The organism is Streptomyces luomodiensis, from assembly GCF_031679605.1.
Lineage (GTDB): Bacteria > Actinomycetota > Actinomycetes > Streptomycetales > Streptomycetaceae > Streptomyces > Streptomyces luomodiensis.
Genome location: NZ_CP117522.1, coordinates 6,244,161 through 6,705,533 on the forward strand (window position 1 = coordinate 6,244,161; position 461,373 = coordinate 6,705,533).

Annotated in this window: 398 protein-coding genes, 3 tRNA genes, 7 pseudogenes and 1 riboswitch (1 of these 409 cut by a window edge); of the genes and pseudogenes, 226 read left to right on the forward strand and 182 right to left on the reverse strand. The window is 71.2% G+C overall.

Going from position 1 to position 461,373, the window contains the following annotated elements:
• The first annotated feature begins 270 nt into the window (after positions 1–270).
• Positions 271–975: an aggregation-promoting factor C-terminal-like domain-containing protein gene (locus tag PS467_RS26315; protein ID WP_498076486.1), complete on the forward strand. Its 705-nt coding sequence runs from the start codon at positions 271–273 to the stop codon at positions 973–975.
• Between the two features lie 145 nt (positions 976–1,120).
• A complete protein-coding gene (locus PS467_RS26320; protein ID WP_311037316.1) occupies positions 1,121–2,638 on the forward strand; it encodes an AI-2E family transporter in 1,518 nt (505 codons plus the stop codon).
• A 118-nt stretch (positions 2,639–2,756) separates the two neighbouring features.
• Here the strand turns inward: PS467_RS26320 and PS467_RS26325 are convergent, their stop codons facing one another.
• Positions 2,757–3,296: an alkyl hydroperoxide reductase gene (locus tag PS467_RS26325; protein ID WP_268974162.1), complete on the reverse strand. Its 540-nt coding sequence runs from the start codon at positions 3,294–3,296 to the stop codon at positions 2,757–2,759.
• Positions 3,297–3,307: 11 nt separating this feature from the next.
• On the reverse strand, positions 3,308–3,862 hold the full coding sequence (locus PS467_RS26330; protein ID WP_268974163.1) for a peroxiredoxin: 555 nt from the start codon (positions 3,860–3,862) through the stop codon (positions 3,308–3,310).
• Positions 3,863–4,001: 139 nt separating this feature from the next.
• On the opposite strand from PS467_RS26330, the gene PS467_RS26335 reads away from it, so the two are divergent.
• Positions 4,002–4,961, forward strand: a complete 960-nt coding sequence (locus PS467_RS26335) for a hydrogen peroxide-inducible genes activator (protein ID WP_311037317.1) — start codon at positions 4,002–4,004, stop codon at positions 4,959–4,961.
• 17 nt (positions 4,962–4,978) lie between these two features.
• On the opposite strand, the gene PS467_RS26340 is transcribed toward PS467_RS26335, so the two are convergent.
• The 6 genes from PS467_RS26340 to PS467_RS26365 form a co-directional block, all read right to left on the reverse strand.
• On the reverse strand, positions 4,979–5,584 hold the full coding sequence (locus PS467_RS26340) for a Uma2 family endonuclease (protein ID WP_311037318.1): 606 nt from the start codon (positions 5,582–5,584) through the stop codon (positions 4,979–4,981).
• Positions 5,585–5,755: 171 nt separating this feature from the next.
• Complete coding sequence (locus PS467_RS26345) at positions 5,756–8,158, reverse strand: ABC transporter permease (protein ID WP_311037319.1); 2,403 nt, start codon at positions 8,156–8,158, stop codon at positions 5,756–5,758.
• On the reverse strand, positions 8,155–8,841 hold the full coding sequence (locus tag PS467_RS26350) for an ABC transporter ATP-binding protein (protein WP_311037320.1): 687 nt from the start codon (positions 8,839–8,841) through the stop codon (positions 8,155–8,157). Before PS467_RS26350 ends, PS467_RS26345 begins: the two co-directional genes overlap by 4 nt.
• Positions 8,838–9,362 carry a PadR family transcriptional regulator gene (locus PS467_RS26355; RefSeq protein WP_268974168.1) on the reverse strand — a complete coding sequence of 175 codons (525 nt, stop codon included), beginning with the start codon at positions 9,360–9,362 and terminating at the stop codon, positions 8,838–8,840. Before PS467_RS26355 ends, PS467_RS26350 begins: the two co-directional genes overlap by 4 nt.
• 94 nt (positions 9,363–9,456) lie before the next feature.
• Entirely contained in the window at positions 9,457–9,783 is a 327-nt protein-coding gene (locus PS467_RS26360) for a type II toxin-antitoxin system antitoxin (protein ID WP_311037321.1), read from the reverse strand.
• Complete coding sequence (locus PS467_RS26365; protein WP_311037322.1) at positions 9,780–10,739, reverse strand: SPFH domain-containing protein; 960 nt, start codon at positions 10,737–10,739, stop codon at positions 9,780–9,782. Before PS467_RS26365 ends, PS467_RS26360 begins: the two co-directional genes overlap by 4 nt.
• Positions 10,740–10,956: 217 nt before the next feature.
• Between PS467_RS26365 and PS467_RS26370 the strand changes: the two genes are divergently transcribed.
• Positions 10,957–13,194 carry a transglycosylase domain-containing protein gene (locus PS467_RS26370; protein WP_311037323.1) on the forward strand — a complete coding sequence of 746 codons (2,238 nt, stop codon included), beginning with the start codon at positions 10,957–10,959 and terminating at the stop codon, positions 13,192–13,194.
• 73 nt (positions 13,195–13,267) lie between these two features.
• Here PS467_RS26370 and PS467_RS26375 read toward each other — a convergent pair whose 3' ends face one another.
• From PS467_RS26375 to PS467_RS26385, 3 genes are read right to left on the reverse strand one after another with little or no spacing between them, the layout of a single operon-like run.
• Positions 13,268–14,701 (reverse strand): Nramp family divalent metal transporter, encoded by a 1,434-nt coding sequence (locus tag PS467_RS26375; protein ID WP_311037324.1) that lies wholly within the window; start codon positions 14,699–14,701, stop codon positions 13,268–13,270.
• Positions 14,702–14,757: 56 nt separating this feature from the next.
• A complete protein-coding gene (locus tag PS467_RS26380; protein ID WP_311037325.1) occupies positions 14,758–16,560 on the reverse strand; it encodes a bifunctional sugar phosphate isomerase/epimerase/4-hydroxyphenylpyruvate dioxygenase family protein in 1,803 nt (600 codons plus the stop codon).
• 2 nt (positions 16,561–16,562) lie between these two features.
• Entirely contained in the window at positions 16,563–17,483 is a 921-nt protein-coding gene (locus PS467_RS26385) for a shikimate dehydrogenase (RefSeq protein WP_311037326.1), read from the reverse strand.
• Positions 17,484–17,597: 114 nt separating this feature from the next.
• Here PS467_RS26385 and PS467_RS26390 point away from each other — a divergent pair, with 114 nt between their 5' ends.
• Entirely contained in the window at positions 17,598–18,245 is a 648-nt protein-coding gene (locus PS467_RS26390; RefSeq protein WP_311037327.1) for a TetR/AcrR family transcriptional regulator, read from the forward strand.
• 44 nt (positions 18,246–18,289) lie between these two features.
• Here PS467_RS26390 and PS467_RS26395 read toward each other — a convergent pair whose 3' ends face one another.
• The 6 genes from PS467_RS26395 to PS467_RS26420 all read right to left on the reverse strand — a co-directional run bounded on the left by PS467_RS26395 (position 18,290) and on the right by PS467_RS26420 (position 27,619).
• Positions 18,290–20,716: a SpoIIE family protein phosphatase gene (locus PS467_RS26395; protein ID WP_311037328.1), complete on the reverse strand. Its 2,427-nt coding sequence runs from the start codon at positions 20,714–20,716 to the stop codon at positions 18,290–18,292.
• Positions 20,717–20,773: 57 nt separating this feature from the next.
• Complete coding sequence (locus tag PS467_RS26400; protein WP_311037329.1) at positions 20,774–21,493, reverse strand: class I SAM-dependent methyltransferase; 720 nt, start codon at positions 21,491–21,493, stop codon at positions 20,774–20,776.
• Positions 21,494–21,627: 134 nt separating this feature from the next.
• Entirely contained in the window at positions 21,628–22,374 is a 747-nt protein-coding gene (gene fomD / locus PS467_RS26405; protein ID WP_311037330.1) for a cytidylyl-2-hydroxypropylphosphonate hydrolase, read from the reverse strand.
• A 113-nt stretch (positions 22,375–22,487) separates the two neighbouring features.
• Positions 22,488–23,906 (reverse strand): class II fumarate hydratase, encoded by a 1,419-nt coding sequence (locus tag PS467_RS26410; RefSeq protein WP_268974178.1) that lies wholly within the window; start codon positions 23,904–23,906, stop codon positions 22,488–22,490.
• Positions 23,907–23,984: 78 nt separating this feature from the next.
• Complete coding sequence (locus tag PS467_RS26415; RefSeq protein WP_432280759.1) at positions 23,985–26,177, reverse strand: bifunctional polysaccharide deacetylase/glycosyltransferase family 2 protein; 2,193 nt, start codon at positions 26,175–26,177, stop codon at positions 23,985–23,987.
• A gap of 434 nt (positions 26,178–26,611) precedes the next feature.
• On the reverse strand, positions 26,612–27,619 hold the full coding sequence (locus tag PS467_RS26420; protein WP_311037331.1) for a hypothetical protein: 1,008 nt from the start codon (positions 27,617–27,619) through the stop codon (positions 26,612–26,614).
• 166 nt (positions 27,620–27,785) lie between these two features.
• On the opposite strand from PS467_RS26420, the gene PS467_RS26425 reads away from it, so the two are divergent.
• The gene (locus PS467_RS26425; protein WP_311037332.1) at positions 27,786–28,928 is read left to right on the forward strand and encodes a chitinase; all 1,143 of its coding nucleotides are present in this window, start codon (positions 27,786–27,788) and stop codon (positions 28,926–28,928) included.
• A gap of 55 nt (positions 28,929–28,983) precedes the next feature.
• Here the strand turns inward: PS467_RS26425 and PS467_RS26430 are convergent, their stop codons facing one another.
• Positions 28,984–30,645 (reverse strand): fumarate hydratase, encoded by a 1,662-nt coding sequence (locus PS467_RS26430; protein ID WP_268974181.1) that lies wholly within the window; start codon positions 30,643–30,645, stop codon positions 28,984–28,986.
• Positions 30,646–30,856: 211 nt separating this feature from the next.
• Here PS467_RS26430 and PS467_RS26435 point away from each other — a divergent pair, with 211 nt between their 5' ends.
• Positions 30,857–31,531, forward strand: coding sequence for a DUF1707 SHOCT-like domain-containing protein (locus PS467_RS26435; RefSeq protein ID WP_432280633.1), 675 nt, complete (start codon positions 30,857–30,859; stop codon positions 31,529–31,531).
• Between the two features lie 223 nt (positions 31,532–31,754).
• A complete protein-coding gene (locus PS467_RS26440) occupies positions 31,755–32,111 on the forward strand; it encodes a WhiB family transcriptional regulator (RefSeq protein ID WP_020868722.1) in 357 nt (118 codons plus the stop codon).
• A gap of 115 nt (positions 32,112–32,226) precedes the next feature.
• On the opposite strand, the gene glpX is transcribed toward PS467_RS26440, so the two are convergent.
• Positions 32,227–33,258, reverse strand: a complete 1,032-nt coding sequence (gene glpX / locus PS467_RS26445; RefSeq protein ID WP_268974182.1) for a class II fructose-bisphosphatase — start codon at positions 33,256–33,258, stop codon at positions 32,227–32,229.
• A gap of 159 nt (positions 33,259–33,417) precedes the next feature.
• Here glpX and PS467_RS26450 point away from each other — a divergent pair, with 159 nt between their 5' ends.
• Positions 33,418–33,957 carry a DUF4245 domain-containing protein gene (locus PS467_RS26450; RefSeq protein WP_311039965.1) on the forward strand — a complete coding sequence of 180 codons (540 nt, stop codon included), beginning with the start codon at positions 33,418–33,420 and terminating at the stop codon, positions 33,955–33,957.
• A gap of 80 nt (positions 33,958–34,037) precedes the next feature.
• Here the strand turns inward: PS467_RS26450 and PS467_RS26455 are convergent, their stop codons facing one another.
• From PS467_RS26455 to xseA, 3 genes are all read right to left on the reverse strand, one after another.
• Complete coding sequence (locus PS467_RS26455; RefSeq protein WP_311037333.1) at positions 34,038–34,628, reverse strand: malonic semialdehyde reductase; 591 nt, start codon at positions 34,626–34,628, stop codon at positions 34,038–34,040.
• A 583-nt stretch (positions 34,629–35,211) separates the two neighbouring features.
• Positions 35,212–35,514 carry an exodeoxyribonuclease VII small subunit gene (locus PS467_RS26460; RefSeq protein WP_311037334.1) on the reverse strand — a complete coding sequence of 101 codons (303 nt, stop codon included), beginning with the start codon at positions 35,512–35,514 and terminating at the stop codon, positions 35,212–35,214.
• 10 nt (positions 35,515–35,524) lie between these two features.
• Entirely contained in the window at positions 35,525–36,763 is a 1,239-nt protein-coding gene (gene xseA, locus PS467_RS26465) for an exodeoxyribonuclease VII large subunit (RefSeq protein WP_311037335.1), read from the reverse strand.
• A 53-nt stretch (positions 36,764–36,816) separates the two neighbouring features.
• Between xseA and PS467_RS26470 the strand changes: the two genes are divergently transcribed.
• A complete protein-coding gene (locus PS467_RS26470; protein ID WP_311037336.1) occupies positions 36,817–37,845 on the forward strand; it encodes a 4-hydroxy-3-methylbut-2-enyl diphosphate reductase in 1,029 nt (342 codons plus the stop codon).
• Entirely contained in the window at positions 37,842–38,633 is a 792-nt protein-coding gene (gene ppgK / locus PS467_RS26475; protein WP_311037337.1) for a polyphosphate--glucose phosphotransferase, read from the forward strand. The genes PS467_RS26470 and ppgK overlap by 4 nt, the downstream gene beginning before the upstream one ends.
• Here the strand turns inward: ppgK and PS467_RS26480 are convergent.
• Positions 38,539–39,213 (reverse strand): DUF6542 domain-containing protein, encoded by a 675-nt coding sequence (locus PS467_RS26480; RefSeq protein WP_311037338.1) that lies wholly within the window; start codon positions 39,211–39,213, stop codon positions 38,539–38,541. The two genes, ppgK and PS467_RS26480, sit on opposite strands and share 95 nt — an antisense overlap.
• A gap of 186 nt (positions 39,214–39,399) precedes the next feature.
• On the opposite strand from PS467_RS26480, the gene ychF reads away from it, so the two are divergent.
• A complete protein-coding gene (ychF, locus tag PS467_RS26485) occupies positions 39,400–40,488 on the forward strand; it encodes a redox-regulated ATPase YchF (RefSeq protein WP_311037339.1) in 1,089 nt (362 codons plus the stop codon).
• 424 nt (positions 40,489–40,912) lie between these two features.
• On the opposite strand, the gene PS467_RS26490 is transcribed toward ychF, so the two are convergent.
• Complete coding sequence (locus PS467_RS26490; RefSeq protein WP_268974190.1) at positions 40,913–41,251, reverse strand: helix-turn-helix domain-containing protein; 339 nt, start codon at positions 41,249–41,251, stop codon at positions 40,913–40,915.
• A gap of 590 nt (positions 41,252–41,841) precedes the next feature.
• Between PS467_RS26490 and PS467_RS26495 the strand changes: the two genes are divergently transcribed.
• Positions 41,842–42,222, forward strand: a complete 381-nt coding sequence (locus tag PS467_RS26495; protein ID WP_311037340.1) for a GvpU-like protein — start codon at positions 41,842–41,844, stop codon at positions 42,220–42,222.
• Positions 42,223–42,354: 132 nt separating this feature from the next.
• Here the strand turns inward: PS467_RS26495 and PS467_RS26500 are convergent, their stop codons facing one another.
• The 3 genes from PS467_RS26500 to PS467_RS26510 all read right to left on the reverse strand — a co-directional run bounded on the left by PS467_RS26500 (position 42,355) and on the right by PS467_RS26510 (position 44,797).
• On the reverse strand, positions 42,355–42,663 hold the full coding sequence (locus PS467_RS26500) for an SCO5918 family protein (protein WP_311037341.1): 309 nt from the start codon (positions 42,661–42,663) through the stop codon (positions 42,355–42,357).
• 138 nt (positions 42,664–42,801) lie between these two features.
• A complete protein-coding gene (locus PS467_RS26505; RefSeq protein WP_311037342.1) occupies positions 42,802–44,325 on the reverse strand; it encodes a DEAD/DEAH box helicase in 1,524 nt (507 codons plus the stop codon).
• Positions 44,326–44,593: 268 nt separating this feature from the next.
• Positions 44,594–44,797 (reverse strand): cold-shock protein, encoded by a 204-nt coding sequence (locus PS467_RS26510; RefSeq protein WP_311037343.1) that lies wholly within the window; start codon positions 44,795–44,797, stop codon positions 44,594–44,596.
• Between the two features lie 451 nt (positions 44,798–45,248).
• Between PS467_RS26510 and PS467_RS26515 the strand changes: the two genes are divergently transcribed.
• The gene (locus tag PS467_RS26515; protein WP_268974195.1) at positions 45,249–45,875 is read left to right on the forward strand and encodes an NADPH-dependent F420 reductase; all 627 of its coding nucleotides are present in this window, start codon (positions 45,249–45,251) and stop codon (positions 45,873–45,875) included.
• Positions 45,876–45,970: 95 nt separating this feature from the next.
• Here the strand turns inward: PS467_RS26515 and PS467_RS26520 are convergent, their stop codons facing one another.
• A complete protein-coding gene (locus PS467_RS26520) occupies positions 45,971–47,446 on the reverse strand; it encodes a M1 family metallopeptidase (RefSeq protein ID WP_311037344.1) in 1,476 nt (491 codons plus the stop codon).
• A 348-nt stretch (positions 47,447–47,794) separates the two neighbouring features.
• Here PS467_RS26520 and PS467_RS26525 point away from each other — a divergent pair, with 348 nt between their 5' ends.
• From PS467_RS26525 to PS467_RS26545, 5 genes are all read left to right on the forward strand, one after another.
• On the forward strand, positions 47,795–48,547 hold the full coding sequence (locus tag PS467_RS26525) for a GntR family transcriptional regulator (protein ID WP_311037345.1): 753 nt from the start codon (positions 47,795–47,797) through the stop codon (positions 48,545–48,547).
• Positions 48,548–48,763: 216 nt separating this feature from the next.
• Positions 48,764–50,500 (forward strand): APC family permease, encoded by a 1,737-nt coding sequence (locus tag PS467_RS26530; RefSeq protein WP_432280634.1) that lies wholly within the window; start codon positions 48,764–48,766, stop codon positions 50,498–50,500.
• A 132-nt stretch (positions 50,501–50,632) separates the two neighbouring features.
• On the forward strand, positions 50,633–50,818 hold the full coding sequence (locus PS467_RS26535; RefSeq protein WP_014054660.1) for an SPOR domain-containing protein: 186 nt from the start codon (positions 50,633–50,635) through the stop codon (positions 50,816–50,818).
• Positions 50,819–51,004: 186 nt separating this feature from the next.
• Positions 51,005–51,502: a (deoxy)nucleoside triphosphate pyrophosphohydrolase gene (locus PS467_RS26540; protein WP_311037347.1), complete on the forward strand. Its 498-nt coding sequence runs from the start codon at positions 51,005–51,007 to the stop codon at positions 51,500–51,502.
• 247 nt (positions 51,503–51,749) lie between these two features.
• The gene (locus PS467_RS26545) at positions 51,750–54,452 is read left to right on the forward strand and encodes a SpoIIE family protein phosphatase (protein WP_311037348.1); all 2,703 of its coding nucleotides are present in this window, start codon (positions 51,750–51,752) and stop codon (positions 54,450–54,452) included.
• 239 nt (positions 54,453–54,691) lie between these two features.
• Here PS467_RS26545 and PS467_RS26550 read toward each other — a convergent pair whose 3' ends face one another.
• The 4 genes from PS467_RS26550 to PS467_RS26565 all read right to left on the reverse strand — a co-directional run bounded on the left by PS467_RS26550 (position 54,692) and on the right by PS467_RS26565 (position 58,656).
• The gene (locus PS467_RS26550) at positions 54,692–55,462 is read right to left on the reverse strand and encodes a succinate dehydrogenase/fumarate reductase iron-sulfur subunit (protein WP_311037349.1); all 771 of its coding nucleotides are present in this window, start codon (positions 55,460–55,462) and stop codon (positions 54,692–54,694) included.
• Positions 55,459–57,435 carry a fumarate reductase/succinate dehydrogenase flavoprotein subunit gene (locus tag PS467_RS26555; protein WP_311037350.1) on the reverse strand — a complete coding sequence of 659 codons (1,977 nt, stop codon included), beginning with the start codon at positions 57,433–57,435 and terminating at the stop codon, positions 55,459–55,461. The genes PS467_RS26550 and PS467_RS26555 overlap by 4 nt, the downstream gene beginning before the upstream one ends.
• A gap of 15 nt (positions 57,436–57,450) precedes the next feature.
• Positions 57,451–58,296 (reverse strand): succinate dehydrogenase subunit SdhC, encoded by an 846-nt coding sequence (gene sdhC, locus PS467_RS26560; protein ID WP_311037351.1) that lies wholly within the window; start codon positions 58,294–58,296, stop codon positions 57,451–57,453.
• Positions 58,297–58,371: 75 nt separating this feature from the next.
• Complete coding sequence (locus PS467_RS26565) at positions 58,372–58,656, reverse strand: Rv0250c family protein (RefSeq protein ID WP_311037352.1); 285 nt, start codon at positions 58,654–58,656, stop codon at positions 58,372–58,374.
• 307 nt (positions 58,657–58,963) lie between these two features.
• On the opposite strand from PS467_RS26565, the gene PS467_RS26570 reads away from it, so the two are divergent.
• The 7 genes from PS467_RS26570 (at position 58,964) to PS467_RS26600 (ending at position 69,660) form a co-directional block, all read left to right on the forward strand.
• Positions 58,964–61,138 (forward strand): ABC transporter family substrate-binding protein, encoded by a 2,175-nt coding sequence (locus PS467_RS26570; RefSeq protein WP_311037353.1) that lies wholly within the window; start codon positions 58,964–58,966, stop codon positions 61,136–61,138.
• Between the two features lie 164 nt (positions 61,139–61,302).
• Positions 61,303–63,198 carry a translational GTPase TypA gene (typA, locus tag PS467_RS26575; RefSeq protein ID WP_311037354.1) on the forward strand — a complete coding sequence of 632 codons (1,896 nt, stop codon included), beginning with the start codon at positions 61,303–61,305 and terminating at the stop codon, positions 63,196–63,198.
• A gap of 543 nt (positions 63,199–63,741) precedes the next feature.
• Positions 63,742–65,382, forward strand: coding sequence for a peptide ABC transporter substrate-binding protein (locus tag PS467_RS26580; protein ID WP_311037355.1), 1,641 nt, complete (start codon positions 63,742–63,744; stop codon positions 65,380–65,382).
• Between the two features lie 149 nt (positions 65,383–65,531).
• Positions 65,532–66,458, forward strand: a complete 927-nt coding sequence (locus PS467_RS26585; RefSeq protein WP_268974208.1) for an ABC transporter permease — start codon at positions 65,532–65,534, stop codon at positions 66,456–66,458.
• Entirely contained in the window at positions 66,451–67,440 is a 990-nt protein-coding gene (locus PS467_RS26590) for an ABC transporter permease (RefSeq protein WP_311037356.1), read from the forward strand. Before PS467_RS26585 ends, PS467_RS26590 begins: the two co-directional genes overlap by 8 nt.
• An 11-nt stretch (positions 67,441–67,451) precedes the next feature.
• Entirely contained in the window at positions 67,452–68,510 is a 1,059-nt protein-coding gene (locus PS467_RS26595; protein ID WP_311037357.1) for an ABC transporter ATP-binding protein, read from the forward strand.
• On the forward strand, positions 68,503–69,660 hold the full coding sequence (locus PS467_RS26600) for an ABC transporter ATP-binding protein (RefSeq protein ID WP_268974211.1): 1,158 nt from the start codon (positions 68,503–68,505) through the stop codon (positions 69,658–69,660). Before PS467_RS26595 ends, PS467_RS26600 begins: the two co-directional genes overlap by 8 nt.
• Positions 69,661–69,742: 82 nt before the next feature.
• Here PS467_RS26600 and PS467_RS26605 read toward each other — a convergent pair whose 3' ends face one another.
• The 3 genes from PS467_RS26605 to PS467_RS26615 all read right to left on the reverse strand — a co-directional run bounded on the left by PS467_RS26605 (position 69,743) and on the right by PS467_RS26615 (position 70,814).
• Positions 69,743–70,018 carry a hypothetical protein gene (locus tag PS467_RS26605; RefSeq protein ID WP_311037358.1) on the reverse strand — a complete coding sequence of 92 codons (276 nt, stop codon included), beginning with the start codon at positions 70,016–70,018 and terminating at the stop codon, positions 69,743–69,745.
• Complete coding sequence (locus PS467_RS26610; protein ID WP_311037359.1) at positions 70,015–70,374, reverse strand: hypothetical protein; 360 nt, start codon at positions 70,372–70,374, stop codon at positions 70,015–70,017. Before PS467_RS26610 ends, PS467_RS26605 begins: the two co-directional genes overlap by 4 nt.
• Positions 70,375–70,436: 62 nt before the next feature.
• The gene (locus tag PS467_RS26615) at positions 70,437–70,814 is read right to left on the reverse strand and encodes an ATP-binding protein (RefSeq protein ID WP_311037360.1); all 378 of its coding nucleotides are present in this window, start codon (positions 70,812–70,814) and stop codon (positions 70,437–70,439) included.
• Between the two features lie 19 nt (positions 70,815–70,833).
• Here PS467_RS26615 and PS467_RS26620 point away from each other — a divergent pair, with 19 nt between their 5' ends.
• The 11 genes from PS467_RS26620 to PS467_RS26670 all read left to right on the forward strand — a co-directional run bounded on the left by PS467_RS26620 (position 70,834) and on the right by PS467_RS26670 (position 81,462).
• Positions 70,834–71,262, forward strand: a complete 429-nt coding sequence (locus tag PS467_RS26620; protein ID WP_311037361.1) for a DUF5753 domain-containing protein — start codon at positions 70,834–70,836, stop codon at positions 71,260–71,262.
• Positions 71,263–71,274: 12 nt separating this feature from the next.
• Positions 71,275–71,475 carry a DUF397 domain-containing protein gene (locus PS467_RS26625; RefSeq protein ID WP_311037362.1) on the forward strand — a complete coding sequence of 67 codons (201 nt, stop codon included), beginning with the start codon at positions 71,275–71,277 and terminating at the stop codon, positions 71,473–71,475.
• Positions 71,476–71,772: 297 nt separating this feature from the next.
• Entirely contained in the window at positions 71,773–72,714 is a 942-nt protein-coding gene (locus PS467_RS26630) for a hypothetical protein (protein WP_311037363.1), read from the forward strand.
• Positions 72,715–72,987: 273 nt separating this feature from the next.
• A complete protein-coding gene (locus tag PS467_RS26635) occupies positions 72,988–73,611 on the forward strand; it encodes a histidine phosphatase family protein (protein WP_311037364.1) in 624 nt (207 codons plus the stop codon).
• A 70-nt stretch (positions 73,612–73,681) separates the two neighbouring features.
• The gene (locus PS467_RS26640; RefSeq protein ID WP_311037365.1) at positions 73,682–74,599 is read left to right on the forward strand and encodes an aminoglycoside phosphotransferase family protein; all 918 of its coding nucleotides are present in this window, start codon (positions 73,682–73,684) and stop codon (positions 74,597–74,599) included.
• Positions 74,600–74,879: 280 nt separating this feature from the next.
• Positions 74,880–76,523, forward strand: a complete 1,644-nt coding sequence (locus PS467_RS26645) for a peptide ABC transporter substrate-binding protein (RefSeq protein WP_311037366.1) — start codon at positions 74,880–74,882, stop codon at positions 76,521–76,523.
• 3 nt (positions 76,524–76,526) lie between these two features.
• A complete protein-coding gene (locus tag PS467_RS26650; RefSeq protein WP_311037367.1) occupies positions 76,527–77,450 on the forward strand; it encodes an ABC transporter permease in 924 nt (307 codons plus the stop codon).
• On the forward strand, positions 77,443–78,495 hold the full coding sequence (locus PS467_RS26655) for an ABC transporter permease (RefSeq protein WP_311037368.1): 1,053 nt from the start codon (positions 77,443–77,445) through the stop codon (positions 78,493–78,495). Before PS467_RS26650 ends, PS467_RS26655 begins: the two co-directional genes overlap by 8 nt.
• A 14-nt stretch (positions 78,496–78,509) precedes the next feature.
• On the forward strand, positions 78,510–79,601 hold the full coding sequence (locus PS467_RS26660; protein WP_311037369.1) for an ABC transporter ATP-binding protein: 1,092 nt from the start codon (positions 78,510–78,512) through the stop codon (positions 79,599–79,601).
• The gene (locus PS467_RS26665) at positions 79,576–80,628 is read left to right on the forward strand and encodes an ABC transporter ATP-binding protein (protein WP_311037370.1); all 1,053 of its coding nucleotides are present in this window, start codon (positions 79,576–79,578) and stop codon (positions 80,626–80,628) included. Before PS467_RS26660 ends, PS467_RS26665 begins: the two co-directional genes overlap by 26 nt.
• A gap of 51 nt (positions 80,629–80,679) precedes the next feature.
• Positions 80,680–81,462, forward strand: coding sequence for a GNAT family N-acetyltransferase (locus PS467_RS26670; protein WP_311037371.1), 783 nt, complete (start codon positions 80,680–80,682; stop codon positions 81,460–81,462).
• A gap of 107 nt (positions 81,463–81,569) precedes the next feature.
• Here the strand turns inward: PS467_RS26670 and PS467_RS26675 are convergent, their stop codons facing one another.
• The 5 genes from PS467_RS26675 to PS467_RS26695 form a co-directional block, all read right to left on the reverse strand.
• Positions 81,570–82,688, reverse strand: a complete 1,119-nt coding sequence (locus tag PS467_RS26675) for an ABC transporter ATP-binding protein (RefSeq protein ID WP_311037372.1) — start codon at positions 82,686–82,688, stop codon at positions 81,570–81,572.
• A 12-nt stretch (positions 82,689–82,700) separates the two neighbouring features.
• Positions 82,701–83,768, reverse strand: a complete 1,068-nt coding sequence (locus PS467_RS26680; RefSeq protein ID WP_311037373.1) for an ABC transporter ATP-binding protein — start codon at positions 83,766–83,768, stop codon at positions 82,701–82,703.
• 22 nt (positions 83,769–83,790) lie between these two features.
• Positions 83,791–84,768, reverse strand: a complete 978-nt coding sequence (locus tag PS467_RS26685; protein WP_268974223.1) for an ABC transporter permease — start codon at positions 84,766–84,768, stop codon at positions 83,791–83,793.
• A gap of 98 nt (positions 84,769–84,866) precedes the next feature.
• A complete protein-coding gene (locus PS467_RS26690) occupies positions 84,867–86,657 on the reverse strand; it encodes an ABC transporter substrate-binding protein (protein WP_311037374.1) in 1,791 nt (596 codons plus the stop codon).
• A 73-nt stretch (positions 86,658–86,730) separates the two neighbouring features.
• Complete coding sequence (locus PS467_RS26695; RefSeq protein ID WP_311037375.1) at positions 86,731–87,735, reverse strand: ABC transporter permease; 1,005 nt, start codon at positions 87,733–87,735, stop codon at positions 86,731–86,733.
• Positions 87,736–88,213: 478 nt separating this feature from the next.
• Here PS467_RS26695 and PS467_RS26700 point away from each other — a divergent pair, with 478 nt between their 5' ends.
• The gene (locus tag PS467_RS26700) at positions 88,214–89,503 is read left to right on the forward strand and encodes a hypothetical protein (RefSeq protein ID WP_311037376.1); all 1,290 of its coding nucleotides are present in this window, start codon (positions 88,214–88,216) and stop codon (positions 89,501–89,503) included.
• 33 nt (positions 89,504–89,536) lie between these two features.
• On the opposite strand, the gene PS467_RS26705 is transcribed toward PS467_RS26700, so the two are convergent.
• Positions 89,537–91,699, reverse strand: coding sequence for a S9 family peptidase (locus PS467_RS26705; protein ID WP_311037377.1), 2,163 nt, complete (start codon positions 91,697–91,699; stop codon positions 89,537–89,539).
• 327 nt (positions 91,700–92,026) lie between these two features.
• Here PS467_RS26705 and PS467_RS26710 point away from each other — a divergent pair, with 327 nt between their 5' ends.
• From PS467_RS26710 to PS467_RS26725, 4 genes are all read left to right on the forward strand, one after another.
• Positions 92,027–92,221 carry a hypothetical protein gene (locus tag PS467_RS26710; protein WP_268974228.1) on the forward strand — a complete coding sequence of 65 codons (195 nt, stop codon included), beginning with the start codon at positions 92,027–92,029 and terminating at the stop codon, positions 92,219–92,221.
• A gap of 62 nt (positions 92,222–92,283) precedes the next feature.
• On the forward strand, positions 92,284–93,168 hold the full coding sequence (mshB, locus tag PS467_RS26715) for an N-acetyl-1-D-myo-inositol-2-amino-2-deoxy-alpha-D-glucopyranoside deacetylase (RefSeq protein ID WP_311037378.1): 885 nt from the start codon (positions 92,284–92,286) through the stop codon (positions 93,166–93,168).
• Positions 93,165–93,533: a DUF6113 family protein gene (locus PS467_RS26720; RefSeq protein WP_268974230.1), complete on the forward strand. Its 369-nt coding sequence runs from the start codon at positions 93,165–93,167 to the stop codon at positions 93,531–93,533. The genes mshB and PS467_RS26720 overlap by 4 nt, the downstream gene beginning before the upstream one ends.
• A 195-nt stretch (positions 93,534–93,728) precedes the next feature.
• A complete protein-coding gene (locus PS467_RS26725; protein ID WP_311037379.1) occupies positions 93,729–95,963 on the forward strand; it encodes a peptidoglycan binding domain-containing protein in 2,235 nt (744 codons plus the stop codon).
• A gap of 427 nt (positions 95,964–96,390) precedes the next feature.
• Here PS467_RS26725 and PS467_RS26730 read toward each other — a convergent pair whose 3' ends face one another.
• Positions 96,391–97,227 (reverse strand): transglutaminase family protein, encoded by an 837-nt coding sequence (locus tag PS467_RS26730; RefSeq protein ID WP_311037380.1) that lies wholly within the window; start codon positions 97,225–97,227, stop codon positions 96,391–96,393.
• 18 nt (positions 97,228–97,245) lie between these two features.
• Positions 97,246–98,259, reverse strand: a complete 1,014-nt coding sequence (locus tag PS467_RS26735) for a GNAT family N-acetyltransferase (RefSeq protein WP_311037381.1) — start codon at positions 98,257–98,259, stop codon at positions 97,246–97,248.
• A 114-nt stretch (positions 98,260–98,373) separates the two neighbouring features.
• Here PS467_RS26735 and fdxA point away from each other — a divergent pair, with 114 nt between their 5' ends.
• Both fdxA and dapC read left to right on the forward strand, forming a co-directional pair.
• A complete protein-coding gene (gene fdxA / locus PS467_RS26740; protein WP_014054705.1) occupies positions 98,374–98,700 on the forward strand; it encodes a ferredoxin in 327 nt (108 codons plus the stop codon).
• 187 nt (positions 98,701–98,887) lie between these two features.
• Positions 98,888–100,009, forward strand: a complete 1,122-nt coding sequence (dapC, locus tag PS467_RS26745; RefSeq protein WP_311037382.1) for a succinyldiaminopimelate transaminase — start codon at positions 98,888–98,890, stop codon at positions 100,007–100,009.
• Positions 100,010–100,113: 104 nt separating this feature from the next.
• Here dapC and PS467_RS26750 read toward each other — a convergent pair whose 3' ends face one another.
• On the reverse strand, positions 100,114–100,704 hold the full coding sequence (locus PS467_RS26750; protein ID WP_268974235.1) for an ATP-binding protein: 591 nt from the start codon (positions 100,702–100,704) through the stop codon (positions 100,114–100,116).
• A gap of 464 nt (positions 100,705–101,168) precedes the next feature.
• On the opposite strand from PS467_RS26750, the gene dapE reads away from it, so the two are divergent.
• Positions 101,169–102,239: a succinyl-diaminopimelate desuccinylase gene (dapE, locus tag PS467_RS26755; protein ID WP_268974236.1), complete on the forward strand. Its 1,071-nt coding sequence runs from the start codon at positions 101,169–101,171 to the stop codon at positions 102,237–102,239.
• A gap of 190 nt (positions 102,240–102,429) precedes the next feature.
• Entirely contained in the window at positions 102,430–103,182 is a 753-nt protein-coding gene (locus tag PS467_RS26760) for an LOG family protein (protein WP_311037383.1), read from the forward strand.
• 72 nt (positions 103,183–103,254) lie between these two features.
• Here PS467_RS26760 and folP read toward each other — a convergent pair whose 3' ends face one another.
• The gene (folP, locus tag PS467_RS26765; RefSeq protein WP_311039966.1) at positions 103,255–104,115 is read right to left on the reverse strand and encodes a dihydropteroate synthase; all 861 of its coding nucleotides are present in this window, start codon (positions 104,113–104,115) and stop codon (positions 103,255–103,257) included.
• Positions 104,116–104,252: 137 nt separating this feature from the next.
• Here folP and PS467_RS26770 point away from each other — a divergent pair, with 137 nt between their 5' ends.
• Together PS467_RS26770 and PS467_RS26775 are read left to right on the forward strand one after the other, a co-directional pair.
• Positions 104,253–104,705: a DivIVA domain-containing protein gene (locus PS467_RS26770; RefSeq protein ID WP_311037384.1), complete on the forward strand. Its 453-nt coding sequence runs from the start codon at positions 104,253–104,255 to the stop codon at positions 104,703–104,705.
• A complete protein-coding gene (locus tag PS467_RS26775) occupies positions 104,702–105,298 on the forward strand; it encodes a DNA-3-methyladenine glycosylase I (protein WP_268974239.1) in 597 nt (198 codons plus the stop codon). Before PS467_RS26770 ends, PS467_RS26775 begins: the two co-directional genes overlap by 4 nt.
• Positions 105,299–105,346: 48 nt before the next feature.
• Here PS467_RS26775 and chcB read toward each other — a convergent pair whose 3' ends face one another.
• On the reverse strand, positions 105,347–106,150 hold the full coding sequence (gene chcB / locus PS467_RS26780; RefSeq protein ID WP_311037385.1) for a 2-cyclohexenylcarbonyl CoA isomerase: 804 nt from the start codon (positions 106,148–106,150) through the stop codon (positions 105,347–105,349).
• Between the two features lie 356 nt (positions 106,151–106,506).
• Between chcB and PS467_RS26785 the strand changes: the two genes are divergently transcribed.
• On the forward strand, positions 106,507–106,674 hold the full coding sequence (locus PS467_RS26785) for a DUF3117 domain-containing protein (protein WP_003966491.1): 168 nt from the start codon (positions 106,507–106,509) through the stop codon (positions 106,672–106,674).
• Between the two features lie 174 nt (positions 106,675–106,848).
• On the opposite strand, the gene PS467_RS26790 is transcribed toward PS467_RS26785, so the two are convergent.
• The gene (locus tag PS467_RS26790) at positions 106,849–107,514 is read right to left on the reverse strand and encodes an O-methyltransferase (protein WP_268974241.1); all 666 of its coding nucleotides are present in this window, start codon (positions 107,512–107,514) and stop codon (positions 106,849–106,851) included.
• A gap of 130 nt (positions 107,515–107,644) precedes the next feature.
• Between PS467_RS26790 and sigE the strand changes: the two genes are divergently transcribed.
• The 5 genes from sigE (at position 107,645) to PS467_RS26815 (ending at position 112,732) form a co-directional block, all read left to right on the forward strand.
• The gene (gene sigE / locus PS467_RS26795; RefSeq protein ID WP_311037386.1) at positions 107,645–108,427 is read left to right on the forward strand and encodes an RNA polymerase sigma factor SigE; all 783 of its coding nucleotides are present in this window, start codon (positions 107,645–107,647) and stop codon (positions 108,425–108,427) included.
• Positions 108,424–109,356, forward strand: coding sequence for an anti-sigma factor family protein (locus PS467_RS26800; RefSeq protein WP_311037387.1), 933 nt, complete (start codon positions 108,424–108,426; stop codon positions 109,354–109,356). Before sigE ends, PS467_RS26800 begins: the two co-directional genes overlap by 4 nt.
• A 302-nt stretch (positions 109,357–109,658) precedes the next feature.
• The gene (locus PS467_RS26805; protein ID WP_311037388.1) at positions 109,659–111,383 is read left to right on the forward strand and encodes a trypsin-like peptidase domain-containing protein; all 1,725 of its coding nucleotides are present in this window, start codon (positions 109,659–109,661) and stop codon (positions 111,381–111,383) included.
• Between the two features lie 100 nt (positions 111,384–111,483).
• The gene (locus PS467_RS26810) at positions 111,484–111,954 is read left to right on the forward strand and encodes a sec-independent translocase (RefSeq protein WP_268974245.1); all 471 of its coding nucleotides are present in this window, start codon (positions 111,484–111,486) and stop codon (positions 111,952–111,954) included.
• A gap of 118 nt (positions 111,955–112,072) precedes the next feature.
• Positions 112,073–112,732, forward strand: coding sequence for a hypothetical protein (locus PS467_RS26815; RefSeq protein WP_311037389.1), 660 nt, complete (start codon positions 112,073–112,075; stop codon positions 112,730–112,732).
• A gap of 87 nt (positions 112,733–112,819) precedes the next feature.
• Here the strand turns inward: PS467_RS26815 and PS467_RS26820 are convergent, their stop codons facing one another.
• The 3 genes from PS467_RS26820 to PS467_RS26830 are packed head-to-tail and all read right to left on the reverse strand — an operon-like array spanning position 112,820 to position 115,820.
• Positions 112,820–113,974, reverse strand: coding sequence for an Mrp/NBP35 family ATP-binding protein (locus tag PS467_RS26820; protein ID WP_311037390.1), 1,155 nt, complete (start codon positions 113,972–113,974; stop codon positions 112,820–112,822).
• Between the two features lie 42 nt (positions 113,975–114,016).
• Positions 114,017–114,547: a DUF1003 domain-containing protein gene (locus tag PS467_RS26825; protein WP_311037391.1), complete on the reverse strand. Its 531-nt coding sequence runs from the start codon at positions 114,545–114,547 to the stop codon at positions 114,017–114,019.
• Positions 114,537–115,820, reverse strand: a complete 1,284-nt coding sequence (locus PS467_RS26830; RefSeq protein ID WP_311037392.1) for a magnesium transporter MgtE N-terminal domain-containing protein — start codon at positions 115,818–115,820, stop codon at positions 114,537–114,539. Before PS467_RS26830 ends, PS467_RS26825 begins: the two co-directional genes overlap by 11 nt.
• Positions 115,821–116,040: 220 nt before the next feature.
• On the opposite strand from PS467_RS26830, the gene PS467_RS26835 reads away from it, so the two are divergent.
• Positions 116,041–116,772 (forward strand): hypothetical protein, encoded by a 732-nt coding sequence (locus PS467_RS26835; RefSeq protein ID WP_311039967.1) that lies wholly within the window; start codon positions 116,041–116,043, stop codon positions 116,770–116,772.
• Between the two features lie 227 nt (positions 116,773–116,999).
• On the opposite strand, the gene PS467_RS26840 is transcribed toward PS467_RS26835, so the two are convergent.
• On the reverse strand, positions 117,000–117,530 hold the full coding sequence (locus PS467_RS26840) for a hypothetical protein (RefSeq protein WP_311037393.1): 531 nt from the start codon (positions 117,528–117,530) through the stop codon (positions 117,000–117,002).
• 85 nt (positions 117,531–117,615) lie between these two features.
• On the opposite strand from PS467_RS26840, the gene PS467_RS26845 reads away from it, so the two are divergent.
• On the forward strand, positions 117,616–118,596 hold the full coding sequence (locus PS467_RS26845) for a DMT family transporter (protein ID WP_311037394.1): 981 nt from the start codon (positions 117,616–117,618) through the stop codon (positions 118,594–118,596).
• Here the strand turns inward: PS467_RS26845 and corA are convergent.
• Positions 118,593–119,693 (reverse strand): magnesium/cobalt transporter CorA, encoded by a 1,101-nt coding sequence (corA, locus tag PS467_RS26850; RefSeq protein WP_311037395.1) that lies wholly within the window; start codon positions 119,691–119,693, stop codon positions 118,593–118,595. The two genes, PS467_RS26845 and corA, sit on opposite strands and share 4 nt — an antisense overlap.
• 449 nt (positions 119,694–120,142) lie before the next feature.
• On the opposite strand from corA, the gene PS467_RS26855 reads away from it, so the two are divergent.
• From PS467_RS26855 to PS467_RS26865, 3 genes are all read left to right on the forward strand, one after another.
• Positions 120,143–120,748 carry a suppressor of fused domain protein gene (locus PS467_RS26855; protein ID WP_311037396.1) on the forward strand — a complete coding sequence of 202 codons (606 nt, stop codon included), beginning with the start codon at positions 120,143–120,145 and terminating at the stop codon, positions 120,746–120,748.
• Between the two features lie 190 nt (positions 120,749–120,938).
• Positions 120,939–121,580: a DUF6758 family protein gene (locus PS467_RS26860; RefSeq protein ID WP_268974254.1), complete on the forward strand. Its 642-nt coding sequence runs from the start codon at positions 120,939–120,941 to the stop codon at positions 121,578–121,580.
• Positions 121,581–121,747: 167 nt separating this feature from the next.
• The gene (locus PS467_RS26865) at positions 121,748–122,602 is read left to right on the forward strand and encodes a PHP domain-containing protein (protein WP_311037397.1); all 855 of its coding nucleotides are present in this window, start codon (positions 121,748–121,750) and stop codon (positions 122,600–122,602) included.
• Between the two features lie 145 nt (positions 122,603–122,747).
• Here the strand turns inward: PS467_RS26865 and PS467_RS26870 are convergent, their stop codons facing one another.
• Positions 122,748–122,900: a DUF8834 family protein gene (locus PS467_RS26870; RefSeq protein WP_311037398.1), complete on the reverse strand. Its 153-nt coding sequence runs from the start codon at positions 122,898–122,900 to the stop codon at positions 122,748–122,750.
• 213 nt (positions 122,901–123,113) lie between these two features.
• On the opposite strand from PS467_RS26870, the gene PS467_RS26875 reads away from it, so the two are divergent.
• Complete coding sequence (locus PS467_RS26875) at positions 123,114–124,043, forward strand: NYN domain-containing protein (protein ID WP_311037399.1); 930 nt, start codon at positions 123,114–123,116, stop codon at positions 124,041–124,043.
• A 53-nt stretch (positions 124,044–124,096) separates the two neighbouring features.
• On the opposite strand, the gene PS467_RS26880 is transcribed toward PS467_RS26875, so the two are convergent.
• Both PS467_RS26880 and PS467_RS26885 read right to left on the reverse strand, forming a co-directional pair.
• Positions 124,097–124,963 carry an alpha/beta fold hydrolase gene (locus PS467_RS26880; protein ID WP_311037400.1) on the reverse strand — a complete coding sequence of 289 codons (867 nt, stop codon included), beginning with the start codon at positions 124,961–124,963 and terminating at the stop codon, positions 124,097–124,099.
• Between the two features lie 130 nt (positions 124,964–125,093).
• Positions 125,094–127,583: a DEAD/DEAH box helicase gene (locus tag PS467_RS26885; protein ID WP_311037401.1), complete on the reverse strand. Its 2,490-nt coding sequence runs from the start codon at positions 127,581–127,583 to the stop codon at positions 125,094–125,096.
• A gap of 470 nt (positions 127,584–128,053) precedes the next feature.
• Here PS467_RS26885 and PS467_RS26890 point away from each other — a divergent pair, with 470 nt between their 5' ends.
• Positions 128,054–128,887, forward strand: coding sequence for a ferritin-like fold-containing protein (locus PS467_RS26890; protein ID WP_432280635.1), 834 nt, complete (start codon positions 128,054–128,056; stop codon positions 128,885–128,887).
• Positions 128,888–129,017: 130 nt separating this feature from the next.
• Here PS467_RS26890 and PS467_RS26895 read toward each other — a convergent pair whose 3' ends face one another.
• From PS467_RS26895 to PS467_RS26910, 4 genes and pseudogenes are all read right to left on the reverse strand, one after another.
• Complete coding sequence (locus PS467_RS26895) at positions 129,018–129,290, reverse strand: hypothetical protein (protein WP_268974261.1); 273 nt, start codon at positions 129,288–129,290, stop codon at positions 129,018–129,020.
• A gap of 218 nt (positions 129,291–129,508) precedes the next feature.
• Positions 129,509–129,734, reverse strand: a pseudogene (locus tag PS467_RS26900) (DUF3107 domain-containing protein).
• A 175-nt stretch (positions 129,735–129,909) separates the two neighbouring features.
• Entirely contained in the window at positions 129,910–130,551 is a 642-nt protein-coding gene (locus PS467_RS26905; RefSeq protein WP_311037403.1) for a TetR/AcrR family transcriptional regulator, read from the reverse strand.
• Positions 130,552–130,688: 137 nt separating this feature from the next.
• Positions 130,689–130,919 carry an Rv3202a family protein gene (locus PS467_RS26910; protein ID WP_311037404.1) on the reverse strand — a complete coding sequence of 77 codons (231 nt, stop codon included), beginning with the start codon at positions 130,917–130,919 and terminating at the stop codon, positions 130,689–130,691.
• A 145-nt stretch (positions 130,920–131,064) separates the two neighbouring features.
• Between PS467_RS26910 and PS467_RS26915 the strand changes: the two genes are divergently transcribed.
• The 7 genes from PS467_RS26915 to moeZ all read left to right on the forward strand — a co-directional run bounded on the left by PS467_RS26915 (position 131,065) and on the right by moeZ (position 140,263).
• Complete coding sequence (locus PS467_RS26915; protein ID WP_311037405.1) at positions 131,065–132,099, forward strand: alpha/beta fold hydrolase; 1,035 nt, start codon at positions 131,065–131,067, stop codon at positions 132,097–132,099.
• Complete coding sequence (locus PS467_RS26920) at positions 132,083–133,627, forward strand: DUF3152 domain-containing protein (RefSeq protein WP_311037406.1); 1,545 nt, start codon at positions 132,083–132,085, stop codon at positions 133,625–133,627. The genes PS467_RS26915 and PS467_RS26920 overlap by 17 nt, the downstream gene beginning before the upstream one ends.
• Before the next feature lie 204 nt (positions 133,628–133,831).
• A complete protein-coding gene (locus PS467_RS26925) occupies positions 133,832–135,739 on the forward strand; it encodes a DUF3492 domain-containing protein (protein WP_311037407.1) in 1,908 nt (635 codons plus the stop codon).
• The gene (locus PS467_RS26930) at positions 135,736–137,061 is read left to right on the forward strand and encodes a hypothetical protein (RefSeq protein WP_311037408.1); all 1,326 of its coding nucleotides are present in this window, start codon (positions 135,736–135,738) and stop codon (positions 137,059–137,061) included. The genes PS467_RS26925 and PS467_RS26930 overlap by 4 nt, the downstream gene beginning before the upstream one ends.
• A gap of 118 nt (positions 137,062–137,179) precedes the next feature.
• On the forward strand, positions 137,180–138,244 hold the full coding sequence (locus PS467_RS26935) for an SDR family oxidoreductase (RefSeq protein ID WP_311037409.1): 1,065 nt from the start codon (positions 137,180–137,182) through the stop codon (positions 138,242–138,244).
• A complete protein-coding gene (locus PS467_RS26940) occupies positions 138,232–138,999 on the forward strand; it encodes a spherulation-specific family 4 protein (RefSeq protein WP_311037410.1) in 768 nt (255 codons plus the stop codon). The genes PS467_RS26935 and PS467_RS26940 overlap by 13 nt, the downstream gene beginning before the upstream one ends.
• An 85-nt stretch (positions 139,000–139,084) precedes the next feature.
• On the forward strand, positions 139,085–140,263 hold the full coding sequence (gene moeZ, locus PS467_RS26945) for an adenylyltransferase/sulfurtransferase MoeZ (protein WP_268974271.1): 1,179 nt from the start codon (positions 139,085–139,087) through the stop codon (positions 140,261–140,263).
• A gap of 114 nt (positions 140,264–140,377) precedes the next feature.
• Here moeZ and PS467_RS26950 read toward each other — a convergent pair whose 3' ends face one another.
• The 3 genes from PS467_RS26950 to PS467_RS26960 form a co-directional block, all read right to left on the reverse strand.
• Positions 140,378–141,994: an alpha/beta hydrolase gene (locus PS467_RS26950; RefSeq protein ID WP_311037411.1), complete on the reverse strand. Its 1,617-nt coding sequence runs from the start codon at positions 141,992–141,994 to the stop codon at positions 140,378–140,380.
• A gap of 72 nt (positions 141,995–142,066) precedes the next feature.
• Positions 142,067–143,575: an alpha/beta hydrolase gene (locus tag PS467_RS26955; RefSeq protein WP_311037412.1), complete on the reverse strand. Its 1,509-nt coding sequence runs from the start codon at positions 143,573–143,575 to the stop codon at positions 142,067–142,069.
• Positions 143,576–143,838: 263 nt separating this feature from the next.
• On the reverse strand, positions 143,839–146,685 hold the full coding sequence (locus PS467_RS26960; RefSeq protein WP_311037413.1) for a flippase-like domain-containing protein: 2,847 nt from the start codon (positions 146,683–146,685) through the stop codon (positions 143,839–143,841).
• A gap of 219 nt (positions 146,686–146,904) precedes the next feature.
• Between PS467_RS26960 and PS467_RS26965 the strand changes: the two genes are divergently transcribed.
• The 5 genes from PS467_RS26965 (at position 146,905) to nudC (ending at position 157,313) form a co-directional block, all read left to right on the forward strand.
• A complete protein-coding gene (locus PS467_RS26965) occupies positions 146,905–147,285 on the forward strand; it encodes an MGMT family protein (protein ID WP_311037414.1) in 381 nt (126 codons plus the stop codon).
• A gap of 585 nt (positions 147,286–147,870) precedes the next feature.
• Positions 147,871–151,086: an ATP-dependent helicase gene (locus PS467_RS26970; RefSeq protein WP_311039968.1), complete on the forward strand. Its 3,216-nt coding sequence runs from the start codon at positions 147,871–147,873 to the stop codon at positions 151,084–151,086.
• 197 nt (positions 151,087–151,283) lie between these two features.
• Complete coding sequence (locus PS467_RS26975) at positions 151,284–154,868, forward strand: ATP-dependent helicase (protein WP_311037415.1); 3,585 nt, start codon at positions 151,284–151,286, stop codon at positions 154,866–154,868.
• Positions 154,869–154,922: 54 nt separating this feature from the next.
• A complete protein-coding gene (locus PS467_RS26980) occupies positions 154,923–156,323 on the forward strand; it encodes a M20/M25/M40 family metallo-hydrolase (RefSeq protein ID WP_311037416.1) in 1,401 nt (466 codons plus the stop codon).
• Positions 156,324–156,377: 54 nt separating this feature from the next.
• Positions 156,378–157,313, forward strand: coding sequence for an NAD(+) diphosphatase (gene nudC / locus PS467_RS26985; protein WP_268974279.1), 936 nt, complete (start codon positions 156,378–156,380; stop codon positions 157,311–157,313).
• Positions 157,314–157,348: 35 nt separating this feature from the next.
• Here nudC and PS467_RS26990 read toward each other — a convergent pair whose 3' ends face one another.
• The gene (locus PS467_RS26990; protein WP_311037417.1) at positions 157,349–157,591 is read right to left on the reverse strand and encodes a mycoredoxin; all 243 of its coding nucleotides are present in this window, start codon (positions 157,589–157,591) and stop codon (positions 157,349–157,351) included.
• Between the two features lie 171 nt (positions 157,592–157,762).
• Here PS467_RS26990 and PS467_RS26995 point away from each other — a divergent pair, with 171 nt between their 5' ends.
• From PS467_RS26995 to PS467_RS27010, 4 genes are all read left to right on the forward strand, one after another.
• On the forward strand, positions 157,763–160,057 hold the full coding sequence (locus tag PS467_RS26995) for an ATP-dependent DNA helicase UvrD2 (RefSeq protein ID WP_311037418.1): 2,295 nt from the start codon (positions 157,763–157,765) through the stop codon (positions 160,055–160,057).
• Between the two features lie 141 nt (positions 160,058–160,198).
• On the forward strand, positions 160,199–160,465 hold the full coding sequence (locus tag PS467_RS27000; protein ID WP_268974291.1) for a hypothetical protein: 267 nt from the start codon (positions 160,199–160,201) through the stop codon (positions 160,463–160,465).
• A 115-nt stretch (positions 160,466–160,580) separates the two neighbouring features.
• On the forward strand, positions 160,581–160,943 hold the full coding sequence (locus tag PS467_RS27005; protein ID WP_311037419.1) for a WhiB family transcriptional regulator: 363 nt from the start codon (positions 160,581–160,583) through the stop codon (positions 160,941–160,943).
• A complete protein-coding gene (locus PS467_RS27010; RefSeq protein WP_268974292.1) occupies positions 160,940–161,251 on the forward strand; it encodes a putative WhiB-interacting protein in 312 nt (103 codons plus the stop codon). Before PS467_RS27005 ends, PS467_RS27010 begins: the two co-directional genes overlap by 4 nt.
• A 177-nt stretch (positions 161,252–161,428) precedes the next feature.
• On the opposite strand, the gene PS467_RS27015 is transcribed toward PS467_RS27010, so the two are convergent.
• Both PS467_RS27015 and PS467_RS27020 read right to left on the reverse strand, forming a co-directional pair.
• The gene (locus tag PS467_RS27015; protein ID WP_311037420.1) at positions 161,429–162,862 is read right to left on the reverse strand and encodes an ABC1 kinase family protein; all 1,434 of its coding nucleotides are present in this window, start codon (positions 162,860–162,862) and stop codon (positions 161,429–161,431) included.
• 76 nt (positions 162,863–162,938) lie between these two features.
• A complete protein-coding gene (locus PS467_RS27020) occupies positions 162,939–164,060 on the reverse strand; it encodes a ThiF family adenylyltransferase (RefSeq protein ID WP_311037421.1) in 1,122 nt (373 codons plus the stop codon).
• Between the two features lie 300 nt (positions 164,061–164,360).
• On the opposite strand from PS467_RS27020, the gene PS467_RS27025 reads away from it, so the two are divergent.
• From PS467_RS27025 to PS467_RS27040, 4 genes are all read left to right on the forward strand, one after another.
• Positions 164,361–164,990: a M48 metallopeptidase family protein gene (locus tag PS467_RS27025; protein WP_311037422.1), complete on the forward strand. Its 630-nt coding sequence runs from the start codon at positions 164,361–164,363 to the stop codon at positions 164,988–164,990.
• 104 nt (positions 164,991–165,094) lie between these two features.
• A complete protein-coding gene (locus PS467_RS27030; RefSeq protein WP_311037423.1) occupies positions 165,095–166,915 on the forward strand; it encodes a TerD family protein in 1,821 nt (606 codons plus the stop codon).
• A gap of 11 nt (positions 166,916–166,926) precedes the next feature.
• The gene (locus PS467_RS27035; RefSeq protein WP_268974297.1) at positions 166,927–167,610 is read left to right on the forward strand and encodes an AIM24 family protein; all 684 of its coding nucleotides are present in this window, start codon (positions 166,927–166,929) and stop codon (positions 167,608–167,610) included.
• 16 nt (positions 167,611–167,626) lie between these two features.
• Positions 167,627–168,385, forward strand: coding sequence for an AIM24 family protein (locus tag PS467_RS27040; RefSeq protein ID WP_311037424.1), 759 nt, complete (start codon positions 167,627–167,629; stop codon positions 168,383–168,385).
• 90 nt (positions 168,386–168,475) lie between these two features.
• On the opposite strand, the gene PS467_RS27045 is transcribed toward PS467_RS27040, so the two are convergent.
• Together PS467_RS27045 and PS467_RS27050 are read right to left on the reverse strand one after the other, a co-directional pair.
• Positions 168,476–169,003: an NUDIX hydrolase gene (locus PS467_RS27045; RefSeq protein ID WP_311037425.1), complete on the reverse strand. Its 528-nt coding sequence runs from the start codon at positions 169,001–169,003 to the stop codon at positions 168,476–168,478.
• The gene (locus tag PS467_RS27050) at positions 169,000–170,493 is read right to left on the reverse strand and encodes a zinc-dependent metalloprotease (RefSeq protein WP_311037426.1); all 1,494 of its coding nucleotides are present in this window, start codon (positions 170,491–170,493) and stop codon (positions 169,000–169,002) included. The genes PS467_RS27045 and PS467_RS27050 overlap by 4 nt, the downstream gene beginning before the upstream one ends.
• Positions 170,494–170,684: 191 nt before the next feature.
• Between PS467_RS27050 and PS467_RS27055 the strand changes: the two genes are divergently transcribed.
• The 3 genes from PS467_RS27055 (at position 170,685) to PS467_RS27070 (ending at position 173,922) form a co-directional block, all read left to right on the forward strand.
• Complete coding sequence (locus PS467_RS27055) at positions 170,685–171,794, forward strand: NAD-dependent epimerase/dehydratase family protein (protein WP_268974301.1); 1,110 nt, start codon at positions 170,685–170,687, stop codon at positions 171,792–171,794.
• Positions 171,795–171,957: 163 nt separating this feature from the next.
• Entirely contained in the window at positions 171,958–172,416 is a 459-nt protein-coding gene (locus PS467_RS27060; RefSeq protein ID WP_432280636.1) for a molybdenum cofactor biosynthesis protein MoaE, read from the forward strand.
• A gap of 411 nt (positions 172,417–172,827) precedes the next feature.
• The gene (locus PS467_RS27070) at positions 172,828–173,922 is read left to right on the forward strand and encodes a YlbL family protein (protein WP_268974303.1); all 1,095 of its coding nucleotides are present in this window, start codon (positions 172,828–172,830) and stop codon (positions 173,920–173,922) included.
• Positions 173,923–173,955: 33 nt separating this feature from the next.
• On the opposite strand, the gene PS467_RS27075 is transcribed toward PS467_RS27070, so the two are convergent.
• Positions 173,956–174,519, reverse strand: a complete 564-nt coding sequence (locus PS467_RS27075) for a PPA1309 family protein (RefSeq protein WP_311037428.1) — start codon at positions 174,517–174,519, stop codon at positions 173,956–173,958.
• Positions 174,520–174,653: 134 nt separating this feature from the next.
• Here PS467_RS27075 and PS467_RS27080 point away from each other — a divergent pair, with 134 nt between their 5' ends.
• From PS467_RS27080 to PS467_RS27095, 4 genes are all read left to right on the forward strand, one after another.
• Complete coding sequence (locus PS467_RS27080; protein WP_311039969.1) at positions 174,654–177,611, forward strand: UPF0182 family membrane protein; 2,958 nt, start codon at positions 174,654–174,656, stop codon at positions 177,609–177,611.
• A gap of 69 nt (positions 177,612–177,680) precedes the next feature.
• Positions 177,681–177,754: transfer RNA gene (locus PS467_RS27085), tRNA-Met, on the forward strand.
• 181 nt (positions 177,755–177,935) lie between these two features.
• Positions 177,936–179,768 (forward strand): tetratricopeptide repeat protein, encoded by a 1,833-nt coding sequence (locus PS467_RS27090; protein ID WP_311037429.1) that lies wholly within the window; start codon positions 177,936–177,938, stop codon positions 179,766–179,768.
• Between the two features lie 101 nt (positions 179,769–179,869).
• Positions 179,870–179,946: transfer RNA gene (locus PS467_RS27095), tRNA-Met, on the forward strand.
• Between the two features lie 130 nt (positions 179,947–180,076).
• Here PS467_RS27095 and PS467_RS27100 read toward each other — a convergent pair.
• On the reverse strand, positions 180,077–180,490 hold the full coding sequence (locus tag PS467_RS27100; protein ID WP_268974306.1) for a Fur family transcriptional regulator: 414 nt from the start codon (positions 180,488–180,490) through the stop codon (positions 180,077–180,079).
• A 113-nt stretch (positions 180,491–180,603) separates the two neighbouring features.
• On the opposite strand from PS467_RS27100, the gene PS467_RS27105 reads away from it, so the two are divergent.
• Positions 180,604–182,118 (forward strand): catalase, encoded by a 1,515-nt coding sequence (locus tag PS467_RS27105; RefSeq protein ID WP_311037430.1) that lies wholly within the window; start codon positions 180,604–180,606, stop codon positions 182,116–182,118.
• Positions 182,119–182,234: 116 nt separating this feature from the next.
• Here the strand turns inward: PS467_RS27105 and PS467_RS27110 are convergent, their stop codons facing one another.
• Together PS467_RS27110 and hisN are read right to left on the reverse strand one after the other, a co-directional pair.
• Positions 182,235–182,627: a CBS domain-containing protein gene (locus PS467_RS27110; RefSeq protein ID WP_268977115.1), complete on the reverse strand. Its 393-nt coding sequence runs from the start codon at positions 182,625–182,627 to the stop codon at positions 182,235–182,237.
• A 228-nt stretch (positions 182,628–182,855) separates the two neighbouring features.
• Positions 182,856–183,650 (reverse strand): histidinol-phosphatase, encoded by a 795-nt coding sequence (hisN, locus tag PS467_RS27115; RefSeq protein WP_268974308.1) that lies wholly within the window; start codon positions 183,648–183,650, stop codon positions 182,856–182,858.
• Positions 183,651–183,875: 225 nt separating this feature from the next.
• On the opposite strand from hisN, the gene PS467_RS27120 reads away from it, so the two are divergent.
• Complete coding sequence (locus PS467_RS27120; protein WP_311037431.1) at positions 183,876–184,472, forward strand: TetR/AcrR family transcriptional regulator; 597 nt, start codon at positions 183,876–183,878, stop codon at positions 184,470–184,472.
• Positions 184,473–184,522: 50 nt separating this feature from the next.
• Here PS467_RS27120 and PS467_RS27125 read toward each other — a convergent pair whose 3' ends face one another.
• The 4 genes from PS467_RS27125 to PS467_RS27140 form a co-directional block, all read right to left on the reverse strand.
• Positions 184,523–184,846, reverse strand: coding sequence for a DMT family transporter (locus tag PS467_RS27125; protein ID WP_065964228.1), 324 nt, complete (start codon positions 184,844–184,846; stop codon positions 184,523–184,525).
• Between the two features lie 123 nt (positions 184,847–184,969).
• Complete coding sequence (rsgA, locus tag PS467_RS27130; RefSeq protein ID WP_311037432.1) at positions 184,970–185,977, reverse strand: ribosome small subunit-dependent GTPase A; 1,008 nt, start codon at positions 185,975–185,977, stop codon at positions 184,970–184,972.
• A gap of 12 nt (positions 185,978–185,989) precedes the next feature.
• The gene (gene aroA / locus PS467_RS27135) at positions 185,990–187,369 is read right to left on the reverse strand and encodes a 3-phosphoshikimate 1-carboxyvinyltransferase (protein ID WP_311037433.1); all 1,380 of its coding nucleotides are present in this window, start codon (positions 187,367–187,369) and stop codon (positions 185,990–185,992) included.
• A 117-nt stretch (positions 187,370–187,486) separates the two neighbouring features.
• Positions 187,487–188,200, reverse strand: a complete 714-nt coding sequence (locus tag PS467_RS27140; protein ID WP_311037434.1) for a M50 family metallopeptidase — start codon at positions 188,198–188,200, stop codon at positions 187,487–187,489.
• A 49-nt stretch (positions 188,201–188,249) separates the two neighbouring features.
• Between PS467_RS27140 and PS467_RS27145 the strand changes: the two genes are divergently transcribed.
• From PS467_RS27145 to def, 8 genes are all read left to right on the forward strand, one after another.
• Positions 188,250–189,077, forward strand: coding sequence for an SOS response-associated peptidase (locus tag PS467_RS27145; RefSeq protein ID WP_311037435.1), 828 nt, complete (start codon positions 188,250–188,252; stop codon positions 189,075–189,077).
• A 53-nt stretch (positions 189,078–189,130) separates the two neighbouring features.
• Positions 189,131–189,799 carry an alpha/beta hydrolase family protein gene (locus PS467_RS27150; RefSeq protein ID WP_311037436.1) on the forward strand — a complete coding sequence of 223 codons (669 nt, stop codon included), beginning with the start codon at positions 189,131–189,133 and terminating at the stop codon, positions 189,797–189,799.
• A 328-nt stretch (positions 189,800–190,127) separates the two neighbouring features.
• The gene (locus tag PS467_RS27155) at positions 190,128–190,814 is read left to right on the forward strand and encodes a sigma-70 family RNA polymerase sigma factor (protein WP_311039970.1); all 687 of its coding nucleotides are present in this window, start codon (positions 190,128–190,130) and stop codon (positions 190,812–190,814) included.
• On the forward strand, positions 190,811–191,140 hold the full coding sequence (gene rsrA, locus PS467_RS27160) for a mycothiol system anti-sigma-R factor (RefSeq protein ID WP_268974315.1): 330 nt from the start codon (positions 190,811–190,813) through the stop codon (positions 191,138–191,140). The genes PS467_RS27155 and rsrA overlap by 4 nt, the downstream gene beginning before the upstream one ends.
• 186 nt (positions 191,141–191,326) lie before the next feature.
• On the forward strand, positions 191,327–192,778 hold the full coding sequence (locus PS467_RS27165; protein ID WP_311037437.1) for an HD-GYP domain-containing protein: 1,452 nt from the start codon (positions 191,327–191,329) through the stop codon (positions 192,776–192,778).
• A gap of 377 nt (positions 192,779–193,155) precedes the next feature.
• Positions 193,156–194,442 carry an HD-GYP domain-containing protein gene (locus PS467_RS27170; protein WP_311037438.1) on the forward strand — a complete coding sequence of 429 codons (1,287 nt, stop codon included), beginning with the start codon at positions 193,156–193,158 and terminating at the stop codon, positions 194,440–194,442.
• 232 nt (positions 194,443–194,674) lie between these two features.
• Entirely contained in the window at positions 194,675–195,661 is a 987-nt protein-coding gene (locus PS467_RS27175) for a tetratricopeptide repeat protein (RefSeq protein ID WP_020868546.1), read from the forward strand.
• 129 nt (positions 195,662–195,790) lie between these two features.
• Positions 195,791–196,420, forward strand: coding sequence for a peptide deformylase (def, locus tag PS467_RS27180; RefSeq protein ID WP_311037439.1), 630 nt, complete (start codon positions 195,791–195,793; stop codon positions 196,418–196,420).
• Positions 196,421–196,480: 60 nt separating this feature from the next.
• Here def and PS467_RS27185 read toward each other — a convergent pair whose 3' ends face one another.
• From PS467_RS27185 to PS467_RS27195, 3 genes are all read right to left on the reverse strand, one after another.
• A complete protein-coding gene (locus PS467_RS27185) occupies positions 196,481–197,491 on the reverse strand; it encodes a ribonucleotide-diphosphate reductase subunit beta (RefSeq protein ID WP_311037440.1) in 1,011 nt (336 codons plus the stop codon).
• Between the two features lie 2 nt (positions 197,492–197,493).
• Positions 197,494–199,920, reverse strand: coding sequence for a ribonucleoside-diphosphate reductase subunit alpha (locus PS467_RS27190; protein WP_311037441.1), 2,427 nt, complete (start codon positions 199,918–199,920; stop codon positions 197,494–197,496).
• 132 nt (positions 199,921–200,052) lie between these two features.
• Positions 200,053–200,212, reverse strand: a riboswitch (cobalamin riboswitch).
• Between the two features lie 37 nt (positions 200,213–200,249).
• Positions 200,250–201,758 (reverse strand): FGGY family carbohydrate kinase, encoded by a 1,509-nt coding sequence (locus PS467_RS27195; RefSeq protein WP_311037442.1) that lies wholly within the window; start codon positions 201,756–201,758, stop codon positions 200,250–200,252.
• 149 nt (positions 201,759–201,907) lie between these two features.
• On the opposite strand from PS467_RS27195, the gene PS467_RS27200 reads away from it, so the two are divergent.
• From PS467_RS27200 to PS467_RS27210, 4 genes and pseudogenes are all read left to right on the forward strand, one after another.
• Complete coding sequence (locus PS467_RS27200) at positions 201,908–202,552, forward strand: histidine phosphatase family protein (protein WP_311037443.1); 645 nt, start codon at positions 201,908–201,910, stop codon at positions 202,550–202,552.
• Positions 202,549–203,361: a DeoR/GlpR family DNA-binding transcription regulator gene (locus PS467_RS27205; RefSeq protein ID WP_311037444.1), complete on the forward strand. Its 813-nt coding sequence runs from the start codon at positions 202,549–202,551 to the stop codon at positions 203,359–203,361. Before PS467_RS27200 ends, PS467_RS27205 begins: the two co-directional genes overlap by 4 nt.
• 24 nt (positions 203,362–203,385) lie before the next feature.
• Positions 203,386–203,841 (forward strand): annotated as a pseudogene (locus PS467_RS42190) (FGGY family carbohydrate kinase); the annotation flags it as partial.
• Positions 203,842–203,898: 57 nt separating this feature from the next.
• The gene (locus PS467_RS27210; RefSeq protein ID WP_432280760.1) at positions 203,899–205,284 is read left to right on the forward strand and encodes an FGGY-family carbohydrate kinase; all 1,386 of its coding nucleotides are present in this window, start codon (positions 203,899–203,901) and stop codon (positions 205,282–205,284) included.
• A gap of 15 nt (positions 205,285–205,299) precedes the next feature.
• Here PS467_RS27210 and PS467_RS27215 read toward each other — a convergent pair whose 3' ends face one another.
• Genes PS467_RS27215 through PS467_RS27225 form a run of 3 tightly spaced genes read right to left on the reverse strand, consistent with a single transcriptional unit; the run spans position 205,300 to position 206,351 of the window.
• Complete coding sequence (locus PS467_RS27215) at positions 205,300–205,806, reverse strand: GNAT family N-acetyltransferase (RefSeq protein WP_311037446.1); 507 nt, start codon at positions 205,804–205,806, stop codon at positions 205,300–205,302.
• 54 nt (positions 205,807–205,860) lie between these two features.
• Positions 205,861–206,019, reverse strand: coding sequence for a DUF7196 family protein (locus tag PS467_RS27220; protein ID WP_311037447.1), 159 nt, complete (start codon positions 206,017–206,019; stop codon positions 205,861–205,863).
• A 44-nt stretch (positions 206,020–206,063) separates the two neighbouring features.
• Positions 206,064–206,351 carry a hypothetical protein gene (locus PS467_RS27225; RefSeq protein ID WP_268974325.1) on the reverse strand — a complete coding sequence of 96 codons (288 nt, stop codon included), beginning with the start codon at positions 206,349–206,351 and terminating at the stop codon, positions 206,064–206,066.
• A gap of 399 nt (positions 206,352–206,750) precedes the next feature.
• Between PS467_RS27225 and PS467_RS27230 the strand changes: the two genes are divergently transcribed.
• Positions 206,751–207,680 carry an IPT/TIG domain-containing protein gene (locus PS467_RS27230; protein WP_311037448.1) on the forward strand — a complete coding sequence of 310 codons (930 nt, stop codon included), beginning with the start codon at positions 206,751–206,753 and terminating at the stop codon, positions 207,678–207,680.
• 132 nt (positions 207,681–207,812) lie between these two features.
• Here PS467_RS27230 and PS467_RS27235 read toward each other — a convergent pair whose 3' ends face one another.
• The 3 genes from PS467_RS27235 to PS467_RS27245 form a co-directional block, all read right to left on the reverse strand.
• Positions 207,813–208,691, reverse strand: a complete 879-nt coding sequence (locus tag PS467_RS27235) for a patatin-like phospholipase family protein (protein ID WP_311037449.1) — start codon at positions 208,689–208,691, stop codon at positions 207,813–207,815.
• Between the two features lie 70 nt (positions 208,692–208,761).
• Positions 208,762–209,688: an oxidoreductase gene (locus PS467_RS27240; RefSeq protein WP_311037450.1), complete on the reverse strand. Its 927-nt coding sequence runs from the start codon at positions 209,686–209,688 to the stop codon at positions 208,762–208,764.
• A 41-nt stretch (positions 209,689–209,729) separates the two neighbouring features.
• Positions 209,730–210,173 carry an ester cyclase gene (locus PS467_RS27245; RefSeq protein WP_311037451.1) on the reverse strand — a complete coding sequence of 148 codons (444 nt, stop codon included), beginning with the start codon at positions 210,171–210,173 and terminating at the stop codon, positions 209,730–209,732.
• A 185-nt stretch (positions 210,174–210,358) separates the two neighbouring features.
• On the opposite strand from PS467_RS27245, the gene PS467_RS27250 reads away from it, so the two are divergent.
• Positions 210,359–211,033 carry a TetR/AcrR family transcriptional regulator gene (locus PS467_RS27250; RefSeq protein ID WP_311037452.1) on the forward strand — a complete coding sequence of 225 codons (675 nt, stop codon included), beginning with the start codon at positions 210,359–210,361 and terminating at the stop codon, positions 211,031–211,033.
• Positions 211,034–211,096: 63 nt separating this feature from the next.
• Here PS467_RS27250 and PS467_RS27255 read toward each other — a convergent pair whose 3' ends face one another.
• Positions 211,097–211,651 (reverse strand): TetR/AcrR family transcriptional regulator, encoded by a 555-nt coding sequence (locus tag PS467_RS27255; protein ID WP_311037453.1) that lies wholly within the window; start codon positions 211,649–211,651, stop codon positions 211,097–211,099.
• 202 nt (positions 211,652–211,853) lie between these two features.
• Between PS467_RS27255 and PS467_RS27260 the strand changes: the two genes are divergently transcribed.
• Entirely contained in the window at positions 211,854–212,111 is a 258-nt protein-coding gene (locus tag PS467_RS27260; protein ID WP_311037454.1) for a hypothetical protein, read from the forward strand.
• 21 nt (positions 212,112–212,132) lie between these two features.
• Here the strand turns inward: PS467_RS27260 and PS467_RS27265 are convergent, their stop codons facing one another.
• Positions 212,133–212,696 (reverse strand): TetR/AcrR family transcriptional regulator, encoded by a 564-nt coding sequence (locus PS467_RS27265; RefSeq protein WP_311037455.1) that lies wholly within the window; start codon positions 212,694–212,696, stop codon positions 212,133–212,135.
• A 121-nt stretch (positions 212,697–212,817) separates the two neighbouring features.
• Between PS467_RS27265 and PS467_RS27270 the strand changes: the two genes are divergently transcribed.
• The 3 genes from PS467_RS27270 to PS467_RS27280 all read left to right on the forward strand — a co-directional run bounded on the left by PS467_RS27270 (position 212,818) and on the right by PS467_RS27280 (position 216,449).
• Positions 212,818–213,798 (forward strand): LysR family transcriptional regulator, encoded by a 981-nt coding sequence (locus tag PS467_RS27270; RefSeq protein WP_311037456.1) that lies wholly within the window; start codon positions 212,818–212,820, stop codon positions 213,796–213,798.
• Between the two features lie 165 nt (positions 213,799–213,963).
• The gene (locus tag PS467_RS27275; RefSeq protein WP_311037457.1) at positions 213,964–215,469 is read left to right on the forward strand and encodes an aldehyde dehydrogenase family protein; all 1,506 of its coding nucleotides are present in this window, start codon (positions 213,964–213,966) and stop codon (positions 215,467–215,469) included.
• 14 nt (positions 215,470–215,483) lie between these two features.
• Entirely contained in the window at positions 215,484–216,449 is a 966-nt protein-coding gene (locus PS467_RS27280; protein WP_311037458.1) for an amidohydrolase family protein, read from the forward strand.
• A gap of 50 nt (positions 216,450–216,499) precedes the next feature.
• Here PS467_RS27280 and PS467_RS27285 read toward each other — a convergent pair whose 3' ends face one another.
• Positions 216,500–217,057 carry a TetR family transcriptional regulator gene (locus PS467_RS27285; RefSeq protein ID WP_311037459.1) on the reverse strand — a complete coding sequence of 186 codons (558 nt, stop codon included), beginning with the start codon at positions 217,055–217,057 and terminating at the stop codon, positions 216,500–216,502.
• Positions 217,058–217,181: 124 nt separating this feature from the next.
• Here PS467_RS27285 and PS467_RS27290 point away from each other — a divergent pair, with 124 nt between their 5' ends.
• A complete protein-coding gene (locus PS467_RS27290; RefSeq protein ID WP_311037460.1) occupies positions 217,182–218,096 on the forward strand; it encodes an SDR family oxidoreductase in 915 nt (304 codons plus the stop codon).
• Positions 218,097–218,108: 12 nt separating this feature from the next.
• On the opposite strand, the gene PS467_RS27295 is transcribed toward PS467_RS27290, so the two are convergent.
• The 3 genes from PS467_RS27295 to PS467_RS27305 are packed head-to-tail and all read right to left on the reverse strand — an operon-like array spanning position 218,109 to position 219,382.
• Complete coding sequence (locus PS467_RS27295; RefSeq protein WP_311037461.1) at positions 218,109–218,309, reverse strand: DUF397 domain-containing protein; 201 nt, start codon at positions 218,307–218,309, stop codon at positions 218,109–218,111.
• Positions 218,310–218,319: 10 nt separating this feature from the next.
• Positions 218,320–218,520, reverse strand: coding sequence for a DUF397 domain-containing protein (locus tag PS467_RS27300; RefSeq protein ID WP_311037462.1), 201 nt, complete (start codon positions 218,518–218,520; stop codon positions 218,320–218,322).
• 1 nt (position 218,521) lies between these two features.
• Positions 218,522–219,382, reverse strand: coding sequence for a helix-turn-helix domain-containing protein (locus PS467_RS27305; RefSeq protein WP_311037463.1), 861 nt, complete (start codon positions 219,380–219,382; stop codon positions 218,522–218,524).
• A gap of 152 nt (positions 219,383–219,534) precedes the next feature.
• Between PS467_RS27305 and PS467_RS27310 the strand changes: the two genes are divergently transcribed.
• A complete protein-coding gene (locus tag PS467_RS27310; RefSeq protein WP_311037464.1) occupies positions 219,535–220,026 on the forward strand; it encodes an ATP-binding protein in 492 nt (163 codons plus the stop codon).
• A gap of 18 nt (positions 220,027–220,044) precedes the next feature.
• On the opposite strand, the gene PS467_RS27315 is transcribed toward PS467_RS27310, so the two are convergent.
• The gene (locus PS467_RS27315; RefSeq protein ID WP_311037465.1) at positions 220,045–220,713 is read right to left on the reverse strand and encodes a hypothetical protein; all 669 of its coding nucleotides are present in this window, start codon (positions 220,711–220,713) and stop codon (positions 220,045–220,047) included.
• 203 nt (positions 220,714–220,916) lie between these two features.
• Here PS467_RS27315 and PS467_RS27320 point away from each other — a divergent pair, with 203 nt between their 5' ends.
• On the forward strand, positions 220,917–221,567 hold the full coding sequence (locus PS467_RS27320) for a hypothetical protein (RefSeq protein WP_311037466.1): 651 nt from the start codon (positions 220,917–220,919) through the stop codon (positions 221,565–221,567).
• Between the two features lie 111 nt (positions 221,568–221,678).
• Here PS467_RS27320 and mctP read toward each other — a convergent pair whose 3' ends face one another.
• From mctP to PS467_RS27335, 3 genes are all read right to left on the reverse strand, one after another.
• Positions 221,679–223,292, reverse strand: a complete 1,614-nt coding sequence (gene mctP / locus PS467_RS27325) for a monocarboxylate uptake permease MctP (protein WP_311037467.1) — start codon at positions 223,290–223,292, stop codon at positions 221,679–221,681.
• Positions 223,289–223,549 carry a DUF3311 domain-containing protein gene (locus tag PS467_RS27330; protein ID WP_268974341.1) on the reverse strand — a complete coding sequence of 87 codons (261 nt, stop codon included), beginning with the start codon at positions 223,547–223,549 and terminating at the stop codon, positions 223,289–223,291. Before PS467_RS27330 ends, mctP begins: the two co-directional genes overlap by 4 nt.
• A 242-nt stretch (positions 223,550–223,791) precedes the next feature.
• On the reverse strand, positions 223,792–224,586 hold the full coding sequence (locus PS467_RS27335; protein WP_311039971.1) for a GntR family transcriptional regulator: 795 nt from the start codon (positions 224,584–224,586) through the stop codon (positions 223,792–223,794).
• Positions 224,587–224,872: 286 nt separating this feature from the next.
• On the opposite strand from PS467_RS27335, the gene PS467_RS27340 reads away from it, so the two are divergent.
• The 6 genes from PS467_RS27340 (at position 224,873) to PS467_RS27365 (ending at position 232,482) form a co-directional block, all read left to right on the forward strand.
• Positions 224,873–226,144, forward strand: coding sequence for an extracellular solute-binding protein (locus PS467_RS27340; protein ID WP_311037468.1), 1,272 nt, complete (start codon positions 224,873–224,875; stop codon positions 226,142–226,144).
• A 5-nt stretch (positions 226,145–226,149) separates the two neighbouring features.
• Positions 226,150–227,151 carry a carbohydrate ABC transporter permease gene (locus PS467_RS27345; RefSeq protein WP_311037469.1) on the forward strand — a complete coding sequence of 334 codons (1,002 nt, stop codon included), beginning with the start codon at positions 226,150–226,152 and terminating at the stop codon, positions 227,149–227,151.
• Positions 227,148–227,978, forward strand: a complete 831-nt coding sequence (locus PS467_RS27350) for a carbohydrate ABC transporter permease (protein WP_311037470.1) — start codon at positions 227,148–227,150, stop codon at positions 227,976–227,978. Before PS467_RS27345 ends, PS467_RS27350 begins: the two co-directional genes overlap by 4 nt.
• A gap of 9 nt (positions 227,979–227,987) precedes the next feature.
• Positions 227,988–229,547, forward strand: a complete 1,560-nt coding sequence (locus PS467_RS27355; RefSeq protein WP_311037471.1) for a glycoside hydrolase family 3 protein — start codon at positions 227,988–227,990, stop codon at positions 229,545–229,547.
• A 42-nt stretch (positions 229,548–229,589) separates the two neighbouring features.
• Positions 229,590–230,660, forward strand: a complete 1,071-nt coding sequence (locus PS467_RS27360; protein ID WP_268974346.1) for an SIS domain-containing protein — start codon at positions 229,590–229,592, stop codon at positions 230,658–230,660.
• A gap of 352 nt (positions 230,661–231,012) precedes the next feature.
• The gene (locus PS467_RS27365) at positions 231,013–232,482 is read left to right on the forward strand and encodes a sensor histidine kinase (protein WP_311037472.1); all 1,470 of its coding nucleotides are present in this window, start codon (positions 231,013–231,015) and stop codon (positions 232,480–232,482) included.
• A gap of 198 nt (positions 232,483–232,680) precedes the next feature.
• Here the strand turns inward: PS467_RS27365 and PS467_RS27370 are convergent, their stop codons facing one another.
• Both PS467_RS27370 and PS467_RS27375 read right to left on the reverse strand, forming a co-directional pair.
• Entirely contained in the window at positions 232,681–232,938 is a 258-nt protein-coding gene (locus PS467_RS27370) for a WhiB family transcriptional regulator (RefSeq protein WP_014054815.1), read from the reverse strand.
• Positions 232,939–233,255: 317 nt separating this feature from the next.
• Positions 233,256–234,224: a diacylglycerol/lipid kinase family protein gene (locus tag PS467_RS27375; protein WP_268974348.1), complete on the reverse strand. Its 969-nt coding sequence runs from the start codon at positions 234,222–234,224 to the stop codon at positions 233,256–233,258.
• Between the two features lie 102 nt (positions 234,225–234,326).
• On the opposite strand from PS467_RS27375, the gene PS467_RS27380 reads away from it, so the two are divergent.
• On the forward strand, positions 234,327–234,863 hold the full coding sequence (locus PS467_RS27380) for a hypothetical protein (RefSeq protein ID WP_311037473.1): 537 nt from the start codon (positions 234,327–234,329) through the stop codon (positions 234,861–234,863).
• A gap of 281 nt (positions 234,864–235,144) precedes the next feature.
• Here the strand turns inward: PS467_RS27380 and PS467_RS27385 are convergent, their stop codons facing one another.
• From PS467_RS27385 to PS467_RS27400, 4 genes are all read right to left on the reverse strand, one after another.
• Positions 235,145–236,050: an RNA polymerase sigma factor SigF gene (locus PS467_RS27385; protein ID WP_432280637.1), complete on the reverse strand. Its 906-nt coding sequence runs from the start codon at positions 236,048–236,050 to the stop codon at positions 235,145–235,147.
• Between the two features lie 17 nt (positions 236,051–236,067).
• Entirely contained in the window at positions 236,068–236,481 is a 414-nt protein-coding gene (locus PS467_RS27390; RefSeq protein ID WP_014054819.1) for an ATP-binding protein, read from the reverse strand.
• A gap of 246 nt (positions 236,482–236,727) precedes the next feature.
• The gene (locus PS467_RS27395) at positions 236,728–237,285 is read right to left on the reverse strand and encodes a GNAT family N-acetyltransferase (RefSeq protein ID WP_268974350.1); all 558 of its coding nucleotides are present in this window, start codon (positions 237,283–237,285) and stop codon (positions 236,728–236,730) included.
• A gap of 113 nt (positions 237,286–237,398) precedes the next feature.
• Positions 237,399–237,659, reverse strand: coding sequence for a UBP-type zinc finger domain-containing protein (locus tag PS467_RS27400; RefSeq protein ID WP_311037474.1), 261 nt, complete (start codon positions 237,657–237,659; stop codon positions 237,399–237,401).
• A 77-nt stretch (positions 237,660–237,736) separates the two neighbouring features.
• On the opposite strand from PS467_RS27400, the gene PS467_RS27405 reads away from it, so the two are divergent.
• On the forward strand, positions 237,737–239,350 hold the full coding sequence (locus PS467_RS27405; RefSeq protein ID WP_311037475.1) for a Na+/H+ antiporter: 1,614 nt from the start codon (positions 237,737–237,739) through the stop codon (positions 239,348–239,350).
• A gap of 170 nt (positions 239,351–239,520) precedes the next feature.
• Here the strand turns inward: PS467_RS27405 and PS467_RS27410 are convergent, their stop codons facing one another.
• Positions 239,521–240,111, reverse strand: a complete 591-nt coding sequence (locus tag PS467_RS27410; RefSeq protein WP_268974353.1) for an N-acetylmuramoyl-L-alanine amidase — start codon at positions 240,109–240,111, stop codon at positions 239,521–239,523.
• A 188-nt stretch (positions 240,112–240,299) separates the two neighbouring features.
• Here PS467_RS27410 and PS467_RS27415 point away from each other — a divergent pair, with 188 nt between their 5' ends.
• The 3 genes from PS467_RS27415 to PS467_RS27425 all read left to right on the forward strand — a co-directional run bounded on the left by PS467_RS27415 (position 240,300) and on the right by PS467_RS27425 (position 242,313).
• Positions 240,300–241,211: a glutaminase gene (locus PS467_RS27415; RefSeq protein WP_311039972.1), complete on the forward strand. Its 912-nt coding sequence runs from the start codon at positions 240,300–240,302 to the stop codon at positions 241,209–241,211.
• Positions 241,212–241,303: 92 nt separating this feature from the next.
• Positions 241,304–241,528: a hypothetical protein gene (locus PS467_RS27420; protein WP_311037476.1), complete on the forward strand. Its 225-nt coding sequence runs from the start codon at positions 241,304–241,306 to the stop codon at positions 241,526–241,528.
• On the forward strand, positions 241,525–242,313 hold the full coding sequence (locus PS467_RS27425) for a helix-turn-helix domain-containing protein (protein ID WP_311037477.1): 789 nt from the start codon (positions 241,525–241,527) through the stop codon (positions 242,311–242,313). Before PS467_RS27420 ends, PS467_RS27425 begins: the two co-directional genes overlap by 4 nt.
• Here the strand turns inward: PS467_RS27425 and PS467_RS27430 are convergent.
• Positions 242,302–242,697: a VOC family protein gene (locus PS467_RS27430; RefSeq protein ID WP_311037478.1), complete on the reverse strand. Its 396-nt coding sequence runs from the start codon at positions 242,695–242,697 to the stop codon at positions 242,302–242,304. The two genes, PS467_RS27425 and PS467_RS27430, sit on opposite strands and share 12 nt — an antisense overlap.
• Positions 242,698–242,843: 146 nt before the next feature.
• On the reverse strand, positions 242,844–243,782 hold the full coding sequence (locus PS467_RS27435) for a beta-ketoacyl-ACP synthase III (protein WP_268974357.1): 939 nt from the start codon (positions 243,780–243,782) through the stop codon (positions 242,844–242,846).
• A 386-nt stretch (positions 243,783–244,168) separates the two neighbouring features.
• On the opposite strand from PS467_RS27435, the gene PS467_RS27440 reads away from it, so the two are divergent.
• Positions 244,169–244,561: an STAS domain-containing protein gene (locus PS467_RS27440; RefSeq protein WP_311037479.1), complete on the forward strand. Its 393-nt coding sequence runs from the start codon at positions 244,169–244,171 to the stop codon at positions 244,559–244,561.
• A 225-nt stretch (positions 244,562–244,786) separates the two neighbouring features.
• Positions 244,787–245,224 carry an STAS domain-containing protein gene (locus tag PS467_RS27445; protein WP_432280638.1) on the forward strand — a complete coding sequence of 146 codons (438 nt, stop codon included), beginning with the start codon at positions 244,787–244,789 and terminating at the stop codon, positions 245,222–245,224.
• Between the two features lie 131 nt (positions 245,225–245,355).
• On the opposite strand, the gene PS467_RS27450 is transcribed toward PS467_RS27445, so the two are convergent.
• Together PS467_RS27450 and snpA are read right to left on the reverse strand one after the other, a co-directional pair.
• Entirely contained in the window at positions 245,356–245,565 is a 210-nt protein-coding gene (locus tag PS467_RS27450; RefSeq protein ID WP_311039974.1) for a hypothetical protein, read from the reverse strand.
• Between the two features lie 234 nt (positions 245,566–245,799).
• Positions 245,800–246,465, reverse strand: a complete 666-nt coding sequence (snpA, locus tag PS467_RS27455; RefSeq protein WP_311037480.1) for a snapalysin — start codon at positions 246,463–246,465, stop codon at positions 245,800–245,802.
• A gap of 305 nt (positions 246,466–246,770) precedes the next feature.
• Between snpA and PS467_RS27460 the strand changes: the two genes are divergently transcribed.
• The gene (locus tag PS467_RS27460) at positions 246,771–247,883 is read left to right on the forward strand and encodes a LysR family transcriptional regulator (RefSeq protein WP_311037481.1); all 1,113 of its coding nucleotides are present in this window, start codon (positions 246,771–246,773) and stop codon (positions 247,881–247,883) included.
• A 61-nt stretch (positions 247,884–247,944) separates the two neighbouring features.
• On the opposite strand, the gene PS467_RS27465 is transcribed toward PS467_RS27460, so the two are convergent.
• Positions 247,945–250,404, reverse strand: coding sequence for a SpoIIE family protein phosphatase (locus PS467_RS27465; protein WP_311037482.1), 2,460 nt, complete (start codon positions 250,402–250,404; stop codon positions 247,945–247,947).
• 212 nt (positions 250,405–250,616) lie between these two features.
• Between PS467_RS27465 and PS467_RS27470 the strand changes: the two genes are divergently transcribed.
• Both PS467_RS27470 and PS467_RS27475 read left to right on the forward strand, forming a co-directional pair.
• Positions 250,617–251,192: a TetR/AcrR family transcriptional regulator gene (locus PS467_RS27470; RefSeq protein WP_311037483.1), complete on the forward strand. Its 576-nt coding sequence runs from the start codon at positions 250,617–250,619 to the stop codon at positions 251,190–251,192.
• Positions 251,193–251,902: 710 nt separating this feature from the next.
• Positions 251,903–252,112, forward strand: coding sequence for a type A2 lantipeptide (locus PS467_RS27475; RefSeq protein ID WP_311037484.1), 210 nt, complete (start codon positions 251,903–251,905; stop codon positions 252,110–252,112).
• A 200-nt stretch (positions 252,113–252,312) separates the two neighbouring features.
• Here the strand turns inward: PS467_RS27475 and PS467_RS27480 are convergent, their stop codons facing one another.
• Complete coding sequence (locus tag PS467_RS27480) at positions 252,313–252,615, reverse strand: hypothetical protein (RefSeq protein WP_311040117.1); 303 nt, start codon at positions 252,613–252,615, stop codon at positions 252,313–252,315.
• On the opposite strand from PS467_RS27480, the pseudogene PS467_RS27485 reads away from it, so the two are divergent.
• Positions 252,550–252,815: pseudogene (locus PS467_RS27485) on the forward strand (hypothetical protein); the annotation flags it as partial. The gene PS467_RS27480 and the pseudogene PS467_RS27485 overlap by 66 nt on opposite strands.
• A 574-nt stretch (positions 252,816–253,389) precedes the next feature.
• On the opposite strand, the gene PS467_RS27490 reads toward PS467_RS27485, so the two are convergent.
• Together PS467_RS27490 and PS467_RS27495 are read right to left on the reverse strand one after the other, a co-directional pair.
• Positions 253,390–253,920, reverse strand: a complete 531-nt coding sequence (locus PS467_RS27490) for an NUDIX domain-containing protein (protein ID WP_311037485.1) — start codon at positions 253,918–253,920, stop codon at positions 253,390–253,392.
• Between the two features lies 1 nt (position 253,921).
• Positions 253,922–255,277 (reverse strand): NsdA family TPR-like regulatory protein, encoded by a 1,356-nt coding sequence (locus tag PS467_RS27495; RefSeq protein WP_311037486.1) that lies wholly within the window; start codon positions 255,275–255,277, stop codon positions 253,922–253,924.
• Between the two features lie 221 nt (positions 255,278–255,498).
• Between PS467_RS27495 and PS467_RS27500 the strand changes: the two genes are divergently transcribed.
• The 4 genes from PS467_RS27500 to PS467_RS27515 all read left to right on the forward strand — a co-directional run bounded on the left by PS467_RS27500 (position 255,499) and on the right by PS467_RS27515 (position 258,539).
• Positions 255,499–256,248, forward strand: a complete 750-nt coding sequence (locus PS467_RS27500) for a hypothetical protein (protein ID WP_311037487.1) — start codon at positions 255,499–255,501, stop codon at positions 256,246–256,248.
• A 77-nt stretch (positions 256,249–256,325) separates the two neighbouring features.
• Entirely contained in the window at positions 256,326–257,240 is a 915-nt protein-coding gene (locus PS467_RS27505; protein ID WP_311037488.1) for an aminoglycoside phosphotransferase family protein, read from the forward strand.
• A 1-nt stretch (position 257,241) separates the two neighbouring features.
• Complete coding sequence (locus tag PS467_RS27510) at positions 257,242–257,934, forward strand: methyltransferase domain-containing protein (RefSeq protein ID WP_311037489.1); 693 nt, start codon at positions 257,242–257,244, stop codon at positions 257,932–257,934.
• A 26-nt stretch (positions 257,935–257,960) separates the two neighbouring features.
• Positions 257,961–258,539 (forward strand): HAD domain-containing protein, encoded by a 579-nt coding sequence (locus PS467_RS27515; RefSeq protein ID WP_311037490.1) that lies wholly within the window; start codon positions 257,961–257,963, stop codon positions 258,537–258,539.
• Positions 258,540–258,674: 135 nt separating this feature from the next.
• On the opposite strand, the gene sodN is transcribed toward PS467_RS27515, so the two are convergent.
• Entirely contained in the window at positions 258,675–259,070 is a 396-nt protein-coding gene (sodN, locus tag PS467_RS27520) for a superoxide dismutase, Ni (protein ID WP_268974364.1), read from the reverse strand.
• Between the two features lie 159 nt (positions 259,071–259,229).
• Between sodN and sodX the strand changes: the two are divergent.
• A pseudogene (gene sodX, locus PS467_RS27525) lies at positions 259,230–259,538 on the forward strand (nickel-type superoxide dismutase maturation protease); the annotation flags it as partial.
• Between the two features lie 56 nt (positions 259,539–259,594).
• On the opposite strand, the gene PS467_RS27530 reads toward sodX, so the two are convergent.
• Entirely contained in the window at positions 259,595–260,257 is a 663-nt protein-coding gene (locus PS467_RS27530; RefSeq protein WP_311037491.1) for a CGNR zinc finger domain-containing protein, read from the reverse strand.
• Positions 260,258–260,375: 118 nt separating this feature from the next.
• Here PS467_RS27530 and PS467_RS27535 point away from each other — a divergent pair, with 118 nt between their 5' ends.
• Positions 260,376–261,152, forward strand: a complete 777-nt coding sequence (locus PS467_RS27535) for a class I SAM-dependent methyltransferase (protein ID WP_268974366.1) — start codon at positions 260,376–260,378, stop codon at positions 261,150–261,152.
• 193 nt (positions 261,153–261,345) lie between these two features.
• Here PS467_RS27535 and PS467_RS27540 read toward each other — a convergent pair whose 3' ends face one another.
• From PS467_RS27540 to PS467_RS27550, 3 genes are read right to left on the reverse strand one after another with little or no spacing between them, the layout of a single operon-like run.
• Positions 261,346–262,098: an amino acid ABC transporter ATP-binding protein gene (locus PS467_RS27540; RefSeq protein ID WP_311039975.1), complete on the reverse strand. Its 753-nt coding sequence runs from the start codon at positions 262,096–262,098 to the stop codon at positions 261,346–261,348.
• Between the two features lie 5 nt (positions 262,099–262,103).
• On the reverse strand, positions 262,104–263,042 hold the full coding sequence (locus PS467_RS27545; protein ID WP_311037492.1) for an amino acid ABC transporter permease: 939 nt from the start codon (positions 263,040–263,042) through the stop codon (positions 262,104–262,106).
• Positions 263,043–263,088: 46 nt separating this feature from the next.
• Positions 263,089–264,042 carry an ABC transporter substrate-binding protein gene (locus tag PS467_RS27550; protein ID WP_311037493.1) on the reverse strand — a complete coding sequence of 318 codons (954 nt, stop codon included), beginning with the start codon at positions 264,040–264,042 and terminating at the stop codon, positions 263,089–263,091.
• Positions 264,043–264,581: 539 nt separating this feature from the next.
• Here PS467_RS27550 and PS467_RS27555 point away from each other — a divergent pair.
• Both PS467_RS27555 and PS467_RS27560 read left to right on the forward strand, forming a co-directional pair.
• Complete coding sequence (locus tag PS467_RS27555) at positions 264,582–265,814, forward strand: NAD(P)-dependent malic enzyme (RefSeq protein WP_268974369.1); 1,233 nt, start codon at positions 264,582–264,584, stop codon at positions 265,812–265,814.
• Between the two features lie 219 nt (positions 265,815–266,033).
• Positions 266,034–266,996, forward strand: a complete 963-nt coding sequence (locus tag PS467_RS27560) for a zinc-binding dehydrogenase (RefSeq protein ID WP_311037494.1) — start codon at positions 266,034–266,036, stop codon at positions 266,994–266,996.
• Positions 266,997–267,006: 10 nt separating this feature from the next.
• Here PS467_RS27560 and PS467_RS27565 read toward each other — a convergent pair whose 3' ends face one another.
• The 3 genes from PS467_RS27565 to PS467_RS27575 form a co-directional block, all read right to left on the reverse strand.
• Positions 267,007–267,750 (reverse strand): antibiotic biosynthesis monooxygenase, encoded by a 744-nt coding sequence (locus PS467_RS27565; protein ID WP_311037495.1) that lies wholly within the window; start codon positions 267,748–267,750, stop codon positions 267,007–267,009.
• Positions 267,751–267,935: 185 nt separating this feature from the next.
• The gene (locus PS467_RS27570; protein WP_311037496.1) at positions 267,936–269,102 is read right to left on the reverse strand and encodes a PadR family transcriptional regulator; all 1,167 of its coding nucleotides are present in this window, start codon (positions 269,100–269,102) and stop codon (positions 267,936–267,938) included.
• A complete protein-coding gene (locus PS467_RS27575) occupies positions 269,102–269,992 on the reverse strand; it encodes a DUF4097 family beta strand repeat-containing protein (protein ID WP_311037497.1) in 891 nt (296 codons plus the stop codon). Before PS467_RS27575 ends, PS467_RS27570 begins: the two co-directional genes overlap by 1 nt.
• A 458-nt stretch (positions 269,993–270,450) precedes the next feature.
• Between PS467_RS27575 and PS467_RS27580 the strand changes: the two genes are divergently transcribed.
• The 3 genes from PS467_RS27580 to PS467_RS27590 are packed head-to-tail and all read left to right on the forward strand — an operon-like array spanning position 270,451 to position 274,762.
• Positions 270,451–273,309: an AMP-binding protein gene (locus PS467_RS27580; protein ID WP_311037498.1), complete on the forward strand. Its 2,859-nt coding sequence runs from the start codon at positions 270,451–270,453 to the stop codon at positions 273,307–273,309.
• A 34-nt stretch (positions 273,310–273,343) separates the two neighbouring features.
• On the forward strand, positions 273,344–274,348 hold the full coding sequence (locus PS467_RS27585; protein ID WP_311037499.1) for an NAD-dependent epimerase/dehydratase family protein: 1,005 nt from the start codon (positions 273,344–273,346) through the stop codon (positions 274,346–274,348).
• Positions 274,349–274,363: 15 nt separating this feature from the next.
• The gene (locus PS467_RS27590) at positions 274,364–274,762 is read left to right on the forward strand and encodes a nuclear transport factor 2 family protein (protein ID WP_311037500.1); all 399 of its coding nucleotides are present in this window, start codon (positions 274,364–274,366) and stop codon (positions 274,760–274,762) included.
• 69 nt (positions 274,763–274,831) lie between these two features.
• Here the strand turns inward: PS467_RS27590 and PS467_RS27595 are convergent, their stop codons facing one another.
• Positions 274,832–275,452 (reverse strand): malonic semialdehyde reductase, encoded by a 621-nt coding sequence (locus PS467_RS27595; protein ID WP_311037501.1) that lies wholly within the window; start codon positions 275,450–275,452, stop codon positions 274,832–274,834.
• Between the two features lie 116 nt (positions 275,453–275,568).
• Between PS467_RS27595 and PS467_RS27600 the strand changes: the two genes are divergently transcribed.
• Together PS467_RS27600 and PS467_RS27605 are read left to right on the forward strand one after the other, a co-directional pair.
• Entirely contained in the window at positions 275,569–276,321 is a 753-nt protein-coding gene (locus tag PS467_RS27600; protein WP_311037502.1) for a TetR/AcrR family transcriptional regulator, read from the forward strand.
• Between the two features lie 20 nt (positions 276,322–276,341).
• Entirely contained in the window at positions 276,342–277,157 is an 816-nt protein-coding gene (locus tag PS467_RS27605; RefSeq protein WP_311039976.1) for an AfsR/SARP family transcriptional regulator, read from the forward strand.
• A 90-nt stretch (positions 277,158–277,247) separates the two neighbouring features.
• Here PS467_RS27605 and PS467_RS27610 read toward each other — a convergent pair whose 3' ends face one another.
• The 5 genes from PS467_RS27610 to PS467_RS27630 form a co-directional block, all read right to left on the reverse strand.
• Entirely contained in the window at positions 277,248–277,430 is a 183-nt protein-coding gene (locus tag PS467_RS27610; RefSeq protein WP_030823239.1) for a DUF6104 family protein, read from the reverse strand.
• Between the two features lie 213 nt (positions 277,431–277,643).
• Positions 277,644–281,468, reverse strand: a complete 3,825-nt coding sequence (locus PS467_RS27615; protein ID WP_311037503.1) for a multifunctional oxoglutarate decarboxylase/oxoglutarate dehydrogenase thiamine pyrophosphate-binding subunit/dihydrolipoyllysine-residue succinyltransferase subunit — start codon at positions 281,466–281,468, stop codon at positions 277,644–277,646.
• A 246-nt stretch (positions 281,469–281,714) separates the two neighbouring features.
• The gene (locus PS467_RS27620) at positions 281,715–282,929 is read right to left on the reverse strand and encodes a sensor histidine kinase (RefSeq protein WP_432280639.1); all 1,215 of its coding nucleotides are present in this window, start codon (positions 282,927–282,929) and stop codon (positions 281,715–281,717) included.
• Between the two features lie 104 nt (positions 282,930–283,033).
• The gene (locus tag PS467_RS27625) at positions 283,034–283,774 is read right to left on the reverse strand and encodes a response regulator transcription factor (protein ID WP_086709713.1); all 741 of its coding nucleotides are present in this window, start codon (positions 283,772–283,774) and stop codon (positions 283,034–283,036) included.
• 104 nt (positions 283,775–283,878) lie between these two features.
• Positions 283,879–284,658: a spermidine synthase family protein gene (locus tag PS467_RS27630; protein ID WP_311037505.1), complete on the reverse strand. Its 780-nt coding sequence runs from the start codon at positions 284,656–284,658 to the stop codon at positions 283,879–283,881.
• Positions 284,659–284,833: 175 nt separating this feature from the next.
• Between PS467_RS27630 and PS467_RS27635 the strand changes: the two genes are divergently transcribed.
• From PS467_RS27635 to PS467_RS27645, 3 genes are all read left to right on the forward strand, one after another.
• Positions 284,834–285,547: a rhomboid-like protein gene (locus PS467_RS27635; RefSeq protein ID WP_311037506.1), complete on the forward strand. Its 714-nt coding sequence runs from the start codon at positions 284,834–284,836 to the stop codon at positions 285,545–285,547.
• A 57-nt stretch (positions 285,548–285,604) separates the two neighbouring features.
• Positions 285,605–288,022 (forward strand): endopeptidase La, encoded by a 2,418-nt coding sequence (lon, locus tag PS467_RS27640; RefSeq protein ID WP_311037507.1) that lies wholly within the window; start codon positions 285,605–285,607, stop codon positions 288,020–288,022.
• 137 nt (positions 288,023–288,159) lie between these two features.
• Complete coding sequence (locus PS467_RS27645) at positions 288,160–288,750, forward strand: Uma2 family endonuclease (RefSeq protein ID WP_311037508.1); 591 nt, start codon at positions 288,160–288,162, stop codon at positions 288,748–288,750.
• A 115-nt stretch (positions 288,751–288,865) separates the two neighbouring features.
• Here PS467_RS27645 and PS467_RS27650 read toward each other — a convergent pair whose 3' ends face one another.
• Positions 288,866–289,714 carry a lysozyme gene (locus tag PS467_RS27650; protein ID WP_311037509.1) on the reverse strand — a complete coding sequence of 283 codons (849 nt, stop codon included), beginning with the start codon at positions 289,712–289,714 and terminating at the stop codon, positions 288,866–288,868.
• Between the two features lie 225 nt (positions 289,715–289,939).
• Between PS467_RS27650 and PS467_RS27655 the strand changes: the two genes are divergently transcribed.
• On the forward strand, positions 289,940–290,452 hold the full coding sequence (locus tag PS467_RS27655; RefSeq protein WP_268974386.1) for a MarR family winged helix-turn-helix transcriptional regulator: 513 nt from the start codon (positions 289,940–289,942) through the stop codon (positions 290,450–290,452).
• Between the two features lie 368 nt (positions 290,453–290,820).
• On the opposite strand, the gene PS467_RS27660 is transcribed toward PS467_RS27655, so the two are convergent.
• The gene (locus PS467_RS27660; RefSeq protein ID WP_311037510.1) at positions 290,821–291,591 is read right to left on the reverse strand and encodes a hypothetical protein; all 771 of its coding nucleotides are present in this window, start codon (positions 291,589–291,591) and stop codon (positions 290,821–290,823) included.
• Positions 291,592–291,980: 389 nt separating this feature from the next.
• Between PS467_RS27660 and PS467_RS27665 the strand changes: the two genes are divergently transcribed.
• From PS467_RS27665 to PS467_RS27685, 5 genes are all read left to right on the forward strand, one after another.
• Complete coding sequence (locus PS467_RS27665; RefSeq protein ID WP_311037511.1) at positions 291,981–296,246, forward strand: nitrate- and nitrite sensing domain-containing protein; 4,266 nt, start codon at positions 291,981–291,983, stop codon at positions 296,244–296,246.
• Entirely contained in the window at positions 296,243–296,731 is a 489-nt protein-coding gene (locus PS467_RS27670) for a roadblock/LC7 domain-containing protein (protein WP_268974389.1), read from the forward strand. The genes PS467_RS27665 and PS467_RS27670 overlap by 4 nt, the downstream gene beginning before the upstream one ends.
• Positions 296,728–297,120, forward strand: a complete 393-nt coding sequence (locus tag PS467_RS27675; RefSeq protein WP_311037512.1) for a DUF742 domain-containing protein — start codon at positions 296,728–296,730, stop codon at positions 297,118–297,120. Before PS467_RS27670 ends, PS467_RS27675 begins: the two co-directional genes overlap by 4 nt.
• A 4-nt stretch (positions 297,121–297,124) precedes the next feature.
• A complete protein-coding gene (locus tag PS467_RS27680) occupies positions 297,125–297,766 on the forward strand; it encodes a GTP-binding protein (protein ID WP_268974391.1) in 642 nt (213 codons plus the stop codon).
• 73 nt (positions 297,767–297,839) lie between these two features.
• Positions 297,840–299,249, forward strand: coding sequence for a styrene monooxygenase/indole monooxygenase family protein (locus PS467_RS27685; protein ID WP_311037513.1), 1,410 nt, complete (start codon positions 297,840–297,842; stop codon positions 299,247–299,249).
• Between the two features lie 521 nt (positions 299,250–299,770).
• Here PS467_RS27685 and PS467_RS27690 read toward each other — a convergent pair.
• From PS467_RS27690 to PS467_RS27705, 4 genes are all read right to left on the reverse strand, one after another.
• Positions 299,771–301,030: a C40 family peptidase gene (locus PS467_RS27690; RefSeq protein WP_311037514.1), complete on the reverse strand. Its 1,260-nt coding sequence runs from the start codon at positions 301,028–301,030 to the stop codon at positions 299,771–299,773.
• A gap of 129 nt (positions 301,031–301,159) precedes the next feature.
• A complete protein-coding gene (locus tag PS467_RS27695) occupies positions 301,160–301,426 on the reverse strand; it encodes a DUF8847 domain-containing protein (protein WP_268974394.1) in 267 nt (88 codons plus the stop codon).
• 72 nt (positions 301,427–301,498) lie between these two features.
• Complete coding sequence (locus PS467_RS27700; protein ID WP_311039977.1) at positions 301,499–302,188, reverse strand: TetR/AcrR family transcriptional regulator; 690 nt, start codon at positions 302,186–302,188, stop codon at positions 301,499–301,501.
• Between the two features lie 293 nt (positions 302,189–302,481).
• Entirely contained in the window at positions 302,482–303,411 is a 930-nt protein-coding gene (locus PS467_RS27705) for an AurF N-oxygenase family protein (protein ID WP_311037515.1), read from the reverse strand.
• 191 nt (positions 303,412–303,602) lie between these two features.
• On the opposite strand from PS467_RS27705, the gene PS467_RS27710 reads away from it, so the two are divergent.
• The 4 genes from PS467_RS27710 to PS467_RS27725 all read left to right on the forward strand — a co-directional run bounded on the left by PS467_RS27710 (position 303,603) and on the right by PS467_RS27725 (position 307,242).
• Positions 303,603–304,766 carry a ferritin-like domain-containing protein gene (locus PS467_RS27710; RefSeq protein ID WP_311037516.1) on the forward strand — a complete coding sequence of 388 codons (1,164 nt, stop codon included), beginning with the start codon at positions 303,603–303,605 and terminating at the stop codon, positions 304,764–304,766.
• A gap of 254 nt (positions 304,767–305,020) precedes the next feature.
• On the forward strand, positions 305,021–305,587 hold the full coding sequence (locus tag PS467_RS27715; protein ID WP_432280640.1) for a GNAT family N-acetyltransferase: 567 nt from the start codon (positions 305,021–305,023) through the stop codon (positions 305,585–305,587).
• 84 nt (positions 305,588–305,671) lie between these two features.
• A complete protein-coding gene (locus tag PS467_RS27720; protein ID WP_311037517.1) occupies positions 305,672–306,973 on the forward strand; it encodes an MFS transporter in 1,302 nt (433 codons plus the stop codon).
• Between the two features lie 32 nt (positions 306,974–307,005).
• Positions 307,006–307,242, forward strand: coding sequence for a hypothetical protein (locus PS467_RS27725; protein WP_268974398.1), 237 nt, complete (start codon positions 307,006–307,008; stop codon positions 307,240–307,242).
• A 179-nt stretch (positions 307,243–307,421) separates the two neighbouring features.
• Here PS467_RS27725 and PS467_RS27730 read toward each other — a convergent pair whose 3' ends face one another.
• Positions 307,422–309,869: an MFS transporter gene (locus PS467_RS27730; RefSeq protein WP_311037518.1), complete on the reverse strand. Its 2,448-nt coding sequence runs from the start codon at positions 309,867–309,869 to the stop codon at positions 307,422–307,424.
• Between the two features lie 121 nt (positions 309,870–309,990).
• Here PS467_RS27730 and PS467_RS27735 point away from each other — a divergent pair, with 121 nt between their 5' ends.
• Positions 309,991–310,680, forward strand: a complete 690-nt coding sequence (locus PS467_RS27735; protein ID WP_311037519.1) for a MarR family winged helix-turn-helix transcriptional regulator — start codon at positions 309,991–309,993, stop codon at positions 310,678–310,680.
• A gap of 95 nt (positions 310,681–310,775) precedes the next feature.
• Complete coding sequence (locus tag PS467_RS27740; protein WP_311037520.1) at positions 310,776–311,180, forward strand: DUF427 domain-containing protein; 405 nt, start codon at positions 310,776–310,778, stop codon at positions 311,178–311,180.
• Positions 311,181–311,258: 78 nt separating this feature from the next.
• On the opposite strand, the gene PS467_RS27745 is transcribed toward PS467_RS27740, so the two are convergent.
• Positions 311,259–311,915, reverse strand: coding sequence for a lytic polysaccharide monooxygenase auxiliary activity family 9 protein (locus tag PS467_RS27745; protein ID WP_311037521.1), 657 nt, complete (start codon positions 311,913–311,915; stop codon positions 311,259–311,261).
• Positions 311,916–312,009: 94 nt separating this feature from the next.
• Complete coding sequence (locus PS467_RS27750; RefSeq protein ID WP_311037522.1) at positions 312,010–312,312, reverse strand: helix-turn-helix domain-containing protein; 303 nt, start codon at positions 312,310–312,312, stop codon at positions 312,010–312,012.
• A gap of 66 nt (positions 312,313–312,378) precedes the next feature.
• On the opposite strand from PS467_RS27750, the gene map reads away from it, so the two are divergent.
• Entirely contained in the window at positions 312,379–313,161 is a 783-nt protein-coding gene (gene map, locus PS467_RS27755) for a type I methionyl aminopeptidase (protein ID WP_268974417.1), read from the forward strand.
• Between the two features lie 58 nt (positions 313,162–313,219).
• Here map and PS467_RS27760 read toward each other — a convergent pair whose 3' ends face one another.
• Complete coding sequence (locus PS467_RS27760) at positions 313,220–314,230, reverse strand: LysR family transcriptional regulator (protein ID WP_311037523.1); 1,011 nt, start codon at positions 314,228–314,230, stop codon at positions 313,220–313,222.
• A 208-nt stretch (positions 314,231–314,438) separates the two neighbouring features.
• Here PS467_RS27760 and PS467_RS27765 point away from each other — a divergent pair, with 208 nt between their 5' ends.
• The 4 genes from PS467_RS27765 to PS467_RS27780 all read left to right on the forward strand — a co-directional run bounded on the left by PS467_RS27765 (position 314,439) and on the right by PS467_RS27780 (position 320,087).
• On the forward strand, positions 314,439–315,335 hold the full coding sequence (locus PS467_RS27765; RefSeq protein ID WP_311037524.1) for an SDR family oxidoreductase: 897 nt from the start codon (positions 314,439–314,441) through the stop codon (positions 315,333–315,335).
• Positions 315,336–315,385: 50 nt separating this feature from the next.
• The gene (locus PS467_RS27770; protein ID WP_311037525.1) at positions 315,386–316,285 is read left to right on the forward strand and encodes a DUF72 domain-containing protein; all 900 of its coding nucleotides are present in this window, start codon (positions 315,386–315,388) and stop codon (positions 316,283–316,285) included.
• A gap of 157 nt (positions 316,286–316,442) precedes the next feature.
• Positions 316,443–316,991, forward strand: coding sequence for a GNAT family N-acetyltransferase (locus tag PS467_RS27775; RefSeq protein WP_311037526.1), 549 nt, complete (start codon positions 316,443–316,445; stop codon positions 316,989–316,991).
• Between the two features lie 549 nt (positions 316,992–317,540).
• Positions 317,541–320,087: a GmrSD restriction endonuclease domain-containing protein gene (locus PS467_RS27780; RefSeq protein WP_311037527.1), complete on the forward strand. Its 2,547-nt coding sequence runs from the start codon at positions 317,541–317,543 to the stop codon at positions 320,085–320,087.
• Between the two features lie 78 nt (positions 320,088–320,165).
• Here PS467_RS27780 and PS467_RS27785 read toward each other — a convergent pair whose 3' ends face one another.
• From PS467_RS27785 to PS467_RS27800, 4 genes are all read right to left on the reverse strand, one after another.
• Positions 320,166–322,451, reverse strand: coding sequence for a UvrD-helicase domain-containing protein (locus PS467_RS27785; RefSeq protein ID WP_311037528.1), 2,286 nt, complete (start codon positions 322,449–322,451; stop codon positions 320,166–320,168).
• Positions 322,448–329,368, reverse strand: a complete 6,921-nt coding sequence (locus PS467_RS27790) for a DEAD/DEAH box helicase (RefSeq protein WP_311037529.1) — start codon at positions 329,366–329,368, stop codon at positions 322,448–322,450. The genes PS467_RS27785 and PS467_RS27790 overlap by 4 nt, the downstream gene beginning before the upstream one ends.
• 100 nt (positions 329,369–329,468) lie before the next feature.
• Positions 329,469–330,071 (reverse strand): hypothetical protein, encoded by a 603-nt coding sequence (locus PS467_RS27795; protein WP_311037530.1) that lies wholly within the window; start codon positions 330,069–330,071, stop codon positions 329,469–329,471.
• 35 nt (positions 330,072–330,106) lie between these two features.
• Entirely contained in the window at positions 330,107–331,318 is a 1,212-nt protein-coding gene (locus PS467_RS27800) for an AAA family ATPase (protein WP_311037531.1), read from the reverse strand.
• A 302-nt stretch (positions 331,319–331,620) separates the two neighbouring features.
• Here PS467_RS27800 and PS467_RS27805 point away from each other — a divergent pair, with 302 nt between their 5' ends.
• Entirely contained in the window at positions 331,621–332,679 is a 1,059-nt protein-coding gene (locus PS467_RS27805) for a beta family protein (protein WP_311037532.1), read from the forward strand.
• Here the strand turns inward: PS467_RS27805 and PS467_RS27810 are convergent.
• From PS467_RS27810 to PS467_RS27820, 3 genes are all read right to left on the reverse strand, one after another.
• A complete protein-coding gene (locus PS467_RS27810; RefSeq protein WP_311037533.1) occupies positions 332,649–336,638 on the reverse strand; it encodes a caspase, EACC1-associated type in 3,990 nt (1,329 codons plus the stop codon). The two genes, PS467_RS27805 and PS467_RS27810, sit on opposite strands and share 31 nt — an antisense overlap.
• Before the next feature lie 6 nt (positions 336,639–336,644).
• Complete coding sequence (locus tag PS467_RS27815; RefSeq protein ID WP_311039979.1) at positions 336,645–337,064, reverse strand: effector-associated constant component EACC1; 420 nt, start codon at positions 337,062–337,064, stop codon at positions 336,645–336,647.
• Between the two features lie 153 nt (positions 337,065–337,217).
• Entirely contained in the window at positions 337,218–337,733 is a 516-nt protein-coding gene (locus PS467_RS27820; protein ID WP_311037534.1) for an ATP-binding protein, read from the reverse strand.
• A gap of 147 nt (positions 337,734–337,880) precedes the next feature.
• On the opposite strand from PS467_RS27820, the gene PS467_RS27825 reads away from it, so the two are divergent.
• Both PS467_RS27825 and PS467_RS27830 read left to right on the forward strand, forming a co-directional pair.
• The gene (locus tag PS467_RS27825) at positions 337,881–338,792 is read left to right on the forward strand and encodes a helix-turn-helix domain-containing protein (RefSeq protein WP_311037535.1); all 912 of its coding nucleotides are present in this window, start codon (positions 337,881–337,883) and stop codon (positions 338,790–338,792) included.
• A 23-nt stretch (positions 338,793–338,815) separates the two neighbouring features.
• Complete coding sequence (locus PS467_RS27830; RefSeq protein WP_381303773.1) at positions 338,816–339,052, forward strand: DUF397 domain-containing protein; 237 nt, start codon at positions 338,816–338,818, stop codon at positions 339,050–339,052.
• Between the two features lie 82 nt (positions 339,053–339,134).
• Here the strand turns inward: PS467_RS27830 and PS467_RS27835 are convergent, their stop codons facing one another.
• The 3 genes from PS467_RS27835 to PS467_RS27845 all read right to left on the reverse strand — a co-directional run bounded on the left by PS467_RS27835 (position 339,135) and on the right by PS467_RS27845 (position 348,670).
• Positions 339,135–344,312, reverse strand: a complete 5,178-nt coding sequence (locus PS467_RS27835; protein WP_311037537.1) for a DNA methyltransferase family protein — start codon at positions 344,310–344,312, stop codon at positions 339,135–339,137.
• A gap of 11 nt (positions 344,313–344,323) precedes the next feature.
• Entirely contained in the window at positions 344,324–347,368 is a 3,045-nt protein-coding gene (locus PS467_RS27840) for a DEAD/DEAH box helicase (RefSeq protein ID WP_311037538.1), read from the reverse strand.
• A 78-nt stretch (positions 347,369–347,446) separates the two neighbouring features.
• A complete protein-coding gene (locus PS467_RS27845) occupies positions 347,447–348,670 on the reverse strand; it encodes a serine/threonine-protein kinase (protein ID WP_311037539.1) in 1,224 nt (407 codons plus the stop codon).
• Between the two features lie 875 nt (positions 348,671–349,545).
• Here PS467_RS27845 and PS467_RS27850 point away from each other — a divergent pair.
• The 3 genes from PS467_RS27850 to PS467_RS27860 all read left to right on the forward strand — a co-directional run bounded on the left by PS467_RS27850 (position 349,546) and on the right by PS467_RS27860 (position 352,876).
• Positions 349,546–350,769, forward strand: coding sequence for an AAA family ATPase (locus tag PS467_RS27850; RefSeq protein WP_311037540.1), 1,224 nt, complete (start codon positions 349,546–349,548; stop codon positions 350,767–350,769).
• A gap of 74 nt (positions 350,770–350,843) precedes the next feature.
• Positions 350,844–351,428 carry a hypothetical protein gene (locus PS467_RS27855; RefSeq protein ID WP_311037541.1) on the forward strand — a complete coding sequence of 195 codons (585 nt, stop codon included), beginning with the start codon at positions 350,844–350,846 and terminating at the stop codon, positions 351,426–351,428.
• A 635-nt stretch (positions 351,429–352,063) separates the two neighbouring features.
• Positions 352,064–352,876 (forward strand): hypothetical protein, encoded by an 813-nt coding sequence (locus PS467_RS27860; protein WP_311040118.1) that lies wholly within the window; start codon positions 352,064–352,066, stop codon positions 352,874–352,876.
• Between the two features lie 124 nt (positions 352,877–353,000).
• Here the strand turns inward: PS467_RS27860 and PS467_RS27865 are convergent.
• The 5 genes and pseudogenes from PS467_RS27865 to PS467_RS27885 all read right to left on the reverse strand — a co-directional run.
• A pseudogene (locus PS467_RS27865) lies at positions 353,001–353,249 on the reverse strand (AAA domain-containing protein); the annotation flags it as partial.
• A 652-nt stretch (positions 353,250–353,901) separates the two neighbouring features.
• On the reverse strand, positions 353,902–355,176 hold the full coding sequence (locus PS467_RS27870) for a TIGR02679 family protein (protein ID WP_311037542.1): 1,275 nt from the start codon (positions 355,174–355,176) through the stop codon (positions 353,902–353,904).
• Positions 355,173–359,429 (reverse strand): TIGR02680 family protein, encoded by a 4,257-nt coding sequence (locus tag PS467_RS27875; protein WP_311037543.1) that lies wholly within the window; start codon positions 359,427–359,429, stop codon positions 355,173–355,175. The genes PS467_RS27870 and PS467_RS27875 overlap by 4 nt, the downstream gene beginning before the upstream one ends.
• Positions 359,426–360,751: a TIGR02678 family protein gene (locus PS467_RS27880; RefSeq protein ID WP_311037544.1), complete on the reverse strand. Its 1,326-nt coding sequence runs from the start codon at positions 360,749–360,751 to the stop codon at positions 359,426–359,428. The genes PS467_RS27875 and PS467_RS27880 overlap by 4 nt, the downstream gene beginning before the upstream one ends.
• On the reverse strand, positions 360,748–362,376 hold the full coding sequence (locus tag PS467_RS27885) for a TIGR02677 family protein (RefSeq protein ID WP_311037545.1): 1,629 nt from the start codon (positions 362,374–362,376) through the stop codon (positions 360,748–360,750). The genes PS467_RS27880 and PS467_RS27885 overlap by 4 nt, the downstream gene beginning before the upstream one ends.
• Before the next feature lie 711 nt (positions 362,377–363,087).
• Between PS467_RS27885 and PS467_RS27890 the strand changes: the two genes are divergently transcribed.
• From PS467_RS27890 to PS467_RS27935, 10 genes and pseudogenes are all read left to right on the forward strand, one after another.
• Positions 363,088–363,279 carry a hypothetical protein gene (locus PS467_RS27890; RefSeq protein WP_311037546.1) on the forward strand — a complete coding sequence of 64 codons (192 nt, stop codon included), beginning with the start codon at positions 363,088–363,090 and terminating at the stop codon, positions 363,277–363,279.
• A 26-nt stretch (positions 363,280–363,305) separates the two neighbouring features.
• On the forward strand, positions 363,306–364,781 hold the full coding sequence (locus PS467_RS27895) for an N-6 DNA methylase (RefSeq protein ID WP_311037547.1): 1,476 nt from the start codon (positions 363,306–363,308) through the stop codon (positions 364,779–364,781).
• Positions 364,781–366,073, forward strand: a complete 1,293-nt coding sequence (locus PS467_RS27900) for a restriction endonuclease subunit S domain-containing protein (protein WP_311037548.1) — start codon at positions 364,781–364,783, stop codon at positions 366,071–366,073. Before PS467_RS27895 ends, PS467_RS27900 begins: the two co-directional genes overlap by 1 nt.
• A 378-nt stretch (positions 366,074–366,451) precedes the next feature.
• A pseudogene (locus PS467_RS27905) lies at positions 366,452–366,960 on the forward strand (FtsK/SpoIIIE domain-containing protein); the annotation flags it as partial.
• 24 nt (positions 366,961–366,984) lie between these two features.
• Positions 366,985–367,167: a hypothetical protein gene (locus PS467_RS27910; RefSeq protein ID WP_432280641.1), complete on the forward strand. Its 183-nt coding sequence runs from the start codon at positions 366,985–366,987 to the stop codon at positions 367,165–367,167.
• Positions 367,168–367,198: 31 nt separating this feature from the next.
• On the forward strand, positions 367,199–367,489 hold the full coding sequence (locus PS467_RS27915; RefSeq protein WP_311037550.1) for a hypothetical protein: 291 nt from the start codon (positions 367,199–367,201) through the stop codon (positions 367,487–367,489).
• A gap of 104 nt (positions 367,490–367,593) precedes the next feature.
• A complete protein-coding gene (locus PS467_RS27920; protein WP_311037551.1) occupies positions 367,594–367,839 on the forward strand; it encodes a hypothetical protein in 246 nt (81 codons plus the stop codon).
• A pseudogene (locus tag PS467_RS27925) lies at positions 367,836–369,212 on the forward strand (replication initiator). Before PS467_RS27920 ends, PS467_RS27925 begins: the two are co-directional and overlap by 4 nt.
• Positions 369,202–369,399, forward strand: a complete 198-nt coding sequence (locus tag PS467_RS27930; RefSeq protein WP_191069331.1) for a helix-turn-helix transcriptional regulator — start codon at positions 369,202–369,204, stop codon at positions 369,397–369,399. The pseudogene PS467_RS27925 and the gene PS467_RS27930 overlap by 11 nt, the downstream one beginning before the upstream one ends.
• Positions 369,396–370,772 carry a tyrosine-type recombinase/integrase gene (locus PS467_RS27935; protein ID WP_311037552.1) on the forward strand — a complete coding sequence of 459 codons (1,377 nt, stop codon included), beginning with the start codon at positions 369,396–369,398 and terminating at the stop codon, positions 370,770–370,772. Before PS467_RS27930 ends, PS467_RS27935 begins: the two co-directional genes overlap by 4 nt.
• A gap of 94 nt (positions 370,773–370,866) precedes the next feature.
• On the opposite strand, the gene PS467_RS27940 is transcribed toward PS467_RS27935, so the two are convergent.
• Together PS467_RS27940 and PS467_RS27945 are read right to left on the reverse strand one after the other, a co-directional pair.
• Positions 370,867–371,877: a restriction endonuclease gene (locus tag PS467_RS27940; RefSeq protein ID WP_311037553.1), complete on the reverse strand. Its 1,011-nt coding sequence runs from the start codon at positions 371,875–371,877 to the stop codon at positions 370,867–370,869.
• A gap of 402 nt (positions 371,878–372,279) precedes the next feature.
• A tRNA-Arg gene (locus PS467_RS27945) sits at positions 372,280–372,351 on the reverse strand.
• A 226-nt stretch (positions 372,352–372,577) separates the two neighbouring features.
• Here PS467_RS27945 and PS467_RS27950 point away from each other — a divergent pair.
• The 25 genes from PS467_RS27950 (at position 372,578) to PS467_RS28070 (ending at position 399,194) form a co-directional block, all read left to right on the forward strand.
• On the forward strand, positions 372,578–373,009 hold the full coding sequence (locus PS467_RS27950) for a response regulator (protein ID WP_268974432.1): 432 nt from the start codon (positions 372,578–372,580) through the stop codon (positions 373,007–373,009).
• A 268-nt stretch (positions 373,010–373,277) separates the two neighbouring features.
• Positions 373,278–374,258 carry an ArgS-related anticodon-binding protein NrtL gene (nrtL, locus tag PS467_RS27955; protein WP_311037554.1) on the forward strand — a complete coding sequence of 327 codons (981 nt, stop codon included), beginning with the start codon at positions 373,278–373,280 and terminating at the stop codon, positions 374,256–374,258.
• Positions 374,259–374,297: 39 nt separating this feature from the next.
• Entirely contained in the window at positions 374,298–375,689 is a 1,392-nt protein-coding gene (gene lysA / locus PS467_RS27960) for a diaminopimelate decarboxylase (protein ID WP_311037555.1), read from the forward strand.
• A gap of 111 nt (positions 375,690–375,800) precedes the next feature.
• Entirely contained in the window at positions 375,801–377,093 is a 1,293-nt protein-coding gene (locus PS467_RS27965; protein WP_268974435.1) for a homoserine dehydrogenase, read from the forward strand.
• Between the two features lie 87 nt (positions 377,094–377,180).
• Positions 377,181–378,269 (forward strand): threonine synthase, encoded by a 1,089-nt coding sequence (thrC, locus tag PS467_RS27970; protein ID WP_311039980.1) that lies wholly within the window; start codon positions 377,181–377,183, stop codon positions 378,267–378,269.
• Between the two features lie 602 nt (positions 378,270–378,871).
• Complete coding sequence (gene thrB / locus PS467_RS27975; RefSeq protein WP_311037556.1) at positions 378,872–379,786, forward strand: homoserine kinase; 915 nt, start codon at positions 378,872–378,874, stop codon at positions 379,784–379,786.
• Between the two features lie 402 nt (positions 379,787–380,188).
• Positions 380,189–382,318, forward strand: a complete 2,130-nt coding sequence (gene rho, locus PS467_RS27980; RefSeq protein ID WP_311037557.1) for a transcription termination factor Rho — start codon at positions 380,189–380,191, stop codon at positions 382,316–382,318.
• 365 nt (positions 382,319–382,683) lie between these two features.
• Positions 382,684–383,790 carry an LCP family protein gene (locus PS467_RS27985; protein ID WP_311037558.1) on the forward strand — a complete coding sequence of 369 codons (1,107 nt, stop codon included), beginning with the start codon at positions 382,684–382,686 and terminating at the stop codon, positions 383,788–383,790.
• 156 nt (positions 383,791–383,946) lie between these two features.
• Positions 383,947–384,171, forward strand: coding sequence for a 50S ribosomal protein L31 (rpmE, locus tag PS467_RS27990; RefSeq protein ID WP_311037559.1), 225 nt, complete (start codon positions 383,947–383,949; stop codon positions 384,169–384,171).
• Positions 384,172–384,294: 123 nt separating this feature from the next.
• A complete protein-coding gene (gene prfA, locus PS467_RS27995) occupies positions 384,295–385,365 on the forward strand; it encodes a peptide chain release factor 1 (protein WP_311037560.1) in 1,071 nt (356 codons plus the stop codon).
• Between the two features lie 54 nt (positions 385,366–385,419).
• Positions 385,420–386,265, forward strand: coding sequence for a peptide chain release factor N(5)-glutamine methyltransferase (gene prmC, locus PS467_RS28000; protein WP_191069323.1), 846 nt, complete (start codon positions 385,420–385,422; stop codon positions 386,263–386,265).
• 47 nt (positions 386,266–386,312) lie between these two features.
• A complete protein-coding gene (locus PS467_RS28005; RefSeq protein ID WP_268974440.1) occupies positions 386,313–386,960 on the forward strand; it encodes an L-threonylcarbamoyladenylate synthase in 648 nt (215 codons plus the stop codon).
• A complete protein-coding gene (locus PS467_RS28010; RefSeq protein WP_268974441.1) occupies positions 386,957–387,616 on the forward strand; it encodes an arsenate reductase/protein-tyrosine-phosphatase family protein in 660 nt (219 codons plus the stop codon). The genes PS467_RS28005 and PS467_RS28010 overlap by 4 nt, the downstream gene beginning before the upstream one ends.
• A 187-nt stretch (positions 387,617–387,803) precedes the next feature.
• Complete coding sequence (glyA, locus tag PS467_RS28015) at positions 387,804–389,093, forward strand: serine hydroxymethyltransferase (protein ID WP_311037561.1); 1,290 nt, start codon at positions 387,804–387,806, stop codon at positions 389,091–389,093.
• A 63-nt stretch (positions 389,094–389,156) separates the two neighbouring features.
• A complete protein-coding gene (locus PS467_RS28020) occupies positions 389,157–390,566 on the forward strand; it encodes an MraY family glycosyltransferase (protein ID WP_311039981.1) in 1,410 nt (469 codons plus the stop codon).
• A gap of 269 nt (positions 390,567–390,835) precedes the next feature.
• Positions 390,836–391,291, forward strand: coding sequence for a Cg1360 family ATP-synthase-associated protein (locus PS467_RS28025; RefSeq protein WP_311037562.1), 456 nt, complete (start codon positions 390,836–390,838; stop codon positions 391,289–391,291).
• A gap of 264 nt (positions 391,292–391,555) precedes the next feature.
• Positions 391,556–392,365: a F0F1 ATP synthase subunit A gene (gene atpB, locus PS467_RS28030; protein WP_498076487.1), complete on the forward strand. Its 810-nt coding sequence runs from the start codon at positions 391,556–391,558 to the stop codon at positions 392,363–392,365.
• 76 nt (positions 392,366–392,441) lie between these two features.
• The gene (locus tag PS467_RS28035) at positions 392,442–392,678 is read left to right on the forward strand and encodes an ATP synthase subunit C-like protein (protein WP_093464694.1); all 237 of its coding nucleotides are present in this window, start codon (positions 392,442–392,444) and stop codon (positions 392,676–392,678) included.
• Between the two features lie 41 nt (positions 392,679–392,719).
• Positions 392,720–393,283 (forward strand): F0F1 ATP synthase subunit B, encoded by a 564-nt coding sequence (locus PS467_RS28040; RefSeq protein WP_268974444.1) that lies wholly within the window; start codon positions 392,720–392,722, stop codon positions 393,281–393,283.
• Positions 393,280–394,095, forward strand: a complete 816-nt coding sequence (locus PS467_RS28045; protein WP_311037563.1) for a F0F1 ATP synthase subunit delta — start codon at positions 393,280–393,282, stop codon at positions 394,093–394,095. Before PS467_RS28040 ends, PS467_RS28045 begins: the two co-directional genes overlap by 4 nt.
• An 89-nt stretch (positions 394,096–394,184) precedes the next feature.
• Positions 394,185–395,756 (forward strand): F0F1 ATP synthase subunit alpha, encoded by a 1,572-nt coding sequence (gene atpA, locus PS467_RS28050; protein WP_268974446.1) that lies wholly within the window; start codon positions 394,185–394,187, stop codon positions 395,754–395,756.
• Positions 395,757–395,760: 4 nt separating this feature from the next.
• Positions 395,761–396,675 carry a F0F1 ATP synthase subunit gamma gene (locus tag PS467_RS28055; protein WP_268974447.1) on the forward strand — a complete coding sequence of 305 codons (915 nt, stop codon included), beginning with the start codon at positions 395,761–395,763 and terminating at the stop codon, positions 396,673–396,675.
• A gap of 5 nt (positions 396,676–396,680) precedes the next feature.
• On the forward strand, positions 396,681–398,135 hold the full coding sequence (gene atpD / locus PS467_RS28060) for a F0F1 ATP synthase subunit beta (RefSeq protein WP_311037564.1): 1,455 nt from the start codon (positions 396,681–396,683) through the stop codon (positions 398,133–398,135).
• 111 nt (positions 398,136–398,246) lie between these two features.
• The gene (locus PS467_RS28065; protein WP_268974449.1) at positions 398,247–398,624 is read left to right on the forward strand and encodes a F0F1 ATP synthase subunit epsilon; all 378 of its coding nucleotides are present in this window, start codon (positions 398,247–398,249) and stop codon (positions 398,622–398,624) included.
• A gap of 120 nt (positions 398,625–398,744) precedes the next feature.
• Positions 398,745–399,194 carry a DUF2550 domain-containing protein gene (locus PS467_RS28070; protein WP_311037565.1) on the forward strand — a complete coding sequence of 150 codons (450 nt, stop codon included), beginning with the start codon at positions 398,745–398,747 and terminating at the stop codon, positions 399,192–399,194.
• Positions 399,195–399,226: 32 nt separating this feature from the next.
• On the opposite strand, the gene PS467_RS28075 is transcribed toward PS467_RS28070, so the two are convergent.
• Positions 399,227–399,916, reverse strand: coding sequence for a response regulator (locus tag PS467_RS28075; protein WP_311037566.1), 690 nt, complete (start codon positions 399,914–399,916; stop codon positions 399,227–399,229).
• A gap of 23 nt (positions 399,917–399,939) precedes the next feature.
• A complete protein-coding gene (locus PS467_RS28080; RefSeq protein ID WP_311037567.1) occupies positions 399,940–401,154 on the reverse strand; it encodes a sensor histidine kinase in 1,215 nt (404 codons plus the stop codon).
• Positions 401,155–401,325: 171 nt separating this feature from the next.
• Between PS467_RS28080 and PS467_RS28085 the strand changes: the two genes are divergently transcribed.
• A complete protein-coding gene (locus PS467_RS28085) occupies positions 401,326–401,877 on the forward strand; it encodes a hypothetical protein (protein ID WP_311039982.1) in 552 nt (183 codons plus the stop codon).
• A gap of 71 nt (positions 401,878–401,948) precedes the next feature.
• Here the strand turns inward: PS467_RS28085 and PS467_RS28090 are convergent, their stop codons facing one another.
• The 3 genes from PS467_RS28090 to PS467_RS28100 are packed head-to-tail and all read right to left on the reverse strand — an operon-like array spanning position 401,949 to position 404,100.
• Positions 401,949–402,521 (reverse strand): cob(I)yrinic acid a,c-diamide adenosyltransferase, encoded by a 573-nt coding sequence (locus tag PS467_RS28090; protein WP_311037568.1) that lies wholly within the window; start codon positions 402,519–402,521, stop codon positions 401,949–401,951.
• A gap of 23 nt (positions 402,522–402,544) precedes the next feature.
• The gene (locus tag PS467_RS28095) at positions 402,545–403,300 is read right to left on the reverse strand and encodes an ABC transporter permease (RefSeq protein WP_311037569.1); all 756 of its coding nucleotides are present in this window, start codon (positions 403,298–403,300) and stop codon (positions 402,545–402,547) included.
• A 17-nt stretch (positions 403,301–403,317) separates the two neighbouring features.
• Entirely contained in the window at positions 403,318–404,100 is a 783-nt protein-coding gene (locus PS467_RS28100) for an ABC transporter ATP-binding protein (protein WP_311037570.1), read from the reverse strand.
• 79 nt (positions 404,101–404,179) lie between these two features.
• Between PS467_RS28100 and PS467_RS28105 the strand changes: the two genes are divergently transcribed.
• The 4 genes from PS467_RS28105 to PS467_RS28120 all read left to right on the forward strand — a co-directional run bounded on the left by PS467_RS28105 (position 404,180) and on the right by PS467_RS28120 (position 409,157).
• Positions 404,180–404,821: a TetR/AcrR family transcriptional regulator gene (locus PS467_RS28105; RefSeq protein ID WP_268974457.1), complete on the forward strand. Its 642-nt coding sequence runs from the start codon at positions 404,180–404,182 to the stop codon at positions 404,819–404,821.
• Positions 404,822–404,908: 87 nt separating this feature from the next.
• Positions 404,909–405,757, forward strand: a complete 849-nt coding sequence (locus tag PS467_RS28110; protein ID WP_311037571.1) for a 3-hydroxyacyl-CoA dehydrogenase family protein — start codon at positions 404,909–404,911, stop codon at positions 405,755–405,757.
• 155 nt (positions 405,758–405,912) lie between these two features.
• Positions 405,913–406,236 carry an STAS domain-containing protein gene (locus PS467_RS28115; protein ID WP_211123629.1) on the forward strand — a complete coding sequence of 108 codons (324 nt, stop codon included), beginning with the start codon at positions 405,913–405,915 and terminating at the stop codon, positions 406,234–406,236.
• A gap of 224 nt (positions 406,237–406,460) precedes the next feature.
• Positions 406,461–409,157 carry an ATP-binding protein gene (locus PS467_RS28120; protein ID WP_311037572.1) on the forward strand — a complete coding sequence of 899 codons (2,697 nt, stop codon included), beginning with the start codon at positions 406,461–406,463 and terminating at the stop codon, positions 409,155–409,157.
• Positions 409,158–409,374: 217 nt separating this feature from the next.
• Here the strand turns inward: PS467_RS28120 and nucS are convergent, their stop codons facing one another.
• Complete coding sequence (gene nucS, locus PS467_RS28125; RefSeq protein WP_311037573.1) at positions 409,375–410,037, reverse strand: endonuclease NucS; 663 nt, start codon at positions 410,035–410,037, stop codon at positions 409,375–409,377.
• A gap of 211 nt (positions 410,038–410,248) precedes the next feature.
• On the opposite strand from nucS, the gene PS467_RS28130 reads away from it, so the two are divergent.
• Positions 410,249–410,641: an SCO5389 family protein gene (locus tag PS467_RS28130; RefSeq protein WP_311037574.1), complete on the forward strand. Its 393-nt coding sequence runs from the start codon at positions 410,249–410,251 to the stop codon at positions 410,639–410,641.
• Positions 410,642–410,678: 37 nt separating this feature from the next.
• Here the strand turns inward: PS467_RS28130 and PS467_RS28135 are convergent, their stop codons facing one another.
• Complete coding sequence (locus PS467_RS28135; RefSeq protein ID WP_311037575.1) at positions 410,679–411,764, reverse strand: LLM class flavin-dependent oxidoreductase; 1,086 nt, start codon at positions 411,762–411,764, stop codon at positions 410,679–410,681.
• A gap of 208 nt (positions 411,765–411,972) precedes the next feature.
• Between PS467_RS28135 and PS467_RS28140 the strand changes: the two genes are divergently transcribed.
• The gene (locus PS467_RS28140) at positions 411,973–412,299 is read left to right on the forward strand and encodes an Rv1322 family protein (RefSeq protein WP_311037576.1); all 327 of its coding nucleotides are present in this window, start codon (positions 411,973–411,975) and stop codon (positions 412,297–412,299) included.
• A 45-nt stretch (positions 412,300–412,344) separates the two neighbouring features.
• Here PS467_RS28140 and PS467_RS28145 read toward each other — a convergent pair whose 3' ends face one another.
• From PS467_RS28145 to mce, 6 genes are all read right to left on the reverse strand, one after another.
• Positions 412,345–413,340: an ABC transporter permease gene (locus PS467_RS28145; RefSeq protein WP_311037577.1), complete on the reverse strand. Its 996-nt coding sequence runs from the start codon at positions 413,338–413,340 to the stop codon at positions 412,345–412,347.
• Complete coding sequence (locus PS467_RS28150; RefSeq protein ID WP_311037578.1) at positions 413,337–414,626, reverse strand: ABC transporter ATP-binding protein; 1,290 nt, start codon at positions 414,624–414,626, stop codon at positions 413,337–413,339. The genes PS467_RS28145 and PS467_RS28150 overlap by 4 nt, the downstream gene beginning before the upstream one ends.
• A gap of 81 nt (positions 414,627–414,707) precedes the next feature.
• Positions 414,708–415,643 (reverse strand): hypothetical protein, encoded by a 936-nt coding sequence (locus tag PS467_RS28155; protein ID WP_311037579.1) that lies wholly within the window; start codon positions 415,641–415,643, stop codon positions 414,708–414,710.
• A 912-nt stretch (positions 415,644–416,555) separates the two neighbouring features.
• Entirely contained in the window at positions 416,556–417,494 is a 939-nt protein-coding gene (locus PS467_RS28160) for a coiled-coil domain-containing protein (protein ID WP_268974465.1), read from the reverse strand.
• Between the two features lie 229 nt (positions 417,495–417,723).
• Positions 417,724–421,872 carry a polarized growth protein Scy gene (gene scy, locus PS467_RS28165; protein ID WP_311037580.1) on the reverse strand — a complete coding sequence of 1,383 codons (4,149 nt, stop codon included), beginning with the start codon at positions 421,870–421,872 and terminating at the stop codon, positions 417,724–417,726.
• A gap of 246 nt (positions 421,873–422,118) precedes the next feature.
• Positions 422,119–422,571, reverse strand: coding sequence for a methylmalonyl-CoA epimerase (gene mce / locus PS467_RS28170; protein ID WP_268974466.1), 453 nt, complete (start codon positions 422,569–422,571; stop codon positions 422,119–422,121).
• 156 nt (positions 422,572–422,727) lie between these two features.
• On the opposite strand from mce, the gene PS467_RS28175 reads away from it, so the two are divergent.
• Positions 422,728–423,903, forward strand: a complete 1,176-nt coding sequence (locus PS467_RS28175) for an acetyl-CoA C-acetyltransferase (RefSeq protein WP_311039983.1) — start codon at positions 422,728–422,730, stop codon at positions 423,901–423,903.
• Positions 423,904–423,905: 2 nt separating this feature from the next.
• Positions 423,906–424,865 carry a methylmalonyl Co-A mutase-associated GTPase MeaB gene (gene meaB, locus PS467_RS28180; RefSeq protein ID WP_311037581.1) on the forward strand — a complete coding sequence of 320 codons (960 nt, stop codon included), beginning with the start codon at positions 423,906–423,908 and terminating at the stop codon, positions 424,863–424,865.
• Between the two features lie 279 nt (positions 424,866–425,144).
• Here meaB and PS467_RS28185 read toward each other — a convergent pair whose 3' ends face one another.
• On the reverse strand, positions 425,145–425,783 hold the full coding sequence (locus tag PS467_RS28185) for a PepSY domain-containing protein (protein ID WP_311037582.1): 639 nt from the start codon (positions 425,781–425,783) through the stop codon (positions 425,145–425,147).
• Between the two features lie 124 nt (positions 425,784–425,907).
• Between PS467_RS28185 and PS467_RS28190 the strand changes: the two genes are divergently transcribed.
• A complete protein-coding gene (locus tag PS467_RS28190) occupies positions 425,908–426,564 on the forward strand; it encodes a response regulator transcription factor (RefSeq protein ID WP_311037583.1) in 657 nt (218 codons plus the stop codon).
• Complete coding sequence (locus PS467_RS28195; protein WP_311037584.1) at positions 426,557–427,972, forward strand: sensor histidine kinase; 1,416 nt, start codon at positions 426,557–426,559, stop codon at positions 427,970–427,972. The genes PS467_RS28190 and PS467_RS28195 overlap by 8 nt, the downstream gene beginning before the upstream one ends.
• A 46-nt stretch (positions 427,973–428,018) precedes the next feature.
• Here the strand turns inward: PS467_RS28195 and PS467_RS28200 are convergent, their stop codons facing one another.
• From PS467_RS28200 to PS467_RS28215, 4 genes are all read right to left on the reverse strand, one after another.
• Entirely contained in the window at positions 428,019–428,495 is a 477-nt protein-coding gene (locus PS467_RS28200; RefSeq protein WP_268974471.1) for a MarR family winged helix-turn-helix transcriptional regulator, read from the reverse strand.
• Positions 428,496–428,589: 94 nt separating this feature from the next.
• Positions 428,590–429,270, reverse strand: coding sequence for an AIM24 family protein (locus tag PS467_RS28205; protein ID WP_311037585.1), 681 nt, complete (start codon positions 429,268–429,270; stop codon positions 428,590–428,592).
• Positions 429,267–429,917 carry an AIM24 family protein gene (locus tag PS467_RS28210; protein WP_268974473.1) on the reverse strand — a complete coding sequence of 217 codons (651 nt, stop codon included), beginning with the start codon at positions 429,915–429,917 and terminating at the stop codon, positions 429,267–429,269. Before PS467_RS28210 ends, PS467_RS28205 begins: the two co-directional genes overlap by 4 nt.
• A complete protein-coding gene (locus tag PS467_RS28215; RefSeq protein WP_311037586.1) occupies positions 429,917–430,555 on the reverse strand; it encodes an AIM24 family protein in 639 nt (212 codons plus the stop codon). Before PS467_RS28215 ends, PS467_RS28210 begins: the two co-directional genes overlap by 1 nt.
• 187 nt (positions 430,556–430,742) lie before the next feature.
• Here PS467_RS28215 and PS467_RS28220 point away from each other — a divergent pair, with 187 nt between their 5' ends.
• Both PS467_RS28220 and PS467_RS28225 read left to right on the forward strand, forming a co-directional pair.
• A complete protein-coding gene (locus PS467_RS28220) occupies positions 430,743–431,087 on the forward strand; it encodes a DUF3817 domain-containing protein (RefSeq protein WP_268974475.1) in 345 nt (114 codons plus the stop codon).
• Complete coding sequence (locus tag PS467_RS28225) at positions 431,084–431,377, forward strand: MTH1187 family thiamine-binding protein (protein WP_030823850.1); 294 nt, start codon at positions 431,084–431,086, stop codon at positions 431,375–431,377. Before PS467_RS28220 ends, PS467_RS28225 begins: the two co-directional genes overlap by 4 nt.
• 83 nt (positions 431,378–431,460) lie before the next feature.
• Here PS467_RS28225 and PS467_RS28230 read toward each other — a convergent pair whose 3' ends face one another.
• Positions 431,461–432,450, reverse strand: coding sequence for an ArsR/SmtB family transcription factor (locus PS467_RS28230; protein ID WP_311037587.1), 990 nt, complete (start codon positions 432,448–432,450; stop codon positions 431,461–431,463).
• 87 nt (positions 432,451–432,537) lie between these two features.
• Between PS467_RS28230 and PS467_RS28235 the strand changes: the two genes are divergently transcribed.
• The 4 genes from PS467_RS28235 to icmA all read left to right on the forward strand — a co-directional run bounded on the left by PS467_RS28235 (position 432,538) and on the right by icmA (position 436,641).
• On the forward strand, positions 432,538–433,869 hold the full coding sequence (locus PS467_RS28235) for an MFS transporter (protein WP_311037588.1): 1,332 nt from the start codon (positions 432,538–432,540) through the stop codon (positions 433,867–433,869).
• Between the two features lie 43 nt (positions 433,870–433,912).
• Positions 433,913–434,422, forward strand: a complete 510-nt coding sequence (locus PS467_RS28240) for a MarR family winged helix-turn-helix transcriptional regulator (RefSeq protein ID WP_311037589.1) — start codon at positions 433,913–433,915, stop codon at positions 434,420–434,422.
• 54 nt (positions 434,423–434,476) lie between these two features.
• Positions 434,477–434,809, forward strand: coding sequence for a DUF3817 domain-containing protein (locus PS467_RS28245; RefSeq protein ID WP_268974478.1), 333 nt, complete (start codon positions 434,477–434,479; stop codon positions 434,807–434,809).
• A gap of 131 nt (positions 434,810–434,940) precedes the next feature.
• The gene (gene icmA / locus PS467_RS28250) at positions 434,941–436,641 is read left to right on the forward strand and encodes a coenzyme B12-dependent isobutyryl-CoA mutase large subunit (protein ID WP_311037590.1); all 1,701 of its coding nucleotides are present in this window, start codon (positions 434,941–434,943) and stop codon (positions 436,639–436,641) included.
• A gap of 65 nt (positions 436,642–436,706) precedes the next feature.
• On the opposite strand, the gene PS467_RS28255 is transcribed toward icmA, so the two are convergent.
• Positions 436,707–437,384 (reverse strand): TetR/AcrR family transcriptional regulator, encoded by a 678-nt coding sequence (locus PS467_RS28255; protein WP_311037591.1) that lies wholly within the window; start codon positions 437,382–437,384, stop codon positions 436,707–436,709.
• Positions 437,385–437,521: 137 nt separating this feature from the next.
• Between PS467_RS28255 and PS467_RS28260 the strand changes: the two genes are divergently transcribed.
• From PS467_RS28260 to PS467_RS28275, 4 genes are all read left to right on the forward strand, one after another.
• Positions 437,522–438,493 carry a tetratricopeptide repeat protein gene (locus PS467_RS28260; protein ID WP_311037592.1) on the forward strand — a complete coding sequence of 324 codons (972 nt, stop codon included), beginning with the start codon at positions 437,522–437,524 and terminating at the stop codon, positions 438,491–438,493.
• Between the two features lie 560 nt (positions 438,494–439,053).
• The gene (locus tag PS467_RS28265) at positions 439,054–439,671 is read left to right on the forward strand and encodes a DUF6230 family protein (protein WP_268974482.1); all 618 of its coding nucleotides are present in this window, start codon (positions 439,054–439,056) and stop codon (positions 439,669–439,671) included.
• Positions 439,672–439,808: 137 nt separating this feature from the next.
• Positions 439,809–440,336, forward strand: coding sequence for a DUF6114 domain-containing protein (locus PS467_RS28270; RefSeq protein WP_268974483.1), 528 nt, complete (start codon positions 439,809–439,811; stop codon positions 440,334–440,336).
• A complete protein-coding gene (locus PS467_RS28275; protein ID WP_311037593.1) occupies positions 440,314–441,663 on the forward strand; it encodes a hydrogenase expression protein HypF in 1,350 nt (449 codons plus the stop codon). The genes PS467_RS28270 and PS467_RS28275 overlap by 23 nt, the downstream gene beginning before the upstream one ends.
• A gap of 129 nt (positions 441,664–441,792) precedes the next feature.
• Here the strand turns inward: PS467_RS28275 and pyk are convergent, their stop codons facing one another.
• From pyk to pta, 3 genes are all read right to left on the reverse strand, one after another.
• Entirely contained in the window at positions 441,793–443,220 is a 1,428-nt protein-coding gene (pyk, locus tag PS467_RS28280; RefSeq protein WP_268974485.1) for a pyruvate kinase, read from the reverse strand.
• 72 nt (positions 443,221–443,292) lie between these two features.
• The gene (locus PS467_RS28285; protein WP_268974486.1) at positions 443,293–444,438 is read right to left on the reverse strand and encodes an acetate kinase; all 1,146 of its coding nucleotides are present in this window, start codon (positions 444,436–444,438) and stop codon (positions 443,293–443,295) included.
• Positions 444,435–446,525 (reverse strand): phosphate acetyltransferase, encoded by a 2,091-nt coding sequence (pta, locus tag PS467_RS28290; RefSeq protein WP_311037594.1) that lies wholly within the window; start codon positions 446,523–446,525, stop codon positions 444,435–444,437. Before pta ends, PS467_RS28285 begins: the two co-directional genes overlap by 4 nt.
• A gap of 210 nt (positions 446,526–446,735) precedes the next feature.
• Here pta and PS467_RS28295 point away from each other — a divergent pair, with 210 nt between their 5' ends.
• Positions 446,736–447,761 (forward strand): ATP-dependent 6-phosphofructokinase, encoded by a 1,026-nt coding sequence (locus PS467_RS28295; RefSeq protein WP_268974488.1) that lies wholly within the window; start codon positions 446,736–446,738, stop codon positions 447,759–447,761.
• Positions 447,762–448,012: 251 nt separating this feature from the next.
• Positions 448,013–449,053, forward strand: coding sequence for a helix-turn-helix domain-containing protein (locus PS467_RS28300; RefSeq protein ID WP_311037595.1), 1,041 nt, complete (start codon positions 448,013–448,015; stop codon positions 449,051–449,053).
• Positions 449,054–449,131: 78 nt separating this feature from the next.
• Here PS467_RS28300 and PS467_RS28305 read toward each other — a convergent pair whose 3' ends face one another.
• From PS467_RS28305 to PS467_RS28330, 6 genes are all read right to left on the reverse strand, one after another.
• Complete coding sequence (locus PS467_RS28305) at positions 449,132–453,406, reverse strand: caspase, EACC1-associated type (protein ID WP_311037596.1); 4,275 nt, start codon at positions 453,404–453,406, stop codon at positions 449,132–449,134.
• A 4-nt stretch (positions 453,407–453,410) separates the two neighbouring features.
• A complete protein-coding gene (locus tag PS467_RS28310) occupies positions 453,411–453,779 on the reverse strand; it encodes an effector-associated constant component EACC1 (RefSeq protein ID WP_311037597.1) in 369 nt (122 codons plus the stop codon).
• A gap of 68 nt (positions 453,780–453,847) precedes the next feature.
• A complete protein-coding gene (locus tag PS467_RS28315; RefSeq protein ID WP_432280642.1) occupies positions 453,848–454,750 on the reverse strand; it encodes a carbohydrate ABC transporter permease in 903 nt (300 codons plus the stop codon).
• Positions 454,751–454,961: 211 nt separating this feature from the next.
• Positions 454,962–456,245 (reverse strand): FG-GAP repeat domain-containing protein, encoded by a 1,284-nt coding sequence (locus tag PS467_RS28320; protein WP_311037598.1) that lies wholly within the window; start codon positions 456,243–456,245, stop codon positions 454,962–454,964.
• A 294-nt stretch (positions 456,246–456,539) separates the two neighbouring features.
• Positions 456,540–457,313 carry a meso-2,3-butanediol dehydrogenase gene (gene budC, locus PS467_RS28325; protein ID WP_311037599.1) on the reverse strand — a complete coding sequence of 258 codons (774 nt, stop codon included), beginning with the start codon at positions 457,311–457,313 and terminating at the stop codon, positions 456,540–456,542.
• Positions 457,314–457,331: 18 nt separating this feature from the next.
• Positions 457,332–458,249, reverse strand: coding sequence for an SDR family NAD(P)-dependent oxidoreductase (locus PS467_RS28330; protein ID WP_311037600.1), 918 nt, complete (start codon positions 458,247–458,249; stop codon positions 457,332–457,334).
• A gap of 51 nt (positions 458,250–458,300) precedes the next feature.
• Here PS467_RS28330 and PS467_RS28335 point away from each other — a divergent pair, with 51 nt between their 5' ends.
• Positions 458,301–458,978 carry a TetR/AcrR family transcriptional regulator gene (locus PS467_RS28335; RefSeq protein ID WP_311037601.1) on the forward strand — a complete coding sequence of 226 codons (678 nt, stop codon included), beginning with the start codon at positions 458,301–458,303 and terminating at the stop codon, positions 458,976–458,978.
• A 48-nt stretch (positions 458,979–459,026) separates the two neighbouring features.
• Here PS467_RS28335 and PS467_RS28340 read toward each other — a convergent pair whose 3' ends face one another.
• From PS467_RS28340 to PS467_RS28350, 3 genes are all read right to left on the reverse strand, one after another.
• Positions 459,027–459,764: an MIP/aquaporin family protein gene (locus PS467_RS28340; protein ID WP_311037602.1), complete on the reverse strand. Its 738-nt coding sequence runs from the start codon at positions 459,762–459,764 to the stop codon at positions 459,027–459,029.
• Entirely contained in the window at positions 459,761–460,948 is a 1,188-nt protein-coding gene (locus PS467_RS28345; protein WP_311037603.1) for a glycerol dehydrogenase, read from the reverse strand. Before PS467_RS28345 ends, PS467_RS28340 begins: the two co-directional genes overlap by 4 nt.
• 98 nt (positions 460,949–461,046) lie before the next feature.
• Positions 461,047–461,373, reverse strand: partial view of a carbohydrate ABC transporter permease gene (locus tag PS467_RS28350; protein ID WP_311037604.1) — the final stretch only. It continues 591 nt past the right edge of the window; only the last 327 of its 918 coding nucleotides appear in the window; its start codon lies beyond the right edge, outside the window; its stop codon occupies positions 461,047–461,049.

Genomic DNA, 461,373 nt, shown 5'->3' on the forward strand with positions numbered 1-461,373 from the left:
GGCAGGGTGTGGGTCCTGTCAGGCCCCGCATACGGCACACCGGTACCCCCAGCGGTACCGAACCACAGCAGTACCAGAATTGAACAGAGTTCGCCGTATGCCGCCCGAGCACCTCGAGGATCTCCCGTGGGAGATCCCACCGGGCCCGTGCCTCCCGTGACCAGCCGACCCCGCCGAGCACCGTCGGGGGCGGAACAAGGGGAGGCCAGCGCCAGGGGCACGATTGCGCCCGCGAGGTCACCTAAGCGGGCGATGCTGGAAGGAAACCGAGTGAGCCGGATTTCGGTCCGGGGATTCGCAGTGGCCTCGGCCACCGCGGTCACCACTGTGGGCGCCGTTGTCGGCGTCGCCGCGGGCGGACAGCAGCAGGGCTCGTCCGACCCGATCGAGGCGACCGCCGCCGACTCGACGCTCCTCGCGGACATACCCGCCGGGCAGCAAGCCGTGGCACAGACCGCATCCCTGACGCAGCAGGCGGACGTCCAGTCCACCGCGGCCGACGCGGAGGCGCGGAAGTCCGCAGAGGAAGCGGCCCGCAAGCAGGCGGCCAAGGACGCGAAGGCCAAGAAGGCCGCCGCGGACAAGGCAGCCGCCGAGAAGCTGGCGAAGGAGCGGGAGAAGAAGGAGATCGCGAGCCGTTCGGCCACGCGTGACGCCGGCGACTTCCCCCTCCAGGCCTCGTACACCATCGCCGAGGTCCAGTCGATGGCGCGGCAGATCGTGCCGAGCGGCCAGTTCCAGTGCTTCAGCAACATCGTGCAGCACGAGAGCACCTGGAACTACCAGGCCACCAACCCCTCGTCGGGTGCCTACGGTCTGGTGCAGGCGCTGCCGGCCTCCAAGATGGCCTCGGCCGGCGCCGACTGGCAGACCAACCCGGCGACCCAGATCAAGTGGGGCGTCAACTACATGAACGAGCGCTACGGCAGCCCGTGCGACGCCTGGGCATTCTGGCAGGCCAACGGCCACTACTGAGCGCATCGCGCCCGGCCCTTCCGGCGGCGGCACCCGATCGCGAACTTTGTGAAACCCCCGGCCCATCAGGTCGGGGGTTTCGCACATCCTCAGCAGGTAACGTCTCCTTGACGGCTGAGGGGGAAACCGGGGGTAGGAACAGGAAATGTCCACATTGCCGCAGTGGATCGGCAGGCTGGGAACCGGGCTGACCCGGCTCGCCCACCGGCTCGAATCACACCAGGCCGAGATGCGGGGGCCCGACGACGACGGCGATGACGCCCCGCGGACCCCACAGGAGCCCGGACCGTCCGAGGAACGCCCGTCGGCGGCGCAGTCACCCGGAGCCGATGCGAACCAGGGCGCGGACGAGGGCGCCGGTACCGCAAGGGGCGGTGCCGGGGACACCGAGGGCCCGGCCGAGGAGGGCCCGGCCGCCCGGCCGGAGCCGCCCAGCGTGCCCGCCCCGCCCGCCTACGCCCCCGCCGTCTCCGCCCGGCCCGATCCGGTGGCCGCCGTGCCCTGGGGCGTCCGGGTGGCCGCCGAGGCGGGCTGGCGGCTGCTGGTGCTCGCGGGCACGGTGTGGGTGCTGATGAAGGTCATCAGCTCGGTCCAGCTGGTGGTGCTGTCCTTCACCGTCGCCCTCCTCATCACCGCGCTGCTGGAGCCCACCGTGACCCGGCTGCGCCGGCGCGGGGTGCGGCGCGGGCTGGCCACCGCGATCACCTTCATCTCCGGCTTCGTCATCATGGGCCTGGTCGTGTGGTTCGTGGTCTGGCAGGTCATGGAGAACGTCGATCAGGTCTCGGGCGAGGTCCAGGCCGGTATCGACGATCTGCGGCGCTGGCTGCTGCACAGCCCGTTCCATGTGACCGAGAAGCAGATCAACCATGTCGCCAAGAGCCTGCGCGAGGCGATCGGCGCCAACACCGAGCAGATCACCTCGGCGGGGCTGGAGGGCGTCACGGTCGTCGTCGAGGTGATGACCGGCCTGCTGCTGACGATGTTCTGCACGCTCTTCCTGCTCTACGACGGCCCGAAGATCTGGAGCTGGGCCCTCAGGCTCGTCCCCGCCCCGGCCCGCGAGGGCGTGGCGGGCGCGGGTCCGCGGGCCTGGGCGACGCTGACCGCCTATGTGCGTGGCACGGTGCTCGTGGCCCTGATCGACGCGATCTTCATCGGTGTGGGGCTGTTCTTCCTCGACGTCCCGATGGCCGTGCCGCTGGCCGTGTTCATCTTCCTGTTCGCCTTCATCCCGCTGGTGGGCGCGGTGGTCTCCGGCGCGCTCGCGGTGGTCGTGGCGCTGGTCACCCAGGGCGTGTTCACCGGGGCGATGGTGCTGGTCGTGGTGCTGGCCGTACAGCAGATCGAGGGCCATGTGCTCCAGCCCTTCATCCTCGGCCGGGCGGTGCGGGTGCATCCGCTGGCCGTGGTGCTCTCGGTCGCGGCCGGTTCGCTGATCGGCGGCATCGGCGGTGCGGTGGTGGCCGTCCCCCTGGTGGCGGTCGCCAATACGGTCGTCGGCTATCTGCGCGCCTACAGCCAGGAGAACGCGCTGCGCGCCGTCCCCGGCGCGCACGGCGCCACCGCCTCCGCCACGGCGCCCGCCCTGCCGCCGAGCGCACCGCCGCCGGGCGGGCCGTCGTCGGGCGCGCCGTCCGGGGAGGGTGACGGGCCCCGGTAGCCCGGCGCGGTCCGGTCCGGCCCTGCGCTCCTGGGGTCTCTGGACCCCTGGGCCGGAGTACGCCGAAGGGCGCCCCACCGACCGGTGGGGCGCCCTTTCAGGTCTTCGCGACTGAGCGTCAGGCGTTCGCGGCCAGGACGCCCTCGGCGTCCAGGGTGGCGCCGACCGCCTGGAGCACCGCGGCGATCTTGAAGGCTTCCTGGATCGTCTCGCGGTCCACGCCCGCCTTGCGGAGCACCTGCTCATGTGAGTCGAGGCACATTCCGCAGCCGTTGATCGCGGACACGGCCAGCGACCACAGCTCGAAGTCGGTCTTGTCCACGCCCGGGTTGCCGATGACGTTCATCCGCAGCCCCGCGCGCAGGTTGCCGTACTCCGGGTCGGACAGCAGGTGCCGGGTCCGGTAGTAGACGTTGTTCATCGCCATGATGGCGGCCGCCGACTTGGCGGCGGTGTACGCCTCCGGCGAGAGGTTGGCCTTGGCCTCCGGCTCCAGCTCCGTCAGCACCCGCGCCGAGCGCGAGGCGATCGCGCAGGCCAGCACGGTGCCCCACAGCTGCTGCTGGGGAAGCTCGGAGTTGCCGATCACCGAACCGAGGTTCAGCTTGAGGTCCTTGGCGTAGTCCGGAAGCGCGGACTTCAGCTCATCGAGTGCCATGGTGAATCAGCTCACTCACCGGCGAGGAGGGCCACCGGGTCCAGGGTGTCCTCGCCCTTGTTCCAGTTGCAGGGGCACAGCTCGTCGGTCTGGAGGGCGTCCAGCACCCGCAGGACCTCCTTGGGGTTACGGCCCACGGAACCGGCCGTCACCATGGTGAACTGGATCTCGTTGTTCTGGTCCACGATGAACACGGCACGCTGCGCGAAGCCGTCCTCGCCCTCGATGCCGAGCGCACGCATCAGCTCGTGCTTGGAGTCGGCCATCATCGGGAAGGGCAGGTCGCGCAGGTCGGGGTGGTCCTTGCGCCAGGCGTGGTGGACGAACTCGGAGTCGCCGGAGAAGCCCAGGATCTGGGCGTCACGGTCGGCGAACTCGTCGTTCAGCTTGCCGAAGGCCGCGATCTCGGTCGGGCACACGAAGGTGAAGTCCTTGGGCCACGCGAAGACGATCTTCCACTTGCCCTCGTAGGTCTTGTGGTTGATCTGCTCGAACTCCTTGCCGCTCTCCAGCGACACGCAGGCGGTCAGATCGTACTCGGGGAACTTGTCACCGACAGTGAGCACGCGTACTCCTTGCAGCTTTCGCGTAGGAAAAACCCCATCATCCGGGTTTTCCTGGGGTTGGACGGTTCCTACCTTGGCACAGAGTGCATTGATCAGTGAAATAGCTAGACTCGGTGAGGTTGATTGGAGGTGGCTATCAGTGGCCGCATCAGCCACACCGGCCGGCAAACCACGGCAGCCCAGCATTCCCCAGCTCAGGGCCTTCGTCGCGGTCGCGGAGCAACTGCACTTCCGCGATGCCGCGGCCGCCATCGGGATGAGCCAGCCCGCGCTCTCGGGCGCCGTCGCCGCGCTCGAGGAGACACTCGGTGTCCAGCTGCTCGAGCGTACGACGCGCAAGGTGCTGCTCAGTCCGGCGGGGGAGCGGCTCGCGGCACGGGCACGCACCGTGCTGGAGGCGGTCGGGGAGCTGCTGGAGGAGGCCGAGGCGGCGCGGGCGCCCTTCACCGGCGTCCTGCGGCTGGGGGTGATCCCGACCGTGGCGCCGTATCTGCTGCCGACCGTGCTGCGGCTGGTGCACGAGCGCTATCCCCGGCTCGATCTCCAGGTGCACGAGGAGCAGACCGCCTCACTGCTGGACGGGCTGTCCCATGGCCGCCTGGACCTGCTGCTGCTCGCGGTGCCGCTCGGCGCGCCCGGAGTGGTCGAACTGCCGCTGTTCGACGAGGACTTCGTCCTGGTCACGCCGCAGGACCACTGGCTGGGCGGACGCGATGACATCCCCCGCGAGGCGCTCAAGGAACTGGATCTGCTGCTGCTCGACGAGGGCCACTGCCTGCGCGACCAGGCCCTGGACATCTGCCGTGAGGCGGGTCGCCCCGAGGGCGCCCCGGTGACCACCAGCGCCGCCGGGCTCTCCACCCTGGTGCAGCTCGTCGCGGGCGGCCTCGGAGTGACGCTGCTGCCGCGCACCGCGCTGCGGGTGGAGACCGGCCGTAACGACCGCCTGGCCACCGGCGACTTCGCCGAACCGGCGCCCGCCCGCCGGATAGCCCTGGCCATGCGCGCGGGCGCGGCCCGTGCGGAGGAGTTCGAGACGCTCGCGGAGGCGCTACGGGAGGCGCTGCGGCCACTGCCGGTACGGGTCGCCCGGGGGTGAGCGTCGGGGGCTGAGCGTCAGAGTCGCCCGGTGGTGAGGATCGCCGCCACGTCCAGGGTGGCCTGGGCGCCGATCGACTCCGGGAGCGTGATGCGCTCACCCGGGGCGTGGACGCGGTGGGTGTCGTATCCGCCCTCGACGGGGTCGGTCAGCACATGCACCCGCCCGTGCTTGCGGTTGACGATCACATACACCGGAATCTTGGCCTCGGCGTATGCGGCGACCTTGTTCCGCAGATCGCTGTTGAAGTTGCTGGACGTCACCTCCAGCACCAGCCGGAAGGACACGGGGTCATAGCAGTTGTTCTCGATCAGGTGCTCGTGGATGTCGGCGTCGACCACCGCCAGGTCCGGAATGGCATAGTCCTCGGGGCCGGTCGGCAGCCACAGGCCGATCCCCTGGATGACCCTGCTCTCCTTGCCGTGCAGCCCCGCTTCCAGCAAGGGGATCATGAGTTCGGTGAGCGCCATCCCGTGCGGCGCGTCCGGCGGTGGGGCCACGGTGATTACTCCCCCGATGATCTCGACTCGGCAGCCCGGGTGCTGCTCCATGAGCTGGTTGGCTTGCTCGAGCAGAGTCAGCGGCTCGGGGCGGTACGGCCCCTCGACTGCGGCAGCAGACATGGCTGTTCTCCCGGTGTTGGTGTCGAGACCATCATCGTAGGCCGGACAACAGGCGGATGTCCCGTACGCCGGGATTCACCCGGACGGGTGGCATAACCGCCGAGGACAAGGGCAAAGGGACCGTTCCCGCAGGTGGGAACGGCCCCCGGTGTGGGCGCGGCGGAACGGGGACTACTCCGTCCGCAGGCCCTCCGGCCGCATCATCCGCCACAGCGGCGGCAGGCTGACCAGGGTCACCAGCAGGATGACGCCGGCGCCGATGCCCGTCATGGCGCCGAGTCCGGCCCAGTCCACGGTCAGCGGCTGGCCGACCATCTTCAGCAGCAGCATGCCCAGCGCGAGCCCGCCCGCGACCGACAGCGCCAGTCCCAGCACCACCGGGACCGCCGTCTGCCACAGCACGGACCAGCTGAGCGTGGTGCGCCGGGTGCCGAAGGCGACCAGGACGGACAGCAGTCGCTTGCGCTCGCGGAGCTGCTCCAGGGTGGTCACGATCATGCTGGCCCCGATGAGCAGCAGGGTCGCGGTCGCGCCGATGAACAGTCCGCGGCGAATGGCGGTGAACTCGTCCGACTGCTTGGTGCTGGAGAGCCGCATCACATACAGCGACGGGGAGAACTCCACGCTGGTGTTGCGCACGTACTCGGTCGCGTCCGGCACCTTCGGGTCCACCCGGATCATGGCAGTCGCCTTCGGATCCGCCAGATCGGCGATGTCGAGGGCACCGGGAGTGGCGAAGATGCCGGTGCGCTCCTGTCCCGTCGGGTCCTTCCGGGACTTCACCACCTGGGCGGAGCGGGGGATCGTCCACAGTTTCTGGTGGTCCAGGTCCGGTATGCCCTCGTCGTCGTAGGCGAGGTTGACCTGGGCGCCCGGGTGGGCGAAGGTGTCGCCGGACCCGTCGAAGTCGGGCGATTCGACGAAGAAGACATCGCCGTTCTCGCAGCTGGTGAGGCGGATCACCTCGCGCAGCGAGGGGCAGTCGGCGACGGTGAGGGCCTCCTCCGAGACCGCCGACGGGTCCGCCTTGTCGCCGTGGGTGGCGGAGACGTAGTCCTCGGTGACACCGAGCACACTGGTCACGCCCTTGGTCGCGCGGTACCGCTCGAAGGCGTCGCGGGCCTGGGTGCCGTCGGCCACCGGGACGTTCGTCATCAGCTGGGCGCGGTTCGGGTCCTGGCCGGTCGACCTGGTGTCCTCGGCCTCCACGCTGGCGAAGAGCATCTGGAGCGCGAGGGCCCCGGCGACGGCGATCGTGATGCCGCTGACCGCGCGCGCCGCGGTGCCGCTGCTGAGCTGGAGCCGGCGGGTGGCGAGCTGCCAGGGCACCGAGCCCTTGCCGCCGAACCGTTCCACCACGGCCTCGACGACCCAGGGCAGCAGTGCGGTGGTGCCGATGAGGAGCAGGACGGCGCCGGCCGCGGCCTGGTACGCCTGCCTGCTGCTGCCCTCGAAGCTGCTCGCGAGCGGCAGCAGCAGTCCCATGCCCAGCAGCGGCATCAGCAGCCGCCACCACAGGCGCCGCCGCTTGGGGGTGGCGTTCCGCACGACCCCCAGCGGCTCGATGGCGATACCGCGCAGGGCGACCAGGGTGACGACGACGGCGAGGGCGGGCACGGCCACCGCGATCGCCAGGGCGAGCGGGAGGGACGGCCGGATGTCGGAGGTGAAGAAGCTGATGTCCCACAGCGTGACGCCGCCGATCACCTCCCGCGCCAGCAGGAACAGCCCGGTGCCGACGGTGAGCCCGAGCAGGGCACCGAAGAGCGACTCACCGGCGGCGATCCGGCGGGTCATATGGACGTCAGCGCCCACCAGCCGCAGCGCGGCCAGCCTCCGGTCGCGCCGCTCGCCGCCGAAGCGGGCGGCGGTGGCGATGAAGATGAGCACCGGCAGCAGCAGCACCACACAGCCCACGATGATCAGCAGCAGCAGCGCGGGGTTCAGGGGCTCGTCCCCGTGGTCCCCGTTGCCCCAGTGGTCGATGTGGTACGAGGCGCCGACCCGCTCGAGCGTCTTCTGGCTGACTCCCGCGTAGTAGAGGAACTCGGCCGGGCCGGCCAGCCCGCTGTCGCCGATCACCCCGGCGGTGCGGTACGGGAAGCGCTCCCGGAGCAGTTCGCCCTCGTCGGAGTCGAGCAGCCGCTTCAGCGCGGGCGAGACCCACATCTCGCCGGGGGCCGGGAACCGGTCGACACCCGGCGGCGCGGGCAGTGCGTCGCGGTTGCGGTCGCCGTCGGGGGCCAGGATGAAGCCGCCGATGTCCCGGTCGCGGTAGGTGGTGCCCGCGTCGCCGACGCCGATCGTGTCGGGGCGGGGCTTCAGCACGCTGAAGCTGTACACGGACCGGGCGTCGGTCCGCTCGCCGCGCAGCGCGTGCGCGGTGGGGATGGAGGCGGCGAGCAGCAGCAGCGCCACGCCGAGGCCGACGCCCACCGCCGTCATGACCGTCCTGGCCCAGCTCTCCCGCCCGCCGTTGACCGCGAAGCGCGCGCCCATGGCGAGGTCGGCGGCCCAGCGGGCGGTGGAGGCGCGGCCGCCGGGCTCCGCCGGCGGGGCGTCCTGGCCGGTCATCGGACCCCCGCCATGTTCCGGGCCTTGCCGTCGCGGACGACGATCTCGCGGTCGGAGTAGGCGGCGACCCGGGCCTCGTGGGTGACCAGGACCACGGCGGTACGGGTGTCCCGGGCGGCCTCGGTCAGCAGCTCCATCACCCGCTCCCCGTTGAGCGAGTCCAGGGCGCCGGTCGGCTCGTCGGCGAACAGCACCCGCGGCCCGGTGACCAGCGACCGGGCGACGGCGACCCGCTGCCCCTGGCCGCCGGAGACCTCGCCGGGCCGCTTGGGCGCCACATTCGCGACCTCCAGCCGCTCCAGCCAGGCCGCCGCCCGGGTCTCGGCCTCCTTGCGCTTGGTGCCGTTCAGCCGCAGCGGCAGCGCGACGTTCTCCACGCAGGTCAGCTCGGGGACCAGCTGGCCGAACTGGAAGACGAAGCCGAACTCGCCGCGGCGCAGCCCGCTGCGCTCGCTGTCCGACATGGCGGTCAGCTCGCGCCCGTTGTAGTGGACGGTGCCGGAGTCCGGCTTCACGATCCCCGCCAGGCAGTGCAGCAGCGTCGACTTGCCGGAGCCGGAGGGGCCCATGACGGCGACGACCTCGCCGGGGTTGATGGCGAAGTCCGCGCCGTCCAGGGCGGGGGTGTGGCCGTACGTCTTGTGCAGGGACGTGGCGATCAGCAGGGAGCCTGCCGTGGTCATGAACGCACCGCCTTGGCGAGTTGGCCGAGGCGGGCAGCGGTGAGTTCCAGCCAGCGCAGATCGGCCTCGAGGTGGAAGAGGGCGTGGTCGCAGATGAGTTGGTCGCTGAGGTCGCCGCCGTGCTTGCGCTGCGTCAGCTCGCGCATCAGCCGCAGGTGTTCGGCGCGCTGGACGTCGAGCAGATCGGCCGCGTCGCGCCCGGTGAGCAGGGCGATGACGACCTTGGTGTAGAGGACCGACTGGAGGTACGGCTCGGGCTTCTCGGGCTCGGCGAGCCAGTGCTCCACATCGGTGATGCCCGCGTCGGTGATGGCGTAGCGCTTGCGCTCCGGGCCGCCTCCGTGCTCGATGCCGTCGACCTCCACCAGGCCGTTCTTCAACAGCCTGGACATGGTCGAGTAGACCTGCCCGTAGTGGAGCGGGCGGTCGTGTCCGAATCTTTCGTCGAAGGCCCGCTTCAGGTCATAGCCGTGGCGCGGGCCGCCTTCCAGGAGTCCGAGCAGGGTGTGGCCAATTGACATGCGTGGCACTCTACACCATGCGTATACCTCGTGTGTATAGCTGCGGTGTGCGGTGCGTTTTCGCAGGTCAGGTGGGGTTGGGCGAGGTGGGGGGCTAATCCGGTGCGCGCTCGGTGCCCGCGGTGCCGCCCGCGCCGTCCGTGCCGCCCGCGCCGTCCGCCCCCTCCGCGCCGCCCGCGCCCTCCGCGGGCCGCCGGGGCGGGCGGCCCCGGCGGGGGATCGGGCGCGCCGCGCGGGGCAGCCGGCCCGCCTCCGCGAGCGCCTTGCGCAGCAGGAACTCGATCTGCGCGTTGGCGCTGCGCAGTTCGTCGTCGGCCCACCGCGCGAGGGCGTCGTGGACGGCCGGGTCGAGCCGCAGCAGCATCTGCTTGCGCTGCCGCGGCTGCCGTGGCTCCCGCCCGCTCTCCTTCTCGTCCGTCACTGGTACAGCGTGCCGGTATTCAGGACCGGCTGCGGGGAGCGGTCCCCGCAGAGCACCACCATCAGATTGCTGACCATCGCCGCCTTGCGCTCCTCGTCCAGCACCACGATCTCCTCCTCGGTGATCCGGGCCAGCGCCGCCTCGACCATGCCGACCGCGCCTTCCACGATCTCCCGGCGCGCGGCCACCACCGCGCCCGCCTGCTGGCGCTGGAGCATCGCGGAGGCGATCTCCGGGGCGTAGGCGAGGTGGGTGAAGCGCGATTCGATGATGCGGACCCCGGCCGCCTCGACCCGGGCGTGCAGTTCGACGGCGAGCTTCTCGGTGATCTCCTCGGCGTTGCCGCTCAGCGAGAGGACGCCCTCCTCATGGGCGTCGTACGGGTACTCGATGGCGATGTGCCGCACCGCGGCCTCGGTCTGGGTGGCGACGAACTCCAGGAAGTCGTCCACCTCGAACATCGCCTGGGCGGTGTCCTCGACCTTCCAGACGACGACCGCGGCCAGCTCGATCGGGTTGCCGTAGGCGTCGTTGACCTTGAGCACGGCGGTCTCGTGGTTGCGCACCCGGGTGGAGATCTTCTCGCGGCTGGTGAGCGGGTTCACCCAGCGCAGCCCGTCGGTGCGGATCGTGCCCCGGTAGCGGCCGAAGAGCTGGACCACCCGGGCCTCGCCGGGCGCGATCGTGTTGAGGCCGCCCATGGTGAGCAGCGCGGCGATGATCACCACGATGCCGGACACGATCAGCGACGTGGACCAGGCGCCCTTGTGCTCGGCGGCGACGGCGGCCCCCGCGAAGATCAGGCCCACGCCGCCCGCCAGCCCGGCCAGGCCGCCGAGCAGAGCCAGCCCGCCGCTGACGTTGCGCGCGGGCCGCTCCCGCACCCGCGGTTCCGGGAGGGGCGGTATGTCGGCCTTGTTGGTGATGTCGCCGTCGGTGGAGGTGGTGTCGGACATGGTGGGCTCCCCGTTTCCGTTCGGTGGCGCGGTCTATCAAAGTGATAGCACATTAATCCTTCCCGGCAACCCTTTGCGCCCGTAAGCCGTCAGTTCCCGTGCCGTGGGTGCTTTTTGTCACCTCGGGAAAAAGCTTGATCGATGGGCATTTGCGGGTTGTTGCGGTGTTAGCTTCATGAGCTGGCCCGAGGGCTTACGGACTGGAGCGGCGGGAGCGATGGGTAGAGCGGAAGAGCGACGCGCGCGGAAGAAGGGCGCTCGCAGAGCCAAGCGGGCGGCGAAGGCGGGGGGTATACGCCGCTTCTTCACCTGGAAGTGGCTGCTCGGCTACGTCCTGGGGCTCTGCCTGTTGTTCATCGGGGGATTCTTCGTCCTCTACCTGATGGTGAGCGTTCCCCCGGCCAACGCCGCGGCCAAGGCGGAGGCCAACATCTACAAGTACAGCGACGGCACGATCATGGCGAAGACCGGCCAGGTCAACCGTGAGTCCGTACCGCTGTCCAAGATCCCCAAACCGGTGCAGCACACCTTCGTCGCCGCCGAGAACAAGGACTTCTACAGCGACTCCGGCGTCTCGTTCACCGGCACCGTCCGCGGTCTGATCAACACCGCGCTGGGCCGGGGCAAGCAGGGTGGTTCGACCATCACCCAGCAGTACGTCAAGAACTACTACCTCAGCCAGGAACAGACCGTCAGCCGCAAGCTGAAGGAGCTGGTCATCTCGCTCAAGGTCGACCAGCAGAAGTCCAAGGACTACATCCTGGCGGGCTACATCAACACCAGCTACTACGGCCGCGGCGCCTACGGCATCCAGGCCGCCGCCCGCGCGTACTACAACAAGGACGTCGAGGACCTCAGCGTCGCGCAGGGCGCCTATCTCGCGTCGGTGCTCCAGGCGCCCAGCCAGTACGACTGGTCGGCGGCGGGTCCCAACGGCAAGCGGCTGGTGAAGGCCCGCTGGAACTACGTCCTGGACAACATGGTCGAGAAGGGCTGGCTGAGCGCGTCCGAGCGCAAGGGCATGAAGTTCGACGTCCCGGTCGACCCGCGCCCCATCCCCGGGGCCGAGGGCCAGGCCGGGTACGCCATCGAGGCCGCCAAGAAGGAGCTGGTCAAGGCCGGGGTCTCGGAGGACGAACTGCTGGCCGGCGGCTGGACGATCACCCTCAACATCGACCGGAAGAAGCAGCAGGCGCTGGAGAAGGCGGTCCACACCCAGCTGACCGACAAGCTCGACCCGAAGGAACGCAAGGTCGACGGATACGCCCAGGTCGGCGCGGTCTCGGTGGATCCGAAGACCGGCGGTGTGGTGGCGATGTACGGCGGTGCCGGCTCCACCGAGCACTACTGGAACAACGCCACCCGCGCGGACTACCAGCCCGCCTCCACCTTCAAGCCGCTGATCCTCGCCTCCGCGCTGGAGAACGGCTCCACCACGCAGGACGGCACCCCGATCACGGCGAGCACCGTCTACGACGGCACCAGCAGACGGCCGGTCAAGGGCTCCGCGGTCGGCTTCGCCCCGCCGAACGAGGACAACAAGTCCTACGGCCCCATCTCCGTCCAGAAGGCCATGAACAACTCCGTGAACTCCGTGTTCGCGCAGATGGCGGTGGACGTGGGGCTGGAGAAGGTGAAGAGCACCGCCATCGACCTCGGCATGGACGAGGAAGCGGGCGGCTTCGACGTACGCCCGGCGATGTCGCTGGGTGTGATGGGGGCCAGCCCGTACCAGATGGCCGGGGTCTACGCGACCCTCGACAACCACGGCAAGAAGGTCACCCCGGCGTTCGTGAAGTCCGCCGAGAAGGGCGACGAGCGGGCCGAGTTGCCCGACCCCACCAACGGTCAGGCGATCAGCCGGGGCGCCGCCGACTCCGTCACCTCCGTCCTCACCGGTGTGGTCGACGACGGCACCGGTCAGGCGGTGCGGCAGCAGGGACAGGCGGTCGCGGGCAAGACCGGCACCTCGGACGACAACAAGTCGGCCTGGTTCTCCGGCTACACCCCCGACCTGGTGACCTCCGTCGGCATGTTCGGCGAGGGCGAGAAGGGCAAGCAGGTCTCGCTCAAGGGCACCGCGGGCGGCGGCCGGGTCAACGGCGGTGACTTCCCGGCCAGGATCTGGGCCGCGTACACCGAGGCCGCGCTGAACGGCGAAGGCGCGTCGAAGTTCGACCTGGACACCGACATGGGGGCGGCGGTCAAGCCACCCGCGCCGCCGAGTTCGAGCGAGACCTCCGAGTCGCCGTCGGCCAGCCCGTCGGCGAGCGCGTCCGACAGCGAGTCGCCCTCCGCGTCGCCGTCGGCCAGCGCGTCCGACAGCGAGTCGCCGTCCGCCTCGTCGTCGGCGTCGCCGTCGGACGACACCTCCCCGAGCCCGCCCGACCCGTCGGGCTCGGCCTCGGACGATCCCCCCGGCCTGCTGCGCAGACAGCAGCAACAGCAGCCATAGCGGTGACGCGGCGGGGCGGGCGTGCCCGGACGGCACGCCCGCCCCCGTGCGTTACGGCCACCGGGCCCGAGAGTCAGAAGTTCGCCTCCAGCTGGCTCTTGAGCATCGCGAGAGCGAAGAAGCCGTAGAAGCCGATGGCCAGCAGCATCATGATCAGTCGCGGTCCGCGCAGCCGGATGGCGGCCGGCAGGTCACGGCGGTTGAGCCGGATCAGCAGCACTGTGTAGACGAGGGTGACGATGGAGGCGGCGCAGGTGGAGATGGTCAGCAGCACGATGGGCTGGCTGACACCGGACAGCAGGATCGCCGAGCCGATGCCGACCTCGGCCCAGACCACCGCGAAGTACAGCCGGCCCTCGGTCCAGAAGGCCGAGTCCGCCAGGTAGTTGCGCTTGGCGAAGTCGCTGACCACGCGTCCGATGACGTCGAGCAGACCGATCGAGGCGGCCCAGAGCGAGACCGTGGCCACCGCGAGGAAGAGGATCTTCAGCCAGTCGCCCACCTGCTGCCCCAGCAGATCGCCCTGGAGGCGCAGGAACGTCGGGCTGTTCTCGACGTCGTCGCGTCCGAAGAGGGTCTCGTAGGCGAGCATGCTCATCAGCCCGATCGTGACCAGGCAGACGCCGAAGAAGGACACGATGTGCTCGGTGTTGGCCCGGCGCCACCACACTCGCCAGCGGGCCAGGTTCGCCTCGTCCTGCGGGAAGGTGTAGCGGTCGGCGCCGGACGCCTCGGACTGGCCGGTGATGGGAGAGATCAGCTTGGGGACGTGGGCGCCCATGCCGTAGCCCTTGTCCCGGATCCAGTTGCTGAGCACCAGGTTGTGCACCCCGCCCGCGCCGGCGGCGCCCAGCGCGCTGAGGATCATGGTGAAGGTGATGCCGTGCGGAATCCGGCCGACGCCGGTGACGGTCTTCTCACCCGCCGTGCTCCAGGTGTGCCAGCCGATGACGGCGACCACCACGACGGCGAGGAAGAAGAGCGTCAGCCCGACCTTGACCAGCTCGACCTTCTCGATCGTGCGGTAGATCACCGGTGAGGCGGTCAGCACCACCCCGAAGGCCACGAGCGAGCCCACGGTGATCCAGACCACATCGCCGCCGCCGGTCAGATACGTCAGCGTCGTCGACCCGGAGGTGGCCCAGCCGGGCCAGACGTACTGGAACGCGCCGGCCAGGCAGATCAGGATGCCCCACGCCTTGTTCCAGCGGGAGAATCCGGCCACCACGGTCTGCCCGGTGGCCAGGGTGTAGCGCTCGATCTCCATGTTGATCGCTGTCTGGACGACCAGGGTCACCACCGCCAGCCACAGCAGCCCGAGCCCGCCGATCGAGGTCAGATAGGGCCAGAGGATGATCTCTCCGGCCGCCATGCCGATCCCGACGGCGACGATCCCGGGGCCGACCATCGTGCGCAGCGGTGGTGGTTCGGGCAGTTCGAGGACGTGGGGCGGGTCGGCCGGGTGCGGTGGGTGCTGGGTGGACGGTGTCGACGACGTTGACGACATGGCGGCTCCTCGGGGACGGCGAGGCCGTATCCGGAACGGGGGGACGGGGGGTGTGTTCAGCGGGTGCGGGTGCGGGTGTGCTGGGCGGCCAGGCGTACGGGCGCGTTGGCCGCGCCGTAGCCCTGGTAGCCGTCGATCCGCTGGACGATCTCGAAGAAGACCCGGCCGACGGTGGTCGTGTACAGGTGCAGGAACGAGCCGCTGTCGTCCCGGTCGTAGAGCAGGCCGAGTTCCCGCAGGGTGCGATGGAGCTGGGGATCGAGCTCATGGCGCGCTTCGAGGTCGTCGTAGTAGTTGTCGGGGATGGGCAGCAGGGGCGCGCCGAGCTCCCGCAGCCGGCGCGCGGTGCTGACGATGTCCCGGCTGTGCAGCGCGATGTGCTGCCACAGCGAGCCGGAGGGGCCCGGCCCCGGACGGACCTGGGCCACGTTGAGGGCGAGGCGCACCGAGCCGTCGGCGTTGGACACGGCCCGGCTGCGCAGCAGTCCGCAGGGGTCGGCGAGCTCCAGGGACTCGTGCGGCCGCAGGCCCAGCACGGCGCGGTAGAACAGCGACGCCTCGTCGAAGTGGTGTCCGGGCTGGGTGAGCGCCACATGGTCGATGTGGGTGACGCCGGCGGGGGAGGCCGTGGCGGCGCGCGGGGTGAAGTCGCCGGTCCAGCTGGGGTGGTCGGGGCGTTCGGTGCGGCAGAAGAAGAGCTCGGTGGAGTCGGGTGCGGCGACCGCGTCCAGCGGGGCGTCCGCCACGGCCCGGTGGCGCGGCAGGACGGGGGAGAGCAGGGCCCGCGCGCGGACCGTGGACGCGGCCGGATCGGGGGTCTCCAGGCCGATGGCGGCGAGCGCCGGTTCGGGGTGCCCGGTACCGGCGTCGAGGCCGTGGTTGAGGACGATCCGGGCCTCGCCCTGCTCCCACAGCTCCACGGGCTTGGAGTGGTGGCGGCCGGTGCGGGCGAAGCCGAGCCCGGTGAGCAGCGCGGGCAGCTCGGGGCCGGCCGCCGCCAGCTCGGCGAAGGCGAAGCCGGTGGGGACGACCGGGGCGGGCAGATCGGTGCGGCCGGCCGCCTCCTCCAGGGCGATCAGCGAGCGCAGCGCGTCCACGGCGGTGCGGGCCGTGTCGCCCTGCCGGAAGACGTCGTTGAAGACCTCCAGGGACAGCGGCCCGTCGTAGCCGGCCCGCAGCACGTGCTCCAGCAGCCCCGCCACGTCGAAGCCGCCCTGGCCGGGGAAGCAGCGGTAGTGGCGGCTCCACTGGAGGACGTCCATGGCCATCAGCGGGGCGTCGGCGAGCTGGAGGAAGAAGATCTTCTCGCCGGGGATCTCCTCGATGCCCTTGGGGTCCGAGCCGCGCGAGAGGATGTGGAAGCTGTCCAGACAGGTGCCGAGCGCCGGGTGGTCGGCCTGCCGCACGATCCGCCAGGCGTGGTCGTAGGTGTTCACCTGCCGGCCCCAGGCCAGTGCCTCGTAGGCGATCCGGATGCCGTGGTCGGCGGCCCGTTCGGCCAGCAGCCGCAGCTGCTCGGCGGCGAGGGCGTCGTCGTCGAGGGCGGCGGGGGAGACGTTGGAGCACACCAGCATCAGATCCGCCCCGAGCCGCTCCATGACCGCGAACTTCTTCTCGGCGCGGCGCAGATTGCGGGCCAGGAGGTCCTCGGGGACGGCCTCGAAGTCGCGGAAGGGCTGGAAGAGGTCGATGGCCAGGCCGAGCTCGGCGGCACGGTCCCGGACCCGTTCCGGGGACAGCGGGCTGGCCAGCAGATCGTTCTCGAAGATCTCCACCCCGTCGAAACCGGCGGCGGCGACGGCGGTGAGCTTCTCGTCGAGAGTGCCGCTGAGACACACGGTGGCGATGGACTTGCGCATGATCAGCCTCCGGCGGGGAGCTTGAGCAGGTCGGAGAGGTCGGCCAGCATCCGTTCGGCGTCGGGTTCCCGGCCGGTGAAGAGCCGGAAGGCGTCGGCGGCCTGGAAGACGGCCATGCCGCCGCCGTCCAGGGTCCGGCAGCCGGCCGCGCGGGCGGCGGTGAGCAGCGCGGTCCGCAGCGGCCGGTAGACCACCTCGGCGACCCACAGGTCGCGGCGCAGCAGCTCGGCGGGGAGCGGCAGCCCGGGGTGGGCGGCCATCCCGGTGGGGGTGGCGTGCACCAGCCCGTCCGCGCCCCCGACGGCCGCCGGGAGCCCGTCGGGGGCCACGGTACGGACCCGGGTGGCGCCGAACCGTCCGGCCAGCGCCTCGGCGAGCGCTTCGGCCCGCTCCTGGTCGGTGTCGGCCAGGGTGAGCCGGTCGGCGCCGACGGTGAGCAGCGCGTGGGCGACGGCCGCGCCCGCCCCGCCCGCGCCGAGCAGCACCACCTCGCCGGTGGGCACGTCGGGCAGGCCGCGGGCGAAGGAGCGGGCGAACCCGGACCAGTCGGTGTTGTGGCCGATCGCCCGGCCGTCCGCCTCGAAGACGACCGTGTTGACCGCGCCGAGCTGCGCGGCGTCCTCCGACAGCCCGTCGAGGTGCTCGATCACCGCCTGTTTGCAGGGGTGGGTGATGTTCAGCCCGTCGAAGCCCAGCGCCGCGGCGGCCCGCACCAGCCGGCCCACCCCGTCCGGGCCGAGGCCCAGCGGGTCGATGTCGATCGTGCGGTAGAGGTACCGCAGCCCGTGGCGGTCGGCCTCGCGCTGGTGCAGGGCGGGGGAGAGCGAGGGGCCCACTCCGGAGCCGATCAGCCCCACCAGATAGGACTCCCGTCCGTCCTGTGACTCCCGCGACTCCTGTGACTCCCGAGCACTGCCCCGCATACGGGCGACCTCCTGCGTTCCCGGCTAATGTACGAACTGGTTCGTTAGTAGCCCGGTCAGTAAAAGGCACGGAACGCCGTCTTGTGAACCCCCTGCACGTAGAGTGGCCCCAGCATGAGCGATCAGCCGCCGAAGAACAGCCGCCTCCGCGACGCCGCCCGCACCCAGGCCGAGATCCTGGACGTCGCCACCCGGGAATTCGCCGAGCGCGGCTACGCCGGGGCCCGCGTCGACGAGATAGCCGCCCTCACCCGCACCACCAAGCGGATGATCTACTACTACTTCGGCGGCAAGGAGCAGCTCTACATCAAGGTCCTGGAGCGCGCCTACACCGGCATCCGCGAGGCCGAACAGGCCGTGGACGTCACGGGGCTGGACCCCGCCGAGGCCATCCGGCACCTGGCCGAGCTGACCTACGACCACCACACCCAGCACGCCGACTTCATCCGGCTGGTGTCCATCGAGAACATCCACCGGGCCGAGCACCTGGCCAAGTCCGAGACGCTGGGCAAGGCCGGCACCCCGGTGATCGACCTGATCTCCGGCATCCTCGCCCGCGGCCGTGAGCAGGGCGTCTTCCGGGACGGCGTCGACGCCGTCGACGTCCACATGATGATCAGCTCATTCGCCGTCTTCCCGGTGGCCAACCAGCACACCTTCGGCACCCTCTTCGGCCGCGACCCCCTCGACCCGGAGCGCCGCGCCCACTACCGCCGGATGCTCGGCGACATGGTCGTGTCCTACCTGCGCGACGGGTCCTGAACCTCGCGGCGCAGGACCCGTGTTCATCTTCCTCGCGGCGCCGCTCAGGGCATCGCCAGTTCGAACCAGACGACCTTTCCCGTGGACAGCCGGGTCGCGCCCCAGCGCCGGGCCAGCCGGTTCACCAGGTACAGCCCGCGCCCGCCCTCGTCGGACGGCCGGGCCTGGCGCAGCCGCGGCAGCTGGGGGACGTCGTCCCCGACCTCGCAGCGCAGTACGTCCGTGCGCAGCAGCCGCAGCGTGATCGGCCGTTCCGCATAGCGCACCGCGTTGGTCACCACCTCGCTGACCAGCAGCTCCACCGCGTCCGTCAGATCGTCCAGATCCCAGCGGGCCAGCGCCCGGCGGGTCAGCCGGCGCGCCTGCCCGGCCGTCTGCGCCTTCGGGTCCAGGAACCAGTAGGCGACATCGCTGGGCGCGATGCCCTCGAAGCGGGCCGCGAGCAGCGCCACGTCGTCGTCCCGGTCGCCGGGGCCGAGCATGTCCAGCACCTCGTCGCACAGCGGCTCCAGCGGCGGCGGGTTGGGGCCGGTGAGCCGGGCGGTGGCGGTCAGCCGTTCGCGCAGCTGCTCGATACCGGTCCACACATCGCGCATCCGCGATTCGACCAGCCCGTCGGTGTAGAGCATCAGGGTGGCCCCGGCCGGCGCGTCCAGCTCGACCGCCTCGAAGTCGACCCCGCCGACCCCGATCGGCGCCCCCGGCGGCACCCGCAGCACCTCGGCGCGGCCGCCCCGGTGCAGCAGAAGGGGCGGCGGATGGCCCGCGTTGGCGACCACGATGCGGTGCGCGACGGGGTCGTAGACCGCGTAGAGGCAGGTGGCCATGCGGTCGGTGCCCAGCCGCTGGGCCTGCTCGTCGAGGTGGTGCAGCACCTCCTGCGGCGGCAGGTCGAGCCCGGCGAGGGTCTGCGCGGTGGTGCGCAGCTGGCCCATGATCGCGGCGGAGGTCATCGAATGGCCCATCACATCGCCGACCACCAGCGCCACCCGGTTGCCCGGCAGCGGGATCGCGTCGTACCAGTCGCCGCCCACCCGGGCCGTCTCGGCGGCCGGCAGGTAGCGGCTGGCCAGCCGGACGCCGGTGGGCTGCGGCAGCGAGTCGGGCAGCATGGTGCGCTGCAACTCGTCCGCGATGTAGACCTCGCGTCCGTACAGCACCGCCTTGTCGACGCCGAGCGCGGTGTGGGTGGCCAGCTGGGCCGCCACCAGCAGATCGTCCGGTTCGAACGGCGGCCGGTCCGGGCGGCGTACGAACACCGCCGCGCCGATCACCCGGCGGCGGCCGCGCATCGGGGCCAGCACGGTGCGCTGACCGGTCGCCACGCACGGGCCCTCGCCGAGGAGCTGGGGCAGCGCGGCGCGGGCGGCCTGGGAGTCGCCGAACACCGGCCGCACCCCGCGCAGCACCTCGGCCAGCGGACCGCCCGCCTCCACCTCGCACAGCTCGGCCGCCGGGCCCCCGCCCACGGCGGGCGAGAGATCGGACTGCGAGGACATCAGCGCCAGCCGGCCGCTGTCGGTGTCCGGGTCCAGCGGAATCCGGTCGGTACGGCGCAGCCGCAGCATCATCGGGCCGACCGGGCGCTCGTCGCCGACCGGCAGCGGATCACGCAGATACACCAGGATCGCGTCGGCGAAGGTGGGCACGGTGGCCCGGCACAGGCCCAGCACGATCTCGTCCAGGTCGATACCCCGGGCGATCCGCCGGGTCGCGGCCCCCACGAACCGCAGCCGGTCGCCGCTCCGGTCCCGCGCGGCGGCGTCGGCGGCGGCCCCACCCGCCGGCGGCACCGGGGGCGCCCCGCCCGCCGGTGTGCCGTACCCCACCTGGCCCGCCGCGGCGGCCGCCGTATGGGTGTCGCCGGGCTGCGCCGGGTGCTCACCCGCACCGGCGCCCCGCCACGCCGCGCCCCGGCCGCCGCCCTGGGCGGCCGGGGGCTGTTCGCCGGGGCCGGTCCCGCCGTTCCGTCGCGCCGCGCCTCTGGCGGCATTGCGATCCGCGTCCCACACAGGCTCGCCCTCCGGTGTGCCGTGCTCCGGCTGCGCCGGGTGCTCGCTCTCCGCCGTGTCCCGGCGCTCCCTGCCTCCACCACCGCGTGCCGCGGCGGCGCCTCCCCGCCCGTCCGTGCCGTCCGCACCGTCCGCGCCCGTCCCGCCGTGGTGCCCGCATCCGCTCCGATGGGGGTCGCCGCCGCACGCCGGGGCCGCGCCGCGGTCTCTGGCGCGGGGCGCGGGCTCCTGGCCGGGCCCCGGGGGGCCGTCGTGGGCCGCCGGGGCCGAGGGGCCGTCCGCGGGGAAGGCGGGACGCGGCCGGCCGCCGTCCGGCTCCTGACCGGGGGCAGCCGTCTGCCGCACGGCGGTCCGCGGGTCCGGGACCGCGCCGTGCGCGTCGTCGGGCGCGGGCGCGCCCGGGGCGGCGGCAGGGGTGGCCGCCTGCCGCCTGTTGTGGGAGGTGGGGTGCTCCGTCACGCGTGGGTTTCCATCCGTCCGGGGCCGTGCGCCCGCAGGTCGTGGGCGCACCGAGGGTCAGGCACGTCGTCGGCAGTTCAGGAAGATCTGGATCTCGGGTGGTACGCCCGTGCTCGCCGGGGCGTACGAGTACGCGTCCTCCCCGGCGATCTCGAAGCCCGCATCGCGTACGACCTGGCGCAGCTCGTCCCGCAGATAACCGGATACCCGCACCGAGTGGCCGAGGAACGGGATGGGGAAGTCGTCGATGTCCGACTCCACCATGCCCAGCGCCAGCAGCCCTTCGGGTCTGAGCACCGCGTGCAGCGCCCGCAGGGCGTACGGGATCTCCGGGCGGGGCAGCAGCAGCAGCGAGAAGTTGGCGGTGATGCCGTCGAACGAGCCGAGCTCCCGGGGGCCGCCCGGACCGTACCGGCCGCCCACCCGCAGATCGACGATGTCCACATGGTGGAACGTGGCCTCCGGCACATTGTCCCGGGCGAGCTTGAGCATGCCCTCGGAGATGTCGATGCCGACCACCTCGTGGCCCGCGTCGACCAGCTGACGGGCCGTGGGCAGACCGGTGCCGCTGCCGACGTCGAGCACCCGGGAGCCGGGCGGAAGCGTTTCGGCCATCCACCGGCCGGCCGCGATCTGGCCCTCCTTGTGCGGAAAGGCGTCGTCGAGGCGGTCCCCGATGGCGTCGAACGCCTCCGCCTGACCGCTGCGGTCCAGTGCGAGGCGGTCGAAGTCCGCATAGCCCGCGTAGCCGTCCCCGTACTCGTCCTCACCGCTCACGACCCCGCCCCCTCCAGTGACATCACGTCATGTTGTGCGCATCGCCCGAGACTTGCGTCGGTGCCAGGTGTCCCGCATGGGCAGTGTTCCGGACGACGATCCTACGTTTGAAACACGGGGACACGACAAGAGGTTCACCTCGAGTGCGCCGAGGTGCGCTTCTCGTCCTGCTTCCGGTCCTGCTTCCTGCCCTGTTCCTTGCCCTGTTCGCTGTCCGTACGGCCCCAGTCCGCGGGAAGGGCGGGCACGGACCACGCCGGGTCCGGCCGCCAGTCCTCCCACCTGTCCCGGAACGGCGCTCCCCAGGACTCGATGGTCGCGACGGCCGCCCGGCCCGCGGCCCGGACCCGCTCCGCCTGCTCGGCGCCCATCAGCCCGGCCCGCTGCGCCTGCGCGAACTCGTCCTCGTCCTTCCATTCCCAGCTGTGGTCGGGGTAGACCGCGATGTCCAGGAAGTGGTCCTCGGAGTCCACCCCGCGGTCCCCGCGGACCAGCGGCTCCTCCAGGTTCACGTACCAGTTCTTGAACTGCCAGCCGTGGTCCCAGAACAGCCACACCGACCACGGGTCGCCGGGCCGCGCGAGCTTCAGCACCCCGGTGCCGAACCACTGGGACAGCGCGGTGGTGCGCGGTTTGGTGTAACGGGTGGACAGCGGTTCGCGGTGCACCGAGGTGCCGTCGGTGAGCTGCGGTTTGACGCAGGCGGTGCCGGGGGCGAGCCAGACGGCGAGCAGCTCCGGGGTGTCCTCGACGACGGTCACGGGACGGCAGATGTGGATGTGCTCGGAGGCGTTGGCACGGTAGCGCCACAGGATATGGTCGCCCGGTGCCCACCGGGCGATGTCCGCCGTCCCCGTCGTCTCCACGATGTCCGCTGTCATGAGCAGATCTTAGGTGGGAGCGGGCCGCGGTGCCGTGACCTATGCCGCAACCGGGGGCCAACGCCCGGCTAAGGGTGTGTCATGCGCAGTACGTCGAGCGCCTGGTCCCCCGGCTAAGGGTGTGTCATGCGCAGTACGTCGAGCGCCTCGTCCAGCTGCTCCAGGGTCAGCAGCCCGCGCTCCACATAGCCGGACTCCAGGACCACCTCCCGGATCGTCTTGCGCTCCGCCAGCGACCGCTTGGCCACCTTCGCCGCCTCCTCGTAGCCGAGGTAGCGGTTGAGCGGGGTGACGACGGACGGTGAGGACTCCGCGTACTCCCGGGCCCGCTCGGCGTTGGCGGTGATCCCGTCGATCGTGCGGTCCGCGAGCAGCCGGGAGACATTGGCCAGCAGCCGGATCGACTCCAGCAGATTCTTGGCGATCACCGGGAGCATCACATTGAGCTCGAAGTTCCCGGCGGCCCCGGCCGCGGCGACGGTGGCGTCATTGCCGGTGACCTGCGCCGCGACCATCAGCGTGGCCTCGGGGATCACCGGATTGACCTTCCCCGGCATGATCGAGGAGCCGGGCTGGAGATCGGGCAGGGCGATCTCGGCGAGCCCGGTGCGCGGGCCCGACGCCATCCAGCGCAGATCGTTGGCGATCTTGGTGAGGCCGACCGCGATCGTCCGCAGCTGCCCGGACGTCTCGACCAGCCCGTCCCGCGCGCCCTGCGCCTCGAAGTGGTCCCGGGCCTCGGTCAGCGGCAGCCCGGTGGTACGGGCCAGCTCGGCGATGACGGCGGCGGCGAACCCGGGCGGGGTGTTGATCCCGGTGCCCACCGCCGTACCGCCCAGCGGCAGCTCGGCCAGCCGGGGCAGCGCGGCGCGCAGCCGCTCGATCCCGTACCGCACCTGCGCCGCGTAGCCGCCGAACTCCTGGCCGAGGGTCACCGGAGTGGCGTCCATCAGATGGGTCCGCCCCGCCTTGACCACCTCCGCGAACTCCGCCGCCTTGCGCTCCAGCGCCTCCGCCAGATGGGCCAGGGCCGGGATCAGATCGCCGGTGACCGCCGCGGTGGCGGCGATGTGGATGGAGGAGGGGAAGACGTCGTTGGACGACTGGCTGGCGTTGACATGGTCGTTGGGATGCACCGCACGGCCCAGGCGCTCGCTCGCCAGGGTGGCCAGCACCTCGTTGGTGTTCATGTTGGACGAGGTGCCGGAGCCGGTCTGGAAGACGTCCACCGGGAAGTGCTCGTCCCAGCGGCCCGCGGCGACCTCGGCCGCCGCGTCCGAGATCGCCCCCGCGATGTCCTTGTCCACCACGCCCAGCTCGGCGTTGACCAGGGCGGCCGCGCCCTTGATCCGGGCCAGCGCCTCGATGTGCGCCCGCTCCAGGCGCTGCCCGCTGACGGGGAAGTTCTCCACCGCCCGCTGGGTCTGGGCGCGCCACTTGGCGTGCGCGGGCACCCTGACCTCGCCCATGGAGTCGTGCTCGATGCGGTAGCCCTCCCGGGGGCTGTCGTCGCGGTGGCTCTCGTCGGTCATGGGGACACCTCCGTCCAGCACAGCGTCATCACGCCACACCGTGTTCCCACGCCCGCCGGACCGACCGGGTGAGCCCGGTCACCGTACGGCCTCCGGCGCCCGCGGCGTCTCCACCTCGCCCGTGCGCTTGAGCTTCTGCCACGGCAGCAGGGCGCCGGTCGCCGCGGTGACACAGGAGTGCAGCAGCACCAGATACATCAGCTGCCGGTAGGCGATCTGCTGCAACGGCAGCGCGGCCAGCGCCCGGTAGGACTCCCGGTCCAGCCGGAACGCGTACGCCGCGCCCAGCAGCTGCACCAGCAGCAGGGCGCCCCAGGCCAGCAGCGAGCGCACCGGGTCCAGGAAGATCACCCCGTAGAGGGTGAAGAGGTCGATCAGCGGTGCGCACAGCGGGGTGAGGATCTGAAAGAGCACCACCAGCGGCATCCCCACCCGGCCGAACCGCCCCGAGGGACCCCGGTCGATCAGCGAGCGGCGGTGCTTCCACAGCGCCTGCATGGTGCCGTAGGACCAGCGGTAGCGCTGCTTCCACAACTGGCCGAGGGAGCCGGGCGCCTCGGTCCAGGCGCGGGCGTGCTCCTGGTAGACCACCCGCCAGCCGGCCCGGTGCAGGGCGATGGTGATGTCGGTGTCCTCGGCCAGGGTGTCCGCGCTCATGCCCCCGGCCTCCAGCAGCGCCCGGCGGCGGAAGGCGCCGATCGCGCCGGGGATGGTGGGCATGCAGCGCAGCAGGTCGTACATCCGCCGGTCGAGGTTGAAGCCCATCACGTACTCGATGTGCTGCCAGGCGCCGATCAGCTTGCCCCGGTTGCCGACCTTGGCGTTGCCCGCGACCGCGCCCACCCGTGAGTCGGCGAACGGACGGACCAGCTCACGGACGGTGGTGGGCTCGAAGACGGTGTCGCCGTCCATCATCACGATCAGCTCGTGGGTGGCATGGGCGATGCCCCGGTTGAGCGCGGCCGGTTTGCCCGCGTTGGCCTGGCGCAGCACCCGCACGTTGGGCAGCCCCATCGCCTCCGCGATATCGGCGGTGCCATCGGTCGAGCCGTCGTCCACGACCAGGATCTCGATCGGATGGGTGGACGCGGCCAGCGACGTGAGGGTGTTGGCGATGCACTCCTTCTCGTTGTACGCGGGCACGATCACGGTCACCGGATCACCCACCTCCTGCACCCGCCTCCAGCGCCGCCGCTCCCGGGAGCGCCGGTGCCACCAGGCCAGGACCACCATCAGCAGCAGCCGCCCGATCACCGAGAGGCCCACCAGGCCCAGCAGCCCCATCAGCACCGGCAGGGCGCCGTGGGTGAACGCGGCGGCCCAGATCAGCACCCGGCCCTCCCAGATCCGCACCGTGCGGGCCGGGTGGTTGGCGCTGTGGGCGCCGAGCGCACCGGTGACGGTGGTGAAGGAGTAGCCCTTCTTCCGCATCCGTTCGATGTACTGCCCCAGGGCCTTCACGGTCCGCGCGCGGTTGCCGCCCGCGTCGTGGAAGAGCACGGACGCGCCCTTGGTGCCCGGGGGAGTGGCGTTCTGGACGATCTCCTTCACCGGGGGCCGCTGCCAGTCCTCGCTGTCGGCGTCCACGAAGGCGCTGATGTAGCCCTTGGAGCCGATGTGCTGCTGCACCGGCCAGGTACGGTCGTCCAGCGCGCGGACCTTGGAGGCGTACGGCGCCCGGAACAGCGAGCTGGTGATGCCCGCCGCACCGGCCAGGGCCAGCTGGGACTGGGCCAGTTCGCGGTCCATGCGCCCCTTGTCCTGGTACGACAGGTCGACATGGGAGAAGGTGTGCACCCCGACCTCATGGCCCGCGGCCCGCATTCGGCGGACCAGCTCCGGATGGCGGATCACCATCTGGCCCAGCACGAAGAAGGTGCCCCGCACCTTGTGGCGGCGCAGCACGCCGAGGATCTCCGGGGTCCAGCGGGGGTCCGGGCCGTCGTCGAAGGTCAGCGCGATGGTCTTGGCCGGGATGGCGTGCTCGGTGGCCTTCCCGGTCCGGTCGAAGGTGATCACCGGACCGCCCTTGCGCAACCGGTCGGGGACGGTACGGGAGGCGTGTGAGCGGTGCACCCGGGCGTCGTTGCCGATCTCGGCGTCCAGATAGCCGTCCAGCAGCAGCGCGCATACCAGCGCGAGGAGGGTCGCGAGGGCGAGCACCATCCGGGTACGGGTGCGGAGCTTGCGCAGCCTGACGGTACGGAGGGCGGGCGGGCGGAGCTTGGGGGCGGCGAGCTTGGTCGGCAGCTTGGGGGTCGGGAACGTGATGGGCAGCTTGGGGGTGGGCAGCTTCCCGGCGCGGACGGTGACCTTGCGCAGCCCGAGGGCGCGGGGCTTGCCCGGGAGCTTGAGCTTGCCCGGGAGCCTGGCCTTGCCCGTGAGTGCGAGCCTGCCCGGGAGCCTGGCCTTGCCCCGGAGTTTGAGCCTGCCCGGGAGCTTGAGCCCGCCCGGGAAGCTGACCTTGCCCGTGAGTTTGAGCTTGCCCGGGAGCCTGGCCTTGCCCCGGAGCTTGAGTCTGCCCGGGAGCCTGCCCTTGCCCTTGCCCCGGAGCTTGAGTCTGCCCGCGAGCGTGAGTCTGCTCCTGAGCCGCGCGGCGCGGCCGGCGGGGCCGGTCAGCCGGAACACCGTGCGGGGCGCGGCGGCCTGACGGGGCGCGGGGAGCCGGCGGCGTGGCCGCGGCAGCCTCGGCGGTCTGCCGCCGCTCACGACTCCTCGCCCTCGGAGACGGGGGCGTCCGGCCGGTCGGCCTCGGCGCCGCCCGCGGCGGGCCCCTTGGAACGGCCCGGGAGCTCGGGGGTTTGGGCCTGCGCGGACTGGTGGGACTGCGGTCTGCGGGTCTGCGGCCGCTGGGTCTGCGGCCGCTGGGACTGCGGTCTGTGGGACTGCGGCCTCTGGGACTGCGGCCTCTGGGGCTGGCGCCTCTGCGACTGCGGCCTCTGCGACTGCGGCTTCCGCGCCTGCGCCCCCTGGGTCTGCGGCTGCTGAGGGGACTTGGCGTGGCCGGGCCCCGTGGTGCGCCCGGGATCCTGCGGGTGACCGGATTCCTCGGCCGACGGCCTGGCGGCGGCGGTGGGCTTCCTCGACGGGGTGTGCGAGACGTTCGCCGGTGCCCTGGCGGGCTTGCGGGCGGCCGGACGCGGATGCGCGGGACTGAGCTCCCGGTGCTTGCCGGACCGGTGTCCCGCGGTGGACTTCCGGCCACCGGCGTGGGCGCGCGCGGGGGAATGCCGCGGCGCCGCACGGTGGGGCTCGGGCTCGGCGGGCTGCGCGGGCGCGGGCCGCGGCCGGGTGGTGACGGGGTGCAGGGCGTCGGGCTCCCGGGCGCCCGAGGACTCCGGACGCCCGGAGCCGTATCGGTGGCGCCGGTGCTGACGGTGGGTCGGGGCGTACTCGTGCGCGTCGGGCCGCTCATCCGACGCCGAGGGCCCCGAACGCCCCTCCGGGGCGTGCTTCGGCTCCCGGCCGAACGCCTCGGTGGCGACGGGCCGCCCCGGGATCAGCGTATGCGGGGCGAGGGACGTACCACCCGCGTAGCCCAACCCCAGGACCGCCGAATAGCCGAGGCAGGCGGCCCCCGCGACTACGCCCACATGCCGTACCAGTCGGCCACGGCGCCCGGAGAGGTCCACGAACACGGGCCCCTTACGGGCCACGTCAGCGCGGAGGGGACGCGAAGGCGCGCGCTCGGCCACATCTGACTGAGGATCCATACGGAAGAGGCTAATGCAGAAAATACGACATGCGACATATAAGTCAAACATGCGGTGTGTCCTTGTTCAGTAGGTTCATGGGATATGCGAGGTTTGGCGGGGAGAACGGCGCGGGAGGCGCAGGCCCCCGGCGCCTCGTACCGGACCACAAGGAGGAGCCAGAGCCATGAGGGCCAGCCCCCGCATGAGCGGAATCGCCGTGGCCGGCGCGGTGGTCTGCGCCACCATCGCCGTATGGGCGGGACACCACAAACCGTCGGCCGAGCCGCACGCCGCGCCCTCCCGGCCACCGGCGACACAGCCCCCCGCGCCGCGGCAGCCCGCCGACTTCGTGCCGTACGTCAACGCCTGGGCGGACGCGGGGGACGAGGGGGACGCGGGGGGCGCGGGAGGCGCGGGGTACGACATGGCCGCCGCGGCGGCGCGCGGGGTCAAGGAGTTCACGCTGGGCTTCGTCGTCGCCGGTGACGGCTGCGCTCCGGTGTGGGACGGCGGCACCCCGCTCGACGACCAGGCGCTGGAGCTACGGATCGAGGACGTCCGCCGGACCGGCGGCGAGGTGCGGATCTCCTTCGGCGGCGCCGAGGGCACGGAGCTCGCCACCGTCTGCACCGACGTCCCCGAACTGGCCTCCGCCTACGCCGAGGTGATCGAGCGTTACCAGGCGACCAAGGTCGACTTCGACCTGGAGGGCGACGCGCTGGTCAACACCGAGGCCACCGCCCGGCGCGCCCAGGCGCTGGCGCTGATCCAGCGCACCCACGAGGGCCTGAACATCTCCTACACCCTGCCCGCCATGCCCGACGGGTTGACCCCGCAGAGCGTCGCCCAGCTGGAGGCCGTCAAACAGGAGGGGGTCATCCTCTCGTCCGTCAACATCATGGCGATGAACTACAGCGGTGACCACACCGGTGACATGGGCGACTACGCCATCCAGGCGGCCACCGCCACCCAGGCCCGGCTCCGCGAGGTGTTCGGCATGTCCGACGCCGCCGCCTGGAAGATGCTCGCCGTGACACCGATGATCGGGGTCAACGACGTCACCGGCGAGATCTTCACCCTGGAGGACGCGTCCGGTCTGGCGCGGTTCGCCGCGGACAACGGGATCGGACGGCTGTCGATGTGGTCCGCCGAACGCGACCAGCCGTGCACCCCGGAGACGTCCCCGTCCGCGGCCCCCACCGACCCCACGGCCGACCCCACGGCCGGCACCCCGGGCGCCGAGCAGAGCCAGAACGCCGTCCCGAACACCCGCTGTAGCGGTGTCGCCCAGCGCCCCGGCGCCTTCGAGGCGGCGCTGAGGGGCTGACGGAACGCGCCGGGGCCGGGACGGCGACGCCGCCCCGGCCCCAAAGCACACCCGCTCAGGCCCCGGGCCGCACCGGGATGCTCGTCACGAACGGCTGGGCCGGACCCGGGTCCGTGAAGAAGTCGTTCCCCTTGTCGTCCACCACGATGAACGCCGGGAAGTCCTCGACCTCGATCTTCCAGACCGCCTCCATGCCCAGCTCCTCGTACTCGAGGACCTCGACCTTCTTGATGCAGTCCTGGGCCAGCCGTGCGGCCGGGCCGCCGATCGAGCCCAGGTAGAAGCCGCCGTGGGCGTTGCACGCCGCCGTCACCTGCTGGGAGCGGTTGCCCTTGGCCAGCATGACCATCGAGCCGCCCGCCGCCTGGAACTGCTCGACGTACGCGTCCATCCGGCCCGCCGTCGTCGGCCCGAAGGAGCCGGAGGCGTAACCCTCGGGGGTCTTGGCCGGGCCCGCGTAGTAGACCGCGTGGTCGCGCAGGTACTGCGGCATCTCCTCGCCCGCGTCCAGCCGCTCCTTGATCTTCGCGTGCGCGATGTCGCGCGCCACGACCAGCGGACCGGTCAGCGAGAGCCGGGTCTTGACGGGGTGCTTGGTCAGCTCGGCGCGGATCTCGTCCATGGGCCGGTTGAGGTCGATCCGTACCACGTCGGTCTCGTCCAGCTGCTCGTCCGTCGTCTCCGGCAGGAAGCGCGCCGGGTCGGTCTCCAGCTGCTCCAGGAAGACGCCCTCCGGCGTGATCTTGGCGAGCGCCTGGCGGTCGGCGGAGCAGGAGACCGCGATGGCGACCGGGCAGGAGGCGCCGTGGCGCGGCAGCCGGACGACCCGGACGTCATGGCAGAAGTACTTGCCGCCGAACTGCGCGCCGATCCCGATCTTCTGCGTGAGCTCGAAGACCTTCTCCTCCAGCTCCTTGTCGCGGAAGCCGTGGCCGGTCGGGGAGCCTTCGGTGGGCAGCTCGTCCAGGTAGTGCGCGGAGGCGTACTTCGCGGTCTTCAGCGCGTACTCGGCGCTGGTGCCGCCGACCACGATCGCCAGGTGGTACGGCGGGCAGGCGGCCGTGCCCAGCGAGCGGATCTTCTCCTCCAGGAACTTCATCATCGATGCCTCGTTCAGCACCGCCTTCGTCTCCTGGTAGAGGAAGGACTTGTTGGCCGAGCCGCCGCCCTTGGCCATGAAGAGGAACTTGTACGCACCGCCGTCGGTCGCGTACAGCTCGATCTGCGCGGGCAGGTTGGAGCCGGTGTTCTTCTCCTCCCACATGGTCAGCGGGGCCATCTGGGAGTACCGCAGATTCAGCTTGGTGTACGCGTCGTAGACGCCGCGCGAGAGGGCCTCCTCGTCGCCGCCTTCGGTGAGCACGTTCTGCCCGCGCTTGCCCATGACGATCGCGGTGCCGGTGTCCTGGCACATCGGGAGCACCCCGGCCGCCGCGATGTTGGCGTTCTTCAGCAGGTCCAGCGCGACGAAGCGGTCGTTGGCGCTGGCCTCCGGGTCGTCGAGGATGCGGCGCAGCTGGGCCAGGTGGGCGGGGCGCAGGTAGTGCGAGATGTCGTGCATCGCCTCGGCCGCGAGCCTGCGCAGCGCCTCCGGCTCGACCTTCAGGAAGGTGCGCCCATCGGCCTCGAAGGTGCTCACGCCCTCGGAGGTCACCAGGCGGTAGGGCGTGGTGTCCTCTCCCAGGGGCAGCAGGTCCGAATAGGCAAACTCAGGCATTGCGGCCATTCCTCACTCGACGGGGGCTTCGGCTGACTTCGTCGACAGCGCGTCCATAAGCCTAGAACGGGGCAGACGAACGGGACCTGTGAGGTAGGGCTCAGTAGAGCCGGAGGCAGGGGCAAGGGCAGGGGCGGGTAGGGGAAGGATCAGGGACACTCCAGGGTTCGTCCCCTAGTCGCGATCTATCGCGTCTCAGTACGCTGAGCCCGTGGATGAGCAGCAGCGCGTGCCCCTGACCAAGTCCGCCCCCGTTCCCGCACCCGCGCCCGCGGTGACCCCGGAGGCGGAGCTCCGCGCGTCCGACGCGGACCGCGACCGGATCGCGGACATCCTGCGGGAGGCCCTCGCCGAAGGGCGGCTCCAGCCCGAGGAGCACGCCGAGCGGATCGACGCGGTCTACCGCGCCAAGACCCTGGGCGAGCTGGAGCCCTTGGTGCGCGATCTGCCCGCCGCGCCCGTCCGTGGCGCCGCCTCGGCGCCGGTCCGCGAGGCGGCGGCCGAGCGGCCGCGCACCCTGCCCCAGTCGGAGAACCTGATGGCGATCTTCGGCGGGTCGGTGCGCAAGGGCCGCTGGCGGGTCCGGCCCCGCACGAACGCCCTGGCGGTCTTCGGCGGTGTGGAAATCGACCTGACCGAGGCGGTGTTCGAGCAGCAGGAGATCGTCATCCATGTGGTGGCCGTCTTCGGCGGGGTGGAGATCAAGGTTCCGGAGAACGTCTCGCTGCGCAGTTCGGGCTCGGGCGTCTTCGGCGGCTTCGACGTCAAGACGTACGAGGCGCAGGACCCCGACGCACCGGTGATCCATGTCACCGGTTTCGCGGTCTTCGGCGGCGTGGAGGCCAAGCCCAAGCGGGGGAAGCGGCTGAAGAACCTGCGCGCGTGAGTCGCGCACGAGTCACGCATGAGCCGTGCACACATCGCGCCATAAGCGCTGAAGAAGGGCCGTGCGGGGCCAACTTCCGGGCGGGACAACGGTGTGCATAAGCACGCGCACAGCGGGTAAGGCTTGGTGCATCGTCTCTCGTACGGCTGATGGGGGTGCGAACGGGGCCGTACACCTCGAGGCGGGCAAGGGTGACCACCGGAGCCGTCGTCAGGAGTAGACCGTGCTGCAACCGCATCAGCCCCTGCTGGAAGCCGCCGTGCCCCCGCAGCGCGTCCCCGCGCGGGATCAGGCCGGACCCTGGCACTCGGAGGCGGTGTGCCGACGGGACGAGGCCGGACTGTTCTTCGCTCCCTCCAAGGAGCCCACGGCTGCCAGGCTGTCGCGGGAGGAGGCAGCCAAGCGCGTCTGTGCACGCTGCCCGGTCATGGTCGAGTGCCGGGAGCACGCGCTGCTCCAGCCCGAGCCGTACGGCGTATGGGGCGGGCTGACCGCGGCCGAGCGCCGGGTCGTGCTGGCCCGCCGCCGGCGCCGGGAGGCGGAGCTGCAGCGCGCGGTGCGGGTCGCCGCCGCGGGCTGAACTCTTCGGGACTGGGGCCGGGTGCCGCCGGGAGGCGGGACCCGGCCCTTGTCGTCATCGGTCGCGCTCGGCGTTCCGTGCGTTCAGTGATTTGTGCGCTCGGCGTCCTGTGCGCTCAGCTCGGCCGTTCGAAGTCGACCGAGGCGTAGGCGCGCAGCTTGGCCAGCCGGTGGGTGGAGTCGATCTGCCGGATGGTGCCCGACTTGGACCGCATGACCAGTGACTGGGTGGTGGCGGTCTCCGCGCGGTACCGCACCCCGCGCAGCAGATCCCCGTCGGTGATGCCGGTGGCGACGAAGAACACATTGTCGCCGCTGACCAGATCGTCGGTCTCGAGCACCTTGTCGAGGTCATGGCCCGCGTCGAGGGCGCGCTGCCGCTCCTCGTCGTCCTTGGGCCACAGCTTGGCCTGGATGGTGCCGCCGAGGCACTTGATCGCACAGGCCGCGATGATGCCCTCCGGCGTACCGCCGATGCCCAGCAGCAGGTCCACGCCGGTGCTCTCGCGCGCGGCCATGATCGCGCCGGCCACATCGCCGTCGGAGATGAACTTGATCCGGGCGCCCGCCTCCCGGATCTCCTTGACGATGCCCTCGTGGCGAGGGCGGTCGAGGACCACCACGGTGACGTCCTCGGGGCTGGACTTCTTGGCCTTGGCGATCCGGCGGATGTTCACACCGGGGGGCGCGGTGATGTCGACGAACTCGGCGGCTTCGGGGCCGGTGACGAGCTTGTCCATGTAGAAGACGGCCGACGGGTCGAACATGGTGCCCCGCTCGGCGACCGCGAGCACGGAGACGGCGTTGGCCATGCCCTTCGCGGTGAGCGTGGTGCCGTCCACCGGGTCCACGGCCACATCGCACTCCGGGCCGGTGCCGTCGCCCACGCGCTCACCGTTGAAGAGCATCGGGGCCTCGTCCTTCTCCCCTTCCCCGATGACGACGACGCCGTTCATCGAGACGGTGTGCACGAGGGAGCGCATGGCCTTGACCGCGGCGCCGTCCGCGCCGTTCTTGTCGCCACGGCCCACCCAGCGGCCGGAGGCCATGGCGCCCGCCTCGGTGACCCGGACGAGCTCCAGGGCGAGGTTGCGATCGGGAGCCTCGGGGCTGACCTCGAGCTGGGACGGCAGATGATGCTCGGTCATCGGAACGCACCTTTCTGTACGGCGACGGCCGGTGAAGAGATGAGGGTGCTCATGACTTTATCCGCTGATGAGGAGAGTGAGCAGATAGCCCCACGCATGAGCGCGGCCCTGTTGCGAGGTGCGGCGACCGGATGAGGGACGATAGGGGGCGTGGCAGGTATGCGTGGCAAAGAGACGGTCCGGGACATGGTGCTGTCGCTGGCGGCGATCGGCGTCGTCGCGGCGGCCATCTACCTCTTCGGAATTCCGCATGACGAGGGCGCCGAGGACGCCGGGGTGAAGACGGTGGACTACCGCGTGGAGCTGGACACGGCCCGCCGCGCCGCCCCCTATCCGGTGGCCGCCCCCGACCCCGGGAGCCTGCCCGAGGGCTGGCGCGCGACCTCGGTGACCTACCGCCCCGCCGCCGCGGAGGACGGCGCGGTGTGGCACCTCGGCTTCCTCGACCCGGAGAAGGAGTACGTCGCGGTCGAGCAGAGCGACGGCAAGCCCGTGCCGTTCGTGGAGGACGTCACCCAGCAGGCGCGGGAGACGACGCGGACGCAGCGGATCGACGGCAAGGAGTGGGTCCGCTACGAGGGCGACAAGTACGACGCGCTGGTGCGCAAGGAGCCGGGCGTGACCACGGTGGTCACCGGGACGGCGTCGTACGGACAGCTGACGAAGATGGCCGCCGCGCTCACCGAGAAGAAGGGCTGAGCGCGACGGCCACGGGGGCCCCTTCGGGGCCGGGGTCCGCCGGGGGTCCGCTGGGGATCCGCTCGGGGGACCGTTGACCGTCAGACCGTGGTGATGACCTGGTCGTAGTCCAGGCGGGGGCCGCGCGGGAACCAGGCGTCCTGGCCCGGTTTGCCGATGTTGATGACCATCAGCGGGGTGTGGTCGTCGTCCAGGAACTCCTTCTGGACCCCGGCCGGGTCGAAACCGGTCATCGGGCCGGCGGCGAGACCGGCGGCACGGACACCCAGGATGAAGTAACCGGCCTGGAGCGCGGCGTTGAGCCCCGCGGCCTCCTCACGGGCGGGGCGCTCGGCGAAGAAGACGTCCTTGGCCTGCGGGAAGTGCGGGAAGAGGGCGGGCAGCTCCTCGTGGAACTCGTTGTCCGCGGCAAGGATCGCGACCAGTGGGGCGCTGGCGGTCTTGGGCCGGTTGCCCTCGGCCATGTGCGGGACCAGGCGCTCACGGGCCTCGGCGGAGCGGACCAGCACGATGCGCAGCGGCGACTGGTTGAACGCGGTCGGCCCGTACTTGATCAGGTCGTAGATCGCCTGCACCTGCTCATCGGTCACCGGCTCGTCGGTGAAGGTGTTGGCGGTGCGGGCCTCCCGGAAGAGCAGGTCCTGGGCGGCGGGGTCGAGAGCGAGAGTCATGAAAGAAACCTCTGCACAAGCGGGGATATCGCTGACGGGCACCACTTTACGGCGTTTAGATTAATGTTCAACTAAAATCCTGTCGCAGCACCACCAAGGTGCTCCGAATCACACCACCCCCAAGCATTCGCCCACCCCGCACACGGCGTCTGATCGCCCCCGTGCCCGGCCGCTCCGCGCTCTGCCTGCCCGGCCGCCCGGTCTGCGATCGTCCTTGGAGCCGGCCCCTGCCGGTCCCCGTGTGTCCGGCCGCCCCGGCCGCCCCCGAGCGCCCCGCACCCGGTGCCCGAGCCCGCCTGGCTGTCCTGCGCCTGGTCGCCCTGCGTTTGGCCGCCCCCGGTCGTTGCGTGCCCGGTGTCCGGACGCCCCGCGCCTGACCGCCCGGTCTCCGGTGGCCCCGGAGCCGGTCGCTTCCGGTCGCCCCGCGTCAGGTGCCCGAGCCCTGCCCGGTCGCCCCGGTTCCCGAGCGTTCCGTGACAGGCCCTCGTACCTGGTCACCCTGCGTTCGGTCGTGTCCGCCCCCGCCCGGTCGCCCCCCTTGCCCGAGCACCACCGTGCCCGAGCCCGGTCCGGGCACGGGCGGTCAGCCCTCGGCGGTGGTTCCGGGGCCGTCCGGGGTCTCGGCCGCCCCTTCGGCCAGTGCCGCGTCCAGCCGCGCCCGTGCGCCCTCCAGCCAGTGGCGGCAGACCTTTGCCAGCTCCTCGCCCCGCTCCCACAGGGCGAGTGAATCCTCCAGGCTGGTGCCGCCCGCCTCCAGCCGGCGCACCACCTCCACCAGCTCGTCGCGCGCCTGCTCATAGCCGAGCGTCGTCTCCGCCCGGTCGGCCCCTTCGGCCCCTTCGGCCTGCTCGGCCTGCTCGTCCGTCTGCCCCTGCGTCTTCGACATATCGCTCACCCTATTCGGCGGGTCCGACAGCTTCGGCGGGTCCGACAGCCGCCCGCACCCGGAACTCGCCCTCGGCGACCCGCGCCCGCAGCTCCTCGCCCTCCGTGACCTCGTCGGCCGCCCGCACCACCGAGCCGTCGGGGTGCTGGAGCACCGCATAGCCGCGCCGCAGCGTCGCGGCGGGGGAGAGGGCCACCACCCGGGCCTGGGTGTGGGCCAGCTCGGAGTCGGCCCGGTCCAGCAGGTGTCCCAGGCAGCGGCGGGCGCGCTCCAGCGCGGACGTGATCCGCTCCTCGCGCTCGTCCACCATGCGGTGCGGCTGCCGCATGCACGGCCGGCCCAGCGCGGCGGCCAGCCCCCGCTCCTCCCGGTCCAGCAGCCCGTGCACCGTGCGCAGCGCGCGCTCCCGCAGCTGCTGGATGCGCAGCAGTTCCTCGCCCACATCCGGGACGATCTTCTTCGCCGCGTCGGTGGGCGTGGAGGCGCGCAGATCGGCGACCAGGTCGAGCAGTGGCGAGTCCGGTTCATGGCCGATCGCGGAGACCACCGGCGTACGGCACGCCGCCACCGCCCGCACCAGCTGCTCATCGGAGAACGGCAGCAGGTCCTCCACACTGCCGCCGCCGCGCGCCACCACGATCACATCCACGGCCGGCAGCGCGTCCAGCTCCTTGACCGCCTCGATCACCTGCGGCACCGCGTGCACCCCCTGCACCGCCACATTGCGCACCTCGAAGCGGACGGCGGGCCAGCGCAGCCGCGCGTTCTCCAGCACATCGCGCTCGGCGGCCGAGGCGCGCCCGCAGACCAGCCCTATCAGCTGCGGCAGAAAGGGCAGCGGCTTCTTGCGGTCGGCCGCGAAGAGCCCCTCCGCCGCCAGCGCCTTCTTCAGCCGCTCGAGCCGCGCGAGCAGCTCGCCCACCCCCACCGGGCGGATCTCGGCGGCCCGCAGGGACAGCTGGCCGCGCGGTGCGTACCACTCCGGCTTGGCGTGGACCACGACCCGCGCGCCCTCGGCGACCGTGTCCGCGATCTTGTCGAAGACGGCGCGGAAGCAGGTGACGGTCAGCGAGATGTCGTAACTCGGGTCGCGCAGGGTCAGGAACACCACACCGGCGCCGGGGCGCCGGGACAGCTGGGTGATCTGCCCTTCGACCCACACCGCGCCGAGCCGGTCGATCCAGCCCCCGATCAGCCGGGAGACCTCGCCGACCGGGATCGGCGCTTCCGCGGACGTGTTGACAGCCATGACCGCGAGGGTATCGGCCGATACCGACAGACCCCCGGGTCATCGCCCCTACCATGGGGGACATGACTGCAACCTCCGCCCGCCGGGTCCTGCTCGCGGCCCCCCGTGGCTACTGTGCCGGTGTCGACCGTGCCGTGATCGCTGTCGAAAAGGCCCTGGAGCAGTACGGCGCGCCGATCTACGTGCGCAAGGAGATCGTCCACAACAAGTACGTCGTCCAGACGCTGGAGAAGAAGGGCGCCATCTTCGTCGACGAGACGGAGGAGGTGCCCGAGGGCTCGATCGTGATCTTCTCCGCGCACGGTGTCGCGCCGGTCGTCCATGAGGAGGCCGCCCAGCGGAAGCTGGCCACGATCGACGCCACCTGTCCGCTGGTCACCAAGGTCCACAAGGAAGCAGTCCGGTTCGCCAAGGAGGACTACGACATCCTCCTGATCGGTCATGAGGGCCATGAGGAGGTCATCGGCACCAGCGGCGAGGCCCCGGACCACATCACCCTGGTCGACGGCCCCGACGATGTGAAGAACGTCGAGGTGCGCGACGAGTCCAAGGTCGTCTGGCTCTCCCAGACCACCCTCTCGGTCGACGAGACCATGGAGACCGTGGACGCGCTCAAGGAGCGCTTCCCGAAGCTCATCAGCCCGCCCAGCGACGACATCTGCTACGCGACCCAGAACCGCCAGACCGCGATCAAGCAGGTGGCGGCCGAGTCCGACCTGGTCATCGTCGTCGGCTCCAAGAACTCCTCCAACTCGGTGCGGCTGGTGGAGGTCGCCCTCGGCGCGGGCGCCAAGGCCGGCCATCTGGTCGACTACGCGAGCGAGATCGACGAGGCATGGCTGGAGGGCGTCAGCACGGTCGGCGTGACCTCCGGCGCCTCGGTGCCGGACGTGCTCGTCGAGGGCGTCCTGGAGTGGCTGGCCGAGCGCGGCTTCGGCGATGTCGAGGTCGTCCAGCCCATGCAGGAGTCCCTGACCTTCTCGCTGCCCAAGGAGCTGCGCCGGGACCTGCGGGCCGAGGCCGCCGCGGCGGTCGCGACGGGCGCGGCGGGCGCGGGCCGGCCGGAGGGGCCGCGGCGGTGACGGACGGACAGGGGGGCACCGGGGCGTTCGCGGCGAAGGTGTTCGGCGTCGACATCGGTGGTTCGGGCATCAAGGGCGCCCCGGTGGACCTGGGCCGGGGCGAGCTCGCGGAGGAGCGCCGTAAGGTGCTCACCCCGCATCCGGCCACGCCCGACGCGGTCCTGGACGGAGTGGTGGAGGTCGTCCGGCATTTCGACTGGTCCGGGCTGCCGGTCGGGGTGACCTTCCCGGGTGTGGTGCGCAACGGCGTCACCCTTACCGCCGCCAATGTCGACAAGGGCTGGATCGGCACCGATCTGGCGTCGCGGCTCGGCGGGCGACTGGGCTGTCCCGTCACGGTGCTGAACGACGCGGACGCGGCCGGGGTCGCGGAGGTGGCCTTCGGCGCGGCCCGCGGCGTCAAGGGCACCGTGATCGTGCTCACCCTGGGCACCGGCATCGGCAGCGCGGTCTTCACCGACGGGCAGCTGGTCCCCAACACCGAGCTGGGCCATCTGGAGCTGGACGGCCACGAGGCGGAGAAGCGGGCCTCGACCAAGGTCAAGGAGGACGAGGACCTCAGCTGGTCGCACTGGGCGCGCCGGGTGCGCAAGTATCTCCAGCATCTGGAGATGCTCTTCTCGCCGGAGCTCTTCGTGCTGGGCGGCGGGGTGAGCCGTAAGGCGCACAAGTTCCTGCCGCTGATCGAGGGCGTCAGGGCCGAGATCGTCCCGGCGCGGCTACAGAACAACGCGGGGATCGTGGGTGCCGCGATGGCCGCGGCCGCTGCTGCTGGCGACGCCGGGTGATCAGCACCACCCGCCGTACGAGCACGATCACGGCGGTCAGCAGCGTTCCCGTGTAGAGCCAGCCGGCCTGCAAGGACAGCGCGGTGAACACCCCTACCGCCTGTCCGCCGAACCCCGCCGAACCCTCGTTGATCGGCAGCAGTCCGACCGTGTAGGCCAGCGGCACCGTCACCGGCCCCGCCAGCAGATCGGCGGGGCGCACCCACAGCCCGCAGGCCACGCACACCGGCAGGAAGAGCACGCTGTAGACGGTGGGGGAGCCGGAGCACAGCAGCGCGTCGAGGCAGCCGAGGACGAACATCGCGAGCGTGGTCAGCAGCCCCGCGCCCAGCCCGGTCAGCCGGGGGCTCGGCAGGGACAGCCCTCGGGCCCGGCGCAGCGCGGCGGCCGGCCCGGCGGCACGGCGGCCGGACGGCCCCGGCCGCCGTGCCGCCGCCTGCCGCGGGGCCCTCGGCGCGCCGCCGGGGCGCCCACGGCTCCGCTCCGTCCTCCTGCCCCGGCCCGTATACGTATCGTCCGCGGCCGGGCGGGGCGACGGGGCCGCTGCCCGGCGGGGCGTACGCGTCCTGTAATGCTCCACCTGACCAACGTAGGTGGCCGGAGGACAGGAATCCGGTCTTGGACACGCCCTTCGCAGGACCTTGGCAGTGTGTTCGACGGATTGTCGGCCCGGCCGGGTGATCGGGGACGGCCCCGTAGACTGGTGGACCGGCCCCACCGGGGCTCGTCATCCGTCCTCACATTCTCGCTACGGGAAGTCGCCAACGTGTCGCTCACGATCGGAATCGTCGGTCTGCCGAATGTCGGCAAGTCGACCCTGTTCAACGCCCTGACCAAGAACGACGTGCTGGCGGCCAACTACCCGTTCGCCACCATCGAGCCCAACGTCGGTGTGGTCGGCGTCCCGGACCCCCGCCTGGACAAGCTCGTCGAGCTCTTCGGCTCGGCCCGCAAGCTGCCCGCCACCGTCGACTTCGTCGACATCGCGGGCATCGTCAAGGGCGCCTCGGAGGGCGAGGGCCTGGGCAACAAGTTCCTGGCGAACATCCGCGAGTCCGATGCGATCTGCCAGGTCATCCGCGCCTTCAAGGACGAGAACGTCGTCCACGTCGACGGCAGGATCTCGCCGAAGAGCGACATCGAGACGATCAACACCGAGCTGATCCTCGCCGACCTCCAGACCATCGAGAAGGTGCTGCCGCGCCTGGTCAAGGAGTCCCGGATCAAGAAGGACAAGCAGCCCCAGGTCAAGGCCGTCGAGGAGGCCAAGGCCATCCTCGAGGAGGGCCGCACCCTCTTCTCCGCCGGCATCGTCCAGGGCAGCGAGCGCGCCGCCCTCCTGCACGAGCTGCACCTGCTCACCACCAAGCCCTTCCTCTACGTGTTCAACGTCGACGAGGAGGAGCTGACCGACGAGTCCTTCAAGGCCGAGCAGCGCGCCCTCGTCGCCCCCGCCGAGGCGATCTTCCTCAACGCCAAGCTCGAGGCCGACCTCGCCGAGCTGGACGACGAGGAGGCCCTCGAACTCCTCCAGTCCGTCGGCCAGGACGAACCCGGCCTCGCCACCCTCGCCCACGTCGGCTTCGACACCCTGGGCCTCCAGACCTACCTCACGGCCGGCCCCAAGGAATCCCGCGCCTGGACCATCAAGAAGGGCGCCACGGCCCCGGAGGCGGCCGGTGTGATCCACACCGACTTCCAGAAGGGCTTCATCAAGGCCGAGGTCATCTCCTTCGAGGACCTCGTCGAAACCGGCTCGGTCGCCGAGGCCCGCGCGGCGGGCAAGGCCCGGATGGAGGGCAAGGACTACGTGATGCGGGACGGCGACGTGGTGGAGTTCCGCTTCAACGTCTGATACGTCCGGGGCAAGGCCGTCTGACCTGCGGCGGAGTGGGTCGGGCGGCCTTTGCGGTCCGCACACGGTCCGCAGCGTGCTGACGTCGGTCAGTGCGTGGGGGAGCGGCTACGCCGTTTCGTCGACCTGTGGCTGAGCATCGGCGGACTGGTCCGCGTATGCCTTGTCGACGGCGGCCCGGGTAGACCACGGGCCCGCCTTGCGGCGACCACGCAGCCGCCGCAGCCCTCACAGCCAGCCCAGCCCTCGCTCACCTTCGAGCTCCCCGATGGCTCCCTCCAGCATGTGCGGGTCACCCAGGTGCTCAACGCGGGCTACGCCGGACGCAGCCAGGAGAGGCGACAACGAGCCGTTTCGCCGAGACGGACCAGCGCTGTCGGACTCCGCTTCCGTGCTCCAGCCGGCCGGCTGTACCCGGACGGGCTCACTGAGAGTCGTCGTGCTGTTCGGCTGCGGCGCGGCGGAACTCCGCGTTGATGCGCTGAGCTTCTTCGAGCTGGTCCTCGAGGATGACGATGCGGCAGGCGGCCTCGATCGGCATGCCCTGGTCGACGAGTTCGCGGGCGCGGGCGGCGATCCGCAGCTGGTAGCGGGAGTACCGGCGGTGCCCGCCCTCCGAGCGGAGCGGGGTGATGAGACGGGCCTCACCGATGGCGCGGAGAAAGCCGGGCGTGGTGCCGAGCATCTCTGCTGCCCGTCCCATGGTGTAGGCGGGGTAGTCGTCGTCGTCCAGACGACCACTGAGCGGATTGTCTGCCGTCATTCTCACCTCGTTGAGCAACGCGTCGAGGGGCCCTGGTGCCGTATGCACCAGGGCCCCGAAGGAAATTCAACACCATCTGTCGGCCCTACTGCTGTGCCGACCTTCTGTTTTCCGCTACGCCGCCCGGGAAGGGCGGGACCGCGGGGATCGTGGATGCGTGACCGGGGACCACCTTCCATTCCAAGGTCTTGCGGTACCCGGACCGGTTCTCCGTGCCCGGGGGATCCTGATGGCGTCCGCTTCCTCCGTTCTTCGCTGAGTCATCCACTGCTGGGTGCGTGCCCGGTGCGGCTGCCGTCCCGTCGCCTTCCTGGCTGGGAACGACCTGGCTTCGCGACTGCGCAGCCGCACCGACCTGCGAACTTCATGTTGTTCTACCCGCCAGTTCGTGTCTGCCGGGTCTCGCTTGACTCTGTCTACGGGAGAAATCGTAGCCAGGTAACTGACGAAAGTCTACTCTGGCGAGCATAGGTTTTGACCTGTGGGGACCCTAGGCAACCCCTGCGGCACCTCGGCCAGAGACGTTGGCACGTTCACCGCTGCGTTCAGTGGGGCCCAGCCGGCCGGGCAGGCGAATAAAATCGGCTCTTATGTCGAACGCTGACGAACTGCTCGTTGACGTGGCCGCCATGGTGGAATCCGAGCAGAGCAATCAGATGTCCCTGACCGTGGTCACCGGCGGCGCTGTCATCACCGGACGGTTGGCTCCCGAAGCCGTGTGGAGGCAGCGTGTGTCCGAGATCCTGAGGGACTCGGACCGCCTCGGTCCCTTCTCCGGCGTCTTCACCCACGATGAGCCGCAGGATCAGGACCGGCCTGCCCGCGGCGAGCCGCCCACGCATCTGCACTTCCACGTCGCCCGGATCCTGCAAGGCAGCATGGGCATCCCCGAGACGGGCGGGATGTACCGTGTTGCGATCAAGGACGTCAGCGGCTGGACCGTTGGCGACTTCAGCTACTCCGACTCATGAGTCACGAACCCCCGGCCGGCCCGGGAGGCGCTGCGGTGCCGACCGGACGCTGAACCCGTTGAGGGCTCGACCGGAGCGTGCCGGTCGAGCCCTCAATGCCGTTCTGGTCCCGGCTTCCGCCTGTCCCGCCGGTTACCTGGGCGCGGGGGTGCCGAGCTGAGCCGACGCTTCCTCCAGCGGAGTGAGGCCGCGCGTGGGGGAGGTGTCGGGGAGGGCGCGGCACACGAAGCCGAGGCGGGTCATGGCCCTGGTGACTTCGCCGGCGGTGAAGTCACGACGGTCCTGCCCGGTGATGACCTCGCCCACCTGCTTCACCGGGTACTGGCGGCGGCCGATGATCACGGACTCACCCGTGACGAGTTCGGGTGTGACGCCCTTCATCGACGCCAGCACTCCACTTTTGGTCAGGTCGAACGGGAAACGGGCGATGATGCAGCGCATGGGTGCCTCATAGGTAGGAGGGAGAGGGTCTGACCGGGGGAGAGGGCTTGAACGCCCACGGCCCGGCCCTGCTCGTCGAGGCCGGGCAGGGCCGGGCCGCCGGTACCGGGAATGGGCAGGAGCCCGATCGCGAACGTTCTAGGCTGCCGCGTCGGGGGCCGACTGCCGCTGAGCCGTGCGGCGCGCCGCACGGCCGGTCGGACGGTCCGCAGTGGTACGGCTGCGCCGACCGCGAGACGCGGGGGCGCCGCGCTCGGAGCGCTTGTCCACCGGTGCCGTGAGGACGACCGGGATGCCCGACGGAGCCCGCGCACCGGTGATGCGGTTCAGTTCCGCTTCACCCGAGCGGACCTGGGTGGTCCGAGGGCGGATTCCGGCGTCCGACATGAGACGGGTCGTGCCGCGGCGCTGGCTGGGCGTCACCAGGGTGACGACGAGACCGGACTCGCCGGCGCGGGCCGTGCGGCCTCCCCGGTGAAGGTAGTCCTTGTGGTCACTGGGCGGGTCCACGTTGACCACCAGGTCGAGGTTGTCGACATGGATACCGCGTGCCGCGACATTGGTCGCCACCAGGACCGTCACATGCCCCGTCTTGAACTGGGCCAGGGTCCGGGTACGCTGCGGCTGCGACTTTCCACCGTGCAGTGCGGCGGCCCGTACCCCGCTCTCCAGCAGGTGCCTGGTGAGCTGGTCGACGGCACGCTTGGTGTCCAGGAACATGATCACTCGGCCCTCGCGCGCCGCGATCTCCGTGGTCACCTGATGCTTGTCCGTGCCGTGCACATGCAGTACGTGGTGCTCCATCGTGGTGACCGCAGCCGCGGACGGGTCAATGGAGTGGACCACCGGGTCGATCAGGTACCGGCGGACCAGAAGGTCGACGTTGCGGTCCAAGGTGGCTGAGAACAGCATCCGTTGCCCCTCCGGGCGTACCTGCTCCAGCAGTGCTGTGACCTGCGGCATGAAGCCCATGTCGGTCATCTGGTCGGCTTCGTCCAGGACGGTGATGCCGACCTGGTCCAGGCGGCAGTCGCCCCGCTTGACGAGGTCCTTCAGCCGGCCAGGCGTCGCGACGACGACCTCCGCCCCGCCACGCAGCGCACCGGCCTGCTTGCCGATCGACATCCCACCGACCACCGTGGCCAGCCGCAGCTGCACGGAGCGGGCGTACGGAGTGAGCGCATCGGCGACCTGCTGTGCCAGCTCCCGGGTGGGCACCAGCACCAGCGCCAGCGGCTGCCGGGGCTCGGCTCGCCGGCCGGCCGTACGGGCCAGCAGCGCCAGGCCGAAGGCGAGGGTCTTGCCGGAACCGGTGCGCCCGCGGCCGAGTACGTCACGACCCGCGAGGGAGTTCGGCAGGGTCGCCGCCTGGATCGGAAACGGTGCGGTCACGCCTTCGGCGATGAGCGCGGCCAGCAACTGCCGGGGCATCTCGAGATCAGCGAACGCCTCGACGGCGGGGAGCGCGGGGCTGATCGTTATTGGCACGGCGAACTCCCCCCGCGGTGCGGCGGGGCGGTCCCCGTAACCGCGTGAACGGCTCGGAGTGCCGGAGCGTTTGGAAACCGTAGTCGCCAAGCGGCTGCCGCCCTTTCGGGAACCCGAACTGCCGGTACGGGCATGGTCACGGGTGAATCGGTCGTTCGTACGTGTGCGGTTCATGCGGAACCTTCCTCGATGCGGCACGCATCAAGGAATTCCAGCGGTGCTGAGCAGCGCAGAGAATCGCAAGAACGGGCCATGAAATGCGACAGCGGATTCGGCCGGAGCGGAATACTCACGGGTTGGGGCGCTGAAAAGGTGACGCGAAGCGGGCCGGGGAGGCCGACGCGTCGAGTGTGGCGTGATGGGGGGACCGCGCCATGCGGTGCAACGGCTCGGGGCCCGCACCCAAAGTGCGGGCCCCAGCTGCGAACTATGCGCGTCAGGATCAGGCGGGAACGATGTTCTCGGCCGTCGGGCCCTTCTTGCCCTGGGCGATGTCGAAGCTCACCTTCTGGCCTTCCAGGAGCTCGCGGAAACCTTGGGTGGCGATGTTCGAGTAGTGGGCGAACACGTCAGCGCCGCCACCGTCCTGCTCGATGAAGCCGAAACCCTTTTCCGCGTTGAACCACTTCACGGTGCCAGTAGTCATGTGTCATATCTCCTTCGGGGCAGTGTCCGGAGTCCCGCACTGTGCGGACTCCGCGTCGCCGCGATGATTGCCCCGTCCGGGAAATGACCGGAAATACAAAAGAACTCCCATTGGCATGGAAAGCCAGTGAGGGCGCTTGAAGTCTTGGGAACCACAACTGCAACTGGGATCAACAGTAGCACGGCACATTCGGCTACGCGCGGTAAGCCATTACGCTCCGTTGTTGTCTCAGAAATACTCATCGCGCGCTGCGGCGATTTCTCACTTCGCGACCACAGATATGGGTCCGCCCGGAACACCTGCTCGACCGGTTGACGGCCGGCCGTGGCGTATCGGCGGTGCCTCGTCTCGGAGCAGTCCCAGGCCCGCCGTCGCTGAACGTATGCATGACCCGCGGGACGCGGGTAACCCGGCTGATGGCCCACCCGCGGACAAGGAGGGGAACAACGCCGTGCGCATAGGAATCATCGGAGCGGGCCGTATCGGCTCGACCCTGGCCCGCCACTTCGCCTCGATCGGCTACGAAGTGGCGATCGCCAACTCCCGCGGCCCCGACACCCTGGCCGGCCTGGTGGCCGACATCGGCGGCCCGATCCGCGCGATGACCGCCGAGGAGGCGGCCCGGTTCGGCGAGGCGGTGGTCGTGTCCATCCCCTACGGCCGCTACCGGGAGCTGCCGACCGAGCCGCTGCGCGGCAAGGTCGTCATCGACACCTGCAACTACTACCCCGAGCGGGACGGGCACGACCCGGATCTCGACGGCGACGCCACCACCTCGAGCGAGAAGATCCAGGCCCACACCGGCGCCAACCTGGTCAAGGCGTTCAACGCGATCTACTGGGAGAACCTGCGCGACCACGCCCGCCCCAAGGGCGCTGCCGACCGGGTGGCCATCCCGCTGTCCGGCAACGACGAGGAGGCCAAGGCCGCGGTGGCCGGGCTGATCCGCGACATCGGCTTCGACCCCGTGGACGCCGGACATCTGGGCGAGGGCGGCCGCAAGCACCAGCCGGGCAGCCGCGTCTACGCCACCGAGATGTCGTCCGCCGAGACCAGCGCCCTGCTGCACGTCGCCTGATTCAGCTGTTCCGCTTCGGGGCGAGCTTGCTCAGTTCCCCCTTGACCCGTAGCGGCTCCGGGCGGCCGGGGGTGGTCGCTTCTTCCGGCGTCGGGTCAGGGCTTCTCCGGCTTGCCCGCGCCGTACAGCCAGACGTCGAAGAGGCGGGTCAGATCCTTGCCGGAGATCCGTTCGCACAGGTCGGTGAACTGTTTGGTGTCCGCGTTGCCGTGCCGGTGGTCCGTGAGCCAGGTGCGGAGGATGGTGAAGAAGGCCGTGTCGCCCACGGTCCGGCGGAGCTTGTGCAACGCCATCGCGCCGCGGCCGTAGACGGGCGGGCCGGAGACGCCGGCGACGCTCGGGGGATCGGCGGGCGGGAAGGCCCAGATGCCGTCGCTCTCGGCGTCGCTGCCGGTGTAGAAGTCGTCGAAGATCTGCTGGGCGGTGCGGCCCCCGTGGTCCTCCTCCCACAGCCACTCGGCGTAGGTGGCGAAGCCCTCGTTGAGCCACATGTCCTTCCAGGTCCGGGGGGTGACCGAGTTGCCGAACCACTGGTGGGCCAGCTCGTGCACGACGAGCGTCCCGTCCGGGGCGGCGTCGAAGTACGGCTTGGTCTGGGTCTCCAGGGCGTAGCCGAGGCCGGGGAGGTGGTCGACGATCGCGCCGGTGGAGGAGAAGGGGTACGGGCTGCGGAAGGTGCGGCTCTCCCAGGCGATGACGTCGCCGACCTGGTCGCCGATGTGCGCCGTGCTGACGCCCTCGACGGGGTCCACGGCGACGTACCGGGGCAGCGCCGTGCCGTGGGCGGCCGTGGCGCTGACGTCGAAGCGGCCGATGGCGACGGTGGCCAGATAGCCGGCCATGGGCTCGCCGGTGTGCCACCGGAAGGTGGTGCGGTCTCCTTGCGTCTCCTGGCGCTTCAGCTCGCCGTTGGACACGGCGGTGTAGCCCTTGGGCACGGTGACGGCGATGTCGTAGGTGGCCTTGTCGGAGGGGTGGTGGTTGCCGGGGAACCAGGTCATGGAGCCGGTCGGCTCGCCGAGGGCCACGGCGCCGTCGTGGGTGCGGAGCCAGCCCTCCTGCGCGCCGTCCTCGCCCGTGAGGGTCTTCGGCTCGCCGTCGTAGACGACGGTGGTGGTGAAGGTGCGGCCCTTGGGGAGGGCCGTGGCGGGGGTGAGGATCAATTCGGTGCCGCTGCGGGCGGCCTGGGCGGGGCGGCCGTTCACCGTGGCCTTCCGCACCCGCAGCCCGTCGAGGTCGAGGTGGAAGGAGCTCAGGGCGCGGGTGGCGCGGGCGGTGATCCGGGCGGTGCCCTCGAGCCGGTGGGAGGTGGGCGTGTAGTCGAGGGCGAGCCGGTAGCCCCGCACGTCGTAGCCGCCGTTGCCGAGCCGGGGGAAGAGCGCGTCGCCGACCCCCGCCGAGCCCGGCCGGGCGGCGGTCGCCCCATGGACGTCGTCCTGCGCCCCGGCACCTCCCGTGCAGCCCGCGCACAGCGCGAGCAGCAGCAGCCCGCCGAGCAGCGCCGGCAGCCTGCCCGGCAGGGCGCCTGAGCGGTGGCGAACGGACGCGCCCGCCCCGGTTGGCCTGGTCATCCCCGCTCCGGCTCGGGCGCTGGTGGTGTGCGGTGCCGCCCGGCGCCCGGACGCCGCTCCGCCCACTCCGACAGCGGTTCGTCGTCCATCTCGGTTCCTTGCGTCGGTGATGGCCAGTTTGGAGGTTATTGGAGGTTAGCCGCCGCTGGAGACGTTCGGCGGGCATCTGCGCGGCGTCGCGGCCGGGAAGGTGGGTGGGTTGCCGGGCGCCGGGCAGCCCACCCCGTTTTGGTCAAGTTAAACGTCTCTGAGCTGAGTTCACTACTTCCAGCGAAGCCCTGGCCTTCAGTTGCAATTGACAACAACGAGTTGTCAAGCTGTTGCTGACTGTCAACCCAGGGAGTGCACGTGGCCTTTGGTGACCAGCCCGCATACCTCCGCGTCGCCGACGATCTGCGGAAGAAGATCGCCGCGGGTGAGCTGCCGCCGCATGCGCGTCTCCCCTCACAGGCCAGGATCCGGGAGGAGTACGGGGTCTCCGACACCGTCGCCCTGGAGGCCCGCAAGGTGCTGATGGCCGAGGGGCTGGTCGAGGGGCGCTCCGGGTCCGGTACGTATGTGCGGGCGCAGCCCGTGCCGCGCCGGGTCGTCCGCGGTGGGTTCCACGCCGCCGGTGAGACCACGCCCTTCCGCCAGGAGCAGGCCGATGAACGGATCACCGGCACCTGGGACGCCGACAGCGCGCAGGAGGAGGCCGGGCCGGAGACCGCCGGGCGGCTGGGGATCGAGGCGGGGGAGCGGGTGATGCGCACCCGCTATGTGTTCCGCTCGCACGGCGAGGCGGTGATGCTCTCCACCTCCTGGGAGCCGCTCGCGGTCACCGGGCGCACGCCGGTGATGCTGCCCGAGGAGGGCCCGCTGGCCGGGCGCGGGGTGGTCGACCGGATGGCCGCCCTCGACCTGGTGGTGGACAACGTGGCGGAGGAGGTCGGCGCGCGGCCCGGCCGGGCCGAGGAGGTGCTGGCGCTCGGCGGGGTGCCGGGCCACTGGGTGCTGGTCACCTCGCGTACGTACTACGCGGGCGGGCGTCCGGTGGAGACGGCCGATCTCGTGGTGCTCGCCGAGCGCTATCGGATCTCTTACCGGTTGCCCGTGAGGTGATCACCGCACGGACGGCCTCATGCGGCCGCTGCGGCGCCGCACCCGCTGTTACCGCCCACGCCGCTTCCCACGGTGCTTCCCACGGTGCGTAGGGCACCGTGCGTACGGTCCCGGTTACCCACACGTAAGCGCGGTTCCCGCGTTTCGTGTTGCGAACGTCACATCGACGCCGGTGAAAGGGGTTACCGGAAATCGATCGTCCATTTCGCTTTTACGATGGATCGGTTTGTGTCCGGTCGTCAGGGGGGCGAAGGGAGTGCCAGGAACTTGAGCACGGAGCAGGGTTCCCACTCGCATTATCGAAGGTCACTCGGACCGGTGGCCCTCACCGCTGTGGGTCTCGGGTCGATCATCGGCTCCGGCTGGCTCTTCGGCGCCGCGCGCGCCGCCGCGCTGGCCGGGCCCGCCGCCATCCTGGCCTGGGTGATCGGCGCCGCCGTCGCCCTGACCATCGCCCTCACCTACTCCGAGCTGGGCTCGATGTTCCCCAAGGCCGGGGGCATGGTCCGGTACGGCCAGTACTCCCACGGCTCGCTCGCCGGGTATCTGGCCGCCTGGGCCAACTGGATCGCCATCGTCTCGGTGATCCCCGGTGAGGCCACCGCCTCCGTGCAGTACATGAGTTCCTGGGACTTCGGCTGGGCCGAGGGGCTGTACGACGGGAAGGAGCTGACCGGCAGCGGTGTCGCGCTCGCGTCCGTGCTGCTGCTCGTCTACTTCTTCCTCAACTGGTTCGCGATCACCCTCTTTGCGAAGACGAACACCGCGATCACCGTCTTCAAGGTGGTCGTGCCGACCCTGACCGCCGGCGCGCTGCTGCTGTCGCACTTCGACACCGGCAATATCACCGACAACGGCGGCTTCACCCCCAACGGCTGGAACGCCGTGTTCACCGCGGTCGCCGTCTCCGGCATCGTCTGGGCCTACAACGGCTTCCAGTCGCCGCTGAACATGGCGGGCGAGGCCCGTGAGCCGGGGAAGTCGCTGCCCAAGGCCGTCATCAGCTCGATCCTCATCGCGCTGGTCATCTACGTCGCGCTCCAGATCGCCTTCCTGACCGCCGTCCCCGCCGCCGATCTGCAGCACGGCGGCTGGGACGGGCTCTCCTTCAACTCCCCGCTCGCCGACCTGTCCCTGGCCTGGGGCCTGAACTGGCTGGCGATGCTGCTGTACGCCGACGCCTTCATCTCCCCCTCCGGCACCGGCATGATCTACGCGGCCACCACCTCCCGCATGATCCAGGGTGTCCAGGAGAACGGCCATCTGCCGGGGATCTTCGGCAAGGTCGACCCCAAGACCGGTATCCCGCGCCCGGCGCTGGTGCTCAACCTGGTGATCGCCTTCGCCTTCCTCGCGGTCTTCCGCGGCTGGGGCTCGCTGGCCGAGATCGTCTCCGTCGCCACCGTGATCTCGTACATCACCGGTCCGGTCGCCGTGATGTCGCTGCGCCGCCTCTCCCCGGATCTGCCGCGGCCGGTCAAGCTGCGCGCGATGCCGGTGATCGCGCCGATCGCGATGGTCTTCGGCTCGCTCGTCCTGTACTGGGCCCGCTGGCCGCTCACCGGCAAGGTCATCCTGATCATGGCGATCGGGCTGCCGGTCTGGGCCTGGTACGAACTGCGCAAGCCGTGGGCGCAGCTGCGGCCGCATCTGGCCGCCGGTGTCTGGATGGTCGCGTATCTGCTGGTCATGGCGGCTGTGTCATGGGCCGGCGGCAAGGAGTTCGGTGGCCGCGGCTATCTGCCGGAGGGCTGGGACATCCTGATCGTCGCCCTGATCGGGCTGGCCTTCTACGCCTGGGGCATCCGCAGCGCCTGGCGCAATCCGACGCTGCTGGAGACCGAGCGCGAACTGGGCGCCGCCCCGGCCGGTGAGCCGGGCGAGGACGGCGCGGACGGCGATGGCGACGACCAGCCGAAGACCGAAGCGCGCGCCGGAGACATGGCCGGATGAGTGCCTCCTGGTAAGAACACGTATCCGCTGCGTGAAGGTAGGGCGTAGGCTCGGGCATATGCGGATCGGGAATTCCTTAATGGTGTCGCGTGGGCGTACGCCCGAGCGCGCCACAGCGGAGGGGGCGGGGAGATGAGTGACGGGAACGCTGTGCTGCCCTGGCTCGTCATCCGCCAGGACACCAACGGCAACCGCTACCGCGTCGGGCGCTACGCCACGAGGACGGAGGCCCAGGAGGTGGCCGACCGACTCGAGGGACAGGGCCAGGAGCAGCTGTACGTGGTCGAGCGGACCGCCGCGTCCCGTCAGTCCGGTTAGCCGGCCGGTCCGGTCAGCCCGGGTTCGGTCAGCTAGCCGGTCCGGTCAGCCCGACGGTCCGGACAGCCCGACGGTCCGGACAGCCGTACGACGACGCACGTCACCATGAGCCCCGGGGCGCCCGCCCCGGGGCTCCGGTGTCCTTCGGGGCGGACCGGATCTGCGGCAGGGGCTAGGGTGCGGCGCATGAGCGTGCGTGTGGTGGTGGGTGGAGCGGTGTTCGACCGGGGGCGGCTGCTGGCCGCGCGGCGCAGCGCCCCGCCCGATCTCGCGGGCCGCTGGGAGCTGCCCGGCGGCAAGGCCGAGCCCGGGGAGACCCCGCAGCAGACGCTCGTCCGCGAACTGCGCGAGGAGCTCGGGGTCGAGGTCGAGCCGCTCGAACCGCTGCCGGGGGAGTGGGCCCTGAAGCCCGGCTATGTGCTGCGGGTGTGGACCGCGGCCCTGCGCTCCGGCGAACCGCGCCCGCTGGAGGACCACGACGAGCTGCGCTGGCTCCCCCCGGACCGGGTGGACGAGGTGGACTGGCTGGACGAGGACCGCCCCGCGGTGGCGGAGGCGGTCCGCCGGCTGCGCGCCGACGCCGCGGAGGCCGTCGGGGGTACCGCAGCCGCACAGACCACCGGCGGTACCGGGGCCGGCGAAGCCGCTGGTGGCGGCGGGGGTGCTGGTCCGCGTACGCCGTGAGGCCGGTCCCGCGCGGGGCGCCCCCCCAGGTCGCGAACTGGGAAATCCATGGGGTTCGAGCCGCCTCCGCCCGGTTAGGAGTGAGGTGGAGCGCTGATCATGAGCGCTTCGCCAAAAGCCGGGACGGAAACCGATGGCGGGCTGAGATAGTGCTGTGATCGTGAAGACCGTACTCCGGATGGCCGAAGTGCTGGATACTCGGCTATCTGTAGCCGGTCGGAGCACCTGAGCCGGAGGGGACGGGCGCATGAGCGAGAAGCCAGCGGGGGCTGAAATGCCCGAGGAGACGGTTGGTTCGCAGGTGTCGCCAGTGTCACAGGGGCCGTCGGTGCCGGATATGCCGCTCATGTCGCCGATGTCGTCGATGTGGCAGAGCAGCCCGCCCGGCTCGATCTATGACTACATCCGGGTCGCCTCGTTCGCGCTGGGACCCGACGGCCGGATCGCGCAGTGGAGCGAACGGGCCTCGGAGCTGCTCGGGCTGACGGCGCGGCAGGCCATCGGCAAGGACCCGGTGGAGGCGTTCGTACCGCCCCAGTTGCAGGAGCCCGGCCATCGCGCGGTGGCCGACATCCTGGATGGCCGGGAGTGGACCGGGCTGGTCCCCTACCACAACCCCAAGGCGCCGAACGGACAGGGCATCGCCGAGGTCTATGTGATGCCCGCCAAGGACGCGCTCGGGGAGCGGGGCGCGCTCTGTATCGCGGTCGACGTCAGCGCGTTGCGCGGACTGGAAACCGATCTTGCTTCTTCACAGGCCGTTTTCGGTCAATCTCCGCTTGGCTTCTTCCTCTTCGGCACCGATCTGCGGATGCTCCGCGTCAACGAGCGCTTTGCGAAGGTTTTCGGCCGCCCCACCGACCAGTACCGCGGTACGACCCCGTACGATCTGCTGCCGCGCGGTGAGGCCGACCGGCTGACCGCCGCCCTGCGCCAGGTCCTGGACAGCGGGCAGTCGCTGACCGATATGCCGATCGTGGGCCAGGTGCCGGGCAGCCCCGACCGGCGCCGCTGGTCGGTGTCGCTCTACCGGCTGCACAGCGGCTCCGGCCGCCCCATCGGCGTGGCCGGACTCGCCACCGATGTCACCGGCCGCCGCCGTGCCGAACAGGAGGCCGCGGGCGTACGGCGCAATCTGGCGCTGCTGAACGAGGCCGGGGCCCGAATAGGCACCTCGCTCGACCTGGAGACCACCGCCCGCGAACTGCTGGACGTGGCCGTGCCGCAGTTCTGCGACCTGGCCTCCGTCGACCTCTACCAGGGGCTGCTCTCCGGTGACGAGACCCCGCCCGGACTCGCCGACGGCAGCGCCGAGCTGCGCCGCGTCGCCTTCGCCAGCGCGGTCTCCGACGGCCCGGTGGCCTTCGGCGACATCTGTCGCGCCGACACCGTGGACGACCGCAAGCCGATCCAGGTCGGCGAGGTGCACCGCTACCCCTTCAACTCGCTGTGCGCCCACGCCCTGCGCACCGCCCAGGTCCGGGTCGTCCCCGGCCGGGACGGCAGCGAGGGCCTGGAGCTCGGCGCCTTGCTCCAGTCCACCCTCCTGGTGCCGATGGTCGCCCGCGACACCGTGGTCGGCCTGGCCCAGTTCTCCCGTGCCAAGGGCAGCGAGCCGTTCGGCGAACGGGACCGCGCGCTCGCCGTCGAGCTGGCCGCCCGCGCCGCCGTCAGCATCGACAACGCCCGGCTCTACCGCAGAGAACACGAGCGCGCGCTGATACTCCAGCGCAGCCTGCTCCCGCCCGGCGACCCGGAGGCCGCCGGGCTCGACATCGCCTGCCGCTATCTGCCGGGGAACGCGGCGACCGAGGTGGGCGGCGACTGGTTCGACGTGATCGAGCTGCCCGGTCACCGCACCGCGCTGGTGGTCGGCGACGTCATGGGGCGGGGGCTGCGCGCCGCCGTCGCCATGGGCGAGCTGCGCACCGCCGTACGCACCCTCGCCCTGCTCGACCTGGAGCCCGCCGAGGTGCTCTCCGCGCTCGACGAGATCGCCCGCGGCCTGGGCACACCGGGCGGCTCGCACGCCGGCGCGCGGTCGGGCTCGCGCGCCCTCGCCCGTGGCGGCACGGCCGCCGACGACTCCTCGGACCTGTCCGAGGTCTACCTCGCCACCTGCGTCTACGCCGTCTACGACCCGGTCACCCGCCGCTGTACCTTCGCCAACGCCGGACATCCGCCCCCCGTCCTCGTCGAACCCGGGGAGGGCGCCCTGCTGATGGAGGTCCCGCCGGGCATGCCGCTCGGCGTCGGCGGCGAGCCGTTCGAGGAGATCGAGGTCGAGCTGCCCGACGGCGCGCTGCTGGCCCTCTACACCGACGGTCTGGTGGAATCCCGCGACCACACCCTCGACGAGGGGCTCCTCGCCCTGCGCGCGGCCCTCGACACCTCGGACCGCGCCGGCGGCGGGAAGGCCGTGGCCAGGTCCCTCGAGGACGTCTGCGACCACGTCCTGAGCACCCTCGACACCCACCACGGCGAGGACGACATCGCCCTGCTGATGGCCCGGGTGCAGGGCCTGTCGGCCGAGTCGGTCGGCGACTGGCGCCTCCCCAGCGCCCCGCGGTCGGTGGGCCGGGCCCGCGAACTGGCCCGTGAGCAGCTGGAGTCCTGGGGGCTGGACGAACTGGTGGACACCACCGAGCTCCTGGTCAGCGAGCTGGTGACGAACGCCCTGCGGTACGGCGAGGGCGAGATCCGGCTGCGGCTGCTGCTGGACCGCACGCTGGTGTGCGAGGTCTGGGACGGCGGTCTGGTCCAGCCCCGGCGGCGGCGCGCCCGGGACACCGACGAGGGCGGGCGCGGACTTCAGCTGGTCGGGCTGCTCAGCGCGGGCTGGGGAAGCCGGCGGACCCCGCTCGGCAAGACCGTCTGGTTCGAGCTGGCCCTCCCGGACGGCCAGTCCTCGGGACCGGACTCGGTGGAGGCGCTGCTCAGCCTGTGGTGACGACGGGCGGAGCCATCCATGGCGGGCCCGCCGTCACCCTGCTTCACCTGGCCGGACCCACCCATGGCGGGCCCCGCCGTCACCCTGCTTCGCCGGCCCTTCGTCCGCGACGACCGGCCCCCTCCGGCCGACGCGCCGGCCCGCGCGGGACCCTCCCGTCGCGCGCCGCGGGTCGGCTCGGGCGGCGGGCCGCCGTCGGCGGGCCCGCGACATGACGAGGGACGTCACCGCCCCGGCGGCTACTGCCCGCGACGGCGGATCTTGTTGCCGAGCCAGACCAGCGGATCGTACTTACGGTCCACCGCCCGCTCCTTGAGCGGGATCAGGGCGTTGTCGGTGATCTTGATCTGTTCGGGGCAGACCTCCGTACAGCACTTGGTGATGTTGCAGTAGCCCAGACCGTGCTCCTCCTGGGCGGCGCGCTTGCGGTCGAGGCCGGTGTCGGCCGCCGCGTCCAGCGGGTGCATGTCCAGCTCCGCGACCCGCATCAGGAAGCGCGGCCCTGCGAACGCCTCCTTGTTCTCCTCGAAGTCGCGCACCACATGGCAGGTGTCCTGGCACAGGAAGCATTCGATGCACTTGCGGAACTCCTGCGAGCGCCCCACGTCCTCCTGCCACATCCGGTACTCGCCCGGCCCCAGCCCCTCCGGTGGTACGAAGGACGGCACCTCACGGGCCTTGGCGTAGTTGAAGGACACGTCCGTCACCAGGTCCCGCACCACCGGGAAGGCGCGCAGCGGGGTGATGGTGATCGTCTCGTCCTGGTCGAACACCGACATCCGGGTCATGCACAGCAGCCGGGGCCGGCCGTTGACCTCGGCGCTGCACGACCCGCACTTGCCCGCCTTGCAGTTCCAGCGGACCGCCAGATCGGGGGCCTGGGTCGCCTGGAGCCGGTGGACGATGTCGAGGACGACCTCGCCCTCGTTGACCTCGACGTGGAAGTCCTTCAGACCGCCGCCGTCCCGGTCGCCCCGCCACACCCGGAAGTGGGCCTCATACGCGCTCACTGGGTCAGCTCCTCGTCCGTCAGGTACTTCACCAGCTCTTCCTTTTCGAACAGGTTCAGCAGATCGGGCCGGATGGGCGGCGTCTCACGCCGCTCCAGCCGGATCTGGCCGCGTCCGGTGTCGGGTGCCGCCAGACCGCCCGAGGGGTCGGAGAGCCGGCAGACCAGATTGAGCCGCCGCCATGCGCGGTCCATCTCCGGACAGTCGTCGCGGGTGTGCCCGCCACGGCTCTCCGTCCGCTCCAGCGCGGCGCGCGCCACGCACTCGCTGACCAGCAGCATGTTGCGCAGATCGATGGCCAGGTGCCAGCCGGGGTTGAACTGCCGGTGCCCCTCGACCCCGGCGCGGTGCGCCCGGACCCGCAGATCGGCCAGCCGGTGCAGCGCCTCCTCCATCTCCTCGGCCCTCCTGATGATCCCCACCAGGTCGTTCATCGACTGCTGGAGCTGCTGGTGGAGGGTGTACGGGTTCTCCGGCGGCGCGGACGGCCCCGCGACAGCCTCCGTCGGTTCCCCCGCCTCCCCCGGCTCGCCGGCCTCGGCGCTGAACGGGCGCAGCGCCTCGGCCGCCGCCAGGTCCAGCTGGGCCTCGTCCGGCACCGGGCGGGCGCCGGAGGCCGCGACCTGTTGGGCGTACCGGGCCGCGTGGAGCCCGGCGCGGCGCCCGAAGACCAGCAGGTCGGAGAGGGAGTTGCCGCCGAGCCGGTTGGAGCCGTGCATACCGCCCGCGACCTCGCCCGCGGCGAACAGTCCGGGCACCCCGGCCGCGGCCGCGGTGTCCGGGTCGACGTCCACCCCGCCCATCACGTAGTGACAGGTGGGGCCCACCTCCATGGGCTCGGCGGTGATGTCGACGTCCGCGAGCTCCTTGAACTGGTGGTGCATCGAGGGCAGCCGCCGCTTGATCACCTCGGCGGACATCCGGGTGGAGACGTCGAGGAAGACCCCGCCGTGCGGGGAGCCCCGGCCCGCCTTCACCTCGGCGTTGATGGCGCGGGCCACCTCGTCGCGGGGGAGCAGCTCGGGCGGGCGGCGGTTGTGGTCCGGGTCCTCGTACCAGCGGTCGGCCTCGTCCTCGGACTGGGCGTACTTCTCCTTGAAGACGTCCGGGATGTAGTCGAACATGAACCGCTTGCCCTCGCTGTTGCGCAGCACCCCGCCGTCGCCGCGCACCGACTCGGTGACCAGGATGCCCTTGACCGAGGGCGGCCAGACCATACCGGTGGGATGGAACTGCACGAACTCCATGTTGATCAGCGAGGCGCCCGCGAGCAGGGCCAGCGCGTGGCCGTCGCCGGTGTACTCCCAGGAGTTCGAGGTGACCTTGAAGGACTTGCCGATACCGCCGGTGGCCAGCACCACCGCCGGGGCCTCCAGGGCGAAGAACCGGCCGGACTCGCGCTCGTAGCCGAAGACCCCGGCGACCCGGTCGCCGTCCTTGATGATCCGGGTGACCGTGCACTCCTGGAAGACCTTCAGCCGGGCCTCGTAGTCGCCGGTCGCGGCCTTGTCCTCCTGCTGGAGGGAGACGATCTTCTGCTGGAGGGTGCGGATCAGCTCCAGCCCGGTGCGGTCCCCGACATGGGCGAGACGGGGGTACTCATGGCCGCCGAAGTTCCGCTGGGAGATCTTCCCCTCCGGGGTGCGGTCGAAGAGCGCGCCCCAGGTCTCCAGCTCCCAGACCCGGTCCGGGGCCTCCTGGGCGTGCAGCTCGGCCATCCGCCAGTGGTTGAGGAACTTGCCCCCGCGCATGGTGTCGCGGAAGTGCACCTGCCAGTTGTCGCGCTCGTTGACGTTGCCCATGCTGGCCGCGATGCCGCCCTCGGCCATCACCGTATGGGCCTTGCCGAACAGCGACTTGCAGATGACGGCGCAGCGCATGCCCTGCTCGCGGGCCTCGATCGCGGCCCGCAGCCCGGCGCCGCCCGCGCCGATCACGACCACGTCCCACGCCTGCCGCTCGACTTGCGTCATCGATGAGCACCTCTCCTAGAAAAAGCGGGGATCGTCGAAGGCACCGCTGGCCACCAGATAGACGTAGAAGTCGGCGACGGCGACGCTGATCAGAGAGGCCCAGGCGAGCTGCATATGGCGCATGTTGAGTTCGCTCACCCAGCCCCAGAGCCGGTAGCGCACCGGATGCCGGGAGAAGTGCTTCAGCCGGCCGCCGACGATATGCCGGCAGGAGTGGCAGGAGAGGGTGTACGCCCAGATCAGCGCGATGTTGACGAGCAGCACCAGCGTGCCAAGGCCCATATGGCCCCAGCGGCCGTGCTCGTCCCGGAAGCCGAGCACGGTGTCGTAGGTGAGGATTCCCGCGACGATCACCGCGAAGTAGAAGAAGTAGCGGTGGACGTTCTGCAGGATCAGCGGGAAGCGGGTCTCGCCGGTGTAGGTGGTGCGCGGCTCGGCGACGGCGCAGGCGGGCGGTGAGGCCCAGAAGCCCCGGTAATACGCCTTGCGGTAGTAGTAGCAGGTGAGCCGGAAGCCCAGCGGGAAGATCAGGATCAGCAGCGCGGGGGACAGGCCCCACCACGCGCCGAAGATCTCCCAGTTGGCGCCGCCCTTCATCGGTACGCAGTTCTGCGCGATACAGGGCGAGTAGAAGGGGGAGACGTACGGCTCGGCGTAGTAGTCGTCCCCGGCGAAGGCCCGCCAGGTGGAGTAGACGACGAACGCGAACAGCCCGGCGGCGGTGACCGCCGGGGCGAGCCACCAGCGGTCGCTGCGCAGATGGCGGCCGGGGATGGCGGCACGGGAGGCGCTGTGCACCCCGTGCGGGGCCGTCCGGCGGTCGGGGGGCGTGACGGCTTGCGGATCGGTGCCTGTGGCCAAGGGGAACTCCGCGGTGGAGTGGTGTGGGGGGACGGTGGGGCGCATCCCGCCGACGCGGGGCGCGCCGGACCGTCCCTAGGGCGCGTGGCGATCGCGCGCGCCGAGGCCCTCGTCATCGACGTCCGACCACAGCGCACTGTTGTACGGCGCGTCGGGGACCAGAACCATCTCGGGGCGTGATCGCTCCTCGGGAGCCGTCTCGCGCAACAGGGCGAGGCTTTCGCGCAGGTGGTCCGCGTCGGTGCGGACCCGGCGTATCTCCAGCCCGTCGGCGCCGACCCGCTGCTCCAGCCGGGAGACGGAGCGGACCAGGTCATCGAGACAGCGTTGGACGGCCGTCAAGTCGTCGTTCAAGGACATGACTTGCCCTCACTTCCGCGGTTGCGGTTGGCGACGCTCATGCGACAGCGAGTGTTACGCGCCGCGGTCGTGGTTGTGAAGGGATCTGTCGTGATTGGCGGAGCCACCGGCGCGATTCCGCCGCAGTGCGCCGGAGCGCGCGCCCGTCGCATTGATCCGGTCGGGTGATCCTTTCCCCTCGTGGCCGTCTCCGTGGCCGTCTCAGCGTGCTGTCTCATGAACCGTCGCTTTGAGTGAGGAGTATATGCGATCAACGTCACATTGTGCCAAATGCGCATATATCCGTCACCCTGCGGAGGTACGAGCCATGCCCATCGCCAAGCGCCGCCGCGCCATGTTGCTCGCCGTGGGGGTGATGCTGCCGCTTCCCGTGCTGACCGGCTGTAGCTCGGACGACGACGGCCCGCCGCCGCGCGCCGCCTGGGACATCGCCTCCGCACCACGCACCGGGACCACCGGCACCGGAACCCTGCGCTGGGCCCTGGACGCGACGCCCGCCACCTTCAACACCTTCCGGCCGCAAGCCGACACGGGCACCCAGCGGGTCGCCGGCGCTGTGCTGCCCTCCCTCTACACCCTCGACGCCCGGGGCAGGCCGCAGCGCAACGGCGACTATCTGACCGCCGCCGACGTCACCTCGAGCGACCCCAAGCAGGTCGTGGTCTACAAGCTCAACCCCAAGGCGGTGTGGAGCGACGGGCGCCCGATCGGCGCGGAGGACTTCCAGGCCCAGTGGAAGGCGTTGCGCGGCACCGACGCGGCGTACGGGACGGCGCGCAACGCCGGATACGACCGGATCGCGAAGATCGAACCCGGGGACAAGGAGCACGAGGTCAAGGTCACCTTCGCCAAGCCGTACACCGACTGGCGCTCGCTGTTCACCCCGCTGTACCCGAAGAGCGTGATGGGCAACCCGGCGGTCTTCTCCGCGGCGGCCGGCAAGGGCCTCGCGGTCGGCGCCGGGCCCTTCATGGTGCGCCAGGTCACGGACACCTCCGTCACCCTCGTCCGCAACCCCCGCTGGTGGGGCGACCGGGCCCGGCTGAGCCGGGTGATGTTCCTGGCGGTGCCGGCCGAGAAGCGGGCCGAGGCCCTGATCGCCGGGCAGCTGGACCTGGCCGAGGTGGACCGGGCCACCGCCCGGCGCATCCGGGCCGCCAGCCCCCGCAAGCAGGCCGCGGGCGCCACCCGGGGCTCCTCGGCCCCGGGCGAGGCGGGCGCGCCGGAGCCGTCCGCCGGCGGTCGGGAGGCGGCCGGCGGTCGGGAGGCGGCGGACGGTCGGGAGGCGGCCGGGGCGGCGGCGGGAGCCGGCACCGGCACGAACCGGTCGCGGACCCGGGCGCTCAGCAGGTTCACCCTGCGCAAGGCCCTGGACCCCGCCTACACCCAGCTCGCCCTCAACGGCACCAAGGGCCCGCTCGCCGATGAGCGGGTGCGCCGCGCGGTGGCCCGCGCGATCGACCGCAAGGCCCTCGCGAAGCTGGTGCTGAAGCCGCTGGGGCTGCCGGCCGATCCGCTCGGCAACCATCTGCTGATGGCGGGCCAGTCGGGCTACAAGGACCACAGCGGTGCCCTCGGCGCCCCGGACACCCATGCCGCGCAGTCGCTGCTCGCCGACGCGGGCTGGCGGGCGAGCGACGCGGGCCGGCAGAAGGCGCTCGACGGCAAGACGGACGACCGGGGCAGGCGGCGGAGCGCCCCGACGGCCATGGCCACGGACCCCGCCACGGCTCCGGCCACGGACTCGTCCGCGTACGCGCCCGGCACGGACCCGTCCGCGTACGCGCCCGGCACGGACCCCGCCGCCCAGGGCGCCCCGAATTTCGCCACCGAGAGCGCCTCCGGTGCCGCTACCGAGAGCGCCTCCGGCACCCCCACCGAGAGCGCTTCCGGTGCCGCCCCCGCGGCCGGGGACGCGGGGCGGTCCGGACGGGTCGGGGAGGCGGCGGTCGTACGGAAGAAGGGGCGGCCGCTGGTGCTGCGCTTCGTGCTCCCCGACGACCGGACCGGCGCCCAGCTGCGCACGGTCGGCGAGCGCATCGCGCGGATGCTGGAGAAGATCGGCGTCCGTACCGAGATCACCAGGGTTCCGGGTGAGAGCTACTTCCGGGACCACATCGTCACCGGCGACTACGACCTGGCCCTCTACTCCTGGCCCGCCTCCGCCTACCCGGCCACCGACGGCCGCCCGATCTACGCCAAGCCGCAGCCGGCCGCCGACGGCTCCCTGGTCGTCGAGCAGAACTACACCCGGGTGGGCACGGACCAGATCGACCAGCTCTTCGACCAGGCGCTCACCGAGCTGGACGGCGGCACCTCCCGCTCCCTGGTCAGCCGCGCGGACTCGCGGATCTGGGCGGCGGCCGGATCGATTCCGCTCTATCAGCGCCCCCAGCTGGTCGCGATGCGCAAGGGACTGGTCAACGCGGGCGCCTTCGGCTTCGCCACCCCCCGCTACCAGGACATCGGCTTCCGCCGCTAGAGCCGCTGGACAGGAAGGACGGCGGGCGCGGGGACGGGCTGCGGCATCCGTCCTCGCGCCCTCCCCGTACCATGGGGGTGAGGCCGAGGCGTGATCAGCCCGGCGGAAGGCGCGCCGCACCAGGAGCGCGCCGCCACCCACGAAACCGGGAGAAGCGCGCTTCTATGCCCACGCGCCACGACATTCGTAACGTCGCCATCGTCGCCCACGTCGACCACGGCAAGACGACCCTCGTCGACGCCATGCTCAAGCAGGCGGGTGCGTTCGCCGCTCACCAGCAGGTGGACGACCGGGTCATGGACTCCAACGACCTGGAGCGCGAGAAGGGCATCACCATTCTCGCGAAGAACACCGCCGTGAAGTACCACCCGGCGGACGGCGGCGACCCCGTCACCATCAACATCATCGACACGCCCGGCCACGCCGACTTCGGCGGTGAGGTCGAGCGCGGTCTGTCCATGGTCGACGCGGTGGTCCTGCTGGTGGACGCCTCCGAGGGGCCGCTGCCGCAGACCCGCTTCGTGCTGCGCAAGGCGCTCCAGGCCAAGCTGCCGGTGATCCTGTGCATCAACAAGACGGACCGCCCGGACTCCCGGATCGACGAGGTCGTCAACGAGGCGTACGACCTGTTCCTGGACCTGGACGCGACCGAGGAGCAGATCGAGTTCCCCATCGTCTACGCCTGTGCGCGCGACGGTGTGGCCTCGCTGACCAAGCCGGAGGACGGCACCGTCCCGGCCGACAGCGACAGCCTCCAGCCGTTCTTCTCCACCCTGCTGGAGACCGTCCCGGCGCCCGAGTACGACGCGGCCGCGCCGCTCCAGGCCCATGTCACCAACCTGGACGCGGACAACTTCCTCGGCCGGATCGCGCTGCTCAGGGTCGAGCAGGGTGAGCTGAAGAAGGGCCAGACGGTCGCGTGGATCAAGCGCGACGGCACCATCTCCAACGTCCGGATCACCGAGCTGCTGATGACCGAGGCGCTCACCCGCAAGCCCGCCGAGGTGGCCGGCCCCGGTGACATCTGCGCCGTCGCGGGCATTCCCGACATCATGATCGGCGAGACCCTGGCCGATCCGGAGAACCCGATCGCGCTGCCGCTGATCACCGTCGACGAGCCCGCCATCTCGATGACCATCGGCACCAACACCTCCCCGCTGGTCGGCCGTGGCCCCGGCGGCAAGGGCGCGGACAAGTCGGCCGTGAAGGACCGGAAGGTCACCGCCCGGCTGGTCAAGGACCGCCTCGAGCGCGAGCTGGTCGGTAACGTCTCGCTGCGCGTGCTGCCCACCGACCGCCCGGACGCCTGGGAGGTGCAGGGCCGGGGCGAGCTGGCGCTGGCGATCCTGGTGGAGACCATGCGCCGGGAGGGCTTCGAGCTGACCGTCGGCAAGCCGCAGGTGGTCACCCGCGAGATCGACGGCAAGGTGCACGAGCCGGTCGAGCGCATCACCATCGACGTGCCCGAGGAGCACATGGGCGCGGTCACCCAGCTCATGGGCACCCGCAAGGGCCGGATGGACAACATGTCCAACCACGGCTCCGGCTGGGTCCGCATGGAGTTCATCGTCCCCTCCCGCGGTCTGATCGGCTTCCGTACCGAGTTCCTGACCTCGACCCGCGGTACCGGTATCGCGCACTCCATCCACGAGGGCCACGAGCCGTGGTTCGGCGAGCTGAAGACCCGTAACAACGGCTCGCTGGTGGCCGACCGCGCGGGCGCGGTGACCGCCTTCGCGATGACCAACCTCCAGGAGCGCGGTGTGCTGTTCGTCTCGCCGGGCACCGAGGTGTACGAGGGCATGATCGTCGGCGAGAACTCCCGCTCCGACGACATGGACGTCAACATCACCAAGGAGAAGAAGCTCACCAACATGCGGTCCTCCACCGCGGATGTGACCGAGTCCCTGGTCCCGCCGCGGCTGCTGTCGCTCGAGCAGTCCCTGGAGTTCTGCCGCGACGACGAGTGCGTCGAGGTGACGCCGGAGACGGTGCGCATCCGCAAGGTGGTGCTCGACCAGAAGGAGCGCGCCCGGACCGCCGCCCGCGCCAAGCGCTGACGCGTACGGCCGCGTGCTGGGCGCTGACGCGCACAGCCACGCGCCGGGCGCCGGAAAGGCCATGCCGCGCGCCGATGCGCACCCCGGCGCCGGTCACTGAGCGTAGGCGCCCCACCGTGCGTCCGTGAGCTCCCAACGGCCCGGACCCACCGCTTCCACAGCGGGGGTCCGGGCCGTTGCCATGTCAGGAAGGTGTCAGTCAAGCGGTTATGCGGATTCGCGTGTCCGGATATCGGTGTTCGGGCTCCGCATGATGTGTTAACAGTCCGTTTCGCGTGTGTCTGTCTGGGGCAGTTTTGTCCGGATTTCGAAGCTCCGCGCGTAGATGCTGTGACCAAAGCGAGACCCATAAGGTGTGGTTTAAGGGCCGGACGTGCTCAATCATGGGGTCCATTGAGCTCGGGTCAATGGGTCACACGCTGTGGGGAGCGCGGACCTACGAGCGCATCTGGGGGGTTCCGGTCCCTTTCGCTGTCAGGGGTGTCAGCGTGTCTCCGGGCGCCCCCTCTCGTAGTGACAGTGGACTCCTGAGGAGGCAAACCCATGCGCGGTGCCAAGAGCGCCAAGTGGGTCGCGTTGGCAGCGGTTGTGGCGCTGGCCGCGACCGCCTGTGGTGGCGGCGACAGTGACAGCGGCAGCAATGACATGAACAAGGGCACGGCGGACCCGAACGGGATCATCACCGCCCAGCTGAGCGAGCCGCAGAACCCGCTGCAGCCGGCGAACGCCAAGGAGAGCCAGGGCAGCCGCGTGCTCCGCACGATCTTCGCGGGTCTGGTGGACTACGAGCCGGGCACCGGCAAGCTGGTGTACGTCAACGCCGAGTCCGTCACCCCCAACAAGGACTCCTCCGTCTGGACCGTCAAGCTCAAGCCGGGCTGGAAGTTCCACAACGGCGAGACTGTGACCGCCAAGTCCTACGTGGACTCCTGGAACTGGTCGGCCAACGTGTCGAACAACCAGACCAACTCCAGCTGGTTCCAGGACATCAAGGGCTACGAGGACGTCCACCCGGAGAAGGGCAAGCCCAAGGCCGACAAGATGTCCGGCCTGAAGGTCGTCAACGACAACGAGTTCAAGATCGAGCTCAACAGCTCGGTCTCGTACTTCGCCTACAAGCTGGGCTACGACGTCTGGGCCCCGCTGCCCACCGGCTTCTTCAAGGACCCCAAGGGCTTCGGTGAGAAGCCGGTCGGCAACGGTCCCTACAAGTTCGTCTCCTGGGACCACAAGAAGATGATCAAGGTCCGGAAGTTCGCGGACTACAAGGGCCCGAACAAGGCCAAGAACGGCGGCATCGACTTCAAGAACTACACCACCGCCGACGCGGCCTACTCGGACCTGCGCTCGAACAACCTCGACTGGATCGAGCAGGTCCCGACCACCGCGCTCACCAACTACAAGAGCGACCTGGGCAGCCGCGCGATCGACGAGGAGTACTCGGCGGTCCAGTCGATCGTCCCGGCCTTCTACACCAAGCAGTTCAAGGACATCGACCCCAAGGTCATCCAGGGTCTGTCCATGGCGATCGACCGTGACACGATCACCAAGACCGTGCTGCACGGCTCCCGCACCCCGGCCGACAGCTATGTCGCCCGCGGTGTGCTCGGCTACAAGGCCGGCGCGCTGAAGGAGCAGGTCACCTACGACCCGGCCAAGGCCAAGGCGCTCATCAAGGAGGGCGGCGGCGTCCCGGGCAACAAGATCTCGATCCAGTACAACGCCGACCAGGACCACAAGCCCTGGGTGGACGCGGTCTGCAACAGCATCCGCAAGGCCACCGGCGTCGACTGCGTCGGCGACTCCAAGCCCGACTTCCAGGCCGACCTGAACGCCCGTGACAAGCACCAGGTCAAGTCCATGTACCGCGGTGGCTGGGTGCTCGACTACCCGGTCAACTCGAACTTCATGAGGGACCTCTACGGCTCCAAGGCGGCCGGTAACACCAGCGGCTACGCCAACAAGGAGTTCGACGAGCTCGCCAACAAGGCAGACAAGGCCGCCACCCTGGACGAGACCGTGAAGCTCTACCAGCAGGCGGAGCAGGTCCTCGCGAAGGACATGCCGGCGATCCCGCTGTGGTTCTACAAGGTCAACAGCGGCCAGTCCAACAAGATCCTGGGCAAGATCCCCTACGGCCAGGACGGCGACCCCATCTTCACCGACGTGCAGGTGAAGAAGTAATCATCGGGACCAGCCGGCCGGTGCCGCCGCTCCTCCCACCGGGGAGCGGCGGCACCGGTCCGCAGGCGTGAGGCCCGCAGCTCATCCCCCCACCCGCGTGGCGCAGACGAGACGTGGCCTTCGCCGCCCCCCAACGGCATGGAGGCATAATGGGGCGCTACGTCGCCAGGCGACTGCTCCAGATGATCCCGGTCTTCATCGGGACCACACTGATTATTTTCCTCATGGTCCACGTCCTCCCCGGTGATCCCATCCGGGCGATGTGGGGAGACAAGGCCGCGGACCCCGCGCAGGTCGCGTCCCTGCGTCATGAGTTCGGGCTGGACCAGCCCCTGTGGAAGCAGTACCTCGACTACATGGCCGACCTCTTCCAGGGAGACTTCGGCAAGACCTTCGGCGGCCGCCCGGTCTCCGAGGAGATGGGCATGGCCTTCCCGGTGACCCTCCGCCTCGCGGCGGTGGCCCTCACCATCGAAATGATCGTCGGCATCGGGCTCGGTGCCTGGGCCGGTCTGCGGGCCGGCCGCGCCGCCGACACCGGCGTGCTGATCTTCACGATGATCGTCATCTCGATGCCGGTCTTCGTCTTCGGCTACCTGGCCCGGTTCATCTTCGCCGACGAGCTCGGCTGGCTTCCGCCGAACGTGCAGGACTCGATGGACGTCCAGCAGCTGCTGCTGCCCGGCTTCGTCCTCGCGATGCTCTCCATGGCGTATGTGGCCCGGCTGACCCGGACCACGTTCGCGGAGAACCTGCGCGCCGACTACATGCGCACCGCGCTCGCCAAGGGCCTGCCGCGCCGCCGGATCGTCGGCGTCCACCTGCTGCGCAACTCGCTCATCCCCGTGGTCACCTTCCTCGGCACCGACGTCGGCGCGCTGGTCGGCGGCGCGGTGGTCACCGAGGGCATCTTCAACGTCCAGGGCGTCGGCAATCTGCTCTTCAAGGCGCTCGGGCAGCGGGAAGGCTCCACCATCGTCGGCATCGTGACCGTCTTCGTTCTCGTCATCCTGCTGATCAATCTGCTCGTCGACCTGCTGTACGCGGTCCTGGACCCGAGGATCCGGTATGCCTGACGTGACCAAATCCCCGTCCGGATCGCCGTCCGGCACGGCAGTCGACACGGCGGTCGACGCCGTGGCCCCGCCGACCGAGGTGGACACCGCCCCCGTCGCCGGCCCCGCCCCCCAGGGCAAGCCGCGCTCGCTGTGGGGTGACGCCTGGTACGAACTGCGCCATCGCCCGCTGTTCTGGATCTCGGCGGTGCTGCTGGTGCTGCTGCTGTTCATCGCGGCGTTCCCCGGCCTGTTCACCGGCGCCGACCCGCGCGACGGCGATCTGACCAACCACTTCCTCAGCAAGCCCGAGCTGACCCACTTCTTCCAGGCCGACTGGTTCGGCTACGACGGTCAGGGCCGCTCCATCTACGCCCGCGTCATCTACGGCACCCGCGCCTCCATCCTGGTCGGCGTCGGCGTGACCGTGGTGGTGACCCTCTTCGGCGGTCTGCTGGGCATGGTGGCCGGGTACTTCGGCGGCTGGATCGACTCGATCATCTCCCGGCTCGTCGACATCTTCTTCGGTCTGCCGTTCCTGCTCGGCGCGATGGTCGTCCTGAACGCGTTCACCGAGCGCAAGGTGTACGTGGTCATCGCGGCCCTGGCCTTCCTCGGCTGGACGACGATCGCCCGGGTGATGCGCAGTTCGGTGATCACGGCCAAGCAGGCGGACTACGTCACCGCGGCGCGGGCGCTCGGCGCGGGCACGCCCCGGATCCTCTTCCGGCACGTCCTGCCGAACGCGCTGGCCCCCACCATCGTGGTGGCCACCATCTCCCTCGGCGCGTACATCTCCGCCGAGGCCACGCTGTCCTTCCTCGGTCTCGGCCTCGCCGACCCCACCATCTCCTGGGGCATCGACATCTCCGACGCCAAGGACGCCATCCGGGACAACCCGCATGTGATGTTGTTCCCGGCCGGAATGCTGAGCCTGACCGTCTTCGCATTCATCACGCTCGGCGACGCGGTGCGCGACGCCCTCGACCCCAAGCTGCGCTGAGGAGGGCGTACGTGACCACCATCGAGAAGACCGCGGACGACGCCGTCCGTCAGGGCGCCGGCGACGACGGCACCCCGCTGCTGGAAGTCCGCGACCTGCATGTGGAGTTCCACACCCGGGACGGTGTCGCCAAGGCCGTCAACGGCGTCAACTACAACGTCCACGCCGGTGAGACGCTCGCCGTCCTCGGCGAGTCCGGCTCCGGCAAGTCCGTGACCGCCCAGGCGATCATGGGCATCCTCGACATGCCGCCCGGCAAGATCCCGCAGGGCCAGATCCTGTTCCGGGGCGAGGACATGCTCACCATGTCGGGGGAGGAGCGCCGGAAGATCCGCGGCCAGAAGATCGCCATGATCTTCCAGGACGCCCTCTCGGCGCTGAACCCGGTGCTCACCGTGGGCTACCAGCTCGGCGAGATGTTCCGGGTCCACCAGGGCCTGTCCAAGAAGGAGGCCAAGGCCAAGGCCATCGAGCTGATGGACCGGGTGCGCATCCCGGCGGCCAAGGAGCGGGTGGGCGACTACCCGCACCAGTTCTCCGGCGGTATGCGCCAGCGCATCATGATCGCCATGGCGATGGCGCTGGAGCCGGACCTGATCATCGCCGACGAGCCGACCACCGCCCTGGACGTGACCGTCCAGGCCCAGGTGATGGACCTGCTCGCCGAGCTCCAGCGCGAGTACCACATGGGTCTGATCCTGATCACCCACGACCTGGGTGTGGTGGCGGACGTCGCCGACAAGATCGCCGTGATGTACGCGGGACGGATCGTGGAGACCGCCCCCGTGCACGAGCTCTACAAGCGCCCCGCCCACCCGTACACCCGCGGTCTGCTGGACTCGATCCCGCGCCTGGACCGCAAGGGCCAGGAGCTCTACGCGATCAAGGGTCTGCCGCCCAACCTGCTCAAGATCCCCTCGGGCTGTGCCTTCAACCCGCGCTGCCCCAAGGCGCAGGACATCTGCCGTACGGAGGTCCCCGCCCTGGTACCGGTCACCGAGCAGGACGGCACGGAGCTGCCGGGCCGCGGCAGCGCCTGCCACTTCTGGAAGGAGACCCTCCATGGCTGACACCGAGAAGACCGAGACGGCCGTGGAGCCGGCCGCGGACGCCACCCCCAACGTCACGGAGGTGGAGACGGTCGACGCGGCCACCGAGGACGAGGCGGTCGCCGCGCTCGAGGCGAAGGTCGACCGCGGCGAGCCGATCCTCCAGGTGCGCAACCTGGTCAAGCACTTCCCGCTGACCCAGGGCATCCTCTTCAAGCGGCAGATCGGCGCCGTCAAGGCGGTCGACGGCGTCTCCTTCGACCTCTACCAGGGCGAGACCCTCGGCATCGTCGGCGAGTCGGGCTGCGGCAAGTCCACCGTCGCCAAGCTGCTGATGACCCTGGAGACCGCCACCGCGGGCGAGGTCTTCTACAAGGGCCAGGACATCACCAAGCTGTCGGGCCGCGCGCTGCGGGCCGTCCGCCGCAACATCCAGATGGTGTTCCAGGACCCCTACACCTCGCTCAACCCGCGCATGACGGTGGGCGACATCATCGGGGAGCCCTTCGAGATCCACCCCGAGGTGGCCCCCAAGGGCGACCGCCGCCGCAAGGTCCAGGAACTCCTGGACGTGGTGGGCCTCAACCCCGAGTACATCAACCGCTATCCGCACCAGTTCTCCGGCGGCCAGCGCCAGCGCATCGGCATCGCCCGCGGGCTCGCCCTCAACCCGGAGATCATCATCTGCGACGAGCCGGTCTCCGCGCTCGACGTCTCCGTCCAGGCACAGGTCATCAACCTGATGGAGGGCCTCCAGGACGAGTTCAACCTCTCCTACATCTTCATCGCCCACGACCTGTCCATCGTCCGGCACATCTCCGACCGGGTCGGCGTGATGTACCTGGGCAAGATGGCCGAGATCGGCTCCGACACCGAGATCTACGACCACCCGACGCACCCCTACACCCAGGCGCTGCTGTCGGCCGTCCCGGTCCCGGACCCGGAGTCGCGCGAGGGCCGCGAGCGCATCATCCTCACCGGCGACGTGCCCTCCCCGGCCAACCCGCCCTCCGGCTGCCGCTTCCGCACCCGCTGCTGGAAGGCCGAGGACAAGTGCGCCAAGGAGACCCCGCTCCTGGCCATCCCCGAGCGCTTCGCCGGCACGGATTCGCCGGCGGCGCACGAGTCGGCGTGCCACTTCGCGGAGGAGAAGGACGTGGTCCACGCCTGACGCTTCCACGCGGGCCGCTGCCGAACGACGAGGGCCCGCCCGGACCGTGCTGATCACGGTCCGGGCGGGCCCTCCCCGTCGTTCAGGCCCCGTCCGACTCGGGCCAATGCCGCACCCGGACGACGAGGATGGTGGTGAGGCGACGATGCTCCTGATACCAGACGATCAGTCGGCCCTCTGCATGGTCGAGTAATCGAGACACCCCGGACTCATGAATCGGTGGCTCGCCGAGGTACTTGACGGCAGCGGCGTCGGCCAGCCGCTGGGCGAGCCGCTCAACATCGTGCTTGATCTGCGGGTCCAGCCCGCCGACCACGTTCTCGGTATCGGGCAGGTATTCCCAGGTCCAATCGCTCACGCTGCGACCTCACGGCGCGCGGCGTCCAGCAGCATCCCGATCTCGGCTGAGGCCCGCCGGGCGTCCTCGATACTGGGCGCCTCGGCGACGGCCACCTCCAGCTCGTGGAGCCGCCGGGCCCGGCCCGGATAGCGCCGCAGAGCCACGAACACTCCCCAGCGGTGGAGGAAGGTGTGCATGGGGACGGTGCTGTCGGTTTGCACCGCCTCCTGCCAGGCGTTATGGAACTCCTCCTCGAACCGGACAGCGGCGCTGAGGTCCAGGGAGCGCACGGCGACCCGCAACGCTTGTTCGGTCAGCGGCGGCATGGGGAACAGCGGCTCGTCGTGGGAGTCCTCTATGGGCTGTGTGCTCACGGCGCTGTCTCCTCCGGTGTGCCGTAGGGCGTCCACGTAGGGTGATCGCTGGGGGCCGATGTTCATCCAGTTTGCCCCATCGCGGGTGGCGGCGGGTTCAGCGTGAACCATACGGCCTTGCCGGTGACGCCCGCGTCCTTGTCGGTGTAGTCGTGTACGCCCCAGGTGTCGGAGCACGACTCGACGATCGTGAGGCCGCGCCCGCCCTCGTCCTCGGCGGCAGCCGCCCCCGGCTGCGGCAGCCCGCACCCGGAGTCCCACACGGTGACCCGGAAGTCGGACGGTGTGGGCTCCCAGTCCATGCTGACGTAGGCGTCGGTGGTGGTGTTCCGGTACGCGTTGGTGACCAGCTCCGACACGAGCAACTCAGCCGTATCGACGATGCAGTCGAGCCGCGCCGCCCGGAGGACATGGCGGATGGTGGCCCGTACGACGCCCACGGCGCGCGGGTCGTGCGGGATGAACCAGCTGGTTCTGTCGGGCGAGCGGCCTCCCTGCTTTCACGCCATCATCCACGAGGCGGCACTGCGTGTCCTCTACGGAGGCCGCACGGTGATGCGCGATCAGCTGCTGCGGCTCATTCAGGCATCGCGGCTGCCGAATGTCACCATCCAGATCGTGCCCATCGACAACGAGGGAAGCGCGGCCTTCAGCCACCCCTTCATGGTGATCGAACCGAGTGTGCCGGAGTTGAGTACAGTGCTCGTGGACCAGTTCGGCGGATCCGAGTTCCTTGACGACCTGGACGCGGTCACCGATTACCGGCAGTCCTTCCAGCGGCTGAGCGAGCTGGCCCTGCCGTCCGTGGATGCCGAAGCCGCGCCGGAGACCCGGACCGGGAAAGATTCGCTCGGACTCCTCCAGCACATCCTGTATCCCCTGCTCTAGGAGAAGGCCCGAATGTCTCCCCTTCAGTGGCGCAAGTCCAGCTTCAGCTCCGGGGACGCCGCCAACTGCGTGGAACTCGCCGCCGATCCCACCGGCCGCCCTCACCTGCGCGAGAGCGACGACCCGGAGGTCGTCATAGCCACCACCCCGCCCGCGCTCCGCGCGTTCCTGCGGGCCGCGAAGACGGGGAGGTTCGACCGCCTCGAAGGGTGATCCGCCCCAGGCGACGTCGGACCGCCGAACCCCCTCCCAGGACGGTCCAACATCGCACTCGGCCCCGCCCCGCCCGGTACCCCTCGCATCATCTGCCGGGACCGCGCGCCGTTCTTCGCAGAAGGCGCCTCGGCCGGAGCTTGAATCGGCGGCGCCTTGTGCTCCAGCAGTTCCATGTGCTCCCGTCGGCTGATTCTCACTCCTCCTGAGTGATGACACGTATGCGCCCGGCGGTTGACGCCCGTGGGGGCAGTGGTGAATGAGACTTGAACTCCCTTTCCTCAGTTGGGAGTTCAGGTGGATCGGTGGGATTGGATCGGGCGGGTCGCGGCGTATGGGGCAGCGCTGGCGCTGACGCCCTACCTGCTGATCAAGGTGTCGTGGGTGGTCGGTTCGCTCTTGGGGCTGCTGCCGGTAGGGACCGGGTTCGGCAAGACGGAGTGGGTGGTGCTCAACAGCGCAACGATCGGTATGGCAGGGATCGGGATCGCGGTGGCGCTCGCGCTGGTGCGGCCGTGGGGGATGCGCATACCGGGAGCGCCGTTGGCTTTCTGCGCTTGGGTGGGGACGGGGTTCCTCGTCCCGGTGTTGCCGTACGCCGTTCTCAGTCCGCTGCTGGGCTCGGCGGATGGCAATCCGAAGAGTGGGAGTGACGCCGGCCCGTCGATGCCGGTATGGGAGGCCGCGCTGATTCAGATCGGGTTTGTAGGCATGGGGCTGGGTCTGGCCATCGCGCTGCCCGCGTACTTGCGGCGGCGCTGGCCGGACGCGTTCGCGGGCCGGCTCGGGGACGGTGGGGAGGGCTCGCCAAGGGTGCTGCCATGGATGGCCGTGGTCGGCGCCGCAGTCGGTCTCATCTGGCTGTACTGGGCGGTGGGCGGCACCGTAGGTGTCGCCCACCGCGGCGAGCGGGACCTCGCTTGGTATGTGCTGTCCGGAGTTCTCGGGCTTTGGGCGTTCGCGGCGTCCGTCGCCACCTGGGCTGCCGTCCGAGGCCGGCCCGCACGAGTCCCTCGGTGGGGTCCAATGGTGCTCGGCTGGATTGGCTCGGGCTCATTGTTCGCCTGGAGCGGCTGGAAGCTTCCGTTCACCCTGTACCTGGCAGTCGCACAACCGGCCGATGCGGCCCTGCCGGAAAACCTCGCGCTCGCGGCAGTCTTGCACCTCGCAGCAGTGGGGGCGGGCGCCGCAATGCTGCGAGCGCTCGTTCGTACGCGGCTGGTGTCATCGAACTCGTAGACGACCCTCTCTCTCCCGTGGCGCTGTGGCGGCTGGACGTCGCCCTGCGGGAGATGGTCGCTCCGCCGACGCATACAGGCCACGAAGCGTCATCGAGCACGGAAGCTGTGCCAGAACCGATTCTCGTGAACAAAGCCAGGCGGTCGGCGACGGTGCCCGGCCCCTTATTCCCCGGTGTTACCGCCCACAGCTTTGGCAGGGGAACCGGTCAGCGCATGGCGGCGTCCATCCTGGCACTCTGCCGATCATGACTTCTGACCGAGGACCGTACCTGTGACTGACGTGGCCACCCGCTACCTCTACCTCGCCCGGCACGGCGAGGCTACAGAGGACGAAAGCGAACTGACCGACACCGGCCGCCGACAGGCCGTGCTGCTCGGCCGGCGGCTCCGCCGCAGCCCGCTCTCGGCGATCCATCACGGTCCGCTCCCGCGGGCCGCGCAGACCGCCCGGCTGGTCGGCGACCAGATGGGCAGCGTTCCCCTGCACTGCTCGGAGCTGGTGGGGGACTACGTCCCCTACCGGCCACAAAGAGAAGAGCTACCTCCGGACCTCGCCGAGACCATGCTCGACCGCTTGGCGCAATTCCCCGCCGAGGGAGGCGAAGGAGGACCGAAGCTGGCACAGAGGGCTCTCGCACGGTTTGCCGGCCCTGTCGAGGGCGACGAGCCTCGCCACGAGCTCGTCGTCACCCACAACTTCCTCATCGGATGGCTCGTCCGGGCCGCCCTGGACGCCCCCAAGTGGCGTTGGCTGGGTCTCAACCACGCCAACGCGGCTCTGACCGTCATCCGATACGCACCAGGCCGCCCCACTTCCGTGCTGGTCTACAACGACACGGGGCACCTCCCCGATGAGCTTCGGTGGACCGGTTTCCCAGCGGACCTTCACCTCTGATGTCTCGGCCGTAATCGCTTGACGCAGATCCGCCCGGAACCAGGCCGCCCCCCGATTACCGTTGCTCCACATGACGGCCACCGAGATGGACATCACCGAGGACCTGATCCGGGATCTGCTGCGCGAGCAGCATCCCGACCTGGCGGATCGCCCCTTGAAGCTCGGAGCGCTCGGCTGGGACAACCAAGTGTGGCGGCTCGGTGACGACCTCGCCGTCCGGATGCCCTGGGCGACGCGGTCCGCGGACGCGCTGCTGCGCAAGGAACACGCCTGGCTGCCCCTCCTGGCCCCGCGTCTTCCTCTGCAGATCCCCGTCCCGCAGCGTCTTGGCGAGCCCTCCGAACGGTTTCCGCGGCCCTGGCTCGTCACCACCTGGGTGCCGGGCGAGCCCGCCGACCGCGCCCCCGCCACGCGTGCCGCGGAGGCGGCCGTCACCCTGGCCGACTTCCTGACCGCCCTCCACCACCCCGCTCCCGACGGGGCGCCCTCCGGCCGGGACCGCGGTGGCCGGCTGGCCGACACCGCCGAATACTTCGCCCGAGAGCTCGCCTCGGCCACCGAATCGGGGCTGATCCGCGACCCGGACGCCGTTCGCGCGGTCTGGGAGGACGCCGCCGCCGCGCCGGACTGGGCAGGTCCACGCGTCTGGCTCCACGGCGACCTGCATCCAGCCAACATCCTGACCACGAACGGCACCTTCTCCGGCGTGATCGACTTCGGTGATCTCTTCGCCGGCGACCCGGCCTGCGACCTCGCCGCCGCCTGGATCCTGCTGCCGGACGGCGCCGTCGACCGTTTCCACCAGACCTACCAGCCGAGCCCGGACGCCGCGACGCTGCGCCGCGCCCGCGGCTGGGCGGTGCTGCGCGCCCTCGTCGGCATCCACGTCGGAGACGCCGGCGTCCACGGCCGCCCCGGAGGCAAACCCACCTGGGGCCCACCCGCCCACGCCTCGTTGCGACGCCTCATCGCATCGGCCCATCAGTGATCGAGCATCCCGCCGGCCCGACTGCTTGATCTCACGCAACTCATACATCAAACGGCTTCCGAATATCCGGTAACAAGGCTTGAAACAGAGGCTGTTGATGCGGGACAGTGCTGAAGAAAGCGCTTGCCGAGCGAGGGGCGTACCGCTCGGCTCGCGCTTCACCAAGCCTCCCTCACCTCCGGCCCGCCTCCCCGGACAGCGGTCATCGACGTGCGCCGCCGCCGTAGCCGATGTCAGATGGGCCTAAGGCGGATCTTGGACCGGATCCTCGGGAGGCGCCATGCGTCGCGGAGTCCCGTATTCCCTGCGTGTCAGGCGCACGCTGTCCGTCCTCTGCGTGTCCGCCGTCGCCCTGCCCCTGACGGCCTGCGGCGGCGGGGACGGTGGTGCCGAGCCCGGTGTCATCCGCTCGTCCTGGGGCGATCCCCCCAATCCGCTGGAGCCGGCCAACACCAACGACGTCCAGGGCGGCAAGGTGCTGGACATGATCTTCCGGGGGCTCAAGCGCTACGACCCGCGGACCGGCGAGGCCAAGAACGCGCTCGCGGACCGGATCGAGAGCTCCGACCAGCGGAACTACACCATCACCTTGAAGAAGGGCCGGCGGTTCGCCAACGGGGAGAAGGTCACCGCCGCCTCCTTCGTGGACGCCTGGAACTACGGCGCCCGGATCGACCACCAGCAGCGCAACGCGTACTTCTTCGAGTACATCGAGGGCTATGACAAGGTCCATCCCGCCTCCGGCGGCGCCCCCACCGCCAAGACCCTCTCCGGGCTGCGGGTCAAGGACGAGCGGACCTTCACCGTCCGGCTCACCCAGAAGTTCTCCACCTGGCCCAAGACCCTGGGCTACAACGCCTACGTACCGCTGCCCCGGGCGTTCTTCGAGGACCATGCCGCCTGGCTGAACAAGCCCATCGGCAACGGCCCGTACCGGGTGCGGTCCTACACCAAGGGCTCGGTGATGAAGCTGCGCGCCTGGGAGGGGTATCCAGGACCCGACAAGGCCCGTAACAAGGGGGTCGATCTGCGGGTCTACACCGACAACAACACCGCCTACACCGATCTCCAGGCGGGCAATCTCGATCTGGTCGACGACGTCCCGGCGCAGCAGCTGAAGTTCGTCCGCTCCGATCTCGGCGACCGCTACCTCAACCAGCCCGCCGGGATCATCCAGACCCTCACCTTCCCGATGTACGACCGGGCCTGGAGCGGCCCGGCCAAGGCGGGGCTCCGCCGGGGGATCTCGATGGCGATCAACCGGGCGCAGATCACCGAGCGGATCTTCCACGGCACCCGCACCCCCGCGACCGACTGGACCTCCCCGGTCCTGCGCCACCAGGGCGGCTACCGGCCGGGGCTGTGCGGGGGCGCCTGCCGCTACGACCCGGTCCGGGCGCGCAAGCTGATCAAGGCGGCCGGGGGGCTGCCGGGCGGCCGGATGACGATCACGTACAACGCCGACACCGGCTCCCACAAGGACTGGGTGGACGCGGTCTGCAACAGCGTCAACACCGTGCTGAGAAGCGACCGGGCGTGTGTCGGCAGACCGGTCGGCACCTTCGCCGACTACCGCAACAAGATGGCGGGCAAGAAGATGACCGGGCCGTTCCGGGCCGGCTGGCAGATGGACTACCCGCTGATCCAGAACTTCCTCCAGCCGCTCTACTACACCGGCGCCTCCTCCAACGACGGCCACTTCAGCGACACCGGCTTCGACCGGCTGGTGAACCAGGCCAACGCCGCCTCCGCCGACGGCCCGGCCATCGCCGGGTTCCAGGACGCGGAGAAGATCCTCGCCGCGCAGATGCCCGCCATTCCGCTGTGGTACCAGAACGGCAGCGCGGGCTATTCGCGGCGGCTCAGCCAGGTGGCGCTCAATCAGTTCAGCGTCCCGGTCTACGCGCAGATCAGGGTGGGCTGAGCCATGGGCCGCTATACGCTGCGGCGGCTGCTGCAGATGATCCCGGTGTTCATCGGCTCCACCTTCCTGATCTTCTTCATGGTGTACGCGCTCGGCGACCCGGTCGCCGCGCTCTTCGGCGACAAGGCCCCCGACCCCGCCACCGCCGCCCGCATCCGTAAGGACCTTTATCTCGACGAGCCGCTGTGGCGCCAGTACCTGCACTACATGGGGCAGATCTTCAGCGGGCACTTCGGTACGGCGTTCAACGGCCGGCCGGTGACCGAGCTGATGGCGAGCGCGTTCCCCGTCACCCTCCGGCTCACCCTGGTCGCGGTCGTCTTCGAGATGGCGCTGGGCATCACCCTGGGCGTGCTCAGCGGGCTGCGCCGCGGCCGGGGGCTGGACACCTCGGTGCTGCTGCTCACCCTGGTCGTGGTCTCCGTCCCGACCTTCGTCAGCGGCACGGTGCTCCAGTATCTGTTCGGCGTGAGCTGGGGCTGGGCCAGGCCGTCGGTCTCACCCGAGGCGCCGCTGGGCGAACTGCTGCTGCCCGGGGTGGTGCTGGGGCTGGTGTCGCTCGCGTACACCACCCGCCTCACCCGTACCTCCATCGTGGAGAACGCCCGTGCCGACTACGTCCGCACCGCCGTCGCCAAGGGGCTGCCGCGCCACCGGATCGTCACCCGGCATCTGCTGCGCAACTCGCTGATCCCGGTGGTGACCTTCATCGGCACGGACATCGGCGCGCTGATGGGCGGGGCGATCGTCACCGAGCGGATCTTCAACATCCACGGTGTGGGCTACCAGCTCTACCAGGGCATCCTGCGCCAGAACTCGCCGACCGTCGTCGGCTTCGTGACCATCCTGGTGATCGTCTTCCTGCTCGCCAATCTGCTCGTCGACCTCCTCTACGCCGTGCTCGACCCGAGGATCCGGTATGCCTGAGCCTTTTGACACGCGCTACCCCACGCGCTACGACATGAGCTACGACATGACCGAGGCGACCGCACCGGCCGACCGCGGCGGCGGCCCTGTGGACCTCGCCGTCTCCGGCCCCCCAACCCTGACGGGCGGCCCCCGGCATCTGCGCCGCCTCTGGCGCAAGAACTCCGGCCGCCGCTCCGGAGGGCCGGCCGGAGCGGCGGCCGGACGGGGACTGTGGTCCGACGCCTGGCACGATCTGCGCCGCAACCCGGTCTTCATCCTCTCCGCGCTGATCATCCTCTTCCTCGTCGTGATCGCGATCTGGCCGCAGCTGATCGCGAGCGGTAACCCGTACCACGGCGACCTCGCCAAGGCGCAGGACGGCCCGGCCCCCGGCCACCCCTTCGGCTACGACCTCCAGGGCCGCGACGTCTACACCCGCACCGTCTACGGCGCCCGCACCTCCATCACCGTCGGCATCTGCGCCACCCTCGGCGCGGCGCTGCTGGGCAGCGTGCTGGGCGGGCTCGCCGGGTACTTCGGCGGCTGGTGGGACGCGCTGCTCTCACGCGTCGCCGACGTCTTCTTCGCCATCCCGATCCTGCTGGGCGGGCTGGTCTTCCTGTCCGTGGTCACCAGCGGCTCGGTCTGGCCGGTCGTCGGCTTCATCGTGCTGCTGGGCTGGCCGCAGATCTCCCGGATCGCCCGCGGCTCGGTGGTGACCGTCAAGGAGCACGACTACGTACAGGCGGCGCGGGCGCTCGGCGCGAGCGGCGGCCGGACGCTGCTGCGCCATGTCGCGCCCAATGCCGTGGCCCCCGTGATCGTCGTCTCGACCATCGCGCTGGGCACCTACATCTCGCTGGAGGCCACGCTGTCCTTCCTGGGCGTGGGGCTCAAACCGCCCACCGTCTCCTGGGGCATCGACATCTCCTCCGCCGCCACCCAGATCCGCAACGCGCCGCACATGCTGATGTGGCCGGCCGGGGCGCTGTCCATCACGGTCCTGGCGTTCATCATGCTCGGCGACGCGGTGCGCGACGCCCTCGACCCCAAGCTGCGGTGAGGAGCTGAGCTGCCGTGACCCGCCTGCTGGAGGTACGGGACCTCCGCGTCGAATTCCGCACCCGGGACGGGATCGCCGAGGCCGTCGGCGGGGTGAGCTACGCCGTGGACGCGGGCCGCACCCTCGCCGTGCTGGGCGAGTCGGGGTCCGGCAAGTCCGTGACCGCCCAGGCGGTCATGGGCATCCTCGACTCCCCGCCCGGCCGGGTCACCGGCGGCCAGGTGCTGTTCCGGGGGCGGGACCTGCTGACGATGGGCGCGCGGGAGCGCCGCCGGATCCGGGGCGCCGAGATGGCGATGATCTTCCAGGACGCGCTCTCCGCCCTCAACCCGGTGCTCCCCGTGGGCGCCCAGCTCGCCGAGATGTACGAGGTGCACCGCGGGATGTCCCGCAAGGACGCCCGGCGGCGGGCGGTGGAGCTGATGGACCGGGTCCGCATCCCGGCGGCGGGGCAGCGGGCCGGGGACTATCCGCACCAGTTCTCCGGGGGCATGCGCCAGCGCATCATGATCGCCATGGCCATGGCGCTGGAGCCGGACCTGATCATCGCCGACGAGCCGACCACGGCCCTGGACGTCACCGTCCAGGCCCAGGTCATGGAGCTGCTCGCGGAGCTGCGCCGGGAGTACGCCATGGGGCTGGTCCTGATCACCCATGACCTGGGCGTGGTCGCGGACGTGGCCGACACCATCGCCGTGATGTACGCGGGCCGGATCGTGGAGACCGCTCCGGTACGCGACCTCTACCGCCGCCCCGCCCACCCCTACACCCGGGGACTGCTGGACTCGGTGCCGCGCGTGGACCACCGGGCGAATGGGGGGCACCGGGCCAACGGGGACCACCGGGCCGACGGGGGCAACCGTGCCGACGGGGGCCACCGGGGCGAGCGGCTCTACGCGATCAAGGGAGCGCCGCCCAGCCCCCTCGCCATGCCCTCCGGCTGCCCCTTCAACCCCCGCTGCCCGCGCGCCCAGGAGATCTGCCGTGTCGAGCGCCCGCCGCTGTACGAGGTGACGGCGACGGGCACGTCCGCCCCGTCCGGCCGGACCAGCGCCTGCCACTTCTGGAAGGACGAACTCGATGCCCTCGCCCCCCTCGACGCCTGAGTCCGCCACCGCGCCCGTCCTCGAGGTCCGCGACCTCGCCAAGCACTATCCGCTGACCCAGGGGGTGCTGGTGAAGCGGCGGATCGGTGCCGTCCGGGCGGTCGACACGGTCTCCTTCGCCCTGCGGCGCGGGGAGACGCTCGGCATCGTCGGCGAGTCCGGCTGCGGCAAGTCCACCGTCGCCAAGCTGCTGGTCGGCCTGGAGCGGCCGACCGCCGGCTCGATCCACTACCGGGGCGAGGACATCTCCCGGCTGTCCGGCCGGGCGCTGCGGGCGGTCCGCCGCAACATCCAGATGGTCTTCCAGGACCCCTACACCTCGCTCAACCCGCGCATGACGGTGGGCGACATCATCGGGGAGCCCTTCGAGATCCACCCCGAGGCGGCGCCCAAGGGCGACCGGCGGCGGGCGGTCCAGGAGCTGCTGGAGGTGGTGGGGCTCAGCCCCGAACACCTCAACCGCTATCCGCACCAGTTCTCCGGCGGCCAGCGCCAGCGCGTCGGCATCGCCCGGGGCCTGGCCCTGCGGCCGGACGTCATCGTCGCGGACGAGCCGGTCTCGGCGCTGGACGTATCGGTGCAGGCGCAGGTGGTCAATCTGATGGGGAGCCTCCAGGACGAGTTCGGCCTGTCCTACGTCTTCATCGCCCATGACCTGTCGGTGGTCCGGCACATCTCCGACCGGATCGCCGTGATGTACCTGGGCCGCATCGCCGAAACGGGAACGGGCCCCGAGATCTACGACCACCCCACCCATCCGTACACCCAGGCGCTGCTCTCCGCCGTCCCGGTCCCGGACCCGGAGTCGTACCAGGGCCGCGAGCGCATCGTCCTGACCGGCGACGTGCCCTCCCCGGCCAACCCGCCCTCCGGCTGCCGCTTCCGCACCCGCTGCTGGAAGGCCCAGGACCGCTGCGCGGCGCAGGCACCGGCGCTGACGGTCCCGGCGGGCCTGTCGGGGGCGGCCGCGCATCCGTCGGCGTGCCACTTCGCGGAGGAGCGCCAGGTGGTGCGGACGCCGTCCTGAGTCGGCGGGATACGGCCGCTCCGGCGGAATGCGGCCGCTTATGATCGCGGGATGCCACGAGACGACCTTCAGCGGGTCCGGGACTTCCGGCTCTCCTTCGCCCGTCGCCAGGCGGCCGAGGTGCGGGAGGTGCCGGGCGGGTTCCTGGTGCTGGACGTACGGTACGCGCGTTCCCATGAGCACAATCAGCTGCATGTCGTCGGGCCCGCCGACCCCGAGGGACTGCCCGGTCTCGCCGACGAGACCCTGGCGCCCTTGCCGCACCGCCGGATCACGGTCCATGACGAGGCCCTCGGGCTCCTCTGTGTGCCCGTGCTGGAGCGGGCCGGGTACCGCCACGTCACCGAGGTGCTGATGGTGCACACCGGCCCGGTGCCCAAGGCGTCGGCGGCCGATGTGGTGGAGCGGGAGCTGGGGCCGGAGCCGCATGGGCTGCTTCGGCGGGCGGTGACGGCGCAGCAGCGGCGGTGGATGCCGGACGCGGACGAGCGGACCGTGCACGACCTCGTGGAGCGGCGCGAGGCCCGGCGGGCGGGGGCCGAGGAGGTGCTCTTCCTGGCCGCCCACGACGACAGCGGCGAGGTCGTCTCGTGGGCCGATCTGTATCTGGCGCCCGCCGCCGGAATCGCCCAGATCGAGGAGGTGGTGACCGCCGAGCCGTACCTCCGCCGTGGCTACGCCGACGCCGTCGTGACCGCCGCGCTGCGCCGCGCGGCCGCCGCCGGATGCGCGCTGCGGTTCCTCGTCGCCGACCAGGACGACTGGCCGCTGCACTGGTACGGCCGCCGCGGGTTCACCGCCGTCGGCCGTACGCACGCCTTCACGCGCTGCTGAGCCGCCGTTTCACGCGCTGCCGGGCCGCCGCTTCACGCGCTGCCGGGCCGCCGCTTCACGCGCTGCCGGGCCGCCGCTTCACTCGCTGCCGAGCCGGCCGCTTCGGGTCACGGCTCCTTGCGCGGCGGTGCGTCCGGGCCCGCCTCGGCCGCGATCAGCGCCGGATCGAGGACGACGTCCTCCGCGCGGGCCTCGAGGCTCGGGTCCTCGGGGAAGTGGCAGGCGGACAGGTGGCCCTCGCGGTTGCCGTCCAGCCGCAGCAGCGGGGGCTCCTGCCGGGCGCACAGGTCCTGGGCCTTCCAGCAGCGGGTGCGGAAGCGGCAGCCGGTGGGCGGGTTGATGGGGGAGGGCACGTCCCCGGCGAGCCGGATGCGTTCCCGGGGAGCGGCGTCCGCGGCGTCCTCGGCCATCACCACCGCCGCGTCCGGGACGGCGGACAGCAGGGCGTGGGTGTACGGGTGGCGGGGGCGGCGGTAGATGGAGTCGCGGTCGCCCACCTCGACCACCTTGCCCAGGTACATCACGGCGACGCGCTGTGAGAAGTGGCGTACCACGGCGAGGTCGTGGGCGATGAACAGGAAGGCGATCCCCAGGTCCCGCTGGAGCTGCTGGAGCAGGTTGACGACCTGCGCCTGGATGGAGACGTCCAGCGCCGAGACGGGTTCATCGGCGACGATCAGCCTGGGTTCGAGGGCGAGCGCGCGGGCCACGCCGATGCGCTGGCGCTGGCCGCCGGAGAACTCGTGCGGGAAGCGGTTGTAGTGCTCGGGGTTGAGGCCCACGATCTCCAGCAGTTCGCGCACCCGGGCCTCCCGGCCGCCCGGCGGATCGATGCCGTTGATCTGCATCGGGCCGGAGATGATGGTGCCGACGGTCTGCCGGGGGTTCAGCGAGGAGTACGGATCCTGGAAGATCATCTGGATCTCGGAGCGGATCGGGGCGAGCTCCTTGCGGCCCGCGTGGGTGATGTCCCGGCCCCGGTAGGTGATCTTTCCGCCGGTGGGCTCCAGCAGCCGGGTGAGCAGCCGGCCCGTGGTGGACTTGCCGCAGCCGGACTCGCCGACCAGCCCGAAGCTCTCCCCGGCGTGCACGGTCAGATCGACCCCGTCGACCGCCTGCACGGCCCCGACCTTCCGCTGGAACGGGAAGCCACCCATGATCGGGAAGTGTTTGGTCAGCTTCTCGGCGACCAGGAGGGGTTCGGGGGTGTCCGACTCGATGCCCATGCGTCAGCGCTCCTAGCTCAGCCGGGGCTTGATCTGCTCGGTGAAGAGGGTCTGTTTCCGCTCGGCCGTCAGGTGGCAGGCGGCGCCCCGGCCGTCCGGGAGCACGGGGCGCTCGGTGGCACAGCGGTCGCCCGCCACCTGGTCCGGATAGGGGCACCGCGGATGGAAGGGGCAGCCCGGCGGCGGGTTGAGCAGGCTCGGCGGGGAGCCGGGGATGGGGCTGAGCGGCTCGTCCACGGCCGAGGACAGCCGCGGCATGGAGCCCAGCAGCCCCCAGGTGTACGGGTGCTGGGGCGCGCGCAGCACCTCGCGGACCGTACCGCGCTCCACGGCCCGGCCCGCGTACATCACCAGCAGGTCGTCGGCGGTGTTGGCGACCACCCCCAGGTCATGGGTGATGAGGATGATCGCCGAGCCGAACTCCTGCTGGAGGTCCTTCAGCAGATCCAGGATCTGGGCCTGGACGGTGACGTCGAGGGCGGTGGTCGGCTCGTCGGCGATCAGCAGATCGGGGTCGCAGACCAGCGCCATCGCGATCATCGCGCGTTGCCGCATCCCGCCGGAGAACTGGTGCGGATAGTCGTCCACCCGCAGCCGCGCGTTGGGGATGCCGACCTTCTCCAGCATCTCGATCGCGCGGGCGCGGGCCTCGCGCTTGGACGCGCCGGTGTGCTTGCGGTACGGCTCGGCGATCTGGCGGCCCACCGTGTAGTACGGCGACAGGGCGGTCAGCGGGTCCTGGAAGATCATCGCCATGGTGTTGCCGCGCAGCCGCTCCAGGGTGCGCTCGGGCGCCCCGGTCAGCTCCTGCCCGTCCAGCAGGATCTCGCCGGTGACGGTGGTGGTGCGCGGGTCGTGCAGGCCCAGCACGGTGAGGTTGGTGACGGACTTGCCGGAGCCGGACTCGCCCACGATGCCGAGCGTCCGGCCGCGCTGAAGGTCGAAGGAGAGGCCGTCGACGGCCTTGACGACGCCGTCCTCGGTCGAGAAGCGGACGTACAGGTCGCGTACGGACAGGAAGGCGCCGGGGTCGGCCCCGGGGGGCGTCGCGCCGTCGTCGGGCTTGGTGAGTGTGGTCATCTCGGCAGCAGCTCCGGGTCGGTCAGGCGAGGCGCACGCGCGGGTCGATGAAGGCGTAGGCGGCGTCGACCAGGATGTTGAACACCACGATGGCCGCGGAGCTGACCAGCATCACCCCCATCAGCATCGGCAGATCGGTGAGCTGGACGGATTCCACCGCCAGCCGTCCGATGCCGTGCAGGGTGAAGGTGTACTCGGTGACCATGGCCCCGCCGAAGAGCGATCCGAGGTCGATGCCGAAGATGGTGACGATCGGGGCGATGGCGCCGCGCCAGGCGTAGCGGAAGAAGACCGTACGGCCGGCCAGCCCCTTGGCCCGCGCCGTGCGGACATGGTCCTCCTGGAGCTGCTCGACCATCTGGGAGCGGGTCATCCGGCTGTAGTTGGCCATGAAGATCAGCGACAGCACCAGCCAGGGCAGCAGCATTCCGCTGAACCACTTCGCCGGATTGTCGGTGAAGGGGTAGTAGGCGGGCTGATCCATGATCCCCAGCCCGCTGACGAACCAGGCCAGGGCGAGCACCCCGACGAAGTAGATCTGCATCGAGGCGCCGAGCAGCGACAGTGAGCTGACGAACTTGTCGATCCAGGTGCCGCGCCGCCAGGCCGCGATCATGCCGATGCCGACGCCGAAGACCAGGAAGACGGCGGCGCCGCCGATGGCGAGCGAGAGGGTGGTGGGGAAACGGTCCACGATGGTGCCCCAGACCGGCTCCTGGCTGACGAAGGAGTAGCCGAAGCAGGGGGCGTCGCAGTGTCCCACCGCGAAGTCCCGCCCGGCGACGATCCCCACCATGAACTTCCAGTACTGGACCGGCACCGGCTGGTCCAGGCCCAGATTCTTGTTGATCATGGCGAGCGAGGTGGGGTCGCAGTTCTTGCCGCAGGCGAGCCGGGCCGGTTCGGCGGGCAGGGCGAAGAAGAGGAAGAACGTGATCGCGCTGATCAGGATCAGGATCACGATCGCGCCGAGGGACCGGCGGGCGAGGAATCTCAACATGGCGTCGGTGATCTTCCGCTAGGGGCGGGCCCCGGCCGCACCGCGCCGGTGCGGGGGCGCGGTGCGGCCGGGGTCCGGTGGCCTGGTGACGGCCGCGGCTACTTGATGAAGACGGCCGTCGGGTCCACGGCGCCGTAGACCGAGTTGAACTTCACCCCGCCCAGCCCTGAGCCCCAGAGGGTGAACAGCCGGTTGTAGAAGGTCGGGACGGCGGGGATGTCATCGGTGAGGATCTTCTCGCTGAGCTTGATCCACTCCGAGGTGGCCCGGCTCAGATCGCTGACCTTGGTCACCTTGGCGATCTCGTCGTTGACCGACGGGACGTTGAGGTGCGAGTAGTTCGCGGAGTCGTCGTAGACGTTCTCGCCGCCGTATACGGGCGGGACCACGGTCGAGGCGGACGGCCAGTCGGCACCCCACGAGGACCGGTACAGGTCGTACTTGTTCTTGACCTTCCCGATCTGCGTGTAATAGGTCGACTGGTCGATCTCCTTCTTCTGGACGTCGAACCCGGCCCGCTCCAGGGCCTGCTCGACGACCACCGAGGCGTCCTGGTGGGTGTCGCCGTTGCCGTAGGCGTAGACGAGCTCGTAGCCCTCCTTGCCCGCCTCCTTCAGCAGCTCCTTGGCCTTCTTGGCGTTGCCGCCCGGGTACTTCTTCTTCTGGAACGGGTCGAAGGAGGGGTCGTAGCCCTTGAGGGTGGGGCCGACCAGCCCGCCGCCGACCTCACCGGCCTTCGGGCCGCCGAACTGCTGGAGGTACTGACCGCTGGGGAAGGCCCAGGCGATCGCCTCGCGCACCTTCTTGTCCTTGACCCGATCGGTGTTGATCGAAACGACGTCCACATAGGGCTGCGTTTCGGTCAGCGACCGGGACATCGCCTCCTTGTCCTTCAGGACCGTGGAGATCTGTGAGGGGTCGACCGCGTTGGTCCACGTCATCCCGTTCCGGTCGGCGCCCTTGTCGGCCTGGAGCCGGCGGGTGGAGTCCACCCACTGGTGGCCGAAGGAGACGTCGAATTTGTCGACGTACTGGTGGCGTATGGGGTCGGTCTTGGGGTCCCACTGGTCGTTCCTGACGAACTGGATGCCCTTGCCCGGCTTGTAGTTCCGGATCTTGTACGGACCGGAGGCCAGCGGGGCCTTGTCGTACTTCTCCTTGGTGTCCTTGTCCGGCGGCACCGCCCCGATGTTGGGCATGGCGACCGCGAACGGCACCTCGGCGCGCGGCTGGTCGAAGTGGAAGACGATGGTCTTGTCGTCCGGGGTGTCCAGCACCGACGCGGGCAGATGCTTGCCCTTGTAGGGGCCGTCCGGAAGCGCCTCGCGGTACTTCTGGCCCTCACCGGAGAGCCACTGCTGGAGATAGGTCGGGCCGGCGGCCTCGAACGGCGCGTAGAGCCGCTCCACGGCGTGCCGGACGTCCTTGGAGGTGATGGGCGTGCCGTCCTCGTACTTCAGCCCGTCCTTGAGGGTGTACGTCCAGGTGCGGCCGCCGTCGGAGGACTTTCCGGTGTCGGTGGCGAGGTCGCCGACCAGCTTGGCCTTGCCCGTCTTGTCGTCGAACTGGTAGTTCGTCAGGGACCGGTTGAAGAGCGTCTGCATGATCAGCTCATCGCTGACGTAGATCTGCCCCGGGTCCAGGTGCTCGAAGGCGTCCCGCTGGAGCACCGTGACGGTGCCGCCCTTCTTGGCGCCCGGCAGGTCCTTGGCGGGGCCCGTGGAGTCGGCGGCGGTGCCCAGGGTGATGTCCTGGGACTCCATCGTGGGCTCCTTGGAGTCCTTGGGGTCCGAGCCGCCGCCTCCGCTGCTGCACCCCGCGAGCGCCAGCGCCCCCGCGGCCAAGGCGGCGGCGTAGGTACGCGCTCTGCGACTGTTCTTCGGCGTCATCGTGGTCACTGCACCTGCCTCATCGGACGGAAGACTTGCCGTTCTCTGCCTTGGGCCCGTGCCGGCCCCCCGGTCACCGCGTGGTCTTCGGGTCCATCGCGTCCCGGACCGAGTCCCCGAGCAGGTTGAAGGCGACCACGAAGACCACCATGGCGATGCCGGGGAAGAACATGTAGGTGATGTCGCCCTCGTAGAAGTTCGCGCCCTTGGCGAACATCCGGCCCCAGTCGGGCGTCGGCTCCACCACGCCGACCCCGAGGAAGGACAGCGCCGCCTCCGCCGTCACGAAGTTCGGCAGCATCAGCGTGGCCTGCACCAGGATGGGCGTGACGAGGTTGGGCAGCAGCTCCTTGCGGACGATCCGCCACGGCGAGGCGCCGGTCACCCTGGCCGCCTCGATGAACTCCCGCTCCCGCAGCGACAGCACCTGGCCCCGCAGCAGCCGGGCCAGCTGCATCCAGCCCAGCAGCCACAACACCAGCACCAGGGCCGTCACCCGGAAATAGGTGGGCGTCTCCTTCTGCGGACTGACGAACAGCGCGGTGACCACCGGCATGAAGGCGACGAAGAACAGCTGCTGGGGAAAGGACAGCAGCAGATCGATGAGGCGGCCGAGGAAGTAGTCGGTGCGGCCGCCCACATAGCCCGCGACCACGCCGATCACGATGCCGGTGAGCGTGGACAGCACGGTCGCGGCCAGCCCGATCAGCAGCGAGGTGCGGATGCCGTAGAGGAGCTGGGTCAGCACGTCGCGGCCCAGTTTGGGCTCGATACCGAACCAGAACTCGCCGTCGATGCCCCCGTTGGGCTTCATCGGATAGCCGGTGAGGGGGTCCAGCAGCTCGGGCCGGTCCAGGCCGTAGGTGGTGTACGGATCCTTGCCGTACAGCCAGGAGATCACCGGCGCCAGCACGGCGACGGCGAAGAAGAAGGCCACCACGCACGCGGAGATCACACCGGTGCGGTCGCGTCGGAAGCGCCGCCACATCAGCCGGCTGGGCGCCAGACCGGCAGGCGCCTCGCCCTCCGTGCCCGGGGCGGTCTTCTCGACCACACCGGTCTGGGATGGACTCGTCATCGTGTGGCGTCCCCCCGCACTGGTGTCACACCGTCAACTGACGTTTGTCTATGCGCGTCATGTCGTTGGCCCGCTCGCCATGGTGGTGCGGGCGTGTCGGGTTGAGCGGACTTTCGCAATCGGGGAACGGCCCAGTCAAGGGGCGGGGGAGGGTGGATGTGCCCCGCGTTCGAGTCTTGAGCGAAGATTTGGCAGATCGAGGTCCGGACGTGCTTGACAGAGATCCCCCATGGGCGACAAAGCATGGCCTATGGGGATGAAACGCGTTAACGCACAGGCAACTTCACTGTCGCAACACCGATATACGAACGCGTCAGGCTGAACTGCGTACGGCCGTGCGGGTGCCGTAGACCGGCCGGGGCGCGCCATGTCGCCCCGGCCGGTCACCTGCCCCGGCGGTCGCCGGACGGTCACAATCCGTATTTTTCTTCGCCCCGCGACGGTTGCCCGGGGTGCCAGGCGGGGGAGACCTACGGCTATGGGGCAGGGACGGATACTCAACAGCGGAGCGCGCGTCTTCGGCGCACTCGTCTGCGCGGTCCTCGGGCTGATCTCGCTGGCGTGGATCATCCGCGATCTCGACAAGGCCGATGAGGCGAGCCACCTGTGGTGGACGTGGTCGGGGCTGCCGTTCCGGGCCGTCGGAGGGGTCTTCGGCTCCTCGCTGCTCGACCTCGTGCTGCTGCTGGTCTACGCGGTCGTCGGGATCACCGCCCTGCGTTCACCGGCCGCCGCGGGCGCGCTCGGCGCCGTCGCGGCCGTGACCGTCGCGGTGCGCCTGCCCAGCCTGTGGAACCTGAACTCCGACTGGCTTCAAGGCATCCCGGACGACCTGAAGACGCGGGCGAACCTCACCGCCTGGGCCCAGGTGGTGTTCGGGGGCCTGCTGCTGGCCGTGGTGGCCGCCGCCCGCCGCCCCGCCGACGTCGCCCCGCCCGGCGGCCTCGCCCCGCCCGGCGCGCCGGTCCCGCCCGCCGGCCGGCCGCCGGGCCGTCCCTCGCCGGGGGCGGCGGTCACCGGCGCGCTGTTCCTGGGCGCCGTCGGGGCCGTCATCGCCGCCTGGCAGATCTACTGGGTCCAGGACCGGGGCTGGGACGTCTACGAGTACGCGCTCACCGGCGAGCACACGCTGCCCACCCTGCTCTCGGCGCCCGGTGCCTGGACCGCGTGGACGGCGGTCGCGCTGTGCCTGGCCGCCGCGGGCGCCGCGCTCGCGCGGGCCCCGCTGGCCCGGCCGCTGGGGATGACGGCGGCGGCGCTGGTCGTGGGGACCGGCATCAGCGAGACCTCGCTCTACCTCAAGCTGGACTACGTGGAGCACTTCGACGATCTGCCGACGGTGGGCGTGCTGAGCGTGCTCAGCGGCTTCTTCAACGTGATCGCGGGGCTGATCGCCCTGCTCGCGCTGGCGCGGCGGGGTGTGCACGAGGGCGTCGAGGGCGTCGGGAGTGCCGCGTACGGCCCGTACGCCCCGTACGGCGGCGCGCCCGCGTACGGCGGCTACGACGGCCGGGGACCCGGGGGCTACGACGGCCAGGGGCCCGGGGCCTACGGGGACCAAGGGGGCGGCGGTTACGGCTCCGGCGGGTACGGCTCCGGGGGCTACGACGGCGGCGGGGGTTACGGCGGTGGCGGCTCCGGCGGCGGGGGTTACGGTCCGCCGCCTGCCACGCCGCCGCTGACGCCCCCTCCGCCCCGGACCCCGCCGGCCACGCCCCCGCCGCCGTCCGCGCCGCCCCCGCCGCCGTCGCCTCCGCCGGGCTGGTGACGGCGGACCGGCGAGGGCTCGGGGCCGCGCGGGCTACCGCAGCCCGAGCGACCGCTTGAGGAAGTCCACCTGGAGCAGGAGCAGATTCTCCGCGACCTGCTCCTGGGGGGTCATATGGGTCACCCCGGACAGCGGCACCACCTCGTGCGGACGGCCCGCGGCCAGCAGCGCCGAGGAGAGCCGCAGGGCGTGCGCGACCACCACGTTGTCGTCCGCCAGACCGTGGATGATCATCATCGGCCGGACGGTCTCCGCGGCGCCCGACAGCCCCTCGTCGGTCACCAGCGAGTTGGCCGCGTAGACCTCGGGCTGCTCGTCCGGATGGCCCAGGTACCGCTCGGTGTAGTGGGTGTCGTACAGCCGCATATCGGTGGCCGGGGCGCCCACCACGGCCGCGTGGAAGACGTCGGGACGGCGCAGCGCCCCCAGCGCGGCCAGATAGCCGCCGTAGGACCAGCCGCGGATCGCCACCCGGCCGAGGTCCAGCGGATACCGCTCGGCGAGCGCGGTCAGCGCCTCGATCTGGTCCTCCAGCGGGACGGCCGCCATCTCGTCGCGCACCGCCTTCTCCCAGGCGGGGGAGCGGCCGGGGGTGCCGCGGCCGTCCGCGACGATCACCGCGAAGCCCTGGTCGGCGAACCACTGCGAGGTGAGATGGGCGTTGTGCGAGGCGAGCACGCGCTGGCCGTGCGGTCCGCCGTAGGGGTCCATCAGGACCGGCAGCGGTCCGTCGCCCTCCTGGTAGCCGCTGGGCAGCAGCACGGCGCAGGGGATGTCCCGCTTGCCCGCGAAGACGAGGTCGGGGCGGGCGGTGATGACGGGCCGCTCCGCGCACGAGTCGATCTCGGCGAGGCGTTCGGCCGCGCCGTGGTCGCCGGGCCGGAGGATCTCCACGCTCACCCCGGGCCGCTCCACCCTCGTGGAGGACAGCGCGATCACCTCGCCGCCGCGCACGGCGGAGTGGACCGCCGGGACGGGCTGCTTGCCGACCGGCTCCCAGCCGCCCTGGTCGCCGCTGCCCCGGAACCAGGCGCGGTGGACATCGATCTCGCCCGGGTGCTCGGGCAGGGGCGCCCCGGCCCCCGGGGAGGCGGAGAAGAGGACGTCGTCCGTGCCGATGTCGAGGACCGCGCGTACCTGGAGGGCGTCGGAGGTGAGTTTGCGGTCACCGACCATCAGCACCCGGGCGCCGCCCTCATCCGCGATGCGGACGAGTCGTCCATCTTCCGTCCAGGCCGGGACGCCGGGGAAAAGTTCCAGCCAAACCGCGTCCTCGTCGGCGTGGACCGTGCTGGTCCGTCCGGTCTCGGTGTCCACGGCCAGGTACAGCTGGCTGCGCTGGTCCCTGGCCTGGACCAGAAGCAGCGGCGGACCGTAGGCGGACCAGTGCACCCGCGCGAGGTACGGATAGCGCTCCCGGTCCCACTCGATCTCCGTACGGGAGCCGTCCAGACCGAGCAGAACCAGCCGTACTTCGGCGTTGGCGGTGCCCGCGGCGGGATAGGCGATCTCCGTCGGCTGCCGGCCGGGGTGCGCCGGGTCGGCGATCCACCAGCGCTGGACGGGGGCGTCGTCGGCCCGTGCGACCAGCAGGGCGTCGCTCTCCGGCGACCACCAGAAGCCGCGTGAGCGGCCCATCTCCTCGGCCGCGATGAACTCCGCGAGGCCGTAGGTGACGGTGTCGCCCTCCGGCTCCGCGAGGGCCCGGTCGTCCTCGCCGTCGACGCCCGTGACCCGCAGCGCCCCGCCCGCCGCATAGGCGATGTGGCGGCCGTCGGGCGAGGGCCGCGGGTCCACGACCGGGCCGGGAACGCGCAGCTCACGAGTGGTTCCGGAGACCAGATCGGTGGTGAAGAGCCGCCCGGAGAGGGCGAACGCGGCCCGCTCCACCGCCGTGTCGACCCCGTAGCCGACCACCCCGGCCGACCCCTCGCGGCTGCGCTCGCGCCGCGCCCGCTCCTCGGGGGACAGCTCCTCGTCGGCGCCGCCGAGCAACTCGGCCGGGTCGGCGGCGGGGTATTCGCGCTGCCCGGTGAGGTCGTACACCCACAGGAGGCCGGTCCGGTCGGTGCCCGAGCGGGAACGCAGGAAGACGACGCGTGAATCGTCGGGGGCCACGGTGAGGGCCCGCGGTGTCCCGAGGGTGAAACGTTGGGTGCGCGCGTGCTGCCGTGGGAACGAGAGCTGTCCGGTCATGGGGCGAGCGTACGGCCAAGGATCATCGGCGAGGAAGCGCGGGCATCGAGGGGCGGGACGGCGTCGCCCGCGGTACGGCCGGCCGGGGGGACGCCGGTCCCGGACCGGCCAACGCGCCGCGCAAGAAGGCGAGATGGCGCATAACCAACGAGAACCGGTCCGCCGGAAGCCGAAGTTGGTGCGATCAGGCATGCGCCCCTGTCATGCTCCCGTGCACCGAGTCGTGTGCGCACAGCCATAGTTATGATCGATTGCGCATAGTGGGTAGGCCCCCTGTGGCATCTATATGTTGTCTGTCCGAGTGCGTGTACCTGGAGGTGAGCCGCTGTGGCGCTCTCGATCTCGATGTCAGTGCTGCTGCTGATCATCGTCTTCCTGCTCGTCAACAAGGCCGGGCTGAAGGCGGTGCACGCGGTCGTGTGCGTCCTCCTCGGCTTCTATCTGGCCAGCTCCTCGGTCGCTCCGACGATCGACGACCTCACCACCAACGTGGCGGACATGATCGGCGGAGTGAAGCTCTGACGCCGAGCGGGACCGGGGCGTGCGTCTCATGGGCACTGGTGTGCGAATCGTAGGCTGTGCCCATGACCGTTCTTCCCGCCCGTCGTCTGCTCCTGGTGCACGCACATCCGGACGACGAGTCGATCAATAACGGCGCGACCATGGCGAAGTACGCCGCCGAGGGCGCACACGTCACCCTGGTGACCTGCACCCTCGGTGAGGAGGGCGAGGTCATCCCGCCTGCCCTCGCGCATCTCGCCGCCGACCGCGACGACGCGCTCGGACCGCACCGGATCGGCGAACTCGCCGCGGCCATGGACGCCTTGGGGGTCGAGGACCACCGCTTCCTGGGCGGGCCCGGCCGCTATCGCGACTCCGGAATGATGGGTGCCCCGCAGAACGACCGGCCGGACTGCTTCTGGCAGGCCGACCCGGACGAGGCCGCGGGGCATCTGGTGGCCGTGGTCCGCGAGGTCCGGCCGCAGGTCCTGGTGGCCTACGACACCAACGGGGGGTACGGACACCCCGATCACATCCAGGCGCACCGCGTGGCGATGCGCGCCGTGGAACTGGCCGCCGATCCGGCCTTCCGCCCGGACCTCGGCGAGCCGCATGACATCGCCAAGGTCTACTGGAACTGCGTGCCGCGCTCGGCCGTCGAGGAGGGCTTCGCCCGGCTGCGGGCGGCCGGCCGGGACTCCCTCTTCCCCGGTATCGCCACGGTCGACGACGTCCCCGGAGTGGTGGCGGACGCGGAGGTCACCGCGGTCGTCGACGGCACCCCCCACGCCGAGGCCAAGGCGGCGGCGATGCGCGCCCACGCCACCCAGATCGCGGTGGACGGGCCCTTTTTCGCGCTCTCCAACGACCTGGGCCAGCCGATGTTCATCCATGAGCACTACCGGCTCGTCAAGGGCGAGGCCGGGGCGGACCGCGAGGACGACCTGTTCGCGGGGGTGACGGCATGACGGCCCTGCGTCTGGGCGCGTACGCCCTGCTGGCCCTGGCCGGGGCGCTGGTCGGCGTCGCGGGTGCGCTGGTCCAAGCGGCGTGGTTCCCCGGCGGGTTGCTGCTCGCACTGCTCGCGGTGGCGGGCCTGTGCTACGGCGGGGTCAAGGTCATGGGCGCCCGGATGGGCGGCGGAGTGCCCGCGGGGGCCTGGGCGGTGGTCGTGCTGCTGCTCACCTCCTCCCGTCCGGAAGGGGACTTCCTTTTCGGCGCGGGGCTCGGTTCGTACGCCTTTCTCCTCGGCGGGATGTTCATCGGTGTGATGTGCGCCACGCTTCCGTTGGTTCCGCAACCTCCCGGTTCGCCGGTCCGACTTGGTAAGTGACGTGACGTTTTCGGCATGCGTCCCCGGCGCTCGGCGGCCCGTCGGACATGCGGCGAAGGGTGCGCCACGGGCGTACCGGATGCGGCGATACGACGGTCGTCAAGTGCGCCTCCGCGCCGCCCAGTAAGGTGGTGCCGCCGCCGAGCCGCCCGCGCGAGGTCTGACGGGCGGCGGAGCTAACTGGGAGAACCTGCTTTGAGCCGTGAATCTGACAGTTCGTCCTCCGGGCCCCGGGAGGGAAGCGGCGGTGCCGCCTACCCGTCGGGCACCCCGCCGTACGGATCCCGCCAGTACCCCTCGCCGAGCCCCGTGCAGGACGCCCCGCAGGGTGGCTCCGGTGACGGGCAGGCGCGTGCCGCGGCCAAGCCGGAGGAGCCGAAGACCGAGACCACGCTGACGACCCGGATCAAGATCAACATTCCGGGGTCGCGGCCCATCCCGCCGGTGGTCATGCGCACGCCCGTCGCGGAGGACGGCGTACCCGCGCCGCGCTCCGGCGAGGACGCCGCCGAGCGCACCAGCGCCCTGCCCCGCGTCGACTTCACGCCGACGCCGGAGCGCGGTGTGCCGGCCGAGCCCGGCGGGGCCAAGGAGACCTCCGAGCCCCGGGAGAAGAAGAGCGGCAAGAGCGAGGGGGAGCGGACCAGCGACTGGTTCTCCCCGCGCAAGCCCAAGGGAGGCGGCTCGTCCGCCACCGGCGGCATGCCGACGCGGCCGAAGCCCTCGGCCCCGGCCCCGGAGACCACCCAGCAGTTCCCGGCGCCGGACACTACGCAGGGTTTCCCGGCGCCGGACACCACGCAGGGTTTTGCCGCGCCGGACACCACCCAAGGCTTCCCGGCCCCGGACACCACCCAGGGTTTCCCGGCACCGCAGCCGGGTGGCGGGCCCGTCGCCGATCTGCCGTACTTCACCGACGGCCAGGCACCGGCCGCCGGTCAGCCCGAGCCGGGCGGATCCACCACCGGCCCGGCCACCGGCGACATGTTCATGCCGACGTCCCCCGGTGCCGGTCAGCGTGACAGCGAGCTGCTGGCCCCGCCCGGACCGGGCCTCGCGAGTGATCCGTACGGCGGTGACCGGCAGTCCCCTCCGGGCGGTGTGGGGCCGCTGGCCGGGGCCGGTGCGGCCGCCCAGCCGCCGACCCCGCCGGGCGGTTCGCCGCTGTCCGGCAACCTCGGCGCCACCACTGGCGCGGGCCCGCTGACCGGCCCCGGCGCGGGGCAGGCGGGCGACCTCGGCACCGAGCCGTCCTCCTCGCCGTTCCGCGACCCCGAGCCCACGCCAGGCGGCGGGGTGCCGCCCACGCAGATCTCCAGCGACACGCTGGTCAGCGGGGTGCCCGTGGTACCGCCGGCCGAGGGCAGGGCCAAGCCGCCGTCCCCGCCCGCCGCGGGCGGCCCGGGGGCTCCGGCGCCCGGCGGCGACAGCGCCCCGCCGAGCGCCCCGGCGCCGTCCGCCCCCAAGGCGGGCAAGCCCAAGAAGAAGGGCCGCTCCAAGGTCGTCATGGCCGCGGGTCTGCTGTTCGTGGTCGTGGGCGGGGCCTACGCCGCCGGTCTGGTGATGAACCACGCCGATGTGCCCAACGGCACCACCGTCCTCGGCGTCGACATCGGCGGCACCTCCAAGGAGGTCGCCGTCGACAAGCTCGACACCGCGCTGGGCAAACGCACCACCGCCCCGCTGACGGTGTCGGTCGACGGTCAGCAGAAGGAGATCAAGCCCTCCGTCGCGGGCCTGGCGCTCGACACCGAGGCCACGGTCCGGAACGTCGCCGGCCGGGACTACAACCCGGTCACCGTCATCGGCTCGCTCTTCGGCGGCACCCATGAGGCCGACCCGGCGGTCACGGTCGACGAGGAGAAGCTGCGGGACGCCCTGGAGCGGCTCGCGGGCGACTCCGGCACGGCCCGCGAGGGCGGCATCACCTTCACCTCCGGCCGAGCCGTCCCGGTGTACGGCAAGGAGGGCAAGGCGCTGGACGTGGACAAGGCGGTCAAGGCCGTCTCGGACGCGTTCCGGCAGCGCGCCGAGACCGGCCAGAACAAGGCCATCACTCTGCCGGTGAGCGTGCGGCGCCCCACGGTCAGCAAGGCCGAGGTCGACAAGAAGATGAAGAGCTTCGCCGAGCCCGCGATGTCGGGGCTGGTCACGGTCCAGACGGACCCCCAGCACTCGATCCCGTTCGGCCCGGACAAGTCGCTGCCGAAGATCCTCTCCATGCGGGTGGTCGACGGCCAGCTGGTGGAGCACTACAACCTGACCGTCCTCAAGGAGCTGTACGGCAGCACCTTCGACGGCGTTCTGCTCGAGCGGGGCGACGGTTCGAAGAAGCCCGTCACCCCGGAGGACGTGGAGTCGGCGCTGCGGATGGCGCTGCGCGGCAAGACGCCCAGCGAGCGCATCGGCATCATCGGCAAGGAAAACTGACCACGCCGGCAAGCACAGACCGGACGACGCGGCCCCCGCCCGGCACCGGGCGGGGGCCGCGTCATGTGGCTGACCCGGCCGAGTGGACCGACGGCGGCGATCCGAAGTGCCGCCCCGGCGGGCGCCGCCGGACGGCCGCCGGGGCCGGTGGGCGGCGACGGCCGTGCCGGACCGGCGACGGCCGGGTCGGGGCGACGGGTGTGGCGGTGAACCGTTGGCCGAGGCGGCGCGGAGATCCGTCGGAAGGGCCCTAGGGCGTGTTTCGAAAGTCCCGCCTGCCCCGCGACGCCTGGCACGCGCGCTCGCCGCGTTGTCGGGATCGTCCGAGTAGGCCCACTACGAGGACGACCCTCCGCCTTGCGATCACACGCACCAGACGCCGCGGGGCCCGCCCTCCGGGCGGACGGCGCTACTTTCGAAACACGCCCTAGTTGAGCAGTGCGCGGGCCGCGCGGGCCTGGCGGCGCACGTCCTCGGCGGCGTCGGGCTCCACCGCCGCCACCACCTCCGCGTACTCCTCCAGCTCCTTGGCGCCGGTCACGAAGTCGCCCCGCTCCACGAGCAGCCGCGCCCGCTCGTAGCGCAGCTTCGCGGGGTGGCTGGGCAGCAGCAGGGACAGTTCGACCGCCCAGAGCTGGACATCGGTGCGCTCGGGGCGGGCGGACGCCCAGGCGCGGATGTTGTTGAGGATGCGCAGCACGATGTCCAGCGGCCCGGCCGGGGTCAGCATCGACGGCGAGAGCGGGGTGCCCGTGGCCCCCGACACCAGCGTCGCCGCGTCCTCGTCCGACAGCGGCCGCCCGCCGTCGAACGGATCGGCCAGCACATGGCTGCCGTACGGGTCGCCGAAGCCGACCACGAAGCGGCCCGGCAGCCCCAGCCCGTACACCGGCGCGCCCGCCCGCCGCGCCACCTCAAGCCACACCACGGACAGCAGGATCGGCAGCCCACGGCGGCGCCGCAGCACCTGGTGGAGGAGCGAGGACTCCAGCCGCCGGTACTCTGCCGCGCCGCCCCGGAAGTCATGGCGCTCACCGAGGAGGCGGGCCAGGGCTGCGGCCCAGTCCTCGGGGCCGCCGGGGGAGAAGGGGAGCTGACCGGCCAGCCGGTCGAGTTCGATCTGCGCTTCGTCGATGCCCGCCTCGTCCAGTCCGGGGTCGGCCTCCATGCCCACCAGCAGGCACAGCAGCGCCAGATCGGGGCGCTCTTCGCGGGCCGCGTCGGCGAACCGCCGGCGGCGGGAGGTGTCGTTCATCCGTGGCATAGCCGCCTCGTACCCCGCTCAGGGCACATCCTCCCGGGGTGCGCGCCAGTGATGGTAGACGTGATGGACGGTGAACCCCATGCCCTCGTAGAGGGCGTTCGCACCGCCATTGTCCGTCTCCACCTGGAGATACGCGGCCGAGGCGCCCTCGTCGAGCGCCTTGCGGGCCAGCGCGGTCATCACCGCCTTGGCCAGGCCCTGGCGCCGCCGCTCGGGGGCGGTCTCCACGGCGGCGAACCCGGCCCAGCGGCCGTCCACCACACAGCGCCCGATCGCGGCCGGGGCTCCGCCGCCTTCGCCCGCTATGGTCGCGAACCACACCGACGGGCCGCCCGACAGCACCGCCCGCGCCTCCGGGGAGGGCTCGGCGGACCGCTGGTAGCGGGCCATCCAGGTGTCGTCGAGACGGCGGGAGAGGGTGACGGCGGAGGTGTCGGCGTCCAGGTCGGCGATGGGGGCGAGCGCCGCGATCCGTATCTGTGCGGAGACCTCCCGCGTCCAGCCACGGCTCTCCAGCTCGGCGGCGAGCAGCTCCTGGGTGCCCTCGGCGCCCGTGCTGACCTGGATGTACGCGGGCAGCTCGCGTGCCGCGTACCATTCGATCACCCGGCGCAGCGCCGCGTCCAGATCCATCCCGGGGTCGCCGAGGGGCAGCACCGAATTGGCGCGCCGGGTGAATCCGCCGGAGGCGCGCAGCGTCCACTCGCCCAGCTGCTCGCCGACCACCGGCGGCCAGCCGCGGGCGACGACCCGGTCCAGTTCGGGCGCGTTCGCCGCGGGACCGCGCCGGCGGGCCGGAGCGGCGGGCACCACTTTGCCCGCCACCAGGGACGACTCGGCGAGGCGCACCGCCTCACCGGTACGCCGGGTGATCGCCAGCGTACCCTCGGTCCACGATGTGAGCACCCCTACCACGTCGGTGAAGGTGGCGGCGGGCTCGCGCTCCCCGGTCAGAACTCTGACCGAGACGCGTTTTCCCACGTCATCCGGGGTGATCCGAACTTCAAGACGTCCGCCAGTGGTGAAATCCACAGCTCTGTCAGCCCCTCGTGTGCGTCTGGTACCCAAGAACGGCGATACTAGGTGCGGGCATCGACGACGCCGCGCTCCCGCGCGATAGCAGCCCTAACGAGGAGGAACGTCAGCGTGACCTACGTCATCGCGCAGCCTTGTGTCGACCTGAAAGACAAGGCGTGCATCGAGGAGTGCCCCGTCGACTGTATCTACGAGGGCCAGCGGTCCTTGTACATCCACCCGGACGAATGCGTCGACTGCGGGGCCTGTGAGCCGGTCTGCCCGGTCGAGGCGATCTTCTACGAGGACGACACTCCCGAGGAGTGGAAGGACTACTACAAGGCGAACGTCGAGTTCTTCGACGAGCTCGGTTCGCCCGGTGGTGCGAGCAAGCTGGGCCTGATCGAGCGGGACCACCCCTTCATCGCCGCGCTTCCGCCGCAGGAGCACGACGAGTGACCCTGCCCCGGCATTAGTGCCCGGTAGCAGCCGGCGGTCCCGTATGGCCTGTGGCCTGCGGGACCGGGCTGTTTCCCGGGCGAACCCCGGCGTCCAGCGGCTTCCCGGTGTCCATCGGGTTTCCCGGTGGACACCGGGCCCCCCGGGCTCCTCGGTCCGGGCAGTTCAGAAGAAAGCGAGCCACCCCGTGCCACCCGTCTCCGCCCGTCTCCCGGTCTTCCCCTGGGACCGGCTCGAACCGTACAAGGCGACCGCCGCGGCCCACCCCGACGGCATCGTCGACCTCTCGGTGGGCACCCCCGTCGACCCGGTTCCCGAGCTGGTCCGCGCGGCGCTCGCCGACGCGGCGGACAGCCCCGGCTATCCGACCGTCTGGGGCACGGCCGCGCTGCGGGACGCCCTCACCGGCTGGGTGGAGCGGCGGCTGGGCGCGGCCCGGGTGACCCACACCCAGGTGCTGCCGGTGGTCGGGTCCAAGGAGCTGGTGGCCTCGCTGCCGTCGCAGCTGGGCCTGGGCCCCGGCGACCGGGTCGCCTTCCCGCGGCTCGCCTATCCGACGTACGAGGTGGGCGCGCGGCTGGCGGGCGCCGAGCCGGTGCCGTACGACACGCAGACATTTGCGGCTGGCGCCGCGGGCACGGAGCTGGACCCGGCCGGGCTGAAGCTGCTGTGGCTCAACTCCCCGTCCAACCCCACCGGCCGGGTGCTCTCCAAGGACGAGCTGCGCACCGCGGTCGCCTGGGCCCGTGCGCACGGGGTGCTGGTGGTCAGCGACGAGTGCTATCTGGAGCTGGGCTGGGAGGCGGACCCGCTCTCCGTGCTCCACCCGGAGATCTCCGGCGGGTCCTTCGAGGGCCTGGTGGCGGTCCACTCGCTGTCCAAGCGGTCCAATCTGGCGGGCTACCGGGCGGCCTTCCTCGCCGGTGACGAGGCGGTGCTGGGCGAGCTGCTGAAGATCCGCAAGCACGGCGGGATGATGGTGCCCGCGCCGGTGCAGGCGGCCACGATCGCGGCGCTCGGCGACGATAAGCACGTGGCGGAGCAGCGCGACCGCTACGAACGGCGCCGGGCCGCGCTGCGCTCGGCGCTGGAGGGCCACGGCTTCCGCATCGAGCACAGCGAGGCGTCGCTGTATCTGTGGGCGACGCGGGACGAGCCGTGCTGGGACACCGTGGGCGCCCTCGCCGAGCTGGGCATCCTGGTGGCGCCGGGCGAGTTCTACGGTGCGGCGGGGGAGCGGCATGTGCGGGTCGCGTTCACGGCGACCGACGAGCGGGTCGCGGCCGCGGTCCGCCGCCTGGCGGGCTGAGGGCGCGCCGCCTGGCGGGCTGAACAGCGGAACCGGCCGGCTGAACAGCGGAAGGGGCCCGGGGGGTTACGACTCCCCGGGCCCCCGCTCGTCGTCCCGCCCGATCAGCCGAGCAGCGGCAGGCCCTTGATCGGCAGACCCTTGACCGGGAGGTCCGGGCCCTGCTGGGCACTGGGCGCGGGAGCCTCCGCGGCGGCCGGGGCAGCGGCGGCCGGGGCAGCGGCGCGGGCGGACCGGACCGCCGTGCCCTTGCCCTTGGCGTGGGCGCCGCTCTTGCCCTTACCGTGCCTGGGAGCCTTGCCCTCGCCCTTACCGGCGACCTTGGCGTGGGCGGGCTTGGCGTGGGCGGCCTTGTGACCCTTCGCTGCCTTCGCGTCCTTGGCGGGCTTCGCGGGCTTGGCGGGCTTGGCCGCCGGGGCCGGGTGCGCCGGGGCGGCCCTGCCCGGCAGGATCTCCTTGATGGTTCCGCCGGCCTTGCCGCTGACGTCACCCGCCGTGCTTCCGACCTGCTGCGAGGCGGCATCGGCGACCTCACCGACGGTGGCGGCGTCCAACGAGGACAGCCCCAGCTTGGGGGTCTGCGGCTGGGCCGGCTCCGCCGCACTCGCGGCGCCGGCGGCACCGACGACAGGAGCCGCGCTCGCCGCGACCAGCAGTGCGGTCCGGGCGATCCGACGGGTGAGAGGGAGGGACATGGTGCTCCTTTGACGGAGGGACAATCGGCGTGGGATGTCCGGTGATTCGGACGCTGTGAATATCGCGTGAGCCACCCGAAGGTTGCGGTATGCCAAGGTAAAGAGTTGGCAACGCATCGCATTATCCTTTTCTGTGCGTCATACGCCCGGACCATTCCTTCGTATGCGCCACCGAATGCCCGGACAACCGCTCTGAACTGCGGTGATCACGTGCGCTATCGCACCGGAACGATCCGTGCCGCCGCTCCGGAAATCCCCTCGGCCGAACCCCGGCCGGCCGTGGAATTCCGCGCATTCCGTTCACGCCCGCGGTAAGAGAGACGTTCGATGTGCAACTCGTCCGAGTGGGCCACCGCCCAGTGCGGATCTCCCGGCCGCGCAGCCTCGTGCGCCCCCGGGCCGCCGGGTGGGACCCCGGGCCCGGGGCCACAGGGCGGCGGTGGCGACCGGCTAGGGTCGCGGGTATGGCACATCCAGCACTCGACCTGTCCCTGGACGCGGCCCGGCTCACCGCCCGGCTCGTCGACTTCCCCTCGGTCAGCGGTGAGGAGAAGGCGCTCGCCGACGCCGTCGAGCAGGCCCTGCGGGCCCTGCCACACCTGACCGTCGACCGGGACGCGGACGCCGTCGTCGCCCGGACGAACCTCGGGCGGGACGAGCGGGTCGTGCTGGCCGGTCATCTGGACACCGTGCCGATCGCCGACAACGTGCCCTCCCGGCTCGACGAGAACGGCGTGCTGTGGGGCTGCGGCACCTCCGACATGAAGTCCGGCGTCGCCGTACAGCTGCGCATGGCCGCCACCGTGCCCGCCCCCAACCGCGACCTGACCTTCGTCTTCTACGACCACGAGGAGGTCGCCGCCGAGCTCAACGGGCTGGGCCGGCTGGCCAGGAACCACCCCGAGTGGCTGGCCGGCGACTTCGCCGTGCTGCTGGAGCCCACCGAAGGCAAGGTCGAGGGCGGCTGCCAGGGCACGCTGCGGGTGGAGGTGACCACGCGGGGGCGGCGGGCCCACTCCGCGCGCAGCTGGCTCGGGGAGAACGCCATCCACAAGGCCGCGCCGATCCTGGACCGGCTGGCCGGATACGTCCCCCGGCGAGTGGAGATCGACGGGCTCACCTACCGCGAGGGCCTCAACGCGGTACGGATCGACGGCGGTCACGCGACCAACGTCATCCCGGACTTCTGCACCGTGACCGTGAACTACCGGTTCGCCCCCGACCGTTCGGAGGAGGAGGCGGTCGCGCATGTGCGGGAGGTCTTCACCGGCTTCGAGGTCGAGTTCACCGACAGCGCGCCCGGCGCGCTGCCCGGTCTCGCCCATCCGTCGGCCGCCGCCTTCGTGGACACGCTCGGGGTGGAGGTGGCCCCCAAGGACGGCTGGACCGATGTCGCCCGCTTCTCGGCGCTCGGCGTGCCCGCCGTCAACTACGGGCCCGGTGACCCGAAGCTCGCGCACACCCGCGAGGAGCATGTGCCGGTCGCCGCGGTCCTGGCGGCCGAGGAGCGGCTGCGGGCCTGGCTGACCCGCTAGCGGTACGGCCGGCGGCCCGACACGGCCGGTGGTCCGGGCACGGCCGGTGGCGCGGGCGGGGCGGGGCACCGTGTGATCAGCGGTTCGGTGGGTGAGCGTGGCCCGGATTTCGACTCCGGGCCGCCCGCCGGGGCCTACTCTGAACCACAGATCTTTGACCAGATCTTGGTCTTGGCGAAGGGAGCACACAATGGGCAACGCCGAAGAAGAGCGAGCGCTGCACGAGCAGCGTCTGGGCCCGGTCGTGCGCCGCCGCCACCAGATGCGACCCGGTACGACCGATCAGCGGCTGCTGGACACCCAGGGGGCCACCCACTGGGTGCACGAGGACCCGTTCCGGGTGCTGCGCATCCAGTCGGAGTTCGTCGAGGGATTCGGCACCCTGGCGGAGCTCGGCCCGGCGATCAGCGTGTTCGGTTCCGCCCGTACGCCCGAGGGTTCCCCGGAGTACGAGGCGGGGGTGCGGATCGGCCGGGCCCTCGCCGAGGCGGGCTTCGGAGTGATCACCGGCGGCGGCCCCGGCGCGATGGAGGCCGCCAACCGCGGCGCGAGCGAGGCGGGCGGCGTCTCGGTCGGCCTGGGCATCGAGCTGCCGTACGAGCAGGGCCTGAACCCTTATGTCGACATCGGGGTCAACTTCCGCTACTTCTTCGTGCGGAAAACGATGTTCGTGAAGTATGCCCAGGGGTTCGTGGTGCTCCCCGGGGGGCTCGGCACGCTCGACGAGTGCTTCGAGGCGCTCACCCTCGTCCAGACCAAGAAGGTCACCCGCTTCCCGATCGTCCTCTTCGGCAGCTCCTACTGGCAGGGGCTGGTGGACTGGGTCACGAACACCCTCATCGCGCAGGGCAAGGCGTCTGCGCAGGACCTGGAGCTGTTCCACCTCACCGACGACATCGACGAGGTGATCGATCTGGTGACCAAGGAGTCCGGTGGCGTCTGACCGCGCTCTCCTTACGGCTCTCTCCGGCTCCTTACGGTTCCGTACGGCCGGACCGGCCCCCAAGGGCCCGCTTCAGGCCAGTCCTCGGCGGGCGACCGCCGGGGGCCGGTGGCCCGCGATGGCCGACACCATGTCCAGCACCTGACGAGTCTCGGCCACCTCGTGCACCCGGTAGACCTGGGCCCCCAGCCAGGCCGATACGGCGGTCGTCGCGAGCGTGCCGATCAGCCGCTCCTTGACCGGGCGGTCCAGGCTCTCGCCGACGAAGTCCTTGTTGGACAGCGAGACCAGGACGGGCCAGCCGGTCTCCGTGAGCTCGCCCAGCCGGCGGGTGGCCTCCAGCGAGTGACGGGTGTTCTTACCGAAGTCATGACCCGGGTCGATCATGATCCCGTCGCGCCGCACGCCCAGTGCGACGGCGCGCTCCGCGAGCTCCAGGGTGACCCGCAGGATGTCCTCCACCACGTCGTCGTAGCCGATCCGGTGCGGCCGGGTGCGCGGCTGGGCCCCGCCCGCGTGGGTGCACACCAGCCCGGCGCCGTAGCGGGCGGCGACCTCGGCCAGTTCGGGGTCGACCCCGCCCCAGGCGTCGTTGAGCAGATCCGCGCCCGCCGCGCAGACCGCCTCGCCGACCTCATGGCGCCATGTGTCCACGCTGATCACCACGTCCGGGTGGCGCCTGCGCACCTCGGCCACGAAGCCCACCGTGCGCCGCACCTCCTCCTCGGCGCTCACCTCGTCACCCGGCCCGGCCTTGACCCCGCCGATGTCGATGATCGCGGCGCCGTCCGCGACCGCCTGCTCCACCCGGTCCAGGGCGGGCTCGTCGCGGAACGTCGCCCCCTGGTCGTAGAAGGAATCCGGCGTCCGGTTCACGATCGCCATGATCACCCGCTCGTTCTCGCCGAACTCACGTCGTCCCAGCCGCAGCATCCGTACTTCCTTCACGTCTTCTTCCAGGTTGCGGGCAGCGACGATAACTGTCGGAGGGGCATGGCACGATCGAGGCAGACAGTTATCGAGGCCGACCGACACAGACTCAACCATGCATCTCCGGGGAGACGATCATCGTGTTCTTGTTCTTGCTGATCGCGCTGGTCGTGGTGGTCGGCGGGGTCACGCTCGCCGTCGTCGGTGGCGGTGACGGCCCGCTGGCCGAGGCACCCCCGGACCGGCTGGACGATCCGCTGCCCGCCGACCGGCCGCTGGCGCGCGGCGATGTGGAGGCGCTGCGGCTGCCCATGACGCTGCGGGGCTACCGGATGGCGGACGTCGACGATGTGCTGGGCCGCCTCGGCGCCGAGCTCGCCGAGCGTGACGCCCGGATCGCCGAGCTGGAGGCGGTGCTCGCGGGCGCGCCCCCCAAGCCGTCGTCGCCTCCCACCCCGTCGTTGCCTCCCATCCCGGCGTCGCCACCCCAGCCGTTGTCGCCGCCCTCCGTGCCCGGCTCCGATCCGCTGGCGGACCCCGAGGGCGGCGACCACGGCTTCCAGGCGCGCGGTGGCGAAGGGCGTGGCGCATGAGCGGGCAGGGCGTGGTCCCGGGGCCGGACGGGCTGCCGCGCTGTCCCTGGGGCCTGGAGGCCGAGACCATGGCCGACTACCGCCTCTACCACGACACGGAGTGGGGCCGTCCGGTCCACGGCGATGACGCGCTCTATGAGCGGATCTGTCTGGAGGCGTTCCAGTCCGGGCTGTCCTGGCTGACGATCCTGCGCCGCCGGGAGGGGTTCCGGGCCGCCTTCGCCGACTTCTCGATCGAGAAGGTGGCGGAGTTCACCGAGGCCGATGAGCGGCGGCTGCTCGCCGACCCCGGCATCATCCGCAACCGGGCCAAGATCACCGCCACCATCGCCAACGCCCGCGCGGCGGCCGAGCTGGCGCCCGGTGAGCTGGACGAGCTGATCTGGTCCCATGCCCCGGACCCCGGCGGCCGCCCGGTCCCGCGGACCACCGCCGACGTCCTCGCGATCACCCCGGAGTCCACGGCCCTCAGCCGCGAGCTCAAAAAGCGCGGCTTCCGCTTCGTCGGACCCACCACCGCGTATGCGCTGATGCAGGCGTGCGGCCTGGTCAACGACCATCTCGCGGACTGCCATATCCGCGCCGCGGTCTGATCGCCCCGGCGCCCTGCGCCCTGCGCCCGGCGGGCCGGGGCGAGCCGGTCAGCGGCCGGTGAACCGCGGCTTCTCCTTGTTCACGAAGGCGTTCACCGCGATGGCGTGGTCGTCCGACGCCCCCGCGCGGCGCTGTAGTTCGTCCTCCTTGCCCAGGGCCTCGGTGAGGGTGTGGCCCGCGGCGAAGGCGAGGGACTCCTTGAGCGCCGCATAGGCCGCGGTGGGGCCCTCGGCCAGCCGCCGGGCGACCGCCGCCGCCTCGGCGGCCAGTTCGGCGGCCGGCACCACCCGGTGGGCGATGCCCAGGTCGAGCGCCTCCTGGGCGTCGATACCGCGCGGGAAGAGCAGCAGGTCCGCGGCGCGGCCGTAGCCGATCAGCCGCTGGAGGGTCCAGGAGACCCCGGAGTCGGCGGTCAGCGCGACCCCGGCGAAGGAGGTGTTGAAGGAGGCGGTGTCGGCGACGATCCGGTAGTCGGCGGCGAAGGCGAAGCCCGCCCCGGCGCCCGCCGCGACACCGTTGACGGCGGCGACCACCGGCTTGGGCATCCCGGCGATCGCGGTGACGATCGGGTTGTAGTGCAGCGACACCGTGCTCATGGTCGAGCCCTCGCCGCTGCCCTCGCGGTCGGCGGCCAGCAGCCCGATGTGCTCCTTGAGGTCCTGGCCGACGCAGAAGGCGCGGCCGGAGCCGATGAGCAGCACGGCCCGCACCGCCGGGTCCTCCGCGGCTTCCAGCAGCGCGTCGCGCAGCGCCACCTTGGTGTCGATGTTCAGGGCGTTCATCGCGTCGGGACGGTTGAGCGTGATCGTCGCGAGTCCCTCGGTGAGGTCGTAGAGCACGGTGTCGGCCATGGCGGTCCTCCGGGGATGGGGCTGGGTCGCGGGCGGCTCGGGCGGCGGCCGCACCGGCGGGGGCCGTCACCGGCCCCGCCGCGGCGGTCAGCGCACAGCATGCCGGAGATCATGACCGACCGACATGTGACCTGCGTCAAAGAACCGACCCTTCGTTCGGTGACGGCGGGCGTACGCTACCGCGATCCCCTCCCCGAATTGGGTGGTTTTGGGCTGGCGCTCCGCACAGGCGTTGCCGACCGATGTTGGTCATCGGGTCGTGCCATGCGGGATAATGACGGGGAAGCAACGTGTTCGATGCCGGTGACACCTGGGTTGTCGGCTGCGATGAGCTGGTTTCAGGAAGGGGAACGAGCATGGCGGCCATGAAGCCGCGGACGGGCGACGGCCCGCTCGAGGTGACCAAGGAGGGGCGGGGCATCGTCATGCGCGTTCCGCTCGAAGGCGGCGGTCGGCTCGTCGTCGAGCTGACACCGGACGAGGCCGACGCTCTCGGCGACGCCCTGAAGAAGGTCGTCGGCTGAAAGGCTTGAGGCCCCACCATCACCCGTGCGCTGCCCCGGCGGCCGGTACGTCAGGTACCGACCGCCGGGGCAGTGCTTGTTGAGGGGCCCGGTACGGGCCGGGGGCGTCCCGGCGCGAGCGCGGGGGCCTTGTCCGGGAGCCGTGGGAGCGGGGGACCGGCCGTCCCGGCCGTCTCAGCCCCGCTTGACCGCGCAGAGCAGACCGTCGCCGACCGGCAGCAGGGACGACTGGAGCACGGTGGACTCGCGTATGGTCCGCAGCAGCTCACGCACCCGCAGCACCTCGGTGGGCTGTGCGGCGGAGTCCACGGTCCGCCCGTTGGCGAAGACCCCCTCGAAGCAGACCAGCCCCCCGGGGCGCAGCAAGCGCAACGATTCACCGAGGTAGTCCAGGCACTCCAGCCGGTCGCCGTCGCAGAAGACCAGGTCGTATCCGCCGTCGGCCAGCCGGGGCAGTACGTCGAGGGCGCGGCCGGGGATGAAGCGCGCCCGGTTCCCGGTGAACCCGGCCGCGCGGAACGCCTGCCGGGCGAACTGCTGCATCTCCGGTTCGGTGTCCACGGTGGTCAGCACGCCGTCCGGACGCATTCCCCGCAGCAGATGGATGCCCGAGACGCCCGTCCCGGTGCCGATCTCGGCGACGGCCTTGGCGTCGGCGGCGGCGGCGAGCAGCCCCAGTGCGGCGCCGGTGCCGGCCGACACCGAGCGCAGCCCTGACTCCCGGGCCCGGTCGCGGGCCCAGTGAAGGGCTTCGTCCTCGGCGACGAACGCGTCGGCGAACGCCCAGCTCGTCTGCCGGTTGCCGGTAATGACCCTCTCCTGTCCCCGTAGTTGGCGCAACGGTGACTGTATCCGCTGCGCACGGGAACCCGCAGATGGGACCAGGCGTTGTAGAGGCCGGGGGGACCGTATGGATCACGACCAAATGCAGGCCAAAAATGCTTATCCGGAGCTAACGGGCGAGGTGGATATGGTAGGGGCTCTACTGGACACCACCAGAGCCGACAGGGGAGGTGCGGCTGCGGCCGGTGACCGGAGAGTGCTGAGGCGCTTTCGCAGGTCAGCGGGCGAGCCGAAATCCGTGACCAACAACGCTGACCGTTCCGGTTCCGCCGATTCCGCCACCACCGCGACCTTCGCCACGGACGCGGACGCGCCGGCGTGGACGCCTCCCACCTGGGAGGAGATCGTCAGCACCCACAGCGCACGGGTCTACCGCCTCGCCTATCGGCTCACCGGTAACCAGCACGACGCCGAGGATCTCACCCAGGAAGTGTTCGTCCGCGTCTTCCGCTCGCTGTCGACGTACACCCCGGGCACGTTCGAGGGCTGGCTGCACCGCATCACCACCAATCTCTTCCTCGACATGGTCCGCCGCCGGCAGCGCATCCGCTTCGACGCTCTCGGCGAGGACGCGGCGGAGCGGCTCCCCAGCCGTGAGCCCTCTCCCCAGCAGCACTTCAACGACACCCACTTCGACGCCGATGTGCAGCAGGCGCTGGACACCCTCGCCCCGGAGTTCCGCGCGGCCGTGGTGCTCTGTGACATCGAGGGGCTGTCGTACGAGGAGATCGCGGCCACTCTGGGCGTCAAGCTGGGCACCGTGCGCAGCCGCATCCACCGCGGCCGCTCGCATCTGCGCAAGGCGCTGAAGCACCGCGCCCCCGCGGCGCGGACCGCACAGCAGGAGGTCGCCGCGGTGGCGCCGAGTGTCACGGCCCCCCGGCTGAGCGGGGAGGTCGGAATCGCGTGACCCGATCAGGCGGTCCGTCCCCCGCCGAGCAGCATCTCGGCGACCGCCTTGCGGCTCTGGTCGACGGTGAGCTGGGACATGACGCGCGCGAGCGCGTCCTCGCCCACCTCGCCACCTGCTGCAAGTGCAAGGCGGAGGCCGATGCTCAGCGTCGGCTGAAGAATGTGTTCGCCCAGACGGCGCCCCCGGCCCCGTCCGAGGGCTTTCTGGCGCGTCTGCAGGGCCTGCCGGCCGCGGGCGGCGAGGACATGGGGGGCGGCTCCCCTTTCGGTTCCTCGGGCCTCTTCGGTCCGCGCGATATGCGCGGCACCTCGCGGGACGTCCGTGAGGTGCGCGATGTCCGGGAGCCGGAGGAGAGACAGAGACGGGAGCGGACGTTCGCCTTCGTGCCCGTGATGCCCCCGGGCACCGCGATCGCACCGGCGGCGTCGGCTCGTGCCTCGCGTCAGCGCGGCTTCAGGATCCATGAGGTGGAGCGCCCGGCCCCGCGCCGCAGGTTCGCCTTCGCGGCGGCCGGAGCGGTCTCCCTGGCGGCCTTCGCGCTCGGCGCGGCCCTCCCCCTGGAGGCGGCGATCGACCCCCCGGGAGCCTCGGCCGACGGCGCCGACTCCGCGGTCACCCCGGTCGGCACCGATCCCGTGGTGAACGCGGGCGTCCGCGAGCGGACCCGCCAGGAAGTCGGGCTGCTGGCCACCACCGACACCCGGACGGTCACTCCGTCCCCCTCGGCCACCCCGCATCCACCGGCCCTGCGCCAGCCCGCCGGGGCGGCGCTGAATCCGCTGATACAGCCGATCCTCTCGGTCACGGAGCTGCTGCGGATGTCGAACTCCACGCCCCCGGCCCCCGCGCCGACCCAGCTGGAGGTCCCGTCCCGGCCCGCCTCGGGCGGCTCGCCGTATCCAGGGGCCACCCCGCCTTCGAAGTAGCAGGCCGGCGAGGACGGCGCGTCTTCGCCGGTCATGACCTCGTCTGCGCGGATCATGACAAGGACATGCGGTCCGCCCTGCGCGAGCGACGCCGGACCTGGTTGAATCGCCCCCGGGCAGTGCGGCGGTGCCTTCGAGCCTCCGGGCGCTTGGACGTTCCGGCTCCGGGCACCTCCCGGCGGTAGCTTGGGGCAAGCTGTTGGGCGCCTGCCGTCATGCCCCGGGTGCTTGGTCTTTCCGGCTGGGGGCACCGCCCAGCGGTAGCTGGGGGAGAACCGAGCCCATAAAAGGGGGGCCTGAACATGGACGAGCCGAAGCCGAAGTGGTGGAGCCGTCCGGCCGCGCGGCCCGGTGAGCGGCCGGTCGGCGCGGTGGACGGCGCCGAGGGGCGGACCGCCGGGGAGCGTACGGAGCCGGCCGCCGCCGAGGCGCCGCCGGAGCCGCTGGACGGACCCGAGGAGGGCCGGGCGCCCGAGGAGCGGTCGCCGCGACCGCTGCACGAGCCCGACCCGTACAGCACCCCGCCCTACGGCGACCCCGGGCCCTGGGCCCCGGCCCCGCCCGTCCAGCACCCGGCGGCGACCCCCGCGCAGGGCACCCAGCTGCCGCCGGGGATGGCCCAGGCGCCGCCCCCGGCCCCCGGGACGACCCCGCCCCATGGCACCCCTCATGGCACCCCCCATGGCACCCCCCATGGCACCGTCCCGCCGCCCGCCGCGGGGGCCGTACCGCGGCAGAGCGCGCCCCCGCCCCTGCCGCACCCCGGGATGACCCCGCCGCACGGCACCCAGCTGCCCGCGGGGCCCGGAGAGCCCCACCCGGGCGCCCTGGTCGCGCAGCCCGCCCCGACCGCCCAGTGGCGCGGTTACGACCCCTGGGCCGTGGTCCCGCCGCCCGCCGCGCCGGCGAAGACGGTCTCCCGCCGCCGTGCCTGGCTCGCGGTGCTGCTGATCGCCTTGGTCGCGGGGTGTGTCGGCGGCGGTATCGGCGCGTACGCGGAGCGGGACAGCGCCTCCGGGGGCGTCGAGGTGAAGCTGCCGCAGGCCCCGGCCGAGAAGGAGACCAGGGCGCCGGACAGTATCGCCGGGATCGCCGCGCGTTCGCTGCCCGGTGTGGTGACGATCCATGTGCGCGGCAGCTCGGAGGAGGGCACCGGCACCGGCTTCGTCCTGGACAAGCAGGGCCATATCCTCACCAACAACCATGTCGTGCAGCCCGCCGGGACGGACGGCGACATATCGGTGACGTTCAACAGCGGCCAGGACGCCGACGCCGAGGTCATCGGCCGCGACGCCGGTTACGACCTCGCGGTCATCAAGGTCGACGGGGTGTCCGGGCTCGCCCCGCTGCCGCTGGGCAACTCCGACTCCGTGCGTGTCGGCGACCCCGTCGTGGCCATCGGCGCCCCCTTCGATCTGGCGGGCACGGTCACCTCCGGGATCATCAGCGCCAAGGAGCGTCCCATCACCGCGGGCGGCGAGGAGGAGGACGGCAGCGACGTCAGCTATGTCGACGCGCTGCAGACCGACGCCCCGATCAACCCGGGCAACTCCGGCGGCCCCCTGGTCGACAGCAAGGCGCGGGTCATCGGGATCAACAGCGCGATCCGGGCGGCCGACGACGGCTCGGGCCTCGGCGGCGGCCAGGGCGGCAGCATCGGTCTGGGCTTCGCCATCCCGATCAACCAGGGCAAGCGGGTCGCCGAGGAGCTGATCAACACCGGGAAGGCCACGCATCCGGTGATCGGCGTCACGCTCGACATGGGGTACACGGGCGACGGCGCCCGGGTGAACACCGAGGGCGCGGGCGACGGCCCGCCGGTCACCTCGGGCGGCCCCGGTGACAAGGCGGGGATCGAGGCCGGTGACGTGATCACGGAGGTGGACGGCGTCCAGGTGCACAGCGGACAGGAGCTGATCGTGAAGATCCGCAGCCACCGCCCCGGGGACCGGCTGAAGCTCACCGTCGAGCGCGATGGCGAGGAGCACACCGCGGAGCTGACACTGGGCTCGGCGAGCAGCGGCTGACGCCCGATGTTGGTCCGGGCGTCTCCCGCGCCGCCCCCACCGCCAGGTACGGTGTTGAGTGGCCCAGGCCGGGGCCACAGACGTCTTGAGGAGCTGCAAGGTGCTGGACATAGGACCTCTCGAGCTTGTCGCGCTCGTTGTCCTTGCGGTGATCGTCTTCGGCCCGGACAAGCTTCCGAAGGTGATTCGGGATGTGTCGGGGTTCATCCGGAAGATCCGGGAGTTCTCCGACAGCGCCAAGGAGGACATCCGTTCCGAGCTGGGGCCGGAGTTCAAGGACTTCGAGTTCGAGGACCTCAACCCCAAGACGTTCGTGCGCAAGCATGTGCTGGACTCCGATGAACTGGGCCTGAAGGAGATCCGTAACGGCTTCGACCTCCGCAAGGAGATGGCCGAGGTCGCCGACGCGGTGAACGGCCGGGAGAGTGATCCCCAGCAGGGCTCTTCAGGGGCCTCGGGCAGCACTCCGCCGTCCCTGTCCAAGGGCGGCTCCAGCACGCCTGACCTGCTGCGCAAGCGCGAGGAGCCGAAGCGCGACGAGCATCCGCCGTTCGACTCAGACGCCACTTGATCCCCCCTTATGCGGGGGCTGGTTGACCCGTATGGCTATCCTCCCTTTGTCCGGGGTGAGGGTCGCCCGAGGGGGGCGGGCCGCCCACGACGCAGGGCAATGAGGAGGCCGCGCGCACATGGAGACCACGGGTCGGCTAGGGGTACGAGGGGTTGCGGCGGCCACGCAAGGGGTGCCCGCCGAGGCCCGGCGGAGCGTCGACGGCTATCTGATGGCCGACTTCCCCTGGTACGGACTTGACGAGGCGTTCACCGGCCCCCGCTGGCTGATGCAGGTGGGCACGGCCGCCGACGGCATCGTGGAGTACGGCTCGACCGGCCATGGCGAGGAGCCGTCGCTGCGGGTCGAGACCGAGATGGACCAGCAGCGCTTCACGGTGGTCGTCACCGTCGCCGGCCGCCCGGTGCGGGACAGCGCCGACGGCACCGGCAAGCTGGAGGCCACCTCGGTCTCCTCCGCCGCCTGGCTGGCCGGCTCCGGTCTGCTGTCGTGCACCTGGCCGACCCGGATGGAGCGGGCGCTGCGCCAGGACTGGCTGGACCAGCAGACCGCGCTCGCCTGGGAGCTGGCGGACGATCTGGCGGGTGAGGCCTGGTCGGGGCTGTCCCTCCCGGTGGACGGGGTGCCGGCCGACTTCCACTACCGCGAGTCGGAGTACGGCTGGGTGCTGGCCGGATCGGCGGGCCAGAACGTGCACATCGGCGCGTACGGGCGCGGGATGAGCGCCTACGGCCTGGGGTTCGCGGTGGTCAAGGACATCACCCGCTACGACGCGTAGCGGCCGGCCCATGGCATGGGCACATACGGCGGGGGCGGCCCTTGAGGAGGGCCGCCCCCGCCGTATGCCGTGCCGGGCCGCGTGGCCTCAGAACTTGTTGCGCGGGGTGACGCCCAGGGACATGCCCGCGAGGCCGCGCTGCCGTCCGCCGATCTTGCCCGCGATCGCCTTGAGCGCACTGCCCGCAGGGGAGTCCGGGTCGGTCAGCACGACCGGCTTGCCCTCGTCGCCGCCCTCGCGCAGCCGTACGTCGATCGGGATGGCGCCCAGCACCGGCACCGTCGTACCGGTGGTCCGGCTGAGCCCGTCGGCGACCACCTGGCCGCCGCCCGTGCCGAAGACGTCGACCATCTCGTCGCAGTGCGGGCAGGGCAGCCCGGACATGTTCTCCACCACGCCGACGATCTTCTGATGGGTCTGGACGGCGATCGCGCCGGCCCGCTCGGCCACCTCGGCGGCGGCCTGCTGCGGCGTGGTCACCACCAGGATCTCGGCGTTGGGCACCAGCTGGGCGACGGAGATCGCGATGTCGCCGGTGCCCGGCGGGAGGTCGAGCAGCAGCACATCGAGGTCGCCCCAGTAGACGTCGGCCAGGAACTGCTGGAGCGCGCGGTGCAGCATCGGGCCGCGCCAGACCACCGGGGCGTTCCCCGGGGTGAACATCCCGATCGAGATCACCTTCACGCCGTTCGCCGACGGCGGCATGATCATGTTCTCGACCTGGGTGGGCCGTCCTTCGGCGCCCAGCATGCGGGGTACCGAGTGGCCGTAGATGTCGGCGTCGACCACACCGACCTTGAGCCCGTCGGCGGCCATCGCGGCGGCCAGGTTGACCGTCACCGAGGACTTGCCGACCCCGCCCTTGCCGGAGGCCACCGCGTAGACCCGGGTCAGCGAGCCGGGCTTGGCGAAGGGCACCTCGCGCTCGGCCTGGCCGCCACGCAGCGAGGCGGCCAGCTCGCGCCGCTGCTCATCGCTCATCACCTCGAGGCTGACCGTGACATCGGTCACACCCTCGACCCCGGCGACCGCCGTCCGCACGTTGCCGGTGATCGTGTCCCGCATCGGGCAGCCGGAGACCGTGAGGTAGACCACCACCGCGACCGAGCCGTCCGCCGCGATCTCGACGGATTTGACCATGCCGAGTTCGGTGATCGGCTTGTGGATCTCCGGGTCGTTGACCGTGGCGAGCGCGGCGCGCACCGCGTCTTCGCTCGGCGCTGGGAGGGTGTCGGTAGCCATACGGAGATGGTACGGCGCCGCGAGCGGGGCGCGGGATGGCCGTCAGCGGTCGCGTTCCTCACTCGGCCGTGTCTCACCGTGGCCGCCCGGCCGCGGGGCGGCCCGTCCGCCGTCCGGCTCCTGGCGCAGGTCCTCCAGCTGGTCGCGGAGCCAGTCGCGGGTGGCGACCTCGCCCAGGCCGGTCCGCAGCGCCGCGATCTCCCGGGTGAGGAACTCGGTGTCGGCGATGGACCGCTCGTTCTGTTTACGGTCCCGTTCGAGGTTGACGCGGTCGCGGTCGGCCTGCCGGTACTGGGCCAGCAGGATCAGCGGGGCGGAGTACGACGCCTGGAGGGAGAGCATCAGTGTCAGGAAGATGAACGGGAAGGGGTCGAACCGCAGCCGCGGCGGCGCCAGGAGGTTCCAGGCCAGCCATAAGGTGACGAAGACCGTCATCCAGGCGATGAACCGCCCGGTGCCCAGGAAACGCGCGATCCGCTCCGACGCCTTGCCGAACGCCTCGGGGTCCCAGCGCGGCAGCGGGCTGCGGCGCGGCGCCCTGGGCCGGTCCAGACGGCTGCTGTCACCGTCCATCGGCGGTCTCCGGCAGTGCCATGCCGTTGTGCAGTTCGCGCTCCCGCCAGTCGGACGGCAGCAGATGGTCCAGCACATCGTCGACCGTCACCGCGCCGAGCAGGGAGCCGGTCTCGTCCACCACGGGCGCCGCGAGCAGGTTGTAGGTGGCCAGATGGCCGGCCACGACGGGCAGCGAGGTGTCCGGCGGCAGCGTCGGCAGATCGGTGTCGACGGACGAGCCGACGAGGGTGAACGGCGGGTCGCGCAGCAGCCGTTGGAAGTGGATGGTGCCCAGATAGCGTCCGGTGGGCGTCTCGTCGGGCGGGCGGCACACATACACCTGGGCGGCGAGCGCGGGGGTCAGGTCCTGTTCGCGCACCCGGGCGAGGGCGTCGGCGACGGTGGCGTCCGGGCGCAGCACGATCGGCTCGGTCGTCATCAGACCGCCCGCCGACCCCTCCTCGTACGACATCAGCCGGCGCATGTCCGCCGCGTCGCGGGGGCGCATCAGGCCCAGCAGCCGCTCCTTGTCGGGTTCGGGCAGCTCGGAGAGCAGATCGGCCGCGTCGTCGGGGTCCATGGCCTCCAGGACGTCGGCCGCGCGCTCCTCCTGGAGCTTGCCGAGGATCTCCACCTGGTCGTCGTCGGGCAGCTCCTCCAGGACGTCCGCGAGCCGGTCGTCGTCCAGGGCCGCCGCCACCTCGCCCCGGCGCTTCGCGGACAGGTGGTGCAGCACATTGGCCAGGTCGGCGGGGCGCAGCTGCTCGAAGGTGGCCAGCAGGTTCTCCGCGCCCTGCCCCTGCTCCTCCAGCGAGAAGCCGGTGACCGCCGACCAGTCCACGGTCAGCGTCTCGCCGCGGCGGCGCAGCGCACCGGTCTTGCCGCGGCGTATGAAGACCTTGTCGATCTCCCACTCGCGGCGCGCGGGCAGCTGGGTCATCGACACATCGAGGACCGTGACCGCCTCCCCGGTCTCGACCAGCCGCACCGTGCGGTCGAGCAGTTCGCCGAGGACCAGGGTCTCGGTGGGGCGCTGTTCGAAGCGGCGCATGTTGAGTACGCCGGTGATGATGACCTGGCCGGACTCCACACCGGTCACCCGCGTCATGGGCAGGAAGATCCGGCGGCGGCCGACCACCTCGACCGCCAGGCCGAGCACCCGCGGCGGGCGGCCGGCCAGCCGCAGCATCGCCACGACATCGCGCACCCGCCCCACCTGGTCGCCGTTCGGGTCGAAGACGGCGACGCCCGCGAGATGCGAGACGAAGATCCGGGGGGCGCCTGCCGGCATGCCCTGCCTCCCCTCGTATGTGGGGTTTCGCGGCGATACGCGGTAATGATCCGCTCTTCTTCGGGTTCAGGCTAACGTGCCCGCACCTGACCTGCCGCTGGACGGGGGCCCCGCGGCATCCTGCGGACACCGCTGGACGGCACCGGTACGCTGCCCTACTGCACCGGCATCAGGAGGCAGAGCGGACGTGCGCACCCGGAACAGGGCTGTCGTTGCGGCGATGTGCGCGGGGTTGGCCGCGACGCTCGCCGCGTGTGGCGGCGGGGAGAAAGACCCCGACGCGGGAACGAACGGCGTGGGAAAGCTTCCCGCCGCGAAGATCGAGAGCAAAGCCCGTAAGGCGGCCGAAGACGCGGATTCGGTGCGGCTCTCCGGCAGTCTCGTCACCAAGGGAGTCACCTACAAGCTCAATATGCGGCTGAAGTCCGACGGCGGCACGGGCCAGGTCTCCACCAAGGGCTCCACCTTCGAGCTGCTCCGCGTCGACAAGGAGCTCTACCTCAAGGCCGACGCGGACTTCTGGTCGCACGACGGCGAGGACGCGGGGGACAGCGGCTCGGGGGACAGCGGCGCGGGCACGGACGACGCGGCCGACAAGCTCGACAACAAGTATGTGAAGGTCCCCTCCGACGACCCCTCCTACCAGCGGCTCAGCGGCTTCACCGATATGAGCCTGCTGCTGGACGGGCTGCTCGGACTCCAGGGTGAGATCGCCACGGGCGACCACGGCCAGGTGGGCGGCGTACGGACGATCCGCATCAGCGCCGGCGAGGACGGGGCGGGCGGATCGCTCGACGTCTCCCTGGAGGGCCGGCCCTACCCGCTCCAGCTGCGGCGGGCGGGCGGCGCGGGCGTGATCCGGCTGGCGGACTGGAACAAGGACTTCCAGCTCACCGCCCCGGCGAAGGGCCATGTCCTCGACTACGGGCAGCAGCTCCCGGGGACGCCGTAGCCGCGCGCGACCGCGTTCGTGGCATCCGTAAGGACGCCACCGCCCGTGGGACCGGAGTCCGTGGGACCGGAGTCCGTGGGACCGGAGTCCGTGGGACCGGAGTCCGTGGGACCGGAGTCCGTGGGACCGGAGTCCGTGGGACCGGAGTCCGTGGGACCGGAGTCCGTGGGACCGGAGTCCGTGGGACCGGAGTCCGTGAGACCGGCGGCGTCCGTAAGGGAGCGGTTCTAACCCTTGCGGGCGCGCTTCTTGCGGCGGGCGAGAAGCTTCGGGAGGGCCGCCGGGATCGGGCGGCGGGTGATCGCCGGGGACGGCAGCGGGGCCGCCGCCAGGGAGTCCGTGGGGTGCTCGGCCAGCGCCCCGGGCGCGGGCTCCAGCCGCAGCACCCGGCATTCGCGCGCCCAGCGCTCCGCGATGTGGTCGGCGTCCACCGCGTTCAGCCGCTTGCCCTTGAGCTCGTCGACCACGGCCCTCCAGGCCTCGTCGCCCGGCGCCAGCTCGACCACCCGCGCGGGCCAGCTGACCAGGCGTCCGCCCTTGTCCTTGCTGCGCACCGTCACGGTGGCGGTTCCGCCGTCGGCCAGACCGAGGTCGCGCAGGGGCTGCTCGTCGGGGCCGTCCCCGACGAGACAGGCCGCGCCCTCGTGCCAGATGTGCCACAGGGCGCGCGGGGCACCCTCGGTGCCCTGGACCCAGATGAGGGCGGACTTCTTGGCCGCCTCCTCGACAAGAGCACGGTCCATCGGCGTCTGCGTCATGCCGACAGCCTAGGCCAGCCACGCGCCCGTTCCAGCCAGTGAAATGTCAGTTCCGTCATACGGCCATGGGCCTTACCCTGGCGCCGTGTCCACCGCTCGTACCGCCCGTACCGCAGCCCACCCCGCCACCCCCACCGCGCCCGGTGACGGCGGTCGTGTCCCCGGCGCCGTTCCTCTGGACATCGCGCTCCTTACGGTCGCCATCGCGGGGGTCTCGCTCTCCGCGCCGCTGGCCGCCGCGACGGCGGCGCCCGCGCTCGCCATCGCCTTCTGGCGCAACGCCATGGCCGTGGGCGCGCTCACCCCGTTCGCGCTGTGGCGCCACCGGGGCGAGCTGCGCGGGATGGGCCGCCGGGCGGTGCTGCTGTCGGCCGGGGCGGGGGCACTGCTCGCGGTGCACTTCGGGGCCTGGCTGCCGAGCCTGCACATGACCTCCGTCGCCTCCTCGACCGCGCTGGTGACCACGACCCCCGTCTGGACGGCGCTGCTGCTGCGGCTGCGCGGTCACCGCCCGCCCGCGCTCGCCTGGCTGGGCATGGGGCTCGCGATCCTCGGTGTGGTGATTCTCACCGGGGTCGACCTGTCCGCCTCCCCGCGCGCCCTGCTGGGCGACGCGCTCGCGCTGCTGGGCGGGATGGCGGCGGCCGGTTACGTGCTGCTCGGGGCGGAGGTGCGCCGTTCGGTGAGCACCACCGCGTACGCCTACGTCTGCTACGCCACCACCAGCGTGCTCCTGCTGGTCACCTGCCTGGTGGCGGGCGCGGAGCTCGGCGGCTACAGCGGCAGCACCTGGCTGCGACTGGTCGCCCTGATGGTCACCGCACAGCTGCTGGGGCACACCCTGATCAACCGGGTGGTCAAGGGCCTGGGCCCCTCCGTCACCTCAACCGCGATCCTCCTGGAGACCCCCGGGGCGGCCCTGATCGCGGCCCTGTGGCTGGGCCAGCTGCCGTCCGTGGCCGCCTACCCGGCGCTCGCGGTGATCCTCGGCGGACTCGCGCTGGTCATCATGGCGGACGGGAAGAGCCGTACGGACGGCACCCGAGCCGGTTCCGGAGTCTCCTAGAGCCAGCCGTTGCGCTTGAAGCCGCGGTGGATCGCGAAGCAGATGCCCACCGTGACGATGAGCACGGTCGGGTAGCCGAACTTCCAGCGCAGCTCCGGCATGTAGTCGAAGTTCATGCCGTAGATCCCGGCGATCATCGTCGGCACGGCGAAGATCGCCGCCCAGGACGTGATCTTCCGCATGTCCTCGTTCTGCGCGACCGTCGCCTGCGCCAGATTGGCCTGGAGGATCGAGTTCAGCAGATCGTCGAAGGCCAGCACCTGCTCGCTGACCCGCGCCAGGTGGTCCGCGACATCCCGGAAGTACGTCTGGATGTCCGGGTCCACCAGCCGCATCGGACGCTCGCTCAGCAGCTGCATCGGCCGCAGCAGCGGCGAGACGGCCCGCTTGAACTCCAGGACCTCGCGCTTGAGCTGGTAGATCCGGCCCGCGTCGCCGCCCCGCCGGGAGGTCGCCGCGGAGAAGACGTCGATCTCGACCTCGTCGATGTCGTCCTGGACCGCGTCGGCGACCGCGAGATAGCCGTCGACGACCTGGTCGGCGATGGCGTGCAGCACCGCCGAGGGGCCCTTGGCCAGCAGCTCGGGATCCTGCTGGAGCCGGTGGCGCAGGGCGCGCAGCGAGCCCTGGCCGCCGTGCCGCACGGTCACGATGAAGTTCCGGCCGGTGAAGCACATCACCTCACCGGTCTCCACCACCTCGCTGGTCGAGGTGAGTTCGGCGTGCTCGACGTAGTGGATCGTCTTGAAGACGGTGAAGAGGGTGTCGTCGTACCGCTCCAGCTTGGGCCGCTGGTGCGCCTGCACCGCGTCCTCGACCGCCAGCGGGTGCAGCCCGAACTCCTGGGCGATGCCCGCGAACTCGCGCTCGGTGGGCTCGTGCAGCCCGATCCAGGCGAACCCGCCCTCCTCGCGGACCCGCTCCATGGCCTTCGCCGGGCTCACGTGGTCGCTGACCCGCTTGCCGTCGCGGTAGACCCCGCAGTCGACCACGGCGCTGGTGACCGACGGGTCACGCGTCGCGTCGTAGTCGCTGGCGGCGCGGGCACGGCGCAGGGCGGGGCGGACGGCTGCGCGCAGGTCACGGATCATCGACATGACGGGCTCCTTCACGGGCCGGCCGTCAGCGGCGGGCGCGCGGCGCAGCGCTGCGCCCGGAAGGTGGACGTACGGCATCCCCGTGCCCGTACGTCCGCAAAGCGGGCGGCGCTCCGTGCGATGGCGCTGACGGAAGTTCGCGGAACTGAACAAAGCGGTTCGAAGGCGCTCTACCGTCAGATGCCCTGGATGCGAGATGGCTTCGCGTGTTTCACCGCCGGGCGGCGGGGTACGGAAGGTTTCAGATCATGCGGTCGCATACCACGGGGAAACGACGGGAGAACTGTCGGTACTGCACGGTCGACTAGGATCCACCGCAGCCCCACCTCCTCCGGCCGGTCCCCCATGAGGGACGACGTGTAACTCCCTGGGCAGGGATTAAGGCTATCAGTCGGCAGAACCGTTACGTCGCCGCTTTGCCTGTTCGATACGCGATCTATGCTCACCGCATGTCAGACGTTCTTCAGCTGGTCGAGACCCGGTTGATCACCGCGCTGGGCGAGCCGGACGCCCGCGCGGGCATCACGTTCCTCGGCGCCGACCGCATTGACGTGCTGCGATTCCGGGACGAGAACGCCGTGATCCGCTATGCCACCCTCGGCATGTCGGACCATCCGATGACCAGCCCGACCGCCACCGTCGCCGACCCCCTGCGCGGGCCGCGCGCCGAGCTGGTGCTGACCGTACGGGCCGGCGGCCGCGGCCCCGACCTCTCCGTCCTCGACGAGGTGCTCCGCCCGCTCGCCGTGCTGGCCGCCTCACCCCAGGTCGAGGGGGTCGTGGTGACCCCCGGCGCGTCGCTGGACCTCGGCGGGCCGCTGTGGCCCGGGGCGGCCTTCACCTCCGTCCTCGTCGCCGAACCGGGCGGTCTGGTCGAGGACTTGGAGCTGCTCGAACCGATGGAGCCGGTGCGCTTCCTGCCGCTGCTGCCGATGACCGCGAACGAGGCGGCGTGGAAGCGGGTGCACGGCGCCGGCGCCCTCCAGGACCGCTGGCTGCGGCACGGCACGGATCTGCGCGATCCGGCGCGCACCGGGGTGCCGTTGGGGGACTGAGGCGCCGCTGCCGTCTCGTACGGAACCCACGCGCCGTCTCGTACGGAAAGCCGCGCGCCGTCTCGTACGGAAAGCCCGCGCGCGAGGGGCGGAGGGCGAGGGGCGGCGGGCGGAAACTCCTGCGGGAAGTGACCTCCGGACGGGTGATCGTCCTTGACGCGAGGACGACCGGGGAGGACCGTGGGGCCCTATGAGGGGCGAACCCAGTTGCCCGAAGTGCGGTGGCCGGGTGCGAGCGCCCGGTCTCTTCACCGACTCCTGGCAGTGCGGAGTGCACGGCACGGTGCACCCCCTCCAGCCGGTCGTTCCGCCGAGCGTCGAAGCACTCGTGGTGGTCACCAACCGCGCCCGGGTGCCCGTATGGATGCCCTGGCCGCTGCCCGTGGGCTGGCTGTTCACCGGTGTGGCGTGCGCCGGGGACGACCGCAGCGGCGGCCGCGCCACCGCCGTGGCCTGCTCCGGCCCCGGACCGCTGGGCGGCCCGGGGGAGCTGCTGCTGATCGCCGAGGAGCTGGGCGTCGGGCTCGGCGCGCGCTTCGCGGGTATCCCGGGGCCCGATCCGGGGCCGGGAATGCGGGTGGACAAGCCGCCGCACGTCAAGGTGCTGGCCGCCGGGCGGCCCACCCCGCTGTGGCATGTCGAGGGCACCCCGGACGACCGCGCGGTCTTCGCGGGCGAGGCGTGCGGGCTGTGGCTGTGGGCGGTCGTCTGGCCCGAGCAGACCGGGCTGCTGATGTACGACGAGATGGTGCTCACCGATCTGCGGGACGCCGGGGCCGAGGTCGACCTGGTGCCCTGCGGCGCGCTCTCCCCACGGCTGCTGTCGCCCTGACACCCCGACCCCCGTTGACCCGGTGGCCGCTCCGGCGTTCGTCCTGCGTGCTCGCCCCGGAGGTGCTCACGCGGTGACGGCCGGGGGCACTGGACCGCCGTGTCCGGCCGGTGGTTATGCTGAGGCGTCCCACCGGTCCACCCCGAACGCAGCTTGGAGTCCGAGCCGTGCGCATCGATCTGCACACCCACTCCACTGCGTCGGACGGTACGGACACCCCGGCCGAGCTGGTGCGGAACGCCGCCGCCGCGGGGCTGGACGTCGTCGCGCTCACCGACCACGACACCGTCGGCGGCTATGCGGAGGCCACCCGGGCGCTGCCCGCCGGGCTGACGCTGGTCACCGGCGCCGAGCTGTCCTGCCGCCTCAACGGTGTGAGCCTGCACATGCTGGCGTACCTCTTCGACCCGGCCGAGCCCGAGCTGGCGAGCGAGCGCGAGCTGGTGCGCGACGACCGGGTGCCCCGGGCGCGGGCGATGGTCGGGAAGCTGCGCGAGCTGGGCGTGCCGATCACCTGGGAGCGGGTGGCGGAGATCGCCGGGGACGGATCCGTAGGACGGCCGCACATAGCCACCGCGCTGGTCGAGCTGGGCGTCGTGGCGAGCGTCTCGGACGCCTTCACCCAGGACTGGCTGGCCGACGGCGGCCGGGCACACGTGGAGAAGCACGAGCTGGACCCCTTCGAGGCGATCCGGCTGATCAAGGGCGCGGGCGGGGTCGCGGTCTTCGCGCATCCGCTGGCCGTCAAGCGGGGCCAGTGCGTACCGGAGAGCGCGATCGGCGAGCTGGCGGCGGCGGGCCTGGACGGTATCGAGGTCGACCACATGGACCACAGCGAGGACACCCGGGCCCGGCTGCGCGGTCTCGCCGCCGAGCTCGGCCTGCTCACCACCGGCTCCAGCGACTACCACGGCAGCCGTAAGACCTGTCGGCTCGGCGAGCACACGACCGACCCCGAGGTCTACGGCGAGATCGTGCGCCGGGCGACTGGGGCCGCCCCGGTGCCGGGCGCGGCCGGCTGAGCGCGCCCCCGCGCCTGCGGCGGGGGTCGTCAACGGGGCCACCGGCCACCCGAATGGTCCACACCCTCTGACATCGCACGAGCGCCCCCGTACCGTCACGTACGAGGGCGCTCGATCTCTGTCGCGGCTGGAGGGCCTTACGGCACTACCGGGCAGCGGTGTCGGCTGGACGGATGTAGATGCGCTGGCCGATCGCGGCGGCCTGCTGCACGATCCGGTTGACGGAGGCGGCGTCTACGACGGTGCTGTCAATGGCGCTGCCATCGACATCGTCAAGGCGCATGATCTCGAAGCGCAAAGCTTCTCCCTTCGTCTGATCCTCCTGAAGGAGAACTGATGTGTACGGAGCCGCGCAGCGTCGCTGCCGCGCCCTCCTGTACGTGTTCAACCAGAGGGTGCCCCGAAAACATTCCCTACGCTAATAAAAATTTTTCACTGCCTAAGTATCCGCTGGTGGCGGAGCAGGGTGCGGTTGTGCCTCTCACACGGCCGCCCGGAGAATGAACCGCGTATGAGTGACGCCATGCCTCCGGGCCAACCAGACCTCGCCTCGATCGCCGCGGGCATCGAGCGCACGAACGAGCTGCTCCAGCGCGTGCTCGCCGAGGTCGCGACCACGCCCTCGACTCACGCGATCTTCGTCGACGCGGGGTACGTCTACGCGGCGGCCGGCCGGCTCGTCGCGGGTACGGAGGACCGCCGCGCCTTCGAGCTGGACGCCGAGGGGCTCATCGAGGCGTTCATCGACAAGGCGCGCACGATCTTCCCGGACAGCAGGCTGCTGCGCGTCTACTGGTTCGACGGCGCCCGGCGCCGGATCCACACCCCGGAGCAGCAGAGCATCGCGGAGCTGCCCGACGTCAAGGTCCGGCTGGGCAACCTCAACGCCAACAACCAGCAGAAGGGCGTCGACTCCCTCATCCGCTCCGATCTGGAATCCCTGGCCCGCCACCGCGCCATCGGCGACGCCGTGCTGATCGGCGGCGACGAGGACCTGGTCTCCGCCGTCGAGGCGGCCCAGGGCTACGGGGCGCGCGTCCACCTATGGGGCATCGAGGCCCTGGAGGGGCGCAACCAGGCCGAGCCGCTGCTGTGGGAGGTCGACAGCCAGCGCACCTTCGACCTCGACTTCTGCAAGCCGTACGTCACCCGGCGGGCCGCCGGCTACGAGCCGAACGGCGACGCGCCGCTGTGCGGGCCCGCCCCGACCCGGGACGAGGTGCGCTTCGTCGGGGCGCAGATCGCCGCCCAGTGGCTGTCCTCACGCGGCCGTGACACGCTCGCGGAGCTGCTGCCGGGCCACCCGTATCTGCCCGGTTCCGTGGACCAGGAGCTGCTGATCGACGCGGAGGGGCTGCTACGGCTCTCCCTGCGCGCCCACGCCGATCTGCGACGCGCCCTGCGGGACGGCTTCTGGGAGCACCTACAGGCGCAGTACTGAGCCGAGTACTGAGTCGAGCCAGCCCTGGCCGAGCCGATCCCGCCGCTTCCGGCTCAGCCCAGGTCGCGCCAGAAGCCGATCAGGGCCTCGGCGGTGGGGTGGGCCCGCTCGGTGTTGGGGGAGTGCCCGGCACCCTCGATCACGGTCCGGCGGGCGGCCAGCCGTCCGGCCATCTCGTCCATCAGCGGCACCGGCCAGGCGTAGTCCGCCTCGCCCGACAGCACATGGATGCGCAGCCGCACCGCCGCCAGCTCATCGACCCGGTCCGGCTCATCGGTCAGCTGCCGTCCCGTGACGATCAGCTGCTCCGGTACGGTGCCGAGCCAGCGCTGACGCAGGAACTCCGCCACCCCCGGCGGGGTCGCCGCGTCGGCCGCCTCGGGCGGATCCAGCTCGCGCATCGCCTGCCATACGGACTCCATGTCCATCACGGTCAGCGCGTCGATCAGCAGCTTGATCCGGGCGCGCTGCGGGGCGGAGATGGCCGCCGGGCCGGAACTCATGATCGTCAGTGAGGCGAACGCCCCGGGGTCGCGCAGTACGGCGGCCCGCGCGATCAGACCGCCGAGTGAATGCCCGAGCAGATGGACGGGGTCCTCGACGGCCGCGCTCACGGCGGTGGCCTGCGCGAGAACGTCCTGTGCCAGCTCGTCCAGGGCGTACGCGGCCTCCTTACGGGGGCCGGGAGTCTCGTGCTGCCCCCGCCCGTCGACGGCGACGACCCGGAACCCGGCCGTGGCGAGCGGCTCCAGCAGCGCGATGAAGTCCTCCTTGCTCCCCGTGAACCCCGGGACCAGGAGGACGGTCCCGCGCGCGGCCGAAGCGGGCCGCGCGTCATGGACGGCGAACTCCCCGCGCGAGGTCCGGAGCCGGTACGCGCGGGCGCATGCGGGCAGTGTGAGAAACGGCGGCCTGCTCATGGGCACGAGGCTATACAGGGCGCGGGAAACGGCACGTGAACGGCCAGGGGCCCGCACCGCGGTGTCGCGGAACGGGCCCCTGGCCGTGATGTGCCGCCGCCGGCCGCATGTGCCGCGCGGCGCTCTTGGCTCAGCCCTCGGCCGTGACCTCGACGGCCTCGGCCGCCTTGGTGCGCGTACGGCGTCGGGGCGTGGTGGCCTCGGTGGTGTCGGCCGCCTCGGCCACCTTGGCCGCCGGTTCCGCCGTGGTTGCCTTGGTGCGGGTGCGCCGGGGCTTGGCGGGGGTTTCGGTGGCTTCCGTCTCGGGTTGTGCGTCGGTGGTGGTGGCCTTGGTGGTGGCGCGGGTGCGGCGCTTGGGCTTGGCCGTCTCGGTGGTGCCTTCGGCGGTTTCGACGGCTGCCTCGGCGGCCTTGGTGCGCGTGCGGCGCCGTGGCGTGGTGGCCTCGGTGGCGTCGGCCGTCTCCGCCGTCTTGGCCGCCGGTTCTGCCGCGGTTGCCTTGGTGCGGGTGCGCCGGGGCTTGGCGGGGGTTTCGGTGGCTTCCGTCTCGGGTTGTGCGTCGGTGGTGGTGGCCTTGGTGGTGGCGCGGGTGCGGCGCTTGGGCTTGGCCGTCTCGGTGGTGCCTTCGGCGGTTTCGACGGCTGCCTCGGCGGCCTTGGTGCGCGTGCGGCGCCGTGGCGTGGTGACCTCGGTGGCGTCGGCTGCCTCGGCCGCCTCGGCCGCCTCGGCTGCCTCAGCGGCCTTGGCGCGGGTGCGGCGGCGCGGCTTGGCGGGGGCCTCTGCGGCCTCCGGCTGCGTCTCGACGGCCTCGACGGGGCTCGCAGCCTCCGCCGTGCCCTCGGCCGCTTCCACGGCCGTCTGGGCCGCCTCAGTGGCCTTGACGCGGGTGCGGCGGCGCGGCTTCGCCGGGACCTCCACGGCCTCCGGGGTCGCCACCGTCGGGGCTGCCGTCTCCGCTGCCTCGACGTCGACGGCGGCGGACGCGGATTCCTCCGTCGTGGTGCCTTCGGCGGTCTCGACGGCCGCTGTCGCCGCCTCTGCGGCCCTGGCGGCACCCCGGGTGCGGCGGCGGCGCGGCTTGGCGTCGACCTCGTCGGACTCCGCCTCCGCCTGGGGCGCCGCCGTGCGGGTCGCCTCCGCTTGGGCTGCCGCCGCCGTATCGACGGCGGTCGTGTCGACGGCGGTCGTGGCCGCCTCGGAGCGGGACGTCGTCACACCGCCGCGCGTACGGCGGCGCCGGCGGAGCCGACGGGGCTCGGTGGCGCCCTCGGCGGTGTCGGTGGCGGACTCGGCCGTCGGCGCCCCCTCCGGGGCGCCCGTGCCGTCCACGGCCACACCGCCGCGGGTGCGGCGCCGTACCCGGCGGCTGCGCGCGGGGCGCTGCTCCGTGGCCGGAGCGGCGGCCCGGCGGCCGCGGCCGGCCCGGCCCCCGGTCTCGCCCAGGTCCTCGATCTCCTCGGCGGCGAGTCCGGCCCGGGTGCGCTCGGCGCGCGGGAGCACACCGGTGGTGCCCTCCGGGATGCTCAGCAGCTCGTAGAGGTGGTCGGAGGTGGAGTACGTCTCCTCCGGCTCGTGGAACGGCAGGTCCAGCGCCTTGTTGATCAGCTGCCAGCGCGGGATGTCGTCCCAGTCGACGAGCGTGATGGCGATACCCGAGGCGCCCGCGCGGCCCGTGCGGCCGATGCGGTGCAGATAGGTCTTCTCGTCCTCGGGGGACTGGTAATTGATCACATGCGTGACGCCCTCGACGTCGATGCCGCGCGCGGCGACGTCGGTGCACACCAGCACGTCGACCTTGCCGTTGCGGAAGGCGCGCAGCGCCTGCTCGCGTGCCCCCTGGCCGAGGTCGCCGTGGACCGCGCCGGAGGCGAAGCCACGGCGCGCGAGCTGATCGGCGATGTCGGCGGCGGTCCGCTTCGTACGGCAGAAGATCATCGCGAGACCGCGGCCCTCGGCCTGGAGCACGCGCGCCACGACCTCCGGCTTGTCCAGGGAGTGGGCGCGGAAGACATGCTGCGTGATGTTGGCCACGGTCGCGCCCTCGTCGTCCGGCGCGGTGGCCCGGATGTGCGTGGGCTGCGACATGTAGCGCCGGGCCAGGCCGATGACGGCGCCCGGCATGGTGGCCGAGAACAGCATGGTCTGGCGCTTGGCCGGAAGCATGTTGATGATCTTCTCGACGTCGGGCAGGAAGCCCAGGTCGAGCATTTCATCGGCCTCGTCCAGGACGAGCGCCTTGACGGCGGAGAGCCGCAGCTTCTTCTGACCGGCCAGGTCCAGCAGCCGGCCCGGGGTGCCGACGACCACGTCGACGCCCTTCTTCAGGGCCTCGACCTGCGGTTCGTAGGCGCGGCCGCCGTAGATCGACACGACGCGGACGGCGCGGACCTTCCCGGCGGTCAGCAGGTCGTTGGTCACCTGCTGGCACAGCTCGCGGGTGGGGACGACCACGAGCGCCTGCGGCGCGTCGGCCAGCTGCTCGGGCTTGGCCCGGCCGGCCTCGACGTCCGCGGGGACGACGACGCGCTCCAGCAGCGGGAGGCCGAAGCCCAGCGTCTTACCGGTGCCGGTCTTGGCCTGGCCGATGACGTCGGTGCCGGAGAGGGCGACCGGAAGCGTCATTTCCTGGATGGGGAACGGGGATGTGATGCCGACGGCTTCCAGGGCCTCGGCCGTCTCGGGGAGGATCCCGAGTTCTCGGAAAGTGGTCAGGATGCTTGCCTCTTCTGTGAGACGCGGCGAGAGGCGGCGAAGGGGGTCGCACGGCGCCCGGTGCACCGGCCTTGGGGCGGCCGGTTCGGCGCGGGACCACGGCCTTCGCTCGAGCGCTCACGCCGCGAGCGGGTCCCTCCTGCCGTGCGCATGAGGGATGCGCGCCGCGCGGAGGGCGGTCGGGTTTGGAGCCGATCGGGCCACCGACCGGGCATCCGCATTCGTGGAACAACCCGCCGATACTCGACGGGCGCATTTACCACTGTACCCCGGAAGTGCGCATCTGTGACCGGGCCATCCGGTGCGGGGCGTCGTCGGGCGTGGCTGACCAGGCCCTTCCTCGGGGCACGGGCCTTCCTCGGGGCCCGGAGCGGACTATTGTGCGCTCCATGGAGACGCCTGACACGCCTGAGACGCCCGCCGCGACCGCCGGAGACCGCACCGGGGACCGCACCGCGGGCCGCGCCGGGGACCACGCCGCATCCGGGGCGGGCAGCGGGGAGAAGGCCCCGGAGCCCACCGGGGTCGCCGCCCAGGACTGGGACACGGCAGCCGCCGATCCGCAGTACCGGGCCGCCGTGGTGGATCTGCTCGGCGCCCTCGCCTACGGCGAGCTGGCCGCCTTCGAGCGGCTGGCGGAGGACGCCAAGCTGGCGCCCACGATCGAGGACAAGGCCGAGCTGGCGAAGATGGCGTCCGCCGAGTTCCACCACTTCGAGCGGCTATCGGGCCGGCTCTCGGCGATCGGCGAGGAGCCGACGGCGGCGATGGAGCCGTTCGCGGCGGCTCTGGACGGCTTCCACCGCCAGACCGCGCCGTCCGACTGGCTGGAGGGCCTGGTCAAGGCGTACGTGGGCGACTCGATCGCCAGTGACTTCTACCGCGAGGTGGCGGCCCGGCTGGACGCCGACACCCGCGGTCTGGTGCTTCAGGTGCTGGACGACACCGGCCACGCCTCGTTCGCGGTCGAGAAGGTGCGGGCCGCCATCGAGGCCGATCCGCGGGTCGGCGGGCGGCTGGCGCTGTGGGCGCGGCGGCTGATGGGTGAGGCGCTGTCGCAGGCCCAGCGGGTGGTCGCGGACCGCGACGCGCTCTCGACGATGCTGGTGGGCGGGGTGGCCGACGGCTTCGACCTGGCGGAGGTGGGCCGGATGTTCTCGCGGATCACCGAGGCCCACACCAAGCGGATGGCCGCCCTGGGGCTTGCCGCCTAGGCCAGGACGACCGCGGAACGAGGGGCTCCGGCGGCCGGTGGCGCTCCGGAGCCCGGTCGATCACGGTCGGTCAGGGTTGATTACGGTCGAGTACGGTCGATCAGGGCTGGTCACGGTTGGTCACGGCTGGTCACGCCGGGACGGAACGCCGCCGGCGGGCGCCGGCGGGGCGGATGAGCAGCGACAGCAGGGCCGCCGCGAAGCCGAGCGCGACGACCAGCACCGCCGCGGTGTGTCCCGAGCCCAGCACCGTGTGGGTCAGCAGGGCGCCCAGCAGCGCGGCGGCGGGGCCGGTGGACAGGACGAGACGCCGCGCGGGTAGCCGCCGGGGGAGCCGGTGGAGCGCCCCATAGGCGATGACGAGACCGATCAGTGCCGAGCCGAGCGCTTCCCAGAACAGCATTGGCGCGTCCTTCCCGTGAGCGGACCGGACCGATACGTGATCACGTGTCGGTCGTGCGACGTCCTACCCGTGCCCGAGCACGGGCAACCCTGTCCGCGGGGGCGGTCTGGAGCGTCCGGAGCATTCGGGGCGGGCACCGTGGAGCTCCTGGAACGGCGCGAAAAAAAGCGGGGCTCGGTCGTTGACCGAGCCCCGGCGCCGTCGGGTGAGTGAAACCCTCAGGCCGCGCCGAAACCGACCTTGCGCGCGGTCGGCTCGCCGAGTTCGACGTAGGCGAGCCGGTCGGACGGGACCAGGACCTTGCGGCCGTGGTCGTCCTCCAGGGTCAGCACCTGAGTCTTGCCACCGAGCGCGTCGGCCACCAGGCGCTCGACCTCCTCGGCAGACTGCCCGCTCTCCAAGGTGATCTCGCGGGGCGCGTGCTACGCCGATCTTGACCTCCACGGCCTTGTCCCTCCGACGGTCAGTTGAGTGCGCGGCCACCCGCGCTGTACCCAGCACACATTAGCCGGGCCGGGACACCCGCCGGGGGCCGCGGGGGCACGCCCGCAGCGAACACGCTCGCCGCCGCGAACTCGCGCCCTCGCGGCCGGGAATGGCGCCCGGGGTGCCCGGGTGCTCAGTGACCGCCTTCGGCCCCGTGCAGCGGGAACCCCGCGATACCGCGCCAGGCCAGCGAGGTGAGCAGCTGTACGGCGGTGTCCCGGGGGACGGCGCTCTCGCTGGAGAGCCAGTAGCGCGCGACCACCTGGGAGACCCCGCCGAGGCCCACGGCGAGCAGCATCGACTCGTCCTTGGACAGCCCGGTGTCCTCGGCGATGACCTCGCTGATCGCCTCGGCGCACTGGAGCGAGACGCGGTCCACGCGCTCGCGCACCGCGGGCTCGTTGGTCAGATCGGACTCGAAGACCAACCGGAAGGCGCCGCCTTCCTCCTCGACGTAGGCGAAGTACGCCTCCACGGTCGCCGCGACGCGCTGCTTGTTCTCGGTGGTCGAGGCGAGCGCGGTGCGCACGGCCTGGAGCAGGGCCTCGCAGTGCTGGTCGAGCAGGGCCAGATACAGCTCGAGCTTGCCCGGGAAGTGCTGGTACAGCACCGGCTTGCTGACTCCGGCGCGCTCGGCGATGTCGTCCATCGCGGCCGCGTGGTAGCCCTGGGCGACGAAGACCTCCTGGGCGGCTCCCAGGAGCTGATTACGTCGGGCTCGGCGCGGCAGGCGCGTACCTCGCGGGCGCGCCTCGGTCTGCTCGATGGCTGTCACGCCGCCTCCCAATGAATGATGCCTGTGCACGGTGTCCACCGCGCCCGCCATCGTACTTTCGGGTAACAGGGCGGCGCGCTGTTCGTGCGGAGAATTTCACGGACCGGACTCTATGAAAAGCCCACAAACGGTGCTGGTCACCGGTAGTCCTCCTCGCTCTCCTCGACGACCCGACCCTGTTCTGCCCGGTCGGCCTCGTTGGCTTCCAGGAGGTCGTCCGCCCTGGGCGGTTGGTCGCGGTGGGGGAGCACCTCGCGACGCTGTTCGAAGGCGTCCGCCTCGGGAGCCTCGACGTCGTACACGGTGGTCTCGTCGGTGTTCTCGACGGAGTCCTCGAAGGTGTCGGGATCGCTCGGGTCGATGGACATGTACTCCCCTTCCCTGTGGCGGCTTCCCAGGGGCGGGTGATCGCCCCTGTGTCTTACGAGCCTAGGAGAGGTCACTTTCGGACGCTACGCAGTCTGTGAGCGTGAACACACGATCGTGCGCGTGATCGTCTCGTAACATTGCCGCATGTCTTCGACCGAGCCGCCGGAAGCCCGCCTCGTCGCGGCGGTCCCGCCCGCGAGGCCCGTGCGGGTCGGAGCGGGTGAGAAGCTGCGGACCGCCTCCCTGTCGGGGCTCACGATGACCGTAAGGTGCCGTCCGCCGTCGGCCTCCGGGCTGCCGCCCGCCCTCTTCGTCCACGGCCTCGGCGGCTCCTCGCAGAACTGGTCCGCGCTCATGGAGCGGCTCGCCGACCGGGTCGAGGGCGAGGCACTCGACCTCCCCGGCTTCGGCGACTCCCCGCCGCCGGACGACGGCGACTACTCCATAACCGGCCATGCCCGCGCCGTGATCCGCTACCTCGACGCCTACGACCGCGGGCCCGTCCATCTGGTCGGCAACTCGATGGGCGGCGCGATCACCACGCGCGTCGCGGCGGTGCGGCCCGATCTGGTGCGCACCCTCACCCTGGTCTCGCCCGCGCTGCCCGAGCTGCGCCCGCAGCGCACCGCGGTGCCCACCGCGATGCTCGCGGTGCCCGGGGTGACCCGTCTGTTCACACGCTTGACCAAGGACTGGGACGCGGAGCGGCGCACCCGCGAAGTGATGATGCTCACCTATGGCGACCCCGCGCTGGTCGGCCAGGAGGACTTCGCCTACGCGGTGGAGGAGTTCGAGCGCCGGCTCGCCCTTCCGTACTTCTGGGACGCGCTCAGCCGCTCGGCGCGCGGTGTCGTCGACTCGTACACCCTGGGCGGCCAGCACTCCCTGTGGCGGCAGGCCGAGCGGGTGCTCGCCCCGACGCTGCTCGTCTACGGCGGCCGCGACCAGCTGGTGTCCATCAGGATGGCGCAACGGGCGAACGCCGCCTTCCGCGACTCGCGTCTGCTGACGCTGTTGGACGCCGGGCATGTCGCGATGATGGAGTATCCCGAGGCGGTGGCGCGCGGGATGCGCGAGCTGCTCGATGAGGTTGACGGACGAGATGACCGGGACAGCCGGGAGGCACGGGGGGCCGTACCGGTGTCCGAAACGGACGGGAGCGGTGCGGCGCGTGGGTAAGCACAGCGCACGTGGCAGCCAGGAGGACCGGGAGCGCCGGTCCGCCGCGGCGGGCTCCGGCCAGGGACACGGTTCGGGCCCGGAGTTCGTCGAGCACGCCGCGCCCGGCGTGCTCGGCGCGGCACCCGTGGTGGACGACGGACCGGGGACCGGGCGCCGTCGCCGCACGGTCCCGAGGCCCACGGCGGCCGCAGACCCCGGTGTGACCCCGCCGCAGGGCGTGCCGAGGCTGCCGTACGGAGCGGGCGGGCCGGCGGTGCGTGGCGGACATCCGGAGCAGCGCGAAGCGGGCGGCGCCTGGGGCGACTTCCGGGGCCGCGGCCCCGGAGGCCCGGGAAGCGGTCCTGGCGGTCCCGGCGGGGCCAGCGGCCCCAGCGGTCAGCGGCCTCCCCACGGCATGCGCACCATGAAGCCGCCGCAGCGCCCGACGACGGGCGGCACGGGCGGGGTGGCCGGTCTGATGCCCGGTCCGCGCAAGGAGTACATCGAGGCGTTCGACGCCCCCGACGCCCGGGACGGCGACGGCGAGGACGTCTTCGCCGCCGGGGGGCCGGGCGGAGTGCCCCCGCAGCGGCGTACGCAGCGTGAGACCGGCCCCTCCGACGGGGCCGGCGGTGGCTCGGGCGACGGCGGGGGCGGGTCGGGTGACGACGGTAAGGGGGCCGCGGGCAAGGGCGCGCGCGGTGCCGCCAAGGGCGGTAAGGGGCGCACGTTCACCGGTGTCGCCGCCGCGGCCGTGACCACCGTGCTGGCCGTCGTGGTGGCCGGGCAGGTCGCGAGCGGACCGCACAGCGGCGGTAAGGCGCAGGCCCAGGGCGGCACGGAGCACGGTGACGACACCGCCGCCCGTGGCGCCCACGACTCCAATGCCGACGACGGCCGCGGGGCGGCGAGTTCCGCGCGCCCGGCCGCTCCCGCCACCTACGAGGAGAAGATGGCGGCCGTCTATCCGCTCGACGCCGACCTGCGCGGCTCCGGTGCCTTCCAGACCATCGGCGGGCACGACAAGGCGCCCGGCCGGGGCCAGGTGCTGCGCTACCGCGTCGATGTGGAGAAGGGGCTGCCGCTCGACGGCGAGCTGTTCGCCGAGGCCGTGCAGAAGACGCTGAACGACGACCGCAGTTGGGCGCACGGCGGCGTTCGCACCTTCGAGCGGGTCTCGTCCGGGCACGCGGACTTCATCATCACCCTGGCGAGCCCCGGGACCACGGCGGCGTGGTGCGCCAAGTCGGGCCTCGACACCACCGAGGACAACGTCTCGTGCGACTCGGCGGCGACCGAGCGCGTCATGATCAACGCCTATCGGTGGGCGCGGGGCGCGAAGACCTTCGGCGACGACAAGATGTACTCGTACCGCCAGATGCTCATCAACCACGAGGTCGGCCACCGTCTCGGCCACAACCACGAGATCTGCTCCGAGCAGGGCGCGCTCGCGCCGGTGATGATGCAGCAGACCAAGTTCCTGACGACCGACGGCGTCACCTGCCGCCCCAACGCCTGGCCGTTCCCCAAGGGCTCCAAGGGCTGACGGCCGCCGGCCGGCCCCTATAGCGCGCCGCAACGCCTGAGATCCCGATAGGTCACGTGCGTTCACCCCTTCCGGTGGTGCGACGGACAACCGTCCGTCGCGCCATGGCCATACGCGCATAACGTGCTCCCGCTGCCTGACGGCGGCCGCCGCCGGTGAGGGCGGCGGGACGAACGGCCCGTTTGGGAGATCGGGGGTGCGCTCATGCGCGTGGGACTGCTTACGGAGGGTGGTTATCCGTATGCGACCGGTGATGCCCGGGTGTGGTGCGACCGGCTGGTGCGCGGGCTCGCCCAGCACGAGTTCGAGGTGTACGCGCTCAGCCGCGGTCCCGGTCAGCGGGCCGGGGACTGGGGCGATCTGCCGCGGCACGTCAGCCGGGTGCGCACCGCGCCGCTGTGGGGCGAACCGGAGCGCCGCCGCGGCGGCCGGGGCGGCCGTCGGCAGCGGCGGCGGTTCGCCGAGCACTTCGGGGAGCTGGCGGCGGCGATCAGCGTGCCTTACGGTTCCGGCGCGCCCCATGGCTCCGGTGTGTCCCATGGCTCCGGCGCGTCCGGCCGCCGCACGGCCCTGGCGGACCGTTTCGCCCACGGTCTCTACGGCCTCGCCGAACTGGCCGCGGAGTACGGCGGACTGCCCGCCGCCCTCCGCTCCGAGGACGCCGTAAGGACGCTGGAGCGGGCGTGCCACACCACCGGGGCGCCGCACGGCGCCCATCAGGCGCGGGTCGCCGATCTGCTGATCGTGACCGAGGCGCTGGAGCGTGCGCTGCGCCCGCTGTCGCTCGACTGGTACGGCGGCTCCGCCGGCGACCCGGGGCTGTCCGGGGCCGATCTGTGCCATGTGGCGACCGGCGGCGCGGCCGTGCTCCCCGGGCTGCTGGCCAAGCGCCGCTTCGGCACACCGCTGCTGCTCACCGAGTACGGCGTACGGCTGCGCGAGCGCTATCTGGCGGGGGCGGCCGACGCGGCGGCCGGCCGGCCGCCCTCCGGGCCGGCACGGACCCTGCTGGCCGCGTTCCACGGCCGGCTGGCCGCCGAGGCGTACGCACGGGCGGACCTGATCACCCCCGGCAACACCCATGCGCGCCGCTGGCAGGAGCGGTGCGGCGCCGACCGGGAGCGGCTGCGCACCGTCTATCCGGGCATGGACGCCACCCGCTTCGCGGAGGTCGGCGAGCAGGGCGCGGCCCAGGCCGGCGGGGACGACCGGGCGCTGGTCTGGGTGGGCCGGATCGAGCCCGCCAAGGACGTCATCGCCCTGCTGCACGCCTTCGCCGAGGTGCGCCGATGGCAGCCGGACGCACGGCTGAGGATCATCGAGACCCGGCGCGGCGAGGGCCCGGAGGCGGACGGCTATCCGGCTCACTGCCGGGCGCTCGCCGACCATCTCTTCCCCGACGAGGCGGCGGACGCCCACTCCGCCGGGGACAACCCGGTCTCCTTCGAACGGCTCGGCGAGCCCGAGGTGCCGACACTGGCCGACGCCTATGCGGCGGGCGGCGTGGTGGTGCTCTCCAGCGTGGTGGAGGGCTTTCCGGTCGGGCTGGTCGAGGCGATGCTCTGCGCACGGGCCACGGTGTCCACGGATGTGGGCGCGGTGTGCGAGGTCATCGGCGGCACCGGTCTCGTGGTGCCCCCGCGCAACCCCCGGGCGCTCGCGGACGCGTGCCTGGCGCTGCTGGGCGACCCCGAGCGCTGTGCGCGCCTGGGCGCCGCCGCGCGCGCCCGTGCGCTGGAGCTGTTCACCGTCGAGCAGAACGTCGCGGCCTTCCGCGGCATCTATCTGGAGCTGATGTCGCACTGCCCGGTGCGGCGCGACGAGGTCGGCGAGGGCGGTGGGCCGCTGCCCTTCGCCCGTCCCGCCGAGGCCCATGTCCCGGGGCGCTGGACCGCGGGCCGCGACGGCGGCCGCCTCGGCCACTGGCGGCCCGGCCCGGCGGCACCCCGCCCCGCCTCGGAGCACACCCCCGCCTCGGAGCACGCCCCCGCCTCGGAGCACGCCCCCGCCTCGGAGCACGCCTCCGCCCTGGAGCACTCCCCCGTCTGGGCCGACCCACCGCCGCCCGAGCCGCTGGGCGTGGGTCCGCGGCCGTCCGAGGAGGGCGCATGACCAGACCTCCCCGGTGGGACGGCCCGCTCGGTCCGGCCTCCTCCGATCGCGATCGGGCCCTGGCCGCCCTGGCCGGGTCCCGGGTGCCGGTCTCCCGGCGGCCGGACGAGACGTCTCCGCGCACCGGCGCCGGGACGGGGCGGGGAAAGGGGCGGCGGGGGCCGGCCGATCCGGTGCGGGCGCTGATGCACCGGCACCATGACCTGTGCGCCCGCGCCGTCGATCCGCTGGAGATCGCCGCCGGGCTGGAGGCCCTCGGTGTGACGGACCGCACCGCCGCCCGCTTCCGGCATCGCGATGTCTTCTCGCTCGCCGAGGAGCTGTACGCCCGGGTGCCGCGCACCGAGGAGCCCGCGCCTCCGGCCGCCCCCGCGCCCGGCCGCGCGCTGGGGGCGCGGATGGCGCTCGGGGCGCTGTGGCTGCTGCCGGGGGCGCTGTGCGCGGCGACCGCCTTCGGCGCCCTCCGCGCCGGTGCCGCCCGTAAGGACGCCGTCGCGGGCCTCGCCCTGGGCGCGTTCGGCGCGGCGCTGGTGATCGTCGCCCTGTGGCTGTGTCTGAGCCGTGGCCCCCTCCGCGTCCGGGGGAGCGGGCTCGGGGGCCGTATCGGGCACGCCCTGTGCGTCGGCTGGCTCCTGGGTTACGCCGCCGTCGGGGACCGGCTGCTCGCCGGGGTGCTCGACGGACGCCGTCCTGACGGAGCGGCGCCCGCGGCCGAGGCCGCAGTCGTCCTCGGCCTGGCGGTGGCGCCCGCCGCGGGGTGCGCTCGCTGGTTCGCCGTAAGGGCGCGCCGAAGGCTGACGGCCAGCCGTGGGCTGGAGGAGTTCGCGGCGGGGATGCGCCCGCTGTTCGCGGGCGTGGTGACGGCCTTCCTCTGCGGTGTGCCGGCCCTGGTGCTCGCGGCCCGGCTCACGGTGCCCGGATCACCTCCGGCCGTCACGCCTCCCACGGCGGCCGAGGCGGCCGCCATGGCGCTCTGCGGACTGCTGTTCCTCGCGCGGCTGCTCGCCGTCCACGGCTTCCGCGGGGCCGCGCTCTTCGGCCTCGCCCTGGCCTGCGCGGTGCAGGCCGCGGCCCTGGCGACGGCCGCGGCCGCCCGGCTGCCGGGTGCCGCACCGCTCGGTGCGCCCGTGGCACGGCTGACCGCCGCCCAGGGCGCGGCCGCCGTCCCCGCGGCCGCCTGCGGCGCCGCCGCGCTCGCCCTGCTGGTGTACGCCTTCGGCGCGCTCTGCCGCGCCTCCGCCCACGGCGGCCCCGGCGACCGGGCCGCCCGGACCACCGGTACCGCGCGCACTGCCCGTACCGCCCCGAATCGCGCCCCGTAAGGCGCCCACCGAACCCGCCACCCCCCGTCCTTCCCTGATGAGTCCGTAATGAGTCGAGGAGCAACCACATGAGCTGCGACATGACCGATCAGCGCGCCGGTACGGGGAGGCGCGACCGATGAGAGTCCTGTTGCTCGGATCCGGCGGATTTCTCGGCCGCTATGTGGCCGAACACCTGCTCGCCGACCCCGCCGTCCAGCTCACCGCGCTCGGCCGCGGCGATGACGCCGATGTGCGGTTCGACCTCTCCAACGGCAGCCCCGGCGCGCTCACCCGCTTCCTCAACGCGGTCCACCCCGGTGTCGTGATCAACTGCGCCGGGGCGACCCGCGGCGGGGCGCGCGAGCTCACCCGGCACAACACCGTCGCCGTCGCGACCGTCTGCGAGTCGCTGCGCCGCAGCGGCTGTGGCGCCCGTCTGGTCCAGATCGGCTGCTCCTCGGAGTACGGGCCCTCGCAGCCCGGCTCCTCGACCGCCGAGGACGCCGTGCCGCGCCCCGGCGGTCCGTACGGCGTGAGCAAGCTCGCCGCGACCGAGCTGGTGCTGGGCTCCGGGCTGGACGCGGTGGTGCTGCGGGTCTTCTCACCCGTGGGGCCCGGCACCCCGGCCGGTTCGCCGCTGGGCCGGCTCGCGGAGGCGATGCGGCGCGCGATGCAGTCCGGGGAGAGCGAGCTCAAGCTGAGCGGCCTCGGTGTGCAGCGCGACTTCGTGGACGTACGGGACGTGGCGCGGGCGGTCCACGCGGCCTCGCTGTCGGCCGCGCAGGGCGTGGTCAACATCGGCAGCGGGCGCGCGGTGAGACTCCGCGAGGCGGCCTCCGTGCTCGCCCGGGTCGCGGGCTTCGGCGGCGCCCTGCACGAGATCGACAGCCCGCCGGGGCGCGGGGGAGGGCAGCACGTCCCAGCCGCCGCCGGGCATGTCCCGGCGCCCGCCCACGCCCATGGCATGGCGCACGCCCACGCCACCGCCCACGGCCCCGCGTCCGCCCATGCCTCGGCGGCGGTTGAGCACGGCGGCTCCGGAGGCGTCGGCGGCGCGACCACCTACCCCTATCCGGACGGCTGCGGCAGCTGGCAGCAGGCCGATGTGCGCACCGCCCGCGACCGGCTCGGCTGGCGCTCCAGGATTCCGCTGGAGGAGTCGCTCGCCGACATCTGGATGGAGGCGGCATGTCGCATCTGATCCCCACAGGTCCCCGGCGCGACGTCCCGGCCACCGCCGCCCGGCTGGGCTTCGGCGTGCCCGGCTACGCCCACCCCCTGGTCGCGCCCACCGAATGGGCCGAGCTCGCCCGCCCCGGAGCGCCCCTGCACTGGGCGGTCCTCGATGTCGCGCGCGGTCCCGGCGCGCGCCGGGACCCGCACTGCCTCACGGCGGCGGCCCGGCTGCGCGCCGCGGGCGTGCGGGTGCTGGGCCACCTCGACCTGAGGTGCGGCACCCGCCCGTTCGGCGAGCTGATCAGTGACGCGAACCACTTCCTGGACTGGTACCGGGTCGACGGCTTCTGTCTGGACCGCTGCCCGGTGGACCGCCCCGGTCTGCCGGACGTCCGCCGTACGGCGACCACGCTGCGCGCGCTGCTGGGCGGGGCGTATCTGGTGCTCGGCCAGGGCGTCCATCCGCATGAGGGCTATATGGAGCTCGCCGATCAGCTGGTGACCTTCCGGGGCCCGTGGGCCGACTACCGTTGGTCCCAGGCGGCCGAGTGGACGGCCGGATACCCGCCCGAACGGTTCTGTCACCAGGTGCACGGCGTCCCCCGCCGGCACCTGGAGGAGGCGTTGCGGATCGCCCGCTGGCAGGGCGCGGGCACGGTCTACTTCACCGACCGGATGGCCCGTCCGGAGGGACGGACCCGTGCCGAGTCCCCCTGGGAGGCCCTGCCCGGCTACTGGGACGAAATCGTCTCGCGACTCGGACCACGTGTCATGGAATGAGATGGAGCGTGGCAGTGTTACGAGAAGAAAACCTCCCCGCTCACGCGGGGGTGAACCGTCTGCTCCCTCCCCTTACGGAGTCCCCGTGTCGCTGCCACCCCTGGTCGAGCCGGCTGCCGAGCTCACCGTCGACGAGGTCCGCAGGTACTCACGCCATCTGATCATCCCGGATGTCGGGATGGACGGGCAGAAGCGGCTGAAGAACGCCAAGGTGCTCTGTGTGGGCGCGGGCGGTCTCGGCTCTCCGGCCCTCATGTACCTCGCCGCGGCCGGCGTGGGCACCCTCGGCATCGTGGAGTTCGACGAGGTCGACGAGTCCAACCTGCAGCGCCAGATCATCCACAGCCAGGCGGACATCGGCCGCTCCAAGGCGGAGTCCGCCCGTGACTCGGTCCTCGGCATCAACCCGTACGTCAACGTCGTGCTGCACGAGGGCCGCCTCGAGGCCGACAACGTGATGGAGATCTTCTCCCAGTACGACCTGATCGTGGACGGCACCGACAACTTCGCCACCCGCTATCTGGTCAACGACGCCTGCGTGCTGCTGAACAAGCCGTACGTATGGGGTTCGATCTACCGCTTCGACGGCCAGGCGTCGGTCTTCTGGTCCGAGCACGGCCCCTGCTACCGCTGCCTGTACCCGGAGCCCCCGCCGCCCGGCATGGTCCCGTCCTGCGCCGAGGGCGGTGTGCTGGGCGTGCTGTGCGCCTCCATCGGCTCGATCCAGGTCACCGAGGCCATCAAGGTGCTCACCGGCACCGGTGACCCGCTGGTCGGGCGTCTGATGATCTACGACGCCCTGGAGATGACCTACCGCCAGGTCAAGGTCCGCAAGGACCCGGACTGCGCGGTCTGCGGCCAGAACCCGACCGTCACCGAGCTGATCGACTACGAGGCGTTCTGCGGTGTGGTGTCGGAGGAGGCCCAGGAGGCGGCGGCCGGTTCGACGATCACTCCCAAGCAGCTCAAGGAGTGGATCGACGACGGCGAGAACATCGACATCATCGATGTCCGCGAGCCGAACGAGTACGAGATCGTCTCGATCCCCGGCGCCCGACTGATCCCGAAGAACGAGTTCCTCATGGGCGGTGCCCTCCAGGACCTGCCGCAGGACAAGAAGATCGTCTTGCATTGCAAGACGGGTGTCCGATCGGCGGAAGTCCTGGCCGTCCTGAAGTCCGCGGGCTTCTCCGACGCCGTCCACGTGGGCGGCGGCGTGATCGGCTGGGTCAACCAGATCGAGCCCGAGAAGCCGGTCTACTGATCCGGTCAGATCTGCGCCGATCCCTCTGATCTGATCAGCTGACGCATCGCGTACAAGGGGGCCGGATCGCCGTCGAGGCGGCGATCCGGCCCCCTTACCGATGCGCTGGGCGCCTTACCCGCAGGTCGTGCCGGCGGCGGGCACCTTGCCGTCCAGCAGATAGGCGTTCACGGTCCTCGTCATACAGGTGTTGCCGCTGTTGTACGCGCCATGGCCCTGTCCCTTGTAGGTGACCTCGACGCCCACGCCCTCGCCCAGCTCCTGGACCATCTTCCGGGCCCCCTCGTACGGGGTGGCCGGGTCGCCGGTGTTGCCGACCACGAGGATCGGCGCGGAGCCCTCGGCGCTGACGTCAGGGGTGTCCGTGGTGCCGTCCGCGGGCCAGCCGGTGCAGGCGAGCAGGCCCCAGGCCAGATACTCGCCGAAGACCGGTGACGCCTTGCGGAAGCGCGGCAGCTGCGCCTTCACATCGGCCACGGTGTAACGCTGCCGGTCGTCCACGCAGTTGATGGCGGCATTGGCGGCGTTGATGTTGCTGTAGTGGCCGTTCTCGTCTCGGCCGGACATCGAATCCGCCATGGCCAGCAGCAGATTGCCCTTGCCGAGCCGCATCGCCTCCTGTAGCCCGAGCGTCAGGTATTTCCAGCTCTCCTTGTCGTAGAGGGCGGCGGCGATACCGCTCAGCGCCCCGTCCTGGGTGAGCTTCCGGCCGCTTTCGGTGGGCAGCGGCTTGGTGTCGAGCTGCTTCAGGAAGGCGGCGATCCTGTCGGTGCCCGCTGCCGGGTCGCCGCCGGTCGGACAGGCCGTGCCCTTCTCGGCGCAGTCCTTCAGATAGTTGTCGAGCGCGAGCTGGAACCCCTTCGCCTGGCCGTAGGAGCCCTGTTCGGGGTCCTCGGTGGGGTCGACCACGGCGTCCAGGACCGCGCGTCCCACCCGGTCGGGGAAGAGATGGGCGTAGACGCCGCCGAGTTCGGTGCCGTAGGAGATGCCGAAGTACGACAGCTTGTCGTCGCCGAGCACCTGCCGCATGAGATCCATGTCACGGGCGGCGCTCACGGTGTCCACATGGGGGAGCACCTTGCCCGAACGCTTCTCGCAGCCCTTGATGTACTTCTTGGCGTCCGCCAGGGCGGCCTTGACCTCGGCGTCGTCGTCCGGAGTGCCGTCGACGGCGTCCGAGGCGTCGATCTCCGCGTCGCTCTGGCAGGTCACCCCGGCGCTCTCGCCGACCCCGCGTGGATCGAAGCTCACCAGGTCATAGCGTGTCCGCAGCTTCTCGTAGTCGCCGGCGAAACCGGGCAGCGAGGAGACACCGGAACCGCCAGGTCCGCCGAAGTTGAACAGCAGGGAGCCGATGCGCTTTCCCGGTCCGGTGGCCTTGGCGCGGATCATGGCCAGATCGATCGTCTCGCCCTTGGGCTTGGCGTAGTCCAGCGGCGCCTTGAGCGTGGCGCATTCCCACTCGCTTCCCGGCTTCTCACCGGTGCCCTGCTTCGCGGTCGGGGCAGGGCAGGACGACCAGTCGAGCTTCTGACCGGTGAGCGAGCCCGGCAGCCCGGAGCCCGACGGGGAGGCCGGGGACGACGTCGATGCGGACGCCGAGGGCTTGGACGACGCCTTGCCCTGCTCGCTTCCCCCGTCGCCGTCGCAGCCCGCGACGGCGACGAGGGCGGCCACGGCGGTCATGGAGACCAGCGCCCTGGTCCGTATGGTGCGTGAGGAACTCGGCATATCCGGAGATCCTATGAGGAGACGGGGGCGAAAAGGTCAGCGCTTCTTCTCAATACCGTCACGGTTGACCTTTCAGGTGCAGACCTTTCCCTTCTTGGGCACCTTGCCGTCCAGCAGATAGGCGTTGACGGTCTTTCGGACACAGGCGCTTCCGCTGTCGTACGCCCCATGGCCCTCGCCCTTGTAGGTGAGCTCGACCCCGACGCCGGGACCCAGCTCCTTCACCATCCGCCCCGCCCCCTCGTACGGGGTGGCCGGGTCGCCGGTGTTGCCGACGACCAGGATCGGGGCGGCGCCCTTGGCGCTGACGTCGGGTGTGGTCCAGGCGCCGCGGACCGGCCAGCCGGTGCACTGGGTGAGGCCCCACGCCATCATGTCGCCGAAGACGGGGGAGACCTTACGGAAGGCGGGCAGCTTCCGCTCGATGTCCGGGACCGTGTAGCGCTCCTTGAAGTCGGCGCAGGTGATGGCGGTCAGGGCGGACTGGAGGGTGCTGTAGTGGCCGTCCGGACTGCGTCCGTTCATGGCGTCGCCCAGGGCCAGCAGAATCCTGCCGTCGCCCTGCTGGGCGGCCGCGATCCCCTGGGTGAGGTACTGCCAGTACTGCCGGGAGTACAGGGACTGCGCGATACCGCCGTCGGCCAGGGACTCGGTCAGCTTCCGGCCGCCGTAGCCGCGCACCGGACGGGCGTCGAGCCGCTTCAGCAGCGAGCGGATCCGGGTCTGGGTGGGGCAGCTTTGGGCGCCGCCCTTGGCGCACGCCTTCAAATAGTCGCCGAGGGCACGTTGGAACCCCTTGGCCTGGCCGAGCGCACCCTGCTCGGGCGTCTGCGTGGGGTCCACGACCCCGTCGAAGAGGGCGCGCCCCACCTTCTTCGGGTACAGGTGGGCGTAGACGCCGCCGAGTTCGGTGCCGTAGGAGACGCCGAAGTAGTGCATCTTCTTGTCGCCGAGGACGCGCCGCATCAGGTCCATGTCACGGGCGGCGTTGGTGGTGCCGACGTACGGCAGGACCGTGCCGGAGTTCTTCTCGCATCCGGCGGCAAAGGTCTTGACCCGGCGCACCAGGCTCTTCACCTCGGTGTTGTCGTCCGGGGTGGAGTCGGCGGCGTAGTTGGCGTCCAGCTGCCGGTCCCCGAGGCAGCGCACCCCGCTGCTGCGGCCGACCCCGCGCGGATCGAAGCTGACCAGGTCGTACCGGGTGCGCAGCTGCTTGTAGCCGGCGGCGAGGGCCGGGAGGGTGGCCACGCCCGAACCGCCGGGCCCGCCGAAGTTGAAGATGAGGGAGCCGATGCGCTTGCCCGGTCCGGTGGCCTTGGCGCGGATCATGGCGATGCCGATGGTCCGGCCGCGGGGCTTGCGGTAGTCCAGCGGCACATGGAGCGTCGCGCACTCCCAGTCCTTGCCCGGCGCCTTGGTGGCGGCCGCGTCCTGGCTCGTCGAAGGGGTGGGGCAGGCCGACCAGTCGAGCTTCTGATGGGCCGAGGTGTCCGGCCGCCCGCCGCCACCGCATCCGGCGGCCAGGAGGGCCGGCAGCAGGGCGGCGGCGGACAGCGCACCGATGCGCGGAAGTGGGGACACGGCGGCTCTCCCGTGGGTGGCGGTGTACCGCCATCCTGAGGGCCGCGGGCGCCCCACGCGCGCACAGCGGGGGCGTACGGGTGAGGGGGCCCAGTGGCCGGGACCGGGCCCCGGAGGGCTCCAGCGGGGCCCCACGGCCCCGTACGGGCTCCCTGACGGGCCTTCGCGGACCCTCGCGGGTCCTTGTGGGCGAAGGTCTTCGTGGGCGAAGGGTCTTCGTGACGAGGTCTTCGTGACGAAGAGGGTCTGGCAGGAGCGGGCCCCTACAGCGCCTCTTTGCGGGTGAGGTGGGTGAAGGCCAGCCAGCCGGGCAGCACCGGCAGCCAGAAGACCATCAGCCGGAAGAGGAGCACCGCGGGCGCGGCGGTCTCGTACGGCAGCCCGGCGAAGGTCAGACCCGCGATCAGGGCCGCCTCGACCGCGCCCACACCGCCCGGGGTGGGCGCCGCCGACCCCAGGGCGTTGCCCGCGAGGAAGACCACGGCGATGCTCGCGTAGCTCAGCTCACCGCCGAACGCGCGGATCGAGGCGTCGAGGCACATCACGTTCGCGGCGGTCAGCAGCAGCGTGCCGCCGATGCCGGCGAGCAGCTTCCTGGGCCGCTGAAGCACGTCCAGCATGCGCGGGATGACGCCCGCGAACAGCGACCGCAACCGGCTGGAGACGAACTTCCGCAACACCGGAATCGCGGCCACCACCAGGGCGAGGACGGCGGCCGTCAGCAGCCCGGCGATCACGGTCCGGGACGGCGAGAGCGCCGGGGTGCGCTCGGTGCCGGTGATATAGCCGAAGGTCAGCAGCAGCACGATATGGCTGGCGAGCCCGAACAGCTGGGAGGCGCCCACACTCGCCACCGCGAGCCCCGGCCGCACCCCCGCGCGCTGTAGGAAGCGGGTGTTCAGGGCGACCCCGCCGACCGCCGCGGGCGCCACCAGCTTCACGAACGAGGCGGCGACCTGCGCCAGCACCGTCCGCCCGAGCGGCACCTTCTCCGGGACGAAGCCGAGCAGGCTCAGCGCCGCGGCCACATAGGTCACCGCGGAGAAGACGAGCGCGAAGACGACCCAGATCCAGTTGGCCTCGCCGACCAGGGCGCCCAGCTTGAGATGGGTGAACTGCGACAGCAGGAAGTACGCGGCGAAGGCCCCCGCGCAGAAGCTCACCAGGGTGCGCGGTTTGATGCGCTCCAGCCTTACGGGCTCTATCGGCGCCTGCGGCCGCACCAGCAGCACCTGCTGCCGGATCTGGGAGAGCAGATCCTCCTCGCGGGCGTCCTCCAGCGCCTCCTCCATGGCGCGCTTCTCCGCCTGCTTCTCGGCCTTGGCGGTCTTGCGGCCGCTGGTGACCGCCTCCGCGCCCACGGCCTCCAGGGCCTCCTTCGCCTCGGTTTGGCGGGCCTCCTTGGCGGCGCGCGACGCCTCCAGGACGGCCTCCCGCTGGCGCTGGGCGCGCTCGCGGGCGAGCTGGCGCAGGGTCGCGCGGGTGCCCCGGCCGAGCGCCAGGGGCTGTAGCAGCGGAAGGCTGTCGGCGACCGCGTCCGGCCCGAGGACCTCGACCGCGGCGGCCACCGAGCGCTCGGCGCCCACGCGCAGGCCCAGGGTGGTGAGCAGCTGCGCGATGTCCATCCGCAGCACCACATCACCGGCCGCGATCTCACCGCCGCGCAGATCGGTCAGGACGACCGTGCCGTTGCGGTCGACCAGCAGGGCGTCGCTGTCCAGCCGCCGGTGGGCGATGCGCCGCGACTGGAGGGCCTGGACCTGGTGCCAGGTGCCGGCCAGCAGCTCGTCGGTGATCGCCTCGTCCGGCAGGGCGTGCAGCGGACGGCCGCCGACGTGCTCGTAGACGAGCATCACCGCGTCCGGGCCCAGCTCGGAGGTGGCGATCAGCTTGGGCGCGTTGGCCCCGGACGCGATGGCCGCATAGGCGAGCAGCGCCTCCTGCTCCAGCGCCTGGCGCAGCGACTGGAGGCTGCGCGGCGGGGTGATCGTCCGCAGGGTCAGCCGCTGCCAGACGCCGTAGAAGAAGCCCTGGGCCTGCTGTTCCCGGTCGACGACGGTGACGTCCAGGGGCGGGCCGTCCTCCAGGGTGACCAGATAGCGGCGGCCCCGGTCGACGTGGTGGCCGTGTTCGTCCTCAGGCTCCTCGGCCCGCATGGCGCTGACCGGTGTGAAGCCGACCCGGCGCAGCCCGGCGAGCAGGTTCTGGCCGGTGGGGCGCACATTGGGGGAGCCGACGGCGTAGAGCGTGCCGTAGGCCACCGTCCAGCCGATGAGCACCGTAAGGATGATCGAGAACGGTGTGGTGTAGCCGCCCACGAGCACCGCGAAGGCGTCGAGCAGCAGCACGCACCACATGGCCACCCGCCAGCGGGGGCGCCGGGCCATGCCGACGGCCGTCATATAGGCGATGACGGGGGCGAGATAGCCGTGCACGGGGTCGCTGAAGGTGCCGCCGGGCGCGGGCTGGGTGAGCGCCTCACGGAGCGAGCCGGGGGCGCCTCTGGCGACCCAGAGGTCCATGGTGAGGGACACACCGTGGGCCAGCACGGCGGCCAGGACACCGTCGGCGATCCGCAGCCCGTCCCGTTTGATCAGCCGCTCGAAGGCGAAGGCCACCGGCAGCACGAGGACGGCCACACCGGCCGTGAGCCCCGCGAAGTCGATCAGCAGCGGGGGCGCCTGGTTGGCGCCGTGCCCGATGTCCTTCTCCAGACCCGCGGTGGTGCCGTGGGCGAAGGCCGCGATGGCCAGCACGACGGCCATGCCGAGGACCCCGAGGAGCAGCCGCAGCAGATCGGAGGGGCGGTGCACCCGGGCGGGCAGCAGCGGCTCGTCCCCGGAGACCCGGTCCACATGACCCTCCGGTCCGTCCGAATCCTCCGGCCCGTCCGGGTTCTCCGGTCCGTCTATGTCCTCCGGTCCGTTGGGGTTCTCCGGCCCGTCTGCGTCCTGCGGTCCGTCCGGGGCGCAGCGGTCGGCGGCGTCCGGGGCGTCGGCACGGCCACCGGACGGTGCCTCGGAGCGCGGCAGCGCCTCAGGGGTGCGGGCCTCCTCCTCAGGAGGCTGCGCACCCTGCTGCTTCGCCGTCTCTTCTTGATCTCGTATCACCAGTCACCGCCCGGAAGATGGTGGCATGCCCGGGCTGCGGAGGGGGGCATCAGGGTGCATTTCGGGGACGTGGACCCCGAATGGTACGCCCTGCAAGGGATTCCCGCACAATGCGTGATCGAACCACCACTCGACCCGAAACGGGCCCGCGGCCACCGCTCGCGGGATACCTGGGGTACCTTCGCGCGGCTCTCGGCGGGATGCGGCAGGATGAGCCGGATGAGCCGGGAAAGCAGGGAGCGGGAAGCCGACGACGGGGCCGATGAGCTGCCCGAGTACGCCGAACGGGTGCTGGAGGTGGCCGAGCTGATCCCCTCCGGTCGCGTGATGACCTACGGGGACGTCGCCGAATGGCTGGAGCAGGGCGGCCCGCGCCAGGTGGGCCGGGTGATGGCGCTCTACGGGGGCGCCGTGCCGTGGTGGCGGGTGGTGCGCGCGGACGGGGTGCTGCTGCCCGGCAATGAGCTGAGTGCTCTTGAGCACTACCGCGAGGAGGGCACCCCGCTGCGCCAGGCGGCATGCTCGTCCGAGGGGCATGTCCCGCGGATCGACATGGCTCGTGCCCGGTGGGACGGGAGCGGGCACGACCACACCCGGTAGCGCCATACGGGCCAGCGGCCGTACAGGTGTGCGGCAGGCTCTCGGCAGTGCCGGTCCGCGGCGGCAGGCGGCCGTGCCGGAGACGGCGGGTGTCTGCCCGTACCGATGTGCGACGGGCCCGCGGCCGTACCGACGTGCGATGGGTCCGCGGCCGCGCGGGGTGCCTGGCCGTGCCGGGGCGCGGCGGAACCCAGCTGTGCCGGTGCGCGGCGGCAGTGCGGCTGTGCCAGTCTGCGGCGGTCTCGCGGCCGTATCGACGTACGGCGGCAGCGCAGCCGTGCCGGGGCGCGCGGGGTGCCCGTGGCGGGGCGCGGTGGAAACGTAGGCGTGCCGGGGCGCGGCGGCGGTGCGGCCGTACCGGCGTGCGCCGGGCCCGCGGCCGTACCGGCGTGCGGCGGCAGTGCGGTCGTACCGGCGGTATCCACAGCCATACGGGTGACTCCCCGCCTCGCATGAGAGGCTGTCCCGCACCCAGCAACCCACCAGGACCGGCGATCCCACGTGAGCTCCTCCCCCTCGTCTCTTCCGCGGCAGCGGCAGGCACGGCAGCCGTCCGCACGGCAGTCGACGTCGGGCGTCTACCGCCTGCTCCGTCATCGGCCGGAGCCGGGTGCTCCGCCTGTCCTGGACGCACGGCAGCGCGCCGCGGTCGAGCATCCGGGCGGTCCTCTGCTGGTGCTCGCCGGGCCCGGCACGGGCAAGACGACGACGCTCGTGGAGGCGGTGGCCCGCCGGGTGCGCGAGGGTGCGGATCCCGAGCGGCTCCTGGTGCTCACCTTCAGCCGTAAGGCGGCCGTCGAACTGCGCGACCGCATGGCCGCGCGCCTGGGCGGCGCGAGCGCGCCGCAGGCCACGACCTTCCACTCCTACTGCTACGCCCTGGTCCGCGCCCACCAGGACGTCGATCTCTTCGCCGATCCGCTGCGGCTGCTCTCCGGACCGGAACAGGACGTCGTCGTCAGGGAGCTGCTCGCCGGCCAGGCCGAGCTGGCCGGCGAGGGCCGGGCCTCCGTCCGCTGGCCCGACGAGCTGCGCGCCTGCCTGACCACCCGGGGCTTCGCCGACGAGGTGCGCGCGGTGCTCGCACGCAGCCGGGAGCTGGGCCTGGGGCCACGGGCGCTGGGGGAGTTCGCCGAGCGCGCCGGGCGCCCCGACTGGACCGCGGCGGCGGGCTTCCTCGCCGAATATCTCGACGTCCTGGACGCCCAGGGGGTGCTGGACTACGCGGAGCTGGTGCACCGCGCGGTGCTGCTCGCCGGGCGGCCGGAGACCGCGGCCGAGCTGGCGGGGCGGTACGACGCCGTGTTCGTCGACGAGTACCAGGACACCGACGTGGCCCAGGGCCGGCTGCTGCGGGCGCTCGCGGGCGGCGGCAGGACCCTGCTCGCCTTCGGCGACCCCGATCAGTCGATCTACGCCTTCCGCGGCGCCGACGTGGGGAACATCCTCCGGTTCCGCGAGGACTTCCCGCGGGCGGACGGCCGGCCTGCGGACGTGGCGGTTCTCACCGTCTCCCGCCGCTCGGGCGCCGCCCTGCTCGCGGCCACCCGGCAGATCACCGGCCGGATGCCGCTCACCCGACTGCCCGCGCGGGCCGTAAGGGCCCATCGGGAGCTCGCGGCCGCCCGCGGCGGTGGCCGCGTCGAGGTGTGCACGTACCCCACCGTGGGCGCCGAGCTCGACAACGTCGCCGACATCCTGCGCCGCGCCCATCTGGAGGACGGGGTGCCATGGAGCGAGATGGCCGTCCTGGTGCGCGCCGGGGGGCGCTCGATCCCCGGTGTGCGCCGTGCGCTCACCTCGGCCGGAGTCCCCGTCGAGGTGGACGGCGATGACATCCCGCTGCGCCATGAGCCCGCCGTGGCTCCCCTGCTGACGGCGCTGCGGGCCGCCGCCACGGCCGCGTTGCCGGACAGCGGCGGGCTGTCCGCGGCCCTCGGCGTCGAGACCGCCCTGACCCTGCTCACCTCCCCCCTCGGCGGTATGGACGCCGCCGATCTGCGCCGCCTGGGCCGCGCGCTGCGCGAGGAGGAGCGGGCCGCCGGGCGGGCGGTGCCGCGCCCCTCCGACGTCCTGCTCGCCGAGGCGCTCGCCGAGCCGGAGCGGCTGGCCGTCCACGACCCGGCGTACGCACGCGGTGCCCAGCGGCTCGGGCAGCTGCTGCGCACGGCCCGGGAGTCGCTGGCCCGGGGCGGCACCGCCGAACAGGCGCTGTGGGTGCTGTGGGACGGCACCTCCTGGCCCGGCCGCCTGGAGCGGGCCGCACAGCGCGGCGGCCCCGCGGGGCGGAACGCGGACCGCGACCTGGACGCGGTGTGCGCGCTGTTCGAGACCGCCGCCCGTGCCGAGGAGCGCACCGGCGGCCGCGGCGCCCTCAACTTCCTGGAGGAGATCGACGCCCAGGACATCGCCGCCGACACCCTCTCCCGCCGGATGGTGCGCCCCGACGCCGTACGGCTGATGACCGCCCACCGCTCCAAGGGGCTCGAATGGGCCCTGGTGGTCGTCGCGGGGGTGCAGGAGGGGCTGTGGCCCGATCTGCGGCGGCGCGGCTCACTCCTGGAGGCCGACCGGATCGGCCGGGACGGGCTCGCCGAGCCGCTGCCGCCGGGCGCGCTGCTGGCCGAGGAGCGGCGGCTGTTCTACGTGGCGGCGACCCGCGCGAAGGAGCGGCTCGTGGTCACCGCCGTCAAGGCCGCCTCCGAGGACGGCGACCAGCCCTCCCGCTTCCTCGGCGAACTGGGCGTCCCGCCCACCGATGTCACCCAGCGGCCGCGCCGTCCGCTCTCCGTCCCCGCGCTCGTCGCCGAGCTGCGCGCCACCACCGTCGACCCGGAGGCCTCCGAGGTGCTGCGGGAGGCCGCCGCGCGCCGGCTGGCGCGGCTCGCGGCGCTGCGTGACGAGGAGGGCCGGCCGCTGGTCCCGGCCGCCCACCCGCACCGCTGGTGGGGGCTGTACGAGCCGACGCACAGCGAGGTCCCGCTGCGCGACCGGGGCCGACCCGTGGCGCTGTCCGGCAGTGCGCTGGACCAGCTCGTCAACACCTGCTCGCTCCAGTGGTTCCTGGGGCGCGAGGTGAAGGCGGACGCCCCCTCGACCGCCGCCCAGGGCTTCGGCAACGTCGTGCACGTCCTGGCCGACGAGGTCGCCTCCGGCCGCACCCCGGCCGATCTCGCGGTCCTCATGGAGCGCCTGGACTCCGTATGGGACGCGCTCGCCTTCGACGCCCCCTGGAAGTCACGGCAGGAGAAGGAGCACGCACGGGCGGCCCTGGAGCGCTTTCTGCACTGGCATGTGATGGAGCGCGGCCGCACCCCGGTCGCCACGGAGCACTCCTTCGACGTCACGCTCGAAGCCGACGCCTATAAGGTGCGCATCCGCGGCAGTATGGACCGCGTCGAGACGGACGGCGAGGGGCGCGCCTACGTCGTCGACTTCAAGACCGGCAAGCAGGCCGTGACCCGCGGTGATGTGGAGCGCCACCCCCAGCTGGCGGCCTACCAGCTGGCGGTGCGTGAGGGCGCCGTCGACGACCTCTTCGACGGCCGGCGCCCCGAGCCGGGCGGCGCGGAGCTGGTCCAGCTGCGGCAGGGCGCCGCCAAGAGGGACGGCGGCGACGGCGTCCCCAAGGTCCAGGCCCAGGAGCCGCCGGACGGGGAGTGGGTGGGGGAGCTGCTCGCCACCGCGGCCGGGCGGGTCCTCGACGAGCGTTTCACCCCGAGCACCGGCGACCACTGCGAGCGCTGCGCCTTCCGCGGCGCGTGCAGCGCCCGCGCGGAGGGCCGCCATGTGGTCGACTGACGCCCCGGAGCTTCCGCTGACGGGGACGACGGGGACGTCGGGGACGACGGGGCGTCCGGTGACGACAGGGCGTCCGGTGACGACAGGGCGTCCGGTGACACGGACGACCGGGACGACCGGGATGATCGGAACGACGGGGACAGCAGGGACGACGGGGACAGCGGGGCCTGTCGGTGGGCACAGATAGCCTCACTGGAGTGTCAGCCCGCATCACCGATCCGGAGGAGCTCAAGGAACTCCTCGGGATCCCGTTCACCCCGGAGCAGGTGAAGTGCATCACCGCACCGCCCGCCCCGCAGGTGATCGTCGCCGGGGCGGGCTCCGGCAAGACCACGGTGATGGCGGCCCGCGTCGTCTGGCTGGTGGGCACCGGGCAGGTCGCGCCCGACCGGGTGCTCGGCCTCACCTTCACCAACAAGGCCGCCGGAGAGCTGGCGGAGCGGGTCCGTAAGGCCCTCGTCACGGCGGGCATCCTGGACCTCGACCCGGACCCGGGCGCCGCCGAGGAGGCCGCGGGCGAGCCCGCCATCTCCACGTACCACGCCTTCGCCGGTCAGCTGCTCAAGGATCACGGGCTGCGCATCGGCCTGGAGCCGAGCGCCCGGCTGCTGGCCGACGCCACCCGGTTCCAGCTCGCCGCCCGCGTCCTGCGCGCCGCCCCTGGCCCGTATCCGGCGCTCACCCGCCCCTTCTCCGACCTGGTCACCGATCTGCTCGCGCTCGACGCCGAGCTCGCCGAGCACCTCGTCCCCGCCGGGCGGCTGCGCGCGTACGACACCGAGCTGCTGCGGACGCTGGAAGGGACGCGGCTCACCAACGAGGCGCTGCGCAAGGTGCCCGAGGCCGCCCGTGCCCGCCAGGAGCTGCTGGGCCTGGTCGAGGCGTACCGCGAGGAGAAGCGCCGCCGCGATCTGCTCGACTTCGGCGACCAGATCGCCCATGCGGCCACCCTGGCCCTCGACCACCCGGAGGTCGGCCGGATCCTGCGCGAGCAGTACGCGGTCGTCCTGCTCGACGAGTACCAGGACACCTCCGTTGCCCAGCGGCTGCTGCTGTCCGGTCTCTTCGGCGGCGGCACCGGACACCCCGTCACCGCCGTCGGCGACCCCTGCCAGGCCATCTACGGCTGGCGCGGCGCCTCCGTGGCCAACCTGGACGACTTCCCCGAGCACTTCCCGCACGCCGACGACCGCCCCGCGCGGCGCTTCGCGCTCAGTGAGAACCGGCGCAGCGGCGGCCGCCTCCTGGACCTCGCCAACGGGCTGGCCGCCCCGCTGCGCGCGATGCACGAGGGCGTCGAGGCGCTGCGCCCCGCGCCCGGCGCCGAGCGGGACGGATCGGTGCGCTGCGCGCTGCTGCCCACCCACGCCGAGGAGCTGACCTGGCTCGCCGACTCCATCGCCCACCTGGTGCGCACCGGCACCCCGCCCGGTGAGATCGCGGTCCTGTGCCGTACGGCGGGTGATTTCGCGCAGATCCAGGGCGCCCTGGTGGAACGGGACATTCCGGTGGAGGTGGTGGGCCTGTCGGGGCTGCTGCATCTGCCGGAGGTCGCCGATCTGGTGGCCGTCTGCGAGGTCCTCCACGACCCCGGGGCCAACGCCGCGCTGGTGCGTCTGCTCACTGGGCCGCGCTGGCGGATCGGCCCACGCGACCTCGCGCTGCTCGGCCGCCGCGCCCGCGCGCTGGTCTCCCACGGCGGGCCGGACGGGGCGGAGGACGACCCGGACCGACGGCTCGCCGAGGCCGTCGAGGGCACCGACCCCTCCGAGGTGATCTCCCTCGCCGACGCCCTCGACACCTTTCTGGAGGCGGGCGGCGGCCCGGACGACGGGCTGCCCTTCTCGGCCGAGGCACGGGTGCGGTTCGCCCGGCTCGCCGCCGAACTCCGCGAACTGCGCCGCTCGCTGGCCGATCCGCTGATGGACGTGCTCCACCGGGTCCTGGCCACCACGGGCCTCGAGGTCGAGCTGTCCGCCTCACCGCACGCCCTGGCCGCGCGCCGCCGCGAGACGCTCGGCAACTTCCTGGACGTCGCGGCCGCCTTCGCCGGCCGGGAGGGCGGCGCGGCCGTGGAGGGCGAGGCCACCCTTCAGGGCTTCCTCGGCTTTCTGCGCACCGCCGCGCAGTACGAGAAGGGGCTCGACAACGCCCTTCCCGGCGGCGAGAACACCGTCAAGGTGCTCACCGCCCACAAGTCCAAGGGGCTGGAGTGGGACGTGGTGGCGGTGCCGGGGCTGGTCGCCAAACAGTTCCCGAGCGAACAGTCCCGCGAGTCCTGGACGGCGAACGCGAAGGTCCTGCCGCATGCGCTGCGCGGGGACGCGCGGACCCTGCCGGACGTCACCGCCTGGGACAGCAAGGGGATCGCCGCCTTCAAGGACGCCATGAAGGGGCATCAGGGGACCGAGGAGCTGCGGCTGGGCTATGTGACCTTCACCCGGCCGCGCTCGCTGCTGCTCGGCTCCGGCCACTGGTGGGGCCCCACCCAGAAGCGGCCGCGCGGCCCGTCCGCCTTCCTGGACGCGCTGCGCGAGCACTGCGAGGCGGGGTACGGCGAGGTCGAGGCATGGGCCGAGCCGCCGGAGGAAGGCGCCGAGAACCCGGCCCGGCAGGAGGCGGCGGCCGACCGGGCCTGGCCGCTTCCGCTCGACCCGGCCGCCTTCCGCCACCGCCGCCGCGCGGCCGATGTGGTGCTCGCCCATCTGGCGCGCATCGAGACGGCGGGGGGTCCGCACGAGGACCTCCCTACGGACGCGGCCGAGGACCCGTACGAGGACGCGCCGTATGACGAGGTTCCGTACGACGACGCGGCCGACGGCTCGTATGAGAACGCGCCGTACGACGACGCGCCTTACGACGACGAGCCCGACGACGGTCCGTACGACGACGAGCCTTACCGCGGTCCTGACGACGCACCGGACCCCGGTGTGTCCGACATCACGCACGGCTCGGCCGAGGGCGAGCTGGCGCCCGAGGAGGTCCGGCTGGTCGGCTCCTGGGACCGCGATCTCGACGCGCTCGCCGGAGAGCTGCGCCGCGCCCGTGAGACCGTGCACGAGGTGCCCCTGCCGGGGACGCTCACCGCCTCGCAGCTGCTGCGTCTCGCCGCCGACCCGGACGGCTTCGCACGGGAGCTGGCCCGCCCGATGCCCCGGCCGCCGCGCCCCGCCGCGCGGCGCGGCACCCGCTTCCACGCCTGGGTCGAGTCCCGCTTCGAGGCGCTGCCGCTGCCCTTCCTCGGCCCGGACGAGTTGCCGGGCGGCGAGGACGACGAGGCGGAGATCGCCGACGAGCGGGAGCTGGCCGCGCTCAAGGAGGCGTTCGCGCGTACGCCGTACGCCCGTCGCACCCCGTACCGCGTGGAGGTGCCGGTCCAGCTGACCCTGGCGGGTCGTACCGTCCGCGGCCGGATCGACGCGGTGTACCGCGAGCCCGGAGCGGGCCCCGACGGCGGCCCGCGCTACGAGATCGTCGACTGGAAGACCGGCCTCTCCCAGGACGCCGACCCGCTCCAGCTGGCCATCTACCGCCTCGCCTGGGCCGAGCAGCACGGACTGCCCCTGTCGGCGGTCACGGCGGCCTTCGTGTACGTGCGCAGCGGCGAGGTCGTCCGGCCCACCGGGCTGCCCGGCCGGGCCGGGCTCGAGCGCGTCCTGCTCGGGGAGACGGGCGGCGAGGCGGGCGGCGAGCCGGAGGACGGGTACGCGTACGGGAACGGCGGCGCGACCGGGAATGACCGTATCCACGACGGAACCGTGACCGAGAGCGAGCACACATGAGCGCCCCGGAGGCCCCCGCCCTCGCTTCGTCGCGGGCCGGATAGGCTCGCGTGTATGAGCAACACCCCGGACCCGGACAATGCCGTCCGCGCCTATGTGGACGGCCACGGCGCCGCCTTTCTCGACGAACTCTCCGAGTGGCTGCGCATCCCGTCCGTGTCCGCCGACCCCGCACGCGCCGAGGACGTCCGGCGCAGCGCGCAGTGGCTGAGGGACCACCTGGCCGCGACGGGCTTCCCGGTGGCTGAGATATGGGACACACCGGGCGCTCCGGCCGTGTTCGCCGAGTGGCCGTCCGGCGATCCCGACGCCCTTACGGTGCTCGTCTACGGCCACCACGACGTCCAGCCCGCCCACCGCGAGGACGGCTGGCGCACGGACCCCTTCGAGCCCGTCATCGAGGACGGCAGGCTGTACGCCCGCGGCGCCGCCGACGACAAGGGGCAGGTGCTCTTCCACACCCTGGGGATACGCGCGCATCTGGCCGTGACCGGCCGCCGCGCGCCCGCGGTGAACCTCAAGCTGCTGATCGAGGGCGAGGAGGAGTCCGGCTCCCCGCACTTCCCCGAGCTGATCCGCTCATACGCCGGCCGGCTGGCCTGTGACGTCGTGATCGTCTCGGACACCGGGATGTGGTCCGAGGACACCCCGACCGTCTGCACCGGGATGCGGGGGCTGGTCGACTGCCAGATCGATCTCCACGGCCCCGGCCAGGACATCCACTCCGGCTCCTTCGGCGGTGCGGTCCCCAACCCGGCCACCGAGGCCGCCCGGCTGGCCGCCGCTCTGCACGACGCCGACCGTAAGGTGGCGATCCCCGGCTTCTACGACGGCGTCGTGGAGCTGACCGACCGCGAGCGCGAGCTCTTCGCCGAGCTGCCCTTCGACGAGGCGGGCTGGCTGCGGACCGCGCATTCAGGCGCCACACTCGGCGAGGCGGGCTACTCCACCCTGGAGCGGATCTGGGCCCGCCCGACCGCCGAGGTCAACGGCATCGGCGGGGGCTACCAGGGGCCGGGCGGAAAGACCATCGTGCCCTCGGCCGCCCAGCTGAAGCTGTCCTTCCGGCTGGTGGCCGGCCAGGACGTGGAGAAGATCCAGTCGGCCGTGCGGGACTGGGTCGCCGCCCTGCTGCCGGCCGGTATCCGCCATGAGATCACGTTAGGGGGCGCCACCCGCCCCTGTCTGACCCCGCTGGACCACCCCGCGCTCCAGTCGGTGGTCCGCGCCATGGGGCGCGCCTTCGGCCAGAAGATCCGCTTCACCCGCGAGGGCGGATCGGGGCCCGCCGCCGATCTCCAGGACGTCCTCGGCGCTCCGGTGCTCTTCCTGGGCATCTCGGTGCCGTCCGACGGCTGGCACGCGCCCAATGAGAAGGTCGAGCTCGGCCTGCTCATGAAGGGCGCCGAGGCGGCGGCCCACCTCTGGGACGATCTCGCGGAGAATGGACGGTAAAAGCTCGCTTATGTACGTGAATCACCCGTTTCGCAGGGGGAGTTGGAAGCAGCCGTGACCACCTGGACCGACCGCGCCGCCGACCGGCCGATCACGCTCAGCGCTCCGAGCGGCATCGACCGCTCCGCGCACCACCGCTTGGACGAGGCGTGGCTGGCCGCGGCGTGGAGCCACCCGACGACGCGTGTCTTCGTGGTCTCCGGCGGCCAGGCCCTGGTCGACGACACCTCGGACGGTCGCACCGAGCTCGTCATGACCCCGTCCTTCGAGGCCCCGCACACCGAGAACCACCGCTACTTCCTGGGCACCGACCAGGAGGGCGTGCGCTATTTCGCGCTCCAGAAGGACTCCCTGCCGGGGCGGATGGACCAGTCGGCACGCCCGGCCGGGCTGCGCGAGGCGGGGGTGCTGCTGTCCGAGCGCGACGCCGGGCTGCTGGTGCACGCGGTCGCGCTGGAGAACTGGCAGCGGCTGCACCGCTTCTGCTCACGCTGCGGTGAGCGCACGACGATCGCGGCGGCGGGCCATATCCGCCGCTGCCCGGCGTGTGGTGCCGAGCACTACCCGCGGACCGACCCGGCCGTGATCATGCTGGTGACGGACGAGCGGGACCGTGCGCTGCTGGGGCGCCAGGTGCACTGGCCGGAGGGGCGCTTCTCGACGCTGGCGGGCTTCGTGGAGCCGGGCGAGTCGATCGAGCAGGCCGTGGTCCGCGAGGTGGCGGAGGAGGCGGGCGTCGAGGTCGGCGAGGTCGAGTACGTGGCCAGCCAGCCGTGGCCGTTCCCGTCCAGCCTGATGCTCGGCTTCATGGCGCGCGCCACGTCCTCCCACATCCAGGTGGACGGGGAGGAGATCCACGAGGCGCGCTGGTTCTCCCGGGACGAGCTGCGGGCCGCGATCGAGTCCGGGGAGGTCCTGCCTCCGTCCGGTATCTCGATCGCGGCCCGGCTGATCGAGCTCTGGTACGGCGAGCCGCTGCCGCGAGGCTGACGCAGCGGCCGGCCGTGGCCTGACGCGAGCCTGACTCAGAGGCCGACCTTGGCCTTGACCTGCGCCAGCGAGGGGTTGGTCAGGGTCGACCCATCGGCGAAGAGAACGGTCGGCACCGTCTGGTTGCCACCGTTCGCCTTCTCGACGAAGGCCGCGGACTCCGGGTCCTGCTCGATGTTGACCTCGGTGTAGGCGATCCCCTCGCGGTCCATCTGCCCCTTCAGACGGCGGCAGTAGCCGCACCAGGTGGTGCTGTACATCGTCACAGTGCCGGCCATCGGTCTTCGCTCTCCTCGGGGTCGTCGTGGGTGGGCAGAAGGTGAACGCTCACCTTCCGCCGGTCATTCCCGGCGTTGTTCTCCCGCGTTCCGCGGCGTTCATACGACCGGAAGGCCATGGCTGTGGACAACCGGCACGGGCGTCCCCCAGGGACCTGGCAGCATGGCGGGGTGACTGCAGCAACGTCCTCCACTCTGTTCCCGCAGGGCTCCACACCGGGCACCTACGCGGCCACGCCGCGTGACGCCGACGCGGTGCTCGAGGGGCTCGACCCCGAGCAGCGCGAGGTGGCGACGTCCCTGCACGGCGCGGTGTGCGTGCTGGCCGGGGCCGGCACCGGCAAGACCCGCGCCATCACCCACCGGATCGCCTATGGGGTGCGCGCGGGCATACTCCAGCCCGCCAGTGTGCTGGCCGTCACCTTCACCAACCGCGCGGCGGGGGAGATGCGCGGCCGGCTGCGGCAGCTCGGCGCCGGCGGGGTGCAGGCGCGCACCTTCCACTCCGCGGCCCTGCGCCAGCTGCAGTACTTCTGGCCCAAGGCGGTCGGCGGTGAGGTGCCGCGGCTGGTCGAGCGCAAGGTGCAGCTCGTGGCCGAGGCCGCCGCGCGGTGCCGGGTCCGGCTGGACCGCAATGAGCTGCGGGACGTGACCGGCGAGATCGAATGGTCGAAGGTCACCCAGACCGTGCCCGAGGACTATCCGGCCGCGGCCGCCAAATCCGGCCGGGAGGCCCCCCGCGACGCCGCCGAGATCGGCCGGATCTACGCCACCTATGAGCAGCTGAAGCGCGACCGCGGCGTGATCGACTTCGAGGATGTGCTGCTGCTCACGGTCGGTGTGCTCCAGGAGCGGCCGGACATCGCCGATCAGGTGCGCCGCCAGTACCAGCACTTCGTGGTCGACGAGTACCAGGACGTCAGCCCGCTCCAGCAGCGGCTGCTGGATCTGTGGCTCGGTGAGCGGGACAGCCTGTGCGTGGTCGGCGACGCCAGCCAGACCATCTACTCCTTCACCGGCGCCACCCCCGACCATCTGCTGAATTTCCGCATCCGCCATCCCCGGGCCACGGTGGTCAAGCTGATCCGGGACTACCGCTCCACCCCGCAGGTGGTGCACCTGGCCAACGGACTGCTCTCCCAGGCCCGCGGCCGCGCCGCCGAGCACCGGCTGGAGCTGGTCTCCCAGCGGGAGCCGGGCCCCGACCCGGTCTACACCGCCTACGCGGACGAGCCGGCCGAGGCCGAGGGCACCGCCCGCCGGATCCGTGAGCTGATCACCCCGGTGGAGCAGGGGGGCGGTGGCGTCCCGCCGAGCCAGATCGCGGTCCTCTACCGGGTCAACGCCCAGTCGGAGCTGTACGAGCAGGCGCTGGCCGACGCTCAGGTGCCCTATCAGCTGCGCGGCGCCGAGCGGTTCTTCGAGCGGCCCGAGGTGCGCGAGGCGGGGCTGCTGCTGCGCGGCGCGGCCCGTGGCGGAAGCGCCGACCCGGCCCTGGAGGACGCGGACATCCCGTCCCAGGTGCGGGCCGTGCTGGGCACCCGGGGCTGGACGCCCGAGCCCCCGGCGGGGTCCGGCGCGGTGCGCGATCGCTGGGAGTCCCTGGCCGCCCTGGTGCGGCTCGCCGAGGACTTCGCGCGGAGCCGGCCCGGGGCCACGCTGTCCGATCTGGTGGCGGAGCTCGACGAGCGGGCGGCGGCGCAGCACGCCCCCACCGTCGAAGGCGTGACCCTCGCCTCACTCCACGCGGCCAAGGGCCTCGAATGGGACGCCGTCTTCCTGGTCGGTCTCACCGAGGGCATGATGCCGATCACCTACGCCAAGACGGAGCCGCAGATCGAGGAGGAGCGTCGGCTGCTCTATGTGGGGGTCACCCGCGCCCGTCGCCATCTGACGCTGTCCTGGGCGCTCTCGCGGACTCCGGGCGGCCGGGCCTCCCGTCACCCCACCCGCTTTCTCAACGGGCTGCGGCCCGGCTCCCAGGCCCTGGGCGCCCGTACCCCGGGCGGGGGCGGCGGGATCGAGCGCGGGACGGCGGCCCCGGGCGGGGGCAGCGCGGTGCGCAGGCGGCGCGGTCCGGTCCACTGCCGGGTGTGCGGCCGGGTGCTGACCGACGCGGGCGAGATGAAGCTGATGCGCTGCGAGGACTGCCCGTCCGAGCTGGACGAGGCGCTCTATGAGCGGCTGCGCGACTGGCGGGCGGAGCAGGCGGGGCTGCTGGGACAGCCGGCCTACTGCGTGTTCACCGACAAGACGCTGCTGGCGATCGCCGAGGCCGTTCCGGGAACCGCATCGGAGCTCGTCGGCATCTCTGGTGTCGGAAGACGGAAGCTCGACCGGTTCGGAGCCGACGTTCTCGCGCTGTGCGCGGGCCGGGAACTGCCCTCGGCATGCGATGGCGAGGGGAGCGGCGGTGCCGGAGGAAGCCATTCGGGTGAGCCTTGGCAAAACTCGACGGAAAAATAGTTTGCGCGCGTGGAGGCCATACCCATAGCCTTCCGAGCACGGAGACAACGCCCCTTCCGGGAGCCGAGGATTCCGTGTTGTACTGAACACCCCGGACTGGTTTCGATCGGTCCCCGAGACGCCGAGAGGAGGCGAAGACCAATGATCAGCTTCATCAACACCATCAAAATGGCCGATCGATCGGTCGTCGCCACCTGCCTGCTCGGCGCCGCACTTCCTGGCACCGGTATGTCCGGCGCCAATGAGGCGCGTCTCAGCGAGCGACCGATCCAGGCACCTGCGGTAGCGGCAGCGGCACGGGCAATCGCCTATGCCTTTGCGGCCAATGGTGCCGAATCCCGGGCGCAGCAGCAGCACCACAAGACGTGGGCCTTCCGCAGGCTCGAACCCTGGAGTTATCCAGCCTGATACAGGATCAGGTCGGCACCTTCCAGGGCCGCGGAACCCACACCGGGATCCGCGGCCCTTTTGATTTGCCACAGTCCGGCCAACAGCCGGACCGAAGAGACGAGGAACACACACCGTGCAACTCAACGCACCCGCCCCGTCCGCATCGACCGACCTGAACCGCCCGCCTGACCCCTCGGAGGACTCCTTGACCCCGCTCACCGCCCTCACCGATCTCGATGAGGCCATCGACAACCTGGGTGTAGCCGTTCCGTGCCGTTCGTACGACCCGGAGGTCTTCTTCGCCGAGTCCCCGGCCGACGTCGAGTACGCGAAGTCGCTGTGTCAGACCTGCCCGCTGCGTGAGGCATGCCTCGCCGGGGCCAAGGACCGCCGTGAGCCCTGGGGCGTCTGGGGTGGCGAGCTCTTCGTCCAGGGTGTGGTGGTGGCCCGCAAGCGGCCGCGTGGCCGCCCGCGTAAGAACCCGGTCGCGGCATGAGCACCATCGGCACCATCGATCGCCCAGCGACGCACGACCCCATGAAGCAGGTCCCGACGATGACCCCACCGGTCTCCGAAACCCCCGCACCTGATACCTCCGGCGCGCCCGAGTCGCGCCAGAACAGGAACCGAGAGATGCAACTCATCCAAGAAGCCCTGGCGCGTGCGCATATGCACGACCGGCTGCATGAAGCCGAGTCCGAACGAAGGGCCGTTCGGCTCGCGGCCGCCCGCCGGATGCAGCGCCGCGCGGAGCGCGCCTCGCGCCGTGCCCGCCGCGCCCTGGCCATGGCCGTCATGCAGTGACCATGTGCGGCACCGACCAGACGCAGGGCTGATACGCAGACGCGCCGACCAGGTCATACACCGACCCGTCGCGCGACCCCGGGGGCCGGTCCGATCGGACCGGCCCTTCGGCTGTCCCGGAGCGGCCGCGCTCCGGGCGAGCGCCGCCCGGTGGCAGAGGCCCGGCCGGGCGCGAACTCAGGCCTTCTCGGTGCCCTGCCCGGAGTCGGCCTTCTCGGCGCCTTCCCCGACGTGGTCCTCGGCGTTGTCCGCGGCGCGGTCCCCGGACGCCGGGCCCACCGCGAAGCCGGGTACCCATGCCTCCAGTTCATTCCGCATCCGCACCGTGGCGCCCAACTGGCACAGCACCCCGATCGTGCTCAGGGTCACCCGGTGAATCAGCAGATAGGCGGGCGGCAGGTTCAGCTGATTGCCCAGCTCATAGACGGGGGAGCGACGATCGGCCATCCGCGCCGCCTGGCTGCGCAGCCACTGCCGGTCGAAGACGAACACATCGGTCTGGGCCGGTTCGAGCATCGGCAGCAGGAAGTCCAGCAGATCGTCGGGGTCGATCTCGATCGTCGGCTTGACGAACCCCTCCTCGCGCATCAGCTCGTAGACCCCCGCGGCGTCGCCGTCGAGCGCCAGGCGCAGCGCGATGCCGATGGGCTCCGGCAGCCCTTCGGGGAGCCGGTTCACCGAGCCGAAGTCCAGAACCCCCAGCTTCCACCGCTCCGGCGGCCCGTCCGGGTCGTCACCGGTCAGCAGCCGGAAGTTCCCCGGATGCGGATCGGCGTGCAGCAGCCCGGTGCGGGACGCCCCCGAGAACAGAAAGCGGGCCAGCAGCTGCCCGGCGCGATCCCGCTCCTCCTGCGTGCCGTCGGCTATCACCTCGGAGAGCGGTATCCCCTCCAGCCATTCGGTGATCAGTATCTGATCGCTCTGGTGCACCACCTCGGGCACCATGATCTCCGCGTCCTGCGCGTACTCCTCCGCATGGGCCCGCTGGGACGCCGCCTCCAGCTCGTAGTCCAGCTCCTCGGCGACGCGCTCGCGCAACTCCGCGATCAGCGGCTTGATGTCCAGCCCCGGCACCAGCGGACCCAGCACCCGGGCGAACCGGCTCAGTTGGTTGAGGTCGGACAGCAGCGCCTCACCCGCCCCCGGGTACTGCACCTTGACCGCCACCGTGCGCCCGTCGTGCCAGACCGCCCGGTGGACCTGCCCGATCGAGGCGGCCGCCGCCGGCTTGTCCTCGAATTCCTGGAACAGCTCCGCCCAGTCCGGCCCCAGCCGCTCCGCCAGCGCCGCGTGGACCGTGCGCGTGGGCATGGGAGGGGCCGCTTCCTGGAGCTTGGTCAGGGCCGCCCGGTAGTGCTTGGCTATCTCCTCGGGCAGCGCCGACTCGAAGACCGACATGGCCTGGCCGAGCTTCATGGCCCCGCCCTTGAGCTCGCCGAGGACCTTGAACATCTGCTCGGCGGTACGCTGCTGGACCTCGCGTGCGACGATCTCCGCCGGCCGCCCCCCTATCCGCTTCCCGAGCCCCCACGTGGCGCGCCCCGCGAATCCCAAGGGCAGCGTCGCCAGTTTGGCGGTACGGGTGATCGCCTTGCGCGGCAGATCGGTCATGCGCCCCTCCAACTACAGCCGTGCCATTCCGGGGATGCGGCCCCCGGCCCCCCGTCGCCCCATGTGCAGGCGTCGGTCACCCGGACATTGTCGCGTGCGATGCCTCTGCGGCCGAGGCATATACGGCATCCTCCTCCCCGGCCGCCCCGCAGCCGCATCCGGGATGTGCTTCGACCGGACGCGCCTCCCAGACGAGAGAGGGGAGCGCCAACTCCCACCGGACCCCCGCGCCCCCGGAGGGCCGACCGTCCAGGAAGGCCAGCGCCTGCACCGCCGCGAACCCCGCCACCACCATCGCCAGCGCCGCGTCACAGGCCGGGGCGGTCCGCCGGCGGCCGGACCGCCACTGCGCGAGCATCCGCGGCCAGGCGGGCTCCCGCTCGGCACGGCCCGCCGCGGCGCAGCCCGCACAGGGCGAGATACCCGGCACCACCAGCGGTCCCACCACCCCGGTGGCCTCGATGACCCCTGCGTAGAGATGGGGGGTCCCGGAGGCGAGCAGCGGCTCGGCCGGCTCCGGCTCCGGTGCGTACGCCGCGAGGCCGTCACGCGGGGCGATCACCACAAGGGCCAGCCCCGGCTCCCCCGAGGAGGTCCGCTCCCGCGCCGGGCTGCGCGGGAGCGGACCGGGCGCGGCCTGTCCCACCACGCGACGCGCGGCCAGATCCCGCCGCTCCCCGATCTGATCGGCCGACAACCCGCCGGGAGCCACATCCCAGGGCTCGACACGGCCCCCGTCCACCACATCGACCCGGCCGATCCCCTCGGCCGACAGCACGGCCGCGACCGCCGCCCCGACCCGCCCGGCGCCCCGGACCTGCACTCGCGTGGCCCGCCGTGCGGCGAGCAGCCGCGCGGCCGCCCCGGGCTCGGGATGCAGCACCGACAGCGAGCCCGCGTCCGGCCGCAGCCGGTCCAGGGCCGCGGCGGGCTCACCGCCGTCCCTCGGCTCGTCCAGCAGACCGGCCGCCGCCAGCCGGTCCACCAGTGCGTCGGCCCGCCCCTCCGGCAGTCCGATGGCTCGGGCCTCCTGCCGCAGCAGCGGCAGACCGCGTGTGCCGTCCAGCAGCTCCAGGAAGCTGCCCGTGGCCGTGTCCACCGGCCCCATCACCACCGCATGCGCGCGGGCCACCCCGAACTGCACCGTGTCCCGACTGCGCCAGCCCCGCCGCAGCGCTGGCTTGAGCATGGGATGCATCCCCGTTCCCCCCCGTCGATGATGTATGTATGTTCGAGTCGAATCTTGCCTGTTCATGTGATGTCGTCATGAGCTGTGCCGGTTCGCTTCCGTTGAACCGCCCTCAGCATGCGGATTGGTGCCGTTGCTCCGCTGAGCGTTGTCCACAGGTCGTGGAATAAGTCGTACTAGTCCGGTCGTACAACCCCGGTCAGCCCATTCCCGCCCAGTCGTACACGCCGTGCACACCGTGGAGTGGTTCGGTTCGCAACCGACGTGCGGGGCGGGACTTCCCCGGCTGCCAGCGGGTAACGTCGGGGCGTGTCCGCCGATCCGTCCCCTCGCACCGCGGCCGAGAACCCCTCGCGCAGCGCCGCGAGCGCACCGCGCACCGTCCCGAGCCCGCCGAGCCGGGGCGCGGGCGCGAGCGCGGTCGAGGTCCGCCGGAGCACCCGGCGGCGCAGGACGGTCTCCGCCTATCGCGAGGGCGACCGCACCGTCGTCCTCATCCCCGCCCGGATGTCGGAGGCGGAGGAGCGGCGCTGGGTGAGCGTCATGCTGGAGAAGCTGGCGGCGCAGGAGAGCAAGCGGATGCTGGGCGACGCGGAGCTGGCCGCCCGCGCCGAGTGGCTCTCCGGCCAGTACCTGGACGGGCGGGCCCGGCCCGCCTCCGTCCGCTGGGTCACCAACCAGAACACCCGATGGGGGTCGTGCACCCCCGCCGAGGGCAGCATCCGGCTCTCGCACCGGCTCCAGGGCATGCCGGAGTACGTCGTGGACTACGTGCTCCTCCACGAACTGGCCCATCTGCTGGTGCCGGGGCACGGCCGGCGTTTCTGGCAGCTCCTGGAGGCGTATCCGCGGACCGAGCGGGCGCGGGGCTACCTCGAAGGGGTGGTCGCCGCCGGGCGGTTGCCGTACCTTTCCGGGGCCGGGGACGACCAGCCGTGAGGGAACCACGCCCGGCTCTCCGACGTCGCTCATAGTCGGCGGCAGCGGCTAGCCTGGCGCGACAAACGCACTCACGGTATCGGGATGGGGGACGGTCCTCACGTATGGCCAGGGAATTCCAGCGGGGCCACAAGGCCAGGATCAGTGATCTGACGGCCGGGAGGGATCTGTACGTCGGGGTGCAGATCGCCGGACCCGGCCTGAGCTTCGACATCAGCTGCTTCGGTCTCGATGCCAACGAGCGGCTGTCGGACGACCGCTACTTCATCTTCTACAACCAGCCGAAATCCCCTGAAGAAGCGATACAGCAACTCGGGGCGCAGGCCGGTGACACGGACTCGTTCCGCGTCACGCTCGACAGCATCCCGTCCACCATCCAGAAGCTCTCCTTCACCGCGACCATCGACGGCGCCGGGCAGATGTCGCAGATCGGTCCCGGCTACCTCCGGATCGTCGCGGGCGGCGAGGAGGTGGCCCGGTACTCCTTCACCGGCTCGGAGTTCAGCACCGAACGCGCGGTGATGCTGGGCGACTTCTACCTCAAGGACGTGTGGCGGTTCGCCGCCGTCGGTCAGGGCTTCGACGGCGGACTGGAGGCGCTGCTGAAGAACTTCGGCGGTGAGGTGGCCGAGGAGGAGCCCGCCCCCGCGCCCGCCCAGGGCGCCGCGCCCGGCTTCGCACCGCCCGGCCAGGCGGCTCCCGCTCCCGGCTTCGCACCCCCGGCCGCGACCGCACCCCCGGCCGCGACCGCACCCCCAGCCGCGACCGCGGCCCCGGCCGCTCCGGCCCCGCCCGCACCGCAGCCCGCCCCCGCCTTCGGCGCTCCCCAGGCAGCGCCGCCCCAGGGGCCGCCGCCTCAGGCAACACCGCCCCAGGGGCCGACGCCCCAGGGGATGCCCTCCCCGGGCACGCCTCCGCAGGGAACGCCGCACGGCACCCCGCCCCAGGGCACGCCCCCGCAGGGCGTCCAGCCGCCCGTCCCCGGCACCCCGCAGATGCACGGCGCCCCGACCATCGCCGCGCCCATGGCGCCGCCCGGCCAGGTCCCGCCGCCCGCTCCACCGGGCCAGTTCCCGGGCCAGCAGCCCCAGTTCGGCCAGCCGCCGGGCCAGACCCCGCCCGCCCCCGCGCCGTACGGCCAGCCACCCGCCCAGCCGTATCCGGGCCAGCCCGGCCCGCCCGCCCAGCCGTACCCCGGTCAGCCCGCCCCTTACGGCGGCCAGGGCCAGCCGCAGGCCATGGGCGTGCCCCAGGGCGGTGGCGCGCCCGGGGTCCAGGCCGCGCTCGCCCAGTACCGCGAGGCGCCCACCGGTCAGCGCTGGACGCCGCAGAACCCCCGGATGATGCGGGTCGACCTCGGCGTCGGCGGACAGCCCGTGCTCGCCCGCCAGGGCACGATGGTGCTCTACCAGGGCAAGGTCGACTTCAGCTACAAGGGCGCCGGCTTCCGCGGCCGGATCGTCGGCAACGCGACCGGCCAGGAGATGCAGCTGATGCGTTGCACCGGCCAGGGCCAGGTCTTCCTCGCCGAGAACGCCGCCGAACTCCACCCGATCGAGCTCCAGGGCGACGCCATCTGTGTGGCCGCCGAGAACGTGCTCGCCTTCGACGAGTCGCTGCACCACGAGGTGCGCCGGATCGAGGGCCACGGCATCCCCGGCGGCGCGCTGTTCACCCTCCAGTTCCAGGGCACCGGCACCGTCGTGGTGAAGACCGAGGGCACGCCGGTCGTCCTCCCGGTCACCCCGACCACCTTCGCCGACAGCAACGCCATCGTGGCGTGGTCCGCCGGAGCACAGGTGATCATCTCCAGCCAGGTGCGGCTGCGCCGCAGCGCCTACCCCGGACACAGCGGGGAGACCGTGAACCTCCAGTTCCGTGGTGCGCCCGGCAACTTCATCGTCGTCCAGCCCTACGAGGTCTGAGGGAGCCCGTCATGGACCAGCAAATGATCTCGGGCTTCGCCCCCGCCCCGGTCGCCGCCCGTATGGAGAACCACGGCGCCAGCATGCTCAAGGTCGCCATGCAGAGCGGCCAGGACCTCTTCGCCCGCACCGGCTCGATGGTGGCCTACGAGGGCTTCGTCCAGTACGAGCCCAACCCGCCCGCGGTACGTCAGATGGCCTCCCAGTGGCTCACCGGTGAGGGCGCCCCGCTGATGCGGTGCAGCGGCGACGGGCTGCTCTACCTCGCCGACTACGGGGCCAACGTCGTCTGCATCAACCTCAACGGCGACGCCCTGTCGGTCAACGGCACCAACCTCCTGGCCTTCGACGCGCACCTCCAGTGGGGCGTCGAACGGGTCAAGGGCATCGCCAAGTTCGCCGGGCAGGGCCTGTTCAACGTGGGCGTCTCCGGCACCGGCTGGGTCGCGCTGACCTCCCGCGGCAACCCCATCGTCGTCGACTGCGGCCGTGGCGAGGACGAGACCTATGTGGACCCGGACGCGCTCGTGGCCTGGTCCTCCGGGCTCAAGGTGAAGGGCAAGCGCAGCTTCAAGGCGTCGTCCCTGATCGGCCGGGGCAGCGGCGAGGCGTATCAGCTCGGCTTCTCCGGGCAGGGCTTCGTCGTCGTACAGCCCAGTGAGGACAGCACCGACCGGCTCCGGGCCCGGGGCTGAGGGGGAGGGACACCAGATGCAGAGCCCGCTTTTCGCCTTCACCGAGGCCCAGACGCAGGACCGCTACGCGCTCCAGAACCCGCACCTGCTGCGGGTCGCCCTGAGCGGCCATGAGGATGTGCTCGCCCGTAAGGGCAGCATGGTCGCCTATCAGGGGCTCATGGAGTTCGACGGTGAGTACCAGACGCCGGGGCAGCGCAGCGCGCGGAGCCGTTCCGGTGAGGGCCTGGACCTGATGCGCTGCTCCGGGCAGGGCACGGTCTACCTCGCCAACCTCGCCCAGCACATCCATGTGATGGACGTGGACCACGAGGGGCTGACCGTCGACAGCTCCTATGTGCTCGCGCTCGACTCCACGCTGCACTGGGAGACGATCGCGGTGGACAGCCAGTACGGGATCTCCGGATCCGGTAAGTACAACCTCAACATCTCCGGCCAGGGCAAGGTCGCGCTGATGACCTCGGGGGAGCCGCTGCTGCTCCAGATCACCCCCGACAAGTACGTCAACGTCGACGCGGACGCCATCGTCGCCTGGTCCAGCTCGCTGCGGGTCCAGATGCAGGCGCAGACGCACTCCTCGGGCGTCTGGCGGCGGCGCGGCAACACCGGCGAGGGCTGGGAGCTCAGCTTCCTCGGCCAGGGCTATGCCCTGGTGCAGCCCAGCGAGCTGCTGCCGCCGCAGAACGCGGTGATCGGGGGCGGTATGGCCGCGCAGTTCGGCATGGGCCAGCAGGGCGCCCGCGGGCAGAACCAGGGCAACATCTTCAGCAACTGACCGGGACCACCGGCGCGACGGCCGCGGACCCTCTCGGGTCCGCGGCCGCCTCGCGCTCCAGGCTCGCTCCGGTTCGCCCCGGCTCGCTCCTCAGATCAGCGCACGCGTACGCGTCACCAGGTGCCGCACCGACTCATCGGCCACGTCGGCCACCTCCGCGTAGCCGAACCAGCGCAGGTCCAGCGACTCGTCGCTGATCGCCGCCACCGCGCCGCGGGGCGCCACCGCCGCGTACTGGACGTCCAGGTGCCAGGCGCAGGGGGTGTGGTGCCGGTCGAGCCGCACCGGGCCGCCGGGGAGCAGCGTCAGCCCCTCGATCCCGGACTCCTCGGTGGCCTCGCGCAGCGCCGCGCCCGCGAGCGTGGTGTCGTCCGGCTCGCAGTGGCCGCCCATCTGGAGCCACATCCGCAGCTTCCGGTGCAGGGTGAGCAGCACGCGGTCCCGGTCCGGGTCGATCACCAGCGCGCTCGCCGTGATGTGGCCGGCCGCGCACGCCTTCCACATACCGTCCGGGTAGGCGGCCAGATGGTCGCCGTACTGCCGCCGCAGCCGCTCCTGGGCGGCGTCGGGCGCGGGCCACTCGGTGAGCACCCGCGCCGCGTCCTGGTGCAGACTCACTTCTCGCCGTCGCCCCGGTCGTCGTCCTTACGGTCCTCACGGTCCTCACGGTTCTCGCGGCTCTCGCGGTCCTCGCGCTCCTTACGGCGGCCGGGACGGTCGTGACCGTCCTTGTGGGCCGCGCCGCCCGCCGCCTCGCCGAGCATCTTGTCCAGCTCGGAGAAGTCCAGCTGCTCACGGTGGACGAAGCCGTCCGGGTCGTCGAGGTCCTGCGCCGTCGGCAGCATGTCCGGGTGCGCCCACAGCCCGTCGCGCCCCTCCAGGCCGCGCGCGTCGGTCAGGGAGGCCCACAGCCGGGAGGCGTCCCGCAGCCGGCGCGGCCGCAGCTCCAGGCCGATCAGCGTGGCGAAGGTCTGCTCGGCGGGGCCGCCGCTCGCCCGGCGCCGCCGCAGCGTCTCGCGCAGGGCGTCGGCGGACGGCAGATGCGGCTTGGCGGCGGCGTGCACCACCGCGTCCACCCAGCCCTCCACGAGGGCCAGAGCGGTCTCCAGACGGGCCAGCGCGGCCTTCTGCTCGGGGGTGTCCTCGGGCTGGAACATGCCCTGTTGCAGCGCCTCCTGGAGCTGCTCAGGGTGGGTCGGGTCCAGCTGGCCGACCGCGTCCTCGAGCTTGGCGGTGTCGACCTTGATGCCGCGGGCGTACCCCTCGACCGCGCCGAAGAGGTGCGAGCGCAGCCACGGCACATGGGCGAACAGCCGCTGATGGGCCGCCTCGCGCAGCGCCAGGTACAGCCGGACCTCCTCCTTGGGCACGCCGAGACCGGAGCCGAGCACCGCGATGTTGACCGGCAGCAGCGCCGCCTTGCCCGCCGGGCCCAGCGGCAGCCCGATGTCGGTCGAGCCGACCACCTCGCCGGCCAGCACGCCCAGGGCCTGCCCGATCTGGGTGCCGAACATGGCGCCGCCCATGGAGCGCATCATCCCGAGCAGCGGGCCGGCCATGGCCTGCATCTCCTCGGGGAGCACATCGCCCATGGCGGCACCGACCCGCTCGGCGACCGGGTCCACCAGGTCCTTCCACACCGGCAGGGTCGCCTCGACCCATTCGGCGCGGCTCCAGGCCACCGCGCTCGCGGAGCCGGAGGGCAGCGAGGTGACGCCGTCCAGCCACAGGTCCGCCAGGCGCACGGCCTCCTGGACCGCGTCCCGGTCGGTGGGGCCGACGCTCTCGTCCTTGCTGCCGTCGGCGGTGCCGCGTGCGACGGTCTGCCGGGCGATGTCCTTGGCCATGTCCCAGTTCACCGGGCCGCCCTCGTAGGAGAGCATCTGCCCCAGCTGCTGGAAGGCGGCGCCCAGGTCGCCCGGGTTCAGCGAACCGAACATCGCGGCGAACGGATTCTCCGCACCGCCGCCCGCGCCACCGGTGCCGCCGCCGAACCCGAAGGGATTCGGGGGGCCCTGCTCGCCGCCCTGGCCGCCCTTCTTCTTGCCGTCGTCGCCGTCCTCCGGCTCCTCCGGCGGGAGGCCGAATCCGAATGGGGTGTCACTCACGGGTTTCCTCGGCTCGTTGGGCCACCGGCCCTGGGCCGGTGGCGGATGCCCGACATCACCACCCAGCCTAGACACCTCGCCGGTTTCCGGGCTCGGTGCTTCGCTGATCGCCGCCCTGCGGCAGGATGGACGTCACCTGGTACGTATGCGTGCATGCGCTGCGTACTGAAGACAACCGCTGGAGACGCCCGGTGAGTTCCCCAGACCGAGAAGTTCGCGTTGCGCGAAACGATACGGCCCCTGCCGCACGACGCCCCGTCGTGGCGGTGACCGGTGCCGCCTCGGGCCCAGGTGCCCTGCTCACGCAGCGGCTCGCGGAGTCCGAAGAGGTCAAGCAGGTCCTGGCCATCGATGAACGCCGCGGTGAGGTGACCGAGGCGCAGTGGCATGTGCTGGACGTCCGCGATCCGGCCATCGCCGAGAAGCTGCGCGGCGCGGATGTGGTGGTCCACCTCGCCGTCGACCTGGACCTGGGCACCGACCCCGCCGCCCGCACCGCCTACAACGTGCGCGGCACCCAGACCGTCCTGACGGCCGCCGCGGCGGCGGGGGTGCGCCGGGTGGTGCTGTGCACCTCCGCGATGGTCTACGGGGCGCTGCCCGACAACGACGTGCCGCTCGCCGAGGACGCGGAGCTGAGGGCGACCGCCGAGGCCACCGGCGTCGGCGATCTGCTGGAGATCGAGCGGCTGGGGGAGCGTGCGCCCCGGGCGCATCCGGGGCTGAACGTGACCGTGGTGCGCCCGGCGGTCCTGGTCGGCGGCACGGACACCGCGCTCACCCGCTATTTCGAGTCACCGCGGCTGCTGGTCGTCGCCGGGTCCCGTCCCACCTGGCAGTTCTGTCATGTGGAGGACCTGGTCGGCGCCCTGGAGTACGCCGCCCTGGAGAAGGTCGAGGGCGAGCTCGCGGTCGGCTGCGAGGGCTGGCTGGAGCAGGAGGAGGTCGAGGAGCTGTCCGGCATCCGGCGCATGGAGCTGCCGTCGGCGGTCGCCCTGGGGGCCGCCTCCCGGCTGCACCGGCTCGGTCTGACGCCGTCCCCGGCCGGAGACCTCGCGTACACGATGCACCCCTGGGCGGTCAGCGGCAGCAGGCTGCACGCGGCGGGCTGGCGGCCGCGCTGGACCAACGAGGAGGTCCTGGCGGAGCTGCTGGAGGAGGTCGCGGGCCGCCATACGGTCGCCGGCCGGCGCCTGGGCCGTAAGGATGCCACGACGCTGGGCGCCGCGGGCGCGACGGTGGCCCTGGTGGGCACCGCGGCGATCGTGCGCCGCGCCCGTAAGGCGCGCCGCCGGGCCTGACGCGGCCCGGCCGGAGGGTGCACCACCTGGCTCGGCGAGGGCTCGGCGAGGGTCTGGCGGCGAGGGCCTGGCGAGGACGCGGCCGGAAGATGTTTTCCGGGATTCGATATCCGGTTGTTTCATTCATTCCACGAGGGCGGGACGGTACGGCACGATGGACGACATGGCACATGCGTACGATCACCCCGGAGAACTCGCGGCCGCCGACCCCATCCGGCTGCTGGCCGTCCGTGACACACCGCTGTCCGTGGACGAGGTGTTCGGGGCGGTGGGCGATGCGGCGGCGGGCGGCACGGCGCTGTTCGTGGGCACCGTGCGCAACCACGACGGTGGCGCGGAGGTCGGCGCCCTCGGCTACTCCGCGCATCCGACCGCCGAGGCCGAGCTGCGCCGGGTGGCCGAGAAGGTGGCGGCCGACTTCCCGGTGCGCGCGCTGGCCGCCGTGCACCGGGTGGGCGACCTGGTGATCGGCGATCTGGCCGTGGTGGTGGCCGTCTCCTGCCCGCACCGCGCGGAGGCGTTCGCCGCCTGCCGCCGGCTGATCGACGATCTCAAGCGCGAGGTCCCGATCTGGAAGCACCAGACGTTCGCCGATGGCACCGAGGAATGGGTCGGGGCGTAGTGGGCATACGGCCGCTAGGCACGGAAGGGTGTACTCCACTTGCGTAACCCGCACCCTGCCGTGAGCGTTGACGGTGCAGAGGATTAATCTGCTCATCTGTCAGTCGCGGTCCTCGCGTCGCGATGTTCCAAGGGGTCGGGAGGCTGCTGTGGGTGCGCTTCTCTGGTTGCTGATTCCGCTGTTCGCAGCGATAGCCGCGGCCATATACGCCGGCATAGCCGCCCGAGCCGGCACCCGGAAGACCGGGGGGGATGTAGCTGAACTGGCCGGATACGCCCGCTTCCGCGAGGCGATGGAGCGCCGGCCCCACGATTCGGACGCCGCGGTCTGACATCGCGCCCCCGTTCGCGCCGCCCCTCGTACGGACGGCCCCGACGGTGGACTGACGGACGCGTCCCGTACTGTCGTTCCATGCCACGCCGCACCGCGACGATGCTCGCCTCCCTTCTGATGCTGATCGCGCTGCTCTGCGCCGGAGTGCTGATCCCGGTGCCGTATGCGGAGATGTCGCCCGGACCGACGTACAACACCCTGGGTGAGCACAACGGGGAGTGCGTGCTCCAGATCTCCGGCCACAAGGGCTGTGAGACCACCGGTGGCCACCTGAACATGACCACGGTCCGCGTCACCGGCTCCGAGTACCGGATGAACCTCGTGGAGGCCGTCTACGGCTGGCTGGCGCACGATGACGTGGTCGTGCCGCACAGCACCCTCTACCCGGACGACAAGACCCCGGACGAGGTCGACCAGCAGAACGCCGAGGAGTTCACCCAGTCCCAGGAGTCCGCCAAGGTCGCGGCGCTGCGGGCGCTGAAGAAGCCGGTCACCGCGCATGTGATCGTCGGCGCCGTGCAGAAGGGCGCGCCGGCCCAGGGCAAGCTGCACGCGGGCGATGTGATCAAGTCGGTGGACGGCACGGCTGTCGGCGAGCCCGATGACGTCGCCAAGCTGGTCACCAAGCACAAGCCGGGCCAGAAGGTGGTCTTCTCGGTCGTCCCGGCCAAGGACGCGGCCGCCGCGGAGAAGCGCGGTAAGGAGCCCACCGGCGAGGAGCGCGTCACCATCACCACCACGAAGGCGGACGAGGGCGCCTCCCGCGCCATCGTGGGCATCCAGGCCGGGGTCGACTACACCTTCCCGTTCCGGATCGACATCAAGCTGGCGGATGTGGGCGGCCCCAGCGCGGGTCTGATGTTCGCGCTGGGGATCGTGGACCGGCTGTCGTCCGGGGATCTCACCGGCGGGAAGTTCATCGCGGGCACCGGCACCATCGACGACAAGGGCACGGTCGGCCCGATCGGCGGGATCGAGATGAAGACGATCGGCGCGCGCGACGCGGGCGCCCGCTTCTTCCTCACGCCGAAGGAGAACTGCGCGGCCGCCGCCAAGGACGTGCCCAGTGGGCTGCGGCTGGTGAAGGTGCACACGATCGACGACGCCCTCAAGGCGCTCGAGAAGATCCGTAAGGGGGACACCGCCGGTCTGCCGAAGTGCACGACGGACTGAGCGGCGCCCCCGTCGAGGGGTCGGTCGGGGGAGTCAGTCGGTGGCGAAGGTGGCGGCGAGCGCGTCCGCCAGGCCCGGCACCAGACCGGCCCCGGTGAGCACCTCGGTCGGGGAGTCCTTCTCCCGCAGCCGCAGGGCCGACTCACGGGTGCCGTCCCGCAGCACGGCGACGGTCATCCGGACCTCCTGACGGTCCGGGTGGTCGGCGACCCACGTGGCCAGCTCGGCCTCGTCCAGGTTCTCGGGCACAGAGCTCTCGGCGGACGGGGGCAGCATCTGCCGCTCCACGGTCAGCGCGCAGCCGGTCACGGCGTCCGGCCAGGCGATGGTGGCGAGGAACTCGTCGAGCGGGGCGCCGGAGGGCAGCTCGTCCTGCTCAATGGGGGTCAGGGGGGCGGTCTCCGCACCGTCCTCGTCAAGGCCGAGCTGGGCGGCGAGGCCGGGCTCCTCGGTGCGCAGCCGGGCGGTGTCGACGAGTGCGAAGAGCCGGGCGGGCTGGTCCCAGCCGATCCCCGAGGCGTATTCGTCGATCTCGAGGACGGCTCGGGTCAGTGGATTCGAGGCCAGCGGGCCGGAGGCGGGGGTTGCGTTGGACATGGTTCATATCGTGCCCTGTTCGGACCCGGAAACGGGAACTGAGTAAAGCCTGAGTAAGTTGCATCAGGTGGGCCCTGGAGTTCAGGGTCCCTCAATCGACAGCGAACTTCGAGGTGCGCACCTTGGCTTTCCAGATGCCGGACCGCGGCGGAGGCCCGACGGGGCCGCGGATCAGAGTCGGTCGACCGTCCCGGCGTGCCCGGACCCTGCTCATGACCCTGGGTGTGCTGGCCGTGTTGGCCATGCTCTTTGTCATGTTTGCCGGGTTTTGGACGGATTGGCTCTGGTATCGCTCACTTCATTACTCTTCCGTCTTCAGTACCACGCTGAAGACGAAGATCGGGCTGTTCTTCGTCTTCGGCGTGCTGATGGCCACGGCCGTCGGGATCAACATCTGGCTGGCGCACCGGCTGCGGCCGCCGCTCAGCGCGATGTCCATGGAGCAGCAGAGCCTGGACCGCTACCGGATGGGCATCGCCCCGTTCAAGAAGTGGGTGCTGCTCGCGGTCACCGCCCTGGTCGGGCTGATCGCCGGCGCCTCGGCGGCCGGCCAGTGGCGCATCTGGCTGCTGTGGGTCAACGGAGTGCCGTTCGGCCAGAAGGACCCGCAGTTCCACAAGGACGTGGCCTTCTACGCCTTCGATCTGCCCTGGTACCGCTTCCTGCTGAGCTTCGGCTTCGCGGCCACGGTGGTCTCGCTCATCGCCGCGGCCCTGGTGCACTACCTCTACGGGGGTCTGCGGGTCACCAGCCCCGGCGCCCGTGCGACCGCCGCCGCCACCGGCCATCTGTCGGTGCTGCTGGGTGTCTTCGTCGCGCTCAAGGCGGTGGCGTACTGGCTGGACCGCTACGGTCTCGCGGTGAAGTCCAGCGACTTCAAGGCGACGGGCAACTGGACGGGTCTGCGCTATGTGGACGCCAACGCCTATCTGCCCGCCAAGACGATCCTGTTCTGCATCGCGGCCATCTGCGCGGTGCTCTTCTTCGCGACGCTGTGGCGCCGCACCTGGCAGCTGCCGGTGATCGGCTTCGGCCTGATGGTGCTGTCGGCGATCCTCATCGGCGGGCTCTACCCGGCGATCGTGCAGAAGTTCCAGGTCCAGCCGAACGAGCAGGCCAAGGAGGCGCCGTACATCAAGAAGAACATCGAGGCCACGCGCCAGGCGTACGGCATCGATGACTCCAAGGTGGCGGACTACTCCGGCAAGAACGACAGCGAGGGCGGCGAGGCCCTCCGCAAGGCCGCCAATACGACGGCCAGTTACCGGCTGATCGACCCCAGCGTCATCTCGCCGACCTTCCAGCAGCTCCAGCAGGAGCGCAAGTACTACCAGTTCCCCTCGACGCTCGACGTCGACCGCTACAAGGGTGCCGACGGCAAGGACCAGGACACCGTCGTCGGTGTGCGCGAGCTGAACCTCAACGGCATCCCCAAGCGGAACTGGATCAACGACCACTTCACCTATACCCACGGCTACGGCATCGTGGCGGCGAAGGGCACCACGACCGATCCCAACGCGGACCCGGCCGGCTCCCCGGACTTCACCGAGTCCGGGCTGCCCACCAAGGGTTCGAGCGGCGGCGGGGTCGGCACCTACACGCAGCAGGTCTACTACGGCGAGAAGACCGATCAGTACTCGATAGTCGGCGGCCCCCAGAAGGAGCTCGACTACGAGAAGAACGGCGAGAAGACCACCAGCTACAAGGGCAAGAGCGGGGTCAGCCTGTCCAACCCGATCAACCGCGCCGCCTACGCCGTGGCGTTCGGCGAGCCCCAGATCCTCTACTCGGGCGCGATCGGCGACGGTTCGCGGATCCTGTACAACCGCACCCCCAAGGAGCGCGTGGAGAAGGTCGCCCCCTGGCTGACCATCGACGGTGACGCCTATCCGGCGGTGGTGGGCGGCCGGATCCAGTGGATCGTCGACGCCTACACCACGTCCAACGGCTATCCCTACGCCTCGCGGACGACCCTGGGTGACAGCACGGCCGACTCGCTGAGCGACGGGGACCGGTCGGTGGTCGCGCAGCAGAACAAGGTCAACTACATCCGCAACTCGGTCAAGGCGACGGTGGACGCCTACGACGGCACCGTCAAGCTCTACGAGTGGGACACCAAGGACCCGGTCCTCAAGACCTGGGAGAAGGCGTTCCCGGGCACGGTCGAGCCCAAGGAGAAGATCAGCGGCGAGCTGATGGAGCATCTGCGGTACCCGCAGGACCTGTTCAAGGTCCAGCGCGAGCTGCTGACCCGCTACCACGTCACCGACCCCAAGCAGTTCTACAGCGGCAGTGACGCCTGGCAGGTGCCGGACGACCCGACGCAGAAGGACGGGGACGCGGTACCGCCGTACTACCTCAGCATGAAGATGCCCGACCAGAAGGCGCAGACGTTCTCGCTGACGACGACCTTCACCCCCAACGGGCGTCCCAACCTGGGCGCGTTCATGTCGGTCGACGCCGATGCCAACAGCAAGGACTACGGCACGATAAGACTGCTGAAGGTCACCTCCAACGTGCCCGGTCCACAGCAGGTGCAGAGCGAGCTCAACGGTGATCCGGAGGTCGCCGAGTTCGTCCGGAACCTCAGGGGCACCGACTCCGACATCGAGTACGGCAATCTGCTCACCGTTCCGCTGGAGAAGGGCTTCCTCTACATCGAGCCGGTCTACGCCCGCGGTGGCAGCGCCAACTACCCGCTGCTGAAGAAGGTGGGCGTCTCCTACGGCAAGGAGACCGTCTTCAAGGACACCCTGGGCGAGGCCCTGGACGCCGTCTTCGGCGAGTCGTCCGAGGAGCAGCCACCGGGCGACGGCGGCCAGGAGGAACCGCCGTCGAGCACCAACCCGACGGTCAAGGAAGCCCTCAAGGACGCCCAGGACGCCTATCAGGACGCCCAGGACGCGCTCCAGAAGCAGCCGCAGGACTGGGAGGCGTACGGCAAGGCCCAGGAGGAGCTGAGGAAGGCGCTGGACCGCGCCGCCAAGGCGGAGCAGAAGGCGGCCGACACGCAGGGGCAGAAGCAGAACCAGCCACAGAGCCAGAGCGCCGGTGACGGCTCCGGCTCCGGCTCCGGCAACAAGGGCAGCTGACCCTTGCCGACCTGGGAGAACGGCCGGGCGGCCGGTCCCGCGCGTCGTGATACGGTGGTCGTAACACGACGCGGGGTGGAGCAGCTCGGTAGCTCGCTGGGCTCATAACCCAGAGGTCGCAGGTTCAAATCCTGTCCCCGCTACTGACAGACAAGGCCCGGATCCGCAAGGATCCGGGCCTTGTCGTGTGTTGTATGAGCGTCCACTCGGGGAATGCGGATACAAGCGTTTGGGTTGTCTCTCTGTGGGCATGTCGACAAAACGCTGAAGTGACCTCCTCGGCTGCGGTATACCAGGTGTACGCCGGATGCGGGTGATGCCACGATGGGATTTATGGGGGACAGGGTCAGTCTGTTGGAGACAGGGCGTTTTGCGCACACGCACGACGATGCCGAGGAGGAGACCCGGCACCGGCGCGCCGCCGAGGCCGGTGACACCGGCGCGATGAGCGCACTCGGCGCGCTGCTGCTGCGCCGCGGCGACCTCGACGGCGCCGAACCGCATCTGCGGGGCGCCACCGCGGCGGGCGACCGTGCCGCCGCCAACAACCTCGGTGTTCTGCTGCACCAGCGGGGCTACGCCGACGAGGCGGCCGGCTGGTGGCGCATCGCCGCCGTCGCCGGATCCGCCGCCGCGGCCCACGCGCTGGGCCGCCACCACCGTGAGCGGGGCGACGAGCCCGCCGCCGAGTACTGGCTGCGCCAGTCCGCCGAGTCCGGGCACACCCTGGGCGCGTACGCGCTGGGCGATCTGCTGGAGCACCGCAGCGACATCGGCGCCGAGCGCTGGTTCCGCGCGGCCGCCGAGCGCGGCCACCGCGAGGCCGCGTACCGGCTCGCCCGCATCCTCGACGACCGGGGCCCTGACGGTACCGAGGGAGCCGAGGGGACCGGCAGGGCGGGCCGGGAGGAGGCCGAGCAGTGGTACCGGCAGGCCGCCGCGCGCGGCCACCGCCGCGCCGCCCTCCACCTCGGCACGCTGCTGGAGGAGCGCGGGGAGACCAAGGAGGCCGGTCGCTGGTACCTGATGTCGGCCAAGGACGGTGAGGCCCGTGCCGCCTGCGCGCTGGGCTTCCTGCTGCGCGACGCGGGCGACACCGACAGCGCCGCCGTCTGGTGGCACCGCGCCGCCCAGGACGGCGACGGCAACGCCGCCAACGCGCTGGGCGCGCTGCACGCCGACCGGGGCGAGCCCCAGACCGCCGAGCGCTGGTACCGCGCCGCGCTCGACGCCGGGGACATCAACGGCGCCTACAACCTCGGGCTGCTCTGCGCCGAGCAGGGCCGGACCGCACAGGCCGAGCAGTGGTACCGCCGCGCCGCCTACGCGGGCCACCGCGAGGCCGCCAACGCGGTCGCCGTGCTGCTGCTCCAGCGCGGCGACGCGGCGGGCGCCGAGCCGTGGTTCTCCAAGGCGGCCGAGTCGGGCAGCGTCGATGCCGCGTTCAACCTGGGCATCCTGTACGCGGGCCGGGGCGAGGAGCGGGCGGCCCGGCAGTGGTACGAGCGGGCCGCCGCCGACGGGCACACCGAGGCCGCGTTGCAGGTCGGTCTCGCCCTCCAGCGGGAGGGCGACCTCCAGAGCGCCGAGCGCCATCTGCGCTGCGCCGCGGGGGGCGGCAGCGCCGAGGGCGCCTTCCGGCTGGCCGCGCTGCTGGACCGCTCGTCGGTCGGTGGCGATCCGGCGACCGGCACCGGCTTCGGCTCGTCCGGGACGCGCTTCCCGATCCCGCCGCCGGACGACGGCTCCGGGCCGCATGTCTCCGAGTACGAGGAGTGGTACGAGCGCGCCGCGCGCCAGGGTCACCGGCGGGCCCAGGTGCGCGTGGGCATGTTCGCGGCCGCGCGCGGCGATGTGGTCGAGGCCGCGCGCTGGTACCGCGCGGCGGCCGAGGCGGGCAGCAGCAACGGCGCCTTCAACCTGGGGCTGCTGCTGGCCCGGGAGGGCAGCGAGCCGGAGGCCGCCCTGTGGTGGACACGCGCCGCCGAGGCCGGGCACGGCCGGGCCGCGCTGCGGCTCGCGCTGCTCGCGGCCCGGCGCGGCGCCCTCGCCGAGGGGCAGCGGTGGTGTGCGCGGGCGGTCGAGCTGGGCCCCGCGGAGGTCGCCGAGCGCGCGGCACGGCTGTGGGACGCGCTCCAGCAGGAGCTCACGGCGTAGCGCTCCGGGCCGGATCCCCGGCCCGGAGCCACCGGCGGGCGTCCCGCCGGTAACCGGTTTGCTCGTGTCGTCCGCCCCGGGTTAAGGTTGGTGCACACCGACGCGGGGTGGAGCAGCTCGGTAGCTCGCTGGGCTCATAACCCAGAGGTCGCAGGTTCAAATCCTGTCCCCGCTACCACGGCGAAGGCCCGGATCCTCAGGGATCCGGGCCTTTCGTCTGTCGCTTCTGCCGTGGTCCTGACCGTTCTGCTTGTGCCGCTCGTCCTGCTTGTCGCGCTCGTCCGGTCCCGGGGCCGTCGCGCCGTTCCTCAGGCCGCGCAGTCGGGGCACAGCCCCCGGTAGGTCACCTCGACCGCGGAGATCGCGAAGCCGAAGCGCTCCTGTGCGGGCAGGTCGGCGAGCGGGTCGCCGGACGGGTGGACATCACGGATCATGCCGCAGCGCGCGCACACCAGGTGCTGATGCGCGTGATGGGCGTTGGGGTCGTAGCGCTTGGCTCTGCCGTCCGTACTGACTTCGACCACCTCGCCGAGCGAGACGAGCTCGCCGAGGGTGTTGTAGACGGTCGCGCGGGAAATCTCGGGCAGCCGCTCGGCCGCCCGTGCGTGGACTTCGTCGGCGGTGTAGTGCACGTGGTCCCCGTCGAGGACCTCGGCGACGACACGCCGCTGCGCCGTCAGCCTCCAGCCACGTCCCCTGAGCCGTTCCAGCAGGTCACTCATGCCATTCACCTATCAGTCAGATAAGGACAAGGGTAGCAGCGGGTGAGTCCTTGACCAGATCAGGTATCACTCTCCAACGCTTCTTGACTTAGACAATGTCCAATGTAGGATCGATGCCAGCCCCAGACCAGGGACAGAATGCGAGTACGCAGGAGGCGCACGTGACGGTCCAGGACAACATCACTGGTCCGCTGACCACGGAGTCCGGGGCTCCGGTGGCGGACAACCAGAACAGCGAGACGGCGGGCGCCGGCGGTCCGGTCCTCATCCAGGACCAGCACCTGATCGAGAAGCTCGCCCACTTCAACCGCGAGCGGATCCCGGAGCGGGTCGTGCACGCACGGGGCGCCGGTGCGTACGGCACCTTCACCGTGACCGCGGACGTGACGAAGTACACCCGCGCGGCGTTCCTCTCCGAGGTCGGCAAGCAGACCGAGACGTTCCTGCGCTTCTCGACGGTGGCCGGCAACCTCGGCGCGGCGGACGCGGTGCGCGATCCGCGCGGTTTCGCGCTGAAGTTCTACACCGAGGACGGCAACTACGACCTCGTCGGGAACAACACCCCGGTGTTCTTCATCAAGGACGCCATCAAGTTCCCCGACTTCATCCACACCCAGAAGCGCGACCCGTACACCGGCTCGCAGGAGGCGGACAACGTCTGGGACTTCTGGGGGCTCTCGCCCGAGTCCACCCACCAGGTGACCTGGCTGTTCGGCGACCGCGGCATCCCCGCCTCGTACCGCCACATGGACGGCTTCGGTTCGCACACCTACCAGTGGAACAACGCCGCGGGCGAGGTCTTCTGGGTGAAGTACCACTTCAAGACCGACCAGGGGATCAAGAACCTCACCACCGCCGAGGCGGCCGAGACCGCGGGTCTGGACCCGGACAGCCACCAGCGCGATCTGCGCGAGGCCATCGAGCGCGGTGACTTCCCGACCTGGACCGTGCAGGTGCAGATCATGCCGGCGGCCGAGGCGGCGAACTACCGCTTCAACCCGTTCGACCTGACCAAGGTCTGGCCGCACGCGGACTACCCGCCGATCGAGATCGGCAAGCTGGAGCTCAACCGCAACCCGCGGAACATCTTCGCCGAGGTCGAGCAGTCGATCTTCTCGCCGGCGCACTTCGTGCCGGGCATCGGCCCGTCCCCGGACAAGATGCTCCAGGGCCGCCTCTTCGCGTACGGCGACGCGCACCGCTACCGCGTCGGCATCAACGCCGACCACCTGCCGGTGAACCGTCCGCACGCGGCCGAGGCACGCACCCACGCCCGGGACGGCTTCCTGTACGACGGCCGGCACGCGGGTGCCAAGAACTACGAGCCCAACAGCTTCGGCGGTCCGGCGCAGACCGACCGGCCGCTGTGGCAGCCGTCCTCGGTCTCCGGTCTGACCGGTGACCACGAGGCGCCCTCGCACGCCGAGGACGACGACTTCGTCCAGGCGGGCAACCTCTACCGGCTGATGTCGGAGGAGGAGAAGGAGCGCCTGATCGAGAACCTGGCGCAGAACATCGCCAAGGTCTCCCGCGACGACATCGCACAGCGGGCGATCGAGAACTTCCGCAAGGCGGACGCCGACTACGGCAAGCGGCTGGAGGCCGCGGTCCAGGCCCTGCGCGGCTGACGGACGCCTGCCGTACCCACCGGAGAGGCCGGACGCCACTGGGCTCCGGCCTCTCCGCGTGCCGGGTGCCGGGTGCCGGGCGCCGCGTGCCGGGCGCGGTGTGCCCGGGGGGTGCCTCAGGCCGGTACCGGCTCGGGCGCCGGGGCCCAGCAGCGGATGATGTCGCGCACCGACACCACTCCGACCGGGTCGCCCGCGTCGAGGACGATCAGATGGCGGAAGCCGCCCTGGGTCATCGTGCGGGCCGCCTCGTCCAGCGTCCACCCGGGGGCGGCGAAGACGACGTCGGCGGTGGTGTGGGCGTGCGCGGTCTCCTGGTCCGGGTCCTGGCCCGCCCCCAGGGAGTTGAGGATGTCGCGCTCGGTGAGAATCCCCAGGCCGCTGGTGTCGGGATCGAGCACGATGGCCGATCCGACCCGGCGTGCGGACATCAGCCGGGCGGCCTGACGGAGCGTATGGGCCGGGCCGATGGTGAGGACCACCGAGCTCATGGCGTCACGGACGTGCATGGGCATGGATGGAGCCACCTCCTTGGGGAATCCATTCGCGAATGCCCGGCGCCGGAGGCGCCTGTGAATGGATGCACAAGTTCACAAGGTCGTGGATTCTCATGTTCACATGCCTGGGAAGGGGCAACAAGGGCGCGCGGAAGCCGATCTGCCGCTCAGCGCGCCCCGCGCTTCGGTTCCCACTCCGGTTCGCGCCCGGTGATCCTCGGCGCCGCCTTGAGGGCCCCTTCAGGACCGCAGATAGTCCAGCATCGCCCCGTGCAGCAGCCCGTTGGACGCCGCCGCGTCGCCGCTGTTCGGACCCGGTACGCCGTCGAGTCCGGTGAAGCGGCCGCCCGCCTCCTGGACGATCACCGCGTTGGCCGCCATGTCCCACAGCGACAGTTCCGGTTCGGCGCAGATGTCCACCGAGCCCTCGGCCACCATCATGTACGGCCAGAAGTCGCCGTAGCCCCGGGTGCGCCAGCAGGCGCGGGTCAGATCGAGGAAGCCGTCCAGCTTGCCGCGCTCCTCCCAGCCGCTGAGCGAGGAGTAGGCGAACGACGCGTCGGAGAGCCGGCTCACCCGCGAGACCGCCAGCCGGGTCGCGGACGACAGGCTGCGCCCGGCGTACGCCCCCAGCCCCTCGGCGGCCCACCAGCGGCGCCCCAGCGCCGGTGCGGAGACCACCCCGACCACCGGCCGGTCACCGCCCTCGCCGCGCTCCATGAGGGCGATCAGGGTGGCCCAGACGGGGACCCCGCGCACATAGTTCTTGGTGCCGTCGATCGGGTCGACCACCCAGCGCCGCGGACCGCTGCCCTCGCTGCCGAACTCCTCGCCCAGCACCGCGTCACGCGGCCGGGCGCGCTGGAGGGAGCTGCGGATCAGCTCCTCGGCCGCCTTGTCGGCTTCGCTCACCGGCGTCATATCGGGTTTTGTCTCGACCTTGAGGTCGAGCGCCTTGAACCGCTCCATGGTGGCCGAGTCGGCGGCGTCGGCGAGGACGTGGGCGAGGCGCAGGTCATCGTGGTAGTCGGGCATGGCCGAACAGTATCGAGACACGGCGCGGCGGAGCCACGCGACTCCGCATGACCTGGGTCCCGGGCCGGATGACCAGTGCTCCGGGCCGGATGACCAGGGCCTCGGACCGGGCGGGTCGGCCCGCGCGGGGCTGTCGACCGGGCTCTTGACTTCATCTGGCGGTCCGTCAATTCTGTCGGGCACATGCCCGGCCGGGAGGCGACGATGGCCGCTCTGGAGGCGACGATGCCCACAGCGCGTGAATCCTTACTCGACGCGGCCTTCGCCGCCCTTGAGGGCCGTCCGTGGCCGAGGGTCACGATGGCCGAGGTCGCGGCGGCGGCCGGGGTCTCCCGGCAGACCCTCTACAACGAGTTCGGCAGCAAGGAGGGCCTCGCCCGCGCCCTGGTGCGGCGCGAGGCCGACGCGTATCTGCGCGGGGTCGAGCGGGCGCTGACCGGGGCGCCCGGCGCGGTGGCGCCCAGGGAGCGGCTGGCCGCCGCGGCGGTGTGGACGGTCCGCTCGGCGACCGAGAACCCGCTGGTGCGGGCGGTGCTCACGGGCTGCTGGAACGACCGGCTGCCGATGCCCATGACGCCCGTGACGCCCGTAAGGACGGCACCGTCCGGGAGGGCAGCGTCGTCCGGGCCGCTGCCCGCGCCGGGCGAGCTGCTCGGCCAGGCGCGGGACCGGGCGGTGCGGCTGCTGGCGAGCGACTGGCCGACCGGTGCGGTGGAGCTGCCGCTGGCCTGTGAGGCGGTCGCCAGGCTGGCCCTGTCGTACGTGGTGGCGCCCGCCCCGGCGGCGGATGTGGCCCATATGGTGCGCACGGTGCTGGCCTGAGCGCACCGAAGCCGGCGGCTCGCCGCCGAAGCCGTGGCGGCCAGGGCTGGTCAGTGGGCCGAGCCGGAGAGCTGGAGCCCTATCACGCCGACGATCACCAGGGTGATGGAGACGATCTTGAGGGTGGAGACGAGATCGCCCAGGAAGACCATGCCGTAGATGGCGGTCCCGGCGGCTCCGATGCCCGTCCACACCGCGTACGCGGGTCCCACGTCGAGCTTCTTCAGGGACAGTGTCAGCAGCCCGAAGCTGCCGAGCGCGAACGCGCAGAACGCGATCGTCGGCCAGAGGCGGGTGAAGCCGTGCGAGAGCTTGAGACAGACGGCGAAGCCCGTCTCGAGGAGCCCGGCGACCACGACCAGCAGCCACGCCATACGATGCCCTCCCGTACCGCCGTCGGCTGCCTTCGTCCGGGCGTACCCGGTCGCCTTGGATCCGCCTTGGATCACTTGATGCGATTATCCATTTACCGCCCGGGGTGGACGGCAAACACTCGCCTAGTCGCCCTCCCGCCGCTCCCGCGTGGCCAGCAGCCGCCGCAGGGAGTACAGCCGGGCCGGTTCGGCGTGGCCGTCGGCCACCCACTGGTCCAGCGCGCAGTCCGGCTCGTCGTGGCTACAGGCGCGCGGACAGCCCTCGGTGCCCGGCTCCAGGTCCGGGAAGGCGTGGATGACCCGCGCCGGGTCCACATGGTGCAGGCCGAAGGACCGTACGCCCGGGGTGTCGATCACCCACCCCTTGTCGTCCGGCAGGGGGAGCGCGAGCGCGGAGGTGGTGGTGTGGCGGCCGCGGCCGGTGACCGCGTTCACCCGGCCGGTGGCCCGCTGGCGGTCCGGGACCAGCGCGTTCACCAGCGTCGTCTTGCCGACGCCCGAATGGCCGACGAAGACGGTGACCCGGTCCGCCAGCCGCTCCCGCACCCGGTCGGCGGCGTCGCCGTCGGCCAGCTCGTCACGGCTGGTGACGACGTAGGGGATGCCGAGCGACTCGTAGGTCTTCAGTAGCTCCTCGGCGGGCGCCAGATCGGACTTGGTGAGCACCAGCAGCGGCTCCAGGTCCGCGTCGAAGGCGGCCACCAGGCACCGGTCGATCAGGCGCGGACGCGGTTCCGGGTCGGCCAGGGCGGTCACGATCGCGAGCTGGTCGGCGTTGGCGACCACGACCCGCTCGTACGGGTCGTCGTCATCGGCGGTCCGGCGCAGCACGGAGGAGCGCTCATGGACCCGTACGATCCGGGCGAGCGTGTCCTTGGCGCCGGAGAGATCGCCGACGACCGCGACCCGGTCGCCGACCACGACGCCCTTACGGCCGAGTTCGCGGGCCTTCATGGCGGTGATGGTGCGGTCCTCGACCAGGACCGTGAGCCGGCCGCGGTCGACCGTCAGCACGAAACCCTCGGCGGCGTCCTCGTGCTTGGGGCGGATGCTGGTACGCGGCCGGTTGCCCCTGCGGTTGGGGCGGATCCGTACGTCGTCCTCGTCGGTGTGCTTGCCGTAGCGGCGCATGGGTCCAGGCTCTCAGGATCTCCGCGCCGAGGTCGTCGTCGCGTCGAGCATGCCGGACCACAGGCCGGGGAAGTCGGGGAGGGTCTTGGCGGTGGTCGCCACGTTCTCGACCAGCACGCCGTCGACGGCCAGGCCGAGTACGGCGGCGGCGGTGGCCAGTCGGTGGTCCTCGTAGGTGTGGAAGATCCCGCCGTGCAGCGGGCGCGGGCGGATCCGCAGTCCGTCCTCGGTCTCGGTGACCTCCCCGCCGAGTTCGTTGATCTCCTTGGCGAGGGCGGCGAGCCGGTCGGTCTCGTGCAGCCGCAGATGCGCGATGCCGCGCAGCACCGACTCGGAGTCGGCCAGCGCCGCGACCGCCGCGATCACCGGGGTCAGCTCGCCGACCTCGTGCAGATCGGCGTCGATCCCGGTGATCCGGCCGGTACCGGTGAAGGTCAGGCCGGTGTCGGTGAGCTCGCAGGAGCCGCCCATCTCGGTGAAGATCCGGCGCAGTTCGTCCCCGGGCTGGGTGGTGCGCTCCGGCCAGTCCGGGATGGTCACCCGGCCGCCGGTGACCAGGGCGGCGGCCAGGAACGGCGCCGCGTTGGACAGATCGGGTTCGACGACCAGGTCGCGGCCGAGCAGCGCGCTCGGCGCCACCCGCCACACTCCCTGCTCGCCGCCGGCCTCCGGGGTGTCCACCCGCGCGCCCGCCGCGCGCAGCATGTCGACGGTCATCCGGATGTGCGGCAGGGAGGGCAGCGCGGCGCCGATGTGGCGCACCTCGACGCCCTGGTTGAAGCGCGGCGCGGACAGCAGCAGCGCGCTCACGAACTGGGAGGACGACGAGGCGTCGATCCGGACCGGGCCGCCGTCCAGCGCCCCGCCGCCGTGCACGGTCATCGGCAGCGCGCCACGGCCGTCGTCGTCGATCCGGGCGCCGAGGGCGCGCAGCGCGTCGATCACGCCGTGCAGCGGACGCTCATGGGAGCGGGGGTCGCCGTCGAAGTGGACGGGCCCGTCGGCCAGCGCGGCGACCGGCGGCAGGAAGCGCATCACGGTGCCGGCGTTGCCGACGTCGATGGTGGCCGGGCCGTGCAGCCCGGCCGGGATGACCCGCCAGGCCTCGCCGCCGCCGGAGGGGCCGCTCGAGCCGAGGGCGCCGCCGTCGGACACCGTCTCCTCGATGCCGACCCCCATGGCGCGCAGCGCGGCGGCCATCAGGAGGGTGTCGCGGGAGCGGAGCGGGCGGCGCAGCCAGCCGGGCTCGGCGGCGAGCGCGGCCAGGATCAGACCGCGGTTGGTAACCGACTTGGATCCGGGCACGGTGACGGTCGCGTCCACCGCTCCGTCGGCGGTCGGAGCGGGCCAGAGGGCGGTGTGGTCGCCCGGGGAGGTCTCAATGCCGGTCATGGGTCTCACTTTAGTGGTTCGCCCAGAGTGCCAATCCTGATCGAAAGTGGCGAAACCCAGTCGAAACACGGCGCTGGTACAAGGCGCCGAAAGTGGCGCGCCGGGGGGACGTACGGGTCACAGCCCCAGCAGCCAGCGGCCCCCGGCGAGCAGCGAACACAGCGAGACGGCGTGGAAGAGCAGCAGCCAGGCGCCGGCCGGAATGCCCGTCAGCCGGGCGAGCTGGTCGGGGTCGGAGTCGTACGCGCCCCCGTGCCGGCGCTTGCGCTGGAGCTCGAAGGGCGGGCGCACGCCCCCCAGGAGGAGGAACCAGACCACGGCATACGCGAACCCCGCCTGGACGTCGGGTCCGGTCAGCCAGGAGACGAGGAGGAAGGCGCCGCCGCTGATGACGACCGTAAGGACGCCATAGGCGTTGCGGATCATCACCAGCATCGCGGCCAGCAGCGCCGTCGTCCCCCACAGCAGCAAGGTGATGTGGTCCGCCGCCAGCAGCCAGGCGCCGCCGAGGCCGAGCAGCGACGGGGCGGTGTAGCCGGACGCCGCGGTGAGGATCATGCCCAGGCCGGTGGGCTTGCCGCGGGAGACGGTCAGCCCCGAGGTGTCCGAGTGCAGCCGTATGCCGTCCAGCCGCCGCCCGCTGAGCAGGGCGACCAGGCCGTGGCCGCCCTCGTGGGCGATGGTGATCGCATTACGGGCTATGCGCCAGGCGGTGCGGAAGACGACGACCGCGAGCGCGACGATCCCGGTGGAGACGACCAGCCAGGTGGTGGGGTCGGGCTGGGCGCCGGTCACCCGGTCCCACAGGTCGGCGGCGTTCGTTGCGTCCATGTGCGGGCGGCTCCTCGGATCGGGTAGGGGTCGTGGCAGTGTGGCACCTATGTGCGGTCGATACGCAGCGAGCCGGAGGCCGGAGGATCTCGTCGGGCTCTTCGGAGTGCAGAAGTGGGAGCCGGAGGAGACTCTGGCGCCCGACTGGAACGTGGCGCCCACCAAGGACGTGTACGCGGTGCTCGAACGTCCGCTTCGCAATGGACCGGACGCCGACGAGCCGCGCCCGGTTCGCCAGCTGAGGGCGCTGAAGTGGGGCCTCGTGCCGTCCTGGGCCAAGTCGCCCGAGGGCGGGGCCAAGATGATCAACGCACGGGCCGAGACCGTGCACGAGAAGCCCTCTTACCGGCGCCCCTTCGCCTCACGGCGGTGCATCCTGCCCGCCGACGGCTACTACGAGTGGGTCACCGGGGCGGGGGAGCGGCAGCTGGAGGAGAAGGGCAGGCGCAAGCGGCCCCGCAAGCAGCCGTACTTCGTGACGCCGGTGGACGGTTCGGTGATGGCCATGGCCGGGCTGTACGAGTTCTGGCGGGACCGGACGCTGCCGGACGAGCACCCCCGGGCGTGGTGGGTGACCTGCACGGTGATCACGACCGAGGCGGACAAGGAGCCCTTCGGCGGCGTGGCCCGGGAGGAGGGGCCGCGGTCGCTCGCCGAGATCCACCCGCGGATGCCGCTGGTCCTCACCGAGGACCGCTGGGCCTCCTGGCTGGACCCTGCCCGCACCGACATCGGCGATCTGCTGCCGCTGCTGGCCCCGCCGCCCTCCGGGCTGCTGCGGGCGTACCCGGTCGCGACCGGGGTGAGTGATGTCCGTAACAACGGCCCCGAGCTGCTGAAGGAGCTCGAGGCCCCGGAGGAGGGCACGCTGTTCTGATGGCCGCGAAGAAGACGGAAACGACGGGAACGGCGAAAACGACGGGAACTCCGATGGCGGCGCGGCGGACGGAGCCGCCCCGGGTGACGACCGAGACGGTGCCGACCCCGGCCGGGGACGCCCGGATCACCTGGCACCACGCCCCCGGCGCCGATGCCCTGCTCGCCGCGAGCCACGGCGCCGGCGGGGGCATCGAGGCGCGGGACCTGCGCGCGCTGGCCGAAGCGCTCCCCGGGCGCGGGGTGAGCGTCGCGCTGGTCGAGCAGCCGTGGCGGGTGGCGGGCAAGAAGGTCGCGCCCGCGCCCTCGACCCTCGACACCGGATGGCGCGCCGTGTGGCCCGCGCTGGAGAAGGCCGGGCTGCCGATCGTGGCGGGCGGCCGCAGCGCCGGGGCGCGGGTGGCCTGTCGCACCGCCCGGGAGCTGGGCGCCAAGGCCGTACTGGCGCTGTCGTTCCCGCTGCACCCACCGGGCAAGCCGGAGCGGTCCCGGGTCGGGGAGCTGCTGGACGCGGGGGTGCCGACGCTGATCGTCCAGGGCGGCCGGGACCCCTTCGGGCGGCCGGAGGAGTTCCCCGAGCTGCCCGCGGCCATGGAGCTCGTCGAGGTGCCGTACGGCGATCACGGCTTCGGTCTGCCGAAGTCGGCGGAGCTGGATGAGCCCGCCGCGCTCGCCTTGATCACCGGCGCGGTCGCCGACTGGCTGCCGCGCGCCCTGGGCTGATCCGCACGGGCCGCTGAGCCGCACGGGCCGCTGAGCCGCACGGGTCCGGGAACCGGGCGGAACCGGTCGCCGGGGGCGGGAATGCGACAGCGGTGGTCCGTGTTGTACCGGGCGTTGGCCATCAGCGTGTGAGAAGCACCTACGAGGAAAGGGAGTCCCCCGCATGGGTTCGCTTGCTTGCCCGGCCCGTCCGCAGGCCGCTGACCTGGACTGGTCCCAGCTGCAGGCGGCGCAGTCCGTGAAGATCGGAGCGGCGGGCGGACCGGATCGTCGTCTATTCTCCGATTCGAGCGGGTCCACATCCGGCCCCGACACGAAGCTGGAGGAGGTGGGTCAGGTCACTGGGACCGACGCAGGGACCGACGGCGTGACCGAAGAGACGGTCGAGCGGTCGCATGAGACGTCCGCGGAGCGCAGCGCGCGCTTCGAGCGGGACGCCCTTGCCTTCCTGGACCAGATGTACTCGGCCGCGCTGCGGATGACCCGTAACCCGGCCGACGCCGAGGATCTCGTACAGGAGACCTACGCCAAGGCGTACGGGTCCTTCCACCAGTTCCGCGAGGGCACCAACCTCAAGGCGTGGCTCTACCGCATCCTGACCAACACCTTCATCAACTCGTACCGCAAGAAGCAGCGGGAGCCCCAGCGCAGTGCGGCCGAGGAGATCGAGGACTGGCAGCTCGCGCGCGCCGAGTCGCATATGTCGACCGGTCTGCGGTCCGCCGAGTCGCAGGCCCTCGACCACCTGCCCGACTCCGATGTCAAGGAGGCCCTTCAGGCCATCCCCGAGGAGTTCCGCATCGCGGTCTATCTCGCGGACGTCGAGGGCTTTGCGTACAAGGAGATCGCCGACATCATGGGTACACCCATCGGTACGGTGATGTCCCGTCTGCACCGTGGGCGCCGCCAGCTGCGCGGTCTGCTGGAGGACTATGCCCGTGGGCGTGGGCTGGTTCCCGCGGGCGCGTCCGCCGCGGCGGACGAGTCGCACGATCGGAAAGGCGCGGACTCATGAGCTGCGGAGAGCCGCATGAGACGGACTGCTCCGAGGTTCTCGACCACCTTTACGAGTTCCTCGACCACGAGATGCCGGACGGCGACTGCGCCAAGTTCGAGGTGCACTTCGACGAGTGCTCCCCGTGCCTGGAGAAGTACGGCCTCGAGAAGGCCGTGAAGAAGCTCGTCAAGCGGTGTTGCGGCCATGATGACGTGCCCAGCGACCTCCGCTCGAAGGTGATGGGACGGATCGAGCTGATCCGCTCCGGGCACGCGGTGCCCGAGCGTGAGATCACCGCGGAGACCAACGCCCCGGCCAACGCCCCGACCACTGCCCAGGAGTGAGGCCCTCCCTCCCCCTCGGTGATCAGATCATCACTCGAAGGGTGTAATCGGACAGTAGCTCCGGGTGGTGCACCGCACTCCGTCTTAAGCTCCCCAACCAACCTCACCCGCCCCTCCGGGACGGGCGGGGCGGGTGAACGGACCTGGATGGGGAGGGACACCGTGCGGGCACTACGGGCTCTACGGGTGCGACAAGCGCTCCGGGCACTGCCCCTGGGGGCGCGGGCGTATGTCCTGTGCGCCGTGCTCGCGGCGGGATGGTGCGCCGCCCCCGCCGTACGGTCCCAAGCGGCCGTTCCCTGGGCCACGGTCGCCCTGCTCGCCGCGGTCCACACGGTGGGGTCCAGGGTCAGGGCCCGATGGCCCGAATGGTGCAGCCCCGTCCTCCTGGCCGGGGCTTTTCTGCTGCCGCCCGCCGCCGCGGCGCTGGTCGCCGTGCCGGGTGCGCTGCTGACCCGGGTGGAGCGGCCCCCGGCCGGGCCGCGGCGGGCGTGGCGCGCCGCGCGGCTCTCGCTGGCCGTCTGGGCCGCCTCGTACGCCTTCGCGGCCCTGCGCGGCCCACGGGCCCTCGCCGCCCTGGGGGACCTCGGCGGCGGCGCCCGGGATCCCGGCGCGCCCGGCTTTCCGTACGCGCTGGCGGCCGCCGTCGCCGCCGCGCTCGTCCTGGGCCTGACCGCCACCGTTCTGGAGGGCGGGGTGCTGGTCACCGCCGAGCGCCGCTCCCCGCGCGCCGCCTGGTCCGCCCCGCTGCCCGGGGCGCTCGCCCCGTACCTGGTGCACGGGCCCGCCGGGCTGGCCATGGCGGTGCTGTGGCGCAGCCCTTACGGACCGGCGGCGGCCCTGCTGGTGCTGCTGCCGATGTACGTCTGCGCCTGTGGCTTCGTGCTGTACCACCGCGAGAGCGCCGCCCACCAGGCCACCATCCGGGCGCTGGTCCAGGCGGTGGACATCAAGGACCGCTACACCCGGGGCCACAGCGAGCGCGTCGGCCGCGCCTCCGCGATGATCGCCCGCGAGCTGGGCATGAGCGGCGACCGGCTGGAGGCGCTGCGGATCGCGGGCATCCTCCACGACGTGGGCAAGCTCGGCGTCCCCACCCGGCTGTTGCGCAAAGACGGCCCGCTCACCCCCGACGAGCGCCGGGTGATCGAGCTGCACCCCGAGTACGGCGACGAGATGGTGCGGGGCATCGGCTTCCTGGGCGAGGCGCGGGCCGCGATCCTCCACCACCATGAGCGGCTGGACGGCAGCGGCTATCCGTACGGGCTGGCCGGGGCGCAGATCCCGGAGTTCGCCCGGGTGGTCGCGGTCGCGGACGCCTTCGACGCGATGACCTCGACGCGTACGTACAGCCGGGCGCGGCCGGTGCCCACGGCGGTCGAGGAGCTGAAGCGGTGCGCGGGAACGCAGTTCGACCCCCGGATGGTGCGGGCCCTGGCCCGCGCCCTGGACCGCCACGGCTGGCACGCGACGGTCACCGCGGACGCCCCCCAGGAGCGAGGAAACGTCCCGGCAGACTCCCTGGGCCCGCCGCCGGAGGCGTCCGCGCCACTGGTACGCGCCGCCGCGGCGGCCGGACCGGACGCCCCCGGCCCGTCGTCGCGCCTGAGCCCCGGCGGACCCGGCGGCGCATCATGAGCCCCGCCGAGGACCCCGCCGGGGCCGGCACGGCCGGTCCCGACCGGGGCGGTCCGGACCGGGGCGCCCGGCCGGGGCGGCGTTCACGCGCCGGCGGTAGGGACGTCCCTGCCTCGGGGCCTGGCCGGGATGGGGACGAGGGCGCGGCCGGGTGGGTCGCCGAGGGGGTGGACCGGGATGAGGGCGCGGCGGGGGTGGTTGCCAGGGGGGTGGACCGGGGCGCGGTCCCGCGCCGTCGCCCCGGGGGGCTGCTCGTCCCCGGAGCGCTTGCGGAGCGGCATGCCCGCGCGGTGTGCAGGGCCCGCCGGGCACGGCACATCGCATACCCCGGGGACCGCATATCGCGGCGCGGGCACGGTGGCCTTACCGTCGTCGCGGTGTACGGCGCGGCGGGGGCGCTCGCCGTGGTCGCGCTCGTATGGACCGAGTGGCACGGGGTGCGGCAGCCGGCGGCGGCGCTCGCCTTCGGGGTGCTCATCGCCGTCGGGGAGGTGATCCGGTGCGTCGACGCACCGTCCGCGCGTCAGCCCGCGCGTCAGCCCGCGCGGCCGCGCACCGGTGGGGCGCACGATCCGCGCGGTGAGCCCGCGCCCGTCGCCGCCGCGGGCGCCCTCGGCTACGCCCTGCTCGGGCGGCTCGGTGGGGAACCCACCACCTTCGGTGTCCTCCAGGTGGTCACCGTCGTCATGGCGGCCACCCTGGCCGGGCTGGTGGTGCCGCTGGCGCTGGGCCGGCCGGCCGATCCCGGCCACGCCGCCCGCCGGGTGCTGACCGTCGCGTTCGCCGCCACCTGCTTCCAACCGCTGCACCAGACCGGACGGTTGGCCTCCTGGTTCGGGCACGGCCCGTATGCCGTCGGCTATTTGCTCGCCCTGCTGGCCCTGACCGCCCTGTGTGACGCGGTTCTGGCCGCCGCCCTCGCCCGTGCCCGCACCGGCTGGCCTTACGGACCGCTGCTCGGCGACGAGCTGCGGGCGCAGCAAGGGGTGGGGGCCGCGGTCTGCGCGACCGGGGTGGTGATGGCGCTCACCGTGGCCGTCGCCGGGCTGTGGCCGCTGCCGGTCCTGGCGGTGCCGCTGCTGCTGATCCAGTACTCCTACCGCCGCTACGCGGGGATACGGGCCACCTACCGCCAGACCATCGCCTCCCTGGCCCGGTCGACCGAGATAGCCGGGTACACCCCGGCCGGTCACGCCCTCAAGGTGGCCGCCCTCAGCCGGGCGGTAGGGCGTGAGCTGGGGCTTTCCGGGGCCCGGCTGACCGTGCTGGAGTACGCGGCGCTGATGCACGACATCGGCCAGCTCTCGCTGCTCGACCCGGTGCCGGCCGGGGCCACCGAGCAGCTGCCCGCCGCCGAGCAGCGCAGAATCGCACTGCTCGGCGGCGCTGTGGTGCGCCAGACCGGGGTACCCGCCGAGGTCGCGGTGGTGGTCGAGCGCCAGGCGGACCCGTACCGCGAGCAGCCGCTCGCCGCGCGTATCGTGCGCGCGGTGAACGCGTACACCGAGCTGGTGAGCCGGCCCGCGGCCGGGGGAGCGGCCGGGGCGGCCGCGCTGCGCGCCCTGGAGCGGCTGCGGCTGGCCACGGCGCGCGACTTCGACCCGGTGGTCGTGGAGGCGCTCGCCGCGGTGCTGTCGCGCCAGGTGTACGGCCGTCCCCGGTGAGAACTCGCGGGTAATGAGCGGGCTTCCCGAGGGGCATGGTTGGATGCGAGGAGAGGGGTGTCGGGCCGATGGCCGGTGGCAAGGAGGTGTGGTGGGCTTCGCATCCCGGCCGCAGGGTGAGGGGCCGGGCTGAGATGTCCGCGAATGTGTGGCAGGTTGTCTTCAAGGGAGGGCGACGCCGTCCGCGAAGGCATCTGGTACGGGACGACTTCGATACCGGCAGGCGGGAATCGTGAAGATCTTCGGCAAGGTACGGCACCGGCCGTCCGCCTCATGGCGGCAGGCCACGGACCGTGCGTTCACGCTCATCGGCGACGGCCGGTACGAGGACGCGGGCGCGCTGCTGACCCGCGCCGCCGACCTGGAGCCATGGCTGTCGGAGTCCTGGTTCAATCTGGCGCTGCTGCACAAGTTCCGGCACGACTGGGAGCAGGCGCGCGCCGCGGGGCTGCGCGCGGTCGCGCTGCTGGACCGCGAGACGGGCGCTCCCGACTGGTGGAACGTGGGCATCGCGGCCACCGCGCTCCAGGACTGGCCGCTGGCCCGCCGTGCCTGGCAGGCGTACGGGCTGAAGGTGCCCGGAGAGGCGTCCGCGTCCGGGGAGCCGCTCGGCATGGAGCTGGGCAGCGCGGCGGTAAGGCTGTCACCGGAGGGCGAGGCCGAGGTCGTCTGGGGCCGCCGGCTGGACCCGGCCCGGATCGAGGTGCTGTCCATCCCGCTGCCGTCGTCCGGGCGGCGCTGGGGCGAGGTGGTGCTGCACGACGGTGTGCCGCACGGTGAGCGTGTGACCTCCGCGGGCCCCGCCTACCCGGTCTTCGACGAGATCGAGCTGTGGGCGCCGTCCCCGGTGCCGACCTGGGTGGTGCTGCTGGAGGCGGCCACCGAGGCCGACCGGGACGCCCTGGAGCGGCTCGCCGCGGACGCGGGCTTCGCGGCCGAGGACTGGTCGTCGTCGGTGCGGCTGCTGTGCCGCTCCTGTTCGGAGAGCCGGATGCCCAGTGACGAGGGCGAGGGCGAGCACCTGGACCCGCACGACCACAGCGAGCCGGGCCACCCCGGCCCGCTGGGACACCGTATGGCGGGCTCGGGCTCGCTGTGGGTCCCCGAGCGCGAATGCGGTATCGCGGCGCCCGGCGGGCTGGTGCGGGGGCTGCTGGACGGCTGGGTCGCCGACAGCCCGGACACCCGGGAGTGGCGGGACCTGGAAGAGGTCTGCTGACCGGCCACGTCCGCCGACCGACCAGGTCCGCCGACCGCCCCTCGGGGCGGCTCGCCCCGCGCCCGGCCGCGTCGTGCCCGTACCCTGTAGGGCGACGCATCACGGTTGAGGGAAGGCATACGGCGGACGATGTCGCAGCAAGGTACGAAGCAGCAGGTGGACGACGAGTTCATCGTGGACACGGAGGACTGCGAGGAGCGCGAGCGGGCTTTCCGCGAGCGCGGCACCGCCCGCCCGATCACCGTTGTCGGCAATCCGGTCCTGCACCGGGAGTGCAAGGACGTGACCGTCTTCGATGACGAGCTGGCGCGGCTCGTCGACGACATGTTCGCCAGCCAGCGGGCGGCGGAGGGCGTGGGTCTGGCCGCCAACCAGATCGGTGTCGACCTCAAGGTCTTCGTCTACGACTGCATGGACGACGAGGGCGTTCGCCATGTGGGCGTGGTGTGCAACCCGGTGCTGGACGAGCTGCCGGCCGAGCGCCGGGTGCTGGACGACTCCAATGAGGGCTGTCTGTCGGTCCCCACCGCCTACGCGTCGCTGGCCCGCCCCGACTACGCGGTGGTGCGCGGCCAGGACCTCGACGGCAAGCCGATCGCGGTGCGCGGCACCGGCTACTTCGCGCGCTGTCTCCAGCACGAGACCGACCACCTCTACGGCTACCTCTACATCGACCGGCTCTCCAAGCGCGACCGTAAGGACGCGCTGAAGCAGATGGCCGAGGGCACCGCCCGCTATGAGACGGTGCCCAACGACTGAGCGTGCCGTATCTCACAGGGCCGGACCGCGAGGGTCCGGCCCTGTGTCATGAGGGCGGGCTCAGAAGTCGTCGTCGAAGGCGACCGAGCCCTCGACCGCGACCTGGTAGGCCGAGGCGCGGCGCTCGAAGAAGTTGGTCAGCTCCTGGACGTTCTGGAGCTCCATGAAGGAGAACGGGTTCTCCGAGCCGAAGACCGCCGGGAAGCCGAGGCGCTGGAGGCGCTGGTCGGCCACGCACTGGAGGTATTCCCGCATCGACGCGGTGTTCATGCCCGGCAGCCCGTCCCCGCACAGATCGCGGGCGAATTGCAGCTCCGCCTCGACGGCCTCCTTCAGCATGTCGGTGACCTGCCGCTGGAGCTCGTCGTCGAACAGGTCCGGCTCCTCCTCGCGGACGGTGTCCACGACCGAGAAGGCGAACTCCATGTGCATCGACTCGTCGCGGAACACCCAGTTGGTGCCCGTCGCCAGGCCGTGCAGCAGCCCGCGCGAGCGGAACCAGTAGACGTAGGCGAAGGCGCCGTAGAAGAACAGCCCCTCGATACAGGCCGCGAAGCAGATCAGATTGAGCAGGAAGCGGCGGCGGTCGTCCTTGGTCTCCAGCCGATCGATCTTCTCCACCGAGTCCATCCAGCGGAAGCAGAACTCCGCCTTCTCCCGGATGGAGGGGATGTTCTCGACGGCGGCGAAGGCCGCGGCGCGGTCGTCCGGATCGGGGAGGTAGGTGTCCAGCAGCGTCAGATAGAACTGGACGTGCACCGCCTCCTCGAAGAGCTGCCGCGAGAGATACAGCCGCGCCTCGGGGGAGTTGATGTGCTTGTAGAGCGTCAGCACCAGGTTGTTGGCCACGATCGAGTCGCCGGTAGCGAAGAAGGCGACCAGACGGCCGATCAGATGCTGTTCACCGGGGGAGAGTTTGGCGAGGTCGGCGATGTCCGAGTGGAGGTCGACCTCCTCCACGGTCCAGGTGTTCTTGATCGCGTCGCGGTAGCGGTCGTAGAACCGCGGGTACCGCATCGGCCGCAGGGTCAGTTCGAAGCCCGGGTCGAGCAGGTTCTTGGTGTCACTCATGGTTACTGGCAGGCCTCGCAGGACTCGGGGTTTTCCAGGGAGCAGGCGACGACCTCGGGGTCGGCGGGCGCCTGCTGGGCGGGGACGGGGGCAGGGGCAGGGGCGGTGGCCGCGGCCCCGCCGCGTGCGCTCTGGGCGATCCGGGTGGCCGGACGCGAGCGCAGGTAGTACGTGGTCTTGATGCCGCGCTTCCAGGCGTACACGTACATCGAGCTGAGCTTGCCGATGGTCGGCGAGGCCATGAAGAGGTTCAGCGACTGGCTCTGGTCCAGGTACGGGGTGCGCGCCGCCGCCATGTCGATCAGGGCGCGCTGCGGGATCTCCCACGCCGTGCGGTACAGCTCCCGTACGTCGGCGGGCACCCAGGCCAGGTCCTGGACCGAGCCGTTGGACTCGCGCAGCGCCTCCCGGGTCCGGGCGTCCCAGACGCCCAGCTTCTTGAGGTCGTCCACGAGGTAGGAGTTGACCTGGAGGAACTCCCCGCTGAGCGTTTCGCGCTTGAAGAGGTTGGAGACCTGCGGCTCGATGCACTCGTAGACGCCCGCGATGGAGGCGATGGTCGCGGTCGGCGCGATCGCCAGCAGCAGCGAGTTCCGCATCCCCGATGTCGCCATCCGGGTGCGCAGCGCCTGCCAGCGCTCCGGCCAGGTGACTACCGCGTCCGGGTAGTGGTCCGGGTGCAGCACACCGCGTGCGGTGCGGGTCTCGGACCAGGCGGGGAGCGGGCCGTGGCGCTCGGCGAGCTCACAGGACGCCTCGTAGGCGGCAAGCATGATGCGCTCGGAGATCCGGGTGGACAGCTCCTTGGCCTCGGGCGAGTCGAACGGCAGCCGCAGCCGGAAGAAGACGTCCTGGAGCCCCATGAGGCCCAGGCCCACCGGACGCCAGCGGGCGTTGGAGGCCCCGGCCTCCTGGGTGGGGTAGAAGTTGATGTCCACCACGCGGTCGAGGAAGGTCACGGCGGTGTGGACGGTGGCGTCCAGGCGCTCCCAGTCCATCTGCCCGTCCGCGCCGAGGTGCGCGGCGAGGTTGACCGACCCGAGGTTGCACACGGCGGTCTCGCCGTCGTCGGTGACCTCCAGGATCTCGGTGCACAGGTTCGAGGAGTGGACGACCCGGCCGGGCTCGGCGGTCTGGTTGGCGGTGCGGTTGGCGGCGTCCTTGAAGGTCATCCAGCCGTTGCCGGTCTGTGCGAGGGTGCGCATCATCCGGGCGTACAGCTGGCGGGCCGGGACCCGCTTGACCGCCTTCCCCTCGGCCTCGGCCTTCCGGTACGCGGCGTCGAACTCCTCGCCCCACAGGTCCACCAGCTCGGGGGCGTCGGACGGGGAGAACAGCGACCAGTCGGCGTCCGCCTCGACCCGGCGCATGAACTCGTCCGGGATCCAGTGGGCGATGTTGAGGTTGTGGGTGCGGCGGGCGTCCTCGCCCGTGTTGTCCCGCAGCTCCAGGAACTCCTCGAGGTCCGCGTGCCAGCTCTCCAGGTAGACGCAGGCCGCGCCCTTGCGCCGGCCGCCCTGGTTGACGGCGGCCACCGAGGCGTCGAGCGTGCGCAGGAACGGCACGATGCCGCCGGAGTGCCCGTTGGTGCCCCGGATCAGCGAACCGCGGGCCCGGATGCGGGAGTAGGACAGGCCGATGCCGCCCGCGTGCTTCGACAGCCGCGCCACCTGGTGGTAGCGGTGGTAGATGGAGTCCAGCTCGTCCAGCGGGGAGTCCAGCAGATAGCAGGACGACATCTGGGGATGCCGGGTGCCGGAGTTGAACAGCGTGGGGGAGCTGGGCAGGTACGACAGCGTGCTGGTGAGCCGGTACAGCTCGGCCACGTCGTCCAGGGCCCGCTCCGAGAGGTCCTCGGCGAGCCCGCAGGCCACGCGCAGCAGGAAGTGCTGCGGGGTCTCGATCACCTGGCGGGTGAGCGGGTGGCGCAGCAGGTAGCGGCTGTAGAGGGTGCGCAGTCCGAAGTAGCCGAAGCGGTCGTCGGCCCCGTCGGCCAGGGCCCGCTCCACCAGCGCGTCCAGCCGCCCGGCGTGGGTGGCGGCGAACTCCGCGGTGGAGTCGGCGATCAGGCCCTCGCGGTGGCCCACCGCCACGGAGCCGGAGAAGGAGACCGCGCCCTGCCCGGCCGCCTCCTGGGTGATGGTGACCGCCAGCAGCCGCGCGGCCAGCCGCGAGTACTCCGGTTCCTCGGCGATCAGCCCGGCCGCCGCCTCGGTCGCGAGGGTGCGCAACTCCGCCTCGTCCGAGCCGGGATGGCGGCCGCGCAGGGCGGCGGCCGCGACCTTTCCGGGGTCGGTGGCGGGCAGGTCGGCGGTGAGGCCGGTGAGGGTCCGCAGCAGGGCGGTCCCGGGCGCGTCGCCCGCTGCCCGGGGAACCGCTGCCTGAGAATCCGCCTGTTCTGAAACCGGATCGGCGGGCGCGATGGTCACTGAAGTGCTCTCCCTCGCTCGGCTGGGGCCGCGAGGGGGGCGATGGGCGCGCGGGCATGCCGGTGCCGCACTCCTCGTACGCCGGGCACACCACGCAGCGTCCATCGGCCCAACCCACGAGGCCGGGGGACGTGTTCTGAACGGCCGTCGGCAGGTGCTCGGACTCATGGGTACGCCGCATAAGCGCACACATACACCGTTGCGGGACAGTTCCGGATTCGCACCGGATTCCCCTGCGGCGACAGCGAGCATGAGCATACATCTTGTGTCGGCCGGCGCACGTGCCCCCACATGTTGTGTCGGGAGGTGCGGAGTTTCGTGCGAATGTGCTAGTGCGTTCCGTAGGCGGCCCATGACCTGGGGCCCGTCGCGCGCCATCCGCCGAGCGCCTCGTCGAGCCGGGCGCGGTAGCCGGCGTAGCCGTCCTCGAAGAGCTCGCGGAGGTCCGCGCGGGGTTCGACGGTGCGCGCGTCGGCCTGCCAGCGCTCCGCGTCGACCGGGTCGCCGAGGGCCCGCCAGGCGACCGCCACCGCGCCCCGCGCACCCACCTCGGGCTCGTTCGGGATGCGCACCGGGCGGCCGATGACATCGGCGAACAGCCGGGCCCACGCCGTGGACCGGGTGCCGCCGCCGCACAGCGCCAGGCTCGCGGAGAGCCCGGCGGCCTCCAGGCAGTGGCGTGCGGCGTAGGCGACGGCTTCGCAGACCGCGCGGACCGCGTCGGCGCGGGTGGCGCCCAGCGTGAGCCCGTCCAGCCGCCCCCGCGCGGCGGGTTCCACGAACGGCGCGCGCTCCCCGGCGCCGGACAGGAAGGGCAGGGCGGTCACGCCGTTGGCGCCGGGCGGTGCGGCCTCGAGTATCGCGTCCAGCTCGGCCGTGGTCGCGCCGGTGAACTCCAGCACCCACTCCAGGGCCGCGGTGCCGACCATCGCGGGCATGGCGCGCAGCCAGCGGTCCGGATCGGGGGTGCACAGCCACATCCCCGCCGGATCGCCGGCCGGGTCGATCCGCGCGCTGTCGGTGAGCACCTGGCTGGCCAGGGTGGTGCCGACGATCAGCAACCCGTCGCCCACCTCGCACACCCCGCTGCCGATGGCGCAGGCCGGGAGGTCGTACGGGCCCGCCGTGACCGGCAGCCCGGCCGGCAGTCCCAGCAGCCGCGCGCCCGCCCCGTCCAGCCGCGCGACCGCGCCCGGGGCGGCGGGCGGCGGCAACAGCCGGGCGTACGCGGCGATTCCGCACACGTCCAGGGCCTGGGTCACGTACTGACGGGTGGTCACGTCCAGGAACGGCAGTGAGGCGTCGGAGGCGTCCACGCCGATGACGCCGGTCAGCCGCTGGGCGACCGCGTCCACGCAGTAGCCCGCGACCTCGGCCCGCGCCAGGGCCTCCGGCTCGTGCTCGGCCAGCCAGGCCAGCAGCGGGGCGTGGCAGCCGGGGAACACCCCCGAGCCGGTGAGGGCGTACAGCGCCCGCAGGGTGCCGTCCTCGCCCCAGCGGGCCACGGTGTCGCCCGCCCTGCCGTCCATCCAGGAGATCGGCGGACGCACCGCCCGGCCCGCCGCGTCCCGCAGCCACATGCCGTCCCCCTGGCCGGTGAGCGCGAGTGCGGCCGGGGGGCCGGGGAGGGCGGCGGCGACCTCCCGGCACACCTCGCCGACCGTGCGCAGCACGTCCTCCAGGTCCTGCTCCACCCGGCCGCCGGGCAGCCGCTCCAGCCGGCTGGGGCGGCTCGCGGAGGCCACCGCCCGGCCGTCCCGGCCGAAGGCCACGGCCTTGGTGACGGAGGTGCCGACGTCGACTCCGATGATCACGTCGTGGGCGGCGAGGACGCGCATGGGTGGCCTTCCTTCCGGCGTGCTTCGGGGTGTGCTTCCGGGCTCTCGGGTGTGCTTCGGGGCGTGCTTCGGCGTTTCATAACATGGGCGATGCTAGATTTAACATCTACAACTTGATCAGACAATGCCCGACACAGGGGAGGCCCCGGATGAGCGCCCGACTGCTGCTCGTACGTCACGGCGAGACCGTGTGGCACGCGGAGAACCGCTACGCCGGCACCTCCGACATCGACCTGACCGAACGGGGGCATCGCCAGGCCCGCGCGCTCGCCCGGTGGGCCGGGCGGCGCGGCGCGGACGCGGTGGCCTGTTCCCCGCTGAGCCGCGCCCGGCGGACGGCCGAGCCGGCGGCGCGGGCGCTGGGCCTGGTGCCCGAGGTGATCGAGGACCTGCGCGAGCTCGACTTCGGCTGGGGCGAGGGCCGCACCATCGCCGAGCTGGAGGCGGAGGACCCGGCCGCCGTCGCGGCGTTCCGGCGCGACCCCGAGACCGGTGCCTTCCCCGGTTCCGAGCCGCCCGGCCGGGCGGCGGCGCGGGCGGTGGCCGCCCTGCGCGGGCTCGCCGCCGCGCACGAGGGCGGCACGGTGCTCGTCGTCGCCCACAACTCCCTGCTGCGGCTGGCGCTGTGCGCGCTGCTCACCATCCCCGTCGGCCGCTACCGCCAGGTCTTCCCCCGGCTGGACAACGCGGCGGTGACCGAGGTCGAACTGGCCGGTGAGGCGACGGCGCTGCGCTCCCTGAACGTGCCCACCGAGACCGTTCCGGCGGCCGGTGCGGAAGGATTCCCGGCATGACCACGACCGGAGCGCCCGGCGGCCAGGCCCACCCCCAGGCCCGCCCCCAGGACGCGCGCAGACAGCTGATCACCGAGTACGTCCTCGAACACGCCACCGCCACCGCGGCCGAGCTGGCCGGGCTCACCGGGGTCAGCCTGATGACGGTGCACCGCGACCTGGACGAGCTGGCCAGGCTCGGTGTGCTGCGGAAGTTCCGGGGCGGGGTCTCGGCGCTGCCCTCGTCGGTCTTCGAGTCCAGCCTGGAGTACCGGCTGGGCGTCAACCGCGCCGAGAAGGAGGCGGTCGCGGCGGCCGCCGCCGAGCTGGTCGAGCCCGGTATGTCGGTGATGCTGGACGACTCCACGACCGCGCTCGCCCTGGCCCGGCTGCTCGTCGACGCCGCGCCGCTGACCGTGGTGACCAACGCCCGGCGGGTGGTGGAGGTCTTCGCCGGGGTGCCGCGGACCCGGCTGATCGGGCTCGGCGGGGAGTACTCCCACACCCATGACTCGTTTCTCGGCGTGCCCTGCGCGGAGGCGATCGGGGGGCTGTCCGTGGACATGGTGCTGGTCAGCACCTCGGCGATGGACGCGCGCACCACCTACCACCAGGAGCAGGACGTGGTGCTGGTCAAGCGGGCGATGCTCGCGGCCGGCAGCCGCAAGGTGCTGCTGATGGACGCCTCGAAGACCCGGCGCACGGCGCTGCACCGGCTGTGCCCGATGGACGACTTCGACCATCTGGTGGTGGACGACGGGATCGAGGCGGAGCTGCTGGGTGAGCTGCGGGAGCGGGTGGATGTGCGGGTCGCGGGACCTGCTTCTTAACGCGGCTGGTGTTAACTTAACGTCATGCGTGTGGCAGCTGCGGGAACCGAGATGGTGGCCGGGATCGACATCGCCACGGCGGCGGTGCGGGTGATGTGCGTGGACGCACACGGAAGGGTGCGCTCCGAGGGCCGCGCGCCCCTGCCCCGCCCGACGCGGAGCGCGGGCGGGCGCGGCGAGCAGGACGCGCGGGCCTGGTGGCCGGCCGTCGCGGCGGCCCTCCGCCAGGCGACGGCCGCGCTCCCGGCGGGCGGCCGGGAGGTGGTGGCCGTCGCCACCTCGGCGACCTCCGGCACGGTCGTCCTGGCGGACGGCGCGGGCGAACCGCTCGGCCCCGCCCTGATGTACGACGACCGCCGCGCCGCCGAACTCAACGCCCACGCCCAGCGGCTGGGCTCCCCGCGCTGGCAGGCCCTGGGCCTGACGGTCGGCCCGACGGCGGCCCTGGGCCGCATCGCCTGGCTGGCGGAGGCGGAAGGGATCACCGACAGCCGACGCGCCGGCCGCGGCCGGCCGCAGCACGCCGAGCCGAAGCCCCTGCCCGTCGACCAGCCGACACCCGCCGCCGACGAAGGCCCACGCCTTCCGGGCGACGATGCGGGTGCCGCGGGTGCGGCGGGTGCGGTGGGCAACAGCGGGTCGGCGGTCGCGGCGGGTGGTGCCGGTTTGGTGGGCGAGGCGGGTGCGGCTGGTCTGGCGGGTGCGGCCGACGAGGCGGGCGATGGTGGTTCGGCGGGCGGGACAGGGGCGGCGGGGCTGGCGGACGAGGCGGTCGACGGCGGTCTCGCGTGCGGCGGTCTGGCGGGCGCGACGAGTCCGGCGGGCGACAGCGGGTCTGCAGGCGACAGCGGGTCGGCGGGCGACGGGCTGGGCGGGGGCGGGTCCTCCGGGCACGGGCTGGGTGGGGGCCGGTCCTCCGCCGACGGGCGGGGCCGGCGTCTGCTCCATACCTCCGATCTCATCGCGTGGCGGCTCACCGGCGGGCCCGTCGCCACCGACTGGAGTCACGCCCTCAAGAGCGGCTACGACGCACGCGTGGGCGAGTGGCCGGGCGAGGTCCTGGACGCGCTGGGCGTGCCGTCCGCCTGGTTGCCCGCCGTCGAGCCGCCGACCACCGAAGTGGGCACGGTGTGTGCGGCCGCCGCGCGCGAAACCGGGCTGCCGGTGGGCTGTGCGGTGCGCCTGGGGATGACGGACGGCTGCGCCGGGCAGATCGCCACGGGGGCCGTGCGGCCCGGTCAGTTCGTGGGCGTCCTCGGTACCACGTACGTCCTCAAGGGCGTCACCCGGGAGCTGGTCGTCGACCCGGCCGGTGCGCTCTACAGCCACCGCCACCCCGACGGGTGGTGGCTGCCGGGCGGCGCGTCCAATACGGGCGGCGAGGCCCTCGCGGACGTCCCCGCCGGTCGACTCGCCGCCCTCGACCGTGCTGCGGCCGCCCGCGGACCCGCGTCCGTGGTCGCCTACACCCTGCGCCGTGAGGGCGAGCGCTTCCCGTTCGTCAGCGGTGAGGCGCGCGGCTTCCTCCTGGGCACTCCGGCCGACGACGCCGACCGCCACCGCGCCGCCCTGGAGGGCGTCGCCTTCCTGGAACGCCTCGCCATCGAGCGGGTACGGGAGCTGGGCGTCGCGGTCGAGGGCCCGCTGTGGGCGGCGGGTGGCGGCAGCCGCAGCCCGGTGTGGACCCGTATCCGCGCCACCGCCCTCGGCATGCCCCTGCGCGTCGCCGACCACGCCGAAACCGCCTTCGGCGCGGCCCTCCTCGCCGCCTCCGGCAGCCTCCACCCGGACCTCGCGGCGAGCGCCGCCGCGATGGTCCGTACCGGCCGGGACATCGAGCCCGACGAGACCGAACGCGCCGCCCTCGACGCCTCGTACGCCGCCTTCACCGCCGCCCTGCGCGAGCGCGGCTGGCTGCGCTAGGCGCCCGGTCCGCCGTCAGAGCTCCACGGTGAACGCCCAGAGCGTCAGGTCCAGGTCCGCTATCGGCGCCCAGTCACGCTCCGGCGCCCGGACGAAGCCGAGTCGTCCGTACAGCCGGTGGGCGGTGGTCATCGACTGCTGGCTGCTGATCACGATCCGCTCGAGGCCCAGCTCCCGCCCCCGGTCCAGACAGGCCCGCACCAGCGCCTCGGCCGCGCCGCGCCGCCGCGACTCGGGGCGGACGGCCAGCATCCGGAACTCGCCCTCGCCGGGCCGGGCCAGCTCCGCGTACGCCCCGCCGTGCACCGCGAACGCCACGGCGCCCAGCACCTCATCGCTCGCCCCGTCCGCCGCGACCAGCAGCTCGGCCTGCTCGGCCCGGCGCCGGGCGTCGCGCAGTGTGGCCAGGTACGGATCGCTGTCCCCGAAGTCCAGCAGCCCGTCATCGAGGTAGGCCCGCGCGGTGAGCTCCCCGATGTCGTCCAGCTCCTCGTCCCGCGCGTGCCTGATCGTGATGTCCATGCCCGCAGTGTGCCGCACACCACCGACAGCCGGGCCGCCGTGCCGTCGGCGTCATCACTGGGTGACGGTGGTGATCACTCCGGTGGAACCCGCGCGCCGGTTGGCCGCCTCGGCTTCCTGGTAGGTGACGTATCGCCGGACCGTGCCGTCCGGCAGCGTCAGTTGGTAGACGACGACGGTGTGAGGTGTTCCGCCACCACAGTTGCAGGCCATGGCTGTCTGTTCCTTTCCTGAAGCGCGCCCTGTCGGGGCCGGTGTCAGTCCAGCCACCGCGAGGCGACGCCCGTGAGGTAGGAGAGCGTCAGGGCGGCGGCCGGCAGCTGGAACCAGGCGGTGGTGTCCAGCAATGTCGCGTACACGGCCGTGGCACCGGCGACCCATGTGCTGGTGCACCAACCGCAGTTGACCAGGTAGGCGGGGCGTGAGTCGTCACCGAAGCGGTCGGCGACCCAGCATCTGAAGCCCGCCGCCAGCGTGTCCTTGGTGATGAAGCGGGTGATCCGGCAGGTGGTGCCGAGGGCGAGGAGGAACGCTGCGAGGCTCACGGGATCGTTCCCTCCCCGGCCGGTCGTACGAGGGGTCGGCACTGCCGATACCACCCATTACAAGCGCGTCGCCGGGTCCGCCGGTATGCGCCAAACGAGTGATGGGCGCCTTGAGGGGCTTGAGCGACGCCGATATGCGTGGATAACTGGAAAGTGGCCGCGCCAGGCTGCCTCATACCTCGCCGGCCACCCCAGGAGCCGGGCGTTCCGCCCCGTCGCTCCGCCTTCACCGCGCACCGCTCCCGCGCCCCGGCCGGCCGCCGGCAGCTCTCCGTTCCTCCGGCGCCGGTCTGCCTCAACCGCGCGGTGGCGATGAGGCGTTCACCAGCAGTGGCCCATGGCGTCGGCCTGCCGTCGGCGTCGCACAGGGCATCCGACCCTTCCCCAGGAGGACCGACCATGACCTCGACCGCACTCGCAGCCGCCACCCCGACCGCGGGCTACTGGCCACCGACCCCGGTGGGGCCGCCGACGCTGCTCGCCCTGGTCCCCGACTCGGGGCCCGCCGCCGGTGGGAACTACGTCCGGCTGTTCGGGCAGAACCTGCGTGGTGTCACCGGTGTGTCCTTCGGCGGCACCGCCGCCACCATCGTCTACCAGGACTACCCCGGCGGGGGTTGGGGCGACGGGGGCGGTTGGGGCGGCGGGGGTGGCTGGGGTGGCGGCGGCTGGCCCGGTGGCGGCGGCAGTCCCGGCTACGACGTCATCGTGGTGATAGCCCCGCCGCATACGGCCGGGACCGTCCAGGTCACCGTCACCACCGGCGCCGGCACCAGCAACTCCCTGCCGTACACCTACGTGGCGCCGCCCCCGCCCGCCGCCGTCTCCATCACCCCGGCCGTGGGCCCGACCACCGGCGGCACCGTGTACGTGATCAACGGCACCAATCTGACCGGCGTCACCAGCGTCACCTTCGGCGGGAACGCCTCGAACATCCTGGCCATCAACCCCGCCGGCACCAGCCTGGTCGGCGTCTCCCCGGCGGGTCCGCCCGCAGGTGGCAACGTCACCGTCGCGGTCACCGGACCCGGCGGCACCAGCACCATTCCCGGCGGCTTCACCTACTTCGTCGCGCCGCCCCCGCCGGTGCCCACCGCCATCAATCCCGCCACCGGGTCCGTGGCCGGCGGTACCGCGTTCACCATCACCGGCACCAACCTCGGTGGCGTCCTGGGCGTGCTGTTCAACGGCGCTCCCGCCACCGGCGTGACCGCCACCGCCACCACGGTCACCGGCATCACCCCGCCCGGGACGGCCGGCAACGCGACCGTCACCCTGGTGACGGCCTTCGGCACCGCCACCGTCCCCGGCGGCTTCACCTACGTCTGACCGATCACGTCCGACCGACCCACCGCGGCGGTCACCGGGCCTCGTTCCCACGGCCCGGTGACCGTCCGTCGGCGCCCAGGACATCCCCACTACGACGACGATCCCCTGCGCTGACAGCCGAGTGGTTGTCCCTCACCGCAGCGCCGCGACCTGCTGGGCAGCCCTACGGCCGTCGTCCAGGCCGATCTGGGCGGCGCGGGGGCGCAGTCGTTGGTCGAGAAGTTCTCCGGCGACTTCGGTGAAGTCCGGGCCGTCGGTGATCCTCACGATGCGTAGTCCCTGTCGTTCGAGCTCGTCGAGTTCCGCGTCTTCGGCCATGTTGGCGAGTGCTCCCGCGCGAGGGCCGATGAAGATGAAGGCGTCGAGGTTCTTCTCCTTGGCCAGTGCGGCGGCGCTGGGGAGGCGGGGGGCGTCGCAGTAATGGGCGCCGTCGAATGGGACCGGTGGCAAGAAGCCGGGTACGGCGCAGGATGAAGCGACGGCTGCGGGCAGATCGATGCCGTCGCTTCGCGTCCACAACACGGTCTCGCCGGTTTCACAGCGCACGCTGGTGATGCGCAGGTCCCCCTCCGGCCAGACGGAAAGCGGCAGTACGGACCGCCACAGGTGCATGGCCGCGTCGTGGTCCAGGTCGCGTGCGGCGGTCATGGCGAGATGGCCGATGGCGCGCGCTCGCTCGATGCTCGGCCCTTCGGGGGAGAGCATCAAGCGCATGATGTCCGGTGGAACCGCGCTGGTGCCGCCGCTGGTGTCAGTGGTGGTGCCGGAGGTTGGTTCGGGCACCGGTGCCAGTGACGTGAGCAGGGCGCCGCTTTGTTCGGCGCGGGCGCGCTCGACCAGGTCGACGCCGCCCATCGCCATCGCCGCGACGTAGGCGCCGGCCGATGTGCCAACGGCGACCGAGCAGGCCGAGAGGGTGAATCCCGCGTGCTGGCGCAGGGCGGCGAGTACACCGGTCTCCCAGGCGATGCCGACCCAGCCGCCTCCGCCGAGGATCAGTCCGGTGTTCATGTGCAACTCCTTGCGTGGGTGGGGTGTTGGCCGAGGGGCATGTGCTCCCCACGTGCCAACTGTTGGGGGTCTACGGGGCTGTTTCGGTGCCGGGGTCGAAGGGGACGCCGGTGAGCTGTTCGCTCACCGTCCACAGCCGCCTGGTCTCATCGGTGTCGTTGACGCCTTTGGGGAGCTTGGCGAGTTTGGGGGTGCCGGAGGTCTGGTCGCGTCCGGCCGGGCCGATGAATTGTCCGGAGCTGACGTGCGTACTGGTCGCTGCGTACAGGAGGGGCCAGGCGGCACCGTCGGCCGATCCCATGAACAGGCGCGCGGCGACCGGGGTGACGATGCGGCTCAGTGTCCCGGTGCCGTGCTGCTGCAGTCCGGTCATCGCCGATCCCGGGTGGACGACGAGTGCCGCGAGGCGGTTGTGTGTGGTCCGGCGGGCGAGTTCGAGGGTGTAGACGATGTTGGCGTGCTTGGACTTCGCGTAGGCGCCCATGGCGCGGTAGCTCTTCTCGCTCATCAGGTCGTCGAGTCTGCCCATCGGCCATCGTGCGGCGATGGCGCTGACGGTGATCACGCGCGGTGCGGCGGAGCGGCGTACGGCGGGCCAGACCTGGGCGTCGAAGGCGAAGTGGCCCAGGTGGTTGGTGCCGACCGTCATCTCGAAACCGTCGCGTGTCAGCTGCCGCTCGGGCAGGTTCATCACGCCGGCGTTGTTGAACAGCAGGTCGATCGTCTCGGTCTCGGCGATGCGAGTGGCGGCGTCACGGATGGAGGAGAGGTCGGCGAGGTCGAGCCGCAGTGTGTCGGTCCGGGCCCCGGGTGCGGCGGCGCGCACGGTCTGGGCGGCCTGATCCAGTGTGGTCTGGCTGCGTCCCGCCAGGATGACGCGGGCGCCGTGCCGGGCCAGGACGCGCGCGGTCTCCAGCCCGATTCCGCTGCTCCCGCCGGTGATCAGCGCGGTGCGGCCGCTCTGGTCGGGGATGTCGTCAGGCGTCCAGTGGTTCATCGCTGTGCCTCTCTGCCGGTTCGTTGTGTCCTGTGCGCGGGTCATCCGGCGCTCGGAAGGGTCGTGATGCCGAGTTGGAGAAGCAGTCCGAGGATGTCCTCGGTGAAGGTGGCTTCGGCGATCTTGTGGTTTTTGATGCGGTACACGCCGGTGCCCAGCCATTGGGCGTACTTGCCGGTGGGAGCGGTGCCCATGAATGCGCCGGTGTGGGTGCCGCTGTTGGTGAACAGCAGCACGACGGTGTCGCCCTGCGCGACGGCCTGGATGACGTCCAGGCGCATGCCGGTGAAGGCGCCGGCGGCGTTGGCCGCCATGAAGTTCTTGTAGGCGTCGATGCCGTGGTACTCGCCCAGGCTGCCGCCGCGCCAGATCATGTCGTCGGCCCAGAGCTCGTCGATCGTGTCGAGGTTGCCTCCGTTGACGACTTCGTCGACGAAGCGCCTGACGACCGCGATGTTCGCTTCGGTGCTTGAGGCGGGGCTCATAGTGTTCTCGCTTTCAGGGGGTGCTGTGGCAGCCCCATGCATAAGTAGAAAGCTACTTACATTGCTGCATGAAGCGGTCCGGCCGGCGGCCGGATGCCTGGCCCAGGCGGTCTTCCGTGGCGCGTCGCCAACGTAAGGGACCGGTGGTCTGATGTCAAAAGACCGGCAGTCTGTAATGTGGAGGCATGGCGAACTTCCAGCGTGCCCGCAGTGAGGAGCAGCGCGAGATCCGGCGCCAGGCAGTGCTGGACACCACCGCAACCATGCTCGAGGAGATGCCCGCCGGTGCCGTCAGCCTCAATGAACTGAGCCGCCGTGTCGGACTGGCGAAGTCCAACGTGCTGCGCTACTTCGAATCCCGCGAAGCGATCCTGCTGGAGCTGCTGGACCGCGCCTGGCGGCAGTGGATCGCCGACCTGCCCGCCCTCCTCGACGCCGGCATCGACCAGGCGGCGCCCGTGGACCGGCGCACGGAGCAGTTCGCCACCGTCGTGGCCCGCTCCCTCGCCGAGCGCCGGGTTCTGTGCGACCTGCTGAGCGCACAGGCGGGCGTGCTGGAGCACAACGTCTCCGCCGAGGTGGCCGCCCGCTACAAGCGCGCGGCCGTGGCCAACGTCGTCGCCATCGCCACGCTGACCGGCCGCTACCTGCCCGAACTGGGCGAGGACGCCCCGCAGCTGACCGCAGCCATGATCATGGCGATCGGTGCCGTATGGACGCACGCCCGCCCCTCCGAGGCGATGCTCGCCGCCTACCAGGCCGACCCGTCACTCACCGCGTTCAAGCTGGACTTCGTCACCGCCCTGCAAGACATGCTGGCCACCCTCACCGTAGGCACCATCGCCCGCACCTCCTGTTGACCCACCCATGGTGGAGCGACGTTGCGGACAACACGGCCGTCAACCGCCTCGCGGCCCAGGCCGTCACAGAGCGGTGAGGGCGCGCACCGTCGCCACGATCGCGCGACGCCGCACGTCGTGCGCCGTGCCGGGCTCGGGCACCGGGGACGCGTCCGAGCCCAGCAGGGAGAGGTGCACCACCAGGGCCAGCAGTTCCTCGGCCGGCAGGGCCCGCGTGGTCCGCCCTGCCTCCTGGGCCGCCACCAGCTTGCGGACCTTCTCGCCCTGGGCTGCGACGATGCGTTCGGGGAGCTGGGTTGTCGCCCGCTCGAGCCGGTACCAGGCGGCCAGCCGGACCACCTTGGGGTGGGCCTGGTGGTGATCGAAGAGCGCGCCGGCGTACTCCGCGAGATCCTCGGGCGTGATCGGAACGGCATCGACCGACTCGGCCGCGAGCTCGCTGAACACCGCGTCGAACAGCCTGAGTTTGTTGCCGAAGTACCGGTACAAGAGCGCGCTGTTGACCCCCGAGGCGCCGACGATCCGCTCCACACGGGCGCCCGCGATACCGTGCTCGGCGAACTCCTCACCGGCTGCTTCCAGCAGGCGTCGCCTGGTCTCTCGAGCGTTTCGTGCCATGCCGCCATCCTAAGGAGGCCCCCCGAAGGGCGGTCTCGCGCAGGCCCGTCAGCCACGCGCGAGCTGACCTACGACGGACTGCGCGCCGCCGAGGCCAAGGGCAGCACGGGCGTACTTCTACGAATTCGAGTGGGACTCCCCGGCCAGTGGCGGGCGGCTCGGCGCGGCCCACGGCCTCGAACTCCCCTTCGTCTTCGACACGTTGGAGACCGTCAGCGGGCCAGGAGGTTGGCTCGGCACCAATCCGCCGCAGGACCTCGCCGACCGGGTGCACGGCATCTGGCTGCGGTTCGCCACCGACGGCACGGTGCCGTGGCCGCGGTTCGACCCCACGACGCGGATCGTGCACCGGCTCGCCCAGGGGCGGTCCGCCTCGGAGGCCCCGCTGCCGGCCGCGGCCTTCGTCCCGCCGCCGGCCGCGCATCTCCCGGCCGCGCCGTCCGCCACGAACGTCTCCTGACGTCCGTGCGCGGTACCGGTCCTAGGTTCCCGCGCCGCCCTCGAGGGAGCCGGAGAGGAGGACCGCGATCGCGTCGTCGACGATCGCGCGCGCCTGGTCGATCGTCGCCCGCCGGGACGTCACGAGCGCGGAGGCGCCCTGAACCGTCGCGGACCAGAGCAGCGTCAGCCGGCCGACCTCGTGCTCGGCGAACACACCGGCCGCCACTCCGGCTCGGATGACCTCGCTGACGGTCACGAACAGCCGCTCCGCCGCCTCCTTGACGGCGTCCGGAGGGTCGTTGACCTTCGCGGCGAACATCAGGTCGAGCAGCGCGGCATCGCTCACCGCGAAGTCCAGGCCCGCTCGGGCGGCCGCGCGAAGGGTCTCCCGGTAGTCACCCCGCGCCTGTGCGGCGGCCGCGGCGATCGCGTCGGCCAGTCTGCGGAAGCCTCGTTCGGCGAGCGCGTCGAGCAGGGCGTTCCGGTCGATGAAATGACTCCGGGGGGCGCCATGGCTGACGCCCGCCTCCCGCGCGAGCTCCCGGAGCGACAGCGCGTCGATCCCGCGCTCACGGAGCACGAGCTCCGCCTGATCGAGCAGCACCGCACGGAGGTTCCCATGGTGAAACGGCCGTACGGACATATGTGGAGGCTACCGCATATGGGCATTGCCTACGTCCGGTGCCCGGGGCAGGCGCGTGATAAGCCAGCGGGTGGAGGTGGAGGTGACCGAGGATGCGACGGACCCGACGGACGTGCGGGGTGGTCCCGACCGCGGTGAGCGGCGGCCGTCCCGTGATGCGTTGTTGTCGTCCGGACTGGAGTCCACACAGTTGCAGGCGCTGCACGCGCTGTTGACCGAGCGCAGCGTCACCGGCGCCGCGGCGCGGCTCGGGCGCAGCCAGCCGACGCTGTCGAGTGCGCTGGCCCGCTTGCGCCGGCATTTCGGGGACGAACTGCTCGTCCGTTCCGGCAACACCTACCGGCTGACCCGATTCGCCGAGCAGTTGCGCCCGCTCACCGCCACCGCGGTCGCGGCGGTGGACCGGGTGTTCGCCGCGGAATCCGAGTTCGTCCCGGCGACGACCCGCCGGACGTTCAGCATCGTGTCCTCGGACCATGGGATCGGTACGGCCGGTGCCCGGCTGGTCGGCAGGGTGGCGGCGGAGGCGCCGTACGCCTGTGTGCGGTTCGTGCCGGTCACCCGGACCACGATCGGCCATGACGACGAGTACCTGCGCACCGTCGACGGCTTGTTCATGCCGCATGGCTACCTGGAGCTGCCCCGCTCCATCGACCTGCACAGCGACCGGTGGGTCTGCGTGGTGGCCGCGGACAACGCGGCGGTGGGTGACCGTCTCACCATGGAGGACCTGCGGACGCTGCCGTGGATCGCGACCTTCGCCCACCGGCTGGGGCGCGTCCCGGCGTGGCGGCAGATGGAGTTGCTGGGGGTCATCCCGCGGGTGGTGGCGGTGGCGGAGTCCTTCCTGGCGGTTCCGCAGCTGGTGCGTTGTTCCGGGGCGGTGGCCCTGCTGCCGGAGAAGGTGGCGGCGCTGGTCGCCGCCGGTCCCGGCTTCCGGGTCCTGGACTGCCCGTTCGACGTCGTCCCGCTGGTGGAGGCGTTCTGGTGGCATCCGGTGCACGACCACGATCCCGGACATCGCTGGCTGCGCGGCTGCCTGCGGGAGCTCGCGACCTCCTGAGGACGCCACGACATCGCTATAGACGACGTCTATGCGCGGCATGCGGAAGACTGGCTTCCTTTTGGGTGTCGGCGGCAGCACCCTGGAGTGCGTCGCCGGGGACGGCGCACGGGCCGCCCCGGCCGCCCCGACGCGGAAAGCCGCCCCGGCCCGGAAAGGAGAGCTGTGACCCCTTCGCCCGACCATGAGATCGCCCGCTACCGATGGTCCTCCGGTGACGAGGCCGACCGCTTCACCGTCGACAACCCCGCCACCGGATCGCCGATCGTCACCATCCAGGGAGCGGGGGAGAAGGAAGTCGACGCCGCGGTGCGTGCCGCGTACCAGGGACACCTGGCCTGGAAGGCGCGACCGGCACATGAGCGCGGCAGGTACCTGCGCGCCATCGCCGTGGCCATCGGGGAGCAGGCCGACGAGATCGCCCGGCTGGAGTCGAGCGACAACGGCAAACCGTTCAGCCAGGCCCGCCGGTTCGATGTCGAGGCCGCGATAGCGATCTTCGAGTTGTTCGCCGGACTCACCACGGCGATCCCCGGCGCGGTGCGTGCGGACGGCCCGCTGCTGGACATCACGACGTTGGAGCCCTACGGGGTGATCGCCGCGATCGTGCCGTTCAACTGGCCGCCGCTGCACACGGCGGGCAAGCTCGCCCCGGCGCTCGCGGTCGGGAACGCGGTCGTGCTCAAGCCACCGGAGCAGGCCCCGCTCTCGGTGCTGAAGGTGATCGAGATCGCGCAGTCGGTGCTGCCCGACGACATCGTGCACGTGCTCCCCGGGCGCGGGCCGGTGGGTGCGGCGCTGGCCGGGCATCCCCTGGTCAAGAAGATCTCTTTCACCGGCGCCCCGGCCACCGGCACCGCGGTGCTGAAAACCGCCGCCGACCACCTCACGCCCGCGCTGCTCGAGCTGGGCGGAAAGAATCCGCTGGTCGTCTTCGCCGACGCCGACCTCGACTCGGCGATTCCCTGGATCGTCGAGGGCGGCTGGTTCAACCAGGGCGAGGCGTGTACGGCGGCATCCCGGGTGCTGGTCCAGTCGAGCGTCTACCAGCAGGTGGCCGAACGGGTCGGCGACGCGGTCCGGCGGCTGAAGGTCGGGGACGGGGCGGACCCGGACACCCACGTCGGTCCGCTGGTCACGCCCCAGCAGCAGCGCCGCGTACTCGACTACATCGACCTCGGCGTGGCCGAGGGCGCCACCCTCGCCGCGCAGGCCGAGCTGCCGGACGACCCGCGCCTGACCGGTGGCTACTACGTGCGTCCGACGCTGTTCACCGGGGTGCGTCCGGACATGCGCATCGCTCAGGAGGAGATCTTCGGCCCGGTGGTCACCCTGATCCCCTTCGAGGACGAGGCCGAGGCGGTCCGGATCGCCAACGAGACCGAGTTCGGGCTCGTCGCGGGCGTGTTCACCACCGACTCGGAGCGATCGATCCGGGTGAGCCGGGCGATCGAGTGCGGAATGGTGTTCGTCAACCACTACAACCGAGCCTTCGTCGGCACCCCCTTCGGTGGCATCGGCGCCAGCGGCCACGGCCGTGAGCACGCGCACGAGACGCTGCGGGAATTCGGCTACAGCAAGAGTCTGCGCCTGCCGTCCGGCGATGGCCCGATCCCACGCTGGGCACCGTCCCTCGACGTCACCGACGGTGGCATCCGCGACGGTTCGTGAAGGAGGCGCGAAGGATGGACGACATGGTGCCGGCCGACGGCTGGGTGGACGTCCACGCCCACTTCACACCGCCGATCACCGAACACGAGCGGACGGCACGCTGGGAGGCGATGCGCGCGCAGTGCTTCCTGGCTCCGCGGCCGCACCACTGGAGCCCGCGGTCCGCCCTGGACCACATGGACCGCACGGGCATCGCCATGCAGATGCTCAGCAACATCCCGAGCACGCTCGCGGAGCTGCGGGACTCCAACGACTACGGAGCGCAGGTCGTCGCGGAGCACCCGAGCAGGTTCGGTCTCCTCGCGGCCCTCCCCACCGATGACCCCGAGGCAGCCCTGGCCGAGATCGAACGGGCCGGGTCGGACCTGCACGCCGATGGATACGCCGTGAGCGCCGCCTACAACGGCGTGTATCTCGGGGACGAGCGGCTGGAGCCGGTGTGGGCCGAACTCGACCGCCGCCGGGCCGTCGTCTTCGCGCATCCCAACGCCTACGCCCCCGCGGTGCTGGGACACCCGGTGCCGTTGGTGGAGGTCGCCTTCGAGACCGCGCGCAGCGTCGTCAACATGCTCTACGCGGGCGTGTTCCGCAGGTACCCCCATCTGACGCTGGTCCTCGCCCACGCGGGCGGCGCGCTGCCCGCCCTGTCCGGACGGCTGCGGCTCCTGGGCGCGGAGCCCTGGGTGCCGAACCCCCACGGGATCACCCGCGACGAGATCCGCCGGCACCTCGGCCGTCTCTATCTCGACACGGCGGCCTCCGGCGCGGACTCCCACCTCGCACCGGCCCTCACCATGGTGCCGCGCGACCACCTCGTCTACGGTGCGGACTGCGGAGTGCCGTGCAGCACGGACGCGACGATGGCCGCCAACATCGAGGCCCTGCGCCACTCCGGGGTCCTCACCGGCGACGAAGCCGACCGCCTCGGACGCCGTGCCCTGGATCTGTTCCCGGCCGCCAGGCGGCGCCGCGGACATTGACCACGCGGGAGCCGCCGCATGCCCAGCCGAGGTGGGCCGCGTCCCGGTTGTCAGCGGCAGAGGGCGCGCAGATCCTCGAAGGCTTGGCCGAGATGCGCGTCCAGGCTCTGCGAGGGGTCGTCGATCCACGCCTGGGCCGCGTGGTGGAAGGTGGCCCAGCCGGTCTGAGCGGCCAGGCGGGCCGGCCGGTCGGCCACACCGCGCTGTCGCAACGCTTCCGCCAGGGCATCGGCGAGTGACGCGCCCTTGGCCAGATCGCGTTCGCGCAGCGTAGGCGTCGCCGCGATGATCTCCAGCCGGGGTTCGGAGAACGGCCGGTTCTCCTCGAGGATCCGGCCGGCCTTCCGGAAGGCGCACAGCAGCACGTCGAACGGCCGCAGACCCTCGGGCGCCTCGGCCACCTCCTGCGTCAGGGTGGCGCGCAGATCGGCCTCGCCGTCGAAGAGCACCTCGCGCTTGTCCGGGAAGTGCCGGAAGAACGTGCGCTCGTTGACACCGGCGCGGGCGGCGATCTCGGCCGTCGTGGTCTTGTCGAATCCGCGCTCCCGGTACAGCTCCATGGCCGCCTGCTGAAGGCGGCGGCGCGCTTCTGCTCCGCTCCGTGGCACGCCGTGAAACTACCACATATGTCAGTGACTGGCGCTACTTGACGTCAGTCACTGGCGCTACTTAATGTCAGCGACTGGCGCTAAGTAGTGCCAGTCACTGGCGTTAAGTGGAAGTGAGAGCCTCATGCATGTCTTTGTCACCGGTGGTTCCGGCCTGACCGGCCCCACCGTCGTCGCCGAGCTCGTCGCGGCCGGCCACACCGTCACCGGCCTGGCCCGCTCGGACACCGCCGCCGCCCGGCTGGAGTCGCTGGGCGCCACACCGCACCGCGGCTCCCTGGACGACCTCGACAGCCTGCGCGGCGGCGCCGAAGCCGCCGACGGCGTCCTGCACATGGCCTTCGGCGGCGACTTCGCCGACCCCGACGACATGATGCGGCGCGATCGGACCGCGATCGAGACGCTCGGCCAGGCGCTGGCACACTCGGGCAAGCCGTTCGTCAGCACCTCCGGCACGCTGGTCATGCCCGCCGGCCGGGAGAGCACCGAGCAGGACGCGCCCGACCCGGCCGGGATCGCCGGCTTCCGCATCCCGGGCGAGCGCGCCTGCCTGGAATTCGCCGCCCAGGGCGTCCGCGCGAGCGTGGTCCGGCTCGCCCCCACCGTCCACGGCCCCGGGGACTACGGCTTCATCGGCAAGCTCGTCGCCACCGCCCGGAAGACCGGCGTGTCCGCCTACGTCGGCGACGGCGGCAACCGGTGGCCCGCGGTGCACCGGCGCGACGCGGCGATCCTGTTCCGCCTCGCGCTGGAGAAGGCACCGGCGGGCAGCGTGCTGCACGGAGTGGCCGAAAGCGGCGTCCCCTTCAGGCGCATCGCGGAGACGATCGCCCGCGGCCTCGGCCTGCCCACGGCCTCACTGACCCCCGACGAGGCCGCCCCGCACTTCCACAGCCCGTCGCTGGCCACGTTCTACGGCTTCGACGGACCCGTCTCCAGCGCCCACACCCAGCAACTGCTCGGCTGGTCCCCCACCCACCCGACCCTGCTCGACGACCTGGAACACGGCGACTACCTCACCACGCCGCCGTCCTCCTGATCACCTCACGCTCTACGCTGCGCCGAGGTGGTCGAGCCGTCCCGCCTTGGCGCTGCGTATGAGGGCGGCGAGGGCGGTGGGGGTGGTGGTGAGGATGGTGTCGGGTTCGTCGCTCTCGCGGAGCCGGATGGTGGCGTTGTTGGGCGCGGAGACGTAGAGGCAGTTCGCCCCTTGGGAGCTGTATGAGGACTTGCGCCATCGGTGGGTGCGCATGTGCTCCGCCCTATGCCTTGCCGAGGTGGTCGAGTCGTCCTGCTTTGGCGCTGCGTATGAGGGCGGCGAGGGCGGTGGGGGTGGTGGTGAGGATGGTGTCGGGTTCGTCGCTCTCGCGGAGCCGGATGGTGGCGCTGTCGGGGGCCGAGACATACAGGCAGGCGTTGCCTTGAGCGCTGTACGAGGACTTTTGCCAATCGCGGGTGGACAACTTATTTCCCTTTCAGGGCTCGGATGATGCTCTGGATCAGGTCGCGTGACTTCCGCTCGGTGAGGGCCACCGCCTCCATGCGATCCAGCACGATGCGGTAACTCTCCAACTGGGCTGGGGCATCAAGCAGTTCGGAGCCATGCTCCGTATCCAGCTGCACGGTGTCCAGCTGTGGGACGGGACCGACCGCGTACAGGATCGACTGGCCCGAGCCGGGGAAGGAACCCGCATCGAAGGGAATTGCCAGAACCTTGATGTGGTCATGCTCGCTCATGTCGAGGATGTGCTGTAGCTGTCCGCGTGCGACGTCCGGTCCGCCGAAGCGCATCCGCAGGGCGGCCTCATGGACAATCGCCGTATACGGCGTGGGCTTGTCCCGATAGAGGATGGCCTGCCGTTTGACGCGATGCGATACGCGATGCTCGATGTCCGGCGGGGACAAGGGCGGTACGGCCTGCCGGAAGATCTCACGAGCGTGGTCGACGGTCTGGAGTAGACCAGGCATGTGCGCGACGTAAGCCGTGCGTAGCTCCACGGCGTGGTGTTCCAGCTCGGCCAGATCGAGCAATCCGGTGGCGAGGGTCTCCCGGTACTCTTCCCACCAACCGCGCTTGCGCTCCACCGCCATGTCCACGAGGGCGGCAATCAGCGCCTCGTCCGCGCAGCGGTAGTTCCGTGCCAGCGCCCGCAGCCGCTCCGCGCTGACTCCGAACCGGCTCGCCTCGATGTTGCTGATGGTCGTCTGATTGGTGCCGAGCAGCCGCCCGGCCTCGGTGGACGACAGACCGGCGCGCTCGCGAAGTCTGCGCAGCTCGGTGCCGAGGCGGAGTTGGCGCGCGGTCGGAACACTTCTCTGAGGCATTCGCCGATTCTCTCTGCTCACGCGCAACAGGCGCGTCACTCACACGAGTGGTATCCCAAGCACTTCTATCCATGCCGTCGAATACCTTATGCGGACAGGGCTACGGTGTGTGCCCGGACACCGTCCAACTCCACGCACAAACCGGAGACTTCATGCCCACCGCAGCAACGGAAAACCCCTGGTCCTACTCACTCCGCCTGCCCCATGACCCCCGTGCCGCCGCCATCGCCCGGATCACCCTCCGTGCGGTCCTGGCGCGCCACGACATGGGCGCACTCGCTGACCCCGCGACCCTGCTCACCAGCGAGATGGTCACCAACGCGTACCGCCACACCACCGGCCCGGCCGAAATGCGTATCCGCGCCGTGGAGGAGGGCCGGCTGCGGATCAGCGTATGGGACACCAATCCGGACATCCCGCCGCCCTTCGACAAGCCCCCGGCCCTCTTCGACCGCTCGTCCGCCCTCGCGGAGGCCGCCGCGAACACCGAGGCCACCTATGGGCGCGGACTCCTCATCGTCCGGATCTGCGCCGACAACTGGGGCGGTTACGCGCTCGCCGACGGGCTGTTCGGCAGGAGCGGCAAGCTGCTCTGGTTCGAACTCGACCCGACGCCCTGCGACGCCTTCGGGTTCGCCGCCTGACGAGGGGACGTGCCGGTGTCAGGCCGGGGTGAGCGCCGGGGGGAAGTCCAGGTCCGGCTCGTCGTATGAGCCGCTGTATCCCTGCTCCTCCTCCTGCTCCCGCTTCTCCTCCGGCCAGCTGGGGTCCATCGCGCAGGACGATGTGCTGACGAAGCCGGAGAGCCGCTGGTATTCCGGTTCCCAGGTGACGCTGATCGCGTAGCCGCCGTCGCGCTCCGCTCCTACGCTCCACTCCTCGATCTGCTCGTTCTTGCCGTACTCCGTGATGTGCCATCCCTTGGCCTCGAGGCGGTCGCGCACCCCGCGCAGGGCGGGGAGCGCGACCGCCTTGCGCACCTTGCTCAAGGTCCACTCCTGGTACAGCCGGTACGCGCCGTCCACGGGCGGGTCGCCGATGCTGAACAGGCCGTCCGGGTAGCAGTCGTTGGACCCGTAGGTGTTGTTGGTGAAGACGTCGACGTAGCCGCCTTCGAGGGTGCGGTCGATGCCGAGTGCGGCATAGGCGTCCTGGGAGTAGCCGGAGAGCCGGCGCGCCGTCTTCTTCGGGTCGACGTCGGGATAGGTCGAATCCGTGCTCGCGTACGCGAGCAGGGCCATGGCCACGGCCACGACAAGGAGCAGCACGCTGGCGCACCCGGTTCCGCACCCGCCGCGGCTCTTTCCGGCGGAAGCCTCGCTCTCGGTCATGTACCGGACAGTAGGCCGCGGCCCCGGCGGGCCGGATCCGCGCGGCCGCTCAGTACGGCGTAGGTACCCGTACTCATACGAACGGGCCTCCGCGCACCGCATTAGCCGTCATTAGCGGTCCGTTAGCAGAACGCCAATCCGGTCTTCGAAACTAAAGATCGTCCGGCAACGAGCCGAGAGAACAGAGCAACAGGAGCACCACGATGAACACCGCCACCAAGCGCTTCCGCGGCCGCGCCGGCCGCCGCATCGCCGCCGCCCTCGTCGCCGCCGCGGCGCTGGGCCTGGGCGCCACGGCCTGCGGTCCTGACGACTCCGAGTCCGCGGGTTCCTCGAACTCCTCCGCCTCGGCCTCGGCCTCGGCCACGAGCGGCTCCTCCTCGGACAGCTCCGGCTCGCAGGGCCAGGACAGCGGCAGCACCGGCGGCGGGTCCGCCTCGAACGGCGGCGGGTCCGCCTCGAACGGTGGCGGGTCCGCCTCCAGCGGCGGCGGGTCCGCCGCCACCAGCGGCGGGTCGGACGCCACCGGCGGCGGCGTCGCCAACGCGGGCAACCACCGCACGGTCGTCGGCAAGCTGCAGTACCTCGCGCCCGGCAAGCTGATCGTCCATCCCGACGACGGCAGCACCGACCAGGCGTTCTACGTCTCCAACGCCACGCAGGTCCTCGGCGCGGCCGCGATCTGCGGTGAGGAGTCCGGCCACGTGGCCCTCGGCGAGGACGGCTACGGCACCACGAAGTGCACCGTGGACGATCTGGAGAAGGCCGCGAAGACCGGCAGCGTGACCGTCCGCGTCACCATGAGCACCAAGTCCGGCGGTGCCGAGACGGTCGAGGAGAAGTACCACCCGTAAGCCCCCGCACCCCGCACCTCGCGCCACACGAATGGGCCGCCGGCTCCCGCGAGGGAGCCGACGGCCCATTCGCCGTCAAGCCGTGCAATCCGCGCGGCCCGCCGCCAGGCGTCAGTGGCCGCCCGGGGACCCCGCCGTGGCCGGCGGGAGGTCGGCCTGGACGCCCGGGTCGCCCACGTCCGCCTTGTAGTCGGCGGCGGTGGTCTCGTCGATGCCGTCGGGGGCCTTGACCGCGCGCAGCACCAGCGTCAGCACGACGGTCACCAGCACGTTGAGCACGATGGCCGTGAAGCCGATGTAGCCGATCTCCCCGATGCCGGGGATGTCCGCGGTGTTGCCGAAGTGCTTCTGGGTGCCGCTCGGGGTGTCGTACGCCTTCCACGTTCCGTAGATCATGCCGACCGCCCAGCCCGCCAGCAGCGCCCAGCGGTGGAACCAGCGGGTGAACAGGCCGCCGACCAGGGCCGGGAAGGTCTGGAGGATCCAGATGCCGCCCAGCAGCTGGAAGTTGATCGCGACGGTCTTGTCCATGCCCAGCACGAAGATCAGCGCGCCGACCTTCACCAGCAGCGAGACCAGCTTGGAGACCTTGGTCTCCTCCTCGGCCGTGGCGTTCGGCCGCAGGAAGTCCTTGTAGATGTTGCGGGTGAACAGGTTCGCCGCGGCGATGGACATGATGGCCGCCGGGACGAGGGCGCCGATGCCGATCGCGGCGAAGGCGACCCCGGTGAACCAGTCGGGGAACATGTTCTCGAACAGCTGCGGGATGGCGAGCTGCCCGTTCTCGACCTTCACCCCGGCCGCGATGGCCATGAAACCGAGCAGCGCCAGCAGCCCCAGCATCAGCGAGTACAGCGGCAGGATCGTGGTGTTGCGGCGGATCACCTCGCGGCTGCGGCTGGAGAGCGTCGCGGTGATCGAGTGCGGATACATGAACAGGGCGAGCGCCGAGCCGAGGGCCAGGGTGCCGTACGCCCACTGGCCCTCCGCGCCGGGCGCGATCGCGCCCGCGCCGGCCTTCGTGAACTTGTCGCTCGCCGCGCTGAAGATGTCGTCGAAGCCGCCCAGCTTGATCGGGATGTAGATGATCGCCACCGCGATGACGATGTAGATCAGCGTGTCCTTGACGAAGGCGATGAGCGCGGGCGCGCGCAGACCCGAGGAGTAGGTGTACGCCGCGAGCACGCCGAAGGCGATCAGCAGCGGCAGGTCCTTGATGAACCAGTTGGTGTTCTCCCCGCCGCCGACGCCCATCACGTCCAGCACCGCCTGGATGCCCACCAGCTGGAGGGCGATGTACGGCATGGTGGCGAGGATGCCGGTGATCGCGACGGCCAGCGACAGCCCCTTGGAGCCGAACCGGCCGCGGACGAAGTCCGAGGTGGTGACGTACCCGTGCTTGTGCGACACCGACCACAGCCGGGGCAGGAAGGTGAAGATCAGCGGGTAGACCAGGATGGTGTACGGGACCGCGAAGAAGCCGGACGCGCCCGCCGCGTAGATCGCCGCCGGGACGGCGACGAAGGTGTACGCGGTGTAGAGGTCGCCGCCGAGCAGGAACCAGGTGATCCAGGTGCCGAAGCTGCGGCCGCCCAGTCCCCATTCGTCGAGGTTGTTGGCGTTCTCGGCGGCGCGCCAGCGCGCGGCCAGGAACCCCATGACCGTGACGGCCACGAAGAAGATGATGAAGACGGCGAGTGCGACGCCGTTCACGCCGTCGTTCATGCCGAGTCGCCTCCCTTGCGCGCCCGCTGCTCACGGCGGACCAGGACGTAGGCGACCGAGGTCAGCGCGGCCGAGACCGGTACCCAGGCCATCTGGTACCAGTAGAAGAACGGAATCCCGATGAGGGTCGGCTCGACCTTGGAGTACGAGCTGACCCAGAGCATCCCGACAAAGGGTGCGATCAGGCACAGAGCGGCCACGACGCGCGTAGGCGTGACGACCGGTCTCCTGCCCGGTGTAGTGGAGGTGTCTGACATGTGGCGGGCTCCCGTCCCCTCGGCTCATCACCTGCGTTACAGCTGATCATTCGTGTAATGCGCAGGAAATCTAAGCCCGTGGCTGGGCAGCCGTCACTACTTGTCCGTATATCGAAATGAGAAAGTAAGCCGGTGAGCGGTGCGGCGCCGGTCGGAGGTGCGGCACACCCGCGGGGCGGCCGGCCGGAGGTGCGGCGCACCCCCGGGGTGATTCAGCCGTGCGGCCGCGATCCCGGGGCGATTCAGCCGTGCGGCCGCTGGAGCCGGGCCACGAATTTGTAGCGGTCCCCGCGGTAGACCGACCGCACCCACTCCACCGGCTCCCCGGACGCGTCCCGCGAATGGCGCGAGAGCATCAGCATCGGCAGCCCCACATCGGTGCCCAGCAGCCCCGCCTCGCGCGGGGTGGCCAGCGAGGTCTCGATGGTCTCCTCGGCCTCGGCCAGCCGGACGTCGTAGACCTCGGCCAGCGCCGTGTAGAGCGAGCTGTATTTGACCAGGCTGCGGCGGAGCGCGGGGAAGCGCTTGGCGGACAGATGGGTGGTCTCGATCGCCATCGGCTCACCGCTGGCCAGCCGCAGCCGCTCGATGCGCAGCACCCGCCCGCCGGCGGCGATGTCCAGCAGTCCGGAGAGCCGGTCGTCTGCGGTGACGTAGCCGATGTCCAGCAGCTGGGAGGTGGGCTCCAGGCCCTGGGCCTTCATGTCCTCGGTGTACGAGGTGAGTTGCAGCGCCTGGGAGACCTTGGGCTTGGCCACGAAGGTGCCCTTGCCCTGGATACGCTCCAGGCGCCCCTCGACGACCAGCTCCTGGAGCGCCTGGCGCACGGTGGTGCGCGAGGTGTCGAACTCGGCGGCCAGGGTGCGCTCCGGGGGGACCGGGGTGCCCGGTGGCAGGGTCTCGGTCATCTCCAGCAGGTGGCGCTTGAGGCGGTAGTACTTCGGGACGCGCGCGGTGCGCGCCCCGCCGGAGCCGTTGCCGCCGCTCTCGGCCGTCGTGGTGGCCGCCGCTGCCGCCGTTGCCCCGTCGGTCTCCATCGCGCGCCCTTCCGACTCCTGGTCCGCCACTGTCACCGGCACCGGCGTCCGCCGCCGTCGCCCGCGTCCGCCGCCGTCACCGGTCCTTTGAAAAATTCAGCGCCTCACATCGTGGCACGGTCCCGGCTCCGGGCGACCGTTCGGTCCGGATGTCGGGAAGTGTCGGTCCGGTAACGGAGCCGAGGGTGACTCTTATACACCCTTGACACCCCTAAAGGTCTAGGCCAAGCTGCGGGCACTGGTCTGGACCATTAAACCCCTCATCCGGCCATTTGAGGAGAGTGCTGTGAAGCGTGGGCTCATAGCGGCGACGGGTGTCGCGGCAATGCTGGTATCCGTCGCGGCCTGTGGGTCCGGCGACGATGACGACAAGGCCGGAGCGGACGGTTTCAAGGGACAGACGCTGACCGTCTGGGCGATGGACGGCTCCACGCCGGACGGTTGGACGAAGGATGTCAAGGCCGCTTTTGAGAAGAAGACCGGCGCCAAGCTGAAGTTCGAGATCCAGCAGTGGAACGGCATCCAGCAGAAGGTGACCACCGCGCTCTCGGAGTCCGACCCGCCGGACGTGCTGGAGATCGGCAACACCCAGACCCCCTCCTACGCGCAGACCGGCGGCCTGGCCGAACTGGGCGACCTCAAGAAGTCGATCGGCGCCGACTGGTCCGAGTCGATCAACAAGTCCGCGGTCTACGACGGCAAGCAGTACGCGGCGCCGTGGTACGCGGCCAGCCGGGTCGTCCTCTACAACAAGAAGATCTGGGCCGAGGCCGGGATCAAGGACACCCCCAAGACCCGTACCGAGTTCTTCCGTGACCTCGACGCCATCAAGAAGAAGACCGACGCCGAGCCGATCTACCTCCCGGGCCAGAACTGGTACTTCTTCGACGGGCTGACCATCGGCACCGGCGCCGACCTGGTCAAGAAGGACGGCGACAAGTGGGTCTCCAACCTCGCCGACCCCAAGGTCGGCAAGGCCATGGACATCTACAAGCAGTACCAGTCCTTCAGCCAGGCCCCCAAGGACAAGGACGAGGCCACCCCGCAGCAGGGCGAGGTCTTCGCCAAGGGCAAGACGGGCGCCTTCATCGGCATGGGCTGGGAAGCCGGTGTCGCGATCAAGGCCAACCCGAAGATCGAGAAGGACATCGGCTACTTCACCATCCCGGGTGAGACCGCCGACAAGCCCGAGGGCGTCTTCCTCGGCGGCTCCAACCTCGCCGTCGCCGCGGGCAGCGACAAGCAGGAACTGGCCAAGGAGTTCCTGAAGATCGCGCTCAGCGACACCTACGAGGGGCAGCTCGCCAAGGAAGGCGGCGTGCTCCCCAACAAGGACTCGCTCCAGGACCAGCTCAAGGGCAACGCCGCCGCCCAGGCGGCCGCGCCGGCCACCGCGAGCGGCGGCACCACCCCCCTGATCCCCGAATGGGCCGCGGTGGAGAACGCCCCGAACCCCATCAAGACCTATATGACCGCGGTGCTGAACGGTAAGGCGCCGGCCGACGCGGCCAAGTCGGTCGAGGACGAGATGAACAAGCGCCTCAGCCAGGAGCACTGAGCGCGATGGCCGTGACCACCGAACGCAAGGACCCCGGCCCGGCGGCGGCCGGGGTCCGCCGGAGCGGGGCCCCGCCGGCCCCGGGCCGCGCGGCCCCGGGCACCCCCGGGCGCGGACGGCTGACCGGCGCCGCCCCCTACCTGCTCCTGCTGCCCGCGCTGGCGGTGACCGCCGTACTGCTGGGCTGGCCGCTGGTCAAGAACGGCATGCTGTCGTTCCAGAACCTCAATATGCGGCAGCTGATCCAGCACCTCACCGAGTGGAACGGGGTCGACAACTACCGCGAGACGCTGACCAGCGAGGACTTCTGGGGCGTCACCCTGCGGTCGGTGATCTTCACCGGGGTCAACGTGGTGCTGATCATGGTGCTGGGCACCCTGGTCGGACTGCTGCTGGCCCGCCTCGGCAGCAAGATGCGGCTGCTGCTCTCGGTCGGTCTCGTCCTGGCCTGGGCGATGCCCGTCATCGCCGCCACCACCGTCTTCCAGTGGCTGTTCGCCACCCGCTACGGGGTGGTCAACTGGGTCCTGGACGCCCTCGGCTGGCACTCCATGGCGGACTACAACTGGACCGGCGACCAGTTCTCCACCTTCTTCGTCATCACCGTGCTGATCGTCTGGCAGTCGATCCCCTTCGTGGCGATCAACCTCTACGCCGCGACCACCACCATCCCCGGGGAGCTCTACGAGGCGGCCGCGCTGGACGGCGCCGGCACCTGGAAGAGCTTCACCTCGGTGACCTTCCCCTTCCTCAAGCCGTTTCTGCTGGCCACGACGTTCCTCGAAGTCATCTGGGTCTTCAAGGCGTTCGCCCAGGTCTTCGCGATCAACGAGGGCGGCCCCGAACGGCTCACCGAAACCCTCCCCGTCTACGCCTTTATCGAGGGCATGGGCAATCAGCACTACGGCATGGGCGCCGCGATCTCGCTGCTGACCATCGTGGTCCTGCTCGCGCTGACCTCCTACTACCTCCGGATCGTGCTCAGGCAAGAGGAGGACGAGCTGTGAAGCGCTCGCCGCTCGCCCGGCTGTGGCCCAACGCGACCGCCGTCGTGCTCTTCATCGGCTTCGCGTTCCCCGTCTACTGGATGTTCACCACGGCCTTCAAGCCGACCTCGGACATCGTCTCCGAGGACCCGGTGTGGTTCCCGACCGCGGCCACTTTCGAACACTTCCAGAAGGCCGTCGACGCCGACAATTTCTGGACGCTGGTGGGCAACTCCCTCACCGTCACCGTCTCGGCGGTCGTCCTCTCCCTGGTGATCGCGCTGCTCGCCTCGTTCGCCCTGGCCCGGCTGCGGTTCAAGGGGCGCCGCGGCTTCCTGGTGACCTTCATGATCGCGCAGATGGCGCCCTGGGAGGTCCTGGTCATCGCCATCTACATGCTCGTACGCGACGGCGACATGCTGAACAGCCTGCTTCCGCTCACCCTGTTCTACATGGTCATGGTGCTGCCCTTCACCATCCTCACGCTCCGCTCCTACGTGGCCGCGATCCCCAAGGAGCTGGAGGAGTCGGCCATGGTCGATGGCTGCACCCGTACGCAGGCGTTCATCCGGGTGATCTTTCCGCTGCTGGCACCCGGCCTGATGGCCACCTCGCTCTTCGGCTTCATCACCGCCTGGAACGAATTCCCGCTCGTCCTCATCCTGAACAAGGACCCGGAGGCCCAGACGCTCCCGCTGTGGCTGTCCAGCTTCCAGACCGCCTTCGGCGACGACTGGGGGGCGACCATGGCGGCTGCCTCGTTGTTCGCCATCCCGATCCTGCTCCTGTTCCTGTTTCTGCAACGCAAGGCGGTCGGTGGGCTCACTTCCGGCGCTGTGAAGGGATGATCCCGACATATGACGACCCTCACGCACGACTCCGCCACCCTCACCCGCGACGCACTCGCCGTTCTCCAGCCCGGCTTCACCGGCACGGCCGCCCCCGACTGGCTGCTGCGCCGGCTCGGCGAGGGGCTCGCCTCCGTCGGCCTGTACGGCCGCAACATCGCCACGCCCGAGCAGCTGGGCGCCCTCACCGCCCAGCTGCGCGCCGAGCGCCCCGACGTCCTGGTGGGGATCGACGAGGAGGGCGGCGACGTCACCCGGCTGGAGGTGCGCACCGGCTCCTCCTTCCCCGGCAACCTCGCGCTCGGCGCCGTCGACGACCCGGAGCTGACCCGCGCCGTCGCCCGCGAGCTGGGCCGCCGCCTCGCGGAGTGCGGCGTCAACCTCAACTGGGCGCCCTCCGCCGACGTCAACTCCAACCCCGATAACCCGGTCATCGGCGTGCGCTCGTTCGGCGCCGAGCCCGACCTCGTCGCCCGGCACACCGCCGCGTACGTCGAGGGCCTCCAGAGCGCCGGGGTCGCCGCCTGCACCAAGCACTTCCCCGGCCACGGCGACACCGCCGTCGACTCCCACCACGCGCTGCCGCGCATCGACGCCGATCCCGACACCCTGGCCGCCCGCGAACTGGTGCCCTTCCGCGCCGCCATCGCCGCCGGGACCAAGGCCGTGATGAGCGCCCACATCCTGCTGCCCGCGCTCGATCCCGCCCTGCCCGCCACCCTCAGCCCCGCCGCGCTGCACGGACTGCTGCGCCGGCCCGTGGCCGACGGCGGACTCGGCTTCGAGGGACTGATCGTCACCGACGGCATGGAGATGCGGGCCATCGCCGACGCGTACGGCATCGAGCACGGCAGCGTCCTGGCGATCGCCGCGGGCGCCGACGCCATCTGCGTGGGCGGCGGACTCGCCGACGAGGACACCGTGCTGCGGCTGCGCGACGCGCTGGTCACGGCCGTCATCGAGGGACAGCTGGCCGAGGAGCGGCTGGCCGACGCGGCGGCCCGGGTGCGCGCCCTGGGGGAGTGGACGCGGCACTCCGCGGGACCGCGCGCGGCGCACGGCGTCGAGCCCGCCGCGGGGGTGGGGCTCGACGCCGCGCGCCGCGCGCTCCGCGTCACCCCGGCCGGGCCGTCGTACGAGCCCCTGACCGGACCCGGCTACGTCGTCTCCCTCACCCCGGTCGCCAACATCGCCGTAGGCGACGAGACCCCCTGGGGCGTCGCCGCCGAACTGACCCGGCTGCGCCCCGGCACCGGGACCGCCACCTACGGGCAGCAGGACGCCGAGGACCGGGGCGTCCCGGCGCTGATCGAAAATATGCTCGACGCCGCGGCGGGCCGTAGGATCGTCGCTGTGGTCCGCGATGTCCACCGTCACCCCTGGATGGCCGACGCGCTGGACGCCCTGCTCACCGCCCGGCCGGAGACGGTCGTCGTGGAGATGGGCGTGCCCCAGGCGCCGCCCGCCGGAGCGCTGCACATCGCGACCCACGGTGCCGCCCGGGTGTGTGGACGGGCGGCCGCCGAGGTGATCGCCGGCATCGGCGCCGACGACCGCCCCGGGGACTGACCCCCTCAGCACAGCCGGTACAGCCACCTGGAGGCACCCAGCATGTCCGCCACGACGACGGGCCAGCGCAGCGACCAGCCGGGCCGGATCATGTCCGGCGAGATGGCCGAGCAGCCCGCCGTGCTGCGCCGCATCCTCGACCAGGGCGCCCCGAGGATCCGCGAGGTCGCGGAGCGGATCGCCGCCCGCAACCCGCGCTTCGTCCTCCTCACCGCCCGGGGCACCTCGGACAACGCGGCGCTGTACGCCAAGTACCTGCTCGAAGTGGTGCTCGGCAAGCCCTGCGGGCTCACCTCCATGTCCACCACCACCGCGTACGGCGCCCGGCCGGACCTCACCGACGTGCTGGTGATCACCGTCAGCCAGTCCGGCGGCTCGCCGGACCTGGTCGCCTCCACCGAGGCCGCCCGCGCGGCCGGCGCGATCACCCTCGCGGTGACCAACAACGCCGACTCGCCGCTCGCGGCCGTCTCCGAATTCCACATCGACGTCCTGGCCGGGCCGGAGAAGGCGCTGCCCGCGACCAAGACCTACACCGCCGAACTGCTCGCCCTCTACCTCTTCGTGGAGGGGCTGCGCGGCGGTGACGGCGCGGCCGCCAAGGTGCTGCCCGACCTCGCCCAGCAGATCCTCGACCGCCAGGACGAGGTCCGGCAGCTCGCCGCGCGCTACCGCTTCGCCGAGCGGATGGTCCTCACCTCCCGGGGCTACGGCTATCCGACCGCCAAGGAAGCCGCCCTGAAGCTGATGGAGACCAGCTACATCCCGGCGCTCTCCTACTCCGGCGCCGATCTGCTGCACGGCCCGCTCGCCATGGTCGACAACATCTCGCCCGTCATCGCGATCGTCACCGAGGGCAAGGGCGGCCAGGCGCTGCGGCCGGTCCTGGAGCGGCTGCGCGGCCGGGGCGCGGACCTCGTCGTCATCGGCAGCGCGGCGGAGGTGGAGCGGGCCTCGGCGGGGTTCGCCCTGCCGACGGAGGGGGTCGCCGAGGAGGTCCAGCCGATCCTGGAGATCCTCCCGCTCCAGATGCTGGCGTACGAGGTGACGATCGCCCGCGGCCAGGACCCGGACGCCCCCAGGGCGCTGGCGAAGGTGACGGAGACCCGCTGAGACGCACCCGCTCAGACGCACCCGCTCAGACGCACCCGAAAAGGCTCCCGCCGCCTCGGAGGAGGCGGCGGGAGCCTTTTTGCGCTGGGACACACCCGCGGGCCGCGGCGCCAGGGCGGGACCCTCAACCCACCCGGCACCGCAGCCCGGAGTTGCGTCGGCCGAGCGGCCGACCTGAGAGGTTCCCGGGCGGTCAGGGCAGAGCGCTCCGGGTCCCCCGATCCGTCCTCCTGTGCGGGGAGAACGGAAGATCGCAGTGCTCGATATTCTGGACTAGACCACTGCTGTCTGTCCATGCTTATGCGCGAATGGGCTCATCCCCCGATGAGGGTAGGCTCGCAACGTGCCCTCCATGAACGACCTCGTCCGCCAGCACACCGCCCTCGACGACTCCGACCTCGAGTGGCTCCACCTGCTGGTCTCGGAGTGGCAGCTGCTCTCCGACCTCTCCTTCGCCGATCTCGTCCTGTGGGTCCCCACCAGTGACGGCACCCGGTACGTCTCCGTGGCGCAGATGCGGCCGAACACCGGCCCCACCTCCTACCAGGACGACATGGTCGGCCATCTCGTTCCCCGCGGCCGCCGCCCGATGCTCGACGCCGCCCTCGACGAGGGCCGGATCGTCCGCGAGGGCGACCCCGAGTGGCGCGAGGAGGTGCCGGTGCGGGTGGAGTCCATCCCGGTCCGGCGGGAGAGCCGGGTCCTCGGTGTGATCGCGCGGAACACCAATCTGCTGACCGTACGGACCCCCAGCCGACTGGAACTCACCTATCTCCAGAGCGCGTCCGACCTCGCCCAGATGATCGCCGCGGGATCGTTCCCCTTCCCCAACCAGCAGGTCGACATGGACGCCTCACCGCGCGCGGGCGACGGGCTGATCCGGCTCGACGCGGACGGGGTGGTCCAGTACGCGAGCCCCAACGCGCTCTCCGCCTACCACCGGCTGGGGCTCGCCGCCGATCTCGTCGGTCACCATCTGGGCCGGACCACCGCCGAACTCGCCCCGGTGCGCGGCCCGGTGGACGAGGCGCTGGTCAAACTGGCCAGCGGCTGGGCGCCCCGGGAGTTCGAGGTGGAGGGCGGCGACGGGGTCATCCAGCTGCGGGCCATCCCGCTCAAGCCCAAGGGGCTGCACATCGGCTCGCTCGTCCTGCTCAGGGACGTCACCGAACTGCGCCGCCGGGAGCGCGAGCTGATCACCAAGGACGCCACCATCCGGGAGATCCACCACCGGGTGAAGAACAACCTCCAGACGGTGGCGGCGCTGTTGCGGCTCCAGGCCCGCCGGATGGACTCCGCCCAGGGGCGGGAGGCGCTCAACGAGGCGGTGCGCAGGGTCGGTTCGATCGCGATCGTCCACGAGACCCTTTCGCAGAACCTCGACGAGCGGGTCGAGTTCGACGACATAGCCGACCGGGTGCTGTCGATGGTGGCCGAGATATCGCCCGGCAAGGTGACCGGCAGCCGCACCGGACGCTTCGGCATCCTCGACGCCGAGGTCGCCACCCCGCTGTCCATGGTCCTCACCGAGGTGCTGCAAAACGCGCTGGAGCACGGCTTCGGAGCGGGGGAGCAGGGCACGGTCGAGGTCTCGGCGGTGCGCGGTGGCGGCGGCGAGGAGAGCCGGCTGATGGTGATCGTCCAGGACGACGGGCGCGGGCTGCCGGAGGGATTCGACCCGCAGCGGGCCGGAAACCTCGGGCTCCAGATCGTCCGCACCCTGGTGGAGGGTGAGCTGGGCGGGACCTTCGACATGGTGCCCGCCCCGGAGCGCGGCACCCGCGTGGTGCTGGACTTCCCGGTGGGCGCCGAAAAGCGCTGAGACGCTGACCACATCAGGGGCCTGAACGCGAAAAGCGACGCCGACCACATCAAGTGAAAAGCGACGCTGACCACATCAAGCACCCGACCACATCAAGCACTGAGCCCCGGACCGTTCCGGTCCGGGGCTCAAAGCTCATGATGCTGTGCGCATGGGGGGTACTACGCGCTGCGGCTCGGGGGCCACGGGGTGCGGGCTTCAGGCGCTGGCGTTGCGTGCCCGGTTGCGAGCGGCACGGCGCTTCATCGCGCGGCGCTCGTCCTCGCTCATTCCACCCCAGACGCCGGAGTCCTGGCCGGACTCAAGCGCCCACTGCAGGCACTGCTCCATGACGGGGCAGCGGCGGCAGACGGCCTTGGCTTCCTCGATCTGCAGCAGCGCAGGACCGGTGTTGCCGATGGGGAAGAACAGCTCGGGGTCTTCCTCGCGGCAAACGGCGTTGTGACGCCAGTCCATGGCTGCTCCATCTCCTCGTATTGCGGGCTCGTTGCTTGTGAATGTGAACGCTTTCACGAATCCCTCGACAAGGGTAGGGACGCCGACCAGTCAGGACTGGTGCGGTCCCGTGGATTGAGGAGGGGGTTCGGGCTCTCAAGGGGGCCTTCCGGAGGCCGTCCCGATCGCCAAGAAGAGATTCGCAAACCTCGGCGGCGGATACAACCCCTTCCGGAAAGTTTTTTTTGATTCCTTGGTGTCGGCTCTGTCACAGCCGTACTTCCGGTGGGTGGATCCCAGGCTAAACGTTCGACTGGAAGGACTTTTTGGGGTCTGACTCACACAATCACACGCAGTGCACGGCGTACGCCTGTGAACGTCACGCTCGTACGCAGTCCCAGATGGTCACCGTCCATCTGGAACGGCAGTGGCGCCTGGGATTGCAAGGTGAAGTCCGTCAGATCGTGGAGTGACACCGCGCCCTTGCCGCGCGGCCCGCGCTCGGGGCTCGACATCAGCAGCTGGGTCGCATAGCGGGTCATCGCGGGCGCCGACAGCTTGGCCAGTCCCAGCACGTCGAGGGCGGTGTCGAAGGACGCCTTGGGGGCCGCGTAGACCGGGCGGTTGCCCAGATAGGTCCAGGGGGCGGTGTTGCAGACTATCGACAGCGCCAGCTCCTCGATCGGGTCCTCACCCGGCCGCTGAAGGGTGATGGTGCCCTGTCGCCGGTGCGGCTCCCCGATGAACTGCCGCACCATTTGCCGTATGTAAAGGGCGTGCGTGGACCGCCTGCCGCGCTCGCGCTGCTGCTCGACCCGGCCGATGACGCTCGCGTCGAAGCCGAGGCCCGCGCAGAAGGTGAACCAGCGGGCCGGAACCGACTCGTCCCGGGTGCCCGGCGTACCGGCCGCGAGTCCGAGGCCCACGGTCCGCTCGGTGCCGTCCCGCAGCGCGTCCAGCAGGGCACCGGTCGCCTCGACGGCGTCGTTGGGCAGCCCGAGCGCGCGGGCGAAGACATTGGTGGAGCCGCCCGGGACGACCGCGAGCCGGGGCAGCTCGCGCGGGGCGGGGCCATGGTGGAGCAGTCCGTTGACGACCTCGTTGACGGTGCCGTCGCCGCCCAGCGCGACCACCAGTTCATGGGTGCCGCCGTCGACCGCCCGCCGGGCCAGATCGCGCGCATGCCCCCGGTACTCCGTGGTCGCCACATCGAGCTTCAGATCACTGGCGAGCGCGTGGATCAGAACGTCCCGGGTGCGGGCACTGGTGGTGGTTGCTGCCGGGTTGACCACGAGAAGTGCGCGCATGCGCGCCAGCCTACCCATCCGAGCCGACCGGCCCCAGGGGGGTCCGACCCTTCCGCCGGATCTGCGCGGCGTCCACGGCGCGAAGGCGGCTAGGCTGCTGGGGTGAGCAGTAAGAAGTCCGCTACCGCGAAGAAGGCGCAGAGGGCCACGGCGCAGCAGGCGACCGGGCGCAAGGCCGCGGCGCGGCCGGACGCCAAGGCCACCGAGGCCGCCAAGGCGACCGACGCCGCCGACGCCGCGCCCACCGGGCCCCGCCCCGCCCGGCTCACCGCCGCGGCGGTGCTGGCCGCCGTGGAGGGCGTGGTGCTGCTGGGCTTCGGCGCCTATGTGCTGATCATGGGGCTGACCGGAGATCCGGAGAGCCCCCAGCAGGCGGAGATGCTCGGGGTCACCGTGGTCGCGCTGGCCCTGCTCCCGCTGCTGGCGGCCCGCGGGCTGTGGCTGCGCCGCCGCTGGAGCCGCGGCCCCGCGACGATCACCCAGCTGATGGCGCTGCCGGTGGCCTGGACGCTGGTGCAGAACGGCGGCGGGCTGATCGCCGCCGGTGTGGCCACCGCCGTCGCGGCCCTCGCCGTCCTGGCGCTGCTGATCAACCCGACGGCGACCGAGGCCCTCGGCATCGGCCCCCGCGACGCCTAGGGGCCGGTCCCGCCAAGGTTCTGCGCCGCTCACCGTCCTGGCCGGCCGCCCCCGCTACCGCTGGGAAGTGCCCTCGGCGGCGCCGCCGAACCGACCGAACGGTCGCAGCTGACCGGACAGTCGCAACCGACCGGACAGTCGCAGCTGACCGCACCGGGACGCCTCGCCACCGGGCACACCTCGACGGACGCGGCACCGGGGTCTTCTGACGGCGCCCGGCCGTCGGGGACCCGCGCGGCCGGTGCCCGGGAGGGCCGGGCACCAGGGGCCACGTGGGCTCCCTACTCCTCGACCAGCAGCTTGTCGCGCAGTTGCGCCAGGGTGCGGGCCAGCAGCCGGGAGACATGCATCTGGGAGATGCCGACCTCCTGCGCGATCTGCGACTGCGTCATATTGCCGAAGAAGCGCAGCAGCAGGATCTTCTTCTCGCGCGGCGGCAGATCCTCCAGCAGCGGTTTGAGCGACTCGCGGTACTCGACACCCTCCAGCGCCTCGTCCTCCGCGCCGAGGGTGTCGGCGACCGCCGGGGACTCGTCGTCGGTGTCGGGTACGTCCAGGGACAGGGTGCTGTAGGCATTGGCGGACTCCAGCCCCTCCAGCACCTCCTCCTCGGAGATGGACAGATGCTGGGCCAGCTCATGGACGGTCGGGGCGCGGCCATGCCGCTGGGAGAGCTCCGCGGTGGCCGTGGTCAGCGACAGCCGCAGCTCCTGGAGCCGGCGCGGCACCCGCACCGCCCAGCCCTTGTCGCGGAAGTGCCGCTTGATCTCGCCCACGACCGTGGGCGTCGCATAGGTCGAGAACTCCACCCCGCGGTCCGGATCGAACCGGTCCACGGACTTGATCAGCCCGATGGTGGCGACCTGGGTGAGATCGTCCAGCGGCTCGCCGCGGTTGCGGAAGCGCCGGGCCAGGTGCTCCACCAGGGGCAGATGCATACGCACGAGGTGGTTGCGCAGCTCGGCCCGCTCGGAGGAGCCCTCCGGCAGCCGTCGCAGCTCGGCGAACATCGCCCGCGCGCCGCTCCGGTCATGCGGATCGTGCTGCTGATGCGCCTGCTCGTGCTGATCCATGTGGTCCGCCCGCTCTGGTCGGTCTCCTGCCGCCTCCGAGTCCGCGGGATGCGGCCGGGACGGCGGGTGCGGGATGGCCGGGGTACCCACTCCCCGCGATGATGCAGTGCTCACGGAGCCCCCTTGTTCCGTCACGGCTGTCCGGGGCCGGCGCCGCGCTCCTTGTACAGGCTGATGCTGACCGTTCGGTCCTCGGCCACGGTCGAGTCCACCTTGCCCGCCAGTGCGGAGAGCACCGTCCAGGCGAAGGTGTCGCGCTCGGGGGCGCGGCCGTCGGTGGTCGGAGCCGAGACGGTCACCTGAAGTGCGTCGTCGATCAAACGGAAGACGCAGCTCAGCACACTGCCGGACACGGCCTGTTGCAGCAGGATCGCGCATGCCTCGTCAACGGCGATACGCAGATCCTCGATTTCGTCGAGGGTGAAGTCCAAGCGGGCTGCGAGGCCGGCGGTCGCCGTACGCAGCACCGACAGATAGGCACCCGCAGCGGGCAGCCGGACTTCCACGAAGTCCTGGGTCCCGGGCTCGCCTGCGATCTGGGACACCCTCACCTCCAAGGTGACACAAGCTTGTTGAGCTGAGCTGATTGGAGCGTCGGCCCGGAACCCTTATGGTGGAGGGTGGACGGACCGGCGCTGTATGTAGTTCGGCTGCGACGCTATCGCGATCTGCGGTGCGATGTCGCCCGGACGAAGCACGGCCCCCATCACGGGTGAACCCCGCCCCGCAAAGTCGCGATATCACTCATAGTAAGCACATGAGTACGCAGCGTGGCTAGAGGGTTGGCGGTCTCAATTCGAAAGAGATGTCGCCTCACTCGCGGAATCGGTGTTCACAGTGGTGCTCACGGCGGTGCCCATGGCCTGCGCGGCCAGCGCTCGCAGGGGCTCTCCCGAGAGCCTGCGCACCGTCCATTCGTCCATCGGCTCCGCGCCGAGCGCGGCGTAGAAGCCGATCGCGGGCTCGTTCCAGTCGAGCACCGACCATTCGAAGCGGGCGTAGCCCCGCTCCACGCAGATCCGCGCCAGCTCGGCGAGCAGCGCCTTGCCGTGGCCGCCCCCGCGGGCCCGCGGGGTGACGTACAGGTCCTCCAGATACACGCCATGGGTGCCTGTCCAGGTGGAGAAGTTACGGAACCACAGGGCGAACCCCACGGGCCCGGCGGGCTCTCCGGCGCCGCCGGCCTCCTCGGCGATCAGCGCGAAGACCGCGGGATGCGCCCCGAAGAGCGCCTCGCGCAGCTGTTCCTCGGTGGCCTTCGCCTCCTGCGGAGCCCGCTCGTAGGCCGCCAGCTCCCGGATCATCGCGTGGATCGCCGGGACGTCGGACGGCGTCGCTGATCGGATCATGTGGTGAAGGCTAGCGGGCCGCGGCGACAAACGCGGCAGTCGATTCCGGAAGAACGCGGAAAACGCGAGGGCCGCGACGGCCCAGGGGACCCGGCCCCACCCGGAGCCCGGCCCTACACGATCAGCTGATCCACATAGCACCAGCGCCAGTCCTCACCCTCCTCGAAGCTGCGCATCACCGGATGGCCGGTCGCCTCGAAGTGGTGGGTGGAGTGCTGGTACGGCGACGAGTCGCAGCAGCCCACATGGCCGCACACCAGACACTTCCGCAGCTGGACGGGGTGGCTGCCGACCGCCAGGCACTCGGGACAGGTGCTGGTCTCCGGCTCCGGCTCGGGGCGCGGCAGTACGGGAACATGCGGACACTCGCTCATGATTGCCAGACTAAAGCGCCGCGCGAGCGGAACACATGGACGACCGACGGGACGACCGCCGGGGACGGGGCCGGGCGATGGACGTAGTGCCGCTGTTGATGCTGGTCGCGGGGAGCGCGGTGGTCGCCGGCGCGGCCCGCCGGACGCGGGTGCCCGCACCGCTGTTGCTGGTGGCGGTCGGGCTCGTCGGCTCATACGTGCCGGGGGTGCCCGACTACACCCTGGATCCGCATGTCGTGCTGCCCCTGGTGCTGCCGCCGCTGCTGCACACCGCGGCGCTGGACAGCTCGTACCTGGATCTGCGTGCCAATCTGCGGCCCGTCGCGCTGCTCTCGGTCGGCTATGTCCTCTTCGCCACGGTCGCGGTCGGCGTGGTCGCCCATCTGGTGATCCCGGGCCTGCCGCTGGCCGCCGCCCTGGTGCTGGGCGCGGTGGTCGCGCCGCCGGACGCCGTGGCCGCCACCGCCATCGCCCGCCGCATCGGGCTGCCCTCCCGGCTCACCACGGTGCTCCAGGGCGAGTCGCTGTTCAACGACGCGACCGCGATCACCGCCTACCGGGTGGCGGTGGCCGCGGCGGTGGGGGAGGGGGTCAGCTGGACCGAGGGGGTGCGGGAGTTCGTCTTCGCGGCCGTCGGCGGGGTCGTGGTCGGTCTGATCCTGATGGTGCCGCTGCACTGGCTCCGCACCCGGCTGCGGGACCCGCTCCTCCAGAACACCCTGTCGCTGCTCATCCCCTTCGTCGCCTACGCCGCCGCCGAACAGGTCGGGGCATCGGGCGTGCTCGCCGTCGTGGTGGTCGGGCTCTACCTCGGACACCACTCCTGGCAGGTCGACTTCGCGACCCGGCTCCAGGAGGCGGCGGTCTGGCGGATGATCGACTTCATCCTGGAGTCGGTGGTGTTCGCGCTGATCGGGCTGCAACTGCGGGTCGTGGTGGCCGGTCTGGGGGAGTACGGGGCGGGCCAGGCCGCCTGGTACGCGGCCGTCGTCTTCCTGACCGTGGTGGCCGCCCGCTTCGTCTGGGTCTTCCCGGCGACCTTCCTGCCGCGGATGCTCTTCCCCGGCATCCGCGAGCGCGAGCCCGGCACCGACTGGACCGCCTCGGTCGTCGTCGGCTGGGCCGGGATGCGCGGGGTGGTCTCACTGGCCATCGCCTTCTCGATCCCGCAGACCGTGCACGGCGGAGGGCCCTTTCCGGCCCGCAACCTGATCCTCTTCCTGACCTTCACCACCGTCATCGGCACCCTGGTCGGCCACGGGCTCACCCTGCCCTCCCTGATCCGGCTGCTCGGGCTGCCGGGCCGCGATCCACGGGCCGAGACGCTCGCCGAGGCGCAGGCGCAGAACGCGGCGTCGCTGGAGGCCGAGCGCCGACTGGACGAACTGCTCGCCGACGAGCGCAACGCCCTGCCGCCGCCACTCGCCGCCCGGCTGCGCACGGTGCTGGAACAGCGCCGCAACGCCGTATGGGAGCGGCTCGGGGCGGTCAACGAGGTGACCGGCGAATCGGCGGACGACACCTATCGGAGGCTGGCCCGGGAGATGATCGAGGCCGAGCGGAAGGTGTTCGTGGACCTGCGGGACGCCCGGCGGATCGACGACGAGATGCTGCGGTCGCTGCTGCGCCGGCTGGACCTGGAGGAGGCGGCGCTCTACCGGGAGGGGGCCACGGAGGATGAAGGAGCCTGAGCCCCGCGCGAGGGTGTCTGAGGCTCCCTGCGAGGGCTTGATCCCCGTGCGAGGGTGCCTGAGCCCCGTGCCAGGGCGCGTGAGTCCCGTGCCAGGGCGCGTGAGCCCCGTGCCAGGGCGCCTGGGGCCGGAGCCCCCCGCCCCTCCGTGGCCGTCCGCCGTCCCCGGCGCTACTTGAGCCGCTCGCGGATCCGGGCGCGCATCGCGTCCATCGTGAAGCCGCGCGGATCCACCTTGCCCGGCTGCCATTCGAGGTGGCCGATCACCGAGCGCTCGGTCCAGCCGTGATGGCGGCACACGGCGGCCGCGGCCCGTGCGATCGCGTCCAGCTGCTCCTCGGGCCACGGGTCCTCGCCATCGCCGAGGTTTTCGCACTCGAAGCCGTAGAAGGCGCGGTTGCCGTCGGTATTGGCCTCGTTGTCCGGTGGCAGCGCCTTCTCGGCGATCACCGCCCGCAGCACGTCGTCGTCGCCCAGCCCGGCGTGGTTGGCGCGGCCGTAGCCGACCAGGTGGACCCCGCCGTCCTTGGCGATCACGCCGTGGCACAGCGGGCCGGGCAGCGACTCGAAGCCGTCCCGGCAGATCTCCACCGTCTCCTCGGTGCCGGAGGTGACGGTGTGGTGGATCATCACCCCGTGCACCGGGCCCCACGGCCCCTTGTGGTTTCTGTTGTGCTGCCGCCAGTCGCCGACCTGCGTCACCCGCACGCCCTCGTCCGTCAGCGCCGCCAGGAAGTCCCCCGCGGACATGGGTGAGGCCATGACCGCCTCCGTTCTGGTCGTACGGCGGGCCCCGGTCGCGGCCCGCCTGGTTCATCTGTGGGCTTACCCATCGCACATCGATAAACACATGGAGTGATGGACGGTCGGGTGAGGGTTTCGGGTGAGGGTTATCGTGCGAACCGATCCATCCGCTCGTCGTCGCACGGGAGACGCACCGCACCATGACCATGGACTACCAGGCAGTGCTGGAGGAGGTCGCGGCCCATGTGAAGCCGCGGATCGGCCGGGGCCGGGTGGCCCAGTACATCCCGGCGCTCGCCTCGGTGGACCCGGACCACTTCGGGATCGCCCTCGCCGACACCGACGGCCGGGTCGCCGGGGTCGGCGACTGGGAGCGGCCCTTCTCGATGCAGTCCATCTCCAAGGCGTTCAGCCTCGCGCTGGTGCTCGCCGAGGACGGCGAGAAGCTGTGGCGGCGGGTCGGCCGGGAGCCCTCGGGCAACCCCTTCAACTCCCTGGTGCAGCTGGAGTACGAGAACGGCATCCCGCGCAACCCGTTCATCAACGCCGGGGCGCTCGTCGTCACCGACCGGCTGCACACCCTTACCGGCGACGCCAGCACCACCATGCTGGACTTCCTGCGCGCCGAGAGCGGCAATCCGGACCTCGCCTTCGACCAGGAGGTCGCCGCATCCGAGGCCGCCCATGGCGACCGTAATGCCGCCCTCGCCCACTTCATGGCCGGCTACGGCAACCTCGACAACCCCGTGCCGACCGTCCTGGAGCACTACTTCTGGCAGTGCTCGATCCGGATGAGCTGCCGGGACCTGGCGCTGGCCGGCGGTTTCCTGGCCCGCCACGGGCTGCGCGCGGACGGTTCGCGGCTGCTGTCGCGCAGCGAGGCCAAGCGGGTCAACGCGGTCATGCTCACCTGCGGTACGTACGACGCGGCCGGTGACTTCGCCTACCGCGTCGGGCTGCCCGGCAAGAGCGGCGTCGGCGGCGGCATCGTCGCGGTGGTCCCCGGCCGCTGCACGCTGTGCGTCTGGAGCCCCGGCCTCGACGCGCGCGGCAACTCGGTGGCCGGACTGGCGGCCCTGGACCACTTCACGACGCTGACCGGCTGGTCCGTCTTCTGACAACCTTCCGGCCGGTGACGGGCGGAGGTGGCGCCCGGCCCGGCACGGCGGGAGCATGGAGGGTAGTGGTGGTGAGCAGGAGGTGTACCGCCATGCAGCATGAGATGCGCGCCGAATACGAGGAGGGCAGCTCCGGGCGGGTCGCGGGCGCACCGGTCAAGATCTGGCACATGGTCCGCGCCAACGGAACGACGGCGATGTGCGGACGGGAACTGGACCCGGACGCCGAGACCCAGGCCGCCGACCTGTGGGCCACGAGCGACTCGGGCCCCTTCTGCCACTCGTGCGGTGCGATGTATCTGCGCGAGGTCCCTTGAGCGCGTACCGGGAACGGAGGGCGCTGATCGGCGGCGGCGCCGTGGTGTGGACCCGTACGGCCGGCGCCGGACCGCAGCGGGTGCTCCCGGACGGCTGCACGGATCTGATCTGGAGCGACGCCGGACCGGACGGCGAGCTGTTCGTCGCGGGTCCGGACACCCGCGCCCATCTGGCCTCCGGCCCGCCGGGCAGCCGCGCCGTGGGCCTGCGGTTCGCCCCTGGTGCGGGTCCCGCCGTGCTCGGCGTACCGGCGCATGAACTCCGGGACCTGCGGGTGCCGTTGGCCGCGCTCTGGCCGGACGCGGAGGTCCGGCGGCTGGCCGAGCGGATCGCCGAGGGGATCGCCGAGGGGATCGGCGAGGGGATCGGCGAGGGGATCGGCGGGCGGATCGGCGGCCGGGGCGCCGGGCGCGAGGCGGCTCCGGGACGCGTCCTGGAGGAAGCCGCCCTGGGCCGGCTGCGGATGGCGGAACCCCCTGATCCGGTGCTCGCCGCGATCGTCGCGGGGGTCTCGCGCGGGACGGGAGTGGCCCGGATCGCCGCCGCCGTGGGGCTGGGAGAGCGGCAGCTGCGCCGCCGCTCCCTCGCCGCGTTCGGCTACGGCCCCAGGACGCTGGGCCGGGTGCTCCGGCTGAACCGCGCCCTGGACCTGGCGCGCACCGGTCTCCGCTTCGCGGAGGTCGCGGCGGCGGCGGGCTACGCCGACCAGGCCCACCTCGCCCGCGAGGTGCGGACACTGACGGGCGTCCCCCTGGGCCGTCTGCTCCAGGGGTCAGGAGGGTAGCGGGGCGAAGAGGTCCACGCCGTTGCCGTCGGGGTCGAGGACCACCGCGTAGCGCTGCCCCCACACCGCGTCCCACGGCTCCTTCTCCCCGCGCGCCCCCGCCGCCACGAGGTCCCGGTAGGTCTTGTCCACCTCGGCCGGGCTGTCGCAGAGGAAGGCCAGTGACACCCGGTGGGACCCGGCCGGCGGTGTCCACTCCGGGTCGAAGGAGCGCACCGTCTCGACGGTGTCCCACATCAGCCGTGTCCCGCCGGGCAGGGTGGCCTCGGCGTGGGGCTGGGTGTCGGCCTCGGCGGGGAGGTCGAGGCCGAGGCCGCGGTAGAAGGCGAGGGACGCCGCCATGTCGGCGACGACCAGGCCGATGGCGTTGAATCGTGCTGTCATGCGGGCAGCGTAGGCAGCGCGCCGGCCGCCGGTCTTGAACGAATCGGACTCCCGGCCGGGACCGCCGGGGGCCGTCGGAGCGCCGTCGGGACGCCGGGACGCCGTCGGGGGCCGCCGGGGGGCCGCCGGGAGCCGTCGGGGCGCTGTCAGGGGCAGCGGATGACCTGGCCGGCGTACGACAGATTGCCGCCGAAGCCGAAGAGCAGCACCGGGGCGCCGGAGGGGACCTCCCCGCGCTCGACGAGCTTGGAGAGCGCGAGCGGAATGCTGGCCGCCGAGGTGTTGCCGGACTCCACCACATCGCGGGCGATCACCGCGTTGACCGCGCCCAGCTTGCGGGCGACCGGCTCGACGATCCGCAGATTGGCCTGGTGCAGCACCACCCCGGCCAGGTCCTCCGGGGCGGTACCGGCCCGTTCGCACACCTTCCGCGCGATGGGCGGCAGCTGGGTGGTGGCCCAGCGGTAGACGGTCTGGCCCTCCTGCGAGAAGCGGGGCGGGGTGCCCTCGATGAGGACCGCGCCGCCCATCTCCGGTACCGAGCCCCACACCACCGGGCCGATGCCCGGCCGCTCGGCGGCCACCACCACGGCCGCGCCCGCGCCGTCGCCGGTCAGGACGCAGGTGGAGCGGTCGGTCCAGTCGGTGGCCGCGCTGAACTTCTCCGCGCCGATCACCAGGGCCGCGGTGGCCGCCCCGGCCCGGATGGTGTGGTCGGCGGTGGCGAGGGCGTGGGTGAACCCGGCGCACACCACGTTGAGGTCCATGGTGGCGGGGCAGGGCAGCCCGAGCCGGGCGGCGACGCGGGCCGCCATGTTGGGGCTGCGGTCGATCGCCGTACAGGTGGCGACGAGCACGAGGTCGATGTCCGAGGGGGCGAGGCCGCTGTGGGCCAGCGCCTTGGCGGCCGCCGCCGCGGCCATCTCGTCGACCGTCTCGTCGGGGCGGGCGAGGTGCCGGGTGCGGATGCCCACCCGGCTGCGGATCCACTCGTCGCTGGTGTCGACCATGGCCGCGAGGTCGTCGTTGCCGAGCACTTTCGCGGGCTGGTAGTGGCCGAGCGCCAGTACGTGCGAGCCGGTCATCGGTCATCCCCTTCGCGCCAGTGCCGACATATCCACGCCTTTTGCGGGGATCTCGACGCACAGTCTGCGGTGTGTCCAAGCTTGAGGGGAGCAGACGTGCCGTGCGCTCGGGTTACTCACCAATCCTGGCCGCCGAGATCTGGAGCTTTCGGCCTTTCCTCGGCAGGGGGCGAGGCTGGGTGACGGAAGGGAGTGACACCTGACCGCGGCTCAGGACAGCCGAGGGGTCTTAATAGGTCAACGTCATGTGCCTGGCGGTTCGTTGACTGGTCAGCCGGTAGATGGGTATGTCACCTACTGAAGGGCCGGCCTGGACCCCGGCGATGACCGGCGTGGCCGTGGGCTCCGGTGTCGCGCGCCTCCACCAGGTGGTCAAGGAGGCTTGCATGTTCGATGATCGGCCCGCCTTCGGCGTCCGAGTCCACGTGGTCGGCGGCGTCACCGTCGCCGAGATCGCGGGAGAGCTGGACATCTTCGCCGCGGGGCGGATCGTGGCTCGGCTCGACTCCCTCGCTCAGGTACGGTGCCCGGATCTGGTCCTGGACCTGCGGCCGGTCACGTTCCTGGACTGTGCCGGATTGTCGTTACTGTGCCGATTGCGCAATCGTGTGCTGGAGCGGGACGGGCGGCTGCGGCTCGTCATCGACGAACCGCGGTTTCTGCGACTGCTGCGCATGGTCCGGCTGGACGACGCCTTCGAGGTGCTGGAGGATCTGACGCCGGCGATCGCGGGGGCCGCGGGTCCGGTGACCGGAGGGGGCGGTGACGCCCTCGCCTAGGGCAAAGCTGAAGAAGTGTCAATAACAAGAACCGAAATTCACTCGAACAGGCGGTCTTGACTCGTCGAATTCCGCGTCCCTGCCTCTGTAACCGGTGGTCACCCCTTTACGCTCGCGGGACGTCGCCTAAGGACCCGGCGGATTCGCACTCGATGCCCGACCTGCCCGCTTCCGGGGACCCTGACAAGGTGAGGGGGTAGTGTGCCGTTCCGAGGGGATTTCGCGATGACGCAGCCAGGCGCCTCCCGGTATGCGCCGGTGCCGCCGGCTCACGGCGCTCATGCCGCCGCCGCGGACGGCGTTGCGGACGCTGCCGCGGATGACACCGCTCCTCGCGTTCATACGTACCGGACCGGCGGGTACACCGTGGTGGAGCTCCATGGCGAGATCGACATCGCCGGGCTGGGGACTGTGGGGCCGTCGCTGGACGCGGCCACGACCGGGGACGAGCCCGCGGTGATCGTGGACTTACGGCCGGCCGCCTTCTTCGACTGTTCGGGCCTGGGACTGCTGTGCCGGGCCCATCGGCGTGTGGGGGAGCGGCACGGACGGATGCGGCTGGTCTGCGACAACGCCTTGGTCCTCCGCACCCTGCGGGCGGGGCGGCTGCTGGATGTGCTCCGCCCGGTCGCCACGCTGGACGAGGCGCTGCGGCAGGAGTAGGCACCAGGAGCGGGGGCGGGCCTGGCCTGTGCGGCGGGGTGTCGGCGGGTCTCCGGCCGCTCCCGGGCGCGGCGGTCGGCCGCTCTCAGGTACGGCGGTCGGCCGGTCCCAGGTCCGGCGGCCGGTCGGTCTCAGATCCGGCCGTCCCGGGGAGGGGGCATCCGATGGCCCCGGTGCTGCCGTCCACGGCCCCAGGGGCGATGACGGGACCGGCCGCCCGGGTGGACGTCGTGGCTCTCGGCGGACATGCGGTTGCCGTTCTGGACATTGGTCCGGTGGATCAGCAGGGCGCCCACGGCGATCAGCGCGAGGATCACGACCACGGTGATCACGGTCTCCATCGTGCTCACCCACTCCCTGGGGCCGGGCCCCAGCTGGAGGGAATCCGGCCTGTTTGTTCGGAATGCTCCTGGTGTTTATACGGTACCTCCGGGCGGAGGCGGCGTCGTTTCTCGCGGGACGCTCCCCGTGGGGTGCTCATCGGCGTCCGCGCACGCCGAACGCCCGCACCCGGCGTCGGGAACCAGGTGCGGGCGGTCAGGCCCTGATCCAGGGGATCAGTGGGTTCGGCGGGCTCAGCGGGCCGCGGCCGTCTGCTTCTCGATCGAGGCCAGACCGTTGGCCCAGAGCTGGTTGACGCGGTTGATCTCGTCCTGGTTCGGCTGCGAGTTGGTGCAGGAGGTGCCGGGGCCGCCACCGGACATCAGCTCGCTGCACGGACCCGAGTAGTGGTCCGGGAGGCCCAGCACATGGCCGGTCTCGTGCGCGGTGACCCGGGTGGAGTCGTACTCCTGGTTCTGGGCGTAGTCCAGGAAGACGTAGCCGCTGCCGTGGCCGTCGGTGCTCGCGTACGAGCCATTGGGGTCGTTGCCCTCGCGGTAGGTGAAGTCCGGGTTGCTGCCCTCCTGGAGCTTCACGTTGCTCACCGCGGCGTTCCATATCTGGGTGGAGCGGGCTATCACCGACCGGAAGGTCGGGGCCTGGCTCGCGCTGTAGGTCACCGTGACGGCCGCTGACGTGCTGGGCGACTTCGCCCGCTTGGCCAGCGCCGACTTCATCACGGCCTTGATGAAGGCGTCGGTGTCGGCCCGCTCCGCACCGCTCGGGGCGTAGGCGGCGGTCGCGGCGCCCCGCTGAGCCGTGGTGTGGTCGGGCGTGGCGGCGGACGCGGGCACGGCGGCCAGGCTCGCCGCCAGGCCGAGGCCGATGGTCGCGGACAGCGCCAGCTTGGGGAGTGACATGTGGGGGGCTCCTCATCGTCCTCGGGCCCCGGTCGCCGTGTGGGGTGGCGACCGAGGCCGTGGGATGAACTCTTGGCTGACGCAGAGTCTTGAGGAGATCCGGCCGTACGCGGAGATATCAACTGGTGATAGGACCAGGGCATATCCCTCGCCGGCATCCGGGAGCCTGCCCGACAGCCCCCGTTTGACCGCCAGTTGACCGGTGTTTGACCACCGATTGATCATTTACGGTATGGGTTTGGCGCGGTTTCAGGCTCTGGTGTGACCGATAAAAGCGCAGTTATGCTCTCGCCGTGGAGCTCGAGGTGAGGCACCTCCGTGCACTGTGCGCCATCGCCGACACCGGCAGCCTACGGAAGGCGGCGCGTCAACTGGGCATGACCCAACCCTCCTTGACGACCCAGCTCCGGCGCATCGAGAACACCATCGGCGGCCGGCTGTTCTCGCGCGAGGTCACCGGCAGTCGGCCGACCCCGCTCGGACGGTCCGTGCTGTGCCGCGCCCGGCCGATCGTGGCCGAGATGAACGCCCTGGTCAGCGAGGTCCGGCAGGAGGCGGGACGGACCGCCGACGCCCGGTTGCGCATCGGCAGCACGGGCAGCCGGGCCGTGGTCGGCTGGCTGCGCAGGCTCCGCGCCCGTTATCCGGAGGCGGACACCACCATCCACATCGACGTCTCCGCCAACGCGCTGCTCCAGATGGTGGCCGCCAACCAGCTGGACGTCGCCTTCGTCCACGAGGTCGAGGGCGCGCCGCTGCGGGTGCCCGAGGGCGTGGAACGCCGGGTGCTGGTGGCGCGGGAGCCGCAGTTCGTCGCGCTGGCCGAAACCCATCCGGCCGCCGCGCGGCCCGTGGTGCCCCTCGCCGAGCTGGCCGCCGACCAGTGGATGGTCGATCCCAGCGTGGACGGTGAGGGCCCCGGGCTGCGCCGGGTGCTGGCCGCGGCGGGGCTCAACCCCAGGGTGGTGTACGGGGACTATCTGACCGCCGCCGATCTGGTCGCCTCGGGCGAGGTGGTCACCCCGTGCCAGCCCACCGCCCGGTCCCGTCAGGGCGTGGCCGTGCGTCCGCTGCACGGCGATCCGCTGACGGTCCGGCTGTTCCTGGCCTCACGGGTGGCCCCGGCGGCCCGCACAGCGCCCGCCGCCGGACCCGCCGAGCCCGTTCGCCCTGCCGACCCCGCCGCCGGACCCGCCGCGTCCGCCCCGGGCGCCCCGGGCGCGGCGCCCGGTGATCCTCTCGACGTCGACGCCCTCTTCGGCGACCTGGAGGACGCGTACTTCGAGATCGCCTGGGCCAGCCCCACGTACCGCCAGTGGCTGGTCCGCAACGAGAGCCCGCTGCTGCGCTTCCACGACGCCCGGACGCACGAGGCGTTCGACGCCATGGGGCTCGCCGGGCCCGCCGAGGTCTCGTAGCGCGCGAGTGCGGCCGGACGCACCGCGAGTACGGCCGGACCCACCGGCCCTGGTGACACCCTCAGACCAGGCCCGGGAACTCGGCGGGCAGCCCGACCGGAAGTGTCTGCTCCGACCAGATCGTCTTGCCCTCGGTGGTCTGCCGGCTGCCCCAGCGCTGGCTGAGCCGTGCGACCAGCAGCAGACCGCGGCCGCCCTCGTCGAAGGTGCGGGCGCGGCGCATGTGCGGGGCGGTGTTGGAGGCGTCGGAGACCTCGCAGATCAGCGCGTGGTCATGGATCAGCCGCAGCTGGATGGGCGGGACGGCGTGCCGGATGGCGTTGGTGACCAGCTCGCTGACGACCAGCTCGGTGGTGAAGACGGCCTCGTCGAGCCCCCATTCGGTCAGCCGCGCCGTGACGTCCCGGCGGGACCGGGCCACGTACGCCGGGTCGGCGGGCACGTCCCAGGTGGCCACGTGCGCCGCGTCCAGGGTGCGGACGCGGGCGAGCAGCAGCGCGACGTCGTCCAGTACGCCCTGGCTGGGGAGGAGCGCCCGCAGAACGGAGTCGCAGGTGCCGTCCAGGGTGCCGACGGGGTGGGCCAGCGCGTCGGCCAGCAGCAGACGCCCCTCGTCCACATCGCGCTCCCAGCCGCCCATCAGCCCGTTGGTGTAGAGGGCGAGCACGGCGTTCTCGGGGAGTTCGGTCTCCATCGTCTCGAACGGCAGCCCGCCGACGCCCAGCGGCGGTCCGACCGGCACCGGCAGGAACTGCACGCTGCCGTCGGGCCTGGTCAGCGCCGGGGCGGGGTGTCCGGCCGCGGCCAGCGAGCAGCGGTGCGAGACCGGGTCGTAGACGGCGTACAGGCAGGTGGCCCCCACGTCCCCGGTGGTCTCCCCGGCGCTGGTCTCCGCGGCCAGATGGATCACCAGGTCGTCCAGGTGGGTGAGCAGTTCGTCCGGTGGCAGATCGACATCGGCGAGGGTGCGGACCGCCGTCCGCAGCCGGCCCATGGTGGCCGCCGCCTCGATGCCGTGGCCGACCACATCGCCCACGACCAGCGCGACCCGTTCCCCGGACAGCGGGATGACGTCGAACCAGTCCCCGCCCGCCCCCGCGTACGGCCCCGCGGGCAGATAGCGGGAGGCGACCTCGACCGCCGCCGGCTGGGGCAGGGACCGCGGCAGCAGGCTGCGCTGGAGGGCCAGGGCGGTGTCGCGTTCCCGGGTGAAGCGGCGGGCGTTGTCCACGCAGACGGCGGCCCGGGTGGTGATCTCCTCGGCCAGCAGCGCATCGTCATGGGTGAACGGCTCGGGGGTGTGGTGGCGGGCGAACACGGCCACCCCGAGCGTCGTGCCCCGCGCCCGGATCGGCACCGACATGATCGAGTGGATGCCGTACCGATGGAGCGTACGCGCGCGGTCGGGCTTCAGCGCGCCCCATGCGGCGATCGTGGGGTCGGTGACCGCGTGGATGACGGGCCGCTCCGCCAGCAGGCATTCGACCATCGGCGAGACCTCGGGGTAGCTGTCCACCTTCCCCACCTCGACCACGGATTCGGGGCTGCCCTCGTAGATGGACCGCCGGGCGGCGCGGCGCAGCCTGACCGGACCGGTGAGCGGCCCGGACGGCAGCTCCTCGTCCTGGTCCAGCCGCTCCAGCAGATCGACGCTGGCGTAGTCGGCCAGCCGGGGTACGCAGACGTCGGCGAGTTCCTGGGCGGTCCGGTCGATGTCGAGGGTGCTGCCGATCCGTTCGCTGGCCGCGCTCAGCAACAGCAGCCGCTGGCGGGCCAGATACTGCTCGGTGATGTCGTGCGAGGCCAGGCAGACCCCCTCCACCTGGCCGTCGTTCCCCCTCAGCGCGACGTACCGGATCGACCAGGCGTGCTCCTTGGCCTCGCCGCCGGCGCGCAGGTACGTCTCCACATCACGCCGCTCGCCGGTGGCCAGCACCTGGTGCAGAACCGTTTCGAGCTCCTCGCTCTGGAGCTTGCCGCCGATCTCCGCGAGCCGCAGGCCGCGCATCTCCGCTTCGGAGAGGCCGAGGACGCGGGTCATCTCGATGTTCGCCTTGCGCAGCCGCAGCCCGGCGTCGTAGATCGCTATGGGGCAGGGCGACTGTGCGTAGGCCCAGAGCACCAGCGTCTCGTCGTCGGGCCCGGTGGGCGGATCCTCCGCCCGTGGCGCCGCGGTCACCAGCAGCCAGTCGCCCTGCGGCGGTCCGCGGTGCGCCAGTATCCGCACCGGCACCTCATGGCCGTCCCGATGGCGCAGCGTCACCGTCCCGTGCCACCGGGGCTGGGTCCGGGCCCGGCGGGCCTCGGCGGTCGCGGTGTCGCCCGGATGGGCCAGCAGCTCGGCGGCGGGCCGGCCCACGACCTGTGCGGGCGAATGTCCGAGCAGCCGATGGGCACCCTCGTTCCAGCTGGTCAGTGTCCCGTCATCGCTGACGGTGGCCCTCGCCGTCCCCGTCTCGTCGAAGCCCGCATCGGCGAAGCCGCCCCACTCCTGCGCAGAGCCGTTGTCGTGGCGCTTCATGCTCGCCATCCCTCCGGGACGGCACCGGGTCCGTCCCCCAGGATCCCCTTCCAGCCTCGTCCACTCCGGGCCGGGCATCAACCACAGCCCGGACCGGGGCGGAGGACGCCGCCGGGTCGGACCCGGCCGGCCGCCCTGACCGGCGGGCCCCGCCACGTAACCTCGGTACGATACGGAGGGCCCCGCCATTTCGCAACCCCGGAGGTGACGCCATGCCCGCCCAACGTGCGGACGCCCGGCGCAACTACGCGCGCATCCTCGCCGTGGCCGAGGAGGAGGTCGCCGCGCACGGCGCCGACGCCTCCCTGGAACAGATCGCCCGCACCGCCGGGGTCGGCTCGGCCACCGTGCGCCGCCACTTCCCCACCCGGCGCGCGCTGCTGGAAGCGGTCTTCCACGAGCGCATCGACGCCCTGGCCGTCCGCGCCCGCGAACTGGCGCAGGCGGAGGACGTACGGGCCGCACTGCTGGAATGGCTGGACGCGCTCACCGCCTACTCCGCCTCCGCGCGGGGCCTGGCCACCGCGATGCTGTGGGACCAGGAGGCCGATCCGGCACACCAGAACGCCTGCGTGGCGACCCTCTCCGAGGCGGGTGAGCCGCTGCTGCGCCGGGCCGAGGAGGCCGGCGCGGTGCCCCCCGGGGTGACCGCGGCCGACCTGCTCACGCTGATCGCCGGCATCGTGCTGGCCACCGAGCGCCACCCGGACCCCGCCACCGAGGCGGACCGGCTGCTGCGCCTGGCCGTGGCGGGGATCAGCCCAGGGGGTGAGGGGACCACGGGCTGAGGTGGTCCAACGGGCGATGCGCCCGGTCACCAGCCGCGGGCCGCGCGGTGGAGGCGATCCCGGACGCGTAACAAGCACTGCTTCGGGCGGCCCAGGACGCGACGCCGTCGTGGATCCACACGTTCACGCCGTCGTCGTCCACGCCCGTGCTGATCCGCACGTCAGGAACGTGGATCCGCAGGGCGAACCGCAGATGCGTATCGTCCTTCAGCGGGTGCAGGTCAGTGCGAAGGGCCGCTCGTCGTCGGCGGGGCCGGTGCCGCGCACGTGCGGCCAACTGCTCGCGGGCGGTGTGCCGCGGGCGGGCATGAACGTCGCCGGCCCCCGCATCCACTCCACAGCGCAGCGGTGGTCGTCGGCGACGGTCAGCGTGACGTGCCCCGGCCGCGTATCTCACTACAGCACGAGATACAGCCCGCACCCCGGACCCATCAGGCACATCGACAAAGATCACCCTGACGAGCCGAAGTCAGTAGTTCTGTCATGTCTACGGACGTAAGTGACGTGCCTGATCAGCGGTTTGGTGCGGGTGTGACGTGTGGGGGACGCGTGGCGCAGTTGAAAGTGGGCGGCTGGTTATCGGCGAGTCGGATCCGCAGGTTCTCCGTGTCTGTGGATCTCTTTCTCCGGTACGGGCGGAGAGCTCACCGGAGTCCGCGCCGGTCCCGGTCGCCTCATACAAGAGATCACTGACGAAGGAAGCGTGCTTCATGAGCAACCCAGCCCAGATCGAGACCCGCGAGATATCCGACGCCGACTTGGACGGCGTTGCCGGCGGCGTGGCCGGTCTGGCCCTGCAGGGCGGCCCGGGCTACCTGGAAGGCATCGGCAGCGCCGAGCTGGCCGGCCACAGCCTCACCGTGGACGGTGCGGCGGACCTGCGCAGCGGCCAGGCAGGCCTCAACGTCACCGCCATCTGATCAGCCGTAACGGCTGAGCATCTTTGATGCCTGAACCCCCTCGGTCGCACTGTCGCCGAGGGGGTTTCGTCATACGCAGGCGCCTCGCGGCCGTATGCGCGGGGCGAGGTTGGCCAGGCTGCGCCTCACGTGCGCCCACACTGGTGCCCAGCACCGCAGCCGCACTCGCGTAGCGCCAGGTGAGCAGCCCGACGCCGCGCTCATGGTGGTCGGGCCAGACAGCTGAGCTCGTGCAAGGCGTCGGGGTGGTGGGTCAGGGCCCGGCCCTGCGTGTACACCTCCGCGTTCTCCTCCAGTCGGTAGGAGCGGTGGGTCACGGCGAGCGCGGATTCGTACTCGTGCCGCAGGTCCTGCAGCGTGACGTGCAGGGCCCGCAGCGCCTCGATCTCGAGCGCGGTCAGCGGCGCGGCTTCAACGCATGCCGGGAGGACCTCGACATCGACGGCGTCCTCATACCCTTCCCCGACGCGGACGGCTCGACCCCGGCCACCCACGTCCGCCACGACGTCGTCCCCACCGGCCGGAGCCCGACAACGCGGTCACCGTCTGGGTCGGCCCCGGCCACGGCCTCGCGCTCATGGACGTGATCAGTACGGGTCTCGTCACCCCGGTCTGGTGCACCAGCCGGCGGCAGGACGCCACCACCTTCATCGGCCCCCTCCTGGGCCTCCCGGACCTGCCGCGTCCGCGGATCACCACCAGCCAGACCGCACCCGGTCCGTCATGGACGCCGTGCTGGGCGGCCTGCGGACCGAGTGCGGGCAGGGAGACGCTGAGATTTTCGCGAAAGCGTCTTTGGCGGGTTCCCGCACCCTTGAAGAGCCGCCGAGATGGGCTTGGATGGCAGAGAGTACGCTGCTGCTGTTGCCGGGGAGATCCTGTATTTCGAAATCTGACCGACGCCAATTATGGTCGATCAGGATAGCTTCGAGAACATGCCAGAGGAGCTGTTCCTGGGAAGCTTCGTATGCGACGACAGCTTCGGCCCACTCGCCCCGGGAAAGTCGATGAGAGAAGCGCGCGTCCCAGGATCTGAGTCGCCGAATATTTGAGAGCGAATTGCTAAAATCCTCAGCGGCAACGAAGAGTCCACCGCCCTCTTCGGTGAGTTCGCGGCCGGGACTGCTAGTGCCCCAGCTTCCAATCGGTGTATGGGGCAGGAGCGGTAGCACATATTCCTGATCATGGTCCACGCCGAACCTGAATGCGCCTGCACCCACGAGGTCGGCTCGGCAAATGTTCGTCATCGGCAGAATCACAAAGGGCGCTGCGCCTTTCTATCGCCAGCCATCTACGGAGACGTCTGGGCCTCCCGCGAGGTAGCGGTGGAGGGCGCTTGAGGTGGTTTCCACGAAGTTCTCGGGGATGGCGTTGGCATCGACCCAGCGGACCTGGGAGTGCTTGCGGGGTTCGCGGTTTTCGGGTTCGCCGGTCCATTCGTGGGCGGCGAACACGACCGTGAGGAAGCCGTTGGGGGCTTCGACGCCCCAGGCACCGTGGATGATATGGGCGACCTTGAGGGACTCGGGCTTCACGGTGAGGCCCGTCTCCTCGTAGAGCTCGCGGACCGCGGTCTCCGTGATGGGCTCGCCCGGTTCGCTCTTGCCGACGGGCAGATCCCACATCCCCTGGGCAAACTTCGCGTTCTCGCTGCGCTGGAGGAGGACAATTCGGTTGGTGGCCTTGTCGTGGACGATGACGGCCGCGACCAGCAGGGTCATCGATTCGAGCGCCGGCTTGAGGGCCTTCGGCTGGTCGTCGGTCTGCTGGGCCACGGTCTTCCCTTCGTCGGGCGGGTTGTGGGGCATGTTAGGCGAGGGCCTCGCGGGCGCGGCGGGCGAGATCGGCGGCGCCGGGAACGCGGCGGCGCTGGTAGACGGCGAGCGTCGAGCGGATTGAAGTGATCGCCTTCCGGGTCCGGTCGGAGGTCATGCCCTCCATGAGGACCAGGGCCTGGGTCCAGGCGGCGACGGCCTCGTCGGCGCGGGCCTGGGCGGCGAGGCTGTCGCCGAGGTCGGCGTGGGTGAGGGCGTGGACGCGCTGGTACTTCGCGGGGTCCCAGCGGGTGAGGGCGTCGCGGTGCTGCTGTTCGGTGCCGATGTGGTCGGCGAGGTCGGTGAGGGTGCGGGCGGTGTGGCTGGCCACGGTGCCGGCGGCCGGGCCGCTTACGCGGGAGTAGCTGGGCTGGGGACCGTCGTCCCGTAGGAGGGCGTCCTCGGCGGCGAGCAGGGCGCGTGCGGCCGACGGGTTCTCGTCGGTGGCCGCGTAGGCGCGGGCGTGGGTGATGTGGAGGAGAGCCTCGGTTTGGCCGTCGACGTGGCCGAGGCCGCGCCGCAGGGCGCCTTCGACGAGGTCGACGCAGTGGTGGGGCTGCTTGAGGCTCAGGGCCTGGTGGGCGAGGGCGCGCATCATCCAGGCGGCGTGGCCGTGGGGGTCGGCTTCGCAGGCGAGCTGGTAGCCGACCTGGTAGTAGCGCTGGGCGGCGCCTTCCTGGCCGAGGTCGTGGTGCTTCCACCCCGCGAGGTAGGCGAGTTCGGCGACGGCACCGAAGGCGGCCCGGCGTAAGGCTTCGCTGGCGAAGCGTCCGCGCAGCATGGGGGCGGCTGTGTCGGCGAGGTACGCCGTGACGGTGGTCAGGCCGTGCCCGCCACCGAGGCGCTCGTCGGCGGCGCTGAAGGCCGCGGTGATCTGGCGTACGACGTCCACGTCCTCCGCGCCGACCAGGGACGTGCCGGTGCGGGCGCGGAGCATGCGGGCGGTGGCTTCGTGGTCGTAGCCGAGTGGCATGGCGACGCCGGCGGTGGTGAAGGCCGCGATGGCGAGGAAGCGGCGGCGCTCGACGTCGGCGCGGCCCAGGTCGGTGACGGCGAGGACGGGGTCGGATTCCGCCGGCGCATCGGCATCATCGGCCTGGAGGCCGATCTCGGTCTGGGCGATCAGGCGCCCCGCTCGACGGGACAGTGCCTCGGCCAGGTACTGACCGACCCGGCCCGACGGGGTGCGGGTGCCGTTCACCCAGTGCGAGATGGCCGACTTGTTGGTCTGGAGGATCTCGCCGTTCTCGGCGGCGATGCGCCGCACGTCTCGGGCGAGGGCCTCGTAGGTGCAGCCAGCCGCGTCGATGACGTCGCGCAGACGGGAGTTGGGTTCTCTCTGCGCCGCCACGATCGCCTCCGCCCTGGAGCTGTAAACCGCGTATACCGCTTCAACTGCCTTCCACCGTACCCACTGAACGTGACCAACGGTTCACTAATCGTCAGCCGCCCGGAACGGCGTGACCGTGATCCAGGCTCCCCTTGGTCGGGCGGCACCCCGAAGTTCCGTACGCCCACACCGGGCTCGGGCATTCCTGTGCCCGGACCCGGCCGAACAGAGACGGAGACACGGTGACCACCATCGACACCACGGCCATCACGGTCCACCTGCCCGAGGCATTCGACCGGCGCTGGAGCCGCCTGCCCGGCATCCAGGTCGACGGCCGGCGCATCACGATCGACCCGGCCGAGTATTTCTTCCGCTTCGAGTCGAACACGTGGCTCGTCGCCGACTGGGAGCTGGTCAAGTCCCAGCTCCTGGACGTGGACGAGACGACCGAGAGCGCGGTCGAGCAGCTCGCGCTCGACTTCATCAAGCAGCACGGAGCGTCCACCTCCGACGCGACCCGCGTTCTGGCCACCGCGTACGAGGTGTACGCGTACCTCTTCCGCGACGAGCACCTGGCCGGCCTCGGCCTGCCGCAGATCACCGCAGACCACCTGCGGATGCTCCGCGAGGCCGGCACGCTGATGGCGCTCAACAAGGTCGAGCTGGACGGGCACATCTCCAACGTCGGACCGTGCTGGTTCTTCCCAGCCGCCACCTCGGTCGTCTTCGACCTGGACGACGAGATGGGCGGGGTGCTCGACGAGGTCTACCACGGTGGCTGGTTCAACGAGCACCGCCGGACCGAGTCCATCAAGGCCCACGCCGCGCTCGGCGGCCGGCTCGTGCACGGCTGCCAGTCCGTGCCGGACCAGTCCGGAGGCGTGGTCGCGCCCTACGGTGCCTCGATGGCGAACTTCCGCGACGACCTCGCCGCGTTCAAGGCGGGCTGGATCGAGCAGGTCTACGCCCACCGCGTGAACGCCGCCGCGTAACCCCACCCGATCAGGCTCCGGGGCGGGTCGGCATCCCTCGCCCGCCCCGGACGCCACCACCCTCCCCCGGAGCTCCCGTGACGACGAACCCCAGCGCCGAACTCCTCGGCAACCTGCTCACCGCGACCGGTCAGACCACCACCGCCGTACGGGAGGAGGTACGCGTGTGGTCCATGTCCGGAGTCGAGCGCGTGACCTTCCCCGAAGGCTCTACGGCCATCTTCAAGTACGCCAAGAGGCCGTTCGACGGCGAGGACCAGGCCCTCCGCCTGGCCCACACCCTCGGCGTTCCCGTTCCCCAGGTCCACGCCTCGACCATCCTGGACGGCTGGCTCGGCATGCTCATGGAGGACCTCGGGCCGTCTGTCCGCGAGGCCGACGACCTCGACGGCGTCGCCGCGGCCGTGATCCTGCACGGCACCCGTACGGCTCCACCCTTGCCCGTCCTCGACCAGGACCGGCTGTGCAGGCTGCCGGCACGGGCGCTGGAGCATCTCGAACGGCTGCGCAAGGCCGACCGGTGGCAGGACGCCGACGACGTCGAGGACGCGCTCGACCGGATCGCCCAGGCTGCCGAGGCCCGCTCAACGGGAGCGATGCTGGAACCGTTCGGCTGGGTGCACTCCGAGTTCCACCCCACCAGCCTCCACATCGGCGAGCGAGGCTGGCGGCTGCTGGACTTCGCCCGCGCCTTCACCGGCCCCGGCCTGCTCGACCTCGCCAGTTGGCACGGCACCATCGAGCCCCCGCACCCTGTGCGCCTGCGCGTCTTCCTGGAGCAGTACGTCACCGCCGGTGGCACCCCCGACGCCCTCGCCCGGCGTAGCGGGCTCAGCGCCGAGAACTGGGCCCTGGGCTGGCACCGCATGTGGGCCGTGGAGTGGTTCATGGAGCAGTCCATCCGCTGGATCAACGACCCGGCCACCGACCCCGCCTACATCAAGGCCGTCCGCCGCCACCTCACCGACGTCCTCCACCTCCTGGAGATCTGACGTGCTCGCCCAGGCGTCCCCATGGCACGCCCACGCCCTCCAGCGCACCGCCGCCGGACTCGCCGAACCCCTCGCCGTACCTGCCCGGACCGAGTGGACCACCCGACCCGGCCAAGGACCCGGAGCCGAGATCCTCGGCCCCGACCTGCGCGGGAAGCGACTCCTGGAACTCGGCTGCGGCCCCGGCCACAACGCCGCCCACCTCGCCACCCGCCACGGGGCTCACGTCACCGGCGTCGACCTGGTCGGGCTGCAGGTCCGCCGCGCCCGCTCGCACTACGGACGGCTGAACAACCTCACGTTCGTCGCCGACCACGCCCTGCACTACCTGCACACCTCCGACGAGCAGTTCGACGCGATCTACTCCGTCTTCGGCGCAGTAGGTCTCGTCGCCCCTGAGCTCCTGTTGCCGGCCATCGCCCAGAGCCTCACGCCCGGCCGGGTGCTCGCCTTCTCCATCCCTCACCCGCAGCGCGGCGGCCGAAGCCCATCCGGCGACGACCGGCCCCAGCGCGACTACGTCACCCTCCCCGACCGCTCCCGGCTCCCCATCGCCCGCTGGGAGCTCTCCACGGACCGGTGGGAGAAGCACCTCAGCCGGGCGGGCTTCTGGCTCACCTCGGCCCAGGAGTTCCACGACCCCCCCATGGGCCACTGGCCCGCCACCCTGCTGATCCGCGCCCGCAAGCTCTGACCAGCCATCCGACCTATGGAGGACCGATGCGCCCGCCCTACCTGCTTCTCGACATCGACGGCGTCCTCATACCCTTCCCCAACGCGGACGGCTCGACCCCGGCTACCCACGCCCGCCACGACGTCGTCCCCACCGGCCGGAGCGCCGACAACCCGGTCACCGTCTGGATCGACCCCGCCCACGGCCGCATGCTCATGGAAGTGATTCGTGCGGGTCTGGTCACCCCCGTCTGGTGCACCAGCTGGCGGCAGGACGCCGCCACCCTGATCGGACCGCTCCTCGGCCTCCCGCCCCTGCCGCACGTCGACCTCCCGCGACCCCGGATCACCACCAGCCACCCCAACGGCTACCTGTGGAAACGCGACCACGTCGATGCCTGGCTGGCAGACGCCCCCGCCGTCTGGATCGACGACGACTTCACCGGCCTCGACCACGCCTGGGCGGCGGAGCGCACCACCCGTGGCACAGCGACCCTCCTGATCCAGCCTGAGCCCCGTGTCGGGCTGCAGGCTGAACACCTGGCCGAGGTCCGGGCGTGGGTCAGGCGGTTGCTCGCTGTGCGGACTGCTGCACTCGCTGTTCCGAGCGAAACCGAAGCAGCCTGACACGAACCGGGGCCGTCCCCGAAGCAGACCGCACCCGGTCCGTCGTGGACGCCGTGCTGGGCGGCCTGCGGACCGGGTGCGGGCAGGGAGACGCTGTAAGTAAACGAACTACAGGTCAGAGGGCCTGATGCGAGATCAGGCCTTCTTGGTCTCCCAGAAGATCTTGTCGATCTGGGCGATGTAGTCCAGCGCCTTCTGCCCCGTGGCCGGGTCGGTCGAGCCCTTGGCCGCGCTCAGGGCCTTGAGGGTGTCGTTGACCAGCTGGTGCAGCTCCGGGTACTTCTCGAAGTGCGGGGGCTTGAAGTAGTCGCTCCAGAGCACCGAGATGTGGTGCTTGGCGAGCTCCGCGCGCTCCTCCTTGATGGTGGTGGCGCGGGCGCGGAAGTGCGGGTCCTCGTTGGCCTGGTACTTCTCCTGGATGGCCTTGACGGACTCGGCTTCGATACGGGCCTGGGCCGGGTCGTACACACCGCAGGGCAGGTCGCAGTGCGCACTGACCTGAACCTTCGGGGCGAACAGGCGGGAGAGCATAGAGCTGTCCTTCCATTCGTGATCGTCTTCTCAGGTGCGACATTACTCCGTGGGGGAAGCCTTTTCTCGGGTGCCCCGGGGGGCTTAGGTCAAAAGTCCGGTGTCAGGCTGGGACGCCTGGGATCGTGGTGGGTGCGGGTGAGGACCGGAGGTGCCGTGATGCGGGAGCAGCTGGGCGATCGCGGGCAGGAGCGTGACCGTGACCAGCGCGGACTGCTGCGGATCGGGCTGGCGGAGGTGTACAACCCCTCCATGCAGCCGACGCTGTACCCCGGCGACCAGCTGGTGGTGCGCTACGGGGCGCCCGTGCGGCCGGGGGATGTGGTGGTGCTGCGCCATCCGTTCCGGCAGGACCTGCTGATCGTCAAGCGCGTCGTGGAGCGACGCGAGGGCGGCTGGTGGGTTGAGGGCGACAATCCGTATGTGAAGAACGACAGCCGGGAGTTCGGCGTCGTGCCGGACGAACTGGTGGTCGCCCGCGCCTGGGTTCGGCTGCGGCCGCGGCCGGGTGCGGGGCGCGGCGGTCAGCGGTCGGTGGCCGGGCTGGTCTCCTGGGTGGTGTCCGCCGTACGGCCGGTGCGCTCGCGGTCCTGGCGCCGGCCGCGCTCGGCGTCGGCCGTCCGCTCGGCGTCCAGGCGTTTGCGCGCACGGTAGGCGGCGACGTTGGCGCGGGTCGCGCAGCGGTCGGAGCAGTAGCGCCGGGATCGATTTGTCGATGTGTCGAGATAGGCGTTGCGACAGGGTGACGCCTCGCAGATGCCCAGCCGGTCGGCGCCCAGTTCGGTGAGGTGGAAGGCCAGCCCCATGGAGGCGGTGGCGGCGTATCCGGCGCCCGCGTTGGCGGCGTAGTCCGCGATGTGCATATGCCACTTGGGGCGGCCGTCCTCGTCGCGGATCTCATGGCCGGAGATCTGCGGGCTCACCGGGAACTCGATGAGCAGCGCGTTCAGCAGATCCACCGCCAGCACCTCGTCGCCCTCCGCCGCCGCCTCGAAGACGGCGCGCAGCCGGGCCCGGACCGACCTCAGCCGGGTGACATCGGCGTCCGTCGCCCGCCGGGCCGCCTGCTGGCTCTCGCCGAAGAGTGCCCGTACGGCCTCCACCGAGGTCAGGGTGTCCGTGCCGCGGCTGGGCTCTTCGCTGTTGACCAGGCGCACGGCGAGATCCGAGTAATAAGCCAGTTCCACTTGTGGTCCTTACGACGGGCGGTCTAGAGTCGGCGACAGGCGGGTAATGGGTGTTCTGCTTACGAGGGTATTACGGGCAGGATCGCCGCAGATGACGACGCATGGCATGGAGGGCGCGATGACGGACACCGTCGCCGTAGCGGACTGGCAGGCGTGGCAGCGGAGCTGGGACCGGCAGCAGGAGTGGTACCTCCCCGATCGTGAGGAGCGGTTCCGGGTGATGCTCGACGCGGTCGAGGCCGTCGTCGGTCCGGAGCCGAGGATTCTCGACCTGGCATGTGGCACGGGCAGTATCTCGGACCGGGCGCTGCGCCGGTTCCCGGGCGCCACCACCACCGGCATCGACCTCGACCCCGCGCTGCTGACGATCGCCCGCGGCCACTTCGCGGCCGAGCCGCGCGCCGAGTTCGTCACCGCCGATCTGCGCGACCCCGGATGGACCGAGCGGCTGCCGCACCGTGCGTACGACGCGGTGCTCACCGCCACCGCGCTGCACTGGCTGCGCTCCGAGGAGCTGCGGGTGCTGTACGGGCAGGTGGCGGGGGTCGTACGGGAGGGCGGGGTGTTCCTCAACGCCGACCACATGCCCGATCCGGCCACCCCCCGGCTCAACGCCGCCGACCACGCGTACCAGGAGGCGCGGCGGGTCCGGGCCAAGGCCGAGGGCGCCCAGGACTGGGCGGACTGGTGGCAGACCGCCGCGCGGGACGAGGCGCTGGCGGAGCCGGTCGCCGAGCGCTTCACGATCTTCGGCAACCCGGCGAACGGCGACCACGCGGACGGGGAGACGCAGCCCGTCGCCTGGCATGTGGACGCGTTGCGCGCGGCGGGCTTCGGGGAGGCGCGGGCCGTCTGGTGCTCGCCCTCGGACTCGATGGTGCTCGGGCTGAAGTGATCCGAGGCGGCCCCCTGACCGGCGGCTGACCGGCGGCGGGGAAAACCGCGCGAGGGCGGTACGGGCACCTGCCCGCACCGCCCTCGGGGTTCGTACCGCTCTCCGGGTCCGCCACGCTCTCGGGGTCCGTCACGCCCTCGGGTCCGTCACGGCGTTCGCGGCGGCTGGAGCGCTTCGCGGCGGCTGGAGCAGGCTAGAGCACCTTGGAGAGGAACGACTTCGTCCGCTCGTGCCGCGGGTTGGTCAGCACCTCCCGGGGGTGCCCGGACTCCACGACCACCCCGTCGTCCATGAAGACGACCGAGTCCCCGACCTCGCGGGCGAAGCCCATCTCATGCGTCACGACGATCATCGTCATGCCGTCCTCCGCGAGCCCGCGCATCACATCGAGCACATCGCCGACCAGCTCCGGGTCGAGTGCCGAGGTGGGCTCGTCGAAGAGCATCAGCTTGGGCTCCATCGCCAGCGCCCGCGCGATCGCGACCCGCTGCTGCTGGCCGCCGGACAGCTGGGAGGGGTAGTTGCCCGCCTTGTCGGCGAGGCCCACCCGGTCCAGCAGCTTACTCGCGCGCTCCCGGGCGACCGCCTTGGCCTCGCCCTTGACCTGGACCGGCGCCTCGATCACGTTCTCCAGCGCGGTCATGTGCGGGAAGAGGTTGAAGCGCTGGAAGACCATGCCGATGTCGCGTCGCTTCGCGGCGACCTCGCGGTCCTTGAGCTCGTAGAGCTTGTCGCCCTTCTGGCGGTAGCCGACCAGGTCGCCGTCCACGTACAGCCGCCCGGAGTTGATCTTCTCCAGGTGGTTGATACAGCGCAGGAAGGTGGACTTCCCGGAGCCGGACGGGCCGATCAGACAGAACACCTCACGCGGGGCGACCTCGAGGTCGATGCCCTTGAGGACCTGCACCGCGCCGAAGGACTTGTGCACGCCTTCGGCCTTCACCATGGCGGTCATGCGCTGACCCCTCCCCGGCGGTTGGAGAACGAGAGCAGATTGGCGCGGACGCGCTGGAACGGGGTGGCGGGCAGGTTCCGGCTGGAGCCACGCGCGTAGTACCGCTCCAGGTAGTACTGGCCCACGCTCAGCACGGAGGTGAGGATCAGATACCAGGCGGCGGCGAGGAAGAGCATCTCCGCCGTGGCGCCGGAGTTCTGGCCGACCTCGGAGGTGGCCTGGAGCAGGTCCCAGTACTGCACCGCGATCACCAGCGAGGTGGTCTTGAGCATGTTGATGAACTCGTTGCCGGTGGGCGGCACGATGACCCGCATCGCCTGCGGCAGCACCACCCGGCGCAGCGTCTTGGCGTGGCTCATGCCCAGCGCGTGGGCGGCCTCGGTCTGGCCCTCGTCGACGGACTGGATGCCGGCCCGGCAGATCTCGGCCATGTACGCGGCCTCGTTCAGCCCCAGGCCCAGTAGGGCGGCCAGGAACGGGGTCATGAAGTCCGACCACTCGTCCTTGTAGATCGGCATGATGTCGATGTAGTCGAACACCAGGCCGAGGTTGAACCAGACCAGCAGCTGCACATAGACCGGGGTGCCGCGGAAGAACCAGATGTAGCCCCAGGCGATGGAGGCGGTCACCGGGTTCTTCGACAGCCGCATCACCGCGAGGACAACGCCGAGGGCCACGCCGAGCACCATCGAGAGGATGGTGATCCAGACGGTGTTGCGGACGCCCTTGAGGATCTCGCCGTCGAAGAAGTAGTCCGGAATGGCGCCCCAGTTGACGTCGCCCCGGGCGAAGGCGGAGACGAGCAGGACGAGCAGGGCGATGGCGATGACCGCGGCGACCCAGCGGCCGTAGTGCCGCACCGGGATGGCCTTGATCTTCTCTGCCGCCGGGGGCGGGGCGTCGACCGGACCGGTCTTTTCGATCTCAGTAGTCACGGATGGTGCCTTTCAGCGCGAGCGCGCGGACGGAGGGAGGGCCGGATCACTTGCCGCCGTTGATGATGGCCTTGGTGACCGCGCCGTCCTGGACGCCCCACTTCGCGATGATCTTGTCGTACTCGCCGTTCGCGATGATCAGGGCGAGTGCCTGCTTGAGGGCGTCGCGCAGCTGGGTGTTCTTCTTGGCGACGGCGATACCGTACGGGGCCGCCTCCACCTGCTCGCCCACGAGCTGGAAGTCCTTGCCCCCGCCGGAGGTCTTCACCGCGTACGCGGCGACCGGGAAGTCGCTGGAGCCGGCGACGGCGCCACCGCCACGCAGCCGGGTCTGGGCCTCGGTGTCATTGCCGAACGCCTCGACCGAGATCTTGCCCTTCTTCTTCTGCACGCACTTCTTCGACTCGGCCTTGGCCAGGTCGTGGGAGACGGTGCCGCGCTGCACGACGATCTTCTTGCCGCACAGGTCGTCCCAGGTCTCGATGCCCTTGGTGTCGCCCTTCTTGGTGTAGATCGAGACACCCGCGGTGAAGTAGTCGACGAAGTCGACGCCCTCGCCCGCCTTCTTGCCGGTGTCCGGGTCCACGCCCTCCTGGCGGCCCTTGTTGTCGGTCATGGCCGACATGGCGATGTCGTAGCGCTTGGAGCGCAGGCCCGAGAGCAGGGTGTCGAAGGTGCCGTTGTTGAACTCGAACTTCACCCCGAGCACCTTGCCGAGCGCGTCGGCGAGGTCCGGGTCGATGCCTATGACCTTGCCGTCCTTCTTGAACTCGACCGGCGGGTAGTTGATGTCCGAGCCCACCTTGATCACGCCGGCGCTCTGGATCTCCTGGGGGAGCAGATTGAAGAGCGGGGCCGTGTTGGTCCTGGTGCCGCCGGTGGCCTTGTCGGTCTGGTCGCCGCAGCCCGTCAGCAGCAAGGCTCCCGCCACCGCTATCGCGCCGACGGGGGCCATCCGGGACTTCGTGGTGGCTCCACGGCGCGTGAAGCTGGCGGTCATGCTCGTTCCTCCGGCAGGGTGAGAGGTCGTGGGAGATGGCGGGAACACGTTTATGGGTGTCGCGATCTCGTGTGATTGGGGCATCTTGTCATCGGACGGACTCATGCGGGTCACCGGCCATGTCAAAATCGGGTAACGGGCGATCCCCGTGGTGCACAACCGGACAGCGGACTCCGGCCGGACAGTGGCGGTCGGAGACGCGGGGCGGGCTCATGATCACGCGGCGAACAGCGCGTGACGGGGGCATGGACTTTCACTGGAGCTTCGCCCGCCTTGAGGTGTCATGCCTGTTTTCCGGTGTCTGCGCACCAGAACTCGGTCGTCCCTTGGCACAGGCTTCGGGTAGAACGGACGGCTACACCCCCTCACCCGGGGCTCAGGGCGTGTGTGCGACGCGCCCGGCGTCCGCATCCCCATCCATGCGGTGATCATCCGCACCGATGCGGCGATCATCCGCCGCAGGGGAACCGACGCGGTGCTCGCCCGCTCCGAACCTGGGGCGGATACCCTCGACAGAAAAACGACAAAGGGGTCAAATAGTGGCAGCGGAGATGGCGAATCCTCGCAGCGACAGTATGAGTGGCAGCGGCGAAGGGGCCGAAGGAGTGACCGACGGAGAGCCCTTCGATCCGGCGTTCGCCCTGCACCGCGGCGGCAAGATGGCCGTCCAGGCGACCGTGCCCGTGCGCGACCGGGACGACCTGTCCCTCGCGTACACGCCGGGCGTGGCCAAGGTCTGCAGCGCCATCGCGGAACAGCCCGAGCTCGTCCACGACTACACCTGGAAGTCCCAGGTCGTCGCCGTGGTGACGGACGGCAGCGCGGTGCTGGGGCTGGGCGACATCGGTCCGGAGGCGTCCCTTCCGGTGATGGAGGGCAAGGCGATCCTCTTCAAGGAGTTCGGCGGGGTGGACGCGGTGCCGATCGCGCTCGACTGCCGGGACGTGGACGAGATCGTGGAGACCGTCGCCCGGTTCGCGCCCTCGTTCGGCGGTGTCAATCTGGAGGACATCTCCGCGCCCCGCTGCTTCGAGATCGAGCGCAAGCTCCAGGAGCGCGTCGACATCCCGATCTTCCATGACGACCAGCACGGCACGGCGGTGGTCACCCTCGCCGCGCTGCGCAACGCCGCCAAGCTGACCGACCGGTCGCTCGGCCAGCTGCGCGCCGTCATCTCCGGAGCGGGCGCCGCCGGTGTCGCCATCGCCCGGATCCTCACCGAGGCGGGCATCGGCGACGTGGCCGTGTGCGACCGCAAGGGCGTCGTCTCGCAGGACCGCGAGGACCTCACCGACGTCAAGCGGGAACTGGCCGGTTTCACCAACAAGGCCGGGCTCACCGGCTCCCTGGAGGCCGCGCTGGACGGCGCCGACGTCTTCATCGGCGTCAGCGGCGGCACGGTCCGCCAGGAGGCCGTGGCGAAGATGGCGCCGGGCGCCTTCATCTTCGCGATGGCCAACCCCAACCCGGAGATCCACCCGGACGTCGCCCACCAGCACGCGGCCGTGGTGGCCACCGGGCGCAGCGACTTCCCGAACCAGATCAACAACGTCCTCGCCTTCCCCGGCATCTTCGCGGGCGCCCTCCAGGTCCGGGCCTCCCGGATCACCGAGGGCATGAAGCTCGCGGCCGCCGAGGCGCTGGCCGCGGTGGTGGCCGACGAGCTGAGCGCGGACAAGGTCATCCCCTCGCCGTTCGACGAGCGGGTCGCCCCGGCCGTGACCGCGGCCGTCGCCGCGGCCGCCCGCGCGGAGGGCGTCGCCCGCCGCTGACGCCCCCAGCCACGGCCGTCGGCGGCTGTCGTCGCCGACGGCCGCCGCCGACGGACCGGGCCGCACCCTCGGGTGGAGGGTGCGGCCCGTGGGCTGTTTCCGGTCCGTGCTGTTTCCGGTCCGCGGGCTGGGTCCGGGCCGTGCGCCGTGTCCGGGGGCGAGCGGGGTCACATCGTGGCGTGGTTCCGTGGCGTCCCCGTGCGGCCTAGGGTCGGGATCATGTTCGCTGCCTATGCCGCACGTATCGACCGTGACCAGCCGCTGAGCGGCCTCGAACTGGGGGAGCGTCCCGAGCCGGAGGCGCGGCCCGGCTGGACGACCGTGAACGTCAAGGCCGCCTCGCTCAACCACCACGATCTGTGGTCGCTGCGCGGTGTGGGCCTCGGTGAGGAGTCGCTTCCGATGATCCTCGGCTGTGACGCGGCCGGGATCGACGAGGACGGCAACGAGGTCGTCGTCCACTCCGTCATCGGCCAGAGCGGACACGGCGTCGGGCCCGACGAACCCCGCTCCATCCTCACCGAGCGCTACCAGGGCACCTTCGCCGAGCGGGTGGCCGTCCCCAGCTGGAACGTGCTGCGCAAGCCCAAGGAGCTCTCCTTCGAGGAGGCCGCCTGTCTGCCCACGGCCTGGCTGACCGCGTACCGGATGCTGTTCACCAACGCGGGCGTGCGTCCGGGCGACAGCGTCCTGGTCCAGGGTGCCGGCGGCGGTGTGGCCACTGCCGCGATCGTACTGGGCGCGGCCGCCGGGCTGCGGGTGCTGGCCACCAGCCGGGACGAGGCCAAGCGGGCCCGCGCCGTCGAGCTGGGCGCCGAGGGCGCGTACGAACCGGGTCAGCGGCTGCCGCGCCGGGTGGACGCCGTGATCGAGACGGTGGGCGCGGCCACCTGGTCGCATTCGGTGAAGTCCCTCAAGCCGGGCGGCATCCTGGTGATCTCGGGGGCCACCAGCGGCCCCAACCCGGAGGCCACCGAGCTCAACCGGATCTTCTTCCTGGAACTGAAGGTCGTCGGCTCGACGATGGGCGGCAAGGACGAGCTGGAGGACCTGCTGAGCTTCTGCGCCGCCCGCGGGGTACGACCGGTGATCGACTCGGTGCTGCCGCTGGACCGGGCCCGTGAGGGGTTCGAGAAGATGGCGGGCGGCGATCTGTTCGGCAAGGTCGTGCTGACCGTCTGACGGACATCGTTCACGGCGCCGACCGCGGCACGAAGCTCCGCTGGAACCGGTAGCCGCGGGACGTGGAACCCACCAGACCGGGGACGTCGCGCACCCGGTCCCAGGCGGACGATCCGGCGCGCGGCCCATCGGCCGCCATGGCCGCCTCGTACGCCTCCGCGCCGGTCCAGCGGGCGTAGGTGAGCACCCGGGCGCGATCGGTGCTCAGATGGCCCTCGCCGTCGACGATCAGATGGAAGTCGGCGGCGAGCAGGCCGGGGTCGGGCTCGCTCTCCAGAGCCTCGATGACCAGGTCGACCCAGGCCCTGCGGAGCCGGGGGTCGGGGTCGTCGAAGTCGATCTCGGCCAGGACGATCAGCCCGGGGTCCGCGGTGCCCACGGGGGCGGCCGGTGCCGAGAAGCTCCGGTAGCGCTGGTAGTGGGAGAGGCCGAGCCGCTTGATGTCCGGGACCGCGCTGTCGATCGCGTCGTTGCGCTCTTGGCGCCGGGTCCGGAAGAAGGCGTGGTACGCCGCCTCGCTGGTCCACTGGGAGTGGTGCATCAGCGTATCGCCGTCCGTGCCCGCGTAGACGTTGTAGGAGAGCAGGTCGGGGCTCGGCCAGGGGCGGTTGTCCCAGGTGGTGGCGATGGCCTCGACCGCGGCCCGCTGCCGCTCCGGTGTGCCCACGCTCCAGGTGCTGAACAGCGCGGCGCCCACCTCGGGCCGGGTGGGGTCGGGCAGCGGGCCGGGACCGGTGCTGGTCAGGGCGGACATGGCGGTCTCCTCGCGGTCGGTGAAGTCGGGGACGTCGGTGACGTCCGGGGGACGTCGGGGGACGTCTGGGGACGTCGGGAACGCTGATCGGGGTCGGAGGGGCGCCCCCGTGGTGCGCCCCTCCGACCCCGATCCTCAAACTTCAACCGCGCTTGAAGTCAACAGGGAACGGACGGAGTCCGGTCCTATGCCCGTCCGCCGCCCCGCAGCAGCTCGCCGATCCGTGCCGCGGCCGACCCCAGCTGATGGCGGGCGTCGGCCAGTTGGGCATCGGTCACCCCGTGGTCGCGGGCCGCGTCGCGGATGTCGTCGCGGAACCGGTCGAGCAGCCGTTCCAGATCGCGGACGGGGTCACCGGAGGGGGCGAAGTTCCTGGCCCAGTCGGGCTCTCGCACCCCGGCCGCGCCGCCGTCGTCCCCGGTCGCGCCACTGTCGTCCCCGGCCGGCCGGCCTTCCTCGCGGCCGCCCTCTGGCTTCGTCAGGTCCACCCGCTCGGCCGTGCCCTTCGGCCCGGACGTCTCGTCGTCCCAGCCTCCGCCCCAGTCCCAGCCTCCGCCCCAGTCCCAGCCGCGGTCCGAGTCCTGGCCGGAGCTTCGGTCCGAGCTTTGGTCCGAGCGCGGGGTGCCCTGCCGGGAGATCCGGCTCATCGCGCGCGACACCTCGGCCAGCCCCTCGCGCACCGCCTGCTGCCAGTCGCCCGCCCGGATGTGCTCCTGCGTCTGCTCCTGGACCCGCCGGGCGATCCGCTGGACCTCCTCGCGTGCGAACTCCTGCGCGTCCTTGGCCTGCTTACGGGCGCGCTGCGCGTCCTGCCGGGCCCGCCGGCTCTCCTCCTTCGCCCGGCGCGCCTGCTCCTTCCACTCCTCCTTCGCGCGCCGCATCTCCTCCTTCGCCTGCCGCCAGGTCTCCTTGTCGCCCCACGCCCCCTCCCACGGGCCGTGGGTGTCCTGGGTGTCGCCGGAGGCACGGGTCCGCTGGGCCGCCTCCCGCATCTCCCGCCGCAGATCGTTCGCGGAGCCGCGGACGTCCTCCCGGATCTCGGCGGCGAGTTCGGCGACCGACTCGCGGATCTCCAGCTCCAGATCGGCCAGCTCACCGCCGCGGTCGGCCAGTTCGGCACGTCCGGCGTCGGTGAGGGAGTAGACCTTGCGGCCGCCCTCGGTGGTGTGGGTGACCAGGCCCTCGGACTCCAGCTTGGCCAGCCGTGGATAGACGGTGCCGGCCGAGGGCGCGTACAGCCCCTGGAACCGCTCCTCCAGCAGACGGATGACCTCATAGCCGTGGCGCGGCGCCTCGTCGAGCAGCTTGAGCAGATACAGGCGCAGCCGGCCGTGCGCGAATACGGGTGGCATCAGAGGACCTTTCCCTCGGGGCCGTCGGTGGTGTCCGTGTCCGTGGCCTTGTCCGTGTCGTCCTCGGACGGTGGACGGCGCAGCAGCGCGATGGCGCCCGAGACGGTGGTGGCCTTGAGGCTGCCACGGCCCGCGCCCAGCCGGCCGGTGATCCGCTTGGCCCCCCACTGGCCGCCGACCCGCAGATCGTCGAAGCCGTTGGTGACCGAGCCGCTGGCCGTGTTGGCCTCGACCTCGGCGTCGGCGGGGTGCGGCAGCCGGATGGCGATCTCGCCGGAGACGGTGGTGAGGCCGATGTCGGAGCACTTCGGGGCGGGCGCCAGGTCGAGCACCATGTCGCCGCTGACCGACTCGGCCCGTACGGAGGGCCCCGAGCCCTCGATCACGGTGAGGTCGCCGGAGACGGAGTGGAACCGCAGCTCGCCGGTGACGGCCTGCGCCTCGACCCGGCCGGAGACGGTGTCGGCCTGGACCGGCCCGGTGAGCCGGAGCAGGGTGAAGTCGCCGGAGACACCGCGCAGGTCGGCCCGGCCCGCCAGCCCGGAGACCACGGCGGAGCCCCCGATGACGCCGACCGTGGCGTGGGTCCCGGCCGGCACGGTGAGGGTGACGTGGACGGTGCGGTCCCACTGTCCGAGCCACTTGCGGAAGCCCTTCCAGGGGAAGCCCTTCCAGGTGAGGTCGGGGTAGCCGACGCGCAGCGCGCCGCCGACGTGGGTGACCTCGAGCGGATGGCCGTCGATCTGTGTGACCTCGAGGCGGGCGGGACCGGTGCCGGCGCCGACCACGTTGACCGTGCCGCCCGCGATATGGACGTCGAGCGTGGACACCGGGTCGTCGAGGGTGAGCTTCTGTGGCGCGGTGATCGACCACTCTGATCGGGCTGACATCCCTGGCCTCCCCTGGCTGGACGTGCGATACGCCGACTGGACGCAACATATCGCGTCTCTGCTCAACACGATATATCGCGGTTGCGCGGAGTCAAGCCTGGTCCGGTCCCGGCCGCGCTCCGCTCCTGCCGTGCTCCGCCCCGGCCGCGCTCCGCTCCTGCCGTGCTCCGCTCCGGCTGCGCTCCGCTCCTGCCGTGCTCCGCTCCTGCCGTGCTCCGCTCCTGCCGTGCTCCGCTCCTGCCGTGCTCCGCTCCTGCCGCGCCTGGCCCGGCTCCGCGCACATTTCCCTCCACGGGGGCCGGAGTGCCCTCTCCCTTCCCTTCTCCGGGAAAAGCCTCCGCTCCAGGAATGTCCCTAGAGTCACGCTAGAGTCCTGGTCGAGCATCATGGAGGACGAATGTTCGATACTGTTACCTTCGTTAACCTCGGAATCGGGAAGGAAGAGAGCCGTGGGGGTAATGACGACATCACCCTTGAAAAGCTCGGCGCCAGGGGAAACTCCGGAGCCGCGCTCGGTCGCCGGGTTGCTGCTGCGGGCGGCGCGCGACCACCCCCATTCGGGGGTGCGCTATCTGACCGGGCCGGCGGCGGATGAATCCATGCGCCAGTCCTATCCGGAACTTCTGGAATCGGCGCTCGTTCTCCTCTCCGCACTCCGGGACCGGGGATTGCGGCCGGGGGACAAGGCGGCCCTGCTGCTGGACCGTCAGCCGGAATTCCTGGCCGTCTTCTGGGCCTGTCTGCTGGGCGGCTTCGTGCCCTGCCCGATGGTGCCGATCTCCGGTGACCCGGCCCGCTGGGCCGCCCAACTCGCCCATGTGAACCGGCTGCTGGACGGCCCCCTGCTGGTCACCACCGAGGCGATGCGTGCCGAGCTGCCCGATGTGCCCGGACTCGCGGTGGCCGTGGTGGAGGAGGTGCGGGAGGCCGGGGAGTCCGCCGGCGCCGAGCGCGGGCAGCCGCCCGCCGTGTACTCCGCGGCCCCGGAGGACCTCGCCCTGCTGGTGCTGACCTCCGGCTCCACCGGGAATTCCAAGGCGGTCATGCTCACCCATGGAAATATTCTCGCGGCCATGGCCGGAAAGGCGGAAAAGCAGCGGCTCACCGCCGCCGACACCACCTTCAACTGGATTTCCTACGACCATGTGGCCGCACTGCTGGAAGCGCATATGCTGCCGCTGTACGTGGGCGCCGAGCAATTGCACGCGGAAGCCGCGGTCATTCTCGAGGAGCCGCCGCGGTTCCTCCGGATCATCTCCCGGCACAAGGTCACGATGACCTTTACGCCGAATTTCCTTCTCGGTCCGCTCAATGCCGCCGCCCGTGATATGGCGGAGGATATATCCGCGGGTGGTGAAGGACTCGATCTCAGCGCGCTGCGCCATATCGTCAGCGGCGGCGAGGCGAATGTCGTCGCGACCGGCGAGGCATTCCTCGACCATTACGCCCCGTACGGTCTGCGGAAGACCGCGCTCTGGCCTGCCTTCGGCATGACCGAGACCTGCGCCGGCAGCGTCTACAACCGCGCGTTCCCCGCCACCGACGCGGGCCAGGAGTTCGCCAACCTCGGCACCCCCGTCGAGGGTCTGCGGATCCGGATCGCGGATGACGACCACCGGGCGCTGCCCGCGGGCGAGATCGGCGAACTCCAGCTCAGCGGGCCGATGATCACCACCGGCTATTACCGCGACGAGGAGGCCACCCGGGCGGCCTTCACCCCCGACGGCTGGTTCCGCAGCGGCGACCTGGGCCGGATCGACGAGGGCCGGCTCACCCTCGTCGGCCGCAGCAAGGACAGCGTCATCGTCAATGGCGTCAACTACTTCAGCCATGAGATAGAGGCCGCCCTGGAACAGCTCGACGACGTGGCCGGCGGCTATGTCGCGGCGTTCCCGACCCGCCGCCCCGGCAGCGACACCGAACAGCTGGTGATCGCCGTCAGCCCCGAACCGGCGGACGACGACGAGGCCGGGCTGCACCGCATGATCACCGCGGTGCGCTCCACCGTCGTGATCCACTGGGGCTTCCGGCCGTTCCTCATCCTGCCGCTGCCCAAGGACGCCTTCCCCAAGACCAGCCTCGGCAAGACGCTGCGCCGGCGGATGCGCCACCGCCTGGAGTCCGGCGCGTACGACGAGGTCATCGCGCGGGTCGCGGAGCTGACCACGCGCCGGCTCGGCGGCCACACCCCGCCCGAGGGCGAGACCGAGCGGGTGCTCGCCGAGATCTACGCCGAGATGTTCGACACCGTCCCGGAGCGGATCAGCGTCACCGCGAGCTTCTTCGACCTGGGCGGCACCTCGCTGGACATCCTGCGGCTGCGGCGCCAGGTGCACCGGCGCCTGGGGGTCGCCGAGCTGCCGGTCATCACGGTGCTCACGGCGCCGTCGGTGCGCCGGCTCGCCGCCCGGCTCAGCGCCCGGCTCACCGACGGCGGCGCGCCCGCCGCCGCGGCGTACGACCCGGTCGTACCGCTCCAGACCGGCGGCGAGAAGACCCCGCTGTTCTGCGTCCACCCCGGGGTCGGCGAGGTGCTGGTCTTCGTCAACCTCGCCAAGTACTTCGTCGGCGACCGGCCCTTCTACGCGCTGCGCGCCCGTGGCTTCGACGAGGGCGAGCAGCCCTTCACGAGCTTCGAGGAGATGGTGGGCTGCTATGTGGCGGCCATCCGCGCCCGCCAGCCGCACGGCCCGTACGCCGTCGCCGGCTACTCCTACGGCGGCGCCGTGGCCTTCGAGATCGCCAAGGCGCTCGAGGCCGAGGGGGAGCGGGTCGACTTCGTCGGCAGCTTCAACCTCCCCCCGCACATCAAGTACCGCATGGAGGAGCTCGACTTCGTCGAGACCGCGACCAACCTCGCCTTCTTCCTCGACCTGATCAACAAGAAGCAGTCGCTCGACCTGCCCGCCGAACTGCGCCCGCTGCCCAAGGAGGAGCAGCTCGCGCGTCTGCTGGGGCTCGCCCCGCGCGCCCGGCTGGACGAACTCGACCTGGACCTGGCCACGTTCACCGGCTGGGCGGAGCTGGCCCACGGCCTCACCGCGCTCGGCCGCGACTACCACCCCAGCGGCACCACCCGGTCCATGACGGTCTTCTACGCGATCCCGCTGCGCGGCACCAAGGAGGACTGGCTGGAGCACGAGCTGCGCCGGTGGGACGAGCACACCAGGGAGCCGAACCGGTACGTGGACGTACCCGGAGAGCACTACACACTGATGGGCCCCCGGCATGTCGCGGCCTTCCAGGCCATCCTGCGCGCGGAACTCGACCGTGCGCTGAGCGACGCGGACCGGGCCCGGACCACGGACCAGGTATAGGCCCGATAGGGCGAGGCACAAGGAGAAGAGCAGGGTGGAAGGCAAGAAGATCCTGATCACCGGGGGCACCGGGCAGGTCGCCCGGCCGGTGGCCGAGGCACTGGCCGAGCGCAATGAGGTGTGGTGCCTGGGCCGGTTCGGCACCCCGGGTGTCGAGAAGGAACTGAACGACCACGGGATCACCACGCACCACTGGGACATGGACGACCTGGGCACGGCGGCGTACGAGGGGCTGCCGGACGACTTCACCCACGTCCTCCACTCGGCGGTGCGGCGCGGTGAGGACGGCGATGTCACCGCGGCCGTCGAGGTCAACTCGGTGGCCTGTGGGCGGCTGATGAGCCACTGCCGGAAGGCGGAGGCGTTCCTCTTCGTCTCCACCGGAGCGCTCTACAAGCGGCAGACCCTCGACCATCCGTACACCGAGGACGACCCCGTCGACGGGGTGGCCGACTGGCTGCCCGCCTACCCGGTGGGCAAGATCGCCGCAGAGGGCGCGGTACGGGCGTTCGCCCAGGTGCTGAACCTGCCGACGACCATCGCCCGGCTCAATATCGCCTACGGCCCCGGCGGCTACGGCGGGGTGCCGATGCTCTACTTCAAGCGGATGCTCGCGGGTGAGCCGATCCCGGTGCCCAAGGCGGGCCAGAACTGGTGCTCACTCCTCCACACCGACGATCTCGTCGCCCACGTCCCCCACCTGTGGCAGGCCGCCCGGACCCCGGCCACGCTGGTCAACTGGGGCGGGGACGAGGCGGTCGGGATGACCGACTGCGTACGCCATATGGAGGCGCTCACCGGGGTGCGGGCCCGGCTCGTGCCGAGCGAGGTCACCCGCGAGACGTATCGGTTCGACCCCACCCGGCGGCGGGAGATCACCGGCCCCTGCCGGGTGCCGTGGCGCGAGGGCGTGCGCCGCACGCTCCAGGCGCACCACCCCACGCGCCTCCTGCCCGAGCACCACGCGCCCGAGCACCTCCTGCCCGAGCAGCTTCCGTCCGAACACCATCTGTCCGAGCCGCCGCGCGGCGCCGTCTGAGGAGTGGCGAACACCATGGCATCACCGAACATCGAGGCCATCCGCGCCTCCTACGCCGGTTTCCGCGACCGCGACATCGAGGGCATCCTGTCGGGCCTGCACCCCGATGTGGAGTGGGTCCATCCGCAGGGGATGGACAGGTACGGGCTCGGTGGCACCAAGCGGGGCCATGCGGGGGTCAAGGAGTTCCTCGCCCATGTGCCGACCGTGCTGGGCGGGATGAGACTCACGCCGAGGGAGTTCATCGAACAGGGCGACCGGGTCGTGGTGTTCGGCACCCGTGAGGTGACCTCGTTGCGTGGTACGACCGTGACCCTGGACTTCGTCCACTCGTGGACGATGCGGGACGGCAAGGCGGCGCGGATGGAGGACATCTTCGACACCGTGGCGTTCCATGAGCTGATCGAGAGCTGACCCGAATCAACCCACCGGTCGCCCGCGCCCGCGCCTCCTCGGTGCGGGCGCGGGCGACCGTTTCAGGTCTCAGACCGTACGGAAGACCTCCTCGTACTCCAGGCGCGGCAGCCGGCCCAGCCAGGCGTCCGGACCCGGTTTGCCGATGTTGACCACACAGACCGCCGCGTGCCGCCCGTCGCCGAAGAACTCCTTGGAGACGGCCGCGTGGTCGAAGCCGACCATCGGCCCGGCGGCGAGCCCGGCGGCGCGTACGCCCAGGATGAAGTAGCCCACCTGGAGGGCGGTGTTGAAGTGCGCCGACGCCTCCCGGACGCCGGGGTCGGCGAAGATCGCCTGCGGGTTCTCCAGGAACGGCACCAGCCGCGGCAGCTCCTCATGGAAGTCCAGGTCCGCGGCGAGCACCGCCACCAGCGGCGCCTTCGCCGTCTTCTCCTGGTTCCGCCCCGTCATATGCGCCACCAGTCGGGCGCGCGCCTCCTGCGAGCGCACCAGGACCACCCGCAGCGGCTGCTGGTTCATCGAGGTGGGGGCGTACTTGACCAGCTCGTGGATCGCGCGCACCTGCTCCTCCGTCACCGGCTCGTCGGTGAAGGTGTTGGCCGTGCGGGCGTCCAGGAACAGTTGCCGCTGTGCCTCCGGCGCCAGGGTGAGGGGGCTCAGTGCCGCGCTGTTCTCCGGTGCGCTCATGGAGCTCTCCTTGGTGAATTCATTGGACTGGACGGCCTAGTCCACTGCGATGAGCGAAGGCTAGACTCACAAGTCCATCGGAGGCAAGACCGGCTCGGAGCAAGGAGGTTGGGCCGTTGCGGACGGACAACGGTCCCCGGCGCAGCGCCGCGGGGCGGCCCGCGGGCCCCCAGCCCGCCAAGCGGCAGGCGATAGTGGAGGCGGCCGTGGCCGTCTTCCTGCGCGAGGGATACACCCGGGCGAGCGTGGACGTCATCGCGGACGAGGCCCGGGTGTCCAAGCAGACCGTCTACAACCACTTCGGCGGCAAGGAGCGGCTGTTCATCGCCGCCGTCGAGGAGGAGCGGGAGCGGGTGGCGGCCGGTTTCGCCGCCGGTGCCCCGGACGCCCCCGGACCGGACCGCGCCCAGGCGCCCGGCGCTCCCGGTACTCCCGGTGCTCCCGGTACTTCTGAGCCGCCCCGTGCTTCCGCTGCTCCCGGCACCGGCCCGTACGACGGCGGCGAGGCCCACGCCGCGCTGACCGCCTTCGGCCGCCGGGTGCTCGCCGTGCTCCTCGACGAACGCGCCTCCGCCCTGCGCCGCCTGGTGATCTCCGAGGTCGCCCGGCACCCCTCGCTGCGCCCCGCGTGCGCGGAGGGGGAGCCCCGGCAACTGGTCGCGTACGTCGCCGAGATGCTCGCCCGGCGCACCGACCGCGGTGAGCTGAACGTGCCGGACCCGGCTACCGCCGCCCGGCAGTTCGTGGCCCTGATCGTCCAGCAGGGGCTCCACCAGTCGATGTACGGCACCCACCCGCTCGCCGACGAGGCGGCCGCGGCCATCTGCGAGAGCGCCGCCGATCTGCTCGTCCGCGCCTACCGCCGATGACGTCCGACGAGGTGCCGGCCCTGCGCGGGAGCGTGCTCGGACCGCTGACGCTCGGCCTCGGCGCCCGGTCCGGGGTGCCCAGCGCGATGAAGCCGCGCAAGGTGCTGTCCCTGCTGCTGCTCCACGCCGGCCGGATGGTGCCGGTGCGGTCGCTGATGGCCGAGCTGTGGGGCGATCAGCCGCCGCGTACCGGACCGACCACCCTCCAGACGTACATCCTCCATCTGCGCAAGCTGCTCGCCGAGGTGCTGGGGATGCCGTCGGCCGCCGTCGCCCGGGACGTGCTGCAGACCCGGCCCGGGGGGTACGCCATGGTGGTGGGGCCGGGCCGGCTCGACGTCCATGAGTACCGCGATCTCGTGGCCGAGGGCGAAGGCGCGCTGGGAGCCGGCGACGAGCGGACGGCGGACACCGCCTTCCGGCGGGCGCTGGCCCTCTGGCAGGGCCCGGCCCTGGTCGACGTCACCCCGCACGGCCGGCCGCTCCAGGCGGAGGTCGCCCGGCTGGAGCAGTCCCGGCTGACGGTCACCGAGCGCGGTATCGAGACCCGGCTGCGGCTCGGCGGCCATCTGGAGGTGCTCAGCGATCTCGCCTCGCTGGTCGTGGAACACCGCTTCCACGAGGGGCTGTACGGGCAGTACATGCTCGCCCTCCACCGCTCCGGCCAGCGCACCCGCGCCCTGACCGTCTACCAGCGGCTGCGGACGGCGATGACGCAGGAACTGGGGCTGGAACCCTCGTCGAAGCTGCAACGGCTGCAACAGGCGGTGCTGGTGTCCGACCCCCGGCTGGACCACGAGGCCGGGGCGCCGGGGCGCGGTCCGGTGGTGGCGTGACGGTGGCCGGCACGGCCGCGCCGCCCTCGGACGGCACGGCCCACGCAGGCCACGACCCTCAGGGGTCGTCGCCCTCGGACTCCCTCGTCCTCAGACGTCGTCGTCCTCCTCGTCGAGCCGGGCCAGCCAGGTCGCCAGCCGCTCCACCGGGACCTCGAAGTCCGGGTTGAGGTCGACGAACGTGCGCAGCTGCTCGGCGAGCCACTCGAAGGTGAACTCCTCGTCGCCGCGTCGCTGCTCCAGCTCCTCGATACCGCGATCGGTGAAGTACAAGGGTCGCTCCGGAAGGGATGGTGTGGATGTGCCAGCCCAGGATATGCGGCCCCTCGGCCCGGCGAGCGACCCGCGCAGCCTGGCCCGCGCGCTGCGGCGCCCGGCTGAGCCGGAACACGCGTACGACCTCCGCTGCCCGTCTGAGCGGCTGAACGGCCGGAAGGCCCGGCCCCGCACGATGCGGGACCGGGCCTTCCGGGACGAACGCGGGAATCAGATCTCGAAGACCTCGTTCACCAGCGTCTGCTGCTCCGCCTGGTGCCGCTTGTTCGACCCCACCGCGGGCGAGGACGAGTGCGGACGGGAGACCCGGACCAGGCGCTCGGCGGCGGGGACGTCCGCGCCGACCGACAGCTCCAGGTGGTCGATCAGGTTGAGGGCGACGAACGGCCAGGCACCCTGGTTGGCCGGCTCCTCCTGCGCCCACACGAACTTCTCGACGCCCGAGTACTTGGCGATCTCGGCCTGGAGCTCCGCACCGGGCAGCGGGTACAGCCGCTCCAGCCGGATGATGGCCGTGTCGTTCGCACCGCGCTTGTCCCGCTCGGCGGCCAGGTCGTAGTAGACCTTGCCGGAGCAGAAGACCACCTTGCGCACGGCGGCCGGGTCGGCCGTCTCGTCGCCGATCACCGGGCGGAAGGAGCCGGTGAGGAACTCCTCGGTCTTCGACGCCGCGGCCTTCAGGCGCAGCATCGACTTCGGGGTGAAGACGACCAGCGGCTTGTGGTGCGGGTTGTGGACCTGCCAGCGCAGCAGGTGGAAGTAGTTCGACGGCAGCGTCGGCATGGCGACCGTCATGTTGTTCTGCGCGCACAGCTGGAGGAAGCGCTCGATACGGGCCGAGGAGTGGTCCGGGCCCTGGCCCTCGTAGCCGTGCGGCAGCAGCAGGGTGACGCCGGAGGTCTGGCCCCACTTCTGCTCGGCCGAGGAGATGAACTCGTCGACGATGGTCTGCGCGCCGTTGACGAAGTCACCGAACTGCGCCTCCCACATGACCAGCGCGTTCGGGCGGGCCAGCGAGTAGCCGTACTCGAAGCCCATCGCCGCGTACTCGCTGAGCAGCGAGTCGTAGACGTTGTACCGCGCCTGGTCCTCGGTCAGGTACAGCAGCGGGGTGTAGTCGTCGCCGGTCTCGCGGTCCACCAGCACCGCGTGGCGCTGGCCGAAGGTGCCGCGGCGGGAGTCCTGGCCGGCGAGCCGGACCGGGGTGCCCTCCATCAGCAGCGAGCCGATGGCGAGGGTCTCGCCCATGCCCCAGTCGATCGTGTCGTCCTCGATCATCGCCGCGCGCCGCTGGAGCTGCGGGAGCAGCCGCGGGTGGACGGTGATCCGGTCGGGGACGTTGACCTGGGACTCGGCGATCCGCTTGACGACCTCCTGGGAGACGGCCGTCTGGACGGTGACCGGGAACTCCGGCTGCGGCTCGGGGACCTCGGCCGGGGCCGGGGCCGAGACCGCGTCGCGGACCTCGGTGAAGACCTTCTCCAGCTGGCCCTGGAAGTCCTGGAGCGCCTGCTCGGCCTCTTCCAGCGTGATGTCGCCGCGCCCGATCAGCGACTCGGTGTAGAGCTTGCGCACCGAACGCTTCTTGTCGATCAGGTCGTACATCAGCGGCTGGGTGAAACCGGGGTTGTCGGTCTCGTTGTGGCCGCGGCGGCGGTAGCAGATCAGGTCGATGACCACGTCCTTGTTGAACGCCTGGCGGAACTCGAAGGCGAGCCGCGCGACGCGCACGACGGCCTCCGGGTCGTCGCCGTTGACGTGGAAGATCGGCGCCTCGATCATGCGCGCCACGTCGGTGGCGTACATCGAGGAGCGGGACGCGGCCGGGGCGGCGGTGAAGCCGACCTGGTTGTTGATCACGATGTGCACGGTGCCGCCGGTGCGGTAGCCGCGCAGCTGCGACATGTTCAGCGTCTCGGCGACCACGCCCTGGCCCGCGAAGGCCGCGTCGCCGTGGAGGGCGACGGGCAGCACGGTGAAGTCGGTGCCGGCCTTGTTGATGATGTCCTGCTTGGCGCGGACCACGCCCTCCAGGACCGGGTCCACCGCCTCCAGGTGGGAGGGGTTGGCGGTCAGCGAGACCGCGATCTGCTCGCCGTCCAGACCGGTGAAGGTGCCCTCGGCGCCCAGGTGGTACTTGACGTCGCCGGAGCCGTGCATCGACTTCGGGTCGAGGTTGCCCTCGAACTCACGGAAGATCTGCGCGTACGACTTGCCGACGATGTTGGCGAGGACGTTGAGCCGGCCGCGGTGGGCCATGCCGATGACGACCTCGTCCAGGCGCGACTCGGCGGCCGCGTCCAGCACCGCGTCCAGCAGCGGGATGACGGACTCGCCGCCCTCCAGGGAGAACCGCTTCTGGCCGACGTACTTGGTCTGGAGGAAGGTTTCGAACGCCTCCGCCGCGTTCAGCCGGCGCAGGATGCGCAGCTGCTCCTCGCGCTCCGGCTTGTCGTGGCCGCGCTCGACCCGGTCCTGGATCCACTTGCGCTGCTTGGGGTCCTGGATGTGCATGAACTCGATGCCGGTGGTGCGGCAGTACGAGTCGCGCAGCACGCCCAGGATGTCGCGCAGCTTCATCATGGTCTTGCCCGCGAAGCCGCCGACCGCGAACTCGCGCTCCAGGTCCCACAGGGTGAGCCCGTGCTCGATGATGTCCAGGTCGGGGTGCTTGCGCTGGCGGTATTCCAGCGGGTCGGTGTCGGCCATGACGTGGCCGCGGACCCGGTAGGCGTGGATCAGGTCGAAGACCCGCGCCGCCTTGGTGACGTCGTCGTCGTGGCTGACGTCGATGTCCTTGAGCCAGCGGACCGGCTCGTAGGGGATGCGCAGCGCCTTGAAGATCTCGTCGTAGAAGTCGTTCTCGCCGAGCAGCAGCTGGCTCATGATCCGCAGGAACTCGCCGGAGGCGGCGCCCTGGATCACCCGGTGGTCATAGGTGCTGGTCAGCGTCATGACCTTGGAGATGCCCAGCTTGTTCAGGGTGTCCTGGGAGGTGCCCTGGAACTCGGCCGGGTACTCCATCGCGCCGACGCCGACGATCAGGCCCTGGCCGGGCATCAGCCGCGGCACCGAGTGGACGGTGCCGATGCCGCCGGGGTTGGTGAGGGAGGCCGTGACGCCGGTGAAGTCGTCCATCGTGAGCTTGCCGGCGCGGGCACGGCGGACGATGTCCTCGTACGCCTGCCAGAACTCGAAGAAGTTGAGCGTCTCGGCCTTCTTGATCGCCGCCACCACGAGCTGGCGGTCGCCGTTGGGCTTGACCAGGTCGATGGCGAGGCCGAGGTTGACGTGCTCGGGCTTGACCAGGGTCGGCTTGCCGTCCTTCTCGGTGAACGAGTAGTTCATCGAGGGCATCGCCTTCAGCGCCTGCACCATGGCGTAGCCGATCAGGTGCGTGAAGGACACCTTGCCGCCGCGGGCGCGCTTGAGGTGGTTGTTGATGACGATGCGCTGGTCGAACAGCAGCTTGACCGGGACGGCGCGCACCGAGGTGGCCGTCGGCAGCTCCAGCGACGCGTTCATGTTCTTCGCCACGGCGGCGGAGGGGCCACGCAGGGTGACCAGCTCCGGGCCGGCGGAGGGCGCGGCGGGCTCGGCCTTCTTGGCGGAGACCGTCGGCTCGGCCGGGGTCGGCTTGGCCGGGGCGGGCTTGGCGGGAGCGGCCGGGGCGGCCTTCGCGGCGGGGGCCGCGGGCGCTGCCGCGGGCTGCGCGGCGGCGGGTGCCGGGGCCGGGGCGGCGGGCTTGGCCTCGGCCGGCTTGGCCGCGGCGGGCTTCGCCGGGGCCGCGGGGGCGGCGCCCGGGGCTACCGCCTGGGGTGGCGCGGCCACCCCGGAGCCGGTGTCCTGACCCGGCTTGTAGTCGGCGAAGAAGTCCCACCAGGCTCGGTCGACCGAGTTCGGGTCCTGGAGGTACTGCTGGTAGATCTCGTCGACGAGCCACTCATTGGGGCCGAAGGCAGCGGCAGGGTTACTCCCCTGCCCGTCCTGTTCATCGGTCGAGACGCTCGAGGTGTTGGGGGACTGTGGCGACACGGCGGCAACCGCCCTCTTCCGCTTCCTAAGGTGGTGGACAGCGGGAATAAAGGCTACGCCCTCCAGACCCTTACGTGCAGGCCGCACCGGTCATCCGTCGCGCACGTCACATTGATCGGCGGGTTTCGGCGCATGACGCACCGGGAAACACACCTGGTTCGTGTGTCCCCAGGGCCCGCTTGCGCATACGTGCACCCGTTTCGCTCATATGTGCGCGGCCAGCTCGATTTTACTTCAGCTTTGATGTCACGGCGTGGCCGGTTTGGGTTCCTGTGCGGGTCCCGGGAGGCTGACCTTGATCCGGCAGCCGCGCGGGGACTCCGCCACCCTTATCCGCCCGCCGTGCAGGTCCACCGCCCAGCGCGCGATCGCCAGCCCCAGACCGGTGCCCCCGTCGCTGCCCGGCCCCGGCCGGCGGCGGCCCGCGTCCGCCGAGCCGTCGGGGGACAGCCCGCCCCGGTTGAACCGCTCGAAGACGCGGTGCCGCTCCGCCTCCGGGATGCCGGGGCCCTCGTCCAGCACCTCCAGCTCCAGGCTCCCCGGGCCCTCACCGCGCCGGGCACGCACGGTCACCCGGCCGTGCGCCGGGCTGTGCTTCACCGCGTTGTCGATGAGGTTCGCCATTACCTGGTGCAGCCGCTCGGCGTCGGCGTGGGCGGTCAGCTCGGGCGGGGAGACGTCCAGGTTGAGATGGACGTCCTTACGGGTGTGCGCGCCCGAATGGGACTCCGCGCCCTTGGCCATGCTCGCTTCCTTGAGGATCTGGGCCAGATACGGCCAGACCTCGAACCGCCGCGCGTACAGCGGCACCACCCCGTTGTCGAGGCGGGAGAGGTCGAGCAGCTGCTCCACCAGGCGGCCCAGGCGCTGGGTCTGCCGCAGCGCGACCCGCATCGTCTCCGGATCGGCCTCCGAGACCCCGTCCACCACGTTCTCCAGCACGGCCCGCAGCGCCGCGATCGGGGTGCGCAGCTCATGCGAGACGTTGGCGACCAGCTCCTTCCGGTGGGTGTCCACCGCCTCCAGGTCGGCCGCCATCCGGTTGAACGCGGACGCCAGCTCGCCGAACTCGTCGCGCCGCTGCGCCGCCCGCACCCGCCGGGTGTAGTCGCCGTTCGCCATCGACCGGGTGACGTCGGTCATCTCGCCCAGCGGGGCGGTCAGCCCGTTCGCCACGAACTGGGTGATCAGCAACGAGGCGATGATCGAGAAGATGGTGATGACGCGCAGCTCGGTGTCGGAGTGCATCGCCGCGAAGACCAGCAGCGTGGTGATGATCACCGAGCCGACGACCAGCGCCCCCAGCGCCGCCTTGACCGAGCGGTACGGATCGAAGGGCCGCAGCGCCTCCCAGATCCGGGCCCAGGTGGCGCGGGACCACGCCCGCCGGCCCCCGGGCTCCCCGGGCGGCCGGCAGTCCTTGGGGGCCCCGCGCGCCCAGGGGGCCCTGACCCTGGGCATCTTCCCCGGCCAAGGGGCTCCGCCCCCGCGCGCCCAGGGAACCCTGACCCTGGGCACCCGGCGTGACCAGACGGCCTTGATCCTGCGTGCCCAGGGGGCGCTTCTCATGCCGCCGGGGTCTCCAAGGCGTAGCCGACGCCGTGCACCGTACGGATCCGCTCCGCGCCGATCTTCCGGCGCAGCGCCTTGATGTGGCTGTCCACGGTGCGGGTGCCCGAGGCGTCCGCCCAGTCCCACACCTCGGCCAGCAGCTGCTCACGGGAGAGCACCGCGCGCGGGGTGTTCGCCAGGCAGACCAGCAGATCGAACTCGGTCGGGGTGAGGTGCACATCCGAGCCGCGCACCCGGACCCGGCGCTGGGCGTGGTCGATCTCCAGCTCGCCCAGGCGCAGGATGCCGCTGCGCGGGGTGTGCGCGGCCAGCGCCGCCCGCTCCACCCGCCGGAGCAGCACATGCACCCGCGCGGCGAGTTCGCGCATGGAGAACGGCTTGGTCATGTAGTCGTCGGCGCCGACGCCGAGCCCCACCAGCATGTCGGTCTCGTCGTCGCGCGCGGTCAGCATCAGCACCGGCACCGGCCGGCGGGCCTGCACCCGGCGGCAGACCTCCAGGCCGTCGAAGCCCGGCAGCATCACGTCCAGGACCAGCAGATCGGGCTGCCACGCCTCGGCCGTGTCGACCGCCGCCGGACCGTCGCCCGCCGTCTGGACCTGGAACCCCTCGGCGCGCAGGCGGGCCGCGATGGCGTCCACTATGGTCGGGTCGTCCTCGACCACCAGGACCCGGCGCTGTGCGCCGGGGGTGGTCGTGGCGGCCCCGTTGTGACCGTTGTGAGTCTGCTCCATACGCCCGCCCCTGCGTCTTCCGGTGTAACCCGCGGCTCGCGCCTGGTCATCGCTCAGCCGCGTTCGGTAGGCAAGCAAGCGTAAAGCCAGCGTAGGCGGCTTTGCTACGCGCCCCGAACCGCGAGATGCACGACGTCGGGAACACCACGGGCAACGGAGACCTCTTCCGTACGCACCTGTGTGAACCCGGCATTGCGGAGAGATTCCTCGAAGGCGGGCGACGGCGCGGCCGACCAGACCGCCAGCACTCCGCCCGGGGCGAGGCGCGCGGCGCAGGCGGCGAGCCCGGCGGGGGAGTAGAGGCCGTCGTTGTCCTCGGTGACGGTCCAGTCGGGGCCGTTGTCGATGTCCAGGCACAGCGCGTCATAGGTCCCCGGGCCGGGCGCGTCATGGGTCCCCGGGTCCGGCGCGCCATCGGTCCGCGGGTCCCTCCGCAGCCATGCGACCAGATCGGCGTGGACGATCTCGGTGCGCGGATCGGCCAGCGCCCCGGCGGACACGGCCGCCAGCGGGCCGTCGCGGTGCCAGTCGATCACCGCCGCCTCCCGCTCGACCACCGAGATCCGCCCCCACCGGGCCTCCGCGGCCGCCTCCACCAGCGAAAACCCGACGCCGAGCCCGCCGATGAGCAGCGCCGGGGAGGGGCGGTCGGCGGGCAGCGCGTCGAGGGCGGCACGCACCAGCAGCCGCTCGGAGCGGCCGTCGGAGGTGTCCATGAGGAAGCACCCGTTGGCGATGATCTCGAAGACGGCGCCGCCCGGCCCCTCGTGGTCCGGGCCCCCGCGCCGCCGCAGCACCACCTCGCCGTACGGCCCCTCCCGGCGGTCGACGGTCACCGGCCGGTCGTCGTCGGCGGGGTGCGGGGCGTACGGCGTCGGCTGCATGGGGTGGGGTCCTCCCGGGTGGTTCCTGACGCCGCCATCCTCGCGCCGCCCCCGCCCGCGGGTCCAACCGCGGCCGTGGTGGCGCGGGCACGGTGCCGCGGTGGCACGACGTCGCCCATGTCACAGCCGGCCGCGCGGTGAGATGACTCACGGTGCCCGGGTAGTTGTTCCGGTCATGGCGGACACGCGGAGCGGAGCAGAGGGCCGGGCCGCGCTGACGCGCGCGCTCCGCGGCGTGCCGTTCACCCTCGGCTACACGCTCGTCCTGCTCGGCACCGGGCTCTACGCGACGCTCGGCGACCCCGGCACGGTGCACGATCTGCTCGCGGGCTCCAGCACCGACGTGTCCCACCTCTCCCAGCGGCCGCTGCTGACCCTGCTGGTCAGCGGGTTGTGGGTGGTGGGCGGCGTCACCTCGCCGTATCTGGTCGCCTTCCCGCTGGTGCTCGGCGGGCTGGAGCGGCGCGTGGGCGGGGTGCGCACCGCCGTCGTGTTCCTGCTCGGCCATGTGCTGGCGACGCTGCTCACCGAGCTCCCGGTGGGCCTCTCCGTCGCCGTCGGGCATCTCCCGGCCAGCTCGCTGCGCCGTCTGGACTACGGGGTCAGCTACGGGCTGATCGCCTGCGCGGCCGCGCTCGCCGGGCTGCTGCCGCCCCGGCGGCGGTGGGCGCTGCTCGGCGGGATCGGCGCCGTGCTCGTCGCCGGGAGTTTTGTCGGGGCCGATCCGCTCACCGGGTGGGGCCATGCGTTCGCCCTGCTCACCGGCGTTGTCTGCGGGCCGTATGTGCGGCGGAGGGCCAGGCGGCGGGCGTCGGCGCGGCACGCCGAATGTGGTATCGCTCACAGCGAACAGGTGACCGGGAACACGCGGAGGCCCTCCGCGCATTGAGTGGGCATCAATGCATCTGAGTCTTACCGACTCAACTTGCCTGCCGAAGGGGAGATCATGGCTTCGCTGTCCACACCGCTCACCCTGCCCGTGCTGCCTCTCGACGACGAGGTGGTGCTGCCCGGCATGGTGGTGCCGCTGGACCTTTCCGATACCGAGGTACGCGCCGCGGTGGAGGCCGCCCAGGCCGCCGCGCGCTCCAGTGGGAGTTCGGGCGGCAAGCCGAAGGTGCTGCTGGTGCCACGGGTCGACGGCACCTACGCCGGTATCGGCACGCTCGGCACCGTCGAACAGGTGGGCCGGCTCTCCGACGGCGACCCCGGCGCGCTGATCCGCGGTGTGCGCCGGGTCCGCATCGGCGCCGGGACCACCGGCCCCGGCGCGGCGCTGTGGGTGGAGGGCACCACGGTCGAGGAGATCGTGCCCGATCCGCTGCCCGGTGCCGTCACCGAACTGATCAAGGAGTACAAGGCGCTGGCCACCAGCTGGCTGCGCAAGCGCGGCGCCTGGCAGGTCGTGGACCGGGTGCAGCAGATCGACGACGTGGCGCAGCTCGCCGACAACTCCGGCTACTCGCCCTTCCTGACCGTCGCCCAGCGCGTCGAGCTGCTGGAGACCGCCGACCCGGTGGCCCGCCTCAAGCTCGCCGTCACCTGGCTCAGCGAGCACCTCGCCGAGCAGGACGTCGCCGAGTCGATCGCCAAGGACGTCCAGGAGGGCGTCGACAAGCAGCAGCGCGAGTTCCTGCTGCGGCGCCAGCTCGAAGCGGTCCGTAAGGAGCTCGCCGAGCTCAACGGCGACCCGGAGGACGAATCCGACGACTACCGGGCCCGCGTCGAGGCCGCCGACCTGCCGGACAAGGTCCGCGAGGCCGCCCTGAAGGAGGTCGACAAGCTGGAGCGGGCCAGCGACCAGAGCCCCGAGGGCAGCTGGATCCGCACCTGGCTGGACACCGTCCTGGAGCTGCCGTGGAACGAGCGCACCGAGGACGCCTACGACATCCCCGGCGCCAAGGCCGTGCTCGACGCCGACCACGCGGGGCTGGAGGACGTCAAGGAGCGGATCACCGAGTACCTGGCGGTGCGCAAGCGCCGTGCCGACCGCGGCCTCGGCGTCGTCGGCGGCCGCCGGGGCGGCGCGGTGCTCGCCCTGGTGGGCCCGCCCGGCGTCGGCAAGACCAGCCTGGGCGAGAGCGTCGCCCGCGCGATGGGGCGGAAGTTCGTCCGGGTCGCCCTCGGCGGCGTCCGCGACGAGGCGGAGATCCGCGGCCACCGGCGCACCTACGTGGGCGCGCTGCCCGGCCGGGTCGTACGGGCCATCAAGGAGGCGGGCTCCATGAACCCCGTCGTCCTCCTCGACGAGATCGACAAGGTGGGCTCCGACTTCCGCGGCGACCCCGCCGCGGCTCTGCTGGAGGTCCTGGACCCGGCGCAGAACCACACCTTCCGCGACCACTACCTGGAGGTCGAACTCGACCTCAGCGATGTCGTCTTCCTGGCCACCGCCAACGTCCTGGAGGCCATCCCGGAGGCGCTGCTGGACCGCATGGAGCTGGTGCGCCTGGACGGCTACACCGAGGACGAGAAGGTCACCATCGCCCGTGACCACCTGCTGCCCCGGCAGCTGGAGCGGGCCGGCCTGGAGCCGGGCGAGGTCACGCTGGCGGACGAGGCGCTGCGCAAGCTGGCGGGCGAGTACACCCGCGAGGCGGGGGTGCGGACCCTGGAGCGGTCCATCGCCCGGCTGCTGCGCAAGGTGGCCGCCCAGCACGAGCTGGGCGAGCGCGAACTGCCCTTCGCCATCGGCGTGCCGGAGCTGCGCCCGCTGATCGGCCGGCCGCACCACACCCCCGAGTCCGCCCAGGACCCGGCCGAGCGCCGCACCGCCGTCCCCGGCGTGGCGACCGGGCTCGCGGTCACCGGCGCGGGCGGTGACGTGCTGTTCGTGGAGGCGTCACTGGCCGACCCGGAGACGGGCGGCGCGGGGCTGGCCCTCACCGGTCAGCTCGGCGACGTCATGAAGGAGTCCGCCCAGATCGCGCTCTCCTTCCTGCGCTCCCACGGCGCGGAGCTGGAGCTGCCGGTCGGCGACCTGAAGGAGCGCGGCGTCCACCTCCACGTCCCGGCGGGCGCGGTGCCCAAGGACGGGCCGAGCGCGGGCATCACCATGACCACCGCCCTGGCCTCGCTGCTCTCCGGCCGCCAGGTGCGCCCGGACGTGGCGATGACCGGCGAGGTCTCCCTGACCGGGCGGGTGCTGCCCATCGGCGGCGTCAAGCAGAAGCTGCTGGCGGCGCACCGGGCCGGGGTGACCACCGTGATCATCCCCAAGCGCAACGAGCCCGACCTGGACGACGTCCCCGCCGAGGTCCTGGACAGGCTCGACGTCCACCCGGTCTCCGACGTCCGCCAGGTCCTGGAGCTGGCCCTGGAACCGGCCCGGACGGCCGCCCCCGAGGTTCCGGCAGCGGCGTGACGGACGCTGCCGGTAGCGCCGTGGCCCGGGGCCCCGTGTCGAACGGGGTTTCGGGCCACGCGTGACCTGTCGGCCGTGCGTATCGTTGGGCCGACCGTCGCGTGCATAACAGGTGTGCGGCGGGGAGGAGCGGCACGATGACCGTCATGGAGATTGACCGGATCGAGATGGCCGAGAGCGACGAGCCCAGCTTGGACGAGCTGTTCGACTGGCTGGAGCGGAGCCATGTCCCCGAGGGCTACAAGGTCGAGGTTGTCAGGGGGGCCGTCTTCATGGCGCCGCAGCGGGACGTCCATTGGTACATCATCCGCAGGACCGTGCGGGCTCTCGAAGATCGCTTCGGGATGAACGTGAACGTGCTGTCGGACGTCCGCATTGACTTCCCCGGGTACATGAACGGCTTCTGTCCGGATGTCGTCAAGGTTGCGCAGGGTGCCGAGAAGACCCCCCAGGGCCGCTGGCGCTTCGAGGACATCGAATTCGTCGCCGAGGTGATTTCCAGGGACACGGCGGCGAACGACTACGGTCCGAAGAAGACGGCTTATGCGACGGCTGAGGTCCCCGTCTATCTGATCGCCGACCCGTACACGGCGAAGTGCCACCTTTACACCGAGCCCAAGGACGGCGCGTACCACGTCGAGAGCACCATCGACTTCGGCGTGCCGGTCGATCTGACCGGCACGGTCGTCGACCTGACCCTCGCCACCGACGAGTTCCCCCGCGACTGACCCCACTTTCGCGCCCGGGGACGACCGACGCCCCCGGCGTACGGACAGACCTGTCCGTGCGCCGGGGGCGGGGAACGCCGTGTGTGTGGGGGGTGGGGTGAGGCAGGTGCGGGGCTCAGCCGTTGGCGAGGGCCTGGAGCCGGTCCATGGCGCCGTTGAACTTGTTGTGGTCGCCGACCGTCGCACCGGAAGAGGTGTACTGCCAGATGGTGTGGAAGCCCCAGCCCGCCGGAAGCTCGCCGACGGACGAGCCGTAGCGCGGAATCCACAGGGGGTTGATGGAGCCGAAGGCGGCGGAGTTGCCCGTGCAGCTCTTCCACCAGCTGGTGGAGGTGTAGATCACCGGGTCACGTCCGGTGCGCGCCTTGTAGGTGTTGCTGAAGTCCTTGACCCAGTTGACCATCGCGCTCGCGCTCAGCCCGTAGCAGGTCGCGCCGTAGGGGTTGTACTCCATGTCGAGCGCGCCGGGCAGCGTCTTGCCGTCCTTGGACCAGCCGCCGCCGTGGTCGACGAAGTAGTTGGCCTGTGCGGCGCCGCTCGAGTTGTCCGGCAGGGCGAAGTGGTACGCGCCCCGGATCATGCCGACGTTGTACGAGCCGTTGTACTGCTGGGCGAAGTACGGGTTGGTGTAGCTGGTGCCCTCGGTCGCCTTGACATAGGCGAACCGGACGCCGCTGCTCCACAGCGTTGCCCAGGCGACATTGCCCTGGTGGCTGCTGACGTCCACGCCCTCGACGGTGGCGAGCAGCCCCGGCGGCTCCGCGCCGGTCGTGGAACCGCCCTCGTGCTTGAGTATCTGGGAACCCGCCCAGTCGTCCTCGGGATGGGGAATGGCCTTGGCACCACGGCCCTGGGCGGCGAACGCCGAACCGGGCAGTGCGAAGGTCACGGCGAGGAGAGTGGCGAGAATACCGATCAGCGCACTGAGGGCGCGTCGGGCCGAACCAGGTCTGTGCACGGGCATGGCGTTGCCTCCGAAGCCTCGGTGGGGGGAGAGGGACATCCGATTGGAATGACCATGTCAGCAGGGACGCTACGGGCGTAGATAGATGGGTGGAAGAGGGGAGGTGTGATGCCGTTGGTCTAATCCTGCGAAATACTGGTGGAGCTGCGGTAACAACCGGGCGTGGTAGAAACTTTCACGAAGTGAAAACCCGGAGAGGGCTCTGACGTGCACAACAACGGGGCAATGCCCCCCGAGCGGGGTGAGGGCGGCACCGTGGGCGGAGTCGGTGTGGACCATGCATTCCTGGCCCTGGAACGCGAATTGGCGGTTTTCCTCCGCAGGGCCCGTTCCGCTTCCGGGGAATTGGCCCGGGAGGTCCATCCCGAGCTGGAATCCTCCGCCTATGGGCTGCTGATGCGGCTGGAGGACGCCGGTCCGCAGCGCGCCACCGACCTCGCGGGCTTCGTCGGTGTCGGAAAGGCCACGATGAGCCGCCAGCTCCGGTCCCTGGAGGAGCTCGGACTGGTGACGCGGACCCCCGATCCGGCCGACGGCCGGGCCTTTCTGGTGGAGCTGACCGAGGAGGGCCGCAGCCGCTTCCGCGCCGTACGGGTCGCCCGGCGGGCCCGCTATGCCCGCCGCCTCGCCGCGTGGGAGCGCAGCGAGGTCGCCGAACTCGCCAGGCTGCTGCACCGGTTGAACGCGGAGCAGGAGGCCGACGACCCCGGTCAGGCGGCGCGTACGGCGCAGGAGTAGGGCGCTCATACACGTCAGGATCGGCGAGCCCCGCGCATCCGGCGACGCGGATGTGGCAACCGCGCTACTCCGTGCCCCGCCTGCTCCATGCCCCACGACACCCAGTGCCACGCCCTGCGCCGACGTGCGCCTGCCTGGGCCCGCGTCGGCGTCGGCGTGTGTCTGTCTGGGCCTGCGTCTGCGCCGTGGCTGCGTCGGCCTGCTGCGTCTGCCTCGGCCCGTGTCCGTGTCGGCCTGCGTCTTCGTCTGCGTGGCGCCCGCGCCTGCGTCGGCCTGCGCATGCGTCTTCGTCGGCACGCGCCCGCGCCCTCGCGTTCCCGCGCGCCCGCGCCCCCGCGCCCCCCATCCCGGGCCCGGGGGTCGGGCGGTCAGGGTTCCGCGAAGACCACGGCGGCGTCGTCGTGTGTCTTGCCCCTCGGGAAGGCCGCGCCGTCCGGATCGGCGTGCTCTGCCGCCCGCACCCGGTCGATCAGTGCCTGCGGGCCCTCCTTGCGCAGCAGCGCGAAGCAGTCGGCCCAGTCGCCCGCGCCGAACGTCTCCACCCAGCGCGACGCCCCGTCGGTGAGCGCCGCCAGCGCCCGCACCTCCGCGCGCGGGAACTCCCCGGTGACCGCCTTGTCCGAGACCGTGGGATCGGCGGCGGCGGTGAAGAAGCCGCCCTCCGCGTTGCGCAGCGGGGCGAGCCGCCGGCCCTCGGCCCGCAGCCGGTCGATGCGGTCGTCCAGGACCGGTGTCACCCCGTCGCGGATCAGCTCGACGAGCAACACCGAATCGGAGAGCACCAGATACTCGATCCGTTCGGCGTCCCAGCGCGCCGCGACGACGGTCGCCTGGGGAGTGAGAGGGTGAGAAAGGTCACACGTTGAACTATGGGCCGCGGCGGTTCGCGTGATCGCCTCGGAAAGGCAGCTCGTCAGGGGCGTATCCCGGTGTGAACCGGACACTTCGAGCAGCGCTCCGCCCAGTCGCGCGGTGAACCAGCTCACGCCGTGGACGCATCCGTCGTCGCCCTCGGGCGGGGTCACCCCGTCCAGGACCACCAGCGCACCGCCGCTTCCCGAGGCCGGGAGGGCTACGGATGCGTAGTCCTCGTTGGGGTACGTGTGATCGCCGGGGGCGGTCGCGAGTTCGATGCGCATTCCCTCAGTCTGCCGGACCGCCGTCGATCGTCGCCGCCGAGACGATCCGGCTCGGTTTGGTCCGTACCAAGGCCCGCCGTCGGTGTCTCCAGTGCCTGATTGGGGAGGGATTGACACTTCTGGGAAGCTGCGGGTGGGGCATCCTTTCAGGGCACCGAGGTCTTTACCAATCCGTGCAAGGTGGCGGGAAGGTATGGCCGGAAGTGAAAGTTGGTGGTCAACTACGCAATGCGGTTCACTCGTTCAGGTGGCCGGGTGGGTGATGTGTGCCTGCCCCAGACCCGTCCTGAAAGGGTCGGAATCCCTACCGGAGGTGGGGAACACAAGTGTTGATCCGTCGTCACCTCTGGTCCACGGAGCGGTCGGGCGAGAATGGATTGTGAGCACCGGTGCGGAAGAAGCGGCTTCGGGGCACCACGCACGATGCGGTCGGCGAGCCACGCCAGGACGAGGCGGCGCCGCGACGGCACACCGCACGCGTCCGTCGTCGGCTCACCGCGTCCGTAGCGCTCGTCTCCGTCGCCGTCCTCGGGGCCGGGGCCCCCGCCGTCCTGCTCGCCCTCGATGACACCACCGACGCCCAGCACCTCGTCGACCTCGCGGAGACCAACCGCGGCGCGGTGACCCTCGCCCACGCCCTCGCCGACGAGCGCGACGCCATGACCCGGTACGTCGCCGACGGGCGCACCACCGCCTCCGGCGGCGGGATCTCCGAGGACATGCGCGCCCGGGTCGACCGCCGCATCCGGGAGGTGCGGCCGGACGTCCCGGCCCCGGTCCGGCAGCTCCTGGACGCCCTCCCCGAACTGCGGCAGCACGCGCTGACCGGCAAGGACTCGGCCCTCGACGTCTTCACCTCGTACACCCGGACCGTCCAGGCGCTGAACGGGATCGCCGACACCCTCGCCCGCCGGGCCCTCGGCACGGGCGCCGACACCGGCACCACCGCCGCGCTGGCCCCGCTCGGCCGCGCGGTGGAGGAGGCGTCCGCCACCCGCGGGCTGCTGCTGGCCGCGCTCGACGCGGGCGGCGGCCAGGACGCGATGGTCTCCGCCGCCCAGCGGACCAACCTGCGCGAGCAGTCCGCGCTCGCCGACTTCGAACAGCTCGCCCCGGCCTCCGCCCGCGACGCCTACGACCGCACCGTCAACGGCACCGAGGTCACCACCGCCGAGCGCTACCTCGCCCGGCTCACCGACCAGAGCCGCCTCTCGGACAATGACGTCCTCCTCGGCGAGGACCGCGTCGAGTCCGCGCTGAGCGCCCGGATCGACCGGATGCGCGGCGCCCAGTCCGCCCTGGCCTCCGCCGAGGCCGCCCAGCTCGCACGGGTGCGGGACGACGCGGTCACCGACCTCGAGGTGCGCGCCGCCATCGTCGGTGCCGCCCTGCTCGTCGCCCTCGGCGCCGGCGTGCACAGCGCCCGCTCGATGACCCGGCCGCTGGCCGCGCTGCGGCTCGGCGCCCGGCGGGTCGCGGCCGATCCGGCGGCCGAGGAACCGGTCGTGTTCAAGGGCCGCGACGACGAGTTCGCGGACGCCGTACGGGCCGTCAACGAACTGCACGCCAAGGCCGCACGGGCGGCGGCGCGCATCACCGAACTCGACACCGAGCGCACCCGGCTCGTCGGCGAGCGGCAGCGGCTGGCCGCACAGCGGGACGAGCTGCGCGCCGAGCGGGACGCGGTCGCCACCCGGCTGGAGGGGCTGCGGGCCCGGGTCCACGGCAGCTTCGTCAGCCTCGCGCTGCGCTCACTGGGCCTGATCGAGCGCCAGCTCGCCATCATCGAGTCCCTGGAGGAGCGGGAGCAGGACCCCGACCGCCTCGAAACGCTCTTCGAGCTCGACCACCTGGCCACCGGGATGCGCCGCTACGGTGAGAACCTCCTGGTCATCGCGGGCTCCGAGCAGAAGGCCACCCACCCGGGGCCGGTGCCGCTGCTGGACGTGCTGCGTGCCTCGATCAGCGAGGTCGAACGGTACGACCGGGTGCAGATCCAGGCCCTGCCGCCACATGCCCAGGTCGCCGGGTACGCCGCGGACAGCGTCAGCCATCTGATCGCCGAACTCCTGGAGAACGCGACATCGTTCTCACCGCCGGACGCCCCGGTCCAGGTCTCCGGCTGGCTCCTGGAGACCGGCGAGGTCATGCTCTCCGTCCAGGACGAGGGCATCGGCATGACGCCCGAGCGCTTCATCGAGCTGAACGACCGGCTGGCCGACCCGGTACCGGAGTACTGCCAGGGCCCCCAGCCGGAGGACCCGCTGGGCCTCGGCCTGTACGTGGTGACCCGGCTCGCCGCGCGCCACGGCATCCGGGTGCAGCTGCGCGAACAGCAGCCGGGCGGGGTGGCGGCCGTGGTCGTCCTCCCGACGAACATCCTCCCGGCCGGCCCACCCGGCGCCGGACTGCCGCCCGCCCCGCCGGTGGGCGCGGGGGCGACGTTCAGCGGCACCGGACTGTCGTCCTTCCCGGGCACGGAAGCCGAGGCCAACTCCAACACGCTCCCGGGCCAGCCCCGTGTATCCACCCAGCCCCCGGCGGCTGAGGGCGCGCCGAACCCCGAGGCCGGGACGGACGCCGACCCATCGGCCGAGCGGGCGGCGCCGACGAAGCCGGCGATACCGGCGATACCGGCCGGTCGCCCCGCACCGGCCGAGCCGGCCGTAACGGCCATGTCGGACGGGGAGCCGGGCCAGGCGCCGCAGACGCCTGAGCCGGGGCTCGTGCCTGAGTCGGGGCTGGCGCCCGAGACGGGGCTCGTGCCTGAATCGGGGCTGGCGCCCGAGGCGGAGCTTGGGTCTGAGCCGGAACTCGGGTCCGAGAGTCTCGCGCCCGAGTCGGGGCTGGCGCCCGAGCCGGGGCCGGCACCCGAGGTCGGGCTCGCGCCCGAGGCGGGGCACGGCCCAGGGCCTGCGTCCGCCGAGGCAGCCTCCGGCCCGGAGTCGGCGGCCCCCTGGGCCGTCTCCGGTGAGCGGTGGGGGCGGCCGGCGGATGCCGTCGGTGACTATCCGATGGAGCCCACGCCGCCGCGCGGCCACCCGAACCCGGGGAACGGCGGTGCGCTGCCAGCCCTGCCCAAGCGTGTCCCCAAGCCGCTCCGGACCACCGGACAGGACGACGCGCGGCACGGCGCGGACGACCCGGCTCCGGCGCGGGCACCCGAGGCCGAGGAGCCGGAGGTGCCCGCCGTCGAGCGGACGATGGAACTGACCCTCCATCGCGAGAACGGCGAAAACGGCGAGAACCGCGAGAGCCTGGACGACCGCGAAAGCTACGGCGACCGCGAGGACGGTGACGACCGCGAGAGCCGCGAGCGGCGGTTTGGCGCCCACGGCGTACGCCCGGTGGGCGCGGACGCCTGGGGTCCGGCCGACACCGGCCCGGCGCAGGCCGATCCGGCACGAGACGACCTGGCGGAGCGCGGTGGCGCGATGTCGCCGGACGGCCTGGCGGAGTGGGGCGGCCTGGCCGAGCGTGACGACTTGGCCGAGCAAGGCGGTTTGGTGGCGCGGGGCGGCTCGGCGTCACGAGACGCCCTGGCCGAGCATCGTGGCCCGGTGTCGCGGGACGGTGTGGCCGAGCGCGGCGGCCCGGTGGCCAGGGACACCTTGGCTGAGCGCGGCGGCCTGGCGGCCCGAGAGGGCTTGGCGGAACGTAGCGGTCTGGCGGAGCAAGGCGGCTTGGCGGCCCGAGAGGGCTTGGCGGAACGTAGCGGTCTGGCGGAGCAAGGCGGCTTGGCGGCGCGGGGCGGCCCGGTGTCGCGGGACGGTGTGGCTGAGCGTCGCGGCCCGGTGGCCGAGGACGGCCTGGCTGAGCGCGGCGGCCTGGCGGCCCAGGACGGCCTGGCGGCCAGGGACGGCCTGGCGGAACGCAACGGTCTGGCGGCCCGAGATGGCCTGACCGAGCGCGGTGCCCTGGCCGAGCGGGGCGGCGCGGTGGCCCGGGACGGCGTGGCCGAGCGTCTGGCGGCCCGGGACGCCCTGGCCCAGCGCGGCGGCCTGACGGAGCGAGAGGGCCTGGCGGCCCGAGACGGCTTGGCGGAACGCGGCGGCCTGGCGGAGCAAGGCGGCTTGGCGGCGCGGGGCGGCCCGGTGTCGCGGGACGGTGTGGCTGAGCGTCGCGGCCCGGTGGCCGAGGACGGCGTGGCCGAGCGCGGCGGCCCGGTGGCCGAGGACGGCCTGGCGGAACGCGGTGGCCCGGCGTCGCAAGGCGGCTTGGCGGCGCGCCGCGGCCCGGTGGCGGGACACGGCTTGGCCGAGCGCCGCGGTCCAGTGGCGGGACACGGCTTGGCCGAGCGCGGCGGCGTGGCGGCTGCCGCCGATCCGTATGCCATCGGGCCCGACCAGCACGCCCGTCCGGAGGACGAGGCGCCGCCGCGTACCGACCGTACCGACAAGGGACTTCCCAAGCGCACACCGCGGAGCCTGTCGCTCCGGGAGTCCGATCCCGAACCCCGGGAGCGGACCGGTTCGGTGAGCGCGGAGGAGCTGCGGCACCGGCTCGGTGGCTTCCAGCGCGGAGCCCGCGAGGGGCGCCGCGATGCCGCCGCCGAGATCGCCGCCCGTGGCGAGGCCGCGCGGCGGTACGGGGGGCCGGCAGAACAAACGGGGGCGCGGAACGAGGGTGGCACGGTTGAGGAGGCACGCGGGTGAATGCGCCCGGTAGTACCTACGGGTTGAGTCGCGAGGCCCGTAATCTGCACTGGTTGCTGTCGAACCTGGTCGAGGAGGTGCCGGGTGTCCGCTCGGTCGTGGTCGTCTCGACCGACGGGCTGATGCTGCTCTCCTCCGACGCACGGCACTACGCCGCCGCGGCGGCCGATCCGACGGCACAGGACGGCCCCAAGGGGTCCAGCGCGGATCTCGCGACGATCGTCTCGGGGCTCGGCAGCCTCACGCTCGGCGCGGCGAAGCTCATGGACGGCGGCGGCGTCAAGCAGACGATGGTGGCGATGGACGAGGGCAGTCTGTTCGTCATGTCGATCAGCGACGGTTCGCTGCTGGGGGTGCACGCCACCGCCGACTGCGACATGACCGTCGTGGCCTATCACATGGCGCTGTTCGTGGGCCGGGCCGGGCATGTGCTCACCCCCGAACTCCGCAATGAACTACGCAGGTCGCTGGAGTCCGCACAGTGACGACCGCCGGGTCCGGCCGACCCGCCCGTAAACCCGCTCGCGTACGTCCGTACTCGCTCACCGGCGGTCGCACCCGCTCCGGCCATGTGCTGCTGGTGGAGACCTTCGTGGCGTCGCTGGAGTCTCCGGACGAACGGCTCGACCCGGCCCCCAGCGGGGTGAACTCCCGGATGCTGCCGGAGATCCGGGCGATCATCGAACTGTGCCGCAGGATGCGCTCCGTCGCGGAGGTTTCCGCGATGCTCAAGATCCCACTTGGTGTGGTGCGCGTCCTGCTCAGCGACCTGGCCGACCAGGGAAAGATCCGCGTCTACGGCACCGGGCGGGGCCCCGGCAAGCCGGACCGCGCGTTGCTCGAAAGGGTGCTCAGTGGACTTCGCAGGCTCTGAGACGATGACGGCGACCCCGCCGGCGACGTCGGAGATACCCGGGGCCGGGATACCCGGGGCCGAGGAGGTGCTCCAGAGGTGGCAGACGGATCGTTCCCGCGCGCCGATCGCCACCAAGATCGTGATAGCGGGAGGCTTCGGCGTCGGCAAGACGACCTTCGTCGGCTCGGTTTCGGAGATCACTCCGCTCCAGACCGAGGCGCTGATGACGCAGGCCAGCGAGAGTGTGGACGATCTGGAGGCGACTCCGGAGAAGCTGACCACCACCGTCGCGATGGACTTCGGCCGGATCACGCTGGAGAACGATCTGGTCCTGTATCTCTTCGGCACCCCCGGTCAGCAGCGTTTCTGGTTCATGTGGGACGACCTGATGCGCGGGGCCATCGGTGCGGTGGTGATGGTCGACACCCGGCGCCTGGACGACAGCTTCCCCGCGCTGGACTACTTCGAAAGCCTCGGCCTGCCGTATGTGGTGGCGGTCAACCACTTCGAGGGCACGCCGCTCTACCAGCCCGAGGACGTACGGGACGCGCTCTCCGTGGCCCCCTCGGTGCCCGTGGTGAGGATGGACGCCCGGCGTCGGATCTCGGTCGTGGACGCGCTGCTGGCGCTGGTGCGACACGCCGTTGACGTCTCACCCGAGTGACGTAACCTCGGCTCCGCTCACGGAATGAGCTGCTCCGTTCCGTTCGGCCCGAGCCTGAGGGGAGTCGACAGCCATGCGGACGATACTCATCGTGGGGGCCGGGCAGTCCGGCCTCCAACTCGCTCTCGGCCTGCAGTCCCAGGGGTACGGGATCACGCTGATGTCCAGCCGGACGTCCGATGAGATCCGCGGCGGGCGGGTGATGTCCACCCAGTGCATGTTCCGCACCGCGCTGGGGCACGAGCGCGATCTGGGGCTCAACTTCTGGGACGATTCGGCGCCCCGGATCGAGGGCCTCGGCGTCTCCGTCGCCGGGGCGGCGACTCCGGGCGGACACCCACGGGTCATCGACTGGGTCGGCCGGCTCGACGGCTTCGCCCAGTCGGTCGACCAGCGGATCAAGATGGCCGGCTGGATGGACACGTTCGAACAGCGGGGCGGCCAGGTGGTCATCCATGGCACCGCCGTCTCCGACCTGGACTTCCTCGTCAGGAAGTACGACTTGGTGCTGGTGGCCGCGGGCAAGGGCGAACTGGTCTCGCTCTTCCGCCGGGACGTCGCCCGCTCCCCGTACGACACCCCGCGGCGCGCCCTCGCGGTCGCCTATGTGCACGGCCTCGGCCCGCGCCCCGAGCACCCCGGTCTCGAAGCGGTGCGCTGCAACCTCGTCCCCGGTGTCGGCGAGTTCTTCGTGATGCCCGCGCTCACCACCACCGGCCGCGCCGACATCCTCTTCTGGGAGGGCGTCCCCGGCGGCCCGGCCGACGCCTTCCAGGGCATCACCGACCCCTCGGAGCATCTGGAACGCACCCTGGAGCTGATGGAGCGGTTCACCCCCTGGGAGTACGCGCGCGCCACCAAGGTCGAGCTGACCGACGCGGGCGGCACGCTGTCCGGGCGGTACGCCCCGACCGTACGCGACCCGGTCGGACGACTGCCGGGCGGCGGACTGGTCCTGGGCGTCGGCGACGTCGTGGTCGCCAACGACCCGCTCACCGGCCAGGGCTCCAACTCCGCCGCCAAGTGTGCGGCGGTCTATCTGGCGAGCATCGTCGAGCGCGGCGACCGGCCGTTCGACGAGGAGTGGATGCGGACGACCTTCGACCGCTACTGGCGGACCGCGCGGCACGTCACCAGGTGGACCAACGCCATGCTGGGCCCGATGCCGGAGCACGTCGTGAACCTCTTCGGCGCGGGCGTCACCTTCCCCGCCGTCGCCCACCGCATCGCCAACGGCTTCGACAACCCCTCCGACTTCGAGGACTTCTTCTACGACCCCGAGAAGACGGCCGCCTACCTGGACCAGGTCATGGCAGAGGCCGAATCGGAGGAGGCGGTGGCAGAGGCCGATCCGGAGAGACTCGCGGGGGAGGCCGATCCGGACGGGGTCGCGGGCCCGGCTGACCTGGGCGAGGTCGCGGGGCCGGCTGATGTGGGTGAGGTCGCGGGGGAGGCCGATGCCGCCGTCCGGTCCATCGGCTGACACCAGCGGCCGTGGTTGGGGTCACTGGCAGTGCTTGGGCTCACTGGTCGTGATTGGGGTCACCGGTCGTGCCTGGGGCCACCAGGCCGTTTCCGGGACCGTCGGCCGTGCTTGGGGTGACTGGCAGTGCTTGGGGTTACCGGCAGTGCTTGGGGTCACCGGCCGTGCCTGGGGTCACCAGGCCGTCTCCGGGACCGTCGGCCGTGCTTGGGGTCACTGGCAGTGCTTGGGGTCACCGGCCGTGGCTGGGACCACCGGCCGTTTCCGGGACCGTCGGCCGTGCTTGGGGCACCCGGCCGTGCTTGGGGTCACAGGCGGTGCTTGGGGTCACCCGGCCGTCCCCGGGACGGTCGGCCGTGCTTGGGGTCAGCGGCCGCGCCTGACTCCACCGGCCGTCCCCAGGATCACCGGCCATCTCCCGGATCACCGGCCGTCCCCGGGGCCACAAGCGCCGTCAGCGCCGTCAGCGCCTGAGCCGTCCCCGGGGCCGTCGGCGCCGTCAGCGCGCTGTCGCGCCCGACCTAGGTGCCCGGTCGCACCGCGCCCTGCACTGGATTGGAGGCGAGCGGGGAGAGCTTCACCCGCTGGCCGGGGCGCGGCGCCTGGACCACCTGGCCGTTGCCCGCGTACATCGCCACATGGCTGGCCCCCTTGTAGTAGATCACCAGATCGCCGGGGCGCAGCCGGCTGATCGGCACCCGGGGCAGTTGGCGCCACTGCTCCTGGCTGGTGCGCGGGATGGTCCGCCCGGCGTGTGCCCACGCCGAGGAGGTCAGCCCCGAGCAGTCGAAGGAGTTCGGCCCCTCGGCGCCCCAGACGTACGGCTTGCCGATCTGGGCCAGCGCGTAGGCGAGCGCCCGCTTCCCGGCGTCCGCCGATGCCATTCCGGTGCGGCCGGGGGACTGGCGGCGGGGCCGTGGGGTGGACCCGGTGGTGCCCGGGGTCGGGGCCGGGGCCTCCGCCGCCGGGGTGTCCTGGCCGGTCCCGGGGGCCGTGGCGGTGCCCGCGCCGCCGCTGCCGCTGCCGCCGCCGGTGGCGGCAGCGGGCGGACCCGCGGCGCCCTGCGACGTGGCGCCCTGCGACGTGGCGTCCGCGGTGCCGAGCGCCCCGGAGGCGATCAGTTTGCGCTGCGCCTTGGCGGTCTCCTCGCGTTCGCGCTGCGCCACCTGGGCGATCTGGCGGGCGCTCAGCCTGGCGAGCATCTTCTCGATCCCGCGGAGCCGTTTCTTCACCTTGTCCCGCTGTTTCTTCCGCTTCGACACCAGGGACAGCTGCTTGTCCAGCGCGGCCCGCGCCCGGGTGGCGACGGCGTCGGCGCGCCGCTCGCCCTTGGTCAGCCGCGCCACCAGGGCGGCCTCGCGGCCGGCCGCCCGCTGTAGCTCACGCGCCTCGTCGGCGGCGTTCTCGGGGTGGGGGGCGAGCAGGGTCAGCAGGAAGGAGTAGGAGGAGAGCGCGGTGTGGCCCTGGTACTGCTGGCGGGCGAGCCGTCCCGCGTCGTCGTGGCTGTCGGCGAGCTTCGTACGGGTGCGGACCAGCTCGGCCGTGAGCTTCCTGGTTCTGGCGCGCTGTCTGCGCAGCTTCTCCTCGGTCGCGTTGTACGCCTCCGTCGCCTCCTCGGCCTTCCGGTACAGCGTCTTGAGCTGCGTCAGCAGCTCGGACACCGACCGATCGGCGGGGCGGGAGGCGACGGCCGACGCCTGGGCCGCCGGAACGGCGGGTACCAGCGCGGCGGCCGCGGTGATCGCCGCCGCGCAGACCGAGCCCACGATCCGTCCTGACACGTGATCACCTCCGGCTCCGTGACGCCTCTGTTCGGCGTCCAGCTCAGCAGGATCGTGGCATGACGTTCGTATCTTCAGGACAATTGTGGGCGAGTCGGACGAATACCGTCACCCGACCGGCGGGGCCGGTCAGCTCGGTTTGGACCACGGCCATTTCGGCCCGCCGCCCGGCTTTCCCTCCGGGTCGTACTCGTAGCGCCAGCCCCGGACCAGGCCCAGACGCTTGGAGGCGGCAGCCGGAACCCTGCGGTACACGTACACCGTCGGGGGCCCACCGTGTTCGTCCTCGACCGGCACCTCGTAGGTCTTCGGCGGCTGGCCCGTGAGGCCGACCAGCACCGGCAGTACCCGGCCGTCCAGCGGCCCGCCCACGAAGGGCGTCTCCTCGCTTCTCACCGCACCAGTCTCACAGCATCGCCCGCATCGCCCGCGCCACACCTCTCACACCGGTCACACCCACCACACCCGTCACAGCAGATGCGACGCCTCGCCCAGCGTGGGCGCCACACGGCGCGCCAGCCGTCCGACCGGGCCCTCGGCGGGCTCGATCGCGAGCGCGGCCCGGATCACCCGGGCCGCCTGCGGATCGGTCGTCGCGGTGGCGGTCAGCAGCGCGACGAAATGGTCCACGAGCCAGTCACGCAGCTCCTCCATCGGCGGCTGCTTCTCCTCGTCCAGCCAGATCAACGAGGCCGCCTCGACGGCCGTGATCCAGGTGCGGACCATCATCCGCAACCGCACACCGGGCTTCCGGACCGCCAGATGGAGCAGGATCTGCTCGGCCGCCGCCCGCCGCACCTCGTCGACGATCGCGTTCGTCCGCGAGGTCTCGGCCACGCTGCCGCTCTGCAACAGCGCGCTGAACCCCGCGTCGTGCTCGTCCACGAAGGCCAGATAGCGGTCCAGTACCCGGCCCAGCCGACCGCTGAGCGGACCGCTGCGCGGCTCCTCGAAGCACCGTTCCAGCTCATCGGCGGCGCTGCGCAGGGCTGCCTCGTACAACTGCTGCTTACCGCCCGGGAAGTAGCGGTAGACCAGCGGGCGGGAGGCACCGGCGGCCGACGCCACATCGTCCAGCGAGACGTCCTCGGGGGCGCGGTGGGCGAAGAGGCCGAGCGCGGCGGCGATGAGTTCGGCGCGCCGTGCCTCGACGCTCAGCCTGCGATAGCTCCCCCGGCGCGCGGCGGGCGCGTTCGCGGCCTCCGCAGGCGCGTTCGCGGCCTCCGCGGACGGGTTGGCGGCCTCCGTGGACGAGTTCGCAGCGGCCGTGGACGGGTTCGCAGTGGCCGGGGGCTGCTTCGCCTCCGCCGGGCGCGCGGCGGCGCTCGCCCCCGCCGGGGGTGTCGCCTCCGGGGGTGCCGAAGCGGTGCCGCTGCCTGTCGTCATGCCTGGCAGCGTAACCGCCCATCCGTACGAAGCGGACACCCCCCTTGGCCATATCTCCGGACCGGCTAGGCCATCAGCCCCGAGCTCTTCCACAGCCGGCGGCCCACACCCCGCATCACCCCGACGTCGTCGAGGAATTCGGTGAGCTTGCTGGCGCCGTTGCGCATCACCTCACGGCGGTGGGCGCTGGCCCGCACTTGAGCGACGGCCGCGCGCCGGTCGAGTCCGACATCCGTGTAGACCTTGGGGTTGATGAACGCCTGCGAGAAGATCCGGGCGAACTCCCCCGAACTGATCCGGGTCAGCTCCGCCTCCCAGCGCGGCGCGCGCAGCATCTGGCGGCGCAGCTCCTCGCGGGCGTACCGCACATGGCGCGCCTCCTCGACCACGTGGATCCGGGTCACTCCGCGGATCAGGGGCTGCACGCGCTCGTCGGGGAAGGTCAGCCGCTGCATCCAGTCCAGGACCTCCTCGCCGAGGAGGGTCGCGGTGAACGAACCGGGCGTGGTGGAGAACGTCTTGAAGAACCGGCCCAGGTTGTGGTGGAGCGGGCGGACCGGATAGGCCGGGGTGCCGCTCCTGGCGATCAGCCGCGCGAACATCTTGGAGTGGCGGCACTCGTCCTCGATCTCGGTGAGTGCGTACCGGACGTGGGCGCTGGTCGCGGCCTTGTCGTAGATGTGCCGGGTGAGCAGCTGCATCAGGATGATCTCGAACCATATGCCCAGCGAGGCGAGGGCCGTGGCCTCGTGCTTGGACAGCAGCAGCCGCTGCTCCTCGGACATCCGCCGCCACATGGGCGTGTCGTACAGCGAGACCAGCTCCGGCGGCCAGAACCACTTGCCGGGCTCGAACGGAGCGTCCCAGTCCAGCTCGGTGTCGGGGTCGAAGGAGTGCTTGGCGGACGACTGAAGCAGCCGTTCCGCCACCCGTTCACGGTCCTTGATCAGCCCGAGCGCGTCCCGGAGCGCGGGTGATTCGGTCGTGGTCGTCATCGCTGAGGGCACCTCACTGATGGCTCGAACAGTCGCCGGCAGGAACTGTTACCGACGGATACACTCTTATGAGACTGCGTGTCAGCAAGGGCGTCAATCCCTCGGCGAGGTCTTATTGACCGCCGGTAACGGACGTGTGAGCCTGCCGAGTACGCATCCGTTCACGGGGGAGCGAGGCGAAGGAGGCGTCGGTGGCGACGCACGAGCTCTACGCGATGGACCCCGGGGACCCCCTGTGGCAGGTGCCGGCCGGCGGCGCCGCCCGATTCAGCTGGGAGTACGACGACCACCGCGCCCGGCTGCTCGCCCTCTACCAGAAGGGCAAGGACAAGCAGTGGGACGCGGTCAAGCGGATCGACTGGGACCTGGAGGTGGACCCGTACGATCCGCTGGGCATCCCGGACGAGTCGCTCGCCCTCCACGGCACCCGCCACTGGGACCGGATGACCGAGCGGGACAAGGGCGAGCTGCGGCATCACTCCGCCGCCTGGCAGTTCAGCCAGTTCCTCCACGGCGAACAGGGCGCGATGGTGTGCGCGGCCCGGATCGTCGAGTCCGCGCCCGATCTCGACGCCAAGTTCTACTCCGCCACCCAGACCATGGACGAGGCGCGCCACGCCGAGCTCTACAGCCGCTTCCTGCGCGACAAGCTCGGGACGCTGTACCCGATCAACGACGATCTGCGGACCCTCCTCGGCGACACCCTCCGCGACTCCCGCTGGGACATGGCCTACCTGGGCATGCAGGTGCTCATCGAGGGCCTCGCCCTCGCCGCCTTCGGCCTCATCCGCGACACCACCGACAAACCGCTGCCCCAGCAGCTCCTCGCCTACGTCATGCAGGACGAGGCCCGCCACGTCGCCTTCGGCCGGATGGCGCTGCGCGACTACTACCGGCAGCTGACCGACGCGGAGCTGCGCGAGCGCGAGGAATTCGTCATCCAGGGCTGCTACTTGATGCGCGACCGGCTGCGTGGCGTCGAGGTGCTGGAGAACCTCGGCGTCCCGAAGGCCGAGGCCGAGGAGTACTGCGAGCGGTCGCCGTTCCTGCACATGTTCCGCAAGCTGCTGTTCAGCCGGATCGTCCCGTGCGTGAAGGACATCGGGCTGTGGGGCGAGCGGCTCCAGCGGGCGTATGTCGACATGGGCGTACTGGAACTCGGCGACAGCGACCTGGACCGGCTGATGGCCCAGGACGAGGAGGTGGCCGAGCGGATGGACGAACGGCGCTTCGCGGCGGAGGAGGCGGAGCGCACGGGCGAGGTCGAGGAGGCGATCGCCCAGGGCGCGGCCGAGGGGGCGCTCGTCCAGGGACCGGCAGAGGGGACGCTCGCCCAGGGCGCGGCCGAGGGGTGAGACCTCGGCCGATGGTGTGAGCGGCTTCGGCGACAGGTGGACCGGGCTACCCAGCGTGTCCGGCATGTGACACCTCAAGTTCCCCCCAGGGGGCGGTCCTTGGTAAGTTCTTGATCATCACCGACGGAGAACACCGAGGTCATTGGGGTGGCATCGGTTCCGTTGGCGTACGCATGAAGGAACGGCCGAAGGGTGCTCTCCACGGCGGTGGGGGGCACGCCTTTGCCACCTTTGTGCCGGAGGATGATGGTGGGGTGCGGATTCGAACGAGCACCATGGAAGAACTCCCCGTCCTCCAGGACATAGAGCGCGCCGCCGGACTCTGCTTCCGGGACATCGGAATGGACGAAGTCGCCGATGACGAGCCCCTGAGCCTGGCCGAGCTGAGCCGCTACCAGCGGGCCGGGCGGGCCTGGGTCGCGGTGGACGACGACGACCGGGCGATGGCGTACCTGATCACCGACCCCGTCGACGGAAACATCCATATCGAGCAGGTCTCGGTCCACCCCGACAGCGCCCGCCGTGGCGTCGGGCGGTCCCTGATCGACCACATCGCGGCGCGGGCCGCCGCCGACGGCGTCCCCGCGCTCACCCTGACCACCTTCGTCGACGTGGCCTGGAACGCCCCGTACTACGCCGCGCGGTGCGGCTTCCGGACCCTGACCGAGGCCGAACTGACCCCCGGCCTCCGCGAGATCCGGCGCAGTGAGGCCGGCCACGGACTGGACCGCTGGCCACGGGTGTGCATGCGCAGGGACGTGGGGCCGGGGGCGGATCGGGACGTGGGGCCGGGGGCGGATCGGGGGCACGGCAGGGCGTAGCCGGCGCGGGGCGGGGAGTTCCGCCCATGGAAGTGTCGGAACCTCGGCGTTGTCCCCGAAGGGGCACAGCTGTTCGCTAAAGACATGACCAGTAGCACGGAACTCACCGCTCCGGCAGGCACATCCGGGTCATCTCCCGTGGTGCGCTCGCCGCTCAGGTCCTGGCTCGCCGTCGTCGCCGTCGCGGTCGGCACCTTCTCGGTCGTCACCACCGAGATGCTGCCGGTCGGTCTGCTCACCTCCATCGGAAACGCCCTCCACGTCTCGGCCGGTACGGCGGGCCTGGCCATGACCGTGCCCGGCCTGATCGCCGCGCTCGCCGCCCCGCTGCTCACCGCCACCGTCGGCCGTTTCGACCGGCGGCTGGTGCTGTGCGGTCTGATGGGGCTGCTGGCCGTCGCCAATCTGCTGTCCGCGCTCGCGCCCGGCTTCACCGTCCTGCTGTCCGCCCGGGTCCTGGTCGGGGTGAGCATCGGCGGGGTGTGGTCCATCGCCGGCGGGCTCGCGGTGCGGCTGGTGCCCGAGCGGTCCGCGGGTCACGCCACCACGCTGATCTTCAGCGGGATCGCGGTGGCCTCGGTGCTCGGCGTGCCGATCGGGACGCTCATCGGCGATCTGGTGCACTGGCGGGTCGCGTTCGCCGCCATGGCCGTCCTGTCGCTGGCCGTGGCCGCCGCCATGGCCGTCACCCTGCCGCCGCTGCCCGCGACCGGGACCGTCCGGCTGCGCGAGGTGCCGGGGCTGTTCCGCAACGTCCGGCTGCGGATCGGCCTCATCACCACGCTGCTGCTGGTCACCGGCCACTTCGGCGCGTACACCTATGTCCGCCCGGTGCTCGAGGACGTCGCCGGGGTCGGGACGGGCCTGATCAGCACGCTGCTGCTGGCCTACGGCGTGGCGGGCATCGCCGGGAACTTCCTGGCCGGCACCACCGCCCACCGTGAGCCGCGCCGCACCCTCGTGGTCATCTTCGCCCTGCTGGCGGCGGCCGAACTCCTGGTCCCGGTCGCCGGCGCCACGACGGCGGGGGCGGCCGTCCTGCTGGTGGTGTGGGGGCTGGCGTACGGCGGGGTGTCGGTGACCTGCCAGACCTGGGTGCTGCACGCGGCGCCGGACGCGCGGGAGGCGGCGTCGGCGCTGTACGTCGGCGTCTTCAACGTGGCGATATCGCTGGGCGCGCTGCTCGGCGGCCGGGCGGCGGACGGGATCGCGGTCCGCGGCGTGATGTGGTTCGGGGGCGGGCTGGCGGTTCTCGCCCTGGCGAACGTGGCGCTCTTCGGCAGGCGGGGGACCGCCGGCCCCCCGGCCGGACGGGGGCCGCATCAGGCGGCCGCGTCAGGCGGCCACGTCAGGCCAGGTGGACCAGGCGATCAGGTGAGACCCTGAAACCAGGGGACTCGTCTGCGGGAGTGGGTCCGATGGCAGTGAGCATGCACGTGGTCTTCAGCGAATGCGAGCCGGGACGCGTCATCTACCAGACGCATGCGATCGAGACGGTCACCGACGGCTCGGGTGTCCACGCGACCGTCGACAGCCATACGTACGAGATCTCCCTCCGCAGCCGTGCCCAGGCGGAGTCCATCGCGGACGAGGAGGGCTACGAGCTGTACCGGAAGGGGGACGCGTGGGAGAGCCTCCCCGAGGAGGACGAATGAGGAGGACGAACGAGAAGGCGGAATGAGAAGGCGGAACGGGGAGACGGAGTGAGGAGACGGAACGAGGAGGACGAGCGAGGAGGACGAGCGAGGAGGGCTGATGAGCGGGAGCAGCGCCCGGGGGCGCTGCTCCCTATGACTCACTTCTGAACGTGTCGTGCCTGCGCCAAGGCGCCGTCTCACTCCTCGCCGTGGCCCAGCAGGAAGTCCACGTCCCGCCGCTCGGTACCCTCCTGGCCGCCGACCGTGATCTGCTGGGTGGCCGGTGCGTAGCCGCTGGCCACCACCGTGTAGTGCTCGCCGATGAGGGACTCGAAGCCGAAGGCCCCGTCCGCACCGGTGATGACCTGCCCGACCACGTCGCCGGTGGCGTCCAGCAGCGAGACCCGTGCGTCCCCCAGCGGCCGGCCGTCCCGGTCCCGTACGGTGCCCCGGACCCGGGCAGCGGGCCGCAGCTCGGCGTCCACGCGCACCGGCTCACCGGCGGTGAGCTCGACCTGGGTGGCGTACGGCCGGTGCCCGGCGGCGGCCACGGTGAGCGTGTACGTCCCCGGCACCAGCTCCGGCAGCGCGAACTCGCCCTTCTCGTCGGCGGCCGCCGATCCCGCCACGTCGCCCTCGGGCCCGATGGCCGTGGCGGTCGCACCGGTCAGCGGTTCGCCGCCGACGGCCCGTACCGAACCGGTCAGCCCGCCCCCGCCGGACAGCCGCAGATCGCAGACCACCGGCGGGTCCGCCACCAGCAGCGTGGCGGCCTGCGGCTGGTATCCGGCGGCCGAGCCGATGAGGACGACGCTCGTGGCGTCGGGCGCGGGCACGCGGTACCGGCCGTCGGGGCCGGTGACGGTACGGCCGAGCTGACGGCCGCTGGTGTCGATGAGGGTGATGGCGGCGTCGGCGAGCGGGGTGTCACCGGGGCCGAGGACACGGCCGTGGATGACGCCGCCGGTCAGGGCGGACGCGTCCGCCGGGACGTCGCTGACCTCCGCGCCGACCTCCGCACCGACCGCCGTGCCGGCCCTCGCACCGACCTCCGCACCGACGGAAGCCGGGCCGGTCACGGGGTGGGAAGCGGCCACGGAGACCGAAGCGGCCACGGGGACCGGGGCGGTGTCGGGGGCTGAGTCGGCCACGGATGCCGAGGCGGCCAGGGGAGCCGAGCCCGCCACGGGGGCCGTCAGCCCGGCGCGGCGCCGCGCGGGCAGGAACAGGGCGATCAGCAGACCGGCGACCGAGGCCGCGCACGCCACCATGAACGAGGTCTTGAAGCCGTCCTTGCCCGGCAGCGCGATCCCGCCGAAGTCCGTGGTCTGGTGCGCCAGGATCACGCCCACCACGGCGCTGGAGGTGGACATGCCGATGGACCGCATGAGGGTGTTGAGCCCGTTCGCCGCACCCGTCTCGGCCGCCGGAACGGCGCTGACGATCAGCGTGGGCATCGCCGAGTACGCGATGCCGATACCGACGCCGAGCGCCGTGGACAGCACCACGATCTGCCAGATGTGGTCCATCATCACCAGGCCCGCCCCGTAGGTCGCGCCGATCACGATCAACCCCATGATCAGCGACACCTTGGGCCCGCTCGCGGCGTTGATCCGCGCGGACAGCGGGGAGACCAGCATCATCGCCACGCCCATCGGGGCGAAGTAGAGCCCCGCCATGACCATCGACTGGCCCAGGCCGTAACCGGTGGCCTTCGGCAGTTGCAGCAACTGCGGAAGGAGCAGCGACATCGCGTAGAACGAGAAGCCGACCATGATCGAGGCGAGGTTGGTCAGCAGCACCTGACGCCGCGCGGTGGTCCGCAGGTCGACCAGCGGTTCGGCGGTGCGCAGCTCGAAGACGCCCCACAGCAGCAGGATCACCACGGCCGCGCCGAACAGCCCGAGCGTGGTGCCGCTCGCCCAACCCCAGTCACCGCCCTTGGTGATGGGCAGCAGCAGGCATACGAGCCCGGCCGACAGCCCGAGCGCGCCGACGATGTCGAAGCGGCTGGGAGTGCGGACCGAGGATTCCGGGACGACGGCGAGCACCAGGGCGATCGATATCAGGCCCAGCCCCGCGGCCCCGTAGAACAGCACATGCCAGCTGGTGTGCTGCGCCACGAACGCGGCGGCCGGCAGCCCCAGCGCACCGCCGATGCCCAGCGACGAACTCATCAGCGCCATCGCCGAGCCCAGCTTCTGCGGCGGCAGCTCGTCCCGCATGATGCTGATGCCGAGCGGAATGGCCCCCATGGCCCCGCCCTGGATCGCCCGGCCGATCACCATCATCACCAGGTTGGAGGTGACGGCACAGGCCAGCGAGCCGATGACCATCAGCGCCAGCGCGACCATCAGCATCCGGCGCTTGCCGAACATGTCCCCGAGCCGGCCCATGACCGGGGTGGAGACGGCACCGGCGAGCAGGGTGGCGGTGACCACCCAGGACGCGTTGGAGCTGGTGGTGTGCAGCAACTGGGGCAGCTCGGTGACCAGCGGGACGACCAGCGTCTGCATCACGGACACGGCGATGCCGCAGAACGCGAGCACCGCCACGAAGCCGCCGCCGACCTCGCGCGGAAGCGGTGTGCCGGGCGGCGCTGCGCTCAGAGGTTCCGCGACGCGGGGTGGGGCTGACTGGGGCATGCGAATGCCGCCTCCAAAGAAGGTTGAGGAAATTGATGGAAGCATGAGAGATGTGCATCCTACACAGGATGTGTATCGTGCACATTTCCAGAGATGAGCGCGGGGGAGGCGAGGAGGAATCGTGCTGGATCGGCGGCTGGAGCGGCTGGAACGCGAGCTGATGCTGGTGGCCAGGTGCTCAGTGCTGACACCCCGCGACCGCAAGGGCCAGGTCCCTGCCGCCGCGGAGGCGGGTGACGGCTCCGTGGAACCGGCGACGAGGGGCGAACGGGGGACGACGAGCGAACGGGCGGCGACGGGCGAACGGGCGGCGACGAAGAAGGTCGCTACGAATCCCGCGACCGCTACGAATCCCGCGACCGGTACGAGCGCCGCGACGCAAGCCGGTACGGCACCCGCCACCTGCACCACCCGCCTGGACCGCTCCGGCTATCTGCTCCTCTCCCGCCTCGACGCCGAGGGAGCGATGTCCATCGGCCAGCTGGCCGACGCGTTCCAGCTGGACGTCTCGACCGTCAACCGCCAGACCGGCGCCCTGCTCCGGGCCGGCCTCGTCGAACGCATCCCGGACCCCGACGGCGGCCTGGCCCGTAAGCTCCGCATCACCGCGCAGGGCACCGACCGCATGGCGGCGGAACGCGCGTGTCGGCAGACCGACCTGTCCCGGCTGCTGGAGTCCTGGCCCCCGGAGGACGTGGCCCGCCTGGAGGACGTCCTGACCCGCTTCAACCGCGAGGTGGAACGCCAGGAGGGCCGGGCCTGGCCCCGCGAGCCGAGCGAGCCGAGCGAGGCAGAACGTTCCGCGGAATGACGCCGATCTCCGGAATGACGGCGGCGCCGAGTGCGTTGCCGCAGACAGACAGGCAAACACTCCGGACACCCAACACACGGAGGAGGCCGGACGACATGCCCACCCCCGCTTCGCACCCCCCGACGACCGGCACCGGCGGCGGACACCGCGTGGCCGTGGAACGCGGCTCGCAGCACGTCACGGTCACCATCGACGGCCGCGTCGTCGCCGAGACGACCCACCCCCTGCTGGTCCACGAGACCGGCCTCCCGGTCCGCTACTACCTCCCGCCGGAGGACGTGGACCTGACCCTCTTCGAGCCCACCGACACCCACACCACCTGCCCCTTCAAGGGCGAGGCCGCCTACTGGACCTACCGCGGCGCGGCGGGCGACGCAACGGAGCCCCGGCCGGACGCGGTCTGGGCGTACCCGCAGCCGAAGGAGCAGGTGGCGCAGATCAAGGACCATCTGTCCTTCTACGACAAGGCCGCCACGATCGAGGTGACGGAGACGGAGTAGACGGAGTAGACATCAGCCCTACCGGACAGGACGCGTCCGGCGGGGGCGTGGTGGGGGTGCCTGCCCCGTGGGGTGCCCTCAGCCGAAGTTCACGTCACTGCACAGGAAGTACGTCTGGTCCATGTGCGAGGCCTGCCAGATCGTGTAGACGACGTGGCGGCCGGTGTAGCCGGAGGTGCTGACGTCGATCGAGTAGTTGTTGCTGGGCGCGTACTTGCCGGTGGTGGTGATGAGTTGCAGGTCGCTCCACTTCAGCGGCTGGGTGGTGGGGTCGTATCCCTGCCGGGTCACATACACCTTGAAGTAGTCCGCGCCGTGGCTGGCCTGGTCGTACAGCTTCACGGTGAACTTGCTGCCGACGTTCGTCATCTGCCAGGCGCCGGGCGTGTCCAGCGAGTTGTAGCGGCCGCTCTCGGTGTGGCCGCCGCTGCACAGCTGTCCGTCCGGGATTACGGCGGGGAAGTTACCGGCAGAGCCGTTGCGGTACAGCCCGTTCCAGTTCCACATGGCGTTCGGGTTGTCCTGCCACGCCTGCCAGCACATAGGGTCCAGCTGTGCCATTTCGGGGTTCTGGAAGTCGCTGCCCCACCGCAGCCAGCAGCCGTAGTTGCGGGACGCGGGGTCGACGACCGATCCATGGGCGCTCGCGGTGGTGGACCACGGGATCAGGCACAGCAACACCGCGGCCAGCAGTCCGAGGGCGCGAGACGCCCAATAAAAAATTTCCGCGTTCATGACAAGACACCATTGAGCGGGCAGCTGCGAGAACGCTACGGACCCTGAGCCGGTTCAACGGAGCCGCCGGTTCAACGGAGCCGCGGCCCGGGACTCACGAGGCCAACCGCTCGCGTGCGGTGCGAGCTGGTCTTGTGGGTTCGACCTCGCCGTCAGGCTGGTTGATCTCGGCCCACACCGCGTCGAGGGAAAGGCCGAGGACATCGGCGATCGCCGCGATGGTCGGAAAGGCGGGGGTGGCCACGCGACCGGACTCGATCTTCCGGAGGGTCTCCGGTGAGACGCCCGCGTCCAGTGCGGTGTCGAGCATCGAGCGCTCCCCCCTGGCCCGACGTAGGAGGGCGCCGAGGCGCTGTCCGCGTTCGACCTCTGCGGGAGTGAGCGGCAACCTGACCATGGCTCCGATTCTAGTACCGGTATAGTATGGCCGGTATAGTTATTGGTAGCGCAAGAAGGGCGCCACATGATCGAGATCCTGAGCCCCACCGAACTGGCCCGAGCAAAAGACACAGGTGCCCTGGTCGCCGACATCCTGCACACGCTGAAGAGCCGCAGCACGGTCGGCACGAACCTTCTGGACATCGACCGGTGGACCAAGACCATGATCGCCGAGGCGGGAGCAGTGTCCTGCTACGTCGACTACGCGCCGTCCTTCGGACGTGGCCCGTTCGGCCACTACATCTGCACGGCCGTCAACGACGCCGTGCTCCACGGAAGGCCATACGACTACACGCTGGCAGACGGCGATCTGCTGACGCTCGACCTCGCCGTCTCCAAAGCCGGAATCGCCGCAGACGCCGCCATCAGCTTCATCGTGGGCGAGGCCAAGTCCCCGGAGAGCGTCGCGATCATCAGCGCGACCGAACGCGCGCTGGCCGCGGGGATCGCCGCTGCCGGACCCGGGGCTCGCATCGGCGACATCTCCCATGCCATCGGCACGGTCCTCAGCGAGGCGGGGTACCCGATCAACACCGAGTTCGGAGGCCATGGCATCGGATCAACGATGCACCAGGACCCGCACGTTTCGAACACCGGACGACCCGGCCGTGGCTACAAACTGCGCCCTGGGCTGCTGCTGGCACTGGAGCCGTGGGTCATGGCGGACACCGCCGAGCTCGTCGTCGACGCCGATGGGTGGACGCTCCGCAGTGCGACAGGCTGCCGGACCGCACACAGTGAGCACACGATCGCCATCACCGACGACGGAGCCGAAATCCTCACCTTGCCGAAGCAAGCGCAGCCGTGAGTTCTTTCCTGTCGTCCCGTGGCATACGAGGAAGGACCAACGCGCCCGGTCAGTACAGCTAGGGCACGGCCCGGACACCAGGGCCGGCCCCAAGGGCAGGACGAGCCCCGACCCCAGACCCAGCTCCAGCCCCAGCCTCAGCCCCAGACCCGACCCCGGCCCCAACCCCAGGCCCGACCAGGCGAGCTGTGGCGATCGTGCGGAAGGCGGCGAGCAGCCGGTTGTGGTCGTCGGCGCGGGTGGCCAGCACGACCCGCCCGGGTTCGACGTCCTCGATGGGGACCGTGGTGAGGTCGGCTCGCAGGTTGCCGCGTACGCCGGCGGGGGCGATGGACACGGCCTGCCCGGCGGCGATGAGTTCGAGCTTGTCCTCGATGGCGTCGACGAGGGGGCCGTCGGGCGCGCGGCTGCCGTCGGGCCGGGGGTCGACGCGCCAGAAGGCGTTCCAGGTGGGGTCGGGCATCCGGGGCAGCGGTTCGTCCGCGATGTCGTGCAGCCTGATCGATGCCCGGCCGGCCAGCCGATGGTCCAGCGGCACCACGAGCACCCGGGGTTCGTCGTACAGGACCGTCACCCGCAACTGGTCGGCCGACAGCGGCAACCGGGTCACCACCGCGTCCACCCGGTGCTCCAGCAGCGCCGTGGGGATCTGGTTCCAGCCCAGATGCAGGGTGCGCACGTCGGCGTCCGGGTGGCGGTGGCGCAGTTCGCGTACGGCGGGGGTGACGATGAGGTCCGTGGCGTATCCGATGGTGATCCGGCTGGGCCGGGCGGCGGCCCGTGCGTAGGCCAGGGCGTCGGTGGCCGAGCGCAACAGGGCCTTGGCCCGGGGCAGGAAGACCTCTCCGGCCTCGGTGAGCCGGGTGCCCTGCGAGTCGCGGTCCAGCAGCCGAACGCCCATCTGGTCCTCGAGGCGGCGGATCTGCCGGCTCAGGTGGGGCTGTGCGAGATGCAGCGCGGCCGCGGCACGACCGAAGTGCCGGTGGTCGGCCACGACGGTGAAGTACCGGATCAGCCGCAGGTCCAGGTCCAGTTCCTGGCCCACTGCCGACGCGTGTGAATCGGGCACTCCTCGATGGTAATGCCCGGACCACGCGGCCGACGGCGGTCCCGCGGCCGCCGGCGATCCCGCCCTGAGCTGCGGTCATGCCCGATGACGCATGACCGCCGCACAAAACGGGTCTTGGACCCACGGCGCCACTCGCTCGCACCATGGTCACCAGTTCCACGCGGTGGCGTGGACGGCCAGAACTCCCTCCCCTTTGAGGTGCTTTGCCATGCGCGTGTTCGTCACCGGCGCGACCGGATTCATCGGAAGCGCCATCGTCCGTGAACTGCTGGACGCCGGACATCAGGTCCTCGGCCTCGCCCGCTCGGACGCGGCCGCCGCGTCGCTCTCGGCCGCCGGTGCCGCGGCGCACCGCGGCGCGCTCGACGACCTGGACAGCCTGCGCAGCGGTGCGGCGGCGGCCGACGGCGTGATCCACGCCGCCTTCGTCCACGACTTCTCCGACTACGCGGGCGCCGCCCAGACGGACCGGCGCGCGGTCGAGACGCTCGGCGCTGCGCTCGCGGGCTCCGACCGACCGTTCGTGACCACTTCCGTCACCTTCCTGCTCACCCCAGGACAACGCGGGACGGAGAACGACCCGGCCGACCCAGCTTCCGCCTCGGCGGTGCGGATCGCCGCGGAGGAGACGGCCCTGTCGCTGGCCACGCGCGGGGTACGGACATCGGCGGTGCGGCTGCCGGCTTCGGTCCACGGTGAGGGCGACCGCGCCTTCGTCCCGACGCTCATCGGCATCGCCCGCACGAAAGGCGTCTCGGCCTACGTGGGCGACGGCTCCAACCGCTGGCCCGCCGTACACCGCCTCGACGCCGCACGGCTCTACAGGCTGGCGCTGGAGGAAGCGCAACCGGGTGCGCGGCTGCACGCGGTGGCCGACGAGGGCGTACCGGCCCGGCAGATCGCCGACGTCATCGGCCGGCGCCTGAACCTCCCGGTGGCCTCGGTGCCCGCCGAACAAGCCGAGGAACACTTCGGCTGGATCGGTCACTTCTTCTCGGTCGACAACCCGGTCTCGAGCGCCCTGACCCGTCAACAACTGAACTGGAACCCCACCCGTCCCCCGCTGCTGGCCGACCTGGACCAGTCCCACTACTTCGCGGCGTGAGCAGGGCCCATCACGGTGCCACCCACCCCACCCGGGGTAGTCGGCAGCGCATGGGCACGATTCTGACCGGCACCTGTTCATGGACGGACCGCGCTCTGCTGTCCAGCGGCTGGTACCCGCCGGGGCTGCGTGACGCGGAGGGAAGGCTGCGGCACTACGCCACCCAATTCCCGGTGGTGGAGGTGGACGCCACGTACTACAACCTGCCCAGCGCCCGTAACAGCGCATTGTGGGCCGAGCGCACCCCGGACGGATTCCGCTTCGACGTCAAGGCGTTCTCCCTGCTCACCGGCCACCCGACGGCCCCGAACGCCCTGCCCGCCGATCTGCGCCCCGCACTGGCCGGGCGACGGGGCCACCGGCCGGGACACACGGAGACCGATCCGAAACTCCTGGACGACATATGGCAGCGCTTCAGCGGCGCGCTCGAACCCCTGCGGAGAGCCCAACGCCTCGGCACCCTCCTCTTCCAGTTCCCACCTTGGTTCGCCCCCACCGACCCACGGGCCAAGACCCTCCTCGCCCAATGCGCGCGGCGTACGGCAGGCTGGCCCGTAGCCGTGGAGTTCCGGCACCCCGGCTGGTGGCAGGACGATGAGCGGGCTGAGACGACGGCGGCCCTCAAGGACTGGGGCATGTCCGCCGTAGCCGTGGACATGACGCAGACCCTGCCCACCTCCATACCCCCGGTCACCCCGGTCACCTCACCCCGCCTGGCGGTGGCGCGCTTCCACGGCCGCAATGAGGCCTGGGGCACCGGTACCAAGGAGGAACGCTTCCGACACACCTACACCCCACAGGAACTGACGGAGTGGATCCCACGCCTCCGCGACATGGCCGACCGGGCCGACGAGGTCCACGCCCTGTTCAACAACTGCTGCGCAGACGCCGCCGCCCGCGCCGCAGAGTCGATGCGCGATCTACTCGACACCCCGACGGCCCCAGACTGACGCGGTAGCCCCCACCAGGACCCGGCGAGCGAGCCGGGCGACGCCGACGGTACAAGCACCACTTCACGGCGAGTCGCCCGTCACCGACGTGCCCGGACAGCACAGACAGGCTTTTTCTTTCGGATCACTCTCACGAGCGTGCGATAGGTTGCCCGCCATGACCGGACTCGGACCCGTCGCCTGGCCACCTGCCCCGATAAGGACCGAACGGCTCATGCTCCGCGAGTCCGAGGCCCGGGACCGTGCGGCGTTCATCGAGCTGTTCGCATCGCCGGAGGTACGCACCTACCTCGGTGGCCCTCGACCGCGTGATGAGCTCGAACGCGCGGTGCCTGAGGTACCCGGGCGACGCCCTGGCCTCTTCGTGGTCGATCTCGACGGAGCGATGATCGGCACGGTCACGCTCGATCGTCGCGATGCGGAACGTCCGGGACATGTCCGTCCGGATGCCGGGGAGGCCGAGCTCGGTTACATGTTCCTGCCGGAGGCGTGGGGACGCGGGTACGCCGCCGAGGCGTGCGCAGCGGCACTCGACTGGTTCGCCCACGCACTTCCCGGTGAGCCGGTGGTGCTCTGCACCCAGACCGCCAACGACCGCGCGATGCGCCTCGCGGCGAAGCTGGGGTTCACCGAGGTGGAGCGGTTCGAGGAGTACGGCGCCGAGCAGTGGTTCGGCGTGCGGTCCTCGCTCACGTCGTCCGGTTGAGCCCAGGCCGACGAGCCGGGCGCACGCCATGTTGCCAAGCCCGCTCAGGCGTCTCAGCGTCTCACCAACTCAAACAGCGGGCCGTCGTTCTCTGGGCCACGCGGAAAGTTGCTCCAGATCATTACACGGTCACCGCGTGATCCTTGTCATGGGGCTGCGTTCGGTGGCGCCCGGCTGCGCATGCGCGAAGACCCCACTCAGCGTCTTAGCTGGGTGTGGTGTCCTTTGGCACCTCGGGTGAAGTGTCCCCGGCGGAGGACCCGGTACATGGGGGAGTGTGGAGCCGTTGGCCGGGGTCGGTGAGCTTGTGATTCGGACTGTTTTCTGGCTGGCCCGGTAGTTCCATCGGTGTGGCTGAATGTCCGGCGTCCGCAGACCGTACGGGCCCACCTATTGGGCAGAGTGCCGGGCGTATCACGGGTTTCGGCCAAGATGGCGGAGAACCCCGAAAATGCACAGGCAGCTCTGCTCCCGCGGTGAATTCTCGTTAGGTTGTCAGCCCGGGGACGTCGGGCGGAAGGTTCTGGCGCAGGGGGAGGCGGAGGATCGGTGGAAGCGCGGGAGACAACGTTCGAGCGGCTGATCCAGGGGGACAACCAGTTTCAAGTTCCGCTCTATCAGCGCACCTACAGCTGGGATGTCAACGACCATCAGCGGTTGTGGGACGACCTGGTGGAGCAGGCGACGGCCGGCTCGGATGCATCGCAGGCGTCCAGCGGCCATTTCCTCGGCTCACTGGTGCTGGATCCCCGGCCGCCTATGCCCGACACCGTGCAACGCTGGGTCGTCATTGACGGTCAACAGCGTTTGACCACGCTGATGCTGCTTGCCTGCGCCCTTCGTGATCACGTGCTTGCCTTCGACATGGGCAAAGCGGACCTCATCCATCGTCGGTATCTGGTCAACGAAGAGGACTACGGCGGCCTCGACACCTACCGTCTGCTGCCGACACAGGCCGACCGGCCTTCGTACCTCGCGTGTGTGGACAACGATCCTCGGGCGGGTGGGGACGACAGCATTGGCGTCGCCTACCGGTTCTTCCTGGCGGCGCTCGCTGAGTATGACCCCGCCGGCAAGTGGGATACTGTTCGTCACATCGACCAGGCCTTGCGGCACCGCCTCACGCTGGTGACGATCACCGCCGGGCCACAGGACAACGCCTTTCGGATCTTCGAGTCCCTGAACAACACAGGCAAGCCGCTGAGCCAGGCCGACCTGCTGCGCAACTACGTGTTCATGCAGCTTCCGCGTCTAGGCGAGCATGTGTACGACAAGATTTGGCTTCCCCTGCAGACCGAACTCGGACCGGAGCGACTGACGACCCTGGCGTGGCTGGACCTCGTTCTGCAGGGACAGTCGCGGGTCCCTATCAGTGAGGTCTACCAGGGGCAAAAGCGGCGAATGGGTCAGATAGTAACGACTTCTGGCGAGGACGGGCTACGGGACGACCTGGCTCGACTCCGGCGTCTCGGTCACTTGCTCATGCGGGTCTTCGAGCCCGAGCGTGAGCCCGACCTCGAGTTGCGGGCGGTGCTGCAGCGTCTTGTCCAATGGGGCGGGGAAGCTCACTACCCGCCGACCCTCTATGTGCTGGACCGAGTGGATCACGGGACGGTCGAGCCCAGGGAGGCCGTCGAGGCGCTCACCTTTGTGGAAAGCTTCCTGGTTCGGCGCATGATCTGTCGGGAACCGTCGCACAGCGTCCGGCAGATTCTTGCCACGCTGCCTTCGGGTATCGAGCGGGACCGTTCGCTGCCAGAGGCGGTGCGCCGCTACTTGTCCGGCCTGCGGCGAGGGTGGCCACGGGACGAGGAACTGCGCGAGGCGATCCGTACCCAGCCCTTCTATTGGCAGGGCAGCAGCCGCCACCGCGGCTACGTGCTCAGGCGGTTCGAGGAGGACTACATGGCTCCTGAGCCGGTCGACTTCTCGCGGGCCTGGGCGACCATCGAGCACGTGCTTCCGCAGCGGCCCGGACAGGAATGGCTCGCCATGCTCGCCGAGGACGCCGAGGAGGGGGAGCGGGCGGAGGAGCTGCACGAGACGCTAGTTCACACTCTGGGCAATCTGACCCTCACCGGTGAGAACACACGCCTGTCCAACCACCCCTACGAGCGCAAGCAACAGATCTTCGAGCAGAGCGCCCTGCGGATGAACCGGGAGATCGCCGCCACCGCGCGCTGGGGGAGGAAGGAGATCCTCAGCCGCGCCGATCGGCTCGCCGATCGCGCCGTGCGCATGTGGCCCGGACCTGTCGCGGGTGACGACGGTCAGTCCGGGGAGCGCTCGGAGTGGCTGAGGCTGAGGAAGGTGCTGGCGGGCCTGCCCTCGGGCAGGTGGACCACCTACAAGGACCTCGCCGCGGTGACGGGAGCCGGCTCTCCCCAGACGGTCGGAAGTTATCTGGCCACCCGCACCGATGTTCCCAACCCCCATCGGGTGCTCCGGGCCGACGGCACCTCTTCACCCGACTTCGCCTGGTTCGACGGCCGTAAGGAGACCCAACGGGAGGCGCTCGAGCGTGAGGGCGTCCGCTTCAACGGCGCGGTGGCTCACCGCGAGCAGAGGCTGACCACGGAAGAGCTGGCTGATCTGGCCGGACTTGACAGGCCCCGTGAGACGGAAGAGGAGGCCGCGGCGGCATCCGAGGGCGCTGTCACCGACCGCGCGGAGAACTTCGGCAAGTTGCTCAGAACTCACCACCCCGACCTCGCCGAGGGGCTGCTGACCCTGCTGCGTAAGTGGGAGGCGGATGGCGGGCGGCTCGCATACGGCGCCGCCGAGGAGACGAGCTGCGCGCCGATGCTGCGCGAAGGAAGCGGCCCGCAGGGGGCGATCTGGCCCGTGACCATCTATCCGCGATCCGGAGTGGTCGAAGTCGTTTTCGCCTACCTGGCGAGGCGGGAGCCCTTCACCAGGCCGGCGCTGCTCGCGGAACTCCGCGACCGGATCCGGGCGATTCCCGGAGTGACGCTGACCGTCCCCGACGCGGAATTGCCCCGACGACGGCCGAGCTTTCCGCTGGGCGTCCTGCGCGGGGGCGGGCTGGTCCGGTTCGCCGAGACGCTGGAATGGTTCCGTCAACAGAGCCTGTGAGTGCGAACCGGGACCGGGGTGCCGCTGCCTGTAAGGCGGCACCGCCCCGGTCACCTGGGTCTGACCTCGTCGGTCCTATCAGCCGCTACTCTCTCCTGCGTCTGCCAGCGAGGAGCCCAGGAATGGGCTGGGCTTCCCGTGCCAGAAGAGATCCACGGTGTCGCGCGCTCGGGTAGCCGCTACGAAGAGCAGGGAACGGGCTCGCTGGATCTCGTGCCGGTATCGCACGGGGTCCGTATCGCGCAACGCGTTGACGGCTTCCCTGGGCACGAGACCATCCGTCACACCAGCGATGATCATTCGCTGGTATTCCAGTCCCTTGAACCGGAACATGGTGCCGATGTGCACGCCGTCGGTGCCGTGCGGACCGTCGGAACGGATCTCCACCGAATGGATGCCCTGCAGCTTGAGCGTGTAGCCCACCTCGGCCGCCATCTGGTTGGTGGGCACGCAGATCGCGATCTGCTCGTGCGGAGTACTCGGCTCCGCAGCCGCGTCCCACTCCTTGATGAGAGCGGCGATGCCTTCCCGCTCCGAGGCCCAGTCCGGAAACGGGTGCCCGGCCGGGCGGCTGCCGCTGAGCACCGACCGGTAGCCGGCCAGGGTCTCTTCGCTGCCGTCGAGGTCGTCGTACGTCGTCTCCCCCAGGACGCCCAGGGCGGAGCGCAGGATCTGCCGGGTCGTGCGGTAGCTGAGGCTCAGCTTCGAGGACCGGCCACGGATGTTGATGCCCAGACTGCCGAGCGTCACCTGGTTCTTGTAGATGCGCTGGTGGGTGTCGCCGACCAGGAACAGATCGTCCGCGGCCCGCGGGGTCATCGCGCGCAGCATCTTCCAGTGGGCGGGTCGCAGGTCCTGGGCCTCGTCCACGACGATGTGCCGGTACCGGTAGCGCAGCCATCCTCCCGAGCCGTCCTGTAGGTGGATGTTGTCGAGGCCGCCCGCGTCCTCCCGCTGCCGGGCGATGCTGAGGATGCGTTGTTCGCGGCCCATCTCCAGTCGCGCGGCGCGCTCGGCCACCTGGTCCCAGGTCTGCCGCCCGAGACGGTCCAGGCGCTGGGTGAAACGCTCACAGAGCTGCCAGATCTCGGCGCGCTCGGCGCGGCCGATGTTCCGCCCGCGGCCGGCGCGCCGGGCTCGGAAGTATTCGGTGCGGGTGCCGACGGCCTGTCCGAGGATGACCTGAGTCCACTCGTCGTGGAGGAACTCCGGGTCCCAGGTGTTCTCGCCGAGCTCGTCGAGCAGCGCGCGCCATTCCCGTACGGCCTGGCTGTCGTCGATGGTCTGCTTGCCGTTGCCGGGTTCGGCCTCCCGGACGATGCGGAGCGCCAGCTGGTCGACGTGGCTCACCTCGACCCGGGCCAGCAGTTCCTCCCCGCCCAGCTCCAGCAGCCGGGAGCGCAGGTCGGCGGCGAGGTTCTTGTTGTAGGTCGTCAGCAGGACGGGCTTGTCGCGGCCGGGGGAGAGCTGCCGCACGAGATGCCGCACCCGGTGCAGCGCGACGATGGTCTTGCCGGTGCCGGGGCCGCCGCCCACCCGGGCGGGGCCGTTGTAGCGCCGCTCGACCAGCTTGGCCTGAGTGGGGTGCAGGAAGACCTTCCAGCGGCCGAAGTCGCCGCTCTCCAAGGCTTCCCGAAGAGCCTCGTCCGTCGTGGTGACGACCGTGGCCGGGCGCTGTACGGCTGCTCCGAAGTCCTCCGGGTCGACCGGCTCGGTGGCGGCCACCGGCTTCGTGACCTGGTCGAGTACGTCCTCGAACGACGCCCCGTCGAACAGCGACAGCAGCACTTCGCCGGTGAGCTGCGGCGCGTACTCGACCAGGCCGAGCAACTGGTCCTCGGTGGTGAGCGTGCGGATGACCGGGAGCAGCGGTTCGGCGACGCCCAGCTGCAGCAGCTGTTCATCGGTCCAGTCGGCGAACAGCGGCCGCGCTGGTGCCGGTGTCGGCTCCAGGGACGCGGGCGGCGGGGGTGTGGCGGGCGCGGGCTTTGAGGAGGGCGGGGCGGGCAGCCGGCGCAGAATGCTGTCCTCCACCACCTCCAGGTCGACGTACTCGATACCGCCGGTGACCTGGTTGACGCCGTACGACATGCGGTCGTAGACGTCCTTGCGGTGCTTGACGGAGACGATCAGCCAGTCGTCCTCGGCGAGCCGCAGCAGCAGTGCGCGGTACTCGTCGTTGACCCGCGCCGACCACAGCCTGCTGTCGCCCTTGAGCTGCTGGAGTTTGAGCCCGGCGGTATGGGGGTTGGTCCTGAACTTGTGCTGGAAGTCGAAGAACGCACCCTTGACCGTGCGGGGGAGCTTGCGGATCTCCTTGTCGGCCTTGTCGAGCAGGCGCAGTGTGACGCCCGAGGTGTTCATCGCTTCGACTCCCCGTCGCTGGTGACCGTGCTGTTCTGCTGTTGACCGGTGAGGCGGGCGATCAGCCGGGCCCGGTCCCATGCGGCGGCGGTGCGGACCTCCCAGCCCGCGGCCGCGAATGCCTTGTCCCGGTCCTCCGCCTCCTGGTCCGGCTCGTCGTCGTGCGGGCGGGGGGCCAGGACCACTCCCACGCGCGCGTCGGACCAGGCCAGTTCGGCCTGCCATCCGTGCTCGTCCAGTTCGTAGCCGTCCTGCGGGGCGGGCACCCCGGCGTCGGCCAGCGCGTGGGCGAGGCCGGCGAGCCCCGGCTCCTCCGGGTCGAGGTACTCGATGACCCGGTCCCAGCCCGGGTCCCGCTCCGGGCCCGAGCCCGTGGCCGCCCGGCCGGGGTCGGCCTGGGGCTGCGCCGGGACTTCCTCGTCGACGGAGCGGGCGGGCACGGGCGGCGCCGCGATGACGGCGGCGGGTTCTCCCGCCTGCGCGGGCACCGCGACACATGTCGAGGGCAGCCAGCCGACGCCGCCCGTCACGGTGAGCACCTCGGCGGCGAAGCCGTCGAGCATGCTGGTCGTCAACTGGGCGCTGTCACCGCCGCCGTGCTCCAGGAACTGCAGCACATTGCTCCAGTACAGCCAGGCCCGCCAGCGCCGCTTGTGCGCCTGCCCGTCGGCCAGAGCCGCGTCCCCGTCGTCCAGGACGGTGAGCCCCGTCCACACCGGCGGAGTGCGCCTGCCGTCAGCGGCCAGCACCAGACGGCAGCCCGACGCGTCCAGGCCGGACAACAGCCGCACCGGCCCGGCGGTCCCGGAGGGGGCGCCGCCGCGCAGCGCCTCCCGGAGGCCCTCGCCGACCCTCTCGCCGGCGAGGGCGGCGGCACGGATCCCGTCGGTCCCGCTCATGCCCGCGGCCACCGCCTCCGCCCGCCGCTGCCAGCGCGCCGGATCGGGGGCACGCAGATAGGCCAGGAGCAGCCAGGCCGGATTGACCCACACCGTCTCGGCCAGCTCACCCGGCAGGCCCCGGCCCACACGCTCGTAGTAGTCACGGGCACGCTTCCGGCCGTTGGTGCCGTACGGCTCCCACACCGGATCGCTCGGCCCCGTCGGCGCGTACCCGGTGTCCTTGATCTGCTGACGCCACTCCTTGACGTCGTAGAAGGTCAACTGGAACACCCGCAGCCCCTCAGCCCTGAGCCGGGTGCGTTTCATGGCGTCGTCGGCGAGCCGGTTGTGCTCGCGGGTGGCGTGGTAGGCGTATCCGTCGAGGTACAGGGCCACGCGTGGGCCGGGGGCGTCGAGCCGCTCCAGCAGTAAATCGGGCCGGGTGCCGTCCAGTGCCCGCTGCTGGGAGACGCGCCAGCTCACGGTCGTGCCGTCCGCCGCCGTCAGCCGCAGATCGAGGGCGGAGGTGCCGGCCGACGTGGTGTACCTGTCCGCGGTGGCCCGGGACTCGGCCAGCTTCGCCCAGTCCTGGAGCGCCTCGACGAACAGGATTTCCAGGTCGCTCTCGGCCTGTCGCTGCAGCGGGATGTGCCGCGTTGTCGCGACCGGCGAGGTCCGCCAGCCGTCACCGTCGGCGCCGAGCAGCTCGTCGAGCATCTGCCGGACCTCGTTGCGGCTCACCTTGTCGTAGTCGGCGGCCGGGACGCGCCGCAGCAGGCACTGGTGGCAGCCGTCGAGACCCTTCTCACGGCACGGGCAGCCCTCGATGACGTCCCGCGCCTTGAGGAGCACCTCCCGGAAGCCCTCGGCGGATGCCAGCCGGTGCAGGTAGCCCGTCCCGCCGGGCAGCCGGTCGTAGACGACGAGGAAGCGCCTCGGCCATTCGGTGTCCGCGTCGCCCGCGTGGTCGGGCATCGTCGCCTCGGCGATGTCGATGTGGTCCGGGTCGCCGCCGTAGCGGGCCGCGATGCCCGCGAACAGCACGGCGGTGAACGAGGCGAGCCGCTCCTTGGCCCGGGCGACCGACGCGGGCAGCAGGATGCGCACCGCCTCCGTGGTCAGCTCATGGGCGAGCAGCAGCGGCACGTCCTCCCCCCTGCCCTGCCCGTCCGCACCGGCCGTGGACCCTCTGACCCGGCGGCGCGGGCACCACAGCAGGTGGTGCGTCGCGGCCGGGGTGCTCGCCGCCCCCGACTCGGTCAGCGCGTGCTGCGGCACGTCCACCACGGGACGTCCGTCGGCCGTCGCCCCGCCGCAGCTGGTGCAGACGAAGAACGGGTTTAGCCGCACGTCCCGTCCCGCCACCGGCACCGTGCTGCTGCCGTCCTCGCGGTCCAGTCCCAGGTTGAACGTCCGGATCTTCGCCTGACGGGTGAAGTCCACTCCGAAGACCGCGGTGTCGTGCCGCCAGGAGCCGGGGGCGAGGCGGCCCGGGTCGATGTCGACGGTGGTGAGGACCGCGTAGTACTTGTGCTCCCGCTCGTCATGGTCGTCCCGCACCCGCGCGTCGTCCCGCTTGTCGCGGGAGAGCACCCGCCTGGGCTGGAGTACGTACTGCACACAGCCCGCGTCGGCGATCTCCCGCCCGCCGCAGCGCGGGCACGGGGCGGTGTCGTGCTCGGCGTCCTCGGTGCGTACATAGCCGCAGGCCGGGCAGAGTCGCCACACCGACCAGGCCCGGCGCTCGGGGCTCCCGATGTCGAGGGCCCGCACGACGTGCCGGTAGCCGTTGACGTAGAAGCTGTTGCCGGGGGCCAGTTCGGTGAGCGCCAGTTTGCGGGACCGCTCGTAGTCCCGCGTCTCACTGCGGTAGATCTTGCGGGCCGGTCCTTCCTCGGTGCCCGCCTCCCGCGGGCCGTCGTCCTCGCCCGGGGTCTCCGACCAGTACAGCGTCGCTTCCAGCTGCGTGGTGGTGTCGGTCAGGCTGTAGTTGGGCAGCAGGCCGAGCTCCACCAGGGTGGCGTGGGCGCTCGACTGGCTCAGCTCCCGCAGCAGGTCCCCCGCGCCGCGGCGCTCGGCCAGCAGCTCGCGCCGCTCCCGGTCCTGCGTGTCGTCCGACCTGGCCAGATGCCCGGCGGCCTCGTCGATCGCGATGATCCTGCGCCGCAGCTCCTCGCGCCGCCCCGTCCAGTCCTCCTCGGCCTCCTGGAGGGCGCGCACGATGCCGCCGGTCGCGTACGCCCTCAGCTCCTCGGCCGCGTACGCCGACACGGCCGCGCCGTCGGAGCTGTCGGGGTCCCGCCCGTCGCTGCCGTCGGGGAACAGGGCCAGGAACTCCTCGACGAGTTTCGCGCCGTGGGTCTGCGCGGCGTCAGCGAGGTCCTGGCACCATCCACCGGCCCCGAACAGGGCTGACGACAGCCGGGGGAGCGGCGTCAGCACCTCGCCGTCGGAGGTCCGCAGCTCGCCACGGGCCGCGAGGTCCAGCAGCCGGGCCGTGTACTGGCGGCGCAGGATCTCCACCGCGGACAGATAGCAGCCCGGCGGCAGGATCGTGCCGGCGATCATCTCCGTCGGCTCGTCCAGGTAGTACAGATCGCGTGCCTTGCGGCCACCGAAGGCGACCACCAGCGCGTTGCCCGTGCGCCGGCCGGCCCGCCCGGCGCGCTGTACGTAGTTGGCAGGCCCGGCCGGAAGGGAACCGAGCAGGACAGCCGACAACTCGCCGATGTCGATGCCGAGTTCCAGCGTCGGCGTGCACGACAGCACGTTGGGGTCGGTGTAGTGCGTTCCCGCCTTGAAGGAGCGCTCGACCCGCTCCCGCTCCGGGCGGCTCAGCATGCCCGTGTGCTCGGCGGTCACGACGCGGAACGTGCCGCCCGTCAGATACAGACGGCGGTAGTAGTCGCGGGTGTAATCCCGCTCCTGTACGGCGCCGCCGGCCCGGGAGAACCCCGGCTGGGGCGCGGTCAGCCGCCCCTTGCAGCGGTACCGGGGGCAGGGGTGCCCGTACCAGCGCGTGCGCCGCTGGGGCGCGACGACCTGCTGCCAGCCGCAGTCCTCGCAACTGACGAAGGCCTTGTTGACGACCGCGTCGTCGAGCAGCCGCACCTCGATGTGCCCTGGCTGCAGCCCGTACACCCGGGTCTGCCGGTCGTGGGCGGTCCGCACGGCCAGGACCCGCTCCTCGGCGAGGGCGGGCAGCAGCCTGCGCAGATACTCCGCGGCCCCGGCGGCGTCCAGCGCCAGACACCTGCGGGTCCAGTCCTGGTACCAGCCCAGGCGTCCCGTGATCGCGTCGAACTCGGTCCGGTCCTTCTGCCCGTCCAGCAGGAAGCGCGGCGGGGCGATCCCTTCGGGGAAGGCCGGCATGCCGTCCGGCCTGCGCCCCCAGATGAGGTAACGGTGGCTGCCCGCCTCCTTGATCCAGGTGTCCAGCCAGCGGTGCCGCACCGCGCCACGCGTCCGCAGCCGCTCCAGCAGCCCCCGCACGTACGCCAGATAGCGCTCGGGCGTGGGCAGCCCGCCTCCCACCAGCAACTGCCCGGGCAGGGACAGATGCAGGTCACGGGCGAGGTCCGTGATGCGGTCCGGCTCGGCCACCTTGACTTCGGCGGCCGCGGTGCGGGTCAGCTCCAGGGTGCGCCCCATGCGGCTGCGCAGCCCGAACTCCATCACGGTCGCGAACGCCAGCCGCTCCCCGATCAGCTTCCAGGTCCGCGCGTCGCCGGTGCCGCGACCCGACAGCAGACGGTCGACGCCCGGCTCGTCGTGCAGGTCGGGGGGCACCACGGCGGCCAGCGCCTCCGGGTCGTCCACCGAGTCCAGGACATGGCCGATCAGGTCGTTCAGCGCGGTCGGCGCCCCCGACTCGTCCAGGTTGTGGGCAAGAAGCGAACGCAGCGAGAACTTGTACGAGGCGTTGGCGACGTACCCGGCGCGGTGCGCCGCGTCCTGCGTGGAGTCGTTGAACAGCAGCGTCTTGCGCTCCTCGGGCACGAGCGCGATGTCGCCGCCGGTGAAAAGCTGCGTCACGGTCGCCGAGGCCAGGGCCGCCTTCGCCGTGCCGAGGAAGCGGATGCTGTTGTCGGTATGGCAGGCCGGGCAGCGGTCGTCCCGTGCCGCGCGGTCGGCGGTCTTCTTGTCCAGCAGGGCCAGGGCGAACCAGGCGTCGACGAGCTCGCCGTCGTCCCCGGCGGTGGGCAGCCGGTAGGTGCCCTGCCCGCCGTCGAGCACGACCACCGACAGCGGGTCGGTCCTGCCGTCCGCCGGGCGCGCACCGGTCAGCGCGTCGAGCGCCTGCTGACACTCGCTCTCGGTGGCGGAGATGAAGTAGCGGACGCGCCGCTTGTCCCGCCCCACCGCGGCACGCCAGATGCGGTCCTGCGCCATCACCAACTGCTGGGGGTCGGCCTCCGGGGACAGCGCCGCCCACCCGGAGCGGCCGCAGTTGCGGCAGTACACGGCGGGCAGGTGCACCTGGGCCGGGCGCGGAGCCGTGTCGGCACCGGGCAGCGGCTGCGGTCGTCCCGCCGAGGACGACGGCCGGCTCCCGGACGAGGCGTCCGGGTCCTCGTCGCCGGGCGGCACGGCGCTCAGCGCGGCCCGCCGCGCGGCGGTCCGGTCGTCCTCGTACCACCGGAACTCCGGCGTGCGCCCCACCCCGCGCAGCACCCGCGTCACGGGCCGTACCCACAGATGCGCCTCGATGTGCAGCAGCGGCCGGGGCCGGCGCTCGTCGGACTCCGGGTCGCGGGCCGCCGAGAGCAGCGCCACGAACCGGCCCAGCGCCTGGAGCACCAGCCGTGGGTTCTCCCGCGCGGTGCGGCCCCAGGAGTAGCCGAACCGGGCCAGCCGGTCCCGTAGCGCCCACTCGTCCAGCGGCTCCCCGTTCAGCAGCGACAGCACCCCGTGGGTGAAGTCGTGCCGCTTCAGCAGCCGCCCGATGCGGAAGGCGTCCAGACCGGAGCGGCCCAGCAGCCGCGTGGCGAGAGCGTCCAGGTCCAGCAGGTCGGGCCGGGCCTCCACGTCCGGCCCACCGGACACCGCCACCACCTCCTGGGGTGAGGGCGGCTCCTCCAGCTCGTAGTCCACGGACCCGGTGAACTCGTCGGCGGTCATCCGCTCCTCACCGATGACCGCGTCCGCCGGGAACGGCATCCCGAACACCCGCGCCGCCACGTCGAGGACGCCCCCGGCCTCCTTGCCCGGCGCCCCCTCGCCGAGCGTGGCCGAGGTCGCCACTGGGCAGATCGACCCCAGCGGCCGGCCGGGCCGGGACGCGCCGGTGGCGGCCGCCAGCCGGCGCAAGAGCATCGCGACATCGGTGCCCTGCGCCCCGTCGTACGTGTGGAACTCGTCCAGCACCACATAGGTGAGGTCGGCGCCCTCCCACAGGCTCCGGTCCTCCCCGCGCTGGAGCAGCAGGTCGAGCATCTTGTAGTTGGTGATCAGCACGTCCGGCGGGGAGGCCCGCATCTCCTCCCGGCGCGTCATCACCCGCCGGAAGTCGGTGTCGGGCCGGTCGCCGATGTAGAGGCCCGCGGTCACCTGGGCCAGCTCCGGGCGCGCCAGGTACTCCCCGATGCGCCCCGCCTGGTCGGTGGCGAGCGCGTTCATCGGATACAGCAGCACAGCTTTGATCCCGCCCCGCCCCTCGGCCTTCTGCCGCCGGCAGTGGTCCAGGACGGGAATCAGGAACGACTCGGTCTTGCCGGAGCCGGTGCCGGTCGTCACCAGCGTCGGCCGGGCGGGCCCGCGCAGCGTGGACAGCCGGGCCCACGCCTTCGCCTGGTGCCGCCACGGCACGAAGCCGGGGAAGCCGGCCGACCACTCCATGTCCTGCTGCCAGCCGTCCTCGGCGAGGTGGAACGGCGTCCTGATCCGCAGGTAGGGCCCCCGGAAGATCCCGGTCTCCGGATGCCCGAGGAAGCGCTCGAGGGCGCTGCGGGTGTCCTCGTCGGCGAGGGCGTACGTCGTCGTGAGGTACTGCGTCAGACTGCCGCGCAGCTGCGCGGCGGCCAGGGTGGGCTTCACGACGGTCCCCCTTGCGATGCCGGTGCCCAGGTGATCGGTACCACGGTATAGGGACCTGCTGACAGCCCTGCCACGGTGAGCCAGGCAACGACCCTGATACTTACTTCTTCCAACCTGCCAGTTCGTCGGCGAAGTCCCGGAATGACCGGTTGTTGCCGCTCGGACGGGCGCTGACATGACCGTGGCGGACGGCCGCTTCCATGATCAATGGCGAATGCGATTCGAGATACAGCGGTTTTCCCAGATGCTTCTTGAGATGCTCTTTCGGGTTCGGCAGGAGCGCAAGATCCTTGCGGCAGTCTTCGGCGCGCATGGCCCAGCCGGGCTTGACCTTGGGGAAGGCATCGGGGAACTGCATGAGCCACGCTTCCATCTCGACCGCGGCCAGCGCCAGAGCGGAGTTACAAGGAAGGCCTCGTCGTAGTTGTGCCGTGACTCTTTCTCGGACTCTGTCGTAGCTTTCGTCAGCCACGCTGTCCAGGTCTGCGTGAACCACGACCCCGGCCAGGTCTGCCCTGCAGTCTCTAGCCTTCGCTAATGCCCTCTTGCGGATTACCTCCACCCGAGGACTGAGCTGGTTGATCGCCGCCGCCAGCTTAATCTCGTCGTTGATCTCTTCGACCCTGGGGCACGCCCCGGGGTAGAGAGCGGGTATGAGCTTCTTGAGAACTGCGCGGTCGTTCCGGCTCTCGCCGGCGACCACGATGACCGGCGATCTCCTGCCAGGGTGGCGGGGTGTCACAGCGCACCTCCGAGCGAGCCGGAATACCAGAGGTCTCCCATCGGCTCGTACTCGGATGCCTCGATGACCTTGCGAATGTCCTTCGGCCTGCGAGCAGGAATGACGGAAGCCCCACTGGCGCGACGCCCGCAGGGGACGAACTCCTCAGGTTTCAGCTTGTTGACGAAGATCGGCGAATGCGTGGTGACCAGGTACTGGCTCCGCTCGCTCGCCTCTCGAAGCCGTTCCGCCAGCAATCCCAGCGCGTGTGGGTGGATTCCGTGGTCGATCTCCTCGATGCACGTGAGCAGCGGCGGATTCGGGTCGTGGAAGATTGCGAGCATGCACAGGATGCGGACGGTGCCCCACGAGGCGTCCGAGAGTCGAGTGCGCCCACGTAGGCATTCTTCTTCCAGCTCCACTTCGGCTCGGCTGGAGCCCGCGACGAGTGTTACCTGGATATTGCGGATCTGCGGAACCACCGTCCTGACGTCATCCAGGAGGAGTTCCCATGCATCACGGTGCTCCCGAAGGCCCAGCAGAAAGTCCGCCAGGTTGGAGGCGTCACCTTTCAGGCGCGGCCCCTGTTCGCTGACCGCCGAAGGCTTCCTGGCGGCGCGCACATCAGGGTCGAACACTCGGATCTCGGAGAGGTGCCGTCGCACCTCACCAATAGCCTGGGCGGACGGGCTGTTGTCCGACAAAGGCAGGATGTGATGCTGGTAAAGGGCGGATGCCATTCTCTCGACGCTGGCCTGAGCCTTATGGCGGCCGGTCTCCGACAGACTAGTGACGACGACGGAACTGCTCTTCAGCTCAACCGACGTTTCAGTCTCCGCTTTCGGATGCTGAACGAACTGCTCCACTCGTGAGATAGCGTGGTCACGGTGGTGTGGCTCGGGACGCCGTCGCCGGGAGACACTCAGCTCGTAGCGGTCCGGAGCTTCCTCGGTCGCGAAGTCGGACCAGATGCCCTCGATGCCGACGGTGATCTTGCCTACAGGCTTACGGCCGCCACGGAAGGCCAGAACATCAAACCCCCCGCGCTCTTCGAGCGCCGGCTCGATCCCCTTCCGGGACACATCCCCCAGGAACTCCAGGGCGTGCAGGACGTTGGACTTACCTGACGCGTTGGGCCCGACCATGACGGTCAAGGGCCCGAGAGGCAGTGTCGTGTCGGTCAGGGTGCGGAAGTTGCGCACCGTCAGGCCCAGTATGCGGTGGTTCAAGCCTCGCGCCCATCGTGAAGCAGTCGGGTATCAGCGACCCGGCGGACTGGTTCGGCGCACGGCGGACGGACCACGACGCACTGTGGCGCACCTGGCTGAACAGCACTCAGTCCCCCGCGCGCACCGTCTACTTACAGCATCCGGCCACCGAGCATCACGAACAGTACAACCTGCGTCACAGCGGTACCAGGTACTTGCACATTTCAGCCATCCGGACCGAAAGGGCTGTCTTTCCCTCGTCTTGCTGTTCACCGACCCTGACCAGGAGGGAAGCGCGCGGGCAGTGCCGAGGGGGAGCCACGATGGCCGAACCGCTCTACGTCCCCGTCCTACCCGTCCGGCAGAACGCCCGGACGGCCTACGAACACGTCCGGCCGGACATACAGGCCGCGATGGCCCCGCTGTGGAACCTTCCGCCGTGCCCGGGGGTGCCACCGGCGGCGTTGCAGAAGGCCTACTGGCAGCAGGAACTGAACCGGGTGAGGGGAGCGCACCGCCGCTATCCCGGCTGGGTCGACGCCCCGTTCGCCGAGGAGGCACAGATACCGGCACTCGCCGAGATCCTGTCCGAGTGCACGGGCCTCTCCCGGCTGCTGCGCCCGGTGACCGGGCCTGAGCGCATCGAGGCCCAGCAGTCCGCCGCCCTGGAGACAGCCCGCCGCTATGGCTGTGGGCTCGGCATTCGCGTATGCGTGCCGGGGGAGTGGAACGGCCGTACGGCCGAAGACGTCGGGCAACTCCTGGGCCAGGCCGGACCCGACGTGCCCGTCGATCTGCTGCTGGATCTGGGCAGCGTCCTCCCGACCCGTCCCGACGCGGGCAAGGAGGCACTGCGAGCACTGGACGCCCTGCGCCCCCTGGCGGCCTGGCGGGCCGCCGCCGTCCTCGGCGGGAGCTTCCCCCAGGTCACGGGCGACATGCTGGAGCTGGGGCACTTGCACGAAGAGCCACGCGCCGACTGGCACATGTGGCACGAGATTCAGGCGAGCGGCCGCGACTACCTGCCAGGGCTCACCTATGGCGACTACGGCGTGCAGCCCGTCACCGCTCTCGCCCAGGGGCGGGGTGGCGGGCCCCCGCGCTGGGGCGTCCTCCGCTACACCACCGACAACTGGTTCGTGCTGTGCAAGGTGCTGAACGGGGGCCCCGACCGTACGGCGAGCATCCGCGCCGCGGCTCGCCGGATCAGCGATCTGCCCGAGTTCAGGGGGGCCTCCGCCGGCGCCGGGGAGACCTGGCTGCGCGACTGTGCCAACGGTCCCCTCACGACCGGCAAAGGCACGGGTCAGGCCCCGGACTGGCTGCGGGCCGGGAACATCCAGCACATGACCTACGTCGTCCGGTGCCTCGACCAGCGCTGACCCGGCCTTCCCCCCATACGGCCCGGGTGCGCTCGGCCGAACAGCGGCGCCAGCGCCTCCTCGCCCGCCAGGATCCGCCACGCCGGCACCCGCACGGTCCGGCCCACCTCGCACGCCTTCGCCCCGTGGCCGCCGGACGGCAGCCCGGTCAGCAGATCGCCCCGGGCATGCGTCAGCCGCAGGTGCCTCGCCGGGTCCCGGCCGGGCGGCGGGCCCGCGTCGATCAGGACCGCCGTGTTCTCGCCGCCCTCGGTGAACAGCAGATCCACCGTGTGGCCGCCGACCACCGCCGCGCGCTCCAGATCGGTGACGCCGCGCTCCCCGAGGTACCGCTGGAGCCGGTCGGCGAGCTCTTCGCGGAACGATGCCCCCGAGCCGACCGCACCCTGCCCGCCGCCGGTGACAACTCCCGCGGCGGGGCCCTGCTCCTCACCGCTCTCCGCTCCCAGCGGCGCCGAACGCCCGGCGAGCAGTGTAGGAAGACCGCTCTGCCCCTGCCAGAACGCGCGACTGCCCACCGTGATCAACTGCGACTTGGCCCGGGTGACCGCCACGTTCCACAGATTGACCTGGCTCGCCACCCAGTGCGTCGTCCTCGGCGGGGTATTCAGCGTGGCCACCGGGCTCAGCACCATCACGTCCCGCTGCCCGCCCTGGAACGCGTGCACCGTCCCCACCCGCACCCGGTCGTCGTCGCGCCACACCCGCGCCAGCGCCTCCTTCTGCGCCCGGAACGGCGTCACCACGCCCACGGTCGCGTCCTGCGGCAGCCGCACGAGCAGTTCGTCCACCACCCGTCGCACGGCACCCGCCTCGGCGTCGTTGCGCCAGGACTGCCCGCCACCGCCCCGCGCCGACTCGCCGCCCGGAACGTCCACCCAGCCCAGCACCGGCGCTGGATCGGCCGCACCCACCGGGTCGTATGCCGGGACCTGCCGCCGTACGTCGGTGAGCACCTGCAACTGGCCCGCGTAGCAGTACCCGTTGACGACATCGGCGATCTGCGGGTGACAGCGGTAGTGCTCGTCGAGCAGCAGGGCAGTGTCACCGTGCTGCGCTGCCGCGTGGTAGGCGGAGTACACGTGGTACGTGAGCCGGTGGTCCTCCAGCTGCGCCGCGCTCAGCCCGGACCGGACCCGCGCCTGCCGCTCCTGCGGCGGCGCGATGTCGGCGATGTGACCCAGCTGCATCGGGTCACCGATGATCAGCGCCCGCCGGGCCCGGAAGAGCAGCGGCAGCACCGACGGAATGGAGCACTGGCTGGCCTCGTCGATGACGACGAGGTCGAACATCTTGGGGGCGAGTTCGAGCTGCCGCACCGAGTGGGTGCTGATCGCCCACCCCCTGATGTGCGCCATCAGGTTCTGCTGGCTCTTCTGGAACCCCCGCCGGCTCCGCAGCGCCTGGAGCCGCTGCCCCATCACACCTTGCGCCCGCGCCAGGGCCTCCGCCGACACCGCCCGTGACAGCTCGGCGGACAGCTGCGACAGCGCACCCGCCGTCTCCAGCCGCGCCTGCTTCAGTCCGTCCTCGTCCCAGCCGGTGTGCTCGGGCACGAGCTCCCGCAGCCGGCGCTCCACGGCCACCGCGTCCGCCAGGGCCTCCAGCAGTTCGGGCGGCACGGGCCGCTCGCCCGCCCACCGCGGCCACGGCGGGCCGTCGCTCTCCGGGGCACCGGCCGCCACGACCAGCGTGGCCAGGGCCCGAGCCCTGCGCCACCCGCCGAGCAGCCACCGGGAGGCGTTGGCCGCCTTCCGGGCCCTGCCCTCCCAGCGGCCCAGCGCGGCCGTGCCGTCCTCCCCGGGCCCCTCCGCCCAGACGCCCTCCAGGAGCGGCAGCGGCAGCTCCAGCGCGCCCGCCCGCTCCTCCCGCTCCCGGAGCAGCTCCAGCAGCCGCCGCTCCTCTCCGACACGGCGCTCCGCGTCCCCCCGCTGCCCGGCGGCCCGCGCCCGCGTGTTGCGCAGCTCCCCGCCCACGGTCGCTGAGCCCCGCCGTGGGGGCTCCCCGGGCTCGCCGAGCAGCCGCTCCAGCTTCTCGGCCTCCTCCTTCAGAGCCTTCTTGTTGCCCGTCCGCATCATGAGCCCGGGAGCTATGGCGTCGCAGCGCTCTGCGACGACGTCCACCGCCTCGTTGTTCGTCGACGCGACCAGCACGGACTGTCCGGCCGCGACACAGGTGGTGACGACGGCCGTGACCACCTCGCTCTTGCCCGTGCCGGGCGGCCCCGTGGCCACTGTCAGCTTCCGCGTCATCGCCGCGGAGACCACCAGCTCCTGGCTCTCGTTGCACGGCCCCGGCGCCACCACGACCACCGAGGGCCCCGCCTCCGCGTCCGCCTCATCGCCGCTCAGCAGGGCGTCCATCGCGGTGCCGGGGATCTGCCCGGCCCGCGCCGACATCTGCAGCAGGTTGTCCACCAGCCCCTGCGTTGCGTTCGCCTCCACACCGGACGGTACGAGCAGGACGGCCGCGTTGTGCGCGCCGGGTCGCAGCGCCTGCATCACCGTCCGCTCACTGAGCTCGGCGGGATCCAGCGGCTCCAGCTCGGGCAGTCCCAGCTCCTCCAGAAGCTCCCGCACGGCCCGCAGCATCTGCGTGTCGTTGCCCTCCTGCCAGGTCGGCTGCCAGCGGGCGAAGAGGTCCGCCGCGTCGTCGGCGTCCAGCAGTTCCGAGACGACACCGGTGTGCAGGGACGGCACCCCGGTCGGCCGGAGCACGTCCTGGCCGCTCTCGTCCGGGGCGAGTTCCATCTGCTGCACCAGCAGCGGCGCGATCCGCACCGGCGTACGGCGCCCCCGGCCGCCTCCCTCGGGCACGGGGAGCGTGATGGCCGGATAGCCGTACCAGTACTCCTGCTGCGTTCCCGCGTCGCCGCCGCCCGCCCTGCTCGGCTTCGCCTGCGGCCTGGGCAGTTGGGTCGGAGCCCGGAAGGTCGCGGCCCGCCCCGACTGGATGGTCTCCTGGCCCTTGGCCAGCAGGAAGTACCCCGCATCCCGCCCGCTGTCGCGGTCAGGCAGCATGCCGGCCGCCGCCTCGGCGGTGAGGCACTGGACGTAGTAGCGCAGCAGCCGCTGCCAGTCCACGCCGTCCTTCGCGTCCAGCGCCGCCAGTTCCCGGGCCTTGAGCATGACGGGGGACTGCCGCGCCGCCTCCGTCGCGTCACGCGGCGGCGTCGGAAGGTGTACGGGGCGCGCCACGGACCGGGCGAAGGGCAGGCTCTGCGTGGCCCGGATCGTGGACTTGGTCGGCCGCTGCTCCTCGGGCACGCCGTTCCGTGCCATCTGGGCCGTCAGGTAGGCGAACAGGTCGTCCGGCGTGATCCAGCCGCTGTCCTTGATCCGCCCGTTCCGCAGGCCTTCCACGATCTCGCCGGTGAAGCGGGAGGTGCCGAGCGTCGACCCGGGCGGCGCCATCGCGGACGCGGACTGGAGAGCGTCGGACGCGGTGATGAAGTACACGCCGGTCGGCCGCAACAGGGTGCTGGGCGCGGGTCGCCGGCCGGTGTCGTCCGGGATGCCCTTGGCGGTCCAGCCCTGGACGACCGAACCGCTGGAGCAGCAGTCCAGCAGCACGAGCTTCGACGCGGCGCGGCAGGACGAGAGCATCCGCTCCAGGAACTCCGCCGGTACGGCCGTGCCCGGCAGGTCGTCGGGATCGGCGTCCCGGGTGAGGAAGTAGAGCTGGTTGTCGTCCTCGCAGAACTCGCCGTGCCCGCTGAAGTACAGCAGTGCCGTCTCGCTGGGCTGCCGCGCCTCCAGAAACGTCTCCACGGCGTGCAACATCTCCGCGCGGGTCGGTTCGGCGACCATCGCGCAGTCGTTGTACATGCCGATCTCGGTGTTCTCCAGCACCGCCCGCATGTAGTGCAGGTCGGCGCGGACGGGCGGCAGATCGTGGTAGGCGTCGCTGTCATACGTGGAGACGCCGACGAGCATGGCGTACCGGTCGTTGTCGGTCATACGCGCTCAGCCCGCCGCCGTCGCGTCGCCGTCGCGGCTGTCGTCGTCGCGGCCGTCGGCGGGCTCGTCGCCGCCCGCGAGGAACCGATCGATCCGCTCGTCGTCCTCGCGCGCCTCCCTCCCCGTGATCTGGAGAGTCGCGCCATCGGGCCGCCTGATGACGATCGTGCGCTGTGGTACGCGGGCCAGCCAGATCTGCACTCCGGCCGCGACCAGCGAGCCCGCGCTGATCAACACCCCGATCGTGTCGACCGACAGCCCGCCCTTCTTCTTGCCCTCACCGGCCGTGCGCCGCCGGGGGATGTCCAGGGCCGCGCCCGGGTCGGTGTCGGCGATCTCGGCAAGGAGTTCACGCGCCTCCCTGCGGGCGCGCAACGGGTCCTCGTCGATGATGGAGATCCGGTACCCGGTTCGGTCGCTGGGCATGGTCGTCACGGCGTTTCCCTCGGTTTTCCGCAGTGTGGACGGGGCACACGAGCGCACGAGATTAGTCCGCGGGACCGACAGCGAGCGCGCGTGTTGCCGTAAACCGCTGGTAATTGGCGTGAAAAGGGCTGTCCGGCGGCAGTCGCGTGCCCTTCACCGCAGGTGCAGCTCCGCCCAGACGGTCTTGCCCGGCCCGCTGTCGCGTGGCGTGACCGCCCAACGGCTCGCCAGTTGGGCGACGATGAGCAGTCCTCGGCCCGATTCGGTGTCGTCCGGCGGCTCCTGGACGGTCAGCGGCGGTACGCGTTCGGTCCGGGTGTCGGTCACCTCGACGCGGAGCGTGTCCCCGGTCTCGGCCAGCCGGACGCGGAAGTCCCGGCCGGCCACGTGCCCATGGCGGACGGCGTTCGCGGCCAGCTCGGCGGTGATCAGCGTCAGCGTCTCGTTGGCCCGGCCGTCGTACGGGTAGCCCCATTCGTCCAGCCGCTGCGAGACGAGGCGACGGGCGAGGCGGGCGCCGTGCCGCGAGGACGTGAACCGCATCGTGAACTCCCGGAGGAGCGGGGCGGTGGGGTGGGGATGTTTGCTCCGGGCCGGGTGGGCTTCGGCGGCTGCGGGCTGGTGGACAAGGCTGGATACCCCCTGTACGGGGGAAATCTCGCTGTTCATGTGGTCCACGCTTCCGCCCTGCTCCTAGCGTGGCGAGATACGGCGCGCGCACGGGCAGTTGCTGTCTGTGGCTGTCGCGGCGTGTGTAGGCGGGGCAGAGCGTGACGGGCCGACGCGGGGGCGCGTTGGCCGGGGAGGCGGTGTGGCATGAACGAGCCTACGGGTGTGGAGAACGACGGGGCGCCGGGCTTCGGGGAGGGGCCGCAGCATGAGTCGGGGGTGGGGGCGGGAGCGGGAGCGGAGCCGGAACCGCCACCGGAGGTCGGCTCGGGCATCCTGCGGGTGTTCGGGCGGCAGTTGAAGAGGTTCCGGATGCGGGCGGGGTTGGAACGTCCGGAGTTCGCGTCGATGGTGGGGTACTCGGTGTCAACGATCGCCGCGTATGAGCAGGGTCGTCGGATTCCGCCGCCCCGGCTGATCGACCAGGCGGACGAGGTGCTGGACGCGGGTGGGGTCCTGCTGGAGATGAAGGAGGAGGTCGCGCGGGCGCAGTACCCGGCGTTCTTCCGGGATGCGGCGCGGTTGGAGGCTGAGGCGGTTGAGCTATGGGTGTACGCAACACATGCGGTGCCGGGGCTGCTTCAGACCGAGGAGTACATGCGCGCAGTGTTCGGAATGTGGCGGCCTCTGCTGGATGAGGAGACTGTGGAACAACGGGTTGCCGCCCGCCTGGCACGCCAGCACATCTTCGATCGCAAACCCGCAGCACTGTTGAGCTTCGTCATCGATGAGGCGGTCCTGCGTAGGCCGCTCGGCGGTTGGGAGGTCATGCGTGGCCAACTGGAGCATCTAAGGCTGGCTGGCGAGTTCCGCAACGTGGAGATCCAGGTGATGCCCCTGGACCGGGAGGACAACGCAGGGGTTGACGGTCCGTTCACGGTGCTGCAGCGTGCGGAAGGCGATCAGGTGGCTTACCTGGAGGCGCAGGGACGCAGCACAATGGTGAGCGAGCGGCGCGAGGTTCAGGGGATCGTGTCGCGCTACGGGATCGTCCGTGCGCAGGCTCTCTCCCCACGCGAGTCACTGGCTTTCGTCGAGAAGTTGCTTGGAGAGGTGTAGAGGTGGCAGAGACCACGGGCGTCGTGGGTGAACTGAGCTGGTTTAAGAGCAGTTACAGCGGCGGGGCGGGGGGCGAGTGCGTCGAAGTTGCCGTGGAATGGCGTAAGTCCAGCCACAGCACCGGAAACGGTGGCGAATGCGTCGAGGTGGCCTCTTGCCCCCACGCTGTCCATGTACGCGACTCCAAGGACATAACCCGCCCCGGCCTCACGGTCGGTACTGCCGCTTGGACTGCGTTCCTCAATTTCGCGGTTCGGTAGGACCTGCGGCGGCGGAGCATCACGGATCTGCCCCTGACACCTCGTGTCAGGGGCAGATCCGTGTCCAGCCACTGCCCACCGACTACGCATCCTCTGCTTCGCGAACGGGCGGCGTCCATCGCCCAGCGGCGATCTCCGCCTCCAACCGCGCCTGGAAGTGCGCGTGCGCGGCCCTCATCTCGGCCTCTCGATCCGCCTTGTAGAAGGGGGCCTGATAACCGTCTGGGGGCGGGGTGCCTTCCGGGTCTTCCAGATGGGCGAGCAGATCGAGGTAATCCTGCTTGGTCTGGCCGTGGCCGTATGTGTTGAAGTCGCCCGCGATCTTTCGGCCGTTGGCGTCGAAGTAGGTCGCCGACTCGTAGTCGTACAGCTGTGGGTAACGGGACTTGAAGATCGCAGTGAGCTGGTCGGCGGTGATGCCGAGCCAGACGGCGACGAGCGCGTCGAGTTCGACGAGAGCGGCACGGCGCTCGTGCTCAGTGCGGAGCGGGGTGTTGTACTCCCAGGTCGGCTTGAGCCCTGTGGCGAGAGGCTTCAGGTGGGGCCAGTCAGGGTTGGCCCAGTCTTCGTAGCCTGCCCACTGGGGATCGAACAGTTCTGTCCAGAGAGGGGCGTAATGGGAGGTGAGGGCGTTCAGACGGAGAGTGCGGAGGAGGAGGGCGGAGGCTAGGGGGTGCGTCGGGTCGGGGGCTGGCATCCGCTTCGCGCTACTCGGCGTCAAATCGGCACGGCCGGTGATCCGCAACAGATAGTCGAGTGGCAAGGACACCCAGAAGCCCGCGTTGAGGACGGTCAGGCGATCGTCTACCAGAGCCATGGACTGCACGGCGTGAATATGAGTAGGACCGGGTGGAATGAGAGCGGCCTGCAAGCTGCGGCTGGTGTTGAAGGGGATCATCCTCCGCCAAGCCAAGCGGAAGTACGTGCTGCATGCGTTTCCAAGCCAGGAGTCCTGGGCCTCGAGGTATGTCGCCTCGTCGGTAGCCCGCACAAGGTTGGTAACGGGAACGAACGCCTCGGACAACTCCGTCGGCACGAGCAGGTCCCAGTCCCTGTTGTTGCGACAGGGGATCCTCGGTTCCTTCGAGAAGGGAAGTGCTGACGCGAAGTGCGGCCCTTGAAGGATGACATCCCTGAGCCCGGAGACGGCCTGGTTACCCCAACTGATCAGCCCATCCTTTTTGGCTCCGGTTTCGTGGTATCCGCTTGAGATCATCGGGCGGTAATCCGCCAGACTATTGCGATGGGCGGCCAGTGCTTCGATAGCCCCTTGCTCGGCAACGAGAACCGGGTACAGCAACGGGGCCTGTGCCGCTTCACCCGCTGAGCCTGTCAGGGCCTGCCAACTGGTCAGCAGGGCAGCGTTCACATGTACCACGCGTTCTCGGTGCGGCCGGATGTCCCACGAGCCGTTGTGCTTGATGCCGGGCGTCGTGCTTTGTCCATCATGGGTCAGCGAATCGGGGAGGACGTCGGCGCCACGGAGCTCACTGACATGTAGGAAGTCAGGCTCCTGAGATGTCCCGTAAATGTGCATCCCGAATTCCCAGCCACGGTCAAGGTCTTCGAACGCCCAGTTCGCCGAGTTTACGAAGTGCGCATGAACCCGGAGGTGCCGATAGGCGGCAGCACGGATGACACCTTCGCGTACGCCGCCGAAGTGCGTGTCAGGGTGAAGCATACCCGCGCTGCCGTGCCGTGCGATGTGCTGCCAAACCCGACCCATGAAGGCCCGATAGAGGTCGCCCTGCGTACCAACCAGAAGCGGATATGTAGCCGGGCTGCCCAGCGTGGCGACAGCCCCAGCATGGGCGGCCAGCTCGCTGAGGAGGAAGTCTTGGCCACCCGCACGAGTGGCCAGTAAATCTTCCTTGCGGAGGCGCCATTCCGCCGCGCTCGGCTTTTCCGCCAGCACAAACCACGGCTCCAACTCCGCCAGAACCACGTCCTCCTGCCACCGTGGCCTCACCCACGGCGGATTCCCCACCTGCAAGTCAAACCCACCTCGCGCAAATACCTGCGCGAACTCCAGCTCCCAGTGGAAGAACCCCTGTGCCTTCGCGACATCCTTCGCGACCCCCGTCCACGGGAATCGGATCTCCAGCCACTGGAACCGATCCATGCCCATCCACTCGGGCAGCTCGTCCTCGTACACGGACAGGTCGTCCAAGGTCTCGAACGTCGAGACCAACGACTCGTCCGGCACATCCTGCGTACCGAGCAGCGCCTCCGCGAAGCCGAGCCAGTCGTCCAGGTTCGCGAGCGGAATCACCGGACGGCGCTGCCCCTTCACCTGCTCCACGCGGCGGCCCGTACGACGGCGGGACACCGAGTCCCGTGTCAGCGTCATCTGCTTCGGCTCGGCCGTGAAACCAGGAAGGGCGTCCGCCTCCCAGGCCATCAGAACCCCGGCGTCCTCCTCGGCCGCAGCCGGAACCGACTCCGCTCCGCCCGCCTCGAACTCCGCCGCCCGTTCTGCCAGCGCCTCCGCCCGCGCGTACTGCTCATCCGTACCGTTCAGCAGCGAAGCGCTCTGCACCGGCCAGAACCAGAGCGCGCACCACGTGTCCATGAGCTTTTTGAGCCGCCAGTACGGGGTGTCCTCCGCGTGGAGGTCCGCCAGGACCTCCTCCCGCTGCACCGCGACCTCCGGCTGCCGCAGCCAGCCGTCTTCCGCGCCCCACACCGAGATCCGCCGCGAGATGTCCCGCTCCGACAGCTCCAGCCGCCGCACCACAAGCCCCCACAGGTACTCGGCCCGCCGGGCCAGCCCCTGCAGCCGGGCCGTCTGCCTGGCCGTCGGCGACTTCGTGATCGCCTTACGCCACGCGGCCAGCGCCTTCGCCGCCTCTGGCGCGAGCGCCTTCGCCTCCTTCTCAGCCGCGACCGCGCCCCACTCTTTCGCCGGGAGCAGGAAGTGGTGCACCGCCCCCTCCGGAAGCTGCTCACCCGCCAGCGCATCCGCGAGCGGGAAGCGCTCCGGCGTAGCGCCCAGCCAGCCGCCCTTCTTCAGCCGGTCCGCCGCGTACACCTCGCGCCGCCCGCCAATCAGCGAGTTGCCGCGCCGCAGATGGAGCCCGAACCAGGGGGCCTCCATGCCCGGGTGCATGGTGTTGAGCCACAGCGAGACCTCGGCCAGCTCCACCGCCGTCTCGTTCAGGTCAACGCCGTACGAGTTGTGCAGGGCGATGTACGCCTTGACCTTCTGGAGCTCGACGGCGTACTGCTCGGTGTCGATCGACTGTCCCCGCTCGCGCTGCCTGCGCCGCAGATACTCCGCCGCGACCTGGTTGATCGCCTCGTTGAGGAACGCCCCGGAGCCGAGCGCCGGCTCGCAGATCCGCCACTCCAGCAGCTCCCGCGCGTCCGTCGTCGTGCCGTCCTGGTCCAGGCGGTGCTGGAGGGCGAGCTGCACGGTGACCTTGGTCAGCGACTCGGGCGTGTAGTACGACGCGGAGGTCTGGCGGTCGCGGCCGGACAGCCGGTACACGAACGAACCCGGGGCGTGCCGCACCCGCAGCACTTCGCCCGTGTCCCTGTCCTGGCGCCGCACGAACACCGAATCCGGATACTCGTCGACTTTCGAGTGGGGCACCAGCCAGGAGCCGTCCTTCGGATCGCCGCCCTTGGCGACCTCGTACAGCTCCTCGCCCGCGATGAAGCCGCTGTACGACATCAGGCCCTCGTACACCGCGCCGAGCTGGTTGATGCCGAGCTGGGCGTACGAGATGAAGCCGCCTCGCTCGCCCTTCTTGCCTCGCGTGATCATCAGGCGGTGCAGCACCTCGTACAGCGTGGCGTTGCGCAGCCGTGTGTCGAGGTAGCGGACGGACTCGCCCCGGGCCAGGGCCTCGTCGGAGTCGTGGCGCGGGTCGGGGAGGGTGTCGGCGCCGATCAGGCGGATGGACTCCGGCTCGAACAGCTTGCTGTGCAGCGGCTCGAAGCGCAGGCCGGCGTCCTCGCTGGTCTTCTCGCCCACCGGATCCGTCTCGACACCATGCGTGCGCCGAGACCGATAACCGACCTGCACCTTGCGGAAGAGCAGGTCCAGGGACTCGTACAGGTAGAAGCCCCTGCGGGCCTCCTCGCCGACCGGCTGGCGGTCCGCGATCAGCTCACCGAGCCGCCCCAGCCCGTACCCCTGCTGGTACTCCGGGTAGTCGGCGGGCAGGATGCCCAGCTCAGGGCGGGCCTCTGCGTACAGCAGGAAGAGGATGCGGTACAGGTAGCGCAGCGACTCGCGGGTCAGCCGGCGGCCGAGCTCCGGGAGCTCGCCGATGTCCTCGGGGCGGACGCCCTGCTCGGCCAGCCGGGCCAGCACCTCGTTGGCGATCAGCTCGACGCTCGTCCGGAGGCCGTCGCGCAGCTCGCTGGAGACACCTACGGCGTGCTTGGACGACTTGCCGAGGAGCTCGGCGAGGGGGTTCTCGCCGCCTTCCTCGGGGGTGCGCAGCGAGTCCGCGCCGAACAGGGCGGCCACGGTGTCGAGTTCGCCACCCGCCCGGGTGTCGTTGCGCTGCAGTGCCGTGTCGAGGGAGACGGCGAGATAGCGGCCCTCGCCCCACACCGCGCGGTCGGCGAGGACGATCACGCCGCCGCCGAGCAGCAGCACGTACCGGGGCGGCTCCTCGCAGGCGAAGAGGAACGAGGCCAGCTTGGAGCCGGTGGTGAGAGTGGTCGAGCCGTCGAGCACGACCTGCTCCAGCAGCCGGCCCCGGCCCTCGGAGTCCAGGGCGGCGTCCGGTTCGGCGGCCCAGCCGCAGTCCAGGGCGACCAGGCCCTTCTCGGAGTGCGCGACGGGGATCTCGTACGTCTGGCCCGCGCGCTCCTTCGTGAGGGTGCGCGGCTTCGCGTCGTAGCCGAGGGCGCGCAGCACCTCGGCGTTGAGGGACCGGACCCGCTCCCGCCACTCCGGGGAGCCGTACGTCAGCGTGTCGTCGTCGGTGTCGGATACGGCGGCGATGCCGTCCTCGTCCTCGGGGAGGGCGAAGAAGGAGCGGGCCCTGAAGTAGGCGCGGCGCAGTTCGCGCAGCCCGGCCCGGGGGGTCACGGGCAGTTCGCCGCCGCCGCGGACCGCCGCCTCGGGCTGTCCGGGCTGTCCGGGCTCCGGGGCGCCGTCGGTCCGCGTCGCGGGCCTCGCGGCCTCCTCGCGCTCCTTCCACGTCTGGAGCAGGCCCGACTTGAGGTCCTTCGGCAGCACCTCGGCCAGGTAGTGGGCCGAGAAGTAGTCGCCGCGGTTGACCAGGGAGTCGTACGTCATGACAGCTTCTCTCAGCGGGTCACGGGGGCGCGGAGCCACCAGGCGGCGGGCACGGACAGCGGCGGGGGACCGAGCGTGACGGGCGGCGGCCCGTCATGGTCGTCGCGCTTGCGGTCGGGGTCCGGGAGGAGCACCGCGAGGACCCGCAGCAGCGGGCGGCCCGTCGTGAGCAGGGAGTCGGCGAGGTCGGCCAGGCGCTCCTTGGCGCGCTCTCCGGCGAGGGTGGGCTGGTGCCAGGTGGCGAGGCGGCGCTTGTACTCCGCGATGGGCTCGCGCAGCGGCTCGTCCCAGGCGTCGCGGCGCTCGTCGAGGAACGTCTCCGCCGTGCGCAGGACGTCGGGCAGGGCCTCGCGCAGCGGCTCGGGGTCGCGGTAGTGGCGCTTGTTGGCCATGCTCGGGCCGACCCCGCAGCGGCGCAGCAGGGACACCATGTCGTCGTCGACCGCGCCCTTGCGGGTCACACCCATCCACTTGACGACGGTGGGTTTGCCGAGCTTGTTCGAGTAGACGCCCTGGACCAGGTAGATCGGCTCCGCCACGTTCGCGGTGATCATGGGAGCTTCCTGGCGGCCCAGGCGGACGAGCACCTTGTCGGTGAGCCACTCGACGACCGGATGCAGGTCGGTCAGCAGGGAGATCTCCGGCCAGCTGGAGGTCGAGGACTCCCGGGCCCGCTGGAGGGAGTGCTCGGCGAGGCGGCGGTTGAAGGTGACGAGGAGGCGGTCGCGCAGCCGCTGCTCGCGGAGATAGTCCATGGGCAGGGCCCTGAGACGGTGGACGAGATCGACGGGCGGGCGGAAGGAGAGCAGGCCCGACTGCGGGTCGCGGTCCAGCTCCAGCCGGTCGTGGGCGTCGGGGTAGACCTCGCCCAGTGCCTCGTCCAGGAAGTGCGCGCTGGAGTCGAAGAGGCGGGGGACCACGGGGGAGCCGGTGGCGCGGCCGGACGCCGCCGAAGCCGCGCCGGGCGCGGCCGTACGCCCGGAGCCCTCCGGCCCGGCCGCGCCGGCCGACTGGGCCGGCTCGTGCGGGTCCGCCGGTTCGTCGCCGACCGAGCCGAAGAAGTCGGCGAGGAAGTCGTCCATGCCCGCGTCCCCGCCGTCCCCGCCGTTCGCTCCGGGGCGGCGGGAGTCCAGGGACTCGTCCACGGACTTCCCGCGCAGCAGGTCCTGGATGAGGGACTTCTCCTCCGCCTCCGCCCGGTACAGGCCGGTCACGGCCTCGGCGGTGCCCAGGGAGCGGTGGGCCTGGTCCTCGCGGTCCAGCAGCCGCTCGGCGACGACCGTGTCGTCCTTGGCGCCCTCGACCTCACTGGTCAGGATCAGCGCGCGGAACTGCGGCGGCCGGGCCTGCCCGTACCGGTCGATACGGCCGTTGCGCTGCTCGATGCGGATCAGCGACCACGGCACGTCGTAATGGATCAGCTGGTTGCACTGGCGGTGCAGGTTGACGCCCTCGGAGGCCACGTCGCCGGTCAGCAGCACGCGTACGGGCGTGTCGGCTAGGCCGAACTCCTCCACGCAGGCCATCTGCTGCTCGTCGGAGAGACCGCCGTGCATGACGCGGACGCAGTCGCGGGCCGCGCGGCCCTTGAAGCCGAGCGCGGCCGGGAGCACCTGGGCCAGCCACTGAAGGGTCTGAACGCGTTCGGAGAAGACGACGACCCGCGTATCGGAGGTGGGGCCGACACCGATCTCCTCCTTGAGCTCGTGCACGAGGGCGGAGAACTTTGCCGAATCGGCCTCGGTCAGGTCTGCGGCCAGTTCCGACAGCCTTGCCAGTGCGGCCAGTTCGGCGGCGGTGCCCCGCGGGTCGTCCTTCTTCTCCAGGGTCTTGACGCGCGCTGAGACGGTGGCCTTCAGGGCGGCGGGGGAGGACAGGAACGACTTCAGCAGCGTGTACGGGAAGAGGGGCACAGAGCTCACCGAGGAGCGGCCGTCGCGCGGCAGCCAGACGGATGCCAGCTCCTCGAAGATCTTCTCCTCGGCCGGGGTCGCCGGGCAGCGCACCGACCGGGAGGGCCCGCGGTCCGCCCACTGGCCCTTCATCTGCTCGCGGACCTCGGGACTGATCTTCGTACGGCGGATGAACAGGTGCTTGATGTCGTCGGCGCGGTAGCTCTCCGGGTCGCGGATCGCCGCCGGGTCCAGCAGGCTGATCAGCTCGGCGAACGACCGCGCGTCGCCGTTGTGCGGGGTGGCGGAGGCCAGGATCAGGGCGTCGGTGCGGGGAGCGAGGACCTGCGCGAGCTGGTTGCGCAGGGAGCCGCGGTTGATCAGGTTGTGCGACTCGTCGATGACGACGGCGTCCCAGCGGATCTGCTCCAGATGGTGCCGGTACTGATCGGCGTTCTTGAGGGTGTCGATGGAGACAATGACCCGCTTGAAGGAGGTGAAGGGGTTGCGGCCGGCCGGGATCTCCCGCTGGATCCGCTCGATACCGACCGAGTCCAGCCGCACCAGGGGAATCGAGAAGCGCGTCCACAGCTCGTGCTGGAACTGCTCCAGCACATGCTGCGGGGTGACGACGAGGATGCGCTCTCCCCGGCCGCGGCGGATCAGCTCGGCGAGCGTCAAGCCGATCTCCAGGGTCTTGCCCAGCCCCACCACGTCGGCGATCAGCAGGCGCGGGCGGAGATTCGCGCCCGACAGGGCCAGCTCGGCGGGGCGCCGCTGGTAGGGCAGGGAGTCCAGCAGGAACGAGTCGGCCAGGGCGAGCCGGCGCTCCGACTGGGGCAGCGCGGTGCGGCGCAGCACCGCCTCGAGGAACAGGCGGGAGCGCCGGTAGTTCGGCGAGTCGTCCGGGACCAGCCGGGTGTCGCGCGGGTCCAGCAGCTCGATCCGGTCCAGGCCCGAGAAGAACACCGCCTCCTGGTCGCGTACGAACTCCGACACCCCGACCACCTCCAGCCGGGTGCCGTCCTCCGCCGTCGGCGCGGAACTCCTGACCAGCCACTCCTCGTCCCGCACGAGGACCTGGGCGCCGGCCGGGTACTGCTCCTGCACCGTCCGCTCCGCTGTCGCGCCGCTGTGCTCGGAGCTGGTCTGGACGGCGGTCACCCGTGGCCTCCTGAGGTCGTACGTGGGGCGGGCCCTTCAAGGGCCCGTCAAGTATCGCCGGTCTGTCGGGCGTATGGGTCAGAAGGGCGTACTGGCGGCGTATGCCTCGCGCAGCCGCTGCGCGGTGATACGGGCCTGAGCGCTGTGCCGCAGCGAGCGCCGCCCGGTGGCGCCGCGGTCCTTGGAGCGGGCGGTGGGCGACGGCGCGGCGGTCCGTGGGGGCACCGCGGGAGTGTCCGCGGGGTCCGCGGACGTGCGGCCGGGGGCGGCGGGCGGCGGTACCAGCGGCTGCTGGGAGGGCGGAGTGGATACCGGCTGCTGCCGGTCGGGAGGGGTGTCAACCGTGACGGTGACCGCCTCTGCGGAAGCTGCCGAGGATCTGCCGGGCCGGGGGACGGCGAGCAGCTCGTCCAGGAAATGCGTGGGGGCGGCCGTATAGCTGGTGAGCCGGCGCCGCGCCTGGGCAACCTTCACCCCCTGCGCTTCGATCAGCGCCCGGCACTGCCGCACTACCTCGTCGAGCGGCGGCCGATCCTGCGCCTGGTGGGCCAGCATCGCCGTCAGCAGCGGGACCAGCTCCTCCGGCACCCCCGACAGATCGGGAGCGATCGTGGGGCGCACGACCTGGTGGAACAGGACGTGGATGTTGTCGGCCCGATACGGGAGGTGGCCCGAGACGGCGAACAGCAGGACGGCCCCCAGCGCGTACACGTCGACTTTGGGCGTCAGCGGCTTCTCACCGTTCGCCTGCTCGGGCGGCATGCAGGAAGGGGTGCCGACGACGGTATTCGGCGCGGTCAGTGACACGCTCGACTCGGCGAACACCGCGAGCCCGAAGTCGATGATCTTCGGACCGTTGGGGCCCAGCAGCACATTGGCGGGCTTGAGGTCCCGATGCAGCAGCTTCTGCTTGTGGACGGTGGCCAGCGCCTCGGCGAGCGTCGCCCCCAGGGAAGCGGTGAGCAGGGCGGGCAGCGGACCGTGGCTGCCCACATGCTTGCTCAGGTCCAGTCCCTCGACGTACTCGGTGGCCAGCCACGGCGGATCCGCCTCCGGGTCCGCGTCCAGCAACGCGGCCACCCGCGCCCCTCCCACCGTCTTGAGGATCTCCACCTCCTGCGCAAACCTCTGCCGCGTCTCGGAGTCCACAACAGACGGCTTGATCACCTTCACCGCGGCCGGCTCCCCACCCGGCGACTCGCCCAGATACACCTGACCCATACCCCCGTGCCCGATCCGCCCGAGCAGCTCGTACCCACCCAGCTCGGCGGGGTCCTCGGGGCTGAGGGGCGTGATGGGCACGTGGGGCCTCTCCTTCGGGACGGGGTGTGGTGGGAGCGGTGCTCATCGTCACGCTAGACCACCTCGCGGAGATTCGGCACGGCTACTTGCCGGAAGCGGAACCAGCTGCTCGCCGCCGGATCATTTTGAGGGACGCGATGTCCCCCTGAACCGCGTCCTCGGCTCGCCAAAACCCCCAGCCGTCCGTGGAGAGTGTGGATTGCGGGGCAGTGGGATCCACGTCACCACTCACTTGGAACTTCCGCTTTGGAGAGGCACGCAGCGCCGCCGGCTTCCGCTGGTTCTGGCAAGCCCTCGCCGCCGCGGAACAGATGCGGCTGGCAACGAACCCTGAAAGGTGAACCAGCTCTTGACATCGCCGCCCTTTGGGTGGAGTCGAGCCCTTCATGGAACCGGGCGGGCGGGCCACGGTGTGCCTCGCCCCACTCAGATCTTGATGATGGTGAGGGACTCGACGAAGGCGCCGGGTTGCGCTGTGAACTGGCGTGCGAGGGGGCGGATGCGAAGGTGACGTGTGCCGTCCCCTGGCGACACCGTCGTTCACGTCCTTCCCCCGGCGAACCAGTCGGCCTTCGACGTTTCGCAGAGGCGGGTGCCCGTGTCAGTTGCACCGTCTACGCTGCACTACTGGCTGTTGCTGTTGGGGAGATCGCTACAGCCGTTCCCTGCTGCGCAGACCATGTGTGACAACAGCTGCGAAGGAGGTTGCTCGGCCGTGCTGCCTGCGGACCAATACTGCGGACCGCCCCTGGGCGATGCGCTGGCACTGCGGAGCTCTGCTCAAATTGGGACGGTCCAAGAGCGCATCAGGCTCGACGCTGTCCACTCAGGACATGTACGCCACCCGGCGATCAGCTACCCGATAGGTTCGTCCCATGCCCGGCCGCCTTCTGGAACTACACGTCGAAAACTTCCGAAGCCTTCGCGACGTGACCATCCCACTCGGTCCGCTCACCGTCCTGGTGGGCCCCAACGGAGTGGGAAAGTCGAACGTACTGAAGGTATTCGACTTCCTTGCCGCAATCATCCGTACTGACCTCCAGCCTGCACTCGACGAGCGCGGTGGCTTCGACGAGGTGGCTTTCTGGGGTGGGGACAAACCGCCGACATCCATGGTGATCCGCCTCAAAGCGGACTGGACGACGCATGCGAGTATCAAAGCTCCGGACGAGTACTCGCTGACCATTCGCAGGCGTTCCATGCCTGGTAGCCGAGACTCCTACACCTTGTCACGCCAGGAGAGTTTCCAGTTCAAGCGGACACGGGGTCGAGGCCGTCGCATCACCATTTCTGGGGACGAAGCCCGCGTTGTAGACGACAAAGCCGGTCGCGAGTCGGATGGGGGTAGCTTCGGTATCCAGCGGTTGAGTAGCGGTCTGTCCACCCTGCCCCGATTGGGGCGTTCGGACGGCGGGGAAGAGGTTGCGAGAGTAGCAAACCGTTTGTCATCTTTCAGGGTTTTCGATGTGAACGTTACCGCTGCTCGACAGCCGACGCGTGCCCGCTCGATCAAGGCTGATCGCTTGGAGTCCCATGCTGAGAACCTGGCGGCGTTTCTCATCCAACTCAGTACGGATGAGGAGCGCTGGGAGCTGTTGACGCGAGACGCCCGCCGTATCCTTCCGCAACTGGATGCCATCGAATTCGAGCAGGTCGGGGGCTATGCGGATCGACTTGCTGTGGTGCTTCATGAACACGGCCTGCGTCGGACCACTCCGCTCGCTGATGCCTCGTTCGGAACAGTGCGTCTTCTCGGGCTACTGGCCATGCTTTACGATCCCCGGCCTCCGGCGCTGACGTGTGTAGAAGAGATCGACCACGGTCTGCATCCGCAAGCTCTTGAGCTCATTGTGGAGCGAATGAGGGAAGCGTCAGAACGAACACAATTCATCGTGGCGACCCACTCGCCAGCGCTCGTCGACCGATTGGAGCCGCACGAGTTCATCGTGTGTGATCGTGACGAAGGCGGTGCGTCCATCATTCCCGCCCTGACAACCGATCAGGTCCGGGCGATCGTCGCAGAGACAGGCGATCAGCCGCTTGGTGAGCTCTGGTTCTCCGGCGTTCTGGGTGGCGACTTAACGGAGGACGAACTGTGAGTCGCCGGCGGATACCCAAGTCCCTGAGTCGGGGTGTGGTTGTGCTTGCAGGCGAAAGTGCGAATGATCGCCGCATGCTGGCCGCGTTCATAAAGGCCGCCCACCCTGCGCTTGCGGCTACCGTCACGCTTACCGAGATAACCGACCCCGTGCGGTTGCGGAAGAAGTCGGGTGCCGAGCTGGCAACGGCAGCGGGCACCTTAGTGAGCAAGGCGCGCGGCAAAGCCCGGTTGAAGGCCAGCGAGTTCGTGGGCATCGCTGTTCACGAGGACATGGACGCCTGCCCTGGACCCGCCTATGACTCTGCACGGAAGTCCGTATCGAATGCGCTGGCGAAGGCGGCCGGTGCTTCCTCCTCTGTCTACGCGCTTGCTGCCGCAGAGTCCGAAGCGTGGCTCCTCCTCTTTCCGGAGGCATTTACGCTCTATCGATCCTCGTGGAAAATCCCGGCGACGTGGCAGGGGAAGGACAGCGGGCGTCGGCAGACTCCCAAGGAGGACCTCGAGGGCCTTCTCACCAGTCCACGCTTCAGGGAGAGCGATGGGCCTGAGATCGTATCCAGGGCTTTGACGCACGGACTGCTCGTGGAGCCCAAGGGGTCGAATCGCTCCTACCAGGAGTTCGTCGCAGACATCTCCGGCTGGAAGGTTCCCGGCTAGTCGAGTCGTTGGCCGTGCAAGGGCAGTTACCGGCGTACAGGTTGAACACCTCTCACCGTCGTGGGCGGGGCCAGCAGGAGCTACAGATGAACTCGCGCAGGTCGGTGCGGACCTGGCCGACGCCCACCTCGAAGCGTGGGGCGGCCGAGTCCGCTTGGTCGCCCCCGGGTGAGAATCGCTGCCGGCGTGGATAGCGCTGCTGGCCAGCGCGCGGACGGACCATTGGCAACGTGCCGTTCCCCGAGCGGCCCGAAGCGTCTCCGATGCAAGGCCATGCTCAACTCGCCCGTATACACGAGGGATTGGCTCGGTGAGGAGTATGACTGGAAGACTATGGTGGCTAGTATGATTAGCTGATCTACGCTTATGATCACTGCGTGTGTGCGGCTGACCTCATCCAGGGCGTGGCGGGCTCCGTGCCGGGCGTCGACTTCGGAGCGCGAGTGCTCGTGTGTCCGGCATACGGAAGCAAGGAGTCGCGTAGACATTGGCACGACACACTTGAGCGGGAAGTGTCCTTTCATGGCGTGGAGTTGACGAGACATCTGTTGCCTCGACAACTTGAGCAGCTCAGTCGCCTTCATCCCGCAGGTGTGGCCCGCTTCTGGGGTGCCACATCGACTCATGACAAGGCCATGTCCAGCGTTCGTACAGGCGACGTGGCTCTGTTCACTGGGGCGAAGAAAGTACTTGCTGTAGGAGAAGTCGGCGTCATCTTCGTCAACCGCGAGGTGGCCGATACGCTCTGGCCGCCATCGCCCGGAGGCAAGAGTTGGCATACCGTCTACAGCCTGCGGGACTTCGTCCCAGCTGAGGTTCCATACGAGGAACTAGCTGAACTGATCGGATATTCAAAAAACTATGGATTTCCAGGACAGTTGGTGCTCGAAGGTGACAAAGCGCGTGCTGTCATTGAGGGATTGCGCATAACCACCAGGACGCTGTTGGAGCAACTCGGCGTCGAGAATCCGCCTGCCCGTGATCCGCTCCCGGTTCAGCGGACCGAATTGGAACAGCAGCACACGCCGGTCGTCAGCTACGAGCGTGCGGCGGCGACGACCCTCTACAGGCGTGAGGAACAACCGTTGGTCACGGAGTTCTGCGCCACGCTCACCGTCGCAGCTGGGCGCTTCCGCTCTCCAGCCGGCCTCTGTGACATCTACATACAGGGACCTGACAGCGTGGAGGTGATCGAAGCCAAGAGCCGCATCGAGCACGCGTACGTGCGTGAAGCCCTTTCCCAGTTGCTGGACTACGCCCCGCACAGTCCGCGTCCTGCGGACCGGCTTGCGGTTCTGCTCCCTGATCCGCCCGCCGAGCGGGAACTTCAGTTGCTGCACCGGTATGGGGTCGATTGCATTCACCGGGTGTCTCCCGGCGTCTTTCGGAGAGTTCCGGCTCCCGACGACAGGCGGCAGCTGATGAAAAGACTGTGGACGGAGAGCTGAGTCCATCAGCCGCGCCGGTGAACCCGGCCATGAGTGCGGTGAGAGCGACACCGACTGAGACGATGTGACGAGAAGCTCCACAACCGGCAGGAATTCCGCCATTCATCGGCAGCACTGACGATGGCGGAGGCCTCCGCGGGTGCCGGTCCAGCAGGTCGAGGATGCGGGCGCGGGCCACCATGATGCAGGCGAAGCGGTGTCGGGACAGCAGGACGCACATGCGGCTCGTCTCCAGGTGGAGGGCGGAGGCGTCCTGGCGGCCGGACAGCGGGTGCTAGACGAGGGTGACGTCGAACTCGCGGCCCTGGAGGCGGTTGGCGGTGTTCACGGTGATGCTGGTCAGGTGGCGGCCGGTGAGACGGGAGCGGACCGCGTCCGTGCAGCGGGCCGGAACCGTGGGCCAGGCTGGCGTACGACAGCACACCTTGCTCGCCCAGGGGTGCTGGCGTTTCCGGGAGCCGCCGGGAGACGGGGCCGGACGGGGGACTTCACCTCCGTGCCGACCGCGAGACCGACGCGGGTATCGGCGCGGAGGGTGATCGTCGGACGCCGCACCTGGGAGCTGGGACGGTCGCCGGGGAGGAAGTGGTCCTCGTCCCTGGCCGTCACCGTGGCCGTGAACGTGCGAAGTGCTTGTCCCGCAGGCAGGAGGTCGCCAGCCGCCAGATCGAAGTTCCGTTGGTGGAGCGCAGGGGCCTTCCCTGTTTCGGGGTGCTGACCTGCGGAAACGGCCCAAGATCCCTGCCACGAATACGCCACGATCGCTGACAAACAGTGGCCCAGTGCTGCATCCGGCTGCGCATACGACGAGACCCCGCACCCAGCGTCCTGGCTGGTGCCGGGGTCTTTCGGCACCTCGTGCGAAGTGCCCCCGGCGAAGGACCCGGTACATGGGGATGTACCGAACCCTCGATGGGCGGTGAGCTGGTGATCCAGACCGCCGGGTGGTCTCGGCGGGTGTCGAAGGGGCTTGGGGAGCGGGCCGGCTTCCCAGGTGGCTCCCAGCGCCCAGCATGGCGCCGCCGCTACCTCTGACGTGACAGGTCGTCCACCAGAAGGTCGAGAGTGGCCTCCTCATGGAGTGCGACGCCGAGGGCCGTCATGGCAGGGGCGAGATCCGAGTCCCAGTCCGCGCTGACCGGCCGGCCGTCGAGCGCCAGTTGAGGGATGCCCTCAGCCTGGCTGCGAGCGACCAGGTGCTCGTAATCCGCGGTGCCCATGCGCCACGGCACGGCGTCGTAGCGGCGGATGACCCGGTTGGCCAGAACGATCCCTGGCCAGTCGAAGTCGCCGTGGTAGGCGAAGCGACAGCCTGTGGCGGCGAGGGCGTCAAGAAGCGTGACGACCACTGTGGCGGCGCTGCCGGACGTGCACACGAGGGGGCGGACGCAGGCCGCGTCTGCCGCGGCTTCCACCACGCGCGGATTCTCACAGATGTGGATGAGCGTTCCGGCAGGGAGACGCAGCCGCAGGGAGTGCAGGTCGCGCGGCGTCAGGTGCGTTTCAGCGTGATGCTTGGCCCGCTCCCGCAGGGCACACTCCCGCCAGCCTTCGCCGGCGGGGCGCAGCCCGTAGGTCAGCACTGTGCTGGAGACCTCGTCCGGTGTGACGGACACCAGCCGCCACAGAGCGCGTCGGCCGGCCGCGTCGTCGGGGAGCTCGGTGCCATGGGCGAGGGCGACACCGCGTTGGACGAGGCGTGCGAGCCAAGTGCCGTCGTCCAGGCCGTGCGCTGAGCCGGTCGTCATGGCGGCGAGTTCTCCTCGGCCGAGGGCGTTGCCGCTACGTTCAGGACCGAGGAGAACGGTGAGGACTTGGACCGCCTGCTGGAATGTCCGGATCGCCGCATCGGGCGTCACTCCCCTTGGAATCCCGGCCCGGCGCAACAGGTCGTACCACCGTCTGGGCCATTCCTGGCCGGCGAGCGGGGAGGCGTCCAGGGACGACGCGAGGGACGACCACACCTGATCCCGCCGTGCCGTCGCGTCCGCGCGGGCGGCACGGCGGTCGGTGAGGGGCGGGCCGAGTTCCTCCAGGGTGTCCCTGAGACCGAGTCCGGCGGCCGAGGCGCGCAGCCGTGCGTCGAGCACGTCGAGCCGTACGGTCACGGCGGCACTGGTGAGGGGTTTGCCCAGGAGGAGGGACAGGTCGTTGCGTTCCTGGGTGTTCAGCGCGGCCAGCCGGAGCGAACCGGTGGCTTGTACACCGTTGCTCTCCAGGCGTTTGCGTATGCCCTCCCAGAGCCGGGTGAGTCCCGGTCCCGTCAGCCAGTCGCGCGTCGCGGGGGGCAGCCCGCTCATACGGACACCAGACGCCGGTGCCGACCGTTCCAGGTGTAGTGCAGGGTGGCCACCCCGCGCATATGGGGGTCGCGGAGGCATTCGTAGATGTGCAGGGATGGCACCTCGGGCCAGTTGCCCATGAGCCGTTCGCTGGTGAGGACGAAGTCGAGATCGAGGTCGACGAGGATACGACCCAGTCGGCCATGGGTCGGCTCGTCGACCTTGGCGAAGGCGTCGTCCAGGAGGATCAGGCGTGGCGCGTGCGGTGTCGACTCGGCGAGGCTCGTGAAGTGGGCGGCGGCCGCGGCGAAGAGCACGAGGTAGGAGAGGACCCGCTGTTCGCCCTGGCTGAGTCCGGTCCGGCCGGTCAGCTTCCTACGGCGGCCAGGGGCGGCGTCCTCAACCACGAAGGTGTGGAAACGGAACCAGTCGCGGTAGTCCAGGGCAGTCCGCAGATGGGCGGCGTAACCGGCTGACGGGTCGGTGCGTCGGGCGTCCTCGATCCGGCGTTGCAGTACTTCGCGGAGCTGCTCGGTCTCCTCGCGCGTCCGGAGGCTCGACGGACTGCGCAGCAGGTCCACGGCTGCCCGGACGTCCGCGTCCACGTCCTCGTCCAGCTTCCACAGCAGCTCGACACCGAGACCGTGGGAGGTGCGCACGGTCCGCAGGGTGTCGTTGAGAGCCGCGACCAGGTTCGCCGCGGTGATGACCTGTGCCGAGAGGTGGTCGCCGAGTTCGCCGGTCAGGAACCGCTGGAACACCTCACGCTCGCGTTCGGTGAGCCGTCCCCGGGCCTCCGCAGCCTGGACCGCGATCCGCTCGCCGACGGCCGCGACGTCATGGGACCCGTGGTCGTCGACCAGTCGGCAGACCTTGATCCCGTCGCGTTCCTCCAGCTGCGCGTCGAACCCGCCGGCCAGTTGGTCGCGCAGATCGGTGTGCCGGTTGAGCAGGGTGCTGTCCGATACCTCGCCCTTCGGACGGCCGAGTGCCTGCTCCACGGCCCCGGCGAGGGCCCGCAGCGCGCGCAGACGGCTGCGGACGTCCACGCTGGGATTGTCCGACACGTACTCGGGCAGCGAGGACCGGTCAAGGCCGGCGCCGAGCACCACCTCCGGTCGGCCGAGTGCACGGCGAAGAGCGCTGCCGGTGTCGATGACCGCCGTCTCCTGGTCCGCCAGGGTCCCGCGCAGCCGCTTCTCGTCCTCTTCCGCGCGTATGCGCAGGTCGTGGAGGTCATCGCGGGCTCGCTGCGCCCCAGGCAGGGCGCGGACGGCGCTAGCGATGCGCTGCTTGGTTTCCTGCTCGCGGGTGAGGATTTCCTCCTCGGACGACCCGATGGCCTCCTCGCGGGTCCGCAGGTCCTGCTCAGCGGTGCGCAGTCCGGTGAGGTGGACCCGGTAGCTCTCCTCCGCGGCCAGGCGATCCTCTCGGGCACGTTCGTACCGTTCGGCGTCCGTCTGATTCGCGCCGAGCCGCTCGCCCGTGCCGCCGACCGCCCTGCGTAGCTGCCCGACACCGCTGAGCAGGGCAGCCAGTGCGGTGCGTACGCGGTCCAAGGCATCGGGGTCGCTGGGCAGGTCGTGAGCGGTCGCGGTGGCGTCCGCCTCGGCACGCGCCGATACCGCGAGAGCACGGGCTTCCTCGGCCTGCCGTGCCGCCCGGGTCGCCTTTGTGGTCAGGTCACGTAGGGTCCTCTCGGCTGATTCGGTCCTGTTCCATGCGGTCGCGAGATTTTGCGCCCGGGGGAAGTCCCGTTCCGCGAGTGTGAGAGCCCGGCGCATGGCATCGGTTACGGCGAGTTCCTCGCGGACGTCGGCCAGCCGCTGTTGCGTCTGCGTGATCCGCTGCTCCAGCTCGGCGAGGATGCGCCGCCGGGTCTCGGCGCGTACGGCGGCCCCCACGTACTCGGTGCCGCCCTTGTCGTGACGGCCGCTGAGCACGCCCAGACGCCAACTGCCGTCGTGGTACACCGCGTTGTGTGCGGAGTTCTGCGCTGCCGGTGTGAGCGCGATCGAGGCCAGCAGACGCTCGACGCGCGCGGACGTCACGCCGCACCCCGGTTCAGGGGCTGGGCGCAGGGCCGAGGCGAGAGTCGGTCCGTCCGACAGCACGGGACTGGGTTGGAGGAGGGTGTCCCGGGTGCGGGGGTCGAGAAGGACGCCGTCCGCGCTTACCCACGCGTCCAGGATTCCGCTCGCTTCCAGCGCCCCTTCGAGACCGGCCCGGTCGGCCGGTGCCAGGTCGTCCGCGAAGTCCACGAGGCGGTAGAAGGGGGCTCCGCTGCCCGGCGTCCTCTCGGCGACGCGATGGTGCGGGGCCGACGGCTCAGGGTCGGTACGTTGCTCCCAGTCCCGCTTCCGCTCCGTCAGGCGGTCGAGTTCCTCATCGAGTCGGCCGACGCTGAGCGCCAGTGCGTCCCGGCGTCCGGTGAGTTCCTCGCCGTACGGTTCGAGTGCGGCCTGAGCGGTTCGCCACGCCTGGCTGTCGATGTCGGGTGGCAGCGTGCGGTCCGCGAACGGCGCCTCGGCGGAGGTCTCGTGGCCGACCGTGGAATGGACGGTGTCCAGCGGCGGGCAGTCGGGCCCCAACGCGGCCCGCGTGTGCGCCGCCCACTCAGCGACGCGGCGGGCATAGGTGCCGCTCTCCTCGGCGACCTTCTGGCAGCTGACGTCGCGACGGCCGGCGGCCTCTTCCGCCTCGCCCTCCAGCCGTTCCCGCTCGGCATCGGCCTGAGCCGCTCCGGCGCGGGCCGCGTCGGCCCGTGAGATGAGGCGGGTCACTTCCTGGACCATCCGGGCCCGGTTTTTCGCGACCGTCTCGGCATCCTCCAGCTGGTTCTGCCAGGACCGCAGTCCTTCCTGTGTGGTGGCCGTGTCTGCCCGGGCCGCCGACTGGTGCCGTACGGTGCGCGTCTCCCCGTCCGGAGTCGTCAGCTCCGTCTCGGTGGCCGGGGCGAGGACCGTGCGTGACAGGGCCACCGTCTCGCCGAGATGGCCGGTGGGAAGCCCAGCCTTCTCCGCGTGTGTCAGCAACTCCCGGTGTTCTGTGCCAAGTTCGGCCAGCCGACTCCCGAGATGGTCGACCCCTTCGGCCAGCCGTTCCGCCGTGCTCTCCTCCGTGTCGTGGGCGTTGCGCAGGGTGGTGAACGCGGCCACGGCGGCGGTGCGCAGCGCCTCCACCGTGCCGCGGCGCTCCGACAGTTCGCGCAGGCTGCGGTAGGCGTGACTGGCGTGCAGGGCGGCCAGGTCGGTCCGGGCGGCCTGTTCCTCGTCGCGCAGGGTCTCCAACCGGCCCTTTGACTCGTGCTCCTGCGTCCGCAGGTCGCTCGTCCGCTGTGCGGCGTCTCCGGCCGCCCGGCGCCGCTGTGCGAGGACGCCCAGCTCGTGGCTCACTCGCTGCGCGGAGGCGCGCAGGACGCCGGCCAGGTAGCCGCGGTAACTGGTGAGGAACGTGCGCAGTGCTGTGTCGGTGCGTTCCAGGCGGCCGAGTTCGTCTCGTACGGCGTCGAGGTCGTGGAGGTTGCGTGCCACCTGCTCGACCACGTCCTCGTCGAGCCCCGGCAGGGTCTCGCTGAGCAGGGAGGCCAGGCCCCCGTGCTCGATGCGGTCCCCGACCGTGGGGCGCCGCAGCCGGTGGAGGAGCTGGGTGAGGTTGCGGTAGCGCGTCGCGTCGGTGATGCCGAACAGGTCCCGGGCCACTCGGGAGCGGTGCCTGACCGCCCGCTCGGTCGTGTTGTCGGAGCCGACAATCTCCTTGAGCCGGTCGACCGGCAGCGGCTTTCCGCTCTCGACCAGGTGCAGGTCCTCACCGACCCGCAGGGAGGTGACGAAGAACGTCGGCAGCGCCTTCTGCGTCGACTTCGAGGCACGGATGGCGACACCGAGCGTCAGAAAACGGTGGCTGCCGTCGTCGGTCGTGCCCCGGAACTCCACCCACAGGTACCCGAGACGGTTGGTCTGCTCGAACCCGTCCAGCATCAGCCAGGCGAGAGTGGTGCGGCCGGTGCCGGTCGCGTCCAGTGCCCGGGAGTCGCCGTCCAGAAGATACGGGAGCAGCATCTCCAGGGCCTTGGACTTGCCCGCGCCGTTCTTGCCGCGCAGGAGCAGCCGTCCATCGCCGAAGGAGAACTCCTGAGTGTCGTACTGCCAGACGTTCTGGATGCCCGCCCGGTGCAGCCGGAAACGGGTGCCGGTGGTCGTCGCGGGGGCGGCGGTTGTCGCGGGGCCGGAACGCGGCAGCGGAACGAGGCCACGCGCGTCGGTGGTCATAGCGGTAACTCCTCTTGCACGTCGGTTCCTTGGCGCGCTGTCGCAGCGGGGCGCACGGTCACGAGGGTGGCGTAGCGCGCCGCCGCGGCCAGCAGCACCCAGCCGTCGCCGCCGGGCCGTGCGCCATGGACATCGGTCACCGTGCGTCCTTCCGACACTTCTTCGACGTACCCCTCCGGCAGCCCTTCGCCCTCGGCGCGCAGCCGCCCGGCGCGGGCCATCAGCCGCATGCGGACCAGCATGTCCAGCACGGCCTCCCGCAGGGCGGGGAGGTCCTCCAGGTAGCCGCGCTGCCAGTTGCTGCGCTGCCCGTACTCGGCGATGAGCCCGGCGAGCACCTCGTCCACCAGGCCGTCCGGGACAGCCACCCCGATGACGAGCGTTCCGCCGGTCGCCGGATGCCCCGGTTCCTGGGGCCGAAGCCGCTCCACGAGCCGTTCCACCAGCAGTAGCGCGGCCTGTGCGACGGTCCCGGTGCCCGGCAGGTGCAGATCCGTCAGCTCCTCCTCGGGGTCCACCAGCGCTACGCCTTCGGCGCGGATCTCCATCTCCAGGCCCAGGAGTTCGGAGAAAGCCTGGCCTTCCCGGCGCTGCCGGGTGCGCAGCCAGTCGCGCTCGGCGTCGGTCAGCTCGTCGAGGTGGACGACAGGTGTCTCGACAAGCATTCGGCGTACATAGGTACGCGGCCCGCTGAACCCCGGGTCCGCTGCCCGTCGGACCAGGTCGGCGCCGTCCCGAGCCTGTGCGAGCGGGCCGGCGACGACCACGCGCGCCAGCTCCCGGTCCACCGTGATCAGGGCCTCCCCGCCCGCCTCCTGCGCGATCGCGGCCACCTGGCCCTCGGTCTCGATGAGGACGCCCCACTCGACGAGCTGGCGCAGAGCCGCTACCAGGGTTCGCTTCCCGGCCGCCCGGCCCGTCTCCTCCAGCTCGATCCCCGCGTCGGCGGCAGCCGCCCTGATGTCGGTGACCAGGTGCGACAGCAGCATCTGCTCGGGCGCGGTCACCAGCACGGAGAGGGCCAGCGCGAGGCAGGCGTACGTGTGCGGGGTGAAGGGCGTGCCGGTGGAGCGCTCCAGCCGGTGTCCCGATCCCGCCCCCAGCCCCGCCTTGAACAGCCGGGCGAAGGAGCTGTCGACCAGCAGGCGGTAGCCGAGCACCTGCTGGAACCGTTTGCCCAGCCAGTCGGCGTGCCTGCGGATCAGAGGGAAGAGGTCGGCATGCGGGCCGTCGGCCGCGACTAGGGGATGGGCGAGCAGCAGCCGGGCGGCGGTTCGACGCTCGGCTGCTAGGGCTACGTCGTGAGTGGAGGGAAGGGTCATGACACGCTCACCTCCGCCTCCGCTTCACCGTCGGCCGCCGCCGAGATACGACCGATTTTCAACTCCAAATCGTCCAGCAGCAGGTCGCCGTCTGCCGAGTCCAGCACCGTCCGGGTGCCCTCCGTCCGGCGCACGGTGAGCCGGATACCCAGTTCAGCGTCCTCGCTGCTCGCCGAGTCCAGGTCGAACCCCGCTGTCCCCTCCCCGTCCGCGCCGGTGCGCCTCCTGAGCTGAGCGTTTCCTAGTGCCGTCGCCAGCAGCTCCAGGAGCAGCCCGAGCGCAGCCGAGGTGAGTCGCACGACGGCGAACCGACCCGATGCGCTGCGCAGTTCGTCCGCTGCCGCTGCCCTGGCCGTCGCCCGTTGACGGGCGGCCTCCCGCAGCCGCTCCTTCTGCGCGGAGTGGTCCTCCACCGCGGAGGCCCGGCCCCGCTGGGCACGGCTGCCCCTCTCCCGCAGGGCCACCGGCACTTCGACCACCGGACCGGTCCACCAGCTCGTGTAGGCGGGCACCACCTCGTCGGTGGCCGGGGGTATGCCCAGATGGCGGGCGCCGTACAGTCCGAAGGCGGCGACGGCTATGTCGTGTGCGTCCTGCGGTGCCGCTTCGTCGAACCAGCGGGCCAGCCGCAGCAGATCCTTGCGCCGGGACATCTCCCCGGTGGCCGACCGCAGCATCCGCTTGGCGTTGGCGAGCAGCGACTGCAACGCTCGCAGGGTGGCGTCCCGCAACTGCTCGACCTGGCTGCCCTGACCGTCGGTGTCTCTGAACCAGCCGCGCAGGCCCTCCCAGTCCGCGAGCTCGCGTCCCCGGCTGCGCTGCACCCGGACCTCCAGGCGGCCTTCGCCCTGCGCCGACAGCCCGGTGAGCCCCTGGGCGTGGGCGTCCAGCCGGTCCAGCAGAGCCGGGATGTGCGGCCACAGGGTGTCCAGCGCCGCCGAGATGCGGGGCGCGCGGAACGCCACGTCCTCGGTGATCGCCTCGACGTAGTCCAGGAGCAGTTCCTTGAAGCCCTGGTACTCGGCGCTGTCCAGGTCGTAGCGGGACAGCACCTGGCCGAGGTAGGCGTAGAAGTCGCGTATGGAGTCCGCGAACTCGCTGAACTGCACGAACAGCGTGCTGATCCGCTCCAGCCCGTTCTGCGGCTCGATGCCGCCCGGCGTGGTCACGAGGTCGGCCAGCTCCCGCAGGCCGCGCTCGACCAGGCCCAGCAGTTCGTTGCTCACCTCGCGGGCGGCGTCGGCCTCGGCCAGGACCCCGTCGGCGTCCCGCTGGATGCGTTCGCCTAGTTTCGACAGCTGGTAGCGCGAGCGGGAACGCTGGTACTCGCTGATGCTGGACGCCTTCACGGTGTGGCTGCTGCGCAGCAGGTTTCCCCAGGTCACCAACTGTTCCAGCCGGACCGTGAGAGTGTCGGCGTCGAGCCCCGCGGCGGAACCACCGCTCTGGCGTAGCTTCGCCATGATGTCCGGGACGGCCAGATCCGCCAGCAGCGTTCCGCAGAAGACCCGCATGATCGCGACATGCTCCAGCCGCTCGGGCGCGCTGAGGTAGGTATACGCATTCAGCCGCCGCCGCGCCTCCTCGTCGCAGTCCTGACCTGCACCGGATGCTGATGCTCCCATGCCCGTGAGGTTACGCCGCGTATACGGGCGCCGCCGGTGGGTGGCCGAAAATGCCACGGACGTGTGCCGGCCCGTAGCGTTTCCTGTAGCGACTCCTGCGAGCGCGTTGAACACCCGCCGGGAAGACCTCGGCGAGTGGGAGCACCTCTCCTCGTACAAACTCGTCGCGGACCCGGACACCATCCATCTGGCCGAGCCCGACCGCGCTGCGAGCACGTCGACAGCTATGGCAGCAGCGAGCCCCGGCAGGGCATCGCTTGAAACTGCTGCTCGACGAGAACGTGCCCCGCCCCATGGCTGAGATCGTGCGCATCAGCACGGCTGCCTGGTGGGCCTGGAGGCGGCTGACGCGGCGTAGGTGGGATGCGGCTCGCACCAGGCCGCCTTGGTGGTCATGGGACGGCATCGTCGAGGTGTCCTGGACGCAGTACCTGCGCAGAGCGCCGACTGATCTGGGTCAAGGCTTTTTCGCCTACCCATCCGGATCGTGAGTCGAAGGCCCGGACATACCGCCTCACCAACTCGCTGTCTTGAATCCCAAACGACGTGCACTCGACGAAAGTGCTTGAACTCCGGGCGCATTCCTAAGAAAATCCCAAATGGCGTGCACCCCGCAGCGCGTGGCCTGCGTCTTCTACTGTCCTTCCTGAAGCCGGGATCACCGGCTCACTCGTCCACTGGGAAGATCCCCCGACCTCAGGAAGGAAACCCGTGCAGCTGAGGCTGATGTACGTGATCATCGCGGTCCTCGCGGCGCTTGTCGCCGCGCTGGTCGGCAGCGTCGTGACCGTCGTCGAGGGAGGGCGTCCCACGGCGGCCTTCAAGACCGGAGCATTGACCTTCGCCGGTTCCCTGACGCTCCTTGTCGTGGTCATGGGCGCCCTGGGTGTGGTGGGCTCGTGAGTGACGTGGGTGCCCTTGGAGGACACGTGCAGGCCGAGGGTCCCTCCTCGCTAGACGAAGTGCTCGCGAAGGTGCGCCGACACCGCACGCACCTCTCGCGGCTGATGAACACCCATGACGCGACTCGCCTCGTCCTCGGGCTGCTGTACCTGAGCCGGACCGCGCACGCCGCTCCCGGCACCGGCGTACCGACATGGGCGTGGTTGCTGGGTCAGCCAGCAGGGCGCGGTTCGGGTATCCGCGCTGCCGTGAGCAAGTGTCTGAGCCACTGGCTTCCCGCAGCGGACGAACAGAGCGCAGAGGTGGACACGAAGAGCCTGATGCCCGTTCCGCCCCCTGGTTCCGAAGGACCACTGCACGCTCTCGTCCAGGCCATCGGCTCCACTCAGCGGGTCGGGCCCCTGCTCGACCACTGCCTCCGTGATCTCTCGGCGGACCAGGCAGACGGCAGCCACTACTTTACGCCGGGTGACATGGCGCGTCTGATGGTCGGTGCGGCCGTCCCCCGCGACCGGCACAGAGTGCTGGACCCGGTTTGCGGTTCAGGGGGACTGCTCGTCGAGAGTCACCGCTATGTCCGCGAACGCGTTGAGCTGAACCCGACCATGTCCTTGCATGGAAAGGAACAGCACGCCCATACCTCGCAGGTGGCCCGCATGAACTTCGCGGTGCGGGGGATCATGGCTCACGTCTTCCCGCCCGGGGACAGCCTGGCGGAGCCCGAAGCCGAGCCCTACGACATCGTCCTGGCCAACCTTCCCTTCAACCAGCGCGACTGGGCGCCGGAGGACAAGACGGATCAGGGCTCCCCCTGGTCGGGCCGCCCGGTCCCTGTCGATCCCCGGTGGCCGGAAGAACCGCCGTCCCGAGGGTCCGGCAACTCCGCGTGGATTCAGCACATCGCGCACGCGCTGGCTCCAGCCGGACGGGCTGTCTTCCTGATGGCCGACAGCGTGGCCAACAGCAGACAGCCCGTCCCTCGAAGGCTCCGCGAACGCCTCCTGCGCGACGATCTAGTCGAGTGCGTGATCGCTCTGCCACCTCGCGTCTTCGGCCACACCAAAGCCTCCGCCTGTCTGTGGGTGCTCAACAGGAACAAGAGCGCGCGCCCCGGCTGGGGTGCCCTGGACCGTCGCCGGCAGGTGCTTTTCGTCAACGCGCGGCGAGCCTTCGAACCGGTCCCGGAGTCGAGAGCACGGAGGCTGGGCGACAAGAACACGGCATTGATCCTGACCACCCTGGCGGCCTGGCGTGGCCTCTCCGAGGACGGTGCTGCGGTCGCGCCGTACAACGACGCGGCCGGCTGGTCCCGAAGCTGCTCCACCGAGGAGATCGCCGATCGCGAGTACAGCCTGATGCCGACCTCGTACGCCGTGGAGCCTCCCAGCCCCGAGCGGGACACACGGAGCCGGGTCGAGCAGCTCAAGCTCGAACTGGCCGATCAGTTTGAGCAGATGCGCGACCTGGAGCTCCGACTGCTGGACGTCTTGGAGGAGATCTGATGGAAGCCAATGCCGACCAGGTCGACTCGGGTAGAGCGGCTTGGCAGACGACCTCCATCGAAATCGAGCGGATCCGCAGGCGCATCTACACCACCTCCGGTTTCCTCGACGACGCGGCCGCCGAACAGACTGCAGGAGTCGTCAGCTCGACGTTCGTCCAGAACGGCAGGATCCTCTCGCCCAGGGCCAAGGAGTGTCGGCCGGGCAATTCCGCGCCCAGCAGGGCAACCCTCAAGGAGGGCGACCTGGCCGTCGTACTCGTCCGGCGGGTGGGCGATTCCGCACTGGTCACTGCCGAGCACGCGGGATGTACAGCAACCAGGTCGATCGGCATCATCCGAGCTGAGCCGCACATAGTGCGGTGGCTGCGTATCTGGCTACAGACACCCACGGCGAAGGCTCATATCGACGAGGACGTGACGGCACATGTCGAGCCCACCATCAGCCTCGGCACCCTCCACCGCATGCTGTTTCCGCTGCCTCCGCCAGACGTCGTCACCGCATACCACCGGGCATTCGGCCTCATCGAGGGGATGACCGCCCTCTACCAGGAGACCGCCCGCAAGGCGGTTGAACTGGCCGACGCTCTCCATGACGACTGGGCGTCGGCGATTCCGCCGTGGGAGACACGACCGCTCGCGAAAGTCGCCAAACCGAAGACGGGCAAAGGTTCCGAACGCTCGCTTCCCCCGTTGCCCGCAGAACCCACCACCGATGTAACCGATGTCATCGCCCCCAGAGATCTCTACGACCTCCCCGTGCCCCACGTCCAGAGATTCCGTCTGAGCAGGCCAGCGAACGAGGGCGACGCACATCCTCCCGGCACCTTGATGCTGAGCACCCGTTCCGACGGCGCACACATCGCTGTGCCGAGCCGACCAGCAACACCTCTCAGAGGCGTCGTGGCCGTACGACCTCATGAGGACGAGGACGGTTGGTGGCTGCTTCACGAACTCAGGAGCAGGAGCAGCGACATCACGCGGCTTGCGCAGGGCCAGAACGGCAGGGAAATCTCGGCAGGCGCCCTCAAGCGCCTGGAGGTCACCTGGCCGGACCGGTTCACGCGCACCGACTTCCACACGATGGCCGATCCCCTGCACGCCATGGCGCGACTCCTTGTCGCCAAGATCGCGACGCTGCACACCCTGCGGGACGCGCTCCTGCGCGACATCTCCGCGAAGGCCGGCGTCCTCCGAGAACCGACAACCGAGCCGGAAGAGCAGAGCGCTCCTGCTCCTCGTCCCACCGCTGGCCCCCGCACCACGGGGTATGACCGGCAAGGATCGGCCTGATCCGTGAACTTCGGCAGAAAGACGGCGGGGGATACTGTCCCGCGTTGGGATGCTATTCAGCCTTCTGCGGTGTTCTGGTTAGATCATCACGATTCATTAGCGAGTGCGGCGCCGATTCGTGACATGGCGGTGAGTACTCCGGGTGGCGAAGGGCCCGGCTGAACGCGAACTCGAAGAGCCCCTTGGGACGTGCGGAGTGTCCGAGTGCGTAGCTGTCCCAGGCGGCGAACGGCCGCGAGCGGGGCAAGTACGAAATCATCAAGGTCGATCAGGACCGCATGGCCATCGCGATGCCGAAGCACGTTGCCTATGTTCGCGTTCGTTCCGAAAGTCCGCTGCTGTGAGCCCAGGGGGATCCGAAAGCACGGACTTCATTGCGACGACAAACGTCCCGTGCCGATCGTCGTCATCGTCGACGAAATCGCCGAGCTGTTCCTCATCGCCGGTCGCAGTGAGAAGGACGAAGCGCAAGCGGCGGCCACGGCGCTGGTCCGGCTGGCTCAGCTCGGCGCGGCGCTCGGGGTGTACCTCGTCGTCGCGGGGCAACGAGTCGGCTCCGATCTCGGGCCGGGCGTCACTGCTCTGCGGGCCCAGCTCGGCGGGCGGGTCTGCCATCGCGTGGCCGACCCGGTACGGCGGAGATGACGCTCGGGGACCTCAACCCGGACGCGCTGCAAGCGGCTCAATCCATCGCGCCGGAAGACGCGGGGACGGCTGTCCTGGCATCGGCGGACGGCTGGGAGCGGGCCCGTTCGCGCCTGGTCTCGGAGGAAGAGGCCGAATCCATCGCCGCTGAGTACGCCCACCTGACCCCGTACCTCCCGGCTCTGGCCGATGGAGCCGGCGGGTTCACGGTGCACCTCGAACGCCTTGACCGCGACGAATGAGAGGGGAAGTCCGTGCTCGTGTCCATGTCGGCCGTGCTCCTGCTTGGCCTCCTGATCTGGTTCCTGCTCCACATCCGCTACCTGCGGTGGTCGGTGGTCCTGCTCTGCGGGGCCTTCGGCTTCCTGCTGGCCAAGACCGCCGCCGCGCCGGTCGTTCAGTCGGCCCTCGACGGATTCGGCGGCTTCCTGGGACAGCTCCAGTTCTGACCCATCCATCCCTCGAAAGGAGCGGCTACCCATGCCGGAATACGTGATCAAAACCGGTGACCGTGCGGCGGTCATCGCCGGACTGCGGGCCCTGGCCGACTTCATGGCCGACAACCCCGAGGTCCTGGTGCCGTATCGCCCGTCTGTCGGCGTCTGCGTCAACGCTACCGTCACCGCCGCTCGCCGAGCGGGCGCTGCGTCCGCCGCCGAACTGCTCGGCGTGCCGCTGGAAGACCTCGGTGAGGGCTACTACTCCGCGCGGCGCGAGTTCGGCCCGGTGACGTACCACGTCACCGCCGTGCCGCCCAAGGAGCGGCAGTGAACGCCTGCAAGACGGGCTCCCAGCGGGGCGCGAAGTCGCCAAACCCGACCCCGCCAGGAACCCACTCCATCCGCCACGTAAGCAGTGAAAGGAGTACTCACACTTTGTCCACCGCGAATCGTTCGCGCAAATCTCCGCCGCCTCGGTGCGAGCTGCGCGAGGAGGAGCACCCCACGTGCGTCGGCGCTGCTGAGGTCGTCCTCGTCGGCCCCGAGGAAAGGGAACTGCGGCTCTGCGCCGCGCACGCTGCGGCCGTCTGGCTGACAGAGCCGACGTTCCGCTTCTCGGCCAAGACGCGTCCGGAGGCCATCGCGGCCGTGATGCGGCAGGCGTTCGGGGGCTCGCGATGACCCAACCCAACGACTCCAAGGCGCTGCCTCCGGGGGTGGCCGCTCTCCTCGCACGGGCGGCGGATCCCGGCTTCGAGAGCTGGCATCGCGGCATCGTCCGCCTGGGCGGCTGCACCAATCCGGTTCACCTCGTCGGCGGTGTCACCATGGCCGACGCGGTGACCGGGGAAGTGCTCCGATCGTACACGCCCGATGACGACGGTGGGCGGCTGCTGGTCGCGTGCGGCAACCGTCGGGCGGCCGTCTGCCCGACCTGCTCACGCGTCTACCGGGCCGACACGTACCACCTGGTGCGTGCCGGATTGGTAGGCGGCAAGGAGATCCCGGCGGAGGTCGGCGGGCACCCTCGGGTGTTCGCCACCCTCACCGCTCCCGGCTTCGGGTCCGTCCACACGCGCCGTGAGAAGGATGGCCAGGTGCGGGCCTGCCGCCCCCGTAAGGCGTCGGACTGCTGCGCGCACGGTGCTCCTGTGGGATGACATGTCCGGCATGGGGAGGACGATCCGCGACTCGGCGAGCCGCTGTGTCCGCGCTGCTATGACTACGCGGGCGCGGTGCTCTGGCAGGCTCATGCCGGGCAGCTATGGCACCGGTTCGTGATGGAACTCCGCCGCGAGCTGGCGCGCCGTCTCGGGGTACCGCGCGAGGAGTTCGGCGAGATCGCGCGGTTGTCATACGTCAAGGTCGCCGAGTACCAGCGGCGCGGTCTGGTCCACTTCCATGCCGTGATCCGCCTCGATGGTCCGGAGGGGCCGGGTGCGCCGCCGCCTGGTTGGGCGTCCACTGACCTCCTCGCGGGAGCTGTACGGGGTGCGGTCGGCCTGGTCCGACTCCCGGCTCTCGGCGCGGATGTCGTCGGGCGGCGGGTGCTGCGCTTCGGGACTCAGATCGATGTGCGGCCTATCTCGTCGTCTGACGCCGGGGAGCGGCTGACTTCGTCGGCGGTCGCGGGCTACATCGCGAAGTACGCGACAAAGGGCGCCGAGTCGGCAGGTGCTGTGGACCGGCGAATCCGTCACGCGCGGGACCTGGCCACGCTGCCCGTGCGGGACCACACGCTCCGCATGATCGGCACCTGTTGGTGGCTCGGCGACCTGGTTCCCTTCGAGCCGCTTCGGCTGCGGCAGTGGGCGCACATGCTCGGCTACCGGGGCCACTTCTCCACCAAGTCGCGGCGCTACTCCACAACGCTGACCGCGCTCCGCCAGGCGCGCGCCGAGCACCGAGCAGAGCAGCAGCACGCCGCCCTCGGCCTGGCCGACCGGCCCGTGATCACCGTGGGTCAGTGGCGCTACGCGGGGCGCGGCTACAGCCCGGAGGCGGCTCTCGTTGCCGCGTCGGTCCGGGAGGGCGGTGGCGGTCATGGCGCGTGAGAGAGCCGAACTGCTCACCGTGCGGCAAGTGCTGGAGGAGCTGGGCGGGATCTCCCGGCGGACCTTCTACCGCTGGCGGGAACTGCGGATCGCGCCGCGCTGCATCCGGCTGCCCAATGGCGAGCTTCGTGTACGGCGCGATGTGCTCAATGCCTGGCTCGAAGATCACGCGGAGGGAGCCGCGTGAAGTCTTACAAGGTGGCCGTGTGGAAGATCAGCATCAACCGCTCAGCGAAGAAACCGACGTACCTGGTGCGTTGGGCTGTGGACGGCAATCCCTTCCATGAGGTCTACAAGACGCAAGCACTGGCCGACAGGTTCCGTGCGAAGCTGCTGCGAGCCACGGAGAAGGGAGAACCCTTCGACACCGTGACCGGTCTTCCGGATTCATTCCGGGGCGGGAAGGCAGCTGAGACCTTCCTGAAACTGGCGCTCGCGTATGTGGACGACCGATGGCAGGACGCTTCCGCGAAGCAGAGGGACAGCATGACGGACGCGTTGGCTACGGCCATTCCTGCACTGGTCAAGGCGGTGCGGGGGCGTCCTTCGCCTGAGGTACTGCGGAAGGCGCTCCGCTCGTACCTGCTGCCGGTTCCCCGGAGAGAGCGGGAGCGGCCGGCGGACGTGGCGACTGCCGTGCGCTGGCTCGAAAAGGCGTCTCTGCCGGTCGGGGAGCTTCAGGACATCAAGCACGCTCAGGCCCTGGTTGATGCGGTCAGCCGAAAGCTCGATGGGAAACCTGCGGCATCGCAGACGTACCGGCGTAGGCGGGCGGTGGTGTTCAACTGTCTGGAGTACGCCGTTGAGCTGGAGATGCTGTCTACCAATCCGCTGAGCAAGATCAAGCGCAAGCGGAAGAATGGGCACCGGCCGGTACAGGAGGTTGATCGCCGCGTCGTGGTCAACCCTCGGCAGGCGCGCGAGCTGCTGACCGCGGTGACGTACGTCGGCGGTTACGAGCGGGCCAGTGGTCGGCGGCTGCGGGCGTTCTTTGGGGTCCTGTATTACGCGGCTGCTCGCCCCGGTGAGGCGCTGGGCCTGCGGTCGTCGGACTGTGTGCTCCCCGAGAAGGGATGGGGCCGGATCGAACTTCAGGAGACGCGTCCGACAGCGGGGAAGGCGTGGACCGACTCCGACGAGGTGCATGACCGGCGGGGCCTGAAGCAGCGAGACGATGGCGAGGCGCGTCTCGTGCCTATCCCGCCGCCGCTGGTCCGGCTGCTCCGGGAGCACTTGGAGGAATTCAGGACGGGGGAGGACGGACGGCTGTTCAACAGCGAGCGGGGCAATGTCGTAGCGGCGTCGTCGTACTCCCGCGTCTGGAAGGCGACGCGGGAACTGGCGCTGCTGCCTGGCCAAGTCTCCTCGGTGCTGGCCACTCGCCCGTACGACCTGCGGCACGCGGGTGTCTCTCAGTGGCTCAACTCCGGCGTTCCTGCTCCGGAAGTGGCCGCTCGAGCGGGGCACTCAGTGGAGGTGCTGCTCAAAATCTATGCCAAGTGTATCGATGGCCAAGAGGCCGAGATGAATGACCGGATCATGAAAAGCCTCGGCGAGTAATAGGGGGAGCAGTTGTAGTGATGAGCCCCGGTTGTGGCCGGGACTCATCCGCGTGCCTCTGCTCGCTTGGTGGTCAGGCTGGAGCAAGGCCAAGCTAGCTAAGCTGGTCGCGGGTCATGATTTGGCTGAGATCATCTCCAGCCACAGCCCATCGTTTGAGCTGTGCACGACCTATTAGGTGAATTTTGAATGCATCGGCGAGTCTCCGGGCGTCTGAGGTGAAGCCTCCATTGGTCACTATCATAGTGGTGCTTGCGTTATGGATTGGGCGTGCCGTTCCGTTTACTTTCTGCACGGTTTCTGATCCGACCTTGTCGGCCACCCTGCTGAAATGTTTGCATTGAAGAACGAAGCGTTGCCCGTACCTGTCTGTGCCAATGACGTCAGCGGCGAGATCGCCCTTTTTGCCGTGGGCCTGCACGACCTGGAGTCCATCTCGTTCCAGTAGACGGGCGCAAATTTTTTCGAATTCCTTGTGTCCCGCAGAATCTAGCTGTTCTATGGATGCTGTTCCTGGCTTGCGGAACAGGTCCGATGCCTGGCTGTTCAGGAAGGCCCGCAGGTGATCGGCGGCCTTGTTGAGTCTTGTGTCTAGTCTGACCAGGTTGAGAAGTCCTGGCTCGAAGATTTGAAGAAGCCGTCGAGTTAGTAAGTATCCTGGCGATTCCCGGCAGCAAGTTCTCCTGCGTCGACTGGTCTCGTTCACGTACTGAAGGGCGGCCTTCTGCTGCATTATTTCGTCGAAGAGGATATTTGTCTGTGTGTCGATGCGGTCTAATGCAGCAAGAAACTTGGCAATATCTGATCCGGGATGGCATCCCAAAATGTCTCCATCCGCTGCCCCATGTGCTCGGCTCCGAAGTATGGCGACTATTTTGAGCAGATCATTGCATCGTCCCACGTGAAGGTCAGCCATGTCCGCGGCGTAAGAAACCTCGGACATGTTGAGTTCTTGGCGGCCCTGGAATTCCAGGTGTAGAGGGAGAGTGTCAGGTAGCCTTGATGACTCTGCTACGAGTAGAAGTATCGCTTTTGCCCAGTCGACTGTCTCGCTCATTTCGTTGGGTGGGTGCCCAACGTCGGACGTGTGTTCGATGCGCTTCATTCGTTACTATCCCTCGGCCCCCACGCGATCCAAATCGGGTAGAAGCGTAGCGCTGAGGTCCGACACCTCTCGGTGAGCGCTGTGGTCAGTTGGGCTGCGTGGCGCGACGGCGACATCAATCGATCATGAACCGGTTCCCCTGGTCGGTGACGGAGTGCTAGCAACTGGGGGTTTGGTGGGCCGATCACCTGAGGGCCGTGGCTCTACGTGCTGAGTGGGGAACAACGGCACATGTGACGGAAGGCGTTGCTGACCAGCTAGAAGGGCTTGCAAGGTCATTACGTGGTCATTACGTGATCACTGGCATGGGGCTGCGTTCGGCGGCGTCCGGCCGCACATACGCGAAGACCCCGCATCCAGCGACCTGGCTGGTGGCGGGGTCTTTCGGCACCTCGTGCGAGGTGCCCCCGGCAGGATTCGAACCTGCGCACACGGCTCCGGAGGCCGTTGCTCTATCCCCTGAGCTACGGGGGCTTGTCGCTGTTGTTTGCGGCGACGGGTAGAACCCTACCAGCTCGATCGGGGTGGTCATGAACGCTTATCGGGAGCCGGCGGTCGGGGGAGGGGAGGCGGGGGTGCGGAGGGGCGTATACCGCATGTGGAGGGCGGGGCGCAGGAGTCTTGGGGAAAGGTCCCCCGCACGTGGTGGAAGTGGGGAAAACCCGGACGCAGCCGCTGCTGCGCGCCTACTCTTCAGGATGTGCCTGGCTTGTCCGGCCGGGTCCTTGTCGTCGACGACAACAAGGTCATCCGGCAGCTGATCAGGGTCAACCTCGAGCTGGAGGGCTTCGAGGTCGTGACCGCGGCCGATGGTGCCGAGTGCCTGGAGATCGTTCACCAGGTGCGGCCCGATGTGATCACTCTCGATGTCGTGATGCCCAGACTCGATGGGCTGCATACGGCATCGCGGTTGCGTGCTGATGCTCGAACGTGTCATGTGCCCGTCGCGATCATCAGTGCGTGTACGAAGTACGAGATGGACAGCGGGAAGGCGTTGGGCGTCGATGCCTTCCTCGCGAAACCCTTCGAGCCCGTCGATCTCGTCGAGCTCGTGCGAAGGCTGATGAGGCAGGGTGCGGCCGGTGCGGCGGCGCCCGACGATGCCGAGCCGGTCGTGGGGCCCACCGGGTAGTGGGGGTGGGCCCCGGCCCGGCCCCGTGCTGCGTGTGCTCGCCCGGCCCCGCGCCGCATGTGCTCGTCCGGCTCGGCCCCGTGCTGCATGTGCTCGCCCGGTTCCCGCGCCGCGTGTGCTCGTCCGGCTCGGCCCCGCGTCGCGTGTGCTCGCCCGGTCCGGCCCCGCGTCGCGTGCGCTCGCCGGGTCCGGCCCCGTGCCGCGTGTGCTCGTCCGATGGGCGAAACCGGTTCGCTTGTCCACCCCCCTCCTCCCATACGCTTGTCCCGTGACTCCCGCCCAGCTCTCCCGCACTGTGCTGCACACCGTGCGTCGTGCCGTCGAGGACGACGAGCTGTGCGTTGCCGTGCCGGAGCGGGTGAAGGTGCGCACTCCGCCTCGGCCCGGGTGTGGGGATTACGCCACCAATGTCGCCCTGCTGCTGGCCAAGGGGGGCGGTGATGCGCTGGGTATCGCCGAGGTATTGCGGCGGCGGCTCGTCCGTACGCCCGGGATCGCTCGTGTCGACATCGCCGACCCCGGGTTTCTCAACATCACGCTCGACGCCACCTCCCATGCTCAGCTCGTGCGGGACGTCCTCTCCCAGGGGCTCCGCTACGGGCACGGTGACGCGCTCGCGGGGGTCTCCGTTCCCGTCGGGTCCAGTGCTGAGGTGCGGGCCGCGCTGGTCGGGCATGTGGTGCGGGGGCTCGTCGCGGCCGCCGGGGGAGTCGTCGTCCGGGGGGACGGGCCCGTCCCCCGGGCCGTTCCGGTCTCCGGGCGTGATCTGCTCACCTCCCTCGGGTCCGACGCCGCCCGCTGGGCGCTGCTCTGGCCCGCGGCCCACGATCTGCCCGATCTCGACCCCGCCCGTCTCCTCTCCCAGCGCGAGGACAACCCCCTCTTCCGGGTGCGGTACGCCCATGCCCGTGTTCGTGGCCTGGTGAGGAGCGCGCACCAGCTCGGCATCACGCCCGCCCCCGGCGCCTACGACCACCCCGCCGAGACCGCCCTTCTCGCCCTCCTCGCCGACCATCCCCGCACCGTCGCCGCTGCCGCCCGGCATCGTGCGCCTGACCAGCTCGCGCGGCATCTTGTCGCCACCGCCGACACGTTCTTCCGGTTCCATGACGTCTGTCCGCCCCTCCCGTCCGGCGAGGTCAAACCCTCGGCCGCCCACCGTTCCCGGCTGGCCCTTGCCGAGGCCGTCGGGGTGGTGCTCGCCGGCGGCCTGCATCTGCTCGGCATCAGCGCACCCGCCCACCTGTAAGACCTTGTCTGCACGACTCAGAGAGACAGCGAAGACAGCATGAGCCGTTCCGCCCACCCCGCCGGGCCCCGTCACGCCGATGTCCTGCCCGAGGGGCACTACGCCGCGCCGCCCGCCGATCTCAATCAGCTCGACCCGCGCGTGTGGTCCCGTACGGTCAGCCGGAACGCCGACGGTGTCGCGACCGTCGGCGGGGTCGACGTCAAGACGCTCGCCGAGGAGTTCGGGACCCCCGGCTACTTCCTCGACGAGGCCGACTTCCGGGCCCGCTGCCGGGCCTGGCGGGAGGCGTTCGGGGAGGACGCCGACGTCTTCTACGCCGGGAAGGCGTTCCTCTCCCGCGCCGTCGTGCGCTGGCTGAACGAGGAGGGGCTCAACCTCGACGTGTGTTCCGGTGGGGAGCTGGCCACCGCGCTCGCCGCCGGGATGCCCGCCGAGCGGATCGCGATGCACGGGAACAACAAGACCGTCCACGAGATCGAGCGGGCCGTGGCGGCGGGCGTCGGGCGGATCGTGCTCGACTCGTTCCAGGAGATCGCGCGGGTCGCGCACATCGCCCAGCGGCTCGGCAGGCGGCAGCCGGTGCAGATCCGGGTCACCGTCGGTGTCGAGGCGCATACGCACGAGTTCATCGCGACCGCCCACGAGGACCAGAAGTTCGGCATTCCGCTCGCCGGCGGGCTGGCCGCGGAGGCCGTGCGGCGGGCGCTGAAGCTGGACGGGCTGGAGCTCATCGGGATTCACTCGCACATCGGGTCGCAGATCTTCGACACGTCCGGGTTCGAGGTCGCGGCCCACCGCGTCGTGGGGCTGCTCAAGGAGATCCGGGACGAGCACGGCGTCGAGCTGCCCGAGATCGACCTCGGTGGCGGCCTCGGCATCGCGTACACCCCGGAGGACGACCCCCGCGAGCCGCAGGAGATCGCCAAGGCGCTGCGCGACATCGTCCACCGGGAGTGCGAGACGGCCGGGCTCGCGGTGCCGCGGCTGTCGGTCGAGCCGGGGCGGGCCATCGTCGGGCCGACCACCTTCACCCTGTACGAGGTGGGCACGGTCAAGGAGCTGCCGGGGCTGCGGACGTACGTCAGCGTCGACGGCGGGATGTCGGACAACATCCGCACCGCGCTCTACGACGCGGACTACACCGTGGCGCTGGTCTCCCGTGATTCCACCGCCGAGCCGATGCTCTCCCGCGTCGTCGGCAAGCACTGCGAGTCCGGCGACATCGTGGTACGGGACGCCTTCCTGCCCGCCGATCTGGCGCCCGGCGATCTGATCGCCGTGCCCGCCACCGGCGCGTACTGCCGCTCGATGGCGAGCAACTACAACCACGCGCTCCGTCCGCCCGTCGTCGCCGTGGGTGACGGACAGGCGCGTGAGATCGTCCGGCGCGAGACGGAGGAAGATCTCCTGCGGCTCGATGTCGGCTAGCGAGAAATGGATCTCGGATACTGGACCCGGGATAGGAAATCCCGTCCAGTGCATGAGACTGGTGCACTAACGCGCCGATGCACTAACGCGATGGATGAGAAACGAGGTCGGATGATGCGTACGCGTCCGCTGAAAGTGGCGCTGCTGGGCTGTGGAGTGGTCGGCTCAGAGGTGGCGCGCATCATGACGACGCACGCGGACGACCTCGCGGCGCGCATCGGGGCCCCGGTCGAGCTGGCCGGGATCGCCGTGCGGCGTCCCGGCCGGGTCCGCGAAGGGGTGCCCGCGAAGCTGGTGACCACCGACGCCATGGCGCTGGTCAAGCGCGAGGACATCGATGTGGTGGTCGAGGTCATCGGCGGCATCGAGCCCGCCCGCACCCTGATCACCACCGCCTTCGACCACGGGGCGAGCGTGGTGTCCGCGAACAAGGCGCTGGTCGCCCAGGACGGCGCGGCGCTGCACGCGGCCGCCGAGCGGCGCCGGGCGGACCTCTACTACGAGGCCGCCGTCGCGGGGGCGATCCCGCTGGTACGGCCGCTGCGCGAGTCGCTCGCGGGCGACAAGGTCAACCGCGTCCTCGGCATCGTCAACGGCACCACCAACTTCATCCTCGACCGGATGGACGGAAGCGGCGCCGGCTACAGCGAGGCGCTGGACGAGGCCACGGCCCTGGGCTACGCCGAGGCCGACCCGACCGCCGACGTGGAGGGCTTCGACGCCGCCGCGAAGGCCGCGATCCTCGCCGGGATCGCCTTCCACACCCGGGTCACCCTCGACGATGTGCACCGCGAGGGCATCACCGAGGTGACCGCCGCCGACATCGCCTCCGCCAAGCGCATGGGCTGCACCGTCAAGCTGCTCGCGATCTGCGAGCGGGCCGCCGATGGCCGGTCGGTCACCGCGCGGGTGCACCCGGCGATGATTCCGCTGAGCCACCCCCTGGCCTCCGTCCGGGAGGCGTACAACGCGGTCTTCGTGGAGGCCGAGGCCGCGGGTCAGCTGATGTTCTACGGACCGGGCGCGGGCGGTTCGCCGACCGCCTCGGCCGTTCTCGGCGACCTCGTCGCCGCCTGCCGCAACAAGCTGGCGGGGGCCACCGGACCCGGGGAGTCCGCCTACAGCCGGCTCCCGGTGAGCCCCATGGGCGATGTGATCACGCGATACCACATCAGCCTGGATGTCGCCGACAAACCGGGAGTTCTGGCGCAGGTCGCCACAGTCTTCGCCGAGCACGGCGTGTCCATCGATACGGTCCGCCAACAGGGGAAGGACGGCGAGGCGTCCCTCGTCGTGGTGACCCACCAGGCGAGCGACGCCGCGCTGTCGACGACCGTGGAGGCGCTCCGCCGGCTCGACACCGTCCGCGATGTCGCGAGCATCATGCGGGTCGAGGGCGAGTAGCGGCCGCAATGGCCCCGCGGAGGCCGAACAGAGGGTGAGCGGAGAGTAAGGAAGATCATGAACGCAATCGCCGACGCCGGGCCTCGAATGTCCGGCACCCGTCAGTGGCACGGCTGGCGGGGCATCATCGAGGAGTACCGCGACCGCCTCCCGGTCAGCGGGACGACCCCCGTCGTCACCCTGCGCGAGGGCGGTACGCCGCTGGTGCCCGCGCAGGTGCTCTCCGAGCGCACCGGCTGCGAGGTCCACCTCAAGGTCGAGGGCGCCAACCCCACCGGGTCGTTCAAGGACCGGGGGATGACGATGGCCATCAGCGCGGCCAAGGAGGCCGGCGCCAAGGCCGTCATCTGCGCCTCCACCGGCAACACCTCGGCCTCGGCGGCGGCGTACGCCGTACGGGCCGGGATGGTCTGCGCGGTGCTGGTCCCACAGGGCAAGATCGCGCTGGGCAAGATGGGCCAGGCCCTGGTCCACGGCTCGAAGATCCTCCAGGTCGACGGCAACTTCGACGACTGTCTGACGCTGGCCCGCGGGCTGTCCGAGAAGTACCCGGTGGCGCTGGTCAATTCGGTCAACCCGGCCCGTATCGAGGGGCAGAAGACCGCCTCCTTCGAGATCGTGGACATGCTCGGGGACGCGCCCGACATCCATGTGCTGCCGGTCGGCAACGCGGGCAACATCACCGCCTACTGGAAGGGCTACAAGGAGTACGCGGCGCCCTTCGGGGACGAGGCGCCGCGCGCCTCCCACACGCCCCGGATGTGGGGGTTCCAGGCGTCCGGCGCGGCGCCGATCGTGCGCGGTGAGCCGGTCAAGGAGCCGAGCACCATCGCGACCGCCATCCGCATCGGCAACCCGGCCTCCTGGACCTTCGCCGAGCAGGCCCGTGACGAGTCCGGCGGCCTCATCGACGAGGTGACCGACCGTCAGATCCTCGCCGCCTACCGGCTGCTCGCCGCGCAGGAGGGCGTTTTCGTGGAGCCGGCCTCCGCGGCGAGCGTGGCGGGCCTGCTGAAGGCGGCCGAGCAGGGGCTGGTCGACCCGGGCCAGCGCATCGTCTGCACGGTGACCGGGAACGGGCTCAAGGACCCGGACTGGGCGGTGGCGGGTGCGCCACAGCCGGTCGTCGTCCCGGTCGACGCGGACGCCGCGGCCGTACGGCTCGGGCTGGTCTGACCCCGGCCCAGGTCCGACCCCCACCGGTCTGGCCCCCACCGGTCTGGCCCCGGCCCGGCCTTGGTCCGACCTCGGGCTTGGTCCGACCCGATCTCCGGTCCCGGCTCCGGCCCTGCGCCGGGGCCGGGACCTGGTGCGACGGGGGTTTCAGCGGACCGCGGGACCCGGCTCGCCGAGCCCTCTCCGCGGTCCCCGACCCCGGCTCGCCGAGCCCTCCGCGTCCCGTCGTCGGCCCCGGCCGAGCCCCCCTGCCTCCCGTCGTCGGCCCCGGCTCGGTGAGCCCCCCGTGCTCCTCCTCGCCTGTTTCCGGCAACTTTCCGGAAGATTCCTCTAAAGATCCACTCAAGTGGTGGCGGAGAAGCGCGAGGGCGCGCGGGACGCTCCAGTAGAGTGGTCGCGGATGACGGCAGGGAGCGCGACACGCATCGTGCGCCTCCCGTGCGCCCTATGTCGCCACAGAACCTTCCTTCGATAGGCTGTACTGAATCCGCCCCGACGCAGAGCACTCGCCTCTGCGCGGCGTCGCGTACTTGTCGCGGCCCCCGCGGTGTTCCGTACCTCTTCGAGCAACCCCACGTAGACACAAGGAGAGTCATCGAGCGATGGCCGGTCCAGCGTTCCGCGCCGCCGCCGTCCGAGTGCGCGTCCCCGCTTCGAGTGCCAACCTCGGTCCCGGCTTCGACGCCCTCGGTCTGGCCCTGGGTCTCTACGACGACGTGGTGGTCCGGGTCGCCGACTCCGGTCTGCACATCGATATCGCCGGCGAGGGCGCGGAGACGCTTCCGCGCGACGAGAACCATCTGCTCGTACGCTCCCTGCGCACCACCTTCGACCTGCTGGGCGGGCAGCCGCGTGGCCTCGAGGTGGTCTGCGCCAACCGCATTCCGCACGGCCGGGGCCTGGGCTCCTCCTCCGCCGCCATCTGCGCCGGGATCGTCGCCGCGCGCGCGGTGACCATAGGCGGCGCCGAGCGGCTCGGCGAAGCGGCGATGCTGGAGCTGGCCACCGAGATCGAGGGCCACCCCGACAATGTCGCCGCCTGTCTGCTCGGCGGCTTCACCCTCGCCTGGACGGACGCGGGGTCCGCTCGGGCGATCAGGATGGACCCCGCGGATTCCATCGTTCCGGTGGTCTTCGTACCCGGCCGGCCGGTGCTCACCGAGACCGCCCGCGGACTGCTGCCGCGGACCGTCCCGCATGTGGACGCCGCGGTCAACGCGGGCCGGGCCGCGCTGCTCGTCGAGGCCCTGACCAGGCGTCCCGAGCTGCTGCTCGCGGCGACGGAGGACCGGCTGCACCAGGAATACCGTGCTCCGGCGATGCCCGAGAGCGTGAGCCTGGTGAACCGACTGCGGGCGGACGGCGTCCCCGCGGTCATCTCCGGCGCGGGCCCCACGGTGCTCGCGCTGGTCGAGGACGGTGCGGCCGACAAGGTCGCACGACTGGCGGGCGAGGGGTGGGCGGCCAACCGGCTGGCTCTCGACGCCGGGGGGGCGAGCGTCCTGCCGCTCACCTGACACCGCGGTCCGGGGCGCCCCGGACCCGGGAAAACTCGATAGCCGGTCTTGGAGAGGGGGAATGTTTGTTGGATCCGGTAGTGTTAATCTCAAGTCCGCACTTGATGTCTCTTGGATGTCCGCAGAGGCTGAGTGCTCAGTGTCCCCATCCGGGACCACCCTTCTTCCGGGAGCCTCCCCCACTGCCTGAGCAGCCTGCCTGAGCAGTATCGAGCACGCTCCGGAATCGGCGTGGCGGATCTCAGTGAACTCCCCGTCGCGTCGGAACCATGAATTGATCTCTCCGCCGTACACCGGCGGACCACCGCCCCGGCCCGGTCCGTAACGGAAGGACCACAGCCGGACAGCACAACCGGTCGCCGAGCCAGACAGGCCGACGCCCGCTCCAGGGAAGGACCCTTCGTGAGCGACACCACCGATCTGATGGGCGTGAACGCCTCCGGCACCTCCGACAGCGGTGTCGGGAACAACGCTGCGCCCGCTACGGACGCTTCCGCGCCCGCCACCGGTGCTGCCACTGGCGCTGCCCCGCGGCGACGCCGCTCGGGCACCGGCCTTGACGCCATGGTCCTGGCCGAGCTCCAGCAGCTCGCCTCGAGCCTTGGCATCAGGGGCACCGCACGGATGCGCAAAGGCCAGCTGATCGAGGTCATCAAGGAGAAGCAGGCCGCGGGCTCCGGCTCCGCCCAGGGCTCCGAGACCGCCCCGTCCGACGCGGAGGGGGTGACCAAGCCGAAGCGCCGTGCCACCTCCCGGGCCCGTACGGGCGATGCCGCCGAGGAGAAGGGCGGCAGCGCCAAGTCCTCGAAGGCCGCCGGGAAGGCGGAGAAGGCCGACAAGGCCGACGGGGCCGAGAAGGCCGTCGCGCAAGCGCAGATCGAGATCCCGGGCCAGCCCGGTGAGCCCGCCGCCGATGAGCAGCCGGCCGGTGAGCGCCGCCGCCGCCGGGCCACCGCGCCCGCCGCCACCCCGGCCGAGTCCGGGGGCACGGCCACCGCCGTCGAGACCAAGACGGAAGCGCGTAACGACGCCGCCGCCAAGACCGAGACCCGGGCCGAGCCCAAGGGCGACGCGAAGGCCGAGGCCGCCGCCGACACCGCCGAGGGCAAGGGCTCCCGGGGCGGTGACCGCCAGGACCGCCAGGAGCGCGGCCAGAAGGGCGACCGCCGGGAGCGCCAGCGCGACCGCGGGGACCGCCGCGGCAAGGGCGACGACGGCCAGCAGGGCGGTGGCCGTCAGCAGCGCGACGGGCGCGGCCAGGGCCAGCAGCGCGCCGACGAGGGCGACGACGAGTTCGAGGGCGGCCGCCGCGGCCGCCGTGGCCGCTACCGCGACCGCCGTGGCCGCCGGGGCCGCGACGACTTCGGCAATGAGCCGCAGCTGTCCGAGGACGATGTGCTGATCCCGGTCGCGGGCATCCTCGACATCCTCGACAACTACGCCTTCATCCGGACCTCCGGCTACCTCCCGGGTCCGAACGACGTGTACGTCTCGCTCGCGCAGGTCCGCAAGAACGGTCTGCGCAAGGGCGACCACGTCACCGGCGCGGTCCGCCAGCCGCGTGAGGGCGAGCGCCGCGAGAAGTTCAACGCGCTGGTCCGGCTGGACTCGGTCAACGGCATGGCGCCCGAAACCGGCCGCGGGCGGCCGGAGTTCGGCAAGCTGACGCCGCTTTACCCGCAGGACCGGCTGCGTCTGGAGACCGAGGCCGGCGGGCTGACGACCCGGATCATCGACCTGGTCGCGCCGATCGGCAAGGGCCAGCGCGGTCTGATCGTGGCCCCGCCGAAGACCGGTAAGACCATGATCATGCAGGCGATCGCCAACGCGATCACCCGCAACAGCCCCGAGTGCCACCTGATGGTCGTCCTCGTCGACGAGCGGCCGGAAGAGGTCACCGACATGCAGCGGTCGGTCAAGGGCGAGGTCATCTCCTCGACCTTCGACCGCCCGGCCGAGGACCACACCACCGTCGCGGAGCTGGCGATCGAGCGGGCCAAGCGCCTGGTCGAGCTGGGCCATGACGTGGTCGTCCTGCTGGACTCGATCACCCGCCTGGGCCGCGCCTACAACCTGGCGGCGCCCGCCTCCGGCCGCATCCTGTCCGGTGGTGTCGACTCGACCGCGCTCTACCCGCCGAAGAAGTTCTTCGGTGCCGCGCGGAACATCGAGGACGGCGGCTCGCTGACCATCCTGGCCACCGCGCTGGTCGAGACCGGCTCGCGCATGGACGAGGTGATCTTCGAGGAGTTCAAGGGCACCGGCAACATGGAGCTCAAGCTCGACCGGAAGCTCGCCGACAAGCGCATCTTCCCGGCGGTGGACGTCGACCCGTCCAGCACCCGCAAGGAGGAGATCCTGCTGGCGCCGGAGGAGCTGAACATCGTCTGGAAGCTCCGCCGGGTGCTGCACGCGCTCGACTCCCAGCAGGCCATCGAGCTGCTGCTGGACAAGATGAAGCAGACGAAGTCGAACGCCGAGTTCCTGATGCAGATCGCCAAGACCACGCCCACTCCGGGCAACGGCGACTGACCGGACACATCGCGTCACACCAAGGGCCTTCCCGCCGCACGGCGGGAAGGCCCTTCGTCCTGAATCGCCAGGGTACGGGTGAGATCCGCACCACAGCGGCCGGTCCCGTCACGGACCGGCCGCTGTGGTGTTATCACCCGCGAAAGTGCAGGTCAGAGCGGTAAGGCGGACGAAGAGGGGCGAACGGAGCGCTGGGCCGCCCGCGCGGGGAAAGGCCATGGCCGGTATGCAACCCTGGCGCACGGCCTGCCATCTGTCAGGTCGGAAACACGAAAGCCGGAACCCAGGCGGACTTCACGCAGCGACGCCACGCCTGACCGTGACGGCAGGGGGTACTCGGGCAGCTAAAGAGGACTGAGGAGCACATGGCCGACGACCGCAGCAACGCACCGGTGAACCGCGCCCGCATATCAGGCCGCCGTCGCAAACGGCCCAGCACGCGCCGCAGGGTGGTGCTCTACACGGTGTGGACGCTGGCCGCCGTGCTGGTACTGGGCGGTGCCGGACTCGGCTACCTCTACTACAAGCTGAACGGCAACCTCACCGGCGTCGACGTCAACGCCGCCCTCGGCGCCGACCGCCCCAAGAACGTCGACAACGGCTCGATGGACATTCTCGTCCTCGGCTCCGACTCCCGGGCCGGCGAGAACGCGAAGTACGGCAAGGACGAGGGCACCTCCCGTTCCGACACGGCGATGATCGTCCACGTCTACAAGGGCCACAAGAAGGCCAGTGTCGTCAGCATCCCACGCGACACCCTCGTCCAGCGGCCCTCCTGCACCACGAAGAACGGGCAGCAGGCGCCCGCGGCGCAGCAGGCCATGTTCAACAGCGCCTACGAGGTCGGCGGTCCGGCCTGCACCGTGAAGACGGTGGAATCCATGACCGGCGTCCGCATGGACCACTTCCTCGAGGTCGACTTCTCCGGCTTCAAGCAGCTGATCAACGACCTCGGCGGCGTCGACATCACCACCACCGCCGCGATCCACGACCCCAAGAGCCACCTCGACCTGGAGCCGGGCCGGCACACCCTGGACGGTGAGCAGTCCCTGGGCCTGGTGCGCACCCGGCACGGCGTCGGCGACGGCAGCGACCTCGGCCGGATCAAGCTCCAGCAGGCGTTCGTCAAGGCGCTGCTGGACCAGATCAAGCAGGTCGACGTCTTCGGCAACCCCAAGAAGCTCTACGACCTCGCGGACACCTCCACCAAGGCGCTCACCACCGACTCCGAGCTGGCCTCGGTGAGCAAGCTGAAGGGCTTCGCCGAATCCCTCAAGGGCATCGGCTCGGGCAACATGAAGATGACCACGCTGCCGGTGCAGTACGACCCGCAGAACCCGGCCCGGGTGCTGCCCATGGAGAAGAAGTCCGAGCTGATCTGGACCGCGCTCCGGCACGACCAGCCGGTCCCCGCCTCCGCCACCAAGGGCTCCGCGGGCGACGCCACCAGCGCGGGCGACGTCGTCAAGTAGCCTCCCGGCACCCGGAAGGGGGGCGCCGGGAATATCCCGGTGCGGCCCCCGGTTTTGGGGGATGCGGCCAGTACTGGCAGACTGGATCGTCGGCCCCGGTTCACGACAGGCAACCCGCCCGTCGACCCGGTGCCCTCCCGAACCTAGGAGATTCCCTTGAAGCGCGACATCCACCCGGAGTACGTCGAGACCCAGGTCAGCTGCACCTGTGGCGCCTCGTTCACCACCCGTAGCACCGTGGGCGGCGGCAACATCCGCGCCGACATCTGCTCCGAGTGCCACCCGTTCTACACGGGCAAGCAGAAGATCCTCGACACCGGTGGCCGTGTGGCGCGGTTCGAGGCCCGCTTCGGCAAGAACGCCGGGTCCGCCAAGAAGTAGCGACCCGCACGGCGCCGGCTTCGGTCGCCCCTTTCCTGGGGCGACCGGACCGGCGTTTTGTCGTCACGGCCTGTCCCAGACTTCTTCCGCACGTCACCACGCAGACCCCCAGGGAGCCCTCCGATGTTCGAGGCGGTCGAGGAACTCATCGGCGAACACGCCGACCTCGAGAAGCGGCTCGCCGACCCCGCGATCCACGCCGACCAGCGGGAGGCGCGGCGGCTCAACAAGCGCTACGCCGAGCTGACCCCGGTCATCGCCGCCTACCGCGCCTGGAAGCAGGCCGGTGAGGACATCGAGACCGCCCGGGAGCTGGCCCAGGACGACCCCGACTTCCAGGACGAGGTCAAGGAGCTGGAGCTGGGCCGCGAGGAGCTGACCGACCGGCTGCGGCTGCTGCTCGTGCCGCGCGACCCGAGCGACGACAAGGACGTCATCCTGGAGGTCAAGGCGGGCGAGGGCGGCGAGGAGTCCGCGCTGTTCGCCGGCGACCTGCTGCGGATGTATCTGCGCTACGCCGAGCGCGTCGGCTGGAAGGCCGAGATCCTCGACGCCAACGAATCCGACCTCGGCGGCTACAAGGACGTCCAGGTCGCCATCAAGGCCCGCGGCACCATCGAGCCCGGCCAGGGCGTCTGGGCCCGGCTGAAGTACGAGGGCGGGGTGCACCGTGTGCAGCGGGTGCCCGCCACCGAGTCCCAGGGCCGTATCCACACCTCCGCGGCCGGTGTGCTGGTCACGCCGGAGGCCGAGGAGGTCGAGGTGGAGATCGGCCCCAACGATCTGCGGATCGACGTCTACCGCTCCTCCGGCCCCGGCGGCCAGTCGGTCAACACCACCGACTCCGCGGTGCGCATCACCCACCTGCCCACCGGCATCGTCGTCTCCTGCCAGAACGAGAAGAGTCAGCTGCAGAACAAGGAGCAGGCGCTGCGCATCCTGCGCTCGCGGCTGCTGGCCGCGGCCCAGGAGGAGGCCGAGCGGGAGGCGTCGGACGCGCGCCGCAGCCAGGTCCGCACCGTCGACCGGTCCGAGCGCGTCCGTACGTACAACTTCCCGGAAAACCGGATCTCGGACCACCGGGTCGGTTTCAAGGCGTACAACTTGGACCAGGTGCTCGACGGCGCCCTCGACCCGGTCATCCAGGCGTGCGTCGACGCCGACGCGGCCGCCAAGCTCGCGGCCGCGGGCTGAGCCGTCGCACCCAGAACGCTTCGTGCCCTTGTCCGGACCGGCTGGAGGAATTCAGTGAACGTGCTGCTCGCCGAGGTGGCGCAGGCCACTCAGCGGCTGGCCGACGCGGGCGTGCCCTCACCGCGCTTCGACGCGGAGGAGCTCGCCGCCTTTGTGCACGGCGTCAAGCGGGGGGAGCTGCACGGCGTGCCCGACGCCGACTTCGACGCCCGCTACTGGGAGGCGGTCGCCCGCCGGGAGGCCCGCGAGCCCCTTCAGCACATCACCGGCCGTGCCTTCTTCCGCTATCTCGAGCTCCAGGTCGGGCCGGGGGTCTTCGTGCCCCGGCCGGAGACCGAGTCGGTGGTCGGCTGGGCCATAGACGCGGTGCGCGCCATGGACGTCGTCGAACCGCTCATCGTCGACCTGTGCGCCGGTTCCGGAGCCATCGCCCTGGCACTCGCCCAGGAGGTGCCGCGCTCGACCGTGCACGCCGTGGAGCTGGACGAGGGCGCCCTGCGCTGGGCCCGCAAGAACGTCGAGGGGTCCCGCGTCGTTCTCCACCACGCGGACGCGTTGACGGCCCTGCCCGAGCTCGACGGGCAGGTGGACCTCGTCATCAGCAACCCGCCGTACATCCCGCTGACCGAGTGGGAGTACGTCGCGCCGGAGGCGCGCGACCACGACCCCCAGCTCGCGCTCTTCTCCGGTGAGGACGGCCTCGATGTGATCCGTGGCCTGGAGCGCACCGCCCACCGGCTGCTGCGCCCCGGCGGCGTGGTGGTCATCGAGCACGCAGACACCCAGGGCGGCCAGGTGCCGTGGATCTTCACGGAGGAGCGTGGCTGGGCGGACGCCGCCGACCACCCCGACCTGAACAACCGGCCCCGGTTCGCCACCGCGCGGAAGGCCATGCCGTGACGGCGGCACCGCACCACCCATTGGCCACGTACGAGGAGGTCCGTTAGATGGCACGGCGATACGACTGCGGGGACGCGACCGACCGCAAGACCGGCCTGCGTGAGGCCGCGTCCGCCGTCCGCCGCGGCGAACTGGTCGTGCTGCCCACCGACACCGTCTACGGGATCGGTGCGGACGCCTTCAACGCCGAGGCGGTCGGCGATCTGCTCGAGGCCAAGGGCCGCGGCCGCAACATGCCCAGCCCGGTGCTGGTCGGCTCCCCGAACACGCTGCACGGACTGGTCACCGACTTCTCCGAGATGGCGTGGGAGCTGGTGGACGCCTTCTGGCCGGGTGCGCTCACCCTCGTCGCCCGGCACCAGCCGTCGCTCACCTGGGACCTGGGGGAGACCCGGGGCACCGTCGCGGTCCGGATGCCGCTGCACCCGGTCGCGATCGAGCTGCTGACGGAGTTCGGCCCGATGGCGGTCTCCAGCGCCAACCTGACCGGACACCCCTCCCCGCAGGACTGCGACGCCGCCCAGGACATGCTGGGGGACTCCGTCGCGGTGTACCTGGACGGCGGGCCGACCCCGGCCGCCGTGCCCTCCTCGATCGTCGACGTCACCGGCAAGGTGCCGGTGCTGCTCCGCGCGGGCGCGCTCACCGCCGAGCAGCTCCGGGAGGTCGTACCCGACCTTAAGGTGGCGAATTGACGGCCCCTGAGGGGCGTGGCATAGCGGAACACCATGCGAAGAAGCCCGAGGCCACCTTCCGCATCCTCCACGTCAGCACCGGTAACGTCTGCCGCTCGCCGATCACCGAACGGCTGACCCGGCACGCCCTCGTGCACCGCCTCGGAAGCGCCCGTACGAGCGGCCTGATCGTGGAGAGCGCCGGCACCTGGGGCCATGAGGGCGCGCCCATGGAGGCGCACGCCGCGACGGTCCTGACCGACTTCGGCGCCGATCCGGCGGGCTTCATCGGCCGTGAGCTGCTGGACGAGCACGTCATCCGCGCCGACCTCGTGCTGACCGCCACCCGCGACCACCGGGCCCAGGTCATCTCGATGGGGCACTCGGCGGGCCTGCGCACCTTCACGCTCAAGGAGTTCACCCGGCTGGTGCGGGCCATAGACCCCGCGACGCTGCCCGATCCGGAGGAGGCGGGCGGTGTGGTGGAGCGCGCCCGCGCCCTGGTGCAGGCGGCGGCCGCGCTGCGCGGCTGGCTGCTGGCGCCCAGCGAGGAGGCGGACGAGGTGCACGACCCGTACGGGGCGCCCATCACCTTCTTCCGCTCCATCGGGGACGAGATCAACCAGGCCCTGGACCCGGTCGTCACGGCGCTGACGGGGGTTCCCGCCCCCGCGTAAGCCCCCGGGACCCTCCCGGGGGCGCCACAGGCGCCTGACGCGGCGCACGGCGCGCAGGGCGGGCGTGCGGGGCCTACATTGGGGGTGACCGCCCTGGACGGCCTGGCTGGTCCGACCGATCGTCCTGGTCGCCCTGCCCGCCCTGACCACCCGTTGACCCTTGACCCCGCAAGGCTGTGAGCACGCCATGGCCGTCACCTCCTGGGGACCCGATTTCGGAGCGCTCGCCCGCCAGGACCCCGAGCTGGCGGGGATCATCCTGAGCGAGCTCGACCGCGTCACCGGCGGGCTCCAGCTGATCGCCGCCGAGAACTTCACCTCGCCGGCGGTGCTGGCCGCGCTGGCCTCGCCGCTGGCCAACAAGTACGCCGAGGGGTATCCCGGCGCCCGCCACCACGGCGGCTGCGAGGTGGTGGACGTCGCCGAGCGGATCGCCCAGGACCGGGCGAAGGCGCTGTTCGGCGCCGAGCACGCCAATGTGCAGCCGCATTCGGGGTCGGCGGCGGTGCTGGCCGCGTACGCCGCGCTGCTGCGGCCGGGAGACACGGTGCTGGCGATGGCGCTGACGCACGGCGGCCATCTCACCCATGGCTCACCGGCCAACTTCTCCGGCCGCTGGTTCGACTTCATCGGCTACGGCGTCGATCCGGCGACCGGTCTGATCGACTACGAGCAGCTGCGCGGGCTGGCCCACGCCCACCGTCCGAAGGCGATCGTGTGCGGTTCCATCTCCTACCCCCGCCATCCGGACTACGCCGCCTTCCGCGCCGTCGCGGACGAGGTGGACGCGTATCTGATCGCCGACGCCGCCCATCCGATCGGCCTGGTCGCGGGGAAGGCGGCGCCGTCCCCGGTGCCGTACGCGGACGTGGTGTGCGCAACGACACACAAGGTGCTGCGCGGGCCGCGCGGCGGGATGCTGCTGTGCGGTGCGGAGCTGGCCGAACGGGTGGACCGGGCGGTGTTCCCGTTCACCCAGGCCGGCGCCCAGATGCACAGCGTCGCGGCCAAGGCGGTGGCGTTCGGCGAGGCCGCGGCGCCCGCCTTCGCCGCCTACGCCCAGCGGGTGGTGGCCAACGCCCGGGTGCTGGCGGACGGCCTGGTCGCGGAGGGTCTCGCGGTCGCCACGGGCGGCACCGACACCCATATGATCACCGCCGATCCGGCGCCGCTGGGTCTGGACGGACGGACCGCGAAGGGCCGCTGCGCGGCCGCCGGGATCGTCCTGGACACCGTCGCGCTGGCGTCCGCCACGGAGCCCGGAGGCTGCGTCAAGGGACTGCGGCTGGGTACCGCGGCGGTCACCACCCAGGGAATGGGACCGCCGGAAATGGAGCGCATAGCCGCCCTGCTGGGAACCGTGTTGCGGGACGAGGGCGTGGTACGCGAAAAGGTGGCGGAACTGGCGGGGAGATTTCCGCCCTATCCGGACGAGGGCCGAATCATGCAACCATCCGAAGGTGTAGGACGTCTGTAAGTACGTTCACCGCAACGGGTCCGACACGCATAGGGTGTGTGGCTGTGATGGCCAGCGATATCTCTGGGGCAGCCTGTGCGTGAATACCTGCTGACTCTGTGCATCACGGCTGCGGTCACCTATCTGCTGACCGGGCCGGTGCGGAAATTCGCCATCGCGGCCGGTGCGATGCCCGAGATCCGTGCCCGTGATGTGCACCGTGAGCCCACGCCGCGGCTCGGTGGTATCGCCATGTTCGGCGGGCTGTGCGCGGGACTGCTGGTCGCCGCGCACCTCACCAACCTCAAGGACGTCTTCGAGCTCTCCAACGAGCCACGGGCGCTGCTGTCCGGCGCCGGGCTGATCTGGCTGCTGGGGGTGCTGGACGACAAGTGGGGCGTGGACGCGCTGATCAAGCTGGGCGGCCAGATGATCGCCGCTGGTGTGATGGTGCTCCAGGGTCTGACCATCCTGTGGCTTCCGGTGCCGGGTGTCGGGCCGGTCTCGCTCACGCCGTGGCAGGGCACGCTGCTGACCGTCGCCCTGGTCGTCATCACCATCAACGCCGTCAACTTCGTTGACGGGCTGGACGGTTTGGCCTCGGGGATGGTGTGCATCGCCGCGGCCGCGTTCTTCATGTACGCGTACCGCATCTGGTACGGCTACGGCCTGGAGGCGGCCGCGCCCGCCACCTTGTTCGCCGCCATCCTCATGGGCATGTGCCTGGGCTTCCTGCCGCACAACGCGCACCCCGCGCGGATCTTCATGGGCGACTCGGGCTCGATGCTGATCGGGCTGGTGCTGGCGGCGGGCGCCATCTCCATCACCGGTCAGGTCGACCCGGACGCGATGAAGCTGTTCGAGGGGTCGGAGCAGGCCGCGGTGCACGCCACCGTCCCGGTCTACATCCCGCTGCTGCTGCCGCTGACCGTCATCGCGGTGCCGTTCGCCGATCTGGTGCTGGCGATCGTCCGGCGCACCTGGCGGGGGCAGTCGCCGTTCGCCGCCGACCGGGGCCATCTGCACCACCGGCTGCTGGAGATCGGCCACTCGCACAGCCGGGCCGTGCTGATCATGTACTTCTGGTCCGCGCTGATCGCCTTCGGCGCCGTGGCGTACTCGGTGAACTCGGCCGGTGTGTGGTTCGTGCTCGCGATCGTCGCGCTGAGCGGAGTGGGGCTGGTGCTGTTGCTGCTGCCGCGGTTCACACCACGCGTTCCGCACTGGGCGGAGGCGTTCGTTCCGCCGCGTTACCGCCGGGTCAACCGGACCGGGCGGGCGGCCGGACAGGGTGCCGAGGCGCCCGCGGAGCCCGTGGCGGTCGCGGCCGGCGGACGGTCCGCGTCGCCGGAGCCGGAGCCGGTGCGCTCCGGAATGAGCGGCGGGGCGAGCGGTGCGGCGAATGCCGGTGTGAAGGGCGGGGTGAACGGGGCCACCGCGATCGGTGATCGGTCGCGTTTCAGCCACCGGCGGAGGATCGGAACACCCCAGTAAATGCCCTAGAAAAGAGATCGCGGAGAACGCTGGAGATCACGGAACGGCGTCAACGAGATACATGGTCCATAACTCTCCCGTGTGACGTGCAGCACACCCGGTGGGTAAAGACCTCATCAAATAGTTTGTGATACCGTTCACGAAACCCGGTGCTGAGACCCGAGGGGCCGTAGGGCGACGGCTCATCGTCGTGAGGTCTCCTCTGCTCCCGGGGATACGCTCGTCCACGACGAAATCGCTGCTTCCGACACTTGCCGGAGAAACCCTTCATGCAGTCCAACGACGCCAGAACACTCCTGAGTTGCGCCGTGCCCACCGCCGTCACCGGCGTGGTCGCGGTCGCTGTCGGTTCTGTGCTCGCGGGGGCCAAGGGAGCGATCGGCTCGGGGGCCGGCACAGTCGTCGCCGGAGGGGTCATGGCGATGGGGCTGGTTGTGCTGCAGCGCACCGCCAAGTACCTCCCGCATCTGTTCCAGGCCATGGGTCTGGTGCTCTACATGACCCAGTTCCTGCTGGTCGCGGTCGTGCTCGCGGTGTTCAAGGACACCACCCTCTTCTCCACCAAGGCGTTCGCCTTCGCACTGCTCGCCGCGACCCTGGTGTGGATCGGCGCACAGACCCGTGCCCATATGAGGGCCAAGATCCTCTACGTGGAGCCGGAAGCCGAGGACGAACGCAAGCCCGAGGGGGCGAAGAAGTCCGCTCCCGCCGGGTCCGCGCCGTGAGAAGTAGGGCCGGTATAAGGGCATGTGCGCTCACCTGCTATCGTCCGGTTCCATCTGAGGCGCAGCGGGCGCAGGTAGCCGAACCCCCGATATTCCCGGGATGGAATCGGCGGCCCATGCAGCTGATGCCCGACATACCACTCGGCCACGTGCCGACCAGCCGCCCCCACATCCGTAAGACCAGTCCAGTGCCGTTCCGTGGCCGTGTGCCGCGCCGACACAACGAGGTTGCCGTACCCATGCGCCACGCTGAAGGAGCTCGCGGTGAGTTCTGACCAGACGCTCGCCTTCGAGACGAACTGCCACATCTTCGACGGGTGCGGCTTCCCGGCACCCGGACAACATTCGTTCAAGTTCGAACCGCTCTTCACGGTCGGCGGTATCGACTTCAACAAGCCGATGCTGCTCGCCCTGCTCGGCTCGATCGCCATCGTCTGGTTCTTCTGGGCGGCCTTCGGCCGGGCCAAGGTCGTCCCGGGCAAGCTCCAGATGATCGGCGAGGCGGGTTACGACTTCGTCCGTCGCGGGATCGTCTATGAAGCCCTCGGGAAGAAGGACGGCGAGAAGTACGTCCCCCTGATGGTTTCGATCTTCTTCTTCGTCTGGGTCATGAACCTCTGGTCGGTCATCCCGGTCGCCCAGTTCCCGGTCACGTCGCTGATCGCGTACCCGGCCGTGCTCGCCGCCACCGTCTACATCCTCTGGATGAGCCTGACCTTCAAGAAGCACGGCTTCGTCGGCGGCTTCAAGAACATCACCGGCTACGACAAGTCGCTGGGCGCGGTGCTGCCGCTCGCCATGACGATCGAGTTCTTCTCGAACGTGCTGGTGCGGCCCTTCACCCACGCGGTCCGGCTCTTCGCCAACATGTTCGCGGGCCACCTGCTGCTGCTGATGTTCACCATCGCGAGCTGGTACCTGCTGAACGGGGTCGGCATCGCGTACGCCGGTGTGTCGTTCGTGATGACCATCGTCATGACCGCCTTCGAGCTCTTCATCCAGGCCGTTCAGGCGTACGTCTTCGTGCTCCTGGCCTGCACCTACATCCAGGGCGCGCTCGCCGAGCACCACTGAGTGGCCCTGCTCCCCGTCCAATGAGACGTCCGGTGGCCAACCCCCACCGGTCCGCGAAAGAGAAGGAAGAAACAGCATGTCCGCTGTGGACCTCGCCGCAGGTGTTTCCGGTTCCCTCGGCTCCATCGGTTATGGCCTCGCGGCCATCGGCCCCGGCGTCGGCGTCGGCATCATCTTCGGTAACGGCACCCAGGCCCTGGCCCGTCAGCCCGAGGCCGCCGGTCTCATCCGCGCCAACCAGATCCTCGGTTTCGCCTTCTGTGAGGCGCTGGCCCTGATCGGCATCGTCATGCCGTTCGTGTTCGGTAAGTGATCGACGCTTACTGACTGTCCTTTTCGACGAAAGGCACTGATGTGAACGCCCTGGTACAGGTGGCGGCCGAGGAAAGCGAGAACCCCCTCGTTCCGCCAGTCCCGGAGCTGGTCATCGGCCTGATCGCCTTTGCCATCGTCTTCTTCTTCCTCGCCAAGAAGCTCCTCCCGAACATCAACCGGGTCCTGGAGGAGCGCCGCGAGGCGATCGAGGGCGGTATGGAGAAGGCCGAGGCCACTCAGGCCGAAGCCCAGCAGGTCCTCGAGGACTACCGAGCCCAGCTCGCCGACGCCCGTCACGAGGCCGCGCGACTGCGCCAGGAGGCGCAGGAGCAGGGCGCCGCGCTCATCGCCGAGATGCGCGCGGAGGGGCAGCGGCAGCGTGAGGAGATCATCGCCGCCGGTCACGCCCAGATCGAGGCCGACCGCAAGCAGGCCGCTCAGACCCTGCGCCAGGACGTGGGCAGGCTCGCCACCGACCTGGCCGGCCGGATCGTCGGTGAGTCGCTCGAGGACGTGGCCCGGCAGAGCCGCACCATCGACCGGTTCCTCGACGAACTCGAGGCGAAGGCGGCCGACGGTTCGAAGGCCGAGGCCGGCCGATGAATGGAGCGAGCCGGGAGGCACTGGCAGCCGCGCGCGAAAGCTTCGACGCCCTGACGGACAACACCGCCGTCGACGCGACGAAGCTCGCCGATGAGCTGGCCGCCGTCACCGCGCTGCTCGACCGCGAGGTCTCGCTGCGCCGGGTCCTCACCGACCCGGCGCAGCCCGGCGAGGCCAAGGCCGAGCTGGCCGCGCGGGTGCTGGGCGGACAGGTCGGCGGCGAGACCCTCGACCTGGTCTCCGGCCTGGTCCGGTCCCGCTGGTCGCGCTCGCGCGATCTGGTGGACGGGCTCGAGGAGCTGGCCAGCGCCGCCGACCTGGTGGCGGCCGAGCGGGCCGGCACCCTCGACAGCGTCGAGGACGAGCTGTTCCGGTTCGGCCGGATCGTCTCCTCCTCGTCCGAGCTGCGCGGCGCCCTCACCGACCGGCGCGCGAGCGTCACGGCCAAGACCGGCCTGGTCCGTGAGCTGCTCGGCGGCCGGGCCGACCAGGTGACCGAGCGGCTGGTGATCCGTCTGGTGACCCACCCGCGGGGTCGTAGCCTGGAGGCGGGTCTCGACGAGCTGTCCAAGCTCGCGGCGGCGCGCCGGGACCGTACGGTCGCGGTCGTCACCTCCGCGGTGCCGCTCAGCGACCGCCAGAAGCAGCGGCTCGGCGAGGCGCTGGGGAAGCTGTACGGACGCAACGTGCACCTCAATCTCGACGTGGACCCCGAGGTCGTCGGCGGGATCGCGGTGCGCATCGGCGACGAGGTCATCAACGGGACCATCGCGGACCGCCTCGACGAGGCGACCCGGCGGATGGCCGGCTGACACAGCCACCAACTCAACAAGCATGTAAGCGGCCCGAGTTGGGCCGTAGTCAGATACTTCGGGCCCAACAAGGAGAGCAGGGAACCCAGATGGCGGAGCTCACGATCCGGCCGGAGGAGATCCGGGACGCACTGGAGAACTTTGTCCAGGCGTACAAGCCGGACGCGGCCTCGCGCGAGGAGGTCGGTACGGTCAGCGTTGCCGGCGACGGCATCGCGAAGGTCGAGGGTCTTCCCTCGGCCATGGCGAACGAACTGCTGAAGTTCGAGGACGGCACCCTCGGCCTCGCCCTCAACCTCGAGGAGCGCGAGATCGGTGCGGTCGTCCTCGGTGAGTTCAGCGGCATCGAGGAGGGCCAGCAGGTGCACCGCACCGGCGAGGTCCTCTCGGTCGCCGTCGGCGAGGGCTACCTCGGCCGCGTGGTCGACCCGCTGGGTGCCCCGATCGACGGCCTCGGCGAGATCGAGACCGACGGCCGCCGCGCCCTCGAACTGCAGGCCCCCACGGTCATGCAGCGCAAGTCGGTGCACGAGCCGATGGAGACCGGCTACAAGGCCGTCGACGCGATGACCCCGATCGGCCGCGGCCAGCGCCAGCTGATCATCGGCGACCGGCAGACCGGCAAGACCGCGCTGTGCGTCGACACGATCATCAACCAGCGTGACAACTGGCGCTCCGGCGACCCGAAGAAGCAGGTCCGCTGCATCTACGTCGCCATCGGCCAGAAGGGCTCCACCATCGCCGGCGTGCGCGCCGCGCTGGAGGAGGCCGGCGCCCTGGAGTACACCACGATCGTCGCCGCCCCGGCGTCGGACCCGGCGGGCTTCAAGTACCTCGCCCCCTACACCGGCTCGGCCATCGGCCAGCACTGGATGTACCAGGGCAAGCACGTCCTGATCGTCTTCGACGACCTGTCCAAGCAGGCCGACGCCTACCGCGCCGTCTCCCTGCTGCTGCGCCGCCCGCCGGGCCGTGAGGCCTACCCGGGCGACGTCTTCTACCTGCACTCCCGGCTGCTGGAGCGCTGCGCCAAGCTCTCCGACGAGATGGGCTCCGGTTCGATGACCGGTCTGCCGATCGTCGAGACCAAGGCCAACGACGTGTCGGCGTTCATCCCGACCAACGTCATCTCCATCACCGACGGTCAGTGCTTCCTGGAGTCCGACCTGTTCAACGCCGGTCAGCGGCCGGCCCTGAACGTCGGTATCTCGGTCTCCCGAGTCGGTGGTTCCGCTCAGCACAAGGCGATGCGCCAGGTCTCCGGCCGGCTCCGCGTGGACCTCGCCCAGTACCGCGAGCTCGAGGCGTTCGCCGCCTTCGGCTCGGACCTGGACGCGGCCTCCAAGGCGTCGCTGGAGCGCGGTGCGCGCATGGTCGAGCTGCTGAAGCAGTCGCAGTACGCCCCGTTCTCCACCGAGGACGAGATCGTGTCCATCTGGGCCGGCACCACGGGCAAGATGGACGACGTGCCGGTCGAGGACATCCGCCGCTTCGAGCGGGAGCTGCTGGACTACCTGCACCGTGACCAGAAGGGCCTGCTGACCAGCATCGTCGAGGGCGGCAAGATGTCCGACGACACGATCCAGGCGCTGAGCGAGGCCGTCGACTCCTTCAAGCGGCAGTTCGAGACCTCGGGCGGCAAGCTGCTGGGCGAGGACTGAGCCCATGGGTGCCCAGCTCAGGGTCTACAAGAGGCGGATCAAGTCCGTCTCCGCGACCAAGAAGATCACCAAGGCGATGGAGATGATCGCCGCCTCGCGCGTCGTCAAGGCGCAGCGCCAGGTGGCCGCGTCGACTCCGTACGCCACCGAGCTCACCCGGGCGGTGGGCGCGGTCGCCAAGGGCTCCACCACCCAGCACGCGCTGACCACGGAGACCGAGAACCCGACCCGTGCCGCGGTCCTGCTCGTCACGAGCGACCGCGGTCTCGCGGGCGGCTACTCCTCCAACGTCATCAAGGCGGCCGAGCAGCTCACCGAGCGGCTCACGGGTGAGGGCAAGGAGGTCGACACCTACATCGTCGGCCGCAAGGGCGTGGCCTACTACAGCTTCCGTGAGCGCAAGGTCACGGAGTCCTGGAGCGGCTTCACCGACAACCCCACCTACGCGGACGCCAAGAAGATCGCGGCCCCGCTGATCGAGGCCGTGCTCAAGGAGACCGCCGAGGGCGGGGTCGACGAGCTGCACATCGTGTTCACCGAGTTCGTCTCGATGCTGACGCAGACCCCGGTCCAGGACCGGCTGCTGCCGCTCAGCCTCGAGGGGACCGCGGCGGAGCAGGAGAAGAAGGGCGAGATCCTTCCGCTCTTCGAGTTCGAGCCGTCGGCCGAGGACGTACTGGACGCCCTGCTGCCCCGGTACGTCGAGTCGCGCATCTACAACGCCCTGCTCCAGGCCGCCGCCTCCAAGCACGCGGCGACCCGGCGGGCGATGAAGTCGGCGACCGACAATGCCGAAGAGCTCATCAAGTCGCTCACGCGGCTTGCCAACGCGGCCCGCCAGGCCGACATCACCCAGGAAATCAGCGAGATCGTCGGTGGCGCGAGCGCTCTGGCCGACGCCTCCGCGGGGAGTGACTGACAACTATGACCACCACTGTTGAGCCGACCGCTCCTGCTGGCGTGGCCGCTGGCCGCGTCGCGCGGGTCATCGGCCCGGTCGTCGACGTGGAGTTCCCCGTCGACGCGATGCCGGACATCTACAACGCGCTGACCGTCGAGGTCGCCGACCCCTCGCAGGAGGGTGCGAAGAAGACCCTGACCCTCGAGGTCGCCCAGCACCTGGGCGAGGGCCTGGTCCGCGCCATCTCCATGCAGCCCACCGACGGTCTGGTCCGCCAGGCCGCGGTGACCGACACCGGCGACGGCATCACCGTGCCGGTCGGCGATGTCACCAAGGGCCGCGTGTTCAACACCCTGGGCGAGATCCTCAACGAGCCCGAGGCCGAGTCCGAGGTCACCGAGCGCTGGTCCATCCACCGCAAGGCCCCGGCCTTCGACCAGCTCGAGTCCAAGACCGAGATGTTCGAGACCGGCCTGAAGGTCGTCGACCTGCTGACCCCGTACGTCAAGGGCGGCAAGATCGGTCTGTTCGGCGGCGCCGGCGTCGGCAAGACCGTGCTCATCCAGGAAATGATCATGCGTGTGGCCAAGCTGCACGAGGGCGTTTCCGTGTTCGCCGGTGTCGGTGAGCGCACCCGTGAGGGCAACGACCTGATCGAGGAGATGGCCGAGTCCGGCGTGCTCCCGCAGACCGCGCTGGTCTTCGGCCAGATGGACGAGCCCCCGGGCACCCGTCTGCGCGTCGCCCTGGCGGGGCTCACCATGGCGGAGTACTTCCGCGATGTGCAGAAGCAGGACGTGCTGTTCTTCATCGACAACATCTTCCGCTTCACCCAGGCCGGTTCCGAGGTCTCGACCCTGCTCGGCCGCATGCCCTCCGCGGTGGGCTACCAGCCGAACCTGGCCGACGAGATGGGCATCCTCCAGGAGCGCATCACCTCGACCCGCGGTCACTCGATCACCTCCATGCAGGCGATCTACGTCCCCGCGGACGACCTGACCGACCCGGCCCCGGCGACCACCTTCGCGCACCTCGACGCGACCACGGTGCTCTCCCGGCCGATCTCGGAGAAGGGCATCTACCCGGCGGTGGACCCGCTGGACTCGACGTCCCGGATCCTGGACCCGCGGTACATCTCGCAGGACCACTACGACTGCGCCTCGCGCGTGAAGTCGATCCTCCAGAAGTACAAGGACCTCCAGGACATCATCAACATCCTGGGCATCGACGAGCTCGGCGAGGAGGACAAGCTCACCGTCTTCCGCGCCCGCCGTATCGAGCGCTTCCTGTCGCAGAACACCCACGCGGCGAAGCAGTTCACCGGCCTCGACGGATCGGACGTGCCGCTGGACGAGTCCATCGCCGCGTTCAACGCCATCGCCGACGGTGAGTTCGACCACTTCCCCGAGCAGGCGTTCTTCATGTGCGGTGGTCTGGACGACCTCAAGGCCAAGGCCAAGGAGCTGGGCGTCTCCTGAGCCCCATGGCTCCGGGAGAGGGGTGGGCCCGGTCCCACCCCTCTCCATACGCCCGTTATTCTGTGACGAAAGCCCTGCCCGACCCGGCAGGGGGAGACCCGAGGAGCCACGTTGGCTGCTGAGCTGCACGTCGAGCTGGTCGCGGCGGACCGTAGTGTCTGGTCCGGTGCGGCCACCTTGGTCATCGCGCGCACCACATCGGGTGACATCGGCGTCATGCCCGGCCACCAGCCGCTGCTCGGTGTGCTGGAGTCCGGCCCGGTGACCATCCGTTCGGTCGACGGCGGAACGGTCGTGGCCGCGGTGCACGGTGGATTCATCTCGTTCGCGGACGACAAGCTCTCACTGCTGGCCGAGGTCGCGGAGCTGTCCGACGAAATCGATGTCAAGCGCGCGGAGCGGGCGCTGGAGCGTGCCAAGTCGGAGGCGGACGCCGCCGCCGAGCGGCGCGCCGACGTCCGGCTGCGTGCGGTGGCGGGAGCGCACTGAGCCTGTCACGTACGGTCGGAAAACCTCAGCCGCGGACCTCGCTGGAGCTCCCCTTCAGCGGTCCGCGGCTGAGGCGATGCAGGTGCGGTTTTTCCGGATGACGCGAGGAGGTCGGTGAAGATGGTCCTCGCTCTGCTTGTGGGCGGCGTGGTCGTCGCGCTGGTGGTGGTGGGACTCTTCGTCTTCGGTCTCCGGCGGCGGCTGATCCAGCGGTCCGGCGGAACCTTCGACTGCTCCCTGCGCTGGGATCCCCCCGCGAGCGAACCCGAGCCCAGCGGCAAGGGGTGGGTGTACGGGGTCGCCCGCTACAACGGTGACCGCATCGAGTGGTTCCGGGTCTTCTCCTACGCGCCCCGGCCCCGGCGGCTGCTGGAGCGCGCCTCGATCGAGGTGCTGGAGCGGCGCACCCCCAAGGGCGAGGAAGAGCTGGCGCTGCTCTCCGACGCGGTGGTGCTCGCCTGCCGGCACAACGGCAACCGGCTGGAACTGGCCATGAGCGAGGACGCGCTGACCGGCTTTCTGGCCTGGCTGGAGGCCGCGCCCCCGGGCCAGCGCGTCAACGTCGCGTAGCGCTGTCGCCCGTTCGGCCGTCTCCGCTTCCGCTACCTCACCTTGAGTTCCTGGGCCAGCACCGCGGCCTGCACCCGGCTGCGCAGCTCCAGCTTGTTCAGCAGCCGGCTGACATGCGTCTTCACCGTCGCCTCCGCCATGGTCAGCCGCGCCGCGATCTGCGCGTTCGACAGCCCCTGACCGAGACAGGCCAGCACCTCCCGCTCCCGCCGGGTGAGCGTGGCGAGCACCGAGGGATCGGGCGCGGTGGGGGAGGGGGCCGGCTGGGGCCGGGCGAACTCCGCGATCAGCCGGCGGGTGACCGCCGGGGCGATCAGCCCCTCGCCGCGCCCCACCGTACGGACCGCCTCGATCAGGTGGCTCGCCTCGCTATCCTTGAGCAAGAACCCGGCGGCGCCCGCGCGCAGCGCCCCGAAGACGTACTCGTCGAGGTCGAAGGTGGTCAGCACCAGCACATCGGCGAGCTGTTCGGCGACCACCTGGCGGGTGGCCGACACCCCGTCCAGCCGTGGCATCTGGACGTCCATCAGCACCACGTCGGGGCGGAGCGCACGGGCCATCGCCACCGCCTGGAGGCCGTCGGCCGCCTCGCCGACCACCTCGATATCGGAAGCGGACCGCAGGATCAGCACCAGCCCGGAGCGCACCGCGGCCTGGTCCTCGGCGACCAGCACCCGGAGGGGCGCGGACGCGGTGCCGGCGGGCGGGGTGGAAGGGATCACGGCGGCTCCTGTTCGCGAGACGGTCATGACGGACGCTGAGCGCTCTCCTCGCCCAGCGGCAGCGCGGCCCGCACCCGCCACACCGTGCCCCCGGGCGCGGTGACGGGTCCGGCGTCGAGGGTGCCGCCGAGCAGGGTCACCCGCTCGCGCATCCCGATCAGCCCGGTGCCGGAGCCGGGTGCCCGGGGGCCGGAGCGGTCGCCGTACGGGCTGACCACGCTGACCTCGAGCGGACCGTCCGCGCGATGCGCCAGCGTCACGTCCACCCGGCCGGGTGCGGCGTGCTTGAGGGCGTTGGTGAGCGACTCCTGGACGACGCGGTACGCGGCGAGTTCGACCGGGGCGGGCAGCGGGGCGGCGCCGTTCGGCCGCTCGTCGCACAGGACGATGTCCTGACCGCCGGAGCGGGCCGTGCTGCGGGCCTGCTCCAGCAGGGTGTCGAGCGCGTCCAGCGTGGAGGTGGCGGTCGGTTCCGCCGTCTCCCCGGGGTCCCGCAGCAGCCTGATGAGCCGGCGCATCTCGGCCAGGCCCCGCACGCTGTTCTCCCGGATGACGCCGAGCGCCTCGTCGGTCGCGGCGGGGTCCTTCAGGGAGAGCGCGGCGGCGGAGTGGATGGCGATGGCCGAGAGGTGGTTGGCCACCATGTCGTGGAGTTCGCGCGCCATCCGGGCCCGCTCGGAGACCACCGCCTCCCGCCGCTCCAACTCGGCCAGCAGGGCGATGCGTTCCGCCTCCAGACGGGCGGCCGCGGCCTGCTCACGGTGGTTGCGGACCACGGATCCGGTCCAGGCCGGGGAGAGGGTGAGCAGTGCGACGAACGCGCCGAGCAGCAGCCACTGGGGGTCGCGGAGGACGGCCAGTGGCACCACGGTCGCCAGCGCCGTGACCAGCCAGCAGATCCGGTGCAGGCGCCGGGCGGCCACGGGGCCGGAGTACAGGACGGCCGCGTAGATCAGGTCGGTGTACATCAGCAGCGTCGGGGCCAGCCCGCCGCTGATGATGTCCATGACGATCGCGGCGGTTCCCACGCCCAGCGCGATGAGCGGGGCCACCCGCCGCAGCACTTCGGCCGCCGAGACCACGGCCAGTCCGATCAGCCCCAGCCACCGGGGCGCGTCGAAGAACGACGGGTTGTTGTGCAGCCCCGCCACCCACATCAGCACACCGCCGAGCAGTCCGCCGAGGGCGATCAGTACATCGTGCCGGTGGGGGCGCGCGAGAGGGGGACGGGACGGCATGGCCTCATCACACCACGCGGTGTGCCCGGGGAGCCTCCCCCTTGGGGCCGGGCCCACCGGGCGGCGGCGTACATCGAAGGATGCAGTCGGGTTTCGTCGCCGCCGACGAGGCGGGCGCCCCGACCGCCGGGGGAGGGTGGGGGGACGAGGGTGGAGCGAGAGGGGAACACCGTGGTTGTCGCGCTGATCGTCGCCTGTGAGGCCGGCTTCTGGGTACTGCTGGCCATCGGGCTGGCGCTGCGGTACGTGGCGAAGAAGCCGAAGGCGAGCACCGCGGTGCTGCTGTGCGAACCGCTGCTGGAGCTGGTGCTGTTCGTGACGACCGTGATCGACCTGAGGAACGGCGCCCAACCGGACGGGAAGCACGGTCTCGCCGCCGTCTACATCGGCTACTCGGCCGCGCTCGGCCATCGGACCATCCGCTGGGTCGACGCCCGGGTGGCCCACCGCTTCTTCGACGGGCCGCCGCCGGTGAAGCCGCCGAAGTACGGCATGGCGCGTACGGTCCACGAGTGGAAGACCGCCGCCCGCTGGGTGCTGGCCGCGGTCATCGCCATCGCGCTGCTCCAGGGCGCGATCTGGTACGTCGGCGACGACGACCGGATCGGCTCGCTGCGCGACTGGCAGCAGAGGATGCTGTTCCTGATCGGCATCAACCTGGTCATCGCACTCAGCTACACGCTCTTCCCCAAGCGGGAGCGCTCGGCCTCGCACGCCCGCTAGAGCCGTTTTCTTCCCCCCGGCCCCGGCCCCGGCGATACGCGGCGCCGGGGCGTAAGGGGTTCCGGGAGGGCTCAGCGGTTCTCGCCGGGAACCCAGAGGACGTCGCCGACCTCCTTGTTGGCCACCCGGGCCAGGATGAACAGCAGGTCCGAGAGCCGGTTGAGATAGGTGGCGGTGAGCACGTTCATGGAGTCCCCGTACTCGGCGAGCGCCGCCCAGGTGGAGCGCTCGGCGCGGCGCACCACCGTGCACGCCTGGTGCAGCAGCGCCGCGCCCGGGGTGCCACCCGGGAGGATGAAGCTGCGCAGCTTCTCCAGGCCCTCCAGGAAGCGGTCGCAGTCCGCCTCCAGCTTGTCGACATAGCTCTGTTGCACGCGCAGCGGGGGATGGGCGGGGTTCTCCACCACCGGGGTGGACAGGTCCGCGCCCACGTCGAACAGGTCGTTCTGGACGCGGACCAGCACCCTGATGATCTCGGCGGGCAGCCCGCCCAGGGCGATGGCCACCCCGATCGCGGCGTTCGCCTCGTTCGCGTCGGCGTACGCGGCGATCCGCGGATCGGTCTTGGCGGTGCGGCTCATATCGCCGAGGGCGGTGGTGCCCGTGTCCCCGGTACGCGTATAGATGCGGGTGAGATTGACCATGGGGCCGAGCCTACGCGGCGGCCCTACGCCCCGGCCTGCCGGAAGAGCCGGGCGCCGAGGGTCACGGCCACCACCGCCAGCGCGGAGGCGACCAGCGCCGCCAGCGCGATCTTCCCGTCCCCGTACTCCCCGGCGAAGGCGGCCCGCACCCCGTCCACGAGATAGCGGAACGGCACGAAGTGCGAGGCGATGTCGAGCCAGCGCGGCCCGAGCGACATCGGCAGCAGAATCCCGGACAGCAGCATCGCGGGCATGGTGAGCGAGTTGATGACCGGCGCGAACCCCTGCGGGGAGGCCACCCGCATCGCCAGCGCGTACGAGAGCGAGGCGAGCGAGACGGTCAGCACGCCGACGAAGACGAAGCCGATGGCCACGCCCAGCACCGGGGCGCGCAGCCCGAGCGCCACGGCGACGCACACCAGCACCAGGGATTGCACCAGCAACTGCACGACGTCCTTGAGCACCCGGCCCATGAGCAGCGCCAGCCGGCTGACCGGGGTGACCCGCATCCGCTCGATGACGCCCGTGCGCCGCTCGAAGACCAGCCCGATCCCGGCGAACGAGGCGCTGAAGAGCCCGAGTTGGATGAGGATGCCGGGGACAATGGTCTGCCAGGAGCTGCCCTGGCCGCCCAGCGGCACATCGGTGAGCAGTGGGCCGAAGAAGACGAGGAAGAGCAGCGGCTGGACCATCCCGAAGACCAGGGCGGGCTTGGAGCGCAGCGTCTGGCGGGCGTAGCGGCCGAAGATCAGGGCCGTGTCGGAGACGAGCTGAGGCATGGGGCCTTCTTCCGGGGTCAGACGGCGAGCGGGGCGGGGTGGCGCGGGGTGGCGCCGCGCCCGGTGATGGCGATGAAGGCGTCCTGGAGGGTGGCGTCCGGCGAGCCGCCGTACCCGGCCTTGAGCCCCGCCGCGGTGCCCTCGGCGGCCACTTGGCCCTGGTCGACGATGACGAGCCGGTCGGACAGGGCCTCCGCCTCGTCCAGGTAGTGGGTGGTCAGGAAGACGGTCATGTCCTGCTCGGCGCGCAGCCGGCGCACCAGCTGCCACAGCTCGGCGCGGCTGCCGGGGTCGAGCCCGGTGGTCGGCTCGTCCAGGAAGAGGATCTCGGGCCGGTGGACCAGGCCGAGGGCGATGTCCAGCCGCCGCCGCTGCCCGCCGGAGAGCGCGGCGCAGGGGCGGTCCAGCAGCTCGGTGAGGTCCAGTTCCCGGGCCAGCTCCGCGGCGCGGGCGGTCGCCTCGGCCTTGCCCATCCGGTAGAGCCGCCCCTGGGTGACCAGTTCCTCCCGTACCGAGACGGTCGGGTCGACCCCGCCGGACTGGGCCACGTATCCGATCCGCCGGCGCACCCCCGCCGGATCGCGGGCGAGGTCGTGGCCGGCCACGGTGGCGCTGCCCCCGGTGGGCGGGAGCAGCGTGGTGAGCATCCGCAGCGTGGTGGTCTTGCCCGCTCCGTTGGGCCCGAGGAAGCCCAGGATCTCCCCGCGTTCGACGGTCAGGTCGATACCGCGCACGGCCGTCACGGGGCCGCGTTTGGTCCGGAAGGTGTGGGTGAGGCCGTTCGTCGTGATGACTGCCATGGGACAAGAAAAACAGGGAGACTCTATTTTTGCAACGACCCCAAAAACCAAGGAGCCCCAGCGAAGTTAGGATGAGGCCATGGCGGAAGGGCTCAGGGAGCGGAAGAAGCGGCAGACCAGGCAGCACATCTCGGACGTCGCGACCGGGCTGTTCATGGAGCGCGGCTTCGAGGCGGTCACGATCGCGGAGATCGCCGAGGCGGCCGAGGTCTCCGTCAACACGGTCTACAACTACTTCCCGGCCAAGGAGGACCTCTTCGTCGACCGCGAGGAGGAGATCGTCGACCGCCCCTCCCGGCTCGTCCGGGAGCGCGCCGTCGGCCAGTCGGCGGCGCGGGCGCTGCTGGACCAGCTGCGCCAGGACATCGGCGAGCGGCACCCCTATGTCGGGCTGACCGCGGGGTTCGACCGGTTCCGGCAGGTCATCGTGGATTCGCCGACGCTGATGGCCCGGCTCTTCACGATCCAGGGCAGGGCCGTCAACCGGCTCGGCGGCACGCTGCGCGAAGAGGCCGCCGCCGCGCCGCAGGACCCGACCCCCGAGTTCATCGCCCATCAGCTCGTCGGCGCGGAGAACGCCGTCCGGCGCGCCATCCAGCACGGGCTCGCGGAGGGCGGCAGCGTGGACGAGGTCGCCGAGGACGCCCTCCGTAAGGTCGACGTCATGGAATCGCTCCTCAGCGACACAGTGCTCAACTATGCGGTGAAGAACACACCGTGACGCGCGTTACGAGGGGCTGCCCGCAGGGGTGAACGGGCGTTAAGGTCCGGCACATCGAATTGTCGCGAAAACGGAAGGGTGTGTGTCGTGGCCAAGAAGCTCGCGGTCATCGGAGCCGGACTCATGGGGTCCGGTATCGCGCAGGTCTCGGCCCAGGCAGGCTGGGACGTGGTGCTGCGTGATGTGACCGACGAGGCGCTGCGGCGCGGTACGGACGCCATCCGTAGCTCGTACGAGAAGTTCGTCTCCAAGGGCAAGCTGGCGGCGGAGGAGGCCGAGCGGGCGCTGGGCCGGATCACCACCACGACCGACCTCGACGCCGCCGCCGAGGCCGATGTCGTGGTGGAGGCGGTCTTCGAGAAGATCGAGGTCAAGCGGGAGATCTTCGGCGCCCTCGACGAGCTGGTCAAGGACGACGCGATCCTGGCGTCGAACACCTCCGCCATCCCGATCACCAAGATCGCCGCGGCCACCCGGCGCCCGGAGCGGGTCGTCGGCACCCACTTCTTCTCGCCGGTCCCGATGATGGGGCTGTGCGAGCTGGTCCGCGGCTACAAGACCAGCGACGAAACCCTGGCCGCCGCACGGGAGTTCGCCGAGGGCGTGGGCAAGACCTGTATCGTCGTCAACCGCGATGTCGCGGGCTTTGTCACCACCCGGCTCATCTCGGCGCTCGTCGTGGAAGCGGCGAAGCTGTACGAGTCGGGGGTTGCCACGGCCGAGGACATCGACACCGCCTGCAAGCTGGGCTTCGGCCATGCGATGGGACCCCTCGCGACGGCCGATCTGACCGGCGTGGACATCCTGCTGCACGCCACCGACAACATCTACACCGAGTCCCAGGACGAGAAGTTCGCACCGCCGGAGATCATGCGCCGGATGGTCGATGCGGGGGACATCGGCCGCAAGAGCGGCGAGGGCTTCTACCGCTACTGAGGGCCCTGGTGCGGCGCCAGGGCCGGAACTCACCCTCGCGGGTGAAATCGGTATCGGTTCGCTTACAGACGGCAACTTCCTCGTATGAGAGGCAGTCAGTTCTGTAGACAGAAATGGCGCATTGACGACACGACGCACCGTAGTGGGGAGCGCATATGCACATCAGGGGCGACCACGCCGAGCTGGTCGTCGGGGGCCGACTGGACGTCCGGAGCGCGGCGGACGCCCGTACGGCCCTGCACACCGCCGTCGACGCCGGCGGCGGGGATCTCGTTCTCGACCTCACCGAATTGGACTCCTGGGACGCCACCGGACTCGGGGTGATCATGGGTGCGCACCGCCGGGCCGGCCGGATGGGCAGACGGCTCGTGCTGCGCGGGGTGCCGCCCCAGATGCAGCGGCTGCTGGTGGCCACCCGGCTGCACCGCATCCTGGCGATCGAAGGCGGTCTGGAGGCGGAGTCGCTGCCGCGGGTCTGAGCGGCGTGGGCCGGTTGCCCGGGGGCGCGTTGGCGGGGGTGGCGCGTTGCCCGGGGTGGCGCGGGCGCCCTCCGGCGCGGTGGATACTGTGAGCAGGTCCAGGCCGTCGCATACGGCCCGGGGTTCGGTGGACGCCGGACGCACTCTCTACGGCGGCACCGGACCAGAAGCGAAGGCAGGCCGGGGAGCCTTACAGCACGCCACGCCTCTGGGGGGCAAGGACCATGGACCCGAAGAACGACAGACCGGAAGAGCACGGTCACGACGACGCCGGGCCGGGCGGGGCCTCCGGCGCGCCTGTGGCGGACGGCGACGGCTCGTCGTCGCGCCCGTCCGCCGTACGCGTGCCGGGGCTGCCGGGGGACGAGCCGACGCCCCCTCCGGGCGGGCCGGTGCCCGGCTCGTCCGCCTCCTCTGCCTCCGCCGGGTCTGCTGCCTCTGCCGGCTCTGCCGCGGGGCCGGTCCGCACCGCGCGCATCGTCACCGGTGACCATCTGCTGACGGTCAACCCCGTGGACGGCAGCGAGATAGAACCCTGCTCGCCCGGAGAGCGCCCCGACCGGCCCGAGCGCCACGGCCCCGACGAGCGCGAGGAGTTGCGCCGCGCCGCCGCCCCGCCGCGTCCGTCCGGCACCGTCGTACCCGAGCTGCCGATGCTGGAGCGCGACGACGAGCGGGACCGGCTCGCCCGGCTGGTCGCCCGCGGCCGCTCGGTGCGGGTCACCGGGCCCTCCGGCGTGGGGCGCAGCACCCTGCTGGAGGCCGTCGCCGCCGACTGCGAGCGGCTCGCGCCCGACGGTGTCGTACGCCTCTCCGGCTACCGCCGCACCCCCGCCGACCTCCTCCACGACCTCTACGCCGCCGTCTTCAGCGCCCCGCTGTACCGGCCCGACCGGGCGGAGCTGCTGGACGCGGTCCAGGAGATCGGCGCGGTTGTCGTCCTCGACGACATCGAGTTCGGCGGCACCGCGCTGGACGAGTTCCTCGACGCGACCCCCGAATGCGCGTTCCTGATCTCCGCCACTCCCGACGTCCCGAGCCCGTCCCCCGACGCGCACCTCGAGGAGGTCTCCCTCTCCGGGCTCAGCCGTACGGCCGGTCTCGAACTGCTGGAGCGGGCCGCACGGCGGCCGCTGGCGGAGGACGAGGTGAGCTGGGCGGCGGATCTGTGGTTCGAGTCCGAGGGGCTGCCGCTGCGCTTCGTGCAGGCGGGCGCGCTGCTGCGGCAGCGGGACGCCCTGCGCGACGACCCCGCCGGGCCGGAGGCGGACGAGGGCCACGAGGCCGCGCTGCCCTCGCTCGCCGAGGCGGCGTCCCCCGCCGCGCTGCTCGCCGCCCGGCTGAGCGAGACGGCCCGCGACGCCCTGCGGTTCGCGGTCGCGCTCGGCGGCGAATGCCCGCACCGGGCCCATCTGCCCGCGCTCACCGGGGACACCCACGCGGACGCGGCCCTCGGCGAACTGCTCGGCTGCGGCCTCGTCACCCCGGCCGGATCGCACTACCGGCTGGCGGCGGGCGTCACCGACCACCTCGCGCAGGAGGGCTACGCCGACGAGAACGCCGGGCGTGCGCACACCCTCGCCGAGCACTACGCCTGGTGGGCCGGCCACCGCTCGGTGGCGCCCGAGCGCGTGGCCGCCGAGGCCGACGCGATCCTCGCGGCGATGGCCGCGCTCATCGGCAGCCGCGAGGCGGGCCACGCCGACGCCGCCGTGCGCCTCGCCCGCGCCGCCGCACCCGCCTTCGCCGCGGCGCTGCACTGGGGCGCCTGGGAGCGGGCGGTGCGCCACGGCCAGGAGGCCGCGCGGCTGGCGGGACAGGTCGCGGACGAGGCGTACTTCCACCATGAGCTGGGCGTCCTCGCGCTGTGCACGGGCAATCTGGACCGGGCCCGCGCGGAGTTGGAGGCGTCGATCGGGCTGCGCGGCGTCCTCGCGGACAAGCGGGGCACGGTCGCGGGCCGGCGCGCGCTGGCCCTGGTCGCCGACCGCTCGCCGGGCTCGGCGATGGCCGGGGCGTTCGGGGTGAGCGGCAAGGGCGTGGCGTCCCCGAGTGCGTCCTCCGGCGCGTCTTCCGGTGCGCCTTCGGGTACGTCCTCGGGTGCGTCCTCCGGCGCGTTCTCGGCGGCGGGCGCCGGGCCGGACGACACGGAGACCACGATCGTCACCCCGAAGGTGGCGGCGACGACGCCGCTGGCCGCCCTGGGCACGACGGCGGTGACGGCCACGGCGGCGACGGCGGCGATCCCGGCCGTCTCCCGGACCTCGGTGGCCGCTTCCGCCACCCCGGCGGCCCCCGGCACCGCGTCCGCCTCCGGCGGGTCCTCCGCCGGGCTCTCCGGCGGCAAGCCGCGCGGTCTGCGCCGCCTGGCGGCGCACGGTGCCCGGCGCAATGTGGTCGCGGCGGCCGCCGGTGTGCTGCTGGTGGCCGTGCTCGGCACCGTGGTGACCCTGGGCGCCACCTCGGGCAACGACCACGACACCCCCACCGACAAGGTCAAGCCGGGCCGGTCGGCCACGCAGCGGGACGACGACCCGACCGCCGACGAGCCCACGAGCGGCACCAGCCAGGCCCCCCAGCCGGGCCTCAGCGGGGCGCCGCAGGCGCCCGCGTCCCCGTCCGCGCCGAGCAGCGGCTCGCCCAGCGGGTCCACGGCGTCGAGCGGCCCGTCGTCGACGAGCGGCGCGCCCTCGGACAGCGGGCAGCCGCCCTCGCCGCCGTCGTCGGACCCCACGACCCAGCGTCCGAAGCCCACGAGCAAGCCGCCGACGGACAAGCCGACGACCCCGACCGGTCAGCCCAGCGAGCCGACGCCCTCGACCTCCGCCCCGACCACGACCCCCACCGACGGCACGTCCAACACCGCGAGCGCCCCCACCACCCACACGGCCTCGGCCACCGCCGGCCCGGTCGGGGCGTAACCCCGCTCCCGCCGCGGCCGGACGCCGGACGCACACGCACCGGGACACCAGGCGGACGCCGGGCGGACCACAGGCGGACGCCGGGCGGCCACAGGCGCCGGAACGAGCCGGATCCCGCCCGGCCCCCGTGGCGGGATGTGGTCGGCTCAGGGGCCGGGGAAGGGTCCGTACGACGGAAGAAGGCCCGGGGCCGTCGGCCCCGGGCCCCAGCGGCCGGTCAGAAGAGGCGGAGCTTGTCGTCCTCGATGCCCCGGAGCGCGTCGTAGTCCAGCACCACGCAGCCGATGCCCCGGTCGGTGGCGAGGACGCGGGCCTGGGGCTTGATCTCCTGGGCGGCGAAGATGCCCTTCACCGGGGCGAGATGCGGGTCCCGGTTGAGGAGTTCGAGATAGCGGGTGAGCTGCTCGACCCCGTCGATCTCACCACGGCGTTTGATCTCCACGGCGACCGTCGCCCCGTCCGCGTCGCGGCAGAGAATGTCCACGGGGCCAATGGCAGTGGGGTATTCACGCCGAATAAGCGTCCAGCCATCGCCGAGTGTCTCGATACGGTCGGCGAGCAGCTCCTGGAGATGCGCCTCGACCCCGTCCTTGATCAGCCCGGGGTCCACGCCGAGTTCGTGCGAGGAGTCGTGGAGGATCTCCTCCATCGTGATGATGAGCTTCTCGCCCGCCTTGTTCACGACCGTCCACACATCGTCGTCGCCTTCCTTCAGCGTGCACGGCGGAGACATCCAGTTGAGGGGTTTGTAGGCCCTGTCGTCCGCGTGGATGGACACGCTGCCGTCGGCCTTGACGAGGATCAGACGGGGTGCCGAGGGAAGGTGGGCGGTGAGGCGGCCGGCGTAGTCCACAGAGCACCGGGCGATGACGAGACGCATGGTCGGCAACGCTACTCGACCACCACCGCCTCACGCGATTCGTCCGTCGATGGCCCCCTTCGGCGATGGCTGGTTGTGTGCCCATTCTCCTGGTGCGGGGGCAGTGGCCGAATTACCGTTGAAGCGGGTGGTCGTCGGATGGGTACGCTGCGTCGCCGTCCGCCCTTCCCGTCCCTGAGACCCCGCTCGCGGGGTCGCGAGAGGAGAACCCATGTCGCTCGACGTCTCACCGGCCCTGCTCGAACAGGCCGAGCGAGGCGAGGTCGACGAAGCCGCCTTCGTCGACTGCGTCAGGAACTCCCTACCCTACGCATGGGAGATGATCAGCTCACTGGTGGCACAGCTGAAGGTGGACGGCGGGGAGTTCGCCGACAACCAGACGCCGCCGCCCGACGAGCAGGCACGCGGTCAGCTGCTCCGCGCACTGGCGAGTGACGCGATACGCGGCGCGCTGGAGCGCCACTTCGGGGTGCGACTGGCCTTCCAGAACTGCCACCGGGTCGCGGTCTTCCCGGTGGACGCCTCCGCCGACGAACGCCTCGCCCGCTTCACCTCGGTCCGGGGGCAGCTGCTCAACCAGTCACCCGAGCTCCGCGACTGCTGACGGGACCTCCGCTGCCGCTCCGCCAGGGGGAGGTGTATCAGCGCAGGAGCGGCAGCACCTCACCACCGAGCCGACGCACATTCTCCTCCGTGGTCGCCAGATCCCCCGACCCCTCGACCAGCAGCGCGAACCGGCGGATACCGGTGTGCTCCGCGGTCGCCGCCAGCCGGTCGGCGCACAGCCGCGGCGATCCCACCGGATGCAGCTCGCACAGCAGCTCCGCGTAGGCCACGGGGTCACGCATCCGGCGCTGCCGGCCGTCGACCGTCACATGCGCGTCCAGCCCCTGCCGTAACCAGCCGGGCATCGCCTTGACCAGGGTCTCGGCCGCCGTCTGCCGGGAGTCCGCGACCTGCACCACCCCGGCCGAGACATGCCGCGCCGCCACCGCCTCGACGTCCTCCGGGGTACGGCCCGCCTCCAGCGCGCACTGCCGCCACAGGCCGACCACCTCGGCTTTCTCCTCGTCCCCGCAGTGCATGCCGAGCAGCATGGGCAGCCCGCGCTCGGCGGCGAGCCGCACACTGGCGGGCGAGGTGCAGGCGACGAGCACCGGCGGGGCGCCCACCGCCTGTCCTTCCAGGCCTTCCGGTCGTTCCCGGCCTTCCGGCCCTTCCGGTCCGCCGAGGGCGTCGTCGGCGCGCGGCACCACCGCCACCTCGCGGAAGGAGTACCGCTCCCCGTCCGCCCCCACCCGTGGCTCGCGCAGCCAGCGCAACAGCAGATCGAGCGATTCGGGGAAGCCCTGCTCGTACGCCCGCAGCCCGGAGCCGAAGACCTCGAGATCCACCCAGGGGCCGCCGCGGCCGACACCCAGCGTGAACCGGCCACCGGAGAGGAGGTGGAGCAGTGCGGCCTGCTCACCCAGCGCGACGGGATGCGCGGTCGGCAGTACGCTCACCGCCGTACCGACGCCGATCCGGCGGGTACGTCCCAGCACCAGCCCGGCCAGGGTGACCGCGGACGGACAGACCCCGTACGGAACGAAGTGGTGCTCGGCGATCCAGACCGCGTCCAGTCCGGTCTCCTCGGCGAGCTCGGCCGACCGCACCGCCCGGTGCAACGCCTCTTCCTGTCCCTGGCCAGGGAATTGAGCGGCCAGGATAAAAGCCCCCACATCCATTGTGAACTGCCTCCTTGTCGCGGCTCAGCTGCCGACGCGGGCATTCCCCCTCATAGGCATTAACGCCTGACACGTGCCAAGGGCACGGGCGGGCATGAAGTTTTCATGATGATCGGAGGGCGGGTGTGGACGACGGCTTACCGGGGCGGTGACTGTAGCGCGTACGCTGGTCACAGCCCGTTAGCTCCCAGTTCTGTCGAGGTGCCCCGTGTCTCCACGCCGAAACCGCCCGCGAGGCGGCGAGAAGCCCGAGAAGCCCGTCGGTCGGGAGGGCACGGACCGTTATGGCCTCGATCGCATGGAGAGCTGGCAGGGGGAGGAGTGGGTGGTCCGGCAGGTCGGCGGCACAGCCGCCGCCAAGCACTACCGCTGCCCCGGCTGCGACCAGGAGATTCCGCCGGGGGTGGCGCATGTGGTCGCCTGGCAGCAGCACATGGGCGCGGACGACCGGCGCCACTGGCACAAGGCGTGCTGGAACGCACGGGACCGCCGGAGCGCCAAGCTCCAGCGGTCCCGTAACGCGCCGAGATACTGACTCAGGCCCCCCGCCGGCCCTCCTCATCGCTCCTACGCGTCATCGCTACACATCGCGCCTCTCCAGCAGCACATACGCCCCGACCAGCGCCCCCGCCGCGATCGCGGCCAGCACTCCCAGCTGAGGCCAGCCGCTGTTCAGGCTGTCGTCGATCCGGAAGAGGGAGGCCAGCGCCTGGGGCGAGGCGTACTCCTGCATCTTCACACCCAGATCGCGGAGGCTGTCCGACATCATCAAGAACGCGGGGAGGATGGACGGCAGCAGCACCACACCGAGCATCGTGGTGATGGCGCCCGCGGAGTGCCGCAGCATCGACCCGACGGCCAGCGACAGCAGCCCCAGCAGCGACACATACAACCCCGCGCCGACCGTCGCGCCCAGTATCTGGTCGTTCGTCGGCTCCATGACCTCCGGTCCGCTGTGCATCCCCATGCTGGCGTAGGCCACCAGCGTGAGCGCGAGCGTCGTGGTGGTGAACGACAGGGCGAAGAAGACCAGCACCTTGGCGGTGAGCACCCGTGAGCGCTGCGGGGAGGCGGTGAAGGTGGTCCGGATCATCCCGGTGCCGTACTCGGAGGTGATCACGAGCACCCCGAGGGTGACGATGCACAGCTGGCCGAGCAGGATGCCGAAGAATCCGGGGAGGGTGGTGGGGACGTCGCTGTAGTCGGTGTCACTGGTGCCCGCCGCCACCAGCAGCCCGACCCCGGCGACCAGCGCGACCATGACGCTCAGCGTCCAGATCGTGGAGCGCACCGACTTGATCTTCGTCCACTCGGAGGCGAGGGCGTTGCCGAGGTGGGTGCGCCGGACCGGGATCGGCGAGGTGTACGGGCCGACGGCGGCGTACGGCTGCGAGGGAGACCCGAACGGCATCGGCTGGTGTGCCTGCGGCTGCGCCTGCGCGTGCGATCCGGGGTGCTGCGGCGCCGCCTGGTGCGGTTGCCGCGGCGGCATCGGCGGGGCTGCTTGCGGAGGCCCCTGGGGAGGACCCTGCGGGGGGACGGGCGCCTGGGACTGGTGCTGGTACGGGGTCGTCATCGGGCGTCCTCGGTGTCGCTCTTGTTCAGATCTGCGGGGGCGGGCGGCGCCGCGGGCGGCTGAGCCGGGGGAGCCGGGGGAGCGGTGGGCAGCATCGCGGGCGCGGCGGGTGCCGCGGGCGCGGCGGCGGAGGCGGCCGGAGCAGCGGGAGCGGCAGGACCGGCCGGCGCGGCGGGAGAGGCCGGCGCGGCGGGGATCGCCATGCCCGGGGCGTGCGGCTGCGGCGGGGCCGGCGGTTCCGCGTACCCCGGCAGCACGGTCCCGGGCGGGAAGCCCACGGGCTGTCCCGGAGCGGCCGGCGCATAGCCGTACGGCCCGCCCTGCGGCACCGCGCCGGGGACCGCCTGCTGGAGGGCGGCGCGCTCGTCGAGGGTCGAGCGGTAGTCCACCGCGCCCTGCGTCATCCGCATGTACGCCTCTTCCAGCGACGCCTGGTGCGGGGAGAGCTCCCACAGCCGGACGTCCGCCCCATGCGCCAGATCGCTGATGCGCGGCAGCGGCAGCCCGGTCACCCGCAGCGCGCCGTCCTGCTCCGGCAGCACCTGGCCGCCCGCCTCGCTCAGCGCGGCGGTCAGCTTCTCGCGCTGCTGCGGATCGCCCTCGGGGGTGCGGACGCGTGCGAAGTCCGCCGAGTTGTAGGAGATGAAGTCCTTGACGCTCATATCGGCGAGCAGTTGTCCGCGCCCGATCACGATCAGATGGTCGGCGGTGAGCGCCATCTCGCTCATCAGATGGCTGGAGACGAAGACGGTGCGGCCCTCGGAGGCCAGCTGCTTCATGAAGTTACGGACCCAGAGGATGCCCTCGGGGTCCAGGCCGTTGACCGGCTCGTCGAAGAGCAGCACCTGGGGATCGCCGAGGAGGGCGGCCGCGATGCCCAGACGCTGTCCCATGCCGAGGGAGAAGCCCTTGGAGCGCTTGCGCGCCACGTTCTGGAGTCCCACCACGCCCAGCACTTCGTCGACCCGGCGGGCCGGAATCCCGGACAGCTGGGCGAGGCAGAGCAGATGCTGCCGTGCGCTGCGGCCGCCGTGCACCGCCTTGGCGTCGAGGAGCGCGCCCACCTGGCGGGGGGCGTTGGGCAGTTTGCGGAACGGGTAGCCGCCGACCGTGACATGGCCGGCGGTGGGCTCGTCGAGGCCCAGGATCATCCGCATCGTGGTGGACTTGCCCGACCCGTTGGGCCCGAGGAAGCCGGTGACGGCACCCGGCCGCACCTGGAAGGACAGGTTGTACACGGCCGTCTTGGCGCCGTAGCGCTTCGTCAGGCCGACTGCCTCGATCATTCTCCGCCCCTCATGAGCATGGGTCGGGCGTGCTCGCCCCCGGTGAGGCTTAGGAGGATAACGGCGTGTTGACGGTTCCCGTTATTCGAGGGATGAGAGCGCATCGTAACCCTGGGGCCGTCCGGGGCCGCCGCGCTCGTCCTCCGGGCAGCGCAGAAGGGCGGGTTGGGGCAGCGCCCAGCCCTCCTCCTGGAAGATCCGGGTGCCGGTCGCCCGCACGGCGGGGCCGGCGCCCGCTCGGGCGACCCAGGCCCCAGGGTCGGGGCCGAGGAGTGCGCGCAGCCGCGCCGAACCGGCGAGCAGCCGGGTGAGCAGGGCGCTTTGGTCGCCGCCGCCGGGGAGGGGGCGTTCGGTGCCGTCCGGGGACACCAGCACCCCGCGCTCGCCGACGTAGAGATACGCGCCCCGGAGCCGCTCGCCGGACGGCATGACCATCGGGTACTCCGCACCGGGCAGCAGGACGCGGCGGTAGTTGGGGTACTCGGTGGCGTCCACGGCCGCCAGCTGCTCGGCGTCCAGCCAGCTGACGACCAGGGGGGTGCGGGCTCCGGGCGCCGTGTACGGGGCGGAGGCCACGTAACCGTACCGGCCGATGTGGGCCGAGCAGCCGACCGCGATGCCGTGCACGTCGACCGGGACCATGGGGACGGCGGCCGGGCGGCCGGGGCCGGAGAGCTTGTGGTGCAGCTGGGCGGGGGAGGCGTTGGAACCGACCGCGATGACGGGGTGGCGGTCGGCGGTCGGGGCCCGGCCCAGGCGGTTGAGAACGGCGTCGAGCGGCTCTTGCCGCCCTTGGTTCCGCTCTCCGCTCCGTCCCCCGCTCCGCTCTCCGCTCCGTGCTCCGCCGGGCGTTGTGAGGACCGGCCAGGTGCCCAGCCGGCCCGGCGCGGGCTCCAGCTCCCACAGCTCTCCGGCGGTGAGGAGGGTGGGACGGGTGATGGGGCGACCGGGATAGGTCAGGGGCTGCTGGGCGGGGACGTCGGCGAAGCCGAGGGCGCTGAGGCTGCGGTCGGTCACGGGGAGTGCCTCCCCCGCCCCGCCCCTCCCCGAAACCGGCCCACAAGGGGGCTCCGCCCCGGGCCCCGGCCGCCCCGTGGGGGCTCCGTCCCGGGCTCCGGCCGTCCCGTGGGGCTCCGCCCCGGGCTCCGGCCGTCCCGTGGGGCTCCGTCCCAAGCCCCGGCCGCATGCGGGGACTTCGTCCCGGGCCCGTGCTTCTTGAGGGGCGGAGGGCTCGTGTTCTGGGCTCTGCCTCGGGTCTCGTGCGGGGTGCCGGCCCTCCGGGCCGCTGCTCCGCAAGCTCGGGAGAGCTGGGGCTTACGTGGCGGGCGGGGCCCGAGAGCCGTCTGACCGGGGCTGGGCAGCCGCCTGCTCCGGGGCGGAGCCGCCGCGTCGTGGCCGGACGGGGAGTCAGCGTGACGCACCGAGGGCGCCCGGAGCGCCGGGACTCGCGTGGCGTCGTGGCCGGACGGGGAGTCAGGGTGACGCACCGAGGGCGCCCGGAGCGCCGGGACTTGGGTGGCGGCGGGGCCGGAAAGCCGCCGCCCCCTGCCCAGCGAGCGGCCCGAACGTCTGGCGCGGCGGCCGCCGCGGCCCCCTCCACGGTCCGGTGGGCGGCCACCGCCGGCACCGCCGGGATCGCGGCGACGGTCGCGGCGGGAGCCGGCCGCGCCGCCGTGCGACACCTGCGCCGCGCCGCCGTGCGACACCTGCGCCGCGCCGCCGTGCGACACCTGCGTCGCGCCGACGAGGTGATCCAGGATCGTGCCGGGACGAAACCGCCGCGTCGTGGCGGGGCCGGGGAGCCGAGGTGACGTACCGCGGGGGCGCCTCGCGGAACCGTGGTGAGAGCCCCGCCGGGCCCCGGACATACGCGTGCCCCGCGCCGCTCGTGGCGGCGCGGGGCATCGTGGGCTGCGTGGTGAGCCAGGGTCACCGGGTCTGCTGGGCGGGGACGCCGCGGCTGACCGCGTCGTCGTCGCCCTGACCGCCGGCCGCGGCCACGGCCGCGCCGGTCAGCGTGGCCAGCATCTCGCGGACGTTGGTCAGCTGGGCGTTGATGCTGTCGCGACGGTTGGTGAGGGCCGCGAGCTCACGCTCGGACTCGCTGCGGATCCGGTCGGCCTTGGCGTTGGCGTCGGCCACGATGTCCTCGGCCTGGCGCTGCGCGGTCTCCACGGTCTGGCGGGCGCGGCGCTCGGCGTCGGTGCGCAGCTTCTCGGCCTCCAGGCGCAGCTGCTCGGCGCGGTGCTCGATCTCGGCGAGCCGCTTCTCGGCCTTGGCCTGACGGGACGCCAGGTCGCGCTCGGACTGCTCGCGACGCTTGGCCAGGTTGGTCTCGAAGTCGGCGGCGGCCTGGGCGGCCTTGGCGCGGGTCTCCTCGAAGAGGGCGTCCGCCTCCTCGCGCTTGGACTGGGCGTCCTTCTGCGCGTCCTGGCGCAGCGTGGCCGCCTCGCCCTTCGCCTTCTCGACGATCCGCGCGCCCTCGTCCTCGGCCTTGGCCTTGCGCTCGGCGGCGAACGCCTCCGCGTCGTTGCGGACCTGCTGAGCGGCCGACTCGGCCAGGTCACGGTGCTGTTCGGCGGCCCGGCGAGCCTCCTCGCGCAGTTCCTTCGCCTCTTCCTCGGCGAGACGGAGGATCTTCTCGACCCGGGCGCCGAGCCCCGCGTAGGACGGCTCCGAATCGTTGATCTGGGCCTGAGCGTTCTGCGTCTCGAGGTGCAGCTCCTCGATGCGCTTTTCCAGAGAGGTGATACGGGCCAGTGCACTGTCACGGTCGGCGACGAGCTTGGAAATGCGGTCGTCCACCTGACCGCGGTCGTACCCACGCCGCACGAGCTCGAAGCCGAAGGGGGAGGAAGTGTCGCTCATGGGGTTCCTGTCGAAAGAGACCGGTGAGGTGATAGAGGGAATCCTAGGGGGACAAGCGGCGTGTCATCGAGTCAACGGCTGTTTGATCTGCAATATCTCCAGCCTTTTGAGTGGCGGTAAGGCGGAGACCTCGTCACTCGTCGGGATGATACGGACACGCCCCGAAGGACGCTGCTGACTCAGATTGCCACAACCGGCCCCCGCTCTGCGCGAACGGGCCCCCCTCCGACTACCCTTCCGATCGCTTTCCACTCCTCGTCGCTCCCGCGCCCGCCGCCGTTTTGACTCCGCCGTTCTCCTTGCCGCCCGCGCCGCCCGATGCGGGGGTCTCAAAGGACTCCAACGCCTCGAGCACGTCCTGGACACGGGAGATCTCCGCATTGATGTCCTCGCGGCGCCGCTTGAGCAACTCCAGCTCGCGCTTGCCCTCGTCGACGATCTGCTGGGCCTCCTCCGTGGCCCGGACCCGGATCCGCTCCGCCTCCCGGTCGGCTTCGGTCTTCTTCTGCTCGGCTTCCTTGATCAGACCCTCGGCCTTCTTCACCGCCGCGATCCGCACCCGGCTCGCCTCGCTGTTCGCGTCCGCCACCAGCGACTTGGCCTTCTCCTCGGCCTTCATCAGCTGCGCGGTGGCCGCCGCGACAAGCTTGTCCACCCGCTCGCCGGTGGCCTTCATCTGCTCCGCGGACTCCCGGCGGGCCCGCTCGTGCAACTCCTCGACCTCGGACTCGGTACGGGTGCGCAGCTCCTCGGCGCGCTCCCGGATGGCCGTGGCGTCGCCCCGGGCCTCGCTCAGCATGGTGTCGGAGTCCGTACGGGCCTTCTCCACCAGGGAGTTGGCCTCGGCCGTGGCCTCGGAGACCAGCCGCTCCGCCTCCTTGCGGGCCGCGCCCACCATGGCGTCCGCCTGCTCCTCGGCGGCGGTCGCCGTGCGCAGCGCGGCCTCCTGCGCCTCGGCGGTGAGCCGCTCGGCCTCCGCCGAGGACTCGGTGACCAGCCGGTCGGCCTGCTCGGCGGCGTCGGAGCGCCGCTTGTTGGCGTCCTCGCGCGCCTTGTCGATCAGCCGGTCGGCCTCGGCCTGCGCCTCGTTGCGGATGCGCTCCGCCTCGGCCGCCGCCGCGGCCTCGACCCGCTCGGCCTCGGCGCGGGTGCGCGCCGCGTGCTGCTGCGCCGACGTGACCGTCTCCGCGGCCTCGCCACGCAGCCGCTCCGCCTCGGCGGTGGCCTCCGCGTGCAGCCGGTCGGCCTCGCGGGTGGCCTCGGCGACCAGCCGGTCGGCCTGGCCGGCGGCCTCCGAGCGGATGTTGTTGGCGTCGCCGCGGGCCTGGGCCCGGGTGCGGGCCGCGTCCTGCTCCGCCGTGGCCCGCGCGTCGGACGCCTCGGTACGCAGCGCCTGCGCCCGCGCGGTGGCCTCCGAGACCAGCCGCTGCGCTTCCTCGGTGGCGCCGCTGATCAGTGTGTCGGCCTGTTCGGCGGCCTCGGTGCGGGTCTTGTTGGCCGAGCGGCGGGCCTCGTCGAGCGTCTCGTCGGCCTCGGCCCGCAGCCGCTGTGCCTCCTCGGTGGCGCCGCTGATCAGTGTGTCGGCCTGTTCGGCGGCCTCGGTGCGGGTCTTGTTGGCCGAGCGGCGCGCCTCGTCGAGCGTCTCCTGGGCCTCGGCCCGCAGCCGCTCGGCCTCGTGCGTGGCCTCGGTGACCAGCCGGTCGGCCTGCTCGGCCGCCTCGGTGCGGCGCCGGCCCGCGTCCTCGCGGGCCTGTGCGGTCAGCCGCTCGGCCTCCGCGATCGCCTCCGCGACCGTGTGCTCCGCGAGCGCCTTGCCGGCCTCGGCCTCCTCGTGGGCCTCCTGCCGTACCCGCGTGGCGTCCTGCGAGGCGCGCTCCCGCTCGGCGTAGGCGTCCGCGCGGACCCGGTCGGCCTCCTGCTGGGCCTCGGTGCGCACCTGCTCCGCGGCGTGCTCCGCGGCCGTACGCAGCCCGCTGATCTCCTGCTCGGCCTGCTCGTGCAGCCCCGCGACCGAGTCCCGCACCTGCTGCGCGGTCTGCTCGGCGGCGGCCACCAGGTCGGCGGAGCGCTGCTCGGCCTCCTCGACCAGCCGCTGTGCCTCCGCCTGCGCCTCGGAGACCCGGGTCCGGGCGGCGGCCAGCAGCTCCTCGCTCTGTTCGCGTGCCGCCGTCCGTTCCGCCTGCGCCTCCTCGCGGGCGTCGGCGAGCAGTTCCTCGGCCTCGCGGCGGCGGCGGGCCGCCTCCTCCTGGGCGGCGGCCAGGGCCTCCGCGGCCTCCGTGCCGATCCGCTCGGCGGCGCTCGTCGCCTCCGCCCGCACCCGGTCGGCCGTCTCCTGGGCCTCGGTGCGCAGCCGCTCGGCCTCCGCGGCGGCCTCGCCGCGCAGCCGTACGGCCACCGACTCGCCCTCGGCGCGGGCGTTGGACGCGTCCGCCGCGGCCTCGTCGCGCAGCCGGGTGGCCTCCTCCTCGGCCTGCCGGCGCAAGCCGCTCAGCCGTTCGGCGGACTCCGCGCGCTGCCGCTCGATCTCCTCGGCGGTCTCCTTGCGCAGCCGCTCGGCCTCTTCGCGGGCGTCCCGCAGCGCCTCGTCGGCGGAGGAGAGCCGCTGCTCGGCCTCCTGGTGCAGCCGGTTCAGCTCGGCCTCGGCCTCGGCGCGGCGGTCCTCGGCCGCCCGCTCGGCCGCCTCGCGCAGCTCGTCGGCCGCGGTGGCCGCCTCCGACTTGACCCGCTCGGCCTGCTCCTCGGCCGAGGTCACCAGCTCGTCGGCCTCGGTACGGGCCCGCTTCAGCAGGTCATCGGCCTGCCGGCGCAGCGCGTTGGCCCGCTCGATGGCCTCGGTGCGCACCCGCTCGCTCTCGGCGGTGGCCCCCGCGCGGGTCTCCTCGGCGTCGGCCTTCGCCTTGGTCAGCAGGTCCTCGGCGGTGCCGGCCGCCTCCTCGATCTGCTGGACCGCCTCCCGGCGCGCCTCGGCGAGGATCTTCTCGCCCTCGGCGACCGCGTCGGAGCGCAGCTGCTCGGCCTCGCCGCGCAGCCTGCGGGCCTCCTCCTGGAGCTCGACGGTCTTGGCGCGGTACTCCTTGGTGTCGTCCTTGGCCGCGCCCTTGAGCTGTTCGGCGGTGTCGTGCGCCTCGGCCCGCAGCCGGTCCGCCTCTTCCTCGGCCTCGCGCCGGATCCGCTCCGCCTCGTCGGTGGCCGCCTTGGTGGTGGCCTGCGCCTTCTCCGAGGCGCGGCTGAGCACCTCCTCGGCGCTCCGGGCCGCCTTGGCCAGCTGGGCCGCCGAGTCCTCGGCGGCCTTGGCGCGCGCGTCCTCGCCCGCCTCGGCGAGCAGCCGCTCGGCCTCGGCGCGGGCGTCGTCGCGCAGCTGCTCGGCCTCGGCCCGCAGCCGCTCGGCCTCCTTGGTGGCCTCACCGACCAGCCGGGCGACCTCCGCCTTGGCGGTACGGGTGCGCTGCTCGTTGTCCGACTCGGCGGCCGCGAGCTGCTTGGCCGCCGCCTCCTTGGCCTCGGTGACCACCTTCTCGGCCTCGCTGCGCGCCTCGCGGAGCGCCTGCTCGGCCTCCTGCATCCGCTGCTCGGCGGCGCGGGTCTGCTCGGCCGCCGCACGGCGGGCCTGGTCGGCCTCGGTGGCGGTGGTGGCGCGCAGCTGCTCGGCGTGGTCGGTGGCCTCCTGGGCCTGGGCACCGGCGCTGGTCAGCAGCCGCTCGGCGTCGGCGCGGGCCCGGCGCAGGATCGCCTCGGCCTCGGCGCGGGCGGCCTCCGCCTCCGTGCCCAGCCGCTGGCGGGCCTGTTCGGTCAGGCGCTGGGCCTCGGCGCGGGCCTCGGCCAGGGCCTGCTCGGCCTCCGCCCGGGACTCGTCCATCAGCCGGCGGGCCTGCGCCTCGGTACGGGCCCGCAGTTGCTCGGCCCAGGCCACGTTCTCGTTGACGTGCGACTCGACGGTGGCGCGGCGCTCGGCCAGCTCCTGGTCCAGCCGCTGACGCCGGGCCACGGCCTCGGCGTGCAGCTCGGCTTCGAGCCGGGCCTGCCGCTCGGCCTGCTCCTGGAGCAGCCGCTGGGTCTGGGCCCGGGTTTCGCGCAGCTCCCGTTCGGCGTTGGCGCGCAGCTGGTCCGCCTGGATCTGCGCGTCCCGCAGCAACTGCTCTGCCTGGTAGCCGGCGTTGGCGCTGTCGTAGGCGGGGCGGGCCGCCAGATTGCGGCGCGCCTCGTGCAGCTTGGCGCGCAGCACCTCGACTTGGTAGCCGAGGTCGTCGGCGTGCTGGACGGCCTTCTCCCGCTCGGTCTTCAGCCGCTCCATCTCGGCCTCGAACTTCGAGAGCTGATCGTCAGGCTCGTAGCGGTCGTAGCCCCGCACTGCGCGGTCCCATCCGTCCCCTGGTCGCATTGGCGGCCGACTCCGTAACCCTCGCGGCCCCCGTGGTCCCTTGCGGTGCCCCGGGGCCCCTCTGCGGTTCCCTTGCGGTACCGACCAGGCGAGGTGCGTGCCGGGTCGGACCGGAGCTGGCCCTTCCGAAGAAATGGTGTCAGATCATCGGCGTAGCCTGGGCCGGACCCCGATCCCTTTCCGATTCCGTACCCGGGCCGATGCTGCACTCTACCGGCCGGGGAAGGGGTAGGTCAGTGGTCCGCTTCAGTGATCCTCTTCGCCCGTGTGCGCGGCGGGGTTCGCGGCGGTGACGAGCTCGGTCAGCACACCGTGACAGTCCTTGGGGTGCAGGAAGGTGATCCGGGAGTCCATCGAGCCACGGCGGGGCTGTTCGTAGAGGACCCGGACGCCCTTGTCGCGGATGGCCTCGGAGTCGGTGTCGACGTCCGCGGTGCCGAAGGCGATGTGGTGGACGCCCTCACCGTTCTTGGCCAGCCACTTGCCGACCGCGGAGTCCTCCCGGATCGGCTCCAGGAGCTGGAGGTACGACGCCCCGCCGTCGGAGGTCTCATTGATCTTGAGCATGGCCTCGCGGACGCCCTGCTCCTCGTTGATCTCGGTGTGGAACACCTCGAAGCCGTAGGTGGCACGGTAGAACTCGACGGTCTTGTCGAGGTCGGAACAGGCGATCCCGATGTGGTCGATTCTCGTCAGCATGGGACCAGTGCACCGCCGCACGGCCGGTTACGCAACGTGCGCGCGATCACACCGATGGGCCGGTGACCGCGCGGGTACTCGTCAGTACATTGACGATAACCCTCGTTAACTTCCTTCTCCTCGTGAAGGGACGCTCCAATGACTCGTACGTCCTCAGTGATGGTGGCGGGCGCCCGTACGCCCATGGGCCGGCTGCTCGGCAGCCTGCGCTCGTTCTCCGGTGCCGACCTGGGCGGAATCGCGATCAAGGCCGCGCTGGAGCGGGCCGGGGTCGGCCCCGAGCAGGTGCAGTACGTGATCATGGGGCAGGTGCTCCAGGCGGGCGCCGGGCAGATCCCGGCCCGGCAGGCGGCGGTCAAGGCCGGTATCCCGATGAGCGTGCCCGCCCTGACGATCAACAAGGTCTGCCTCTCCGGACTGGACGCGATCGCCCTGGCCGACCAGTTGATCCGGGCGGGTGAGTTCGACATCGTGGTCGCGGGCGGCCAGGAGTCCATGACCAACGCCCCCCACCTGCTGCCGAAGTCCCGCGAGGGCTACAAGTACGGCGCGATCGAGATGCTCGACGCGATGGCGTACGACGGGCTCACCGACGCCTTCGAGTCCATCGCCATGGGCGAGTCCACCGAGAAGCACAACACCCGGCTGGGCATCCAGCGCCCCGAGCAGGACGAGTTCGCCGCCCTCTCCCACCAGCGGGCCGCCGCCGCCCAGAAGAACGGCCTCTTCGACGCCGAGATCACACCGGTGGAGATCCCGCAGCGCAAGGGCGACCCTGTGGTCTTCGACAAGGACGAGGGCATCCGCGGCGAGACCACCGCGGAGCTGCTGGGCCGGCTGCGGCCCGCGTTCGCCAAGGACGGGACGATCACGGCGGGCACATCGTCGCAGATCTCCGACGGGGCCGCGGCGGTCGTGGTGATGAGCAAGGCCAAGGCGGAGGAGCTGGGGCTGGAGTGGCTCGCCGAGATCGGCGCCCACGGCAATGTGGCGGGACCCGACAACTCCCTCCAGTCGCAGCCGTCCAACGCGATCACCCACGCCCTGGGCAAGGAGGGGCTGACGGTGGACGACCTCGATCTCATCGAGATCAACGAGGCGTTCGCCGCGGTCGCCGTGCAGTCGATCAAGGATCTAGGGGTTTCCCCCGAAAAGGTGAATGTGAACGGGGGCGCGATCGCCCTCGGCCACCCCATCGGGATGTCCGGCGCGCGGATCGCGCTCCATCTGGCGCTGGAGCTGCGGCGGCGCGGCGGCGGCACGGGGGCGGCGGGCCTGTGCGGTGGCGGCGGGCAGGGTGACGCGCTGATCCTCCGCGTGCCGGGGAAGTAACCATGGCTGATGTGGCCACGCTGGTGGAGCAGGCGCGGCAGGGGCGGCCGCGTGCGGTCGCCCGGCTCATCTCGCTGATCGAGGGCGACTCGCCCCGGCTGCGCGAGGTGATGGCCGCGCTCGCGCCACTGACCGGGGGCGCGTATGTGGTCGGGGTGACCGGCGCACCGGGGGTCGGCAAGTCCACCTCGACCTCCGCGCTCGTCTCCGCCTACCGGCGGGCGGGGAAGCGGGTGGGCGTGCTCGCCGTCGACCCCTCCTCGCCGTTCTCCGGCGGGGCGCTGCTCGGCGACCGGGTACGGATGTCGGAGCACGCCTCCGACCCCGGCGTCTACATCCGCTCCATGGCCACGCGCGGCCACCTCGGCGGGCTCGCCTGGGCCGCCCCGCAGGCCATCCGGGTGCTGGACGCGGCCGGCTGCGATGTGGTGCTGGTGGAGACGGTGGGCGTCGGCCAGTCCGAGGTCGAGATCGCCGCCCAGGCCGATACCAGCGTGCTGCTGCTGGCGCCGGGGATGGGGGACGGGATCCAGGCGGCCAAGGCCGGGATTCTGGAGATCGGCGATGTGTACGTGGTCAACAAGGCCGACCGGGAGGGGGCCGACGCCACGGCCCGCGAGCTGGGCCACATGCTGGGCCTGGGCGAGGCGCGGGCGCCGGGGGACTGGCGGCCGCCGATCGTGAAGACCGTGGCGGCGCGCGGCGAGGGGATCGACGAGGTCGTCCAGGCGCTGGAGAAGCACCGCGCGTGGATGGAGGAGCGCGGTGTGCTCGCGGAGCGCCGGATGCGGCGGGCGGCGGGCGAGGTGGAGACGATCGCGGTGACGGCGCTGCGGGCGCGGATCGGCGATCTGCACGGGGACCGCCGGCTGGGGGCGCTCGCGGAGCGGGTCGTCGCCGGTGAGCTCGACCCGTACACGGCGGCGGACGAGCTGGTGGCGGGGCTGACCGAGCGGGGCTGACCGGGCGGGGCCGGCCGCGGCGCCACGGGCACCGGTTCGCCCGGCTGGACCGGCGGCTGCGCGCCACCTCCGTCGGCCGGAACCGGTGACGTACGTGTCCGGCGCCCGGGTCGTGGTGTTCCGCTGGGGGGCCGCCGTTACGGCACGCCCGCGGCCCGTTCCCACCGCGAGCCGGGACCGAGCGGGGGAGCGAGGGGTCCCTGCTCCGGCCCCGCTCCGTCACCTCGGCCGGCCGCCCGTCAGTCCTCGTCAGGCTTCGTCAGTCCCCGTCAGTCCTCGTCAGTCGTCGTCGCCGTGGTCGTCGCTGTCGTTGTCGCCGTGGTCGTCGTCGGCCGGGGCCTGGGTGACCTTGCCCGACTGGAGGCCGACGGTCAGGTCGTGCTCCTTGTGGTTCTTGACGACCTCGACCTCCCACACCGCCGTGCGGTCGCCGTCGAACTCCACGGAGGTCACCGTGCCGTGGGACGCGGCCTTCCGGGCCGCCTCGGTGGCGGACACCGCGGCCTTCTTCAGCGCGGCGGCCTCGGCCGCGTCCTCGGCGGCGTCCTCGGCGTCGTTGTCGTCCCGGTCCACCCGCTGGTCCACGACCTTGGCGTCGGAGGCGTCCAGGGTGACCTCGTGCCACGCGCCGTCCTTGCCCAGGACGTCGGCCTCCCACTGGCCGTGGTCCAGGTCGAGGGAGGCCAGTGTGCCCGGGACCGCCTTCAGGGCGGCCTCGGCGGCGTCGGAGAAGGACGCGCGGGTGGTCGTGGAGGCGCCGTCGGCCCGGTCGCCGGACTGGCCGCCGGCCCAGGCGTCCGCCGCGGCGGCGGACGAGGACGGGGCGCGGTCCGCTCCGCCTCCCGCCACGGCGAAGGCCGTACCGCCGGTGAGGAGAGCGGCCGCGGCGACGGAGGCGATGACGATGTTGCGCTTCATAGGTGGGTTCCTCCCCATTCGTGTCCATCCGTGTTCGGACGACAACCAACTTGCGGGAGCGATGCTGAAGGTGACCTGAAGTCACCTGAAGAGTTCTTCAGGTTCGCTCTGGGACGCTGTCCCCATGCGTTTGCTGATCGTGGAGGACGAGCGGCGGCTCGCCGTGTCGCTGGCCAAGGGGCTGCGGGCGGAGGGGTTCGCCGTCGATGTGGTGCACGACGGCCGGGAAGGGCTGCACCGCGCGCGGGAAGGCACCTACGACCTCGTCGTCCTCGACATCATGCTGCCGGGGCTGAACGGGTACCGGGTGTGCGCGGAGCTGCGGGCGGCGGGCAGCGAGGTGCCGATCCTGATGCTCACCGCCAAGGACGGGGAGTACGACGAGGCGGAGGGGCTCGACACCGGCGCCGACGACTACCTGACCAAGCCGTTCTCGTACGTGGTGCTGGTGGCGCGGGTGCGGGCGCTGCTGCGGCGGCGCGGGTCCGGGGCCTCGCCCGTGGTGCGGGTGGGGACGCTGACGGTGGACCGGGGCACCCGCCGGGTGGAGCGGGACAGCCGGGAGGTGGCGCTGACCGCCAAGGAGTTCTCCGTGCTGGAGCAGCTGGCGACGCGCGCCGGCGAGGTCGTCTCCAAGCCGGAGATCCTGGAGCACGTGTGGGACTTCGCCTACGACGGCGACCCCAACATCGTGGAGGTCTATGTGAGCGCCCTGCGCCGCAAGCTGGGCGCCGGGCTCATCGAGACCGTACGGGGAGCGGGGTACCGGCTCCGTGCGTAGGGTGTTCGGTTCGGTGCGGGCGCGGGCCGCGCTGGGGGCGACCGTGGTGGTGGCGGTGGCCCTGGTGGCGGCGGGTATCGCGGTGCTCCGGGTGCTGGGCGCCGACCTGTCGGACCAGGCGCGGCTGAAGGCCCAGATGGACGCGCGGGGCGTGGCGTCGAAGATAGCCGCCGGGGTGGGGTACCGGGCGCTGGAGCTGGACGAGAGCGTCCCGGTGCAGGTCGTGGACGACGACGGCCGGGTGCGGGCGGTCAGCGAGGACTTGGAGGCCGTGACGGGCACCGGGAGCCGGTCCGTGGAACCCGTCGTCGCCGCCGCGCCGGACGACGACGGCGACGACGACAGCGACGACAGCGGCGGCGACGACGCGGGCAGCGTGTCCTCCGACGAGGAGTACAGCGAGGGTTCCGCCCGGATCGACGGGGAGACCGGGGACTACGTCTGGGCCGCCGTGGAGGCCACCGACCGGCGGGGCGAGGACGTCACCGTCTACGCGGGCGCCCCGCTGGCCACCGAGCGCGGCGCGGTCTCCACCGTGCGGGACGCGATGCTGATCGGACTGCCGCTGCTGCTGCTGGTCGTGGCCGCCGTGACCTGGCTGGTGACCCGGCGCGCGCTGCGGCCCGTGGAGGGCATCCGGCGCGAGATGGCCGCCATCACGGCCAGTACGGACCTGTCCCGGCGGGTGCCCGAGCCGGGGTCGCACGACGAGGTGGCGCGGCTGGCCCGGACCACCAATGAGACGCTCGCGGCGCTGGAGACGTCCGTGGAGCGGCAGCGGGCCTTCGTGGCCGACGCCTCCCATGAGCTGCGCTCCCCGGTGGCCTCGCTCCGTACCCAGCTGGAGGTGGGCGCCGCCCATCCCGAACTGCTGGACGTGGACGGCGCGGTGGAGGACGTGGTGCGGTTGCAGCGGCTCGCGGCCGATCTGCTGCTGCTGGCGCGGCTGGACGCGGGGGAGCGGCCCCATGGCGAGACCCCGGTGGCGCTGGACGCCCTGGTGCGCGAGGAGCTGGCCCAGCGGACGGCGGACCGGGTGCCGGTGCGCGGCGAGACGGCGCCGGTCGCGGTGCGGGGGTCGCGCGGGCAACTGGCCCGGGTGCTGGGCAATCTGGTGGACAACGCACAGCGGCACGCCCGGGGCGGGGTGCGGGTGGCGGTGCGCGCGGAGGGCCGGTGGGCGGTGCTGGAGGTCGCGGACGACGGTGCCGGGGTGCCCGAGGGCGAACGGGAGCGGATCTTCGAGCGGTTCGTACGGCTGGACGACGCCCGCAGCCGCGACGATGGCGGGGCCGGGCTCGGCCTCGCCATCGCGCGGGACGTGGTGGCGCGCCACGGCGGCACCTTGACGGTCGGAGCGGCGCCCGAGGGCGGCGCCCTGTTCCAGATGCGGCTGCCGGTCGGTTAGCGGCTGTCGGTCGGTCGGCGGCGGCCGGGGCCGCCCCGGGGCCGCCTCAGACCCGGCCCCGCTGGACGCGCAGATGCTCCGCGACGGGCACCAGCGATCCGTGCAGCGCCTTGAGGTCCTCCGGCGCGAGCAGATCGATGAAGTGCCTGCGCACGGAGTCCACATGGTGGGGGGCGACCTTGCGCATGGTGTCCCAGCCGTCCTCGGTCAGCACGGCGTAGAGCCCCCGCCGGTCGGATTCGCAGTTCTCGCGGCGGACCAGACCGGCGTTCTCCATCCGGGTGATCTGATGGGACAGCCGGCTCTTGGACTGAAGGGTCGCGGACGCGAGGTCGCTCATCCGCATCCGGTGGTCCTCCGACTCCGAGAGGTTGACCAGGATCTCGTAGTCGTTCATGGTCAGGCCGAACGGCTGGAGGTCCTTCTCGAGCTGGTAGGTCAGCAGCCGGCTGACGTCCAGGTGGGTGCGCCATGCACGCTGTTCCTCATCGCTGAGCCAGCGAGTGCCGTTCTCGGTCTCCATGGGATGTATTCTACCTATAGAAGTTGAATTCCGAACCAATGGATGTTGCGGGCTAGAGGTCACACGTTCGACGTTACACTCCGCACGCTCGCGCTCACGAACCGGTACCCCCTGTCTCGCCAACCGCTATCTCGGCCATGACCTGCTCCGTGGACTGGAGCAGTACGGTCCCCGCGCCCACGAACTCGAACTGGTGCTCCTCGCCCGAGGTGCCCCCGATGCCGGTGTGCGCCCTGATGCCCCCGAGGACACCGCGCAGATACTCGTGGTCGTAGTGGTGGCACGGGGTGGGGCAGTCCGCCCAGCCCACCAGCGCCTGCGGATCGACCCGGATCGGCGGCTCCATGAAGACCACGGGCCCATTGGAGGCGGCCACGAACTTCCCGGTGCCGATGAGGGTGAGAAAGCCCGGCACGATCGACTGCTTCAGGGACAGCGAGGGCTGGAAGGCGAGCAGATTGCCGGACCGGATGGACAGGTTGCCGTCGTCCAGGTCGTAGGAGTTGACGTCGAAGGCGCGGTCCGCGAGCACCATCTTGCCGTGGCCCTCGGCCACCACCCAGTCCGCCGCGTGCAGCGGGGAGTGGAAGCTGTGCGCGATGAGGCGGTCGAGGTGGCCGAGCCCGACGCCCTGGAAGTCGATCCGCCCGTAGTAGGCGACCATCTTCCCCTTCTGGAGGAACCACTGGCCGTTCAGGTCCACGCTGAAGGCGTACGGATTGATGTTGTCGTCGACGGGCAGCGTCCAGGCGTCGTGGATCACGGGGCCGTTCACAGCTTCTCCTCCGATGCCTGGACGTAGACCATGCCGTTGCCGGACAGCTCCAGTTGGAACGCCTCCCCCGAGCCGCGGCCCACCATTTCGCGCCAGCCGATCGCCGTCGAGAGCTTATTGCGAACATCACCCCGGTGGGCGACATAGGCTTGCGGATCGACATGCACCGGACGTCCCGGGCCGATCGGCAGTTCCAGCACCCCGCCGTGCGCCATGACCGCCGCCGAGCCGTACCCCTCCAGCGTGGTGGTGAACAGCCCCTGCCCGGTGACCTGGCCGCGCACCATGCCCATCACCCCGCCCTGGGAGCCCATGAACATCGTGCCCTGGCGCAGCGATCCGTCGAAGGCCAGCAGCCGGTCCGACTCCACGTAGAGCGTGTCGCCGACCAGGTCGATCACCTGGACGTGGTGGCCGCCGTGCCCGAACATCACCGTGCCCTGGCCCTCGACGGTCATCAGCGGGGTGGCCTCGCCCGCGACCCGCCGCCCGATCATCCCCCGCACCCCGCGCTGCCCGCCGGTGATGCTGGGGGTGAACCGTACGTCCCCGCGGTACGCGAGCATCGCGCCGCGCTGGCTGAACAGGGTCTGCCCGGGGATCACCTGGGCCTCGACCATCCGTGAGGTCAGGGCGGTGAACGGCATCAGAGATCGCCCCCCACCGTGTTGCGCTCACTCGGCTGCACGTACACCAGGCCGTCGCCCTCGAAGCGGATCTGGAAGGACTCCCCGCCGCTCTCGCCTATGAGCGCGCGGAAGTTCACCCCCGTCTGGAAGTGCTGCTTGAGACCGCCGGTGTGGGCGATGTACGCGCCCGGGTCGACCTGGAGCGGTGTCTGCGGGGTGACGCGCAGCACGATCGCCGTGCCGTCGGAGACGAGCGCCGCCTGGCCGGTGCCCTCGACGGTGGTGGTGAACAGGCCGTTGCCCTGCGAGGAGCCGCGCAGCCCGGTGAAGGAGGTGCCGGTGCGCAGCGCGGCGTCCGTGCACAGCAGGTTGCTGGACTCCACATAGAGCTTCTCGCCGTGCAGCGACACCAGGTTGATCTCGCTCGCCCGGTCGGCGAAGTAGCACGTGCCGTGCCCCTTCACCTCCATGACCTCCATCTGTTCACCGGTGAGCCGCCGGGTCACCATCCCGCGCAGCCCCTCCCCGCCGCCCGTCCTCTTCTTGAAGGTCATCTCCCCCTCGTACGCGACCATCGAGCCGTTCTTGGCCTTCACGGAGTCGCCGGTCAGGTCGACCGCGAGCACCCTGCTTTCCTGGAGCCGAAACTGAGCCACGGAGCCGACGGTATCGGTCCGGTGACATCGGCGGACAGACGGCAACGGGGCGTGCGGACGCCCCCGGAGCGGTGCCCGCCCGCGCGGCTGCCACAATGGGGCGAAGGCTTGTGCATCTCTTCACAAGCCGGTCCGTGTCCGCTCCGTCCGATCTCTTCATCCGATCTCCTCACCCGAAGGTGCTCTCGTGGACTTCAAGACCGCCACCGCGCTGCGCCGGCTCCGCCTGGTCTCCGCGCCCGAGGCCGTGTCCTTCCTGCTGCTGCTTGTCTGCTCGGTGCTCAAGCGCACCACGGACTTCAACGCGGTGCCGGTGATGGGCATGGTGCACGGCGTGCTCTTCATCCTCTACCTGGTCTTCTGGGCGGACGCCTGGAACCGCGCCAAGTGGACGTGGCAGACCGCGGCCCTGTACTTCGTCCTGTCCGTCCTGCCCACCGGCGGCTTCTTCGCCGAGCGCAAGCTCAAGCGGGAGGCCGAGGCCGGTGTGATCGCGGCCCGCGCCCGCAAGGAGGGCGTGGTCAACGCATGATCGTCGCCTTTTCGGTGACACCGCTGGGCGTCGGTGAGGACGTGGGGGAGTACGTCGCCGACGCGGTGCGGGTGGTCCGGGAGTCGGGGCTGCCGAACCGTACGGACGCGATGTTCACGTCGATCGAGGGCGAGTGGGACGAGGTCATGGACGTCGTCAAGCGCGCCGTCGCCGTGGTGGAGGCGCGGGCGCCCCGGGTCTCGGTGGTCCTCAAGGCCGATATCCGGCCAGGCGTCACGGACGGTCTGACGTCCAAGGTCGAGACGGTCGAGCGGCACCTGTCCGCGTAGCGGGAACGCCCGGGTCCGGGGGCGGGCCCGGCCCCGATCGCCCTCCTCACGCCCCTCCCGGACCTCGTCCGGGAGGGGCCCGCCTAGCCTCCGCCCACCAGGGCCATCCCGAGCGGGGTGCGCTCGTACAGCACCTGATGGCCCTGGCGCCGTGAGCCGAGCAGTCCGGCGTCGCGCAGCACCGCCAGATGCGCCGAGACCGACGAGGGCGCCAGGCGGTGGCGGGCGGCCAGGGCCGTGGTGGTGGCCGGTTCCTCCAGACCGGAGAGGATCGCGGCCCGGTTGGCGCCCAGGAGCCTGACGAGCGCGTCCGCCGTCTTTGCCGCCGGCTCCCGCCACAGCCCGCCGACCCCGCGCGCCGGATAGATCACCGTCGGCTGCCACGGCGGGGCGAAGCCGCTCACCACATCCGGCCAGACGAAGACGCTGGGCATCAGCAGCACCCCCCGGCCGTCCAGGTCCTGGGTCCGGGCCGGGACGGTGGAGGTGCGGATGGTGAGGGTGCCGTCGGCCCAGCGCAGGCTCGGCCGCAGATCCGCGAACAGCCGCTCCAGACCGCCGTCGGCCAGCTGCCGTGAGCGATAGGCGATATCGGCCTCCAGCAGGGCCCGCAGCCGGGGCCAGTCCGGTGCGACCAGGGCCTGCCAGGCCCGTTCGGTCAGATCGGCGAGCCGCTGTACGGCCCGTGCGGGGTCGGCCAGCATCGCCCGGCCGTGCGGGGTGTCGGCGGCGCCCGGTGTGCAGTCGAGCGACAGGACCAGCTCACGGTGGGCGACGGCGGGGTCCGTGGCCCGCATCCGGGTCAGCTCCTCCTCGAACGGGGCGTAGGGCACCTGAGGCGGCGGGCCCAGGAAGTCCGGGGTGTAGCCGCCCCGCCCCGGCATCAGCAGCCACAGCTCCGACAGGTCGAGCCCGGCCACGGCCTCCCGCACCCGGCGCAGCCACGGCAGGTGGTAGCCGTGCCGCTCGGGGCGGCGCAGGGTGCGCACGGCTTCATGAGCTTGGCACAGCGGCGAGACGGCGAACCGGCAGCGCAACAGATCGTCGGCGCCGACGTGCATGTGCAGCGGCACGGCGTCCCCCGTCCCCTCCGGAGCCCGAAGATTCGGCTCAGGCCGAAACACTAGAGCCCGCCCCGCCCGCACGGGCACGCTTCCGGCATGTCGACGCCCTCCGGGCCCGGTACGACGGGCCCCCTCGAGTCGCGCCCCGATGCGCACGCCTCCCGACCCGAGCCCGCGCCCGGCGGTGGCGAGGGGCCGGTGCCGGGCCCGGGGAGCGTCGGTTACGGCGCCGTGTTCGGGGTCCGGGAGTTCCGGGCGGTCTTCGCCGCGCACCTCGTCTCCATGCTCGGCGAGATGGTCGGCCAGATCGCGCTGTCCGTGCTGGTGTACCGGCTCACCGGATCGCCGCTGCTGAGCGCCCTGACGTTCGCCACCGCGATGGTGCCGTACGCGATCGGCGGCACCCTGCTGTCCTCCGTCGCCGACCGCTTCCCGGCCCGCCGGGTGCTGGTGATCTGCGATCTGGTGCACGCCGGTTGCGTGGCCGCCATGGTGGTACCGGGGATGCCGGTGGCCGTGCTGCTCGCGCTGCGCTGTGTGCCCGCCGCCATCTCCCCGGTGTTCAGCGGGACCCGGTCGGCCACGCTCGGCGACATCCTCGGCGAGGGCGACGCCTTCGTCCTGGGCCGCTCGGTCATCCGGATCACCGCGCAGACCGCGCAGCTCGCCGGGTTCGGGGCGGGCGGGCTGCTGCTGGCCGCCGTCTCGCCGCGGGCCGCGCTGGCGCTCACCGCGGCGGCGCTGGTCGGCTCGGCGCTGGTGCTCCGCTTCGGCACCCGCCGCCGCCCCGCGCGGCAGCCGGCCGGGGACGGGGCCGCGCTGCTCGGGGACTCCCTCGGCGGCGTACGGCGGCTGTTCGCGGACCGGCGGATCCGGGCGCTGATGCTGCTGTCGTGGGTGCCGCCGATGTTCGTGGTGATGCCGGAGGCCCTGCTGACGCCGTACTCCGATGGGCTGGGGCTCGGCTCGGCCGGGCTCGGGCTGCTGATGTGCGGGATGCCGGTCGGCGCGATCGCCGCCGAGGCGCTGGTGGGCTCGCTGCTCGGACCGCGCGCCAGGGCCCGGCTGACGCTGCCGGTGGGCGTCGCCGCGATGCTGCCGGCCCTGGGGTACGCCTGCCGTCCGTCGCTGGGCTGGGCGCTGGCCCTGCAACTGCTGACCGGCTGCGGTATCGCCTACAGCCTCGGCCTGGACCAGTGGTTTCTCGCCGCCGTACCGGACGAGCTGCGGGGCCGGGCGATGACGGTGCTGACGGCCGGGCTGATGACCTTCCAGGGGCTGGGCATGGCGGTGTCGGGTGCGATCGCGGAGTTCGCGCCGGTCCATGTGGTGGCCGCGGCCGCGGGTGGCTGCGGCGCTCTGTGCTCGCTGCTGGTGGCCCTGGAGGTGCGGCGTACCGTCGCCCGGCCGGTCGGGGCCGAAGTGTGAGATGGGGCTGACCGCGATATGACCGGCCGGTAGGGTCGGTGGTGTGCCGAAGCCGCTCAGCCTGTCGTTCGATCCCATTGCCCGCGCCGATGAACTGTGGAAGCAGCGCTGGGGGTCCGTGCCCTCCATGGCCGCGATCACCTCGATCATGCGCGCCCAGCAGATCCTGCTCAGCCAGGTCGACGCGGTCGTCAAGCCCTACGGACTGACCTTCGCCCGCTACGAGGCGCTGGTGCTGCTCACCTTCTCCAAATCCGGTGAGCTGCCCATGTCCAAGATCGGCGAGCGGTTGATGGTCCACCCGACCTCGGTCACCAATACGGTGGACCGCCTGGTCAAATCCGGTCTGGTCGACAAGCGGCCGAACCCCAACGACGGCCGCGGCACCCTGGCCTCCATCACCGACCGGGGGCGTGAGGTGGTCGAATCGGCCACCCGCGACCTGATGGCGATGGACTTCGGGCTCGGGGTCTACGACGCCGAGGAGTGCGGTCGGCTCTTCGCGGTGCTGCGCCCGCTGAGGGTCGCCGCGGGGGACTTCGAGGAGGACTGACGAAGACCCGGGGGCGGCGAAGATCGCCCCGGAACGGACGGTTACGCTCAGGGCATGAAACGCAGCGTGCTGACCCGCTACCGGGTCATGGCTTACGTCACCGCAGTGATGCTGCTCGTGCTCTGCACCTGCATGGTGTTCAAGTACGGCTTCGATACGGGCGAGGGTCTCACGCTCGTGGTCTCCCAGATCCACGGCGTGCTCTACATCATCTACCTGGTCTTCGCCTTCGACCTCGGCTCCAAGGCCAAGTGGCCGTTCGGCAAGCTGCTGTGGGTCCTGATCGCGGGCACCATCCCGACGGCCGCGTTCTTCGTCGAGCGCCAGGTCGTCCGCGAGGTGGAACCGCTGGTCAGCGGGGCCGAGCCGGCGCCCGCGCAGGTCTGACCGAGCCGAGGCCCGGCCCGTCCGCGCGCCGCGTCCGCAGGGCGGGGCGTGCGGAGAATCACCCGATCCGCCCGGCGTGGCGGAGGGTCTCGCGTCGACAATTAGTAGGACGTCCAAGTAAATTTGAACGCATGGACGCCGAAGGCATTGAGGCGGGCCGCCGACGCTGGCAGGCCCGGTACGACGCGGCGGGCAAGCGCGACGCCGACTTCACCACGCTGTCCGGAGACCCCGTCGAGCCGGTCTACGGACCCGCCCCGGGCGACACCGTGGCGGGGTTCGAGCGGATCGGCTGGCCCGGCGAGTTCCCGTTCACCCGTGGCCTCCACGCCACCGGTTACCGGGGCCGGGCCTGGACCATCCGCCAGTTCGCGGGGTTCGGCAACGCCGAGCAGACCAACGAGCGCTACAAGATGATCCTGAAGGCGGGCGGCGGCGGGCTCTCGGTCGCCTTCGACATGCCGACCCTGATGGGCCGCGACTCCGACGACCCACGCGCGCTCGGCGAGGTCGGCCACTGCGGTGTCGCCATCGACTCCGCCGCCGACATGGAGATCCTCTTCAAGGACATCCCGCTCGGTGACGTCACCACCTCGATGACCATCAGCGGCCCGGCCGTCCCCGTCTTCTGCATGTACCTGGTCGCCGCCGAGCGCCAGGGCGTGGACGTCGCGCGGCTCAACGGCACGCTCCAGACGGACATCTTCAAGGAGTACATCGCGCAGAAGGAGTGGCTCTTCCCGCCCGAGCCGCATCTGAAGCTGATCGGCGACCTGATGGAGTACTGCTCCCAGGGCATCCCGGCGTACAAGCCGCTGTCCGTCTCCGGCTACCACATCCGGGAGGCCGGGGCGACGGCCGCGCAGGAGCTCGCGTACACCCTCGCCGACGGCTTCGGCTATGTGGAGCTCGGGCTCTCCCGGGGGCTGGACGTCGACACCTTCGCCCCCGGACTGTCCTTCTTCTTCGACGCGCACGTCGACTTCTTCGAGGAGATCGCCAAGTTCCGCGCCGCCCGCCGGATCTGGGCCCGCTGGATGCGCGACGTGTACGGGGCGAGGACCGAGAAGGCGCAGTGGCTGCGGTTCCACACCCAGACCGCCGGCGTCTCGCTCACCGCCCAGCAGCCGTACAACAACGTGGTGCGGACCGCCGTGGAGGCCCTCTCCGCGGTCCTCGGCGGCACCAACTCCCTGCACACCAACGCCCTGGACGAGACCCTCGCCCTGCCCAGCGAGCAGGCCGCCGAGATCGCCCTGCGCACCCAGCAGGTGCTCATGGAGGAGACCGGGATCCTCAACGTGGCCGATCCGCTGGGCGGCTCCTGGTACGTCGAGGCGCTGACCGACCGGATCGAGGCCGACGCCGAGAAGATCTTCGAGCAGATCGCGGAGCGCGGCCGCCGCACGGCGCCGGACGGGCAGCGGCCGAAGTGGCCGATCACCGCCGGCATCCTCCAGGGCATCGAGGACGGCTGGTTCACCGGCGAGATCGCCGAATCCGCCTTCCGGTACCAGCGGGCGCTGGAGAAGGGGGACAAGAAGGTCGTCGGCGTCAACTGCCACGAGGGCTCGGTCACCGGCGACCTGGAGATCCTGCGGGTCAGTCATGAGGTCGAGCGCGAGCAGGTGCGGGTGCTGGGCGCCCGTAAGGCCGCCCGTGACGAGGCCGCGGTCGCCGAGGGGCTCAAGAGGATGATCGCCGCCGCCCGCGACGGCTCCAACATGATCGAGCCGATGCTGGCGGCCGTGCGCGCCGAGGCGACGCTCGGCGAGATCTGCGACGCCCTCCGGGACGAGTGGGGGGTCTATACGGAGCCGCCCGGCTTCTGAGCCCCGTCCGGGGCGGGCCCGGCCGGACCGCCGCGAGCTGGGCGGGGGCTTTTCACCGGGGGTTTTCAGGGGGCGGCCCGGTGCGGGGCGCCCGGCGAGGCGGTGCCCGGCGCGCCGCCGGGTCCCGCCCCGGTCGCCCCGGTCAGCCCGTACAGCAGCAGCTCGGTGAAGTCCCGGGACCACCGGGGGTCCACCGGCTCCCCGCTGACCATCAGCCGGTGCAGCACCGTCCCGGCGACCACATCGAAGATCAGGTCCGCGTTGCGGGCCGCCTCGTCCGGGTCCTCCTCGCGCGGCAGCTCACCGCGCAGCCGGGCGCGCTCCCGGCCGACGGTGACCAGCCGTTTCTGCCGGTCCACGATCGCCGAGCGGACCCGGGCCCGCAGCGCCTCGTCGTGCACGGCCTCCGCGATGACGGCCATCAGCGCGGTGCCCGTCTCGGGCCGCTCCAGCAGCGCGCCCAGCTGGTTCACCGCGGCCTCCGCGTCGGCCCGCAGACTGCCGTGGTCGGCGACTTCCAGATGCTCGTCGAAGACCGCCGCGACCGCGTCCACCACCAGCTCGCACTTGCTCGCCCAGCGGCGGTAGAGCGTCGTCTTGGCGACCCCGGCGCGGGCCGCCACATCGCCCAGCGTCAGCTTCGCCCAGCCCAGCTCCACCAGGGCGGCACGCGTGGCGTCCAGGATGGCGCGGTCGGCCTCGGCGCTGCGCGGGCGCCCGGTGCGGCGTGCGGACGGGCTCATGTCCAAAACCCTACCGGCCAGTACCAGAGGCCGTCCCGGGTGAGTTACGCTACGGCTCGTAGCGTAAGGGTGTGCCCGGCCGGTCCACCGGCTGGAGCGCTTTTCCCTTCACCGGGGGAAGAGGGGAGGATAGGACCATGCAGCCACGGAACATGTCCATGAGTGGAGTGGTCGACCTCGCCGCGGTGAAGGCGGCCGGAGAAGCGAAGCAGAAGGCGGAGAAGGCACGGGCCGAGGCGGCCCGCACCGGGAGCGCGCCCGCGCCCGGCCGTCTGATCTTCGATGTCGACGAGGCGGGTTTTCAGCAGGACGTCCTCCAGCGCTCCACCGAAGTGCCGGTCGTGATCGACTTCTGGGCCGAGTGGTGCGAGCCGTGCAAGCAGCTCGGTCCCATCCTGGAGCGGCTGGCCACGGAGTACGCGGGGCGGTTCGTCCTCGCGAAGATCGACGTCGACGCCAACCAGATGCTCTTCCAGCAGTTCGGCGTCCAGGGCATCCCCGCGGTCTTCGCGGTGATCGCGGGTCAGCCGGTGCCGCTCTTCCAGGGCGCCGCGCCCGAGGCGCAGATCCGGCAGGTGCTGGATCAGCTGATCCTGGCGGCGGAGCAGCAGTTCGGCATCGTGGGTACACCCATTGAACCCGGCGCCGAGGCCGAAGGCGCCGGGCAGGACGGTCCGGCGGCGCCCGAGTCGCCGCGGGACGCCGCGCTCGCCGCGGCCCACCAGGCGCTGGACGCCGGTGACCTGGGCGGTGCGGTGCGGGCGTACCAGAACGTGCTCGCCGACGACCCCGCCAACAACGAGGCGAAGCTCGGTCTGGCCCAGGCCCAGTTGCTGGAGCGCGTTCAGGGTGTGGACGCCACCGAGGTGCGCAAGGCGGCCGCGGACAACCCAGCGGATGTCAAGGCCCAGATCGCGGCGGCCGACCTCGACCTGGTGGGCGGTCATGTGGACGACGCCTTCGGGCGGTTGGTGGACACGGTGCGCCGCACCGCGGGGGAGGACCGGGACGCCGCCCGCGTTCACCTCCTGAGTCTGTTCGAGGTGATCGGCGGTGAGGACCCCCGAGTGGTGGCGGCGCGCGGCGCGTTGGCGCGCGTGCTGTTCTGACCTCTGAGTCCTCAAACGACACAGCGACCGCTCTTTACCAAAACTTGGTAAACGCGGTCGCTGTTACTGCTAGTAAAGAACCGCCCGGTGTTTGTCCGGTCTTGGAGTAAATCTCCCTCTGTTTCCGGTCACTGAGCGGCAACCCTGCGTGCCTGGTCTCGACCGTCCTGCCGCACTTCGGTTATCCGTCCGTTACTCGCTAGTAACGAACCCCTTGTGCCCGCGCCGGGAATGGACCACGATCGGCCAAGCTCGGTCCATCCCCCGTAGCTCGGCATCCGGTCGGTGCGACGGTGTGGTTGGGTCCCCACCGGGCGGCCGGCGACAGTGGCGCCGGCCATGGACAGGGGGGTCTCTGCCCGACCGGCAGGGCCTGTCCAGGAGGTTGCGCGAGATTGCGTGGCCAGTGGTTGTCGCTCGGGGGTGATCGCCGGTGTTGCGGGTGCGGTGTGCGCCTGTGAGACGTGGGCGCTCTCCTTCCCGAGGACGTAGCACTTCTCCCATCCCAGGACCGGGGCCTCGCCCCGGCCGGAGATGTACGTCCGAGAAGGAGGAAAGTCATGGAGTCCGTGGCTCGTGGCGGCACCAGATGGAAGCGGTTCGCCGTTGTCATGGTGCCGAGCGTTGCTGCCACGGCCGCGATCGGCGTCGCCCTGTCCCAGGGTGCGCTCGCGGCCTCGTTCAATGTGTCCGGTCAGCAGTTCAAGGTTTCGGTCGACCGGCTCGACGGCACCGGGTTCGCCCAGTACGGGGCGCTTGACACCCAGCACGGGGGCAAGAACGTCCCCGTCGCCGTGTCGGCGTTCAAGAGCGCGAAGCTCAAGGGCCTGTGCCAGTCCGTGGTCATTCCGGTTCCGCTCTTCGGCGATGTGTCGCTGAAGCTGTCGGCCGGTAACGGCGCCAAGCGGGTCGAGGCCAAGAACCTCTTCATCGACCTCGATCAGCTGGACGCGGACGCGACGTTCCGCGGGATCGACATCGGTGTGGCGGCCGGCGACATCAACAAGGGTCCCGGCATCAAGGACGGCGACAAGGCCATCGCCGGCTCGTTCGCCCAGCAGGCCGATACCGCGACGCTGACCGGTGTGAAGCAGACCGCCTGGGCGACCAGCGCGGGCACGTTCAAGCTCTCGGGCCTTTCGATGAAGGTCAGCAAGGGCAAGAACGAGTGCTTCTGACGCGCTGAGCTGAGGGTGGGGGGCCGCGGCGCTGCCCCTCACCCGGGCATCGCCCGGCAGCGCCAGTGCGCCACGCTTAGTACCGCTGTAGAACATCTGCGATCACACCGATCGCCAGCCCCAGGGAGCTGTTTTCGATGAGTGCCGAGTCGCCGGGGGCGCGTGACCGTATCAGCCGCTGGCGGGGATCCTTCAGGGCGTGGCGCTGGCAGCGCCCGTTCTGGGCGGGACTGTTGAGCCTGCTGGCGGGGTTGCCGATCATGTACTTCCCGTACAACGACCTCAACGCGGGTGGTTTCACCATCAACATGTCCACCACCGCCGGATCGGCCTCGCTGATCATCGGCGTGCTGTTGGTGGTCCTGGGCCTGACCATGTGGTTCCAGCCGATGGTGCGGGTGTTCGCCGGAGTCGCCACGATTCTGCTCGGTCTGGTATCGCTCCCCGTCTCGAACTTCGGCGGCTTCCTCATGGGATTCCTGCTCGCGCTGTTCGGTGGCGGCATGAGCATCGCCTGGGCGCCCGGTGAGACCCCCTCGCAGCAGCCGGCCGAGAAGCCGGGAGCCGCGCCGGAGGACGGTGACGGTGGAAGTGTGCCGGAACCGGCCGGGGCCGGGTCCGCACCGGACCAGGAAGCCAAAAATGGGAGGCACCGTGCGGGGTGAAGACCGACCCGAGCAGTCGGAGGGCTCCAGCCCTCGCCGGGTCAGAACGGGCCCGCGGCACGCGGCGCCGAAGAAGTCGGTGCTCACCCGTCTTCAGGTGCCCGCGGGCAAGGCCATAGCGCTGGCCGCCATGCCCACGGCCGTGCTGATGGGAATGGGACTCACTCCGCAGCTCGCCTCGGCCAACCCCAGGCCGGAGGACCGGTACAAGGCCGGACCGTGTGTGTCCCAGCCGGACGAGACGGACAAGAAGGACGCCAAGAGCGGCAAGGACGCCCCGGATTCGCGGAGCGAAGACCAGGACGCGAAGGACGCCAAGGGCAGCAAGGGCACCAAGGACGACGAGAGCGCCAAGGACTCCAAGGACAGCAAGGACGCCGGGGACTCCAAGGGCACCGAGGGTTCGAAGGACGCGTCGGCCGGGTCGTCGGACGACGAGGCCACTCCCACGCCGTCCGCGTCCCGGGAGACGGAGGAGCCCTCGGCCTCGCCGAGCCCCTCCAAGTCGAAGAACCCCCTGGACCCGCTGGGCCTCGGGGACGCGCTCCACGACATCCTCACCCCCGATGAGAAGGACGCGTCGGCCGAGCCGAGCGCCTCGCCGAGCCCCTCGTCGAGCGCCGAGCCCAGCTCCTCGCCGTCCCCGGACCCGGCGAAGTCCTCGTCCTCCGATAAGTCCACCGATCCGGTCAAGGACACGGTGGACAAGGTGGGCAAGGGCGTCGAGGACACCGTCGACAAGGCGGGCAAGACCGTCGAGGACGCCAAGGACAAGACCGACGAGGCGCTTCCCACGCCGTCCTCGTCCGCCTCCAAGGGCGCCGACGACGGCAAGGAGCCGTTCCCCTGCCCGGAGTTCGACGCCGACGCGTACGAGAACGCCGAGAGCGAGCCGACCGCGAACCTGCTGCCCGAGGACCCCTGGACGCTCAAGAGCACCCTGCTGACCCTGCACGGCCTGGACTACAAGGGCATCGTGGAGGTCAGGACACAGGGCGGCCAGATCAAGAAGGTCCTGAAGTTCACCGCCTCGGGCGTGGACATCAAGGATCTGCACCAGCTGGTGGTGGGCCCGGCCGGGACCACGACCCATGTGCAGGCGCGCGAGGGGTCGACCTCGACCATTCGCAACGGCACGGTGACCATGTACACCGAGGAGCTGTCGGGCAACCTGCTGGGGCTCATCCCGATCACCTTCAGCCCCAAGAGCCCGCCGCCGGTGAACATCCCGGAGGTGTTCTTCACCGGTGTCACGGTCAAGCAGGCCGGTCAGTTCGGTGGCGATCTGACCGTACCGGGTATGCATCTGTTCAAGACCGGGGAGTGATCCCGGGACACCAGGACCCGTTCGGGAGCCGCACATCCCTCCTCCGGGAGGGAAACGCCCGTGGGCACCGCCTCCAGTCGGAGACGGTGCCCACGGTCGCGTTCGGCGAAGGGTCGCGGCGAGCGGGGGTTACGCGCTCGCGCCGCCCAGGTGGTGGACCCGGACCATGTTGGTGGTGCCGGGGACACCAGGGGGCGAACCAGCAGTGATGATCATGGTGTCGCCCTCGTTGTAGCGGCCCAGCTTCGACAGCTCGGCGTCCACCAGGTCGACCATCGCGTCGGTGTGCTCGACATACGGCACCACGAAGGACTCCACGCCCCAGCTCAGGGTGAGCTGGTTGCGGGTGGCCACATCCGTGGTGAAGGCCAGGATCGGCTGCTGGGCGCGGTAGCGGGAGAGCCGGCGGGCGGTGTCACCGGACTTGGTGAAGGCCACCAGCGACTTGGCGCCCAGGAAGTCGGCGATCTCGGCGGCCGCGCGGGCCACCGAACCGCCCTGGGTGCGCGGCTTCTTGCCGGGCACCAGCGGCTGGAGACCGCGCGAGAGCAGCTCCTGCTCGGCGGCCTGGACGATCCGGGACATCGTCTTGACCGTCTCGATCGGGTAGGAGCCGACCGAGGACTCGGCGGAGAGCATCACCGCGTCGGCGCCGTCCAGGATCGCGTTGGCGACGTCGGACGCCTCGGCGCGGGTCGGCCGGGAGTTGGTGATCATCGACTCCATCATCTGGGTCGCGACGATCACCGGCTTGGCGTTGCGGCGGCAGAGCTCGATCAGCCGCTTCTGCACCATCGGGACCTTCTCCAGCGGGTACTCCACCGCGAGGTCACCACGGGCCACCATCACCCCGTCGAAGGCCGCGACGACCTCCGCCATGTTGGCGACCGCCTGCGGCTTCTCCACCTTGGCGATCACCGGCACCCGGCGGCCCACCTCGTCCATGACGCGGTGCACGTCCCGGACGTCGGCCGCGTCCCGGACGAAGGACAGGGCGACCATGTCGCAGCCCATCCGCAGGGCGAACCGCAGGTCCTCGATGTCCTTCTCGGACAGCGCGGGCACATTGACCGCCGCACCCGGCAGGTTGATCCCCTTGTGGTCGGAGATCACCCCGCCCTCGATGACGATGGTCCGCACCCGGGCACCCTCGACCGCGGTGACCCGCAGCTCGACGTTGCCGTCGTTGATCAGGACCTGGTCGCCCTTGGACACATCGCCCGGCAGCCCCTTGTAGGTGGTGCCGCAGATGGTCCGGTCGCCCTCCACGTCCTCGGTGGTGATGATGAACTCATCGCCGCGGACCAGCTCCACCGGACCGTCCTTGAAGGTCTCCAGGCGGATCTTGGGGCCCTGGAGGTCGGCGAGCACGCCGACCGCGTGGCCGGTCTCCTCCGATGCCTTGCGGACGCGGTGGTACCGCTCCTCGTGCTCCGGGTGGCTTCCGTGGCTCATGTTGAACCGGGCCACGTTCATCCCGGCCTCGATGAGGGACTTCAGCTGGTCGTAGGAGTCGACGGCAGGGCCCAGAGTGCAGACGATTTTGGAACGGCGCATGAGGCAGATCCTATCGGTTTGTTTCGGAGCGGAATTTTCTAGGCTCGGGCAGATGGGAGCTGTCCCCGGACATCAGGCGCTGACCAGGTCGAACGTCTGGCTGGCGATCTCCAGCTCCTCATCGGTGGGCACCACGGCCACCGCGACCCGGCTGCTCCCCGTGGAGATCAGCCGCGCCGCGCCGGACCGCAGCGCGTTGCGGACGGTGTCCACCTCGATGCCGAACGCGGTGAGGCCGCGCAGCGCCGCCTCCCGTACCGCCGCGGAGTTCTCCCCCACGCCGGCGGTGAACGCGATGGCGTCCACCCGGCCGAGCACCGCGGTGTACGCGCCCACATACTTGCGCAGTCGGTGGATGTAGATGTCGAAGGCGAGCTGCGCGGCCGGATCGCCCTCGCCCATCCGGCGGCCGATCTCGCGCATGTCGTTGTCCCCGCACAGCCCGGCCAGTCCGCTGCGCTTGTTGAGCAGCGTGTCGATCTCATCGGTCGACAGACCGCCCACCCGGGACAGATGGAAGATCGCCGCGGGGTCGATGTCTCCCGAACGGGTGCCCATCACCAGCCCCTCCAACGGGGTCAGCCCCATCGAGGTCTCCACGCAGGTGCCGCCGCGCACCGCCGAGGCGCTGGCCCCGTTGCCCAGGTGCAGCACGATCGTGTTGACCTCCGCGGGCTCCTTGCCCAGCAGCGCGGCGGTGGCCCGGGAGACGTACGCGTGCGAGGTGCCGTGGAAGCCGTAGCGCCGCACCCCCCAGCGGTCGGCGGTCGCCACGTCGATCGCGTAACGTGCCGCCGCCTCCGGGATCGTCGAGTGGAACGCCGTGTCGAAGACCGCCACCTGCGGCAGGTCCGGACGCAGCGAGCGGGCCACCTTGATCCCGGTGACGTTGGCCGGGTTGTGCAGCGGGGCCAGCGGGATCAGCTTCTCGATCTCCTCGACCACCTCGTCGGTGATCAGGGTGGGCTCGGTGAACCGGGTGCCGCCGTGCACCACCCGGTGGCCGACCGCCGCCAGCTCGGGCGAGTCCAGGCCGAGGCCCTGTGCGGCCAGCTCGTCGGCGACCTGCTTGAGGGCCGCCGCGTGGTCGGTGACGGGGCCCTCGCCGATCCGCTCCACGATGCCGGAGGCCGGCCGGGAGCCGTCGGCCATGTCCAGCAGCTGGTACTTCACGGACGAGGAGCCGGAGTTGAGGACGAGGACTCGGGTGCCGTTCACGCGGACTGCGCCTTCTGTGTCGGGGACTGGGCCTGGACTGCGGTGATCGAGACGGTGTTGACGATGTCCTGGACGAGTGCCCCGCGGGACAGGTCGTTCACCGGCTTGCGCAGACCCTGGAGCACCGGGCCGACCGCGACGGCGCCCGCCGAGCGCTGCACGGCCTTGTAGGTGTTGTTGCCGGTGTTCAGGTCCGGGAAGATCAGCACCGTGGCCTTGCCCGCCACCTCGGAGCCGGGCAGCTTGGTCGCCGCGACCGCGGCGTCCACCGCCGCGTCGTACTGGATCGGGCCCTCGACCAGCAGATCGGGGCGGCGCTCGCGGACCAGCTCGGTCGCCTTGCGGACCTTGTCCACATCCGCGCCGGAGCCCGAGGTGCCGGTGGAGTACGACAGCATCGCGATCCTCGGCTCCACCCCGAACTGGGCGGCGGTGGTCGCCGACTGGATGGCGATGTCCGCGAGCTGCTCGGCGTCCGGGTCGGGGTTGACCGCGCAGTCGCCGTACACCAGCACCCGGTCGGCCAGGCACATGAAGAAGACCGAGGAGACGATCTGGGCGCCCGGGGCGGTCTTGATGATCTCGAAGGCGGGCCGGATGGTGGCGGCGGTGGAGTGCACCGCGCCCGAGACCATGCCGTCGGCCAGGCCCTCCTGGACCATCAGGGTGCCGAAGTAGGAGACGTCGGCCACCACGTCGTGGGCCAGCTCGTAGGAGACGCCCTTGTGGGCGCGGAGCTTGGCGTAACTCTCGGCGAAGCGCTCCCGCAGCGGCGAGGTCTGGGGGTCGACGATCCGCGCCTCGGCGAGCTGGATGCCGAGTTCGGCGGCGCGCTTGCGGATCGCCTCCTCCTCGCCCAGCAGTGTGAGATCGCACACATCGCGGCGCAGCAGTACGTCGGCGGCGCGCAGCACCCGCTCCTCGGTGCCCTCGGGCAGCACCACCCGGCGGCGGCCCGCCCGGGACCGCTCGATCAGCTCGCGCTCGAACATCATCGGGGTGACCCGGCTGGAGCGGCCCACCGCGATGCGCTCGGTCAGCGCGGCGGTGTCCACATGCCGCTCGAAGAGGCCCAGCGCGGTCTCCGCCTTGCGCGGCGAGCTCGCGGTGAGCTTGCCCTCGATGGCGAACAGCTCGGCCGCGGTCGGGAAGGACCCGCCCGCCACCGACGCCACCGGGGTCCCCGGGGCCAGCCGGGAGGCCAGCGCCAGGATGTCGGGGCCGGGCCGCTCGTCCAGGGTGAGCAGCACCCCGGCGATCGGCGGGGCGCCCGCGCTGTGCGCGGCGAGCGAGCCGACGATCAGGTCCGCGCGGTCCCCGGGCGTCACTACCAGGCAGCCCTCGGTCAGCGCGGGCAGGAAGCTCGGCAGCATCGCGCCGCCGAAGACGAAGTCCCGGACGTCCCGGGAGAGTCCGGTCTGATCGCCGAGCAGCACCTCGGCGCCCAGGGTACGGACGATCTGGGAGACGGTGGGCGCCGACAGCGCACCGTCCTCGGGCAGCACATAGCTGGGCACCGGGAGCCGGCCGGCCAGCCGCTCGGCGATGGCCCCGCGGTCCTCGGGCGCCACCCGGTTGACCACTACGGCGACGACGTCGCAGCCCCGCGCCTGGTAGGCGCGGCAGGCGTTGTGCGCCTCGGCGCCGACCGACTCGGCGCTCTGGTCCTGACCACCGACGACCGTGATCACCGAGGCGCCGAACTCGTTGGCGAGCCGTGCGTTCAGCCCCAGCTCGTCGGGGAGGCTGGTGGCCGCGTAGTCGCTGCCCAGCACCAGTACGTAGTCGAACGCGTCGGCGACCTCGTGGAACCGGCCGACCAGCTGCGAGACCAGCTCGTCGGTGCCGCGCTCGGCCTGGAGCGTGGCGGCTTCCTGGTACGTCATGCCGGAAGCGGACTCCGGAGACTGGCTGAGCCGGTAGCGTGCCCGCAGCAGGTCGAAGAGGCGGTCGGGGGCGTCGTGCACCAGGGGGCGGAAGACGCCGACCCGGTCGACATGGCGGGTCAGGAGCTCCATGACTCCCAGCTCGACGACCTGGCGTCCGTCGCCACGCTCGACCCCGGTCACGTACACGCTGCGCGTCACGCGTGCTCTCCGTTCCTCTGGCGTTCCTCGGTGTTTTCCTTCAGTGCGCCTATCGGACACACATTGGCCACAATGAACGGCCCAGTCCTCTTGACAATACCTGTGGTCGTGATTAAGGCGCTCGTCATCTTGGGGGATACAGCACCACCCCGCCCATGAAACAATCGGACTGGCTCACATCTACCCGTAGGGAGCAGGAGACACAGCACGATGCGCATCGGAGTTCTCACCGCAGGCGGCGACTGCCCCGGCCTCAACGCTGTGATCCGGTCGGTGGTCCACCGCGCGGTCGTCGGCCACGGAGACGAGGTGATCGGGTTCGAGGACGGCTTCAAGGGGCTCCTGGACGGCCGGCACCGCAAGCTCGACCTCGACGCCGTCAGCGGCATCCTCGCCCGCGGCGGCACCATCCTCGGTTCCTCCCGGCTGGAGCGCGCCCGGCTGCGCGAGGCCTGTGAGACCTCGAAGGACCACGCCCGCGACTACGGGATAGACGTGCTGATCCCGATCGGTGGCGAGGGCACCCTCACCGCCGCACGGATGCTGTCCGACGCGGGGCTGCCGATCGTCGGCGTCCCGAAGACGATCGACAACGACATCTCCTCCACCGACCGCACCTTCGGCTTCGACACCGCCGTCGGCGTCGCCACCGAGGCGATGGACCGGCTGAAGACCACCGCCGAATCGCATCAGCGGGTCATGGTCGTCGAGGTCATGGGGCGTCACGCGGGCTGGATCGCCCTGGAGTCCGGGATGGCGGGCGGCGCCCACGGCATCTGCCTGCCGGAGCGGCCCTTCGAGATCGACGGGCTGGTGAAGATGGTCGAGGAGCGCTTCGCCCGCGGCAAGAAGTTCGCGGTCATCTGCGTCGCCGAGGGCGCGCACCCCGCCGAGGGCTCCATGGAGTACCAGAAGGGCGAGATCGACCAGTACGGCCATGAGCGGTTCACCGGCATCGGCAACCGTCTCGCGGCCGAGCTGGAGCGGCGGCTGGGCAAGGAGGCCCGCCCGGTCATCCTGGGCCATGTGCAGCGTGGCGGCACGCCCACCGCGTACGACCGCGTGCTGGCCACCCGCTTCGGCTGGCACGCCGTGGAGGCGGCGCACCGCGGCGACTTCGGCATGATGACCGCGCTGCGCGGCACGGACATCACGATGGTGCCGCTCGCCGAGGCGGTCACCGAGCTCAAGACCGTTCCGGTCCACCGCATGGACGAGGCCGAGTCGGTCTTCTGATCTCCTGATCCGCCACCTCCCCGGCCCCTTCCGCTTCGTGTCCGGCCGCCGCGGTCTTGATCATCCCCCCGTGGAAGATCAAGACCGCGGCGGCCGTTCGTGCTGTTGGCGAGCTCCACTCTTGAACGAGAAGCCGGAGTGAACAAGGCTGTCCCCTGTCCGGGACAGGCTCCGCGACAGTCCCGGACAGGGCTGGGACACAGACGCGGAAACACAGGGGCGGAAACACAGAGGCGGGGGAAGCAGCACAGATGGCCGATGCCGACAGGGCTCCGGATCCACGGCGGGCGCGGAACGCCCGCGAGTTCATCGCCGAGTTACAGACGCTCAAGGACTGGTCGCGGCTGACCTACCGGGAGCTGGCCGCACGCGCCGACGCGCTCGGCGAGGTGCTGCCCCGCAGCACGGTCGCCAATATGCTCGGGCGCGCCACGCTGCCCCGCGAGGAGTTGGTCGCGGTCTTCGTACGGGCCTGTGGTGTGGGGCCCGCGGAGCTCACCGTCTGGCTGGCCGTCCGCAAGGACCTCGCGACCCGCGCCACGGAGCCGGACGGTGCCTTGGACCCCGCGACCGCCACCCCGTCCGAGGAGGGGGAGCCGGGCCCGTCCTCCTCATCGGCCGAGGCAGCCGAGGCGGACCCACCGGCCGAGCCGGGCCCCCGGCGCTCCCGGCTGCCGATGCTGGGGGCGGCGCTCGGACTGACGGTGGTCGTCGCCGCGGCGGCCGTGCTCGCGTGGCGGACGCACGACGACGGGGACGACCGGTCGGACGCGAGCGGTTCCGTGGCGGCCTCCTCCGGCAGCCCGGCGCCCGAGCCCGAGCCGGGGAAGTACCGCATCCGGGCCGTCCACTCCTCGCTGTGCCTGTCCGAACGTCCGGCGGTCGACAAGAAGAGCATCGCCTGGGTCTACCAGGCGCCGTGCGCGGAGGTCTTCCCCGCCTTCTCCCTCGAGCGCCTGGACGACGGGCTGTGGCGGATCGCCACCCTGCACCCCTCGGAAGGTCCGGGCTGCTCCGGAATCATGGGCCAGAGCAAGGCCGAGGGCGCCTGGCTGGGCGACGACTACTGCGAGAGCCGGGGAGCGGCCGAGGAGTTCCGGCTGGAAGCCGTCGACCGGCCCGCCGAGGGGTTCCGGCTGCGGCCCGCGCACACCGATCTGTGTCTGGGGCTGCCCGACGGCACGACCCGGCGCTGGGCCCATGTGGTCCAGCTGCCGTGCCGGTCCGGCGCCCCGGGGCAGGTCTTCCGCTTCGACCCGGTGGACTCGGGGGCGAAGGGGCGGACGGAGTAGCCCGCCCCGCCGCGGGGTCACGGCGCCGCGCCGCGGGGTTACAACGCCGCGCCGGCCTTGCCGGGTGGCTGAGGACGGTCAGGCCGCGGGGAGGGGCGGCGGGACGTCGTGCAGGTTCTGAAGCTCCTCCTGGGCCTTCTCCCGGTGTGCCGGGTCGCAGAGCTCATCGGTGGCGATGGCTTCCAGGAGCGTCCGGGCCGCCGCGTGATGGGCCCGGCCGATCCTGCCGATCCGGGCGGCCGCCTGGACGCGGTACTGTGCCGGGCACGAGTCGTCGGCGGCGATGGCCACCAGGGCGTCCACCAGGGGCTCCAGCGCCCTGGGATCGATGCTTGCGAGGTCGTCCGCGGCGTCCAGCCGTATCCCGGTGGCGGTCGCGTCGGTGACCCGGTCCTGGAAGACGCGGATGAGCTCGGTGCGCTCCTGGGCGCCGCCCAGCTCTGTCAGCCCTCTGGCGAGCCAGTAGTACTCACTCGGCTGCGTGGCCGACCCGGTCAGCCGCGACCGCAGGATGCGGACCGCGGCTTCACGCTGTCCCGGGTCGATCTCGGCCGCGGCGGTAGCCGTCAACCACGCGTAGAACGCCCCCGGTTCCGCGGCCGCCTGGCTCATCAGCGTCTCGACGACGCGGGCCTGGACGCGCGGTGCGATACGGACCAGGGCACGCGCGGCTTCCACGCGTTCGTCCGCGCTGAAGGACAGGGACTCCAGCGCCCGGATGAGGATCGTCTTCGTTTCCTCGATGCGTTCCGGAGCGAGCTGTGCCAAGGTCTTGGCCAGTTCCCAGGACTCCCGCAGTTTCGTGTCCGGTGCGCCGATGCGTTCGAGCAGCACGCGGATGACGTGCGCGCGATGGCCGTCACTGAGCTTTCCCAGGTGGCCGGCGGCCTTCGCCCGGTTGCGGGGTTCCACCCTCGGGGCGCTCAGGGCCTCTTCCAGAACGGGGATGACCTGGTCGACGTTCTGCGGGTCCAAGTCGCTCAGGCTCGAGGCCGCGCGAAGCCGTTCGTCCCAGTTGTGGGCGGGATCCACCGCGATGGAGGCGAGCAGGGCCAGGCAGCGGTCCCGCTTCCGGGGCTCCAGGGAAGCGGACTTCACCGCCGACCGGATGCCGGTGCTCGCGTCGCAGTGCGGGGACCGTGCCAGCTGGTACAGCTCATCGGCCATCTCGGCCCGATGCGCCGCGTCGAGATTGGCGAGCCGTTCCGCCGCGTCCATCCGGTCGTCCAGGTCCAGGCGGGTGTTCCGCACCAGGTTCCCCAGCACGTCCACGGCCGGCTCGCTCCGGTCCGGTGCGATCTGCGCCAGCGTCTGGGCGGCCCTCGCCCGGGAAGCGGCGGCGACCCTGCCCGACGTCATCAGGTCTTCGAGTACATCGAGGGAGCGCGGTCTGCGGCCAGGGTCCAGCAGGGCGATGACGCGCAGGAGGTCGATCCGGTTGTCGACGGAGGTCGCCGGGTCCTCGGCCAGTGTTTCCAGGGCCGACAGGGCGTCGGCGGAGGGGACGGGGGAGAGCTTGGCGAGGGTGTCCGCGACCGACACGAGAAGGCGGGCGGGGGCACCGGGGTTCCGCATCAGGTCGACCAGGCAGCCCCGCGCCTGGGCCGGACGGTCGCCGCCGAGGTTCGCCAGGGCCTCCGCCGCCGTGCGGCGTTCGGTGAGGTCGATCCGGTCGTCACGGGCCGTCGTCAGCAGTGCCTCGGCCGCCCGGTCGCGCGAGGGGTGCCGGGTCCTGGCGACCGCGGCTGCCGCGCGCACCCGGTCCGGATCCGGGATGCGGGGGTTGTCGATGACCGTCCACAAGTAGTCCACGGCCGTGTCCGCCATGGTCCCGCTGCGCTCGCTGAGCAATTGGGCCGCGACGACGCGGCCGGTGGTGGCGGCCGCGTCGTCCGCCATGACCTGGGCGAGCGTCGCCGAGACCTCGGGGTCACCGAGGAGCGCCGCCGTGGTGAGCCAGTCGTCACGTTCGTGCGCCTGGAGGAACAGGACCCGCCGGAGCGTTGCGCAGAAGGTCGCCAGGACCGGCCCGGTGGCTCGGGCTCCGCGCAGCAGCAACTCACCCACCAGCGCCTGGTGGTGGTCCGTGCGCTGCTGGAGCCAGGGGAGCAGGGTGCTGTTCGCGTGGTGGTGGGTGTGCCGGACCAGCACCAGCCGGGCGACCTCCTCCTGCCCGGAGTCGCCGAAGATCCGGTCGAGCCATCCGCGCCAGACCTCCGCCGCCGGGTCGAACGTGGCGGGGAGGCCCGCCTCGTGGACCTCCGCCGCCAGATGCTCGGCGAACGACAGGTGCCAGAAGCGGACGTTGTCCCCGTCCCGGGTGACCAGACCGGTGTACTCCGCGAGCGCGAACAGCGTCTTGCGCCACCCGGGAGTGACGGGAATGGCCACGCCCAGTTCCTCGGCGAGTTGCCGGATCCAGGTCTCGGCACGGCCCAGCAGGTCCGTCTCGCCCTGGGACGCCGCCACCGCGAGCCGCTTGCCCAGCTCCGATCGCCGCTCCCGGATCTGGTCCACCAGCCGTCCACTGTTCGGCAGGTCCTCCAGCAGGGTCCGCAGGCCCTCCTTCACCCGCTTGCCGCGCCCCTCCGCCAGATGCGTCAGGAACTGTTCGTACAGATCGAACCGCTGCTTGGGCAGCGGGGTGTCCGGGGAGTTCTCGAAGACGATCGCGGCGATGGTGGCCAGCAGCGGCACCTTGGCCACGTCCAGGAGGTGGCCCTCGCGGAGTTGGGCGAGGAACCGCTCCGCCTGCCCGGTGGTGGGGGCGTCCTGGAACCACCCCGCCGCGAAGCGCTCCAGGCCGTCCGTGGTGAAGGGCTCCAGGGTGTAGTGGACCATGCCCGCGCGGATCAGCTTGTGGCGGTTGGCCGGAGTCGGCGGCCGGCTGGTGAGGATCAGCCGGAACGGCAGGTCCCGCGGCGGACCCAGGATGCCGTCGAGCCAGTCCACGAGCCGGTCCCGGGCCCCGATCTCGTTGACCTCGTCGAGCGCGTCGACGAGGATCACCCACTGCCCGCCCGGGACCGGCCGGTCCGGCAGCCGGTCCAGCCCGGCGGGGAGCCTGCCCTCCTCGACCGAGGCGGCGATCGCCTCCTGCCAGGGCTTGTGGCTGAGCGCGTGCGGGGCCAGGCGCTTGGCCGTGACCCGGATCGGCACCGCGTCCCCCGGCAGGTCCCGGGGCAACTGGCTGATGAGCGACGACTTGCCCATACCGGGGCCGCCGGTGATCAGCAGATGGTCCGGCGCCTCCAGGACGGACTTCAGGGTCTGGGACACCCGGCGGTCCTGCTTGCCCTCCAGGGCGGGGGCGCCGGCCTCGGCCCGCCGCTCCTCGCGCTCCCGCGACCGGGACCACTCGCCGGGCCGGGACGGCTCCGGTTCGCCGTCGCCGTAAGTCTCGGCGTCCGGGCCCTGGGCCGCCATCTGCTGGCGTACGTACACCTCGGTGAAGCGGGGGCGGCGCAGCCCCTCCAGGAGGTCCTCGTACGGGAAGCTGTCCGCCTCCTTCTTCTGGGCCTCGATCAGGCGGTCCAGGTGGTAGCGGGTCAGTGGTACGGCGGGCGCGGGGGCGTCGACGGTCGGGGGGCAGGCCGGTGGCAGCTCCGGCACCCAGGCCCGGTTCCGTACGAGGGCGACGCGATCGGCCTGGTCGGTGGCGAGTTTGTGCGGTCGGGTGAGGCCCTTGTGGGCGGCGGCCCGCCGGATCCCCTGGTAGAGGTCCTCGACGGTGAGCAGCTCCGGCCCGCCCGGCACACCGTCCTCGACGAGGGACAGCAGCTCGCCGGTGAACTCGGTCAGCTCCGCGCCCTTGCGGGCCCATGACCAGTCGCCGGCCCCGGAGGAGGCCAGGACGTACGCGCCCTCGATCTCCGCTTCGTCCCGGAGGTCGGACGGGCCCATGGCCACCGCCGCCTGTCCGCTGAAGCAGCAGTCGAGCACGACCACCTTGCGCCGGGCCCGCCGTGGCCGCTGGACCTTCTCCCGTACGTCCTTGTAGCGCAGCGCCCAGTGGAGCCGGGCCTCCTGATCGGCGGCCGGAAGCGCCAGACAGAGCCGGTCCGACGGGTCCGTCGCCTGTTTGTCGATCAGTCCGTGACCGGAGTAGTAGACGAACAGCGTGTCCTTCGCCTCGTCGGCCGCCTGCGCGAGCGCGTCCACCACCTCCGGACCGTAGTGCGGCTGGCTGATCACCCGGCAGTGCTCCTTGGGCAGCCCCCACAGCTCCGGGTCGGTGAGCGCGTCGTGCAGCCGTCGGACGTTGTTCTCGACGGCGGGCAGGTCGTCGAGGTGGTCGAACGCGTGGACGCCGATCAGCACCGCCCGCGAGGTGGCCGGGTCTGGCAGGTGCACGCCCTCAGTCCTCCGGCCCGGCCTCGGGCCCGTTCAGGGCCTCCAGCAGCCGGCGCACCGCCTCCGGGTCGTCGGTGTGCACGGTGACGGCCGTCCCGTTCGCCTGGGCGTTCAGCGGGGGTGCGGACGGGTGGGTCCTGCGCCAAGTGGCCAGGGCCAGCGCGAGGTTGGCCAGCGCGGTGGCGTGCGTGAGCACGATGTTCACCACGTCCCAGGCGCCGCCCATGGCGCCTTCCTCCGGTGGCGCCTCCGACAGCGAGACCTCGGTCGTCCGCTCCAGTGCGTCGTGCTTGTAGAGCCACTGGTACAGCGACAACAGCGCCTCGCGCTCGTCGTGCTCGTCCTGCTCCTGGATACGGATGCGGAACTCCACCTGCGCCCCTTCCCCGTTCACCTCACCTGCCACCACAGGCCGTGGCAACGGATTTTCTCACGAACCCGTCACCCCTTGACGGCGCCGCCCAGCGCGAAGCCGCCGCCCAGGCGGCGGGAGATCAGCACGTAGAGCAGGATCACGGGCGTCGAGTAGAGGATCGAGAAGGCGGCCAGCTGGCCGTAGACCACCTGGCCGTAGTTGCCGAAGAAGGTGAAGATCGAGACGGACGCCGGGAGTTGTTCGGGGGAGAGCAGCAGCATGAAGGGGACGAAGAAGTTGCCCCACATCATGATGAAGCTGTAGATCATCACCACCGTGATGCCGGGGCCCATCAGCGGCAGGATCACCCGCGTCAGGCTCTGGAACCAGGAGGCGCCATCGGTCCACGCGGCCTCCTCCAGGATCACCGGCACGCCGTCCATGAAGTTCTTCATCAGCCAGATGGCGAAGGGGAGTTGGGAGGCGGCGAGGAAGAGCGCGGTGCCGGACATGGTGTCGATGAGGTTCACCTGGACGAAGAGCCCGTAGACCGGAACCATGATCGCGGTGATCGGCAGGCAGGTGGTGAACAGCACCGTCAGCAGATACGGGCGCACCACCCGGGAGCGGAAGCGGGAGAGGGGATAGGCGGCGAGCGCCGCGCAGGCGACGGTCAGCAAGGTGGCACCGCCGCACAGGAGCAGGCTGTTGAGCATGGGCGTGAAGGTGATCTCGTCCGTCCACACCGCCGAGAAGTTGTCCAGCGTGGGGGAGCCCGGTGCCGAGACCCGCAGGGTGGCGTCACGGTCGACGGAGGCCAGGACCAGCCAGGCGAGCGGCAGCAGGAACGCGGCCGCGACCACCAGCAGCGCGGCGTCGGCGGTCAGCCGGCGGCGCAGTCGCGGGGACCACCAGCGGGAACGGGAGGCGTGCGGCGGGTGGTACGGACGGGGCTGGGGGCGGGCGGTGGGGGCGGAGAGTGCGGACAACCTCGGACCTCCTCGCGCGCTTGCGAGCGCAGTCGATCAGCGTGCCGTCCATGAAACCGTTTGCCACGCGCCCGGGGGAAGACGTGTGCGCGACCGGCCGACCTCGGGCAGCGGCGCCCCCGCGAGCCGTCCACCACCGCACGGCCGGATGTCACGGCCGGTCTCCTCCCGCTTGGGGTCGCGGACCAGGGCGAGGGGGCGCCGTCGACCGTCAATCAGCGGACGAGCCCCGGCGTGCCAGGTCCCCGGCGTCGAAGGAGAGCACATCCCGTCCCGCGGCGTCGATGAACCACCAGTCCTTGCCGCTGTCCGGCTGGTAGGAGGTGGCCAGGAGGAGTTCGTCCCGGCCGTCGCCGTCGATATCGGCCGCGCCCACCGGCCGGCCCGCCCAGTGCTGCGGTTCCGCCGGATCGGGGTCGGGTACGTGGCGGGAGCGGCGCAGGTGACGCCATGGCTGGGAGCCGAGGCCGGGGGAGGAGCCGCCGCGCAGGATGTCGACGCTGCCCTCCTCTCCCCAGCGGTCGCCCGCGAGTTGCACGGCGAGTTCGTCGCACCCGTCGCCGTTCAGGTCCCCGGCGACCAGGCCGATGCCGAAGCCGCCCTTGCGGGTGCCGCCCTCGATGACGACGGGAGCCTCGGGCGCCTTGCCGTAACGGATGGTCACCTTGCCCTTGCGGTCGGCCGGTTCCTCCTCCTCGTCCATGGATATGCCGCTGTCGCCGAGGGCGATGTCGGCCCGGTCGTCGCCGTCGAAGTCGCCGACGGCGATGGACTCGCCCTTCGGCAACCGCTCGGGCTCCTCGGCCAGCCCGGTCGCCGTGCCGGCGCCGCCGGCGAGGAGAAGGGGGGCGTCCGCCTCTCCGGGCCGGTACACGATCAGGTCGGTGGCCCGGTCGCCGGTGATCTCCGCCGGGATCAGCTGGAGGTTGGTCACGGCATCGGCTCCCCGCGGGTCCGGGTCGGCGCGCTCGCTGGTCCGCGCGGGCTCTCCGGCGCGCGTGAAGGGGCCGTGCAGCACCACCAGCCGCCGCTTGTGCAGACCGGTGCGATAGGTGGCCAGATCGGTGTGGCCGTCGCCGTCGAAGTCCCCGGCCACCGGCGGGTCCTCGTAGACGTCGTTGCCCTTGCTGATGGCCACCGGGTGGCCCTCGCCGATCCGGGGCAGCCGGACGCGAGCGGGCCGGTGGTCGGGGTCCGGGCCGTGGGGGCCGCCCCACTGCACATGGGCGCTGCCGCCCGCGACGAGGTCGAGGTGGCCGTCGCCGTCCAGGTCGGCGACGGTCGGGCCGGACAGGCGGCCGGTCATGCCGTCGTGTTCGGGCAGCTGGAAGTCCTTGGGGGTGAACACCGTCCGGTGTTCGGGTCGCGGGCCGTGTGCCGAGCCGCGCACCAGGGCGATCCGGCCGGTCTGGTAGACGTCCCCGTTGCCGGCCGGTACCTCGAGTGCGAGATCGGGGTGGCCGTCGCCGTCGACGTCGAAAGCGGGTGTGTCCATCCGCTCAGCGGGTCCGGACGGGCCGGCCGACGCCGACGCCCGGCAGGCGCTGTCCGGGATCGGCGGTCGCAGCTCCTGGTTCCGTGCGCCCGTGACGGTGCCCAGCACCACTACGGCGGCGAGGAGGCCGAGACCCCCTCGCCGACGGAACCCTGTACGACCATCCGCTGCCGACTCGTGCTTCATAGGGCCACTACAACGGATGTTCACCTCCGGTTCCAGGGGCCGAGATCACTCCGTTACGCCCGAGCGGACGAGAGGATTCCGCACCCGGCCGCCCTCACCGCACGCCGATCAGAACATGCGGGGCTGGCCCGAGGAGGCGCGGAGCCCGCCGTCGACCGGGATGTGGACGCCGTTGACGAACCGGGCATCAGCGCTGGCCAGGAAGGCGATGACGGCGGCGACTTCCTCGGGCTCGGCCGGACGCTGCATGGGGATGCGCTGGCGGAACCCGGCCATGGCGGTTTCGTTGCCCACGAGGGGCGCGGCCATCTCCGTGGCGGTGAGGCTCGGGTGCACCGCGTTGACGCGCACCCCCTCGGCGGCGTGGTCCAGCGCCATGGCGTTGGTCAGATTGGCTATCGCGCCCTTCGCCGCGTTGTAGGCGGCCAGGCCCCAGTCCCCGCCGAGCGCGGAGACCGAGCCGACGTTCACGATGTTGCCGCCGACGGCCCGGAGATGCGGCAGCGCGGCCCGCGAGGCGTAGAAGGTGCCGTCGGCGACGATGTCCATGACCCGCCGCCAGCCGGCCGTGTCGATGTCCCCGACGGTGCCGACGGTGGCTACGGCCGCGTTGTTGACCAGCACGTCCAGACGCCCGTACTCGGCCGCCACGCCATCGATGACGGCGGTGACAGCCGCCTCGTCGGAGACGTCCGCGACGCGTGCGACGACCGTCGAACCGGCGGGCGCGGTGGCGGCCGTCTTCCGCAGCTTCTCCTCGGTCCGCCCGACCGCGATCACGGTGGCGCCCTCACCCGCGAAACGGTACGCCGTGGCCGCACCGATACCGGACCCGGCGCCGGTGATGAGAACGACCTTGCCGGCGAAACGGTCCTTGCTCACGCTTGTTCTCCTCAGTGGTCATGCTTTTCGGTCAGTCACCCCGGGAACGTCCCTGTGGGGGACCGGTGTTGACGGTACGCCCTTCGGGTGGTGGCGGCGCAGGTTGGTGGCGAGGAGGCGGTCGAGCGTGCGGTCGGGCAGAAACCGGCCCAGGCGCATGATCAGAGCGGCATCCCGGCCGGCGGTGTAGCGGGTGCGCGGTTTGCGGGTCGTCACGGCCTTGGCGATGACCCGGGCGGCGGCGTCGGCGGTCAGGCCCGACGCGGTACCCGAGGCCATCAACGCGTTGTTCGCCGCCACCAGGCTGCCGTAGCGCGCCTGCTGGTCCGGCGTCATCCGGGCGGCCAGGTCATTCGCCGTCGCGACCCCGCGGGCGGCTATCTCCGTGCGGACACCGCCGGGCTCGACGACGACCACCTGTACGCCCAGCGGCGCGACCTCCCGGCGGAGCGAGTCGCTGACCGCCTCCAGGGCGAACTTCGAGCCGGCGTACGCGCCGTATGTGGCCATGGCGAACTTGCCGCCGACCGAGCTGATGTTGACCACGCGGCCCTTGCTGCGCAGCAGCGCGGGCAGGAGCGCCTGGGTGACGGCGATGTGGCCGAACAGGTTGACCTCGAACACCCGCCGCCACTCCGCCATCTGCAGGGCTTCGACCGGGCCGTTCACCTGGATGCCGGCGTTGTTGACGAGCGCGTGCGGCGCGCGCGGGTCGTCGGCGACCCGCGCGGCGAGCGCCTCCACCTGCTCGGACCGGGTGATGTCGAGGATGACCGGCTCGATACCGGTCGACCGGATGGCGTCGGCGTCACGGTCGCGTCGCACGCCGGCCAGGACGTGGAATCCCCGGCGAGCCAGTTCGCGGGCGGCTGCCGCGCCCATGCCCGTGGAGGCTCCGGTGATGACGACCAGCTTCTGTTCGGATGACGTTGTCACCTTGGCTACGCTACCAGTACAGATGACACTGTCAACTGTATGATGGAGGCCATGGTCACTCGTGCGGAATCCGCCGCCCTCACCCGCCGCGCTCTGCTCGACGCGGCCGCCGGCCTCCTCGACCTCGGCGGCCCCGAAGCGGTCACCCTGCGCGAGGTGGGCGCGCGGGCAGGCGTGAGCCGGGGAGCGCCGTACCGGCACTTCACGGGCAAGGACAGTCTGCTGACCGCCGTCGTGACCGAGAGCTGGGAACGGATCGCCGACCAGGTCCACGCCCTGCGGACCGACCCGGCCCGGTCGGCCTCCGACAAGCTGCGCGGCGCTCTGCGCACCCTCATCGGCGTCGGCCGGGACCAGCCGCACCTGTACCAGATGTTGTTCAGGCGCCCCGGACACCGTCCCGAGGAACTCGGTGAAGGACTCGATCACGTCCGGCGTCAGCTGTGCGCACCGGCGGGCGACCCGGCCGCGGACCGCGTCCGCGCGGCCGGACGCTTCCAGGACGAGTTCCTGGCCATCGTCGCCGACCTCGTCGGGGAGCGGAACGCACGGCACTACGGCGCCCTGCTGCTGGCCGGCGCCCACGGCGTCGCGGACATGGAGCTCACCGGCCACCTCGAAACGGACGCATTGCGCACCACCGCCGAGGAACTCGTCGACACCCTGGTCCGCATGGTCACCGACGTCGGCGAACGACATGGCGACGTCGGCCGTGCGGGGAGCGGGTGAAGGCGGCTGCCCCGAGGGCAGCCGCCTTTGACCGCTACCGGACAGTGCCTAGACGGCCGACAACGCCTCGGCGGCGAGCCCCGCGATGACCGCCCCGGCGATCGGCCCGGCCACCGGGATCCAGGAGTAGCTCCAGTCCGCCGAGCCCCTGACGGGCAGCAGGGCGTAGGCGACGCGTGGGCCGAGGTCGCGCGCCGGGTTCATCGCGTACCCCGTCGGGCCGCCCAGGGAGGTGCCGAGACCGATGACGACGAACATCACGGCCGCGTATCCCAGCGCGGAGTTGCCGAAGTCCGGTATTCCCTCCGGTCCGGGCCGCGCCGAGGGGGTGAGGATGATCCACAGCACCAGCACGAACGTCGCGACGGTCTCGGTGACGAGGTTCCACGGTGTGTTGCGCACGGTGGGTCCGGTGCAGAAGACGCTGCGTGTGGTGTCGGGGTCGTCGTGGGTGTCGAACTGAAGCTTGTAGGCGGCCCAGCAGACGAACGCGCCGATCGTGGCCCCGACCAGCTGCCCGGCCAGGTACCAGGGAACCTGGCTCCACGGAACCTGACCGTTGACCGCCAGGCCGATGGTGACCGCGGGGTTGATGTGCGCACCGGAGGGGGCCGCGATGCTGGCGCCGACGAACACCGCGACGCCCCAGCCGAAGGTGACCAGCAGCCAGCCGCCGTCGTACCCGAGCGAGCGGCGCAGGGTCACGTTCGCCCCCACTCCGCACCCCAGCAGGGTGAGCATGGCGGTACCCGACAACTCCCAGACGAAGATGTGGGCGGCGCTCATCGACCGGCCCCGTGGTGGGGCGCCTGGTACGGGGCCGGGCCCGGCAGCTTCGCGTCCTCGCGGACCCGGGCGGCGAACCGGTCCAGGGCGGCCAGCGCGCCGACGACGTCATCGGCGGCGACGTCGAACGGCATCGAGTGGATGGTCTCTCCCGCCACGGTGGACGCGTCGGCGACGGTGCGCAGTGAGTCCGTGTCATCCGGGTCGAGGCCCACTTCGACGAGGGTCGTCGGCAGCCCCACTCGTGTGGTGAACTCGATGAAATCACGGATTTCACTGGTCGGAGCGCCTTCGAGCACCAACTGCGCCAAGGAGCCGATGTTGACTTTCTGGCCGTGGGCGAGTCCGTGCGTCGCGTCGACGGCCGTGAGCCCATTGTGAATCGCGTGGGCGGCGGCGAGTCCGCCCGACTCGAAGCCGAGCCCGGACAGCAATGTGTTCGCCTCGATGAGCTTTTCCACCGCCGGGGTCACCTGATGGTCCCGGACCGCGTCGATGGCGGGCAGGGCGTTCTCCCAGAGAATGTCCCAGCTCAGTTTCGCCAACGCGGTTCCGGTGAGGGTGGGCAGGCCACCGGCCATCGTCTTCGCATGGGATTGCGCGGTCGCACGGGCTTCGAGCCAGGTCGCCAACGCGTCGCCCACACCGGCGATGAGGAAGGACGCGGGTGCGTTCGCGACCACCTGGGAATCGACCAATACGAGATCCGGGTTGCGGGGAAAGAATCGGTATTCCTCGAATGCACCGTCGTCCGTGTAGATGACGGCCAGCGCGCTGCACGGTGCGTCCGTCGACGCGACCGTCGGGCAGTTCGCCCAGCGGGTGCCCGCCAGAAAACCCGCGGCCTTGACCGCGTCGATGGTGCTCCCCCCGCCCACCGCCACGACGACGTCCGCGCCGACCTGCTGGATGACGTCGACGAGGCGGGTCACCTCGCGGGAGCTGGCTATTCCGTTGAATGTCTCGCGCCGCAGCGGCAGATTCGCTTTCCGCAGCGATGCCTCGATATCGTGCCCTACGAATCCCCATACGAGGTCGTCAGCCACGAAGAGTGGCGATGAGCCGAGCTGTGCGAGGAATTCGCCCACCCGGTGGATGGCTCCTTTTCCCTGCACATAACGGCCTGGGCTGATCATTGTTCGCATGGTGTGCACGTCGGTCTCCGTCCCGGTGGTGACCCCCATTGACGGAAAGCGACATTAGGCAGCCGGCATCGGACGGGCATCCCCTCGCTTGTCTCACTTTGAGACAAGCGAGGAGGCAGCCGCATCGCCGGGCCGGGTCAGACCTCTTCCTTCATCAGCCGCAGATACACCATCGAGAACAGGGCCCCCACCAGCAGCAACAGCAGAGCCACCGCCGTGCCGTAGCCGATCAGGGACTTGTTGAACGCCTGGTCGTACATGAAGACCGGCAGGGTCTGGCTGCGGTTTCCCGGGCCGCCTCGGGTCATCGCCCAGATGAGGCCGAACACCGACAGTGTCTGCAAGGTGTTCAGCATCAGATTGGTGCCGATGGAGCGGCGGATCATCGGCAGGGTGATGTGCCAGAAGCGGCCGAGGCCGCCGGCGCCGTCGACCTCCGCCGCCTCGGTGATCTCCTTGGGGAT

Bases quoted from the DNA above. Each gene is read 5' to 3' on its own strand.
- PS467_RS26320 (WP_311037316.1), top strand. From the start codon at position 1,121: ATGTCCACATTGCCGCAGTGGATCGGCAGGCTGGGAACCGGGCTGACC.
- PS467_RS26325 (WP_268974162.1), bottom strand. From the start codon at position 3,296: ATGGCACTCGATGAGCTGAAGTCCGCGCTTCCGGACTACGCCAAGGAC.
- PS467_RS26340 (WP_311037318.1), bottom strand. From the start codon at position 5,584: ATGTCTGCTGCCGCAGTCGAGGGGCCGTACCGCCCCGAGCCGCTGACT.
- PS467_RS26345 (WP_311037319.1), bottom strand. From the start codon at position 8,158: ATGACCGGCCAGGACGCCCCGCCGGCGGAGCCCGGCGGCCGCGCCTCC.
- PS467_RS26350 (WP_311037320.1), bottom strand. From the start codon at position 8,841: ATGACCACGGCAGGCTCCCTGCTGATCGCCACGTCCCTGCACAAGACG.
- PS467_RS26355 (WP_268974168.1), bottom strand. From the start codon at position 9,362: ATGTCAATTGGCCACACCCTGCTCGGACTCCTGGAAGGCGGCCCGCGC.
- PS467_RS26365 (WP_311037322.1), bottom strand. From the start codon at position 10,739: ATGTCCGACACCACCTCCACCGACGGCGACATCACCAACAAGGCCGAC.
- PS467_RS26370 (WP_311037323.1), top strand. From the start codon at position 10,957: ATGGGTAGAGCGGAAGAGCGACGCGCGCGGAAGAAGGGCGCTCGCAGA.
- PS467_RS26375 (WP_311037324.1), bottom strand. From the start codon at position 14,701: ATGTCGTCAACGTCGTCGACACCGTCCACCCAGCACCCACCGCACCCG.
- PS467_RS26380 (WP_311037325.1), bottom strand. From the start codon at position 16,560: ATGCGCAAGTCCATCGCCACCGTGTGTCTCAGCGGCACTCTCGACGAG.
- PS467_RS26385 (WP_311037326.1), bottom strand. From the start codon at position 17,483: ATGCGGGGCAGTGCTCGGGAGTCACAGGAGTCGCGGGAGTCACAGGAC.
- PS467_RS26390 (WP_311037327.1), top strand. From the start codon at position 17,598: ATGAGCGATCAGCCGCCGAAGAACAGCCGCCTCCGCGACGCCGCCCGC.
- fomD (WP_311037330.1), bottom strand. From the start codon at position 22,374: ATGACAGCGGACATCGTGGAGACGACGGGGACGGCGGACATCGCCCGG.
- PS467_RS26410 (WP_268974178.1), bottom strand. From the start codon at position 23,906: ATGACCGACGAGAGCCACCGCGACGACAGCCCCCGGGAGGGCTACCGC.
- PS467_RS26420 (WP_311037331.1), bottom strand. From the start codon at position 27,619: ATGGATCCTCAGTCAGATGTGGCCGAGCGCGCGCCTTCGCGTCCCCTC.
- PS467_RS26425 (WP_311037332.1), top strand. From the start codon at position 27,786: ATGAGGGCCAGCCCCCGCATGAGCGGAATCGCCGTGGCCGGCGCGGTG.
- PS467_RS26430 (WP_268974181.1), bottom strand. From the start codon at position 30,645: ATGCCTGAGTTTGCCTATTCGGACCTGCTGCCCCTGGGAGAGGACACC.
- glpX (WP_268974182.1), bottom strand. From the start codon at position 33,258: ATGACCGAGCATCATCTGCCGTCCCAGCTCGAGGTCAGCCCCGAGGCT.
- PS467_RS26450 (WP_311039965.1), top strand. From the start codon at position 33,418: ATGCGTGGCAAAGAGACGGTCCGGGACATGGTGCTGTCGCTGGCGGCG.
- PS467_RS26455 (WP_311037333.1), bottom strand. From the start codon at position 34,628: ATGACTCTCGCTCTCGACCCCGCCGCCCAGGACCTGCTCTTCCGGGAG.
- PS467_RS26460 (WP_311037334.1), bottom strand. From the start codon at position 35,514: ATGTCGAAGACGCAGGGGCAGACGGACGAGCAGGCCGAGCAGGCCGAA.
- xseA (WP_311037335.1), bottom strand. From the start codon at position 36,763: ATGGCTGTCAACACGTCCGCGGAAGCGCCGATCCCGGTCGGCGAGGTC.
- PS467_RS26470 (WP_311037336.1), top strand. From the start codon at position 36,817: ATGGGGGACATGACTGCAACCTCCGCCCGCCGGGTCCTGCTCGCGGCC.
- PS467_RS26490 (WP_268974190.1), bottom strand. From the start codon at position 41,251: ATGACGGCAGACAATCCGCTCAGTGGTCGTCTGGACGACGACGACTAC.
- PS467_RS26495 (WP_311037340.1), top strand. From the start codon at position 41,842: ATGTCGAACGCTGACGAACTGCTCGTTGACGTGGCCGCCATGGTGGAA.
- PS467_RS26500 (WP_311037341.1), bottom strand. From the start codon at position 42,663: ATGCGCTGCATCATCGCCCGTTTCCCGTTCGACCTGACCAAAAGTGGA.
- PS467_RS26505 (WP_311037342.1), bottom strand. From the start codon at position 44,325: ATGAACCGCACACGTACGAACGACCGATTCACCCGTGACCATGCCCGT.
- PS467_RS26510 (WP_311037343.1), bottom strand. From the start codon at position 44,797: ATGACTACTGGCACCGTGAAGTGGTTCAACGCGGAAAAGGGTTTCGGC.
- PS467_RS26520 (WP_311037344.1), bottom strand. From the start codon at position 47,446: ATGACCAGGCCAACCGGGGCGGGCGCGTCCGTTCGCCACCGCTCAGGC.
- PS467_RS26530 (WP_432280634.1), top strand. From the start codon at position 48,764: ATGGATCGGTTTGTGTCCGGTCGTCAGGGGGGCGAAGGGAGTGCCAGG.
- PS467_RS26535 (WP_014054660.1), top strand. From the start codon at position 50,633: ATGAGTGACGGGAACGCTGTGCTGCCCTGGCTCGTCATCCGCCAGGAC.
- PS467_RS26540 (WP_311037347.1), top strand. From the start codon at position 51,005: ATGAGCGTGCGTGTGGTGGTGGGTGGAGCGGTGTTCGACCGGGGGCGG.
- PS467_RS26545 (WP_311037348.1), top strand. From the start codon at position 51,750: ATGAGCGAGAAGCCAGCGGGGGCTGAAATGCCCGAGGAGACGGTTGGT.
- PS467_RS26555 (WP_311037350.1), bottom strand. From the start codon at position 57,435: ATGACGCAAGTCGAGCGGCAGGCGTGGGACGTGGTCGTGATCGGCGCG.
- PS467_RS26565 (WP_311037352.1), bottom strand. From the start codon at position 58,656: ATGTCCTTGAACGACGACTTGACGGCCGTCCAACGCTGTCTCGATGAC.
- PS467_RS26570 (WP_311037353.1), top strand. From the start codon at position 58,964: ATGCCCATCGCCAAGCGCCGCCGCGCCATGTTGCTCGCCGTGGGGGTG.
- typA (WP_311037354.1), top strand. From the start codon at position 61,303: ATGCCCACGCGCCACGACATTCGTAACGTCGCCATCGTCGCCCACGTC.
- PS467_RS26580 (WP_311037355.1), top strand. From the start codon at position 63,742: ATGCGCGGTGCCAAGAGCGCCAAGTGGGTCGCGTTGGCAGCGGTTGTG.
- PS467_RS26585 (WP_268974208.1), top strand. From the start codon at position 65,532: ATGGGGCGCTACGTCGCCAGGCGACTGCTCCAGATGATCCCGGTCTTC.
- PS467_RS26590 (WP_311037356.1), top strand. From the start codon at position 66,451: ATGCCTGACGTGACCAAATCCCCGTCCGGATCGCCGTCCGGCACGGCA.
- PS467_RS26600 (WP_268974211.1), top strand. From the start codon at position 68,503: ATGGCTGACACCGAGAAGACCGAGACGGCCGTGGAGCCGGCCGCGGAC.
- PS467_RS26620 (WP_311037361.1), top strand. From the start codon at position 70,834: ATGAACCAGCTGGTTCTGTCGGGCGAGCGGCCTCCCTGCTTTCACGCC.
- PS467_RS26625 (WP_311037362.1), top strand. From the start codon at position 71,275: ATGTCTCCCCTTCAGTGGCGCAAGTCCAGCTTCAGCTCCGGGGACGCC.
- PS467_RS26640 (WP_311037365.1), top strand. From the start codon at position 73,682: ATGACGGCCACCGAGATGGACATCACCGAGGACCTGATCCGGGATCTG.
- PS467_RS26645 (WP_311037366.1), top strand. From the start codon at position 74,880: ATGCGTCGCGGAGTCCCGTATTCCCTGCGTGTCAGGCGCACGCTGTCC.
- PS467_RS26650 (WP_311037367.1), top strand. From the start codon at position 76,527: ATGGGCCGCTATACGCTGCGGCGGCTGCTGCAGATGATCCCGGTGTTC.
- PS467_RS26655 (WP_311037368.1), top strand. From the start codon at position 77,443: ATGCCTGAGCCTTTTGACACGCGCTACCCCACGCGCTACGACATGAGC.
- PS467_RS26665 (WP_311037370.1), top strand. From the start codon at position 79,576: ATGCCCTCGCCCCCCTCGACGCCTGAGTCCGCCACCGCGCCCGTCCTC.
- PS467_RS26670 (WP_311037371.1), top strand. From the start codon at position 80,680: ATGCCACGAGACGACCTTCAGCGGGTCCGGGACTTCCGGCTCTCCTTC.
- PS467_RS26675 (WP_311037372.1), bottom strand. From the start codon at position 82,688: ATGGGCATCGAGTCGGACACCCCCGAACCCCTCCTGGTCGCCGAGAAG.
- PS467_RS26680 (WP_311037373.1), bottom strand. From the start codon at position 83,768: ATGACCACACTCACCAAGCCCGACGACGGCGCGACGCCCCCCGGGGCC.
- PS467_RS26685 (WP_268974223.1), bottom strand. From the start codon at position 84,768: ATGTTGAGATTCCTCGCCCGCCGGTCCCTCGGCGCGATCGTGATCCTG.
- PS467_RS26690 (WP_311037374.1), bottom strand. From the start codon at position 86,657: ATGACGCCGAAGAACAGTCGCAGAGCGCGTACCTACGCCGCCGCCTTG.
- PS467_RS26695 (WP_311037375.1), bottom strand. From the start codon at position 87,735: ATGACGAGTCCATCCCAGACCGGTGTGGTCGAGAAGACCGCCCCGGGC.
- PS467_RS26700 (WP_311037376.1), top strand. From the start codon at position 88,214: ATGGGGCAGGGACGGATACTCAACAGCGGAGCGCGCGTCTTCGGCGCA.
- PS467_RS26705 (WP_311037377.1), bottom strand. From the start codon at position 91,699: ATGACCGGACAGCTCTCGTTCCCACGGCAGCACGCGCGCACCCAACGT.
- mshB (WP_311037378.1), top strand. From the start codon at position 92,284: ATGACCGTTCTTCCCGCCCGTCGTCTGCTCCTGGTGCACGCACATCCG.
- PS467_RS26720 (WP_268974230.1), top strand. From the start codon at position 93,165: ATGACGGCCCTGCGTCTGGGCGCGTACGCCCTGCTGGCCCTGGCCGGG.
- PS467_RS26730 (WP_311037380.1), bottom strand. From the start codon at position 97,227: ATGCCACGGATGAACGACACCTCCCGCCGCCGGCGGTTCGCCGACGCG.
- PS467_RS26750 (WP_268974235.1), bottom strand. From the start codon at position 100,704: ATGTCCCTCCCTCTCACCCGTCGGATCGCCCGGACCGCACTGCTGGTC.
- dapE (WP_268974236.1), top strand. From the start codon at position 101,169: ATGGCACATCCAGCACTCGACCTGTCCCTGGACGCGGCCCGGCTCACC.
- PS467_RS26760 (WP_311037383.1), top strand. From the start codon at position 102,430: ATGGGCAACGCCGAAGAAGAGCGAGCGCTGCACGAGCAGCGTCTGGGC.
- folP (WP_311039966.1), bottom strand. From the start codon at position 104,115: ATGCTGCGGCTGGGACGACGTGAGTTCGGCGAGAACGAGCGGGTGATC.
- PS467_RS26775 (WP_268974239.1), top strand. From the start codon at position 104,702: ATGAGCGGGCAGGGCGTGGTCCCGGGGCCGGACGGGCTGCCGCGCTGT.
- chcB (WP_311037385.1), bottom strand. From the start codon at position 106,150: ATGGCCGACACCGTGCTCTACGACCTCACCGAGGGACTCGCGACGATC.
- PS467_RS26785 (WP_003966491.1), top strand. From the start codon at position 106,507: ATGGCGGCCATGAAGCCGCGGACGGGCGACGGCCCGCTCGAGGTGACC.
- sigE (WP_311037386.1), top strand. From the start codon at position 107,645: ATGGTAGGGGCTCTACTGGACACCACCAGAGCCGACAGGGGAGGTGCG.
- PS467_RS26805 (WP_311037388.1), top strand. From the start codon at position 109,659: ATGGACGAGCCGAAGCCGAAGTGGTGGAGCCGTCCGGCCGCGCGGCCC.
- PS467_RS26815 (WP_311037389.1), top strand. From the start codon at position 112,073: ATGGAGACCACGGGTCGGCTAGGGGTACGAGGGGTTGCGGCGGCCACG.
- PS467_RS26820 (WP_311037390.1), bottom strand. From the start codon at position 113,974: ATGGCTACCGACACCCTCCCAGCGCCGAGCGAAGACGCGGTGCGCGCC.
- PS467_RS26825 (WP_311037391.1), bottom strand. From the start codon at position 114,547: ATGGACGGTGACAGCAGCCGTCTGGACCGGCCCAGGGCGCCGCGCCGC.
- PS467_RS26830 (WP_311037392.1), bottom strand. From the start codon at position 115,820: ATGCCGGCAGGCGCCCCCCGGATCTTCGTCTCGCATCTCGCGGGCGTC.
- PS467_RS26835 (WP_311039967.1), top strand. From the start codon at position 116,041: ATGTGCGCGGGGTTGGCCGCGACGCTCGCCGCGTGTGGCGGCGGGGAG.
- PS467_RS26840 (WP_311037393.1), bottom strand. From the start codon at position 117,530: ATGACGCAGACGCCGATGGACCGTGCTCTTGTCGAGGAGGCGGCCAAG.
- corA (WP_311037395.1), bottom strand. From the start codon at position 119,693: ATGTCGATGATCCGTGACCTGCGCGCAGCCGTCCGCCCCGCCCTGCGC.
- PS467_RS26855 (WP_311037396.1), top strand. From the start codon at position 120,143: ATGTCAGACGTTCTTCAGCTGGTCGAGACCCGGTTGATCACCGCGCTG.
- PS467_RS26860 (WP_268974254.1), top strand. From the start codon at position 120,939: ATGAGGGGCGAACCCAGTTGCCCGAAGTGCGGTGGCCGGGTGCGAGCG.
- PS467_RS26875 (WP_311037399.1), top strand. From the start codon at position 123,114: ATGAGTGACGCCATGCCTCCGGGCCAACCAGACCTCGCCTCGATCGCC.
- PS467_RS26880 (WP_311037400.1), bottom strand. From the start codon at position 124,963: ATGAGCAGGCCGCCGTTTCTCACACTGCCCGCATGCGCCCGCGCGTAC.
- PS467_RS26885 (WP_311037401.1), bottom strand. From the start codon at position 127,583: ATGACGCTTCCGGTCGCCCTCTCCGGCACCGACGTCATCGGCCAGGCC.
- PS467_RS26895 (WP_268974261.1), bottom strand. From the start codon at position 129,290: ATGCTGTTCTGGGAAGCGCTCGGCTCGGCACTGATCGGTCTCGTCATC.
- PS467_RS26910 (WP_311037404.1), bottom strand. From the start codon at position 130,919: ATGTCCATCGACCCGAGCGATCCCGACACCTTCGAGGACTCCGTCGAG.
- PS467_RS26915 (WP_311037405.1), top strand. From the start codon at position 131,065: ATGTCTTCGACCGAGCCGCCGGAAGCCCGCCTCGTCGCGGCGGTCCCG.
- PS467_RS26925 (WP_311037407.1), top strand. From the start codon at position 133,832: ATGCGCGTGGGACTGCTTACGGAGGGTGGTTATCCGTATGCGACCGGT.
- PS467_RS26930 (WP_311037408.1), top strand. From the start codon at position 135,736: ATGACCAGACCTCCCCGGTGGGACGGCCCGCTCGGTCCGGCCTCCTCC.
- PS467_RS26935 (WP_311037409.1), top strand. From the start codon at position 137,180: ATGAGAGTCCTGTTGCTCGGATCCGGCGGATTTCTCGGCCGCTATGTG.
- PS467_RS26940 (WP_311037410.1), top strand. From the start codon at position 138,232: ATGTCGCATCTGATCCCCACAGGTCCCCGGCGCGACGTCCCGGCCACC.
- PS467_RS26950 (WP_311037411.1), bottom strand. From the start codon at position 141,994: ATGCCGAGTTCCTCACGCACCATACGGACCAGGGCGCTGGTCTCCATG.
- PS467_RS26965 (WP_311037414.1), top strand. From the start codon at position 146,905: ATGAGCCGGGAAAGCAGGGAGCGGGAAGCCGACGACGGGGCCGATGAG.
- PS467_RS26980 (WP_311037416.1), top strand. From the start codon at position 154,923: ATGAGCAACACCCCGGACCCGGACAATGCCGTCCGCGCCTATGTGGAC.
- PS467_RS26990 (WP_311037417.1), bottom strand. From the start codon at position 157,591: ATGGCCGGCACTGTGACGATGTACAGCACCACCTGGTGCGGCTACTGC.
- PS467_RS27000 (WP_268974291.1), top strand. From the start codon at position 160,199: ATGATCAGCTTCATCAACACCATCAAAATGGCCGATCGATCGGTCGTC.
- PS467_RS27010 (WP_268974292.1), top strand. From the start codon at position 160,940: ATGAGCACCATCGGCACCATCGATCGCCCAGCGACGCACGACCCCATG.
- PS467_RS27015 (WP_311037420.1), bottom strand. From the start codon at position 162,862: ATGACCGATCTGCCGCGCAAGGCGATCACCCGTACCGCCAAACTGGCG.
- PS467_RS27020 (WP_311037421.1), bottom strand. From the start codon at position 164,060: ATGCATCCCATGCTCAAGCCAGCGCTGCGGCGGGGCTGGCGCAGTCGG.
- PS467_RS27030 (WP_311037423.1), top strand. From the start codon at position 165,095: ATGGCCAGGGAATTCCAGCGGGGCCACAAGGCCAGGATCAGTGATCTG.
- PS467_RS27035 (WP_268974297.1), top strand. From the start codon at position 166,927: ATGGACCAGCAAATGATCTCGGGCTTCGCCCCCGCCCCGGTCGCCGCC.
- PS467_RS27040 (WP_311037424.1), top strand. From the start codon at position 167,627: ATGCAGAGCCCGCTTTTCGCCTTCACCGAGGCCCAGACGCAGGACCGC.
- PS467_RS27060 (WP_432280636.1), top strand. From the start codon at position 171,958: ATGGCACATGCGTACGATCACCCCGGAGAACTCGCGGCCGCCGACCCC.
- PS467_RS27070 (WP_268974303.1), top strand. From the start codon at position 172,828: ATGCCACGCCGCACCGCGACGATGCTCGCCTCCCTTCTGATGCTGATC.
- PS467_RS27075 (WP_311037428.1), bottom strand. From the start codon at position 174,519: ATGTCCAACGCAACCCCCGCCTCCGGCCCGCTGGCCTCGAATCCACTG.
- PS467_RS27080 (WP_311039969.1), top strand. From the start codon at position 174,654: ATGCCGGACCGCGGCGGAGGCCCGACGGGGCCGCGGATCAGAGTCGGT.
- PS467_RS27090 (WP_311037429.1), top strand. From the start codon at position 177,936: ATGGGATTTATGGGGGACAGGGTCAGTCTGTTGGAGACAGGGCGTTTT.
- PS467_RS27100 (WP_268974306.1), bottom strand. From the start codon at position 180,490: ATGAGTGACCTGCTGGAACGGCTCAGGGGACGTGGCTGGAGGCTGACG.
- PS467_RS27105 (WP_311037430.1), top strand. From the start codon at position 180,604: ATGCCAGCCCCAGACCAGGGACAGAATGCGAGTACGCAGGAGGCGCAC.
- PS467_RS27110 (WP_268977115.1), bottom strand. From the start codon at position 182,627: ATGCACGTCCGTGACGCCATGAGCTCGGTGGTCCTCACCATCGGCCCG.
- hisN (WP_268974308.1), bottom strand. From the start codon at position 183,650: ATGCCCGACTACCACGATGACCTGCGCCTCGCCCACGTCCTCGCCGAC.
- PS467_RS27120 (WP_311037431.1), top strand. From the start codon at position 183,876: ATGCCCACAGCGCGTGAATCCTTACTCGACGCGGCCTTCGCCGCCCTT.
- PS467_RS27125 (WP_065964228.1), bottom strand. From the start codon at position 184,846: ATGGCGTGGCTGCTGGTCGTGGTCGCCGGGCTCCTCGAGACGGGCTTC.
- rsgA (WP_311037432.1), bottom strand. From the start codon at position 185,977: ATGCGCCGCTACGGCAAGCACACCGACGAGGACGACGTACGGATCCGC.
- aroA (WP_311037433.1), bottom strand. From the start codon at position 187,369: ATGACCGGCATTGAGACCTCCCCGGGCGACCACACCGCCCTCTGGCCC.
- PS467_RS27140 (WP_311037434.1), bottom strand. From the start codon at position 188,200: ATGGACGCAACGAACGCCGCCGACCTGTGGGACCGGGTGACCGGCGCC.
- PS467_RS27145 (WP_311037435.1), top strand. From the start codon at position 188,250: ATGTGCGGTCGATACGCAGCGAGCCGGAGGCCGGAGGATCTCGTCGGG.
- PS467_RS27150 (WP_311037436.1), top strand. From the start codon at position 189,131: ATGGCGGCGCGGCGGACGGAGCCGCCCCGGGTGACGACCGAGACGGTG.
- rsrA (WP_268974315.1), top strand. From the start codon at position 190,811: ATGAGCTGCGGAGAGCCGCATGAGACGGACTGCTCCGAGGTTCTCGAC.
- def (WP_311037439.1), top strand. From the start codon at position 195,791: ATGTCGCAGCAAGGTACGAAGCAGCAGGTGGACGACGAGTTCATCGTG.
- PS467_RS27185 (WP_311037440.1), bottom strand. From the start codon at position 197,491: ATGAGTGACACCAAGAACCTGCTCGACCCGGGCTTCGAACTGACCCTG.
- PS467_RS27195 (WP_311037442.1), bottom strand. From the start codon at position 201,758: ATGCGCGTCCTCGCCGCCCACGACGTGATCATCGGAGTCGACGTCGGC.
- PS467_RS27200 (WP_311037443.1), top strand. From the start codon at position 201,908: ATGAGCGCCCGACTGCTGCTCGTACGTCACGGCGAGACCGTGTGGCAC.
- PS467_RS27205 (WP_311037444.1), top strand. From the start codon at position 202,549: ATGACCACGACCGGAGCGCCCGGCGGCCAGGCCCACCCCCAGGCCCGC.
- PS467_RS27215 (WP_311037446.1), bottom strand. From the start codon at position 205,806: ATGGACATCACGATCAGGCACGCGCGGGACGAGGAGCTGGACGACATC.
- PS467_RS27220 (WP_311037447.1), bottom strand. From the start codon at position 206,019: ATGGCCTGCAACTGTGGTGGCGGAACACCTCACACCGTCGTCGTCTAC.
- PS467_RS27230 (WP_311037448.1), top strand. From the start codon at position 206,751: ATGACCTCGACCGCACTCGCAGCCGCCACCCCGACCGCGGGCTACTGG.
- PS467_RS27235 (WP_311037449.1), bottom strand. From the start codon at position 208,691: ATGAACACCGGACTGATCCTCGGCGGAGGCGGCTGGGTCGGCATCGCC.
- PS467_RS27240 (WP_311037450.1), bottom strand. From the start codon at position 209,688: ATGAACCACTGGACGCCTGACGACATCCCCGACCAGAGCGGCCGCACC.
- PS467_RS27245 (WP_311037451.1), bottom strand. From the start codon at position 210,173: ATGAGCCCCGCCTCAAGCACCGAAGCGAACATCGCGGTCGTCAGGCGC.
- PS467_RS27250 (WP_311037452.1), top strand. From the start codon at position 210,359: ATGGCGAACTTCCAGCGTGCCCGCAGTGAGGAGCAGCGCGAGATCCGG.
- PS467_RS27255 (WP_311037453.1), bottom strand. From the start codon at position 211,651: ATGGCACGAAACGCTCGAGAGACCAGGCGACGCCTGCTGGAAGCAGCC.
- PS467_RS27280 (WP_311037458.1), top strand. From the start codon at position 215,484: ATGGACGACATGGTGCCGGCCGACGGCTGGGTGGACGTCCACGCCCAC.
- PS467_RS27290 (WP_311037460.1), top strand. From the start codon at position 217,182: ATGCATGTCTTTGTCACCGGTGGTTCCGGCCTGACCGGCCCCACCGTC.
- PS467_RS27295 (WP_311037461.1), bottom strand. From the start codon at position 218,309: ATGCGCACCCACCGATGGCGCAAGTCCTCATACAGCTCCCAAGGGGCG.
- PS467_RS27305 (WP_311037463.1), bottom strand. From the start codon at position 219,382: ATGCCTCAGAGAAGTGTTCCGACCGCGCGCCAACTCCGCCTCGGCACC.
- PS467_RS27310 (WP_311037464.1), top strand. From the start codon at position 219,535: ATGCCCACCGCAGCAACGGAAAACCCCTGGTCCTACTCACTCCGCCTG.
- PS467_RS27315 (WP_311037465.1), bottom strand. From the start codon at position 220,713: ATGACCGAGAGCGAGGCTTCCGCCGGAAAGAGCCGCGGCGGGTGCGGA.
- PS467_RS27320 (WP_311037466.1), top strand. From the start codon at position 220,917: ATGAACACCGCCACCAAGCGCTTCCGCGGCCGCGCCGGCCGCCGCATC.
- mctP (WP_311037467.1), bottom strand. From the start codon at position 223,292: ATGAACGACGGCGTGAACGGCGTCGCACTCGCCGTCTTCATCATCTTC.
- PS467_RS27330 (WP_268974341.1), bottom strand. From the start codon at position 223,549: ATGTCAGACACCTCCACTACACCGGGCAGGAGACCGGTCGTCACGCCT.
- PS467_RS27335 (WP_311039971.1), bottom strand. From the start codon at position 224,586: ATGGAGACCGACGGGGCAACGGCGGCAGCGGCGGCCACCACGACGGCC.
- PS467_RS27345 (WP_311037469.1), top strand. From the start codon at position 226,150: ATGGCCGTGACCACCGAACGCAAGGACCCCGGCCCGGCGGCGGCCGGG.
- PS467_RS27355 (WP_311037471.1), top strand. From the start codon at position 227,988: ATGACGACCCTCACGCACGACTCCGCCACCCTCACCCGCGACGCACTC.
- PS467_RS27360 (WP_268974346.1), top strand. From the start codon at position 229,590: ATGTCCGCCACGACGACGGGCCAGCGCAGCGACCAGCCGGGCCGGATC.
- PS467_RS27365 (WP_311037472.1), top strand. From the start codon at position 231,013: ATGAACGACCTCGTCCGCCAGCACACCGCCCTCGACGACTCCGACCTC.
- PS467_RS27370 (WP_014054815.1), bottom strand. From the start codon at position 232,938: ATGGACTGGCGTCACAACGCCGTTTGCCGCGAGGAAGACCCCGAGCTG.
- PS467_RS27375 (WP_268974348.1), bottom strand. From the start codon at position 234,224: ATGCGCGCACTTCTCGTGGTCAACCCGGCAGCAACCACCACCAGTGCC.
- PS467_RS27395 (WP_268974350.1), bottom strand. From the start codon at position 237,285: ATGATCCGATCAGCGACGCCGTCCGACGTCCCGGCGATCCACGCGATG.
- PS467_RS27400 (WP_311037474.1), bottom strand. From the start codon at position 237,659: ATGAGCGAGTGTCCGCATGTTCCCGTACTGCCGCGCCCCGAGCCGGAG.
- PS467_RS27405 (WP_311037475.1), top strand. From the start codon at position 237,737: ATGGACGTAGTGCCGCTGTTGATGCTGGTCGCGGGGAGCGCGGTGGTC.
- PS467_RS27410 (WP_268974353.1), bottom strand. From the start codon at position 240,111: ATGGCCTCACCCATGTCCGCGGGGGACTTCCTGGCGGCGCTGACGGAC.
- PS467_RS27415 (WP_311039972.1), top strand. From the start codon at position 240,300: ATGGACTACCAGGCAGTGCTGGAGGAGGTCGCGGCCCATGTGAAGCCG.
- PS467_RS27420 (WP_311037476.1), top strand. From the start codon at position 241,304: ATGCAGCATGAGATGCGCGCCGAATACGAGGAGGGCAGCTCCGGGCGG.
- PS467_RS27430 (WP_311037478.1), bottom strand. From the start codon at position 242,697: ATGACAGCACGATTCAACGCCATCGGCCTGGTCGTCGCCGACATGGCG.
- PS467_RS27435 (WP_268974357.1), bottom strand. From the start codon at position 243,782: ATGACCGGCTCGCACGTACTGGCGCTCGGCCACTACCAGCCCGCGAAA.
- PS467_RS27440 (WP_311037479.1), top strand. From the start codon at position 244,169: ATGTTCGATGATCGGCCCGCCTTCGGCGTCCGAGTCCACGTGGTCGGC.
- PS467_RS27445 (WP_432280638.1), top strand. From the start codon at position 244,787: ATGACGCAGCCAGGCGCCTCCCGGTATGCGCCGGTGCCGCCGGCTCAC.
- PS467_RS27450 (WP_311039974.1), bottom strand. From the start codon at position 245,565: ATGGAGACCGTGATCACCGTGGTCGTGATCCTCGCGCTGATCGCCGTG.
- snpA (WP_311037480.1), bottom strand. From the start codon at position 246,465: ATGTCACTCCCCAAGCTGGCGCTGTCCGCGACCATCGGCCTCGGCCTG.
- PS467_RS27465 (WP_311037482.1), bottom strand. From the start codon at position 250,404: ATGAAGCGCCACGACAACGGCTCTGCGCAGGAGTGGGGCGGCTTCGCC.
- PS467_RS27470 (WP_311037483.1), top strand. From the start codon at position 250,617: ATGCCCGCCCAACGTGCGGACGCCCGGCGCAACTACGCGCGCATCCTC.
- PS467_RS27475 (WP_311037484.1), top strand. From the start codon at position 251,903: ATGAGCAACCCAGCCCAGATCGAGACCCGCGAGATATCCGACGCCGAC.
- PS467_RS27490 (WP_311037485.1), bottom strand. From the start codon at position 253,920: ATGCCCCACAACCCGCCCGACGAAGGGAAGACCGTGGCCCAGCAGACC.
- PS467_RS27515 (WP_311037490.1), top strand. From the start codon at position 257,961: ATGCGCCCGCCCTACCTGCTTCTCGACATCGACGGCGTCCTCATACCC.
- sodN (WP_268974364.1), bottom strand. From the start codon at position 259,070: ATGCTCTCCCGCCTGTTCGCCCCGAAGGTTCAGGTCAGTGCGCACTGC.
- PS467_RS27535 (WP_268974366.1), top strand. From the start codon at position 260,376: ATGACGGACACCGTCGCCGTAGCGGACTGGCAGGCGTGGCAGCGGAGC.
- PS467_RS27540 (WP_311039975.1), bottom strand. From the start codon at position 262,098: ATGGTGAAGGCCGAAGGCGTGCACAAGTCCTTCGGCGCGGTGCAGGTC.
- PS467_RS27550 (WP_311037493.1), bottom strand. From the start codon at position 264,042: ATGACCGCCAGCTTCACGCGCCGTGGAGCCACCACGAAGTCCCGGATG.
- PS467_RS27560 (WP_311037494.1), top strand. From the start codon at position 266,034: ATGTTCGCTGCCTATGCCGCACGTATCGACCGTGACCAGCCGCTGAGC.
- PS467_RS27565 (WP_311037495.1), bottom strand. From the start codon at position 267,750: ATGTCCGCCCTGACCAGCACCGGTCCCGGCCCGCTGCCCGACCCCACC.
- PS467_RS27570 (WP_311037496.1), bottom strand. From the start codon at position 269,102: ATGCCACCCGTATTCGCGCACGGCCGGCTGCGCCTGTATCTGCTCAAG.
- PS467_RS27575 (WP_311037497.1), bottom strand. From the start codon at position 269,992: ATGTCAGCCCGATCAGAGTGGTCGATCACCGCGCCACAGAAGCTCACC.
- PS467_RS27580 (WP_311037498.1), top strand. From the start codon at position 270,451: ATGACGACATCACCCTTGAAAAGCTCGGCGCCAGGGGAAACTCCGGAG.
- PS467_RS27590 (WP_311037500.1), top strand. From the start codon at position 274,364: ATGGCATCACCGAACATCGAGGCCATCCGCGCCTCCTACGCCGGTTTC.
- PS467_RS27595 (WP_311037501.1), bottom strand. From the start codon at position 275,452: ATGAGCGCACCGGAGAACAGCGCGGCACTGAGCCCCCTCACCCTGGCG.
- PS467_RS27620 (WP_432280639.1), bottom strand. From the start codon at position 282,929: ATGCCCAGGGTCAGGGCCCCCTGGGCGCGCGGGGCCCCCAAGGACTGC.
- PS467_RS27625 (WP_086709713.1), bottom strand. From the start codon at position 283,774: ATGGAGCAGACTCACAACGGTCACAACGGGGCCGCCACGACCACCCCC.
- PS467_RS27630 (WP_311037505.1), bottom strand. From the start codon at position 284,658: ATGCAGCCGACGCCGTACGCCCCGCACCCCGCCGACGACGACCGGCCG.
- PS467_RS27635 (WP_311037506.1), top strand. From the start codon at position 284,834: ATGGCGGACACGCGGAGCGGAGCAGAGGGCCGGGCCGCGCTGACGCGC.
- lon (WP_311037507.1), top strand. From the start codon at position 285,605: ATGGCTTCGCTGTCCACACCGCTCACCCTGCCCGTGCTGCCTCTCGAC.
- PS467_RS27645 (WP_311037508.1), top strand. From the start codon at position 288,160: ATGACCGTCATGGAGATTGACCGGATCGAGATGGCCGAGAGCGACGAG.
- PS467_RS27650 (WP_311037509.1), bottom strand. From the start codon at position 289,714: ATGCCCGTGCACAGACCTGGTTCGGCCCGACGCGCCCTCAGTGCGCTG.
- PS467_RS27655 (WP_268974386.1), top strand. From the start codon at position 289,940: ATGCCCCCCGAGCGGGGTGAGGGCGGCACCGTGGGCGGAGTCGGTGTG.
- PS467_RS27660 (WP_311037510.1), bottom strand. From the start codon at position 291,591: ATGCGCATCGAACTCGCGACCGCCCCCGGCGATCACACGTACCCCAAC.
- PS467_RS27680 (WP_268974391.1), top strand. From the start codon at position 297,125: ATGACGGCGACCCCGCCGGCGACGTCGGAGATACCCGGGGCCGGGATA.
- PS467_RS27685 (WP_311037513.1), top strand. From the start codon at position 297,840: ATGCGGACGATACTCATCGTGGGGGCCGGGCAGTCCGGCCTCCAACTC.
- PS467_RS27705 (WP_311037515.1), bottom strand. From the start codon at position 303,411: ATGACGACCACGACCGAATCACCCGCGCTCCGGGACGCGCTCGGGCTG.
- PS467_RS27720 (WP_311037517.1), top strand. From the start codon at position 305,672: ATGACCAGTAGCACGGAACTCACCGCTCCGGCAGGCACATCCGGGTCA.
- PS467_RS27725 (WP_268974398.1), top strand. From the start codon at position 307,006: ATGGCAGTGAGCATGCACGTGGTCTTCAGCGAATGCGAGCCGGGACGC.
- PS467_RS27730 (WP_311037518.1), bottom strand. From the start codon at position 309,869: ATGCCCCAGTCAGCCCCACCCCGCGTCGCGGAACCTCTGAGCGCAGCG.
- PS467_RS27740 (WP_311037520.1), top strand. From the start codon at position 310,776: ATGCCCACCCCCGCTTCGCACCCCCCGACGACCGGCACCGGCGGCGGA.
- PS467_RS27745 (WP_311037521.1), bottom strand. From the start codon at position 311,915: ATGAACGCGGAAATTTTTTATTGGGCGTCTCGCGCCCTCGGACTGCTG.
- PS467_RS27750 (WP_311037522.1), bottom strand. From the start codon at position 312,312: ATGGTCAGGTTGCCGCTCACTCCCGCAGAGGTCGAACGCGGACAGCGC.
- map (WP_268974417.1), top strand. From the start codon at position 312,379: ATGATCGAGATCCTGAGCCCCACCGAACTGGCCCGAGCAAAAGACACA.
- PS467_RS27765 (WP_311037524.1), top strand. From the start codon at position 314,439: ATGCGCGTGTTCGTCACCGGCGCGACCGGATTCATCGGAAGCGCCATC.
- PS467_RS27770 (WP_311037525.1), top strand. From the start codon at position 315,386: ATGGGCACGATTCTGACCGGCACCTGTTCATGGACGGACCGCGCTCTG.
- PS467_RS27775 (WP_311037526.1), top strand. From the start codon at position 316,443: ATGACCGGACTCGGACCCGTCGCCTGGCCACCTGCCCCGATAAGGACC.
- PS467_RS27785 (WP_311037528.1), bottom strand. From the start codon at position 322,451: ATGAACACCTCGGGCGTCACACTGCGCCTGCTCGACAAGGCCGACAAG.
- PS467_RS27805 (WP_311037532.1), top strand. From the start codon at position 331,621: ATGGCCGAACCGCTCTACGTCCCCGTCCTACCCGTCCGGCAGAACGCC.
- PS467_RS27810 (WP_311037533.1), bottom strand. From the start codon at position 336,638: ATGACCGACAACGACCGGTACGCCATGCTCGTCGGCGTCTCCACGTAT.
- PS467_RS27815 (WP_311039979.1), bottom strand. From the start codon at position 337,064: ATGCCCAGCGACCGAACCGGGTACCGGATCTCCATCATCGACGAGGAC.
- PS467_RS27820 (WP_311037534.1), bottom strand. From the start codon at position 337,733: ATGAACAGCGAGATTTCCCCCGTACAGGGGGTATCCAGCCTTGTCCAC.
- PS467_RS27825 (WP_311037535.1), top strand. From the start codon at position 337,881: ATGAACGAGCCTACGGGTGTGGAGAACGACGGGGCGCCGGGCTTCGGG.
- PS467_RS27835 (WP_311037537.1), bottom strand. From the start codon at position 344,312: ATGACGTACGACTCCCTGGTCAACCGCGGCGACTACTTCTCGGCCCAC.
- PS467_RS27850 (WP_311037540.1), top strand. From the start codon at position 349,546: ATGCCCGGCCGCCTTCTGGAACTACACGTCGAAAACTTCCGAAGCCTT.
- PS467_RS27855 (WP_311037541.1), top strand. From the start codon at position 350,844: ATGCTGGCCGCGTTCATAAAGGCCGCCCACCCTGCGCTTGCGGCTACC.
- PS467_RS27860 (WP_311040118.1), top strand. From the start codon at position 352,064: ATGTCCAGCGTTCGTACAGGCGACGTGGCTCTGTTCACTGGGGCGAAG.
- PS467_RS27870 (WP_311037542.1), bottom strand. From the start codon at position 355,176: ATGAGCGGGCTGCCCCCCGCGACGCGCGACTGGCTGACGGGACCGGGA.
- PS467_RS27875 (WP_311037543.1), bottom strand. From the start codon at position 359,429: ATGACCACCGACGCGCGTGGCCTCGTTCCGCTGCCGCGTTCCGGCCCC.
- PS467_RS27880 (WP_311037544.1), bottom strand. From the start codon at position 360,751: ATGACCCTTCCCTCCACTCACGACGTAGCCCTAGCAGCCGAGCGTCGA.
- PS467_RS27885 (WP_311037545.1), bottom strand. From the start codon at position 362,376: ATGGGAGCATCAGCATCCGGTGCAGGTCAGGACTGCGACGAGGAGGCG.
- PS467_RS27900 (WP_311037548.1), top strand. From the start codon at position 364,781: ATGGAAGCCAATGCCGACCAGGTCGACTCGGGTAGAGCGGCTTGGCAG.
- PS467_RS27910 (WP_432280641.1), top strand. From the start codon at position 366,985: ATGTCGGCCGTGCTCCTGCTTGGCCTCCTGATCTGGTTCCTGCTCCAC.
- PS467_RS27915 (WP_311037550.1), top strand. From the start codon at position 367,199: ATGCCGGAATACGTGATCAAAACCGGTGACCGTGCGGCGGTCATCGCC.
- PS467_RS27930 (WP_191069331.1), top strand. From the start codon at position 369,202: ATGGCGCGTGAGAGAGCCGAACTGCTCACCGTGCGGCAAGTGCTGGAG.
- PS467_RS27940 (WP_311037553.1), bottom strand. From the start codon at position 371,877: ATGAAGCGCATCGAACACACGTCCGACGTTGGGCACCCACCCAACGAA.
- lysA (WP_311037555.1), top strand. From the start codon at position 374,298: ATGAGCCGTTCCGCCCACCCCGCCGGGCCCCGTCACGCCGATGTCCTG.
- PS467_RS27965 (WP_268974435.1), top strand. From the start codon at position 375,801: ATGATGCGTACGCGTCCGCTGAAAGTGGCGCTGCTGGGCTGTGGAGTG.
- thrC (WP_311039980.1), top strand. From the start codon at position 377,181: ATGTCCGGCACCCGTCAGTGGCACGGCTGGCGGGGCATCATCGAGGAG.
- thrB (WP_311037556.1), top strand. From the start codon at position 378,872: ATGGCCGGTCCAGCGTTCCGCGCCGCCGCCGTCCGAGTGCGCGTCCCC.
- PS467_RS27985 (WP_311037558.1), top strand. From the start codon at position 382,684: ATGGCCGACGACCGCAGCAACGCACCGGTGAACCGCGCCCGCATATCA.
- prfA (WP_311037560.1), top strand. From the start codon at position 384,295: ATGTTCGAGGCGGTCGAGGAACTCATCGGCGAACACGCCGACCTCGAG.
- PS467_RS28005 (WP_268974440.1), top strand. From the start codon at position 386,313: ATGGCACGGCGATACGACTGCGGGGACGCGACCGACCGCAAGACCGGC.
- glyA (WP_311037561.1), top strand. From the start codon at position 387,804: ATGGCCGTCACCTCCTGGGGACCCGATTTCGGAGCGCTCGCCCGCCAG.
- PS467_RS28025 (WP_311037562.1), top strand. From the start codon at position 390,836: ATGCAGTCCAACGACGCCAGAACACTCCTGAGTTGCGCCGTGCCCACC.
- PS467_RS28035 (WP_093464694.1), top strand. From the start codon at position 392,442: ATGTCCGCTGTGGACCTCGCCGCAGGTGTTTCCGGTTCCCTCGGCTCC.
- PS467_RS28045 (WP_311037563.1), top strand. From the start codon at position 393,280: ATGAATGGAGCGAGCCGGGAGGCACTGGCAGCCGCGCGCGAAAGCTTC.
- atpA (WP_268974446.1), top strand. From the start codon at position 394,185: ATGGCGGAGCTCACGATCCGGCCGGAGGAGATCCGGGACGCACTGGAG.
- PS467_RS28055 (WP_268974447.1), top strand. From the start codon at position 395,761: ATGGGTGCCCAGCTCAGGGTCTACAAGAGGCGGATCAAGTCCGTCTCC.
- atpD (WP_311037564.1), top strand. From the start codon at position 396,681: ATGACCACCACTGTTGAGCCGACCGCTCCTGCTGGCGTGGCCGCTGGC.
- PS467_RS28070 (WP_311037565.1), top strand. From the start codon at position 398,745: ATGGTCCTCGCTCTGCTTGTGGGCGGCGTGGTCGTCGCGCTGGTGGTG.
- PS467_RS28080 (WP_311037567.1), bottom strand. From the start codon at position 401,154: ATGCCGTCCCGTCCCCCTCTCGCGCGCCCCCACCGGCACGATGTACTG.
- PS467_RS28090 (WP_311037568.1), bottom strand. From the start codon at position 402,521: ATGGTCAATCTCACCCGCATCTATACGCGTACCGGGGACACGGGCACC.
- PS467_RS28095 (WP_311037569.1), bottom strand. From the start codon at position 403,300: ATGCCTCAGCTCGTCTCCGACACGGCCCTGATCTTCGGCCGCTACGCC.
- PS467_RS28100 (WP_311037570.1), bottom strand. From the start codon at position 404,100: ATGGCAGTCATCACGACGAACGGCCTCACCCACACCTTCCGGACCAAA.
- PS467_RS28105 (WP_268974457.1), top strand. From the start codon at position 404,180: ATGGCGGAAGGGCTCAGGGAGCGGAAGAAGCGGCAGACCAGGCAGCAC.
- PS467_RS28115 (WP_211123629.1), top strand. From the start codon at position 405,913: ATGCACATCAGGGGCGACCACGCCGAGCTGGTCGTCGGGGGCCGACTG.
- PS467_RS28120 (WP_311037572.1), top strand. From the start codon at position 406,461: ATGGACCCGAAGAACGACAGACCGGAAGAGCACGGTCACGACGACGCC.
- nucS (WP_311037573.1), bottom strand. From the start codon at position 410,037: ATGCGTCTCGTCATCGCCCGGTGCTCTGTGGACTACGCCGGCCGCCTC.
- PS467_RS28130 (WP_311037574.1), top strand. From the start codon at position 410,249: ATGTCGCTCGACGTCTCACCGGCCCTGCTCGAACAGGCCGAGCGAGGC.
- PS467_RS28135 (WP_311037575.1), bottom strand. From the start codon at position 411,764: ATGGATGTGGGGGCTTTTATCCTGGCCGCTCAATTCCCTGGCCAGGGA.
- PS467_RS28145 (WP_311037577.1), bottom strand. From the start codon at position 413,340: ATGACGACCCCGTACCAGCACCAGTCCCAGGCGCCCGTCCCCCCGCAG.
- PS467_RS28150 (WP_311037578.1), bottom strand. From the start codon at position 414,626: ATGATCGAGGCAGTCGGCCTGACGAAGCGCTACGGCGCCAAGACGGCC.
- PS467_RS28160 (WP_268974465.1), bottom strand. From the start codon at position 417,494: ATGAGCGACACTTCCTCCCCCTTCGGCTTCGAGCTCGTGCGGCGTGGG.
- scy (WP_311037580.1), bottom strand. From the start codon at position 421,872: ATGCGACCAGGGGACGGATGGGACCGCGCAGTGCGGGGCTACGACCGC.
- mce (WP_268974466.1), bottom strand. From the start codon at position 422,571: ATGCTGACGAGAATCGACCACATCGGGATCGCCTGTTCCGACCTCGAC.
- meaB (WP_311037581.1), top strand. From the start codon at position 423,906: ATGGCTGATGTGGCCACGCTGGTGGAGCAGGCGCGGCAGGGGCGGCCG.
- PS467_RS28185 (WP_311037582.1), bottom strand. From the start codon at position 425,783: ATGAAGCGCAACATCGTCATCGCCTCCGTCGCCGCGGCCGCTCTCCTC.
- PS467_RS28190 (WP_311037583.1), top strand. From the start codon at position 425,908: ATGCGTTTGCTGATCGTGGAGGACGAGCGGCGGCTCGCCGTGTCGCTG.
- PS467_RS28200 (WP_268974471.1), bottom strand. From the start codon at position 428,495: ATGGAGACCGAGAACGGCACTCGCTGGCTCAGCGATGAGGAACAGCGT.
- PS467_RS28210 (WP_268974473.1), bottom strand. From the start codon at position 429,917: ATGCCGTTCACCGCCCTGACCTCACGGATGGTCGAGGCCCAGGTGATC.
- PS467_RS28225 (WP_030823850.1), top strand. From the start codon at position 431,084: ATGATCGTCGCCTTTTCGGTGACACCGCTGGGCGTCGGTGAGGACGTG.
- PS467_RS28235 (WP_311037588.1), top strand. From the start codon at position 432,538: ATGTCGACGCCCTCCGGGCCCGGTACGACGGGCCCCCTCGAGTCGCGC.
- PS467_RS28245 (WP_268974478.1), top strand. From the start codon at position 434,477: ATGAAACGCAGCGTGCTGACCCGCTACCGGGTCATGGCTTACGTCACC.
- icmA (WP_311037590.1), top strand. From the start codon at position 434,941: ATGGACGCCGAAGGCATTGAGGCGGGCCGCCGACGCTGGCAGGCCCGG.
- PS467_RS28255 (WP_311037591.1), bottom strand. From the start codon at position 437,384: ATGAGCCCGTCCGCACGCCGCACCGGGCGCCCGCGCAGCGCCGAGGCC.
- PS467_RS28260 (WP_311037592.1), top strand. From the start codon at position 437,522: ATGCAGCCACGGAACATGTCCATGAGTGGAGTGGTCGACCTCGCCGCG.
- PS467_RS28265 (WP_268974482.1), top strand. From the start codon at position 439,054: ATGGAGTCCGTGGCTCGTGGCGGCACCAGATGGAAGCGGTTCGCCGTT.
- PS467_RS28270 (WP_268974483.1), top strand. From the start codon at position 439,809: ATGAGTGCCGAGTCGCCGGGGGCGCGTGACCGTATCAGCCGCTGGCGG.
- PS467_RS28275 (WP_311037593.1), top strand. From the start codon at position 440,314: ATGGGAGGCACCGTGCGGGGTGAAGACCGACCCGAGCAGTCGGAGGGC.
- pyk (WP_268974485.1), bottom strand. From the start codon at position 443,220: ATGCGCCGTTCCAAAATCGTCTGCACTCTGGGCCCTGCCGTCGACTCC.
- PS467_RS28295 (WP_268974488.1), top strand. From the start codon at position 446,736: ATGCGCATCGGAGTTCTCACCGCAGGCGGCGACTGCCCCGGCCTCAAC.
- PS467_RS28300 (WP_311037595.1), top strand. From the start codon at position 448,013: ATGGCCGATGCCGACAGGGCTCCGGATCCACGGCGGGCGCGGAACGCC.
- PS467_RS28320 (WP_311037598.1), bottom strand. From the start codon at position 456,245: ATGGACACACCCGCTTTCGACGTCGACGGCGACGGCCACCCCGATCTC.
- PS467_RS28335 (WP_311037601.1), top strand. From the start codon at position 458,301: ATGGTCACTCGTGCGGAATCCGCCGCCCTCACCCGCCGCGCTCTGCTC.
- PS467_RS28340 (WP_311037602.1), bottom strand. From the start codon at position 459,764: ATGAGCGCCGCCCACATCTTCGTCTGGGAGTTGTCGGGTACCGCCATG.
- PS467_RS28345 (WP_311037603.1), bottom strand. From the start codon at position 460,948: ATGGGGGTCACCACCGGGACGGAGACCGACGTGCACACCATGCGAACA.